This window comes from Flavobacterium davisii (assembly GCF_019565505.1).
Taxonomy (GTDB): Bacteria; Bacteroidota; Bacteroidia; order Flavobacteriales; family Flavobacteriaceae; genus Flavobacterium; species Flavobacterium davisii.
The window spans coordinates 633306-1094678 of the sequence record NZ_CP067378.1 but is presented as its reverse complement, the minus strand read 5'-3'; the positions used below and the strand labels follow the sequence as shown (position 1 = coordinate 1094678).

Annotated in this window: 400 protein-coding genes, 15 tRNA genes, 9 rRNA genes, 1 other RNA gene and 50 pseudogenes (2 of these 475 running past the window's edge); 326 read left to right on the top strand and 149 right to left on the bottom strand. The window is 31.5% G+C overall.

Annotated features, from left to right (window positions below; all coding sequences use genetic code 11):
* Nucleotides 1-441, top strand: partial view of a hypothetical protein gene (locus tag JJC05_RS05395; protein ID WP_235878497.1) — the 3' portion only. 294 nt of this gene lie to the left of the window's left edge; the window shows 441 of its 735 coding nt (coding positions 295-735); its start codon lies beyond the left edge, outside the window; it ends in the stop codon at nt 439-441.
* Between the two features lie 982 nt (nt 442-1423).
* Here JJC05_RS05395 and JJC05_RS05390 read toward each other — a convergent pair.
* From JJC05_RS05390 to JJC05_RS05375, 4 genes are read right to left on the bottom strand one after another with little or no spacing between them, the layout of a single operon-like run.
* On the bottom strand, nt 1424-1912 hold the full coding sequence (locus tag JJC05_RS05390) for a DUF7000 family protein (protein WP_235878496.1): 489 nt from the start codon (nt 1910-1912) through the stop codon (nt 1424-1426).
* 23 nt (nt 1913-1935) lie between these two features.
* On the bottom strand, nt 1936-2832 hold the full coding sequence (locus tag JJC05_RS05385) for a hypothetical protein (RefSeq protein ID WP_235878495.1): 897 nt from the start codon (nt 2830-2832) through the stop codon (nt 1936-1938).
* A gap of 34 nt (nt 2833-2866) precedes the next feature.
* Nucleotides 2867-3553, bottom strand: a complete 687-nt coding sequence (locus JJC05_RS05380) for a response regulator transcription factor (protein WP_235878494.1) — start codon at nt 3551-3553, stop codon at nt 2867-2869.
* Between the two features lies 1 nt (nt 3554).
* On the bottom strand, nt 3555-4907 hold the full coding sequence (locus tag JJC05_RS05375) for a sensor histidine kinase (RefSeq protein WP_235878493.1): 1353 nt from the start codon (nt 4905-4907) through the stop codon (nt 3555-3557).
* 122 nt (nt 4908-5029) lie between these two features.
* On the opposite strand from JJC05_RS05375, the pseudogene JJC05_RS16730 reads away from it, so the two are divergent.
* Nucleotides 5030-6982: pseudogene (locus JJC05_RS16730) on the top strand (TonB-dependent receptor domain-containing protein); the annotation flags it as partial.
* Between the two features lie 194 nt (nt 6983-7176).
* On the opposite strand, the gene groL reads toward JJC05_RS16730, so the two are convergent.
* The 9 genes from groL to miaB all read right to left on the bottom strand — a co-directional run bounded on the left by groL (nt 7177) and on the right by miaB (nt 15265).
* Nucleotides 7177-8808 carry a chaperonin GroEL gene (gene groL, locus JJC05_RS05370; protein ID WP_235878492.1) on the bottom strand — a complete coding sequence of 544 codons (1632 nt, stop codon included), beginning with the start codon at nt 8806-8808 and terminating at the stop codon, nt 7177-7179.
* A 154-nt stretch (nt 8809-8962) separates the two neighbouring features.
* Nucleotides 8963-9265, bottom strand: a complete 303-nt coding sequence (locus JJC05_RS05365) for a four helix bundle protein (RefSeq protein WP_374226352.1) — start codon at nt 9263-9265, stop codon at nt 8963-8965.
* 84 nt (nt 9266-9349) lie between these two features.
* The gene (locus JJC05_RS05360; protein ID WP_088392486.1) at nt 9350-9625 is read right to left on the bottom strand and encodes a co-chaperone GroES; all 276 of its coding nucleotides are present in this window, start codon (nt 9623-9625) and stop codon (nt 9350-9352) included.
* Nucleotides 9626-9765: 140 nt separating this feature from the next.
* Nucleotides 9766-10128 (bottom strand): preprotein translocase subunit SecG, encoded by a 363-nt coding sequence (secG, locus tag JJC05_RS05355; protein WP_105196146.1) that lies wholly within the window; start codon nt 10126-10128, stop codon nt 9766-9768.
* 3 nt (nt 10129-10131) lie between these two features.
* A complete protein-coding gene (locus tag JJC05_RS05350; RefSeq protein ID WP_235878491.1) occupies nt 10132-11367 on the bottom strand; it encodes a tetratricopeptide repeat protein in 1236 nt (411 codons plus the stop codon).
* 3 nt (nt 11368-11370) lie between these two features.
* Complete coding sequence (lptE, locus tag JJC05_RS05345) at nt 11371-11874, bottom strand: LPS assembly lipoprotein LptE (protein WP_105196147.1); 504 nt, start codon at nt 11872-11874, stop codon at nt 11371-11373.
* A 239-nt stretch (nt 11875-12113) separates the two neighbouring features.
* On the bottom strand, nt 12114-13373 hold the full coding sequence (locus tag JJC05_RS05340) for a sigma-54 interaction domain-containing protein (protein WP_105196148.1): 1260 nt from the start codon (nt 13371-13373) through the stop codon (nt 12114-12116).
* A 29-nt stretch (nt 13374-13402) separates the two neighbouring features.
* On the bottom strand, nt 13403-13774 hold the full coding sequence (locus JJC05_RS05335; protein ID WP_235878490.1) for a GxxExxY protein: 372 nt from the start codon (nt 13772-13774) through the stop codon (nt 13403-13405).
* A 42-nt stretch (nt 13775-13816) separates the two neighbouring features.
* Nucleotides 13817-15265 (bottom strand): tRNA (N6-isopentenyl adenosine(37)-C2)-methylthiotransferase MiaB, encoded by a 1449-nt coding sequence (gene miaB, locus JJC05_RS05330; protein ID WP_235878488.1) that lies wholly within the window; start codon nt 15263-15265, stop codon nt 13817-13819.
* Nucleotides 15266-15514: 249 nt separating this feature from the next.
* Here miaB and topA point away from each other — a divergent pair.
* The 15 genes and pseudogenes from topA (at nt 15515) to JJC05_RS05265 (ending at nt 35022) form a co-directional block, all read left to right on the top strand.
* A pseudogene (topA, locus tag JJC05_RS05325) lies at nt 15515-18017 on the top strand (type I DNA topoisomerase).
* Entirely contained in the window at nt 18017-19162 is a 1146-nt protein-coding gene (locus JJC05_RS05320; RefSeq protein ID WP_235878485.1) for a formimidoylglutamase, read from the top strand. Before topA ends, JJC05_RS05320 begins: the two are co-directional and overlap by 1 nt.
* 105 nt (nt 19163-19267) lie before the next feature.
* Nucleotides 19268-20644, top strand: coding sequence for a T9SS ring complex lipoprotein PorK/GldK (porK, locus tag JJC05_RS05315; RefSeq protein ID WP_105196153.1), 1377 nt, complete (start codon nt 19268-19270; stop codon nt 20642-20644).
* A 76-nt stretch (nt 20645-20720) separates the two neighbouring features.
* Complete coding sequence (gene porL / locus JJC05_RS05310; RefSeq protein WP_088392506.1) at nt 20721-21356, top strand: type IX secretion system motor protein PorL/GldL; 636 nt, start codon at nt 20721-20723, stop codon at nt 21354-21356.
* A gap of 50 nt (nt 21357-21406) precedes the next feature.
* Nucleotides 21407-22234: a type IX secretion system motor protein PorM/GldM gene (gene porM / locus JJC05_RS17995; RefSeq protein WP_309597422.1), complete on the top strand. Its 828-nt coding sequence runs from the start codon at nt 21407-21409 to the stop codon at nt 22232-22234.
* Nucleotides 22235-22251: 17 nt separating this feature from the next.
* Nucleotides 22252-22934 (top strand): annotated as a pseudogene (porM, locus tag JJC05_RS17990) (type IX secretion system motor protein PorM/GldM).
* A gap of 48 nt (nt 22935-22982) precedes the next feature.
* Nucleotides 22983-23978 (top strand): type IX secretion system ring subunit PorN/GldN, encoded by a 996-nt coding sequence (porN, locus tag JJC05_RS05300; protein ID WP_105196155.1) that lies wholly within the window; start codon nt 22983-22985, stop codon nt 23976-23978.
* A 499-nt stretch (nt 23979-24477) separates the two neighbouring features.
* Nucleotides 24478-25533 (top strand): NAD(P)/FAD-dependent oxidoreductase, encoded by a 1056-nt coding sequence (locus JJC05_RS05295; RefSeq protein WP_105196156.1) that lies wholly within the window; start codon nt 24478-24480, stop codon nt 25531-25533.
* Between the two features lie 24 nt (nt 25534-25557).
* Complete coding sequence (locus JJC05_RS16725; protein ID WP_258929520.1) at nt 25558-25842, top strand: DUF3492 domain-containing protein; 285 nt, start codon at nt 25558-25560, stop codon at nt 25840-25842.
* A gap of 76 nt (nt 25843-25918) precedes the next feature.
* The gene (gene pelF, locus JJC05_RS05290) at nt 25919-27040 is read left to right on the top strand and encodes a GT4 family glycosyltransferase PelF (RefSeq protein ID WP_258929518.1); all 1122 of its coding nucleotides are present in this window, start codon (nt 25919-25921) and stop codon (nt 27038-27040) included.
* Complete coding sequence (locus JJC05_RS05285) at nt 27037-29397, top strand: endo alpha-1,4 polygalactosaminidase (RefSeq protein ID WP_235878483.1); 2361 nt, start codon at nt 27037-27039, stop codon at nt 29395-29397. Before pelF ends, JJC05_RS05285 begins: the two co-directional genes overlap by 4 nt.
* 1 nt (nt 29398) lies before the next feature.
* Nucleotides 29399-30217 carry a hypothetical protein gene (locus JJC05_RS05280; protein ID WP_235878482.1) on the top strand — a complete coding sequence of 273 codons (819 nt, stop codon included), beginning with the start codon at nt 29399-29401 and terminating at the stop codon, nt 30215-30217.
* A gap of 20 nt (nt 30218-30237) precedes the next feature.
* Nucleotides 30238-30675: a hypothetical protein gene (locus JJC05_RS05275; RefSeq protein ID WP_235878480.1), complete on the top strand. Its 438-nt coding sequence runs from the start codon at nt 30238-30240 to the stop codon at nt 30673-30675.
* Nucleotides 30666-31340, top strand: a complete 675-nt coding sequence (locus JJC05_RS05270) for a hypothetical protein (RefSeq protein WP_235878478.1) — start codon at nt 30666-30668, stop codon at nt 31338-31340. Before JJC05_RS05275 ends, JJC05_RS05270 begins: the two co-directional genes overlap by 10 nt.
* A 124-nt stretch (nt 31341-31464) precedes the next feature.
* A complete protein-coding gene (locus JJC05_RS05265) occupies nt 31465-35022 on the top strand; it encodes a DUF2194 domain-containing protein (protein WP_235878476.1) in 3558 nt (1185 codons plus the stop codon).
* Nucleotides 35023-35187: 165 nt separating this feature from the next.
* Here the strand turns inward: JJC05_RS05265 and JJC05_RS05260 are convergent, their stop codons facing one another.
* Nucleotides 35188-35565: a DUF983 domain-containing protein gene (locus JJC05_RS05260; protein WP_258929515.1), complete on the bottom strand. Its 378-nt coding sequence runs from the start codon at nt 35563-35565 to the stop codon at nt 35188-35190.
* Nucleotides 35566-35645: 80 nt separating this feature from the next.
* Here JJC05_RS05260 and JJC05_RS05255 point away from each other — a divergent pair.
* A pseudogene (locus JJC05_RS05255) lies at nt 35646-37555 on the top strand (ABC-F family ATP-binding cassette domain-containing protein).
* A gap of 63 nt (nt 37556-37618) precedes the next feature.
* Here the strand turns inward: JJC05_RS05255 and JJC05_RS16720 are convergent.
* The 4 genes from JJC05_RS16720 to JJC05_RS05240 form a co-directional block, all read right to left on the bottom strand.
* Nucleotides 37619-38260, bottom strand: coding sequence for a hypothetical protein (locus JJC05_RS16720; protein ID WP_258929514.1), 642 nt, complete (start codon nt 38258-38260; stop codon nt 37619-37621).
* A gap of 101 nt (nt 38261-38361) precedes the next feature.
* On the bottom strand, nt 38362-38763 hold the full coding sequence (locus JJC05_RS16715; protein WP_258929513.1) for a hypothetical protein: 402 nt from the start codon (nt 38761-38763) through the stop codon (nt 38362-38364).
* Nucleotides 38764-39180: 417 nt separating this feature from the next.
* On the bottom strand, nt 39181-40554 hold the full coding sequence (locus tag JJC05_RS05245) for a right-handed parallel beta-helix repeat-containing protein (protein WP_235878474.1): 1374 nt from the start codon (nt 40552-40554) through the stop codon (nt 39181-39183).
* Between the two features lie 1357 nt (nt 40555-41911).
* Nucleotides 41912-42382: an Lrp/AsnC family transcriptional regulator gene (locus tag JJC05_RS05240; protein WP_088393187.1), complete on the bottom strand. Its 471-nt coding sequence runs from the start codon at nt 42380-42382 to the stop codon at nt 41912-41914.
* Between the two features lie 202 nt (nt 42383-42584).
* On the opposite strand from JJC05_RS05240, the gene JJC05_RS05235 reads away from it, so the two are divergent.
* The 11 genes and pseudogenes from JJC05_RS05235 (at nt 42585) to JJC05_RS05190 (ending at nt 51557) form a co-directional block, all read left to right on the top strand.
* Entirely contained in the window at nt 42585-43403 is an 819-nt protein-coding gene (locus JJC05_RS05235) for a DUF1338 domain-containing protein (RefSeq protein WP_235878473.1), read from the top strand.
* 89 nt (nt 43404-43492) lie between these two features.
* Complete coding sequence (locus tag JJC05_RS05230) at nt 43493-44134, top strand: hypothetical protein (protein WP_235878472.1); 642 nt, start codon at nt 43493-43495, stop codon at nt 44132-44134.
* Nucleotides 44080-44343 carry a hypothetical protein gene (locus JJC05_RS05225; protein WP_235878471.1) on the top strand — a complete coding sequence of 88 codons (264 nt, stop codon included), beginning with the start codon at nt 44080-44082 and terminating at the stop codon, nt 44341-44343. The genes JJC05_RS05230 and JJC05_RS05225 overlap by 55 nt, the downstream gene beginning before the upstream one ends.
* Nucleotides 44327-44767, top strand: a complete 441-nt coding sequence (locus JJC05_RS05220; RefSeq protein ID WP_235878470.1) for a hypothetical protein — start codon at nt 44327-44329, stop codon at nt 44765-44767. The genes JJC05_RS05225 and JJC05_RS05220 overlap by 17 nt, the downstream gene beginning before the upstream one ends.
* Before the next feature lie 135 nt (nt 44768-44902).
* Nucleotides 44903-46795: a phosphoglycerate dehydrogenase gene (gene serA, locus JJC05_RS05215; RefSeq protein ID WP_127823639.1), complete on the top strand. Its 1893-nt coding sequence runs from the start codon at nt 44903-44905 to the stop codon at nt 46793-46795.
* Between the two features lie 98 nt (nt 46796-46893).
* Nucleotides 46894-49811, top strand: a pseudogene (locus JJC05_RS05210) (FAD-binding and (Fe-S)-binding domain-containing protein).
* A gap of 244 nt (nt 49812-50055) precedes the next feature.
* The gene (locus tag JJC05_RS16710) at nt 50056-50199 is read left to right on the top strand and encodes a hypothetical protein (RefSeq protein ID WP_258929512.1); all 144 of its coding nucleotides are present in this window, start codon (nt 50056-50058) and stop codon (nt 50197-50199) included.
* Entirely contained in the window at nt 50196-51173 is a 978-nt protein-coding gene (locus JJC05_RS05205) for a histidine decarboxylase (RefSeq protein ID WP_258929511.1), read from the top strand. Before JJC05_RS16710 ends, JJC05_RS05205 begins: the two co-directional genes overlap by 4 nt.
* Nucleotides 51174-51261: 88 nt before the next feature.
* Nucleotides 51262-51334 (top strand) — tRNA-Met (locus JJC05_RS05200).
* A gap of 40 nt (nt 51335-51374) precedes the next feature.
* Nucleotides 51375-51447: transfer RNA gene (locus tag JJC05_RS05195), tRNA-Met, on the top strand.
* Between the two features lie 37 nt (nt 51448-51484).
* Nucleotides 51485-51557 (top strand) — tRNA-Met (locus JJC05_RS05190).
* A 354-nt stretch (nt 51558-51911) separates the two neighbouring features.
* On the opposite strand, the gene JJC05_RS05185 is transcribed toward JJC05_RS05190, so the two are convergent.
* A complete protein-coding gene (locus JJC05_RS05185; RefSeq protein ID WP_088393175.1) occupies nt 51912-52310 on the bottom strand; it encodes a hypothetical protein in 399 nt (132 codons plus the stop codon).
* An 837-nt stretch (nt 52311-53147) separates the two neighbouring features.
* Here JJC05_RS05185 and JJC05_RS05180 point away from each other — a divergent pair.
* Complete coding sequence (locus JJC05_RS05180) at nt 53148-53594, top strand: KTSC domain-containing protein (RefSeq protein WP_105196168.1); 447 nt, start codon at nt 53148-53150, stop codon at nt 53592-53594.
* 198 nt (nt 53595-53792) lie between these two features.
* Here JJC05_RS05180 and JJC05_RS05175 read toward each other — a convergent pair whose 3' ends face one another.
* Nucleotides 53793-54998 (bottom strand): NAD(P)-dependent oxidoreductase, encoded by a 1206-nt coding sequence (locus JJC05_RS05175; RefSeq protein ID WP_127823655.1) that lies wholly within the window; start codon nt 54996-54998, stop codon nt 53793-53795.
* Between the two features lie 337 nt (nt 54999-55335).
* Here JJC05_RS05175 and JJC05_RS05170 point away from each other — a divergent pair, with 337 nt between their 5' ends.
* The 33 genes from JJC05_RS05170 (at nt 55336) to JJC05_RS05010 (ending at nt 86093) form a co-directional block, all read left to right on the top strand.
* Entirely contained in the window at nt 55336-56307 is a 972-nt protein-coding gene (locus tag JJC05_RS05170) for a serine hydrolase domain-containing protein (protein ID WP_258929510.1), read from the top strand.
* 170 nt (nt 56308-56477) lie between these two features.
* Nucleotides 56478-56875, top strand: a transfer-messenger RNA (tmRNA) gene (gene ssrA, locus JJC05_RS05165).
* A gap of 248 nt (nt 56876-57123) precedes the next feature.
* Complete coding sequence (locus JJC05_RS05160) at nt 57124-57372, top strand: Arm DNA-binding domain-containing protein (RefSeq protein WP_235878469.1); 249 nt, start codon at nt 57124-57126, stop codon at nt 57370-57372.
* 71 nt (nt 57373-57443) lie between these two features.
* Nucleotides 57444-58163, top strand: a complete 720-nt coding sequence (locus JJC05_RS05155; protein WP_235878468.1) for a site-specific integrase — start codon at nt 57444-57446, stop codon at nt 58161-58163.
* A gap of 77 nt (nt 58164-58240) precedes the next feature.
* Nucleotides 58241-59137, top strand: a complete 897-nt coding sequence (locus JJC05_RS05150) for a transcriptional regulator (protein ID WP_235878467.1) — start codon at nt 58241-58243, stop codon at nt 59135-59137.
* Between the two features lie 49 nt (nt 59138-59186).
* Nucleotides 59187-59747: a P-loop NTPase family protein gene (locus tag JJC05_RS05145; RefSeq protein ID WP_258929508.1), complete on the top strand. Its 561-nt coding sequence runs from the start codon at nt 59187-59189 to the stop codon at nt 59745-59747.
* Nucleotides 59748-60028: 281 nt separating this feature from the next.
* Nucleotides 60029-60220 (top strand): 5'-nucleotidase, encoded by a 192-nt coding sequence (locus tag JJC05_RS05140; RefSeq protein ID WP_235878466.1) that lies wholly within the window; start codon nt 60029-60031, stop codon nt 60218-60220.
* 37 nt (nt 60221-60257) lie between these two features.
* The gene (locus JJC05_RS05135) at nt 60258-60962 is read left to right on the top strand and encodes a 5'-nucleotidase (RefSeq protein WP_374226338.1); all 705 of its coding nucleotides are present in this window, start codon (nt 60258-60260) and stop codon (nt 60960-60962) included.
* Nucleotides 60963-61118: 156 nt separating this feature from the next.
* The gene (locus JJC05_RS05130) at nt 61119-62975 is read left to right on the top strand and encodes a DUF262 domain-containing protein (protein WP_235878464.1); all 1857 of its coding nucleotides are present in this window, start codon (nt 61119-61121) and stop codon (nt 62973-62975) included.
* A gap of 2 nt (nt 62976-62977) precedes the next feature.
* Nucleotides 62978-64918, top strand: a complete 1941-nt coding sequence (locus tag JJC05_RS05125) for a site-specific DNA-methyltransferase (RefSeq protein WP_235878463.1) — start codon at nt 62978-62980, stop codon at nt 64916-64918.
* Nucleotides 64919-65068: 150 nt separating this feature from the next.
* Nucleotides 65069-65962 carry an Abi family protein gene (locus JJC05_RS05120; protein WP_235878462.1) on the top strand — a complete coding sequence of 298 codons (894 nt, stop codon included), beginning with the start codon at nt 65069-65071 and terminating at the stop codon, nt 65960-65962.
* Nucleotides 65963-65969: 7 nt separating this feature from the next.
* On the top strand, nt 65970-67775 hold the full coding sequence (locus JJC05_RS05115; RefSeq protein ID WP_235878461.1) for a DEAD/DEAH box helicase: 1806 nt from the start codon (nt 65970-65972) through the stop codon (nt 67773-67775).
* A 69-nt stretch (nt 67776-67844) separates the two neighbouring features.
* A complete protein-coding gene (locus JJC05_RS19105; RefSeq protein WP_508625126.1) occupies nt 67845-68270 on the top strand; it encodes a hypothetical protein in 426 nt (141 codons plus the stop codon).
* A gap of 147 nt (nt 68271-68417) precedes the next feature.
* Complete coding sequence (locus JJC05_RS05105; RefSeq protein WP_127823663.1) at nt 68418-68633, top strand: DNA modification system-associated small protein; 216 nt, start codon at nt 68418-68420, stop codon at nt 68631-68633.
* Nucleotides 68634-68638: 5 nt separating this feature from the next.
* A complete protein-coding gene (locus JJC05_RS05100; protein WP_235878459.1) occupies nt 68639-70375 on the top strand; it encodes an AAA family ATPase in 1737 nt (578 codons plus the stop codon).
* Nucleotides 70376-70413: 38 nt separating this feature from the next.
* The gene (locus JJC05_RS05095; RefSeq protein ID WP_235878458.1) at nt 70414-70641 is read left to right on the top strand and encodes a hypothetical protein; all 228 of its coding nucleotides are present in this window, start codon (nt 70414-70416) and stop codon (nt 70639-70641) included.
* 12 nt (nt 70642-70653) lie between these two features.
* A complete protein-coding gene (locus JJC05_RS05090) occupies nt 70654-72234 on the top strand; it encodes an ATP-binding protein (protein ID WP_235878457.1) in 1581 nt (526 codons plus the stop codon).
* A gap of 293 nt (nt 72235-72527) precedes the next feature.
* On the top strand, nt 72528-73094 hold the full coding sequence (locus JJC05_RS05085; RefSeq protein ID WP_235878455.1) for a hypothetical protein: 567 nt from the start codon (nt 72528-72530) through the stop codon (nt 73092-73094).
* Nucleotides 73095-73485: 391 nt separating this feature from the next.
* Complete coding sequence (locus JJC05_RS05080; protein ID WP_127823667.1) at nt 73486-73683, top strand: type II toxin-antitoxin system Y4mF family antitoxin; 198 nt, start codon at nt 73486-73488, stop codon at nt 73681-73683.
* Between the two features lie 2 nt (nt 73684-73685).
* Nucleotides 73686-74021 (top strand): HipA N-terminal domain-containing protein, encoded by a 336-nt coding sequence (locus JJC05_RS05075; protein ID WP_127823668.1) that lies wholly within the window; start codon nt 73686-73688, stop codon nt 74019-74021.
* Nucleotides 74014-74970: a HipA domain-containing protein gene (locus tag JJC05_RS05070; RefSeq protein ID WP_164849134.1), complete on the top strand. Its 957-nt coding sequence runs from the start codon at nt 74014-74016 to the stop codon at nt 74968-74970. The genes JJC05_RS05075 and JJC05_RS05070 overlap by 8 nt, the downstream gene beginning before the upstream one ends.
* Before the next feature lie 273 nt (nt 74971-75243).
* Complete coding sequence (locus JJC05_RS05065) at nt 75244-75771, top strand: hypothetical protein (RefSeq protein ID WP_205728020.1); 528 nt, start codon at nt 75244-75246, stop codon at nt 75769-75771.
* Nucleotides 75772-75800: 29 nt separating this feature from the next.
* The gene (locus JJC05_RS05060) at nt 75801-76991 is read left to right on the top strand and encodes a hypothetical protein (protein ID WP_235878454.1); all 1191 of its coding nucleotides are present in this window, start codon (nt 75801-75803) and stop codon (nt 76989-76991) included.
* A gap of 122 nt (nt 76992-77113) precedes the next feature.
* On the top strand, nt 77114-78097 hold the full coding sequence (locus tag JJC05_RS05055; RefSeq protein ID WP_127823670.1) for a hypothetical protein: 984 nt from the start codon (nt 77114-77116) through the stop codon (nt 78095-78097).
* Entirely contained in the window at nt 78094-78582 is a 489-nt protein-coding gene (locus JJC05_RS05050) for a thermonuclease family protein (protein ID WP_127823671.1), read from the top strand. The genes JJC05_RS05055 and JJC05_RS05050 overlap by 4 nt, the downstream gene beginning before the upstream one ends.
* Before the next feature lie 55 nt (nt 78583-78637).
* Nucleotides 78638-79246 carry a sigma-70 family RNA polymerase sigma factor gene (locus JJC05_RS05045; RefSeq protein WP_235878453.1) on the top strand — a complete coding sequence of 203 codons (609 nt, stop codon included), beginning with the start codon at nt 78638-78640 and terminating at the stop codon, nt 79244-79246.
* Nucleotides 79247-79248: 2 nt separating this feature from the next.
* Nucleotides 79249-80442, top strand: coding sequence for a hypothetical protein (locus JJC05_RS05040; RefSeq protein WP_235878452.1), 1194 nt, complete (start codon nt 79249-79251; stop codon nt 80440-80442).
* A complete protein-coding gene (locus JJC05_RS05035) occupies nt 80435-81586 on the top strand; it encodes a M48 family metalloprotease (RefSeq protein WP_235878451.1) in 1152 nt (383 codons plus the stop codon). Before JJC05_RS05040 ends, JJC05_RS05035 begins: the two co-directional genes overlap by 8 nt.
* Nucleotides 81587-81690: 104 nt before the next feature.
* Complete coding sequence (locus JJC05_RS05030) at nt 81691-82239, top strand: DUF6088 family protein (RefSeq protein ID WP_258929507.1); 549 nt, start codon at nt 81691-81693, stop codon at nt 82237-82239.
* A 109-nt stretch (nt 82240-82348) separates the two neighbouring features.
* Complete coding sequence (locus JJC05_RS05025; RefSeq protein ID WP_258929506.1) at nt 82349-82681, top strand: nucleotidyl transferase AbiEii/AbiGii toxin family protein; 333 nt, start codon at nt 82349-82351, stop codon at nt 82679-82681.
* A gap of 171 nt (nt 82682-82852) precedes the next feature.
* Nucleotides 82853-85393 (top strand): tetratricopeptide repeat protein, encoded by a 2541-nt coding sequence (locus JJC05_RS05020; RefSeq protein ID WP_235878450.1) that lies wholly within the window; start codon nt 82853-82855, stop codon nt 85391-85393.
* The gene (locus JJC05_RS05015) at nt 85318-85674 is read left to right on the top strand and encodes a CHAT domain-containing protein (RefSeq protein WP_374226351.1); all 357 of its coding nucleotides are present in this window, start codon (nt 85318-85320) and stop codon (nt 85672-85674) included. The genes JJC05_RS05020 and JJC05_RS05015 overlap by 76 nt, the downstream gene beginning before the upstream one ends.
* Nucleotides 85675-85688: 14 nt before the next feature.
* Nucleotides 85689-86093 (top strand): CHAT domain-containing protein, encoded by a 405-nt coding sequence (locus JJC05_RS05010; protein WP_235878448.1) that lies wholly within the window; start codon nt 85689-85691, stop codon nt 86091-86093.
* A gap of 410 nt (nt 86094-86503) precedes the next feature.
* Here the strand turns inward: JJC05_RS05010 and JJC05_RS16705 are convergent, their stop codons facing one another.
* Nucleotides 86504-86749, bottom strand: coding sequence for a hypothetical protein (locus tag JJC05_RS16705; RefSeq protein ID WP_258929505.1), 246 nt, complete (start codon nt 86747-86749; stop codon nt 86504-86506).
* A 214-nt stretch (nt 86750-86963) separates the two neighbouring features.
* Here JJC05_RS16705 and JJC05_RS05000 point away from each other — a divergent pair, with 214 nt between their 5' ends.
* The 23 genes from JJC05_RS05000 to JJC05_RS04890 all read left to right on the top strand — a co-directional run bounded on the left by JJC05_RS05000 (nt 86964) and on the right by JJC05_RS04890 (nt 115722).
* Nucleotides 86964-87683: a hypothetical protein gene (locus JJC05_RS05000; RefSeq protein ID WP_235878446.1), complete on the top strand. Its 720-nt coding sequence runs from the start codon at nt 86964-86966 to the stop codon at nt 87681-87683.
* 35 nt (nt 87684-87718) lie between these two features.
* A complete protein-coding gene (locus tag JJC05_RS04995) occupies nt 87719-89035 on the top strand; it encodes a fibronectin type III domain-containing protein (protein WP_235878444.1) in 1317 nt (438 codons plus the stop codon).
* Between the two features lie 3 nt (nt 89036-89038).
* Entirely contained in the window at nt 89039-92368 is a 3330-nt protein-coding gene (locus JJC05_RS04990) for a T9SS type A sorting domain-containing protein (RefSeq protein WP_235878443.1), read from the top strand.
* A gap of 18 nt (nt 92369-92386) precedes the next feature.
* Nucleotides 92387-92854: a hypothetical protein gene (locus tag JJC05_RS04985; RefSeq protein ID WP_127823677.1), complete on the top strand. Its 468-nt coding sequence runs from the start codon at nt 92387-92389 to the stop codon at nt 92852-92854.
* A 314-nt stretch (nt 92855-93168) separates the two neighbouring features.
* Nucleotides 93169-94242, top strand: a complete 1074-nt coding sequence (locus tag JJC05_RS04980; protein WP_127823678.1) for a hypothetical protein — start codon at nt 93169-93171, stop codon at nt 94240-94242.
* Nucleotides 94243-94271: 29 nt separating this feature from the next.
* Entirely contained in the window at nt 94272-95048 is a 777-nt protein-coding gene (locus JJC05_RS04975) for a PKD domain-containing protein (protein ID WP_235878442.1), read from the top strand.
* A 374-nt stretch (nt 95049-95422) separates the two neighbouring features.
* Nucleotides 95423-95620 carry a hypothetical protein gene (locus JJC05_RS04970; protein ID WP_235878441.1) on the top strand — a complete coding sequence of 66 codons (198 nt, stop codon included), beginning with the start codon at nt 95423-95425 and terminating at the stop codon, nt 95618-95620.
* Between the two features lie 123 nt (nt 95621-95743).
* Nucleotides 95744-96970, top strand: coding sequence for a hypothetical protein (locus tag JJC05_RS04965; protein ID WP_235878440.1), 1227 nt, complete (start codon nt 95744-95746; stop codon nt 96968-96970).
* 29 nt (nt 96971-96999) lie between these two features.
* Nucleotides 97000-97311: a hypothetical protein gene (locus JJC05_RS04960; RefSeq protein ID WP_235878439.1), complete on the top strand. Its 312-nt coding sequence runs from the start codon at nt 97000-97002 to the stop codon at nt 97309-97311.
* Between the two features lie 44 nt (nt 97312-97355).
* On the top strand, nt 97356-98864 hold the full coding sequence (locus tag JJC05_RS04955) for a hypothetical protein (protein WP_235878438.1): 1509 nt from the start codon (nt 97356-97358) through the stop codon (nt 98862-98864).
* Complete coding sequence (locus tag JJC05_RS04950; protein WP_235878437.1) at nt 98846-99844, top strand: hypothetical protein; 999 nt, start codon at nt 98846-98848, stop codon at nt 99842-99844. Before JJC05_RS04955 ends, JJC05_RS04950 begins: the two co-directional genes overlap by 19 nt.
* A gap of 146 nt (nt 99845-99990) precedes the next feature.
* A complete protein-coding gene (locus tag JJC05_RS04945) occupies nt 99991-100617 on the top strand; it encodes a hypothetical protein (protein ID WP_235878436.1) in 627 nt (208 codons plus the stop codon).
* Nucleotides 100614-101975 carry a hypothetical protein gene (locus JJC05_RS04940; RefSeq protein WP_235878434.1) on the top strand — a complete coding sequence of 454 codons (1362 nt, stop codon included), beginning with the start codon at nt 100614-100616 and terminating at the stop codon, nt 101973-101975. The genes JJC05_RS04945 and JJC05_RS04940 overlap by 4 nt, the downstream gene beginning before the upstream one ends.
* A 137-nt stretch (nt 101976-102112) precedes the next feature.
* Entirely contained in the window at nt 102113-103984 is a 1872-nt protein-coding gene (locus JJC05_RS04935) for a fibronectin type III domain-containing protein (protein ID WP_235878433.1), read from the top strand.
* A complete protein-coding gene (locus JJC05_RS04930; protein WP_235878430.1) occupies nt 103948-104253 on the top strand; it encodes a hypothetical protein in 306 nt (101 codons plus the stop codon). The genes JJC05_RS04935 and JJC05_RS04930 overlap by 37 nt, the downstream gene beginning before the upstream one ends.
* Nucleotides 104205-107672: a hypothetical protein gene (locus tag JJC05_RS04925; RefSeq protein ID WP_235878428.1), complete on the top strand. Its 3468-nt coding sequence runs from the start codon at nt 104205-104207 to the stop codon at nt 107670-107672. Before JJC05_RS04930 ends, JJC05_RS04925 begins: the two co-directional genes overlap by 49 nt.
* A 137-nt stretch (nt 107673-107809) precedes the next feature.
* A complete protein-coding gene (locus tag JJC05_RS04920) occupies nt 107810-108277 on the top strand; it encodes a hypothetical protein (protein WP_235878426.1) in 468 nt (155 codons plus the stop codon).
* On the top strand, nt 108271-108471 hold the full coding sequence (locus JJC05_RS04915) for a hypothetical protein (RefSeq protein ID WP_235878424.1): 201 nt from the start codon (nt 108271-108273) through the stop codon (nt 108469-108471). Before JJC05_RS04920 ends, JJC05_RS04915 begins: the two co-directional genes overlap by 7 nt.
* 250 nt (nt 108472-108721) lie before the next feature.
* Nucleotides 108722-111808, top strand: coding sequence for a fibronectin type III domain-containing protein (locus tag JJC05_RS04910; protein ID WP_235878423.1), 3087 nt, complete (start codon nt 108722-108724; stop codon nt 111806-111808).
* Between the two features lie 457 nt (nt 111809-112265).
* Nucleotides 112266-113426 carry a hypothetical protein gene (locus tag JJC05_RS04905; protein ID WP_235878421.1) on the top strand — a complete coding sequence of 387 codons (1161 nt, stop codon included), beginning with the start codon at nt 112266-112268 and terminating at the stop codon, nt 113424-113426.
* 360 nt (nt 113427-113786) lie between these two features.
* Complete coding sequence (locus tag JJC05_RS04900) at nt 113787-114128, top strand: hypothetical protein (protein WP_127823686.1); 342 nt, start codon at nt 113787-113789, stop codon at nt 114126-114128.
* Between the two features lie 269 nt (nt 114129-114397).
* A complete protein-coding gene (locus tag JJC05_RS04895; RefSeq protein WP_235878419.1) occupies nt 114398-115567 on the top strand; it encodes an IS110 family RNA-guided transposase in 1170 nt (389 codons plus the stop codon).
* 17 nt (nt 115568-115584) lie between these two features.
* Nucleotides 115585-115722, top strand: a complete 138-nt coding sequence (locus JJC05_RS04890; protein WP_165764879.1) for a hypothetical protein — start codon at nt 115585-115587, stop codon at nt 115720-115722.
* A gap of 296 nt (nt 115723-116018) precedes the next feature.
* On the opposite strand, the gene JJC05_RS04885 is transcribed toward JJC05_RS04890, so the two are convergent.
* Entirely contained in the window at nt 116019-117077 is a 1059-nt protein-coding gene (locus JJC05_RS04885; protein WP_105196189.1) for a 3-oxoacyl-ACP synthase III family protein, read from the bottom strand.
* Nucleotides 117078-117833: 756 nt separating this feature from the next.
* Between JJC05_RS04885 and JJC05_RS04880 the strand changes: the two genes are divergently transcribed.
* From JJC05_RS04880 to JJC05_RS04870, 3 genes are all read left to right on the top strand, one after another.
* On the top strand, nt 117834-119975 hold the full coding sequence (locus JJC05_RS04880) for a type I restriction-modification system subunit M (RefSeq protein WP_235878417.1): 2142 nt from the start codon (nt 117834-117836) through the stop codon (nt 119973-119975).
* Nucleotides 119935-121509 (top strand): restriction endonuclease subunit S, encoded by a 1575-nt coding sequence (locus tag JJC05_RS04875; protein WP_235878415.1) that lies wholly within the window; start codon nt 119935-119937, stop codon nt 121507-121509. The genes JJC05_RS04880 and JJC05_RS04875 overlap by 41 nt, the downstream gene beginning before the upstream one ends.
* Before the next feature lie 143 nt (nt 121510-121652).
* Complete coding sequence (locus JJC05_RS04870; RefSeq protein WP_309597420.1) at nt 121653-122363, top strand: DUF5655 domain-containing protein; 711 nt, start codon at nt 121653-121655, stop codon at nt 122361-122363.
* A gap of 2583 nt (nt 122364-124946) precedes the next feature.
* Here JJC05_RS04870 and gcvP read toward each other — a convergent pair.
* Nucleotides 124947-127794 (bottom strand): annotated as a pseudogene (gene gcvP / locus JJC05_RS04865) (aminomethyl-transferring glycine dehydrogenase).
* A 159-nt stretch (nt 127795-127953) separates the two neighbouring features.
* On the opposite strand from gcvP, the pseudogene JJC05_RS19040 reads away from it, so the two are divergent.
* The 3 genes and pseudogenes from JJC05_RS19040 to JJC05_RS04850 all read left to right on the top strand — a co-directional run bounded on the left by JJC05_RS19040 (nt 127954) and on the right by JJC05_RS04850 (nt 136966).
* A pseudogene (locus tag JJC05_RS19040) lies at nt 127954-133653 on the top strand (alpha-2-macroglobulin family protein).
* A gap of 131 nt (nt 133654-133784) precedes the next feature.
* A pseudogene (gene pbpC, locus JJC05_RS04855) lies at nt 133785-136164 on the top strand (penicillin-binding protein 1C).
* Nucleotides 136157-136966, top strand: a complete 810-nt coding sequence (locus JJC05_RS04850; RefSeq protein WP_235878413.1) for a UbiA prenyltransferase family protein — start codon at nt 136157-136159, stop codon at nt 136964-136966. The pseudogene pbpC and the gene JJC05_RS04850 overlap by 8 nt, the downstream one beginning before the upstream one ends.
* Nucleotides 136967-137096: 130 nt before the next feature.
* Here the strand turns inward: JJC05_RS04850 and JJC05_RS04845 are convergent, their stop codons facing one another.
* Nucleotides 137097-137711: a hypothetical protein gene (locus tag JJC05_RS04845; RefSeq protein ID WP_235878412.1), complete on the bottom strand. Its 615-nt coding sequence runs from the start codon at nt 137709-137711 to the stop codon at nt 137097-137099.
* Between the two features lie 17 nt (nt 137712-137728).
* Nucleotides 137729-137992: a hypothetical protein gene (locus JJC05_RS04840; RefSeq protein ID WP_235878410.1), complete on the bottom strand. Its 264-nt coding sequence runs from the start codon at nt 137990-137992 to the stop codon at nt 137729-137731.
* A gap of 34 nt (nt 137993-138026) precedes the next feature.
* Here JJC05_RS04840 and JJC05_RS04835 point away from each other — a divergent pair, with 34 nt between their 5' ends.
* The 4 genes from JJC05_RS04835 (at nt 138027) to JJC05_RS04820 (ending at nt 139472) form a co-directional block, all read left to right on the top strand.
* Nucleotides 138027-138224 carry a hypothetical protein gene (locus JJC05_RS04835; RefSeq protein ID WP_235878408.1) on the top strand — a complete coding sequence of 66 codons (198 nt, stop codon included), beginning with the start codon at nt 138027-138029 and terminating at the stop codon, nt 138222-138224.
* A 104-nt stretch (nt 138225-138328) separates the two neighbouring features.
* Nucleotides 138329-138595, top strand: a complete 267-nt coding sequence (locus JJC05_RS04830) for a hypothetical protein (protein ID WP_235878406.1) — start codon at nt 138329-138331, stop codon at nt 138593-138595.
* Nucleotides 138577-139026, top strand: a complete 450-nt coding sequence (locus JJC05_RS04825; RefSeq protein WP_235878403.1) for a hypothetical protein — start codon at nt 138577-138579, stop codon at nt 139024-139026. Before JJC05_RS04830 ends, JJC05_RS04825 begins: the two co-directional genes overlap by 19 nt.
* Nucleotides 138996-139472, top strand: coding sequence for a S1C family serine protease (locus JJC05_RS04820; protein ID WP_235878813.1), 477 nt, complete (start codon nt 138996-138998; stop codon nt 139470-139472). Before JJC05_RS04825 ends, JJC05_RS04820 begins: the two co-directional genes overlap by 31 nt.
* Before the next feature lie 201 nt (nt 139473-139673).
* Here JJC05_RS04820 and JJC05_RS04815 read toward each other — a convergent pair whose 3' ends face one another.
* The 3 genes from JJC05_RS04815 to JJC05_RS04805 form a co-directional block, all read right to left on the bottom strand.
* Nucleotides 139674-140399, bottom strand: a complete 726-nt coding sequence (locus JJC05_RS04815; protein ID WP_235878401.1) for a YqjF family protein — start codon at nt 140397-140399, stop codon at nt 139674-139676.
* 359 nt (nt 140400-140758) lie between these two features.
* The gene (locus JJC05_RS04810; RefSeq protein WP_235878399.1) at nt 140759-141058 is read right to left on the bottom strand and encodes a hypothetical protein; all 300 of its coding nucleotides are present in this window, start codon (nt 141056-141058) and stop codon (nt 140759-140761) included.
* A 55-nt stretch (nt 141059-141113) separates the two neighbouring features.
* Nucleotides 141114-141617, bottom strand: a complete 504-nt coding sequence (locus JJC05_RS04805) for a GbsR/MarR family transcriptional regulator (RefSeq protein WP_235878397.1) — start codon at nt 141615-141617, stop codon at nt 141114-141116.
* 149 nt (nt 141618-141766) lie between these two features.
* Between JJC05_RS04805 and JJC05_RS04800 the strand changes: the two genes are divergently transcribed.
* Together JJC05_RS04800 and JJC05_RS04795 are read left to right on the top strand one after the other, a co-directional pair.
* A complete protein-coding gene (locus JJC05_RS04800) occupies nt 141767-142009 on the top strand; it encodes a type II toxin-antitoxin system HicA family toxin (RefSeq protein ID WP_127823702.1) in 243 nt (80 codons plus the stop codon).
* Between the two features lie 2 nt (nt 142010-142011).
* Complete coding sequence (locus JJC05_RS04795) at nt 142012-142386, top strand: type II toxin-antitoxin system HicB family antitoxin (protein ID WP_105195480.1); 375 nt, start codon at nt 142012-142014, stop codon at nt 142384-142386.
* 171 nt (nt 142387-142557) lie between these two features.
* On the opposite strand, the gene JJC05_RS04790 is transcribed toward JJC05_RS04795, so the two are convergent.
* The 5 genes from JJC05_RS04790 to JJC05_RS04770 all read right to left on the bottom strand — a co-directional run bounded on the left by JJC05_RS04790 (nt 142558) and on the right by JJC05_RS04770 (nt 147663).
* A complete protein-coding gene (locus tag JJC05_RS04790) occupies nt 142558-143217 on the bottom strand; it encodes a SanA/YdcF family protein (RefSeq protein WP_235878396.1) in 660 nt (219 codons plus the stop codon).
* Between the two features lie 18 nt (nt 143218-143235).
* On the bottom strand, nt 143236-145263 hold the full coding sequence (locus tag JJC05_RS04785) for a M3 family metallopeptidase (RefSeq protein WP_235878394.1): 2028 nt from the start codon (nt 145261-145263) through the stop codon (nt 143236-143238).
* Nucleotides 145264-145529: 266 nt separating this feature from the next.
* Nucleotides 145530-146012, bottom strand: coding sequence for a 5-(carboxyamino)imidazole ribonucleotide mutase (gene purE / locus JJC05_RS04780; RefSeq protein ID WP_235878392.1), 483 nt, complete (start codon nt 146010-146012; stop codon nt 145530-145532).
* 60 nt (nt 146013-146072) lie between these two features.
* Entirely contained in the window at nt 146073-146471 is a 399-nt protein-coding gene (locus JJC05_RS04775) for an FEKKY domain-containing protein (protein ID WP_127823707.1), read from the bottom strand.
* 28 nt (nt 146472-146499) lie between these two features.
* A complete protein-coding gene (locus JJC05_RS04770) occupies nt 146500-147663 on the bottom strand; it encodes a 5-(carboxyamino)imidazole ribonucleotide synthase (RefSeq protein ID WP_235878390.1) in 1164 nt (387 codons plus the stop codon).
* Between the two features lie 920 nt (nt 147664-148583).
* Between JJC05_RS04770 and hpt the strand changes: the two genes are divergently transcribed.
* From hpt to JJC05_RS04740, 6 genes and pseudogenes are all read left to right on the top strand, one after another.
* Nucleotides 148584-149117, top strand: a complete 534-nt coding sequence (gene hpt / locus JJC05_RS04765; RefSeq protein ID WP_088393136.1) for a hypoxanthine phosphoribosyltransferase — start codon at nt 148584-148586, stop codon at nt 149115-149117.
* Nucleotides 149118-149155: 38 nt separating this feature from the next.
* The gene (locus JJC05_RS04760; protein WP_105195485.1) at nt 149156-149728 is read left to right on the top strand and encodes an adenylate kinase; all 573 of its coding nucleotides are present in this window, start codon (nt 149156-149158) and stop codon (nt 149726-149728) included.
* A gap of 163 nt (nt 149729-149891) precedes the next feature.
* Nucleotides 149892-151123: pseudogene (locus tag JJC05_RS04755) on the top strand (hemolysin family protein).
* A 74-nt stretch (nt 151124-151197) separates the two neighbouring features.
* Nucleotides 151198-152205 (top strand): GTPase ObgE, encoded by a 1008-nt coding sequence (obgE, locus tag JJC05_RS04750; protein ID WP_088393130.1) that lies wholly within the window; start codon nt 151198-151200, stop codon nt 152203-152205.
* Nucleotides 152206-152236: 31 nt separating this feature from the next.
* Nucleotides 152237-152818, top strand: coding sequence for a hypothetical protein (locus JJC05_RS04745; protein WP_235878388.1), 582 nt, complete (start codon nt 152237-152239; stop codon nt 152816-152818).
* An 11-nt stretch (nt 152819-152829) separates the two neighbouring features.
* Nucleotides 152830-153513 (top strand): zinc-dependent metalloprotease, encoded by a 684-nt coding sequence (locus JJC05_RS04740; RefSeq protein ID WP_235878386.1) that lies wholly within the window; start codon nt 152830-152832, stop codon nt 153511-153513.
* Nucleotides 153514-153585: 72 nt separating this feature from the next.
* On the opposite strand, the gene JJC05_RS04735 is transcribed toward JJC05_RS04740, so the two are convergent.
* Nucleotides 153586-155043, bottom strand: coding sequence for a M28 family metallopeptidase (locus JJC05_RS04735; RefSeq protein ID WP_235878384.1), 1458 nt, complete (start codon nt 155041-155043; stop codon nt 153586-153588).
* An 895-nt stretch (nt 155044-155938) separates the two neighbouring features.
* On the opposite strand from JJC05_RS04735, the gene JJC05_RS04730 reads away from it, so the two are divergent.
* From JJC05_RS04730 to JJC05_RS04695, 8 genes are all read left to right on the top strand, one after another.
* Complete coding sequence (locus tag JJC05_RS04730) at nt 155939-156406, top strand: hypothetical protein (protein ID WP_235878381.1); 468 nt, start codon at nt 155939-155941, stop codon at nt 156404-156406.
* Nucleotides 156407-156427: 21 nt separating this feature from the next.
* Nucleotides 156428-156958: a discoidin/SUN/FTP domain-containing protein gene (locus JJC05_RS04725; RefSeq protein WP_127823710.1), complete on the top strand. Its 531-nt coding sequence runs from the start codon at nt 156428-156430 to the stop codon at nt 156956-156958.
* 2 nt (nt 156959-156960) lie between these two features.
* Complete coding sequence (locus JJC05_RS04720) at nt 156961-157878, top strand: hypothetical protein (RefSeq protein WP_235878379.1); 918 nt, start codon at nt 156961-156963, stop codon at nt 157876-157878.
* Entirely contained in the window at nt 157853-158422 is a 570-nt protein-coding gene (locus JJC05_RS04715) for a S8 family serine peptidase (RefSeq protein ID WP_235878378.1), read from the top strand. The genes JJC05_RS04720 and JJC05_RS04715 overlap by 26 nt, the downstream gene beginning before the upstream one ends.
* 11 nt (nt 158423-158433) lie before the next feature.
* Nucleotides 158434-167022, top strand: coding sequence for a hypothetical protein (locus JJC05_RS04710; protein WP_235878377.1), 8589 nt, complete (start codon nt 158434-158436; stop codon nt 167020-167022).
* Nucleotides 166997-167467, top strand: coding sequence for a hypothetical protein (locus JJC05_RS04705; RefSeq protein WP_235878375.1), 471 nt, complete (start codon nt 166997-166999; stop codon nt 167465-167467). The genes JJC05_RS04710 and JJC05_RS04705 overlap by 26 nt, the downstream gene beginning before the upstream one ends.
* 125 nt (nt 167468-167592) lie before the next feature.
* Entirely contained in the window at nt 167593-169743 is a 2151-nt protein-coding gene (locus tag JJC05_RS04700) for a S46 family peptidase (RefSeq protein ID WP_088394802.1), read from the top strand.
* 353 nt (nt 169744-170096) lie between these two features.
* Entirely contained in the window at nt 170097-170792 is a 696-nt protein-coding gene (locus JJC05_RS04695; RefSeq protein WP_235878373.1) for a tetratricopeptide repeat protein, read from the top strand.
* A gap of 2 nt (nt 170793-170794) precedes the next feature.
* Here the strand turns inward: JJC05_RS04695 and JJC05_RS04690 are convergent, their stop codons facing one another.
* The 15 genes from JJC05_RS04690 to JJC05_RS04620 all read right to left on the bottom strand — a co-directional run bounded on the left by JJC05_RS04690 (nt 170795) and on the right by JJC05_RS04620 (nt 185188).
* Complete coding sequence (locus JJC05_RS04690; RefSeq protein WP_235878372.1) at nt 170795-171667, bottom strand: hypothetical protein; 873 nt, start codon at nt 171665-171667, stop codon at nt 170795-170797.
* Between the two features lie 110 nt (nt 171668-171777).
* Nucleotides 171778-172248: a hypothetical protein gene (locus JJC05_RS04685; RefSeq protein WP_235878370.1), complete on the bottom strand. Its 471-nt coding sequence runs from the start codon at nt 172246-172248 to the stop codon at nt 171778-171780.
* A 214-nt stretch (nt 172249-172462) separates the two neighbouring features.
* A complete protein-coding gene (locus tag JJC05_RS04680) occupies nt 172463-172942 on the bottom strand; it encodes a peptidoglycan-binding domain-containing protein (protein ID WP_235878368.1) in 480 nt (159 codons plus the stop codon).
* 190 nt (nt 172943-173132) lie between these two features.
* On the bottom strand, nt 173133-173387 hold the full coding sequence (locus tag JJC05_RS04675) for a transposase (protein ID WP_105195495.1): 255 nt from the start codon (nt 173385-173387) through the stop codon (nt 173133-173135).
* Nucleotides 173388-173449: 62 nt separating this feature from the next.
* A complete protein-coding gene (locus tag JJC05_RS04670; protein ID WP_164849056.1) occupies nt 173450-174574 on the bottom strand; it encodes an SH3 domain-containing protein in 1125 nt (374 codons plus the stop codon).
* A gap of 225 nt (nt 174575-174799) precedes the next feature.
* On the bottom strand, nt 174800-176365 hold the full coding sequence (locus tag JJC05_RS04665; protein WP_235878367.1) for a glycoside hydrolase family 19 protein: 1566 nt from the start codon (nt 176363-176365) through the stop codon (nt 174800-174802).
* 61 nt (nt 176366-176426) lie between these two features.
* A complete protein-coding gene (locus JJC05_RS04660) occupies nt 176427-176843 on the bottom strand; it encodes a hypothetical protein (RefSeq protein ID WP_127822860.1) in 417 nt (138 codons plus the stop codon).
* Nucleotides 176844-176927: 84 nt separating this feature from the next.
* On the bottom strand, nt 176928-177302 hold the full coding sequence (locus JJC05_RS04655; RefSeq protein ID WP_235878365.1) for a hypothetical protein: 375 nt from the start codon (nt 177300-177302) through the stop codon (nt 176928-176930).
* 2 nt (nt 177303-177304) lie between these two features.
* The gene (locus JJC05_RS04650; protein WP_127822862.1) at nt 177305-177895 is read right to left on the bottom strand and encodes a hypothetical protein; all 591 of its coding nucleotides are present in this window, start codon (nt 177893-177895) and stop codon (nt 177305-177307) included.
* 1 nt (nt 177896) lies between these two features.
* A complete protein-coding gene (locus JJC05_RS04645) occupies nt 177897-178598 on the bottom strand; it encodes a hypothetical protein (protein ID WP_127822863.1) in 702 nt (233 codons plus the stop codon).
* A 4-nt stretch (nt 178599-178602) separates the two neighbouring features.
* Complete coding sequence (locus tag JJC05_RS04640) at nt 178603-179985, bottom strand: hypothetical protein (RefSeq protein WP_235878363.1); 1383 nt, start codon at nt 179983-179985, stop codon at nt 178603-178605.
* A gap of 648 nt (nt 179986-180633) precedes the next feature.
* The gene (locus tag JJC05_RS04635; protein WP_235878361.1) at nt 180634-181548 is read right to left on the bottom strand and encodes a hypothetical protein; all 915 of its coding nucleotides are present in this window, start codon (nt 181546-181548) and stop codon (nt 180634-180636) included.
* Nucleotides 181549-181588: 40 nt separating this feature from the next.
* A complete protein-coding gene (locus JJC05_RS04630) occupies nt 181589-182206 on the bottom strand; it encodes a hypothetical protein (RefSeq protein ID WP_235878359.1) in 618 nt (205 codons plus the stop codon).
* Between the two features lie 406 nt (nt 182207-182612).
* Nucleotides 182613-183308, bottom strand: a complete 696-nt coding sequence (locus JJC05_RS04625; protein ID WP_235878358.1) for a glycoside hydrolase family 19 protein — start codon at nt 183306-183308, stop codon at nt 182613-182615.
* A gap of 17 nt (nt 183309-183325) precedes the next feature.
* Nucleotides 183326-185188, bottom strand: a complete 1863-nt coding sequence (locus JJC05_RS04620) for a peptidoglycan-binding domain-containing protein (RefSeq protein ID WP_235878356.1) — start codon at nt 185186-185188, stop codon at nt 183326-183328.
* A gap of 908 nt (nt 185189-186096) precedes the next feature.
* Between JJC05_RS04620 and JJC05_RS04615 the strand changes: the two genes are divergently transcribed.
* Nucleotides 186097-187452 carry a UDP-N-acetylmuramate--L-alanine ligase gene (locus JJC05_RS04615; protein ID WP_235878354.1) on the top strand — a complete coding sequence of 452 codons (1356 nt, stop codon included), beginning with the start codon at nt 186097-186099 and terminating at the stop codon, nt 187450-187452.
* 215 nt (nt 187453-187667) lie between these two features.
* On the opposite strand, the gene JJC05_RS04610 is transcribed toward JJC05_RS04615, so the two are convergent.
* The 15 genes and pseudogenes from JJC05_RS04610 to JJC05_RS04530 form a co-directional block, all read right to left on the bottom strand.
* Complete coding sequence (locus JJC05_RS04610; RefSeq protein WP_235878353.1) at nt 187668-187973, bottom strand: hypothetical protein; 306 nt, start codon at nt 187971-187973, stop codon at nt 187668-187670.
* Nucleotides 187974-188490: 517 nt separating this feature from the next.
* Nucleotides 188491-189785: pseudogene (locus tag JJC05_RS04605) on the bottom strand (MATE family efflux transporter).
* Between the two features lie 98 nt (nt 189786-189883).
* The gene (locus JJC05_RS04595; protein WP_258929659.1) at nt 189884-190519 is read right to left on the bottom strand and encodes an IucA/IucC family C-terminal-domain containing protein; all 636 of its coding nucleotides are present in this window, start codon (nt 190517-190519) and stop codon (nt 189884-189886) included.
* A gap of 42 nt (nt 190520-190561) precedes the next feature.
* Nucleotides 190562-191694: pseudogene (locus tag JJC05_RS04590) on the bottom strand (IucA/IucC family protein); the annotation flags it as partial.
* Between the two features lie 206 nt (nt 191695-191900).
* A complete protein-coding gene (locus JJC05_RS04585; protein ID WP_105195759.1) occupies nt 191901-192497 on the bottom strand; it encodes a GNAT family N-acetyltransferase in 597 nt (198 codons plus the stop codon).
* A 12-nt stretch (nt 192498-192509) separates the two neighbouring features.
* On the bottom strand, nt 192510-194927 hold the full coding sequence (locus JJC05_RS04580; protein ID WP_235878342.1) for a GNAT family N-acetyltransferase: 2418 nt from the start codon (nt 194925-194927) through the stop codon (nt 192510-192512).
* A 217-nt stretch (nt 194928-195144) separates the two neighbouring features.
* Nucleotides 195145-196023, bottom strand: a complete 879-nt coding sequence (locus JJC05_RS04575) for a heparan-alpha-glucosaminide N-acetyltransferase domain-containing protein (RefSeq protein WP_235878341.1) — start codon at nt 196021-196023, stop codon at nt 195145-195147.
* Nucleotides 196023-197347 (bottom strand): annotated as a pseudogene (locus JJC05_RS04570) (lysine N(6)-hydroxylase/L-ornithine N(5)-oxygenase family protein). The gene JJC05_RS04575 and the pseudogene JJC05_RS04570 overlap by 1 nt, the downstream one beginning before the upstream one ends.
* Before the next feature lie 6 nt (nt 197348-197353).
* Nucleotides 197354-198160, bottom strand: coding sequence for a pyridoxal phosphate-dependent decarboxylase family protein (locus JJC05_RS04565; protein WP_235878339.1), 807 nt, complete (start codon nt 198158-198160; stop codon nt 197354-197356).
* Between the two features lie 50 nt (nt 198161-198210).
* A complete protein-coding gene (locus tag JJC05_RS04560) occupies nt 198211-198672 on the bottom strand; it encodes a pyridoxal-dependent decarboxylase (protein ID WP_258929657.1) in 462 nt (153 codons plus the stop codon).
* Between the two features lie 633 nt (nt 198673-199305).
* Complete coding sequence (locus JJC05_RS04555) at nt 199306-199920, bottom strand: LuxR C-terminal-related transcriptional regulator (RefSeq protein ID WP_088391908.1); 615 nt, start codon at nt 199918-199920, stop codon at nt 199306-199308.
* 35 nt (nt 199921-199955) lie between these two features.
* A complete protein-coding gene (locus JJC05_RS04550) occupies nt 199956-200303 on the bottom strand; it encodes a DUF6686 family protein (protein ID WP_127822884.1) in 348 nt (115 codons plus the stop codon).
* Between the two features lie 2 nt (nt 200304-200305).
* Nucleotides 200306-201427 (bottom strand): PepSY-associated TM helix domain-containing protein, encoded by a 1122-nt coding sequence (locus JJC05_RS04545; RefSeq protein WP_105195753.1) that lies wholly within the window; start codon nt 201425-201427, stop codon nt 200306-200308.
* A 92-nt stretch (nt 201428-201519) separates the two neighbouring features.
* A pseudogene (locus tag JJC05_RS16685) lies at nt 201520-202496 on the bottom strand (TonB-dependent siderophore receptor).
* A gap of 47 nt (nt 202497-202543) precedes the next feature.
* Nucleotides 202544-203590, bottom strand: coding sequence for a TonB-dependent siderophore receptor (locus tag JJC05_RS04530; protein WP_235878336.1), 1047 nt, complete (start codon nt 203588-203590; stop codon nt 202544-202546).
* Between the two features lie 147 nt (nt 203591-203737).
* On the opposite strand from JJC05_RS04530, the gene radC reads away from it, so the two are divergent.
* The 6 genes from radC to JJC05_RS04500 all read left to right on the top strand — a co-directional run bounded on the left by radC (nt 203738) and on the right by JJC05_RS04500 (nt 208223).
* Complete coding sequence (gene radC / locus JJC05_RS04525) at nt 203738-204421, top strand: RadC family protein (RefSeq protein ID WP_105195751.1); 684 nt, start codon at nt 203738-203740, stop codon at nt 204419-204421.
* On the top strand, nt 204422-205051 hold the full coding sequence (locus JJC05_RS04520) for an ABC transporter ATP-binding protein (protein WP_235878334.1): 630 nt from the start codon (nt 204422-204424) through the stop codon (nt 205049-205051).
* Nucleotides 205048-206247, top strand: coding sequence for an ABC transporter permease (locus tag JJC05_RS04515; RefSeq protein WP_235878332.1), 1200 nt, complete (start codon nt 205048-205050; stop codon nt 206245-206247). The genes JJC05_RS04520 and JJC05_RS04515 overlap by 4 nt, the downstream gene beginning before the upstream one ends.
* Before the next feature lie 260 nt (nt 206248-206507).
* Nucleotides 206508-206717 (top strand): hypothetical protein, encoded by a 210-nt coding sequence (locus tag JJC05_RS16680; protein WP_258929495.1) that lies wholly within the window; start codon nt 206508-206510, stop codon nt 206715-206717.
* 103 nt (nt 206718-206820) lie between these two features.
* Nucleotides 206821-207510 carry a YjjG family noncanonical pyrimidine nucleotidase gene (locus tag JJC05_RS04505; protein ID WP_127822887.1) on the top strand — a complete coding sequence of 230 codons (690 nt, stop codon included), beginning with the start codon at nt 206821-206823 and terminating at the stop codon, nt 207508-207510.
* 2 nt (nt 207511-207512) lie between these two features.
* The gene (locus tag JJC05_RS04500; RefSeq protein WP_240668924.1) at nt 207513-208223 is read left to right on the top strand and encodes a hypothetical protein; all 711 of its coding nucleotides are present in this window, start codon (nt 207513-207515) and stop codon (nt 208221-208223) included.
* A gap of 141 nt (nt 208224-208364) precedes the next feature.
* Here the strand turns inward: JJC05_RS04500 and JJC05_RS04495 are convergent.
* Nucleotides 208365-209643, bottom strand: a pseudogene (locus tag JJC05_RS04495) (replication-associated recombination protein A).
* 373 nt (nt 209644-210016) lie between these two features.
* On the opposite strand from JJC05_RS04495, the gene JJC05_RS16675 reads away from it, so the two are divergent.
* Entirely contained in the window at nt 210017-210469 is a 453-nt protein-coding gene (locus tag JJC05_RS16675; protein WP_258929494.1) for a rhomboid family intramembrane serine protease, read from the top strand.
* Nucleotides 210466-210612 carry a hypothetical protein gene (locus tag JJC05_RS16670; protein ID WP_258929492.1) on the top strand — a complete coding sequence of 49 codons (147 nt, stop codon included), beginning with the start codon at nt 210466-210468 and terminating at the stop codon, nt 210610-210612. The genes JJC05_RS16675 and JJC05_RS16670 overlap by 4 nt, the downstream gene beginning before the upstream one ends.
* Before the next feature lie 45 nt (nt 210613-210657).
* On the opposite strand, the pseudogene rlmB reads toward JJC05_RS16670, so the two are convergent.
* The 5 genes and pseudogenes from rlmB to JJC05_RS04470 form a co-directional block, all read right to left on the bottom strand.
* Nucleotides 210658-211397: pseudogene (gene rlmB / locus JJC05_RS04485) on the bottom strand (23S rRNA (guanosine(2251)-2'-O)-methyltransferase RlmB).
* A gap of 65 nt (nt 211398-211462) precedes the next feature.
* Entirely contained in the window at nt 211463-212938 is a 1476-nt protein-coding gene (locus JJC05_RS04480; RefSeq protein ID WP_235878330.1) for a SusD/RagB family nutrient-binding outer membrane lipoprotein, read from the bottom strand.
* Between the two features lie 3 nt (nt 212939-212941).
* Nucleotides 212942-214060 (bottom strand): TonB-dependent receptor domain-containing protein, encoded by a 1119-nt coding sequence (locus JJC05_RS16665; protein WP_258929491.1) that lies wholly within the window; start codon nt 214058-214060, stop codon nt 212942-212944.
* A 1330-nt stretch (nt 214061-215390) separates the two neighbouring features.
* Nucleotides 215391-216152 carry a TonB-dependent receptor plug domain-containing protein gene (locus tag JJC05_RS16660; protein ID WP_258929490.1) on the bottom strand — a complete coding sequence of 254 codons (762 nt, stop codon included), beginning with the start codon at nt 216150-216152 and terminating at the stop codon, nt 215391-215393.
* An 83-nt stretch (nt 216153-216235) separates the two neighbouring features.
* A complete protein-coding gene (locus JJC05_RS04470; RefSeq protein WP_258929656.1) occupies nt 216236-217045 on the bottom strand; it encodes a BamA/TamA family outer membrane protein in 810 nt (269 codons plus the stop codon).
* Nucleotides 217046-218160: 1115 nt separating this feature from the next.
* On the opposite strand from JJC05_RS04470, the pseudogene rpsL reads away from it, so the two are divergent.
* The 46 genes and pseudogenes from rpsL (at nt 218161) to JJC05_RS04240 (ending at nt 260179) form a co-directional block, all read left to right on the top strand.
* Nucleotides 218161-218432, top strand: a pseudogene (gene rpsL, locus JJC05_RS19035) (30S ribosomal protein S12).
* A gap of 112 nt (nt 218433-218544) precedes the next feature.
* Entirely contained in the window at nt 218545-219021 is a 477-nt protein-coding gene (gene rpsG / locus JJC05_RS04460; protein WP_088390167.1) for a 30S ribosomal protein S7, read from the top strand.
* 11 nt (nt 219022-219032) lie between these two features.
* Nucleotides 219033-221177, top strand: a complete 2145-nt coding sequence (gene fusA, locus JJC05_RS04455; protein ID WP_105195741.1) for an elongation factor G — start codon at nt 219033-219035, stop codon at nt 221175-221177.
* An 11-nt stretch (nt 221178-221188) separates the two neighbouring features.
* A complete protein-coding gene (rpsJ, locus tag JJC05_RS04450; protein WP_014166286.1) occupies nt 221189-221494 on the top strand; it encodes a 30S ribosomal protein S10 in 306 nt (101 codons plus the stop codon).
* A 116-nt stretch (nt 221495-221610) separates the two neighbouring features.
* On the top strand, nt 221611-222228 hold the full coding sequence (gene rplC, locus JJC05_RS04445) for a 50S ribosomal protein L3 (RefSeq protein WP_235878804.1): 618 nt from the start codon (nt 221611-221613) through the stop codon (nt 222226-222228).
* The gene (gene rplD, locus JJC05_RS04440; protein ID WP_088390171.1) at nt 222228-222857 is read left to right on the top strand and encodes a 50S ribosomal protein L4; all 630 of its coding nucleotides are present in this window, start codon (nt 222228-222230) and stop codon (nt 222855-222857) included. The genes rplC and rplD overlap by 1 nt, the downstream gene beginning before the upstream one ends.
* A gap of 6 nt (nt 222858-222863) precedes the next feature.
* Nucleotides 222864-223151 carry a 50S ribosomal protein L23 gene (gene rplW, locus JJC05_RS04435; protein WP_088390173.1) on the top strand — a complete coding sequence of 96 codons (288 nt, stop codon included), beginning with the start codon at nt 222864-222866 and terminating at the stop codon, nt 223149-223151.
* A 10-nt stretch (nt 223152-223161) separates the two neighbouring features.
* Nucleotides 223162-223985 (top strand): annotated as a pseudogene (gene rplB / locus JJC05_RS04430) (50S ribosomal protein L2).
* Between the two features lie 6 nt (nt 223986-223991).
* Nucleotides 223992-224270, top strand: coding sequence for a 30S ribosomal protein S19 (gene rpsS, locus JJC05_RS04425; RefSeq protein WP_014166281.1), 279 nt, complete (start codon nt 223992-223994; stop codon nt 224268-224270).
* Between the two features lie 8 nt (nt 224271-224278).
* Nucleotides 224279-224689 carry a 50S ribosomal protein L22 gene (gene rplV, locus JJC05_RS04420; protein ID WP_105195740.1) on the top strand — a complete coding sequence of 137 codons (411 nt, stop codon included), beginning with the start codon at nt 224279-224281 and terminating at the stop codon, nt 224687-224689.
* Between the two features lie 5 nt (nt 224690-224694).
* Nucleotides 224695-225437, top strand: a pseudogene (gene rpsC, locus JJC05_RS04415) (30S ribosomal protein S3).
* A gap of 18 nt (nt 225438-225455) precedes the next feature.
* Nucleotides 225456-225881: a 50S ribosomal protein L16 gene (rplP, locus tag JJC05_RS04410; RefSeq protein ID WP_088390179.1), complete on the top strand. Its 426-nt coding sequence runs from the start codon at nt 225456-225458 to the stop codon at nt 225879-225881.
* 11 nt (nt 225882-225892) lie between these two features.
* Entirely contained in the window at nt 225893-226084 is a 192-nt protein-coding gene (gene rpmC, locus JJC05_RS04405; protein WP_088390181.1) for a 50S ribosomal protein L29, read from the top strand.
* Between the two features lie 15 nt (nt 226085-226099).
* Nucleotides 226100-226357 carry a 30S ribosomal protein S17 gene (rpsQ, locus tag JJC05_RS04400; protein ID WP_073311703.1) on the top strand — a complete coding sequence of 86 codons (258 nt, stop codon included), beginning with the start codon at nt 226100-226102 and terminating at the stop codon, nt 226355-226357.
* A gap of 2 nt (nt 226358-226359) precedes the next feature.
* A complete protein-coding gene (gene rplN, locus JJC05_RS04395; protein WP_014166275.1) occupies nt 226360-226728 on the top strand; it encodes a 50S ribosomal protein L14 in 369 nt (122 codons plus the stop codon).
* Between the two features lie 11 nt (nt 226729-226739).
* A complete protein-coding gene (gene rplX, locus JJC05_RS04390) occupies nt 226740-227051 on the top strand; it encodes a 50S ribosomal protein L24 (RefSeq protein ID WP_088390183.1) in 312 nt (103 codons plus the stop codon).
* 2 nt (nt 227052-227053) lie between these two features.
* Complete coding sequence (gene rplE, locus JJC05_RS04385) at nt 227054-227605, top strand: 50S ribosomal protein L5 (protein ID WP_088390185.1); 552 nt, start codon at nt 227054-227056, stop codon at nt 227603-227605.
* 3 nt (nt 227606-227608) lie between these two features.
* Nucleotides 227609-227878, top strand: coding sequence for a 30S ribosomal protein S14 (gene rpsN, locus JJC05_RS04380; RefSeq protein ID WP_014166272.1), 270 nt, complete (start codon nt 227609-227611; stop codon nt 227876-227878).
* 80 nt (nt 227879-227958) lie between these two features.
* Entirely contained in the window at nt 227959-228357 is a 399-nt protein-coding gene (rpsH, locus tag JJC05_RS04375; protein ID WP_088390187.1) for a 30S ribosomal protein S8, read from the top strand.
* 14 nt (nt 228358-228371) lie between these two features.
* Nucleotides 228372-228917 carry a 50S ribosomal protein L6 gene (gene rplF / locus JJC05_RS04370; RefSeq protein WP_088390189.1) on the top strand — a complete coding sequence of 182 codons (546 nt, stop codon included), beginning with the start codon at nt 228372-228374 and terminating at the stop codon, nt 228915-228917.
* Nucleotides 228918-228928: 11 nt separating this feature from the next.
* Nucleotides 228929-229282 carry a 50S ribosomal protein L18 gene (gene rplR, locus JJC05_RS04365; protein WP_088390191.1) on the top strand — a complete coding sequence of 118 codons (354 nt, stop codon included), beginning with the start codon at nt 228929-228931 and terminating at the stop codon, nt 229280-229282.
* Between the two features lie 6 nt (nt 229283-229288).
* Complete coding sequence (rpsE, locus tag JJC05_RS04360; RefSeq protein ID WP_127822890.1) at nt 229289-229813, top strand: 30S ribosomal protein S5; 525 nt, start codon at nt 229289-229291, stop codon at nt 229811-229813.
* Nucleotides 229814-229825: 12 nt separating this feature from the next.
* Complete coding sequence (gene rpmD / locus JJC05_RS04355; protein ID WP_088390195.1) at nt 229826-230008, top strand: 50S ribosomal protein L30; 183 nt, start codon at nt 229826-229828, stop codon at nt 230006-230008.
* A gap of 12 nt (nt 230009-230020) precedes the next feature.
* Complete coding sequence (gene rplO, locus JJC05_RS04350) at nt 230021-230473, top strand: 50S ribosomal protein L15 (RefSeq protein ID WP_105195773.1); 453 nt, start codon at nt 230021-230023, stop codon at nt 230471-230473.
* 14 nt (nt 230474-230487) lie between these two features.
* Nucleotides 230488-231833: pseudogene (secY, locus tag JJC05_RS04345) on the top strand (preprotein translocase subunit SecY).
* 1 nt (nt 231834) lies between these two features.
* Nucleotides 231835-232050 carry a translation initiation factor IF-1 gene (infA, locus tag JJC05_RS04340; RefSeq protein ID WP_026725626.1) on the top strand — a complete coding sequence of 72 codons (216 nt, stop codon included), beginning with the start codon at nt 231835-231837 and terminating at the stop codon, nt 232048-232050.
* A gap of 1 nt (nt 232051) precedes the next feature.
* A complete protein-coding gene (ykgO, locus tag JJC05_RS04335; protein ID WP_014166264.1) occupies nt 232052-232168 on the top strand; it encodes a type B 50S ribosomal protein L36 in 117 nt (38 codons plus the stop codon).
* A 2-nt stretch (nt 232169-232170) separates the two neighbouring features.
* Nucleotides 232171-232545 carry a 30S ribosomal protein S13 gene (gene rpsM / locus JJC05_RS04330; RefSeq protein ID WP_088390201.1) on the top strand — a complete coding sequence of 125 codons (375 nt, stop codon included), beginning with the start codon at nt 232171-232173 and terminating at the stop codon, nt 232543-232545.
* Nucleotides 232546-232556: 11 nt separating this feature from the next.
* On the top strand, nt 232557-232940 hold the full coding sequence (gene rpsK, locus JJC05_RS04325; RefSeq protein WP_088390203.1) for a 30S ribosomal protein S11: 384 nt from the start codon (nt 232557-232559) through the stop codon (nt 232938-232940).
* A 121-nt stretch (nt 232941-233061) separates the two neighbouring features.
* Nucleotides 233062-233664: pseudogene (rpsD, locus tag JJC05_RS04320) on the top strand (30S ribosomal protein S4).
* A 25-nt stretch (nt 233665-233689) separates the two neighbouring features.
* Nucleotides 233690-234682, top strand: coding sequence for a DNA-directed RNA polymerase subunit alpha (locus JJC05_RS04315; RefSeq protein WP_088390205.1), 993 nt, complete (start codon nt 233690-233692; stop codon nt 234680-234682).
* Nucleotides 234683-234746: 64 nt separating this feature from the next.
* Nucleotides 234747-235229 carry a 50S ribosomal protein L17 gene (gene rplQ / locus JJC05_RS04310; protein ID WP_088390207.1) on the top strand — a complete coding sequence of 161 codons (483 nt, stop codon included), beginning with the start codon at nt 234747-234749 and terminating at the stop codon, nt 235227-235229.
* 88 nt (nt 235230-235317) lie between these two features.
* Nucleotides 235318-236424 (top strand): glutamine-hydrolyzing carbamoyl-phosphate synthase small subunit, encoded by a 1107-nt coding sequence (gene carA, locus JJC05_RS04305; RefSeq protein ID WP_105195739.1) that lies wholly within the window; start codon nt 235318-235320, stop codon nt 236422-236424.
* Nucleotides 236425-236481: 57 nt separating this feature from the next.
* Nucleotides 236482-237774 carry a phosphopyruvate hydratase gene (gene eno / locus JJC05_RS04300; protein WP_105195772.1) on the top strand — a complete coding sequence of 431 codons (1293 nt, stop codon included), beginning with the start codon at nt 236482-236484 and terminating at the stop codon, nt 237772-237774.
* 200 nt (nt 237775-237974) lie between these two features.
* Nucleotides 237975-239000 carry a hypothetical protein gene (locus JJC05_RS04295; protein WP_235878328.1) on the top strand — a complete coding sequence of 342 codons (1026 nt, stop codon included), beginning with the start codon at nt 237975-237977 and terminating at the stop codon, nt 238998-239000.
* A gap of 43 nt (nt 239001-239043) precedes the next feature.
* Nucleotides 239044-242997 carry a hypothetical protein gene (locus tag JJC05_RS04290; RefSeq protein WP_235878327.1) on the top strand — a complete coding sequence of 1318 codons (3954 nt, stop codon included), beginning with the start codon at nt 239044-239046 and terminating at the stop codon, nt 242995-242997.
* Between the two features lie 47 nt (nt 242998-243044).
* Nucleotides 243045-245273 (top strand): SprB repeat-containing protein, encoded by a 2229-nt coding sequence (locus JJC05_RS04285; protein ID WP_235878326.1) that lies wholly within the window; start codon nt 243045-243047, stop codon nt 245271-245273.
* Nucleotides 245254-248427, top strand: coding sequence for a T9SS type A sorting domain-containing protein (locus tag JJC05_RS04280; RefSeq protein ID WP_235878325.1), 3174 nt, complete (start codon nt 245254-245256; stop codon nt 248425-248427). The genes JJC05_RS04285 and JJC05_RS04280 overlap by 20 nt, the downstream gene beginning before the upstream one ends.
* A gap of 102 nt (nt 248428-248529) precedes the next feature.
* Nucleotides 248530-249162 carry a hypothetical protein gene (locus JJC05_RS04275; RefSeq protein WP_235878324.1) on the top strand — a complete coding sequence of 211 codons (633 nt, stop codon included), beginning with the start codon at nt 248530-248532 and terminating at the stop codon, nt 249160-249162.
* Between the two features lie 32 nt (nt 249163-249194).
* Nucleotides 249195-249611 carry a hypothetical protein gene (locus JJC05_RS04270; protein ID WP_235878323.1) on the top strand — a complete coding sequence of 139 codons (417 nt, stop codon included), beginning with the start codon at nt 249195-249197 and terminating at the stop codon, nt 249609-249611.
* A gap of 103 nt (nt 249612-249714) precedes the next feature.
* Complete coding sequence (locus JJC05_RS04265) at nt 249715-250608, top strand: fibronectin type III domain-containing protein (protein ID WP_235878322.1); 894 nt, start codon at nt 249715-249717, stop codon at nt 250606-250608.
* Nucleotides 250609-250855: 247 nt separating this feature from the next.
* The gene (locus tag JJC05_RS04260) at nt 250856-253315 is read left to right on the top strand and encodes a hypothetical protein (RefSeq protein ID WP_235878321.1); all 2460 of its coding nucleotides are present in this window, start codon (nt 250856-250858) and stop codon (nt 253313-253315) included.
* 425 nt (nt 253316-253740) lie between these two features.
* The gene (locus tag JJC05_RS04255) at nt 253741-254526 is read left to right on the top strand and encodes a hypothetical protein (RefSeq protein ID WP_235878318.1); all 786 of its coding nucleotides are present in this window, start codon (nt 253741-253743) and stop codon (nt 254524-254526) included.
* Between the two features lie 258 nt (nt 254527-254784).
* Entirely contained in the window at nt 254785-258432 is a 3648-nt protein-coding gene (locus JJC05_RS04250) for a hypothetical protein (protein WP_235878317.1), read from the top strand.
* A gap of 10 nt (nt 258433-258442) precedes the next feature.
* Nucleotides 258443-259444 (top strand): hypothetical protein, encoded by a 1002-nt coding sequence (locus tag JJC05_RS04245; protein WP_235878316.1) that lies wholly within the window; start codon nt 258443-258445, stop codon nt 259442-259444.
* 9 nt (nt 259445-259453) lie between these two features.
* On the top strand, nt 259454-260179 hold the full coding sequence (locus tag JJC05_RS04240; protein WP_235878315.1) for a hypothetical protein: 726 nt from the start codon (nt 259454-259456) through the stop codon (nt 260177-260179).
* 141 nt (nt 260180-260320) lie between these two features.
* On the opposite strand, the gene JJC05_RS04235 is transcribed toward JJC05_RS04240, so the two are convergent.
* Nucleotides 260321-260704: a transposase gene (locus JJC05_RS04235; RefSeq protein ID WP_258929655.1), complete on the bottom strand. Its 384-nt coding sequence runs from the start codon at nt 260702-260704 to the stop codon at nt 260321-260323.
* A 76-nt stretch (nt 260705-260780) separates the two neighbouring features.
* Here JJC05_RS04235 and JJC05_RS04230 point away from each other — a divergent pair, with 76 nt between their 5' ends.
* The 3 genes from JJC05_RS04230 to JJC05_RS04220 all read left to right on the top strand — a co-directional run bounded on the left by JJC05_RS04230 (nt 260781) and on the right by JJC05_RS04220 (nt 262085).
* A complete protein-coding gene (locus JJC05_RS04230; protein WP_235878313.1) occupies nt 260781-261023 on the top strand; it encodes a hypothetical protein in 243 nt (80 codons plus the stop codon).
* A gap of 385 nt (nt 261024-261408) precedes the next feature.
* Entirely contained in the window at nt 261409-261546 is a 138-nt protein-coding gene (locus tag JJC05_RS04225) for a hypothetical protein (RefSeq protein WP_235878312.1), read from the top strand.
* A gap of 2 nt (nt 261547-261548) precedes the next feature.
* Nucleotides 261549-262085, top strand: a complete 537-nt coding sequence (locus JJC05_RS04220) for a hypothetical protein (protein WP_235878311.1) — start codon at nt 261549-261551, stop codon at nt 262083-262085.
* A gap of 348 nt (nt 262086-262433) precedes the next feature.
* Here JJC05_RS04220 and JJC05_RS04215 read toward each other — a convergent pair whose 3' ends face one another.
* The gene (locus JJC05_RS04215; RefSeq protein WP_235878310.1) at nt 262434-262826 is read right to left on the bottom strand and encodes a hypothetical protein; all 393 of its coding nucleotides are present in this window, start codon (nt 262824-262826) and stop codon (nt 262434-262436) included.
* Nucleotides 262827-263490: 664 nt separating this feature from the next.
* Between JJC05_RS04215 and JJC05_RS04210 the strand changes: the two genes are divergently transcribed.
* The 3 genes from JJC05_RS04210 to JJC05_RS04200 all read left to right on the top strand — a co-directional run bounded on the left by JJC05_RS04210 (nt 263491) and on the right by JJC05_RS04200 (nt 264716).
* Nucleotides 263491-263724: a thioredoxin family protein gene (locus JJC05_RS04210; protein ID WP_127823629.1), complete on the top strand. Its 234-nt coding sequence runs from the start codon at nt 263491-263493 to the stop codon at nt 263722-263724.
* A 372-nt stretch (nt 263725-264096) separates the two neighbouring features.
* Nucleotides 264097-264360, top strand: a complete 264-nt coding sequence (locus JJC05_RS04205; RefSeq protein WP_105195238.1) for a DUF2024 family protein — start codon at nt 264097-264099, stop codon at nt 264358-264360.
* Nucleotides 264360-264716 carry a gamma-glutamylcyclotransferase family protein gene (locus tag JJC05_RS04200; RefSeq protein WP_105195237.1) on the top strand — a complete coding sequence of 119 codons (357 nt, stop codon included), beginning with the start codon at nt 264360-264362 and terminating at the stop codon, nt 264714-264716. The genes JJC05_RS04205 and JJC05_RS04200 overlap by 1 nt, the downstream gene beginning before the upstream one ends.
* Nucleotides 264717-265113: 397 nt before the next feature.
* On the opposite strand, the gene JJC05_RS04195 is transcribed toward JJC05_RS04200, so the two are convergent.
* Nucleotides 265114-265995: a transposase gene (locus tag JJC05_RS04195; protein WP_235877352.1), complete on the bottom strand. Its 882-nt coding sequence runs from the start codon at nt 265993-265995 to the stop codon at nt 265114-265116.
* A 59-nt stretch (nt 265996-266054) separates the two neighbouring features.
* Nucleotides 266055-266438, bottom strand: a complete 384-nt coding sequence (locus tag JJC05_RS04190; RefSeq protein ID WP_235877302.1) for an IS110 family transposase — start codon at nt 266436-266438, stop codon at nt 266055-266057.
* 304 nt (nt 266439-266742) lie between these two features.
* On the opposite strand from JJC05_RS04190, the gene JJC05_RS04185 reads away from it, so the two are divergent.
* The 3 genes from JJC05_RS04185 to JJC05_RS04175 are packed head-to-tail and all read left to right on the top strand — an operon-like array spanning nt 266743 to nt 268517.
* A complete protein-coding gene (locus JJC05_RS04185; protein WP_235878309.1) occupies nt 266743-267129 on the top strand; it encodes an ISAon1 family transposase N-terminal region protein in 387 nt (128 codons plus the stop codon).
* Nucleotides 267122-268078, top strand: coding sequence for an ISAon1 family transposase (locus JJC05_RS04180; RefSeq protein ID WP_445297836.1), 957 nt, complete (start codon nt 267122-267124; stop codon nt 268076-268078). Before JJC05_RS04185 ends, JJC05_RS04180 begins: the two co-directional genes overlap by 8 nt.
* A 22-nt stretch (nt 268079-268100) precedes the next feature.
* Nucleotides 268101-268517, top strand: a complete 417-nt coding sequence (locus tag JJC05_RS04175; RefSeq protein WP_309597461.1) for an integrase core domain-containing protein — start codon at nt 268101-268103, stop codon at nt 268515-268517.
* A gap of 7 nt (nt 268518-268524) precedes the next feature.
* Here JJC05_RS04175 and JJC05_RS04170 read toward each other — a convergent pair whose 3' ends face one another.
* From JJC05_RS04170 to JJC05_RS04115, 12 genes are all read right to left on the bottom strand, one after another.
* The gene (locus JJC05_RS04170) at nt 268525-269295 is read right to left on the bottom strand and encodes a hypothetical protein (RefSeq protein WP_235878306.1); all 771 of its coding nucleotides are present in this window, start codon (nt 269293-269295) and stop codon (nt 268525-268527) included.
* The gene (locus tag JJC05_RS04165; RefSeq protein WP_235878305.1) at nt 269276-270775 is read right to left on the bottom strand and encodes a hypothetical protein; all 1500 of its coding nucleotides are present in this window, start codon (nt 270773-270775) and stop codon (nt 269276-269278) included. The genes JJC05_RS04170 and JJC05_RS04165 overlap by 20 nt, the downstream gene beginning before the upstream one ends.
* 7 nt (nt 270776-270782) lie before the next feature.
* Complete coding sequence (locus JJC05_RS04160; protein WP_235878304.1) at nt 270783-271169, bottom strand: hypothetical protein; 387 nt, start codon at nt 271167-271169, stop codon at nt 270783-270785.
* Between the two features lie 514 nt (nt 271170-271683).
* Nucleotides 271684-272214, bottom strand: coding sequence for a hypothetical protein (locus JJC05_RS04155; RefSeq protein ID WP_235878303.1), 531 nt, complete (start codon nt 272212-272214; stop codon nt 271684-271686).
* On the bottom strand, nt 272211-273095 hold the full coding sequence (locus JJC05_RS04150; RefSeq protein WP_235878302.1) for a nucleotidyltransferase family protein: 885 nt from the start codon (nt 273093-273095) through the stop codon (nt 272211-272213). The genes JJC05_RS04155 and JJC05_RS04150 overlap by 4 nt, the downstream gene beginning before the upstream one ends.
* A 99-nt stretch (nt 273096-273194) precedes the next feature.
* On the bottom strand, nt 273195-273707 hold the full coding sequence (locus JJC05_RS04145; protein WP_235878301.1) for a hypothetical protein: 513 nt from the start codon (nt 273705-273707) through the stop codon (nt 273195-273197).
* On the bottom strand, nt 273707-275140 hold the full coding sequence (locus tag JJC05_RS04140) for a hypothetical protein (RefSeq protein WP_235878300.1): 1434 nt from the start codon (nt 275138-275140) through the stop codon (nt 273707-273709). The genes JJC05_RS04145 and JJC05_RS04140 overlap by 1 nt, the downstream gene beginning before the upstream one ends.
* Nucleotides 275141-275329: 189 nt before the next feature.
* Nucleotides 275330-275767: an ADP-ribosyltransferase domain-containing protein gene (locus JJC05_RS04135; RefSeq protein WP_258929653.1), complete on the bottom strand. Its 438-nt coding sequence runs from the start codon at nt 275765-275767 to the stop codon at nt 275330-275332.
* 200 nt (nt 275768-275967) lie between these two features.
* A complete protein-coding gene (locus JJC05_RS04130; RefSeq protein WP_235878299.1) occupies nt 275968-276417 on the bottom strand; it encodes a hypothetical protein in 450 nt (149 codons plus the stop codon).
* A 388-nt stretch (nt 276418-276805) separates the two neighbouring features.
* Entirely contained in the window at nt 276806-277078 is a 273-nt protein-coding gene (locus JJC05_RS04125) for an integrase core domain-containing protein (RefSeq protein WP_258929652.1), read from the bottom strand.
* 80 nt (nt 277079-277158) lie between these two features.
* Entirely contained in the window at nt 277159-277713 is a 555-nt protein-coding gene (locus JJC05_RS04120; RefSeq protein ID WP_235878262.1) for a DDE-type integrase/transposase/recombinase, read from the bottom strand.
* Nucleotides 277714-277721: 8 nt separating this feature from the next.
* Nucleotides 277722-278102, bottom strand: a complete 381-nt coding sequence (locus JJC05_RS04115) for a mediator of RNA polymerase II transcription subunit 21 (protein ID WP_127823440.1) — start codon at nt 278100-278102, stop codon at nt 277722-277724.
* A 12-nt stretch (nt 278103-278114) separates the two neighbouring features.
* Here JJC05_RS04115 and JJC05_RS04110 point away from each other — a divergent pair, with 12 nt between their 5' ends.
* The 9 genes from JJC05_RS04110 (at nt 278115) to JJC05_RS04070 (ending at nt 282380) form a co-directional block, all read left to right on the top strand.
* Complete coding sequence (locus JJC05_RS04110; RefSeq protein ID WP_235878295.1) at nt 278115-278732, top strand: hypothetical protein; 618 nt, start codon at nt 278115-278117, stop codon at nt 278730-278732.
* Nucleotides 278733-278808: 76 nt separating this feature from the next.
* Entirely contained in the window at nt 278809-279060 is a 252-nt protein-coding gene (locus tag JJC05_RS04105; protein ID WP_235878294.1) for a hypothetical protein, read from the top strand.
* Entirely contained in the window at nt 279057-279692 is a 636-nt protein-coding gene (locus JJC05_RS04100; RefSeq protein WP_235878292.1) for a hypothetical protein, read from the top strand. The genes JJC05_RS04105 and JJC05_RS04100 overlap by 4 nt, the downstream gene beginning before the upstream one ends.
* 394 nt (nt 279693-280086) lie before the next feature.
* Entirely contained in the window at nt 280087-280791 is a 705-nt protein-coding gene (locus JJC05_RS04095) for a hypothetical protein (RefSeq protein ID WP_235878290.1), read from the top strand.
* Nucleotide 280792: 1 nt separating this feature from the next.
* Nucleotides 280793-281305, top strand: a complete 513-nt coding sequence (locus JJC05_RS04090; protein WP_235878288.1) for a hypothetical protein — start codon at nt 280793-280795, stop codon at nt 281303-281305.
* Nucleotides 281292-281498 (top strand): hypothetical protein, encoded by a 207-nt coding sequence (locus JJC05_RS04085; RefSeq protein WP_235878285.1) that lies wholly within the window; start codon nt 281292-281294, stop codon nt 281496-281498. Before JJC05_RS04090 ends, JJC05_RS04085 begins: the two co-directional genes overlap by 14 nt.
* Complete coding sequence (locus tag JJC05_RS04080; RefSeq protein WP_235878281.1) at nt 281428-281700, top strand: hypothetical protein; 273 nt, start codon at nt 281428-281430, stop codon at nt 281698-281700. The genes JJC05_RS04085 and JJC05_RS04080 overlap by 71 nt, the downstream gene beginning before the upstream one ends.
* Nucleotides 281598-281918: a deaminase domain-containing protein gene (locus JJC05_RS04075; protein ID WP_235878800.1), complete on the top strand. Its 321-nt coding sequence runs from the start codon at nt 281598-281600 to the stop codon at nt 281916-281918. Before JJC05_RS04080 ends, JJC05_RS04075 begins: the two co-directional genes overlap by 103 nt.
* A 9-nt stretch (nt 281919-281927) precedes the next feature.
* A complete protein-coding gene (locus tag JJC05_RS04070) occupies nt 281928-282380 on the top strand; it encodes an SMI1/KNR4 family protein (protein ID WP_235878279.1) in 453 nt (150 codons plus the stop codon).
* Nucleotides 282381-282539: 159 nt separating this feature from the next.
* Here the strand turns inward: JJC05_RS04070 and JJC05_RS04065 are convergent, their stop codons facing one another.
* On the bottom strand, nt 282540-282767 hold the full coding sequence (locus JJC05_RS04065; RefSeq protein ID WP_235878799.1) for a transposase: 228 nt from the start codon (nt 282765-282767) through the stop codon (nt 282540-282542).
* Between the two features lie 135 nt (nt 282768-282902).
* On the opposite strand from JJC05_RS04065, the gene JJC05_RS04060 reads away from it, so the two are divergent.
* The 21 genes from JJC05_RS04060 (at nt 282903) to ctlX (ending at nt 297358) form a co-directional block, all read left to right on the top strand.
* On the top strand, nt 282903-283469 hold the full coding sequence (locus JJC05_RS04060; protein WP_235878277.1) for an REP-associated tyrosine transposase: 567 nt from the start codon (nt 282903-282905) through the stop codon (nt 283467-283469).
* Between the two features lie 50 nt (nt 283470-283519).
* A complete protein-coding gene (locus JJC05_RS04055; protein ID WP_235878275.1) occupies nt 283520-284194 on the top strand; it encodes a DNA/RNA non-specific endonuclease in 675 nt (224 codons plus the stop codon).
* A gap of 2 nt (nt 284195-284196) precedes the next feature.
* A complete protein-coding gene (locus tag JJC05_RS04050; protein ID WP_235878273.1) occupies nt 284197-284895 on the top strand; it encodes a hypothetical protein in 699 nt (232 codons plus the stop codon).
* A gap of 81 nt (nt 284896-284976) precedes the next feature.
* On the top strand, nt 284977-285357 hold the full coding sequence (locus tag JJC05_RS04045; protein WP_127823440.1) for a mediator of RNA polymerase II transcription subunit 21: 381 nt from the start codon (nt 284977-284979) through the stop codon (nt 285355-285357).
* A 201-nt stretch (nt 285358-285558) separates the two neighbouring features.
* A complete protein-coding gene (locus tag JJC05_RS04040; RefSeq protein WP_258929484.1) occupies nt 285559-285981 on the top strand; it encodes a hypothetical protein in 423 nt (140 codons plus the stop codon).
* The gene (locus JJC05_RS16645) at nt 285975-286094 is read left to right on the top strand and encodes a hypothetical protein (RefSeq protein WP_309597460.1); all 120 of its coding nucleotides are present in this window, start codon (nt 285975-285977) and stop codon (nt 286092-286094) included. Before JJC05_RS04040 ends, JJC05_RS16645 begins: the two co-directional genes overlap by 7 nt.
* A gap of 1 nt (nt 286095) precedes the next feature.
* A complete protein-coding gene (locus tag JJC05_RS04035) occupies nt 286096-286425 on the top strand; it encodes a hypothetical protein (RefSeq protein ID WP_235878271.1) in 330 nt (109 codons plus the stop codon).
* A 601-nt stretch (nt 286426-287026) separates the two neighbouring features.
* Entirely contained in the window at nt 287027-287539 is a 513-nt protein-coding gene (locus JJC05_RS04030; protein WP_235878269.1) for a DUF6944 family repetitive protein, read from the top strand.
* Nucleotides 287540-288106: 567 nt separating this feature from the next.
* Nucleotides 288107-288337 (top strand): hypothetical protein, encoded by a 231-nt coding sequence (locus JJC05_RS04025; RefSeq protein WP_235878268.1) that lies wholly within the window; start codon nt 288107-288109, stop codon nt 288335-288337.
* Nucleotides 288338-288347: 10 nt separating this feature from the next.
* Nucleotides 288348-288899 (top strand): hypothetical protein, encoded by a 552-nt coding sequence (locus JJC05_RS04020; RefSeq protein WP_235878267.1) that lies wholly within the window; start codon nt 288348-288350, stop codon nt 288897-288899.
* A complete protein-coding gene (locus JJC05_RS04015; protein WP_235878266.1) occupies nt 288892-289458 on the top strand; it encodes a hypothetical protein in 567 nt (188 codons plus the stop codon). Before JJC05_RS04020 ends, JJC05_RS04015 begins: the two co-directional genes overlap by 8 nt.
* A gap of 30 nt (nt 289459-289488) precedes the next feature.
* On the top strand, nt 289489-289731 hold the full coding sequence (locus tag JJC05_RS04010; protein ID WP_258929649.1) for a deaminase domain-containing protein: 243 nt from the start codon (nt 289489-289491) through the stop codon (nt 289729-289731).
* Between the two features lie 2 nt (nt 289732-289733).
* Nucleotides 289734-290198, top strand: coding sequence for an SMI1/KNR4 family protein (locus JJC05_RS04005; RefSeq protein WP_235878264.1), 465 nt, complete (start codon nt 289734-289736; stop codon nt 290196-290198).
* Between the two features lie 403 nt (nt 290199-290601).
* Nucleotides 290602-290982, top strand: coding sequence for a hypothetical protein (locus tag JJC05_RS04000; protein ID WP_235878263.1), 381 nt, complete (start codon nt 290602-290604; stop codon nt 290980-290982).
* An 8-nt stretch (nt 290983-290990) separates the two neighbouring features.
* Nucleotides 290991-291545 (top strand): DDE-type integrase/transposase/recombinase, encoded by a 555-nt coding sequence (locus JJC05_RS03995; protein WP_235878262.1) that lies wholly within the window; start codon nt 290991-290993, stop codon nt 291543-291545.
* Between the two features lie 5 nt (nt 291546-291550).
* Nucleotides 291551-291952 carry an integrase core domain-containing protein gene (locus tag JJC05_RS03990; RefSeq protein ID WP_309597459.1) on the top strand — a complete coding sequence of 134 codons (402 nt, stop codon included), beginning with the start codon at nt 291551-291553 and terminating at the stop codon, nt 291950-291952.
* A gap of 188 nt (nt 291953-292140) precedes the next feature.
* Complete coding sequence (locus JJC05_RS03985) at nt 292141-292455, top strand: YwqJ-related putative deaminase (RefSeq protein ID WP_235878260.1); 315 nt, start codon at nt 292141-292143, stop codon at nt 292453-292455.
* A gap of 1 nt (nt 292456) precedes the next feature.
* Nucleotides 292457-293734 (top strand): endonuclease V, encoded by a 1278-nt coding sequence (locus JJC05_RS03980; protein WP_235878259.1) that lies wholly within the window; start codon nt 292457-292459, stop codon nt 293732-293734.
* 237 nt (nt 293735-293971) lie between these two features.
* Nucleotides 293972-295255, top strand: coding sequence for a citrate synthase (locus tag JJC05_RS03975; protein WP_105195732.1), 1284 nt, complete (start codon nt 293972-293974; stop codon nt 295253-295255).
* Nucleotides 295256-295378: 123 nt separating this feature from the next.
* Nucleotides 295379-296335, top strand: a complete 957-nt coding sequence (gene rocF, locus JJC05_RS03970; protein WP_105195731.1) for an arginase — start codon at nt 295379-295381, stop codon at nt 296333-296335.
* 87 nt (nt 296336-296422) lie between these two features.
* Nucleotides 296423-297358, top strand: coding sequence for a citrulline utilization hydrolase CtlX (gene ctlX / locus JJC05_RS03965; protein ID WP_105195730.1), 936 nt, complete (start codon nt 296423-296425; stop codon nt 297356-297358).
* A gap of 212 nt (nt 297359-297570) precedes the next feature.
* Here the strand turns inward: ctlX and JJC05_RS03960 are convergent, their stop codons facing one another.
* Nucleotides 297571-298206, bottom strand: coding sequence for a MarC family NAAT transporter (locus tag JJC05_RS03960; RefSeq protein ID WP_088390233.1), 636 nt, complete (start codon nt 298204-298206; stop codon nt 297571-297573).
* A 110-nt stretch (nt 298207-298316) separates the two neighbouring features.
* On the opposite strand from JJC05_RS03960, the pseudogene JJC05_RS03955 reads away from it, so the two are divergent.
* Nucleotides 298317-298672: pseudogene (locus JJC05_RS03955) on the top strand (CoA-binding protein).
* Nucleotides 298673-299103: 431 nt separating this feature from the next.
* Here JJC05_RS03955 and JJC05_RS03950 read toward each other — a convergent pair.
* Nucleotides 299104-300618, bottom strand: a pseudogene (locus tag JJC05_RS03950) (sodium:solute symporter).
* Between the two features lie 391 nt (nt 300619-301009).
* On the opposite strand from JJC05_RS03950, the gene JJC05_RS03945 reads away from it, so the two are divergent.
* The 26 genes and pseudogenes from JJC05_RS03945 (at nt 301010) to JJC05_RS03850 (ending at nt 326294) form a co-directional block, all read left to right on the top strand.
* Complete coding sequence (locus tag JJC05_RS03945) at nt 301010-301360, top strand: hypothetical protein (RefSeq protein ID WP_235878258.1); 351 nt, start codon at nt 301010-301012, stop codon at nt 301358-301360.
* A gap of 167 nt (nt 301361-301527) precedes the next feature.
* Nucleotides 301528-302148, top strand: a complete 621-nt coding sequence (gene recR / locus JJC05_RS03940; protein ID WP_088390243.1) for a recombination mediator RecR — start codon at nt 301528-301530, stop codon at nt 302146-302148.
* Nucleotides 302149-302302: 154 nt separating this feature from the next.
* Complete coding sequence (locus tag JJC05_RS03935) at nt 302303-303088, top strand: polysaccharide biosynthesis/export family protein (RefSeq protein WP_127822899.1); 786 nt, start codon at nt 302303-302305, stop codon at nt 303086-303088.
* Nucleotides 303088-303744, top strand: a complete 657-nt coding sequence (locus tag JJC05_RS17985) for a Wzz/FepE/Etk N-terminal domain-containing protein (RefSeq protein ID WP_309597418.1) — start codon at nt 303088-303090, stop codon at nt 303742-303744. Before JJC05_RS03935 ends, JJC05_RS17985 begins: the two co-directional genes overlap by 1 nt.
* Before the next feature lie 100 nt (nt 303745-303844).
* Nucleotides 303845-305350: a polysaccharide biosynthesis tyrosine autokinase gene (locus JJC05_RS17980; RefSeq protein WP_309597417.1), complete on the top strand. Its 1506-nt coding sequence runs from the start codon at nt 303845-303847 to the stop codon at nt 305348-305350.
* Nucleotides 305335-305556: a hypothetical protein gene (locus JJC05_RS17975; RefSeq protein WP_309597416.1), complete on the top strand. Its 222-nt coding sequence runs from the start codon at nt 305335-305337 to the stop codon at nt 305554-305556. Before JJC05_RS17980 ends, JJC05_RS17975 begins: the two co-directional genes overlap by 16 nt.
* Nucleotide 305557: 1 nt before the next feature.
* Nucleotides 305558-306522, top strand: a pseudogene (locus JJC05_RS03925) (SDR family oxidoreductase).
* Between the two features lie 12 nt (nt 306523-306534).
* A pseudogene (locus tag JJC05_RS03920) lies at nt 306535-307805 on the top strand (nucleotide sugar dehydrogenase).
* A gap of 30 nt (nt 307806-307835) precedes the next feature.
* Nucleotides 307836-309205: pseudogene (locus JJC05_RS03915) on the top strand (nucleotide sugar dehydrogenase).
* A 6-nt stretch (nt 309206-309211) separates the two neighbouring features.
* Nucleotides 309212-310257 (top strand): annotated as a pseudogene (gene rfbB, locus JJC05_RS03910) (dTDP-glucose 4,6-dehydratase).
* Nucleotides 310258-310338: 81 nt separating this feature from the next.
* Entirely contained in the window at nt 310339-311211 is an 873-nt protein-coding gene (gene rfbA, locus JJC05_RS03905) for a glucose-1-phosphate thymidylyltransferase RfbA (RefSeq protein ID WP_235878257.1), read from the top strand.
* A complete protein-coding gene (locus JJC05_RS03900) occupies nt 311208-311705 on the top strand; it encodes a hypothetical protein (protein WP_235878256.1) in 498 nt (165 codons plus the stop codon). Before rfbA ends, JJC05_RS03900 begins: the two co-directional genes overlap by 4 nt.
* A gap of 684 nt (nt 311706-312389) precedes the next feature.
* Nucleotides 312390-313448, top strand: coding sequence for an O-antigen polymerase (locus JJC05_RS03895; protein ID WP_235878255.1), 1059 nt, complete (start codon nt 312390-312392; stop codon nt 313446-313448).
* 521 nt (nt 313449-313969) lie between these two features.
* A complete protein-coding gene (locus tag JJC05_RS03890) occupies nt 313970-314575 on the top strand; it encodes a glycosyltransferase (RefSeq protein ID WP_235878254.1) in 606 nt (201 codons plus the stop codon).
* Nucleotides 314576-314672: 97 nt separating this feature from the next.
* A complete protein-coding gene (asnB, locus tag JJC05_RS18695) occupies nt 314673-315611 on the top strand; it encodes an asparagine synthase (glutamine-hydrolyzing) (RefSeq protein ID WP_258929482.1) in 939 nt (312 codons plus the stop codon).
* Entirely contained in the window at nt 315611-316564 is a 954-nt protein-coding gene (locus tag JJC05_RS18690) for an asparagine synthetase B family protein (RefSeq protein WP_258929646.1), read from the top strand. Before asnB ends, JJC05_RS18690 begins: the two co-directional genes overlap by 1 nt.
* A gap of 499 nt (nt 316565-317063) precedes the next feature.
* The gene (locus JJC05_RS03880) at nt 317064-318824 is read left to right on the top strand and encodes a glycosyltransferase family 4 protein (RefSeq protein ID WP_309597415.1); all 1761 of its coding nucleotides are present in this window, start codon (nt 317064-317066) and stop codon (nt 318822-318824) included.
* Nucleotides 318817-319419, top strand: coding sequence for a sugar transferase (locus JJC05_RS03875; RefSeq protein WP_235878252.1), 603 nt, complete (start codon nt 318817-318819; stop codon nt 319417-319419). The genes JJC05_RS03880 and JJC05_RS03875 overlap by 8 nt, the downstream gene beginning before the upstream one ends.
* A gap of 1 nt (nt 319420) precedes the next feature.
* A complete protein-coding gene (locus JJC05_RS03870; RefSeq protein ID WP_235878798.1) occupies nt 319421-320014 on the top strand; it encodes an acetyltransferase in 594 nt (197 codons plus the stop codon).
* Between the two features lie 5 nt (nt 320015-320019).
* Nucleotides 320020-321145: pseudogene (locus JJC05_RS03865) on the top strand (aminotransferase class I/II-fold pyridoxal phosphate-dependent enzyme).
* Between the two features lie 540 nt (nt 321146-321685).
* Nucleotides 321686-322597 carry an SDR family NAD(P)-dependent oxidoreductase gene (locus JJC05_RS17965; RefSeq protein WP_309597414.1) on the top strand — a complete coding sequence of 304 codons (912 nt, stop codon included), beginning with the start codon at nt 321686-321688 and terminating at the stop codon, nt 322595-322597.
* Nucleotides 322564-323136: a polysaccharide biosynthesis protein gene (locus JJC05_RS17960; RefSeq protein ID WP_309597458.1), complete on the top strand. Its 573-nt coding sequence runs from the start codon at nt 322564-322566 to the stop codon at nt 323134-323136. The genes JJC05_RS17965 and JJC05_RS17960 overlap by 34 nt, the downstream gene beginning before the upstream one ends.
* A gap of 3 nt (nt 323137-323139) precedes the next feature.
* Nucleotides 323140-323508 (top strand): polysaccharide biosynthesis/export family protein, encoded by a 369-nt coding sequence (locus JJC05_RS16625; protein ID WP_258929481.1) that lies wholly within the window; start codon nt 323140-323142, stop codon nt 323506-323508.
* 35 nt (nt 323509-323543) lie between these two features.
* Entirely contained in the window at nt 323544-323915 is a 372-nt protein-coding gene (locus tag JJC05_RS16620) for a polysaccharide biosynthesis/export family protein (protein WP_258929480.1), read from the top strand.
* 7 nt (nt 323916-323922) lie between these two features.
* The gene (locus tag JJC05_RS16615; protein WP_258929479.1) at nt 323923-324276 is read left to right on the top strand and encodes a Wzz/FepE/Etk N-terminal domain-containing protein; all 354 of its coding nucleotides are present in this window, start codon (nt 323923-323925) and stop codon (nt 324274-324276) included.
* Complete coding sequence (locus tag JJC05_RS03850) at nt 324240-326294, top strand: GumC family protein (RefSeq protein WP_258929478.1); 2055 nt, start codon at nt 324240-324242, stop codon at nt 326292-326294. The genes JJC05_RS16615 and JJC05_RS03850 overlap by 37 nt, the downstream gene beginning before the upstream one ends.
* A gap of 1020 nt (nt 326295-327314) precedes the next feature.
* Here the strand turns inward: JJC05_RS03850 and JJC05_RS03845 are convergent.
* The 3 genes from JJC05_RS03845 to JJC05_RS03835 form a co-directional block, all read right to left on the bottom strand.
* Entirely contained in the window at nt 327315-327818 is a 504-nt protein-coding gene (locus JJC05_RS03845; RefSeq protein WP_235878250.1) for an acyltransferase family protein, read from the bottom strand.
* Nucleotides 327815-328495 carry an acyltransferase family protein gene (locus tag JJC05_RS18685; RefSeq protein ID WP_235878248.1) on the bottom strand — a complete coding sequence of 227 codons (681 nt, stop codon included), beginning with the start codon at nt 328493-328495 and terminating at the stop codon, nt 327815-327817. Before JJC05_RS18685 ends, JJC05_RS03845 begins: the two co-directional genes overlap by 4 nt.
* Before the next feature lie 165 nt (nt 328496-328660).
* Nucleotides 328661-329260, bottom strand: coding sequence for a tyrosine-protein phosphatase (locus JJC05_RS03835; protein WP_309597413.1), 600 nt, complete (start codon nt 329258-329260; stop codon nt 328661-328663).
* Nucleotides 329261-329519: 259 nt separating this feature from the next.
* Here JJC05_RS03835 and JJC05_RS03830 point away from each other — a divergent pair.
* From JJC05_RS03830 to JJC05_RS16590, 38 genes and pseudogenes are all read left to right on the top strand, one after another.
* Nucleotides 329520-330381, top strand: a pseudogene (locus tag JJC05_RS03830) (ABC transporter permease).
* A 54-nt stretch (nt 330382-330435) separates the two neighbouring features.
* Entirely contained in the window at nt 330436-331722 is a 1287-nt protein-coding gene (locus tag JJC05_RS03825; protein ID WP_105196981.1) for an ABC transporter ATP-binding protein, read from the top strand.
* Between the two features lie 8 nt (nt 331723-331730).
* Nucleotides 331731-332615 carry a hypothetical protein gene (locus JJC05_RS03820; protein WP_105196982.1) on the top strand — a complete coding sequence of 295 codons (885 nt, stop codon included), beginning with the start codon at nt 331731-331733 and terminating at the stop codon, nt 332613-332615.
* A 634-nt stretch (nt 332616-333249) separates the two neighbouring features.
* On the top strand, nt 333250-334356 hold the full coding sequence (wecB, locus tag JJC05_RS03815; RefSeq protein ID WP_105196983.1) for a non-hydrolyzing UDP-N-acetylglucosamine 2-epimerase: 1107 nt from the start codon (nt 333250-333252) through the stop codon (nt 334354-334356).
* 117 nt (nt 334357-334473) lie between these two features.
* Nucleotides 334474-335421 (top strand): NAD-dependent epimerase/dehydratase family protein, encoded by a 948-nt coding sequence (locus JJC05_RS03810; protein WP_105196984.1) that lies wholly within the window; start codon nt 334474-334476, stop codon nt 335419-335421.
* A complete protein-coding gene (locus JJC05_RS03805) occupies nt 335405-336448 on the top strand; it encodes a glycosyltransferase (protein WP_235878247.1) in 1044 nt (347 codons plus the stop codon). Before JJC05_RS03810 ends, JJC05_RS03805 begins: the two co-directional genes overlap by 17 nt.
* Nucleotides 336441-338249 (top strand): glycosyltransferase, encoded by a 1809-nt coding sequence (locus JJC05_RS03800; protein WP_235878246.1) that lies wholly within the window; start codon nt 336441-336443, stop codon nt 338247-338249. Before JJC05_RS03805 ends, JJC05_RS03800 begins: the two co-directional genes overlap by 8 nt.
* Nucleotides 338250-338441 carry a hypothetical protein gene (locus JJC05_RS16610; RefSeq protein ID WP_258929477.1) on the top strand — a complete coding sequence of 64 codons (192 nt, stop codon included), beginning with the start codon at nt 338250-338252 and terminating at the stop codon, nt 338439-338441.
* Between the two features lie 115 nt (nt 338442-338556).
* Nucleotides 338557-339417, top strand: coding sequence for a glycosyltransferase (locus JJC05_RS03795; RefSeq protein WP_258929476.1), 861 nt, complete (start codon nt 338557-338559; stop codon nt 339415-339417).
* Nucleotides 339396-339557 carry a glycosyltransferase family 2 protein gene (locus JJC05_RS03790; RefSeq protein ID WP_235878245.1) on the top strand — a complete coding sequence of 54 codons (162 nt, stop codon included), beginning with the start codon at nt 339396-339398 and terminating at the stop codon, nt 339555-339557. Before JJC05_RS03795 ends, JJC05_RS03790 begins: the two co-directional genes overlap by 22 nt.
* 65 nt (nt 339558-339622) lie before the next feature.
* On the top strand, nt 339623-340273 hold the full coding sequence (locus JJC05_RS03785) for a glycosyltransferase family 2 protein (RefSeq protein ID WP_235878244.1): 651 nt from the start codon (nt 339623-339625) through the stop codon (nt 340271-340273).
* A gap of 430 nt (nt 340274-340703) precedes the next feature.
* Nucleotides 340704-341042 (top strand): annotated as a pseudogene (locus JJC05_RS03780) (hypothetical protein); the annotation flags it as partial.
* 112 nt (nt 341043-341154) lie between these two features.
* Entirely contained in the window at nt 341155-341370 is a 216-nt protein-coding gene (locus JJC05_RS03775) for a hypothetical protein (protein WP_235878242.1), read from the top strand.
* Complete coding sequence (locus JJC05_RS03770; RefSeq protein WP_235878241.1) at nt 341363-341821, top strand: hypothetical protein; 459 nt, start codon at nt 341363-341365, stop codon at nt 341819-341821. Before JJC05_RS03775 ends, JJC05_RS03770 begins: the two co-directional genes overlap by 8 nt.
* On the top strand, nt 341794-342228 hold the full coding sequence (locus JJC05_RS03765; RefSeq protein WP_235878240.1) for an FkbM family methyltransferase: 435 nt from the start codon (nt 341794-341796) through the stop codon (nt 342226-342228). Before JJC05_RS03770 ends, JJC05_RS03765 begins: the two co-directional genes overlap by 28 nt.
* Entirely contained in the window at nt 342225-342719 is a 495-nt protein-coding gene (locus tag JJC05_RS03760; RefSeq protein ID WP_235878238.1) for an acyltransferase family protein, read from the top strand. The genes JJC05_RS03765 and JJC05_RS03760 overlap by 4 nt, the downstream gene beginning before the upstream one ends.
* 80 nt (nt 342720-342799) lie before the next feature.
* The gene (locus JJC05_RS03755) at nt 342800-343300 is read left to right on the top strand and encodes a hypothetical protein (RefSeq protein ID WP_235878237.1); all 501 of its coding nucleotides are present in this window, start codon (nt 342800-342802) and stop codon (nt 343298-343300) included.
* 68 nt (nt 343301-343368) lie between these two features.
* Nucleotides 343369-343989: an acylneuraminate cytidylyltransferase family protein gene (locus JJC05_RS16605; RefSeq protein WP_258929473.1), complete on the top strand. Its 621-nt coding sequence runs from the start codon at nt 343369-343371 to the stop codon at nt 343987-343989.
* Between the two features lie 8 nt (nt 343990-343997).
* Complete coding sequence (locus JJC05_RS16600; protein WP_258929472.1) at nt 343998-344459, top strand: KdsC family phosphatase; 462 nt, start codon at nt 343998-344000, stop codon at nt 344457-344459.
* Nucleotides 344449-345320, top strand: a pseudogene (locus tag JJC05_RS03745) (N-acetylneuraminate synthase family protein). The gene JJC05_RS16600 and the pseudogene JJC05_RS03745 overlap by 11 nt, the downstream one beginning before the upstream one ends.
* A gap of 11 nt (nt 345321-345331) precedes the next feature.
* Nucleotides 345332-345673, top strand: a complete 342-nt coding sequence (locus JJC05_RS17955; protein WP_309597412.1) for a hypothetical protein — start codon at nt 345332-345334, stop codon at nt 345671-345673.
* Nucleotides 345652-346731 carry a glycosyltransferase family protein gene (locus tag JJC05_RS03740; RefSeq protein ID WP_309597411.1) on the top strand — a complete coding sequence of 360 codons (1080 nt, stop codon included), beginning with the start codon at nt 345652-345654 and terminating at the stop codon, nt 346729-346731. The genes JJC05_RS17955 and JJC05_RS03740 overlap by 22 nt, the downstream gene beginning before the upstream one ends.
* A gap of 242 nt (nt 346732-346973) precedes the next feature.
* Nucleotides 346974-347597: a hypothetical protein gene (locus JJC05_RS03735; RefSeq protein ID WP_127822923.1), complete on the top strand. Its 624-nt coding sequence runs from the start codon at nt 346974-346976 to the stop codon at nt 347595-347597.
* 7 nt (nt 347598-347604) lie between these two features.
* A complete protein-coding gene (locus JJC05_RS03730) occupies nt 347605-349038 on the top strand; it encodes an MBOAT family O-acyltransferase (protein ID WP_105196996.1) in 1434 nt (477 codons plus the stop codon).
* A gap of 143 nt (nt 349039-349181) precedes the next feature.
* Nucleotides 349182-349928 carry a hypothetical protein gene (locus JJC05_RS03725; RefSeq protein WP_309597410.1) on the top strand — a complete coding sequence of 249 codons (747 nt, stop codon included), beginning with the start codon at nt 349182-349184 and terminating at the stop codon, nt 349926-349928.
* Between the two features lie 82 nt (nt 349929-350010).
* A complete protein-coding gene (locus JJC05_RS03720) occupies nt 350011-351060 on the top strand; it encodes a glycosyltransferase family 4 protein (protein ID WP_258929471.1) in 1050 nt (349 codons plus the stop codon).
* A complete protein-coding gene (locus tag JJC05_RS03715; RefSeq protein ID WP_235878234.1) occupies nt 351057-352466 on the top strand; it encodes a glycosyltransferase family 2 protein in 1410 nt (469 codons plus the stop codon). Before JJC05_RS03720 ends, JJC05_RS03715 begins: the two co-directional genes overlap by 4 nt.
* Nucleotides 352467-352526: 60 nt before the next feature.
* Nucleotides 352527-353396, top strand: a complete 870-nt coding sequence (locus tag JJC05_RS03710) for an FkbM family methyltransferase (RefSeq protein ID WP_235878233.1) — start codon at nt 352527-352529, stop codon at nt 353394-353396.
* Nucleotides 353397-354404 carry an exostosin domain-containing protein gene (locus tag JJC05_RS03705; protein ID WP_105197001.1) on the top strand — a complete coding sequence of 336 codons (1008 nt, stop codon included), beginning with the start codon at nt 353397-353399 and terminating at the stop codon, nt 354402-354404.
* A gap of 8 nt (nt 354405-354412) precedes the next feature.
* Nucleotides 354413-355108, top strand: coding sequence for a glycosyltransferase family 2 protein (locus JJC05_RS03700; protein WP_309597409.1), 696 nt, complete (start codon nt 354413-354415; stop codon nt 355106-355108).
* On the top strand, nt 355066-355401 hold the full coding sequence (locus tag JJC05_RS17950) for a glycosyltransferase family 2 protein (RefSeq protein WP_309597408.1): 336 nt from the start codon (nt 355066-355068) through the stop codon (nt 355399-355401). The genes JJC05_RS03700 and JJC05_RS17950 overlap by 43 nt, the downstream gene beginning before the upstream one ends.
* An 11-nt stretch (nt 355402-355412) precedes the next feature.
* Complete coding sequence (locus JJC05_RS17945; RefSeq protein ID WP_309597407.1) at nt 355413-355655, top strand: hypothetical protein; 243 nt, start codon at nt 355413-355415, stop codon at nt 355653-355655.
* Between the two features lie 195 nt (nt 355656-355850).
* Complete coding sequence (locus tag JJC05_RS17940; RefSeq protein WP_309597406.1) at nt 355851-356543, top strand: glycosyltransferase; 693 nt, start codon at nt 355851-355853, stop codon at nt 356541-356543.
* A 9-nt stretch (nt 356544-356552) separates the two neighbouring features.
* Nucleotides 356553-357503, top strand: coding sequence for a glucosamine inositolphosphorylceramide transferase family protein (locus JJC05_RS03690; protein ID WP_235878232.1), 951 nt, complete (start codon nt 356553-356555; stop codon nt 357501-357503).
* A gap of 40 nt (nt 357504-357543) precedes the next feature.
* Complete coding sequence (locus JJC05_RS03685; protein WP_235878231.1) at nt 357544-357831, top strand: glycosyltransferase family protein; 288 nt, start codon at nt 357544-357546, stop codon at nt 357829-357831.
* 255 nt (nt 357832-358086) lie between these two features.
* Complete coding sequence (locus tag JJC05_RS03680) at nt 358087-358620, top strand: glycosyltransferase (RefSeq protein ID WP_258929470.1); 534 nt, start codon at nt 358087-358089, stop codon at nt 358618-358620.
* Nucleotides 358601-359272: a hypothetical protein gene (locus JJC05_RS16595; protein ID WP_258929469.1), complete on the top strand. Its 672-nt coding sequence runs from the start codon at nt 358601-358603 to the stop codon at nt 359270-359272. The genes JJC05_RS03680 and JJC05_RS16595 overlap by 20 nt, the downstream gene beginning before the upstream one ends.
* A gap of 26 nt (nt 359273-359298) precedes the next feature.
* Nucleotides 359299-359958: an O-antigen ligase family protein gene (locus tag JJC05_RS16590; protein ID WP_258929468.1), complete on the top strand. Its 660-nt coding sequence runs from the start codon at nt 359299-359301 to the stop codon at nt 359956-359958.
* Here JJC05_RS16590 and JJC05_RS16585 read toward each other — a convergent pair.
* Nucleotides 359947-360105, bottom strand: a complete 159-nt coding sequence (locus JJC05_RS16585) for a hypothetical protein (protein ID WP_258929466.1) — start codon at nt 360103-360105, stop codon at nt 359947-359949. The genes JJC05_RS16590 and JJC05_RS16585 overlap by 12 nt on opposite strands.
* Nucleotides 360106-360120: 15 nt before the next feature.
* Here JJC05_RS16585 and JJC05_RS03670 point away from each other — a divergent pair, with 15 nt between their 5' ends.
* Both JJC05_RS03670 and JJC05_RS03665 read left to right on the top strand, forming a co-directional pair.
* Nucleotides 360121-360939: a glycosyltransferase family 4 protein gene (locus JJC05_RS03670; protein ID WP_258929465.1), complete on the top strand. Its 819-nt coding sequence runs from the start codon at nt 360121-360123 to the stop codon at nt 360937-360939.
* 330 nt (nt 360940-361269) lie between these two features.
* A complete protein-coding gene (locus JJC05_RS03665) occupies nt 361270-362661 on the top strand; it encodes an exopolysaccharide biosynthesis polyprenyl glycosylphosphotransferase (RefSeq protein ID WP_105197008.1) in 1392 nt (463 codons plus the stop codon).
* A gap of 181 nt (nt 362662-362842) precedes the next feature.
* On the opposite strand, the gene JJC05_RS03660 is transcribed toward JJC05_RS03665, so the two are convergent.
* Together JJC05_RS03660 and JJC05_RS03655 are read right to left on the bottom strand one after the other, a co-directional pair.
* Nucleotides 362843-363964, bottom strand: coding sequence for a lipoprotein N-acyltransferase Lnb domain-containing protein (locus JJC05_RS03660; protein WP_235878229.1), 1122 nt, complete (start codon nt 363962-363964; stop codon nt 362843-362845).
* A 56-nt stretch (nt 363965-364020) separates the two neighbouring features.
* Nucleotides 364021-365096 (bottom strand): annotated as a pseudogene (locus JJC05_RS03655) (putative type IX sorting system protein PorV2).
* A 113-nt stretch (nt 365097-365209) separates the two neighbouring features.
* Here JJC05_RS03655 and JJC05_RS03650 point away from each other — a divergent pair.
* Together JJC05_RS03650 and JJC05_RS03645 are read left to right on the top strand one after the other, a co-directional pair.
* A complete protein-coding gene (locus JJC05_RS03650; RefSeq protein ID WP_105197010.1) occupies nt 365210-365950 on the top strand; it encodes a CDP-alcohol phosphatidyltransferase family protein in 741 nt (246 codons plus the stop codon).
* A gap of 112 nt (nt 365951-366062) precedes the next feature.
* Nucleotides 366063-366806, top strand: a complete 744-nt coding sequence (locus JJC05_RS03645) for a glycoside hydrolase family 25 protein (RefSeq protein ID WP_235878228.1) — start codon at nt 366063-366065, stop codon at nt 366804-366806.
* A gap of 189 nt (nt 366807-366995) precedes the next feature.
* On the opposite strand, the gene JJC05_RS03640 is transcribed toward JJC05_RS03645, so the two are convergent.
* Nucleotides 366996-367943, bottom strand: coding sequence for a M43 family zinc metalloprotease (locus JJC05_RS03640; protein ID WP_235878227.1), 948 nt, complete (start codon nt 367941-367943; stop codon nt 366996-366998).
* A gap of 916 nt (nt 367944-368859) precedes the next feature.
* Between JJC05_RS03640 and JJC05_RS16580 the strand changes: the two genes are divergently transcribed.
* The 10 genes from JJC05_RS16580 to JJC05_RS03600 all read left to right on the top strand — a co-directional run bounded on the left by JJC05_RS16580 (nt 368860) and on the right by JJC05_RS03600 (nt 376416).
* Nucleotides 368860-369342, top strand: coding sequence for a TonB-dependent receptor plug domain-containing protein (locus JJC05_RS16580; RefSeq protein WP_258929464.1), 483 nt, complete (start codon nt 368860-368862; stop codon nt 369340-369342).
* Nucleotides 369343-369362: 20 nt separating this feature from the next.
* Nucleotides 369363-370175, top strand: a complete 813-nt coding sequence (locus JJC05_RS16575; RefSeq protein ID WP_258929463.1) for a TonB-dependent siderophore receptor — start codon at nt 369363-369365, stop codon at nt 370173-370175.
* Nucleotides 370138-371142, top strand: coding sequence for a TonB-dependent siderophore receptor (locus JJC05_RS16570; RefSeq protein WP_258929462.1), 1005 nt, complete (start codon nt 370138-370140; stop codon nt 371140-371142). The genes JJC05_RS16575 and JJC05_RS16570 overlap by 38 nt, the downstream gene beginning before the upstream one ends.
* 217 nt (nt 371143-371359) lie before the next feature.
* On the top strand, nt 371360-372754 hold the full coding sequence (locus JJC05_RS03630) for an ankyrin repeat domain-containing protein (RefSeq protein ID WP_258929461.1): 1395 nt from the start codon (nt 371360-371362) through the stop codon (nt 372752-372754).
* A 3-nt stretch (nt 372755-372757) separates the two neighbouring features.
* Nucleotides 372758-373234 carry a DUF2271 domain-containing protein gene (locus JJC05_RS03625; protein WP_127822931.1) on the top strand — a complete coding sequence of 159 codons (477 nt, stop codon included), beginning with the start codon at nt 372758-372760 and terminating at the stop codon, nt 373232-373234.
* A gap of 7 nt (nt 373235-373241) precedes the next feature.
* Nucleotides 373242-373436 carry a hypothetical protein gene (locus JJC05_RS03620; protein WP_235878226.1) on the top strand — a complete coding sequence of 65 codons (195 nt, stop codon included), beginning with the start codon at nt 373242-373244 and terminating at the stop codon, nt 373434-373436.
* Nucleotides 373433-373936, top strand: a complete 504-nt coding sequence (locus JJC05_RS18680; protein WP_235878795.1) for a PepSY domain-containing protein — start codon at nt 373433-373435, stop codon at nt 373934-373936. Before JJC05_RS03620 ends, JJC05_RS18680 begins: the two co-directional genes overlap by 4 nt.
* A gap of 1 nt (nt 373937) precedes the next feature.
* A complete protein-coding gene (locus JJC05_RS03610; protein ID WP_235878225.1) occupies nt 373938-374765 on the top strand; it encodes a flavodoxin domain-containing protein in 828 nt (275 codons plus the stop codon).
* Between the two features lie 146 nt (nt 374766-374911).
* The gene (locus JJC05_RS03605; protein ID WP_235878224.1) at nt 374912-375436 is read left to right on the top strand and encodes a ferredoxin reductase domain-containing protein; all 525 of its coding nucleotides are present in this window, start codon (nt 374912-374914) and stop codon (nt 375434-375436) included.
* Nucleotides 375436-376416, top strand: a complete 981-nt coding sequence (locus tag JJC05_RS03600; protein WP_235878221.1) for an FAD:protein FMN transferase — start codon at nt 375436-375438, stop codon at nt 376414-376416. Before JJC05_RS03605 ends, JJC05_RS03600 begins: the two co-directional genes overlap by 1 nt.
* Before the next feature lie 235 nt (nt 376417-376651).
* Here the strand turns inward: JJC05_RS03600 and lptB are convergent, their stop codons facing one another.
* The 4 genes and pseudogenes from lptB to JJC05_RS03580 all read right to left on the bottom strand — a co-directional run bounded on the left by lptB (nt 376652) and on the right by JJC05_RS03580 (nt 379671).
* The gene (gene lptB, locus JJC05_RS03595; protein ID WP_088391306.1) at nt 376652-377392 is read right to left on the bottom strand and encodes an LPS export ABC transporter ATP-binding protein; all 741 of its coding nucleotides are present in this window, start codon (nt 377390-377392) and stop codon (nt 376652-376654) included.
* Nucleotides 377393-377552: 160 nt separating this feature from the next.
* Entirely contained in the window at nt 377553-377897 is a 345-nt protein-coding gene (locus JJC05_RS03590; RefSeq protein ID WP_088391304.1) for a carboxymuconolactone decarboxylase family protein, read from the bottom strand.
* Nucleotides 377890-378707, bottom strand: a pseudogene (tatC, locus tag JJC05_RS03585) (twin-arginine translocase subunit TatC). Before tatC ends, JJC05_RS03590 begins: the two are co-directional and overlap by 8 nt.
* A pseudogene (locus JJC05_RS03580) lies at nt 378708-379671 on the bottom strand (KpsF/GutQ family sugar-phosphate isomerase).
* Nucleotides 379672-379907: 236 nt separating this feature from the next.
* Between JJC05_RS03580 and recQ the strand changes: the two are divergent.
* The 3 genes and pseudogenes from recQ to JJC05_RS03570 all read left to right on the top strand — a co-directional run bounded on the left by recQ (nt 379908) and on the right by JJC05_RS03570 (nt 383368).
* On the top strand, nt 379908-382103 hold the full coding sequence (gene recQ, locus JJC05_RS03575) for a DNA helicase RecQ (RefSeq protein ID WP_105197018.1): 2196 nt from the start codon (nt 379908-379910) through the stop codon (nt 382101-382103).
* 296 nt (nt 382104-382399) lie between these two features.
* Nucleotides 382400-382570, top strand: a pseudogene (locus tag JJC05_RS19030) (ISAon1 family transposase N-terminal region protein); the annotation flags it as partial.
* A 636-nt stretch (nt 382571-383206) separates the two neighbouring features.
* The gene (locus JJC05_RS03570) at nt 383207-383368 is read left to right on the top strand and encodes a transposase (protein WP_258929645.1); all 162 of its coding nucleotides are present in this window, start codon (nt 383207-383209) and stop codon (nt 383366-383368) included.
* A 116-nt stretch (nt 383369-383484) separates the two neighbouring features.
* Here the strand turns inward: JJC05_RS03570 and JJC05_RS03565 are convergent.
* From JJC05_RS03565 to JJC05_RS03540, 6 genes are all read right to left on the bottom strand, one after another.
* Nucleotides 383485-383557, bottom strand: a tRNA-Lys gene (locus JJC05_RS03565).
* A 36-nt stretch (nt 383558-383593) separates the two neighbouring features.
* Nucleotides 383594-383678: transfer RNA gene (locus JJC05_RS03560), tRNA-Leu, on the bottom strand.
* Nucleotides 383679-383715: 37 nt separating this feature from the next.
* A tRNA-Lys gene (locus JJC05_RS03555) sits at nt 383716-383789 on the bottom strand.
* Nucleotides 383790-383817: 28 nt separating this feature from the next.
* Nucleotides 383818-383891 (bottom strand) — tRNA-Lys (locus JJC05_RS03550).
* Nucleotides 383892-383920: 29 nt separating this feature from the next.
* Nucleotides 383921-383992 (bottom strand) — tRNA-Lys (locus JJC05_RS03545).
* Between the two features lie 29 nt (nt 383993-384021).
* Nucleotides 384022-384093, bottom strand: a tRNA-Lys gene (locus tag JJC05_RS03540).
* 114 nt (nt 384094-384207) lie between these two features.
* Between JJC05_RS03540 and JJC05_RS03535 the strand changes: the two genes are divergently transcribed.
* On the top strand, nt 384208-384729 hold the full coding sequence (locus tag JJC05_RS03535) for a shikimate kinase (protein ID WP_105196371.1): 522 nt from the start codon (nt 384208-384210) through the stop codon (nt 384727-384729).
* Here JJC05_RS03535 and JJC05_RS03530 read toward each other — a convergent pair.
* From JJC05_RS03530 to JJC05_RS03520, 3 genes and pseudogenes are all read right to left on the bottom strand, one after another.
* Nucleotides 384717-385214 carry a phosphoribosyltransferase domain-containing protein gene (locus JJC05_RS03530; protein ID WP_105196370.1) on the bottom strand — a complete coding sequence of 166 codons (498 nt, stop codon included), beginning with the start codon at nt 385212-385214 and terminating at the stop codon, nt 384717-384719. The two genes, JJC05_RS03535 and JJC05_RS03530, sit on opposite strands and share 13 nt — an antisense overlap.
* A gap of 8 nt (nt 385215-385222) precedes the next feature.
* Nucleotides 385223-385802 (bottom strand): annotated as a pseudogene (locus JJC05_RS03525) (class I SAM-dependent methyltransferase).
* Complete coding sequence (locus tag JJC05_RS03520) at nt 385786-386184, bottom strand: RNA-binding S4 domain-containing protein (RefSeq protein ID WP_088394168.1); 399 nt, start codon at nt 386182-386184, stop codon at nt 385786-385788. Before JJC05_RS03520 ends, JJC05_RS03525 begins: the two are co-directional and overlap by 17 nt.
* Nucleotides 386185-386260: 76 nt before the next feature.
* Here JJC05_RS03520 and JJC05_RS03515 point away from each other — a divergent pair, with 76 nt between their 5' ends.
* On the top strand, nt 386261-387196 hold the full coding sequence (locus tag JJC05_RS03515) for an FKBP-type peptidyl-prolyl cis-trans isomerase (protein WP_235878219.1): 936 nt from the start codon (nt 386261-386263) through the stop codon (nt 387194-387196).
* A 53-nt stretch (nt 387197-387249) separates the two neighbouring features.
* On the opposite strand, the pseudogene JJC05_RS03510 reads toward JJC05_RS03515, so the two are convergent.
* From JJC05_RS03510 to JJC05_RS03490, 7 genes and pseudogenes are all read right to left on the bottom strand, one after another.
* Nucleotides 387250-387898, bottom strand: a pseudogene (locus JJC05_RS03510) (alpha/beta hydrolase).
* Entirely contained in the window at nt 387899-388273 is a 375-nt protein-coding gene (locus JJC05_RS03505) for a hypothetical protein (protein ID WP_258929459.1), read from the bottom strand.
* Nucleotides 388236-389489 (bottom strand): annotated as a pseudogene (locus tag JJC05_RS03500) (dihydroorotase). Before JJC05_RS03500 ends, JJC05_RS03505 begins: the two are co-directional and overlap by 38 nt.
* Nucleotides 389486-390175 (bottom strand): hypothetical protein, encoded by a 690-nt coding sequence (locus tag JJC05_RS17935; protein ID WP_309597405.1) that lies wholly within the window; start codon nt 390173-390175, stop codon nt 389486-389488. The pseudogene JJC05_RS03500 and the gene JJC05_RS17935 overlap by 4 nt, the downstream one beginning before the upstream one ends.
* A gap of 25 nt (nt 390176-390200) precedes the next feature.
* On the bottom strand, nt 390201-391112 hold the full coding sequence (locus tag JJC05_RS17930) for a hypothetical protein (RefSeq protein WP_309597404.1): 912 nt from the start codon (nt 391110-391112) through the stop codon (nt 390201-390203).
* A gap of 14 nt (nt 391113-391126) precedes the next feature.
* The gene (locus JJC05_RS17925) at nt 391127-391408 is read right to left on the bottom strand and encodes a BatA domain-containing protein (protein ID WP_309597403.1); all 282 of its coding nucleotides are present in this window, start codon (nt 391406-391408) and stop codon (nt 391127-391129) included.
* Between the two features lie 177 nt (nt 391409-391585).
* Nucleotides 391586-392038 (bottom strand): DUF4442 domain-containing protein, encoded by a 453-nt coding sequence (locus tag JJC05_RS03490; RefSeq protein WP_309597402.1) that lies wholly within the window; start codon nt 392036-392038, stop codon nt 391586-391588.
* Nucleotides 392039-392138: 100 nt separating this feature from the next.
* Here JJC05_RS03490 and JJC05_RS03485 point away from each other — a divergent pair, with 100 nt between their 5' ends.
* The 4 genes from JJC05_RS03485 (at nt 392139) to JJC05_RS03470 (ending at nt 394313) form a co-directional block, all read left to right on the top strand.
* Complete coding sequence (locus JJC05_RS03485; RefSeq protein WP_235878218.1) at nt 392139-392567, top strand: hypothetical protein; 429 nt, start codon at nt 392139-392141, stop codon at nt 392565-392567.
* Between the two features lie 77 nt (nt 392568-392644).
* Entirely contained in the window at nt 392645-393067 is a 423-nt protein-coding gene (locus JJC05_RS03480) for a hypothetical protein (protein WP_235878217.1), read from the top strand.
* Nucleotides 393068-393075: 8 nt separating this feature from the next.
* On the top strand, nt 393076-394158 hold the full coding sequence (locus tag JJC05_RS03475; protein WP_235878216.1) for a hybrid sensor histidine kinase/response regulator: 1083 nt from the start codon (nt 393076-393078) through the stop codon (nt 394156-394158).
* The gene (locus JJC05_RS03470) at nt 394143-394313 is read left to right on the top strand and encodes a response regulator (protein WP_258929458.1); all 171 of its coding nucleotides are present in this window, start codon (nt 394143-394145) and stop codon (nt 394311-394313) included. The genes JJC05_RS03475 and JJC05_RS03470 overlap by 16 nt, the downstream gene beginning before the upstream one ends.
* 493 nt (nt 394314-394806) lie before the next feature.
* Here the strand turns inward: JJC05_RS03470 and JJC05_RS03465 are convergent.
* The 6 genes and pseudogenes from JJC05_RS03465 to JJC05_RS03445 form a co-directional block, all read right to left on the bottom strand.
* Nucleotides 394807-396152, bottom strand: a pseudogene (locus JJC05_RS03465) (DEAD/DEAH box helicase).
* 260 nt (nt 396153-396412) lie between these two features.
* Nucleotides 396413-397530, bottom strand: a pseudogene (gene dnaN / locus JJC05_RS03460) (DNA polymerase III subunit beta).
* A gap of 83 nt (nt 397531-397613) precedes the next feature.
* Nucleotides 397614-399296: a gliding motility-associated ABC transporter substrate-binding protein GldG gene (gene gldG / locus JJC05_RS03455; RefSeq protein WP_235878213.1), complete on the bottom strand. Its 1683-nt coding sequence runs from the start codon at nt 399294-399296 to the stop codon at nt 397614-397616.
* Between the two features lies 1 nt (nt 399297).
* Nucleotides 399298-400028, bottom strand: a pseudogene (gene gldF, locus JJC05_RS03450) (gliding motility-associated ABC transporter permease subunit GldF).
* Between the two features lie 83 nt (nt 400029-400111).
* A pseudogene (locus JJC05_RS16565) lies at nt 400112-400408 on the bottom strand (putative quinol monooxygenase).
* Nucleotides 400409-400446: 38 nt separating this feature from the next.
* Complete coding sequence (locus tag JJC05_RS03445; protein WP_105196363.1) at nt 400447-401268, bottom strand: SAM hydrolase/SAM-dependent halogenase family protein; 822 nt, start codon at nt 401266-401268, stop codon at nt 400447-400449.
* A gap of 94 nt (nt 401269-401362) precedes the next feature.
* Here JJC05_RS03445 and JJC05_RS03440 point away from each other — a divergent pair.
* Nucleotides 401363-402312, top strand: a pseudogene (locus tag JJC05_RS03440) (PhoH family protein).
* 156 nt (nt 402313-402468) lie between these two features.
* On the opposite strand, the gene JJC05_RS03435 reads toward JJC05_RS03440, so the two are convergent.
* From JJC05_RS03435 to JJC05_RS16550, 4 genes are all read right to left on the bottom strand, one after another.
* On the bottom strand, nt 402469-402897 hold the full coding sequence (locus tag JJC05_RS03435) for an Rrf2 family transcriptional regulator (RefSeq protein ID WP_088391521.1): 429 nt from the start codon (nt 402895-402897) through the stop codon (nt 402469-402471).
* A 176-nt stretch (nt 402898-403073) separates the two neighbouring features.
* The gene (locus tag JJC05_RS16560) at nt 403074-403307 is read right to left on the bottom strand and encodes a ferredoxin reductase domain-containing protein (protein WP_258929456.1); all 234 of its coding nucleotides are present in this window, start codon (nt 403305-403307) and stop codon (nt 403074-403076) included.
* Nucleotides 403308-403315: 8 nt separating this feature from the next.
* Complete coding sequence (locus JJC05_RS16555; protein WP_258929644.1) at nt 403316-403522, bottom strand: ferredoxin reductase domain-containing protein; 207 nt, start codon at nt 403520-403522, stop codon at nt 403316-403318.
* Between the two features lie 112 nt (nt 403523-403634).
* Nucleotides 403635-404105, bottom strand: coding sequence for a globin domain-containing protein (locus tag JJC05_RS16550; RefSeq protein WP_258929455.1), 471 nt, complete (start codon nt 404103-404105; stop codon nt 403635-403637).
* A gap of 157 nt (nt 404106-404262) precedes the next feature.
* Between JJC05_RS16550 and JJC05_RS03425 the strand changes: the two genes are divergently transcribed.
* From JJC05_RS03425 to JJC05_RS03395, 8 genes and pseudogenes are all read left to right on the top strand, one after another.
* Entirely contained in the window at nt 404263-405213 is a 951-nt protein-coding gene (locus JJC05_RS03425) for a phosphoribosylaminoimidazolesuccinocarboxamide synthase (protein WP_105196360.1), read from the top strand.
* Nucleotides 405214-405310: 97 nt separating this feature from the next.
* A complete protein-coding gene (locus tag JJC05_RS16545) occupies nt 405311-405688 on the top strand; it encodes a hypothetical protein (protein WP_258929454.1) in 378 nt (125 codons plus the stop codon).
* A 20-nt stretch (nt 405689-405708) separates the two neighbouring features.
* On the top strand, nt 405709-406686 hold the full coding sequence (locus tag JJC05_RS03420) for a hypothetical protein (RefSeq protein WP_258929453.1): 978 nt from the start codon (nt 405709-405711) through the stop codon (nt 406684-406686).
* 986 nt (nt 406687-407672) lie between these two features.
* Nucleotides 407673-409064, top strand: coding sequence for a hypothetical protein (locus tag JJC05_RS03415; protein WP_235878212.1), 1392 nt, complete (start codon nt 407673-407675; stop codon nt 409062-409064).
* 223 nt (nt 409065-409287) lie between these two features.
* The gene (locus JJC05_RS03410; protein ID WP_258929452.1) at nt 409288-410103 is read left to right on the top strand and encodes a cyclase family protein; all 816 of its coding nucleotides are present in this window, start codon (nt 409288-409290) and stop codon (nt 410101-410103) included.
* A gap of 745 nt (nt 410104-410848) precedes the next feature.
* Nucleotides 410849-411325: a hypothetical protein gene (locus tag JJC05_RS03405; protein ID WP_235878211.1), complete on the top strand. Its 477-nt coding sequence runs from the start codon at nt 410849-410851 to the stop codon at nt 411323-411325.
* Nucleotides 411300-411742, top strand: a pseudogene (locus JJC05_RS03400) (M43 family zinc metalloprotease); the annotation flags it as partial. The gene JJC05_RS03405 and the pseudogene JJC05_RS03400, both read left to right, overlap by 26 nt.
* Nucleotides 411728-412141, top strand: a complete 414-nt coding sequence (locus JJC05_RS03395; protein WP_374226350.1) for a T9SS type A sorting domain-containing protein — start codon at nt 411728-411730, stop codon at nt 412139-412141. The pseudogene JJC05_RS03400 and the gene JJC05_RS03395, both read left to right, overlap by 15 nt.
* A gap of 401 nt (nt 412142-412542) precedes the next feature.
* Here JJC05_RS03395 and JJC05_RS03390 read toward each other — a convergent pair.
* Nucleotides 412543-413630, bottom strand: a pseudogene (locus JJC05_RS03390) (M42 family metallopeptidase).
* A gap of 80 nt (nt 413631-413710) precedes the next feature.
* On the opposite strand from JJC05_RS03390, the gene JJC05_RS03385 reads away from it, so the two are divergent.
* The 16 genes from JJC05_RS03385 (at nt 413711) to rrf (JJC05_RS03310) (ending at nt 431868) form a co-directional block, all read left to right on the top strand.
* Nucleotides 413711-414421 carry a DUF4294 domain-containing protein gene (locus tag JJC05_RS03385; protein ID WP_105197034.1) on the top strand — a complete coding sequence of 237 codons (711 nt, stop codon included), beginning with the start codon at nt 413711-413713 and terminating at the stop codon, nt 414419-414421.
* Nucleotides 414422-415386: 965 nt separating this feature from the next.
* Nucleotides 415387-416900, top strand: a 16S ribosomal RNA gene (locus JJC05_RS03380).
* A 95-nt stretch (nt 416901-416995) separates the two neighbouring features.
* A tRNA-Ile gene (locus tag JJC05_RS03375) sits at nt 416996-417069 on the top strand.
* A 112-nt stretch (nt 417070-417181) separates the two neighbouring features.
* Nucleotides 417182-417255 (top strand) — tRNA-Ala (locus JJC05_RS03370).
* 207 nt (nt 417256-417462) lie between these two features.
* Nucleotides 417463-420373: ribosomal RNA gene (locus JJC05_RS03365) — 23S ribosomal RNA — on the top strand.
* Between the two features lie 177 nt (nt 420374-420550).
* A 5S ribosomal RNA gene (gene rrf / locus JJC05_RS03360) occupies nt 420551-420659 on the top strand.
* 334 nt (nt 420660-420993) lie between these two features.
* Nucleotides 420994-422510 (top strand): 16S ribosomal RNA (locus JJC05_RS03355).
* Between the two features lie 96 nt (nt 422511-422606).
* Nucleotides 422607-422680: transfer RNA gene (locus JJC05_RS03350), tRNA-Ile, on the top strand.
* Nucleotides 422681-422792: 112 nt separating this feature from the next.
* Nucleotides 422793-422866 (top strand) — tRNA-Ala (locus tag JJC05_RS03345).
* Between the two features lie 207 nt (nt 422867-423073).
* Nucleotides 423074-425950 (top strand): 23S ribosomal RNA (locus JJC05_RS03340).
* 177 nt (nt 425951-426127) lie between these two features.
* Nucleotides 426128-426236 (top strand): 5S ribosomal RNA (gene rrf / locus JJC05_RS03335).
* Nucleotides 426237-426570: 334 nt separating this feature from the next.
* A 16S ribosomal RNA gene (locus tag JJC05_RS03330) occupies nt 426571-428084 on the top strand.
* A 96-nt stretch (nt 428085-428180) separates the two neighbouring features.
* A tRNA-Ile gene (locus tag JJC05_RS03325) sits at nt 428181-428254 on the top strand.
* 112 nt (nt 428255-428366) lie between these two features.
* Nucleotides 428367-428440, top strand: a tRNA-Ala gene (locus JJC05_RS03320).
* Nucleotides 428441-428647: 207 nt separating this feature from the next.
* Nucleotides 428648-431558, top strand: a 23S ribosomal RNA gene (locus JJC05_RS03315).
* 201 nt (nt 431559-431759) lie between these two features.
* Nucleotides 431760-431868 (top strand): 5S ribosomal RNA (gene rrf / locus JJC05_RS03310).
* Together the 16S, 23S and 5S rRNA genes with 6 tRNA genes alongside form the textbook arrangement of a ribosomal RNA operon.
* A 123-nt stretch (nt 431869-431991) precedes the next feature.
* Here rrf (JJC05_RS03310) and JJC05_RS17920 read toward each other — a convergent pair.
* From JJC05_RS17920 to JJC05_RS18675, 6 genes and pseudogenes are all read right to left on the bottom strand, one after another.
* Nucleotides 431992-432261, bottom strand: a complete 270-nt coding sequence (locus JJC05_RS17920; protein WP_309597505.1) for a transposase — start codon at nt 432259-432261, stop codon at nt 431992-431994.
* A 149-nt stretch (nt 432262-432410) separates the two neighbouring features.
* Nucleotides 432411-432671 (bottom strand): transposase, encoded by a 261-nt coding sequence (locus JJC05_RS17915; RefSeq protein ID WP_374226369.1) that lies wholly within the window; start codon nt 432669-432671, stop codon nt 432411-432413.
* A 389-nt stretch (nt 432672-433060) separates the two neighbouring features.
* Entirely contained in the window at nt 433061-433300 is a 240-nt protein-coding gene (locus JJC05_RS19025; RefSeq protein ID WP_445297833.1) for an ISAon1 family transposase N-terminal region protein, read from the bottom strand.
* Nucleotides 433272-433823 (bottom strand): IS630 family transposase, encoded by a 552-nt coding sequence (locus JJC05_RS03295; RefSeq protein ID WP_258929753.1) that lies wholly within the window; start codon nt 433821-433823, stop codon nt 433272-433274. Before JJC05_RS03295 ends, JJC05_RS19025 begins: the two co-directional genes overlap by 29 nt.
* Nucleotides 433793-434374 (bottom strand): helix-turn-helix domain-containing protein, encoded by a 582-nt coding sequence (locus JJC05_RS03290; RefSeq protein WP_258929450.1) that lies wholly within the window; start codon nt 434372-434374, stop codon nt 433793-433795. The genes JJC05_RS03295 and JJC05_RS03290 overlap by 31 nt, the downstream gene beginning before the upstream one ends.
* A 525-nt stretch (nt 434375-434899) precedes the next feature.
* Nucleotides 434900-437591, bottom strand: a pseudogene (locus tag JJC05_RS18675) (TonB-dependent receptor).
* Between the two features lie 164 nt (nt 437592-437755).
* Here JJC05_RS18675 and JJC05_RS03280 point away from each other — a divergent pair.
* From JJC05_RS03280 to JJC05_RS03270, 3 genes and pseudogenes are all read left to right on the top strand, one after another.
* Nucleotides 437756-439619, top strand: a pseudogene (locus JJC05_RS03280) (DNA topoisomerase IV subunit B).
* Between the two features lie 202 nt (nt 439620-439821).
* Complete coding sequence (locus JJC05_RS03275; protein ID WP_201025144.1) at nt 439822-440196, top strand: GxxExxY protein; 375 nt, start codon at nt 439822-439824, stop codon at nt 440194-440196.
* A 51-nt stretch (nt 440197-440247) separates the two neighbouring features.
* A pseudogene (locus JJC05_RS03270) lies at nt 440248-442952 on the top strand (DNA gyrase/topoisomerase IV subunit A).
* Nucleotides 442953-443381: 429 nt separating this feature from the next.
* On the opposite strand, the gene JJC05_RS03265 reads toward JJC05_RS03270, so the two are convergent.
* The 14 genes and pseudogenes from JJC05_RS03265 to nadA all read right to left on the bottom strand — a co-directional run bounded on the left by JJC05_RS03265 (nt 443382) and on the right by nadA (nt 457162).
* Nucleotides 443382-444122, bottom strand: a complete 741-nt coding sequence (locus JJC05_RS03265) for an acyl-[acyl-carrier-protein] thioesterase (protein WP_127823255.1) — start codon at nt 444120-444122, stop codon at nt 443382-443384.
* Nucleotide 444123: 1 nt separating this feature from the next.
* A complete protein-coding gene (gene miaA / locus JJC05_RS03260) occupies nt 444124-445053 on the bottom strand; it encodes a tRNA (adenosine(37)-N6)-dimethylallyltransferase MiaA (protein WP_235878207.1) in 930 nt (309 codons plus the stop codon).
* A 9-nt stretch (nt 445054-445062) separates the two neighbouring features.
* On the bottom strand, nt 445063-445692 hold the full coding sequence (locus tag JJC05_RS03255; RefSeq protein ID WP_235878205.1) for a CatB-related O-acetyltransferase: 630 nt from the start codon (nt 445690-445692) through the stop codon (nt 445063-445065).
* 56 nt (nt 445693-445748) lie between these two features.
* Nucleotides 445749-447109 (bottom strand): annotated as a pseudogene (locus tag JJC05_RS03250) (exonuclease domain-containing protein).
* A 616-nt stretch (nt 447110-447725) separates the two neighbouring features.
* The gene (locus tag JJC05_RS03245) at nt 447726-448094 is read right to left on the bottom strand and encodes a four helix bundle protein (protein WP_088392065.1); all 369 of its coding nucleotides are present in this window, start codon (nt 448092-448094) and stop codon (nt 447726-447728) included.
* A gap of 36 nt (nt 448095-448130) precedes the next feature.
* A complete protein-coding gene (locus JJC05_RS03240; RefSeq protein WP_235878202.1) occupies nt 448131-448793 on the bottom strand; it encodes a YggS family pyridoxal phosphate-dependent enzyme in 663 nt (220 codons plus the stop codon).
* Nucleotide 448794: 1 nt separating this feature from the next.
* Nucleotides 448795-449850: an acyltransferase family protein gene (locus JJC05_RS03235; protein WP_105195190.1), complete on the bottom strand. Its 1056-nt coding sequence runs from the start codon at nt 449848-449850 to the stop codon at nt 448795-448797.
* A 93-nt stretch (nt 449851-449943) separates the two neighbouring features.
* The gene (locus JJC05_RS03230) at nt 449944-450264 is read right to left on the bottom strand and encodes a hypothetical protein (protein ID WP_105195191.1); all 321 of its coding nucleotides are present in this window, start codon (nt 450262-450264) and stop codon (nt 449944-449946) included.
* 27 nt (nt 450265-450291) lie between these two features.
* Nucleotides 450292-451525, bottom strand: a pseudogene (locus tag JJC05_RS03225) (DUF1015 domain-containing protein).
* Between the two features lie 64 nt (nt 451526-451589).
* Nucleotides 451590-452480, bottom strand: coding sequence for a 3-hydroxyacyl-CoA dehydrogenase family protein (locus tag JJC05_RS03220; RefSeq protein ID WP_235878201.1), 891 nt, complete (start codon nt 452478-452480; stop codon nt 451590-451592).
* 54 nt (nt 452481-452534) lie between these two features.
* A complete protein-coding gene (locus tag JJC05_RS03215; RefSeq protein ID WP_105195194.1) occupies nt 452535-453536 on the bottom strand; it encodes a PDDEXK nuclease domain-containing protein in 1002 nt (333 codons plus the stop codon).
* A 42-nt stretch (nt 453537-453578) separates the two neighbouring features.
* A pseudogene (locus JJC05_RS03210) lies at nt 453579-454546 on the bottom strand (Gfo/Idh/MocA family protein).
* A 49-nt stretch (nt 454547-454595) separates the two neighbouring features.
* Nucleotides 454596-456170 carry an L-aspartate oxidase gene (nadB, locus tag JJC05_RS03205; RefSeq protein WP_235878199.1) on the bottom strand — a complete coding sequence of 525 codons (1575 nt, stop codon included), beginning with the start codon at nt 456168-456170 and terminating at the stop codon, nt 454596-454598.
* Nucleotides 456170-457162, bottom strand: a complete 993-nt coding sequence (nadA, locus tag JJC05_RS03200; RefSeq protein ID WP_235878197.1) for a quinolinate synthase NadA — start codon at nt 457160-457162, stop codon at nt 456170-456172. Before nadA ends, nadB begins: the two co-directional genes overlap by 1 nt.
* 120 nt (nt 457163-457282) lie before the next feature.
* Here nadA and JJC05_RS03195 point away from each other — a divergent pair, with 120 nt between their 5' ends.
* Nucleotides 457283-457924 carry a protein-L-isoaspartate(D-aspartate) O-methyltransferase gene (locus JJC05_RS03195; RefSeq protein ID WP_105195198.1) on the top strand — a complete coding sequence of 214 codons (642 nt, stop codon included), beginning with the start codon at nt 457283-457285 and terminating at the stop codon, nt 457922-457924.
* 10 nt (nt 457925-457934) lie between these two features.
* On the opposite strand, the gene smpB is transcribed toward JJC05_RS03195, so the two are convergent.
* Nucleotides 457935-458390 (bottom strand): SsrA-binding protein SmpB, encoded by a 456-nt coding sequence (gene smpB / locus JJC05_RS03190; protein ID WP_088390482.1) that lies wholly within the window; start codon nt 458388-458390, stop codon nt 457935-457937.
* A 112-nt stretch (nt 458391-458502) separates the two neighbouring features.
* On the opposite strand from smpB, the gene JJC05_RS16525 reads away from it, so the two are divergent.
* The 3 genes from JJC05_RS16525 to JJC05_RS03180 all read left to right on the top strand — a co-directional run bounded on the left by JJC05_RS16525 (nt 458503) and on the right by JJC05_RS03180 (nt 460717).
* On the top strand, nt 458503-458832 hold the full coding sequence (locus JJC05_RS16525; RefSeq protein ID WP_258929448.1) for a hypothetical protein: 330 nt from the start codon (nt 458503-458505) through the stop codon (nt 458830-458832).
* Nucleotides 458833-458900: 68 nt separating this feature from the next.
* Complete coding sequence (locus JJC05_RS03185) at nt 458901-460019, top strand: S8 family peptidase (protein WP_258929447.1); 1119 nt, start codon at nt 458901-458903, stop codon at nt 460017-460019.
* Nucleotides 460020-460156: 137 nt separating this feature from the next.
* Nucleotides 460157-460717, top strand: a complete 561-nt coding sequence (locus JJC05_RS03180) for a hypothetical protein (RefSeq protein WP_235878196.1) — start codon at nt 460157-460159, stop codon at nt 460715-460717.
* A 130-nt stretch (nt 460718-460847) separates the two neighbouring features.
* On the opposite strand, the gene JJC05_RS03175 is transcribed toward JJC05_RS03180, so the two are convergent.
* Nucleotides 460848-461373 carry the end of an amino acid permease gene (locus tag JJC05_RS03175; protein ID WP_235878194.1) on the bottom strand. Its footprint extends 926 nt past the window's final position, so 526 of the gene's 1452 nt are visible here — the last part of the coding sequence; its start codon lies off the right edge, out of view — the gene reads right to left on this strand; the stop codon is at nt 460848-460850.

The following is a 461373-nucleotide window of genomic DNA, read 5'->3' as shown; positions in this document are numbered from 1 at the left end:
TCGCAGCCCGATAAAGAAAATATCCAAACTCTAGTAAAGAAAATTCGTGGTGATGTAAAAGCCAAAAAAGTAAATCCTGAAACCGCAGAAACCAAAACCATTTCAACCCTGCAACAAAGTTTTGACAGTCGTATTGCGAACCTTTCTGTTTTAATAGAGCAGTTAAATATACATCCAGAATTTGCACCCAACGAAGAAGAACTGAAAACACAAAACCTAAAAACATTACAACAACAATTAGATGCTTTAAGTAAAAACGTAAACACTACAGCCAATGCGTTAATCACAGCACGTATGGATAGAAACAAAATCTTATATACCAATCCTGATAACGCCCTAAAAACGATAAAGGAAGTAAAAGCTTATGTCAAATCCCTAGGTGAAGCCGCACAACCCTATTATAAAGCCCTTGTGAAATTACAATTTAGAGAACAAGATTAACAATTAAGTAGACAAACATTTATCGATAACTTATTAAAAACTCTAGCAATCAAATGCTAGAGTTTTGTTTTTTTACCTAACAGGTCTAAAAGTACCTGTTAGGTTTTTTAAACACCATCCATCGTATTCTTATCGTGAGTATGCCCGTTCCTTTCGAACCCTAACAGGTCTAAAAGTACCTGTTAGGTTTTTAAAATCCTCTCCCGTGTGCTCTATATCAGATGAATATCTTACGAAATACGTATAGTACTGCCTAAGGTATACACCTAGGATTGTCCCCTTGAGGGGACTATAGGGGTGTTTAATTTAAAAATGAATTGTTTAAGTGATTGAAATTCGTGTAAATTGGTGGAATTCGTGTTGTTTTAAGTTTTTAAATAAATAATACAATTATATCTTAAGAAATGTTACTAATACTGCCTAAGGCATACACCTAGGATTGTCCCCTTGAGGCGACTATAGGGGTGTTGAAAGTAAATGAGAATTTCTCCTATGAAGTTTAAAGGTATTACTAATCGCATAACTTCATATGCGCACCGTAATTCTCTATATACGTATCGTAAATCTTTATATATGTACCGTAATTTCCTATATACGCACCGTAAATCTTTATACGGACATCGTAAATCTTTATATACGTACCGTAATTTTCTATATACACATCGTAAATCATTATATGCACATCGTGATTTTCTATATAGGCACCGTAAAAGTTTATATGCACACCGTAAATCTTTATATACGTACCGTGATTTCCTATATACGCACCGTAAATCTTTATATGCGTACCGTAATTTTCTATATACGCATCGTAAATCTTTATATGTGCACCGTAATTTCCTATATACGCATCGTAAATCTTTGTATGAAAATTGAAATTTCTTATATACTTGTTGTAAAACTCAAATCTACATAAAAAATCAGAAGTTTAGAAGTTGGAGTTTGTTATCAATCTCAATGTCAATGTTTTTTGAATCTATATCTATGTATTTGAATTTATATCCTCAATTATTTCATCAGTAATAGAGATTAATTTTTCTTCTATTTGTTTAGTTAGTTTTTCTAGGTCGTTAAAGTTTGGTTTGTCAATTAAAATCGCTTCAAGAATGGAATACTGTGGTTTCGTTATTCTGTTTTTATTCCATTTAGTTAATTTGAAATATTCCCAATGTTTTTCTTGAATTGGAATCGTTCGTCCTAATAACCAAATTTCAAATTGCATTTTAGGATGATTCAATACAAGTCCCATTTTTAGTTTTCGTTCCTTTAAAAAGTCGTTTGTGTAATAAAAATAGGTGTAGTCCATATAACCTTGAAAAATACTACCGAAAGAATAGGTGTCTCCGATGTTGTTTGATAAATAGTTTCTAAGTCCAGTGATATATTTAACAAGTCCTACATAGGCTTCTTGGATATCGCCTTTGTTTAATTGCTCTTTATATTTGTCAATGAAATAATTTAAGTCTTTCATTTTTGGGTTATATGTTTAGTTGTTTATTTTCTATCCAATATCCAGTTTATCAAATCTTGTCTTTCGACCAAATTCCGGTGATGCGGGTTTCTTGTGCCATCAGCACGATAACCTCGGTTTTTAGTACTAATGCATTCTGATTTTTTTGAACCTAAATTTTCTAAGGCTTTGTGTGTTTCCGCTAATTGATAAGCATTTAATTCTTCATATTCTCTACCTGAATCTTTCTTATGGTAGGCTAGTGCAGGTTCGTAGTAAAAGCGTATTTTGATATCTTTTAAATGAAAAATGTTGTTGGTCGTATGCGTGGATATAGTGTACGGTGAGGAATTCTCGTATTTAGCTATATTCTGCTCTGGTTTACCTAATTCTTCTTCAAGCAGTTGTATTATAAACTTACCTTCCTCGATTGCTTCGTTATTTACATTTCTTTTAAGGTCGATTTTAGCATTTTGATACAATCGTTCTACATCAAGAGGCGAATCGACTGCGAAAACACCTTGAGGTTTTAAGGCATTTTTTGTAGCTATAAGATAATTGGAAAGGATAAAAGAAACATTACCGCCACTTGAAAAACCACCCATATAAATATGATTTTTATCCAATTGATTTTCGTTAAAAATTTGATTTAACATTTGCGAGTACGTTTTTTTCTCAGCTTCTGATAAATAGAGTTTTTGGTTGAAATCCATTAAAAGCGTTGAGATGCCTTCTTTATCCAAATCTTTTAAAAATTTCGCTTCGCTTTTGGTGTGTTCGATATCGCAAGGGAAGCAAGGGAACAAAATCAATGTTGCTTTTGAGTGCGGAGCTATGGTTAGTTCGTAATGCTTGGTTTTTACTACCTTCTTTTTTTTAAAGTCTGATTTGCAAGAAATAAAAGTAAAGCTTATTAATAGTAAGATTAGTTTGTAATGCATAAATTAGTGTTTTTTATTAAAGTAGTTTTTCTATTTACAAAACTTTAAATTCTAACCCGATATTCCGAATACTTTCAATTTTTATTGATGAATCGTCTTTAAAATATTTTCTAAGTCGGCTAATAAAAACATCCATACTTCTGCCTGAAAAGAAATCATCGTTTCCCCAAACAGCATTTAAAATTTGTTCTCTTTTCAGTAATTGGTTTCTATTTTCAAAAAGATATAGCAATAATGAAGCTTCCTTCTCAGTAAGTTGTTGCGTTTTATTATCTAGTTTTAATTCAAATCGATTGACTAAAAATGAATAATTTCCTATTTTGAGTATGTCTCTTTTTACTTCAGATGTTTCTTTTTTACTAGTTCTTTTGAGAATGTTTGTTAGTCTTAAAACCAATTCTTCTACTTCAAATGGTTTTACAATATAATCATCGGCTCCCAGTTTTAATCCTTTGATTTTATCTTCATTTTGATTTCTTGCAGTTAAAAATACGAATGGTATTTCTGGATTTATTGTAATGATTTTATCGGCCAAAGTGAATCCGTCCATTTTGGGCATCATTACATCTAAGATACAAATATCAAAGGTTCCATTTTTTAGTAAATCTAGTGCTGCTTGTCCATCATTGGCACAAGTAACTTCAAAGGAATAGAGTTCTAAATATTGTTTTAGAACATTAGCAAAATCAAAATCGTCTTCGGCTAAAAGGATTCTCTTCATATTATGTACAAGGAATAGCGATTGTAAATGAAGCTCCTCTCCCTAATTCGCTTACAACGTTTATTGTGCCTTTATGAGCCTTTATGATTTGATCTACATAATATAAGCCTAAACCAAGACCTTTTGTGTTATGCAGGTTACCTTGTTCTACTCTATAGAACTTTTCAAATAATAGCAATTGTTTATCCTTAGCAATTCCAATTCCGTCATCTGTAATACTTATGTTGAAAATTCCATTTTTAAGAGAGGTTGTTATTGTTATGTTTTTGCAACCATATTTTACTGCATTTTCTAAGACATTGTTTAGGGCTGTAGTTAGATGGAATTTATCTAAAAACAGCGTGGTTTCTTTTGTATTTATATTTGAATTAATAATGATATTCGGATAGGTAAGATGGAAATCAGAAATAATAGTTTGTACAAAAGAATTTATTTTTAAGTTCTCTTTCTGAAGCTCAATTTCTTCATATCCTAACGAATTGGATAACACTTGATCAATGAGGTTTTGTAAACGAACATTTTGACGATTGATTGTTTGCAAAAGAGAATTCAAAATTTCTTTGTTTTCCTGTATCTCTTTTCGTTCTAACATTTTCGTGGAAACAGATAATGTAGTTAAGGGTGTTTTTAATTCGTGTGTGATATTGTTGATAAAGTCGGTTTTAACATCACTTACTTTTTTTTGTTTGATTAGAGCTTTTAGAGTAATGACAAACAATGAGATTAAAATGACGATACAAAGTATTGAAAATACTAAGATGGTAGCCATCCTTCTTAGGATTATAAACTCCCAATTTTTTACCGAAACAAATAAAGTGTATTCAGAAAGTAGCTTGTGATTATAGTTGCCATTAGTTGTTGCAACATAGTTACGCACAGGGAAAGCATCTTTTAGTGAAGTAAGATTTCCAAATGAGATGTTTTGAATACTTGCTTCTTTAGAAAATATTGTGTCAGTTTTTTGATTAGACTTAAGAACAATACATTTATTAGAAATGACAGCAAATTGAATTTTGTTTTTGGGAAATTCAAGGTTAATTTTTTTCTCTAATAAAGCGGTTAATAAACTACGTTGTGGATTAGCTAAGAATTTTTCTTTAAAGTGATATTTGAAGTTTTTGTTACTGATGTAGTTTTTTAAAAGAGTTGAGTTATGCGACTCACTGTTTTGTACTAGACTTGAATCTATGTCAGTAAAGTCGTTTGTAATTTTAGAAATTTTTTCTTTGACTTCCATATGAAATTGTTCCACTTTGTATTCATAGGAAGTTTTAACCAAATAGTATTGCATTGCAATTAAGACAATTAATATTATGGATGAAAAAACAATTAAAAGGTTAATTTTTTGCTTCATAGGTCTCAAAACATTTTCAAAAATAAACTAAATAATCTGATTTTTCGATTTTAACCTTGCATTAACGCTCCATTAACTCTCATAGAAAAATATTGAATCAATTTTGTGACAAATTTAAAACTATGAGTAAGAATTTGTTTTTTGTTATAGCATTGTTCCTATCATTTCAACCTCTTTTTAGTCAAGAAGAGACGAAAAAATTGGAAGAAATTAAAATAGTGAAAGAAAAAATAGCCATTGAAAATAAAAATGGCAATATCAAAATTGATGTTGCTAATTCTATTTTTAATGCCGTGCCTAATTCTATCGATTTATTAGCAAAGCTTCCTAAAATTCAAGTAAGTTCAAATAAAGAGTCAATTACAGTTGTTGGAAAAGGAAGTCCACTTATCTATATCGATAATCAAAGGGCAGAAATAAATGATTTGAACTCATTATCTGTAGAAGATATAAAAACAGTCGAAATTATAGAAAATCCTTCTTCAAAATATGAAGCAAATGGTAGGGTTGTAATTTTGATCGCTAGAAGAATTAGTAAAAGAGACGGTTTTAAAATTAATGTGACTGAAAATGCTTCGTTTCAAAGAAGATTTAATAATTATTTCGGAATTAATTCAGGAATTAAGAAGGGTAGGTTTGAATGCAAAATCAATTTTAATTACAATCAATTAAAAGTTTGGGAAAAAAATGGAAATGATTTTACTATTCCAGATTATGATATAAAATCAAAGTATTGGGTCACCGCAATTACAAATAGACCTCAATTTATTTATGGTGGAGGTTTTTTTTATAAGATTAATGAAGATGATTACTTTTCAATGAATGTGAGCAGAAGAAGCCAAAAAGATAATTTTGATATCGTTACAGATACGTATAATCAGCAGGGTTTGGATGTAAATTCAATCAATACTATAAATGTTAATAATGAAGATAGAAATTTTGCAAATGGGTTTTTAAACTACAATCATAAAATCAAGAGTATTAATGGTAAATTGTTTTTTGGTTGTCAGTATTCAAATTTTGCTCAAGAAATTAAAAGTTTGATTTCAAACAACTATAATCAAACTCAATTTGAGTTAACACAAAATAGAAATCAAAATGTAGCTATAGAAGTATATTCTACTCGTTTTGATTTTGAAAAAGAGTTTAAAAATAAAATGAAATTAGAATTAGGAGGATTATATCTGAAAGCAAATCCTAGAACCCTATCTAGAATAGAAAATTTGAACACTAGTTCGGTTTCAGGAACAGACTATAATTATAAAGAAGCTAATATGGCTTTTTATTCTAATTTGTCAGGGGAATATAAAAAGATCAATTATTCTTTTGGCATAAGAATGGAAAATACTAATGCTAAAGGAAAAAATGCATCAGAAAAAGATTTGTTAATTGATAAAAACTACACTAATTTTTTTCCAAAACTTGATGTTCAATTCGCTATTGATAGTACAAACACTGTTAGTTTTAATTATGCTAAAAGTATTACAAGACCTAATTTCTCTTTAGCAAGTCAATTATCAACTTATATAAATCCATATCTTGTTTGGAATAATAATATAAATATAGATCCAACAATTACGGATGCGTTAACTCTTGGTTATCAGTTCAAAGATAAAACTCTGAAAATGAGTTATAATTTTATAAAAAATCCTGTCTATTTTGCTGTTGATTATAATAAAAATCAAAATTTGCTTAGATTTCAGACCGAAAATTTTCAAAAAGAATCAGGGTTTAATCTTGAACTTGTACTACCTTTTGAATATAAAAAATGGTCTTCAACCACTATTCTAAGCGGAATTCTTAACAAAGTTGAAGATGCCCTTTCAGTTGTAAATGAATCTAAACCTTATTTGTATTTTTATACGAATCATATTTTTAAACTTCCAAAAGAAGTTGAAATGTCATTGACAAGTTGGGGAATGACATCAAGAAAGGAAGGTGTTTTCGATAGAAATGGGTTGGTTACTTTCGATTTGGCTATTTCTAAAACTTTTTTCAAGCAATTTGATTGTACCCTAAGTTATAATGATATTTTTAGAAAAGTTACTTATAATGAAAACTTAACTATTAATAATATTACATCAAAAGGGGTTTATTATACAGATTCTAATTTATTTTCTATAGCAATAAAATATTCTTTTGGAAAAATTAAAAAGAAGAGTTTAAAGGGAAGGAGATTGACGAAAACGCGAGAAGAATTAAATAATATGATTTTTAAACAAACAAAGCCACTCGAAAGAGCGGCTTTGTGTTTTGTCTATAAAAATGATTACATCATTCCGGGCATACCACCACCCATTGGCATTCCACCAGCTGGAGCTTCTTCCTTAATATCGATTAAAGCGCACTCAGTAGTTAAAATCATTCCAGAAACCGATGCTGCGTTTTCTAACGCTACACGAGTTACTTTTTTAGGGTCAATGATACCCGCTTCTAACATATCTACATACTCATCTGTTTTAGCGTTGTAACCAAAGTTTTCTTTACCTTCAGCAACTTTAGCAACAATTACAGAACCTTCTAAACCAGCATTCTCAACGATAGTACGTAAAGGCGCTTCGATAGCACGAGCTACGATTTGGATACCTGTAGCTTCGTCTGCATTTTCAGCTTTAATGTCAGCTAAAGCAGCTTTTGCTCTTAATAAAGCAACACCACCACCAGCAACGATACCTTCTTCTACGGCAGCACGAGTTGCATGTAAAGCATCATCTACACGGTCTTTTTTCTCTTTCATTTCCACTTCAGAAGCAGCGCCTACGTACAATACAGCAACACCACCTGCTAATTTAGCCAAACGCTCTTGTAACTTTTCACGGTCATAGTCAGAAGTAGTCGATTCCATTTGTGCTTTAATTTGGTTCACACGATTTTTAATCATTTCGTTGTCACCAGCACCGTTTACAATCGTTGTATTGTCTTTATCGATAGACACTTTTTCAGCTGTACCTAACATTTCCAAGGTAGCGTTTTCTAAAGTGTAACCACTTTCTTCAGAAATTACCGTACCACCTGTTAAGATAGCAATATCTTCTAACATCGCTTTTCTACGGTCACCAAAACCCGGTGCTTTTACCGCTGCGATTTTTAAAGCACCACGTAATTTGTTTACTACCAATGTTGATAACGCTTCACCATCTACATCTTCAGCAATGATTAATAATGGTTTTGAAGATTGCGCTACGGGTTCAAGAATGGGTAATAATTCTTTTAAAGAAGATACTTTTTTGTCGTATAATAAAATGTAAGGTCTTTCTAATTCTACCTCCATTTTTTCAGTATTGGTAACGAAGTAAGGAGATAAATACCCTCTGTCAAATTGCATACCTTCTACTACATCCACGTAAGTATCTGTACCTTTTGCTTCTTCAACTGTGATAACCCCTTCTTTACCTACTTTACCAAAAGCAGTAGCAATTAAATCACCAATTACTTCATCGTTATTAGCCGAAATAGAAGCCACTTGTTTGATTTTATCTGTAGAAGAACCTACTTCTTTAGCTTGTTTTCCTAAGTCGGTAACAATAGCCTCAACCGCTTTGTCAATACCACGTTTTAAATCCATTGGATTCGCACCCGCAGCTACGTTTTTCAAACCTTCTTTAACGATAGCTTGTGCTAAAACAGTAGCCGTTGTAGTTCCGTCACCTGCTAAATCATTGGTTTTAGAAGCTACCTCTTTTACCATTTGCGCTCCCATGTTTTCTAAAGTGTCTTTTAATTCCACTTCTTTAGCCACAGAAACACCATCTTTAGTCACGTGAGGCGCACCAAACGATTTAGAAATGATTACATTACGACCTTTAGGGCCTAAAGTTACTTTTACTGCATTTGCTAATGCATCAACACCACGCTTTAAACCGTCGCGTGCTTCAATATCGAATTTTATATCTTTTGCCATTTTTTATTTGTTTTAGTTATAAGCCATAAGCTTTATGCTTATTTTACTGTGATTGTGATTAATTTTATTTGTTTTAGTTATAAGCTATAAGCCATAAGCTTTATGCTTATTTTACTGTGATTGTGATTAATTTTATTTGCTTAGAGCCTAGAGCCTAAAGTGTATCACTTAAAGCTCTTTTTAAATTGTAAATTTTACTTTTAATATGATTGATTTGTTTGTCCAATTCATTAAAGTTATCTAATGAGATATAACCCAAATCTTTCGATAGTATAAGCTGATATTCTGTTTCGCAAGCAGAACCTAAAGCAATATTAAGGAATTGATTGAATTCCTTATCTGAGTTTCTTCCACTACCTTCTGCAATATTGGTTGGTATTGAAGAACTAGATCTTCTTATTTGACTTGACAAGCCGTATAATTCTTCTTTTGGAAAAGTCGAAGTTACCTTATAAATTTTTAGAGTAAAACTATGACTCAGTTACCAAACATCGTATTTTTTGAAATCTCTCATTTGCTTAAGGCTTAAGGCTTAAAGCTGTTAGATAATTGCAAGTATATCTTCCTCGCGCATGATTAAATAATCTTTGCTTTCAAATTTTAGATCAGTTCCAGCATATTTGCCGTAAAGAACCGTATCGCCAACTTGTACCGTCATAGGTTGGTCTTTTTTTCCGTTTCCTACAGCTACCACAATTCCTTTTTGAGGTTTTTCTTTAGCTGTATCAGGGATGATGATGCCAGAAGCTGTTTGTGTTTCTGCGGCAGCTGGCTCCACAATAACGCGGTCTGAAAGTGGTTTAATGTTTAATGCCATAATTATTTTTGGGTTTTTAATTGTTATTAAATTCTGGAGCTATTTTTGCAGAAATTATGCCAAGCTGTAAAAGCTGTCAAAATTGGTTAAAATAAAAATGCCAGCGCTGACAGGCTGGCATTTTAAAAAAGTATTGAAAATTATTTTTTTTCTTCTGTAGCAGGTTTAGTAGGAGTAGCTGGAGTTGCAGCTTTACTATCAGTACTTGATGCTGCTGGGATTGCAACTGGAGTAGCTGATTCATCAATTAGCTTAGAACCAGTGTCACTATTAGTACCATTAAAACTTAAGTTAGATAATAAGATAAGTACTAATAAGGCTCCAGCTAAATACCAAGTTGATTTGTCTAAAAAATCTGTTGTTTTTTGAACACCACCCATCATTTGCGAACTTCCAAAAGTTGAAGATAATCCTCCTCCCTTAGGATTTTGTACCATAATTACCACCACTAATAAAAAACAAACTATAGTGATTAATACTAAGAAAATTGTAAATGTACTCATTGTTTATCTATTGTTATTTTGTTGTAAATCTTTTATATCTAAAATTCTGTCTGCAAATAAACTACTTTTTTCTGGATATTTCAAAATTAAAATTTCATAAGCTTGTATAGCTTTTGTGTATTTTTTTTGTTCTAAATAGATTTTTGCTAAAGTTTCAGTCATTAAATAAGGACTATCGCTTTTTTTAGCTATATAACTTGGAACAGCAATATTGTCTTTTGGAGGTGAGATTTTAGGGTTATTATGAATGAATTTATCAATTAAATCCATTTTAGAATTAGAATTGTCCTCTTTTTTTTCTGTTGCATTAGAATTGTCATTTGTTACGAAAGAGTTGTTAGATATTATAATTTGATTATCTTGATCTTTTTCTTTTGAAACCAATTCTTGATTTTCTATAAAGGGAATGTTTTCAGGTCTTTCAATTGGGTTGGTTTTAGATAAAAGCAGCCATTCTTGAAATGAAAGCGTCTTATTATCATCTAATATGATAATAGGTTCAATTAGATTGTTTTCTTCTATTATTTCTTGTTTTTGATCTGAATCTATAGTATCCTCTAACCAAGATACTCTTTCTCTAATGGAAGGAGTAATAGAAGAAGGCGTTTCAATCTTGTTAGAATTGTATTGATCCAACTCCAATTTAGTTTCATTGTGCTGATTGGATTCTGAGATAGAAGATAAAATAGATTTTTCCAATGGGTTTTCTAATGAAATAGATTCTTCTGTAGTCTTGTTATCGTTTGTTTCCTCTATTATTTCATTAGCAATCATAATTGAATTTAATACAGATTGTTCTAATTTCTCTTCATCGGAAACAGTATTTTGTGTTTCAAGTTCTAGATTTGTATAATCATCTGCTGTTGAAAAATCAGGCGCTAATTGAATGTCTTCTTTTATAGAGGGCTCCTCTGTTTCAAGAGCTGGTTTTGCTATCTTTTCAGGTATTGTAGTTTCTTCCTCGTATGATAAGGCATTTTCTGTAAGATGTAGTTCTTGTGCAAAATTTTTATTAGTTATAAAATCAAATAGTACGGTTCTGTCAGTAGTATGAGCAGCTGTAAGTTTTAAAGCCGTATTGTATTTAAAATTATTTTGGATGTGTAACCCTTTTAAATATAAGCTTCTTGCACTTTGAAAATAGGGGTATTCTTTAAGTACAGATTCTAACTCACTACATTGTGTATGAGTGATTGTGTTAGGATTGTTTAATAAAGAGGTAAGTTCTATTGTGTTCATAAACTACCATTTAGCTAAGGTTTCGTTAAACATATCTTGTGTGATTCTTTCAAATATTTCGTCTAAGGCTGTTTGTAATTTGCCTCCTGTTAATTGTTCTGCTGCCGGATAATCATAAAAAAAAGAAAATCGTTTTTCAAAATTTTCTTCTGATTTGTTTTTGTTTGAAAAGCGGAGATTAATAGTAATCAAAAGTCTATTTTGTGCCGCTGTTAGATTAGCGGTAGCGGTCATTGGGCTAATACGATAATCAACTATTTCTCCTTCATATATTAAGTCACCATTTGTATTGGTTAGATTTAAATTGGTTTGGTTTTGAATTAAATCCTGTAGTCGTAGAGTAAATTTTCTTTCTATTCCCGGTTCAATAAGTTCTGAAACATTTTGAAAAGTGTTTACTTGAAACGTTTTAGCATCTATTTTACCTGTGCCTGTAAAATTATAGAGGCCACAAGAAGAGAGTATTAGTAAGGAAAAAAGTGAAAGTATATGTTTAAATGGTTTCATATATTTAGAATTGATTCTTATAACATTAACAGATGGTTTGCTTTGCTTGTTTGACTTGGTTTATATATGTTGATTAATCATTCATATTTATTAGACTTAATGTTAATTTGTTTAGATGTTAAATGAATAGATTTATATTACACAAAGAGTCCGTTTATAGCCATTTTACCATTTTGATAATGAATATCTATTTTCAAAAATAGAGTTTTTGTTTTAACGATTTAGCTAAAATTCGAAATTTATAAATCAAATTGTTTGATTTTTCGATACAGTGTTCTTTCTGATATACCCAATTCGTCAGCTGCTGCTTTTCTTTTTCCTTTATTTCGTTCTAGTGCTTTTTTAATTAATTCTATTTCTTTTTGATCTAAGCGTAATGAGTCTTCTTCCTCTTCAATAGTGTCTGCAAAAATATAGTTAGAATCGTCGTCATCGTCAAATTCTTCTTGTATATGCGGTGTGTTAGGAATCTTTTGAAGTCTTGTTTCTTCTTCAAAGTATGAATTGGTTTCTTCTTTTTGACCATATATACGTTGAATCAGATTTTTATTGGCTTCTTGTACTTTCGAACTTCCATTTTGCATCAGTTCTAAAGTTAATTTTTTAAGATCATTTAAGTCCGCTTTCATGTCAAAAAGAATTTTGTACAAAATTTCTCTTTCAGATGAAAAATCACTGTCAGATTTTTGACCTACAACTTGAGGTAAGTTATTTCCTTCACTAGGAATGTAAGATATTAGGGTGCTAGCTGAAATATCTCGATTGGCTTCTAGAACGGATATTTGTTCTGCCACGTTTCGTAATTGACGAATATTACCGCCCCATCTGTATTTTAGTAAATATTGTACAGCATTCTCCTCTAACTTGATAGGAGGCATTTTGTATTTTTGAGCAAAATCAGAAGCAAATTTCCTAAACAATAAATGAATATCTTCTTTTCGTTCGCGTAAAGCAGGTAAGCTTATTTCAACGGTGCTTAATCTATAATAGAGATCTTCTCTGAATTTACTTTTAGAAATAGCTTCTTGCATATTAACATTGGTGGCCGCTACAATTCTTACATTGGTTTTTTGAACTTGAGAGGATCCTACTTTAATAAATTCGCCATTTTCTAAAACACGTAACAATCGAACCTGAGTTGTAAGAGGAAGTTCTCCTACTTCATCGAGGAAAATAGTTCCGCCATCAGCTACCTCAAAATAGCCTTCACGTGTATTGGTAGCACCGGTAAATGCTCCTTTTTCATGGCCAAATAATTCAGAATCTATGGTGCCTTCGGGAATAGCACCGCAGTTTACAGCAATATATTTTCCATGTTTTCGGTGAGATAGAGCATGTATGATTTTAGGAATACTTTCTTTACCCACACCGCTTTCCCCTGTAACCAATACCGAAATATCCGTGGGTGCCACTTGAATGGCTTTTTCAAGTGCACGGTTAAGTTTCGGGTCGTTACCGATGATTTCGAATCGTTGTTTTATATTTTGAACGTTTTCCATAATTTAATAGCCACAAATTCACACAAATTTTAAAGTATTAATCTCTTGTGAACAAGTGATTTGTTTTGAAAATTTGCGATAATACCAAGTTGTGTTTCGGCAAGTTTCATATAATTGAGAGTCTGTGCAATATGTTCGTTATTAATTTCTTTTGCGGATTTAATTTCTAAAATTATTTCATCAAAAACTATGAAATCTGCATAAAATTTATGAGGCAAAATGATTCCTTTGTAATCAATTGTGAATTCTTTTTCTCTTTCAAAGGGAATATTATTTTCTCTAAATTCAATTTCTAAAGCATCTTTATATACAATTTCTAAAAGGCTCGGTCCTAAAATTCTATGAACTTCCATGCAAATGCCAATTATCTTGTAGTTTTCTTCTTGCTTGTAGAACTCCATAATTTGTGTGAATTTGTGAAATTTGTGGCTTTTAGCTATTAGCTACTGCATAATTTCTGAATATCCCACGGCTTCACCTATAAGTGTAGCTGCGGTACAATCGGTTACTTTTACTAAAACGAAATCACCGGGTTTGTAAATTTCTTTAGGAAATACAACCACGGTGTTTTGTGAGTTTCTTCCGCTCCAATGTTGGTTAGAGCGCTTAGAGTCTTTTTCAACTAAAACTTCTACCGTTTGTCCAATGAATCGTTGTGTGCGTTGTAGCCCTAATTTTTGTTGTAAATCGATGATTTCATTCAAACGACGTTTTTTAACCTCTTCAGGAACATCATCCTCCATTTTACGAGCCGCTAAAGTTCCGTGTCTTTCAGAATAAGCAAACATGAATCCGAAGTCATATTTACAATGCTCCATCAAACTTAATGTGTCTTGGTGGTCTTCCTCCGTTTCAGTAGGGAAACCTGAAATCATATCCTGCGATAATGAAATTTCTGGAATGATTTCGTAAATTTTATCAACTAAAGTTAAATATTCTTCACGTGTATGTTGTCGATTCATTTCTTGTAATATACGTGTGCTGCCCGATTGAACTGGTAAGTGAATGTATTTACAAATGTTATGGTGTTTTGCCATGGTTTCAATCACTTCAATATGCATGTCTTGCGGGTTTGAAGTCGAGAAACGGAAACGCATTTTTGGATATTGCGTTGCACACATATCTAATAACTGTGCAAAGTCAACTGCTGTTGCTTTTTGTATTTCGCTGGCTTTAACGAAGTCTTTTTTCAATCCGCCTCCGTACCATAAATAACTATCAACATTCTGGCCTAATAAAGTAACTTCTTTGTATCCTTTATTCCATAAATCTTGAATTTCTTCAATAATACTTTGTGGTTCACGACTGCGCTCACGACCACGAGTAAAAGGAACCACACAAAAAGTACACATATTATCACATCCTCTTGTAATAGATACAAAAGCGTTTACTCCATTACTGTTTAAACGAACAGGTTGAATATCGCCGTAAGTTTCTTCTTTTGATAATATAACATTAATTGCATCGCGACCTTCTTCTACTTCACTTAATAAGTTAGGAATGTCTTTATAAGCATCAGGTCCTACAACAAGATCTACGATTTTTTCTTCTTCTAAGAATTTTTCCTTTAAACGTTCCGCCATACAACCCAAAACACCTACTTTCATAGTAGGATTGATTTTTTTTATAGCATTATATTGTTCCAAACGTTTACGAACGGTTTGTTCTGCCTTGTCTCGTATAGAGCAAGTATTTACTAATACTAAATCAGCTTCTTCTAGATTTTGTGTAGTGTTATAACCTTGTTCTGTTAGAATGGAGGCTACAATTTCACTATCTGAAAAGTTCATTTGACATCCATAACTTTCTATGAACATCTTTTTTTTGTTTTTCTGATTTTGTTCTAAAATCAGGCTTGTTCCTTGTTTGTTTTCGTCAATTACCTTTTCCATAAAAATGCCATTCGTATTTTTGAGTCAGCAAAGATAATACTAAATTTTGTATTCTGACAAGATGTCATATTTGTTTAACTAAAAGTTTCTTCGATAATTTTTGATAAAATGTATTTTTTACAGATTCGGATGGCTCTGATAATTAGTTGCCTTATAGATGTTGTAAAAAATGTTTGTACAATATATAATTACATAAAAATTGGATTTCAAAAAAAACTTCTACTTTTGCCGAAGAAATAAACGTTACAAATGGCAAAGAATTTAGTAATCGTAGAGTCGCCCGCAAAGGCGAAAACTATAGAGAAGTTTTTAGGAAAAGATTTTCAGGTAGAATCAAGTTTTGGACATATTGCTGATTTACCATCTAAAGAAATGGGAGTAGATGTAGAGAATAGGTTCAAGCCTAAATATGAAGTTTCTTCTGATAAAAAAACTTTAGTAAAAAAACTAAAAGATTTGTCTAAAACCGCTGAAATGGTCTGGTTAGCATCCGATGAAGACCGCGAGGGAGAGGCTATAGCGTGGCACTTGGCGGAAGAATTAAAATTAGATAAAACAAAGACTAAACGAATTGTTTTTCATGAAATTACTAAAACAGCAATTCAGAAAGCAATTGAAAATCCGCGTGGGATTAATTATAATCTAGTAAATGCACAGCAAGCTCGTCGTGTGTTAGATCGTTTAGTAGGATATGAATTATCTCCGGTGCTTTGGAAAAAAGTAAAAAGTGGACTTTCTGCTGGTCGTGTACAGTCGGTTTCTGTGCGTTTGATAGTAGAACGGGAACGAGAAATACAAAATTTTAAGACAGAGGCTTCTTATAGTATTACAGCAGAGTTCGTTAATGAAGCTGGAAAAACTTTTAAAGCAAAAGTGTCTAAGAATTTTAGTTCTAAAGATGAAGCGCAAAAATTTTTACAACAAAATATTGGTTCGCATTACAAAGTTGCTGATTTAGAAACTAAACCAACAAAAAAATCACCAGCCGCTCCTTTTACAACATCTACTTTGCAACAAGAAGCAGCCCGTAAATTATATATGCCAGTAGGTATAACGATGCAGGTAGCACAACGTTTGTATGAAGCGGGGTTGATTACTTATATGAGAACCGATAGTGTAAATCTTTCTCAAGAAGCAATGGGTGCCGCACAAGCAGAAATTTCTAATTACTACGGAAAAGAATTTAGTCAGCCACGTCATTATGCAACTAAATCCAAAGGAGCGCAAGAAGCCCACGAAGCAATTCGACCTACTGATATGTCACGCCATACAGTACAGTTAGATAGAGACCAATCTCGTTTGTACGATTTAATATGGAAACGTACTATTGCCTCTCAAATGAGCGATGCGCAATTAGAACGTACTAATGTGAAAATTGAAGCTAGTAATCATAAAGAAATTTTTGGAGCAACAGGAGAAGTTATTAAGTTTGAAGGGTTTCTAAAAGTATACTTAGAAGGAAATGATGACGAAGATGAAAAGGAAGAAGGGATGTTGCCAGCTCTTAAAATAAATGAAAATTTAAAAAATAATTATATAACAGCTACAGAACGTTTTTCAAGACCAGCTGCTCGTTATACAGAAGCTTCCTTAGTGAAAAAATTAGAAGAACTGGGGATCGGACGTCCCTCTACGTATGCGCCGACTATTTCAACAATTATAAATAGGAATTATGTTGAAAAAGGTAATTTTGAAGGAGCTGAAAGAAAATATAGTCAACTCATTTTAAGAAATAATGAAGTAAAATCAGAAATCTTAATTGAAAATGTGGGTTCTGATAAAGGAAAATTAGTACCAACGGATATTGGAACAATCGTAAATGATTTTTTAGTAAAAAATTTTGAAACCATTCTAGATTACAATTTTACAGCAAAAGTAGAACAAGATTTTGATGAAATAGCAGTAGGGAATAAAGAATGGGAAAATATGATGGATGATTTTTATAAACATTTTCATCCGAATGTTCAAAATGTAGAAAAAAATGCTGAACGCGAAAGCGGAGAAAGAATCCTAGGAATAGATCCTAAAACAGGTAAACAAGTTTCAGTTCGTTTAGGGAAATTTGGTCCCATGGTGCAAATAGGAAACGCAGATGATGAAGAAAAACAATTTGCTAGTTTACGAGCAGAACAAAACATAGGAACTGTTACTTTAGAAGAAGCATTAAATCTTTTTTTACTGCCAAAGATGTTAGGAGAGTATAATGAAGAAGAAGTGGAAGTGAATAATGGAAGGTTTGGGCCTTATGTAAGATTTGGAAAAACTTTTATATCATTACCAAAAGGAGAAGATCCTTTGGATGTGACCTTAGAAAGAGCCAAACAATTAATAGATGAAAAAAACAAAGCAGATGCACCTATAGGACAATACCAAGGAATGGATGTCCAAAAAGGAGTAGGACGTTTTGGACCATTTATTAAATGGAATGGCATATTTATTAATGTTAATAAAAAATATAATTTTGATCAATTATCTAATTCTGATATCATAGAATTAATAGAAGATAAATTAAAAAAGAAAGTGAAAAATTAATCCACAATTGGGAGTCCGAAGGAATTCGAGTTGAAAAAGCCAGATGGGGACGTTCTGTTATTCTGAAAGGGAAGATTAAAATTGAGTTAAGTAAAGATATTGATGCTTCACAATTAACATTAGAAAAAGTACAGGAAATGATTCAAGAAAAAGCACCTGTAAAAAGACACCCGCTAAAAAAGCAACACCTAAAAAAACAACTGTCAAAAAAAGTAAATAATGGTGTTTGATTTTTTAAAACCTTTAGATGTAGATTTGTTAATTGATCTTTACGGCTTTTCTGAAGCTACTTTAGGCAGGAAAATACAGTTTAATACAGCTGAAGAATTTCCAGACCTAAGAGAAGTGTCAATAGCTATTGTTGGAGTATTAGAAGAAAGAGGGAATGAAAAGGAAAACAGAAATCTTGATTTGTCCTCAATAAGAAAATCTTTGTATGCGTTATATCCCGGTAATTGGAATGCTAATATCGTTGATTTAGGCGATATCGTAGGAGGGGAAACACTAGAGGATACTTATTTTGTTCTGAGAGAAGTAGTAGAACAACTAGTAAAGAATAATATTATTCCAATAGTTATAGGAGGATCACAAGACTTAACGTATGCTATGTATCGTGGTTATGATCGTTTAGAACAAATGGTTAATGTTGTTACAATTGATAGTCAATTTGATTTTGCTAGAGATAACGGATTCCTAGCGGGTTCTTATTTAACTAAAATGATAGTTGATGAACCTAATAATTTATTTAATTATAGTAATATTGGGTATCAAACATATTTTAACTCACAAGAAGAAATCGATTTAATACAAAAATTATATTTTGATGCTTACAGGTTAGGAGAAGTAGCGCATGATCCCACCATTACAGAGCCTGTTTTGAGAGATGCCGATTTAGTTTCCATAGATATGAACTCTGTTATGTCTTCCAATTCAGGAAATTTTAAAGATTTTATGCCTAATGGCTTTTCAGGAAAAGAAATTTGTGCTTTTTCAAGATATGCAGGAATTAGTGATAAGGTAAGCTCTTTTGGCGTCTTTAATCATGGATATACAAATTCTGAATCCGTTTTGATAGCGCAAGTGATATGGTACTTTATAGAAGGCTATCATTACCGTTCTAATGAATATCCTTTTGGAACAAAAAGTAATTTTATCAAATACATAGTGCCTTTAGAAGAAGAACTTGTTTTTTATAAGAGTGATAAAACAGGTCGTTGGTGGATAGAAATACCTTTTTTGTCAAATTCTTACAATAAACTTAAAAAAAATACGTTACTACCTTGTACCTATGATGATTATTTAGATGCTTGTGAAGGAGTCGTTCCAGAAAGATGGTGGAAAGCACAACGTAAAAATTTATTGTAGAATTTTTTTTTGTAAGTTTTTTAACGTTTTTTTGGTAATTAGGAAATAAATAAATAGGTTTACATTCTTAAAGTAGAAGTGAATACATACATAACCCAAATTTATATGAAGAAGTTCATTTTATCAGCAGTACTTGTTATGTTTTTATACAGCTGCGGTTCAAAAGACAATGGCCAGCTTGTTGGTGTCAAGGGGAAAGCTTGGCATCCTGAAAAACCTTATGGGATGACATTGGTTCCGGGGGGTTCTTTTATCATGGGTAAATCAGATGATGATTTAGCTAACATTCAAGACGCGCCAACAAAAACAGTAACGGTACGTTCATTTTATATGGATGAAACGGAGATATCAAATAGTGAGTATCGCCAATTCGTGCATTGGGTGAGAGATTCTATTGTTAGAACTAAGTTGGCAATAGCGGCTGATGAGTTAGGTCAAAAAAATGATGGAAAGAAATCATCAAAAGGTGGTAGCATAGCAGATTATGCGTTCCTAGATGCTGATACAACTAAAATGTCAGTTTACGACAAGTATATGTATGATAATTACAATAGTATTGGTACAGGAGATGATCCATATTCAGGAAGAAAATTAAATAAAAAAATTCCAATCAAGTGGAAAACAAGCGAGTATCCTGATGCGTATTATACAGAAGTAATGGATTCTATGTACATTCCTGCAGCAGAAGCTTACAATGGTTTAAGAACATTGCGTTCTGAAAATTTAAAATTTAAATACACTTGGATGGATATCCAAGCAGCTGCCAAAGCGAAAGTGGGTAAGCGTAAAGAGTTTATTAAGCAAGAAGAAGTAACTATTTATCCAGATACAACAGTATGGATTAAAGATTTTGCTTACTCTTATAATGAACCTATGCATAATGATTATTTTTGGCATCAAGCTTATGGTGATTATCCAGTAGTAGGTGTTTCATGGAAACAAGCAAAGGCATTTTGTGCATGGAGAACTTTATATCATAATGGGGCAAGAAAAAGATCGCATAAGGACAATGTAAGTTCTTATCGTTTGCCAACAGAAGCAGAGTGGGAATATGCAGCACGTGGAGGTCTAGAATCAGGTACTTACCCTTGGGGAGGTCCTTATGCTAAAAATGATAGAGGTTGTTATTTAGCTAATTTTAAACCTTCTAGAGGAGACTATGCAGCTGATCAGGCACTATATACCGTTGAGGTAGATGCTTATGAACCTAATGATTATGGATTGTATAATATGGCAGGTAACGTAGCAGAGTGGACAGATTCATCTTACGATCCTACAGCCTATGAATTCTTATCAACAATGAATCCAAATGTTTCTGAACAAAAAAATATGCGTAAAGTAACACGTGGAGGTTCTTGGAAAGATGTAGCATACTTTTTACAAGTTAGTACTCGTGATTTTGAATACGCAGATTCAGCTAGAAGTTATATAGGTTTCCGTACTATCCAAGATTATATGGGAACAGAATCAACAGGAAAATAATCAAAATTAAAGATTTTTAAATTCTATTTTTTTATATACCAAACATAAATTATTAACTTAACTAAAATTTATTATTATGGCAATTTTATCACCTAAAGTAATGAACTTCGCATACGGGTTTGGTGCGGCAGTAGTAATCGTTGGAGCTTTATTTAAATTAATGCACTGGCCAGGAGCAAGTGCTATGCTTATTGCTGGTTTAGGAACAGAAGCTTTAATTTTCGGTTTATCTGCATTTGAAACACCTGCTCAAGAGTTGGATTGGACTTTAGTTTATCCTGAATTAGCAGGAGGGCAGCCAACTGCTAAAAAAGCAAGAAAAGAAGAGCCAGTTGAAGCACAAGGAGTACTGTCTCAAAAATTAGACGCTATGTTGAAGGAAGCCAAAATTGATGGTGAATTAATGGCTAGTTTAGGAAATAGTATCAAAAATTTTGAAGGAGCAGCTAAAAATATGGCACCGACTGTAGATGCTATTGCAGGACAAAAGAAATATGCAGACGAAATGTTAGCAGCAGCCAATAATATGGCATCTTTAAATAACTTGTACAAATCTCAATTAGAAAGTGCTTCACGTAATGCAGAAGCAAATCAAGAAATTGCAGAAAACGCAGCCAAATTAAAAGAACAAATGCAATCTATGACAACAAATATCGCTACACTAAACAGCGTATATGGTGGTATGTTGTCTGCTATGAGTAATAGAGGATAATCTTCTTGTCTTTTTATATAATTATTTAATAACTAAAAAATTTTAAAAGAATGGCAGGAGGTAATTTAAGTCCTAGACAGAAGATGGTGAACCTTATGTATTTGGTTTTCGTCGCTATGTTGGCAATGAATATGTCAAAAGAGGTTCTTTCAGCATTTGGTTTAATGAACGAAAGGTTTGAAGGGTCTAATCAATCAGCAAAATCTACTAATCAGCAAATGTTAGCTTCTTTAGATCAAAAAGCAGCTGAAGCTAAAGGAGAATTTGCAATGGCAGCAGCAACAGCACATAAAGTAGAAGCTGCTTCAAATAAGTTTTATTCATTCATAGATGGTATAAAGGCAGATCTTACAAAAGATGTTGAACTAGAAAATGGTAAATTACCTTATGAGTCTATGGATAAAGGTGATAAACTAGATGAATCATGGTTTCAAGGAGAAAACTACACCGCTAAAGGTAAATCAGTTATTGATGCTATTGAAACATATAGATCAGATTTAAAAAGTGCATTAGGTTCTGAGAAAAAATATGCACATATATTAAACGAAGTTTTAAGTAAATTTGATACTAAGGATGTAGTAAAAACAGACGGGTCAAAAGATAAGTTTTTAAATTATCATTTTAAAGGCTTTCCATCAATCGCATCTTTAGCTAAGTTGTCAGCTTGGCAAAACGATGCTAAAAAAGCGGAATCAGATGTAATTAGTGCGGCTTTAGGTAAAGCTGCTGTACAAGCGGCTTCTTATAGCAACTACCAAGCAATTGTAGTATTAGAAAAGAACGCGTATTTCCAAGGAGAGCAAGTAAAAGGAAAGGTTGTATTAGGTCGTTATGATGAAAATACAAAGCCAACCTCTTTTCAAGGACCGGGCGTTTAGAAAATGGACAAGCTGTTATTTCAACCACTGCAGGTGGAGTAGGAGAGCAAAATATCAATGGACAATTTACATTCTTAGAAGATGGTAAGACAATTCCGTTGAAATTTGCTGGAACTTATGTAGTAGTACCTCGTCCAAATTCAGCTACTATTTCTGCAGATAAGATGAATGTGGTATATCGTGGTGTACCCAATCCAATTTCAATTTCTTTTGCAGGTGTAGCTGACAACAATGTAAACGCATCGGCTCCGTGTATGACCAAAACAGGAAATGGTAAATATATTTTAAAACCAGGTCCCGGTACATCATTAATGATTAATGTAAACGCTAAATTACCAGATGGTAAAGTTGTTTCCGATAAGAAAGAATTCCGTATAAAAGGATTACCAGCCCCTACAGGAAAGGTTCGTGGGGAAATTTCAGCAAAAGGTTCTAAATCTAACCTAGAAGTGTGTACTGTAACTGCAGAAATGGAAGATTTTGATTTTCCAGTAGATGTACGCGTTACACAATTTAATGTTAAAGTTCCCGGTCAACCAACAATAGTAGTTACAGGTAACAAAATGGATGCTAGAGCAAAGGTGCTATTCAAAAAGCACAAAGAGGTGATGTAGTTGTGATTTCTGAAATAAAAGCATCTTTTTCAGGAATAGAACAAGTTGCTAAACGTGTATCATCTTGTACTTATGAAGTACAATAATAATTCCATAAATTTCGTTTAATTTTTAAACGCCTCAAATATAAAAGTATGAATTGGAGAAATTTAGTATTAACACTTTTTGTTAGTGGAAGTATATCAACTTTCGCTCAATCAAATTTGTTGAATGCAAAAAAACCTCAAGAAATTGGTTTGAAATCTGCAGCTCAACAAACTAAGGATAATGACAAACCTTTAGACTATGGTTATGTAGACGACAGAGATATCTTGATGTCCAAAAAAGTATGGGAAATAATTGACTTAGATGAGCGTATTAACTTTTCTTTGTATTATCCGATTGATACAATAAGTATAGGTTCTGATCGTCGATCACTTTATGATGTTTTAGTAAAAGGAATAAAATCAGGTAAAATTACCGAAGTGTATGGTGATAGCTATTTTAGAGAGAAGAAGACATTAAAGGATATTGCGGCTTCACTTACTAAAATTGACACTACTGATGCAGGTCGTGAAGAGATGAACTCAGATATCAATGCTTATAGAAGTAGAACAGTAGAAGTTCCAGTGTATGAAGGTACAGGGAAGAAACGTAAAAAAGTAGGTGTTGAAACGAAAGTGATTCCTGCTTCAAAATTCATTTCTCCTGAGTATATCAATAAAACAGATCTAGCTTCTATTGATGTTTCTGATTATAAAATAGTAGGATTATGGTATTTTGATAAAAGACAATCGGATCTGCGTTACCGAATCTTAGGAATTTGTCCAGTTATACCAGATGTTTATACCATGGGTAAATCAGAAGAAGAAAAGGATTATATCGATTTATTTTGGATTTTTTATCCAAATGCAAGAGAAATACTGCATGAAGCTAAAGCTTTTAATGAAAAAAATACTTCTATGCCTATATCTTTTGATCGTATATTAAATTCTAGAAGATTTAACTCAGTTATTTATAAAGAAGAAAATATTTATAATGACCGTGATATATCTAAATACATGAAAGATAACTCTTTAATGCAACTAATAGAAGCACAAAGAGTAAGAGATAAGATCCGTGATTTTGAACAAGATATGTGGACTTATTAATATAAATCTCTCCAATTACATAAGAAAGACTCCTGCTTTTATAGTAGGAGTCTTTCTTATTTATTTTGACAAATCTTGATAGTAAATGTGAATTTTCTAAATTTATTTTATTACATGAAGTTTAGGATATATTAAACCTTGATTAGCATTAGACTTTGTTGTGAAACGTAAATTTTAATAAAATTAAGTGCTCACGGAAAAATTTTAGAAGAAGAAATAAGAAACTATTTTGAGATTGAAACGGGATTACATGCTTGAATTGGAAGAAAAATAAAGTAAATAGTTTGGTTTTATCAATTCACTTCGTTTAAGTCTAATACAGAATTTAAGTTAAACAACAATAGAATGATGTGTTGAAAATCGAATTAAAATAATAATTAGGGTATTAAATTTAATTTATATACAATTTGTTACACTATAAATAATTTGTTATATCACTATAGAATATATAAATAAAGAAAACGTATTCTTAGAGTAAGAGTTTTTCTATCTTTGTGTTATGATTGATTATTTAATTATTGGTTCAGGTATAGCTGGTATTAGTTTTGCGGAAATAGCAAAAAGTGAAGGGAAATCAGTAATGATTTTAGAAGATTATTCTACCAATTCTTCTAGGATTGCAGGAGGACTTTATAATCCTGTTATCCTAAAAAGATTTAGTGAAGTTTGGAAAGCAAAAGAACAAATAGATTTTAGTTTACCTTTTTTAAATACACTTCAAAATAAATTAAAATCAAATTTTGTATTTCCTATTCCTGTTTTTAGAAAATTTGCTTCAATTGAAGAACAAAATAACTGGTTTCAAGCTTGCGATAAACCAAATTTAACCCCCTTTCTTTCTTCAAAAATTATTCATAAAAAATACGAGTCAATCGTTTCTAATTTTGGTTTTGGAGAAGTTGTATGTACAGGATATGTTGAAATTTCTATATTAATAGATGCCTATATTGCTTATTTAAAAACTGAAAATAGTTTTATTAACGAACGGTTTGATTATAATTCTATAGAATTCTCTAAAGAATTTATAGAATATAAAGAAAAAAAATATAAGAATATTGTTTTTGCAGAAGGATATGGTCTTGTAAATAATCCCTATTTTAATCACCTTCCTCTAGATGGGACAAAGGGAGAGTTGTTAATAATTAAAGCACCCGATTTAAAGCTAGATGTAATTTTAAAATCAAGTATATTCATCTTACCAATAGGTAATGATTTATTTAAAGTAGGAGCTACATATAATTGGAACGATAAAACAGATATTCCCACAGAAGAAGGTAAAATAGAATTAGTTAATGATTTGAAAGAATTGATTGATTGTGATTTTGAAATTGTTAAACATTTTGCAGGAATTAGACCAACAGTAAAAGATAGAAGGCCTTTGGTAGGCACTCATCCAGATCATAAAAGATTACATATTTTAAATGGGTTAGGTACTAGAGGAGTTATGTTAGGTCCTTGGTTAGCACATAATTTATTCAATTTTATAGAAAAAGGAATAGAATTAGATAGAAATATTTCTACAGAAAGATTTCGTAAAAAAAAATTATTTTCATAGCCTGAAAACAAACTAAACTTTTTTATGTCCAAATCAAGTATCCTTATGGCTTTAGAGGGAACTTATCCTTTTCATGGAGGAGGAGTGTCAACTTGGGCGCATATACTATGTAATAAAATCAATAAATTTAATTTTAAGATTTATTCAGTAAATGCTTTCTATGAAACGAAGCCTAAATATTCATTAAATGACTCTATCTTAGAAGTCGTTCAGGTACCTATTTGGTACGCATTAGAGCCTAAAGAAGTTATTCGATTTGATGATACATATTATGACTTTATTTTAAAAAAGAATTTCTTTTTTAGATGATCTTGAAAAAAAATTTATACCCATTTTTAAACGCCTTTTAGGTTGTATTTATTCCGAACATATTGATGCAGATGAATTGATAGAAGTTTTTGTTGGAATGTGGTATTTTTTTCAAGAGAATGATTACAAGCTTGTATTTAAAAATGAAAAAATTTGGAATGTCTTTAAAGAAGAGCTAATGTTATATACGGAACATTATGGTATAAAGGATATTTCTCTTTTAGATTTAACCTATGCAATGCGTTGGATTTATCATTTTTTATTACCTATTTCTATTGATTTTCCTAAAACTGAAATTATACACTTAACAATTTCTAGTTTTATTGTTTTACCAGCTATAATACAAAAATATCTGTACGGTACTCCTATCCTATTAACCGAGCATGGTGTTTATATACGCGAAAGAATTTTAGCTATTAGTCAATCTAATAGCTCCTACTTTCTAAAAGATTTTTTAATTCGTTTGTCCGAATGTTCTGCCAGAGCCTCATACCATCAGTCCGATATAATTATGTCTGTTAATAAATTTAATTTTAAATGGGAATTAATGTATGGAGCAGAACAAAGTAAATTAAGGGTAGTTTATAATGGTATTGATCATTTACGTTTTAAACCTCTTGAAAAACCTAAAGAATTTGAAGGTATTCCAACTGTAGTTGCAATGGCTCGAATTTTTGAGTTAAAAGATATTTTAACAATGATTAGATCTTGTAGAGTAGTGGCCGATGTATTACCTAATGTGCAGTATAGAATACATGGAGAAAATGATGCTGTTCCCGAATATACTTCAAAATGTTTGAAGTTGATAGATGAATTAGGGCTTCAAAAGAATTTTTTCTTTTTAGGACCTAATCCTAAACCTGAAGTCGTATTTTGTGAAGGAGATATTTCTATTTTAACTTCTATTTCTGAAGGATTTCCCTATACAATTATTGAATCAATGAGCTGTGGTATACCTGTCGTATCTACTGATGTAGGAGGAGTAGCAGAAGCTTTAAATGAAGATTGTGGAATATTATGTAAACCCAAAGATCCAGATGATATAGGAAAAGCTGTTTTAAAACTTTTACAAGATCATGTTTTAAGAGAAAAAATGAAGATTGCTTGTAGAAAAAGAGTAGAAGAATTATTTACAATTGATAAGTTTATTGATCAATACGAAGAAATATACGAAGAACTATTACAAATGAGAAGATGATGGAAGAAGAGGTTAAAAATGATAAAGTAGAACAACTCGTTTTTTTAGTTCAAAAACGAGTAGGTAAGCCTATGAGTGTAAATGTTACACAAGCAATAATTGAATCTTTTGGAATACGAGAAATAGATGTGCAGAATGATTATGGTTTTTCCTCTATATCCAATCTTTCACAAATAGTATATAAAAAGATTTTAGAAAGATATAGCAATAAAATACCTCTTGAAAAAAGTAATATCATGTCAATAAAATTGACAAAAGAAGATATTAAAGATTTTTTTAAAGATTATTTGATAGGAATATTTTATGTCTTCCCTATATTTTTTCAGGTTTTTTGCGTAGTCGTTTTTGGTTATTCTTTATGGGTATATTCAGATTTTAATATCTTACAGTCTACTTCTGTCGTTATTGGAGTTATAACCAGTTTAGTCCTTACAGGAGGAGTTGTGACAGTTATTAGTAAACAAATATCTTTTTATTGGAATCATAAAAACAATAAAATGGTTTTTCAAACGACTGTTTATCTAATTAAATTTGGTCTTAAACTTTTATTTTTTGTAAATGCTGTATTTGTTTTGTTATCATTTTTGTTAGAATTTTTCGCGTTTCAAATGGCTATTTTAAGTGGGATATATTCCCTCTTCATAGGTTCTATGTTACTCATGATAGCACCCTTATACGTTTTTAAAGAAAGAATCATAATTCCAGTTGTCATAATAGTAGGTTCCGCTTTTTCATTAGGATTAAAAGTTTTTACTCCATTGTACATTTATTTTACCCATTGGATAGGATTAGGCTTTGTAGTTTTGATTTTATGGTTATATTTGGTGCGATTTTTCAAGAAACATAACGCGTATGACCCAAGTTATACAGTAAAAGATGTAAAAAGAGAATTTGTTGTATATAATAACTATGTGTATTTTTTTTACGGGATGTTGTTCTTTTTATATGTTTTTTTAGATAGGATTATAGCTTGGTCAGTACACGAAAAAGAACGATTCTTGTATTTCATATTTTTTGAAAAAGATTATGAAATAGGAATGGATATAGCCTTACTTACTTACCTTTTAGTAGCAGGTGTGTTTGAATTTGGAATCGTTCGGTTTGCAAAATTATTAGATAGATTACAGTCAGAAGTTACCCTCAGTAGCATACAAAATTATGGGAAAGGATTTATAGATAATTATTTAGGGAATTTTTTATTATTACTCATTACAAGCGGTGTTGCTTTTATAATAGAATTATTTATATTATATTCTCCTCATGGATATGATGCTTTTTTTGAAATAAAATTGAATAGTATTAATAGACAGGTTTGCATTATAGGTTCTTTGGGGTATTTTTTCTTTTCATGTTCCGTCCTAAATGTTTTGCATTTTTTTACATTAGGACAACCACAAATTCCTCTTAAAAGTATTTTGTATTCCTTTGTAATTAATTTAGTTTTCGGACTGTTTTTTAGTAGATTTTTTTCTTACGATCTTAGTGTTGTAGGATTTTTAGTAGGAAATGTATTCTTTATGTTATTTACATCATATCATTTATATAAATTTTTTAAAAAATGGATTATTATTATTATGCGTCATTTTAAGCTTATCATGTTGTTTCTTTGTTTTTCTTTGAATTCTCATTCGAAGATTAAGTTTTTGGTCTGTTATGGGAAATTTGATGTAACAAAAGTTTCAGGTTATGATTTATTAATCGTAGAGTCCGCTCATTTTACATACAATGAAGTTTCTTATTTAAAAAGAAATAATAAAAAAGTAGTTGCTTATATAAGTCTTGGAGAAATTAATGAAGATGCTAGGGATTATAAGTTACTAAGAAGCGTTGTAAGCGAAAAAAACACAGATTGGAATAGCTATTATCTAGATATTGGATCATCAAAAATTCAAAAAGTTCTTAAAAGCCGTATACAAAATATTTTTTACATGGGATATGACGGGCTTTTTTTAGATAACATAGATAACTTTACAGAACATGGAGTACAGTATAATCTTCAAGATGATTTAGTTGCATTTGTAAGAGCCATTAAAAAAGAATATCCTAATAAAGTCTTAGTGCAAAATGCGGGATTAGATTTAGTGAAATTATTGCATGGTCAAGTAGATTATGTCTTAATAGAATCAATATATACAGATTATGATTTTAAAGAAAAAAGATATTTAATAAGAAATAATGAAAGTTTTTCAGAACGTTTAGGAAACCTAAAAAAAGCAATGAATAAATATAAAATAAAACCTTTATTATTGGAATATGCAGTTGATGAAACCCAAATTAAACAAATAAGAAAAAGAATTAAAACGGAAAATATAACTTATAGTATATCAGAAATATCCTTGCAAAAAATAAAAGATTAGTATGAACGTTTACACAGCCATAGGGGTAGGAATACTAAAAATTTTAATCATTGTTTTAATTATTTTATTTGCAACACGTAAATACGTATTGTTACGCCGTGATTTTAATTATTTATTAGACTGCATCATTAGAAAATATTTTGAGTATTTCAGTTTACTCATAGTCATCCTATTTATAACAATTAATTTAGGAATATACGATGGTCTAGTTGTAACAGGCTTACTTTTGGTTGTTGGATTATTTGATTATTTGCGTATAGGAAATCCAGTAATACTTCCTACTATAATCGTTAATAAGTTTAAAAGACGTTTACTTTTAGTATTAAAAAAAGTAGAAAATAAAGAATTTAATTGGAAGGTTGTTCTATCAAATGCCCATTTAAAATTAGAAAGAAGAAATGTTTATATTATCTCTTCTTTACTTTTTCTATTATTTTCTATTTGCATTATATCTTTTTATTTTATAAAGTTTGATCATTATCTTTTTTCGAGTAATTGGTTTGATACACTTGAAAAAGTAAAAGCAAAAGATATGAATAAGTGGTTTACAGAAGAAATAAACCCAGAAGGAGTTTATGCCTTTGTTAGCTTTCTTTCTCATATAACGAATTCCTCCATAGAAATAAGCATTTATGTATATTCTATTTTTCAACTATTGTCAATGACTATTGTTGTTTTTTGGTTCATCCAGAAAATAACAAAATCTATGATTATTATACCAATATTCGTAACAATTTATTACATCTTAGGATTTACATTCTTACCCTCTGATATTACAAATTTTTATCAGAGTTGTTCCCTTTGCTTTCTTTTACATTGATATTGCCATTAGTTATTTATATGACTAAACTAAAGACATTACCTTATACAAAAGCAGAACAATATTTTAAATTCTTATTAGCCTTTATAGCGATAGGCTTATTAGATTTATACGCCTTCCTTTTATTATTACCTTTTTTAGTACTTTTTCTGGTAATCGTTTATTTCAAAAAAAATAGATCCTTAGTAGTGCTTCAGATGTATATTCTTTCACTCGTTATTATTATTTTTATTTATAAAACGTTTTTAATTACGCACCATGAAAGCTTCTCTAATATTTTAAGAAGAACCTTAATTGATGTAGAATTATCTTTTTCAAATCCTTTTATAAAAATAGAAATAGATAGATTAATATTTTATTATCAAATTATATTTGTAGTTGGTTTTATTCTTAACCTATTGTCTGCTATTTTCTTAAAAAAGGATGGCGAAAAAAAGTACTCGTCTTTTTGTTTGTAACCGCTATTTATTTATTAACACAAATAGATAACAAATGGATAGATAATGATTTATTACTTAAAGTTTTATCTGTTTTTATTCCAATATTGATGGGAATAAATATTGCAATTGTATTAGACTTTATTAAAATTTTTTCAAAAAATAGATATCCTATATACCAAGGAGGATCTGTTATTCTTTTTTCTGTTTTTATTCTGGCTTATTTGCAAAAGAGTGTGTTGTTTTTGCCAATGAATGAGACCAACAAATTACACCAAAATATATTAAGCGTTAATGAAATGATTCTAAGAAATTATTTAGACAGGACTTATGCAGTAGTAAATAAAGATGAATATTTTAATTTAAGTAGCGGAAGACGTTATTTTATACCTTATAAAGATTTTCTTGCCGCGCATTATATGAAAGTTGATTATATTTATGCGAAAAATATAAAAAGAAATAAATTCCTTTTTAAACATCCAGAATTTATCTTACCCTCAAGTATCTTTGTTTTTAAGTACAATAATCCCGAATATAAAGAATTAAATGTTCAAATACTAGACAGATTCAGACGTTTAAAATTGAGAGAGAGAAAAATTAAAAAAATATTTGATAGTAATCAATTAGAGGTATATGAAATTATTAACAAACCGTTTTCAAGTCAAATTTCCAATATGGTTTTTTAAAATTTTGGTGTTTTGCTTATTCTCTTCATTATTCTTTAGTTGTAATAGTCTTGATTCCCTTTATAGATTAAAAAATGATTATCTAAGAGATAAGCAACAGCAAGATTTGTTATCGCCGTATGAATTGTCAAATCTGAGCAAAAAACCTATCGTAGAATATATATTAGATTCTAAGGACGATTTGGCCATGACCTATTATGAGCATTTTAGAAAGTTATGTGATTATACCAAAATACCTTTTAATTTTAAAATAGTAGATAGATTTAATGAACAACTAAAAATTGAAAACTCTGCCAGAGTACTTATTATTAATGATACAAAAAGATTAAATAATCAAACGATACCTGTTTTATTGAAGTTTGTCAGTACGGGAGGAACTTTAATTTTTCCTAATATAGGAGATGACCAACGTTTTATATTCTTTTGGGGAATGCGTTATGATTCAGATTTGAGTTATGATATCGTTTCAAAAGGTATCTGTTTGAACACCATTCCTTTAGGTGGTAAGAGACAAATAAACTTATATAGTGATACCAAACATTTTGCTTTTGCTAAATCTAATTTTAGAAAAGATCTAAATATAGGGATATGGTCAGATAACCAAATGACGATGCCTATATTAATAGAAAATAATATAGGTATGGGTAAGGTAATTTGTTGTAACTCATCTAAAACATTTGAAAAAAGAGATAGAGGATTACTATTTGCTTTTCTTTTACGAGGATTGTCAGGCATACCCTATCCTTTAGCTAATACTAGTACCATCTTTTTAGATGACTTTCCTTCCCCATTATACGATTCCAAACAGGAGCCAATCAAGTCTGAATACAATATGACAATGAATGAATTCGTATATAAAAGATGGTGGCCTGATATGAAAAAAATAGCCCAAAAATTTAATATTAAATATACCGCACTACTTGCTTTTGATTATGACGATATAAGACATGCCCCCTTTTCTTTTAAACAATGGGATTTTGCCAAGATGAAAGAAAAAGGAAATACTAAAAAAGGAACCTCCAATTATTTAACACATGATCTACTAAATGATAATCATGAGTTAGGATTTCATGGTTACAATCACTTTTCACTATTAAAAGAAGAATGGAAAGACCCTGAAGATATATTCTTTTCATTAAAAGCAACTAAGAAAAAATGGCTAGTTAATGATTTTGGAGATTTTCCGGTAACTTATGTACCCCCTTCCAATTATATAGATTCTTATGGTATAGCCGAATTAAAAAGAGGAATGCCTTCTCTAAAATATTTTTCGAGTTTGTATTTAGGAGATAAAAAAGAGGGAGGAGATAGAGAGTTTGATTTTGAACCATATCACAAAGATTTATTTGATTACCCAAGGGTGTCCAGTGGATTTTATTTTAATGATGAAAAATATTATAATATTTTCTCAACTTATTTATATACAGGAATTTGGACTCATTTTGTCCATCCAGATGATGTTTTTCAAATAGGTAATACAAAAGAAAAGAAAAAGAAAAAATATAACTATGAACTAAGGAATGATCTCGGATTAAATTGGAAGAAAGGAAAAAAAACATTATATAGTTGTTTTGATGATTTCTTAACAGAATTTAAAGAAATAAAACCACAAAGTGAGTTTTATACAGTAAAAGATGCAGCTCCTATTGTAATGAAATGGAGAGAATCTAAATACCAACACTTAATAATAGGTGAAAAATACACAGTTCGAGAAGAAACGGATTTGTTTACAGAAAAAGGAAATACTTGGGGCGTATATTTTGATGAATTAAGTCAAAAGAATAAAGAAGAATTAGCCAGTCAGTCCAAAAATTATACCATCACAGATTTTATGGGAGGTAAATTAGTATCCCTTAATTCAGGTAATAAATTATCATTTACCTTAGAGAAAAAAATAATGGATGAGGAACAAATTTATAATAAAGTACTAGAAGAATACAACCTATTTGAAAAAAATAGAGGACTTTTTTTATCAGGTAAATTAGGTGCAGAAGATTATTTTAAAAAACTCGAAGAAGAAAAACGAAAATTATTAGCCTTAATGCTGAGTCAACCTAAAATTAATTATGCCGTATGGAATAAATATGCGACGTATATGTCTTGGGATGGTAAAGGTGATGAAGTTTGGGTATTACTAGAAAAACATTGCGACAAATATCCTTCTAAACATAATATTAATTATTCATTTGAATTATCCAACATATTAGGATATTCATCTGAAGAACTACATACAAAATGGATATGTAATCAATACCAATGGAATAATGAAAAATTAGCAGTACTAAAAGAATATTTGTCGATTATTACCCCTTCAGAAGATTATGATGAGATAAAAAAAGTATTGTTTAAAATATTTCAATTAGAACCTAATTGCGAAAATCAAGAAGCATACGTTTATCACGCCCTCGTATATGCAAAAGAGGAAGCTTTTCAATATTTAAATACATTAGACCCTGCTACCTCTTATTTTAATGAAAACTTAGTTTCAGATATCAGTTGGAGTTATGTTAACGAAAATGAAGATTATCAAAATGCCATCAATTGGTCTGAGTTTACATCGTTAATAAGTGCAGATACTCGTTTGTCATGGATGTTTGAATTAAGACAATATGTAGAACTTGAACAGTACTATCGTAAATATATAAGCCAAAATCCAAACGATGAATCGATGAAACAAAAAATGTTTCAGATTTATGAAGTTTTAGGAAAATATGATGATGCCTGTGGCGTATTACTACAAATAAAAGATCAAAAAATATTTGAAGAAATAAAAGAACATTTAAATGAACAAATAATTTACTTTGATATAGAAACACAGGAAGAATTAATACGTAAATATCCTACCATTTTCACACCTATAAATAAAGAAAAAATTCAAATGAAACTAAAAGATTTGTATGGTGATTATCTGGATGCGCATTCAACTTTGAGCTATTTTGTAGGTAAGAAAACCAATTTTCAGAATTATCTAAAATACAGCCACTATGATAAAAAACGAAATTCTCATGACTTTTTTGTTAAACATAAAGAATTATATAGTGTAGATCAAACATCTAATAATGTGTCTACCATATTAGAATTTGCTTATGAGTTCAAAAAGAAACAATCAGATCAGATTAATAAGTTTTTTTATACTTATGGATTAGGTCTTGAAAAAGATTGGAGTGGAAAATTTTATTATAACGCAAAAGGGGGTATTAATATGGTAACTAATAAATACAATCTAAGTACCAATTTAGAATATATTCCCGCCAACTTTTTGGAAGCCTATAAAGAAAATGTATATCAACTACAATGGAATGGAGCTTATAATAAGTATTTTAAATTTTTAGAAGTAGATTCTTATGTTATAACAGATTATTACCCTAAACTTTCAAATGTTAATATTACATTAAGTTCGAAAATAAAAACAGCATCAAACAGAGAAAAAAACTTTAAAGTAATTCCCTATTTGGAAGCCTTTTGTCAGTTTTCTAATATCAGTGAAAGAGTAAAAGTTAGCCCCGTTTATCTAATTAAAAATAGATATTTCGGAGGAGCAGGTATAGAAGCTAATTTTGGAGATGATTATAGTAAATTTAAATTACATACTTCAGGAGCCTATTATTTTGATTCTTTTGAAAGTAGTTTCATAAATTTCAGAATGAATTCCCATTACAAAATGCTAAAAAGAGTTATCTAAAAGTATCCGCAGATATTAATTTTAAGTCTCAATATAATTTTAATACCTTTGGGTTGGGATATAAGTATATATTTTAAAAAAGAAGCTGTCCTAAAAATAACAACTTAGTATTTAGTTTGTACTTCAATCCTAAGTTTAGATCTCTTAGGACAGCTTCATAAATGATTACTTTTTGGAATCTAATTGCCAATTTTTATCATAAGAAACAAAAAAGCTAATCCAGATATTTCTAGAAAGTCTCATAATAACAGGCATAAAAAGAATAAGTGTTAAACTTATACCAATAAAGGCTGTTTTTAAGCTAGTTTTTAAGAATACATAACAAATGATAAATGCAGCTACACCAAATGCAACACCTAAGGCGTAACTGACATACATGGAACCATAAAAAAATGAAGGTTCCATTGAATACTGTAATCCACAGTGAGAGCAATGTTCATTCATTTTGATTGTATACTTCGGGTTAAACAGGTTGCTTGACTTATACATGCTTTCTTGTTGACATTTAGGACAACTTCCTGTTAAAATGCTATTGATTTTCAATCCTTTTTTAACATTTGCAAAAATTTTTTATCAAAGGTAGTTTTTTTACGCTTTTGAATATATATTTTAATTAACATTTTATGCTAAATATTCACAATTTATCAATTTCTTTCGGAGGAACCTTTCTATTCGAAGAAGTAACCTTTCGATTAGGCGCAGGTGATCGCGTTGGATTAGTAGGAAAAAATGGAGCAGGAAAGTCTACTCTGTTAAAAATTCTTTCAGGAGATTTTAAACCTGATTCTGGAGATATTGCAACTGAGAAAGATGTGCAAATTGGCTTTTTACGTCAAGATATTGATTTTGTGAAAGGAAGAACAGTATTAGAAGAAGCCTATATGGCTTTTGAAGATATTAAACGAGTAGAATTTGAAATAGACAGAATTAATCAAGAATTAACTACCCGTACCGATTATGAAACAGAATCTTATGCAGAATTAATTGAAAAATTAAGTGATCTACAACATCGTTATGAAATACTAGGCGGATATAGTTATGTGGGGCAGGCAGAAAGAGTCCTGTTAGGACTTGGTTTTAAAAGAGAAGATTTTAACAGTCAAACAGATACCTTTTCTGGAGGTTGGCGCATGCGTATCGAATTAGCTAAATTATTATTACAAACCAATGATATCTTATTACTAGATGAGCCTACCAACCATTTAGATATAGAAAGTATCATTTGGTTAGAAAATTTCCTAAAAACTTTTCCAGGAGTAGTCGTTATCGTATCGCATGATAAAATGTTTTTAGATAATGTTACCAATAGAACAATTGAAATTTCATTAGGAAAAATATATGACTACAATAAACCCTATACACAATATTTAGAACTAAGAGAAGAAATTCGTGAAAAACAACTGCAAACACAAAAAAACCAACTCAAAAAAGTAGAAGAAACAGAAAAATTAATCGAAAAATTTCGAGCTAAAGCAACTAAAGCCTCCATGGCGCAATCACTTATTAAAAAATTAGATAAAATGGAGGTTATTGAAGTAGATGAAGACGATAACTCCGTTATGAGTATTTCATTTCCTGTTTCAGTAGTGCCGGGTCGTGTGGTAGTAGAAGCCGAAAAGGTTACAAAATCCTATGGCGAAAAAACAATTCTAAAAGATATTTCTTTAAACATAGAAAGAGGAAGTAAAATTGCCTTTGTAGGACAAAATGGACAAGGGAAATCTACTTTTATAAAAGCAATTGTTAAGGAGTTTCCTTTTGAAGGAATGATTAAATTAGGTCATAATGTACAATTAGGATATTTTGCTCAAAACCAAGCGGAGTATTTAGATGGTGAAAAAACACTTTTAGATACCATGATAGATGCGGCTACAGATTCTAATCGTTCTAAAGTACGTGATATGCTAGGTGCTTTTTTATTTCGCGGAGATGACGTGGAAAAAAAAGTAAAGGTACTTTCAGGAGGAGAAAGAAATCGTTTAGCACTATGTAAATTGTTGTTACAGCCCTTTAATGTGTTAGTAATGGATGAACCTACCAATCATTTAGATATTAAGTCTAAAAACGTATTAAAAGCCGCGCTTCAAAAGTTTGAAGGGACTTTATTATTAGTTTCTCATGATCGTGACTTTTTGCAAGGAATGGCCAATACAGTATATGAATTCAAAGATCAAAAAATTAAAGAATATTTAGGCGATATTAATTTTTTCTTAGAACAACGCAATGTAGATAATTTTCGCGAAGTAGAGAAAAGAGATGAAGTTAAACCTGAATCAAATCTTAATCTTCCAACTAAAAATTTGAGTTATGAAGAACAAAAAGCTAAAAAAGCATTACAAAATAAATTATCAAAGATAGAAAGTCAAATTCAAGAATTAGAAAGAAAAATTCAAAAAGATGATCTTGCATTAGCTGAAAACTATGAGAAATTATCACAAGATACGTCCTTTTTACCGTTTATGAAAACAAGAAAAAAGAACTAGAAAAACTAATGGAAGATTGGGAAAATGTACAAATAGAATTAGAATCTTAGTTTTTAGTACTTCGTAAGCAATATTCTTTTATAACTCAGAATATTGCTTACTTGTAACCAAAATTATTTAAAAGGATGACGCGGCTGCCATGAGATTTCAGGCTCTAAACGAGTAAAAATTTTAGGAATAAAACGATTGATGATTTTATTTCTATGATAAATAAAACCAGACATTATAACAGGTTTTGCGCCTATAGAACTTTTGATCTCCAAAGCGGTTCTACCAAAGATAATTTTTGTAAACCTATTTTCAATGCCAAATTCCGTCATGTTGTACAGCATATTTAAATACAACATATTTTCTTTTTGGACATATTCATCATATCCTAAAAAATAAGTTTCCAGTAAATCGCCATTTAAAAGCAATGTGTGAAAACCAATTAAATTAGCATTTAAAAAATAGCCTATCAGTTTAAAACGATCACCACATTGTTTCTTAAAAGTATAAAAATGATGTTTAGATAAGAAAAAAGTATTAAAAGGAGCATTCTTTGCTACATGAAGATAGAGATCGTATATACGTTCTTCATGTTTTTTAATCTCATCTAAAGCTAATTCTTGAGTAATAATACCGTTAAATTTTTTATGAGATCGTTTGTATTGGTCTCGGTATTTCTTAGAAAGAGCAGCCATATAATCCTCTTTCGTTTTCCATTCTGGATTTAATTCAAAAATCATATTCGGTTGAATATTAAATTCAAACATATTGTTGGAAAAATGATTTTTTAACTCATGGCTAAAATCTTCATAATAATCCTTAAAAGTAACAATATGTATCGTAATTCCCTGCTCTTTTAAATGAGTTATTAAATTCTCAGCACATTCTTGAAGAATTTTACTAATGAAAAAAAATCCATTTCCTTGCTAAACGCATACCCATTTTGTCCAGTAATCATATTATTACCAATAAATAATACATTAGAAGCAAAATGACGCAGTAAAAAATTTCGAGTATAAACTCTAAGGCATTTATCCCGATCACCAAAAGAAGATAATTGCTGTGATTGGATGTATTGAGCTAAAATAACACCAATATGCTCCTTGTTTTTATAAATAGCAATGTAAAAACACTGCATATTAATAGGAGAAGATTCCTCTAAAACAGATAGATAAGGTGTTTGTAAAAAAGCATTCTCTTTAGCAATGATATCCCATGTGTTAGGAAGATCCAAAATGGTTTGGTGTATAGTAAAGGTAATTGATTCCAAAATAAAAAAATAATCGTCTAAATATAAGATGATTTTTTATAAATAAATGTTAATCTTTTATTACTGTTCACAAATTTTTGCCACGTGATAGTTTATACAATTTAATATCTAATAAAAAGCAATTTTTGAAACCCAAATTCCGCATTAGATTTCGTTGTGAAACAAAATTTTTCAATAAATTCAAGTGTTCACGGAGAATTTTAGAAGATGAAATACTCAACTATTTCGAGGCATAAAATTCGAGCACTTGCTTGAATTTGAAGAAAAATAAAGTGAAATAGATTTACTTCGTCTATTCGCTACGCTCGGGTCTAATGCGGAATTTGGTTTTTTATATTGAACAAATTTCGAATACAAAATGGAAGATTAGTATATAGTTTATCCATTCATTTATTATAGTGATAAAAACAATCCTTATTAATTGTTTAGAGAACTTGATAATAAATTAAAACATGGAGGAGAAATGTCTGTTTTAGTAAAATTAGGATTAGTAAATCTAGAATTTAAATTAGATGACGTTCCTGTTACAAATGTTAAATATCCCGTATAACTTGATCCGTTCCAATTAGCATACAAATGATTAATCCCATCAGGACAATAAAAAATATTATAATTAAAATTTAAATCAGGTTGATTTGATTCAGCATAAACTAAATTATTATTTGAATTAGTATAAAAAATATTATTTTCTATAGTAGAGTTTTCACTATAAGATAAATACAACTCTCCATTATCAGAGCTAGCCAAACCGTTTGAAAAACAAGTATTATTTGTAATAGTAGAATTAGTAACCTTACCAGACCCATTTGGGTAATCAAAACCTCCTAATGCAATGGCATAAATTTGGTTATTGTAGAATATGTTATTACGAATTATAACAGAGTCAGTCGTTTTGCCAATATGCTCACAACCAATTTCAATACCATATCCATTATGATGAGATTCATTGTTTTCAATGATAATGTTTTTACCTCCATCTATATAAATTCCACCAGACGTAGCAGAAGGCGAAATACAATTATAAATAATGTTATTTTTGATTAAACCATTTCTTGCTTGATCGTTTTTAGGTAAAGGACATGTGCCTTCATATCCGATTAAGTCAATACCAATATTCGTTAAATCATGAATGTTATTATCTATGACTTTGAAATTTTTAACATTACCATTAATAGCAATCCCTTCGCTATATCCAAGTCTACAATTAAACAACTTATTATTTTCTATTACCAAATCACGTATTGCCCTAGTAGGGTTGGTACCGTAAACAATAATTCCTTGTGCATTGGTTGACGCGTTTACTGGAGTCTTTGGATTGGAAGAAAAATGAATATCGTGAATTATACAATTTTTAATAGTTATAGCATTACATAAACCCTCTATTAAAATACCTTGTGCATCATTTTGAATATTATTTCTTAACTCCAAACCATCTATCGTAATAGAATTCTTATTTAAAATAGCAATTATAGAATTTTGCTTAGTAATCCCCGTTGCATCAATTATAGGAATCTTAGACTTTTGGTTTTTAATCGTAATATGATTAATTGGAATTTGAATTTTTTCATTATAAATACCACTGTCAACATACAATGTACTATTAGCAGACATGTTATTTAAACTATGTTGAATTGTTTTCCAAGGCGAACTCATCGTTCGAGGATTCGCATCATTACCATTTGGCGATACATAATAATTTTTTGATGGGATAGAGCAATCCGTTTTATAAAAACGATTAAAAATAAAAACGACTAGTACTAAGACAATTAATGTTATGAATATTTTTTTCATTTTTTTGTTGTTTAAGATCGAAAAATTATTATCAAATTCAGCTAATGTTTCACTATCTCAAAAAATAATAGTGGAACAAGATAAGTTTTTGTTTTTATTAAAAAAATAATAGATAAGATAAGAACTACTCTATATTATGTTAAAAATGTAACCTTGTCAAATTTTTATTAAATTAAACTTTCGGTAGTTTTAGTAAGCGTTACCTTCGTAAAAATATAAAAATGATCATTATGATGATAAAAAAATATTGAAGAATTTAAGAAAAAGAGATCAGAACATCAAATAAAAAACAGAAAAAGTAGGATTTTAATAATTTATGTGTCGTTTTGAATAAGATTTTATTACTAGATACGTTGAAAGAAATTACCAAAATAGATTTTTTAAAAGAAGTGATTTAAACTTTTTGGTTAAAGTGAAAATAGAATTTTTTGTTCCATATTTTAGCTCTTTTGCGCTATATAGCAGAAGTAATAAAACAGAAATTTTTACACAAGTGAAGAGTAAAGAGGTAATAGTGAAGAGGTAATAGTGAAGAGGCAATAGTGGAGAGTTAATAGTGGAGAGGCAATAGTGGAGAGGCAATAGTGGAGAGGCAATAGTGGAGAGGCAATAGTGGAGAGGCAATAGTGGAGAGGCAATAGTGGAGAGGCAATAGTGGAGAGGCAATAGTGAAGAGGCAATAGTGAAGAGGCAATAGTGAAGAGGCAATAGTAAAGAGGCAATAGTAAAGAGGCAATAGTGGAGAGGTAATAGTGGAGAGTTAATAGTAAAGAGGCAATAGTGGAGAGGCAATAGTGGAGAGGCAATAGTGACAAACAGAACAGTGATTTATTTACTATAAAAAATTACTCGTACTCTTATCGTCATTTATAAAACAGGAGCGAAATCATATACACTAAATAATGTAATTTTTCCCTTGGGTCGAAGTGACAAACTACGACTAGATGATGGCTTTTGCTCCCTATCTACAAGAAATTTTTTTTGTTCCTTTTTTTGTCTTTTCATCTCGCGCATGAAGTCTAATGCGGAATTTGGGATTGAAATTAGAGCACATACTTGAATTGGAAAAACAATAAAATGGAATAGATTTTAGGCTCCGTCAATTCACTTTGTTCAACTCTAATGCGAAATTTGAATTAAATTCAAAATCGGTAAAAGGATCGGCCTGTTTACTTTTATGAAGTAATGAGTCAAAATGTATAAAAATAGTTGACAAGAACTCTTTTATTTCCTAGATAGAGAGCTGATAGTAGTTTGTTCTAAATCTTTTTATTACATGTCTTTTTTAATCGTTATAAAAATGAATGAAAATTGAAAAGCAAAAGAGTCCTCAAAAAGAAATTCAAATGATTAATCATTAGAGTATAGGGACTTCTTTTTCAAATGCAGAACCAAAAGAAATGAACGAATCAGTGCTTCCTACACCTTCAATGATATGAATTTTTTCATACAGAATTTTTCTGAACTCCTCATTGTTAGTCGCTACAATTTTTAAAAATAAAGCATATTTTCCTGACACAAAATGACACTCGACTACTTCTGGAATTTCCTTTAGTTTTTCAGCAATCGAATAGGAATAACGTGCTTCCTTTGTAGCAATCCCTGTATAAGTAATCGTTTCATAGCCCATGGCTTTTGCATCCAGTTTTATAGAAAAACCCTTTATGATACCTGCTTCCTGCATTTTCTTAATTCGTTGATGAACTAAAGAGTTTGAAATATTTAATTCTTTGGCTAATTCAGAATAAGCAAAACGACCATCTAAACTTAGTTTTTGAATAATTTTTTTGTTAATATAATCTATTATTTTGTTTAAACCTTGTGACACTTTAATCTTTTTTGAAATGAATATATTAAGAAAATAAGAAAAATAGAATATTGATTTTTTGCTTGTTTTTTATTCTTTTTAAAATATTAATTTGACACAAATATAACTGTATTTATGTCAAATTTTAATAAATTTACTTTGATGTTGTAAATATACTTATAAAAACACTAATTTTGTGTCACATTAAAAAGAAAACAACACCATGGATAAAGATCAATTATTATCAAAATTATGGGCGCAATACATAGCTATTACCCCATCCGCTGAAAAAATTCACGCATTATTAGCTGCTGAAGGAGAAGTAATAGGAAATGATCATATTGCTATTCGTACATACGATGATAAACGTGTCGATATTTCGGTTTTAGAAAAACCATTTTTAAAAGCAGGTTATGAACCAAAAGGTGAATATATTTTTGAATCTAAAAAATTATTTGCTAAACACTATGAACATGCTACAGATAAAAATGCACCACGTGTATTTATATCACAATTAGAGTTAGCTAAATGTTCGGACACTTTACAAAAAACGGTGAAGGAAATTTTAGATACTTGTGACCAATCGGTATTTGAAAAAGAAGACTTAATTTTGAGCGGAGCTGTATGGGCTAATTCTTCCTATGGAACTTACTCTGCTTTGTTAGAAGAGTCTGAATATGCTGCTTGGATGTATATTTATGGTTTCTGCGCTAATCACTTTACAATTAACGTAAATGCTTTAACTAAATTCCCAACTTTAGAATCTTTAAACCAATTTTTGAAAGATAAAGGTTGGAAATTAAATACTTCTGGTGGCGAAATTAAAGGTACACCAGCTGAATTACTAGAGCAATCAAGTACATTAGCTGATTTATATACTGTAAATTTTGACGAAGGAACTAGAGAAATTCCTTCTTGCTACTATGAGTTCGCACTGCGTTATCCAATGGCTAATGGTGAATTGTATTCAGGTTTTATAGCTGCTTCAGCAGATAAAATTTTTGAAAGTACAGATGTGAAACTTCAGAATGGAACCAAATAAGTTTTTAAATAAAAATTAATACAGAGTTCTCTTATGTAAATAAGAGGACTTTTTTTGTTTTAAAATAAATCTTAATAAAATGATTCTGTATGGTTAATAAAATTCTCCTATTATTTATTTCCTTAACAACATTTGCTCAAACTATTCAAATTGAAAATGATAGAGTAGCTATAGACGGTGTTCCTGTCCTCCAATTAAAAGTGATATCTAATCGCTTCAAATACGATTTATATGACCTGAACAACAATCTGATGCTTCATGCTAAAATGATACCTTGTAGAAATTGTAAAGAATCCAATGAAATTCAATTTGAGTTAACTAATCCCAATTATTCAAACGCAAAGAAATGTTCTGTTTTAGAAGAATCCTTTAGCCGATCCAAAGAATTTATTAAAATGCTATGTCAGTACCATGTATTGAGTCAAAAAGGACTCGATTTAGAACGCCTTTTTACAATAGATGAAGAGCGATTGAAACTAGAATCATTCGAAATGAAACCAGTAGAAGAAAATACAAATAACAAAAAAATTCAAATTACAGAAAATAACTTATTTGTTAATGGAGAAAAAGTAGGCTTTTTTGAAGAAAAAACAGGAAGTTTAGACTTTAAAAACGGTTTGCTAAATTATACTAAATACATTCTATTTGATTTAGATGCTAACTTTATAACTTCTTATTGTACAACAAAAACGATAATTTCTTTGATCATCCTGATTATTTTAGACTTGTAGAAGCTCTACAGTTTAATCGTTTAATAGTAAGAGATGGAACCGTTTATATATATGATACACTTCAAAAAGAAGATGCTTTAAATCTTTTAGTTACAAAAGCTTTTCAACATAATTACGCGTTAGGACATTTTATTTATGAACAAAATATGGTTGATCCATCCAAATCAGAACAAAAAAAAACAAATGCGATATGTGAACAAAAGCGCTGAGTACTTTTTATGTAAACATAAAGAAATAGTAGGAATAGGAACCTTTGATAAAATACCGGGGTTTAACGATCAATCCGATTTTAAAATAGGAAAACAACACCTTTATTTTAAACCATTAGATATAAATGTAAAACCTTACATCATTCATGGAAAAAATGGAGAAAAAGTATTCATAGAAACTCATAATGAACACAACTCCTATCTTGCCTTTGATCTAGTTAATGCGGATTTTTTTGATGTTTATCAAGCTGTAGAAGACGCAAAAGATTGGTTGACAGTATGGTATGATTTTAGAAAAATAGTATATGAAAATCAAAATTTTTATATTGCATCAGAATATAATCAATTACTGATAAAAGATAAAAGAAAAAATAAAGGAATTCGATTATCTGATAAAAAGATAAAGCAACGGAACAAATTTTAAATTATTTAAATATTAATTCCGAAGTCCTTAAAAAAGCGAACCCCTTGATTTTATCTGAATTAATACAGATAGTTTCTGTAGCAAAATAAAGCTTTTATTGTTTTATTTTAAATTATTAAAACATACGAATCTGTTATGACACAACACAAAACCTTTATTTTTGATTTCGATAGTACTTTTATACAAGTAGAAGCACTCGATGAGTTATGTACAATTGTTCATGGAAAAACAGCAATAGCCGAAACCGTTTTAAAAACCATTCAAGAAATAACCAATCAAGGAATGGAAGGGAAGCTTACTTTAAAAGAATCATTGTCTAAACGAATCCAATTATTACAAGCACATCGTGATGATTTAGAAGAATTAATCAAAAGGTTAAAAGATAAAATTTCTATTTCAGTTATTCGCAATAAAAAGTTTTTTAAACTTCATAGTGAAAATATATATATTATTTCAAACGGATTTAAAGAAATTATAGTACCTATTGTTCAAGAGTTTGGGATAAAATCCGAAAATGTACTAGCCAATAGTTTTGCTTTTGATCATCAAGGAAATATAGTAGGATTTGATGAAAAAGATGAATTATGTGAAAATAAAGGGAAAGCCCTGAAGATACAATCTCTCAATCTTGAAGGCGAAGTCATTATGATTGGTGATGGTTATACAGATTATGAAGCATTACAATATGGAGTTGTTTCAAAATTTTACGCATTTACAGAAAATGTGCGTCGTCAAGTTGTATTAGATCTAGCAGAAAAAATAGCACCATCTTTAGATGAAATATTATACGATTTATCCTATAAAGCATCCGTTTCGTACCCTAAAAACAGAATACAAGTTTTATTGTTAGAAAATATTCACCCTGATGCAGTAGCTCAATTTGAAAGAGAAGGTTATCAAGTAACAACTTTAAAAGAGTCCCTTTCTGAAGAGGAGTTATGTAATCAAATCAAAGAAGTTTCAATATTAGGAATTCGTTCCAAAACAACCGTTTCAGCTCGTGTTTTAGAAAAAGCACATAAATTACATGCAATAGGTACTTTTTGTATAGGAACAAATCAAGTAGATCTGCCAGTTTGTAATCAAAAAGGAATAGCTGTTTTTAATGCACCTTACAGTAATACGCGTTCAGTAGTAGAGTTAGCTATTGGAGAGATGATTATGTTAATGCGTGCTACTTTTGAAAAAAGTCAAAAAATGCACCAAGGTATTTGGGATAAGTCAGCTAATGGAAGTGTTGAAATCAGAGGAAAAAAATTAGGTATCGTAGGGTATGGTAGTATTGGTTCTCAACTTTCTATTTTAGCAGAAGCTTTAGGAATGCAAGTGTATTTCTATGATGTAGTAGATAAATTAGCTTTAGGAAATGCTAAAAAATGTACATCACTACAAGAATTGTTAGCACTTGCAGATGTAGTAACGTTGCATGTTGATGGAAGAGAAGAAAATAAAGAACTAATTGGAGCAAAAGCATTTGAAATCATGAAAAAAGGCGTAGTCTTTCTAAACTTGTCACGAGGACATATAGTAGATATGGATGCGCTAATTGCTAATTTAGACAACAATAAAATAAGAGGAGCCGCTATAGATGTGTTTCCTTATGAGCCTAAAAGTAATGATGAAAAATTTTTTTCCTCTTTGCGCGGAAGAGAAAATGTTATATTAACACCACACATTGGAGGAAGTACAGAAGAAGCACAACACGATATAGGAAATTATGTGTCGCAAAAAATAATACAATACATCAATACAGGTACCACCTTTGGAAGTGTTAACCTGCCTGAAATTCAATTGCCTGAATTTGATAATGCACATAGAATAATGCACATACATGAAAATGTAAAAGGTATTTTAGCTCAAATTAATACCATACTGTCTAATGCAAATTGTAATATCTTAGGGCAATATTTAAAAACAAATGAACAAATAGGATACGTAATTACAGATGTAGATAGCTTTTACGATCCAAATTTAGAAAAACAATTAAAAAACATTCCCAATACAATACGATATAGGATTTTGTATTAGATAAAGTGGCTTAAAAAGTTTAAACACCCCAGTATCTGAAAATATAAATAAATATAAAGAAAATAAAAGTCTCTCTTTAAAAAAATGTAAAAGTAAGCATGAAATTAGATGTTTTAGCACAATCGTTAAAAGGAAAGTTATACCATGATAAAACTATGCGTACACTATACGCCACAGATGCTAGTGCGTACCGTGAAATGCCCATGGCTGTAGCAGTCCCAGAATCAAAAGAAGATATAAAAAAATAATTGATTTTGCTCGTGCCAACCAATTAAGTGTTATACCTCGTGCAGCAGGAACCTCATTAGCAGGACAAGTAGTAGGACAAGGTATTGTAGTAGATATATCTCAAAAATTCACATCTATTTTAAGTGTAAATAAAGAAGAAAAATCCGCTTGGGTAGAACCCGGAGTAATCCGAGATGAGCTGAATTTACATCTGAAAAATTATGGTTTATTCTTTGGTCCAGAAACCTCCACCAGCAATCGCTGTATGATTGGTGGAATGGTAGGTAATAACGCTTGTGGCGCTCGATCCGTTATATATGGCTCTACTCGAGAGCATTTGTTAGAAATTAAAGGCTTTTTAGCAGACGGAAATGAAGTTACTTTTGGCGAATTAACAAATGAAGAATTTGATGCAAAATGCCAAGGTATAAATGTAGTAAGTGAATTAGAACAAAACATTTATTTACAAGCAAAAGAAATATTATCCAATCCAGTCAATCAAGAGCTATTTAATACTAATTATCCTAAAAAAACAATTCCAAGACGTAATACGGGATATGCTTTAGATCTATTGGCAGATACAGCACCCTTTGGAAATTTTCAAGAAAAATTTAATTTCTGTAAGCTTATAGCAGGTTCAGAAGGAACTTTGTTTTTTTCAACAGAAATAAAATTGAATTTAGTAGATGCACTAAAGCCCAAAGCTGGTTTAGTATGTGTGCATTGTAATAGTATTAATGAATCCTTAAAAGCTAATTTAATAGCTTTAGAATACAATCCCGACAGTATAGAATTAATAGATCATTATATTTTAGATTGTACAAAAGAAAATATCGAACAAAGTAAAAACCGTTTCTTTGTTCAAGGAGATCCGAAAGCTATTCTAGTAGTAGAATTTCTTCGTGATACAATAGAAGAAATTCAAGAAGCAGCTCAAAAAATGGAAAAACAAATGAAAGCCGCTGGCTTAGGTTACCATTTTCCAATCGTTTATGGAGAAGATACAAATAAAGTCTGGAATCTTCGTAAAGCAGGTTTAGGATTATTGTCCAATATTCCAGGAGATGCAAAAGCAGTAGCTGTAATTGAAGACACAGCAGTAGCTGTAGAAGACTTACCTGATTTTATTGAAGAATTTAACCAAATTTTAGAAAGTAGAAATTTATACTGCGTACATTATGCACACGCCGCTACAGGAGAATTACATTTACGTCCCATTATAGATCTAAAAACAAAAGAAGGAACCGCTATGTTTCGCACTATAGCAACCGATATAGCACATTTGGTAAAAAAATACAAAGGTTCATTAAGTGGAGAACATGGAGATGGACGTTTACGAGGTGAATTTATTCCACTCATGTTAGGACATGAAATTTATCAAATGTTTATTCAAGTAAAAAATACTTGGGATCCTTGGAATGTATTTAATCCGAATAAAATTGTTAATACACCTCCTATGGATACTTCATTACGTTATCAAGCAGGACAATTAACCCCAATGCCTCAAACTTATTTTGACTTTTCAGATTTAAATGGCTTTGTACGTTCAGCGGAAATGTGTAATGGGTCTGGAGATTGTCGTAAAACAGAAAAAAGTGGAGGAACCATGTGTCCTAGTTATATGGCAACTCGTAACGAAAAACATACCACAAGAGCAAGAGCTAATATTTTACGTGAAACCATCACACATTCTAAAAAAACGAATCCATTTGATCATGAAGAAATAATAGATGTTCTAGACCTTTGTTTGAGTTGTAAAGGTTGTAAGTCAGAATGTCCTTCTAATGTCGATATGGCAAAACTAAAAGCAGAAGCTTTACAGCAATATCATGATAAAAACGGAATAAAATTTCGTTCCAAACTAATTGGCCATACACCACGAGTAAATAAGTTATTTGAAAACACTCCTTTCTTATACAATTTATCGACCAAAGGTTTTTTAGGAACATTAATAAAAAAAACAACAGGGTTTGCAACAAAACGATCACTACCTGAAATGCACAAAATAACCTTTGAAAAATGGATTACTCAATTTAATCAAGAAGGGACTTTTGTAAATGGAAATGTTTATTTGTATAATGATGAATTCCTGAATTACTTTGATGTAACGATTGGACAAACAGCTGTTAAGTTATTAAATAAATTAGGATATAAAGTTATAGTTCTAGAAATAGGAATGAGCGGAAGAACTTATTTGTCAAAAGGAATGATCAAAATTGCCCGCGAAATAGCAGAGAAAAATATAAAAAAAATAGATGATTTACTGCCTCAAAATGCCGTTTTAGTAGGGATAGAGCCATCTGCTATTTTAACTTTTAGAGATGAGTATCCTGATTTATGTCGAGGTGAGTTAAAAGATAAAGCAAAGCAAATGGCTAAACGCACTTTTTTAATTGAAGAATTTTTAGCACAAGAAATAGAAAAAGGAAAAATTACTTCTGAAAGTTTTACAGATAAAGAAGAGCGTGTTCGTATGCACGGACACTGTTTCCAAAAAGCTCTTTCCTCTTTAGTTCCATTAAAACAAATATTGTCATTACCAAAGAATTACACGGTTTTAAATATCCCGAGCGGTTGTTGTGGTATGGCAGGTTCATTTGGATATGAAAAAGAACATTACCAAATTTCGATGAATATAGGAGAACTCGTGCTGTTTCCAACAATTCGACAAGAAGCAAAAGAAACTATTATTTCAGCCTCAGGGACAAGTTGCCGTCATCAGATTGCAGATGGAACAGGAAGAATGGCGGAACATCCTGTAGAAATTTTATATAAAGCACTAAAATAAAAGAGTACCAGTGCGATTAATACAATAAGAAATATACTCAAATTTAAAAACCCAAATTAATCCAAGCAATAAGATTAATTTGGGTTTCTTTTTGTTAGAAAATTATGAAGTGTTGTTTTAATTTTAATTTTGTTTTTAGTTTTAAAATTTGAAAAATAAATTAAAAATAGATTTAAAAACTAAATATTTGTATTTTTACAAAATAATATTCTAATAATGTTATTTTTGTTCAAAAAAAGTAAAGATGAGTAGTCCCGATTTAGCAGTTTCAGAACAGTTACAACAATTATTGTCCCAAGTAGAAGACCGTACAAAGTATTTTTTAGGATATCCCGTTTCGAAAGATTTTGATTATTCCGAACTACTTCCTTTTTGCAATTCCCAATGAACAATTTAGGAGATCCATTTGTAAAATCAACTTATCAAGTAGATTCACGTGAAATGGAGCGCGAAGTGGTTCGCTTTTTTGCAGAGTTATTCAGGGCTAATCCAGAAAACGTTTGGGGGTATGTAACAAATGGTGGATCAGAAGGGAATTTGTATGGATTATATGTTGCAAGGGAACTATATCCTAATGCTATGGTTTATTTTTCTGAAGATACGCATTATAGCATTCAAAAAAATGTAACACTCCTCAATATGGAATATGTTATTGTGCGTTCACAAGAAAATGGAGAGATAGATTATAGCGATTTAAAAGAAGCTATTCGTTATAATAGACATCGTCCTGTTGTGATCGTAGCCAATATAGGTACAACGATGACAGAAGCAAAAGATCATATTCCAACAATTAAAGAAATAATAGGAGATATGGCCATTGAAAAACACTATATACATGCTGATGCAGCTTTGGCAGGAGGATTTGCTCCGTTTGTAGAGCCACGTCCTGCTTTTGATTTTGTAGATGGATGTGATAGTATTTCGGTAAGTGGACATAAATTTATTGGTTCGCCAATGCCTTCGGGAGTAGTTGTGGTTAAAAAAGAAAACAGAGACAGGATAGCGAAGAAAATAGCTTATATAGGATCATCAGATGCTACGATTACAGGTTCTAGAAACGGACATAGTCCATTGTTTTTATGGTATGCAATTAAAAAATTAGGTATTCAAGGTTTTGCTTCTCGTACGCAACATAGTTTAAAAGTAGCAGCTTATACAGAGCAACGATTAAATGAAATGGGAGTAAAAGCTTGGCGTAACCCAAATGCAATTACAGTAGTATTTCCGTCACCTTCTATTGAAGTTCGTGCAAAATGGCAATTAGCAACAGAGAAAGGATATTCGCATATTATTTGTATGCCCAATGTTACTTTTGAACAAATAGATGAGTTTATTTCCGATATTTTAAAATTAAATCATTGATTTGGAGTTGTTTAAAAATAAAATGAATTAAAAATGATAAAAGTGCTTGTAGATCTCAATAAACGTTGTATATTTGCACTCGAAATAGCGCGGGATAGAGCAGTAGGCAGCTCGTCGGGCTCATAACCCGAAGGTCACAGGTTCGAGTCCTGTTCCCGCTACTAAGTTTTGAAAAAAAAACTATAAAATACAATCGCACAGCGCGGGATAGAGCAGTAGGCAGCTCGTCGGGCTCATAACCCGAAGGTCACAGGTTCGAGTCCTGTTCCCGCTACTAAGTTTAAAAAAACTATAAAATACAAATCGCACAGCGCGGGATAGAGCAGTAGGCAGCTCGTCGGGCTCATAACCCGAAGGTCACAGGTTCGAGTCCTGTTCCCGCTACTAAATAACCCCTTCATTCATGAAGGGGTTATTTTTTAATACCTTTTAAAAGAAATTCAGTTTATCCTGTAAAATCTCAGATTTTAGATTAGACTTAGTTTTGAAACAAAAAAATCAATAAATTCAACTGCTTACGAAAATTATAGAAAAAGATATAAGGCGCTTTTTTGATGATTAAAATTAGAGTATGTGCTTGAATTTGAAGAAAAATAAAGAGGAATAGATATTTTGCTTATTTACTTCGAGTCTAATGCGAAATTTGAGTTGATTTATGGGTTTTGAATTGGGGTTTTGGATGAAAATCTGAAAAAGGTATATTGGAAGTATTGTATTGTGAGAAAAGAACCAATGAATTTAGTTGCTTTGTTTCTTTTTAGGGTAAATGAAAATGTAAAAAATAAGTAGCAATAAAATACCTAATCCAAAAGGAAATGCAGCAAGAGAACGCCCTTTTAAATCTAATATCAATATTTTTTCATCAAATTTGAAAAACTCAGATGACATCCACCAAGTATTGGCTATAATCCAAAGAAACACAGCAATATTGTGATATAGTTCTGAAAGGTCAGCTTTGTTTTTAAAAATAAAATAAAGACTAATGCTAACGGTTGGAATAGCCATTATTATACCTAAATTTTTAAATTCTAAACACCAACACATATCTTTAATTAGCCAAAAAACAATGTGTAAATTTTCTATAAAACGAAGTTTTTTTGAAATATGGAATTCGTTAGAGCCTTTGGAGCTTTTCATTAGCTTTAGATTTGAGTTGATGGGGTAAAAATAATTCAAATAGATTTAATATAGTAAAACTCTATGGAAAAACGCTATAAGAGTTTGTGTTTTAGCCTGTGATTTTTTTAATCTAGATTACGAATTAGACTTCGTTTTGAAATAAAAAATTGAGGTTAGGGTGAAGGAAAGGGGATATGAATGTGTGTTTTTTTAGATGTGAGTGTTTAAAAAAATAGTAATAATATGTAGTTTGTTGCTTCTGTGGTAGGAGGAGTTGTTTTTTTATCTATTCGCTACATTCGAGTCTTCTTTTGTTTGAAATAATATTTTCGGTCTTTTAAAAATAATCTAATAGAGGATGAAAAATGACGTACTCTTTTAGATTTAAAGTGATTTTTATTTGGGGTAAGTTTTTAAAATATAATCAGGGTGAGTCTTTATGAGGTTGATAATATTGTTTCTAATTGAAGCTGAAAACGTTTGATAGTTGAATTTTTATATTAAATAAAGTTTTTCAGTATCTTTGCTGCTGATTTTTAAGAAAATATAAAATACGCACTATTACTAAGCTGTATTTTATCTAAGGATAAGTGTTAAGAAAGAGAAGAGAGCTTTTGATGTACTATATTGATTGAAAGTTTTGTCTTCTAAAATGGATTTAGCCTTTTATTATGTCTTTTAGGTTAAAAAGGGTTTCGTAAGGTAAAGACAAGAAAGAAAAGAGCGTTTGTAAAAAGTTATCTTTAAAGACGAATTCGAGGTTCATATCCTTTAAAAAAAGGTACAGGTTCGAGTCCTGTTCTTGTTTCTAGTTAAGTCATTCGGAAAAGAGTGGCTTTTTTATTGTAAAAAAATATGAAAAGAGTAGTAGAGTATCGCAAATTATTGGAAGTAGATAAGAATGTTAGTCTAAAGGAATTAAAGACTATTTATCGAAATGCGATGAAAGAAATACATCCCGATAAATTTGCTAATGATGAAGAAGGACGTGTTTTAGCAGAAGAAAAAAGTAAGGAAATTATTAATGCATATCATTTTTTGGTTAGCATAGCTAATGAGACACGGGATAAAAATTTTCCTGAGTATCAAGAAATGGTTGCTAATTTTCCTATAGTTGATTTTTATTTGGAAAAACAAGTTTTGTTTGTAACCTATCTTAATGGTATGACTTATGAATACCTTGGAGTTCCAAAAAACGTTTATATCAAAATGATTAATGCTGAATCTCCTAACCGATTTGCTAAAAGACATATTTATGGACAATATATCTATCGTAAATCAGGTGAAGCCATTTTAGATTAAAAGTGATTTTGAAAAATAACTAGAAAATTTGTTGAAAAAGATATCTGAAAGATTGTAATCTTTTACTTCGATTGGAGAGAGACTTGAAATAAGCAAGCGAAATTAAATTATAGAATATAATTTAATTTCGCTTGTCTTTGAATGGAGATGCTAGGTGTTTATTTTACTGCTTTTTAAATACTCTTTCTTGCTGCGTTTTTATTCTTTTCCTTCTATATAATCTTGTAGATATTCAAATTTAGGCGTTAGCTTGCCATTTTTGCAAATAGTAGCTCTTTCTAATATTTGATCAGCATCATTGTTGTAAAATGATGGAATGACATACTCTAAAAAGGTTTTTCCAAATCCTTCACTTGCATCTTTAGGGAGTTCGCACGGAAGATTGTCAACAGCCATTACGGCTATAGCGCGCGGATCTTCAAAATGAATCTCACGATGTTCGTTCGGTAAATAACCATAAATAGGTTCGGCAATTGTTGATGCTCTAAGCGTACAAGCTACAGGGCCATTTACATCACAGGATATGTCGGCAACTACCTTTATTTTATTGTCAGTAGCTTTTAGCATTTCTTTTGTGAGTATATAAGGGGCGTTATTGCCATAAAAATGACCCGCCATGAAGATGTCAGCGACTTTAGTAAAACGTTCAAAATTAGAAATATACTCTTCAGGATGTGTATAAAAATCCTTTTTGTTAAAAGGGCTTCCGTCTTTTCGACGATTGTAGTCCTCTAAGTCTATATGGGTGTATACAGGACGATCGTAAGATTTAGTTAAAAAGTCGTCAATGCTAACTTGTTTCATCTTCATTGCGTCTAGCATTTCTTTAGCACCTAGGCCTACTTTGCCATGACCTGTTAAGACTATTTTAATTGGAGGAAGTGTAATCCTTTTTAATCGGTCTATTAAATCTTGTTGATCTTTTAAGGTTTCTGCTTTTGCAATGTTGTATAAATCGTATTTTAAGCCAAATGCTCTAATGCCATTATAAGCGCCTACTATACCCGCATAGCGTCCAAACCCAATTAAACGTTTGTTGTTTGTGTCTACTATCGTTTCGTGATCTATTAGTCGGATATTTTTTTCTAAACAAGCAACTAGTAGTTTTCGATTATAAGGTTGCTTTTTTATAGTGTGAGAAAAAAAGAAGTAAGTTTTATTAGGGATTAACGCTTCAACAGGTACTTCTTTTACACCTATTAATATGTCGCAATCTGTTAAATCGGTATCTATAGAAATGCCTAATTTGCTATATTCTTCATCTTTAAAGATACGAATATCAGAAGTTTCAACTTCAAAATTGGCTTCTGGAAAGACTTCTTTTACTCTTAGTAATTCTTGTGGTGAAAAAACAACACGTCTATCGGGTGGGTTTTTTCTCTCTTTGATAATGCCAAATTTCATCTGTTTAGTAGTTTTAAAGGATGGTTTTATAACTTAAGAGTTTAATTTTGTTGCAAATATAACGTTTAAAAGATATTGTGCAATTTTAAAGATGAGTTGTTTTTATGAAAAGTATAGAGGTTTGGTTATATTTGCCGCCCATTTTGTGTGAAATTAATGAAAGAAGGTTTTGGGGATTGATAATTTTAAAATGGAAATTTCTTTATAAAAAATAGTTATGAGGTTATTTAATATTTGTGCGTCCACTATAATAGTTGTGTTTTTTTTATTTGCTTGTACAAATAAAAAAACGAAAGTAAAAAATAAGGAAGAGTATAAAATAGGTAAAATTTATACGATGAAACCTTTTGAAATGGCTACATCTGGTATAGATTCAAAAGAATTACAAAAGATTCAAGATAGTATGGATTATCTGTATGATAAAGAATTTTTTAGTAATGATTTTTCGGGAGGTGTTTTAGTTGCTAAAAATGGGAAAATCTTATATGAACGATATAGCGGAATGAGTAATTTTGAAGAAAAAAGACCTATAACAGCAGAAACACCTCTTCATATAGCATCTGTAAGTAAAGTTTTAACAGCTACAGCTGTATTGTTATTGATAGATTCTAATATGTTAAAGTTAGATGAAAAAGTAAGTGCTATTTTAGAAGGATTTCCGTATAAAGACATAACCGTCCGTATGTTATTAAATCATAGAAGTGGTTTGAGGAATTATAGTTATTTTATAGAAGATAAAGGAGTTTGGCAAAGGGGTAAAATTTTGCATAATAATGATTTAGTTACAATTATGCAAAATGGAAAAATAGGGTTAGAGTTTAAACCTGATACCCGATTTAGTTATTGTAATACTAATTATGCTTTGTTAGCATTAATTATTGAAAAAGTATCAAAAATGGATTATCGTACAGCGATGAGTAAAATGATATTTCAACCATTAGGGATGAAAAATACTTACGTTTTTGATTTAAGTAAGCATGCTGATACAGCAAGTTGCTCCTATAAAGGGCATTATATAAAATATCCTTTAAACCATTTAGATGATATTTATGGAGATAAGAATATATATGCTACACCTCGCGATTTGTTAAAGTTTGATAAAGCAACGTATGATCCTGATTTTTTAAATAAAAAACTCTTGACAGAAGTTTATAAAGGATATAGTTATGAGGCCAGAGGAATTCGAAATTATGGGTTAGGAATTCGAATGCTAGAGTGGAAAGATGGCAAACAAATGTTTTATCATAATGGATGGTGGCATGGTAATACATCTGCTTATATTACATTAAAAAAGAAAAAGTTACCTTGATTGCTTTATCTAATAAGTATACTCGTAAGGCCTATTATATGAAGTTAGCAACAGGTCTTTTTGGAGATTATCCTTTTCATATACATAAAAAAGGAGATGAAATAGTAGAATAATTTGTTTTAGAATTATTTTGTAGTTTATGAAAAGTTCTTAATTTTGTGGGACTAATTGGGGTCGACTGGTTTTGACAGCGAGTGGAATTAATTAGTAAGCATGCCGAGCCAAGTATGGTAGGCTCGTAAATATCTGCTATACGAACATTACACGGCGAAAATAATTACGCTTTAGCTGCTTAATCCGAATTATAGTACGATTTGCCTAGTTCCTACAAGGTAGGAAAGCTAGATTTTCCTCAAAAGCCTTGGTTTACGGCGGTTGGTTAAGGAGAACCGTAAAAGTAACCCTAGAAAAGGTAAAGCTTTAAATCCTTTTTGACACGGATAAAGCTAAGCTGAGAGTGGTCGTTTTCAACCTTGCTTTCAGTCGAAAAATTAAGTGAAAACTAAGCATGTAGAAAGCTCTTTGATTGCTTGTTTGGACGAGAGTTCGATTCTCTCCGACTCCACAATTTATCATTCATTTTAATGCAAAAGCCTATAAAACACTGATTTTATAGGCTTTTTCCTTTTATTCTAATACCAAAAGATTCAAAAAATCACATTTCAAAAGGGGCTAGTTCGGTGTCCCATTTTAAATTTTTAAAATGGGACACCTAAATCAGCCGAAGCAGTAGTAAAATCAGGCTGTTCAAAGAATAAACATCTTGATTTTTTGTGCCTTATAAAGTAATTTTTTATATCTAAAAGGTGACCAATTATGAATGCGAAAATTAGTACTTTATTTTTTGTGAAAAACACAAAAGTAAACTCAAAAGGTGAAGTTCCCATTTATTTAAGAGTAACAGTAAATGGCAACAGATTTGAAACCTCTACAAATAAATTTGTAGAAATATCAAAATGGTCCTCCACTTTAAAAAGAATCAAAGGCAATTCAGAAGAAGCTCGTTCAATTAATGAATACCTAAAAATTTTTGAAAGTAAAGTTTTTGAAACTCAAAAAATCTAATCCTAGAATCAAAATTAATAACAGTCGAAACAGTTAGAAATCGATTGCTTAACCTTGATGATAATTCAAAAATGCTAAATGAAATATTTAACGAGCATAACAAGCAAATGGAACTGCTTTTAGAAGTTAAATATTCCTTGTCAACACTCAAACAATTTAAAACAACCCATAGTCATTTCGTTGAGTTTCTCAAGTTTAGATACAAAATCTCAGATATACCAGTAAGCGATATAGACATAGAAACTATCAATAATTTTGATTACTATCTTAGAACAGTAAGAAAATGCAACAACAACTCTACCGTAAAATATTTAATGATTTTTGGAAAAATCATAAGAATAGCTCTTTTAAATGGTTGGATAAAATCCGACCCATTTAGATTTTACACCCAAAAAGTAAAAACAGTAAATAGAACAATTCTCACTGAAGAAGAATTAAACACATTACTCCACAAAACCTTCCCATCTTCACGACTAGAACTCGTTCGTGACATTTTTCTATTCTCCTGTTTCACAGGACTAGCCTATATCGACGTACAACAACTAACCAAGAACAACATCACCACAGGAATAGATGGAGCCAAATGGATATTCAAAAACCGACAAAAAACAGAAACACCTTCCAGAATACCCTTATTACCCATTGCAGAATCCATTATTCAAAAATACCACCAAGACCCAGTGTGCCTAAATCAAGACAAATTATTACCCATACTTTCCAATCAAAAAATGAACGCCTATCTAAAAGAAATAGCCGATGTATGTGGTATATTAAACTCAAAAGCCCCTTAAAAAACGCACCCCAATACACAGCATCCCTATCAAGACTAGAAGTAACTCACTCATAACTCATAATTCATAACTTAAAAATGAACTACATCAAACACCTATCAGGTTTCTTCGAAAAAATCAAGTTCGACGACCAAATCAATCCTTCGGTTATCAGTGTCTATTTAGCCATCTTCCAAATCTGGAATCACAACCGTTTCAAGTCGCCCATCCACGCTTCACGTGAGGAAATCATGTTAGCAAGCAAAATTAGCTCTACAGCTACTTATCACAAATGCATCAAAATTCTAGAAGAAAAAGAACTCATTATTTACACACCTTCTTACAGTTCCTATACGCGTACCGAAATCGAAATTATTCCTTTAGAAAATGTGTTGAATCCCTCTAAAAAAGGGGTTCAAAAACTAAACAACTCGATTTCAAAAAATGAAAAACCTATTGACCAACCTACTAATCAACCTCCTGAACAACCTCTCGAACGCCTATATAGTATATATAATAATAAACATATTAAAACATTAAATAAACATTGTAAACAGTCAAATGTTTTTGCATTTGACCAATCAAGCGAGCCAAAAAATGAACAAGAAATTCAATCTTCTAAAACCACTAACCGCATAAAAAAACAAACCGCCCAAAATCAAACGCCCGGACTTTTTCCCGAACTCGAAATTCTAAACGAAGATAAACCAAACCGCTCCCGAAATCCTGAGTCCAAAAATATCCCGCCAAATTGGGACAGGGTGTTTGAATATTTTATCGCCAAATCCAGTACCCGTCTCGAAGCAGAAAAATTTTATAACTATTTCCAAAGCAACGGTTGGCTTGTAGGTGGAAAAACAAAAATGAAAGATTGGCATGCCGCCGCTCGTAACTGGATGCTCAACAGCCAAAATTATAAAACCACCCAAAACGGAAACTTAAAACCCAACCACCTCAACACCAACCAAGATAAAAACTATGCGGAACCGCTCTAACCCGCCCCCACATAAACTCATAAACTCATAAACTTTTAAACTCAAAACAATGAAACAACTCACGCTATCCGACACCTACACCATCCATAACAACACCAAAATCTATCACTTTCCAACCTGCCTAAGCTACATCGAACAACAAGGGAAAATTCGTTATGGTCAAAAATTCAAAATCGACAAATTAGACCAACCAACTATCTACATCTTAATCATTTATGCGATTCAAGACCAAAAAGAAGCCCGTAGATTGAATATTTCGCTCAACAAAGGGATTTTATTGTCTGGAAAAATTGGATGCGGGAAAACGTCTCTAATGTATTTAGTAAAACCATTCATGAAACCCAAAAATGATTACAAACTAAAAACCTGTCGTGAAGTCTCCTTCGAATTTGCTAAAAATGGCTTCGAAGCGCTCCAAGCCTACACCCTAAAAGCACCACTCCAAAACCGTCTATCTGGATATTGCTTTGACGATTTAGGCGTCGAACAACAAATCAAACATTTTGGTAACGATTGCAATGTCATGGCTGAAATTCTAATTTCCCGTTGTGAAGATTTTGTTTTCAACAACTCAATAACCCACCTAACCACAAACCTCTCAGCATCTTAAATTGAAAATTTTTACGTAAATCGCCTACGGAGTCGCATGCGGGAAATGTTTAATTTGGTGTGTTTTGATACGAAATCAGTGGATAAAAAGGTGACAAAAATATTTTCTTACATAGAAACTAAATCATTGCTGAATTCGAAAAAAAAATGTTTTATAAATAACACAAAAAAGCGAAAACAACATGCTTTAACCATTAAGTTAGTAATAAATTATTTATTTTAAAACCCATTACTTAGACTTTTTATATAATAATCAATTTTGTAATATTGTAAAAAAACTAAATGTCACTAAACTTTGCTGAAATACTTGTAATTGGGGTATCTACAAGAGCATTATTTAATCTTGAAACTGAAAATCAAATTTTTGACACACAAGGCATCGAAGCTTTTAGAGATTATCAATTACAGCATGAAGATGAAATTTTAGAGCCTCGGAACAGCTTTTTATTTAGTACAAAGTTTATTAGAACTTAATAAAATTGCAGAAAAACAAATTGTTGAAGTGGTTGTGATGTCACGAAACAGTCCTGAGACTGGAATGCGGGTTTTGAATTCCATTGAAAAATATAAGTTACCTATTACTAGAGTTGCCTTAACTGGTGGAGAACCTTTGGCTCCCTATATAGATGCTTATGATGTAGATTTATTTTTATCAAAAGATGCCATAGATGTCCAAGCGGTGATTGATAGTAAGCAAAGTGCTGCAGCCTTATTATATGCACCTCCTACCTCTTTTACTCCTAAAGATGCCAGAGTAAAAATTGCTTTTGATGCAGATGCCGTTTTGTTTTCAGATGAATCTGAATTACGTTATAAAACTGAAGGCATGGATTCATTTCATCAATATGAAAAAGAACATGAAGATGACCCGTTGAATGAAGGTCCTTTTGCTAAATTATTAATCAAGCTTTCAAAAATTCAAGAGCACCTTCCAATGAGAATAGAGTATTCACCTTTACGATTGGCAATAGTAACAGCTAGAAATGCTCCTTCACACAAAAGAGTTATTAAAACCCTACGCAAGTGGAATGTATATGTAGACGAGGTGTATTTTTTAGGTGGCTTATCTAAAGATAAAATTTTAGAAGCTTTTGGAGCTCATATTTTCTTTGATGATCAAGAAACACATTTAAACCCTGCTTCTAAAGTTGTACCATCGGGTAAAGTTCCTTATGATAGTGATTCACCATTAAAAAAAATTAAAAATGAAAATTGAATCAGTCACATTACAGTATTTGATTATTAGTATATTCAAACTTTTTTGTTTGATGATTTAGAAGACAAAAAAAAATATAATTAAAATATTCTAAACAACAGAAAATTTTAGTAATAAATCAACTCTAATAAATAAAAGAAATAAGATTAAAAAATTATGGCCATTTCACCAATTCCACAAAATATTGAACAAGTTTTTTCAGCAACAACATACTATATTGATTTTTACCAGAGGCAATACAAATGGAATAGAGAACCTGTAGAGAGATTATTGGATGATATTTTCTATAAATTCAATCAAGATTATCAAAAAATTGATGATTCAGTTGATTCAGAGCTTGCAGGAGATAGAATAGGCTTTTACTTCCTTAACACTTATGTTACCAACACCATAAGTGGAAAAGTGTTTTTAGTTGATGGTCAGCAAAGATTTACAACCTTAACATTGATTTTAATTCAATTATATCATATAAGTAACTCTTTAGAAAGTGAATTTAGTCAATGGATTAAAGACAGAATTCACGGAACTTCTGGCGCAAAGAAAAACTTTTGGTTGCAACATCAAAATCATTTGCTAACATTGGAAGGACTATTAAAAGGTCTTCCTTTTAATGAAATTCCAACTGAATCTGGAGTTACTGCTAAAAACATGGTTGATAATTCCAAGGTTATTAAAAATTGGTTAGAAAATGATTTAAAAACAAAACATAAGTTTGAAACCTTTGCATTTTATATGCTTAAAAAACTTGAAATTGTTAAACTTGAGGTAATGCAAACTGATGTACCTATGGTTTTTGAAGTAATCAATGATAGAGGTGTAAGACTAAAACCACATGAAATATTAAAAGGAAAACTATTAGGACAAGTTGATAAACAAGAACTAGAACTTTTAGGATTAAACAAAATATGGGAAACTCAAATTAACTTAGTTGGTGTAGCAAATTCAGCTTCTGACTTTGATGAAATTGATAATTTCTTTGAAACCTATATTCGTTCAAAAATTGTTTCTTCTAGAGGTATTGCAGAGAAATACACTTCTAAAAATTATCATAGAGTTCTTTTTACTGGAGAAGTTGAAGAATATTTTAAACTAAATAGAAATGCTGCCAATACTAAAAAGTTTCTTCAAAATGATTTTATATACTTTACGAATCTATATTGTAAAATAAAACGTCTTCGTTCTTATTTTGAACCGAGCTTTGAACATTTATTTTACAATCAATTGAATGATTTAGCTGGTCACTATTTATTGATATTAAGTGCTTGTAAATTGAATGACACTGAAGAAGATGAAAAAATAAGGATTATTGGCTATGAATATGACAAAATGTTTGCAATGCTACATTTACAAAAAGCATATGTTAACAATTTAATTGCCGATTTATTATATGCTATAAGCAATGATATTAGAGAAAAATCTGCAAATGAAATTAAAGGAGTTTTTAAAACTAATATTTTAAAAGCTTTATCAGATATTAAGAATACAACAATAACAGAGATATTCAATTACAATTATTTTAAAGATGTTGGTTATGCAGACTTACCAACTCGTTTCAACAGATATTTCTTTTCAAGAATAGAACATTTTATTTCTCATGAAACTGGTGCTGAAATGCAACAAAATTTTGAAAATTTAATTAGAAATAATGGCTACGTAAATGGCTACCACATTGAACATATACTTTCTTATAACGAACAAAATTTAGCCATATTTAATAATGATACAGAAGTGTTTGAAAGAGAACGAAACCGCTTGGGTGGTTTACTTTTATTAAGAGGAAATACGAATCAATCAAGTGGAAATGAGCTTTATGAAGATAAATTAAGAACCTATGTTCAAACGTTGTATTGGAATTCTACGCTTCATCCAGATACGTACCACTCTAATATTGATTTGCAACTTTTAATGAGAAAATACAATCTAAATATAAGACCTATGGAAGTTTTCGGTCCAGAAGAATTAGAAGAACGACACAGACTACTAGCCGATATCATTAAAATTATTTGGAATTAAACATGAACAAACAAGACCTTATCTCAAAAATAAAACAACTCGATGGCATTTCGCAAGACGAACGTGCTTACCTAATCAATTTAGTAAATACTAAAAAGAAATACGGTTTAGTTTGGGAAGACAATCCAGAACAAGTTGAGGAACAACTACGAGAAAATCTTCCTGTTTTAAAAGAAGTAAAAGAAAAAGCAATCGTAAGCGGAAATGATGATAGTCCAAATCATGTATTGATAGAAGGAGATAACCTTCATGCTTTGACAGCTTTGACTTTTACTCACGAAAATAAAATTGATGTAATATACATTGACCCACCATACAATACCGGAAAAGAAAACGAATTTAGATATAATGATAAGTGGATTTTAAAAGAAGACCCGTTCAAACATTCTACTTGGTTAAATTTTATTTCTAAAAGATTAAAAATTGCAAAAAGGTTATTAACAGAGGAAGGTGTTTTTATATGTCATATTGATGAAAATGAATTTGATGCACTAAACTTACTACTTGAAACGGAAATATTCTCTAATAATGATTTTCTTGGAGTAATTATTTGGAACAAATTGAACCCAAAAGGAGAAGTCGCAGGTGTCGCGACAATGCACGAATATGTTTTGATTTACGCGAAAAACAAAGAGAATTTTAAAAATTTAGAAAATATTCTAACCAGATCAAAACCAAACGCATTAACGATATTGAATAAGGCTAAAACACTATTTTTAAAAATAGGTAAAAAACAAATACCAGAATCAATAAAAGAAGTAATAAAGCCTTTTAATTATTCAAAGGAAATAATTAAAGATTTTGAAGTGACCTACGATTTAGAATTAGTAAATACTGAATTTCAATCTTGGATTTCTAAACAAGATTTTTCAGGTGGTGAAAAAGCCTACCAATTTATTGATGAAAATGGCAATGTTTATCAAAGTGTTTCTATGGCAGCACCTGATAAGCCCGAAACACGATCTCATAGACCATTAATTCATCCTGTAACAAATAAATCTTGTCCTGTTCCTGCTAAAGGTTGGAGGAATCCAGACAGAACAATGGATAAATTATTAAAAGATGGATTAATTATATTTGGGAAAGATGAAAATACACAGCCTCGAAAAAAATATTTACTAAAAGAAAATTTATCAGAAGTTATCCCTTCCATATACAATAATGGAGCTTCAGATGAAGCTCTGATGAAAGATTTGAATATAAATTTTCCATATCCAAAAGTAACTTCAGCTTCACAATATCTTCTCAAGAATATTCATCCAAATCCAAAAATAATTCTTGATTTTTTTGCAGGCTCAGGTACAACACTTCATGCAACAATGGCACTCAATTTCGAAGATGGTGGGAATCGTCAGTGCATTTTAGTAACCAACAACGAAAATAACATTTGTGAAGAAGTTACTTATGAACGCAATAAACGCGTAATTCAAGGTTATACCAATGCCAAAGGAGTTGCTGTAGAGGGGTTAAAAAATAACAATCTACGTTATTATAAAAGCGAGTTTGTGAGTCGTGATACCTCTTTGAAAAACAAACGCGAATTAACCTATTTAGCTACAGAACTGTTATGTATCAAAGAAGATTGTTATACAGCGTTTCCTTCAAAGGAAAAATGGTTCAAAGCTTTTACTAGTAAAACGGCACAATTTATTGTAATCTATGATGAAGTGCGTATTGAAGATAGTTTCGAAATCATTGAAGCGTTGCATACTCAAAAAACAAACGACAACCCTGTAAAAGTATATGTATTTAGCCATGGACAATATCCTTTCACAGAAGACTTTGAAGAGGTGTTGCCCTTAATTACCCTTTGTGCCTTACCAGATGCTATTTACAAAGCGTATCAAAATGTGTTGCCTAAAAAGAAACGTGAAGTTGTTCCTGTGTTAGAGGAAGATGCAGTAGGCGAAGAAGAAAATTTGTTCAATCAAGACGCCCATTAAAATGTTAAATTCTTAAAAAAATGAATTTATATTACAAATACATAAAAAATAGTTGTATTTTTGCTGGTAATAATACCTGCCATGCCTCTCTACGATGCACACTTTGGCAGGTTTTCGATTTTTATACTGTATCCTTAAATCCTATAAGCCATGCAGTATAAAAAAGCACCCATCACCATTACCGAACAAATAGAAAAATTACAAGCGAGAGGGCTTGAAATTGCTAATCCAGAAAAAGCATCACACTATTTGTCTAACATCAGTTATTATCGTTTACGTGCCTATACCTATCCATTTCAAGATAACGAAGCAGAAAACCATCCCTTTAAAAAGAAAATTTCATTTGAAGAAATCATTCATTTATACGTTTTTGATAGACAATTACGCTTGTTGATTTTTAATGCTATCGAAAAAATTGAGGTATCCTTCAGAACACAAATTATCTATCAATATGCTTTGGTTCATGGAAGTCATTGGCATTTAAAACCAGAATTGTATAACAACCCAGTGTACTTTGCTGAACATATAGCCAGTTTAGAAAAAGAAATAGACCGTAGTAATGAAACGTTTATAAAACATTACAAAAATAAATATACAAAACCTACAAGTCCGCCAAGCTGGATGAGTCTTGAGGTTAGCAGTATGGGATTACTTTCCAAACTATTTAAGAATTTAAAAAAAGATGCTACTAAAACTAGTGTAGCAACTTATTATGGTTTAAAAGATGTAGATGTATTATGCAACTGGATGTATTGTTTTAGTATTTTAAGAAATACTTGTGCACACCATGGTAGAGTTTGGAACCGTAGGTTACCAGAAATAACCATTCCAAGAAAGACACTTTATCCATATGTAGAAAACAAAACTTTTTACACAAATAAAACCTATGCTATACTTTGTAATATTATGTATATACTAAACAATATTAGTCCAAATCATAACTTTAAAGCAAATTTAGTAGCATTAATGAGTAATTGCCCTTTGGCACAAGAAAAAGAAATGGGTTTTCCAAAGAACTGGAAACAAGAACAATTTTGGAAGTAAATAATTTATGATACATTTAAAAAAATACCAAGAAGAAGCCGTAAACGACCTTACGAAAAACCTATATAAATTATTAAAAAGACTCGGTGCAAGACAAAATTTAATTTTCAAAGCACCCACAGGTTCTGGCAAAACTGTAATGATGGCATCATTGCTAAACAAGTTTTGTGAAGAATTACCAGAACGTTATGAATTAGAAAAACGTAAAGCGGCTTTTATTTGGATAGCGCCTAACAAATTATACATTCAAAGTTACAACGCTATGAAAGGCTTTTTTGCCGAAATGCGTTCCATAAAACCTATTTTCTTTGAAGATGTTTCTAACGATGAATTACTACCAAACGAAGTGTTGTTTGTAAATTGGGAAAGCATCAATAAAGAGAAAAACACGATGATTAAAGAAAATGAAACCAATAAAAATCTTTATAGTTTCATTAACAAAGCCAAATTAAACGATACAGAAATCATTGTCATTATAGACGAAGAACACATGTTTGCGAATACAAAAACAGCAAAACGTGCCAATGAAGTATTACAAAAAATATATCCAAAAGTAGAAATTAGAGTATCGGCAACACCTACAACAAATAGTGATTACAGAACTTTGGTAGAGCGTCAAGACGTTATTGCAGAAGAAATGATTAAAGAAGGAATCATTTTAAATCCAGCTTTAGATACCATACAACAACAAGGGCGTTCATTAGAAGAAATTTTATTAGAGCAAGCATTAGCAAAAAGGTCAGCATTACGTCAAGCCTATGAAAATTTAGGTGTAAAAATCAATCCTTTATTGTTAATCCAATTACCAAACGATTCTAGTGATAACAACACAGCCGATGATGAAAAATATATCGATGTGGTGTTACAAAATTTAGAATACAACTACAATATTACTGTTAGCAATAATAAACTAGCCGTTTGGTTATCAGGCAGAAAAGACAATGTAGCCGATATTGAAAAACCAGATAATATGGTGGAAGTATTATTATTCAAACAAGCCATAGCTTTAGGTTGGGATTGTCCTCGTGCAGGTGTTCTTTTAATTTTTAGAGAATTAAAAAGTACCACATTCACGATTCAAACGGTAGGTAGAATTTTGCGTATGCCGGAACAGAAGCATTATCCTAATCCATTATTAAATCAAGGATATGTTTTTACCAATTTAAGTAAAAATCAAATAGAAATAGTTCAAGATGACATGAGTTATATCACCATGAACAAGGCTCGTAGAATTGAAAACTACATACCAGTTTATTTAGATTCTACTTACATCAATACTCGTATTGTTAGAAATCGTTTAGGGGCAAAATTTAGAACTGCCTTGTATGAAATTGCAGAATTAAATTGGGAATTAAAAAGAGAAATAGGTTCAGACCATTTTTTCGAAACCAATAAGCAATTACTAAAAAAGCGATTCATCAACACGGATATCAATACCATAGAAATTGTAATTCCTGAAAATGTATTACTAACTGGTGAAGTAGAAACACAATTAGTTACAGAAACAGCTCGTTTTGCCAAAACGCCTAGTGAATTAGCGCGTTTGTTTAGAGATTTTTGTCGTTCATTAACGGCTCCTTATGCAGCGGTCGATAGTACTCCTGTTTTAGAAGGAGCTATGAAATATTTCTTTGAAGATTATTTTGGTATCATCGAGTATGATGCTATTAAAATAATGTTGTATAACGATAACCAACCTATTTTCATCGAGTTAATTGAAAAAGCAAAGGAGCGTTATCAAGAAATGCAAGAAGAAAAAAGCAAACAAAGCCACAAAAGATATTCAAAATTACAAATGGGAAGTTCCTGTTGAAAGAATTTATAATGAATTGTATGATGAAAAAGAGAGTGTAGAAAAACATGCATTAGAACCTTTTTATGAATACAAAAGAGCTTCTTCCCCGAGGTTAGATTTGCTACCTATTTAGAGGTACAAAAAGAAAATCTACATTGGTGGTATAAAAATGGAGAAAAAGCAAAAGAACACTTTGCAGTTCCATACATTGACAATAATGGAAAACAAAGTCTTTTTTATGTTGATTTTGTGATACTAAGTAAAACAGGTGTAACTTATTTGTTTGACACAAAATCTTTGGGGAGTGAGCCTGAAAAAGCACACTTAAAACACAATGCACTAATAGATTTTATTGCTGAAAGAAATGAAAAAGGCCATAAAACAATTGGAGGAATATTAATTCCTAAAGATAATAATGGAACAACAACTTGGTGGTATTGTAAAAACAAAATCACCAATACAAAAGATACGAACGGTTGGGATAGATTTGACCCTGTTAACGCAAAAGAATAACATTTATATACTAATCACTATAATTTAAATTGTTATGGGGTTTAGAAACTCATGTTAAAAAAAACGGAAAAAGTTAACACGTTCAAAAGTTCATGTTAAAAAAACAGCAAAAAGCTAACAAGAATCTAAAGTTAAAAATATAAGTTTATGATAAACAAAGGTTTAGATACAGCATTCATACACTACGGAATCCGTAAAGAAGATATGGATATCATTCAAAATCTAACAGAAGAACAAGGCTTAGATTTTGAATGGTTACAAGAAAATATATTAAAAGAATTCCACAACCTAAAAATAAATAACGAAGATATTGAAAGCAAAAAGATTGAGAAAATCATCGAAAAGGCGTTAAACAAAATATAAGGATTATGCTAATTACCAGAATTATTGCCAAAAACTTTAAAACCTATCGCGAACTCGATTTAGACTTAACGGTAAACGAAGAGCAACCTATTATTTTAATTGGTGGTGAAAATGGTGGTGGTAAAACCACCTTGTTTCAAGCCATTTACTATGCACTTTACGGTTTAAAAGTGAAAGACTTTGAATACTTCAACAAATTACAAAACGCTGGAGAAAGAGCAAAAAATGAAGGAAATAGTTCTAATAAAATAGAACTTGAAATTCACTTCACGGGTAAAGTGCTTCATAATGATTATAAATACATCATCAAGCGTTTATATACCATCAATGCACAAAACAGCCCAGTTGAAGCAGTAACACTAAATCTTAATGGCGATGTGTTTCAATATGGTACAGCAACGCCTCATGCAGAAAGAGTAAAAAAAGAAGCCGAAGTAAATAAAATCATCAAAGCCAATCTGCCACAAGAATTGAGTAAATATTTCTTGTTTGATGCTATGGAAGCAGGTAATTTATTAAAAGACGAATACCTTAACAGAGTCATCAAAGAAAATATTGAAAACGTAATGGGGTTCAATAAATACATTCAATTAGGCAATGCAACTAATATTTTAACACAAGACTACATTGCACAAGGTATTGAAATTGAAGAAGAACGCAATCAATACAAAAATCTATTAGAAGAAAAGAAGAAAATTGAAGAATTAATAGTAGCAACTAACACGCATTACGAACGTGCGTTAAGCTATTCATTAAGTCAAAAGGAGTTTTATGAAAGTGCTAAAGAAGGTAAAAATCTACAAGCAAATATCAAAGAACAAATACAACTAGTAGAAAGAAAAATAGAAGACATTCTCAACAGAGAGACATTATTTATAGAACAATCGGAAAGATTCTTAAATGATATAGAAATTCAGGTATTTATACCTAAACTCATTTCCATCATTCAAAACGAAATCGAGTTAGTTTTAGCTGAAAAAAGTCAAAAAAACAATAATGATTTTATTGAACCAGAGCATGTTACTAAAATTTCAGAAAAAGTAATAGCATTCTTAAAAGAAAACAATTTAATAGAATCAGAACTAACAAACGAACAAAAAGGATTACTTAAAGAATACATCATAAAAAAATCAAATCAAGGCAATATCAAAGCCGATTATGATTTTATCGATAAAAACGATGTAACTAATTTGGAACAATTACTGGGTTGGTCTAGTATCAATCAATTTACCATAATAGAACAGCAAAAAGAAAGTTTGGAAAAAGAACTAGCTACTTTACCAAATTTAAAAATTCAGTTGTTAGATTTAAGAAAAAGTGATGTTGACGGTGGTGACGAAATCATTCAAAGCTTCGAGGCAAACGAGCTCAAAATAAAAGAGCACAAAGAAACCATCAAAGGCTATAAATCCGATATTGAAAAACTAGATACTAAAATCAAAAAATTCGATTTATCAGATGAAGAAGTTCCTAATCCAAAATTAGAAATACTTAAAAAATTAGGACCATTATTTACAAAAGTCTCAAACGCATTATTGGTTAACAAAAAGTCACGCATTGAAGAAGCAATGAAAAATGACTTAAACACAACATTAGTGGCTTATGAAAATCAAATTGATCGTGTTGAACTGTCGGAAGATTTAAGTAATCTTTCATTCAAAATTTACCACAAAGCAGGTAACGAAATCTATTTAGAGGAATTAAATGCAGCATCTAAACAAATTATTATCCGGTACTTTTGAAATCACTACACTATTTCGGAGATTATAATCCACCTGTAATGATTGATACAGTAATGGGATATTTAGATGAAAGTAGTAGAGCTTCACTTCTAGAAAACTATTTCCCTAAGTTGTCACATCAAACTATTTTGTTAAGTACCGATAGCGAAATAAGAAAACATATCGATTTAGAAAAAATTGAAAATTTTATTGCAAAAAAATTCACATTAGTTCGCGATAAAGAAAATCAATTAACAGAAGTAGTTGAAGGGTATTTCCCAAATTAATACTAGGAAGTTATGGCAGCAATAGAAACAGGTTTAAGACAAGCGGAAGCACTAAATTCAAAAATGAATGATTTGCGTGAACGTTTAGAAAAATATATAAATTTAAAACACTATACAGACAATCATAAAAACGTTACTCCTAAAGGTAATGCTAAATTGATGCGTATGTGTTTAATCGCAGGTTTGTCCGACACAGAAAAAAGAACAAAAGACGATTTGAACATGCAAATGTCTTCAAATAGTATTCACCCAACACTATTTACAGTTCACAATTTAAACGGAATACTAGCATCATTAATCAAGTTAAGATATCACGATTTAGATATCAATTGGGAAGATAACATCTCAAAAAGTAAAGTTGTAAACGCAGAAATCTTTAGAGGTTTTGACATTCTGATGAAAGGTGATACTTTACATGATTGGTTAAAAGTAAGTACTGCAGCGTCTATAAAAGCAGGTCAAATTCCATTCTTAAATTTAAATATCGGTAGTTATGATGGCGACATCAATGCCTATTTAGATATGAATAGTAAAAATGTAACCAATACACAAATTTTGGTAGCAGGAACAACAGGTTCTGGTAAATCAAATTTATTAGCAGTATTAATGAACGAAATGCGTTCACTATCTGTAGAAAGTAATTATCCAGTAAACTTCCTATTCTTTGACTACAAAGGCGAGTTTTCAGACATGGCAAACAACGATTGGTTACGTCATTTTGAAGTAGACCGTTCGGCTATTTTAGACCCAATGGTAGAACCTTTACCTATTACACCTTTCAAAAATTTTGTAGGCAAAACACAAAATGAAATCAACTTATACTCTACAGAATTAGCCAATGCTTTGTTATCAATAGACAGGGCAACTATTAGTGCTAATATGAGTGAAAGATTGTCATCAGCAATAATTAATGCATATAAAGACACTAAAGGGAAACCAATCAACTTTACTCAAATAATCGAAAGCTATACAGAACTTCAACCCGAAAAAGACAGAGAAAAAACTGACAGTGTAAAAGCGGTATTGAGTCAATTAGAACGTTCCAATTTGTTTTCAAACGAAGATCGTATCGACTTAATCGGAAATAGCTTCATTGTAAAAATGGACAAATTTCCAAACGATGGCCCAATTGGTAAAGCCATAGTATATTTTATAGTTTCGAAACTAAATGCTATATATGAAAACCTACCTGTACAAGCCAATGACAAAGAAAAAGTAGAGCTACGTCACTTCACCATAATTGATGAAGCACATTACATGTTAGGCTTTGATAACAAACCACTTCGCGATTTAATAGCTGTAGGTCGTAACAAAGGCATGAGTATCATACTTGCAACCCAAAACATGGATGCATATAAAAGTAAATTCTTTGATTTCTACGCAAACGCACAATATCCATTAATAATGAAACAACAATCCATCAATGATGGCGTACTAAAAGACATGTATGGAGTATCGGGAAGTGAATTAGTAGAAATAAAACAAGCAATCGCCAGCCTTCAAAAAGGAGAACTCATCATCAAAAATAACGATGCCATTTTAATGGGATTAGGTAAAAAATATAAGAAAATTAAAGTAAGACATTTGATATAATAATTATGGATAAGTAAATCAGTTGCTCCTAAAAACTCAAATCTTCGTAAAAAACAATAGATCAGAAGTTGATTTTTATTATTAAAGGCAAGGTTTTTATGATAAACCCTTTAATAAACTTGCACCTATTTATTAAATTTTACAATTTGGATATTTAAAGTTCCGAGTTAAAGGTTCTAAAAGAATTAAAACCTTTCAAAAATTGCTAAAATTGAAGAATTTTAAAAAAAAAACAGACACTAATTTACGTTGATTTATTTTTCAACACACCATAATTTAATTACATTTTTAGTATGGATTTATTGGACAATATAATATTCAACCCTTCCAAATTAGTTATTTCAATTGGAGAAATAGACGCGGGTTGGATGGATATTACTTTAACAACAAACACAAAAAGTATTGACTATATGGTTAGCTATGTCTGCGACCCAGTAAATGATTTGCTAATAAATTTTTCAAAACTTATAACGGGACACCCCATTGAAGTAAATCCTTTCCTAAAATTAGACAACCTTTTTCACGTCATACATGATTGTGAAGGTCAATTAATAACCCGGGTAATTATTAAAGAAAATGATAAATTGAAAATTTTAATTTGGGAAAATCAATACGATGTACTAGATTGGATACGTCTTGGCTTTAGCGCAAAAGAAATTTATTTTTATGAAGAAATTCCAAATATAAACGATTGTCTAATTTTTGCGATAGATTCCTCGATTTCCGATTTTGCTCAAACATTAGTGAACTGTATACAACAGCTTAAAAATAAAGAAGAATTCTTAATCTATAAAGAATCTTGGGGATATGAATTTGATGAAGACGCTTTTAAAAAAATCGAAAGTTATTTAGAGAAATAAAAACATATAGATTAGCCAAGCTTGAAGCCCTATCTTTTTATTTATTGAATTTACTCAATATTAAAATCAACCCTTTTCAACCTTGAAATTACTATAATAACCTAAGGGTCTGTCGAGAAGGAACAGTGAAATAAACATTACTTTAACGGTAACAATAATAGCATTTATACCCACAAATACAGTATATAATGAACACCTTTTCTTAAAATCAAAATAAAGACAATACCACTTACCCATAAAAAAAATCAATTATACGCAATTGCATATAGCTTTTAATGTTTATTCATCTTTATATGTAAAAACATATAATCAAGCTTGTTTTAATATTTTTATATCTATTTACATATAATTGAATGTTTTTTATTATTTTTATATTCAAAAGCATATAAAAATGGATTTGATTGCAGATTTTATTAAAAAGAGACGTAAACAAGCTGGACTTACTCAGGAAGAGTTTGCAACAAAGGCGGGGGTAGCTTTAACGGTTATTCGAAAAATTGAACAAGGCAAAGAAAACTTGAGTCTATCAAAAGTAAATCAGGTATTGAAAATGTTTGGACATGTTTTAGGTCCCATTAGCGAAAAATAATCATGAGACAAGCTATAGTTAAATATAACAACATTCAATCGGGCATTTTAAAAGAGTTAGATAGCGGAGAATATGAATTTGTGTACGATGAAAATTACATTGAAAACTTTCCCGATTTATTTATAACTTTCAATATGCCAGTACAAAGGCGGGCGTACAGAAGTAAAAGATTATTCCCTTTTTTTGATGGTTTAATTCCAGAGGGGTGGTTGCTAAATATTGCCTCCGAAAGTTGGAAAATAAATAAAAATGACCGTATGGGACTTCTTTTAGCCTGCTGTCAAAATACAATTGGAGCTGTCAGTATTCACCCTATTAATGAAAATCAAGATGTCTAAATGCCTCTATTGTTATCAAGAAATAGTTACTATTACTAATCTTGATTATCACGATAAATGTATCAAAGCTTTTTATGGCACTTCCTTAGCCCCTGCTCTTCCATATCGTTTAGAAGAAATGGAACAATTAGCAAGGGATGCTGTAGCATTATCAGTAACCGTGCCTGGTGTGCAACCTAAATTATCGCTAGGATGGATAAAATCAACCTTAGAAAATGGACACGATGGTCGTTTAACCATTATGGATGCCTTAGATGGTAACTATATCCTAAAACCACAAAATTCTCAATACCCACAGATGCCAGAAAATGAACATCTCTCAATGAAATTAGCTGAATTGCTAAAAATTGATGTAGTGCCTTCTAATATGATTCGTTTAGCTTCTGGCGAATTGTGCTATATTACTAAAAGAATTGATAGAAAAAAAGCAGGTCAGAAAATTCATATGATTGATTTCTTACAAATCCTTGAATTAGAAGACAAATATTTAGGAACAACCGAATTACTTGGAAAAACTATAGGCGAATTATCCGTGAACACCTTATTGGATAAATTGAGGTATTTTGAACTAACACTTTTCAATTTTATCATAGGTAATAATGATATGCATTTGAAAAACTTTTCAATGTGGTTATCAGACATAGGATGGGTATTATCCCCAGCTTATGATTTGTTGAACGTAAAAATTATTTTACCAAAAGACGATGAAGATACTGCATTGAAATTTGGAGGTAAAAAGAAAAATTTTAATAAAAAATACTTTGATAGATTTGGAGATCTCTTGAAATTGAACGAAAAACAGATAAATTCTGTTTACAAAAAACTACATAAATGGTTACCTAAAGCCATTCAATTAATTGATAATTCCTTTTTAAATGAAGATGCAAAATTGAGCTATAAAGAATTAGTAAAAAAACGTACTAACTTATTTATAGAAAATCCAAAATAACTAATTTCAAACTATAATCCGCATTAGACATCGTAGTTAAACAAAATTATACTATACTCTCAATCGCATTCTAAAAACGAGAGGAAATTTATTTATAGGAATCAAGCGTCAATACTATTGACGCTTTTTTTTTGTGAAATCAAAACGCTGTATACTAATAATATACAACACTTCTTAAAAATAAATATTCATAAAACATTAGTAATAGGGTTACCTTTTTAAATAAAGAATATAAATAGATATAAATTAATTTTTAACATAAAAACTTATATCATGAAAAATGTATTCTTTTTAATCACTTTGTTTTTAACATCATTTTTATCCTTTGCGCAGTCACAAGTATGGGTTGATGGCTATTACAGAAGCAATGGAACCTATGTCAAGGGGCACTATAGAACGGAAAAAAACCATACTGTTAATGATAATTGGACAACAAGAGGTAATATTAATCCGCATACTGGTAAACACGGTACAAGACCTAGGAGTGTGTCATATTCTTACAACACATCTCGTTATTCTAATTTCAAGGCCAAATCTTATGATTCTCTAGAATATACTTCTACAGTATACTCTCATTCAAAACAAGCAACATCTTCATATACAATACCTGCTTATACAACTCCATCATACACAACTCCAACATATAATAGTTATAATAGTAATAGTTCTGCTAATTTTTTAGCATCCTATTCTTCAGCTGAAACTAACACGCAGACTTATGCATCTCAAACCATTTATACTGGACCTAGAGGTGGTACTTACTATATTAATAGCAATGGCAATAAAACTTACATAAAATAAATCTTTTTTAATATTTTAAATTAATCGATATGCAAGAAAGTATAACTTCCGATAAAATTACATTAACCCAGTATGGCTTTCAATCAGCAACAAATTCAAAATCAAATCCTGAAAGTATTGATGGCTATTTAAACAAAGTATATGACAAGTTCTTAGAAGATCAAAAGTTAGACGAAACTGGTGTTAAAAATAGAATTTCAAGATTGCGAGAAGAAGTAATATTGGAAAAAACCAGAAAAAATGATCTTCAAGCAGAAATCACAGCTTACAGCGCTAATAAAATTGATAAAGAAAACGAAATTCAAGAACTTGAATTAGATAGAATTGACATAAAAAATGGTGAAGGCGAATTAGGTGATACAACTTCCTTTATCATTGGAGCTTTCATAACAATTCTACTTACACTTTACTTGTTTGTCCTTTACTCTTCTTCCGGTTATTCTTCTTTTTATGGAATAAAGCAAGGAAGTTTAGGTTTCATAAATGCAAATGTTTTTTCAGATGCTTTGAATCGAGGCGGTGGGGTTTTTGCTTTGATAATCCTTTTTCCAGTGATTTTTTTAGGATTAGGATTTTTAATTCATAATGCATTAGAAGAAAATAAAGAATTGGTTAAAAAAGGAAAACCACAAAAATTTGCTTTGATTTCGGTATTGCTCTTTATAACATTTATTGCCGATGCTTTCATTGGTTATAAAATTGCCGAAGGAGTACACAACAATGAGTTTAATGCTGGTCGTACAAATGAATTGTGGAATTTCAATATGATATTTTCGGATATTAATTTTTACTTAGTATTGATATTAGGGTTTGTAGTTTATGTCATTTGGGGATTCTTATTAAACTATGTGTTAAGCCATTCCTATTTAAAAACAGAAAATGAAAAAACCAAAATAATGCTTAGTAACATTAGCGATAGAATTCAAGAAAAGAAAAATGAATTAAACCTTATTTTATCGAGAATAGCTAAGGCCGAAAGTGATATTTTATCATGCAATGCGAAAATTGAAGACAAAGAAAAAAACATAAGTGGTTATGAAGCTGGAGACATCCCAATTAACATTTCAACTTTAAAAGCAGCAATCGGAGAATTTATGGGAGGTTGGCAATATTTTACCAATGGAAATTTCAATTCGGATGATGCTTTAAAATTAAATAATGAAGCAATTAGAGTACAAACAAATTGGATGAATTTCAAAATTGAAAATCTAAACGAGTAATCAGTTAAGTTATGGAAACAAAAAGAGCAAATAAAGTTAAAAGTAAAAAACCAATTTACATATTAATCGCAGTATTAGTGTTTTTTATTCTTTTCATTAGTCTAATCTCAATGCCTTCTAAATTGAATACTGCTATCGATGAAATTCAAATTAGTACAAATGTGAATGAAGTAAAATCAATTTTTGACAAATATAAATTCGATTTGTTAGAAACTGATGAAAACGGAAATAAATGTATTGCCGTTGAATTTCAAGATGAGCTTCGTAAAAAGTTGAGTACTTTCAATTTAGATGAAAAAGAAATCAAACATTGTTTAGAGTGGTTACCCACTGCAAAAACTAACGTAAATGTAATTGTAGTTCCCGATTTATCAAGAAGAATTTTAGATGAAATTAACAATCCAAATCAAGTGGCTAATGACAAAATTATTCTTTCAAGCATCTGGAAATCATTTGTTGAAATTTCAATGCTAAAACAGGATTCAAAAGACAAGTTGATAATTGATGTAACAGATGTAGAACAAGCTAAGGGAAAATTTAACGCTATAGCAAATAATCTACAATTTGACTTATCAAATCATAAAGGAAAAAGTAATCGATTGTATTTTACAGCTGATAAAACTGACCAATTTAATTTGGGGATAGAAAAAATGTACAATTCAGCAGTTCAGAAACCACTGGGTGCAGATTATGTATTTTATTTCAAAAGATACTTAGAAAGCAGAATTAAAAAGAATACGCTATTTGATAACTACGTAAATAAAATTGTTATTATTACAGATGGATATTTAGAACCCGAAGAAAGTGCAGCCTATACAAAATTGGCACCTCAGTTATACAAATCTTTAAATATTGGAAATACAAACGAATTGATTTCAATCTTAGGATTAAACATTCCAAATGTAAACGTAGATTTATCAAATTCTGAAATATTAATTTGCGAAGTAAACGAACGAAAAAAAGGAAAAGGTAAAGATTTCGAAATTTTAAAAGCCTACTGGACCGATTGGTTACAAAGAATGAATGCTAGAAATATCAAACTGGTACATCGCGAACAGGCAACAGATATAACAGTAAATACAATTAACCAATTCATCAAGCAATGAAAATAGCAGCTATTCTATTCTTTACAATTTTTACCCATAATTGGTCATTATGCCAAACGCAAATTCCAACAACTTTTCAAGCAAAAGTTGTTGGAGTCAAAGATGGCGATACGTTCAAAGTATTGTATAACAATTCCGAAATAACAATCCGTTTAAATCACATTGATTGTCCTGAAAAAAACCAACCTTATGGGAAAAATGCTAAGTGGAAAGCATCTGATCTTTGTTTTGGTAAAATGGTAAAAATAGTGAGTAATGATAAAAGAGACCATTACAATAGATTGATTGCTGAGGTGTTTTGTGATAACATAAACATCAACAAAGAATTAGTTAAAAATGGATTAGCTTGGCACTTTAAAAAATACTCCTCTAATAATGACTATGCAAAATTGGAAATTCAAGCTCGTAAATTAAAAGTTGGTTTATGGCAACAATGTAATTCCATACCACCATGGCAATGGCGTAAACAAAAAATTAAAAGGTGATTTTCTCAAAATTTATTAAATTGTAGCGATTTTAAAAACAAACTAAATCGCTACAATGAATAAACTTTTAAGCTTAATACAGATTACTGACAAGGATTTATTATCTAAAATAAAAGAAGATAGTGACAATCTAAGCATTGTTTATAAAAAATGTAAAAATAACAGCATTCGTTTTCTAAAAAAGTATGCTCCTCAATTTAACGAATTTGAATTAGAAGATATTTATCAAGATGCAATAATCGTTTTATATGAAAAAATAATTGATGATAAATTTGATTTAAACTGTTCATTTCAAACCTATATTAATGCAGTCTGTAAAAATCAACTATTAAACCACTCAAAAAAGAAAAATTTAACCATCCAGTTTGCAGATAATAATGAAATACAAGATATAGATCATACTATTCCAAATATTAAGGATTCTTTAGATGAAGTTGAAAATACTAACGAACCTTATTTTCAAGCAATTGAAAAAGCATTGTTAAAAATAAAAGAAACTGGCGGACATTGCTATGAGTTATTAACGTTGTTTTGGTATCATAAAAAAAGTATGATCGAATTAACGGAAGTTTTTGGCTATTCTAATGCTGATAATACAAAGCAACAAAAAGCAAAATGCCAGAAAAGATTAGAGAAATTAGCGTTCAATGAGTTGAGTAACTAAACATGAAGAAATCAGAACAAATAATAAAATCATTAGTGCTTCCAGTATTGGAAAAGGACAATAATTTCAATCAATTAAATTTGAATGATGATTTCTGGAAAGCATTTACTGCAGCGATTTTACTTTACGAAAATGATGCTAAACCTAGTTTCAAAGTTGTATATGAATTACAATTAAATGATCCAGAGAAAGTAATTAAAAAACTAACATCAATTCATACTACTTTCATTAAGGAACTTGCTGAACTTCATGTTTTAGAAGGTAGCGACGAAGCTATTAATATTTTATTAACGAAAAACGATAAGCTTTTTTTAGAACAGGTTAACTATTTTAAAACCGTTAAAGGTGTAATAACAAAATTAGAACGTGAACGCATTAAAGAGGAATTACCCAAAGCTTATGAAAAAGTAACATTTGAAATTCCTGAAAATGATTTAGAAGCTGCAATTAAAAAGACCGAAAGAGAAAACCTTAAAAAAAAATTCAAACAATGGGATGAAGAACTAACCGATTTTTCTCATGTCGCTGCGGCAACATCATTAGTTACAGTGTCGAAAAAATCCACTACTTCTAAAGTGTTTTCTTTAACATGGGTTAAGTATGCTGTTGCCTCTTGTTTTGTTGTGGCTATCGGTACTTGGGTTTACTTTTCAAATTCTGAAATAAAGCAACCTGATACAGATTTTGTTGTAACTCCAAAGGATAATCAAAAACCTTTGGATTCTGTTAAGAATTTAGACAAGACAGACCCAATACAAGAAATAGTTAAGGATAAATCAACTTCTGTAGCAGCTAAAGACACAGCTGTTTCGGTGTTGTCAAGTCAGAGCGCATTAGGATATTCAGATTCAAACAACAAAAAAGGATTTAAAATTAACTATATCGATTACAGTAAAAAAATTGAAGGTTTAAAGGAGGCTTTAAAAAGAGATAACAACCCCGAATATATAGAAGAATATAAAAAATTAACGGGATTAAATAATAAATATATTTTTGATGGGATTTCGCTTTCGGTTTACAAAAAAGCCTTAAATCGTAAAGAATCTATTTTAACAACAGCTGACGGTTCACTTTATTTTTACGATAAATCCGATTTTTATAAATTACAAAAAACAGAAATTCCACTTGAATTAGAAAAAGTAAAAGATAATAAAGTTAGAGAAGAATTAGAAAAAATCATTTTTGAAAATGAATAGAAATCTTCAAAATAATTTGAAACTAAGCACGACATTAATACTTGCTTTTATTTCTTTTTTCTCTATGGGTCAAACTCATACAGAAAAACAAATTGAATCTGTTTTCAAAAACTTAGTATTGGCTTATGGCAATTCTAAAGCAGCTCCAAAATTAGCCTTTTTAAATAAAGATACTATCAAAACAACACCAGCTTTGTACACAACTTCACCTCAGCCAACTATTATGGTAGATGGTAAGTTTTATGATCTCTGTCGTTCTTTTGGTAAGGATAGTACAAATGCATTAGCCGTAGTTTTAAGTCATGAATTAGCACATTACTATAACGACCATACTTTTTGTGCTGATTTTGCATTTGTAGTTAGAAAAAATAATGCTGAATTAGCTCAAAAATTAAAAACGGTTTCTAAGTCCGATAAAATAAGTAGAGAAACTCAAGCCGATTATCAAGGGTTTTTCTATGCAGCCATTGCAGGCTACAATCCTTTTGATTGCTATGAAAAAACTATAGAGGGTATCTACAAACAATATCAATTACCTGAAACTAATCCAGGTTATCCTTCAAAAGCAGAAAGAAAACAAATGGCAATTGCCGTGAAACAAAAAACTAGTGAGCTCTATCTTGCTTTTCAAAAATCAATTCAGTTAAAAGAAGCAAAAAAGTATGATGAAGCAATGCAACTATTGGAAGAAATCAACACTTATTTTCCATCACGTGAAAATTACAATAATTTAGGAGTAATTAAAACCTTAAGCGCCTTAGATTTAAAAGTGTTAACATTGGAAGAACACAAATTTCCAAAACGTTTTCTATATCCTTTAGAGCTGGACAACTCGAGCCGTTTAAATTATAATGGAACTAGAGGTGCTGAAGCTGACCTAGCCAAAATGATGCAACTTTTAAAATCGGCTCAAAAAGACTTTGAAAAAGCAATCAGTTTAGACCCTAACTATACTATGGCATTTGTTAATCTTGCTTGTGTTTTCGATTTGTTAGATAATCCAGAAGCCGCTATTGGTAAAATAAAAGAATTATCAAAAGAACAACAAAATACAAACGAAGCAAAACGAATTCTAGCAATTGCCTTTTATCATGCAGATAACGAATCAAAAGCAGATGCCATTTGGCGGGAAATAGAAAAATAATGTTTTCACAAGCCTTTAATTAATTAAGAAATCATTAATATAATAATCTTAATTTTTCTGTCACAAATTTTTGCTATATTTGTGACAAATAATACAGTTTTAAAATGACTCAAAGCATTGAAAAACAAATAGAAAAATCTATAAAAAGCAGACAAAAAGGAGTTTTAATTATTCCTGACGATTATATGGGTTATGGTTCGTCCGATGCTGTGCGAAAAGCGTTGGATAGGTTAGAAAATAAACAAATAATTGTTCGTGTAGCACAGGGTATTTATGTTCGCCCAAAAATTAGCAAATTGATAGGGCCATTAGTTCCTACAGCAGAAGAAGTAGCCGAAGCCATTGCTAAAAGAGACAGAATAAGAACCATACCTACAGGGAGCTATGCACTTAATGCACTAGGATTGAGTACACAAGTACCTATGAATATTGTATTACTTACAGATGGCTCTCCAAGAGAAATAAAAGTAGGTAAAAGAAAGATAAAATTTAAAAAAACTACACCTAAAAACTTACTGGCAAAAGGAAAAATTAGTCGATTAGTCATTCAAGCATTGAAAGAAATTGGAAATGGTAAGGTAACCACAGAAGAAGAAATCAAAATTATTGGTTTGTTGAAAAAGAAAACACAAAAGACTTATTACACGATATAGCATTGGCTCCAGTTTGGATTCAAAAAATAATGAAACTCGCCTTAAACATCAATAAATAAAATAAAGGCGAGTTCTTTGTTTCAATTTAAAATAATATAAGCAGTAGTAAATGGCAAAAATAGATTTCTATAAAGTAGGCAAAACAGAAAAAGAAGCGGTTTTTAACGCCATTGCAACTCAAATGGGAATGAAGCCTTTTGCTGTTGAAAAAGATTGGTGGGTAAGTCGCTCATTAGAAATTATCTTTCAAATGGAAATAGCACAACACCTAGTTTTCAAAGGAGGCACTTCTTTAAGTAAAGCTTGGAAACTAATAAATAGACTTTCAGAAGATATTGATTTAGCTATAGAATTTTTTGGGTTCAAAGGTGAATATAGCTATTGTGAATTAGCTCCTACTAAATATTCTAAGTTTTTCTCTAATCAAATAATAAATTGGTAATATGAAGTTTACATCATTAATCTTTTTTGGTTTGTTTTTTCAATATACAATATCTCAAATAGATAGTACAAAGATATATTTTGATAAAAAGAATATCAAAATGTCATAAGATTTAATGAAAAACATACGACTCATATATCAACTGATTCAGATAATTTTAACAATATGTATATGTTAGCTTTATCATATCTTATTGATCAAAATTTAGTTAAATCCGAAGAAAAATTTAATGAATGTTTAAAAATTGCTAATATAGAATATGGTAACATTAATCAAACTGCAACTATAATTTTAGAAAAACTATATTCTATAAACATTCAAAATAAAAAATACGATAAAGCTCTAGAATATTTAAATGAACTTATACTCATTCATAAAAATTTATTTGGAACTAACAACGTTAAATACACAGATTATCTTTATAAGAAATCTATGTTATATGATGATTTGAATAATTTTTCAATGTCTGAAAAAACTCTTTTTGATTTAAGTCAAGTTTTAAAAGAAACAAAAGGCGTTAACAGTATTGAATACCAATTGAATTTAAGGTATATAGCTACCTTTTACAAAAAGAACAAGAAGATAGATTTAGCACAAAAAAAATATTTAGAATCACATAGGCTTCAAAAACTAAATTTATCAGATTTATTAATAGATGAATATATTTTTACATTAAAAACAATTGCTATATTTTATTTAGAACAATTTGATTTTGACAAATCTAAAGCGTTTTATATTGAGGCACAAGAATTAGTACTGAAAACATACACTATTTATAGTAAAGAATATTTAAAAGTCTGTTATGAATTAGCTAGATTATATAGCTTACAAAAAAAATATACCGAATCAGAAAAATTGTTTTTAAGCATTATTGATATTGCTAGAAAAAATATTTCTTTAAAAGACGAAGAACATGAAGCTATTTTGGAGTTAGGTGAAATTTATAGTACAACTAATGACTTTAAGAAAGCTGAATATTACTATAAAAAAACCATAGAGATTAGCTCTAATATTACCTATAATATTAATGCCAACAAAGGATTGCATCATATATATTTATCTCAAGATGACTTTAAAAATGCTGAAAAATATTTGATAAATAGTATAAGTCTGTGCAAAAAAAAATTTGGCAATGAATCAAGAGAAAGTCTAGATCTTTTACTAAAGTCGACTTTTTTTTATTCAAGTATTGGCGATGAAAAAAAAATGTATCAATATTTGAATGAAGCAACTTCTATATTTAATAATAATGATATTCTAAGTAGTGATAAGCATTTAATGATTATATTTTCAATGAGATGGTCAAATATTTATTTGAGTAATAAAGAGTTTAATAAAGCTATTAATGCCCTAAATAAAGTTATAGAACTATCAGAAGAAAATCCAACTTACAATTATAATTCCAATTTTTGTGCAAGTATTTATTGTTCAATCGCTCATATTTATTTCTATAAAAATGACTTAAAAAACTCTCTATTACATTATGAAAAGGCTCTAAAGAATAGAAATAAAAACATTATAGATGATTTGGAATTCAATATATACTTTGGCCTTTTAGAAGTTTATTCAAGTAGTAACGATATTTCCAATTATACAACAACACTTAATAGCGTTGTAAATTTGATTAAAGTTATGGAATCAAAACATTTCATTTCTTACAGGACATATTATAATTTTTTAAAATTACTATCGAATAATAATCATTATGATTCATTATTTTTAGAATATTACAAAAAATTTGATTATAAAAGAAAACAAAACATATTTAACATTTTAGATATATTATCTGAACATCAATTATTGAATAGCGTTAATAAGTCTTACTCAAATTTGTTAAATTTTGAATTGTCAACTTTAACTAAAAACAATTATAACATTGTAACAGATTTTAATAGTTATACATACAATTACAATCTTCTACTGAAAAACTTAACCTTACGAAATCAAAAAAGAATCAAAAAAGATATCGAAGTAAATGGAGTTCCAGAAATTAAAATTAAATACAATAATTTAATAGAATACAAAAAACAGTTAAACAAACTCGAAGAGCAATCAACTATAAAATCTGAAGCCTACCTCAGTTTATTAGCTTCTACAGAATCCCTTGAAAAAGATTTAGTCCGTAGCTCCTCAACTTTTGCAAAACCCCAAAATGAACTAACTACTTCCCGGAAACAAATTCAAGAAAAACTAAAACCAAACGAAGTAGTTATAGACTTAGTTTCATTTAATTATTATAACAAAAAATGGACTGACAGTATTATGTATGGTGCTTTTGTAATTAAAAAAGACAGCAAATTTCCAAAGTTTGTAAATCTGTTTGAGGAAAAACAACTAGCAGTTTTATTAGAAAGGAATAATAAAGCGCACGATTCAATACAATCCAAGATAATTAATAAGCAATATTCAGATAAAGAAATCAGCAATTTGTTTTACAAACCACTAGAAGCAGAATTAAAGAATAGTAATACGATTTATCTGGCTCCTTCGGGTTTGGCGCACCAAATAAATTTTAAAGCCCTACCTGTAAATACAAATCAAACTTTGGGCGAAAAGTACAAGTTAATTCTTTTAGGCTCTACAACTACATTGGTAGATTATAAACCATTAACCATCAATAAAAAGATAATTTTGAGATTGTTTTATATGGTGGAATTGATTACAACAAAAAACAGCTTGAGGTTTATAAAGAAGCTTATTCAAACGAATTAAATGATTTAGCAACCAGAAGTGGAATTTTGGAATTTAATTATTTACCCGGCACCAATGATGAGGTAAATAAGATTAATAAAGAAGCAATTACGTATAACTTCAAAACTACAATTAAAACCGAAAGCGCAGCTACAGAAGAGAGTGTAAAGCAATTAAGCGGAAAAGTAAATCCTTTCATATTGCATTTAGCAACTCATGGTTTTTTCTTTGAAAATACAAAACAGGAATTATCAGAATTAGACAGAAACATTCCAATAGAGGCTAAAAAAGAATCTATATAGCATCAGAAGACCCTATGATGCGTTCTGGTTTACTATTTGCTGGAGCAAATAATTCGTGGAGAAAAACCAATAATGAAACAAATGCAGATGATGGTATTTTAACCGCTAAAGAAATCGCTAATCTTGATTTAAGCAATTGTAAATTAGTAGTATTGAGCGCTTGTGAAACAGGTTTAGGTCAAATAAACGGTAGTGAAGGTGTTTTCGGTTTACAACGCGCATTTAAAATGGCAGGTGTTCAAAATATCATCATGAGTTTATGGAAAGTTCCTGATGTACAAACAGCAGAATTATTCGGAATTTTCTATGCAGCATGTTTCAATGGCAAATCCATACAAGAAGCTTTCAATGAAGCCCAAAACAAAATGAAAGAAAAATATTCCCCATACTATTGGGCAGGTTTTGTACTACTAGAATAATTTTTTTTAGCAATAGGGTTACCTTTTTATCTTTTTCATATAAACTATAAAACAATTAAATTATAGTAATTATGAGAACTAGAAAAAACAAGTCTTTGGAACCAATATCAACAGTTATAATATTATCTTTTCTTATACATTTTGGAAAATATCTACTTATTGGCGGAATAATTATATTCATTATGTCATATATTTCTTATTATTTTTCATCTAAAAACTAACCTTTTGGTGTTGTTAATCTTTGAATAAAATTAGGTTTTATACATATTTAAAATAACATTAATAAAGAACTTGATAAATGAAAAATTACGGATCAAGAACAAAAGGTGGGGATTAAGCAAAAAGATTGGATAATCTGAATAAGAAAAAATCGATATTTCTTACCCCTCTAAACTGACTCCTAAAGGCTTTTATTTTTGCATTAAAGATTCAGCAGCTGCATTAGTACTTCTATTATCAAAGTAGTTTAGTATTGATTGATAATTGACTGTTAACCCTTTAGAGACTAACTCTGTGTGATCAAACTCTATTGGAGGTTTTGCTTTTTCTTCAAAATAAAGATGCAGGCTTTCTTGTGAATTATAAACTGAAATTATTTCAAAATAATCAACTAGAAAATCAGGAAGTATCAATTTTAAAAGATCTGTAGGGTTCATAAGTAGTGTTCAATTTTGACAAAGCTCTCTTTTTTTAATTATCCTCCTCAACTTTTGTTTTTAATCTTTTATTGCCTTGGCAAAAATAAAAAATTGCCTTTTTTGACGGGATTTTTAAATTATTTAAAAACAATAACCGAATTATTTGGATTGTTTAAATTTTTTTAATAAATAATTTAAAAGTGTACTTTTACAAAAAAAAATGAAAAACTAAATGTCAATTACTCTTAATAGATACTTCTTTATTCTTTTAATTTTTATGCAAATGAGTTTTATAGCTCAAAATAAAGAAGTAAGTCCTTTAAAAATCATTGCACGCGGACAGAAAGACAAAATTTTATTGCGATGGGGAGTTACCTCTGCGTCTGAGTGGAAAAAAGCTCTTAAAACAGGATTTATACTAACCCGTTATACTGTTAAAAAAGGGAATCAATTAATAGCCGAACCTGAGAAAAAAATATTGACTGTTAATCCTTTATTACCACAACCTTTGGAGCAGTGGGCTGAACTAATCCAGAAAGACAGTTATGCTGCTATTGTTGCACAGTCTATATATGGTGAGGAATTCCAAATTAGTGGACAAAATAATAATTCTATTTCCAAAATTATTGAGACAGCCGATGAAATGGAGCAACGTCATACTTTCGGTTTATTTGCTGCCGATATGAGTTTTGAAGGCGCATTAAAAGCGGGTTGGGGATTTGTTGATAATTCTATCGTTAGAAATGAAGTTTATGTCTATCAAATTAGTATTCCTAATAGTAAGTTCAAATCGGCATCTGTATTAGTGGGTATGAAAGATTATAAAAAACTACCTGCAATAGATGATTTAATTGCTGTTTCTGATGATAAAAAAGTATTGATTTCCGGGATTACGAATCGTATAAAGATGTATTTACATCTTATAAAATTGAACGTTCCGAAGATGGAGTAGCATTTTCGCCAATAACCAATGCGCCTATAGTAAATATGAATGAGCAAAAAGGTGTACAATCTAAACGATTATATTATGTAGATACTTTAGCTCAAAATGATAAAACTTATCATTACAAATTATATGGCATTAGTGCTTTTGGTGAAAAAGGACAGTTGAGCAAAGTTATTACAGCAAAAGGTGTCCATGATGTTTTTTTACCCACACGTATAGATGATTATAAAATTACTAAAGACAATAGTGTTATATTAGATTGGTCTTATCCAAATGATTTAGAAAATCATATTGCTGGTTTTGAAGTCAACCATTCAGAAGATGAAAAGGGACCTTATCAAAAAGTAACTGAATTGCTTTCTCCACAAACGCGTAAATTTGAATATAAAAATTTAGGGCCATCCAATTACTTTAAAATCTTTGTGGTTGGAAAAAATAACAAAAGACTTAATTCGCAAAGTACTTTGGTACAACCCATTGATTCCATTCCTCCTATGAAACCAATAGGTTTAGAAGGTACTATTGACAGTTTAGGCGTGGTTAAATTAAAATGGAACGCCAATATAGAGAAAGATTTATTAGGGTACAGAATTTTGAAAGCTAATAATGTCAATGAAGAGTTTGTGGATATTTACACAAAACCATTTCAGGGAACAAGTTATACGGATAAAGTAAGTTTAAAAATGTCGAATCCTAAAGTATATTATCGTTTGGCGGCAGAAGACAAGCGCTATAATATTTCTGAGATGTCAGCTATTTTGGTACTCGAAAAGCCGGATCGTATCCCACCCACAGCTCCAATTTTTAAAGATTATAGCGTAAGTAAAGGAAAAATTCATTTAGAGTGGGTACGAAGTTATAGTGAAGATGTGGTTTCGCATCATCTGCGCCGTAAAAAGCAAGGAGAAAAAGAATGGACAGAAATTCTGAAAGTAAACGATACGCTACAAAGTTATACCGATGAAAATTTAGAAAATAAGAGCACCTATCAGTATGCCATAGTAGCCAAAGATAAAGAGGGTTTAACTTCCTCACTAGAGCATTCAGTAGTTACCGTTGAATTTATTGATATGAATCCTATTGCTATTATTGAAAATTTAATAGGAACAGTAGATAGAGAACAGCGAAAAATACTACTGACATGGCGTTTTAAAAAATCTAAAGAAAAGATAAAGGGGGTGAGTATATATAGGAATAAATTAGGAGAAGCCCCTTCATTATGGAAAGAAATAAACAAGCCTATTCAAGAAATTACTGACACGCAATTAAGTATGAATACAGAGTATGAATATCATCTTTTGGTAAACTTGGAATCTGGTAATCCTTGTAAATCGGAAAGTATTAATATAAAATATTAGACAATGAAGAAAGTTATAATTTATTTATTGTTATTTTTTAAATTCAATATGATTTATGGTCAGTTGAAACTGGCAGGAGATGCTTATTATACATTAGATAGTTCAATGTGGCTGGGTGAAGGATCAGAAGGAAGCGGATGTGGATATGGAGGCCTTGAGTGGTTGTATTTGCAAAAAAAAACAGGAGGCACTTTTTATCTTAAAAATAACGACGGTTCAATGTGGCAAAAGACCTATCAAGTTTTTAATTCAAACCACAATATAAAATTTACAGACACTGACCCAATTACTAGTTTTAGAATTAAATCAAACCATAGAGTTGAAGACTTTTGGGGGTCTTGCTATACTGAGAGTCTTTGGGAACATAGTGTAGGTGTCCAAAAAGTAGCCGATGTTACGTATCAAAATACTGAAATTTTTGCTAGATGGTTTAATGGCTGGTTGAATTTAAACACCTACCCAGTGATAAATTTAATTAATACTGATCTTGCAAATAATATTATAGGGGATGACGACAGTATTATAATTCCAGAAATTAATGATATAGAAAAAAAGTATTATTTTTGGCAATATTCAGCTTCTCCTACTGGACCTTGGATTGACTTACCAGCAAACACTTCAGGTAAAAATTTTTTACAAATTAAATCAAGCGATTTTCTCCCAAATAGTTTGATAGATAGTTATTTCTACATAAGAGTCACAACCAAAGTTTCACATGCCAATGAGCAAGGAAAAATTATTGCCTTAAAATATAGAAAGTCAGCTCCACATATATTAAGCGTTGTTCCAACTAGTCCAAAATGTTATAAAGAGACTGATGGAAGTGTTATTGTAAATTTCGATAGAGCATTATTGGATACGGAAATTTTAGGATATAATTTGTTTAATATTGGGACTAATGCAGATCAAACTTCTTCAGGGGCATTAACTGGTAATCCAAATTTGAATTTATCAAATGACAGAAAATCCATGACTATAAAAAATCTGCCTGCTGGTAAATATAGATTAAATCTTGGGATTGGAGCAATTGATGGACACGAGACTTATACTCAAGGAGAGAAACATAAAATTGAATTCGAAATAAATGAAATACCTGTAGTAACCTTCAAACTCACTAAAACCGATATTTGGTGCCATGGCGGTCAAGATGGTGTTATTAAAATAGAAGCTAATGGGGGTAATAAATTAGAAAAAGATACCAAAGATGGTTGCAAAGGTATTAATGGTTTATCAAGATATTGTTTTTCATTAGATAACGGTTTGACATGGAAAGGTTTTGACACAGAGTTTTCACATACTCTTATGGGACTTACCAAAGAGACTTATACGATACAAGTCCGTGACTGGAAAGGTTGTAATGCCTTGCAACCTAATGGCGCTATTTTAAAATTGAGTGAAACCATACAGCAACCCCAAGAAGCTGTTTCATTATCGTATACTTCGATCAAACAACCTACTTTTTATGGTGGCACAAATGGTCAATTAGTAGTAGCAATTAAAGGCGGAACACCTTTTGACGATCATAGTTATGCTTATGAATGGAAAAATAGTAAGGGGGTTTTGCAAACCAATATTACGCCTTATTATGATGCAACAGCTAAAGTTTATTATCTTACTTTAACAGGCATACCTTCGGATACTTATACACTAACGGTAAGGGATAAAAATTATACGAGTGCAACGAATAAAGATGGTTGTACAGTGGCTAATTCTACTCAGTTTTTAAATCAGCCCGACCCTATCGTTGTAAAATTAAATGTTTTACGCAGTATTTCTTGTAATGTAACCAATGTGTTTGGTAATGAAGCTGATTTAAATCCAGTTGATGGACAACGAGATGAATCGCAAGATGGAATTTTACAAGCCACGGTTACTGGTGGAGTTCCATTTACAGGTTCTGACAACAATGGTTTACCTTATAAATATATATGGAGTAAACAAAAGTTGGATGGCAGTTGGGAAATTTGGAATGATCAGGATGCGACTGCACAATATTTAAACCATGGGAATTATTCGCTTAATGTGGAAGATAAAAATGGAATTCGTTTGGGTATATATGTCAACAATGTAATTAGCCAAGAAACCCCTGTCATTCAGTTTATGCCACAGCCTTCAAAATTAGAATTACAATTCCAAAAAAGTGATATTAGTTGTAGTGCAGGAAATAACGGTTGGATTACAGCAATACCTAAAGGCGGAACACCACCTTATACTTACGAATGGACAACGGGAGCCACTACAGCACAAATTACTAATTTGATCGCTAATAATTATTTTGTAAAAGTAGTTGATGCCAAAGGGTGTTTTGTGCAAGGGAGTATGTTGATTGATCAGCCCAATGGTGTTGTAATTAATGGAATCGTTACTTCACCTACGTGTCATGATGGTGTTGATGGTAGTATAATTACTACTGTGACGGGTGGTACTCCTCCCTATACTTATAGTTGGAGTACCGGAGGGAATACAAAAGATATAGTAAGTTTGACTTCTGGTGATTATCAATTAACAGTAGTAGATTCTAAAGGGTGTACCTATTATAAGAATTTCAAATTAGACAATCCGGATCCTATTGTGGTTAATTTAGGAGGGAATAGGACTTTGTGTAATGGTCAGCAACTAGATTTAGATATAAGTATCCCAGATCCTCAAGCGCAGTATAATTGGACCTCAACTCAAGGTTTTAGTTCTAATAGTGCCAAAGTTAGTTTGACACAAGCAGACACCTATACAGCTAAGGTTACAAGTTCTAAAGGATGTTTAGGTCAAGATAGTTTCGTTTTAAAAACCAGTAACGTAGCTATATCTTCTGAATTTTTCTTGACTTCACAAGCCTATTTAAACGATGAGGTAATATTAATAAACGCAAGTAATCCACTAGGTGAAAATACGAGTTGGGAAATACCTAATACAGTAACGATAGTAAATCAGAATGAAAAGTATATTGTTTTAAAATTTACGAGTTTAGGTAGTTATACTATTTCATTGAAACAAACTCAAGGAGATTGTTATGCTTTATATTCCAAAACAATAAATGTAGAACCTAAATTGATAAATCCTACAATCGGAAATGAAGCGCAACCATTTATCACGGAATTTCTAGTAACCCCAAATCCTAGTAATGGTGATTTTCAAACCATAGTAAAATTAGCGGAATCAAGTCCTATTAAATTACGACTTTACCCCATTAATGGTCAACAGCCTATATTGGAGAAAAGTGAGAACGGACAAAAGAGTTATGTTTTAGATTTTAATAGTTCACTAGCTGCTGGAACTTATGCTTTAATATTGGAAACAGCTAAAGAAACTTTAGTCAAAAAAATTATTATTTATTAATTCTATAAAAATTTTAAAATGAAAAAAAGCATTTTTATGTTGGCAGGAATTGCCTTAGTAGCTTGTAGTAAAAAAGAAGATTCAACTCCAACAACTCCAGAAGTGTCGGTAGTAGGAAAATGGCAAAAACAAAATGTAACTGTTACTTCTGGTAAAGATGGTTCTAAAATATCAGAAAAAATTACCACTGCATGTGAAAGAAATGGGTTTATTGAATTCACTATGGAAAAAAAAGTGACTACTGAATCTTATTACACTCAAATTGTAAATCAAGTAGAAAGTTGTGTAAAAGAATCATCTTCAACAATTAGTTCATATGAATATGATAATGGAACAAAGAAACTAACTGTTATTAGACCAAATAAAACTGTAACTGTAACTGTTGAAAAGATTTCTTCTACGGAATTAGAACTTAGCTATACAGATTCGGATAAAAACAATGACGGTGTTTTAGACAAAACAGTAGAATACTACATCAAAAAATAATTACTTTAGGCTGTCTGAAAAGGGTGTGACTTTTTTATTTCTGACATTGTAGAAGTGATTTAATAAAGTTTTTTTCAATTTTTCAGACAGTTTTTATTAACTAAAGTGATTTTTTTTAAAATTCAATTTTTCGTTTGCAATAAATACAGCGAAAAAAATATAAAAGGCAATTGACTTATTTTTTTATTAAGAGTTCGACAGTTTTTATCTATTGGTGAATTTTCGTTATTCTAATAATCATGCTTTCTTTTCCAATATAGATTTTGAAAAAGAATAAAGGTCAAATATCCATTTTTAATAAATAAACTTTTACAATGAAAACATTATATACCTTACTAATTGGATTAGTACTTTTAAGTTGTAGCAAAAAATCAGAAGACGAAACAGTAAAAATTTTTAGATTCCTTGAATTCGAGAATGATGTGTTGTTACCAAATATTAATGAAAGTGAGCTTACTTTTTTAGCAATTGATTTTGATAAAAAAATTGAAGATTGGGAAATTAAATTATCAAATGGGAAGGAAGATTTTCCGACTGGAATTAATAGAATAGAAACCACGATGTATGGTTGGACAAATGGTGATAAAATTGCTCAAAGGATCTATTTGAGAATTCCAAAACTAGAATATGGAGATTATACTGTTTCTATAAAAAACAAAAAGACAAATCAAATTTACACCGATGTTTTTTTGGTTAGAAATAAAGTTTTTAGAGGTTTGAAATCTGTTGACAGTACTACCTATTCAATAATCCATGACACCCCTGATTATTTATATTTTCAGAATACGACCAATTCAATCACAAATGATCCATATTCAAACACTGTTAAACAAGTTTTTTTAGAGAATAAGACAACAATGGTCAGCTATTCAATAAATTTTCAGGTTATAAACAATACAATAGCATTCACAATCCCTAAAACGATTCCTCAGGGGATATATTATTTTTCTATCAAATACACCAACGGAATAGCTAATTACCATGAAAAGGATATTGTGATATTAGAGCAACAATTGCCACAAATAAATTCAATTAACAAAAGTGTATTTAATAGTGGAGAGGAATTAAAATTGGAAGGAATAAATTTTAGATATAAAATTGCTACAGGGATATTACCCTTTGATGGATTGTCAAATGTTCAAACAGGAACTTATTTAGTCTTTAAAGACATTAAAAATGAATATAATTTAAGTTGTGGTATTTATGAAAATAATAATCAGGATTATAATGATATAAGTTCGAGTGAGACAAAACTATTATACAAAATACCACCTTTGTCTAAAGCTTCAATTTTTACAGATGCAAACAAGACTTATTTTGATGGAGAAGTGTATGTAAAGAGTGGTCCTTATAAAAGCAATCCAATCAAAGTGAAAGTTGTTTATTAATTTTTGAAATTCAATTTTAATTTTAAAAGATGAAATTTAAACAAGTTGTATTATTTATCATTTTAATTCTTACAATCTCCTGCTACCAAGAATCTTTTATTCCAATAGAAGGTGATTTTACCACTCAATTTGTCAATGCCGATGAATCAGTACCTGTTTTGATTCGTATAGATAATAAGCTACAAGGTGCAGAAACATTTCAATGGGAATTTGAAGGAGGAAATCCAGCCACATCAACGGTTGCTAAGCCGGGGGAAATTTTATATAACCAGCCCGGGACTTACAAAATTAAGTTGACAGCTACCAATAGTGATGGTGAATCTAAGATAATTGAAAAAACAATAGTGATCAAAGACGCCTTAAATGCTAAATTTACCTATGGTGTTATACAAGATAATTTTTCGCCTGTTGAAGTTCAAATTTCGAATTTAACTACAGGACAGGGTATAACTTACAATTGGCAATTTGAAGATGGAAATCCTGCCACGTTCTCGGGTCAACACCCACCGCATGTCATTTTCACTACACCGGGTAAGCATAAAATTAGCTTAACAATAACTAACGGATTTGAAAATCAAACTATAGATGGTCAAGTTGAGGTTGCTCCTTTATTGGTTAGTGACTTTTCATGGGATGTAGCAGTGGCAGATACAGATTATCAGGCACCTGTTACTTTGAAAATGAATAATAGCAGTATTAGTGCAACGCATTATATATGGCAGGCAAATGGCGGACAAATTAATAATCAGAATCTAAATAATCCTACTATTACATTTAATACACCGGCACTTATTCCATTAACTTAAATGCAAGTAATGGTAAAACAAATCAAAGTACAACTAAAAACATTACCATATACCCTAATACTAATTTATATATTTTCAATGACGTCAAATTAGGTATTAATTCAGCTCATCAAAACAATAGTTATGGTGCTTTTTTCTCTACTATCACACAGCAGACCTATAGTTCAAATGAGGTTAATGTACAGAATAGTGGCTTAATAGATATCGCTTTTCAAGGATTAAATAGTACTTTCAATTCAAATGCTTTTATTTCCCCTCATCAGGTTCAAAACTATGGTTTTTTAGCGTTAAGCAATGCACAACAAACCATTTTTATCAATTCTCAAGAATTATGTAATTGTGGACTAAATTTTAGTGAATCACAGTTTAATGCCATGCAAAACGATAGTCCATTACAACCGTTATTAATAACAAGCAACCTAGCAGGTGCTCAAGGGTTTGGAAAGCAGTTGCCTAGAATTGTTTTATTTAAAACAAAAGACGGTAGAAAAGGAGCAATTAAAATAAAAAATATGATTACTAACGGTACAAACTCTTATATAGTTTGTGATATCAAAGTACAGAAACAATAAAATACATGAAAAATTACTGTTTTTTTCTTGTTATTTTTTTGTTAGGTATCACTACTGGAAAAGGACAGGAAGTTGATATAGAAAATTTTAAGAAAATAAATTTCAAAGTGACTGGAGGAATAAATGCCAACAGTGTTTTTTTTTGCAACAAATGGGAGCAATAACCGTTTGCCATTCACCTATTTGTTATCTGGAAACATGAGTGTTTCTGCATTTTCATTTAGTATGCCCCTATCTTATACCCTGACTAATCAAGGTAATAATTTGGGCTATACTGTACCATTTAATTTTAACAGATTGAGTTTAATGCCTAAGTATAAGTGGGTAAAAGCCTATATTGGTGATGTGAGTATGAATTTTTCCCCATATACTTTAAGTGGGCATCCTTTTCGAGGAGGCGGGTTAGAATTGAGTCCCAAAGGGCGCTTTAAGTTTGCGATGATGGGTGGACAACTAGTCAAAGCTATTGAAAGTAATGAAAGTGCTACTAAAGTACCCGTTTTCCAACGTATGGGATATGGAATGAAAATAGGCTATACCCAATCCAAATACCGTCTAGAATGGATAGGTTTTTATGCAAAAGACAATCTTAACTCAATCCATGAAAATTTTGATAGTAAACAGGTTAGCCCAAAAGAGAATTTAGTAAGCAGTTTAAATTTTTCCTCGTCTTTGGTTCAAAATTTAGATTTTACAATTGAATATGCAGTATCCTTACTAAGTGAAGACTTGCGTTCCAAAATTTTAAATGAATCCGATTTTATTTCAACTAAGCTATCGATACGTGAAAACACCTCTGTATTAAAAGCAGTAAAAGCAAACATAAATTATACTATCCAGAAGACAAAATTAGGGATAGCATACGAGCGTGTAGATCCAAATTATAAAACTTTAGGTGCTTTATTTTTTAGTAATGATTTAGAAAATATAAGTATGAATTTATCGCGCGCATTTTTGAGCGAAAAATTGCAAATGAACAGTTCTATAGGTTTTCAAAGAGATGACGTAGCTGGGCAGAAAAAACAAAACACCAAACGATTAGTTGGTTCTTTAAATGCAAGTTTTCAAGCTAACAGTAAACTTAACTTTACAGGGAGTTATTCTAATTTTACAACGTATACGAATAGAAATTTGAGTCAATTTGATTATATCAATAATCCTAACTTAACTCCCGCTGACACTTTAAATTTTAGACAACTTTCTCAAAATGCTACTTTAGGTATGAATTATACTTTTGGTAAGAAAAAGAACCATAATTTAAATTTCAATTACAACATTTCAGGACAAGCTAATGAACAAGGGGGATTATTAGAAAAGGGCAAACCAGTCAAGTACAAAATTACAATTTGACTCATACCTTACAATTTGTACCGATTAAAATGGCATTGAATACCTCTTTAAATTACACCTCAAATACTGTTAGTTCCATGAGTAGTCATGCACAAGGAGGTGCTATAAGTCTTTCTAAAAAATTAATGAAAGATAAAATGAATAGTAATTTAGGACTGCTATACAACTCCAATATAACAGGTTCACAACACAATTCTGTGTTAGGATTGAAACTTATGACTAACTATACTGCTTTTAAAAAGCATATATTTTCATTGGGGGCTATTCAAATGTTTAAAAATAGCTCACAACAAAATTTGAATGAATTGACGGTTAATTTTAATTACGGTTATAATTTTTAAACGATTAGCAATTGAAAACTAAAAACAACTTCAACCTATACCACATGAAAAACAAACAAAGTATTTTCAGCTGGCTACTCTATTTTTTTATGTTTGTTGCTTACGCCCAACAAAGTCCTAATACTAAGGGTATGGCGGAGGCCAGTTTTGCTAAGATTGAAAAAACAGACCGATGGGTAAATAGTTTTGCAAATCAAGAATTAGTTGAATTACCTATAGGGATTAGAAAAACCGTAAGTAATGTACAATATTCAGTAGGAGTTACAAAGGCTACTTTTACGCCTGAATATACCATGCTAACCGTTTTTTGTCGTGTGGATTTACCACAAACCAAAGCCGATGGTACCCCAGTGCAATTGTTTTTTGGAGCAGATAATATAAAGCTTTCACATCAAGGTGGAATTATAGGTGATGCGAAATTAGTATTGTTAGGAAATATTGATATTCCTTTTAATAATAACCAATGGCAACTCTCGCTCTATGGCGGTTTTGATATGAAAACAGGAGCTGTAAATAGTGAGCTTACTTATGTTACTATAGACTGTGATGGTTTTAAAGAGATGAAAATTTCAGGAGCTGTTGAATTTTCAAGAGATTTGATTTTGCCTTTAGAAAATGGCGTTGTAAACGAAGCTAGAACAACTGTTCCTAAAACCTATTATAATGGTGTAACCAAACAAGTGCCTAATAGAGTAAAAGGTGAGTTCTCCATCATGGGGAGTAATTTTAATGATATTTTAGTCAATGTATCCTTGCAACCCTTTGTTCTAAAAGAAAAGCGAAATGGTAGTAATTATGATGGGAATTTTCAATTTTTAGTTAGTAATGCAGTATTGGATTTAAGTGATTTGCAAAATCATCCTACGGTACAATTTCCTGATTATTATCAGAAGAACGGTTTATTAATGCCTACCGCCAATGCTTGGCGAGGGGTGTATGTAGAAACATTTGATGTAGGTTTGCCCAAGGAATTTAAGACTACCGATACCCAACAAACCAAAGAGCGTATACACTTAGGGGCATCAAAACTAATCATCGATAAATTTGGTGTTTCAGGAACTTTTTATGGTGACAATATTTTCCCTTTAGAAAAAGGAATTACAAGTGATCAGAAATCATGGGCTTATTCATTAGATCATATAGATGTTACAATAGCGGCTAATCATTTTGTAAAAGCTAATTTGAATGGACAAATTTTGTTGCCGATAACCAAACAAAAACCATCTACTAATACTACAGCTTCTAACACAAATTCAAATACTGTAAATAAGAAAGCGCTACTCTACAAAGGTTTTATATCGAAAGAAGAGCAACAACTAACGGTAATCTCAAAAGATACTTTAAGTTTTGATTTATGGAAAGCCAAAGCGACTTTATTACCCAATAGTTCCGTTGTTCTAAAATTAGCAAACGGTACTTTTCTTCCAAAAGCAAATTTACACGGTAGCCTATCAATAGGTTCCAGTAAATCGGATACTGATGATACCAGCAGTGGAAAAAAACAGTTGATTTTAAAGGCATCACCTTTCAAAATTTGCAATTACAAACTGTAAGTCCCGTGATATCTGTACAGTATATGGGATATGCAGGTACCGTAAGTTTTGGTAATTTTCCCGTCTCTATAGGCAATATAGGAGTTAGTATGCAACAATCCTCAGCACGTTTGGATTTTGATTTGGGGCTGAATTTGATGGAGAGCATAGGAGCAGGAGCTACAGCGCGTATTGGTATAAAAGCCAAATTACACGAAGAAAATTTTCGACAGAAGTGGAAATATGATGGTTTAGATTTATCCGCCATCAATATTAAGGCTGATTTTAGCGGGTTTAAGATGAATGGTCAGCTTATCCTGATGGAAAACGACCCCACGTATGGTGATGGGTTTAGCGCTGATTTAGATGTAGAAGTAGTCAGTGTTGTAAAAGTTAAAGCTAAAGCCATATTTGGAAAAACCACCTTTAAGTATTGGTATTTTGATGCTTCTGCCAAATGGCCCGCAGTCCCATCCCCTTTTATGATTAATGGTTTTGGAGGAGGAGCCTATTATAAAATGCGTCGTAAAGAAGGCATTTCACCTACAGAGTTTTCCCCTTCTGGATTGAGTTATATTCCAGATGAAACAAGAGGACTAGGTTTGAAAGCCTTAATTTATTTTCATATAGGTAAAGAGGAAGTTTTTGATGGTGAAGCAGGATTTGAAATAGCCTTTAATACCAGTGGTGGAATTAATACTTTGGCCATATTTGGAAAAGGGGGTATCATGGCTAAAATTCCGGGTTTGAAAAGTGTTTCAGGTTTGATGAATAAAGTAGCATCGAGTCCAGCTGCTATGAGTAGTTTTATGGGGGTATCAGAATCTAGTTTAAACGGTTCCTTTGCAAGTAAATTTTTACCCAAAGCCAAAACCTCTATTCCCGGCGAAATATCAGACAAAGTAGGGATTAATGTAGAAGCTGCCATCGAATTTGATTTTCAAAATAAATCGATGCATGGGACTTTTGATGTTTACATTAATACCCCGGTAATTTTATAGCAGGTGTAGGAGCTGGAGGTCGTGCTGGTTGGGCAGTTTTTCATAAAGACCCACAGGATTGGTATATCTACATAGGTACTCCTGACGATCGTTGTGGGGTGAAGATGGGTGTTGCTGGAATTAGTCTAAAAACTACCAGTTATTTTATGGCAGGAACTGAACTACCGTGTAGCCCACCACCGCCAGATATAGTAGCGCAAATATTAGGAGTAGATGCTCAATCTCTCAATTATATGCGTGATGAAAATGCGTTGGCTAATGGAGGTGGTTTCGCTTTTGGAGCGAGTTTGGATTTTGATACGGGCGATTTGAGTTTCTTGCTGTTTTATGCACGTTTTCAAGCAGGTATAGGATTTGATATTATGCTGAAAGATTACGGAGAAGCCCGTTGTTCCAACACGGGTGATCAAGTAGGGATTAACGGCTGGTATGCCAACGGGCAGTCTTATGCTTATTTACAAGGTGAATTAGGGATACGTGTAAAACTGTTGTTTATTAACATGAAAATTCCAATTGTATCTGGAGGCGCTGCGGTTTTGTTGCAAGCTAAATTACCTAATCCATTTTGGATGCGTGGCTATGTAGGTGGATATATGAATATTTTAGGAGGGTTGATAAAAGGACGTTTCCGATTTAAACTAACCATAGGAGAGGAATGTATCTTTGAAAATGCAAGTCCTTTAGGAGGTATTAAATTAATAACCGACGTAAGTCCTAAAAAGGGACAGAAAAAGCCGATGTATTCACTATACCGCAAGCCACTTTCGCAATGAAAGTTAATGAGCCTATAGTGATACCTGAAGATGATGGTGATCAGACTTATAAAATTATTTTAGAAAAATTTAAGGTTTTAGATGGCACTAAGGAAGTTGCTGGTACTATAGAATGGACTAGTATGAAAGATAGAGCCAATTTTATATCAACTGATATATTACCTCCTAATAAGCCTTTGAAAGTTCAAGTTGAAGTAAGTTTTCAAAAACTTGAGAATGGAATTTTTAGGACCGTTATGCAAAATGGTCAAGTGGCTAAAGAACTAGAAGAACGTGAATTTACTACGGGAGGTGCGCCTAATTATATTCCGTTAACCAATATTTTATATTCGTATCCTGTGGTCGATCAAAAATACTTTTTTGAAGAAGAATATGATAAAGGGTATATTAAACTAAAACGAGGACAGGATTATTTATTTGAGGATCCTAGTTGGGAAACTCAAGTAAAAATGAAAGTCCTTCCTTCTGGTACAAGTTTGACTACGGCTTTTAACTATGACACAAATGCTAATGAGGTTTCCTATACATTACCTAATATAGAGCAAGATAAAAAATATAGTTTTGCTATTATTAGTGGTTTAAAAGGTGCAGTTGCCACTACCTCAGCTAGTACAAGTACGACTAGCATAACGGAAGGTGATAATGACATTAGTATTACTCAAAACCAAGCACAATCACAATCTAAAGAAGGAGAAATTGAACGTTTAAGTTATGGTTTTGGAACCAGTAAATACAAAACTTTTACGCAAAAAATGGAGCATTCCCCTACTCAAAACTATAATTTTGGTATGATTTATTCCGATGTAATTTATTTGAGTAATACTTTGAATAGCCAAGAAGCTTTTGATTTAACCGATTTACAAGGGACTATGTATAGTGAAACAACCCCTTTATTAACGGCAACTTCTAAGTTAAATGACACCTATTACACTACAGATATGGCTCCTTATTTGTATAAAGCCTACCCTTTAGCAGGCAGTTACACCCTTCGAAATCGTGACACGAATGAACTAGGATTGCCTCCGGCAAAAGCTTTGCCAATAAGTACTTATTATCTGACAAGTTTAGAGAATGACACCAATACGCAATGGTTAAAATCAAATTTTCCATTTAAGTATAATTTGCCTTTACTTTATAAATCCGATTGGATGGATTTAAGAGATCAGGTGGTCAATGATTATGTGAATGGGACTATTACGTCAACAAGTTTAGCGTATCAGTTTTTAAGTAAAGAATATACTTTTATGCGTTTTGGATTTTATGAGGTAGCTTTAAAATATCGTCTGCCGGTAATAAAAAAACAACGGAGTATACGTATAAATTTAAAAATGAGAATCAGGTTAGGTTTTAGAATTTAGAGTTTAGAATTTAGAGTTTAGAATTTAGAGTTTAGAATTTAGAATTTAGAGTTTAGAATTTGAAACTTTGAACTTGAAACTTGAAATTTAGAATACAATATACAGTATAAAACACTTGGTTAAGTAAATATAAAAATATGGGGAAAATAGTTCAAAAAATTATCGCATCACTCCTACTTTTCACCTCATTGTTGGGTATGTCGCAGGTGTATCCGGTACAGATGACACCGGTGTTTCATGTGCCTTATAGCAGTCGATTGTCAGACTATGCTAACAGTATGGATGTTAGAATGCGCTTATTGGTTAATACCACTGATATTGGGATCAACAATCGTCAGGTGCGACTTAAAATGTATGTGCAAGGCAACGGGATTCAGGCGCAGAGTTCGGAGGTGGTGGTAGGCATGAACCCGATATATATAAATGGTGGTGAATTGCTAACGTTGACTAACCTAGAGTTGGCACCCTTATTCCGATTGGAAAACCTAGAAGGCATGAGTCCTTCGCAATATGCTAATGCGTTGCCCGAGGGCTTGTATACTGTTTGTTTTGAGTTATATGATTTTTTAACTAATCAGAAAATTTCGCAAAAAAGTTGTGCTCAACTGTATTTGATGCTCAACGATCCTCCGTTACTCAATACGCCTTCTAGAAATGAAAGTATTGCGGTAAGCGATTTTCCGAATATTTTATTTACTTGGACCCCTCGACAAATAAATGCTACCAATGTCTCGTATCAGTTTGAACTGAAAGAAATATTGGATCCTACCATAGACCCACAAATAGGTTTTTTAACCAGTCCCTTATTGTATGAAGAAGAACTGCGTAGTACAGCCTTGTTGTATGATGTGAGTAAACCCAACTTATTGCCGGGCAAACGCTATGCATGGCGGGTGCGTGCTATGTCAACCTCGGGATTGTCGCTTAATAATGTGTTTAAAAACGAGGGATATAGTGAGATTTACCATTTTACGTATGCCAGTCATTGTCCTGCTCCTACTTTTATATTAAGCGAGGCTGTAAGTGCCCGTAGTGTTCGCGTGAGTTGGTTAGGCGATAAAAGTCACACTAAATACCATGTGCAATACCGCAAGTCGAACGTAGCGGGAGCCGAATGGTTTGAGGTGTACACCATGAACACCCAGACCACACTTTCGGACTTAGAAGCCGGTGTGAACTATGAATTTCGTGTGGGAGGCAGTTGCGAGCCAGCCGTTTTGGGCAATACCGCCACGTTTACCTACTCGGGGATTAATCAGTTTAGCATGCCTGCTACAGGTACTGCTACTACGAGTTTTACCTGCGGATTGAATCCTACTATTGCTATAGCCAATCAAACCCCTATAACCAACCTTATCGTTTCAGAAACGTTTACTGCTGGAGATTTTCCTGTAAAAATATTGGAATTGACTGGTAATAATCCATACAATGGCAAAGGCTATATTATAGTTCCTTATCTTGCCGATACTAAAATTGCGGTTGCATTTAATAACATTACGGTTAATACCAATTACCAATTGATAAAAGGAGTGGTAGAAACCACGTATAATCCTGAAGCGCCTAATATTAGTGATGTAGAGGATTTAAGTGGTGGGAATAATGGACAAATTGTGACTCAAACCGTGCCGTTTGTAATTACCACGATTACCACCAACCCCAATGGCGATATTATTGTAGGCGGAGCCAATGGAGAACAAATAACCATACCTGGCGGGAGTAATACGGTGATTACAGGCGGAAACGGACAAATATATAATGTAGATAGTCAAGGTAACGCAACAGGACCATTTGTGCCAGCTCCGGGGGTGCTACTACTGCGCAAAATACTGATGGAGTCGCTTCAAATGGACAAGCATCTCAGTTTACTGCTCAAGGGGTTAGTGTGCGTTTTGAACCTATCAGTAGCACAAAATATGCTTGGGATACCGCTCCTACTACCGCCCCTAGTTATATTAAAGAGAAATATGCTAAAGTGGGTAGTGACTATCTGTCCTACAAGGCTGTTGTAAACGGTCAGCGTGATGTGCTAAAAGCTAAAATTGCCATTTCAGATCATAAAATAGTACAGGATAGTATTATTTTTAAAACACAGCATGGGGTACTGATAGATAAAGAAAAAACAGCTGATGGTTACCTACTTACATTAAAAGGGACTAAAACCTATGCCGAAGAAGAAGTTCAGGCGGTTATTAAACAAGGGGGAAATATAAGGTTGCAGGGGCTTTTAGATTGGTACATATTAGCGAAAAACCAATTAATGTTACCCTTATCCCCTTAAATTCGAGTAATAGTATTCCGAGTACAGCAATTTCGCAAATGCAGGACGTGTACACCAAGGCAGGTGTAACGCTTAACATTAAAACGGCATCAGTCTTGACTTATGATGGTGGTGGCGATAACAAAATAACCACTAGCGAAAGTGGCGTTTTTGATTATTATACCGATGAGGAAAAAAGCATAAACGCCAAAATAAAAGCGTTGCCTGATTATGATCCTAAAACGTATTACCTGATTTATTCTAACCTGCCAAGTGATAAAGGGATAGACGGTTTTATGGAGTTAGGCGGACAATTTGGTTACATTTTTACTCCCCCTTCGGGGGTTGGGGGGCTCAAAACAGCCTCTCACGAGTTGGCGCATGGGGTTTTTGCTTTACAGCATCCTTTTGCTAATGCCGCTGACAAGGGGAAAACCCCTTTCTTAATGGATTATGGCTCTGGTACGGAGTTAGGACATCTTGATTGGGCACAGATTAATAATCCTGCGCTGAAATATTATGGGTTTCAGGGGGATAGTCAGGGGGAGTTTTCTGGTTACCACTTAACACCTGATTGGAAACCATTTTCATTTTCAGGTTCTTCGACCTATGTAACAAATGGTATTCAACAACCCAACGGAGCCGTTTATGGTGTAAAATATAATACTAAAACATATAACGCAATAATTGAGAATGGAAGATATACCTACAAAAATGGAAACGAAGTTTTACCAGGATTCAATTTAGTAGATAATCTAAAAGATGATTCAATCATTACTTTATTCTGGAATCGAGGTGTATGTGGAAACCATGAAGAATACACTGCAAAATGGTCTTATCTAAAAGATAAAAAAGGATTTAATGTTGATGAGGTTACTGAAACTGGAAAAATTAATTTTATTGGAAGAGTTAAATGTGAATCTGATAGTAATAATTTATCAACTGTTCTTGATGAAGAAAGCTGTAAAAATATAGATATAGCTCAATTAAATGATAAAAAGAAAGAAATAATTAGTTTATACAATAATAATGATTTAATTCAATTAGTTACTAAAATTAATGAAAGTAATCTTTGTGTTATAAAAAAATTAAGTTTTGATCAAATTAAAAATATAATAGAAAAAATTGTTTCTCAAAACATAAATGAAATAAGAGAAATAGCTGTTTTAAAACTTATTAGAGGTGTAGAATTAAATTCCTATCCTCAATTCACAAATTTATTATTAGAAAATAATGAATACTTGCTTAGAAAGCTTATTGATGAGATGCATAACCATTCTGTATATTTTTGGGATGGCAATAATTTAACAGCTTTTAATGATTTAATTAATTCAATCGTATTAAATTCAAATGCTAGTTCCCAAAAATTATACTTACAATCATTAAAGAAAAATAATTATAATTTACTAAAATACATTTGGAGTGAAATTGATATTGAATCGAAAGCAAATTTCGTCTCGGCAATAAGTCTATTATTTAATAAAAGTGGAGAAGTACCAGATATTAATTATGCAAAAACTGAGTTTGATAATTTTTTAAATGTTTCTATTGTTAAACCAGAAGTTTTTCAAGGAACTGAACCAGTTAGGGATAATGTTTTTTGGTTATTTAAAGATAGATATTTTACAAGTTTAAAAACAAATTTCGATGTCTCGTCTTCATCATCAAATTTTAAAATAGAACTAGAATTATCTGAACTGTTAAATTATGAACCTACTAAATACGAATTTACTTGTGAACCATTTGATTGGATTGTGTTTAGAGCTCAAGAGGACATCCCAGCTTTCGGTTTGAAACAAAATGATCTAATAACAGTCCCAGCCATTTTTGCAGAGCTTTTCCAAGAAGTTGGTGATGTTACAGCACGTAAAAAATTACTTGCTAATGTACTAAGTGTTTTTGCAATCGGAAGAGCACCATCTATAATAGGAACAAGTGCATTTGCTATAACTGTAAACACTACTTTTCATGCAGTAAATATAGGAATGAATGTTTTTGAAGACACTGTTATAGAAAATTTTGGACAAGAATATTCAGAAACTTGGAAATCAATTTATGGATTGTATAATTTACTTTATTTATATGACGCTTATAGGGGATTTAGGAATGTTTTTGATTTTACTGTTACGAAGGTAAATAATGTAGTAAAAATTAAAAATCTAAAATTAGTATTAGATAATGCTCATATAAAGTTTAGAGAATTATCAACTGTAGATCAAGTAAAATTCATAGATAAATTTGATGATTTTTTAATCAATTTTAAAAAATGTACAACAGCTCCAGAATATAAAAAAACTTTGCAACTTCTTTTAGAGTTTAGAATAAATTGTGCAGCTTCAATTAAACCTACAGAATCTACTTTGACTTTGACTCTTAATGAAACTTTAGGAGTTGTTGTAAAAAATGGTAGTAATGTTTCTAATATTGGTTCGTTTACTGTGGTAAATGGGGTCTTAGCATTAAATGGTAATGTTAAATGGCTACCAAGTACTGCACAAGCAGTTGAAGTAGCTAAAATAAATGGGATTGCACATATAGAAAATAATTTAGCAAAACTAGACGACTTAGTACTAGTGAAAAATAACTTAGGAGAATATTTTTTAAAAATATTAAACTCGAATTTGACTAATACTTTTATAGCAAAAATAACTCCATATTCTAAAGTGTTGAGTAAATACAATGCCTTTAATTTAACAACTAAAACTAAATTTGAATCTGATTTTGGAAATGCTCCAGCTACAACTCTTGAAAAATTAAATGCTAATAATGGGGAGTTAGTTGATGTTTGGAATAGTGTTAAATATAGATTGGAGTCTAGAAAAGATATTAAGTTTCTTGAATCTTTAATTCCATCTAGATATGTTACTATGAAACATGTTCCCGGTGAATTAAGTATTGAGAATAAAACTTATGGTTATAAAATATTAGTGAAAGGATATCATAAAGAAATTGATGAAGTTATTTTAAATCCACCATTATATGGGAATGCTGGATTGCCAAATCCATCAAATAGTAATTCTCCAATTATTGTATCAATTGGTACAGCAACAAACCCAGCTACAAAAGGTAAATATAGAATTTCGGATATTAGAGATTATAGTAATGATAATATGCCATATACAGCTAAAATCGAAGTTGAAATACCTGAAAACTCAGGAAATTTTTTCCCGAAAAGTGGTGTTGATGGTAAAAATATTGATAATACTGGAAAATTAATTGGTGGTAGAAGTTCTATGTTCCCAAGAATATGGGATTTAGATAGAATTGCCGAAGAAACAGCATATGTTAGAAGTAAAATTGATTCAACTACCAATATAAATAGTGATAACACATATTCTAGATTGAATTTTGAAAATACTTTTGAGATAAAAATGTATCTGAATGGAGATTTAAATGATTATAAAATACGTATTAACTCTAGTTTTCCAAAAATTAATTAAAAAAATATGAATCCGAATATAAATTATAATTTAGGTTTTATTTTAGATAACAGAAATAAAATAATTCCGTACATTTTTTTAAAAAATATTATAAAGAAATAGAAATTTCTATAAACACTTTAAATGATCTAAATGAATTGATTAAATTTTATAAGTCTAATATTTCATATATAGAAGATATCACGAAAGTAATCAGCGGAGAGATTAATGAAATAGATAGTTTATATACAAATATGGTTGAATTTTGGATAAAGCAAAAAGAGACAAGAATAAGAAATTATTTATTTGAAGATGTTCCAGAAATTTTTATAACTACAGAAGAGTTTTTGAGTTTTTTTATAGAGCAAAAAGCATTTGTTGAAAGTTTTACAAAAAAATCTTTATTGGATTTAATAGAATGTGCATTAAACAAAATTAAATCTAATCCTCAATATGATGAAAATAATTATTATTATACGTGGGAGGATTATAAAGGACAAAATATATATATATGTTCATTAATTACTAAAACAAATCAAAGAGCGACAAAAGAGGAAGTTTTAAAAATGGATGTTAAAAAAGTTATTAGTGAGATTGAAATAGATAATGATTTTTTTGGTTGGTAAATTTCCTTGTTATAACAACAGTTCCAGTTATTGAAACACCAAAAGGTGTTGCATTAAACGATGGAACAAAGGCAGTAGATATAAGTCCTGCCACAGTTAGAGTGCCTAATAAAGACGGATGGATCCAAATTAAAGACCATGGAACATTGCCCTGCTACTTCCGCAACACTTTTAGAAAAAAGTGTTCCTTATAAGGAATGGTAGTGAAGGATAGAACGGAAGCAATATTGATGCTTAGAAAAAGAAAGCTAAGCTGTTTGTAAGTTAAAAAGTGTCTTCTTGCGTTGAGCGTTAGGGATAGTAGCGGCATCCTGCTGTCTTGAAAAGCAGCAGATACAGCGAATAGCCCGCCCTTGTTGCTTAGAAATCGTTGTCTTTAACAACAAACAGGTATGCAACAAGGGAACGCCCAAAACTGTATCTTTGAAAGCTGATTAGTCATTTATGCTAAAACGACTTGTTTTACTCGCATCACTCCTACTTTTCACCTCATTGTTGGGTATGTCGCAGGTGTATCCGGTACAGATGACACCGGTGTTTCATGTGCCTTATAGCAGTCGATTGTCAGACTATGCTAACAGTATGGATGTTAGAATGCGCTTATTGGTTAATACCACTGATATTGGGATCAACAATCGTCAGGTGCGACTTAAAATGTATGTGCAAGGCAATGGGATTCAGGCGCAGAGTTCGGAGGTGGTGGTAGGCATGAACCCGATATATATAAATGGTGGTGAATTGCTAACGTTGACTAACCTAGAGTTGGCACCCTTATTCCGATTGGAAAACCTAGAAGGCATGAGTCCTTCGCAATATGCTAATGCGTTGCCCGAGGGCTTGTATACTGTTTGTTTTGAGTTATATGATTTTTTAACTAATCAGAAAATTTCGCAAAAAAGTTGTGCGCAATTGTATTTGATGCTCAATGATCCTCCGTTACTCAATACGCCCTCTAGAAATGAAAGTATTGCGGTAAGCGATTTTCCGAATATTTTATTTACTTGGACCCCTCGACAAATAAATGCTACCAATGTCTCGTATCAGTTTGAACTGAAAGAAATATTGGATCCCACCATAGATCCACAAATAGGTTTTTTAACCAGTCCCTTATTGTATGAAGAGGAACTGCGTAGTACAGCCTTGTTGTATGATGTGAGTAAACCCAACTTATTGCCGGGCAAACGCTATGCATGGCGTGTGCGTGCTATGTCAACCTCGGGATTGTCGCTTAATAATGTGTTTAAAAACGAGGGATATAGTGAGATTTACCATTTTACGTATGCCAGTCATTGTCCTGCTCCTACCTTTATATTAAGTGAAGCCGTAAGTGCTCGTAGTGTTCGCGTGAGTTGGTTAGGCGATAAAAGTCACACTAAATACCATGTGCAATACCGCAAGTCGAACGTAGCGGGAGCCGAATGGTTTGAGGTGTACACTATGAACACCCAGACCACTCTTTCAGATTTAGAAGCTGGTGTGAGCTATGAATTTCGTGTGGGAGGCAGTTGCGAGCCAGTCGTTTTGGGCAATACCGCCACGTTTACCTATTCGGGGATTAACCAGTTTAGCATGCCTGCAGCGGGTACTGCTACCACGAGTTTTACCTGCGGATTGAATCCTACTATTGCTATAGCCAACCAAACCCCTATAACCAACCTTATCGTTTCAGAAACGTTTACAGCTGGAGATTTTCCTGTAAAAATATTGGAATTGACTGGTAATAATCCATACACTGGCAAAGGCTATATTATAGTACCTTATCTTGCCGATACTAAAATTGCGGTTGCGTTTAATAACATTACGGTTAATACCAATTACCAATTGATAAAAGGTGTGGTGGAAACCACGTATAATCCAGAGGCTCCGAATGTGGTGGTGGAGGATCCTTTGATTGTAGAGGTGTTTGGATCTGAATCAACTTCGACTGAAATTATAAATTCTGACACCAATAATTCATCTGGAACTAATAGTCAAATCACAGTTGGTCAGCAACAAGAAAACTCAACTGGAAATGAGCAATCTGATAATAATTCAGAAAATATAAATAATTCGAATAGTGATTCAAATGGTAATAATCCAGTGGTAGAGAATTCATCTACAGGAGTTAATACCAATGAAAGCCCAAAAACAGATAATTCAAAGAATAATGAGGATAAGAAGTATTCAATATTGTATAATAATAAGAAATACTCCAATGGAGAAGTGATTAAAATACCATACAATAGATCATCCATAACAGATGAAAAGTTTAAATTAATTGATTTTCCTAAAGAAGTTGATATTAATTATGAAATTAGTTATAAAAGTCAAAATGGGAATGCAAAAGATAAATATGAGGGGGCATTTGGAGAATATAAGAAAAAAATTCAATCAAAAGATCAAATTAGTGTTGATTTCAGTTTAGATAATACATTAAAATATAAAATGAAATCGACTGCTCAAACAGATACTGATCCATTTGTTCTTAATGATATAATTCTTATACCTAAAACTTTTAAATTAGATAAAATAAAAGTAATTGATTTAGAAAATTCTGATCGCTATGCAGTTAATGGTCAAACTTTATATTTTGTAAAAAATATAGGTGTAACGAATAGAAGAGCAAGATTTATCAGTGAAATTTCACCAAATTTAAATTCAGAGGAAATACCTTATGAGAGTATAGAATGGTGGTTAAATTACCAACTTTGGCGTGATGGATTTGGAAAAAATGATTTTACACAGAAAATTTTTAATGATAAGAATGTAACAGTAAAATGTAAAGCAGGCTATCCTGTATTGTATGGGAGTGAAGTAAAAGTTAGATGGGTTAATGGTGCAACTACGAGTGATAAATTTGCGTTTAATTTTGATAAAATTGACAAAGTTAAAGACTATATAGATAAATTAAAAAGATATATAAATGTACCAATATATACTAGCTTGACAAGTTACAATAATTCAAATGACCCATTAAGTTTTTTATTTTCAGTGGACTATTTGAATGAGAGAAAAAACAAAGAAAGTGAAAAAAATCGATTATATTATACGGAAATAAAAAATGAAGTAACATTAAATATTGGGGTTAAAGGTAAAATAGAAAAACCAGTACTCGGACTTGCAACTCCTGAATTAAAAACAAAGTTATGGGGTAAAGATATAGAATTGGCATTAGGGATCTATTGGTTTATAGAGGCAAATGCTGGAGGAAAGTTAGGTGTTACACGGGAAGCAGTAACATGGGTTGAATCTTCTAATGATACTAAAATAATATGGAAGTACTTAGATCCTTCTACTATAGAATTAGACACTGCAATTGGTTTAAATCCAAAAGCAGTTTTTAAAATCCCAAATTTTGAAGTAGAAATTTCTGGAAAATCTACTGCTAAGGTAGAATTATTAAAAGTTGATTTTAAGAATTCTCAAATTTCTTGTCCTTTAATAGATAATGGAATTGTTTTAAGTTGTGTTCCAGTAGCAGACATTTCATTGGGAGCACTATCATGGTCACACACATTTGATAAATATGAATATAATTTTAAACCTTGGTAATGAAACTTAATAAAACTTTAAAAATCTTGATCATTTTAAATGTTATTATTTCAGTAATAATTATTTTAGTTAAGATAGCTAGTAATTCTTTTATGCATCCATTTGATGATATTAAAGCAATTTCTGTTCCATCTAAATATTTAGTAGTAGACACCTTAAACGTCGATTCAGTTAGATATAATATTGATGAAGGGAAAACTACACCAGAGACATTTAAATTTTGCCTTTATTTAACATCCAAAAAGGGGGAGAAAAAGAAATTTTTTATTTTCAAAAAGATACCGTGTTAATTTATTTAATCAAAATAAAATTATTCTTTTAAGAAATAAAATTAATGATAATGTTTTTTTGGATGATTCAGGATACTTAAAATATATCTCTAGGAGCTGTTATTTTACACTCTATTTTTATTTTTCTTTATTGTTAATAGTATTAATTTTCATAATTCACAAATTATATGTTTTTAAAAAATAAATCTATATTACTTTGTCTAATTTTATTCTCAAATTTCATTACTGCTCAAGGAGTAATTGAATATGATGAAGAATATCCTGTAGATTTTCTTATCTATGATTCATCTAATAATATTTTAAAAAAGCCATTAAGTAGTCCTAAATCAATTATTTCTAGTCCTGAAGAATTGGTTCAATCTTACTTTTTTGCCACAGATAGTATTTCTTTGAAAAGTCTTTTTCTTGATAAAACTGAATATAAACCCAAAAAACAAAAACACTTTGATGCTACAAAAAAATTGAATTATGATTCTAATTTTATAACATTACTTCATAAATTTTCATATGAGTACGATGGTAATGAAATGTGTTATGTTAACTATATCTTTAAATATGAAAATATTGATTTTACTATGCCTACCAATTTGTCTTGTATTAAAAAAAACAATCAATGGTATATATACAGATTAGGAAATCAGATTAACATTAATGAAATTCTATGGATATTTAAGTCTTGTAAAATATTTCAATTAATTGATGGTACAAAATCAAATGATATGAAAACAGACAATTTAATTTCTATTACTAGAGGAAAGAAAAATATATTAGATGTTAATAAGCTATATTTTAAAACTAAACAATTCGATAATAATGACTCTGAATTCTTCACGATGGCAAAAGACAACACATGTTCTTATAATGGGAGGGGGCTTTTGAAAAATAAAACTATCATATCCTCTTTTCTTTGGAAGTCAATTAATATTGAAAAATTAGATAAATTAGAGAATGATGGAAAAAAGCAATTAATTACTTCTATAAAAACAAATTCAATTGATTCTATTTGTTTAGATTCAAGATTGACTATAAATTATAATCATAAGAACTACTCAATTCTAAAATATAAAGATTGCACAAAAAATATATTTCTTACAAAAACTAATACAAATGAATTACCTAATCCGATAACTGAGTTTTTTTATGCATTTGAGAAATTAAAAACAAAATTCATTTCTGATCTGTCTAATCAAATTTTGATAAATGATGATAAAAATTTCAAAAGCATATTTGAGAAAACAAGAGGGCAATTCAATGCTTTAAATACTTCTAAGTTGTATCAATTACTTAAAGAAGATAAAACTCTATTTAAAGGTTTTTTAGAAGAGTAGTATATTAAATAACTAGATTCCTAAAAAAGTATGAAAAAACACCTCATTATACTTTTCATTTTCCTGACCAGGAGGGAGTAATACGGTGATTATAGGCGGAAACGGACAAATATATAACGTAGATAGTCACGGTAACGCAACAGGGCCATTTGTGGCCCCCATATTTCAATAAGCTGTAAAATTTATTTTTTCTAATACGTAATCTGGGTTTAATGATCAATATTTCAAAAAAGAAAACCTATTGGGTCTGCTACATATCAAGAAATGAAGGCATTAAATATAGGTTAAGTTTTTGTAAATCTGTTTTTTGTGTGATTTGTTCTCCTAATTTTGTCTTATAAACAAATAGAAAAAGAAATCATGAAAAAATTAATCAATGTATTAGTAATTGTTTCGATTTTATTAAGTTCGGAATTAATAATGGCGAAATCAAGTAAAGTAGATGAAGATTTGCCAAGAGCGACAAAAGTGATAATAGAAGTAACAAAAAACGCATTAAAAGATATTGAAGTAGAAAAGGAAAGCACCGCTTATGTGCTTTTTACAGTGAATTCGGATAATGAATTAATCGTGTTAGATGTTAAGAATTCCGATAAAAACATACGACAAACCATAAAATTAGCTCTCAATTCAAAACCTGTAGCAGAAGCTGGTTTAATAGCAGGAAAAGTCTACAGTGTAATTATTAGATTAAAACAATAATACAAAAAAGGCAACCCAATTGATAATATCCTTAACCCAGATTTCAAGAAAGTATTGTTCTTTGACAAATGAGAGCTAACTTGTACTTGCGAGCGAAGCCTATGTATAAAATGGTGAATTTATCCCCTCCCAGATTTTGGCTGAAATGTAAAAAGGCTTCCATTTGGAAGCCCTTTGAGACAATCAATGATGAAACACCATGTTATCTCGTATAGAATAATTTAAGCAAAGATATTACATTTCCTCGCATTTTAATAAAAAGATATTTTATGAAAAGTTTCGAAAAAATGCAAATTGTAAATCCCAATGCTGCAGGAATTGATGTTGGGTCACGTTCTCATTTTGTAGCCATAGGACAGGATGAAAATCAAATCAGAGAATTTAATGTTTATCAATCAGGATTATGCGCTTTGGTAGCTTATCTTCAAGAGAACAAGATTCGTAGTGTTGCTTTGGAGTCCACAGGGAGTTATTGGCAATCTTTGTTTATGATCTTGCAGGGAAATGGTTTTGAAGTTCTTTTGGTTCAAGGGACTCAAACAAAAAACCTCAAAGCAAAGACAGATGTGAAAGATGCACAATGGATACAGAAACTTCATTCTTTAGGGTTATTACGAGGTTCTTTTTTGCCCTCTGAAACCACTTTGCAGATAAGAACACTTCATAGACATCGTTCTAGTTTGATTGAACAAAGTTCAGGCTTTGTAAACAAAATGCAAAAAGCATTACGTTTAATGAACTTCAGACTCGACGTTGTGATAAGTGACATCACAGGAGTTTCTGGAATAAGAGTAATTGAGATGATACTATCAGGTGAAACTTCAGGTGAAAAATTAGCCGAATATTGCGACAAACGAGTTAAAAAAAGCAAAGAAGAAATAGCCGACGCTTTACAAGGTAAAATAAACAATGAATACCTACATGAGCTTTCCGATTGTTATGATATTTACAGACTTATTCAAGATAAAATAAAAAACACCGATACTCGTATTGATCAAGTGCTGAAAAATCAAACCAGAGAAATTGTTTTATCAGAAGATATCGAATTGGTAAAGAAACAGAATAAAGGGAAAAACCAACCCAAATTTGATGTACAGAAATATAGTTTAAAACTTTTTGGAGTAGATCTCTTTGCTATAGAATCAGTTTGCTCAGGAACCGTTACTAGTTTTTTAGCCGAAATAGGCACCGATATATATAAATTCAAGACCTCCAAGCAATTTGTGAATTGGCTCAGGTTAGCTCCAAATAATAAAATTAGTGGAGGTAAGGTTTTGAGTAGCAGAACTCCAAAAGGGAAAAATAAATTTGCATTGACATTAAGAAATGCGGCAAATACAATTGAAAGAAAAAAAGAAGGTTACCTCGTTATGTTCTTTAAAAGGATTTCTTTTAAAAAGGAAGAGGTGCTGCAATTACAGCAACAGCAAGAAAAATAGCAGTTATAATTTGGAATATGATAGTCAAAAAACAACATTATATACCAATAAATACAGACGAATATATTCAAGAAATGAAGAATAAAAAAACGATACAAATTAAAAAAATGATTAAAAAATACGGAATCGAAACTACTTCTTTATCAATTCCTTAAATTAAGTTAGATAGAATTCCGCATTAGACTTCGTTGTAAAACAAAAAAAATCAATAAATTCAAGTGCTCACGAAAAATTTTAGAAGATGAAATAGCCCATTATCTTGATCAATAAAATTAGAGTACATGCCTGAATTAGAAGAAAAATAAAGTGGAATAGATTTACTTCGTCTATTCGCTACGCTCGGGTCTAATGCGAATTAGGGTTTAAATGACTACAAAAAAAAGTATTTTTTAGAAGCCAAGCTTTTTTATTCGGAATAAAATTTTAGCGGATAATCCAAGCCCAAAATGAATTAATACTTATATACGATAGCATTAATGTTCATTCCAGCGCCTACCGATGCAAAAATAATGACATCACCCTTATTAATCTCTTGATTTTTGATTGCTCCTTTAATAATTAGATTAAATAGGGTAGGGACAGTTGCGACGCTAGAATTACCTAATTTATGAATACTCATAGGCATAATGTCTACCGGAGGCGTTTGTTTGTATAATTTATAAAAACGATGAATGATCGCTTCATCCATTTTTTCATTAGCTTGATGAATTAATATTTTCTTTACCTCATTAATAGCTAGACCACTTTTATCCAAACATTCTTTCATGGCCTTTGGCACATTGTTTAAGGCAAATTCATAAATTTTTCGTCCGTGCATTTTAATGTAACGAACATTCGGATCGTGCTCTTTATTAAAAGAATTGCCAAAAAATAAATAATACGCCTCATCGTAAGTAAAGCTTGCCGATTCATGCGCTAAAATACCCCCCTCATCTTTTGATGATTCAATAATGGTAGCACCAGCACCATCCGAATAAATCATGCTATCCCGATCATGTAAATCAACAACGCGCGATAAAGTTTCAGCCCCAATAACCAAACATTTTTTGGCCATTCCTGCTTGAATAAATGCTTTTGCTTGAATGACACCTTCTATCCAGCCAGGACAACCAAAAAGCATGTCATAAGCTACACATTTAGGATTTTTAATACGTAAATTATGTTTTACACGAGTTGCCAAACTAGGCAAAATATCAGTTTGTATTGCACCCTCTTTTACATTGCCAAAATTATGAGCAAATATAATATAATCCAACGTCTCGGGATCTATAGTAGCATCTTCTATAGCCCGTTTAGCCGCTATGGTGCCAATGTCAGAAGTTAATAAATTATTTGTAACGTACCTGCGTTCTTCAATTCCAGTAATGTCATGAAATTTTTCTGCAATGGTTTCGTTAGGTAGAGGAAAAGGCGTGCCATCGTCATTTAAAAAAACATGTTTAGCAAAATCCAGATTGCTTACAATTTCAGTAGGGATATAGCTTCCTGTACCAGTTATCTTAATATTCATTTTGTATTGGGTTTTGAAAACGACTAATTTAGCGAAACAAATCGTTCAATACGAGGTAAATTTTACTTATATCCTCTTTTTGTAAAGTATGTAAATAAATAGCTTTTAAATTATGTTTTTGTATGAATAGTTTAAATAAATCCTTTTATTTAAAAATAGCATCTAATAAATTAACAAAATGAGAGAGCCAGTTTTTTGAAAAATGGAGATATCATAAAGCCTCTTTTTAAAAAATAAAAGAAAAAAAGAAGTAGCCAAAAAAAACAAGTAATTTTTAAAATTTGAAACAAGACCCCAAGCGGTCCCATAACCATTAAAAAATGATTTTTTGAGGAAGATCACCGAATAAATTTTTATAGTAAATAAATCACCCTTCACCCTTCACCATTGCCTATTGCCTATTGCCTATTGCCTATTGCCTCTTCACTCTTCACCTTTCACTCTTGCCTCTTGCCTATTGCCTATTGCCTATTGCCTATTGCCTCTCCACTCTTCACCCTTCACTCTTCACCATTGCCTTCTCCCTAAAAAGAATTAAACCCAACGCGAATTAACAAAAAACTCACCGAAGTAGCTGCTTTTATAACAGGAGTTAAAGCGCACAAAGCGACCTCACCATAGGCAAATGAGCGAGTCAGCAATGGCACTCTTTTTTGTATCCAAATACAATAAGATACTAAAAACTATCATGCGGTAATTGTAATAGTAGTTTTTTATAGTTAGTTTTGAAAAAAAATACCGTCTACACCTTAAATAATGAAACTAACTGATATACTTAAAGATACCAATTACAAACTAACCCAATTTTCACAAGATAAAATTTCAAAACTAGAAAATTCAATCTATCTCGAAAAAGACAAAAAAGGAACTGCCATTCCCTATATTGATTGTTTGGTTAGAAACAAAAAAATAAAATTAACCCCCGAGGAAGTAGTTAGACAATTGTATCTTTTGGTTTTAAATCAAGATTACGACTATCCGTTTGAAAGAATGGAACTAGAATACGCCGTTAGTTTTGGTCGTGAAAAAAAGAGAGCCGATATCGTTATTTTTGATAAGCAAAACTCAACGTCCATATACATAATGGTTGAACTCAAAAAACCAAAACTCAAAGACGGTAAAGAACAACTAAAATCCTACTGTAATGCTACAGGTGCCCCTATAGGAATTTGGAGCAATGGCGATAGTATATCATTTTATAACAGAAGAGACCCCAATTATTTTAAAGACATCCCTGAAATTCCCAACGCATCCCAAAAATTAACCGATGTATTAACCGAACGATGGACGATTGACGACTTAATTGAAAAAGACAAATTAGTAAACGAGCGTAAATCATTAAAAGATTTAATTCTGGAAATGGAGGACGAAGTACTAGCAAATGCCGGAGTAGATGTTTTTGAAGAACTCTTTCAATTAATTTTCACCAAGTTATACGACGAGTTAGAAAGTACCCGAAATAAAACCAGAACACTAGAATTTAGAAATTACGGAGAAACCGAAACCGAACTCAAAAATAAAATTCAAACCTTGTTTGAAAAAGCAAAAGCAAAATGGGAAGGTGTTTTTTCTGAAAGCTCTAAAATTAGTTTAACCCCCTCACATTTGGCTATTTGTGTCTCTTCATTAGAAAGCATCAAATTGTTTAATTCCAACTTAGATGTCGTTGATGAAGCCTTTGAATATTTAATAAACAAAAGTAGTAAAGGCGAAAAAGGCCAGTATTTTACACCCCGATATGTCATTGATATGTGTGTAAAAATGCTAGACCCCAAGGCAGAAGAAACCGTTATAGATACCGCTGCGGGTAGTTGTGGTTTTCCTGTACACGCCATTTTTCACGTATGGGAAAAACAACTCAAAGAACGAGGACTCAATAAAAGTCATTTATTTACAGCCGAAGAAAAACTACCCGAACAAAAAGATTATGTTCGAAACAACGTATTTGCAATTGACTTTGACGAAAAAGCCGTTCGCGTTTCGAGAACCTTAAACCTAATTGCGGGCGATGGACAAACCAATGTTTTGCACCTAAACACGCTAGATTTTGAACGTTGGGACGATTATTACAATGATAAAAATTGGGATGAAGTATATGGCAATGGTTGGAAAAATTTAAGAAAACTATTAAAAGACAATAAAGTAAAAACCGAAACTTTTGAAGAAGAAAAAAACGGCAAAATATATGTAAAAGAAAAACAAGTATACAACTGCCACGATTTTCAGTTTGATGTCTTGATGGCCAACCCACCCTTTGCCGGCGATATAAAAGAAACTCGTATCATATCTAAATACGAATTAGGCAAAAAACCCACAGGGAAATATCAAAATGCCGTAGGTAGAGACATTTTATTTATTGAAAGAAACCTAGACTTCCTTAAGCCGGGCGGACGAATGGCCGTCGTATTACCACAAGGGCGTTTTAATAACAGTAGCGACAAACACATACGTGATTTTATAGCCGAACGATGCCGAATTTTAGCCGTAGTAGGCTTGCACGGCAACGTGTTTAAACCCCATACAGGCACCAAAACCTCCGTATTGTTTATACAAAAATGGGACGATACCTTATGCCCAAAAGTAGAAGATTACCCTATTTTTTTTGCTACCATGCAAGAACCCAGTAAGGACAACAGTGGCGAAAAAATATTTGTAAAGAAAAAAGATTTCCCTAATACAAAAACAAGTAACAATACAACAGTTAATGAAGTAGCCGAACCTGTTGATCATTACAATGAATTACCACAAAATCTAGAAGAATTTTTATTAGACTCACACGGGCACCTAATAGTTAAACACGATTTATTTAACCACGACGAACTAACCCAAGACGGTATAGCCGAAGCTTTTATAGAATTTGCTAAAAAGAGAAACTGTCTTTTGTGGGAAAGTAGCTAGCCGTTTCAACGAAACCAGATATTTGGAGTTGTTGAAACGGCTGGAGGTTAGTGAAGTAATGCTTTCAAAAATTGATTTAGGAGATAGATTCGATGCTGAATTTTTTGAAAAAGATGATTTAAATGTAGAGAAAAGATTAAAAGAATTAAAATCAAAAGAATTAAGGAATTATGGGAAATTTGTAGCAAGCGCATTTTATCCAGCTGCAACTCAATTATATGAAATTGGAGACACTCCTTTCATTAGATGTCTTGATTGTGTCAAATTCCCAATTGTTACAAAAGAACAAGATAAAACATTTGAAAAAATACCGTTAGAATTTGTTGAAAAACAAAGTGGTGTAAAAATTTTGCTTAAAGGAGATATAGTGATTACAAAAGTTGGAACTCCTAGTTATGCAAGTATAGTATACGAACACGAAATGGTAGCATTATCACGAACTGTTTTAGGAATTCAAAATATAAAAAAAATTAACAAATATTATTTATTAGCTTTTTTAAGATCAAAATATGGTTTTAGTCAATTACAAAGACATAGAGAATTGACAATACAGTATCAATTGACATTAGAAAGAACTAAAAAGACATTAATTTACGAAGCAAGCCAACTTCTTCAAATAAATATCGAAAAATTAATACATAAATTCATTGACGGATTAAATAAATCAAAAAATCTTTATACCAAAGCCGAAACCCTATTACTCCAAGAGATTGGTTTTAATGAAGACCTACTGCCTTCTAAGCAGGAGGTCACAGGTTCGAGTCCTGATTGGATCACAACCTCTGCCGTAGCGAAGACGGGAATCGAACCCAATGTAAATGTGAAATCTTTTAAGGAAAGTTTTGGCATTACAGGCAGGTTAGATGCCGAGTATTACCAAAAGAAGTATGAAGCAGTAGTTGAGAAAATAAAATCTCAAAAATACGATATTTTACAGAATATAGTTAAAATTAATAAATCTATTGAACCAGGCTCAAATTATTATTCAGATGATGCTGCAGATCTGCCTTTCATCCGAGTTTCTGATTATAATAAGTTTGGGTTGTCTGAACCTAATAAAAAATTAACGTCAACTTTTGTAAATGAAATTCAAGACAAAATAGATGAGTTAAAACCTAAAAAAGGAACTATTTTATTTTCTAAAGATGGGAGCGTTGGAACCGCTTATCATTTAAGAGAAAATTTGGAAGGAGTCACTTCTAGTGCAATTCTGCATTTAAAAGTAAAGGATGAGAAACAAGTAATTCCTGAATATTTGACTTTGGTTTTAAATTCTAAGTTAGTACAAATGCAAGCCGAACGTGATGCTGGTGGTTCAATCATTCTACATTGGCGAGTTGGAGAAATTCAAAAGGTGGTAGTTCCTATAATTGATTACACCAAACAACAAGAAATAGCACAATTAATTGAAGAAAGTTTTTCACTCAAAAAACAAAGTGAGCAACTACTAGAAATAGCAAAAAAAGCCGTAGAAATAGCCATTGAAGAAAATGAAGAGGTAGCGATGGCGTTTATCAATACCAATACAATTTAAACCAATGCAAGAAGCAATCATGCCACATAAAGGCTTTCTGTCTTGCAATGACTAAACACACAGTCATGCGAGAAGGCAAGACAAAGTAATGACACTATTGCTACGTAACAACAAAGGAATCTAAATAAAAAAACAAATAAAAAATGAATCTTTACAACCTTAATAAAACCAAACTAGCCCAACTAAAAGAAAACCCTTTTAAATTAGAACGAGATATTCAACATCTTTTTGAAGAAAACCTAACCTTACTAACAGGTTTAGAGTTTGTAAAAAGCGAATTTACTATAAAAGGCAAACGGATTGATACCCTAGCTTACGACCCACAAGCAGAATCATTTATCATTATCGAATACAAACGCGATAAAAATGCAAGCGTAGTCGATCAAGGCTTTACCTATTTAAGCTTGATGCTCGAAAACAAAGCAGATTTTGTACTGACCTATAATGAAACGTTAAACAAAAACTTACATAGTAGCAAAGTAGAATGGTCACAAACACGCGTAGTTTTTGTATCGCCCAGTTTTACCGAAAATCAACGATTGGCCACAAATTTTAAAGACATAGCAATCGAGTTATGGGAAATAAAACGTTTTCAGAACGATATTATCAGCATTAACCCTATTAAAAAAACAAGATCAGCCGAAAGCATCAAACCTGTTACCCAACAAAACGAAAAAATAAAATCCGTTACAGCCGAAATTAAAGTGTATACCGAAGAAGACCATTTGAGCAATGCTTCAGATGAGGTTATAGAATTATATGAAACCTATAAAAACGCCATCTTAAACCTTGCCGATGAAATAGAAGTGGCTCCCAAAAAACTATATATCGCCTTTAAAAAGATAAAAACATAACCGATGTAGTTGTTCTTAAAAAGGATTGAAGTTTTTTATCAATCTTAAAAAGGACAATTAGAAGATGCAAAAGGATTAGCAAAAGATGTTTCAGAAACAGGCCATTGGGGCAATGGTGATTATGAATTAACCGTTACCGACACTTCCGACTTAGAGTATATAATGAGTTTAATAAAACAAGTAATTTAAAGCTAGATTCCGTATTAGACTTTGTTATGAAACAAAAAAATCGAATAAAATCAAGTATTCACAGAGAATTTTAGAAAATGAAATAGTCAACTATTTTAAAAAGTAAAATGGGAGTACGTGCTTGAATTGGAAGGAAAATAAAATAAAAATTTAGTACAAATAAAGAAGAACCTTATATCTAATAAAAGGTTCTTTTTTATGGCATTAGGGCAGGAGTAAAAGTGGACAATCTTATCATTTACAAAATAGGAGCGAAATCATACCATGTAAACTTAGAATTTTCTTTTTAACCCAGATTCCGCATTAGACTTCGTTGTGAAACAAAAATTTCAATAAATTCAAGTGCTCACGGAAAATTTTAGAAGAAGAAATAGTCAACTATTTTGATGATTAAAAATGGAGTACCTGCTTGAATTGGAAGAAAAATAAAGTAGAATAGATTTACTTCGTCTATTCGCTACGTTCGGGTCTAATGCGTAATCTGGGTTTAAAAATAGTATCTCTACAAAAACAACAAAAATGAGTGTTCGTTCTCGATGCGCTTCGCACTCAATGTCATTAAGTTAAGCCTCTCGTTTCATCCCGACGCAAGGAGAAATCACATAAAGTAAACAACACAGCAGGCTCAAAAATTGAATTAGATAATGCGACTCCTCCTTGCGTCGGAGTGACAAACAGAAGGGTGATTTATTCAAGAAAATTTTCATAATCTTGTCATTTCGACATAAGGAGAAATCACATAAAGTAAACAACACAGCACGCTCAAAAAATGAATTAGATTATGCGACTCCTCCTTTCGTCGGAGTGACAAACAGAACGGTGATTTATTCAATAAAATTTTCATAATCTTGTCATTTCGACATAAGGAGAAATCACATAAAGTAAACAACACAGCAGGCTCAAAAATTGAATTAGATTAAGCGACTCCTCCTTGCGTCGGAGTGATAAACAGAAGGGTGATTTATTCAAGAAAATTTTCATAATCTTGTCATTTCGACATAAGGAGAAATCACATAAAGTAAACAACACAGCACGCTCAAAAATTGAATTAGATTAAGCGACTCCTCCTTGCGTCGGAGTGACAAACAGAAGGGTGATTTATTCAAGAAAATTTTCATAATCTTGTCATTTCGACATAAGGAGAAATCACATAAAGTAAACAACACAGCACGCTCAAAAATTGAATTAGATTATGCGACTCCTCCTTTCGTCGGAGTGACAAACAGAACGGTGATTTATTCAAGAAAATTTTTATAATCTTGTCATTTCGACATAAGGAGAAATCACATAAAGTAAATAACACAGCACGCTCAAAAATTGAATTAGATTAAGCGACTCCTCCTTGCGTCGGAGTGACAAACAGAACGGTGATTTATTCAAGAAAATTTTCATAATCTTGTCATTTCGACGTAAGGAGAAATCACATAAAGTAAACAACACAGCACGCTCAAAAATTGAATTAGATTAAGCGACTCCTCCTTGCGTCGGAGTGACAAACAGAAGGGTGATTTATTCAAGAAAATTTTCATAATCTTGTCATTTCGACATAAGGAGAAATCACATAAAGTAAACAACACAGCACGCTCAAAAATTGAATTAGATAATGCGACTCCTCCTTGCGTCGGAGTGACAAACAGAACGGTGATTTATTCAAGAAAATTTTCATAATCTTGTCATTTCGACATAAGGAGAAATCACATAATTTCTTTAAAATCATCAATATAAAAAAGTGATTTTTGAATTAAATTTCCTTAACTTAACGACATTGGCTTCGCGCTCAAACTAGCGGTGATTTCAATTATAGACTCAACCGTCTGTTCGAGTTCTTTTTAAAATGAAAAAAACGTATCGAGAACATTACTTTTTATTTAAGTTTAAATGGTATCATATACTAATAATGAAACGTTTCCCTTGGGGCAAAGAGCCAAATGACGACTAGATTACGGCTTTTGCTCCCTATCCACAAAAAAATCCTTCCTTTTTTTGTCTTTTCATCTCGCCCATGAAGTTTAACCCAAATTATGCGGTAGAAATTTATTCCAAACAAAGAAGAACTCTAAATCTAAAAAACGTACTTTTTTATTAAATTAGGGCTGTCTTAAAAGTTCACAATTTTGTCATTTATTACCCCTTTACTATTGCCTCTTCACTATTACCTATAGCCTATAGCCTATAGCCTCTTGACTATTACCTCTTCACTATTGCCTCTTCACTATTGCCTATTGCCTATTGCCTATAGCCTCTTGCCTAATCTGTATGTTTTTTAATCTCTAACACGTAATCAGGGTTTAAAAGAAAAATTTTTATAAAATAACACAAATAAAAAATGTCCCACATATTATGTAGGACATTTTTGTTTATATCGGTTAAACGATTTTTAGCAAGTTCAGCAAACTAACTTTCCATATACGCCTCAATAGGCGCACAAGAACACACCAAGTTTCTGTCGCCATACGCATCATCTACACGACGAACAGAAGGCCAGAATTTATTATCTGCAATGTATTCTAGCGGATAAGCCGCTTTTTCTCTAGAGTAAGGCAATTCCCAAGTATCAGCCGTTAACATAGCCAATGTATGCGGGGCGTTTTTCAATGGGTTGTTAGAATCTTCTGCCGTAGCTTCAGCAATTTCTTTTCGGATTGCGATTAAAGCATCACAAAAACGATCCAATTCTGCTAAATCTTCCGATTCGGTTGGTTCGACCATCAAAGTACCCGCCACCGGAAAAGATACAGTAGGCGCGTGAAAACCATAATCCATCAAACGTTTAGCTATATCACCTACTTCAATACCTTGTTGTTTGAAAGCGCGACAATCTAAAATCATTTCGTGTGCAGCACGTCCCATTTCCCCAGAGTATAATACTGGGTAATGTTCTTCTAAGCGTGCTTTCATATAGTTCGCATTTAAGATAGCGTGTTGCGTAGCCTCTTTTAAGCCTTCTGCACCTAACATCGTGATGTAACCGTAAGAGATTAAACATACTAAAGCCGAACCATAAGGCGCAGCCGATATAGCCGAAATAGCATGTTTACCACCAGTAGCTACCACAGGATTAGTAGGTAAAAAGTCAACTAATTTTTCGTTAACACAAATTGGCCCTACACGGGACCACCGCCACCGTGAGGGATAGCAAATGTTTTGTGTAAGTTTAAGTGACATACATCCGCCCCAATAGTAGCAGGGTTTGTTAAGCCTACTTGCGCATTCATATTGGCACCATCCATATATACTAATCCGCCGTTTTCGTGAATTAGGTTTGTGATTTCAATAATCGTTGATTCATAAACCCCGTGTGTCGAAGGATACGTAACCATCAAACACGACAAATTAGCAGCGTGTTCAATTGCCCTAGCTCTTAAATCCTCCACATCAATGTTACCTTCAGGTGTGGTTTTTGTTACAATAATTTTCATACCCGCCATAGCAGCAGATGCTGGGTTCGTACCGTGAGCAGAAGAAGGAATTAAACACACATTTCTGTGTCCTTCGCCACGTGATTCATGATACGCACGAATAGCCATTAATCCAGCATATTCTCCTTGAGCACCAGAGTTAGGTTGTAAAGAAGTTCCTTTGAAACCAGTAATCACATTCAGTTGCTCTTCAAGTTTTTTAAGCATAGTTAAATACCCTTGAACTTGGTCGGCAGGGGCAAATGGGTGAATGTTATTCCAGTTGCTTTGGCTTAATGGTAACATTTCAGCAGCAGCATTCAATTTCATCGTACAAGAACCTAACGAAATCATAGAATGATTTAACGATAAATCTTTGCGCTCTAATTTTTTGATATAACGCATCAACTGACTTTCAGAGTGATGATTGTTAAATACATCGTGCTCTAAGAAAGTAGACGTTCTAATTAAGTTAGCAGGAATATGAGTTTCAGTAGCTAATTCCGTAATATGTATAGCTGATTTTCCAGCCGCTTCTGCAAAAATGGCAATAATGGTGTTAATATCAGCAATAGACGTTGTTTCGTTAAAAGAAACACTTACACAATCTTTATTCGGATAAAAGAAATTGAATTCGTTTCTCTCTGCAATCTCTTTTACCTTCTCGGCATCTGCTTTTACCAAAAGCGTATCAAAGAAAGAAGAATTTACTTGATTAATATCCAAAGAAGCCAATGCTTTAGCAGTCGTTACTGCCGAAGCGTGCACTTTGTTCGCAATATATTGCAACCCTTTAGGACCGTGGTAAACCGCATACATACCTGCCATAACAGCAAGTAGTACTTGAGCTGTACAGATATTTGAAGTAGCTTTTTCACGTTTAATATGTTGCTCACGAGTACCCAATGCCATACGAAGGGCACGGTTTCCGTTTACATCTATAGATACACCAATAATTCTACCCGGCATAGAGCGTTTGTATTCCTCTTTTGTAGCAAAAAATCCAGCGTGAGGACCACCATACCCCATAGGGATTCCAAAACGTTGTGTCGTACCCACTACCACAGAAGCCCCTAACTCACTCGGAGAAGTTAGTTTGGCTAACGATAAAATATCAGCAGAAACAGCTACCTTAATTTCATTTTCAGTAGCTTTAGCTATAAATTGTGAATAGTCGTATACCTGACCATACTGACCGGGTATTGTACGATTGCTCCAAAAAAGTCAGAAGAAAAAGTAAAAGTGTCATGATTACCAACCACTAGTTCTATACCTATAGGGGTGGCCCTAGTTTGTAATATAGATAAAGTTTGAGGTAATATTTCTTCAGAAACGAAGAATTTGTTTGAATTATTTTTCTTTTGATCACGTGTGCGAACGTCAAAAAGTAACGCCATTGCTTCAGCCGCAGCTGTACCTTCATCTAATAAAGAAGCATTGGCAATTTCCATTCCAGTCAATTCGATGACCATAGTTTGGAAATTCAATAAAGCTTCTAATCTACCTTGAGCAATTTCGGCCTGATAAGGTGTATAAGCAGTGTACCATCCGGGGTTTTCAAAAATGTTTCGTTGGATAACAGGAGGAACGATTGCGGGGTGATAGCCCATGCCAATGTATGATTTGAAAACTTTATTTTTAGCACCTAACTGTGTTATATGAGTCAAGTACTCATATTCCGTCATTGCGGGGTCAAGCTTTATGTCTTCTTTTAAACGAATTCCATCTGGAAAAGTTTCGTACAATAATTGGTCAATATTTTTTGCACCAATCGTTTTAAACATGTGTGAAAGGTCTTCTTCTCTTGGACCAATGTGTCTTAAAGCAAATGTATCTGTTCTCATTCAATCAAAAAATAATGTGTTGTTTTGAGTGCCTCAAAATTACTACTATTTAACTAACATTTAGAGGTGTTTAACGAAATTAATTTTTATGTGATATTTTTATACATTAAATCGCTTACATTTACGTTTGCTAATCTAAATAAATAATTTTTGAGAATAATGAAATTATCTAGACTACTTGTTTTGTTTTTCGTGCTTTTGTTTCAGTTTTCGTGTTCTAAAAAAGCATCTGATTTTAATTCTAATTTTGGACTGTTTAAAGGATATATTAATGCTTTTACATCAGGGTTTGTTTCCGTCAAATCGGATATTCGAGTGCAGTTAGCTTTTCATAATTCAACTTGGAAAGTTAATCAAGAATTGGATAGTGATTTGTTTGATATTTCTCCAAGCGTAAGGGGAAAAGTAGTTGCCCTTTCCTCCAATACAATAGCTTTTGTTCCAAAAGATAAATTGGATCAAAATACATTGTACGAAGTGACTTTAAATCTAGAAAAAATAAAATCGGTTCCTAAAGAATTAGAAGAATTCAAATTCTCTTTCAAAACTATCAAACAAGATTTTATTGTGAAGACAGATGAGTTGCAATCTTCAGATAAAGAAACGTATTATCTAATAGGTACAGTAAAGACTGCCGATGTAGCGGATTTTGACGATATAGAAGATTTGTTAGAATGCTCACAAGAAGGAGATGATTTAGAAATTACTTTTGATAAAGACGAAAGCACCAATACTGAATTTAAATACCGAGTAGAAGGTATTAAGCGTTTTGACCAAGCTAGTGAAATAGCATTGGAATGGGATGGTGATGCAATAGAAGCAGAAAACGAAGGAAAATCTAAATTAGCAATTCCCGCAAAAAATGATTTTAAAGTAATGCGTGTTGAAGTAGGAGATGAAAACAACCAATCATTACTAATAAATTTTTCAGACCCCTTAAAAAAAGACCAAGATTTTAGCGGATTAATAAATATTCAAAATACAAAGGGCGTAAAGTATGCAGTAACAGGAAATATTTTAAAAGTATTTTTTAACAACAACAAACCCGAAAAAGAAGAAGTAATCATAGCAGCACCTGTTGAAAAAGAAACAATAACCGTTGTAGAAACGGAAGATACCACCGCAACAGCTATTGACTCAACTGTAGCAACAGTACAAGCAGTAGACTCCATAACAACTGTTCCAGTATCAAATGAGAGCGATGAATCGTATGAAGAAGAAACAGCAGAAGAAGAAGAAACGCCAAAAGAAACGTTAAGCGGATCACGATTAGTTGAAATTTTTCAAGGAATTAAGAATATTTATGGAGACGAACTAAAAGAAAATTATGCAAAAACAATTGATTTTGAATCCATAAAGCCAGCTGTTCGACTAATTAAAAATGGGACTATTTTGCCAAGTTCTAACCATTTACAAATCCATTTTGAAGCGGCTAATTTGAAAAAAGTAAACGTGAAAATTTATAAAATATATGAAAACAATATCTTACAGTTCTTACAAGATAATGAATTGAACGGTAACAGAAACCTTAAAAAAGTAAGCCAACCAGTTGCCAAAACCACCCTTGAATTAAAACAAAATGAACTTTTAGATTATAGTAAATGGAATACTTATGCTCTTGATTTATCCAAAATGATAGCATCAGAACCAGGCTGTATCTATAGAGTAGAATTTTCATTTAAAAAGAGAGACGCATTGTATAAATGTTCAGGAGATAATGAGGAAATAATAGAAGAAGAAGAAGAGGTAGAAGAAGATGATGTAAACTATAGTGGAGAAGATTATGATTACTATTATGAAGAAGACTACGAATGGTTACAAAGTCAAGATCCATGCACAGATTATTATTACAACAACACAAAAGTATCAACAAATGTTTTAGCTACCGATTTAGGCGTTATAGCTAAAAGAGGAAATAATAAAAGTATAACAATAGCAGTAAGTGATATTGTATCAACAGATCCTGTAGGAGGTGCAACCGTAGATTTATACACTTACCAACAACAAAAAATAGCCACTTCAACAACCGATGGCAGCGGAATAGCCAAATTTGACTTAAAGAAATTTGCTTATTTTGCTATAGTAAAACAAGGAAAAAGCACAACGTATGTTAAATTAGATGATGAACTGTCTTTATCATTAAGTAATTTTGATGTAGCAGGAGAATCGTTACAAAAAGGATTAAAAGGTTATCTTTATGGCGAAAGAGGCGTTTGGCGTCCCGGTGATTCTATTCATCTATCATTTATCTTAAATGATAATGCAAATAAAATACCCGTAAATCATCCCCTAAAATTTAGATTCAATGATCCAGCAGGTAAAACTATTTATCAATATATTCATAAGACCAATGAAGATCATCATTACCGTTTTGATATAGCAACCAATACGGATGCTCCAACAGGAAACTGGGAAGCCAAAGTAAATGTAGGAGGAGCCAATTTTTATAAGAGTATAAAAATTGAAACAATTAAACCGAATAGATTAAAAATTAAAAATAGTTTTAATCAAAAAGTTCTTTCAGCTACAAGAAAAAATCATAACACAATTAAAGTTACTTGGATGCACGGCGCTATTGCCAAAGATCTAAAAACCGAAGTACAAGCCAAGTTTACTCAACAAACCACAACTTTTGAAGGATATTCTAATTATGTTTTTGATGATCCTACTCGTGCTTTTTCTACAGAAGAAGTAAATGTGTATGCAGGAAAAGTTAATCAAAATGGTGTAGCAAGTTTTTCTATAGATCCTAATTTGAAAGGACAAGCACCCGGCATGTTAAATGCAGCTTTTATTACAAAAGTCTATGAAAATGGAGGTGATGTAAGTACCGATGTGAGCGCAGTGAAATATTCTCCTTATCCTACGTATGTGGGTATAAAAACACCCGAGCCTAATAAATATGGTTTGTTAGAAACAGGCAAAAAGAATCGTTATGAATTTATAACACTAAACGAGAAAGGCCAACCTAAATCGGTAAGAGGACTAGAGATAAAAGTTTATAAAATTGATTCCAGATGGTGGTGGGACGAATCGTCTGATAATTTGTCAAATTATAGTACAGGCACGTCCACAACACCGTATGATACTTTTCGAATTAATACAGATAGTGCTGGGCGAGGTAATGTAGCCTTTTCTGTACCAGAAGACGAATGGGGACGCTACCTAATTAGAGCTATAGACCCTAACGATGGTCATGCGACTGGTAATACAGTGTTTTTAGATTATCCTTATTGGTCGGAACGTTCTAAAAATTCGGATGGTAAAGAAGCTACTATGTTACGTTTCTCAACTAATAAAAAAGAATATAACGTAGGAGAAACGGCAAAAATCTTCTTCCCATCTAGTGAAGGGGGACGAGCGTTGATCTCTATCGAAAATGGTTCTCGAGTGGTAAAAACATTCTGGGAAAAAACAGATAAAGGGGAAACACAAGTAAATCTTGATATTACTAGTGATATGGCTCCTAATGTTTATATTAACATAACGATGCTGCGTCCGCACGCTTCGACCAAAAATGATGCGCCTATTCGTATGTATGGTCTGGTGCCTATTAGTGTGGTTGATAAAGAAACGATTTTGAAACCTAAAATTGAAATGCCAGAAGTCTTAAAGCCTGAAAGTACCGTAAATGTTAAGGTTAGTGAAGAAAATGGTAAGGATATGACCTATACGATTGCGGTGGTTGATGAGGGGCTTTTAGATTTAACCCGATTTAAAACGCCAAATGCTTGGGATAGTTTCTATACCCGTGAAGCTCTAGGAGTTCGTACCGGGATATTTATGATAATGTAATAGGGGCTTATGGTGGTCGTATCAATCAGATTTTTAGTATTGGTGGTGATGCCGAAAAAGGCGGAGCAAATGCTAAAAAGGCAAATCGCTTCAAACCTGTAGTAATGTATTTTGGCCCGTTTAGATTAAGTGGAGGAAGTAAAACGCATACGTTCAAACTACCTAAATATATAGGTTCGGTAAAGACTATGATCGTGGCTGCGAATGCCGAAAAAGGAGCCTATGGTATGGCCGAAAAAGTGACGGCAGTGAAAAGTCCGTTAATGGTGTTAGCCTCTTTACCTAGGAAAATTTCTCCTTCGGAAAAAGTAACGTTACCCGTAACGCTTTTTGCAACAGAAAAGCATATTAAAAATGTTACCGTACAAGTAAAAACAAACAATGCAGTCAAATTGACGAGTCCAGCGACACAAAAAGTATATTTCGCAAGTCCGGATGAAAAAATGGCCTATTTCAATTTGAGTGTTGGAAATGTTACAGGTATTGGAAAAGTTCAAGTTATAGCAACTTCTGGAAATGAAAAATCGGTTTATGAGGTCGAAATAGATGTTATGAATCCTAATCCAGTGACTACGCTTACATCAGATGCGCTTATAGGGGGAATGCTCAAAAAACGATGGATTGGAAATCATTTGGTGTAGCAGGAAGTAATAAGGCGGTTATTGAAATTTCATCTATTCCTACAATCGATTTTGGAAGACGTTTAGATTATCTTATTCAATACCCTCACGGTTGTGTGGAGCAAACGACTTCTTCTGTTTTTCCACAGTTGTATTTGACAGATATTATCGATGTAGATGCAACTAGGAAACAATCTATTCAGCGAAATGTGACCAAAGGGATTGCAAGATTATCCAGTTTTCAGCTTGTTGCAGGGGGTGTAAGTTATTGGGAAGGTGGTACAACGCCAGATGATTGGGGAACGAGTTATGCAGGACATTTTATGCTAGAAGCTGAGAAAAAAGGATATGCCTTACCTGCAAATTTTAAATCAAAATGGATTGCTTACCAACAAAAAATAGCGAAGCAATGGCGAATGGAAAATGATTATAATACCGATTTGAATCAAGCGTATCGTTTATACACTTTGGCACTTGCTGATGCAGCCGATTTAGCTTCGATGAATCGTTTGCGTGAAACAAAAGGTATTTCAAATGAAACTAAACTTCGTTTAGCAGCAACGTATGCGCTTATTCAGCAAACCAGTGCAGCAACGGAATTGTTATTGCATAGTACTATTGACGATACAAATTCAGGGTATTATTATAGTTATGGTTCGGCAGATAGAAATCGAGCCATGACACTAGAGACTTTAGTTTTGATGAATCAAAAACAAAAAGCGTTTAAAACGGCGGTGACCTTAGCTAAAAATCTTTCTTCAGACACTTGGATGAGTACGCAAACGACGGCGTATTCATTGTATGCCATGTCTAAGTTTGCTAAATTTAATGGCGGAAAAGGAATTAATGTACAGTTGACAAATGCTGGTAAAACGGTTGCTATCAATTCTGCAAAGCCTATTGCGCAGCGTACTATTATCACGACAGGAGGTATAGGTAAAGTGACTTTGAAAAATAATAAAAACAATACGTTATTCCTTAGAATTATTAATAGTGGAATACTACCTGTGGGACAAGAAAAAGTAGCTTCTAGTAATGTTACGGCTTCGGTAGTATTTAAAGATAGAAAAGGAAAAGCGATAAATGTTTCTAAAATTGCTCAAGGAACAGAACTTATTGCTGAGGTGGTGCTTAGAAATGGCAAAAACGAATTTGTGCCGAACATAGCACTTACTCAAATTTTGCCTTCTGGATTTGAAATTGTCAATACGCGTTATACTGATTTTGGTAACGCAACAGAAAATCTAGCAGATTATATTGATATCCGTGATGATAGAGCGAATTATTACTTCGGATTAAAATCGGGAGAAACTAGAGTATTCAAAATGCTGATTAATGCTTCCTACTTAGGAAGTTATTATTTGCCAGTGTACAGTGTGAAGCTATGTATGATAATAGTTTTATGGCTCGTACGAAGGGACAATGGGTGCAAATCGTGAAGTAAAAATTGAATTTAGCACAGTAACACAAAGTCTCACAAAGTTTTTTCACAAAGTTTCACAAAGCTTCGTGAAACTTTGTGTTTCCTTTGTGTAACTCTGTGAAATAAAAAAATCCGAAAATATTTAATCATAAATGGATTTAAAAAATAAATTTCATAATATAAATTTCTTTAAACAAATAAAAAACTGGATCATTTCCAATAAAAAGAAATCCATCATTGGATTTATAGTCCTAATTATTTATTATTTTTCATTACCACGAATACTTTTTGTTGAACCTTATTCAACGGTGATTGAAAGTAGTACGGGTGAATTATTAGGAGCAAAAATTGCTTCTGATGGTCAGTGGCGGTTTCCAGAACAAGATGCTATTCCTGATAAGTTTAAAAAATGTGTGGTCTATTTTGAAGACGAGCATTTTTATTATCATCCTGGTTTTAACCCTATTGCAATGGTCAAGGCAATCAAACAAAACAGAGCAGCAGGAAAAGTAGTGCGAGGAGGAAGTACCATTACGCAACAGGTGGTTCGTTTGTCTCGAAAAAATCAAAAAGAACTTATTTTGAAAAAATTATAGAACTTGTTCTTTCCACTCGTTTGGAGTTCAGGCACTCAAAAGAACGAATTTTAGAATTATATGCAGCACACGCACCTTTTGGAGGAAATGTGGTAGGTCTTGAAATGGCTGCTTGGCGTTATTTTGGGGTGCAACCGCATCAATTATCGTGGGCTGAAAGTGCTACATTAGCGGTTTTGCCTAATTCACCCAAATTGATTTATCCAGGGAAAAATCAGCAGCAATTACTAAAAAAACGCAATCGATTGTTAAAAAAATTATGGGATAATAAAATTATCGATAAACTTACTTTCGACCTTGCTATTACAGAACCTTTGCCGCAAAAACCATTTAATTTGCCGCAAATCGCCCCCCATTTATTGCAAAAAGTGGCTAAAGAAAATCCTGAGCAAAAAATGGTAACGACTATCGATATTTCTCTGCAAAACAGAGTCAACCAGATCGTGAGCCAATATTACAATCAATATAGTCAAAACGAAGTCCATAATATGGCAGTGATTGTACTCGATGTTAAAAACAGAAATGTACTAAGTTATGTAGGAAATACGCCTACAGATAGGTATCACGATAAGGATGTAGATATTATTACGGCACCCAGAAGTACAGGAAGTGTATTAAAACCCTTGTTGTTTGCATCAATGGTAGATGAAGGTGAAATTTTACCCAATACATTAGTTGCAGACATACCCACGCAAATTTCAGGGTATATGCCTCAAAATTTCAATTTAACGTTTGACGGTGCTGTGCCTGCACAAAGGGCTTTGTCTAGATCCTTGAATATTCCTGCGGTTTTGATGTTGCAAGAACACGGCGTTCATAAATTTTATGAAACATTAAAGCAATACAAGTTAAAAAATATCAATAAACATCCAGATCATTATGGTTTGTCACTAATTTTAGGTGGTGCCGAAAGTAATTTATGGGATTTAAGTCGGACTTATGCTAATCTAACTTCTTCGTTAAATTATTATCAAAAGTCACAGAAATACAGAACAAATGAATTTTGTGAAATCAATTATAAAAAGATTTTTTACAAGAATTTGGAGATGAAAAAGAAGAGAAAAACACCGTTGGAGCAGGAGCAATTTATCTAACTTATCAAGCGATGAAAGAGGTAAATCGTCCAACTGAGGATGAAGCTTGGCGTTTTTACGATTCTTCTATACAAATTGCTTGGAAAACGGGTACAAGTTTCGGGAATCGTGATGCTTGGGCAATAGGAACCAATAGTGATTATGTCGTAGGAATTTGGGTTGGTAATGCTTCGGGTGAGGGACGACCACAATTAACAGGAATTGATAGTGCTGCACCTGTTTTATTTGATGTTTTTCATTTGTTACCACGTAAAAAATGGTTTTCACAACCCCAAGATTTAGTTTCGGTAGATGGCTGTAAACTAAGTGGGTATTTAGCCAAAGATGATTGTCCAAAAGTGAAACAACTTATTCCTAAAAGCGGGATGAAAACAAAAGTTTGTCCGTATCATAAAACCATACATTTAGATCCAACAAGACAGTATCGCGTGAATAGTACTTGTGAATCGGTAGATAATATGGTTACCCAATCTTGGTTTGTCTTACCTCCCGTGATGGAATGGTATTACAAAGCACTACATATAGACTATAGGCCATTACCCCCGTTTCGATCCGATTGTAAAGACGTAAATACAAATTCAATGGGATTTATTTATCCTAAAGCCAATAGTAAAATCTACCTCACGAAAAACTTTGAAGGAAAAATACAGCCTGTTATTTTTAAAATAGCACATTCAAACAGGGATACAAAAATATATTGGTACATTGACAACGAATTTAAAGGGACTACACAAACTTTTCACGAAATGCCCATTATAACTTCCACTGGAAAACATTTGATTACAGTAGTTGATGAATCAGGTAGCGAATTAAAACAGTATGTAACTATAGAAAATGAGTAAACTGCTCAAAAAGATTTTCGACTTTTATATCAACGGAAGCATTCACGTAGCTTTAGCGGTTTTTGCTTTTATAGAAATTACGTGCGCTGAATTTCAGTTACGAATTGATAATAATGTATCTTGGTTTGCCTTTTTTGGGACAATAGTAGGTTATAATTTTATCAAATATGATGAATTAGCTAGAGTTAAAAAAGTAGTTTGGCATAGTCAATTGAAAGGGGTTATTGTGTTAAGTTTTGTTTCGGCAGTATGTTGTGGATATTATTTTTTTCAACTTAACCAGCCAACCCAAATTATCGCCATCGTGTCATTGTTGCTAACCGGTTTTTATACCCTGCCTATATTACCTAAATCGACAAATTTTAGAAATTGGAGCGGCGTAAAAATTTATCTAGTAGCATTGAGTTGGGCTATTGTAACAGTCTTTTTACCCATTTTTTATTCAGAAATGCTAATTGGAGAATTGATTTGGATTTATTTCATCCAACGTTTTCTTATTGTTTTTGTTTTGATGCTTATTTTTGAAATTGTTGATTTATCTAATGATGCATTGAGTTTGCAAACTATTCCGCAACAAATAGGAGTAAAGAAGACAAAGTGGTTGGGGTATGTTTTGTTGGTTATTTGTGCATTATTGAAAGTTTTTAAATTCAATAGCAATGGCAATTTCAATAATCAATTAGTAGTATTGCCATTTTTTATTGCTATTGCATTATTTTTTGCTACCGCTAATCGTTCTAAATATTATACGTCATTTTGGGTGGAAGCGATACCTGTTTTAGTTTGGTGTTTGTTTTTTTAGAATAGGAGGGAGGCTGAAAGGGTTAGGACATCCTTTTTCTTTACTAAAGTATTCGCCCCCCTATGGGAGATAGTTTTCGTATAAATGATTTTCAGAAACCAGTTTCGACTTTTAGAATACCCTCTAATAATTAGTTATTTATGGCTTTCACTAAATCTTTCAAATTTCCTTTGTTGAAATTTAATCCTTGTATTGAATAATCAAAATATACTACTTCACCATTTTCAGGGTCAAAAACAAAAATAGATTTATTTAATGTTATAGTAGGTTGAAGATAATAGTAGTCTTTGTCTTTTTCTTTGATGACTTTTTCAATTTTTTCTTTGCTACAAATTTCGTATTTAAAAGGATATAAACCTGCAATATCGTCTTTATTAATGTCTTTTGTTAGTAAATAATCTATACCAATAGGCTGTAAACCTGAACCAGTAAGAATTTTTTTATTAATTGATTCTTCACATATTAATAGAGTTCTTTCTTTAATTTTAGGAGAACGTTTTAAATATATTTTCTGTAATCCTTTTGCAATTGATAAAGTACTTCCTTTAATATTATTTTTTTGCACTAACTCTATTGAAAGAACCATTGATTCAATCATATTACGCACTCTAAAACTACAATCAGTTAGATTATTTTCATTTATAAAGAAATTGATTGGAGCATAGGCAATTAAATCTTTGTATTCATATCTACTAATTGTTTTTTTTCCACCATTAATTAATGCTAAATAATGATATGTTTTCACAAGTCGATCCGTACTCCCTAATAAGCATATAAAAGAGGCTGTTTTATCGGCAATTTTTGTTTCAAATTCTTTACTTGAAATGATTGAATAGGGTGTTGTTTTCCGGTATTTGACATCGATTTTGTTAATTCAGTATCAAATTTTTCGTCGCCTGTAAGCACTACATACGTTTTTGAGGCTTTAAATTGATTAAACTCCTCACTATCGTATTCTTTGGCTGTAAATTGAGCAAAGCATAAATTAATGACGAATAAACTTAAAAAAAGAAATTTATTTCTCATAGAATATATTATTTTTGGCAAAAATATAAAAATAATGTATAAGAATTTTCTATTAGCAGTGTGTTTCCTAAATATTATTGTTGTAAACGCTCAATCAAAGATAATAGATGTATTTCCTTCGGAAGCTTTAGTATATGATGAAGATAACACGCTTCTAGGAAAAACCCCTTATGAAATTAGTAAGAACGGAAGTTTTGTTTTGAAAATAAAAAAGAAAATTTCAAATTATTAACATTAGAGGTTAATAATGATGAAAAAAATAAAGAAATTCAGAATTGTTTTGCCAATCCAGATAAGTTTTATACAAATATAAATAATAATACAGTCATTTTTAATTTGATCCCTTATAAAGCTGAAAAGCAAGGTGAAATTTTTGTTGGATTTGCTAATCCTACTTACAAGATAGATGAAAACGAATTGATAGGTACAATAAATGAATCTAAAAGATATTTAAAATCTAAGAATATAAATTTGCTATTAGGTCATACTACGAATCTTGAAAATAGAATATTTGAAGCTTTTGGAGATACATTCGTTCAACCTGTTTTTTTCGATCAAGAAAAAGCAAAAAAGAAAAATCCTTATTGCTTGAGCCACGTGTAATTTTAAAACCAATAATAAAAAAAATTAATTTTGATCTAAAAGGGAAACTTCTACGTGAATATGTTGGCAATTACAGTATTGAAATGGAATGGTTCGTTTTTGATCGAAATGATTTAGATAATCCAAAATTTAGTTATAATACAAAATTAGGCGGATATAGGTTGAAAAATAATTATAACTTACTATTGCATGATTTAGTATATTTTTCTCAATTAGAACTTTTAAAAAATGAAGATTTATACCAAAAGTTCCTTGAAATTGAAAACAGTTATTTAAAAGAAACAATAGGGAATGAGTTGAAAATTAATGTGTTGTGTGAGGAAAAGTATCAGGAAAACGAAATAAGTGGATATTTGGATTCGGTAGTTACCATTGAATCGGGAAATTCTTTTGGTAGTGGATTTTTATCAATAATGAAGGGTATATTTTAACTAATTTTCACATAGGTTCAATTATTGATGATTATTTTGTAACCGTTAACGGTAAAAGAATCAAAGCGGAGGTTGTAAAATCTAATAAAGATGTTGATTTGCTTCTTTTGAAAATAAATCATAAATCTAAAGGATTACCAATAATAAAAAAAGATTTTAAAAAAATTGGACAAGAAGTTTTTGCTATTGGTACGCCTCTTGATAAGACGTTAGAAAAAACGGTAACCAAAGGAATTATAAGTAATTATCGGAAAATGAACGGTGTAGATTTTATACAAAGTGATGTAAGTATAAATTCGGGGAATAGTGGGGGACCATTAATAAATAAATTTGGGGAAGTACTCGCTATCAATACACTTAAAATGAATCAATCGAATACAAATGGAATAGGATTTGCTATTGATATTAATTATGCTTTAAAAATGCTTAATATAAAGAAGTTGTAGCAAGACAATCGCATTTGAAAAATACATAGATCTACAGCTTAAGATGAGGCAAAGGATTTTTTTGTTCAAAAAAAGTTGGTGTTTGAAATTTAGGAATTAATTCGTGACCTACACATTTCCGTTTTTATAACATATTTTGCCTACAGTCATTATGATGAAAATGATGGTAATTAAAAAAAAATATAATCAGTTAGATTATAATTAAAAGGTATCATGAATGTAGATTTTTCTTTTGTTTTTTACGACAATTGCAGAACCTTTAGCAAGAAATAGTGATATTGGTTTTTTAGTATTTAAAAAGCTAAAGTCAGTTCCATAATTTTTTTCAAAATCAACTTCAATACAATAATTTTTAATTGAATACTGTTCCCATTTAGGATGTTGTACTTCGTATTCATAGGTTGTGTTTAAGTTATATTTTGTATAGCCATAATAATGCTCCATAATAAATTCGGCTTCACTATTGGGGTCTAATGGTAACAGAAAATCATAGGCATTCACCTCAATTTTGTTGCTGCCGTTTTCTTGATGCCATAGATAGCTTACATTCAAAATCTCTGCTTCTAAATTTGTTTTATGACTCATAGTTTGGGTTTCATAATGCTCTTTATATAAAGTGTTAGCAACAAAAGTGATAGCGCTTTTAGGAACAATTTCTTTAATAAACACAACACCACGTCTCCATTCACCATTTTCAAATCGTTTTACATAAAACCGAAGATTTACTTCTTCAAAATGGATGTGATTGGGAATTTTTACGCCTAAAACTTTTGTGTCTTCAAACATAAATCCAACTAAACTCACATAACAGTTGCCGTTAAAAAAATCCAATTCGGTACCAGTAGGAAGATATTTTTGTAATACTATAGGATCAGTAACATAATTTGCCATGATCAGATTTTTCCATTGTGCGGTTAAGAAGTTCATAGTCTTATTCTTTAATTTTATAAATAATTATGGTAAAGTATATTGCAAGGATTGTTGGGAAAGTAAGTAGAAGTGTGTTAGTATAGCTATATTTGAAAAGTTTTATGTCAAGAAACCAAAGTGTAAAAAAGAATACAACACCTATTATATAAGCTTGAAGGTATTTGTTTTTAGGATTTCTAAACAATAAACTTGTTCCTGCTATAAGTTGGAATAAACCGGTTAAAATCGTAGATACAAGACCCCAGATTAGAAAGGCTTCATATATTATCCCTATGAGGCATAAAAGAATTGGTAATCCAACAAAGAAAAGATTTAAGTAAACTAAGTTTCTCATAATATGTTTATTTATTAAACTTTCAGAAAAAAATGAAAGTTTTATTTAAAATTTTTTGAAAATGAATTATATATGTCAAATAGAAAATCAGTAAAAAAGGTAATGCAAAAAACCAATTAAAAGTTTTATCCCAAAACACAAAGAAAATAATGACAAGAGCAAAATAACTATATATCAATTTGTTTTTAGGAAAAGCAATTAAGTATAAAGTTGCTCCTAATACTTGTAAAAATCCTGTTATTGCAATACCATATGCGCCTAGTAGTAAGAAAAGTATAGCGATGACATTAATTACTTTGCTTGTTGTAAATATAGTTTTCATAATATTTGTATTTATTAAACTTTCAGAAAAAAATGAAAGTTTTAATTAAATTTTTTTACTTCATAAATTTAACTAACAATTGCGCTAACCAATTGTCTTTGTATTCGGTTATTTTATCCAAAACATTATCCGCTTTTAAGACGAAGTCATACAATTTGGAAGTTTGGTCAATAAAATGTTTTTCCTCTTCTGTGTTTGCGTCTTGCAAAGAAGAAACTTCTTTCAAGACTTTCAAAGCAGGTTTGATTTCACGTTTGCTACGTTCTCTTGAAATTTTTACTGCTAATTCATCCAAATCCTTTTCAGCGGTAAAATATTCACGACGTTCACCAGCCTTAAACTCTTTGTAAACAATTCCCCAATCCATCAAAGCACGAATGTTCATAGAAGCATTACCACGCGAAATTTGCAATTCTTCCATAATGTCTTCCATAGAAACCGCTTCGTTAGATATCATCAACAAGGCGTGAATTTGCGCCATGGTTTTGTTGATACCCCACTGTGAGCCTAATGCTCCCCATGTTTGAACGAATTTGTTTTTTGCTTCTTTGAATTCCATGGTTCAAATGTACAACAAAGTTTTTAAACTTTCAAAAAAAAATGAAAGTATATTTGTGTTTTATTTTTGTTTAAAATTATAGGAGTTAGGATTGGAAAATATTTGCAACTAAAAAATAGTTGCATTTTAATTTTATTTAATAAATTTGTATGAGTAAAATTGAAAAACTAATAGAACGTTTAAAATCAAAGCCAAAAGATTTTACATGGGAAGAAATGTTAAAGGTTTTGAATTATTTTGGATATGAAGAGCTATCGAAAGGAAAAACAGGTGGGTCAAGAAGGAAGTTTGTTAATCAAAATAAGCAAATTATAAGTTTACATGAACCCCATCCGCAACGAATTTTGAAAGCCTATCAATTAGACATCATAATTGATTTCTTAAATTTATAAAAATGAAAAATTATTTAGAGTATAAAGGCTATCTTGGAACTGTTGAGTTTTCAGCAGATGATAAAATATTTTTTGGGAAAATTCATGGAATTAATGATTTAGTAACTTTTGAAGGCAGTTCAGTGGATGAATTAGAAGTTTCTTTTAAAGAATCGATTACGGATTATTTAGAAACGTGTAAAGATTTAAATAAAGAACCCGAGAAAACTTATAAAGGAACATTTAATGTGAGAGTTTCTAATGGATTGCATAAGAAAACGGCTCTATTAGCATCTAAAAAAGGGCTTAACTTAAATGATGTGGTAAAGATTGCGTTGTCTTATATCGTAAAGCACGAAGAAATTTTAGATGACGATACGTTGACATTGCTTGAATAAATAATTAAAATATCATTCAAAATATACCAAATTCTTTTGATTCTATAATGTTGAACTAATCAATTTAATATCTGTGCATCTGTGGCAAAAAAACTGAAAAGATTTTACCACAAATGCACAGATTTTTTTGTTGAATATAGCTAATTTAAATTAATAGCAATTCTAAAACTATCACCTTTTATCCTCTTTGCTAAAATTGGAAACCCCTTCTATAGGAATTACAGTACCTAAAAAGTGAGGTTTTCGATTTCTAAATACATCCATTACCGATTTGAATCTAGAAAAATACTCTCTAAAACAAACATATTTATAGCCTTTATAGGCTCCTTTGTTTGCTGAATAGCCAATCACATCAAGTCCCTTTTGACTTCCAATATAAATAGCACGATTCAAATGGTATTTTTGGGATATTAAAATGGCATTCTTTATTTTAAAAATACTTTTGGCGCGATACAATGTTGAGTAGGTGTCAAAACCTGCATAATCAATATAGATTTTTGTCGTATCTACACCGTTTTGATAGCAATAGTTTTTCATTACGGTCAATTCGTCGTACTCGTCTCTGCCATTATCACCCGAAAGAAGTATCTTTTCAATTTTATGTTTGTTGTATAGTTGGATCCCCGCATCTAATCGGTCTTTTAGATATTTACTGGGTTGGTTACCATTAATTCCAGCTCCGAAAATTATCCCCACTTTGTTGGTGGGGATTTTGGTGTCGGAAGTGTAAATCAAATCTTCGGTAGTCGATTTTATATAATAATTTACTGCAAAAATAGTAACTATAAAAAGAGCTGAACCGTATAAGGTGATTTTAAAATATTTTTTCAAAATAATTAATGATATAAATTATAATAAACCTGCACGTTTCAACAAAGCTTCTGGTTTGGGCTCTTGACCTCTAAATTTTTTATACAACGTCATTGGGTGTTCTGTACCACCTTGTGACAACACATAATCTTTAAATTTAGTAGCAATTTCTTTATTGAAAATCCCATTTTCTTTAAAATATTCAAAGGCATCGGCATCCAAAACTTCTGCCCATTTGTAACTGTAGTACCCTGAAGAATAGCCCCCTTGGAAAATATGAGAGAAAGCAACGCTCATACAGTTTTCTGTTACATCAGGATAAAGCATTGTGTTTGCCATAGATTGTTTTTCAAACGCTTTTACCGAAGTGATTTTAGATGGGTTTTGCCCATGAAAATCCATATCTAATAAACCAAAGCTTAACTGACGCAACGTTGCCATACCTTCTAAAAAGCTGGCGCTCTCCTTAATCTTATTTACATATTCTTGTGGAATTACTTCTCCCGTTTTGTAGTGTTTAGCAAATAATGCCAAGGCTTCGGGTTCGTAACACCAGTTTTCCATAACCTGACTAGGTAATTCTACAAAATCCCAAAATACGGAAGTACCCGATAAACTAGGATAGGTAGTATTGGCTAACATGCCATGTAACGCATGACCAAATTCGTGAAATAAGGTTGTTACTTCTTGAAAAGTTAATAAAGAAGGTTTAGTGGGTGTAGGTTTTGTAAAATTGCAGACAATAGAAACATGTGGTCGTTCATTTATTCCGTCTTTAATATATTGTGGTTTAAAGGAGGTCATCCATGCGCCATTACGTTTTCCTTCTCTTGGAAAATAGTCAGAATAGAAGATGGCTACTAAGTCTCCTTTTTCATTTGTAACTTCAAAAGTGTGGACTTCTTCATGATATTTGTCGATGTCAAAAACTTCTGTGAATTGTAATCCAAATAAGCGATTCGCAATTTCAAAGGCTCCTTTTTCAACATTTTCTAATTGAAAATAAGGTTTTAATTTTTCATCGTCTAAGTTAAATAGTTCTTGTTTTAATTTTTCAGAATAGTAAGCCCCATCCCATTTTTCCAATTGCTCTATCTTGTCTAACTGTTTGGCGTAGTTTTCAAGTTGGTTAAACTCACGTTGCGAAGCGGGTTTTGCTTTTTGTAATAAATCGTTTAAAAAGGCGGTTACTTTTTCAGGGCTTTGCGCCATACGTTCTTCTAAAACAAAGTGCGCATGTGTTTCATAACCGAGTAAATTAGCTCGTTCATGACGTAAAGTAACGATTTTTACCACAATTTGTTCGTTGTTATACGCATTGTCTTGAAAGGCTTTTTTACCATACGCAATACTCAATTCTTTTCGTAGCGTTCTATTTTCGGCATAGGTTACAAAAGGTAAGTAGCTAGGCATATTTAAGGTGAATAGCCAGCCTTCTTTGTTTTTGTTTTTAGCTAATGCTAAAGCGGTATCAATAGTATCTTGCGGTAAGCCTTTTAAATCTTCTTCTTTTGTAATTAGGAGCTCATAATTATTTGTTTCTGCTAAAACGTTTTCGCCAAAAGTTAAGCTTAGTTTAGAAAGTTCTGTATCAATGGCACGTAAACGATTTTTTTTATCCTCTGGGAGTAAAGCACCATTACGGGTAAAACTTTTGTATTTTTTATCTAATAGAGTAGTTTGTTCGGGAGTTAATAGCAACGTTTCTTTTTGTTCATAAACGTTTTTTATGCGATTAAATAAATCAGTATTCAAGGTTATGTCGTTACTAAATTCTGTTAAAAGCGGAGAAACTTCTTGTGCAATTTGTTGCATTTGATCAGAAGTCTCGGCAGCATTTAGGTTAAAAAAGATACTCGTAATTCGATCCAAAGTTTGACCAGAAAACGCTAAGGCTTCAATAGTGTTTTGAAAAGTTGGCGTTTCAGGATTTGTAATGATAGCGTTAATTTCTTTTTTTGCCAGTTCAATAGCTTCTATAATTGCAGGTTTATAATCTTCCATTTTTATAGATTGGAAAGGCGCTGTATCGTGTTTTGTTTGAAATTTACGTACTAAATTTTTCATATTTTTTTCGTATGATTTTTGAAGCTATAAATATAGTTGTTAAAAGCTAAATAATAAATACTAGAAGGGGCATCTATTTATGACTGCTTATAGCAAGATTGTCTGATTTATGTTAAATTATGTTTTTTGTTTTTTGTTTGAGGAATCATAAGAGAGACTATCCGTTTATGGATCAAAAGGGAAAATCACAGAGCGATACTAATGCGATTTTCCCTTTGATTGAAGTGATAGACTTCCTGTGAGTTGTTGTTTTCGGGTAGTTCCGTTTATTTTTTAAGTGTACTAGCAGCGGTAAGTACGGCTTGTTTTAATCCTTCTTTATATACAATCATCTTTTCTAAAATGGTTGGATTTTGTGCTCCTAGTATTTGTGTGGCTAATAAACCCGCATTTTTAGCGCCATTTAATGCTACTGTTGCTACAGGTACCCCACCCGGCATTTGCAAAATAGATAATACGGAATCCCAACCATCAATTGAGTTGCTAGATTTTACAGGTACCCCTATAACAGGCAGTGGGCTCATACTGGCTACCATACCCGGAAGGTGTGCCGCACCACCAGCTCCAGCAATGATAACAGCAATGCCTCGTTTGTGTGCATTGTTGCTGAAATCAAATAATTTCTCAGGCGTTCTGTGCGCTGAAACAATATCTACTTCGGTTTCAATTCCAAATTCTTTTAAAATATCTATGGCATCTTGCATAACTGGCATATCCGATATGCTTCCCATTACGATGGCTACTTTCATACGATGTGCCCTAATTCCATTACGATGGAAATCCTACTTAGGGGGTAGGTTTTATGTTATTTAAAATTTTAAAATGGTTAATTCGTTTTTGTGTTTTTTCCAGTTTTTAAATCCAACTGCATCCTTTCTGATTTCTTTTATCCACTTTTTATCAAAAGATTTTAGAAAGAAATTGAAAATGATATAATTATAATTGACAGCATATTTAGAACTAGTACATCCTTGCAAAATGAATTTTATATTGAATTTCTTCTCAAAATCTTTATCTGAGCTATATATAATTGGAGACGGATTGTTTTCAATAAAAATGGATATGTTATTATTTTTAATATCTCTAATCGCAATACTTTCAGCTTCTAATTGTGAATCTGCAAAAGCAATTTTTGAATTCGTATCGGTTTCAAAATTATTTTGCCCAAAACAGGTTATACTAAATAGTAAAAATAAAATTTTATACATTTTAAGATCTTAAATTTTCCTTTGGGGATTAGGGGGCTACACTAATCACTCTTAACGAATTTTTCACTTCTTCCGCAATTCGTCTGGCTTCATTCATATCTTCATTTACTATCGTTACGTGTCCCATTTTACGGAAAGGTCTTGTTTCTCTTTTACCGTAAATATGAGGTGTAACTCCATCAATTGCCATGATTTTGTCAATGTTTTCATAAACTACTTGCCCAGAGTAACCTTCTTCTCCTACTAAGTTTACCATGATGCCTGCAACTTTACTATTGGTATTGCCTAAAGGCAAATCAAGAATGGCGCGTAAATGTTGTTCAAATTGCGATGTATAACTGGCCTCAATACTGTAATGTCCTGAGTTGTGTGGACGTGGTGCTACCTCGTTTACTATAATTTCATCCTTCTCTGTCTGGAACATTTCTACGGCTAGTAATCCGACATGGTTCATGGCTTCTGAAACTTTTAAGGCAACCTCACGTGCTTTCCATGCTACCTCAGGAGAAATTCGAGCAGGACAAAGAGTGTACTCTACCCGGTTAGCTTCGGGGTGAAACTCCATTTCTACAACTGGATAGGTTTTAATTTCGCCTTTTGGACTTCTAGCAACAATAACGGCTAATTCGTTTTTGAAAGGAACTAAATCTTCTGCTAAGCATTCTACTTCAGGAAGCTCAAGTAAATCGATGGTAGAGCGTACAATTTTTACGCCATTACCATCATAACCTCCTTGCGCCGCTTTCCATACAAAAGGAAAATTTAGTAAATTTTTATCCAACGTGTTTTTTAAGTCATTCAAGTCTACAAAACGTTGATGTTTCGATGTCGGGATGTTATTTTCAATATAAAAATCCTTTTGACGTCCTTTGTTTTGAATCAAACGTAAGGTTTTGGGTGATGGATAAATAGCTAAGCCTTCTTCTTCTAGTTTTTCTAAAGCTTCTAGGTTTACATGTTCTATTTCAAGAGTTAATAAGTTAACTTTTTTCCCAAATTGATAAACGGTGTCAAAGTCTAAAAGACTTCCTTTTTGAAAAGTATTACAGCCAAAACGAGAAGGGGCTTCTTCATCGGGGTCTAATACAAGTGTTTGAATGTCAAATTTACGTGTGTCATACAATAGCATTTTTCCTAATTGACCACCTCCTAATATTCCCAATTTAAAATCGGAAGAAAAATAATAATTCATTGTAGTTGTTGTGTTGTGTGTGACGCAAAGATACTATTTTTTCAAAAAAACGAATGAAGGGATACTATTAACACAAAAAAAAATACCCCGTTTGGGAAGGGTATTTTAATGAAAGACGACTTTGGGTTAAAAGTACGCTTTGAAATAAGTAGGGTGTTATATAGTTTTTTTTAGTTTGTTTTGCTTGATTCAAAATTAGGGCAAATCTTGTTAAAATTCATACGGGAAAACCGTATATTTTGTTAAAGTTCATTTTTAATTTTAATTATGGGTGCTAATGTTTGATAATTAAGGTGTTGTGTTTTTTATATATGTCTTCTTCTTATGTTTCAATATAAAGGTTCTTGATTGGGAAAAGAGTGGAGAAGGAAATAGTTTTTTTATGTGGAAAAATAATAATTTATTTTTTGATTCTAAAATGAGTTTGTTGTCTGTTTTTTAATTCAGATTTTGTATTCGACTTCGTTGTGGAATAAAAAAATAAATGTTCAGAGATAATTTCATAAGAAGAAATAAGAAACTAATGATTAAAATTTTGAGTATGTGTTTGAATTGTAAGAATAATAAAAAGAATAGATTTGACTTGGCTAATTATTTTGGGTCTAATGCGGAATTTAGGATTTTAGATAGATAAGAAATGTAAGCATCTATGTTGGGTTGGCAAAAAAATAAATTTATAATTAGAGAATATATAGATGATTTCTTGAAATTTAAAGATAGTGTTTAAGTCATTTTTAGAATTAAAGTATAGAAAAAAGATTTAATCAGGTAGTTGTTTTGAAATGTAAATTGTGAATTTTTATAAGAAAAAAACATTAGAATTTTCTCTCAAAAAGTACATAAAAACTTAGGTAGTAAAAATCTAATATCTAAAATCTTTATGCTATCTTTGCCGTTTATTTTTTTAAACAACACAAAAAATGGAGATTAAATTACACGATAAATATTTTAAACCTTTTATAGGGATGGAAGAGCTTGATTTTGCTATAGGTAGTTTAGCTCAGCAAATTAAAGATGATTTTCAAGATGAGATACCCGTTTTTATAGGAGTGCTTAATGGGGCATTTATGTTTTTGTCTGATTTGATGAAACATTATGATTCTTCTTGTGAAGTGTCTTTTGTGAAATTGGCTTCTTATGAAGGAACTAGTACGACTCATGAAGTTAAGCAATTAATAGGTTTAAATGAAGATTTAAAAGATAGGAGCGTTATTATTGTAGAAGATATTGTAGATACGGGAAATACCGTAGAAGAATTAAAAAATATTTTTAAAAATCAAGGAGTTAAAAGACTTAAAATTGCTACTTTATTTTTTAAACCAGAAGCTTATACAAAAGAGATAAAACTAGATTACATAGGGATTAGAATTCCGAATAAGTTTATTGTAGGATACGGATTGGATTATGATGGATTAGGTAGAAATCTAAAGGAAGTTTATCAATTGGCAGAATAGAGATATAAAATTAACAAAATAAAAAATTTTTAAAGAAAATGATTAATATCGTTCTTTTCGGAAAACCCGGAGCAGGAAAAGGAACTCAAGCTGAATTTTTAACAAAAAAATACAATCTGACACATTTGTCTACTGGAGATATATTTCGTTTTAACATTAAAAATGAAACGGAGTTAGGAATGTTAGCTAAATCTTATATGGATCAAGGAGAGTTAGTGCCTGATGATGTTACTATTAATATGTTAGAATCTGAAGTTGAAAAGAATCCTAATTCATTGGGTTTTTTGTTTGATGGATTTCCGAGAACTATCGCACAAGCGGAAGCATTAGATGCTTTTTTACTTTCTAAAAAGCAGTTTGTTACAGCTACTGTTGCTTTAGAAGCAGATGATGAAATTTTAGTACAACGTTTATTAGAACGTGGCAAAACCTCAGGTCGTACAGATGATCAAGATGAAGAAAAAATAAGAAATCGTTATCAAGAATACAACGAAAAAACCGCCCCTCTGATAGGGTACTATAAAGGTAAAGATAAATTTTATGAAGTAGATGGTATTGGTACCATTGAAGAAGTGGCACAACGATTGAGTTCCGTTATAGAAAGTTTATAAGATTTCGTTTTAAAAGTAAAAAATCAAATTGTTATATTTGTTACTTAATGTTGTTTTTTTTGAAACAGCTTTTATGTGCATAAATATTGTAGCTTAAAAAATAAAATAGCTAATGGAAATAGTCATAATATTCTTGCTGATACTGTTAAATGGAGTTTTTTCCATGTCAGAAATTGCACTCATATCAGCAAGGAAAAATAGGTTAGAAACCGCCGCCAAAAAGGCAATACGAGTGCAAAAACAGCGTTAGATCTTGCTAATTCACCTAATAAATTTTTATCAACAGTACAAATTGGTATTACTTTAATTGGTATTTTAACAGGGATTTACTCTGGTGATAAAATTACACATGATGTACAAGCATTCTTTTCAAGTTATGTAATAACAGCTCCCTACTCCAAAGGTTTAGGTACAGGTGTAGTTGTGGTAGTTTTAACATTTTTTTCCTTAGTTTTAGGAGAGTTATTACCGAAAAGAATCGGTTTAAATTATCCCGAAATGATCGCTAAAGCTGTCGCTGTTCCTATGAAAATGATTTCAATAGCTACGGCACCTTTTATTTGGTTGTTAACTACTTCTACAGAGTTTGTTTTAAAGGTTTTTAATATAAAACCAACAGCAGATGGAAAAGTTACAGAAGAAGAAATAAAAGCCATTATAAAGGAAGGTACAGAAGGAGGAGAAGTACAAGAAATTGAACAAGATATAGTAGAGCGTGTTTTTCATATTGGAGATAGGAAAGTAAACTCTTTAATGACTCACCGAAAATCAGTAGTCTACCTCTCTCTAGAAGATCAAGTAAATGAATTAAAAACACAAGTTTTAGAAGAGTTACATTCTGTATATCCTGTTTGTGAGGATAATTTAGATAATGTAGTCGGTGTTGTCTTTTTGAAAGATTTATTTGCAAATTTTGAAAAAGGAGGAAAATTTGAATTACGTTCCATAACAAAAGAACCTGTTTATTTTATTGAGCATACCTCTGCATATAAAGCATTAGAAATTTTTAAAAAAACAAAAGTACATTATGCTTTTGTAACAGATGAGTATGGTGTATTACAAGGTATAATAACTCTCAATGATATTTTAGAAGCATTGGTAGGAGATGCAGCTGAGTTTTATGAGGAGGAATTTCAACTAATAGCTAGAGAAGATGGAAGTTGGTTAGTAGACGGACATTATTCCTTGCATGACTTTTTAACTTATTTTGACATGGATGATCTAATTAATGATTATGAAGTAACAACAGTAAGTGGGTTGATTATGACCGAACTAGGTTCTATTCCTAAAGTGGGAGAAAAACTAATTTGGAATAGGATGGAATTAGAAGTAATAGATATGGACGGGGTAAAAATAGACAAAGTAATTGTTCGTTCATTAAAAGAAATAAATTAAACGTTAAAAGTTATTAGCTAATAGGAAGTTGGTTGTCCAATATGTCTATTAGCTGATGTCTAATGCCTTAAAAAATGACAGAAGGAAATTTCGTAGATTACGTAAAAATATATGCAGCTTCGGGTAAAGGAGGAAAAGGATCTTCTCATTTACACCGAGAAAAATTTATTGAAAAAGGAGGCCCAGATGGAGGAGATGGAGGTCGTGGAGGACATGTTATACTAGTCGGTAATAAGAATCTATGGACGTTGTTTCATTTGAAATTTTTAAGACATATTAAAGCGGGACACGGAGGAGATGGAGGTTCATCACGCTCGACAGGTCATGATGGAGAAGATAAGTTTGTAGAAGTGCCTCTAGGAACCGTTGTAAAAGACAAAGATACGGATGAAGTATTGTTTGAAATTACAGAAGATGGACAAAAAGAAATTTTAGTAAAAGGGGGTAAAGGAGGATTAGGTAACTGGCATTTTAGAAGTGCAACGAATCAAACACCCAGATATGCGCAACCGGGCATGCCCGGTAACGAAATAGATATTATTTTAGAATTAAAAGTATTAGCAGATGTAGGCTTAGTTGGTTTTCCGAATGCTGGCAAATCTACCTTATTGTCTGTATTAACTTCTGCTAAACCCAAAATTGCGGATTACCCTTTTACTACACTAAAACCTAATTTAGGAATTGTCGCATATCGTGATTTTCAGTCTTTTGTTATAGCGGATATTCCGGGAATCATTGAAGGAGCAGCAGAAGGACGTGGATTAGGGCATTATTTCTTACGTCATATAGAACGTAATTCAACATTGTTATTTTTAATACCAGCAGATACAACAGATATTAAAGCGCAATATGATATATTGATTGATGAATTACGTAGGTATAATCCAGAACTTTTAGACAAAGATCGTTTGGTAGTAATATCGAAATGTGATATGCTGGATGATGAATTAAAATCAGAAATGAAAATACAATTAGATAAAGATTTTAAAGGGATCGAATATTTATTTATTTCTTCTGTAGCTCAACAAGGTATGATGGAGTTAAAAGATAGATTATGGAGTATTCTTAACGCTGCGAATTAAATTTTTTAAAAACTAATATATTATTTAAGTGATGAAAATAATTTTTAAGTTGTTTTTAGTAATTTCTGTCTTAGGATTTGCTCAAGATAGAAAATGTGGTACACAATCCTATATGGAGGAATATTTAAAAGATCCAAAAAATAAAGCCATTCATTATGATCTACAAGAGAAATTTAAGGCAAGACTTTTAAAAGGTACAATAAACAAAGAAGAAGCAAATAAATTAGCTGATCCAATAAGAATTCCTGTAGCAGCTCACTTTCCTGCTTTAACCTCAGTTAGTGATGAAGTAAAAAAATGTATAATAAGTTTGGTGCAAAGTCAATTGGATGTGTTAAATGCAGATTATAATGCTTCTAATAAAGATATTTCTAAATGGAATGAAAATGCAGGATTGTATCGGAATGTCTTTAGTGGGAAAATGGAAGTTGAATTTGTTTTAGCTACTAAAAATCATCCTAAAGAATCAGGATTAGTAGACGGAGCTCCAGCCGTTACATTTGGTACAGATTTTTTGAATAATTCGGATTCAGATCTTACATGGAAAGGGTATATGAATTTAGTAGTTCGTCAAATTCCTAAAAAGATCCTTCTCAAGCATTTGAAACATTAGGTTATTCTGTTTTGGGAGGAAGACCTTCACAAGGTCATACTGTAGTTATAAATACTTTTTGCTTTGGTAGTGGTGTAGGGTGTCCCGGATATCAACCTTTGGAAGATAATCATTTAGGTAGAACATTGACACATGAATTAGGTCATTTTTTAAACTTACAACATACTTTTGGTAATAATGGAGGTTGTGCAACTGCTGATGATGGGATAGCTGATACACCAAAAGTGGGTAAGTTTTCTGAAGATTGTCCTGTACTCGGTTCCGTTTCTGGTTGTGTAGCAAACGAAAAAGCTTTGACTATGAATTATATGGATTATGTGGATGATGCTTGTATGTATATGTTTACACAAGGGCAAACGGCCGCAATGAAGGCTTATTATAATGTAATATCATCTCAATTTGTTAAAGATGTATTTGATAAGGCTCCTGTAGTGGTAACTATTCCTGTACAAAAGAAAGAATTTAATATTTATCCAGTTCCATTTGGTGATGTATTAAATATTACATTTGAAAAGGTTCCTGCTTCATGTACAATTCAAGTTATAGATCGTATAGGAAGAATTGTTTATGAAGAGAATGATACTCAAGTGAAAACAGAAGAAAAGTATGATTTATCATTTTTAGAAACAGGTGTTTATTTCTTAAACTTAAAATTTGGCAACGAAGAAATAGTTAAGAAAGTGAGTAAATTATAAAAAATATCTAAATATTAGAAAAAGAGGTAATTAATGTATTAGAATTAATTACCTCTTTTTTATTTAACCCATTTATCTTTCAAGTTTAAAGTTTTCTAATATTTGAGGTTTCTTCGGTTCATTAGCTACTTTCCATGAAGTTCTGTACATCCATTCCGTCATTTTATGTAATTTTTTAAAATTGATGTTTTCTGATTCATCTTGAGGCGTGTGATATTGATTATGTAAAACAGAAGTAAAAAAGACAGCAGGAATCCCAATTCTAGCGTAAGGAGCGTGATCACTTCTAAAATAAAAAAATTCGGGATGTTCAGGTAAATCCCAATCTTTTAAAAATTTAAATTGGGTACTTTCATTATTGGCATCAATAGCCATTTTAACTAAATCATCAGAGTTCTTGTGAGGACTTTCAGCACCCAGTAAAGCGGCTTCGTCTAAATTATTACGTCCGATCATGTCGCCATTCAGTACCGCTACTATTTGATCTTTAGGAATCATTAGGTGTTGTGTATGATAACGAGAACCTAGTAAACCGCGTTCTTCTGCCCCATGAAAAACAAATAAAAGACTGCGTTTAGAAGGTTGTTTTTTATATGCTCTGGCTATTGCAAGCATGGCAACACAAGTGCTCGCATTATCGTCAGCTCCATTATAAATGCTATCATTCATTACGACATGTCGAATACCATCGTGATCCTGATGTCCGCTAATTAAGACATATTCGTTTTTTAGTTTAGGATCTGTTCCTTCTATTTTTCCTATTAGGTTAACAGATGGATAGCGATAAGTGTTTGTTTCTAAACGAATTTGAATGGATGGATTTTGAGTTAACCATTCTTTGTTGGATTTTTTAATCCAAAACAAAGGTAAGGTGTTTTCAATTTTATCACGTAAACCTTCTATTCCGTAGACTCCTCGTGTCATTTGTGGAAGTACTTCGGACCAACTTTTTTCTGAAATATCATCTGTTATAAAAATGATACCTTTGCCACCTAATTTTTTTACTTCATTGTAATATTTAATTTTGATGAAACCAGGATAGCGACGTTCAAATAAGGTCATTTCTTTTTCAATATTAGTGTCTGAGACTTCAATTGCAACTATCTTGTCTTGAATGTTTTTCGTAGCTAATTCGTTTGGTTCCGTTTTGCCAACATATAAGATTGTTGTTTTTAAATCAGCATTAACTACATCGGCTACCAATATATCTTTCCAAAGTTTAAGATTTTTCTCTCCTATTTTTATGTAACTATTAGGACTTATTTGATGACGATACATATCGAAAAACTGATAATAAGTACCAAACTCTCCAGCAGGTTGCATACCTGTTTCTTTCATTTTATTAGTAAACCAAGTAGATACTTTTAGTTCATCTAAAGTACCTGCTTCTCTACCTAAAAATAGATCACCAGCTAATTGATACATATCAGTACGGAGATCCTTTTCTTTAATTGCTTCAATCAAAGGAGGTGAATAGTTTTGAGCTTGTGCAGTTAGAGTAGCTAAATAAAACCATAAAATTTTTTTCATTTCTGTTTGTAATTAAATTATAATACGAATTTGATATAATTATGTTTAAGTTTTTGAATATCGAAATTAAAAAATAACTTTATATAATTAGGGAAGATTTTGTAAAAGAATTTTTTACAGCAGGTACATAACAAATAATTATCACGACTTTGTTTTAAATCCAGATTATGCGCTTGAAATTTATTATAAAAGAAAAGAATTTTGAATTTTAAAACGTCATTTTTTCTCCTTAATTAAGTTATGCTAAAAATTTGAAATCTTCTTACTTCATTAAAAAACTTATAGGGATAATCAGGGTTAAATCACTTCCGTTTAATATGTTGGAAACAAATGATTTTAAAATAATAAAACAGATTGGTTTAGTATTTTATGAATTGCTTAAAAAAGGAGTGCGTGTGTTGATTTTTTAGGTGAATTTACTTTTAAATAAAACTATTTGTGTTTTTTTATGATTAATAAATTTTTTTGTTGGTTTTTATATTTTATGTATAAAAAAAATCTATAACTTTTATTAATTTGTTTTTTTATTTAATTATAACTTTATGTTGTTATGTTAAAAAAAATATAAAATGAATCAAATTTTACCTAAATCTACACTACCCTTGTTTCTAGGGACTGTTTTTTCCCTTTTTGCATTCAAAAATGATTGTAAAAAGAGATAGTTGATCCAGAGGTTCAACGTGATATACGTATTTTAAAAAACCATATTTCTGCGGTTTCAAATCCGTATTTAGCTATCGCTATTAAAGATGCTTTACTAAATATTGAATTAGTTACAACCTTAAATAGAGAAGATACAAGACAAGGAGGATCAACAATTTGTAAGTATGATACTGAAATTGGATTACCTAAAAGTTATACTATTGGTTATTCTAAAAACAGCGCAGGCACTCTTTTGCATGAATTAATTCATGTTTCAGTAAACCAAAACTTACTTCAAGATTTTGTTAATTATAAATCGCTAATAAAAGAAAATCCTGTTGTTCCACAATATGTTGCTGATGGCGTAAGATCAAATGAAAATTTGAGGCAAGCTAAATGGATGGATCCAGGCGAAAATGCAAAACGAACAGAGCAGATGCAAAAAATTGTGAGTTTAACGGATATCTGTACTAAGCTAAGACCCGAAGTTAAAATGTATATAAAAGATAAATGTAGTTATGCCTCTATAAATCCTCATATAGAATATTCGACGACTATAGTTCAACTAGCTTATTATATGTTTCTACAAGGTTTCCCTGTAAAAAATGCTCCCGTAAATACTCCAGAAAATAACTTGTATTTAGAAATTGATAAAGCATTAATAGAAGATTTAAAAGCGCGTAATGTAATAACCACTTGTCTTCTAAACTATCCCAATTAACCTAAATTTAACCTAATTTGTATGCGATTATTTTTTTATTTATTGATATCCCTTACAGGGATTTGTTTACAAGCTCAATCTAAAGTTCCAGTAGTTTATGCAACTGCTACTGTTGAAGGAGAGTCTGTTCAATCCTCCAATAATTTAGATTATGCTTATGATGATGATATAAACTCCGCGTATCATTCTAAATGGTCCGTTAGTGGAGTGCCTAATACTCTACAATTTTATTTGAGTAACACATGCTCTAGTGTTAGTAAAGTAATTTATAGACCTAGGCGTTTAGGATTAAATGGAATTTTTACCAAAGTTAATATATCCTATAGTCTTGCCAATGCTCCCACCGTTTTTATCCCTTTACCGGGCGGAAATAACGGAGAATTTACTTGGATTGCAGATAATATGGATAAAGTTATTAATTTATCACAACCTATTAATAACCCCGCCATTTTTAAATTTGAAGTAACTCAAGCATTCGGCAACTTTACAAGTTGTGGTGAAATGGAATTTCAAGGAGTAGTTATTGGTTCAGGGATTAAAACATGTAATTAAATATGAAACATAAAATTTTATTTTTTTTACTGTTTAATGGAGCTCTTTTTTCTCAAATTCAGACAAATACTTTAGAAACAGGTTTTTTCGGTCCATTCATGCCACAACAAAATGTTTTGTGGAATTCAATTCAATCTAAAAAAGAGGCTTTTGATAAAAAAATACAAAAAGAATACGATCTAATAAAAGAGGCTCCCAATAAAGCTAATTTGGATACGCTTAATGGGAAAATCATTTATGAAGAACTAATTAATAATACAATAAAAGCTAATAAAGCATCACGATTTGACGCATTAGGACACGATTATATTAATGAGCAAATAGCTAAATATATTAATGGTGTTAAATCATTTGGTTCTGTTATTATTTCTGAAATAGGTGGTTTTGCCGATATGACGCGGGATTATTTTAAAAATTTTAAAGATAATTTTCGTGAAGTAGGAGGTGTTCATGCTATAGATGAACACGCAGAGGATGTTACGGCCGTAATGATGGGTGGTGACCTTACAAAATTTCAACGAGGTGTTTTCGTTGGTAAAAACACTAATAATAATGTAATAGGTCAATATTCAATTAGTGGAGGAATAGGTTCATTAAAAGATTATAAAGATGAATTAAAAAAAGATCCAACTAAATTTTTTACTATTAATTGTTCATGGGGAGCTCCTTTTCAATGGACAGTTTCAAAAGGAATACCCTATTGGCGAGGAGGTTTTAATGGAGATGATTATCTAGATAGACTAAAAGATATTTCTTATAAAGAAAAAGAATATAATGAATTTTCTTATCTAAACAACAACAAAGCGGTTCTATTATTTGCAGCTGGAAATCACGGTCATAGAGGGGCTGATGAAATTGACTCAAAAATACAGTTGGGCTCCGATATTTATGTAGATGATCAAAAGGGGGAAAAAAATTAAAATTCCCTACGGAAGTAATGGTGTTTTATATCCAAAACCTTCCCAAATAAACGGTTCTATTAATTCCTATGCAGGAGGGAAAAACCTCATAACTGTTGGTGCAACTCGTATATTGAATGATGCCGGATACTATTCTGTAACAGAATATTCTTCTATTGGCCCCACTACAGATGGACGTATTAAGCCAGATATTTGTGCAGAAGGCGAAACGATTGATTTTAATTTTCAAAAAGAAGAGGGAACATCATTTGCCACGCCATTAGTAAGTTCTATTGTTTCTGCTTTTTCAGAAGAATATAAAATAAATAATGGACAATATCCCACGGCTACAACAATTAAAGCCGCTTTAATAAATAGCGCATTAGATATAGGCGATCCAGGCCCTGATTATATATCAGGTTGGGGGCAATGTAATGGAGAAGAATTATTTAGATACGCTGCTAAAAACGCCTTAGTTATTCAAGACATAAAAACATTAAGAGCTAGTTCTGAAACTATATATAAAATTCCTTTATACTACCCGGTGGTGATATACCTAAAATAACAGCAGCATGGATGGATGAAGATTTTGGGTTTGGGTTGAATGCAAATATAGATTTAAGTTTACAATCCCAGCAAGGAGACATTTATCAGCCTTATATATTAGATGCTAAAAATCCTAAAAAACCAGCCGCTAATGGTGTAGATAAAATAAATACGGTAGAGCAAATTTCTCCCGAGTTTTTATCAAGAGGACATTATACACTTATTGTTAAAGGAGAATCGCTAAAAGGAAATCAGTTAGCTTGTCCTTTAAGTATTGTTATGTCTGGTTTTATTCCTTATGTTACGATTGATATGGATGTGGCCAATTTACAAGGTAATGTGGGAGACTTATTTAAAATAGGTTTTATACAAGAAGCCAACCCTCTGGACAATAAAGTACAAACGGTAGAATTTGTAAAAGCAGTTTTGACAAATAAAAAATCAGGTAATAGTTATGAACTAAGTAAAGATTCAGGTTTATGCCTTTTAGGAGATGTTTGTTTTTCTAAAGGATTAAATGAAATTGGTCAATATGATGCAGAGGTCTTTGTGAAAATTATTAATACAGATGGTTTGGTAGTTGAATCTTCTCAAAAATTTAGAAGCGTATATGACGTCATTGGAAAATTTATCATGCCTACCGTAGATTTTGATGTTCCTGACTTGGAGTTAGTACCGGGGCAATTTGAACCCGCTTATATAAACATTCAAGCAGAAGATACAGCCCCCAATAATTATCCTCAAAAGTTTGATTTGGTTTTAAACTATAATGGCAAAGAAATCACATTAGGAAGTCAGGAACTAAAATGCAAAGGAGATTTTATAAGTAAAAAGATAGAAATAAACTTTCCCGGGACTTTTTATTTTACAATAAAAGATAAATTAAATAATAGAACTTTAGATTCAAATAAAGAAACTTTATCTTATGCTTTTACAGTAGCTGATAAAAAGATCTCTTTAGATTTTACACAACCTGACTGTGAGGATAACTTTAACGTTATAATTAAAAATCCTTCGCCTGATATTACGGATTATGAATGGACTAAATTTACTACTTCCGGAAGTGCTGTTACGGAGAAGACTATTGCCACAGAATTATCTCTTAAAAACAGCGACTACAAAGCCATAAAGGTTAAAGAAAATTCAAAGAATAATTATTTCATTATATCAGATCAAACTTTTAAAAAATTTTTGCGTTACAATGATAATAATGCAACAAACTTTAAACCAACTGTAGAAGAATACAAACAAGACCCAGCCGTTTTGTTACCAGGAGATTTCGCTTTTTATTATGACACAGCTAGCCGAAAAATTATATCTAAGTCTAATAAAAAATACGCTTTGAAGTTTGTTGGAAGTTCTGTTCTTTGTTCCGTAATTGATCAAGCAGATCTTTTTGAACTCACTAGAGATAGTAATAAAAATATACTATATACAGTAAAAAATGTTACAACAAATAGTTATTTAAATATAACCAAAGAAGGAACAATAGAAATATCCTCCGCCGAAAAAAAAATAATGTTATCTATGGGGTTAAAATCGACTCCTAGTAATTCAGATAAAGTAGATTTACCCAACTCAGAAATACCCGCTATTAGTTTATCAGAAAGTGTTGCAGAAGTTTGTCCTACTAAAGGAGTAGCCTCTTTTACCTTAACAGCACAAGCTACTGATCCTAGTAAACAAAATGTGCTTCAGAATTTATTGTCTTCAAATCCTAATGCTAGTATTCAATTTATAAAAGATGGAGTTGTTCAGCAAAATAGCAAATCTTTAACGGCTACAGGAACCAGTTCAGGTATCTATCAAGCAATTGTAACGACAGGAACTTGTTATAAACGTTCGGAAGCTGATTTTATAAAATCATGTAATCAAGAAGAAAATGAATCCTATGATAACACACCTAAACCAGGTCCCGGTGGTGGAGCATTGGTTGCTATTGGAGGCGCTATTGGAGGTGCAATAGGTGGAGCAGGTCAGTTTGTAGTTGGAGTATTAGGAGGTTTGGGAGGCTTATTTGCTATACCAAGTGGTTTTGTACCCATATCTAGTAATAATACTCTAAAAACACGTTTTAACAATGTAAGAATTGAAGAAAACACGAATATAATATTTACTAATTCATACACCGAATATAAAGATTATGATTTGGGATCTACTTCACAAATGACCTTAAGCTCAGGGATAGATTACTATTTTTCAGCTGCTCAAACGAATAATGATGGAACAAATATTTACAATAAACCTAAATTTTTTATCGATTTAAATAATGATGGTGTTTTGGCAGCTAGTGAGGATGTATTGTTTAGATCGCTATTAGTTTCAGGTCGATATAAATTTACATTACCAACTAATTTTATAGGAAATGCCTCTACTAAAGCCCTTTTTTATGCTTCATCTAATAGTGCAAAGCAAGAGATCTTATTTAAATTAAAATTAGAAGTAAAAACTAAGTTTACAAAGATAGAAGTAAAAGATGCAACAAGTGCAACATTATTTACATATAACTTCCCAACCCCGTATAATGGATATGCAAATTATGATATTAGTACAGTAGCACCCGTAGCAATTTATACAGCAGGTCAAACGTATCAATTTGTACCAAATCAAATAAATAGTGACTCCAGTACGTCCTACGGGAAACCTAGTTTTTTTATTGATTTAAACGGAGATGGTATTTTACAAAATTCTGAAGATCTATTGTTAAATAGTAATTTGATAGCAGGACGTTACGAATTCCAATTACCATTATGTTATGTAAGCAATAATAATGTTTTAGCCAAATATGTAGCAATAGCAGGTAATGCAAAACAAGAAATTTTGTTTCGAGTAAGTTTATTAAAAACTCGATTTAATCAAATTACGATTGCGGATTCTTCAGGTTTAAAAATATATGATAAACGTTTTGTTGGAACTTATGGAGAATATTCAGATTATGATTTATCAAGTCAAGGAACGTACAGTTTTTATAAAGTAGGAGAAACTTATAAGTTTGTTTCTACCCAACAAAACGGAGATGGAACTAATGCTTATGGTAAACCTAAATTCTTTATGGATTTGAATGGAGATGGTGTTTTACAAAATAATGAAGATGTTTTGCTAAATAGTAATTTTCAAAATGGAGGATATAATTTTGAACTACCTTCATCAATAACTTATGGCAATATAGTATTAGCTAAATATATAGCTATTTCAGGAAGTGCTAAACAGGAAATCAAATTGCGTGTACAGCTAGGTCTTAAAACACGATTTAATTCCGTTCGGATAAATGATTCAAATGGAATCTCTCTATTTAATTATAATTTTCCAAGTCCTTACAATGATTATGCTAATTATGATATAAGCACAGTTATTCCAATTGTAAATTACACAGCAAGTCAAACCTATCAATTTATATCAAATCAAGTTAATAATGATGGAAGTCAAGTATTTGGTAAACCTAAATTTTATATAGATCTAAACGGAGATGGTATTTTACAAAATGATGAAGATGTCTTATTGAATAGTAGTTTGGAAAACGGTCGCTATGATTTTCGATTACCAGAATGTTTTGTAGTTGGTAATTCCGTTTTGTCAAAATTTGTAGGGGCATCTAGTTTAGCTAAACAAGAAATAACATTCCAAATAGGACTTTTTAAAACTCGATTTAATCAAATTTTAATTACGGATTCTTCTGGCTCGAAAATTTATGACAAACGTTTTGTAGGGGCTTATGGATCATACTCTGATTATGATATAATGTCTAAATCTAATTACACCACATTTAAATCAGGAGAAACGTATACATTTAGTTCAACCCAAATAAACAGTAATGGATCATCTGTTTTTGGTAAACCAAAATTTTATTTAGATTTTAATAAGGATGGTAATTTTACAGAAAATGAAAATGTATTAAATAATGCAACGTTTAGAAATGGTAATTATGATTTTGTTATCAATTCAAAAAGTGCAACAGGCAATTATAATGCTATGTATGTAGCAATAAGTGGTCAAGAACAACAAAAAATCAAGTTTAATGTTGATTATAAATTTGTACCAAATTTTTCCATTGCAATATCAGGTAATCCAAAATTATGTGTTAATGATACTCAAAGATATTTAGCTAATATTATAGGAGATACCGCTATTAATTATCAATATATATGGTATCTTAATAATATCCGTCAATCAGTCAATATTCCAGATATTACTTTTACAGGAACCGTTTTAAATAATGGTGATGTAATAAAATTAATTGTTTCCACGGATCTAGACCCTGCTACAACAAGAGAGGCATCAATAGTAATAGAAAAACAAACTCCACCTTCAGATATAACGATTAGCGGATTACGTTCTTTCTGTTCTAATGATGATAATTTAACTTTAAGTATGAATATTACAGGAGGTAGTGGAACATTTATATATAAATGGTATAAAAATGGTGTTAAATTAGTAGAAGGTACAGATATGTCGGCTTTTGCCTTGATTCCTAGAGAATGGTCAAATGGAGATCGTATTAAAGCTTCAGTATCTTATGAATGCGCATCCGGTACTCGAATAGAATTTTTTTCACAAGAACATACCGTTCTTAAAAACAGTTCACCAAATACAGTTGCAGTAAACGGTTTAAGAGCATTTTGTAATTCAGATTCTATTTCTTTATCGGCTAATGTAACAGGAGGTTCAGGAAGATTTTTTTATTATTGGACTAAAAATGGCACACGTGTATCAGAAGGATATGATAAGTCTACCTATAATTTACAAGGAAACCAATGGACTAATGGTGATAAACTAAAATTGGTTGTGAGTTATCAATGTTTGTCTGGAAATTGGATAGAAACCGCATCACAAGAGTATACGATAGACAAATATACTTCACCAAGTTCATTAGTCGTAAATGGTTTAAATCCTCTTTTAGATAGTGATAGCTTAAATTTGAGTTTGACACTAACAGGAGGTACAGGACGTTATTACTATTATTGGATTAAAAATGGAACGCGAGTTTATGAAGGTTATGATCGTGCAACCTACACACTACAAGGAGCTCAATGGTCTAATGGCGATAAATTGCGAGTAGGTATAGCTTACCAATGTGTAGCAGGTAATTGGGTAGATGTCCTATCTCCAGAATATACAATAGATAAACGTAGCTATCCAACAACTACTTCTATTAATGGACTAGGCATATTAAGTGAATGTGAAACTTCCTATCGTGTATCCGCAAACACAATAGGAGGAGTAGGTTTAGATCGTTTATACTATATATGGTATAAAAATGGTCAGCGTGTTACCGAAGGATTTGATAAGATAAATTATACGGTAGATAATACAAATTGGTCTCATGGTGATAAATTAAAGTTACAAGTAGATTATTTAACTCGTATAGGAGGATCATGGGCTAACCTATATTCACAAGAATCAACAATAGTAAAAAACAGTTCGCCAAGTTCCGTTATAGTGACAGGGTTAAAACCTATTTGTGACTCAGAAACTATTAATTTATCTATGAGTACAACAGGAGGATCAGGTAATTTATATTATTATTGGACTAAAAATGGAGTAAAAGTATCATCGGATAACGCATTACAATATGTCTTAAAAGGTAATGAGTGCTCTTCTGGAGATAAATTAAAAGCAGTGGTTACATACCAATGTGCTAATGGAATGTGGAAAGATGTATTTTCACAAGAGTATTTAGTTATTAAAAATCAATCGCCAAGCGTTGTTGCAGTAAATGGATTAAGGACATTCTGTAATTCAGATTCTATTTCTTTATCGGCTAATGTAACAGGAGGTTCAGGGAAATTCTTTTATTATTGGACTAAAAATGGAACGCGTGTATCCGAAGGATACGAAAATTCGACTTATACGTTACAAGGTAACCAATGGGATAATGGTGATAAACTAAAAATGATTGTGAGTTACCAATGTTTGTCTGGAAATTGGATAGAAACCGCATCGCAAGAATATACCATAAATAAAAATATTCGTCCGTCAAGTATTTTTGTAAATGGTTTGAGAACTTTAGGAAGTTGTGAATCAGGACTTGATTTGAATGTTACGACAGAAGGAGGAAACGGATCGTTTTATTATGTATGGTTAAAAAATGATGCTCGCATTGCTGAAGGATATGATAAGAGAAATTATAGATTAAATAGAAATGATTGGACTCATGGTGATAAACTAAAAGTATTAGTTCAAGTTCAGTGTGCAACAGGTTTTTTTGATGGAATTATTACCTATGATTTACCAATAACGATATCGAATATTCCGAGTACCCCTATAGTAAATAATGAAACAATACAGTTTTGTTCAAATGAACAATCTTCTGTTACAACTTCAGGTTTTGATCAAGGAGATCAAATAAGATGGTATAGAAATAATGTAATTACTCAGGAAACCAGTAAAGATTTTAATTTGCAATCTAATAATTGGAATAATGGAGATGTTCTTAGTGTTGAATTTGTACGAAATAATTGTGCCAGCCCAAGAAAAAACATCACTATTTATAAAAACAGTTCACCAAATACAGTTGCAGTAAACGGTTTAAGAGCATTTTGTAATTCAGATTCTATTTCTTTATCGGCTAATGTAACAGGAGGTTCAGGAAGATTTTTTTATTATTGGACTAAAAATGGCACACGTGTATCAGAAGGATATGATAAGTCTACCTATAATTTACAAGGAAACCAATGGACTAATGGTGATAAACTAAAATTGGTTGTGAGTTATCAATGTTTGTCTGGAAATTGGATAGAAACCGCATCACAAGAGTATACGATAGACAAATATACTTCACCAAGTTCATTAGTCGTAAATGGTTTAAATCCTCTTTTAGATAGTGATAGCTTGAATTTGAGTTTGACACTAACAGGAGGTACAGGACGTTATTACTATTATTGGATTAAAAACGGAACGCGAGTTTATGAAGGTTATGATCGTGCAACCTACACACTACAAGGAACTCAATGGTCTAATGGCGATAAATTGCGAGTAGGTATAGCTTACCAATGTGTAGCAGGTAATTGGGTAGATGTCCTATCTCCAGAATATACAATAGATGAACGAACAGCCCCTACCGCTATCACTATCTCAGGATTAGGAACTCTAAGCGGTTGTGAAACTTCGTATCGAATATCTGCAAATGTAGTAGGAGGAGTAGGATGTGATAGATTATATTATATATGGTATAAAAATGGTCAACGTATTACAGAAGGATTTGATAAATCAATTTATACAGTAGATAATACAGGCTGGTCTCATGGTGATAAATTAAAGTTACAAGTAGATTATTTAACTCGTATAGGAGGATCATGGGCTAACCTATATTCACAAGAATCAACAATAGTAAAAAACAGTTCGCCAAGTTCAATTGCTATTTCAGGATTAATACCTTTTTGTGATTCAGATGCTATTTCTTTATCTGCTAATACAACAGGAGGTTCAGGAAGATTTTTTTATTATTGGACAAAAAATGGCACACGAGTATCAGAAGGATATGATAAATCGACCTATACCTTACAAGGAAACCAATGGAGTAATGGCGATAAATTAAAAATGGTTGTGAGTTATCAATGCGCATCAGGTAATTGGATTGAAACATCCTCACAAGAATACACCATTGTTAAAAATCAATCACCAAGTATTGTTGCAGTAAATGGTTTAAGAGCATTTTGTGATTCAGAAAATATTTCTTTATCAGCTAATGTGACAGGCGGTTCAGGAAGATTTTATTATTACTGGACTAAAAATGGCACACGTGTGTCAGAAGGATATGATAAATCAGCCTATATATTACAAGGTAATCAATGGAGTAATGGTGATAAATTAAAAATGGTAGTAAGTTATCAATGCGCATCAGGTAATTGGATTGAAACGACCTCACAAGAATACACATTAAATAAATATACTTCACCAAGTTCTGTTACAATTGTAGGATTACGTTCATTATGTAGTTCAGAAGAGCTACTTTTAAGAGCTAATCTTACAGGAGGATCTGCTAACTTTTATTACTACTGGACTAAAAATGATATACGAGTTTATGAAGGATATGGAAGATCTACGTATACTCTAAAAGGATCAGAGTGGTCAAATGGAGATAATATAAGAGTAGTAGCGAGTTATCAATGTTTGTCAGGTTCTTGGATTGAAACATCTTCTCAAAATTATATTATAGAAGAGAATACCTCGCCAAGTTCAGTTGGAATATCAGGATTTCGTACACTGTATGGCTCTGGCGATTCAACAACATTAAATGCTAACTTAATAGGAGGAACAAGTAATTTTTACTATTACTGGACAAAAAACGGGGCGCGAGTTTATGAAGGATATGGGAGATCTAGTTATACCCTAAAAGGATCTGAGTGGGCTAATGGTGATAAAATAAAATTAGTAGCCAGTTACCAATGTATATCAGGAGCATGGATTGAAACTTCTTCTCAGGAATATACAATACAAAAAAGAGAAATCCCATATTTAATTTATGATTATAGCTATAATTGGCCGGGCTTTCATCAGTTTTTGTGGAAATACAACAATGGTGAAGTAGTTAAAGGAAAAGATGTATCAGAAGTAACTTGGAGTTGGGATCAAATGGGATTCCCAGATCAAAATTATGCAAGAACCTATTATCTCCGGTGAAACAGATGGAATAATAGAAAGTAGAAGCACCCTTTTAATGAATTGCCTTTTTAATAAGAGAGGGAATGTAACTTCCACATTAAAAATGAGAGATGGCAGAACATACGTTACTCGAATTTATATCCCATGTTATGCTGGAGATAGTCCTATTACAACAGCATCGGCCAGATTAGATCTAAATCAACCAATTAGTACTAACGAAAAATGTAAAGTATATCCAACTTATATTTCACAAAATGAAGAAATAATTAATTTAGAATGTGAAAATTATGAGGAAATAAAAACAATTGTTTTAGTTAATACTATTGGTCAACGATTCGAATTGAAATTTGATAAAACCGCTAAGAAAATTTATTTACCAACCAATATGAAAAATGGAATGTATTATATTAATCTAGAAAAATATCAGACAGAAAATTCAGTTTACAAAATATTAGTTAAATAATTTTTTTGGAATCAGGCTTGAAATTTTTCAAGCCTGATTTGTTTTAAACCCAGATTTCAAAAAAGTATTGATTTATTCTTAAAAATATCCTTTATATTCGCAACGAAAAGATTATAATTAATATTATGAAAAAATTAGTTCTATCTCTAATTACTGCAATTATGCTTGTGCCAGCAAGTGTAAAAGCTGATGAAGGGATGTGGTTCTTAATGTTTATAGAACGTTTAAACCACCGCGATATGCAAAAAATGGGACTTCAGTTAACTTCTGAAGAAATTTACAGTATCAATAATAATAGCTTAAAAAATGCTATTGTTCAGTTTAACGGAGGTTGTACAGCAGAAATGATTTCTAAAGAAGGTTTGGTGTTAACAAACCACCATTGTGGATATGATGCTATTGCTGAATTATCCTCTTCTGAAAAAAATTACTTAAAAAATGGTTTCTGGGCTAGATCTAAAAAAGAAGAATTAAAACCTTCTAATTTATTTGTCCGCTTTTTTGTTCGTATGGATGACTGTACAAAAAGAGTTTTATCCGTTGTAAATGATAAAATGACGGAAATGGAACGTGAAAAAGCGATTAATATAGAAATTGCTAAAATTGAAAAAGAAAATAATGAAGGAGGAAAATACGTTGTATCTGTACGTCCTTTTTTTCAAGGAAATGAATACTACTATTTCGTTTATCAGGATTATAAAGATGTTCGTTTAGTAGGTACACCTCCTGAAAGCTTAGGTAAATTTGGTGGTGATACAGACAACTGGGAGTGGCCTCGTCATACAGCTGATTTTTCAATGTTTCGCGTATATGGAGATGCTAACGGAAATCCAGCCGAATATGCTGAAAATAATATCCCTTTAAAACCAAAACACTATTTACCAGTAAATTTAGGTGGTGTTAAAGAAGGTGATTTTGCAATGATTTTAGGATACCCGGGTCGTACAAATCGTTGGATGCCAGCTGGAGGAATTGAACAAAATGTAAAATTTGCTTATCCAGCTTGGGTTGAAGGAGCTAAGGTAGGTATGGATAATATGAAGAAATATATGAACCAAAGCGATGCTTTGAATTTAGTATATGCTTCTAAATTTGCTTCGACTGCTAACTACTGGAAAAACCGTCAAGGTATGATTGATGCTTTGACTAAATTTGGTACTGCCAAAACCAAAGCGGCTCAAGAAGCTAAATTCAATGCTTGGGCAAACAAAGCTGAAAACAAAGCGCAATACGGGAATGTTGTTGAAACTATCAACAATTTCTACAAAATGACGAATGAAAAATCGCGTCATGATAACTATATGATGCAAATGTTCCGTACGTCTAACTTTGCATCTATCGGTAGATCTATTGGAAAACAATTAGAAGCTTATGCAAAAGCAGATGCTACTAAACGTGCTCGAATGGCTCCTGCTATTTTAGAAATGACTGAGGAATTATACAAAGAAGTGCATATTCCTGCTGAAAAAGATATCTTAACAGCTCAATTAAAATTATATGCAACAAAATCGGTTGGTTATGCAATTGCTCCAGCTGTAGAAAAAATTAGCAAAGAGTACAACGGTGATTTTGCTAAGTATGTAAATGCAGCTTTCGAATTAAGTATCTTCACTTCTAAAGAAAGAATCAAAGCTTTCCTAGATTTACCAACAGAATCAGTATTGACTAACGACCCATTATATACGTTGTCAAACGATATGTTAACACACTATGCGTCTAAATCAGATGCTATTGCTAAAGCACAAAACGATTTTGGTGTGGCATTCCGTAAATTAGTACAAGGATTACGTGATTCACAAATTGGAGAGATAAAATATCCAGATGCTAATTCAACTTTGCGTTTAACGTATGGAAAAGTACGTGCATTACCAGCCGATAAACGAAATGATGCCATTATTAACAATTATACGACCTTAACAGGACAAGTAAAAAAATATAAAAAAGGAGATGCTGAATTCGATTTACCAACTCGTATTCTAGATATGGATAAAAATAAAGAATTCGGTCGTTATGCTGATAAAGACGGAACTTTACACGTAAATTTCTTATCTGATAATGATATTACAGGAGGTAATTCAGGTTCGCCAGTACTAAATGGTAAAGGAGAGTTAATCGGTTTAGCTTTTGACGGTAATATTGAAGCTATGGCAGGTGATGTAATCTTTGATAAAAAATTACAAAGAACTATTAATTGTGATATTCGTTATGTTTTATGGGTAATCGAGAATTTCTCAGGAGCGAAACATATTGTGGATGAAATGACATTAGTAAAATAATAAATTTAGATAAAATAATTATCTAACCAGAAAAGTCGAACTTCTTGAAGTTCGACTTTTTTATTTACAATATTGTTATATTTTCAACTCAAATTCCCTATTAGACTTTATTTTGAAGAAAAATAAAGTTGAATAGATTGGCGAAGCCAATTCAATTCGTTAGAGTTCAATACAGAATTTTGATTAAAAATAAAAAGAGTATACTTTTTTAGATTCAAAATCATTTTTATTTGTTATAAATTTGCTTAGCCCGTTTACTTCATCTGGATCTAACACTTAATTGGAGTTAAAATAATTGTTTACCTATCTTAATGAATAGAAGTAATTTAATGTGGCGACTCATGATCAATAAAATGTATATAAATGAAGATATTTCAAATACTATTATTCTTTTTTGCTGTTCATTGAATGCTCAACAACCGTTAGAGCAAGCATTGGAATTATATAAACAAAAAAAGTATTTACAAGCCAAATCCCTTTTTGAAAATATACTTAAGACAGATTCTAAAAATATAGAAGCAATTACAAAATTAGGCGAAATAGCGTTTTATTATCAAAATTGGGATTACATGGTACGTTATGGAGAAGAATTAGTCACGTTAGAACCCCAAAAAGCAGATAATTGGTTTAAATACGGAAGTGCATTAGCCATGAAAGCCAAAAATTCCAATAAGTTAAAAGCATTTACTATGATAGGAACAATAGAAGAAGCTTTTATAAAAACGTTAACTATAGAACCTAAACATATAGGAGCTCACTGGGCATTAATTATACTATACTGTGAATTGCCTAAATTTTTAGGAGGAGGACAAGAAAAAGCAAGTGAATATGCTAAAGACTTAATCTCTTTTTCCCCAGTAGACGGTTATTTAGCACAAGGATACATTGCCGTTCAGTTTGATGCTTATAAATCAGCCGAGTTTTGGTTAAAAAAAGCGTATCAATTAGGACATTCTAAGATAACGTTTGAAAAATTATATGATTTATATGTAAATAAAATTAAAGATTATAAAAAGGCAGAACAATTGAAAAATGATTTTAAGAAATAATCTTATTTAAGCTTAAGTATTGTGCCATCTTTTTTTACTTGATATTTTTCTAATATTTTTTTTGTAAATGTGTTATATTTAATATCATAAATAATTATAGATAAATCTTTTTCAAAAATAAAAGATTGATAACTCTCATTGTCAGGCATAGCGTAACCAATAGATGCACTTGAAATTATTTTGTCATTTCTTACAGATATTAATGTTTGTGAATCAGAATCACCATAGATGCAATATATGTAGTTTTTAAAGTCTAAATTTCCATTGTTGATTTTAAAAATTTTATCAGGACTATCTTCTGAATTTTCTGAAATCAACCTTTTTATGTTATCTAATTCATTACCCTCCAAAAATGGATATTTTTCTTTGCACTTTTTTTCATTGTTCCCGCATAATTTAGTCATTTCTTCAAAATCAAAAGGAAGATTTACCATTTCCGAAGCACTCATTGTATTATTTTGAATGTTGTTTTCAGATTTATTTAACTCTCTCCATTCAGATAATGAAATCATATTTCCTTCTACAGGTTCTAATACTTTTATATTTTCGCAATTCCCTTTTTCAACATTAAAAGTAAAGTATGTTTCAAATCTAACATCTGAATTATAACCAGCTTTAATTTGATAAAATGTTTTATTTTCTACAATTAAACTATCAGATATTAGGGATATGCCTTTTTTATGATTAGATATTGAATCAATAAAATGATTTTGTTTTACAATTTCATCTAAACCTAAGATTTCATTTTGTACTTGATTTAAATTGCAATTATTTGAAACGGAAACTTTATTAATATTGCTTTGGTTTTTCTTTTCCGTCTTTTTGCAGTTTATGAAAAGAAGTAAAAATGAACTTAGGATAAATAGTTTTTTCATATTTTATTTTAACTTATTTAATAATTCAATGTCTTTTTTGAATTCTTCAATTTTTGATGAATATGACTGGCATTTAAGTTTGCACTCCAGCCATTTTTGATAGTCACGCACTACATTGGATTGTTGTTTGGAACTTCTTTATTAAAGCCATTTTCTTGACGTCTTTGAGCGACCATATATAAGCCTTTAAATTTATTTGACTTCCCAATATTTTTTACTGTATTTATGGCTGTACTCCCAAATTCATCGTAAAATTCATATCGCTCTTTTTCAAATACTTTATATATTGTACAATTTGAATTGTTCACTTGAGGTTTATTTGTTGTGAATGAAGAAAAACAGTCACATGTGTTTTTAAAACCTAACTCTTGAGCTAAAATCATTATATTTTTCCCATTTAGTCCGTTGGAATCTTTACAAAAGTATTTATTCTCAAAATAAATAGCTTTAAATTCTCTTACATCAATATGTATCCAGCTAAATGTATGATCATATCTAACATTCCCTTTTTTATCATAAAGTAAATCAATTGGCTCTATAGAAAATTTATCATCGTCTGGCCAATTTTTTTGAGCTCCCAAATATTTTATATAAAATTCATTTCTTATATCTCTTAATATTGGTAAGTTACTTTTTTTTCATATCTGATTGGGTCAGAATCTTTACTAAACTGAATATCAATTGCTTTTCCTTGATGATTTGTTGTGTTATAATTTTTGAAACGACATCTATATCCTGAAGATATTAAATCAATAGTGTAAGTTGTTTGTTTACTAAAATAAAATTTTAACGCCTTTATTCCAAATAGTAAGCTTCTATGTATACCGGATATTCATAATTATGATTCGCTTCAACATGAGGTGTGTCTTTATAAGTGCCTTTTCCAGTATGATCTCCAAAACCATTACATTTATTTTTTTCTTTTATTTTTCTTAGTTTAGAGGTTGTCTCCTGACCTTTGGTCTTACAGCTACATTTTAATTGATTCCAAAATGTAGTTCCAATATCAAATTTTATTGAAAAATCATCAATCGCCCTCAGTACATTACCACAAACCTTACCCGTCTCAGTAACTTTCATATAATCCCGTTGAAACTGTTTAATCATTTTTTCGGTGCGGTCTGTAAATTCATCAGTCGGGACATTTCCACCAAAACCCGCTAAACGAATATTAATTTCTCGTATGAGTTCACTTTTATCTCCTTTTCTAAGGCAATATCTTTCACCACAGCTTGTACCTGTAGTGGAAGCCTTCTCACTCTTCGTTTTCCCCACAATAGCGGGGCTTTTTCCCTCCGGGATTTCAATGGTGTGGGGTTTGTCTCTTAGGGCGGTTCCTAGGGTTTCTACCCAATCCCATATTTCACCTAAGGTTTCGGAAATAGGGTTTAATAAGTCACTTTCCTCTTTCTTGCTTTTTGGTTTTTCTTCAGCTGGAGAACCTTTGGCTTTTTTATTTCTACGTTTACTGTTGCGTATTTTTATTTTGTAATATTACTTCCTTTTTTTGTACAAATCCTTGTCTTGTTTTTTGGGTTATATATAAGTGGGGCAAGAGACCTTTATTGCCAAATTCTTGATAGCGACTAATCCAATCTTTAAGACTGGTTTTCCCTATGTTATTTTCTTTTGCTACAATAGTTATTGCTTGATGTTTTTTTAAAACTTCTTTTACACAGCGAAGTTTGAATGCGTAATCATACTTGACTTTTCTTTCCATAAAAATACCCCCAAATAGTATCTAACTTTTTGGGGGCAGTGCAAAAAAGGACAGCCTCTTATTTATTTTGATACAATTCTTGATTTGTGTACATAACCTTTTTCCTCTGTCAAAGTTTCAATAAGCCACCAGTCATTATCACTTTTGTCTAGAATGAATACTTCGGTACCATTGTTTAACTTTGAAATAATTTCTGAATTTTTATTTTTCTCTTTTCTTAAGTTTGTGTAACCATCTTTATCAGAAATAATGAATTTCAATGATTCATCACTATCATAAATATTATTTACATATTCTTCAAGCTTTTTAAAATTAAAAAAATTCTGGCTTTTAAGAGACTTTAAATAATCTGGCTTTTGTGTAAAATAGGTTACTAGAAAATCTGTTTGTCCTGATAAAGTGCATTCATTCATCAATGATGCAATAATATAATCTTTTTTATCATATGAAGTTGGTTGATTATCTATTCTTTCTATTAAATCTGGTATTGTACTATATAAATCACCTTCAAATGAGTCTGAAAAACTTGTTACGATTTTTCCGTTATAAACTATTTCTCTAATTTTTTTTAACATATTTGAGCGTATAGATCTTTTTTGATTTTGATTATCAAAAATTAAATCAGCCACATCACTTTTACTTTTAAAATCTACCTTGTTAAAAACAAACTTTAAAACATCATCATTTTTGTCAAATCCATATGTTTTTACCAAAGTGGATAATAAATCACTTCGGTTATTTTTTAACCATTCGAAGGAGATTTTATTATCGTAAATTATAAAGTTATTATAATTGTAAAGTAAATTACCATCAAATTCTTCTTGTTCTCCTTCTATATAAATTATTTTTTTATCTTGAATTATAACTTCAGAAATGAGACTTTTTTGTAACGCAATAACATTAGTATAATTTTCTATGTCAATGTTGTAAAAAAACTTTGTTTTCTCATTAAAAAGTTCTTTATCAGGAATTTTATATCCTTTATTATTAATCTCAGTTGTTATCTTGTCAATATTGTCTTTTATAAAAGTATCATAATTTATTTGCATTTCTCCTTCGCTGAATTGATTATAAGGAGAAGTTATTTTCTCTTTGTTTTGACTACTTTCCATTTGATTTTCTTTTTTAGTTTGATTATTGCAAGAATTTAGAATAATCAATAATGGTAAAAATTTAATTATTTGCATATAGAAAAATTTATTGATATATTGAATTATAAAATTCCAGTCCATTTTTTTGTCCCAACATTAGGATTTGACCATATCTCTTCTTTTACTTGTCTTTCCTCTAAAATAATTCTGACGGGTCTATCATCTTTTAAAGGAAGATCTGTAAGGAAATCAAATAATTTATTAACTAAGCTAGTATCATTTCCGCTAACAGTAGTAAGACAGCCTATAGCAAATTTTGGACTATATTGATGAATTGCGACACCCCTCTACTACCGTGTATGCCATTAATAAATGGAGATTTACCGTCTGAACTAAGATACATTTTATATGTCTGACCTGAAACGGCAGGAATAAGATAATATTCACCGGAGGTGTTTCATTTGCAGTACCGTATCTTAATTCAGAATGTTTTCCATACTTTGCTTTATCGCCATGAGCATCTCTAGACAAGTATGTAACATATTCAGGATTAGGAAGCTTGTTAGTATTGTTAAGTTTTTTATATGTATCTAATGACATATTTTGATATACTCTTGTTTTGTAAACAACCCAATTGGATATATATTTACTGCCTTTGCCTGAAATTACGATAACAGTTCCTTTGTCATTACTCACATTTTCTGCATCACCTAATTTACATTCATCAATCTTAAACACTTTTGATGTTGTTTTATCAAACATCTTCTTTTTCTCAATATGATTAGTAGAATTATGATTGTTCTCATCTTTAATAGGTGTGTTTTTTCCTACTTTTGAACAGATTTTTTTAATGACATCTTTAGTGAGATTTGATATAGTATTAAGGTTTTTCCATTTCCAAAATGCCATAGATGATAAAACAGCTATTGAAACATCGCTTACCACTAAATCTGGATTTATGATAATGTTAGCACCCTCTTTTTTGGTATAGGTGTTAGCATAGGTATATGCGTTTCTACCTGTGAGTTGCAATAATCCTTTACCTCTAAAATTCCATCCGTCATTAGGTTGTGTGTTTTCAAGTTCTTTTGCTATTTCAGCTGGTGGTGAATAGGCGTAATTTGCAATCTTCTTTTGATTTTCTTGTGATACATCTACACATTTTGGGTCTCTTCTGTCTTTAATCGTTCTACCCCATAGTTTTGCTTTTTCTTTGCCTTCTGCTGTCTGAAATGCACTAAAAGTGGTAATTAAACTTTCCCAATACCAATTAAAGTTTTCACCACCACTTACATGCAAACTAGCTCCAGATTCTATACGTGCTTGGGCAAAGAAATGAGCTTTGTTCCAACAAGTATTCATACCAAGCTCTTTCATATATTTATTATAGGTAGCAGCGACTTTAGTTAAAGTTGTTAAATCTGCATGCTCGAAAATTTGTCTAAGTTCAGCTACGGTTATGTCCTTGTCACAATTAGGACATTTACCTGTGGTTTTCTTTTCCTCTTTTTTCACTTCCTTCGTTTTCCCCACAATAGTGGGGCTTTTTCCCTCCGGGATTTCAATGGTGTGGGGTTTGTCTCTTAGGGCAGTTCCTTGGGTTTCTACCCAATCCCATATTTCGCCTAAGGTTTCGGAAATAGGGTTTAATAAGCCACTTTCCTCTTTCTTGCTTTTTGGTTTTTCTTCAGCTGGAGAACCTTTGGCTTTTTTTATTCCCGTAGACTGAGAAGGGGGGGTATTTTCTGTAGGTAATGGATTTTGTATATCTACGTTTGCTGTTGTGTGCTTTTTATTTTTGTAATATTCTACTGTTACATAAAACTCTAGTTCTCGTATATCTGTTTCACCTTGCATGGCTTTCTTCATCAAGGCTTTGGTTAGCATAAAGTCTACTACAACATTACCATATAAATCTACTTTTGCCTTCTTTGTATCGATGAGTTTGTTAGAGGCATTGTGTCCGCTGCCTTTTGCGTCGTCTTCCCATAAGGTCTATGTTTAATTTAGCTCCTTGTAATACTGTAGTACGAACATTTACTTTTATTTTTTGTCCGTAGGCTAGGGGTTTTGTTATTTTTTGTCCGTTAGCATCTAGAACTTCTACACTTAAGATTTGTATTTTTTCAGTAGGAACAACGTTAATTTTCATAGCACTAGCATTGTTAAGTTCTGGCTCATATAAATAGCCTGCAACAATGTATTTGCCGCCTATTTCTTTTTCAGAAAATTGTAGTTTCCCTTCTTTGAAGGTTTTTAGTTTTTTGTATTCCTCATTTTTTATTTGGTACAAATCCCATTTTAATAAATGCTTATCTTTCTTTGGTGTTTTTGTATACCAGTGTTTTACATAAAACGTGACCATTTTATCCGCCTTTATTTCAGATATTCCTCCTATTGCTTTTTAGTTTTTAGTTTGTCAAGGAACGTATTATTAAGCTATATGAAACTACTTTCTTTCAAATTTTTTTATTTCTAACCAATTTTTATTTACGAATGTTTTAGATTTTATAAAAACCTTATTTTCGACTTTTTTTATAAAGATATCATTGTCGTGGCTCTCATCAGAACAAGGTCCTATACCTTGAAATATTTCACCCTTCTTTTTTAATTCATAGACTCCTTCACACCAATAATCGATAACGTCATTTGATTTTATACTGACAATCATTTTTTGAGATCGAAATGATAGATAATAAGTAAGTTTTAGATTCTTTTTTTTACTAATAACTTCTGTAGTAATTTCATATCTACCGGTTAATATATTATTCTCTTGAAAGTAGAAAGAAAATAATAGTAAAAATTTTAATAAAAATAATTTCATAATTAGTCAAATATATTTAAGTCGATTAATAGTCTATTCCCTTCTTTCCATTTAACAAATCCTTCCAGCTCTTTATTGGAGCCACAGCAACCTGTAGAAGTACTCTTTAACCACATAGTATCACCTTCAATTTTTTCAACTTTAAAGACTTCGTTTATGGAGTCAGAACTTTTATAAAAATTATTATCTGATTTTACTATTAATGGATTATTAGGTAAAATGCCTATATATTCATTTGAAATGAATTCTGACCAAGGTTGAAAAGTAAAATCATATTCACACTGTTTTATTTTTTTTTGTTCGTTATTTATATAAATAAAGATAAATTCATCTTCTTCATTAAATTGATTACAATCAAATAGAGTATAGAAAAAATCATGATTAGGCACGAATCTCCTAGCTATTATTTTGTCACTATTATACATCATTGTATAAGTGTCTTCTAATAATTTGAATATTTCATATTCTGAACCATCAAGATTATAAATTATTAGAGGTTCATTTTCATTCAGAAAAAGATCAATTACACCGTCACCATTAATTTTATTTTCAGAATAAGATTCAATTATGCTATCTGAATAAATTAACTTCATATTAATCACAATTATAAAATTCAACATTCATTATCTTATTATTTCTCCATTTTATCTCTTTTTCAATCTTATCTTTTGAAGTGATTTTTTCACCGCCACAATCTTCAATGTTTATTGTTTTTGCCAATACAGTGTTAGCATCAATTATTTTTAATACTTTAAAAATATTTGAATTGTCATCAAAATATTTAAAATTTGATTTCATAATATATTCATTCCATGAAATAAAACCATAATCAACATCTACTTTCTTTATACTTTTAGGTTCTTTATTTATGAAAATTGTTATAAACTCGCCTGTCTTATCAGGATTTTCTGCATCAAATTCAAATTGTTCAAAATCAGGAACTATATATCTAGCAACAATTTTTCTTGGAAGTTTAAAATCATATCCTAAATCATCTTGGTTTAAAATAGTACCAAATAAAGTTTTGTCCAAATTATATATTTTCAATTCGCTTTCAAAAGAGAGCTCTATTACTCCATCTCCTCTAGTTGTGTTTTCTTGATAAACTTCAATATTATTATTTGAATATAATAGTTTATCTTTAATGACTGGATTTTTTTGGTTCTCTTTTACTTCTGTATTTATTGACTTTATTGAATCTGTTTTGAGTTTTACAGCACTGACTTCTTCATTATTTTCTTTGCAAGAAAATATCATTGTTAGTATAATTACACTAATTATTTTTTTACTTTTCATAGTATTATTCTTTTGTTTCTTTATATTTAGGATTATAACCTGCTTTATTTAAATGTATATGATTGTGATGACCTTCTAATGGAGTACATTTTTTAAGAATGAATTTTTTGCCATTTAGGGTTATATTATAACTTAAGAAAGTAGAATAACCAAACTTTACTAATGCATCAATAAATTTTTCTTGTCTTGTTATATCTAATTTCGTTGGGTCATTATTTATTTCTAAGCCAATAAGTTTTTTGTCTTTTCTTAAATACCTGAAGTCTCCAGCTGTACCATTTATATGGGATACACTTGGTGCTCCAGTGCCATCTGAAGTTGTAAATCCATTCATTTGTACATCATCATATGCACATTCAGCTAACGCTCCAATAATGGATGCAAAAACTTTAGGATTTACATATTCTCTTGAAGTATTGTCAGCTAGTTTAATTTTTACCTTTCCTTTTGTGTAATTTAAAGGTAATTTCATTTTTAGTAGTTCAACTGTTCCGTTGCCTTTTTTGAAATATCTTGTTTTACCCTCGGCAAATCTTTTCTCCCATACTCCAGTTTTGGTTTTAGTTTTTTTCCCTTTTTCCCAAGCTCCAGCAGTAATAAAATCAAAAATGCAGATTTCATGTTCTGTTCCGTTCTCATCATGGTAAACGTATCTATATTTTTTTTCATAACCAGATTTTATTTGCTTTGGTATTTGCTTTTCTATCCTTCCTTCTCTAAAAATATGATAGGTTGTAATGCCTTTAGAGTCAGTTTTAACTGTTGGAGTTGGTTTACAAGAAAAATCGTTTTCCTTGCTTGATTGACCTTTGCTAAAACTAGATTTGTACCTTCCTAAAATTTCTTTCCTTTGTATTTTACCATCATTATTGTTTTCGGTATCAATACTTATGTTTGAATCATATTCATCTGTTCCCTCTCTATAAAGAACAAAATCATCCCCTTTTCCTACCCCTTTAGGAGCAAAAACATGTAAATATATATCTTCTGCGGTTTTAAAATTTTTATACGCATCTCCAAGTTCAAAATATTTCTTCACACAATCAAGTTGAACTAATTCTGACATTTTTGCGAATTTAAGTTTAACGCGATTTAGTTCATCAAAACGTTCTTCAATAGATAAATTTTTATTGCTTTTATATTCTCCCAATGCAACTAAGGCGTCTTGTGTAAATTGTATTAATCCAATTGCTCTCGAAGATTTTCTTTTACCATCTTTTCTGAAATGCTTAATTTCCATATCCTCTTTTGGAATTAATGAATTGTAACCTTCAAGTTGATTCGCTTTAAATGTTTTTCTTGTCCCTACATACATCACCGCCATTAACCCATTAGCCATTTCAATTTTTTTGCTTTCTCCCCATAATTCTGCGCAAATTTGAACCACTTTTTTCCTAAAATCACAATTTACTTTATTACCCCATATTAAATCATACTGTTTACAGATACAATTAGTTTCTGTATTGTTTTTCGGATGCTTCACTTTCGTTTTCCCCACAATAGCGGGGCTTTTTCCCTCCGGGATTTCAATGGTGTGGGGTTTGTCTCTTAGGGCGGTTCCTTGGGTTTCTACCCAATCCCATATTTCACCTAAGGTTTCGGAAATAGGGTTTAATAAGCCACTTTCCTCTTTCTTGCTTTTTGGTTTTTCTTCAGCTGGAGAACCTTTGGTTTTTTATTTCTACGTTTACTGTTGCATATTTTTGTTTTGTAATATTTCTTCCTTTTTTTGTACAAATCCTTGTCTTGTTTTTTGGGTTATATATAAGTGAGGCAAGGGAAATGGCAACATTTCCCTTCTTTTATATCAGATATGCCTCGTTATATATCATAGCACAACCAGAATCACAATCTATAGTAAAAGATTTATTAGAATTTGTGGTTGTTTCGTTCGATAAGATAGAATTGTTAGATGTAATGCTTTCATTTACAATACTTTTATTTATATCTTTTTCATTGTTTGGTGTGTTTTCTTTACAACTAAATAGAAAAAGGAATAAAACTGTGGTAAAAATTATTTTTACTAACTTAAATTTTATTTTGAATTTATTATTCCATTAGAATCAATTTTGTATTTTTTAAATAGAATTCTTTTTTCCAGTAAATTTTTATGTTTAAATAGTTCTATAGAATAATCTTTCTGGATAATGAAATCTAATAACATATTGTTTTCGTTAGAAGATATTTTTAAACTAGATATAATCTTATTATCTTTTATAGTTATTAAATCAATGGTTGATAAATCATCTGATTCGTCAAAATACAAAACAGTTGGCTGAATTTCTCCAATCTTTGTCAAATAACTATAGCTACTGGGAAGTTTATATTTATTTGTAGATAAAATGTTTGTCAAAATTTTATTAGTATTCAACATTTCAACTTGGAAATGTTCTTTACAATAAGTTTCTTCAGGTTCAAAAATACACTTCTTATAATAATCGGAGTAATCAAAAGGTAGAAGAGCTAATTTAGATGAGTTCTGATTATTGTTACTTTGTTCTATTTCACAATTCTTAAAAAAAGCATCATTTAAAAAAACATTATTGAATTTTACTTCCGTTGGATTTTCAGGATCTGAGGTTATGTTTTGTAATTTTTTATCATTTGGATATAATTCAAGCCAAGCAATGGTGCTTTCTACTATTTGTTTGTTTTTAGGGTCTTCAGAAATATCATTCTCAACATAAACTTGGATTTTAATTTTTTGACCATCGTTACTTTCTATCCTTGTAAAATAATTTTTATAATCTTTAATTAAATTGGTTGATGAAACAATGTCATAGATGAGCTGTCCACAATCCGAAACTACCTTTTGATTGTTTTGGTTTTTATGAACTAGTTTTGTTGAATCTCTTTGTGTTTTTTGATCTAAATCATCATTCAGATTCTCTCCTTTTTTACAGCTTATCGAAAATGTGAATAGCGCAATAAATAAAATCAGATTTTGCATTAGCATTTAGTTAATAAATGTTTGAATTAAAAATAAATTCCTACTTTGATTTTAAAAAAATTCCGCTAGAATCAATTTTATAGTTTGTTAATTCTGTTGCTGTGATTTTCTCATTATCAAGATTTTTTTTAGTTATGGTGATTTTGTAATTTTTATCAATTGAAAAATGGGTCAATTCTTTATAAGTTTCATCACCGGGTTCATACCATTCTCCTTCGACATAAAGCTTATCAAGAAGTTTGTTTTCAAAAATTGTAGCCATGTAGAATCTATAGTTAAAGTCTCCACAATCCATAGGTATTAATATAACTTTTTTATTTTCAAAATTTGGAAGTGCTATATAACGTAAATTTGGACTGTCACATAGTAATTCATCAATACCTTCTATTTTACATTCACAGGTTTCGTAATTAATTTTTCTTACATCAATTTTCTGATTGTACGGAAGTTCTAATTCAGATTTTTTAAAACACTCTTTGTTTTCATTTGGTGTTTCAATGGAATCTTTTTGAGTAGCTATTTTTGATGGTAATATTGAAACTGTATCGGCCGTAGGTATTATAGCTTCATTATTATTTGTTTCGTTCTTTTTACAATTTGATAAAAATATAAAAGAAATTAATGTTATTGTTTTAAAAGTTTGCTTTAGAAATTTCATTGTTGTGATTTTACAAAAGATAAATATTTTTCTTGACACTGAGTAAAATGAATATATTCGTTCATAGAATTTCCATAATTCTGTATTTGAATTTTATCGTCTTCATATAGTCCTTCTATTTTTCCAAATGTCAAATAAGTTGAACCTTCAATTGTTTGTTTCTTTACTTTTCCTTTTGAAATTATTTTATTTTTATCGTAAATTAAAAATGAATAAATCCCTGATTTTTTTCAATTTTTATTTGAAATCTTGAATTTTCACAAGATTTCAAAATATATGTTCCTATAATTTCTTGCTTAATGGTTTTAGAAATAATAGTAAACCATTTTTTTCAATTCGTTTTTCATCTTTAAAACTTGTCAAAGACAAGAAGATTACTAAAATTATTGAACTAAACACTAATTTTTTACTTAACTTTTTCATTGGCAATTTTTCTTTTGTTTTCCATATTTTCTCTTTTTTTCTTATTTACATTACCTTTCATTGAATTCCATGTAAGATAATCATCCGTTAATTCTAAAAATCTTTTATAGGATTCTTTGGATTCAGATGTATTTAATTTTGCGTATTTATAAACTGCGTCGTATGCATCCCATGATTTACTTTTTTTAATAGAATATGAATCATAATTTTCAAATTTAGTCTTTTCACAATTGATTGATTTTATCATCTCAATTAATTTAGGTTTTCTATCGTCTAAATACCCATTATAGCCACCATTAATTCTATATGTGATATAAATAATATCATCTTTATCAGCATAGTCATTCAAATCGATAGAAAGATTTTTACTCCAATACCAACCAGCTGAATCAACACAATATGGTAATTCTCCTAATTTCTTATTGTTTGGAGTAGTAGTAAAATTTTCACCTTTATAACTACCATAATTAGTATAATTCTTTCTACCTGTTATTTGTATTAAACCTCTTCCTTTGAATTTTATACCATCACCTTTTTCTGTATTTCCTAAATCTTCTCTTCCTTCATAAGCGCTACCTGAAGCAATTTCTTCTTGATAAACAAATTCTCCTGATTCATGGCGAACTTGTGCTAAGAAATGCAGTTTTCTTTTACAACTGTTAATATTATAATTTTGCAAAGTTGAATTAATTGATTCTAAAAATTTATCTGCATTTTTTTACTTATACCCAGTGAAACAAGGTCTTCGGTAGTAAAGTCTCTACCACAAAAGCATCCTTCCTTTTTAGTTTCATTTTTAGGAGTTGCTGTTTCCAATGTTGCGATACAATTACAAGTATTTTGAAAACCAAGCTCTTTAGCTAACTGAACAATTCCTTTTCCATTAAAATCATTGAGCGTTTTTGCAAAATATTTATCTAAAAGATATTTTGTTGGAGTAAATTCTCTAACATCGTAATGAATCCATGTAGTTGCTCCTACTGATGTAGATTCTAAGTAGAAAATATCTTTTTCATTTTTCCAATCCCATTTTGCTCCCAAATATTTATTAAAAATATCGCTCCTTATTTTTTCAATATCAGAAACAATTCTAGTCCTAGCTCCATTTTTATTAAAATGTAAATCTAATGCTTTGCCCATATGATTAGTTGTAGGTTTTTTCAGATATTCTTCATGATTTCTACATCTATAACCTGAACTAATTTTATCGAAAGTATATTTACCCTCTTTCTCCAAATAAAAAAGTACAGATCTCAATGACCATAATAATGATCTATGAATACCGGGATATTCGTATCGATGATGAGCTTCTAAATTACCTTTTAAATATTTTTCTTTATTACTATTATCTCCAAAACCAGAGCATTTACCACATTTACACTTTAATGAAGAAAAATCAAAATTATATTTAACTTGAAATTGATCTATCGCTAACAATACATTACCACAAACCTTACCCGTCTCAGGAACTTTCATATAATCCCGTTGAAACTGTTTAATCATTTTTTCGGTGCGGTCTGTAAATTCATCAGTCGGGACATTTCCACCAAAACCCGCTAAACGAATATTAATTTCTCGTATGAGTTCACTTTTATCTCCTTTTTTAAGGCAATATCTTTCACCACAGCTTGTACCTGTAGTGGAAGCCTTCTCACTCTTCGTTTTCCCCACAATAGCGGGGCTTTTTCCCTCCGGGATTTCAATGGTGTGGGGTTTGTCTCTTAGGGCAGTTCCTTGAGTTTCTACCCAATCCCATATTTCACCTAAGGTTTCGGAAATAGGGGTTAATAAGCCACTTTCCTCTTTCTTGCTTTTCGGTTTTTCTTCAGCTGGAGAACCTTTGGCTTTTTTTATTCCCGTAGACTGAGAAGGAGGGGTATTTTCTGTAGGTAATGGATTTTGTATATCTACGTTTGCTGTTGTGTGCTTTTTATTTCTGTAATATTCTACTGTTACATAAAACTCTAGTTCTCGTATATCTGCTTCTCCTTGCATGGCTTTCTTCATCAAGGCTTTGGTTAGCATAAAGTCTACTACAACATTACCATATAGATCTACTTTTGCCTTCTTTGTATCAATGAGTTTGTTAGAGGCATTGTGTCCGCTGCCTTTTGCGTCGTCTTCCCATAAGGTAAATAAAATTTCTTTGTTAAACATATTTACACAATGCGCTTTGGCTCGTAGTTTTTCTGTAAAACTAAAAACACTTCCTTTACTATCGTCTACATAGGTTAGGTCTACTTTGCATATTTTGGGGATTCTGCTGGCTTTGGGGGTTATGATTAATCCGCCTCCTTCGGGTTGGTATAAATAGGCTTCTAATCGATAGGTTTCTCCTGCCGAAGATTCGCCAAAGGTAAAACTGCTGTCTCCTTTTTTCTTAACATGGGTGGTGGTAAATCTTCCATCGCTTCTTTTTTTGAATAGTTCCCAAGTAACGTTGGCTTTTTCTCTTTCGGATAAGGGGGTATTGGGGTACCATTCGGATATGTGGTAGGTCATTTTTTCGCCTACTGTGGGCGAGGTTACGCCTGATATTACAGATATCCCTTTTTTCATTATAAATCTGTTTTTTAGTTAGTTTTCAATGTTTAAAAATATTTTGTTAAACATTTGGTTGTTTTGTCAAATTTAAATATTCTTATCAATTTTTGTACTTTTTATTTATTATTATTTTGATATTTGTGTTATTGTGTAGAAAATCAATCTCATTTTAATTGATAAGGAATCGAAGAAAATAAAATAGTGGAGGCTTTTTTTATTCATAGAATAGGAACGAGGGCCCATCATATAAATAATGCGACACCTTCCTTTGTCGGAGTGACAAACTAGCGGGGATTGTTGAAGAATAAATAATTTGACGCCCTTGTCATCCCAACCCCATAAAGAGCGTAACACATAGTTTTTAAAATGTAATACTGATTATGCGTTAGAGATTAAAAAACACAGACATTAGTGAAGAGGTAATAGTGAAGAGGTAATAGTGAAGAGGTAATAGTGAAGAGGTAATAGTGAAGAGGTAATAGTGAAGAGGTAATAGTGGAGAGGCAATAGTGAAGAGGGAATAGTGAAGAGGGAATAGTGAAGAGGGAATAGTGAAGAGGGAATAGTGAAGAGGGAATAGTGAATAGTGAAGAGGGAATAGTGAAGAGGGAATAGTGAAGAAGCAATAAATGACAAAATTGTGAACTTTTAAGACAGCCTAATTTAATAAAAAAGTACGCTTCTTAGATTTAGAGTTCTTCTTTGTTTGGAATAAATTTCTACCACATAATTTGCGATTAAGAAGAAATCATAGATCAAGTTTTTATTTTTTTTAGATTTTTTTATAAAAAAGCAAGCCCTATTTTTCAAATATAATTTAACGATTCCTATTTCGAATGAAAAACTGATACCTTATATTTGAACAAAAATAGGTTAAGACTTATTAAAGTAGAGTTTTAAACCGTTAACCTTCATACTTGCAGATGAGAACACACTTTATAGCCATAGGTGGTGCAGCCATGCACAATTTAGCATTAGCTTTACATAATAAAGGATACCAAGTAACAGGTAGTGATGATGCTATTTTTGAACCCTCTAAATCACGATTAGAGGCCAAAGGATTATTACCCGTTGAATTAGGATGGTTTCCTGAAAAAATTACAGCAGATATACAGGCCGTTATTTTAGGAATGCATGCTAAAGCGGATAACCCAGAATTATTAAAAGCGCAAGAATTAGGATTGAAAATATATTCTTACCCAGAGTTTTTATATGAACAATCTAAAAATAAAACACGTGTTGTAATAGGAGGGAGCCATGGAAAAACTACCATTACCTCTATGATTTTACACGTAATGAATTATCATAATATTAAGGTAGATTATATGGTAGGAGCTCTTTTAGAAGGATTTGATACCATGGTGCATTTAACAGAAGAAAATGAATTTATCGTTTTAGAAGGAGATGAATATCTAACATCTCCTATTGATTTACGTCCAAAATTTCATTTATATAACCCTAATATTGCACTAATTTCAGGTATAGCTTGGGATCATATTAATGTATTTCCAACTTATGAAAATTATGTGAATCAATTTGATATTTTTATAAAAAAGATTACTAATGGAGGGATTTTAATCTATAATGAAAATGATTTAGAAGTAAAAGAAGTAGCTGAAAAGGCAGAAAATCCAATTCGTAAGATACCTTATTCTACTCCAGAATATACAGTAGAAAATGGTATAACTTTATTGAATACTCCAGAAGGTGAAATGCCTATAGAAATTTTTGGAGCCCATAATTTAAATAACTTAGCAGGAGCTAAATGGGTTTGTCAATGTATGGGAGTAGATGAAGTAGCGTTTTATGAGGCGATAGCCTCCTTTAAAGGAGCGTCTAAACGCTTAGAAAAAATAGCAGAATCCAAAGACAAAGTAGCTTATAAAGATTTTGCCCATTCACCAAGTAAAGTGTCAGCCACAACAAAAGCTGTAAAAGCACAATATCCTAACCGTAAATTAATAGCCTGTTTAGAATTACATACCTATAGTAGTTTGAATGCTGAATTCTTAAAACAGTACGAAGGCGCTTTAGATGCAGCCGATATAGCGGTTGTATTTTATTCACCAGATGCAGTAAAAATAAAAAAATTAGAAGAAGTAACGTATGATCAAATAGCACAGTCTTTTAAACGTGATGATTTGATTATTTATACCAATCCAATGGATTTTAAAAATTATTTATTTAGCCAGCAGCTTAATGATTCCGCTTTGCTTTTGATGAGTTCTGGAAACTATGGCGGATTAAACTTTGATGAGGTTAAAGGATTGATTCAGTAATAAATCACAAAATCAATCTTTTTAAGACATTATTTCAAAAATTAAAAAAAACATTTAGTTTATTCATTCCGATAAAAGGAGGAATTTCATAATTTGTATTGTGTGATTTCTCCTTCTGATCGAAAGGAGAGGGTATGCCTTTTAACTTAAAATATACTGGGTTAAAAAGAAAATTCAAAGTTTAAATGGTATTAAATCCTTGATGTTCTGTATTATTATATTTTATTGCTCCTAAGCATAAAAGTTCCATAGATTAGTTTTTTTGGTTCAAAGAAGACTCTTTTTGGTTCAACGAAGAACCTTTTTGGTTCAACGAAGAACCTTTTTGGTTCAATGAAGACCCTTTTTGGTTCAAAGAAGACTCTTTTTGGTTCAACGAAGACCCTTTTTGGTTCAACGAAGAACCTTTTTGGTTCAACGAAGAACCTTTTTGGTTCAAAGAAGAACCTTTTTGGTTCAATGAAGAACCTTTTTGGTTCTATTTTTAGTCTCTTGTTTGTCACTACGTAAGGAGGTGTCACATAATCAATATCAAAAAAAAGAATCACAATTAGAAACATTTCATAAAATAATACCATTTAAACTTAAAATATGCTGGATTAAAAAGGAAGTTCTCGATACGCTTTTTTTTATTTTAAAAAGAACTCGAACAGAGGGTTGAGTCTATAATTGAAATCACCGCTAGTTCGAGCGCGAAGCGCATCGAGAACGAACACTCATTTTTGTTGTTTTTGTAGAGGTACTATTTTTAAAAAGAAAATTCAAATTTTAAACCCAGATTCCACATTAGACTTGGTTGTGAAACAAAATTTTTCAATAAATTCAAGTGCTCACGGAAAATTTTAGAAGAAAAAATAATGAACTATTTTGATGATTAAAATTTGAGTACGTGCTTGAATTGGAAGAAAAATAAACTGGAATAGATTTACTTCGTCTATTCGCTAGGCTCGGGTCTAATGCGTAATCTGGGTTAAATGGTATTAGGTCACTTTTCAGACGGTCGCTTTAATAAATAATAACGCAAGTTTCTTTTACAAATCAATCCTGTGTTGTTATGCTATTTGCTAAATTTTTCCACAAGGCACTATAAAGCAAGCAAAGTATTGTTTCGGTAATAGGAATCAATCCAATAACATAAAAATAATTACTTTTTTGTATATCAATTAGATAATACGCAAGCGGTATCTGAAAAATCCAAAATCCAATAAAATTAACGATTGTAGGGATTTTTGTATTACCTGCACCATTAAATAAATTATTTAAAATCATTGAAATTCCATAGGAGATATAACCTAAACTGATAATTTTCATAGATTCCTTTGCTTGTGCTATAGTTTGTATGTCATTAGTGAAAAATAAGCTAATACCTTCTGCAAAAAAAATATTGATTAGTGTAATTCCTAAGCAAAGTATAATAGTATATTTAAGTACAATTTTAGTTAACACTTTTACTCTTATACTATGTTGGGCTCCTAAATATTGACCTGTAAGAGTGGCAACAGCATTACTTAAACCCCAAATAGGGAGTATAAAAAACATCATAACTCTAACCGCTATCTGAAAACCTGCTGAGCCATATTCGCCACCACTTTTAGCAATTAATTGAGCTAAATAAATCCAACTTAAAGAGGCTAATACATATTGTAATATACCGGGTATAGCAATAGAAGTAATAGATCTTATGATAGGGTAGTGAAATTGTATACCGTTCTTTTGAAAACCTATAGATTTTCGGATTCTGAAAATAGAATATAATTGATAAAAAACGCCTATTGCTCTACCGCTGACTGTTGCCCAAGCTGCTCCCTCAATCCCCATAGCAGGAAAAATTCCCCAGCCATTTATGAGTAAAGGGCATAATATGAGATTAAAACCATTTGCTATCCAAAGACTTTTCATAGCGAGTAAAGGATTACCTATACCTCGAAATATTCCATTAATTAAAAACAATAAGAGTATAAAAATACTATTGCTGAAGATAATTTTAGGATAACTTATACCATAAGCAATAGCCTTTTGAGAAACATTTAAAGAAGCAAAAATATCAATAGCATAAAAATAACCTAGTATACTAATTATTAAAGAAAGTAAACAAGAGATGATTAATGCTTGCATGATAATTTTTCCTGTTTTTTCTATTTTTTTTCACCAATAGAAATAGAAATTAGAGCAGTAACAGCTACGCTAAAACCTACCGCTATTGAATATATTATAGTGTTGATAGATTCTGTAAAACCTATAATTTGAATGGCTAAATGACTATCTGGCAAATGCCCTACGAAGTACAAATCTACCAAAGAAAAGACTGATTCAAGGATTAACTCTAAAATCATAGGGATAGCTAATAACCAGATTCCTTCTTTAAGTCCAATAGAATTAAAATCAACAATATCATGATGCTGAAGAAATTTTAATTTTGCTTTAATAGTTTTTACCATACAGGTTTATATTGATGAATGGGATTTTCTAATGTTCCTACAAATTGTAAACTAGAAGCTGGATCAGCTAGATCTAACATTTGCTTATTGTTTTTAAGTTGTAAACGATTTAAACAACAAGAGTCAAATGTTTTGCTAAATATGTCATGTTGTATAAAAGATTCCTTAAGTTGAGGATTTTGTAGCTGATATTCAGCAATAGAAGTTCCAACACTTTTCCAAAAATCATGCTCACTTAAAATATTATATTGATCTAAAATAGCCGATAGAAAGCGAAAGAAGTGTTGGAAAATGTCATTTTGAATACTCAATATTTTTAAATTGTCTGGTAAATTCATACGTATTCTTTCTGCTTTTTCTGGTAAGGAGATTGTATGATTAAAGAGCATGATTTCTTCTGTAATGTCTTTTATTAAAACACGTTCAATAATATGGTCTTTTATTACTAGAATAAGATTTTCTCCATGTGGCATAAATACTAGTTCATGGGTATAAAAACAGTGAATGAGAGGAATTAAATAGGCTTGTAGATATTGATCAATCCATTGTTTTGAATTGATTTTAGAGGATTCAATAAGATGTTTAATAAAAGGTTGGCCTTGATAGTCTAAATGAAGTAATGCAGCCATGGTAAAACAATCTTCATCTTTTTGAAGTTTTGTAGCAGGGCTTTCTCTCCAAAGCGTAGCTAACATTTTGTTATGTGGAATGGTTTTGCCAAGATTTTCCCATAAAATATTACGATATCCTAAAGTGGCTACTTCTCCTAAAACGGTAAAACCTTTGGATTGTAAAAAGGATCTGTTTGTACAAGATTTTCTAACCAAGTAGTAATAACGGGAGTACTTTCCATGTAATAAGGAGAAAGACCTCGCATAAATCCCATGTTAATTACAGATAAAGCCGTTTTTGTAAAATGTTTGCTTGTATTAGAAAGATTATAAAAAGTACGTATAGATTGTTGAGCCGAGTGTTTGTCAGGGGCAAATCCTAAAGGAATTAATTTTTTTTGGGCAATATCATGAGTAAAAATCAAGGTCAGTTTATTATCCCATTGCCATGGATGTACAGGAAACCAAAGGTATTCGTTAGGATCTACTTTTTCGGTTTCTAGTACTTTTTGAAATATAATTTGAGTTTCGTTATCTAATTCCGTTTTGATTAATAAGTCATAACTGAGAGAATCAATACAAGAAAATTGAGCACTACTTTTATGACCTGCCACCCATAATAATTGAATAGGACTATTGGCTTCTGGTGAAAATAAAATAAAATCAAGACTACTAAAACCATTTTTTCCGCTATTTGCTAAAAAGCAAGGATGTCCTTCGGTAACACTGTGTTCAATAGTTTGATAATCTGTATGAGGAAGTTCATTTGCGCTGAATTTTTCCTTTGAAATTTTATAAGTAGTGCTATAAAGAGTCGCATTAATTTCTTCTAGATAGGTAGGAAGTAAATCAGTTGGAATTTCAAGGAGGTCTTTAAATTCAAGAATAAAGCTAATGAGACATAGAGGAATTGTATTACCGTTAGTATCTTCTTTTATAATACTTTCATAAGGAATATGCCAGTTATTAAGAGCTTTTATATGCGCAGGAAAGGTATACGTGTACTGTTTATCTATTGTATTTAGTTGGTATTTATTTATTTTTTCATTATAAATTGGGCTAATAAGTGTTTCATGTGAAAATTCTGAAATAGCTTTTCGGGTAAGAAGTCTGTTAGCTTTTTCCCAATGGGCTAATTTTAGATGTTTTATATTTTCTGCAAGAATAGGAGCAGTAGATGTTTTTGTATCCATAAAATAGTATTTTACAAAGAGCTGTATTAAAAAGTTAAAAATGGAAGGTTAGTATTGAAAGGGGACGAAAAGAAGGGGGATCTGGTTATTTCGACTACTGGAAGAAATTACATAATATTAATAATGTAATTTCTCCAATCGTCGAACGGCTAAACTAGACGTTCATTTACGGTTTATCAGACAGCCTTATTTTAGAAAATCGAATGTTAGTTACTGTTCATAATGGCATGGTAGTACTGCTGTCTTGTGCAAAATTCTAATCGTGCTTTTTTATGTGGTAAGTCAATGAATTTTTGAAAAACAAACCCTGCTTTTTCGTTTAAAATATGTATTTTTTCATTTTTTGCATCAGGTTCTACCACTACACGATTAATGGTTGAATTGCTAAAAATAAAGTCTAATATAAATTTGAAAATTTGCCAAGTAAAACCATTTATTTTTTTGTCTGGAGGGGCAACCAAAATATGCATGCCTATATCTCCTTTTTTTACTTCATAATGTTCTTTAATGATATCTTCTTGAGGATCATAGCATTCTAATAAAAAAGCTATTTTTCCTTGAAATAACCCAATATAGATATGAGTGTTTTCTACTAGTTTTTGATAAATGGTTTTTACTTCATTGTATTGTAAACCCATCATACCCCAATAGATAGCATATTCTTTTTGAACCCATTGATAAATTATAGGTAAATCTTGGGTTAGGTTAAATTTTCTCAGTTCAAAAAAACCTATAGACTCTATTTTTTTACTAAAACAGATTTGGTTTTCTATATTTTGATTGGATTGCTGTGTACTGTTCATACTTTCTTAGATTTAAGCTATTACTTTTTTGTACGGAGCAATAGGGTTAGAAATTTTACCTTGGAATTGTAATAAAGCAACGGGATCATCTAGATCTATCATAGTTTTATTATTGTTTAGTTGTAATCTGTTTAAACAAGACAATTCAAAATCAGCAGTAAATAAATCATATTTTTCAAATTTTGTTTCTAAGTGAGGTTGTGTTTGTTGGTATTCTTGAATACTTTCGGCTACTAACTCCCAAAAGCGATTTTCGTCGTACTGTATTTGAGATACTAAAATGGCTGACATAAAACGGAAGAAACCATCAAAAACATCGATAAAGATCGAAAGTAGTTTTACGTCTTCTGGTACTTCTGCATACATTCTTTCTAAATTTGTAGGGAGCTTAATTTCTGGATTCAGAATAACGGCTTCTTCTGTAATATCTTTCATAAATGAACGTACAGGAACGTGATCTTTTAATCCTAAAATTAAGTTTTCGCCATGTGGCATAAACACTAAATCATATTCATAAAAACAATGAAGAAGAGGGGTGAGATAAATAGAGAAATAAGATTTTAACCATTTGTCGGTGGTCATTTTTGATGCTTTAATCATTTCGGTTAAAAAAGCATTTCCTTCTTTATCTATGTGTAATAATGCCGCCATAGTCATTAATTGTTCTCCTTTTTGAAGGTACTTTACAGGGCTTTCACGCCATAGTGAGGCAATCATTTTGTTGTATGGATTATGTTTTCCATAGCTCTCAAAATAAGGATTAATGTAACTAATAGATGCTACTTCGCCAAGCATACCAAATCGAACTTGTTGTAGATAATGGTCTTTTTTTAGTAAATCTTCTAGCCATTTTGCCATTTCAGGGGCACTACCTAAATAATACACAGGAAGTCCTCGCATGAATCCCATGTTTAAAATAGATAAAGAGGTTTTTGTATATAATTTTTGGGGATGGCTTATATTAAAAAGAGTTCGAATAGATTGTTGAGCTTGATGATAGTCTGTTCCATAACCTAAACAGATTAGATTTCCTTGAGCTATTTCGGGAGAAAAAATAATAGCAAGTTTATTAAACCATTGCCAAGGATGGGTTGGCATAAAGAAATAATCAGAAGGATTTTTTCCTTGTTCTTTGATCATGATGTTGAATATTTCAATGGTTTCATCTCCCAATTCCTGACGAATTAGAGTGTCATAATCGAGTTCTTGTGTGCCTGCATAAACTGTTCGGTCTTTTTTACCTGCTAACCATACGAGTTGAAAAGGATTTCCTGTTTCAGGAGTATAAGTCTTATAATCGGTACTATTGAATCCTATTCTTCCATTATTAGCAACAAAACCGGGGTGACCTTCATTCATAGATTGTTCAATGGTTTGGAAATCAGCGTATACTAGTTGATGTGAATTTAAATTATCTTTCTTTAATTTAGACATACTGCTTTGTAACGTACTAATTATTTCTTCTATATAGGAAGGAAATAATTCATCGGATATCCCTATGGTGTTCTTGTACTCATTGAAAAATAAAACAGCGTCTATTTTTTCTTCGGGATTGTAGTTTTTAATGATAGAATTTTCATTAATTAACCAGTGGTTAAGTGCTAGCTTTTTTGCTTTAAAGGAATATGATACTTCACTATTGTCACTAATGATTTGATAAATGTCTTCTTCGTTTTCTTTACTAATAAGAGTAGGAGTAAAGATGCTTTCGTGGGAAAACTCACTAATAGCTTTTTTTACCAATAATTTATTAGCCAGTCCCCAAGTATCTTCGTTTATATGGCTAGTGGCTATTTCAGGATTTTTTATTTGCGAAAATACTTCGGATAAATTTAATGTAATAGTGTTTTCTGAATCTATTTTTTTAATAAATTGTCTTCTTGTACAAAAAGATAAACGAGCCGTTTTGTGAGGTAATTCTACTATTTTGTCATCTTTGAAACCAATTCGATGGCATATTTTAAACATTTTTTCGTTTCGAATATCGGGTTCTACTACGATTCTTTCAATAGTAAGATCTGAAAAAACAAATTTCATTATTGAGGTAAAGATATTCCAAGTAAATTGATGAATAGGATTGTTTGTAGGAGCTACAATTACATGAATACCGCAATCATGATCTTTTACTTTATAATAATCAGAAATGGGATCATTTTTTGGATTGTATTTTTCTAAAAGAAAGGAAATTTCGCCATTTACTTGTCCTAAAAAAACCTCAGAATGTTGTATGATTTTTTCATATTCGTTTTTTATTTCATTACAACTTTTACCTATCATGCCCCAATATTGCGCATACTCCCTGTTTACCCAATCGTGGATAATAGGAATATGAGTTTGGATATTGAGAGGTATAAAATCGATGGTTCCTAATCCTTTTATTAAGGTAGAAAAGACAATTTCTGATGCTATATTGGTGCTGTTTTTTTTCATTTTTTAAGTGTTTATAGATTATTTTCAAATGAAATAATTCTTAGTAATTTTAATTTTCTATATAGAATATTTGTTATAAGGGTTAGTACTGTAAACAAAACTATTAATGCTAAAACACTCCACTGATGCAAGCTCCAAAATCCGAAAACATACATACCCCAGTTAATTAAGGTCCATTGAATAAAATAAATACTAGTAGTATTTTTACTTAGATAGATTATAATATTAAAAAAGGGGAGTTAGGATTAAAGAGTTTAACTAATTGATTTGCTATCCAAAAGCAGAGCATCATAATTCCTAGTAGAATAATACTTCCTCCAGGACCTAAATGATAATAATCACCAAAATGATATTTATAATTTGTAAGAACAAGTGAAAGACCTAGTACAATTAGTCCCAAACTCTGTAATGCCAAGTTCTTAAAGAAGATTTGAGTATCATTATTGATTTCTTTTAATTGTTTACCCAAAAAGACCCCCATAAAAATAAAGGCACTCCAAGGGAATACGGGAAAATAAACATTGTACTGATTACTAAAGAATAAATGGCATATATATTCTAATCCTATGATGTTTGTTTTAAACCCACTTAGCTCCTTAGATAGGATCATAATAGAGAGTCCTAAAAGAAAGTATAGCCATTTATTATTTGATATTTGATTTATAAAAGCTATTAATAACAAACTTATTCCTGCCAATTGCAAGATGTCTCCAAGGCCTAAAAAAAATAGTGAAGTTTCAAGGGATTGTGTTTTTAAATGATAAGCATTTAAAAAACGATAAGGTAATCCACCGAATATAAATTCGGGGATTATGAATTTTACAAAATTTAATGAATATCCTATAAATAATAGATAGAAGGCTCTTTTAATGATGGTATAAAAGGATTGTCTTCTGGAAAATGTAAATGATATTCCCATAGCAATAAGGTACATAGCAGCTCCACGTCCTAGCCAAATAATAATTTGACCTATCGTTGTTTCTGTTTGAGTTTCGAGTGTTCCGTATATGAGCATGGTATGCACAATAATTAAAAAGAAAACACTTATACCTCTAGTAAAATCTATTGCAGCAATTCTATTGTTTGTGAATCCCATTATGCTTTTAGGTTTGATTTTTGTTTTTCCGTTTCGGTAATACCAAATTGTTGGAAAGCAATTTGTTTTTCAATAGGATAAATTTCTTTACCTACCATTTCTTTAATGATATAAGAGTTTCTATAACAAGCCATTCCTAAGTCAGGAGTTACAAAACCATGTGTGTGTAGCTCTGCATTTTGAACAAAAATTTCAGAACTTTCTATATCAATTGTATAGTTGCGATTCGTTGCATAACGCCCTTTGTTATCCCAGTTAATTCGGTGGTTAATGTCTTGGATAAAAGAAGGAATTGTGCTAGAATATCCAGTTGCTAGTACTAAAGCCTCAGTAGTATGTTTAAAGTGTTCGTCTTGTTCAACGTGATGTAGTTCTAATTCAAAATTTTGAGTAATTTCATTATATGTTGAATTAATGCAAGCGGCATTTGTTCTTAAATTTACATCAATAGGATGAAGGACTTTTTTGTAATATATAGTATCAAAAATGCTACCTATTAAATCTTTGTTGATTCCTTTGTATAATTCTTTTTGATTATGAATTAAATGATCTCGTTTGGCTTCTGGTAAATTATAAAAATAATCAACATACTCAGGAGAGGTCATTTCAAGCGTTAATTTACTGTAATCCATCGGGAAAAAACGAGGAGAACGTGTAATCCAGTTAAGTTGATAGCCATGAATGTCTATTTCCTGCAATAGGTCATTAAAAACTTCTGCTGCGCTCTGACCGCTTCCTAAAACAGTTATAGATTTTTTGGATTGAAGTTGTTCTTTATTAGTTAAGTATTCTGAAGAGTGAATGGCCTTGTTTTTGAGTGAATTACATGATTTAGGAATATAAGGAGTCGTTCCTGTACCTAAAACAAGTTTGCGACAAGCGTAAACATTTACTTTTTTACTTTTTGTATCTTGTACGGTAACTAAATAAATCTTTTCTTGTTCATTATAATCTATTGTTGTAACCTCTTTGCCAAAATGAACATTAGAGAGTTTACTTATAGCCCATTGGCAGTATTGATTGTATTCATTACGTAGTAGTAAGAAATTTTCACGAATGTAGAAAGAATAAATTTTTCCTTTTTCTTTAATATAGTTTAAAAAACTAAAAGAGCTTGTAGGGTCAGCTAGTGTAACTAAATCAGCTAGAAAAGGAATTTGTAAAGTAGTGTCCTGTAATAACATACCGGATGCCAATCAAATGTGTCATTCTTATCAAAAAACAAACCATTTAATTCTTTAATAGGATTAGTTAAACAAGCTAATCCAAGATTAAATGGACCTACGCCAATTGCAATGAAGTCATATATCTTATTATTTTCCATAAAGTTTTAATTTTTAATTGAATATTGTTGACCGTGATAGATGATTAAATCAATTATTTCATCAATGTCATTTGTAGTTGTTAAAGGATTTAAAAGCGTGAATTTTAAGAAAACCTTTTCGTTTACTTTTGTGCTTGTTATGATAGCCTTACCTTCATTAAAAATGGCTTTTCTTATATAAGAGTTTAGATTACAATAAGAATTGTATTTGTCTTCAAAAGGAGTATATCTAAAAACAATTGCGCTAATTTCGGGTTGATGAATGATTTCAAAATCATTTCTGTTTTTTAATATATGAGCTGTATAAAGCGCATTTTCGATAGAAGTTTCTAAGTAAGAACTTAATCCTTTTACCCCTATACAACGAAGAGTAAACCATAGTTTAAGGGCATCAAATCGTCTGGTTGTTTGGATTGATTTTTTTACCATATTGGGAATACCTTCATCTTCTTGTTCTTTAGAATTTAGATAGTCAGCATGGTATTTTATATAATCAACAAATGATTTGTCTCGCATAAAAAAACCACTAGAACTCACTGGTTGATAAAAGGTTTTATGATAATCTATCGTAACAGAATCAGAAAATTCAATTCCTTTTAATTTGTTTTTATGAATATCACTTATTAGTAAACCACCTCCATAAGCTGCATCCACATGAAACCAAATATCGTTTTCTTTGGCTATAGCAGCTATTTCTACTAATGGATCTATAGAGCCAAAATCAGTGGTGCCTGCTGTTCCAACAATGGCTATAGGAATATCACCATTAGCTTTTAATTGAGCTATTTTGTTTTTGAGTTCGTTGATATTCATTTTAAAATTTTTATCAACAGGAACTTGAATTACAGCATTTTGGCCTAATCCTAATAAACTAAGATTCTTTTTAAACTAAAATGACTTACTTCAGAGCAAAGTACCTTAAATTTTGAGGCTTCTGCTGGTAAACCTTCCATAACAGGATTTATATTATATCTTGTTTTGATATAATGATCTCTAGCTAATAAAAGGCCCATTAAATTGGATTGAGTACCTCCACTTGTAAAAATACCTTCCCCATTTTTAGGATAATTTAATAGTTGAAGCGTCCATTCAATTAGTTTTAATTCAATGTAAGTACCTCCTGTACTTTGATCCCAAGTATCCATAGAAGAATTTAAAGAAGAAATGAAGGCTTCAGCTACAAGGGTAGGAGTAAGGATCGGACAGTTTAGATGTGCAACATATTTTGGATGATGAAAAAGAATACAGTCATCAAGGTATATTTTTTGAATTTCGTTTAATACCTCTTTTAAAGGTAAACCATTTTCGTTATCATATAGATCTATTTGACTTATTAAATGATGTAATGACGAAATGCTTTTTCCTGTATAAGGAGTTGTTCTTTTTCATTATTCTTAATAATTTGTTTTATAGCCCTTTTCATACTTTTTTTGTAAAGGCTTAAGTTCTTTTTTTTTATCAGAAAATATATGTATGTCATTGTTTAACAAGTGTTTATTTTCTTCTTTAGGTTTAGTTTTGATAGTTGAAACCACTTCGCTCATGATTTATTTAGATTAAATAAAAATTACAAGACAAAGTAATACTTACAAATTGGATTAATCAATACCATAAATAGGGGCTTTTTTTTAATATTATAATGGTATTGAAATACCTTATATTGGGTATTTTTAAACTTTATGATTTAAACCATATTATGCGATAGAAATTGATCATAAATATAAAAGACTTTGAATTTTAAAAAATACATCATTTTTTGTCTTTAATTAGGTTGTTTTAAAAGATCACAATTTTTCATTTCTACTAAAAAAGCGAGTTTAGAACGAAATAAGTAAGAGCAAAAAATAGATAAGGTTGATCATTTGTTTTCTCTTTTAGATATTGTTTTTATTATAAATGACTAAAGCCCTCTTATTTATATTAAGAAGGCTTTAGTTAAAAATAGATAGTTCTATTTTTTAGTTATTTGTAATATTGTTTTTTAGGCTATATAAAATTAGATCAGTAGTGGTGTTAACGCCTACTTTCTTCATGATATTTTTTCTATGTGTGCGAAAAGTATGAATACTGATACAAAGGTCATTTGAAATTTGTTCATTACTCTTACCTTCCGTAAGCATTTTTAAAATGCAACGTTCTTGTTTCGTTAAATTGAAATCAATTTGTTTGAAAATACTTTTTGAAGGGAAAAAGAATTCATTTTTGTCAATATAATGAAATAATTCAATGATTTGAGATTCAGAACAATCTTTACTAATAATAGAATCAATAAAGGTTAGAATCTTGGACTCTAGTCCTAAATTATTTCTAATATAAGTTTCGTTAGATGTTATGATAATGAGTTTTAGGATTTTATTTTCTTTTTTTAGATTAATAATTTGATTCAGTAAATCTTCATTAAAATTAGTAGGATCAAAAAAAAGGTAGTTTATTGTTGTTTTTTGTAATAAGTTTTCTAGTTGATAAAAAGTATCTAGTTCATAATTTTTAGATTTAATTAATAATTTGAGCATAAAAGAATTCAATGCCTTTCTGAATAGTGTTGGAGAATCTAGTATAGCGGTTGTTTTCAAACATTAAAGAAGTTTATAGTCTGTTTATAAAATACTTAATTCCAATTGATAGATAAAATTTGATTTTCAACTATTTTAAAAATTTGAGTTTTATTCGGTTTTGTTAAAATTTGTAATTCAAATAATTCTACTCTATTGATCATAATAATAAAATTATCTTGAAGTGTTGGAATAGGAATCTTTTTTTCGTACACGGAATATTCATATTCTTTTTCCCAATATACGGGGTTCATTCTTCTTAAATATTTATAAAAAGCATTTAATTCTTCAGTAGACATGCTAAAGTTTAAATTGTTAAAAGTTAGTTGATATTTTTGGCAACCTCTTAAAAAGATAAGCATACCATTGTTTGTTTTGTTAACGATTGAATAGTTGCAACACATAATTATTTGTTTTTACGTCCCCACCAAATTAATATACCAGTAATAGGTAATGATGCTATTAAAAGACTTATTAAAAAAGCAAAAATTTTCCCTGCTAATCCAGCAATAGCACCTGTATGTATATCATAATTCATACGTAGGAGTTTATCTGCATTATCAGCATCTTTAAATTGACTCCATAAATGGTCAACTTTTTTTTCTTCCAGAGTATACTGATCAAAATAGCGATAATCTGTTTTCCAAAGAGTATAGTCGTCTGGATTTGAATTACAAGCTATAGAAGTACTGTCATTTGTTGGAGGATGAATTTCAATTGATTTAGCTTTTGGATACTCTGATTTCATAATGAACCAAGCGTTGTCTATAGGAAACAAATTGTTTTTAGTCTTAATCTTTTTATAAGAAGATAAAGGTTCTTGATAAATCATTGATTTTTCTCCTCCAACTGCTTTGTAGTACAAATAGCCAAGCAAAGGAAATCCCCAAACTAATCCTGTAATAATAAAAATTAAGGCAAATAGAGAAGTATAGAGACCTATTATATTGTGTAAATCAAAATTTTTTCTTTTCCATTTTATTCCTTCTTTCCATTGAAACCATATCCTTTTTTTTATTTCTTTACTTCTTTTAGGTAACCAAAGTACAAGGCCTGTGATAATCATAAATAAGAATACTAACGTGGCTGTTGCAACTACAATTTGACCAATAGAATGTGGCAACCATAAATACATGTGACCTTCAAATATGAAATGGAAAAAACCAGTATTAAGATCACTTATTTTAATGATTTTACCGCTATAAGGATTTAAATATAAGGTAATATGATAGTTAGGAGCGTTTTTATAGAATATGATTTCAACCGCTTTATCATTTCCATTATATTTTATAGCATGTAATTCTTTATTAGGAAATTTTTTTTTAGCTATATTTTTTAGTACGGTAGGTACTAGCAGTGGTTTGTTTTGTGTTTTAATTACAGGATGTTCTTGATTCCATGTTTGAATTTCTTCTTTAAATGTATATAGAGCACCTGTAATGGCTACTATGAAAACAATGAGACCTGAGGTTAACCCCAGCCAAAGATGTATTTTTCGCGCTTTTTGTTTAATGTCTTTTATTTTCATTTTATTTAATAAAGCTTTAAGAAACTTATGTTGATATTTCTTAAAGCTTTTGAAAATTTTAAAATTTATAGGTTAGCATAGTTCTCCAGTTTCTACCCGGGTTCACTTTGCCAGTAAGCAACAGTTCCAGCTATTCCTCCAGAATAAAGATATTTATTTAATAAATTATTTACATTTAATGCTAAATTTAATCCTTTATATCTCCAATTAATGCCAGCATCTAATCTTAAATAATCAGGTAATATAGTTTTGTTGTCTACTCCCCAATTAGATGTAGAACGGTCTATCAAATATTGATATCCTAACATAGTTCCAAAACCTTTTAAAAAAGAATCCTCTTTAAAATTGTAGTTAATCCAACCATTGGTTGTATGTTTAGAATGGCCTTCAATTCTTTTACCAATATTTAATGGATTTATGTCTTCAATTGTTTTTACTTCTGTGAAGGCATAATTTAAAACAATATTTAACTCAGGTGATAATTGACCTTGAATGTCAAATTCTACCCCTTCTGATCGTACTTTACCCAATTGTAATTTGTTAAGAATATCATTAGGGTCAGCTACTAATACATTCTTTTTGTAATTTGATAAACAGATAATGTTGTTTTTAATTTGTCTCTTAAAAAAGATTTTTTTAATCCTGTTTCAATATTATTAGCATATTCTGGATCAAATAATTTGCCTTCTTTATTTGTACCGTAATTAGGTATAATTGAATTGTCATATTGGGAATATATGCTAAAGTTTTTAGTAATATCAAAACTTATTCCGACCCTTGGACTTATTCTTTTTATGGTAACACTATTTTTATAATCATCATTGGTTTTTCCATTAAAATAACGTCCTGCCAGAGTTACTCTAAGACGATCCTTTAGAAACCATATTTCATCTTGTGCATAGATAGAAGTATATTCAGTTCCACTACCAATATTTGTTAATCCCGACTCTCTGTTAAATACAGGATAGACTGCTTTGCCATAAACAGGTTGGAAAAGATTGAAAGGAATTACATCATAAGTAGCGGTGTGGGACCAGTCGTATTTACTGTTGAGTTTTTTATAATCAATACCTGTTAATAATTTATGAGTTGTGCCTAAAAAAGATATTTCCCCATTTATATATACACGGCTAATTCATTTAATGCTTTTGTATCAAAATTATTAAGCATTCTTTGAGTATATCCTGAAGGATGTATGCCATAAACCCAATTTGTATATCCCAATTGGTTATATTGCATAATCATATATTGAGTATTGATAGACCATTTACTACTAAAGTTATGGTTAAAATCTACAAATAAATTAACTTCTTCTATATCAGAGCTAGGGTAGTTTTGATCTATATGAGAAATGTCCCTGTCTAAGCTACCTAATCCCTTTTCTACGGGAGCAAATACGTATGATGCACTTAACATTTGTTTTGCTTTTTGATAAGTGAATTCTGTTGTCAAGGACGTATTATCATTAAATTCATATTTAAGAGAAGGAACAATACTGTATCTTGAATTGTTTTCAAATTGCCTATTAGTTTCTGAAAATTGATACATAGCATTAAAACGATATTGTAGTTTGCCATTTTCGGTTAATGCTCCGCCAGAATCTAAATTTCCTCTGTAAAAATTAAAACTTCCACCTGAAAAACCTATTTCATTGATTGATCTTTTAGTTGGCTTTTTAGTTACTACATTATAAATACCACTTGGAGCTCCTGCTGAAGTCATAAATCCAGATGGTCCTTTTACAAATTCAATGTTTTCTACCATTGATAAGTCGGTTGCCAACGGACCATATCCGATATCTATGTTCATACCATTTCTAAATGAAGGAAGTTTAAATCCTCTCATGTTGATATTAGCGTAATTACCAAAATGTTCGTTCATTTGAGCTCCGCTTATGTTACGTGTTACATTTTCCATCATCGTGGTAATGTTTTGACTTTTTAAGAGTTCATTTGTTACGATTTGAATATTTTGAGGGATTTTAGCAATTTCTGTTTTCAATCTTAAACTACTTGAAACCTTATTAGAGGCAAATTTGTTTGCAGTTCCAGATACCGAAATTTCTTTTAAACTATTAATAGAATCTCTTTTGATTCTCTTTTTTTGTCCGTATAGATGTATAGACATCGTGGTTAATAGAATAATAAAAATAGACTTATTCATATTTATTTAGATTTATTAAAAATAATGACAAAGTAATCTATAAAAAGTTTGATAACCAAATTTATTTAGAATAAATAAAAATAAATATTTTTTGGGTGATTTTTTTAAAAAAGCTGTAAATTGTAAGTTGTTAAAAGCCAATCAATTATGTATACACCAATTAAAAAATGGGCCAAAGATGATCGCCCACGTGAAAAATTCTTGACAAAAGGGAAAATGACACTATCTGATTCCGAACTACTTGCTATTCTTATAGGTTCAGGATCTCGTAATGAAAGTGCAGTACAATTATGTAGACGCATTTTAGCTTCCACAAACAATAACCTTCATCAATTAGGGAAGTTATCTATCCAACAGCTTAGGGAGTTTAAAGGAGTTGGAGAAGCAAAGGCATTGTCTATAGCTGCCGCTTTAGAGTTAGGACGTAGGCGGAAAGAAGAAGAAGTAAGAGAATTTTTTAAAATAACAACGAGTTCACAAGTTTATTTTTTAATGCATCCCTTAATAGGGGAATTGCCACACGAAGAATTTTGGGTGCTATTTTTAAATAACTCTAATAAATTAATTTATAAAACACAAATTAGCAAAGGCGGTATTACAGGAACCATTGTAGATACTCGGTTAGTTTATAAATTAGCATTTGATTACTTTGCTACAGGTATTATTCTAATTCATAATCATCCATCAGGGAAACTAAAACCCAGTGATGCTGATATACAACTAACAAAAAAGTTGATAGAAGCAGGAAAGCATTTGGATATTTTAGTATTAGATCATTTGATAATAACAGAAAAGGCGTATTTTAGCTTTGCTGATGAAAACTTGTTATAAATGATACAAATTAAAGCGTTAGAGTATAGTTATTCTGATCATAAAATATTTCAATTTCCTGATTTTACTTGTTTAGCTTCTCAAGTATTATTACTAACAGGAAATTCAGGAGTTGGTAAAACCACTTTATTGCATTTATTAGGAGGAATGTTACTCCCTCGGTCAGGTGAAATTTTGATTGATAATTATGCTTTACAATCTCTAAGTGAAAGGGAAAGGGATCGTTTTAGAGGGAAATATATAGGTGTTGTTTTGCAACAAAATTATTTTATAGAATCCTTTAATGTATTAGAAAATGTATTGACGGCTTCCTATTTTGGAAAGGGAAAAACGGATATTATTAGAGCTAAGGAAATTTTGAAATATTTAGGTTTAGAAGATTATATTTATAAAAAAACGTATGAATTGAGTATAGGACAACAACAACGAGTGTCTATTGCAAGAGCTCTAATAAACAGACCTAAAGTAGTTTTGGCAGACGAGCCTACTTCAAGTTTGGATGATGAAAATACAATGATAGTGGCCAGTCTATTAGAAAGTATTGCTAAAGAGTATCAAACAGCTATGATTGTAGTAACACATGATGTACGTTTAAAAGAACGTTTTCAAAATCAAATTCGATTGATATGATAGTAAAATTAGCTTGGCGAAATATTTGGTTTAAGCCTTTAAATACTTTTTTAAGTGTTGTGCTTTTGGCTAGTAGTGTGGCAATTATAACTCTTTTAATATTATTAGAAAAACAGTTTGAGGAACAATTTTCATCTAATGCAGATCATGTAGATTTGGTTTTAGGGGCTCAAGGTAGTCCTTTGCAATTAGTTTTGTCTTCGGTTTATCAAATAGATACCCCTACAGGGAATATAAATTATGATTCGGCTAAAGTATGGATGCAGCACTCCTTTGTAAAAAAAGCAATTCCGTTGGCTTTTGGAGATAATTATAGAGGTTATAAGATTGTAGGAACTAGTATAGATTATTTGAAAAAGTTTGATGCTGAAATAATTCAAGGGGAAATTTTTTTAAAGGATTTTGAGGTCGTTATAGGTTCTGTTGTTGCCCAAAAAATGAATTTAAAAATAGGACAAAATTTTTATAGTGTACATGGTGATGCAAAAGAAGGGGAAAAACATGAAACAAAACCTTTTAAAGTTGTGGGACTATTAAAGCCTACTGGTAAAATGATTGACAATCTAATAGTGTGCTCTATTAAAAGTATTTGGAGTGTACATGATGAATCAAACCATGAACTAAAAGAAGACCACCATCATAATGAATCTAGAGAAATTACCTCGGTGTTGTTAAAACTCAGAAATAAGATGGCTATTATGACATGGCCACGGTTGATTACATCCAATACAAAAATGCAAGCCGTTTCTCCTGCAATTGAGATTAATAGATTATTTACTCTCTTTGGAGTTGGAATTAAAACATTATCTTATTTAGGATATGGTATTATGACAATTTCAGGGCTTAGTATTTTTATAGTACTTTATAATAGACTGAAAGAACGTAGATATGAGTTTGCTTTATTACGCTTGCAAGGAGCAACAAGAAAACAGTTAATGTTGTTAGTTTTATTAGAAAGCCTACTTTTATGTTTAGTTGGCTTTTGTTTTGGAACCATAATTGGTAGATTTGCCTTGGAAATGATTTCTCAATTTTCAGAGGAAGATTTTAAAATAAGATTTAATACTTTTGAAATTATTTGGGAAAAAGAAAGTATTTTGTTACTAATGATTTTATTGTTAGGTATAATTTCTGCTTTAATTCCAGCACTTAAAGCCTACAAAATGAATTTATCAAAAATATTAGCAAATGCGTAGATGGATTATATTTATCACTTTGGTAAGTTTTACCTTCGTGAGTTTTAATAAAAAGATAGAAAAAAAGAAAGTTTTTCAAAGAATAGCGATATCGAATGATACCTTGACTTGGAAAAAATTAGGGTATATTAAATTCATTAAAAAGCAGCATAAAGATTACGGTATGATTGATTATCCAGTAATCAGTCCTGAAATTAAAATGAGAAATAATAAGAAAATCATTATTTCAGGATTTATCGTACCAATTGATAATATTAATTATGCAATCAGTAAAAATGTGTTTGCCTCTTGTTTTTTTTTGTGGAAAAGCAGGTCCTGAAACGATTGCAGGTTTAAAATTTAAAGAAGCCAAAAAGAAGCTTCGTACAGATCAATATGTAACGATATCTGGAACACTTAAAATAAATGAAACAGATGTTGATAATTGGATGTATAATTTAGTGGATGTAGTGATATTGAAAGGAGAATGAAGAAGTATTTTCTTTTATGAGCAATTTAATAAATCAACATTTTTAATGGGCTAAAGAAAGAATCATTAATTACTATAAGTATTTATAAAAAACGATTATAATTTTGAAATACAATCATATCCAGCATATATTTTTTGATTTAGATCATACTCTTTGGGATTTTGATCGAAATTCAGAAAAAACATTTGAAGTAATTTTAAAATCTTTATTTCCAGCATTATATATTCATGATTTTATGAAAATATATAATCCAATCAATCAAGAATGTTGGAAATTGTATCAAGTAGATACGATAACCCATAAAGAATTGCGTTATAGAAGATTAAAAGAAACCTTTGATAAATTAGAAATATTGATTTCAGATCAAATGATTGATAAAATTTCGGAAGATTATATGAATCAGTTATCTAACAATAATTATTTAATAGAAGGATGTATTGAAGTACTTCAATATCTTTATTCAAAATATAGTTTGCATATTATAACAAATGGATTTGCGGATGTACAGTTAAAGAAAATGCACAATTCAAATCTATACCCTTTTTTTAACACAATTACTAATTCAGAATTAGCAGGTGTAAAAAAACCGCATAAGATGATTTATCAATACGCGTTAGATAAAGCAAAAGCTACAAAAAGAGAAAGTATTATGATAGGAGATTGTATAGAAGCAGATGTTAAAGGTGCTCTAAGTTTTGGTATTGAAGCTATTTTTTTTAATCCAAATTGTCAACAGGTCGAAAAGGAAATCAGTCAGATTAATACCTTAACTGAATTAAAAAATATATTTTAAAAATGAATAAGAAATTAATTATGGGGTTAATGAGCTTGTTTTCATTAACCAGTTTAGGACAGTCTTTAAATGACTATAAAATAGCATTAATACCATCAAAGTTTTCCTTTCAAAATGAAGATAATCAATATCGAATCAACACAACCGTTAAGATGTATTTAAAACAAAAAGGTATTGAAGCGTATCTATCTAATGAAAAATTGCCAGAAGACTTTTTAGATTATAATTGCGATAAACTTTTTATAAATGGAGTTGAGGAAAATACGATTTTTTCAACAAAGATTAAATTTGAGTTTAAAGACTGTAAGGGAAATATTTTATTTACAACAGATTTAGGAGAAAGTAGAGAAAAGGATGTTGCTACGGGATATAATTTAGCGACCATTCAATCTTTAGGTTCTTTTAACAAAGCGAATTATAAATTTTCAGGCAAAAGTTTTGATGATGAAATTATTCAAGCCAAGTTAAAAGAAATGAATAAAGAAGAAATTACTGAAACAAAAATAGTTACGGTAAAAACAGAACTTTCTTATGAATTAATTGATAAAATAACAGGAGAGAATTTAGTTTTATATAAAACGTCTACACCTTTCGTTTTTTTAACTTCGTTTAAAAATCGTAATGGTATGGTAGTTAAAAAGGATAATACTTGGTTTTTTGAATATTTAGAAGAAGGAAAAGTTAATTCAGATAGGTTAGATATTAATTTTTAAAAAAGAGTAAGAAATTATTTTTATTCAAGGATTAAATAATAAGGAGAAACTTCACTCATGATAGGTGTATGATGTTTCTCCTTTTAGGAAGCGGTATAATAAAGATAAGAATAAATAGTAATGAAATAAAATAATTCATTTTTAATAATCATATTTGTTTTTCCATCTGTTTTTTAAAAATTGACGAAGTTCACGTTCCCTAACATTTTCACCGACGTTCAAAAAATTTAGTTTCACTAATTTCGTGTGGTAAATATTCCTGTTCTGAAAAATTATTCGTGTAATCGTGTGAATATTTATATTCTTCCCCATATCCTAATTCCTTCATGAGTTTAGTAGGAGCGTTTCTTAGATGTAGAGGAACTGGTAAATTACCAGTTTGTTTTACTATTTGTTGCGCTTTACCTATAGCTATGTAACTAGCGTTACTTTTTGCTGAGGAAGCTAGATAAATGGCACATTGACTTAATATGATTCGACTTTCTGGATATCCAATAGTAGTAACTGCTTGAAATGTATTATTAGCCATAATTAATGCAGTTGGATTAGCATTGCCAATGTCTTCACTAGCTAAAATTAGCATACGTCTTGCAATAAATTTAACATCTTCACCTCCTTCAATCATTCTTGCTAACCAATATACAGCCCCGTTAGGATCACTTCCTCTTATAGATTTTATAAAAGCAGAAACTATATCATAATGTTGTTCTCCTGTTTTATCATATAAAATAGTATTCTTTTGAACTAATTGCATTACTTTTTTATTGGTGATTTCAATAGGCGATTCATCAGAAGCATTAATGACTAATTCAAATGTATTAAGGAGTTTTCTTCCGTCACCACCGGAAAGTTTTAAAAGAGCTTCTGTTTCCTTTAAAATGATGTTTTTCTTCGTTAAGATTGTGTCGGTTACCAAAGCACGTTGGAGTAAATTATCTAAATCTTCTTTGTTAAAAGCGTTTAGTATATATACCTGACAACGTGACAAAAGAGCAGGGATTACTTCAAAACTGGGATTTTCAGTAGTTGCGCCAATGAGTGTTACCCATCCTTTTTCTACAGCTCCAAGTAAAGAATCTTGTTGTGATTTGCTAAAACGATGGATCTCATCAATGAATAATATGGGATTTCTGGAGGTAAATAAACCATTACTTTGTTTTGCTTTATCTATAACATCTCGTATTTCTTTTACTCCCGAGTTTATGGCACTTAATTCATAAAAGGGACGATTACTACTTTGGGCAATAATTTGTGCTAAAGTGGTTTTTCCTGTACTCGGAGGTCCCCATAAAATAAGAGAAGGAATAATACCATTTTTTATTTGATGAGTCAAAGAGCCTTGATTGCCAACCAAATGAGATTGACTAATATATTCTTCTAATGATTTGGGGCGTATTCTTTCTGCTAGTGGTATTTCCATAGGGAGTAAAATTAATTATTTCTGACAAAAAATCATTAAAACAGTTTTGGATCTTTTTTTGATATTAAATGTTGAATGATTTTTGTTTCGAATTACAAATTTAACAATATTAAGATTGCTATTAATGATGGTTTTATAATAACCTCTATACTTAAATAGGTAATATTATGTATTACCGTTGAAAAATAAATTTTATACAAATGAAAGAAAATGAATTTAAATTTACACCATCTGTAATATTATTGCCTTTATATTTTGTTTTATGTCTTTGGATTGTTTTTTGGGTCGAGCAACAATTTAAGATTAGTTTTACAGTTTATGGGATTTATCCAAGAGTGTTATCAGGAATAAAAGGCGTTTTTTTTAGTCCTTTTTGCATGGTGATATAGGACATTTGTTTAATAATTCATTACCATTATTATTTTTGTTAGCTAGTTTACGTTTTTTTTATAGAGAATATTCACTTAAAATATTGTTTTATGGGATTTTGTTATCAGGTATAGGAACGTGGATGATAGGAAGAGAAAGTTATCATATAGGAGCTAGTGGTTTAGTGTATGTTTTGGCTTCTTTTATTTTTTTTAAAGGAATTCAAACGCGTTATTATCGTTTGGTAGCGTTATCTTTTACTGTTATTTTATTGTATGGAGGTATGATTTGGTATATATTTCCAAGTGCAGAAGAACATATTTCATGGGAAGCTCATTTATCAGGTTTTGTAGTAGGATTGTTTTTTAGCTGGTTATATGATACACCAATATATCAAAAACCTGTGATATACGATTGGCAAGAACAAAATTATGATTTTAAAAAGATCCTTTTATGAAGCATTTTGATGAGGAAGGTAATTTTATTTCGAGTTCTAAAATGCGTCAGATAGAATTAGAAAAATGGATTTATTTCATTTCAAATCTTCCTGTTATTTATGAAATAAAAAAGCCTGATGAAACATCAGGCAATGATTTATAATTTAGATAAAACTTTTAAATAGGGGAGTCCTAGATAATGAATATCTTAGATTTCCTGTCTTTGTCTTACTGTTTCATATAAGAAAGCACCACATGCTACAGAAACGTTCAATGAAGAGATGGTGCCAAACATAGGTAATTTAGCTTTTTCATCAATAATTTTTAGAACAGAGGGGTTAACTCCTTTATCCTCGCTTCCCATAATAATTGCAAGTGGTTCTTTTAAGTCAATATCGTAAATATTATTATTAGTTTTTTCGGTAGCCGCTACTGTTTTGATACCAGAACCTTGAAGGTAGAAGACAGCATCCTTAATATGATCAACTTTGCAAATAGGAATATTGAAAACAGCACCAGCAGATGTTTTTACGGTGTCGCCATTTACAGGAGCAGAACCTTGTTTTTGAACAATAATGCCATCTACGCCAGTGCATTCTGCAGTTCGTATAATAGCACCAAAGTTACGAGCATCGCTTAATTGGTCTAAGATTAGAAAAAGAGGAGTTTTTTTATTTTCTGTTACTCTTTCTACCAAATTTTCTAAGCTAACAAAAGAAATAGGGGCAATGGTGGCAACAACGCCTTGGTGATTATTAGAAGTTAAACGATTTAATTTTTCAACGGGAACATAACTGAAATTAATATTGTTTTTTTTAAAAGCTTTAAGTAATTCTTGCATTAACTCTCCTTGTGCGTCTTTTTGTATAAAGACTTTATCGATTTCTTTTTTGCTTGAATAGCTTCTAAAACGGCTCTAATTCCGAAAATTTGGTTATCTTTTTCCATGGGGTAAAGATAAAAAAAATCCATCAAATTCTAAATTTGATGGATTTTATTATAGATTAAAAGTTTTAATTTTTATCCCAGAAAATCTTAGTATATAATTTATCACCTCCAATAGCTTCTGCTGCTGCTGTGTAATTTGATCCATTTATGGTTGATTCTGATATCGGATAAGTATATCTGACTGGAACTTTTTTGTCAGCTGCTGCTACCGCTTTTGTAGGAGCTTTTAAAATAGGATAATCTAATCTTCTGTAAAAAGTCCAAGATTCAAAACCTCTATTATACATTGCTATCCAAGCTTGCATTCCAATTTTTTCTTTCCAATTGCCACTAGCAGTTGTATAATTAATGTTGGGTTGAGCCAAGTAATTGTTAATATCATTTGATGGGATATTCCAATAGTTCATGGATGAGGTAATAGCAGTATTGTAGTAATATTGAGCATTGTTTCCAACTGAATAACCTCGTTCAGCAGCTTCTGCTAATAAAAAGTTTATTTCTGATGCGTCAACGAGTACACCAAAAGCATCTGATTTTTTTATTGCATCTCCAACATGTGAGTAAGATGTTGCATACGGATTAGCATTTTGTGCGCCATAAACACCTCCAGTATAAGCACCTTCTAGTTTGGTAAAGAAAATACCTCTTCTAGGATCACTAAGGGAATTCATGTAATCAACAATTGTTTTTGCTGGTACAAAGTCATTTCGATTGCTGGCTACTAAATTGTCAAAAATCGGATTATAAGTAGGAGCAGATGTAGAATATCTAAAAAGAGCATTGTCTGTATTAGATGTAATTATTCCTCCTGCTACGGCTGTTTCTACTGTTTGTTTAGATAAAGCAGGATTGAAATCACTTAGATTTATACCTAATTTAACTTTTAATGAATTTGCAAATTTTAACCATTTTTCAACGTTTCCAGCGTATATTAAATCACCACTTTTAAAACTTTCAGAATGCAGATCTAATTTGCTGATAGCATTATTTAATCTAACGATTAAATCAGAATAAATTGTTGCAGCATCATCATATTTGGGTAAAATATTAGTTTGGTTTTTTAATGATTCGCTGTATGGTATATTTCCAAAAGTGTCAACTAAATTCTGATAAGTGTAAATTTTTAAAATTTCAATTATGGCTTTTTTATTGGTTTGAATTTTTGCCCAATCTGTAGCTGAAATCCTATCTGGTCTAATTTCATTTTGAATGACTTCTTCTGCAGATTGTAAGTTGCCTAGTACATCTCTATACAAGTTATTCCAGTGAAAACCGGGAATGTTTCGATTGATTAGATTATATCGAGATTCAGCAGTATACAACGTAGCGGCCCAATATTGTGAAAAATATCTAAAAACATTTTCATTGACACTAGGGGAAGTTAATTGATCAGATATACCTTTTTGAGAGTTGCTTAGTAATGATTCGGCAGAAACATCATAAGCTTTTTTTGTGTCATCATTAAATTTTATGTCTTCGCTGATACAGCTTGTTACTAATAATGATGATATTGCTGTTAATTTTATAATTGTTTTTTTCATTTCTTAGAAGTTAATTTTCATGTTAAATGAATATGTTTTAATAGCAGGCATTACACCTGATTGAAATCCTTGGATATTTCCTGCAGAAGAACCAGCTTCAGGATCACTATACGGTGTGTTTTTATGTATTATCCACAAATTGCTTCCTAATAAACTAAAGCTAATACTTGATAAATCTAATTTTTCAATATATTTATTAGGTAAGTTGTATGTCAAGCCAACTTCTCTAAGTTTGATATATGAAGCATCATAAATATAAGCTTTATTAGGATTAGTATCAGTGCTAAAAGCAGTTCCTCCTGATGAGGAAGCATCTACTACAATGTTATTAGGTTGCCCATTTTCTAGAACGCCAGGTAATATTACCCCTCCTTTGTTTGCATCTCTGACAGGTACTCCTAAATGATTTAATCCTGTTGTTTCAGGATATATTCCTGTTTCTTTTCCGTAAGCTTGATCTAATGAATAAAGATTGCCTCCTTTTTTTACATCAATTAAGAAGTTTAAAGAGAAATCATTATAGCGAATTTTGTTATTTAAACCACCTATCCAGTCAGCTTGTATTGTTCCAAGTACTTTGTTATTTTGTGTCAAATAAAATCCGTTTGATCCAACAACTTTGTTTCCATTTGCGTCATATACGTAATCTGTACCTCTTAATGTGCCATAAGCTTCACCTACAGTTGCATTTAGAGAGACTCCTCCTTGGAAGTTTGCCAAGAGTAAGTTGTCTCTTCCTTGATTTAAAGATTTAACAGTATTGATGTTTTTTGACCAGTTGATACCAATTTCCCAAGAAAATTTTTGAGTTTTTATAGGACTTCCAGATAAGGCTACTTCAATACCTTTGTTTTCCATTTCTCCAGCATTAACGCGCGCAGATGTAAAACCTGTTGCTCCAGTTTGCGGTACGTTAAATATTTGGTTGGTTATGTTGGTTTTGTAAACTGATAAGTCTAAGTTTAAACGATCGTATAATCCTAGTTCTAAACCTGCTTCTATTGATTTTTGAACTTCTGGTTTTAATTTTCCTTGTTCATAATAAGTTGAAGGATTTCCAAATAATGGATTTCCATCTATAATCCCGTTGAAAGCACGTGAACCTAATCTCCCAAAAGCCAAATCATTGCCTACCTCTGCGTAATTAACTCTTAGTTTAGCTAGGTTTAACCAGTCTTTTTGATTACTTCTGATAATATTAAACTTGTCCCTACAGAAAAATAATTATATTTATTTTCGGCTCCAAGTAAAGCTGTACTTTCATCATGACGTACAGTTCCTTCTAAGTAAATAATTTTCTTATAATCTAATGTGCCTTGAGCGTAAATTCCACTTTTTTCGTATTTTATTTCTGATTGAAGTGGAGCAAGGAATACGTTAGAGTTTTGTAAAGAGTATAGATATGGTTTAGCAAGACCTCCTGTTGTTGATCCAAATAAACTTCTTGAGTTAGCTTTTTTAAATGTATAACCACCTAAAATTCTTGTACCAAAATCTTTACTTAAATTGAATTTATAAGTAGCTATTAAATCATAAGTTTGCTGTAAAAAATCTCTTGTAAAAATACTATAGCCAGAAGAAGCATTACCTCCTGTTGTACCAAAATTTTCAGCATGACTTCCTATTGCTTTTCTTAATTCTTGATTATCATATGAATATTCTAGTGTAGCTCTTCCTAAAATGTTTAAATTTTTTGAAATATCATAGCTAAGACTACTCCCTGTTAAAACTCTTGTTCTTGTGTCAGTTTCATAGTTTTCATATCGATCCCAATAAGGATTATTCCAGAAGTTAGGTTTTAAATCGCCATTTGTAGGATCTATTTGGTTCCAAGTAACGTTTTGTTTGGTTCTGAAATATTCATTTTCTAATTCTTTAACGTCTACGTTAACTGGCCACCATTGTCTAAATCCTGTTATAATGTTATCGCCATAGCCTGTAGCATTTCTACCTTTTGTGCTTTGATCTGTAAAAGTGATGAAAGTGTTTGATTTTAATTTACTTGTAAAATCTCTTGTGAAACTACCATTAATGGAGTTTTTGTTTAAAGTACTGTTTGGTAAGATTCCTGTTTCGTTATTATTTGTGTAAGAGAAGTTGTAAGCAGATTTTTCATCTCCACCATTAAAATTGATATTATTAACAGTAGAAAAAGCTGTTTTGAAAAAGCTATTGGGATCGTTTGAAGCTGCAACCCATGGTGTTGCTTTACCGTAATTAGGGTTTCCTATTACAAACGAGTTCCATTGATATACTAATTGATTAGGATTAAATGCGTTTCCGTAAGAAGCATCATCTCCTGTAGAGCTTACTACCGCATTCGGGTTGCCAAAAATATTAGCTGTATAGTTGCTGTTTTCGCCTGCATAACCTCCTCCATATTCTTTTTGATATGTTGGTAATGTTTGTTTATTTGCATTTGAAATGGATAGAGTTGAACTTAAACTAATTCCTAAAGCTGTTCTCTTCTTTCCTTTTTTGTAGTAATAATAATAGCCCCATTCGCTGCTTCACTTCCGTATAGAGCAGTTGCTGAAGTACCTTTAAGCACATTTATTGATTCAATGTTATTAGGGTCTATGTCAGAAGCAGAATTACCAAAATCAAAACCTTGTCTTCCGCTTGCTGTATCTGCGTCATTTAAGTTAGCATTGTTTACAGGTACTCCGTCTATTATGATTAGAGCTTGGTTGTTACCAGTTAAGCTTTTTGTTCCTCTTAGAACAATATTACTAGAGCCTCCGAAGTTAGAATTGTTTCTAATTTCCAAACCAGCAACTTTACCAGATAAATTATTAATGAAATTACTAGTTGGAACCTGATTAATTGTTGCTGCATCAAGTTTTTGAGTTGAATAACCTAACGATTTTTTTTCTCTTGATATACCCTGAGCAGTTACAACTACCTCCCCTAATACTTTAGAGTCATTTTGCATGACTGTATTCATTACAGCAGAAGTTCCAACAACTTTTGAAATTTCTTTCATTCCCATAAATGAGAATATTAAAGTCTCTCCTTCTTTTGCTTTGATATTATATTTTCCATCAAAACCAGTTGAAGCTCCTCGTTGTGTACCCTTCACTAAAACATTTACCCCAGGCAATGGTCCAGAAGCATCTGTTACCACTCCTGTAATCGTTTTCTCTTGTGCAAAAGAAAACTGAACCGTCAACACTATTAGAAGTGTATAAATCCATTTAAATTTTGATCTCATAAAAATAATTAATTGATTAGTTCATGCAAATATGTAAAATAAATTTTAAAATTTCTTTTTTTTATTTGTTTTTTTAAAGGGTTTTATAAAATAAAAGAAATATTTATATGAAAAATAGAATTTTTAAAATCTAAATTTCGATTATTGGTCGTTCCATTGCTGTATTGTATATGTATAAGGCTTGTTTTGTTAATTAAATAAAAGCCCAGTCCAAGACTTTTTAGGTTATTTTTTGTTTTGAGTGTAGTGTCTTCGCTATAAGCATAATCTATAATGCTGTGTAGGTAAAAATTACTGTTAATTTTGTATCTGTATTCTGAAATAATTGAAGTTAGAAAGTTTGTTTGCAAACTATTTTCGTTAAAACCTCTGATTGAATTAATACCTCCAAATCGAAATAATTCGTTAGTCAGGTAGTGATTGCTGTTTAGATAGTAATTTTGACTTTTAATGAATAAGCTGTTTTGATTGTTTAAGTAGAATAAGTGCGATAACTCCGTTAATGTAAAAAATTGCGATATGTTTGTGGTGCTGTTATTTCTTTTTCCTATTCCTATTTTAAAACTAAGATTTGTTTTTTCGCTAAATAGAGTTTCGTTGGAATTGTGATTTAGATGTTGAAAACTTAAAGTGTAAAAGTGATTCTGGTAATCCATTAAAGTTCCTGAATTTGATTTTTGGATATCACTTGATTCGGTTTCTTGATAGCCTAAGTAACAACGCGTTTTGTAGTTTAGTAAGTAACCTAATTCTATTTCTGATTTTGTTTTTTGAAAAGTCGTATCTTGTTTAAAAATATTTAATTCCCCTTTTAAAGCTAATGGTGTTTTGAAAATATAAGGAGTTTCAATATTTAGGTTAAAAGCAGTTTGGTTTTCTCCATTTTTTTCCAGTATATATTGACTTTTTCGCCTGAGTTTAAAACGTTTGATAATTTTAAGTCTAAATAACCATTCAATTTTAGGTTGTTTTTTTGATTGCTAAAGCCAATATATCCGTCAAACGTATTTCTTTTTGTTTTTCTAGGTAAACGTAAATTATTGTTGAGTCTTTCTTGAAAAGAATCTCAGCGTCTTTTGTGGTCTTGCAAAAAGGAAGGTTTTTAAAATCGCGATTAATTTTTTTTAATTGGGTTTCGTTAAAAGTCTTTTTCTTATACTCTATGAGTATGTTGTGTAAAAAGTTTTTTGGGAAATTGGAATAACCATTTATGTTGATTTGATCTATAGTCCTTTTTCTATCTTTACAAATAGTGATTTCTGATAGTAAAATTTGTTTGTTTCTTTTGATGTTAGAGAGGCTTATTTCTGTTAGAGAAAATCCTTTTTTTTCTAGTGTTTTGGTGAAATCAGAAAGTTGTTTATTTATGTTTTTGAAGTCTATTTTGATGGTGTCTTGTTTTTTTCTAATAAAATTTTGTGTGAGCCCAAAAAAATATGAATTTCTTTAATGCAATCTCCAAGTTCGTATTTGATAAGATGTGTGCTGTCGTTAATCTTTTTGTTAATTAATATTTTTTGTTCTATATAGCCTTTTTGAGAGATAGTTTCGGATAATTTGTTTATTTCTTTCTGAAGAGAAATTAAGTTAATATGTTTTTTGGAAACAGAAATAGAATCTAAGACTTTATTCTGATAGTTTGAATTTCCTTCAATTTTTAAAAATAAATATTGTCCCCAGTTTTTGTGAGGTAAAATGAGAAAAAGAATGGAATAGAAGAGATGTTTCAAAAGTTTGTGATTTTTGGTAAAATTAACGTAAAAAAAGAACTTTAAAAGGTAAGAAAATAAGAGTGCTGAAAATTAATAATTTACAGTTTGTTTTTTGAAAATTTATACATACATTTGCAACCCCGTAAATTGCGGGATTTTATAAACAAGTAAATAATTTAGTATTAATTATGCCAACAATTCAACAATTAGTAAGAACTGGAAGAGCCAAATTAACTAAGAAGAGTAAATCGGCTGCTTTAGATTCTTGTCCTCAAAGAAGAGGGGTTTGTACGCGTGTGTATACTACTACACCTAAAAAGCCAAACTCAGCAATGCGTAAAGTTGCGCGTGTGCGTTTGACTAATGGTAATGAAGTAAATGCTTACATCCCGGTGAAGGACACAATCTACAAGAGCACTCGATAGTATTAGTTAGAGGTGGAAGGGTAAAAGATTTACCAGGAGTTAGATACCACATCGTACGTGGTGCTTTGGATACTGCCGGAGTTAACGGTCGTTTACAAAGAAGATCTAAATATGGTGCTAAACGCCCTAAAGATAAAAAGTAATTTTTAATTAAGTGATTAGTGATTAGTGATAAGTGAATAGTGATAGGCTCAAGGGCGTAAATGCTTAAACTTAAACTTTAAACTTTAAACTTTAAAAAAGTAACAAAAAGAAATGAGAAAAAGACAGGCCAAAAAAAGACCTCTTTTACCAGATCCAAAATTTAACGATCAATTAGTTACACGTTTCGTGAATAACTTAATGTGGGATGGTAAAAAATCGACAGCTTTTGCAGTATTCTACGATGCTTTAGAAATCGTTGAGAATAAAAAACAAGATGCTGAAAAAACATCATTAGAAATTTGGAAAGACGCTTTAACAAATGTTATGCCTCACGTAGAAGTTCGTTCTCGTCGTGTAGGAGGTGCTACCTTTCAAATTCCAATGCCTATTCGTCCAGATAGAAAAATTTCTATGTCGATGAAATGGTTGATTCTTTATGCTAGAAGAAGAAATGAGAAATCTATGGCGGCTCGTTTAGCGTCTGAAATTTTAGCTGCGGCTAAAGAAGAGGGGGCGGCTGTTAAGAAAAGAATGGATACTCATAAAATGGCGGAAGCTAATAAGGCATTCTCTCACTTTAGATTTTAATTCGTAAAGAAATGGCAAGAGATTTAAAATATACTAGAAATATTGGTATTGCTGCTCATATCGATGCAGGTAAAACGACCACTACAGAGCGTATCTTATTCTATACAGGTAAGTCTCACAAAATTGGTGAGGTGCACGATGGTGCTGCTACTATGGACTGGATGGCTCAGGAGCAAGAAAGAGGGATTACTATTACTTCGGCAGCTACTACTTGTACTTGGAATTTCCCAACGGAACAAGGAAAAAACATTGCAGATTCTAAGCCTTACCACTTCAATATTATCGATACTCCAGGTCACGTTGACTTTACAGTAGAGGTAAACCGTTCATTACGTGTATTAGATGGTTTAGTATTCTTGTTCTCTGCGGTTGATGGTGTTGAACCTCAATCTGAAACGAACTGGAGATTAGCTGACCAGTACAGAGTTCCTCGTATGGGATTCGTAAACAAAATGGATCGTCAAGGTTCTAACTTCCTTAATGTGTGTCAACAAGTTAAGGATATGTTACGTTCTAATGCGGTAGCTATTACTTTGCCAATTGGTGAGGAAAATGATTTTAAAGGGGTAGTTGATTTAGTGAAAAATCAAGCTATTGTATGGCATGATGAAACGCAAGGAGCTACTTTTGATATTATCGATATTCCTGCTGATATGGTGGATGAGGTAAAACAATACCGTTCTATATTAATTGAAGAAATCGCTTCTTACGATGAAAACTTACTAGATAAGTATATGGAAGATGAGAATTCAATTACTGAAGAAGAAATTAATACGGCATTACGTGCGGCTACAATTGATATGGCTATTATTCCTATGTTATGTGGATCATCATTCAAAAACAAAGGAGTTCAATTCATGTTAGATGCCGTTTGTAAATATTTGCCATCTCCTTTGGATAAAGAAGGTATCGAAGGTATTCATCCTGATGATGCTGATTTGTTAGAAGAAGATCAAAAGAAAATCTTGCGTCGTCCAGATGTAAAAGAGCCGTTTGCGGCTTTAGCATTTAAAATTGCTACGGATCCTTATGTGGGTCGTTTAGCTTTCTTCCGTGCTTATTCTGGTCGTTTAGATGCAGGTTCTTATATCTTGAACACGCGTTCAGGAAACAAAGAGCGTATTTCTCGTATCTACCAAATGCACGCTAACAAGCAAAACCCAATCGAATATATCGAGGCTGGTGATATTGGAGCTGCTGTAGGTTTTAAAGATATCAAGACGGGTGATACAATGTGTGATGAGAAAAATCCTATCATCCTTGAATCAATGAAATTCCCTGATCCGGTAATCGGTATCGCTATTGAGCCTAAAACTAAGGCTGACGTAGATAAAATGGGTATGGCTTTAGCTAAATTAGCTGAAGAAGATCCAACGTTTACAGTTAGAACTGATGAGGCTTCTGGTCAAACGATTATTTCTGGTATGGGTGAGCTTCACTTAGATATCTTAGTTGACCGTATGAAACGTGAGTTTAAGGTTGAAGTAGATCAAGGTGAGCCTCAAGTAGAATACAAAGAAGCTTTCACTAAAACTGCACAACACCGTGAGGTTTATAAAAAACAATCGGGTGGACGTGGTAAATTCGGTGATATCGTTTTCCGTTTAGAGCCTGCTGAAGCTGGTACTGTAGGATTAACGTTTGTTAACGAAGTAAAAGGTGGTAACGTTCCTAAGGAATATATCCCAGCTGTTGAAAAAGGTTTCAGAGAAGCTATGAAGCAAGGTCCTTTAGCAGGATATGTTGTAGATAGCTTAAAAGTAACTTTATTAGACGGTTCATACCACGCGGTGGATTCAGATGCTTTATCTTTCGAATTAGCTGCTAAGTTAGGGTACAAAGAAGTAGCTAAAGCTGCTGGTGCTGTAATCCTTGAACCAATCATGAAAATTGAAGTTATTACTCCAGAAGAAAACATGGGTGATATCGTAGGTGACTTAAACCGTCGTCGTGGTCAAGTAAATGATATGGGTGATAGAAACGGTGCTAAGACTATTAAAGCAAACGTTCCATTATCAGAAATGTTTGGTTATGTAACTACTTTAAGAACTTTATCTTCAGGTCGTGCTACATCAACTATGGAATTCTCTCACTACGAAGAAACTCCATCTAACATTTCAGAGGCAGTAATTAAGAAAGCTAAAGGTAACGCTTAATTTTTAAGAAAATGAGTCAAAAAATCAGAATAAAATTAAAATCTTACGATCATATGTTGGTTGATAAATCAGCAGAAAAAATCGTAAAAACTGTAAAAAGTACAGGTGCAGTAGTTACGGGTCCAATTCCATTACCTACTAACAAAAAGATTTTCACTGTGTTACGTTCTCCGCACGTAAACAAAAAATCAAGAGAGCAATTTGAAGTTAGTTCATACAAAAGATTGTTAGACATCTATTCTTCATCTTCAAAAACTATCGATGCTTTAATGAAATTAGAGCTTCCAAGTGGAGTAGAAGTTGAGATTAAAGTGTGATAAATTACTCAAATTAAAATATTTAAGCATTATGTTTTGAAATTCAAAACATAATGCTTACTTTTGCGCACTCAAAATTAGAGTTTTATATATTATTAATAATTAATTATTTAAGTATGTCTGGGTTAATCGGAAAGAAAATCGGAATGACTAGCATCTTCGACGAGAACGGGAAAAACATCCCTTGTACTGTTATTGAAGTTGGTCCTTGCGTTGTTACCCAAGTCAGAACCAATGAGGTTGACGGGTATGAGGCTCTTCAACTTGGTTTCGATGACAAATCTGCAAAGCACACAAATAAAGCTGCTGAAGGTCACTTCAAAAAAGCTGGAACGGTTGCGAAAAAGAAAGTTGTTGAATTCCAAGGATTTGAAAATGAGCACAAATTAGGTGATGTAATCACTGTAGACTTATTCGCAGAAGGTGAATTTGTAGATGTTCAAGGTGTTTCTAAAGGTAAAGGTTTTCAAGGGGTTGTAAAACGTCACGGTTTTGGTGGTGTTGGACAAGTTACTCACGGTCAACATAACCGTTTAAGAGCGCCAGGTTCAGTAGGTGCTTCATCTTATCCTTCTAGAGTATTCAAAGGAATGCGCATGGCAGGAAGAATGGGTGGAGACAATGTTAAAGTTCAAAATCTTAGAGTTTTAAAAGTAGTAGCTGAAAAGAACCTACTTGTTGTTAAAGGATGTATTCACGGGCATAAAGACTCTTATGTAATCGTTCAGAAGTAATGGAAGTAAAAGTATTAGATATCAACGGAAAAGATACTGGAAGAAAAGTACAGCTTTCTGATTCAGTTTTCGCAATTGAGCCTAATAACCATGCTCTTTACTTAGATGTGAAACAATATTTGGCTAATCAACGTCAAGGTACACATAAAGCAAAAGAAAGAGCAGAAGTTACTGGAAGTACTCGTAAAATTAAAAAACAAAAGGGTACAGGTACCGCTCGTGCAGGAAGTGTTAAGTCTCCATTGTTTAAAGGAGGAGGGACAGTTTTCGGTCCAAGACCAAGAAATTATTCTTTTAAATTGAATAAAGCTTTAAAACGTTTAGCTCGTAAATCAGCTTTAACTTTAAAAGCGAAAGAATCTAACTTAATCGTATTAGAAGACTTCGGTTTCGAAGCTCCAAGTACTAAAAATTTTATTAACGTTTTAAAAGCGTTAGGGTTAGAAAACAAAAAATCATTGTTCGTTTTGGGAGGTGAAAACAAAAATGTTTACTTATCATCTCGTAACTTACAAAAATCTTCTGTGGTTCTTAACTCAGAATTAAGTACTTATGCGATATTAAACGCAAATAATTTAGTTCTTTTAGAGGGATCTTTAGAAGGAATCGAACAAAATTTAAGCAAATAATAGGCCATGAGTATTATTATAAAACCTATCGTTACAGAAAAAGTAACTAAAGACGGTGAAGTATTCAATCGTTTTGGTTTCGTTGTATCTAAAAAAGCAAACAAAGTAGAAATTAAGAAAGCTGTTGAGGCTGCTTATGGTGTTACTGTTGTTAATGTTAATACAATGAATGTACGTCCAGATCGCACTACTAAATATACAAAAAGTGGTATGATAGCTGGTAAAACTAATGCTTACAAAAAAGCAATCGTACAAGTTAAAGAAGGAGAAACAATTGATTTTTACAACAACTAAGTAAAGTAAGATGTCAGTAAGAAAATTAAAACCTATTACCCCGGTCAGCGTTTTAGAGTTGTTAATGGTTTTGACGCTATTACAACTGATAAGCCGGAGCGTTCATTAATCGCACCGAAAAAATCATCTGGAGGTAGAAATAGTCAAGGAAAGATGACTATGCGCTATACAGGCGGTGGTCACAAGCAAAGATATCGTATCATCGATTTCAAAAGAACTAAAGATGGAATTCCAGCTACAGTTAAATCAATCGAATACGATCCAAACAGAACTGCTTTTATCGCGTTATTAGCTTATGCTGATGGTGAAAAAAGATATATCATTGCTCAAAATGGTTTAAAAGTAGGACAAACTGTTATTTCAGGTGCTGATGTGGTTCCAGAAATCGGGAACACTATGCCATTAAGCAAAATTCCTCTAGGAACAGTAATTTCTTGTATTGAGTTACGTCGAGGTCAAGGTGCTACTATCGCTCGTTCGGCTGGTACATTTGCTCAGTTAATGGCTCGTGATGGTAAATATGCTACTATTAAAATGCCTTCTGGAGAAACGAGATTGATCTTGTTAACTTGTACTGCAACTATCGGTGCAGTTTCTAACTCTGATCACCAGTTAATCGTTTCTGGTAAAGCGGGTAGATCAAGATGGTTAGGTAGAAGACCAAGAACAAGACCAGTAGCAATGAACCCAGTTGATCACCCAATGGGTGGTGGTGAAGGACGTTCGTCTGGAGGTCACCCACGTTCAAGAAAAGGTTTACCAGCTAAAGGTTATAGAACCCGTTCTAAACAAAACCCGAGCAACAAGTATATTGTAGAACGTAGAAAGAAATAATAAGATATGGCACGTTCATTAAAAAAAGGACCTTTCGTACACTATAAGTTAGAAAAGAAAGTATTGGAGAATGCTGAGGCAGGAAACAAGAATGTTGTTAAAACTTGGTCTAGAGCTTCAATGATTACTCCAGATTTCGTAGGACAAACAATCGCAGTTCACAACGGTCGTCAATTTGTTCCAGTATATGTTACTGAAAACATGGTAGGACACAAGTTAGGTGAGTTTTCACCAACTAGATCTTTTAGAGGTCACGCTGGAGCTAAAAATAAAGGTAAAAAATAAAAGAAGACATGGGAGTTCGTAAAAGAGAAACGGCAGAAGCAAGAAAAGAGGCTAACAAGTCTATCGCGTTTGCTAAGTTAAATAACTGCCCTACTTCACCTAGAAAAATGCGCTTAGTAGCAGACTTGGTAAGAGGTCAGAAAGTAGAATATGCACTAAATATATTAAGATTTAGTCAAAAAGAAGCTTCAAGAAAATTAGAAAAACTATTATTATCCGCAATTAATAACTGGGAGCAAAAAAATAGTGAAGGTAATGTAGCTGAAGCAGGCTTATTCGTAAAAGAGATCAGAGTGGATGGTGGTATGATGTTAAAAAGATTACGCCCAGCACCACAAGGTCGTGCACACAGAATTAGAAAACGTTCTAATCACGTAACTATCGTATTAGGATCAATTAATAACACACAAAGCAATTAATAAAGATGGGACAAAAGACTAATCCAATCGGAAATCGCCTTGGTATCATCAGAGGATGGGATTCTAACTGGTATGGTGGTAATGACTACGGTGATAAAATCGCTGAAGATTACAAAATCAGAAAGTATATCCACGCTCGTTTATCAAAAGCTAGTGTGTCTAAAGTAATTATTGAAAGAACTTTAAAACTTGTAACCGTTACTATCACTACGGCTCGTCCGGTATCATTATTGGTAAAGGCGGTCAAGAGGTAGACAAGTTGAAAGAAGAACTTAAGAAAATTACTGACAAAGAGGTTCAAATCAACATCTTTGAAATTAAAAGACCTGAATTAGATGCTTATTTAGTAGCTAATAGTATTTGTCGTCAAATTGAAGGGCGTATTTCTTATAGAAGAGCAATCAAAATGGCTATTGCAGCTTCTATGAGAATGAATGCTGAAGGTATCAAAGTAATGATTTCTGGTCGTTTAAACGGTGCTGAAATGGCACGTTCAGAAAGTTTCAAAGAAGGACGTATTCCTCTATCAACTTTCAGAGCTGACATCGATTATGCTTTAGCAGAGGCTCACACTACTTACGGTAGAATGGGTGTTAAAGTATGGATCATGAAAGGTGAAGTTTACGGTAAAAGAGATCTTTCTCCACTTGTAGGTATGGATAAAAAAGCTGCACAAGGTGGTAAAGGTGGTGATGCTCCACGTGGTGGAAAATCAAACGGTAAACAAGGAGCTCGTAAAAGAAAGTAATTTTTAAATTAAAGAAAAATGTTACAGCCTAAAAGAACAAAATACCGTAAGGTACAGAAAGGTAGAATGAAAGGGAACTCTAATAGAGGTCACGAACTTTCAAATGGAATGTTTGGAATTAAATCTGTTCACGAAACAGGTGCTTTCTTAACTTCACGCCAAATCGAAGCGGCTCGTATTGCAGCAACTCGTTTTATGAAACGTGAAGGGCAATTATGGATCAAAATTTTCCCAGACAAACCTATCACTAAGAAGCCTCTTGAAGTACGTATGGGTAAAGGTAAAGGTGCAGTTGAATACTGGGCTGCTGTTGTTAAACCAGGAAGAATTATGTTTGAGGTAGGTGGTGTGCCACTAGCTGTTGCAAAAGAGGCCTTACGTCTTGCAGCACAAAAATTACCAGTAAAAACTAAATTCGTCGTTGCTAGAGATTTCGAAGCATAATATATAAAATTATGAAACAGTCAGAAATTAAAAATCTATCTGCAGCTGAGTTACAAGAAAAGCTAGTTCAATTAAAAAAGACCTATGCCGACTTAACAATTGCTCATGCTATTTCTCCAATCGAGAATCCACTTCAAATTAGAAGTTTAAGACGTTCAGTGGCAAGAATTGCAACTGAATTAAGCAAAAGAGAGCTTCAATAAAATTCAGCTGAAAAGATGGAAAAAAGAAATTTAAGAAAAGAAAGAATCGGTGTAGTTACGTCTAACAAAATGGATAAGTCTATTGTTGTTTCTCAAGTAACAAGAGTAAAACACCCATTATATGGTAAGTTCGTGTTAAAAACTAAAAAATATGTTGCACACGACGAAACAAACGACTGTAACATTGGTGATACAGTAAAGATCATGGAAACAAGACCTTTGTCTAAATCTAAATGTTGGAGATTAGTTGAAATTATTGAAAGAGCGAAATAATTATGGTACAACAGGAATCAAGACTAAAAGTAGCAGATAATACGGGAGCTAAAGAAGTTTTAACTATCCGTGTTTTAGGTGGAACAAAAAGACGTTACGCCTCAGTTGGTGACAAAATTGTAGTAGCTATCAAAGATGCAACTCCTAACGGAAACGTTAAGAAAGGTGCGGTTTCAACTGCAGTGGTTGTTAGAACCAAAAAAGAAGTAAGAAGAGCTGATGGATCTTATATTCGTTTCGATGATAATGCTTGTGTGTTATTAAATGCAGCAGGTGAGATGAGAGGAACTCGTGTTTTCGGTCCAGTAGCTAGAGAACTTCGTGAAAAACAATTCATGAAAATTGTATCATTAGCACCAGAAGTGCTTTAATTATTATTATGATGATGAAGCTAAAATTAAAATCAGGAGATACAGTAAAAGTTATCGCTGGTGACCACAAAGGTGCTGAAGGTAAAGTTTTACGTGTTATTCGTGAAAAAAACAAAGCGGTAGTTGAGGGTGTAAATATGGTGTCTAAGCACACTAAGCCAAGTGCTAAAAATCCTCAAGGTGGAATCGTTAAAATGGAAGCTCCTATCCACGTTTCTAACTTAATGTTAGTAGATGCTAAAGGTAATGCTACTAAAGTTGGTTTTAAAGTAGAGGGAGATAAGAAAGTAAGATTTTCAAAAAAATCTAATCAAGTATTATAGTAATGGCTTATATACCTAGACTAAAAGAAGAATATAAGAGCAGAGTAATTGCTGCTCTTACAGCTGAATACGGTTACAAAAACGTAATGCAAGTTCCTAAATTGGAAAAAATCGTTTTAAGTAAAGGAGTAGGAGCTGCAGTGTCAGATAAAAAACTTATCGATTACGCTGTTGAAGAGTTAACGAAAATTACTGGGCAAAAAGCGGTTGCTACTATCTCTAAAAAAGACGTTGCGTCTTTCAAATTGAGAAAAGGTATGCCAATCGGTGCTAAGGTAACTTTACGTGGAGAAAGAATGTATGAATTTTTAGATCGTTTAATTACGGCTTCTTTACCGCGTGTAAGAGATTTCGGTGGTATCAAATCTACAGGTTTTGACGGTAGAGGAAACTACAACCTTGGAGTTCTTGAGCAAATTATCTTCCCTGAAATTGATATTGATAAAGTAAATAAAATTACGGGTATGGATATCACTTTCGTAACATCTGCACAAACAGATAAGGAAGCAAAATCATTATTAGCTGAATTAGGTTTACCTTTTAAAAAGAATTAAGACATGGCTAAAGAATCAATGAAAGCCCGCGAGGTGAAAAGACAAAAAACGGTAGAAAAATACGCAGAGAAAAGAAAAGCTTTGTTAGAAGCTGGAGATTATGTATCTTTGCAGAAATTACCAAAAAATGCTTCGCCAGTTCGTTTACATAATCGTTGTAAATTAACAGGTAGACCAAGAGGGTATATGCGTCAATTCGGTATTTCACGTGTAACTTTCCGTGAAATGGCAAACCAAGGATTGATACCGGGAGTTAGAAAAGCTAGCTGGTAAAATTATAAAAGAGATTATTAACAGGTTATAGGTTCAACCCACGAGTGTGGGTTGAAAACCATAACCGCAATTTTGTTTATATGTATACAGATCCAATTGCGGATTTCTTAACAAGAATTAGAAATGCATCGAAGGCAAGCCATAAAGTGGTGGAAATTCCTGCGTCTAATTTAAAGAAAGAAATCACAAAAATCTTATTCGATCAAGGTTATATCCTTAGCTACAAATTCGAAAATGAGACTGTTCAAGGAACAATCAAAATCGCTTTAAAGTACGACAAAGAAACTAGAGAAGCGGTAATCAAGAACATTCAAAGAATTAGTAAACCAGGTTTACGTAAGTATGCAGGTGCCACTAAATTACCTAGAATTTTAAATGGTTTGGGTATTGCTATCGTTTCTACTTCTAAAGGAGTAATGACTGATAAGCAAGCTAGACAATTAAATGTAGGTGGTGAGGTAATTTGTTACGTATACTAAAAAAGAGTTAAGAGATGTCAAGAATAGGAAAAAGTCCAATCGCCATTCCAGCTGGTGTGACTGTTGAATTGAAAGATTCGGTTATCACTGTAAAAGGAAAATTAGGGCAACTTTCTCAAGAGATTACTGACAACGTAACAGTAACTGTTGAAGAAAATCAAGTTCTTGTTTCAAGAGCTGCCGATAGTAAAGAAGAAAGAGCTCAACATGGTTTATTTAGAGCTTTAATTAATAACATGATTACTGGTGTATCTACTGGTTTTACAAAAGAATTAGAATTAGTGGGTGTTGGATACCGTGCTTCTAATCAAGGAAATAAACTTGATTTAGCTTTAGGGTATTCTCATAATATCATTTTAGAAGTAGCTCCAGAGGTAACTGTGGAAACGGTTTCTGAAAAAGGTAAAAACCCTATTGTAAAGCTAACTTCTTTCGACAAACAATTAGTAGGGCAAGTAGCGGCTAAAATCCGTTCTTTCCGTAAGCCTGAACCTTACAAAGGAAAAGGTATCAAGTTTGTAGGTGAAATATTAAGAAGAAAAGCAGGTAAATCAGCTTAAAAAATAAGATTATGTCATTAACAAAATCTGAAAGAAGACAAAGAATACAGTACAGAATCAGAAAAATTGTAAGCGGTACAGCTGCAAGACCTCGTTTATCTGTATTCAGAAGTAACAAAGAAATCTATGCTCAGCTTATAGATGATGTAAATGGTGTTACGTTATTAGCAGCTTCTTCTCGTGAAAAAGAAGTAGATACTAAAGGTACCAAAATTGAAGTAGCAGCAGTAGTAGGTAAATTACTTGCTGAAAGAGCTTTAAAAGCAGGTATCGATACAGTAACATTTGATAGAGGTGGTTATTTATACCATGGTCGTGTTCAATCATTAGCAGAAGGCGCTAGAGCAGCTGGATTAAAATTCTAAGAAATTATGTATCATAATTATAAAAACGTAGAACTAGTAAAGCCGGGAGGTCTTGAATTGAAAGATCGTTTGGTTAGTGTAAATCGTGTTACTAAAGTTACTAAAGGTGGTAGAGCATTCGGTTTCTCTGCTATTGTAGTAGTAGGTGACGAGCACGGTGTTGTAGGACACGGATTAGGAAAATCTAAAGACGTTTCTGAAGCAATCGCAAAAGCAGTTGAGGATGCTAAGAAAAATTTAGTGCGTATTCCTTTGAGTGGACAATCAGTACCTCACGAACAAAAAGGTAAATTTGGTGGAGCTAGAGTATTATTAATGCCTGCTTCTCATGGTACTGGAGTTATTGCTGGTGGTGCTGTTCGTGCCGTACTAGAATCAGTAGGTGTACACGATGTATTGTCTAAATCTCAAGGTTCTTCTAACCCTCACAATGTGGTAAAAGCAACTTTTGATGCTTTATTGCAGATGAGAAGTGCGACTACTGTTGCTAAACAAAGAGGAGTTTCTCTAGAGAAAGTATTCAAAGGTTAATTCAAGGAAATTATGGCTAAGATATTAGTAAAACAAGTAAAAAGCGTTATTAATTGTTCTCAGGATCAAAAGAGAACAATGCAAGCTTTAGGACTTCGTAAAATAGGGCAAGTAGTTGAGCATGAGGTAAATCCTGCTATCCTTGGAATGGTAAATAAAGTTAAACACTTAGTTTCTTCTGAAGAAGCTAAATAACAAATGACTGTTATGAATTTAAGTAATTTACAGCCAGCTGAAGGTTCAACACATAACCAAAATAAAAGAGTAGGTAGAGGAGAAGGTTCTGGTAAAGGTGGTACCGCTGCACGTGGTCACAAAGGAGCTAAATCTCGTTCAGGTTATTCTAAAAAGATTGGTTTTGAAGGAGGTCAAATGCCACTTCAAAGACGTGTTCCTAAGTTTGGATTCAAAAATATCAACAGAGTGGAATATCAAGGTGTAAATTTAGACACTTTACAAGCTCTAGTTGATAATGGTGTTGTGGCAGATACAGTAGATTTTGCTACTTTGGTTGCAAACCGTTTAGCTACTAAAACTGAAGTTGTTAAAATTTTAGGTAGAGGTGAGCTTAAAGCTAAATTAAAAGTTAGTGCACATAAATTCACAGCATCTGCTAAAGCCGCTATAGAGGCAGCTGGAGGGGAAGCTATAGAATTATAAATTTTCTAGACACGATGAAAAAATTTATTGAATCGTTACAAAACGTTTGGAAAATTGAGGAACTAAGAAACAGAGTCCTATTTACTTTAGGACTCCTGTTAGTTTATCGTTTTGGAGCTCACGTAACATTACCGGGAATTGATGCAACTAAGTTGCAAGGATTAACTAATCAAACCGATAAAGGTATTGGTTGGTTAATTAACGTATTTACGGGAGGTGCTTTTTCACAAGCATCTGTTTTTGCGTTGGGTATAATGCCTTACATTTCAGCTTCTATTGTAGTGCAGTTAATGGGAATTGCTATTCCTTATTTACAAAAATTACAAAAAGAAGGTGAAAGCGGAAGAAAGAAAATGAACCAAATTACAAGATGGTTAACTATTGGTATAACGTTAATTCAGGGGCCAGGTTATATTTATAACTTGTACCGAACGTTGCCAAGTGAAGCATTTTTATTAGGGTTTAATTCATTTGCTTTCTTGTTTTCGTCTGTGTTAATACTAGCTACTGGTACTCTTTTTGCGATGTGGTTAGGTGAAAAAATAACAGATAAAGGTATTGGAAACGGTATTTCGTTGTTAATCTTAGTAGGTATTGTTGCTCGTTTACCACAAGCATTTGCTCAGGAGTTTTCATCTGCTGTTTCTCAAAACAACGGAGGTTTAATGAAGATTGTTGTAGAAATCATCGTGTGGTTACTTGTAATTATTGCCTGTGTTTTAATGACTATGGCAGTTAGAAAAGTAGCAGTGCAGTATGCACGTCGTACTGTTTCTGGAGACTTAGAACAAGACTTAATGGGAGGTAATCGTCAGTTTATTCCTTTAAAGTTAAATGCTTCAGGTGTTATGCCTATCATTTTTGCACAAGCTATTATGTTTATACCTGCTGCTGTAGCTGGTTTATCATCTTCTGAAACAGCTCAATCAATCAGTACAAGATTCCAAAATATATTTGGTTGGGAGTATAACTTGGTGTTTGCTACGTTAATTGTAATTTTTACGTATTTTTACACCGCTATTACTATGCCAACTACAAGAATGGCTGATGATTTAAAAAGGAGTGGTGGTTTTATTCCGGTGTTAAACCAGGTTTAGAAACAGCAGACTTTTTAGATCATGTGATGTCTTTAATTACATTTCCGGGAGCTATTTTCCTAGCATTGTTAGCTGTGTTCCCAGCTATTGTTATGAATGTTTTAGGAGTGCAACAGCAATGGGCTTTGTTCTTTGGAGGTACATCACTCTTGATTTTGGTTGGGGTTGCAATCGATACAATTCAACAAATCAATTCATACTTGTTAAATCAGCATTATGATGGTTTGATGAAAACGGGTAAAAACAGAAAGGCAGTAGCTTAATATGGCAAAACAATCAGCAATTGAACAAGACGGAACCATAATTGAAGCATTATCAAATGCAATGTTCCGTGTAGAATTAGAAAACGGGCATGTTGTAATTGCTCACATTTCTGGAAAAATGCGTATGCACTACATCAAATTGTTACCCGGTGACAAAGTGAAACTAGAAATGAGCCCTTACGATTTGTCTAAAGCAAGAATTACTTATAGATACTAAAATGAAAGTAAGAGCATCAATTAAGAAAAGAAGTGCAGAATGCATTATCGTTCGCAGAAAAGGAAGATTATACGTTATTAACAAAAAGAATCCTAGATTTAAACAAAGACAAGGATAATTATGGCAAGAATAGCAGGGGTAGATATACCTAAAAACAAAAGAGGTGTCATAGCTTTGACATATATCTTTGGAATTGGAAAAAGTAGAGCTATTGAAATTTTAGAAAAAGCTCAAGTAAGCCAAGATAAAAAAGTGTCTGAATGGAATGACGATGAAATCGGTGCAATCCGTGAAGCGGTTTCTTATTACAAAATTGAAGGAGAATTACGTTCAGAAACTTCGTTAAACATCAAACGTTTAATGGATATCGGATGCTACAGAGGAATCCGTCATAGATCGGGTCTTCCTTTAAGAGGGCAAAGAACTAAGAACAATTCTAGAACAAGAAAAGGTAAAAGAAAAACTGTTGCTAATAAGAAGAAAGCAACTAAATAATAAGTAGTAATATGGCGAAAGCAAATACAAAAAAACGTAAAGTTGTTGTTGAGTCTACTGGTGAAGCACATGTAAGTTCAACTTTTAACAACATCATCATTTCTTTAACTAACAAGAAAGGTGAAGTTGTAGCTTGGTCATCTGCTGGTAAAATGGGCTTTAGAGGTTCTAAAAAGAACACTCCGTATGCAGCTCAAATGGCAGCAGAAGATTGTGCGAAAGTTGCTTTAGAAGCTGGTCTTAAAAAAGTAAAAGTGTTCGTTAAAGGACCCGGAAACGGAAGAGAATCAGCAATCCGCTCAATCCATAACTCAGGTATTGAAGTAACTGAAATTATCGACGTTACTCCACTTCCACACAACGGATGTCGTCCTCCAAAAAGACGTAGAGTTTAAGGATGTCTGAATTTTCAGCATCTTTATAATTTGATTTAATTAAGTATAACTTAGGTTGATCATAGATTATCGGAGGATAATTAGACCTGAATTCATAATCTCAACCTTTAAAAAAAATATAATGGCAAGATATACTGGTCCAAAAACTAAAATTGCTCGTAAGTTTGGCGAAGCAATATTCGGAGATGACAGAGCCTTCGAAAAAGAAACTACCCTCCGGGCAACACGGTTTAGCTAAAAAAGAGGTAAAAAATCTGAATATGCTATCCAGTTAATGGAAAAGCAAAAAGCTAAATATACTTATGGTATTTTAGAAAAACAATTCAGAAATTTATTCGAAAAAGCTTCTGCTGCTTCTGGTGTAACAGGTGAAATCCTTTTACAATTATGTGAAGCTCGTTTAGATAACGTAGTTTACAGAATGGGGGTAGCACCTTCAAGAAGAGCTGCTAGACAAATTGTAACTCATAGACATATTACAGTAAATGGTGAAGTGGTTAACGTTCCTTCTTACCATTTAAAACCAGGTGACAAAGTTGCTGTTCGTGAAAAATCTAAATCTTTAGAGTCAATCGAACGTTCTTTAGCTGCTGCTTCTCAAGTATACGAGTGGATCGTATGGAATAATGATACTAAAGAAGGTACTTTTGTATCAGTTCCTCAAAGATTACAAATCCCTGAGAACATCAAAGAACAACTAATTGTCGAATTGTACAACAAATAATAATAATTGACATCAGTCGAAATTTATGGCAATATTTAATTTTCAGAAGCCCGATAAAGTTATCATGATCGATTCTACTGATTTCGAAGGTAAATTCGAATTCAGACCTCTTGAACCAGGTTACGGATTGACTGTTGGTAACGCTTTAAGAAGAGTTTTACTTTCTGCTCTTGAGGGTTATGCTATCACTTCTATTCGTATTGAAGGAGTGGATCATGAGTTCTCTACTATACCCGGTGTTGTAGAAGACGTAACTGAAATTATCCTTAACTTAAAACAAGCACGTTTTAAACGTCAAATTGAAGATATCGATAACGAATCAGTTTCTATTTCTTTATCAGGTAAAGATCAAATTACTGCTGGTGATTTTCAAAAATTTATTTCAGGTTTCCAAGTGTTAAATCCTGAATTAGTAATTTGTAATTTGGACAGCAATGTAAATTTGAACATGGAAATGACCATCGAAAAAGGTCGTGGTTATGTTCCAGCAGAGGAAAACAAAAAACAAAATGCTGCAATCGGTACTATATTTACTGATTCTATCTTTACTCCTGTAAAGAATGTGAAGTACGCTATCGAAAACTTCCGTGTTGAGCAAAAAACGGATTATGAAAAATTAGTTTTTGAAATTAAAACAGATGGTTCTATCCATCCTAAAGATGCTCTAACTGAAGCGGCTAAGGTATTAATTCACCATTTTATGTTATTCTCTGATGAGAGAATTACTCTTGAGGCTGATGAAATTGCTCAAACAGAATCATATGATGAAGAATCATTGCATATGAGACAGCTGTTGAAAACTAAGTTAGTTGATATGGACTTATCTGTAAGAGCATTAAACTGCTTAAAAGCTGCTGAAGTTGATACATTAGGAGACTTAGTATCGTTCAACAAACATGACTTAATGAAATTCCGTAATTTTGGTAAAAAATCATTAACTGAACTTGATGAGTTGGTTGCCAATAAGAACTTAACGTTCGGAATGGATTTGTCAAAATATAAGTTAGATAAAGAATAATTATATCTTCATATTTTGCTCTCCAAAGCGGATTGATGCAAGATGAAGTTTAAAAAGCAACGTCATGAGACACGGAAAAAAAGTAAACCATTTAAGCAGACAGGCTGGACATAGAAAAGCTATGTTAGCTAATATGGCATGTTCATTAATCGAACATAAACGTATTAATACAACTGTTGCTAAAGCTAAAGCGCTTAAACAATTCGTTGAGCCATTAGTAACAAAATCTAAAGAAGATACAACTCACAATCGTCGTACAGTTTTCGCTTATTTAAGAAATAAATATGCTGTAACGGAATTATTCAGAGATGTAGCTGCTAAAGTGGGTGACCGTCCGGGAGGATACACACGTATCATCAAGTTAGGTAACCGTTTAGGAGATAACGCTGATATGGCAATGATTGAATTTGTAGACTTCAACGAAATCTACAACGGTGGTAAAAAAGAAGTTAAAAAAGCAAAAAGCCGTCGTGGTGGTAAAGCTAAAAAAGCTGAAACTGCTACTGAAGCTCCTGCAACTGAAGAATCTTCTGAATCTGCTGAATAATATGATGCTCAATTCATAAATATAAAAAAGGATAAACTTTTTGGTTTATCCTTTTTTTTTGAATAAATTTGCCAAACTTTTTTAAACAATGCAACACACAACAAAACAGTCAGCTATTTTACTCCTTGCAGACGGAACCATTTTTTACGGGAAATCAATCGGAATTTCAGGTAAAACTTTTGGAGAAGTTTGTTTTAATACAGGAACTACAGGTTATCAAGAAATTTTCACAGACCCTTCTTATTTTGGTCAGATCATGGTTACCACCAATGCACACATTGGTAACTATGGAGTAAATGCAGAAGAAATAGAATCTGATAAAATAATGATTTCAGGTCTAGTTTGTAAAAACTTCTCAACTTTTCATTCACGTCCTGATTCTGAAAGTAACCTTTTGAATTATTTCAAAAAAGAAAATCTTATTTGTATTTCTGATGTAGATACACGTGCATTGGTGAGTTATATCCGTGACAACGGAGCACAAAACGCTGTGATTTGTACAGATGGCACTTCTGTCGAAGAGTTAAAAAAAGAATTAGGGGCAATACCAGATATGAAAGGTTTGGAATTAGCTTCTAAAGTTTCAACTAAAGAACCTTATTTTTTCGGTGATGAAAATGCTACTTACAAAATTTCTGTTTTAGATTTAGGAATTAAGAAAAATATTTTACGCAATTTAGCAAAACGCGATTGTTATATAAAAGTTTATCCCTATAATACTTCTTTTGAAGACTTAAAAGAGTTTAATCCAGATGGTTATTTCTTGTCAAACGGACCCGGTGATCCAGATCCATTGCATACTGCACAAGAAGTAGCACGTCAAATTTTAGCAGCAAATAAACCACTATTTGGAATTTGTTTAGGACACCAAGTAATAGCTTTAGCTAATGGTGTGTCTACTTATAAAATGTTTAATGGACATCGGGGAATTAATCATCCTGTTAAAAATTTATTAACTGGTCGTGGAGAAATAACTTCTCAAAACCATGGTTTTGCAGTGAACAGAGAAGAGTTAGAAAAACATGCTGATTTTGAAATTACACATGTACATTTAAATGATGGTACTGTAGCAGGTATGCAAATGAAAAGTAAAAACTGTTTTTCAGTACAATACCATCCTGAGGCTAGTCCAGGCCCACATGATGCTTCCTATTTATTTGATCAATTTATTGAAAATATAAAGAATAATAATTAAATAATAACTATTTTAGAAAATTCATGATTGAATTCTAAAAATAAAAACTTAAACAAAATGGGTGTTATAATAAAAGTTCACGCAAGACAAATCCTTGATTCAAGAGGAAATCCTACAGTAGAAGTAGATGTAGTTACAGAAAATGGTATTTTAGGTCGTGCAGCGGTTCCATCAGGAGCCTCTACAGGAGAACATGAAGCAGTTGAGTTACGTGATGGAGGGAATAGTTTCTTGGGGAAAGGAGTTTTGAAAGCCGTTGAAAATGTAAATATAACAATAGCAGAAGCCTTAGTAGGTATTTCAGTATTTGAACAAAATATGATAGATAAAATCATGATCGATTTAGATGCTACACCTAATAAATCCAAATTAGGAGCTAATGCTATTTTGGGTGTTTCTTTGGCAGTAGCTAAAGCAGCAGCTAATGAATTAGGTTTGCCTTTATATCGTTATGTAGGTGGTGTGTCTGGAAATACTTTACCAGTGCCGATGATGAATATTATTAATGGAGGTTCACACTCAGATGCACCCATTGCTTTTCAAGAATTTATGATTATGCCTGTAAAAGCTACTTCATTTACACATGCAATGCAAATGGGAACTGAAATTTTCCATAACTTAAAGAAGGTATTACATGATAGAAATTTATCTACTGCTGTAGGTGATGAAGGTGGTTTTGCTCCTAACTTAGCTGGAGGTACAGAAGATGCTTTAGATTCAATCAAATTGGCTGTTGAAAAAGCAGGTTATGTGTTTGGTGAAGATATTATGATTGCTTTAGACTGTGCAGCATCTGAATTTTATGTTAACGGAAACTACGATTACACGAAGTTTGAAGGAGCTACTGGTAAAGTGAGATCATCTGAAGAACAAGCAGTCTATTTAGCTGAATTATGTGCCAAATATCCTATTGTTTCTATCGAAGACGGTATGTATGAAGACGATTGGAACGGTTGGAAATTGTTGACCGATAAAATAGGAAACAAAGTACAGTTAGTAGGTGACGATTTATTTGTAACCAATGTAGAACGTTTATCAACAGGAATTGAAAAAGGAATTGCAAATTCGATTTTGATCAAAGTAAATCAAATTGGAACTTTAACAGAGACAATTGCGGCTGTAAATATGGCACATAATGCGGGATATACTTCGGTAATGTCACACCGTTCAGGAGAAACAGAAGATAATACGATTGCGGATTTAGCAGTAGCATTAAACTGTGGTCAAATCAAAACAGGTTCGGCATCTCGTTCTGATCGTATGGCAAAATACAATCAATTATTACGTATAGAAGAAGAATTAGGAGATGTAGCTTATTTTCCAGGAAAAAATGCTTTTAAAGTAAAATAAAAAATATTTTTTAATCAATTTAAAAAAACGATTCCCTTTTTAGGTAATCGTTTTTTTTATAAAAAGAAATTTAAAATATAAAATATTGGTTTTTGTAAAAAAATAGGTGGAATTGTGAATAAAAAACAATTTTAAGGGTGGAAATTTGTTTGATTGTTTGAAATAGTATTACTTTTGTTTTAAAAAACAAACACTATCTCATGCGATTTAAAATAGCAGTTCTTATTTTATTTACATCCCTTTTATCCTATTCCAATGTTACTTTAATAGAAAAAGATACATTAAAAATTTCCAAAATAGCGTCTAATTTTTCTAAGCTAGATTCCAAAATTGCGATCCAACAAATATTAGAATCAAGTGTTCAAAGACAATGGATTTCACCTTTTTTTTCTAGATTAGACAAAAACACACCAGAATATATAAAACAGTTTTTTAAAACAGATCAATTCGCATTCGAGGATAAGTTTTTAGATAAAATTGGGAAATTATTCAATGATAAAAATCTAAAATACGTCCAAAATATATCAAAAGAAGAACTAATCAAGTTACCCATAGGTTTAAAAGGTTTGACAAATGATGGTTTTAAAGCTGAAATGGTTATAGTGAATGCAAAGGTTACTGCAGAATATTTACAATTAACAGCCTTTGCACGTTTGGAGACCCAATTTTTAAATACCCATTTATATTTTGCTGCCGAAGATTTAAAACTTTCTCATGATGGTGGAATTATCGGCGATTGGAAGTTATATTCACTTGGTAATACCACATTACCTCAGTTGGGTAGTAAAGCATTATTAACGATTTTAGGAGGAGATATAGAGCGAAAAAATGGTGCAATAAAAGGAGATTCTTATATAGAATTTGATTGTAACGGATTTAAAAGTATGTCTTTTAAACTAGATATTCGTTTAGCACGTTCTATTATTGTGCCAGTTGATGCAAATGGAAAACGGAAAGTATATAGCTCCGATTTAGCTCAAGATAAAGAAAAAGCAGTTGGAAATGAACACTATGTAGGAACTACCTTAGGGATAAAAGGGAGTGGTTGGAATGATCTGTTATTAGATCTAGACTTGCCTGCTTTTGAAATTACTAGTTTAAAAAACTGGAGTTTTAAACTTAAAAAAGTAACGATGGATTTAAGCGATACCAAAAATAATCCTGAGGTTACTAAAAATTTTCCTAAAGTATACGAAACGGGAGGTTTTTTCCCGGGGAGGGAATAAAAATATTTGGAAAGGCTTTTTTGCAGAAGAAGTAGAAATAACAATGCCAAAACAATTTTCTAATAAAAGTACAGGAGAAAAGACAAAAATAGAAAGTACCAATTTACTGATAGATAATTTTGGAGTAAGCGGAATTTTTGCAGGTTATAAGCTTTTAGATAAAGGAAGCGCTTCAGGATGGCAATATAAATTAGATTACGTAGGTGTTGGTTTAGAATTAGGTAAAATTAAATCAGCAAAAATATTGGGATATATAAAACCATCTGCTACGGATTCTTTTTTAGAAATTTTAGGAACATTTAATGAAGATAAATATCTTTTTCAAGCTTCGGTTACTGAGTCTGATTTAAAAATGTTTAAAGGAAAATTGGTTTTTGAAAAAAATTCTTGGATCAAATTAGAATTTGATGATACCTCTGATGAATTTAAAGCTTCTGCTCTGCTCAATGGTAAGATGGCTTTTAAAGGTGGATTAGAAAAAAATAATACCAGTCAGAACGTTAATAACACTACTATTGAAGTCTTTAGTAGTTCTGATAGTAATGTAGGTCACGTTTTGACAGATGTTCAAACAGGAAGTGAAGTTGTTGTTACGAAAGTGAATAATTATTTGAATGATAATTTTTCATTCATTAAAGCAGATCCCAAGAAAAAAGCCGTTGAGCAACTTAAAGAATATGTTGATAAAGGATATAAAGAGTTGAGTGATTTTGTTCAAGCCCGTGTTTTTTCTTATGCAGCGGATATAGCAAGTGAAAAAAATATAGAAGCAAAAAGAGAAGACATTCAGAAAGAGAAGGATAAAGAATTCTATAGCTTCAAAGGGATTGCATTTCAAAATTTGAAATTACAATCACACGCCTTACCATATGTTCAAGCCGATTATTTTGGTTATCCCTCTTCAGTAGAACAAAAATTTGGTAATTTTTCGGTTGGAATAAGCAATATTCGTTTAATAACTCCGTCAAAAGATGAATTAGGATTAGCATTCAACATGAAAGTAAATTTAATGGGCGGTGATTCGTCTTCTTCGGATAGTAATGGTTTTATATCGGCAGAAGCGGGACTTCAAATTATAGGTAAATTTCAAAATGATACTTTTCATTCCTATAAATTTAAAGAGGTAGCGGTTGATGAAATTAAAGTAGACGTTGAAAAGAGTGGTTTTACTCTGAAAGGTGGGCTAAAAGTATTTAATGAAGATGCTATTTATGGTAAAGGCTTTCAGGGAAAATTAGCCGTTGAGCTAAAACAACTAGAAGTGAAAGGTATGGCTAAAGCTATTTTTGCTAAAAAGGACTTTTCTTACTGGTTTGTCGATTTTCAGATTGATAATAACGGTTCTTCAAGTAAGTTTGGATTACAACGTGTAGAGGGCGGTTTATCTTACAGAATGAAACGTGTAGACGGGAATATGATGGCGAATTTAGGAACCAATGTTTACAAACCTGATGCGAAATCGGGTTTAGGTTTCCGTGCAGGGGTTAAAGCAAAATTTGGAGAATCAACCTCCTTTAAAGCCAAAGTATTTTTGGAAATGGAATACAACAATACGGGCGGTTTAAACCGTATTTATTTCCTAGGAGAAGGGGCAATGATGTCTGGTAATGGCGATACTGAAGGTAATTTAAGAGATACATGGGCTAGCTATGATAAGATATTTTCTGGGGACGAAGCTGCCGAAATGAATCAATATCTTGCCAATGGGAACATGTTGGCTATTTCGAAACGGACACATCCCGTATCTGAAATTGCAAAAGATGGAAAAATTGGATTGTTTGTAAGTATCGAAAAAGATTTTGTACATAATTCTTTTGATGGGCTTTTTGAACTGTATCTAAATTTAGAAGGAATCAAAGGTTCTGGACAAAATAATAAGTTTGGTATGGTACACATGTACTCAAGTCCAAACAAAAATTATTTACATGTAGGAACCCCTATGGATAAGCTTGGTGCTATTTTCAAAATAGGATCGTATGATATTAACGTTGGAGCGTATTTCATGACAGGTGATGTAATCCCTTCACAAGTACCACCACACCCTAGGGTTTTAGAAATTCTTGGGCCTGATATCATGAATGATAATCGGAACTTAAGTTTGCTGAATGATGCTAAAGGGTTCGCTTTTGGACTTAATTTCAGTCTTGCCATCCCCTATGATGGAGGTTGGTTTTATGCCCTTTTGGAAGCAGGTGGAGGTTTTGATATTACCCATCGAAAATTAAATGGTGTGAGTTGTGCTGGTCGTCCCGGATTAGTAGGAAATGATGGATGGTATTCCATGGGACAGGTATATGCCTATATCTATGGAGAGGCAGGCTTGCGTATTAAAGTATTTGGTATCAAAAAAGAGATAAAGATTTTAGCGGTAGGTATAGCGGCCATGCTACGAGGTGAATTTCCGAATCCAACACACATGGAAGGTTATGTAGGAGTTTATTATAACGTACTTGGAGGTATGATAAAAGGGCGCTTTAAGTACAAAGCCGAAATAGGTGAAAAGTGCGAATTTATAGGTATGACGCAACCACTTTCCATACCGCTTATTGCGAGTGTGAGTCCTGATAGTGAAAGCAACGTAGATGTGTTTAAAAAGCCTCAGGTAGCCTTTAATTACAGTATGTTGCAACCTTTTTCGGCAGAGGATGCTAATGGAAATAGGAAATTGGTACGCATCAATTTGAAAAAGTATGTGCTTAAAGTGGATGGAAATCCGTTGACAGGTGATTTGCAATGGACAGACCATAATACCAAAGTAAATTTTGTTTCCTTTGAAGTACTACCTCCACAAAAAGATATTGTAGGCGAAGTAGAAGTAGGGGTTGAAGAACAATATGGGGCATCTTGGATACCGCTCCAAGGAGGGAATACTGATACAGAGAAAAAAACATTTACTTTTAAAACAGGTAATGCACCTGAATATATTCCGTTAGAGAACATCCGTTATAGTTACCCTGTAGTGGCAGCAAATAATTTTTATCCTGAGGAACATAAAAATGTCTATATTAAATTAAAGCAAGGACAAAAATATTTGTTTGATGGTTCTGTGAAAAACTGGGTACTCAAAGGCGAAGTGAAACAAGGAGAACAAGTGCTGTTTCAAAACGATTTGAAATACGACGCCTCTGCTAAAAAAGTAAGCTTTGCTTATGATAAGGTAGCGACTGAAAAAGCCTACCAATTACAGTTGACGGCTTATCCGCCAGGAATGGTTTTAACTACTTCACAAAGCATGGATATTACGCAAAGCAGTGGTACAGCTAGTACAGTATCGGATGCTAACTTTACCAATCAGCAAACCATCAGTCAAAACACAGCTATGGCCGATAATAATACTAAATTAACCAAATCATTTTTGGCTTATGAGTTTAAAACGAGTAAACATGCAACGTTTACGGAGAAGATGAGGAGTATCGTAAAAACGGCTGATATTTTTGAAATTTTAAGCGCAGATACTGATGCGTTGCATATAGCAACCAAACCGTATGAAGTATTTAATTTAGAAGAATTGGAAGGGAATCAGTATACCGATGGAAAACCGTTGATTACTGTTGAAGCGGTACTTGAAGATAATTATTTTAAAAACTATATTAACCCTTTATTATATCAAAAATATCCTCTAGATGGGAATATTTGGATTACGCAACGTGATACCAAGGTGTTAGGGTTGCCGCCTGTACGTGCTATAGAAACGCCTGCTTATTATTTAGAATGGCTTAAAACGCCTGCTGGATTGCAAGAAGCATCTAGGCGTTTACCTTTTGTGTATCAATTGCCAAGAGTGTATCGTGCTGATTATGGGGAGTTGAAATATAAAGTGGTAAATAAGTTTATGAGTCCAAATGTGAATTTTGAAAAATATGAGATATATAAAAGTTTAATTGATAATATGTATATCCCTATTGCAATAGGAAATTACACGATTAAGATAAAATACTCTTTAAACGAAAAGGAGTTTAGTAAAGAAGTAGGGAGAACTTTTGAAAGAAAATTTTAGGGAGTTAAAGTTTTTTAAAAAGTTATATAAAGATTAAATTTTTAAAAATGAAGAAATATTTAGTAATGCTTTTCTTGTTGTCAAATTTAATGTTTTCTCAACAAAAAATAAAAGTCTTATTTGTAGTTGGAAATTTAAGTATTAAAAACAAATGTATAGTTAATTCTAATAGTGTATATTATGAGGGAGGTTTTTTAAATAATGAAATGTTATTTTCTGGTAATGTTATTTTTAATAAAACTAATTGGGTTTTAGAACAATATCATGTAATTACTTATGATAAAGAAAATGTTCCTAAAGAATTGTATTTTTCTTCAAAGAATCATTACAGTGGATTAGATGATAAAGGACAATGTGTTCCTGAGTTTTGTAATTCTGATTTTAAAATAACTTTAGATGTAAGTCTAGAAAAATCTTTTTATAAAAGTTTGGAAGTGCTAAAAGAGGAAAATTATGATGTTTCTAATCCTAATGGAGGAGGAGTCTGTCAGCAATTTCCTGAATTAGTTATTTTAACTACAACAGATGCTCAAATATTAGAGAAGGGAAGTTGTGATTATTTTAGGATTCCTGATGTATATGATTTACGAACGACTACTCCAAGAACTGTAGGTCTAGTTAATAAAATGGCCTATAAGACATCTGCAACAGGTGGTTGGAATGAATTTATACCAATTGTATATGACCCGTATAAAGATGGGCACAAATATTTTAAATTGTCAGACTTGGGGTTGGAAAATTATGTTGGTAATTTTATATATAAAGTAAAAATTGTTAATACCAAATTTGTTGGTAATATTGGAACTATCGATAGTGATTATATTGAAACTTCAGAAGTTCAAACTGAAGTAAAATCTTGTTCCCCTCATATAATATCTCAAAATGTTCAGGGTAATAATAATTGTTATGGGGATAGTAAAGGTTCTATACTTTTTGAGTTTGATAAATCACCTGATGCCTCCTTAAAACAATACTTAGTTGCAACATTAGAAAAAAAGGTCAATGATAAATATATAGCAGATAAGACATTGCAAATTTTACCTTCAATGTTGACATTTGATCCTGTCAAAAAAACATATAAGTATTTATTAGAAAATTTATTTAAAGGGGAATACAAATTAACCTATAAATTGTTTGATGGGACATCAAATTTCACTACTCCTGAAACTTCTGGAGAGTTTAGTATTACAGAAAATTCAAAGATCACCTTTAGTGTCATGGCTACACCCGTATTATGTTATGGTGCAAAGACAGGAACAATAAGAATTAATGCTGTAGGAGGAGTAGGGAATTATCAGTACAGTCAAGACGCAGGAAATACTTGGGGAAATTCAAATGTGTTGAGTGGATTACAAGCAGGTAGTTATACTGTTTTGGTAAAAGATAGTAATGGTTGTACAGCACCTGATGGATCTCAAAATATAGTAGTAAGTCAACCTAGTGAATCATTAACAATAGAGCTAGTTAAGTTGATTACCCCTTCAACAAATGTATCAGCGGATGGTGAAATAGATATACGTGTTAGAGGAGGAGTAGCCCCTTATAGCTATTCATGGCAATCTACAAGCAATAATCTCAATGGTCAAATGCACAATGAAGATTTATCTAATTTATCAGGAAATGCAATTTATACTTTAACCGTTACAGATGGAAATAATTGCACTATAACTTTTAGCCAAAAAATAGAAGCCCCAGAACCAATAGTTATAAAGTTTGATAATCCACTCATCCAATGTTATGGAGGAAGAGTCAACCTAACAGCCACGGTAACGGGAGGGAATTTACCTTATAAAACCTTAGAATGGGTACCCAATAATTTTCAATCAACCAATACGGCCAATACATCGAGTATAAGCAATTTATTAGCAGGAGACTACCAGTTCCGAGTAGTAGATCAGAGAAATGTTATTCGAACAGCTATTTACACAGTAGCCTCAGAACCGTCACAACTAAATATTAAAGGATTAAATACTTCTATTATAGGAGGTATCCCTACCGTTTATCAAAAATGTTATAATGATACCCAAACCAGTTTAAACGTAATGATTCAAGGAGGAACTACTCCCTATACTTATGCTTGGGTAAATCTAAATACACCCAATATCATATTAAGTACCAATAAAGATTTGATTTCAGTGAGTCCCGGGGCTTATAGACTAACCCTTACCGATGCTAATGGATGTACAGCTATCCAACCATTTAATGTAGTAGAGGCTTCTCCTCTTGAATTTACACTATTAACCGAAACACCGATCGTTGATCCAGGGAACAAATAGTGGAGCAATTAAAATAAAAGCTACGGGAGGAACAGGTATTTTTAGCTATAGTATAGATGGTACTAATTGGCAATTATCCAATATCTTTGCTCATTTAAAAGCAGGGAATTATAATTTTTATACAAAAGATACAAATGCTTGTATAATAGGTCCTAAGTCAATCAGTCTTACAGAACCAGCACCATTTCAAGTAAGTATTCAGTCCATTAAAAGTATTAAATGTCACGGAGACTCAACAGCAAGCCTTAAAGCAATCGCTACAGGAGGTACTCCACAAATCAATCCTCCTTATTATGACTATATATGGACTAATACCACCACAGGTATGCTATATACTGGTGAAAATATATCCAATATACCAGTAGGTATTTATAATTTAGTAGTAACAGATAAAAATGGCGTTACTCGTACCGCAACCTATGAGTTAAAAGCACCAGATCCGCTTAGTTTGTCACCTTCGTTTACTCCCGTAAAATGTTTTAATGCAAATGATGGAGAGATCGTATTAGATGCCAAAGGCGGAACGATGCCTTATACATATTACCTAAATGATGTGGTTTATCCAGATAAAAAAATTACAGGCTTGAAAACAGGTGTTTACCTACCAAAGGTTACAGATGCACAAGGATGTAGTATTGAAGGAACTCCAATTGAAATTAAGCAACCTTCAGTCCTAAGTGCTACACATACCATTTACCCTGTTTCGTTTGTAGGGGCTAATGATGGTGCTATAGAAGTGACTGTAAGTGGTGGAACCCTGCCTTATTCGTATAAATGGACACCCGATTTAGGTAATACTAATTATCCTAAAAATCTTAGCAAAAATGATTACACACTTACCATAACGGATGCCAATGGATGTCATTTAGATAAAAGATATGCCGTTGGACTTATAGAACCCCTAAGAGTTAATTTAGATGCCCCTAATAGTATAGTAGAGTTGAACTGTTTTGGCGATAAAATTGCCAAAATAGGAATATTAATCAGCGGAGGACGACCGGCAACCAAAGAACCATCTTATAACATTGCATGGTATAATGATCAGAATCAATTCTTAGGCAATACGCCCACTATCAGTAACCTACCAGCAGGAAATTATACAGTAACGGTTACAGATTTTAACACACCAAAAGGACAAATAACTCAAACTTTTACAGTCAAACAACCTCTTGCTCCATTAAATTTACAACTTACGCTATCTAAAAAAGTATTGTGTAATAAGCAAACTACAGCCGAGTTACAGACTATGGTTCAAGGAGGTACGTCTCCTTATAATTATCAATGGAAAAATGCGACCAATCAATTAGTAGGTACAGCGGCTAATTTGTCCAATATAGGAGCAGGAGTTTATACTTGTTCAGTAATTGATGCCAATGGATGTAAAATCAATCAAAGTTTTACGGTAACAGAACCCACCATTTTAACGGCTACACTAACCGCTACTGATGTTAGGATTAATGGACAAAAAACTGGAAGTATAGTTGTAAATCAAATTTTGGGAGGGACTTCTCCTTATCGTTTTGCTCTGGATAATGGAAATTGGCAAACTTCTACTTTGTTTTCAGGCTTAGGAAAAGGAAATTATAAAGTAACCGTTGAGGATGCAAATGGTTGTACGTTAGTTCTAAACACCAATATTCTTGAACCAGAAGTGTTAAAAACAACGATACTAAATGTAAATCAAACAAATATTAAATGTAATGGGGATAAAACAATAAACCTTGAATCCGTTACCACAGGGGGGATCAAACCTTACTTTTTTCAATGGAAACAAAATGGTCAGCTAATGGTGAATGCACAATTAGATAAATTGAATTTGGTAGGAGCAGGAGTTTACGAAGTTATGATTAAAGATAATGCAGGAGCTACAACTTCGGCCATACTAACAGTGAATGAACCTCAAAAACTAAGTGCGACTTATACAACAGTAGATGCTTCTTGTGACGCACCTTTAGGAGGTAAAATAGCTGTACAAGTTAGTGGAGGAACTCCTCCTTATACGTATGAGTGGAATAAAGGTGTTAAAGGCACAAACTCTGTATTAGAGAATATAAGTATTGGTAATTACAATGTTATAATAACGGATGCCAATAATTGTGTTTTAGATGATCCTCAATTGAAAAATATAAATATAAAAACTACAGGAGGATTACAATTAAATGAGAAAATTACAGCTGTTAGTTGTGGGGAGTTAAATAATGGGAAAATAGATTTATCACCTTCTGGTGGTACAGGGAACTATAGTATTGTTTGGGATGACAAAACTTTACAAGGCTTCCATCTACAAGACCTAATGGCAAAAACGTACACAGGCACGCTAACCGATACAGGAAGTAATTGTAGTTTACCAATTGCGTTGACCGTTGGAGGATCAACACCTTTGGTAGTCAATTTAGGTTCTGACATGGTATTATGTAAAGGGCAAACACATACTATAGATGCAGAAATAAAATTACCGGGCTTAATTTATTTATGGACATCAGATAAAGGTTTTAGATCAACCAACCCTAAAGTTACCCTAAAAGAAAGTGGCGTGTATACCCTTAAAGTAACAAATGGAGACTGCCAGTATACCGATCAAATAGCCATTCAAGTTTTAAACGAAACCATTGAAGCAAACTTTATGATTGCTACACAAACCTACAAAGATGAAGAAATCGTTTTAGTTAATATTAGTAACAATTCGACAAGTAATACGTACGAATGGATATTACCCGTTGGAGCAGAAATTGTAGCACAAAATCAAGATAATATGATTATCAAATTCAAGGAAAATGGTAAATATCAAGTAGGAATTAAATGTAAAAATGCTTTGGGATGTGAAACACAACAACTAAATGAAATAATAGTAGAAGAAAATACAAAAGGTACTACAGCAGATACAAGCGCCCTATTTGTTAAGAATTACAAAATATATCCTAATCCATTAGAATCGAATGATGATCAGATAAATGTAGAGGTAGAACTAGCTTTTGAATTACCCGTTACACTATCAATATACAGGATGGAATTAGGAGCCTTGATTTTAGAATTAGAAAAACCAGCCAGCAAAAAACATATAGAAAAAATTCCATTTCATCATGCCGCAGGAGTTTACTATATAATTATGAAAACAAAAGGAGCCGTACAAGCCAAAAAAATAATTAGAAAATAAAGAACAAACAAAAGGAATAAAGTAAAAATAACAAGTAATTATAAATCTTAAAAAAACAATTTAAGAAACTAAATTACCTTTTGATATAATAAAAAAATAAAAATGAATAAAAGCTTAAAGAATTGCTCACGTATTGTATTGTTTACAATGCTACTGATTTATTCTTATACTATTGGTCAAGTTGATACAACAATCGTTAAACCTGCTATTTTTGGAAAAGCAAAAATAATAGATAACAAAATCTTATTAAAATGGAACGTTAATGACCCTTATTATTGGAAAAAATCATTAAAAAATGGGTACAAACTCCAACGTGTTACCGTACTTCGTGATGGTAAACCTATAAATAAAGACGAGGTAGTAATCCTAAAAGAAACCTTAAAACCCTTGCCTTTAGCACAATGGGAACCATTAGTAAAACAAGATTCATTAGCAGCCGTATTAGCACAAGCTATTTATGGCGAAGATTTCGAAACCTCTACGCAAGAGAAAGGTCTTGCGAAAATGATGATGTTAAACGATCAAAATCAACAACGCTATGCGTTTTCCATGTTAGCGGCTGAACAATCATTTTTAGCCACCAAAGCCGCAGGCTGGGGGTTTGAAGATACGACCGCTAAAATCAACGAAAAATATGTATACACCATTACTTTATTGGGCGTAAAAGAAGATGAAGTAGCCCACGGAAGTATTTATATAGGCTTAGCTGATAAAAATGATACAACCCCCCTGTAACGCCTGAGGCTGTTTTTGGGAACCAAACCGTTATGTTATTTTGGGATTTTGGAGCACAAAAAGAATTGTTTTCTTGTTATAACATAGAAAGATCAACCGATGGAAAAACATTTTATAAACTAAACAATGTGCCTGTTTTTCCAACAATAAGCAAATCTACTTATACCACCTTTACCGACAATTTGCCAGAAAACAACACCAGGTATTATTATCGAATACGTGGGATAGACACCTTTGGTTATTTGAGCGAACCCTCTAAAGTGGTTTCGGGTATGGGAGCTGATTTTTTAGAGTTTTCACCTCAAATTACAGCAAAAGCCGCTTTAGATGATGAAACTGTAAATTTAGAATGGGATTTCCCTCAAGAAGGAGAAGAAAAAATTAAGGGATTTAATATTTTACAAGCAGATCACGATAACGGTCCTTTCGAAATCGTAAAAAAGAGGTAGCTGCTACCACACGTAAATTAGTTTTTAAAGCAAAGTTAAAACCTTCCAATTATTTTAAGATACAAGCAATCGCTAAAAAGGAGGATTCAGAGAATCCTATGCTATGTTAGTTCAACCCATAGATTCTATCCCTCCCATAGCCCCAGTAGGATTAGAAGGCGTAATAGATAGTGTAGGAATTGTAAAACTAAAATGGAAAAACAATACAGAACCCGATTTGTATGGATATAAAGTTTTTCGTAGTTACGACAAAACAGGGATGTATGTAGAGTTATCATCAAAAGTTTTGCATAAAACCAGCTATCAAGACACCATTACGATGAAATCTTTGAATAGAAAAGTATTTTACAAATTAAAAGCTCTCGATATAAGGTATAATGAATCCTCTTTTTCAACAGCATTTGAAATTATAAAAAAAGACAAAATAGCCCCATCAATCCCTGTTCTATCCAATTATGAAATAGAAGAAAAAAAAATAAAAATTTATTTTCTTCAAAGTCAGTCAGAAGATGTTAAAAAACATAGTCTCTATAGAAGAAGAGAAGATCAAAAAGAATGGAAAGTTATTTTTGAAACCACAGATCAAGAAATAGACTTTTACGAAGACAAAACAGTAGAAGAAAAAAGAAAATATTATTATGCCATGACCGCAACAGATCAAGACGGTAATGAAACAGCGCCTTCTGAACCCTTAATTTTAGAAACAATTCCAACCGTTTTAAGACACGGAATCACAACCTTTAGTGGCATGGCAGATCCTAATTCTAAAGCAATAGAACTATATTGGAATGCAAAATCTAATGATATAGAAGAATACCATTTGTACAAAAGAATAAATGAAAGTCAAAATGTTTTATTCAAAATACTACCACCTAACAAAAAAAATCAATTTATAGATACCACTTTACATGTAGGTAATGTGTATTACTACAATATTAGAGCGGTATTTAAAGATGGAAGTTTAAGCGCTTTTAAAGAAGTTAAAGTGGTGTATTAGAATTCAGAATTCAGAACTTTTAGATTTTAGAAAATAAGATGTAGAAAAAAATTAGCGTGCTTTGTGCTTTCGTTGTGTGCTTTGCGGTTAAGTAAGAATTTAGAAAAAACTTAGTGTGCTTCGTGCCTTTTTTAAAGGCTCAGTGATTAAGTTAGAATTTGTAATTAAAATTGATTTTCTTATTGCATTTAAATTCTAATAAAAATACAAATAATAAATAGTGCAAATTGTTGCAAAATATAATAAAGTGAGTTTTAGATTACATATTTTAAAAAAACTATTATTAGTGTTGAGTATAAATGTCACCGCTCAAACTATAGATTTAGGATCCTTTCATGGAAAACCTTTTAAAATTGGAGGCGGTTTATCAATAGGTTCCACCTTCTTCAATTCAAATAGAGATGCAAGAGCCCCCTTTGTATACAATTTTACAGGAAATTTGAATGTTTCATTCTATTCCTTTTCAATGCCCATTTCCTATAATTTTTCCAATATGGGAGGCAAACTGAGTTATCAAGTACCTTTTAATTTCAATCGTTTAAGCCTTAATCCCAGATATAAATGGATTTCAGCTTATATAGGCGATGCCTCAATGAACTTCTCTCCCTATTCCCTAGCAGGCCACATGTTTACAGGAGCAGGTATTGAACTTACACCCGATGGCCCTATCAAAATTTCAGCGATGTACGGGCGATTATTAAAAGAAGTAAATGATATTTACAATCCTAATAGTTTTCCCGTATTTGAACGTTGGGGGTACGGAACAAAAATAGAATTAATAAAAAATAAATATAAAGTAGGATTAATAAGCTTTTATGCAAAAGACAAAGAAAATCCATTATTATATCAATCAGTTGCACCCAATATACAAAACTTAAGTCCTAAAGAAAACCTTGTTATAGCATTTAATTTTGAATCACAAGTTTCAAATAATACCAAAATCTATGGTGATTATACCCATTCCTCTTTAGTGCAAGATAAAAGAGCCATAGGCCATCATACTGTGGATGGAATTGCCTCTTTATTACTAAGAGGAAATGAATCCACACAAAATTTTAAAGCCATCAAATTAGGATTTGATTACAAACTTCAAAAAATGGTTTTAGGAGCCAGTTTTGAGCGTGTTGATCCTGGTTATCAAACATTAGGAGCCTATTTTTTTTCCAATGACTTACAAAATATCATGATCAATGCCGCCAGACCCTTATTTAAAGATAAAGTACAGCTAAGCCTAAATCTTGGAGTTCAAAAAGATAATTTAGATCATAAAAAAGCACAAACCACTAATCGACTAGTAGGAACCGTTAACACAAACATTAAAATAAATGAAAAACTATCTACTAACCTTAGTTTTACCAATCAATCCACCACGACTAACGTAAATCCTGACCAATTTGTACAAATCAATCAAACCAATCCAGCTATTAACGCTATAAATCAGTTGAATTATCGTCAATTGTCCAATAGCTTAATGTGGAATACCAATTATCAATTACCAGAATCCAAACAAGCAAAACGCAATTGCAGCTTTAATTATAACTATAATCAAGTTGAAAATGAGCAAGGAGGACAGGTTAATCCGAATCAAAAAACAGCCTTTCATAATCTGAATGCCCTGTATACCCATTTTTTAATAAAAAGTAAATGGGCCTTTAATACCTCTTTGAACTATACAATAAGCCAAATGGGAGGGCAGGATTCCTATACTTTTGGTCCCGTGATAGGCATTAGTAAAAAATATTTTAAAGACAAATTAACCACACAATGGTCTACCTCCTATAACACAAGTAAAAATTCAAGCAACAAAGCAACCAACTTTAATTGCCGTTTTAATGCAAGTTATAAATTGTTTGAAGAACATAACTTTAACTTTATGATATCGCAATTAATAGCCAATTCAATAAATACTTCAACATCCAATAAAATCAATGATCTAACCATTACCCTTGGTTATAATTTTAATTTTGCAGGTACTAAAAAGAAAGAAAAACTAGAAAATGCTAAAAAAACAACTATAGAATCAGTAACAAAACAAAAAATAAGCCTTCATCTATCAGAAACCCATTATGAACTAGATGCTAAATCAATAAACCAATTAATAGACGATAAAATTAATACAACAGATTTTGAAGGACTAGAAGAAGAAAAACAAATCGTATCCAATCAAAAAAATACAATACAACAAAACCTTGATAAACTAGATACAACCCAAGAAGAAAAAGAAAAAACAACCCTAGCAAAAACAATTCAAAAAGACGTTGAAAATGTATACCAAACACTCAAAAAAATAAATGAATTTACAATATTTTATAAAAAATCAGAAGAAGAAGCCTTGGCGAAAATGCGAAAAGACATTAACCGTGATTTAGTTTTTAATAAAAAAGATTTAACAACTAAATATAAACTCAATGCTTCCGCCGACGATCTTCAAAACCAAGAAGAATTCTTGATTTTTGAACAACAAATGTTAAGCGAAAAGATAAAACTATCAAAAAAAGATATTTTTACTATGGCACAAATGAGCTGCTATTTCCAATTAGACAATCCAGATTGGAACACTCGTTTTCATAATTCGGTGACAGCCATAAAAAAACAATATTACGAGAAATTTAAAAAATCAAAAAAAACACTTAACATAGTCGATGAACTGGAAGTAAAAGGAATGGATGCCTATGTTAAAAAGTATAAAGAAAAATTTAGATTTTAGAATTTTTAGATTATTTGGATTCTTTTGATTTTGAAAAATCTTTGCGCCCTTTGCGATTAAGGTTTCACAGAGTCGCACAAAGTTTCCACAGAGTCACACAAAGTAAAAAAACTTTGCGATCCTAATGCCTTCATTGCGCTCTTTGTGGTTAAGAAGAATTTAAAATTTAGAATTTTTAGATTATTTGGATTCTTTTGATTTTGAAAAATCTTTGCGCCCTTTGCGATTAAGGTTTCACAGAGTCGCACGAAGTTTCCACAGAGTCACACAAAGTAAAAAGTCTTTGCGATTCTAGTGCCTTCATTGCGCTCTTTGTGGTTAAGAAGAATTAAAAATATATAAGAAACTTAGTATGCTTTGTGCCTTCTTTGTGCTCTTTGTGGTTAAAAAAATCACCCTTATTAGTTAAATAAAAAAACAATTAAATGATAAAGTTAAGACATCTTTTTAGTATCCTATTTTTGTTCCTAAGCAATTTAGGATGGGCACAACTCTATCCCGTACAGGTTAATAGTACCGTTTTGCCTCCTTATTTATCTACCTTGTCTAGTTATGCCACTACGGCAAATCAAAAATATTTAGTCAATATTTATACCTCCGATTTGAATGTCGTGCACCGTCAAGTGCGCTTAAAACTCTATATTGAAGGCAATGGAATTCAAGCACAATCGGTACCTGTAGTATTGGGAGCTAATAATTTGTTTATTAACGGAGGTGAAACCTTACAACTTTCTAATATTGATCTAGCACCTTATTTTCAATTAGAAAATCTCACAGGCATCAATCAAAACCAGTATAGCGGCACACTCCCACAAGGCAACTATAAGTACTGCGTTGAGGTGTATGATTTTATAACCAACCAGCGAATTTCTCAAAAATCGTGTACCTTTTATTATTTTGTATATAATGAACCCCCATTACTCAATACACCTACTCAGCATCAAGTGGTTACCTTTCAAGAACCACAAAATTTGTTTTTTACTTGGACCCCCCGTCATATCAACGCTGTAAATATTGAATATGAATTTGAATTGGTCGAAATACTTGATCAGCAAGTTCCATCCAATCATGCTTTTTTAACTCAAATTCCTTTATATAAAACCACCACACCTACAACGGCATTACTTTATGGTCCTACTGAACCCCAACTTATAGCAGGACGTAAATACGCTTGGCGTGTCAAAGCACTTAGTCAACTTCGGTTTTGGTGACAAAGCCGTTTTTAATAACGATGGGTATAGCGAAATTTTCGATTTCGTTTATCCAGGCAATTGTCAACCACCTAAGTTTGTACTTGCCGTTTCTTTAAACGCTACCCAAACTAAAATTACTTGGCAATCCGACCCTAGTTATCTAGATTATAAAATAGAATACCGAAAAAAGGAAGTACCACTTGGTATCCTACGGCATATTATAACAACGAAGCCAAAATATACGACCTTGAAGCGGGTGCTACCTACGAATATCGTGTGGGTGGCGAATGTATTGGTGGACTGGTTAATTATACCCCTGTTGACGAATTTACGCAACCGACTAAAGATGCTATTGCCATAAAATGTGGTATGAAACCCAATGTGGATCTGAGTAATGTAGCCCTTTTTCAAGGGGAATTGCCAAATGATCAGGTTATCATGGCAGGCGATTTTGCCATCAAGCTGACCGAAGTAAGTGGAAAAGGAGCCTATACAGGCAAAGGTTACGTAAGCGTACCTTATTTGTCCTTTGTAAAAATAGGTGTTGAATTTAAAGATATTAGCATCAATACCGATTTTAAATTGGTAAAAGGTGATATAAAAGCTCTATATGATCCCTCATGGAAAAATATTATAGATGTTGGAAAAATATACGACCAAATAGAAAATGTTTTTGACTACTTCTCTCCCGATATCGAAGAACACCAATTTGAGACTAACTTCGAAATTCCCGATTTGTCACATATTTCGGTAAGTAGCAATGCTATAGTAGTAACTGGTGCCGATGGACAAACGCAAAGCTTTGACCACGATCCCGGCGAATTGGTTGTTATTCGAGATCCTAAAGGGAATGTATATGCTATACCCCAAGAAGGTGATAAACCTGTAGCGTTAAACGAAGGACAAGCCGCTGGATTTATCCCCAATGCCGAAAATACACAAGGCGTAAGCTCCTCAGGTACCGTTACCAGTTTAGCAGCAATAGCCGCACGGGTTACATTTGAAAGAGCAAAAGAAAGCAAATATGCCGATGATCAAATGCCAACAAAGGCACATCCTGCTATCCAAAAACTATACAAAACCATCCCTGACGGAGCTACTTCATACAACTTATACCACAAAGGAATTCAAAATGATGGTAAAGGAAGTCGTAGTTTTGACTATGTAGAGGCGGTTATAGAAGTTAAAGGTTCAGGGATTAAACCCGAGGAGATTCAGTTTAATATCAAAGGAAGTACCGCCAAAAAGATAGGTACTATGGTAATGAAAAACGGCAAGGCTTATCAAACCCTTGAAGTTCCTGTGTATGATAGCTCCGCACCTGTAGAGCTTATGGCATTGTTACCGTGTAAAGACGGTGCCAAAAATCAAGTGCTAGGTGTGGCCAAAATAATCCCTATTAAAATACTTCCTGAGGTCAATTTGACTCTTATACCTGTTAATGATGCGGTACTGCCAACAGGATTACAAGACCAATTGAACGGCATTTATAAAGATGCTGCAGTACAGTTTAAAGTAACCGTAGCCGCTAATTATACTGTTGCCAAAACCGAAATGGAATGCGGAAAGGATGCCTTATTAGACAAGCTTTCAGAAGACCAAGCCACATTTGTAGAAACCTATCAAAAAACACATCCCGCCGATAAAAATCAGTACTATATTTTTGTGACCTCGGGTATAAAGCCAAGCCGACCTATATCCGGTTTTATGCCGCGCCATTCACAATGCGGTTTTGTTTTTGGAGCTCAAAAAGGCGACGATGCTAAAGCAGCATCGAATATAACGGATATCATTGCCCATGAACTCGGACACGGTGTGTTTGAACTCCAACACCCATGGGAGGAGTTTAACACGGGAAGCAAGAATAGTAACACTCCTTGGTTAATGGATTATACCTCGGGGACTAAACTAGCCTATGTACACTGGCAACGTATCAGCCATCCTAAGTTTGGAGTGTATGCTTTGGATAGTAGCGAGCAAGGGGAGTTGGCCGAAGGATTATGGTTTACAACAAACTGGATTGCTTTTAAAGGTAAGCCTGATTTTATTCCCGTTGTTGAAATCTCTAGTGATCTTAGACCAGAAGGAACAATTAGAAAAATTTTTGTGAAAAAAGAAAATGCTTATTATGAGTATGATCCTCAAAAAGGTGACTATTATAAAGAAGGAAGACCTCTTAAAATAGATACTTCAACTAAATTGTCAGATTCTAGTACAAATGCTGTTTATCTATATAAGTATGAAGGAGGATGTGGAAAAGATAAATATTACAAGTCAACTTATAATGTTGTAATCTCTAAAAAGGGTGATGTTGCAGGATTATTAAAAAATTTAAAACCTGAAGCTGTATTCGGATGTGAGAGTCCTTCATTTGATAATCTAAAAGAAACAGGTAAAGAGATTTTTGCTCAAAATAAGATTAAAGTCCCAGAAAAGGATCTGCAAATTTTAATCGAAATAGCTAGTATTGGTGATAAAATAGGTAAGAGTAATTATAGTAGTTATGTGAAAAAAATTAGGAATGATGGTAATCTGTTTTGGTCAGACGTTAATAAAACGACACCTTATTCAACGGAAAATTTAATTAATACACTTACTAGTTTAAAGAAATTCTCAGAGGCTATTCAACGTTTAAAATCATTTAATTATAAGACTATTGATGAACTCGTAACAGATGTTGATACTAATTTTAAAATAACAAAAGGATCTGATAATATTTTTGTTTTTCCTTCAGATATGAAATTAACACAATTATTAACGACACCTTTTGCTGATTTAGACGCCAAAAGAACTGTTTTTTTCTTGGATCTTATTAAAGATGCGGATTTTAATACAACCCACGAGGTTGGTGACCCAATTTGCGCTGAACAAATTTTAGGTGTAATGCTTGATAAATTTTCGAATGAGAAAAATATTGAAGAAAAAAAGTTAATTATCGATCATATAAGAAGTAGAAAATACATAAACAAGTTTGTTAATATTAATGGTATCTATTATGAGTCTTTTATTAATTCAATGATTACAATGGTTCATCAGGTCTATAAAGCACCTCCATTTAAGATCAATCCTGAACGTTTTTTAACATTTAGTTCTGCTTATTTTCAACTAAACAGTGAATCAATTTCTGAGCAAGGAAAAGTAGAATTAAGAGTAAAGCAATGGTTTTCGGATGATAAATATAACCTTATTATAGATCCTTATGAATATGTAACTGTTAGGTTTGTTGAAGATGTTGATTTTGGAGGGGATTTTAAATTTAAGAAAAATCAATATGTTCAAATGTCTGCAATTTGCGCATATCAAATGTTTCATAAGGATACTCAAAATGCGCTTTGGAAAACCGCACGTATTGCAGGAGAAGTTGTTTTGACAGTTATTGGTGTTGGCGAAATCACAGCTGCCATCAGACTTTATAGAGCTGGGCAAACCGCGTACGCAACGTATATAGGAGTAAAAGCTCTTGGAGATGTCGGATTTGGACTGGTTGATATTTATATAAATAATTCTGATAATTCACTTACAGATGCACAAAAAGAAAAATGGAATAAATTCTTTATGATTTACTCTATTGCTTCAATATCTACTACGGGATTAGAAATGCTTACAAATAAAGTTATTACAAAATTAAAAAAGGGAGGAAACTCCTATAATGAATTTGAAAAAGCTGTGGAAGAAGCTAATATTGATATTGATGAACTTTACAAAGAGCATATTGAAAATTCAGCTAAAATACAGAGTACTATTGCTGATCAATTGGATTTAATATCAAAACGACTTCCTATAAATTTACAAGAGCAGTTTAATAAAGATTTTGCAAATGCAAGCGAAGAAATAGTAAAAGCCTTGCAAAAAGAAAACTCAGAATTAATTAATGGATGGAAAAAATATAGAACCAAAAATCCATCATCTATCTTATGTAATTAAATGTTTTTTTATGAAAAAATTATTTTTCCGTATATTAATATGTTTACTCAGTTTTTCTAGTATTAATGCTCAATGCTGGTTTACCCAATTCCAAAAAGATTTTGAGACAGGAAGTATTGAATTTAAAAAAATTATAGCTGAGAGCGAAGATGGTATGGCAACCTATCAACGGCTATATGATGGAGGAAGTAAATATGTACTTAAAAATGGAACTTATCTGCGAAAGTTTGAAAAACTAACTCCTCAAGTACAAAACAAAATAGCGAAACTTACAGACGACAAGAATACTGGCTCTACTCTTACGAAATTTTTAGATGACTGTGAAGATGCTGAATTTGTCAAGTTTGTAAACAATCCAGAAAATAGCAAATTTGTTGATGCTTTTTCGAATCATAAGCTTACAGATAATGAAGCCCAAAATATTGGCGATTTAGTAGCTGAATTAAAGTTAAACAACGAAAGTAATCCCAAAGTCGAAAAATGGCTTGAACGTAGTGACAAAATTTCAATAATGAAAGGTCGCTTTAAAATAGCCGACGACTTTGAAAAAGCAAATAACACTGTAATTAAAAATAACCGTAACCCTCCTTGTAACTCTTGGGGAGGCAATGGCAACCGAACACACTATACACAATTACAAGTAGGTGAGCCAAAAGTAATTTTAGATGATGCTTTGGTTGATCCAGTTGCAGTCACAACAGACGCAAGGGGACGTAAAACCTACAAAGCAATTTATCATGATAGCAAATTAACTAATAATGCTCCTTGGACAACTAATCAAAAATCCGAAATTATTGATAAATTTACAACTGGAAAAGGCGTACTTACTGATGCAAATGGTGCGCAATATTTGGAATTCGAAGTGAAAAACACAAATGAAACACTAAGTAAATTAGATGGTAATTTTTTAAAATCTGGTGATAAGATTAGAGTTTATAAAACAGATATTTACAAATCGATAAGTAATGGGGATGGTAAAAGTATAATTAAAACAATCCAAATTTTTAAATAAGAGTGAAATATGGAAGAAAATGTAATTTTAGACAAACTTGTAAGAGAATTGCCTAATGGGTTTGAGTTAGCAATGACTGAGGAGCTAAGTACAAAAATGATTAGTTTTAAGAAAAACGATGCTAGTGTTGTTTATAGTATTCAGAATGTGACTTTAAATGATAGAGTTTATAATAACTTTTTAGGGAATATTTTAGGGAAAGTAATATTTAAAGAAGTAGAATATATACTCTTTCCAAAATATAAAGTAGGTGATAATAATCCTACAATAGACTATTATGGTCATCAGAAAATCTTTAATATACCAAAAGACGAGGGTATTTTTTCAAAATTACCAATAGAATATAAAACTGAGGAAGATATAGATAAAGGGTGTGCGTTGATTACAAAATACATCAATGAAATCGCTATTCCTTTTTTTAATTACTGGCAGGATATACGTGATTTTTTACCTTTTTTAGAAACTAATGATAATGGTTTTATTGCAGATTTGTTTTCGGGTGATGGTTTTTATAAAAAAGTAATTATTTGGAAACTATGTTCACATCCAAGATACAATGAGTTAATCGAGGAAATGTTAGAGATATTTAATGTCGAGCTTAAAGAAGCTCCAAAAGATAAATTATTAAAAAAAGATTATGACAGATATATTAAAATCATAAAAACCTTAGAGAAGACAAAACCTTTGTATGAATGGGATGAAAAATATTTAATACAAAAGCCGTATATAAAATAGTGTCTCGTCCTAAAATAAGTTTACATGTTTATACTTAATCCTAAAATATATTTACAACTCATTTTTAGTCCTACTATTGGTTTACAATAATAGGACTTTTTATATAATAATTCTTCCATAATTTTTCTGTTTTTATACCGTTTAACCTTTGAAAACACTGTAAAAAGCATTCATGTAAAATGGATAGCCTGTTATTGATTTAATTGTTTTATCATCAGATATTTTAATCAATTCTTCCATTTTTTGGTTTAAGTCGTCTAAAGTATCATAAATTTTCATTGCAATTTTATCTTTCATCCATTGCCACATTTTCTCAGCAGGGTTAAGTTCTGGGCAATATGGTGGAATTGGCAAAAGAAATATATTGTCAGGAATTATCACATCCTTTGTGGAATGAAATGCGGCATTATCAATTATCATAATCTTTAACTCTGTTGGCTTGTGATTGCTGAAATCTTCCAGATATTTTACAAATAATTTTTTGCAAACACTTTGTGTTGTCATACAAAAACTCTCACCTGTTATGGGGGAAAACTTCGGGTCAGAGACATTTTCAGGGGATTTGACTAAATTTGTTTTTTAATTAATAGCGATCTAATCGATGGATTTGGAATTTATAAAGCATTTTTTACCTGAGGGTTTACTTGATTATTTTGATATTGTAGATTTTAAAGAGTTAGGCGATTTGTCAACTCAAAAAGAGTGTTTCTTTATTTATTTAGACGAAAAGAATACTCTACATTCAGTTGATAATCCTGTTCAATATGAATCAAAAGGTTTTAATGAGAGAACGCTAGTTCAAGATTTCCCCCGCTCCCGCGCGAATCCTTTCGCGTGGCAGTAATAAATGATAAAAATAATCAACTAGCAACTTGAAGTAATCAAACAAAAAATTGATTACATTCATAACAATCCAGTTGCGGAAGGAATAGTGTTTAGACCTGAAGATTACAAATATAGTAGTGCAGTCGATTATTCTGGTGAAAGAGGATTACTGGGAGATATATGTGTTTTTCAGTTTTTTAAGTTGTAATTACCACGCGAAAGGATTCGCGCGGGAGCGGGGGTTCTCATATTGGGAATACTATGCCGTATACCAAACCTCCGTATAGTTCAAAATTTGAAAATCCGCAACAACTACAAAAGGCCTTAAATAATACAAAACCGGAACTTCTGCTTTTAATTCAACTCCAGTAACTGGAAGTAATACCAAAGTTGTTTATCATACATTGACTGATGGTAGTGCTTATGGCAAAGGAGTTCCAAAAGATGGACAAATATTTCAGCAATCAACTAAAGTTAGAGCTGTATATCAGCAAACTTCTTCGGGTGATTGGCAGTTATTAACTATGTTTCCTGATTTTTAATTATGAATGACTTAAGGAATTTAATAAGCGCTTTAGCTTCCTTTATGGAAGCAAATTGGCTTCCATATGAGGATAGTATAGGAAGTATAAACTATTGTATCAATGGTGGTACAATTAGTAAAGAAAATTTGATATCAGAATATTCATCCGTAATGTTTGATAAAAATTTTGATTGGATTAGTTTAGCGACAGAAAGCCAATTATTAATAAGTCCAGAAAGTTATTCAAATGAGGACATCAAAAACTATGTTAAGTTTTTGTTGCAAGATTATTTATTTCCTGAAAGAAGATTGACTGAGCAAGAAATAGAGGAATTAAATTTATCTGTTGAAAATGTTTTAAAAGCCAATAGTTCAATAAATGAATGGATGCTTGCTTATGATGTATTTGAAGAATTAAAAAAGCATCAACAATATAAACAGTTGGAATATTATAATCTTTGGAAATTACCCTTTGTCAAAAAAAGAATTATACAGAAGTATATTGAAGGTAAAGACCGAGAAATAGGATATTTAAAGTATAACGAAAACCCGACTTAATCGGGCTTTTTTCAATCCCCGCTCCCGCGCGAATCCTTTCGCGTGGCAGTAATAAATGATAAAAATAATCAACTAGCAACTTGAAGTAATCAAACAAAAAATTGATTACATTCATAACAATCCAGTTGCGGAAGGAATAGTGTTTAGACCTGAAGATTACAAAAATAGTAGTGCAGTCGATTATTCTGGAGAAAGAGGATTACTGGAAGATATTTGTGTTCTTCAGTTTTTTAAATTGTAAATACCACGCGAAAGGATTCGCGCGGGAGCAGGGGGGGTGAGTTTTAGTTTCTTTTGAATAAGGTAAGTCGAAAAAAACTTCAATAATATCTCCTTTATTAAAGCTCATTAACAAGAAAGTAAATTATGAATATTTGATGAATTCATTTTAACAACTCCCTTTTTTAATTCTTCATCAGTTTTTATTACTGCGACTGATTGGTATACTTTTTTATGAAGTTTACTTTCTATTTTGTACAAGCATTTAAGCATATACTTGAAATTATCTTTAAGTTCAGTGTTATCGTAAAAATTTTTAGAACTCATTTTTTCAGAAAGCACTTCAAATTTTGATATGATTTTTTTTGTATCCTTAAGAATTTTTTCTGATTCAGATATGTTTAAAGCATCTAAATGCATAATTGCACCTTCCATTGATAAAATAAAAGTGATAATATCTTTGTTAAAGTTACTAATTACTCTCTTTTTAAGGAATTGTAAAAATCGTGTAATTAAAGACACCCTGTTCGCTTCGTTAACGACAGTCTATGCCATGTTTTCTATGTTAATTGTCAAATACATAATTACAATTTATACAACTAATTACGTTTCAAAAATAAACAATTTTATCTAAAAAATGAGTTAAATTGTTTTAATCCTTTTTAGTGTCTCAGTTTGGACAAGCTGTTGTGCAACTCACAAATAGTCAAGTCCAATCATAAGTTTATTTATTTGCTAAAAAACATTTCTGTATTGTTCCTATCAAAAATAGAAAAATTTATTTAGAGCGTGTTCGATGGAGTGATGATTTTCCATAAGCTTTGGTCGGTTTATGAGTGAATGAAAGTAATACTTGTGCGATTAGAGGTAAAAGCACATTATTAGTACTATATGGTTCTCGAATTCACTTTCCTTAAGTGTCTATTCTTTGGTCGATAATAAGATTGCGACTTTTTATAATAACTGAATTGAATACAGAAAAAGAATACTTTTTAGATTCCAATAGTATTCTTTCTTTCGAATAAATTACGAAATCGAAATCTATATTTTAGATGTTTGTAAGTAAATTCTGTTTTTTTAACTCTAAAATCAATTGTAAAGTTAAAAAATGAAAAAAAATATTGTATAATTAGGATTCCTAACTATATTTGTACAGCAATAATGCAAAAAAATAAAAATGAATAAAATGGAAAAATCAATTTTTTATCATGCAGGTTGTCCTGTTTGTGTTAGTGTAGAGCACGATATTGTAAATCTTATAGGAGAAAATAATGTCGAAATTGTACATCTAGGAGAAGATCGTAATCGTATTGAAGAAGCAGAAAAAGCAGGCGTAAAGTCAGTACCTGCTTTACTTACAGTAAATGGAAATGTGCTTCATATAAACTTTGGGGCTACTTTAGCTGATGTAAAAGGCTAATTCTTTCGCCTTAATAATTTAGGATTCCTAATTATTAAGGCTTTTTTAACCCAGATTACGCATTAGACTTCGTTGTGAAACAAAAATTTTCAATAAATTCAAGTGCTCACGGAAAATTTTAGAAGAAGAAATAATGAACTATTTTGATGATTAAAATTTGAGTAGGTGCTTGAATTTGAAGAAAAATAAAGTGGAATAGATTTACTTCGTCTATTTGCTACGCTCGGGTCTAATGCGTAATCTGGGTTTAAAGTAAAGTAGTTACTTACTTTGTAAAAAAGTAATCTTGTTCTTGTAAAATTTTAAATGATAAGTAATAACTCATTTATTTTTTATCATTTGATGAAATTAACTAACATAAAAAGAATGTAAATGAAAGTAGCAGTTTGGGATACCTATGTAACAAAAAAAGAAGGAAGTATTATGCACTTTGATATAATCGTGCCGCAAGAGATGATAACAGATACAACGACCATTTATAATTATGGTAAAGAATATTTAAAGAGTAAAGGTCAAGAAGGACAAAGTTTAACTTCAAAAGAATGTAAATTTTGTCATGTAGAATATCTTCAACCTATATGGGAAGAAGAAATAAATAAAAAAGGATATTTTATAATAGAAATAGAAAATTGTTAATGAAAAATACTACGCATTTACTTTTTTCTTATGGTACTTTACAATTAGAAAAAGTTCAACTTGAAAATTATGGAAGACTTTTAGTTGGAACACAAGATGTATTAAAAGGTTATAAAATTGAAAATTTACAAATAACAGATACAGATGTTTTAGTAAAAAGTGATTTAGAATATCATCCTATAGCTCTAAAGACAGGCGTTGAAACCGATTGTATTAAAGGGATAATTTATGAAATATCGAATATTGAATTAGAGGAAACAGATAAATATGAAGTAGCTGAGTATCATAGGATATTAGAAACTTTTGAATCGGGTAAAAAGGCTTGGGTATATGTGGCATGTCATAATAAAAGATAATATAAAAGTATTTTTAAAAATTTATATAGAGATTAAATGGTATATTCAGTATTTAATCCAAATTCTACATTAGAAAGGATCAAGAACAAAAGTTGAGGATTAAGGAAAGATTGGATAATCTGAATAATAAGAAATCTATATTTCTTACCTCTCTAAACTGATTTTTAAAGGCTTTTATTTTTGCATTAAACCCAGATTCCGCATTAGACTTCGTTGTGAAACAAAATTTTTCAATAAATTCAAGTGCTCACGGAAAATTTTATAAGAAGAAATGGTGAACTATTTTGATGATTAAAATTTGAGTACGTGCTTGAATTTGAAGAAAAATAAAGTGGAATAGATTTACTTCGTCTATTCGCTACGCTCGGGTCTAATGCGTAATTCTATCTAACTTAATTTAAGGAATTGATAAAGAAGTAGTTTCGATTCCGTATTTTTTAATCATTTTTTTAATTTGTATCGTTTTTTTATTCTTCATTTCTTGAATATATTGGTCTGTATTTATTGGTATATAATGTTGTTTTTTGACTATCATATTCCAAATTATAACTGCTATTTTTCTTGCTGTTGCTGTAATTGCAGCACCTCTTCCTTTTTTAAAAGAAATCCTTTTAAAGAACATAACGAGGTAACCTTCTTTTTTTCTTTCAATTGTATTTGCCGCATTTCTTAATGTCAATGCAAATTTATTTTTCCCTTTTGGAGTTCTGCTACTCAAAACCTTACCTCCACTAATTTTATTATTTGGAGCTAACCTGAGCCAATTCACAAATTGCTTGGAGGTCTTGAATTTATATATATCGGTGCCTATTTCGGCTAAAAAACTAGTAACGGTTCCTGAGCAAACTGATTCTATAGCAAAGAGATCTACTCCAAAAAGTTTTAAACTATATTTCTGTACATCAAATTTGGGTTGGTTTTTCCCTTTATTCTGTTTCTTTACCAATTCGATATCTTCTGATAAAACAATTTCTCTGGTTTGATTTTTCAGCACTTGATCAATACGAGTATCGGTGTTTTTTATTTTATCTTGAATAAGTCTGTAAATATCATAACAATCGGAAAGCTCATGTAGGTATTCATTGTTTATTTTACCTTGTAAAGCGTCGGCTATTTCTTCTTTGCTTTTTTTAACTCGTTTGTCGCAATATTCAGCTAATTTTTCACCTGAAGTTTCACCTGATAGTATCATCTCAATTACTCTTATTCCAGAAACTCCTGTGATGTCACTTATCACAACGTCGAGTCTGAAGTTCATTAAACGTAATGCTTTTTGCATTTTGTTTACAAAGCCTGAACTTTGTTCAATCAAACTAGAACGATGTCTATGAAGTGTTCTTATCTGCAAAGTGGTTTCAGAGGGCAAAAAGAACCTCGTAATAGCCCTAAAGAATGAAGTTTCTGTATCCATTGTGCATCTTTCACATCTGTCTTTGCTTTGAGGTTTTTTGTTTGAGTCCCTTGAACCAAAAGAACTTCAAAACCATTTCCCTGCAAGATCATAAACAAAGATTGCCAATAACTCCCTGTGGACTCCAAAGCAACACTACGAATCTTGTTCTCTTGAAGATAAGCTACCAAAGCGCATAATCCTGATTGATAAACATTAAATTCTCTGATTTGATTTTCATCCTGTCCTATGGCTACAAAATGAGAACGTGACCCAACATCAATTCCTGCAGCATTGGGATTTACAATTTGCATTTTTTCGAAACTTTTCATAAAATATTTTTTTATTAAAATGCGAGGAAATGTAATATCTTTGCTTAAATTATTCTATACGAGATAACATGGTGTTTCATCATTGATTGTCTCAAAGGGCTTCCAAATGGAAGCCTTTTTACATTTCAGCCAAAATCTGGGAGGGGATAAATTCACCATTTTATACATAGGCTTCGCTCGCAAGTACAAGTTAGCTCTCATTTGTCAAAGAACAATACTTTCTTGAAATCTGGGTTAAAAAGGGTCAGAGACATTTTCAGGGGATTTGACTAAATTTGTTTTTTAATTAATAGCAATCTAATCGATGGATTTGGAATTTATAAAGCATTTTTCACCTGAGGGTTTACTTGATTATTTTGATATTGTAGATTTTAAAGAGTTAGGCGATTTGTCAACTCAAAAAGACTGTTTCTTCATTTATTTAGACGAAAAGAATGTTCTACATTCAGTTGATAATCCTGTTCAATATGAATCAAAAGGTTTTAATGAGAGAACGCTAGTTCAAGATTTCCCTATTCGTGGAAAGGCAGTGTATTTAGGAATTCGAACCAGACGTTGGCGAGAAAAAGTGAATAAATCTAAAGAGGTGAAAAACGATTATTCTTTTGTAGCTGAGGGTTCAAAATTAACTACTGAACTCTCCGGTTTTTTAAAAGGTACAGGTCGAGACCCGAGAAGATACGATAAGTAATATAGCTAGCTACTATGGTGTAAAGAGCTACATTCTTCAACGACACTATAAGAAAAAAGTGAGCGGATTTAATGAATGGGAGCAAAAAAATCATGCTGAGGATTATTTGATTTATCCTCAAAATATTGGTCAATATATCAGTATAGATGAAGTTAGTTTGTCAAAAGGAGAACTCTATACTTACTTAACCAATAAAAAGGAAGAGGTAAAAAGGAACTCTTATTGCTTCGATATCAGGCACAAAAGTCAGGATATTATAGATGTCATTCTTAAAATCCCATTAGAAAAAAGACAGTTAGTTAAGGAAATAACTTTGGATATGGCTAGTAATATGAATCTAGTTGCAAAAATCTGTTTTCCTAATGCCAATATCGTTACAGATCGTTTTCATGTGGTAAAATTAGTAACCCAAGCATTACAACACATTAGAATAGAGTATCGTTGGGAAGAAATAAAGAAAGAAAATCAAGCTATAAAAGAGGCGAAAGATAAAGGTGAAAAATACAAGCCATTTACCTTTGAAAATGGAGATAGCCCAAAACAACTTTTGGCAAGAAGTAGGTATATAATAACCAAATTGCCAACAGACTGGACAAAAAATCAAAGAGCGAGAGCTAAGTTGTTATTTGAATCTTATCCAAAATTAGAAGAGGCTTACAAGCATTGTATGGAGTTTAGAGCGATATATGAAACAACTTCAAAAATCATAGCAAAGGAAAAAATTGAACAATGGATTGGAAAAACTAAATCACTGAATTTTACTCATTTTAATATTGCTTCAAATAGTATTAAAAACCATCTAGAAACAATTATAAACTTCTTTAACAATAGAAGCACTAATGCAAATGCAGAATCTTTTAATTCTAAAATAAAACTCTTTAGAGCGAATCTTAGAGGTGTTACAGATATTAAATTTTTCTTGTTTAGACTGGAAAAATTATTTGCTTAAATCAAACTAATCCCCAAAAAAAATATGTGAGCCATTAATACATCACTCTGATAGAGGAACTCAGTATTGTAGCAGTGAATATGTAAAACTTTTAGAAAATAATAATATAGCAATAAGTATGACAGAAAATGGAGATCCATTAGAAAATGCCATTGCAGAAAGAATTAACGGAATTATAAAAGAAAAATATCTAAATGATTATCAAGTTGATAGCATAGAAGAAGCTAGCGATTTATTGGAAGCTGTTGTTGATTTATATAATAATGAAAGACCTCATATGAGTATAGGAAATCTAACTCCAAATCAAGTACACCATAACAATATAAAAAACAGAAAAATTATGGAAGAATTATTATATAAAAAGTCCTATTATTGTAAACCAATAGTAGGACTAAAAATGAGTTGTAAATATATTTTAGGATTAAGTATAAACATGTAAACTTATTTTAGGACGAGACACAATTATTAGCATACTCCACAAGTTTACTTAATTGATTGAGTAATTTATTCCCTAATTCAGTTTTAATATGATTTTTAAGACTAATATTTAATGCATCATTTTCATTTAAATATTTAACAACATGATTCATATTCTGATTAATAATGCTGAATTCTAAATTTGCAATCCTATCAGCCAATTTTACAATTATTCCATCTTGATTATGTATTAATTTTGAGTACATTTTGGACTTTTTCTCTTCACGAGTATTTCCATCTCCATCTGTTAGTGACCAAACAGTTTCATATATTGATTCACCAAATCTATCTATAAATTCTTCTTTTGATATTGTGGTATCTTCTAAAATATCATGTAACCATGCAGATGCTAATAAATTATAATTTTTGTAAGACAACAAAATATCATTCCTAAATAGAACACTAACTACATTGATAAGATGGACATCATAATTGTAAATACCATATTTTTGAAATTTATGAGATTCTATCGCAAAGTCTTTAACATAATTATAAAGACTTATGCTAAGTTTATCTAACGCAAATTCTAAGTCAGATATGGCATCTCTTTCGTCAATCCAACCAGTAGCATAATGATTCATAAACGACTTTATGTATTTTGAATTTGCAACCCAAGCATTATTTTCAAAAACTTCAAAATTTTTAATTTCGCCTTTGAAATTTCTACCTTTTTCATATCTATAAAGACGATTGTTTAGTATGTAATAGTCAAATTCCATTTTATTTAATCGTTTGTACATTTATTGGATTAATTACAGAATTAGAATTGTTTATCATCAAATTTTTCAATTCTATTGCTCTTGTAGAATTTTCATCTAGTAATCTATACTCTTCATAAAGCGTATGATTTATATTTTGCTTCATATTAAAACTGTTAGGTGTGTGAAACTGTAATTCAAAAATCTGACCATTTGGATTTTTCATATTTATGTTTATTCCCTTATACATTGAACCATCTACAAATGTATTTTTTAATTTAACGACTTCATAGCCTTTATCTTTTAAGTCATTAAGAGTGTTTTCTATTCCTTTCACAAAAGTAGCATCATCAAAAGTAGTTGTGTATCTTAAAACATCATTCATTGGTGTATTTATGCCATCCAACTGTAATTTTCGAATCAGAGATTCTTCTGATTTTAAACGAAAATCAAGCCCTTCCATTTTACCACCATTTTTATTAGCTAAACCTACTAAATCATCAGTAACTTGATGTTCAATTAGTTTTAATTTCGATAAAAGTTCTCTGGCTTTAAGAGCTTCAGCCGTGTTCTCCGCTCCACTAACCTTCTTCCCAATCACATATCCCTTCCATTTTTTTATCAATTCAGCATTACCGTTAGGAATATCTTTGATGGTTATTCGTACTTTGCCTTCTTCGGCTAATTTATTCCAAGTTTTAGGTCGGCCTGTCACGGGGTCTTTAGGAATATTCCATTTGACTTGCTTGCCTTGCCCTTTTTGATTAAACCAAGGGATTACATCAGCTAGTTCTCCATCAAAACCTAAGTCTTCAAGTATTTCAATTTCATAATAAAAAGTATAATTTGATTCTGGAATATTTAGTGCTCTTGAAGAAAAATCAAAAGGCTTATCGTCAATAATAGGGCTGGTAAAATTACCTCCTAATAAGGGTTCGTTTATTCCATCCCAACTCCCTATAGGATTCGCATAACGGTCATATTTTTTGAACTTTTGAAGTGATATTCCACTTTCAATATTGTATCCGCCATTGTATGGAGGCCAATTTCCATTGATTTTATATTCCTTAAAAATCTCTTCTAACCGTTGCCATAAATGCAATTTGTTTTCATTATTAGCTTTTTTATAGTATTGATAGGCTAACGATCTTAAATGTTTAGGAAGATTTGATACATCAACCGTTTGTTCAAATTTTTGCTGACTATCTAAAAACGGAATAGGAACATTTCTTTCTTCACTTGTAAGCTTGTCAATCCATTTTTGATACCCACCAGCATTTTTTACTTCTTGAAAATTTTCGGCTACTATTTTAACTTCAGGAAGACTATTTCTTAAAGAAGGCTTTTCTTTATTCAACAAATACCAAGCGTCAAATGCTTTAGAATCGCTTTTTACAAAATCTTTTAAAGCGGTATTACGAGAAAAATCTTTTGCTAATTCAGAAAATGTACATTGTGCAAATCCTGATGTTACAAAAAACAAACTCCAAAAGGCTATAACATAAAAATATATTTTTTTCATATTTATTTTATTTTTCTTCATAACTCCAAACTCCAGCTATTTTGCATACAAAACGATTCGGATTAGGTTCACCCAAACCAAAAATAATTAGATTTTTTTGTGAACAAAATTCACATTCTTTAGTGATATAACGAGAGGAATACAACGTTATATCCACAACTAATTCACCTGTAGCATTCTTAATTAACATTTTATGATTCAAAATATCCTCTTCTGTTAGTATCTGCTTTTTTACAAGTTCATTAACATCGCTTGAGATTTGAAAAAAATCAATACTTACTTTGTTTGATGAATTACAATTGGAACAATAATAATTAAAAACGGCAGGTTTTTGATCGTGATTTTCAAACAATTTGATATTTGTTTCAAGTTTTTTTAGGATTCTTATTTTCATTTTCATCTAAAAATCTATTTTGTACAAATTGGTAATTTTCTTTCAGTTAATAACAACCAAGAGTCTATAACATCATCTGCATCTGTTTTAATTAATTTAAGCATTTCGGTATTCCCTGCTACATCTTTCACAAACAATTTGATTTCATCCTCAGAAATCCCTTTTGTCTTTAATTTAGATAAAACTTCTGAAGAAAGTTCAAAAACCCCTGCTCCCGCGCGAATCCTTTCGCGTGGTATTTACATTTTAAAAAACTGAAAAACACAAATATCTCCCAGTAATCCTCTTTCTCCAGAATAATCGACTGCACTACTATATTTGTAATCTTCAGGTCTAAACACTATCTCTTCTGCAACTGGATTATTGTGAATGTAATCAATTTTTTGTTTGATTACTTCAAGTTGCTAGTTGATTATTTTTATCATTTATTACTGCCACGCGAAAGGATTCGCGCGGGAGCGGGGGAAAGACACCCTCTCAAACGCTCTTAATTTTGCTAAGTAGCTTATAGTACTTATAAAAAACTAGAAGAACCTTTGTACAAGTCTAAATTTACCTCTTTGATGGAATTAATGTCCTTAACGTACTCACCGATACTAAAATCAAAAATATTATCAATTTTCCCATTAGTATCATATTCAAATGCATAAAGTAAAGCACCACTTTTATAAAAAAATTTTTGAACCATCGAGTTGTTGTTCTCTACAAAGTTGGTTTTTATATAAACAGCATTATTATCAATATATTCGATTTCTCCGAAAGAATTTAAAGAACCTTTAATATATGTTTTAAAATTTTCTTTTTTTAAACCACCCAGTATTCTTTTATCATAGTGAAAAGTGGTAATTTCTGCCAAAAAAACATTATGCCTACTAATTACTGATTCATTTTCAATTTCGTACTCTATACATACCAACTTATTATCATCGTACTTTTTGGTTTCTATAAAATCATCTCCAATATTAACTTCTTTAAAATTTGCATGCTCTTTAATTTTATCGAACGCAATTTCATTCCCGTTAGTATCTATATATTTTTTTATCATTTTAGATCTAGATAAGGTTTAATATCGAAGCCCTTTCCTTTGATTATTATGGAAACATCAGCAGTAGTAGCAGTTGAACTACCAAGTACTTTTCTAGCTTCATAAAAATCATTCATAAATGAAGTATAGGGTTCTATTCTATCAAAATAAAACGCATTAACCTTCCCTTTACTTATTTCCGTCTCTAAATTCTTTATAAGATTATCTCCTGCTAACCACGGGGATCTTTTTCTTATTGCATCTTTCATTTTATTAGTTAACACAGCAAAATCATTTTCATTCATAAATATTGCCACATCAATATCTTTAGCATTAGGAGTTCTTAAAGCAGAACCTTGAATTTTTATATCATTACTAATTATGCCGTAATCTGAAAGCTGCTTCTTTAGTTTAGAACTAAACTCAGTAAAATTCTCTAAAGAGTTAAAAGTATAAGGATGTCCGTTTTTCAAAACAACATTTACGTAGTTATCCATTTGTTGCATTAACTCTACAGCATCAATACGTTTTGCATCCCTACAACTAATAAATAACATATCATCAATAATATCATCTGTAAGATTTAGTGATTTACCCTTATTTATTATTTGTGTTATTTCTGCGTCAGTATGTTTCAATGCAAATCCTGTAGAACCTTGAACCCTTGTAACAAGCTTATTTTTAAAGGTAGATAGCCAGTTCCCCGCCCCAGTAACATTTTTCCATTTGCTATACCCCCCAGCATTTTTTATAGCCTGATAATTATCTTCTACTTCTTTTAAAACTTTCGCATTAGTTTTTTCTAATGATTTCTCTTCTAAAAGCAAGTGCCAAGCATCAAAGACTTTATCTGTATCATCAGCTTTTGAAGCATAATCTCGCAACTCTTTTGAGGCATACAAATCATTTTCAAAAGACTTTTTACTGTTTCACATTGAGTAAAGCCATAAAAAGAATTTAAGAAAGCAAATAATAATATAATACTTTTTAAATATTTCATTTTAAAATTCTCCTTTTATTTTTTTCATAATATTTTCAGGTAATTCAGGGTTTTCCCAAATTCCATGAATATAGGTTACATCTTCCCCTCTCGCATCTTCTCCTGTACTACGTGGTTGATAATCAAATTGCCAACGCTTTGACTTAATAATAATGTATTCCTTTTCTAAATTTGACAGCACCCATGATAAATATACAATTGAAAATCTATCATCATTTGAAATTTTAGCGAGTTTATATCCTGAAGATTCTCTTTTAATAATTTCAAAACTAAAAATATTAGACAGATAAACTAACTCTTCTTCTGTAAAATTTAATTTCAAATTCCCACTAGGATTAAACGTTAATAACTTAGATCTTTGCTTTTTTGCATTCTCATACAAAGAATAATTATCAATAAATATTTCTGGTCTAATCAATTCCTGTTTTATAGTACAAAACCCTCTAATTTGATTTTCAACAGAGGAATGTGCATCATTTTTTTGAATACAATAAAATTCTTCAATTTTTTTCATTAATTACAATCTATATTTTTATTCATTACTTTTTTAACTGATTCCCTAGTATCCTCAATCAAATGTGTCCAATTCTTACCCGAACCCAATCTTGATTGTTGAATAATATCTATTTTATCCTCTATTGCACTAAATTTCATTCCTTTCAAACGAACTTGTGTAGCACCACCCATTACCTTTTTACCTGCTTTTGTTTTCCATGGAATAGCCGGACCTACATCAAAAGTGACTCCTTCAGAATTTTTCAATCTAAATTTAAAATAATATGTTCCTTCTTCCAAATCATCCATCAAAGCCCTTGCGTCGTAGGTAAAAACATTATCAATTTGATTATATGCAGAATTCTTTACAGGACTTGCAAATCCTCCACCTAGCATATCTTGTTCTTCACCTCTTAACTTAGTTTGAAATCTATCAAAAAAAACAGTGCCAATTTCTGTTTTTATTTGTTCTCCAGTAACCGTTTTCTCTATTTTGTAAAATCCATCATATGGAGGCCATCCACCATTAATTAACTTATTAGGATTCGCGTGAAAATAATCAAACAAATCATCCCACTTCTCAGCACCCCATAATTCAAAAGCTTTTGCTCTTTGTGCAATAGTTGAATTATATTGCATAGTTCCTTCAAATGTATCAAAATCGACCGTATTACCTCTAAATTTCTGCTTCCAAACTTTTTTAATTTGCATTAAATCATCAATTGATAATTTTTCTGAAGCTCCATATTTTTTCCAAATTTCTAATACATTTTCATCTTGAATTTTCCTTATGATTTCTTCTGTTGCATTTGCAAAATCGTCTAAAAATTTTACTTTTAAATCTCCTAGTTCATCAATCCCATCTTTTAAAACTTTAAATTCAGGCTTAGATAAAATTTTAACAATTGAGTTATTCCCAACTACTATATCACCCTTTTTTATCTTATCAATTGCCTTTTCAATTTTATTAGCCAAAACAACATTATCCATTTTGGAGAAAGCTGATAAATCTTTTTCTAATAATTTTACAATAACCGTACGTGTGTCCTTAGACAATAAACTAAGCTGTTCCGTACTCAAATTTTTCAATACAAAATCAGCATATTCATCGGTAGCTTTTTCAACTTTCCCTGCGTCAGCAAGATATTCACTTTTAATAATATCATTAATTGGTGATTTTATTAAATACTTAGATTTCACCACTAAATCCACAGCTGATATACCTCCAGTAATTAAACTAGTTTTATTGAAAAACTCGGCCAAAGCAGGATTATCTTCTCTAAATGCAGTACCTGCCATACTACTTACCGAACTGATTTTATCAGCATAAAATAAAACCCTACCCAGTTTAGTAAATTGGGTAGCTGGAATAGCAAGCGACAAAACATCAAGACTTGTTTGAATAATATCCGATTGCGTTTGCGAACTACCTACATCACTACCGTAAAGCATTAAAATAGCAGGAACTGGGAGCGGGGGAAAGGATTCGCTCGTAGTTACAATTTAAAAACTGAAAAAAACAAATATATTTTAGAAATCCTGACCACGCGAAAGGATTCGCGCGGGAGCGGGGGAAGTTCACTTTTGTCAATTAAATTAAATTCTTCATATTCTAATAGTATAATATCAAATTCATTCATATTATAACTCTTTTATTTTATATATATAAACATTATGATTTTTAGTACTTGAAACAATATCAATAAGTTCATATTGAGTGTAAGGTTTAAATAAAACTTCAGATTCTGAACTATTAATCATTTTTAAATCGACACCTGTTTTTGATTCTATTTGCCAAATTACATCTCCATTTCCAACTCTTCTAAAATCATCAGCAATAAAATCATCAATTGAACTTGAAGTAAAATGCCCTTTAAAATTAAATTTCTGTCCTTTTATTAATGTTTTCTCAAAATTAGATTCTGTTAATCCTGCACCTCTAAAAACGGTTACATTTAATTGTTTGGGTAATTTTGAACAGGCTAACATCATTAAATCTTTCATTGCTGAGTATTCCGCAGTCATAGATATTTCTCCTGCTAAAGCTTTATTGAAATTAGCGTAATAATTATCTTGAATAAATAACTTTAGAGAAGCATCTAGGGATTTTTTTAATAAATCACTTATCTTGATTTTTTATGAAAATGCAAAGATGTAAAATAGTATTACATTACTAGCTTAACGTAAACTAGGGAGACTTTGCCAGCATGCGTATCTTAAAATTATGATTAGACTTTGGTTAACAGGAGGCAGGAATAATATTTGAAGTAATAGCTTCATTATGTAAGGTTCTCCTTATCAATTTTAACCTTTAACTTTTCAAGGGCTTGGTGCATCTCTAATACCCATAAATTTGGTAGCGTTTTATCATTTTGATATATTTCTAATAATTTACTGCCATAGTCGTATAATATCTTGTCAAATAATGCTTCTTTGATAGTAGTTTCTCCTATTATATCATGCACTAAAAACATTTCCCCTGCTTGAAGTTCAGAACCTTTAACATTCTTTGCCCATGCTTTATCTTCCCAATCCATGTCTGAGTAGTTGCGAATATGAGCGTGTTCTATTCCTGTTGATAAAGACTCAGATACATGATTTATTAATTTGGGTAAACTCCATACTTTATACTGAAGAATTATAAATCGCACTACATCATTTTCGGGAATTATTGAAATATCCAATCCACCCGAAACATCTTTAGAATTAATTATTATATTATATTCCATTTCATAAAAATATCAATTGACTTCAAAATAAAAAGTGGATACTTTTCCATCTTTAAAATAGCCTTCAATTTTATATCCCTCAGGTGTTACACCATTAAATTTATATGGGACAGTACCATTATTCTTATTTGCTGCGTCCTGCAATGCATCTTTCAGAACTTTTTCTAATTTAGCATCAGACCATACTATAGGGTCATAAATAGTTTTTACGTAATCCTCTGTTGTATTAACACCTTTGGTGCCACCAGTAGTATAGCCTTTATTTACATCAACACCATTGATTTTTTGTGTAAATTTTCCATCGGTAGAAGGAACTGTCTCGTCCTAAAATAAGTTTACATGTTTATACTTAATCCTAAAATATATTTACAACTCATTTTTAGTCCTACTATTGGTTTACAATAATAGGACTTTTTATATAATAATTCTTCCATAATTTTTCTGTTTTTATATTGTTATGGTGTACTTGATTTGGAGTTAGATTTCCTATACTCATATGAGGTCTTTCATTATTATATAAATCAACAACAGCTTCCAATAAATCGCTAGCTTCTTCTATGCTATCAACTTGATAATCATTTAGATATTCTTCTTTTATAATTCCGTTAATTCTTTCTGCAATGGCATTTTCTAATGGATCTCCATTTTCTGTCATACTTATTGCTATATTATTATTTTCTAAAAGTTTTACATATTCACTGCTACAATACTGAGTTCCTCTATCAGAGTGATGTATTAATTCTAATTCTTTTTTTCAATTGAAATACCTGATATTGCCATTTTTAAAGCTTCGATTGTTTGTGATGTTTGTAAACTATCTCCTAAATGAAATCCTATAATTTTTCTAGAATATGCATCAGTAATAAAACTTATATAAACAAAAACTCCTTTAATCTTCCAATAAGTTATGGCGCTTACCCATAATTGATTAGGAGCATTAGGAACATACTCTTTTATAAGATTTGGATACCTCTTAAATCTATGGGAGGAATTTGTGGTTATTGTTTGTTTTTTTCTGCGTTTAACTAGTAGATAATTAGCTGATAACACATCAAAAAGCCTGTCTCTACCCATTTTTATTTGATGTTCTAGTAGAAATGGTTGTAATAACTCATATAGTTTTCTACCTCCCATATGACGATGATTTTTTCTTATTTTTAAAACCTCAGAAACAATTAGTTCATCTTCAAAAACGTATTGCTCTTGATGCCAAAAGTGTTGATAATATGCTTGTCGTGTTACACCAAGTAATCGGCAAAATATGCCTAAACCAATCTTAGGGTGGTGGTTTTTCATCTCCTGAATTACTTGGTATTGGACTTTTTTACAATATTGATTTTAAACTCTTTTTCAGCAATTTCTATCATTCTACGATAAGCCTCAGCTAAAAGTTTTGCTTCTTGAAGTTCTTTTTCAAGTTCAGTAATCGACTTTTGAGAGTCTTTTTCGTTTGTGTTGATTTTAACTGATTTCATATCAGGTAAAGATACAATTCTTGTTTTTAAAACATCAAAACCTCTTTCTCTTAACCAATAAGTAAGTCGACCATTACCAAGATTATGCTTTAACTCAACTTCTTTTTTGGTCATTGAACCAGTTAGATAATCATTACAAACAAATCTTTTAAATTCTTCTGAATATCTTGATTGCCACTTTGTAGAATATTCTACTGAATATCTTTCCATAATTTTACACTTTTGTGTAAACTTATTTTAGGACGAGACACCTCAGATCAAGTAGCTTTAAGTTTACATGCTTTAGATGATGGTAAGTTTTTATGGGACAATAAACCCGTTAGTCCAGAAGAATTAGCGGAATATTTAACTAAAAAACTGGATCCAAAAATAAAAGGAATTGTACTTTTGTCATGTAATGATTTAGCCAGTGCCAAAGCGCTTGCCCAAGCTACTGGCAAAAATGTTTATACCACTGATGGTGCTATAACGATCTTTGAAAATGGTATAAAACGTGCTGATAATACCAAATGGTATGAAGTGTCACCAGAAGGTACGGCAACAGAACTATCTTCTCCGCCTGTTAAAGAATGTTCGACTTGTACAGGTGAAGGGGTTGAGATGGGAGTTGTTGGATTAGGGAAAAGTGATAAATTGTTAGATTTATTTTTTAAATCTAAATTAGGAAGTTGGACACGGAAAGTAATTCAAAATAAAAAATGGGTCGATTTTATTGATGAAAGTGGTGTTCCGTCTGCTTCAGAAATAGACCAATTAGAGGCATTGGGAGAAAAACTTCAGAAAAGAATGATTGGTCTAGAAAAATCACCCAATAATAATACTCCATTCCCTCGGAATTGATGGCATAATTGATGGAGGAAATCCATTATCATTAAAAACTGCGGTACCGGGTAAAGAGGGAATAAGATTAAGAGAAATGGTTAATAAAGCTAATGAATTAAATAATGGAAATGTAGCTGGACATTCAGAATGGGCGGGCTCGCTTAATAATAAAATAGATGGTATGATTACAACTAGTCAAAGCACAAAGAGTTATGTAAAACAAAGATGGGAGGCTGTACTTTCTGACCAAAGTGTTAATTCTAGCATCATTGACAATTTATATATTGAAGCTAGTGACGGATGGTTAAAATGGAGTAGTAAAACTAATAGTTGGATAGAGTTATGAAATTAAATAAACATATATATCATAATATGATATGTGCTTTTGATATAGAAATATTCAGCAATATGTATTTTCTTGAAAACAATTTACAACAAAGTGATTTTGTTAAAATTCTAATTTTGTTGAATAAGTATTACCCGTCATATACGTATAATAAAGGTAGCTTAAATGCAAATAAAAATTGTCATCAAGGGATGAAATGGGAAGAAATTGTCCTTAATAACTATTCATTAGAAGGCAACACATATATTGACTTATATTTTAATATCCCTATTTTTATTCAGACAGAGAATCAAATTGAAATATTGTACACAACAGAGAATGGCGTAGGAATAACATTAGAAAAGGATGAACGGTTTGGTTTTGTTTTTATTTTGAATATTTATCCTAATGTTTTTCTTAATAAAAACTATTATAGTGTATTTGATCTAGATAAGCACAAATGGAATGAAGTTTGCATTGATCAAACATTAGCAGCTATAGAGAACAGGAAAATACTAACTGGTTTTCTAAAAGAATTAGAGGCTTTATTAAAAGTAGAAATTAGTCATTATGAATCACTCAAATTCGATAAAGACTATATTAATAAATATGGTTTTAATGATAATGTAGCTTTAGAAGGCACTATAACATAAACTGTGTAAGTATAAAAAATAATGAGGTTTTACCCCAGCTGGCTCTAGCGTCCCCCGCTCCCGCGCGAATCCTTTCGCGTGGCAGTAATAAATGATAAAAATAATCAACTAGCAACTTGAAGTAATCAAACAAAAAATTGATTACATTCATAACAATCCAGTTGCGGAAGGAATAGTGTTTAGACCTGAAGATTACAAATATAGTAGTGCAGTCGATTATTCTGGAGAAAGAGGATTACTGGAAGATATTTGTGTTCTTCAGTTTTTTAAATTGTAAATACCACGCGAAAGGATTCGCGCGGGAGCGGGGAAGATGTAACCTATATTCATGGAATTTGGGAAAACCCTGAACTACCTGAAAATATTATGAAAAAAATAAAAGGAGAATTTTAAAATGAAATATTTAAAAAATATTATATTATTATTTGTTTTCTTAAATTCTTTTTATGGCTTTACTCAATGTGAAACAGTAAAAAGTCTTTTTGAAAATGACTTGTATGCCTCAAAAGAGTTGCGAGATTATGCTTCAAAAGCTGATGATCCTGATAAAGTTTTTGATGCTTGGCACTTGCTTTTAGAAGAGAAATCATTAGAAAAAACTAATGCGAAAGTTTTAAAAGAAGTAGAAGATAATTATCAGGCTATAAAAAATGCTGGGGGGTATAGCAAATGGAAAAATGTTACTGGGGCGGGGAGAACTCTTTCTGAAATGCGAAATTCAGTTGATGAATGGGTTAGACTTCAACGACATTTGACTACTTCTAACAACCAATTAAGAGAATTTAATACTGCAACAATTCTATACAATAAAGCAACAGGCAAATATTACTATGGAGCTAACAGAGGAATATTTGTAAGCGGTGCAGAAATCCATTCAACTTTAGCTGGAAAACTTCCCGAAACTTCAACTAATAATGCCTACAAACTTGGGAATTGTGCGGAATGCGATGCGGTGAATCAAGCATTACATGACGGTGCAAATTGGGGAGATTTACAAATGCATACAATAGGTGTTCAATGGAATACTGGGGCCACTTTTCCAAAACCTTTGTGCTCAAATTGTGAAGTGACTTTTGTAGGAATTGAAATAATACAATAAAATGAAAGAAATAATAGAGAAAATATCGCTTAGAGCAAGAGTTGCATTCATTATTTTATGCATGGAAAAATCTGTTAAAAATATTGGCTACAATGTTTCATGGGATAAGGTATTTAAAATTTTTTGGTTACAAACAAACATTAAATTTGTTGATGAGTGGCTTTATGAAGTTTCGAAAATTATGCCTGAAAGTATATTAGAAGATGAATACGAAGAGAATATTACAATCACTTTAGAGGACTACTTTGAACTTAAAAAATTATACAAGAATACTCCTAAATTTATATTTGATTTAATGGAATTAGCATTTGAGTGTGGTACAATTGATTTGTATGGAGAAATTGAAAATAATTCAGATAAAACTATGCAATCTGTGTTGCGTTGTATTGAAATTATGTACAATAACAATATTGAATTGCCCAATATTGATTTATTGAAAAAGTATTCAATTAGTGAAAATCGTGGTTGGGGGAGAGAATTTACAAAAGAGCAAATTTTCAATGAAAGCAATTAGATTAATATTTCTTGCTTTAGTTCTTAAGTTACAATCTTGGACAGTTGCTATAGGAGCAGGGAGGTTAGGTGTAATAGACGATGCCATTAAATCTGTCGCCCCTTATCTTGATGGATTAAAGAATGTTGGAGTATCGGTTCGTAAAATGGCAACTGCCGAAAACAGAGGCGTTAGACTTAATAAAATCCAGTAATAATATAAAACCTGAAGTAAATATTGCTAAAGCAGAAGTTAATTTGAAGAATGGACAATCTTATACAAGCCATGCTACAAGTGGTTATCCTGATCCTAAATCAGGAAATATTTTAACAAATCCACCGGCTCTCCAAATCCAGCAAGAGGTAATTCTGTTTTTGAGCAACATACTTCAAATTGGGAAGGAAGAAGTAGAGTAAATGACACGGAAGTAAAACTTTTAGAAGAATTTGCTTTGAAGAACGGTGTAAAACCAAATACGGCTAATCAAGTATTTAACGGTGTGGAAGGAGAGATTAAACTGTACACACAATTATGCCCTTGCGGTTCATGTGCAAATGTTATTAAGGAGTTTAAAAAAATGTTCCCGAAAGTAGATTTAGAAATTATTACTACAACTTTAAAATCATTTCGTTAGATGAAGTTTATGAATTTTATAAAAATTGATAACATTACTTTAGAAATAGAAGGTTCAAAAATTCAAGCTATCGAACTTTTAGAGGCTGACTTAGGGGTTAAAATCCCTCTATCGTTAAAAGAGTATTTGTTATTAATGGGAGAGAAAACGATTTATGATGAATATGATTATCATGGAACAAAAGATATGAAATATATTCATGATTGGATTTATGAGTGGATTGATAGATACAAGCGTGAAGGCATTAAGTTATCTGAGATAGATAAAATTTTACCTTTTGATAAATTTCAAGATACATTTTTTTATGTTCCAATAGAGGAAGGTAACGAGAATCCACCTGTATATGCGTTTGATATAAACGATACACCAGTTATTAGAAAACTAAATGATAGTTTTACAGATTTTGTTTTAGAAAGATATAATAAGATAGTAAAAAGCCCAGATAGTCCGAGTATTAAGTAATCTTAGGCTCGTGCGAACTTTAAGCTCGTACCCATAATGTTGCACAACCAAATTAAGAACCACAATCAGTAGAAAGTTTGTGGTTTTTTGTTTGCCTAAAATCTAATGAGTCGGGAATATAAATTCCGGCTCACATTTTTTTTTGGGGATTAGTTTGATTTAAGCAAATAATTTTTCCAGTCTAAACAAGAAAAATTTAATATCTGTAACACCTCTAAGATTCGCTCTAAAGAGTTTTATTTTAGAATTAAAAGATTCTGCATTTGCATTAGTGCTTCTATTGTTAAAGAAGTTTATAATTGTTTCTAGATGGTTTTTAATACTATTTGAAGCAATAGTAAAATGACTAAAATTTAGAGTTCTAGTCTTTTGAATCCATTGTTCTATTTTTTTCCTTTGCTATGATTTTTGAAGTTGTTTCATATATCGCTCTAAACCCCCGCTCCCGCGCGAATCCTTTCGCGTGATCAATAAAAGCAAGCATAACTGTTTTTTTACCTTGTAAAGTATTATTTTTGATTTATGAGTCGTAATTATAAGTTTCACAACCCAGAAGGTTTATATTTTGTCAGTTTTGCAGTAATAGATTGGCTAGATGTCTTTACTAGGAATGAGTATAAAGACATAATAATAAATAGTCTTACATTTTGTCAGAAACAAAAGGGAATGGAAATAATTGCTTGGTGTATTATGACAAGTCATGTGCATTTGATTTTTAGAAGTGTAAATGGAGAGGAACCATCATCTTTACTTGGAGACTTTAAAAGATTTACAAGTAATGCTGTTGTAAAAGCAATCAAAGAAAAACCAAGAGAGAGCAGACGAGAGTTTTTATTAGAAAGTTTTAGAAAAGCTGCCAACAATTCAAGCAATGTAAAACACAGCCAGTTTTGGCGACACGATAACAAGCCCATAGAATTATGGAGTAATGAAGTAATCAAACAAAAAATTGATTACATTCATAACAATCCAGTTGCGGAAGGAATAGTGTTTAGACCTGAAGATTATAAATATAGTAGTGCAGTCGATTATTCTGGTGAAAGAGGATTGCTGGAAGATATTTGTGTTTTTCAGTTTTTTAAATTGTAAATACCACGCGAAAGGATTCGCGCGGGAGCGGGAGGTCTTTTTCTAATAATTTGAGTGATGATGTCTTACAGAATCTTGAAAATACTTTAGGAGGCACTAAGCTTGCTGAATTACTTGAAATTACCAAACAATTACCAAGTACTTGGACAATTAAAAGAATAGAAGGAAAATTAGTTTTAGTTGATAAAGAAGGAAAACAATGGGCAGAGATTCTGAATAATGAAATACGCGCTACAGCGGGGGATGCTGGACAGGGATGGAATAAATTTCTTAACGTTGCACCGCCATTGATGAAGAACTTCCGATATGTAGTTGATAATGGTAGATATGTTTTTGAAACTGATGAATTGGGAAGAGTTAATAAAGCTATAATGGAAGACATAGACTTCACTACTAGAGCAAGAAATGAAACCTATCAGCAAGAGACTAAATTAGTAAAAGATGGTTATTCAAATGATGATGGTGGGCATATTTTTAGAAATGAGTGGGGAGGACCAAGTGAGCAGATAAACTATTTTTCTCAAAGTCCTACGCAAAATAGAGCTGGAGGAGATTGGTATAATATGGAACAGGAAATATCTTCACTTAAGAGAAATAATCCTAGTTCAATATATAAAGCAGAAATGGTTTTCGTTTTTGCAGGTAGCTCAAAACGACCTATAAGTATGCGTGTAAGATTATCAGAAAATGGAGCTGTTAAGAAAAACTATTTAATTTCAAATTAATTATGGAAGAAGTATTAGTTATTATAAATAAATTTTTCAAAGAAAAAGTTTGGGATAAAATTTTAATTGAAATAAATTTTACTGAAGCAGGTGGTTATGAACCAAAACTTACAGTAATTAAATGCGGTGAAAAATATTTATGGGGAGAGTTTGAATTGTTTGACATAGCTGATATAATACATAAAAAGCAAAAAGAAATATTAGATACATCAGAAAAATTTAACAAGGCAAAAATTGAGATTTATCCCGATGGAAAATTTTTAGAACATTACTGGTGGGATTCTGGTCTACAAAAGCAAAACCTTTTAAGTTATGCACAAGTATTTTATCAATGGGCAAATGACAGAATGATGTCTATGATATTTGAGTATGAGAAAGATAATAATTTGTTACCAACACAATATGATAATGATGGAGATTTAGAATACTTGAGTTCTTGGGATGGTGGAGTGTTTACTTTTTACATTAATAAAAATAATGAATTGGAGTATAAAATAGTCCTTATCAAAGATGGAGTTGAAAGAGTCTCGGAAATGCCATTGAAAGATTATTTTATCGAAGGTGTTTTAGAGCATCATAAAATAACAAATACTGAACTTTTAGATGTTTGGAAGCCTTGGAATACGTTAATAATTAGGTCTCCTCATACAAGTATACCGTATGATACAGTGGGCGAATATGTGGAGTATAAAACTGTCTAGATGCCCGCGCTCCCGCGCGAATCCTTTCGCGTGGCAGTAATTGTCTCGTCCTAAAATAATTTTACACAAAAGTGTAAAATTATGGAAAGATATTCAGTAGAATATTCTACAAAGTGGCAATCAAGATATTCAGAAGAATTTAAAAGATTTGTTTGTAATGATTATCTAACTGGTTCAATGACCAAAAAAGAAGTTGAGTTAAAGCATAATCTTGGTAATGGTCGACTTACTTATTGGTTAAGAGAAAGAGGTTTTGATGTTTTAAAAACAAGAATTGTATCTTTACCTGATATGAAATCAGTTAAAATCAACACAAACGAAAAAGACTCTCAAAAGTCGATTACTGAACTTGAAAAAGAACTTCAAGAAGCAAAACTTTTAGCTGAGGCTTATCGTAGAATGATAGAAATTGCTGAAAAAGAGTTTAAAATCAATATTGTAAAAAAGTCCAATACCAAGTAATTCAGGAGATGAAAAACCGCACTTGCCCAAGCTACTGGTAAAAAAGTTTATACCACTGATGGTGCTATAACGATCTTTGAAAATGGTATAAAACGTGCTGATAATACCAAATGGTATGAAGTATCACCAGAAGGTACAGCAACAGAACTATCTTCTCCGCCTTTTAAAGAATGTTCGACTTGTACAGGTGAAGGGGTTGAGATGGGTAAGCCAACTAGCTTAATGGAAGGGAAAAACGTATTTAGAGGTTTTAGTTCTGATTATGCAAAAGCTAAAATAACTTTTAAGCAATTTAGAGAAGGAAGATTATATGAATTAAAAAAGCAATTCTCGGGACAACAACTTTTAGAGCAAATTCAACAGTTTGATAAAAGAAATTTAGCTTATTTTGAAGGCAAGATTGATAATGTGAATTTAGATTCAAATGATATTAAAATAAGTGGGTCTAAGTATGAAGGAGAATCTATTTTTGATGCGTATAAAGTAGATAAAGACGGTGGAATAGGAACAGATGGAGCTTGGAGTAGAGAGTTTGATACAGAATATGTAGGTTTGAGTGAAATTGCTGGCAAGTTAGGAGGTAAAAAGGACAAAAGTTTCCTAGTGTTAAAGGGCAGATTATAATTTCTTCTGAGCTCCCATATTGTATTTCTTGTCAAGGAGTAATTCAGGATTTTGCAACCATGTTTCCAAATGTAAAAGTTTATCTTGTTGATGGAATAAAAGCCGTAAAATGACATGACATATATAGATAAGGATGCAGTGCCAAACTGTAAGATAGAAGAGAAAAAGTTTGAATGGGGAGAACCTTATAATATTTATACACCTATTTTTAACTTAATAGATTTATCAAGTTCTAGATTAGAAAACTCTATAAAATTATTTGGAGAAAATAATTTTAAACATCAGCTTTTATTAATGTATAATACAATTAATAATTATGATGAATTTGAGAAGATTGTAAACTATGGAGGAGAACAGTTTAATAGAAATGCGATATTAGAATTAATTAATTCATATTTAAAAAAAATGAAAATCTGGTATCTCCTTGGGATAAATATAACATAGGTTTAGATGAGAATGACTATTTGAGATTTATTGAAGGGGAAATACAAGATAGGTTATATTATATAGCCCCCGATAGTCAAAGCATTAAGTAGTCTTAGGCTAGAGCGTGCTTCAAGCTCGGCCCCATAATATTGCGCAATCAAGTTAAGAACCCCCGTTCCCGCGCGAACAATGTCATTAAGTTAAGGGTTTTTCTCGTCCTAAAAAAAGTTTACATATTTACCCTTGATAGTCCAAGCATTAAGTAAACTTAGGCTCGTGCGAGCTTTAAGCTCGTACCCATAATATTGCACAACCAAGTTAAGAACCACAATCAGTAGAAAGCTTGTGGTTTTTGTTTGCCTAAAATCTAATGAGTCGGGAATATATATATCATAAAAAAGTGTTTATTGTATAAGTTTAACTACTGTTAATTGGCTAGATGTATTTTCAAGAGATTTGTATTTTGCAATAATAAATCTATGTTGATAAGGTATGTGGCTTGCACTAGCCGTGTTGAAAGTAAAAGAGAATTTCTCAAAAGAAGTTTAATAGTATTACTAATCTTAAAACTTCAACTGAACACCGTAATTTTCTAAATACGCATGGTAAATCTTTATATGTGCATGGTAATTTTCTAAATACGCATGGTAAAACTTTGTATGCGCATGGTAATTTTCTAAATACGCATGGTAAATCTTTGTATGTGCATGGTAATTTTCTAAATACGCATGGTAAATCTTTATATGTGCATGGTAATTTTTTAAATGCGTATGGTAATTTTCTAAATACGCATGGTAAATCTTTGTATGCGCATGGTAATTTTCTAAATACACATGGTAAATCTTTGTATGCGCATGGTAATTTTCTAAATACGCATGGTAAATCTTTGTATGCTCATGGTAATTTTCTAAATACGCATGGTAAATCTTTGTATGCTCATGGTAATTTTCTAAATACGCATGGTAAATCTTTGTATGCTCATGGTAATTTTCTAAATACACATGGTAAATCTTTGTATGCGTATGGTGATTTTCTAAATACGCATGGTAAATCTTTGAATGCGCATGGTAATTTTCTAAATACGTATGGTAAACTTCATATGAACTCTGAGGTACGGACTTCTTTTAGATGATAATGTGATTTTAAGGCTTGTTCAAGTTTCTGGCTCAAACAAACAATTAGATTAAACAATAAAAGGTTGTCAGTAAGTCCTTATAGTACAATGATAGCGCATTGTTTTTTTATGGGTTTTCAATAAACATTAACGATGCTTGTTCCTATCGAAACCTAACAGGTCTTTTAAGTCCTGTTAGTTTTTTTATTAACGTATGTTCCAAAATGGTTCTCAATACAAACGATAGTACATTGCCCTTTTAGACCCCCGCTCCCGCGCGAATCCTTTCGCGTGGCAGTAATAAAAGATAAAAATAATCAACTAGCAACTTGAAGTAATCAAACAAAAAAATGATTACATTCACAATAATCCAGTTGCGGAAGGAATAGTGTTTAGACCTGAAGATTACAAATATAGTAGTGCAGTCGATTATTCTGGATCAAGAGGATTGCTGGAAGATATTTGTGTTTTTCAGTTTTTTAAATTGTAACTGACACGCGAAAGGATTCGCGCGGGAGCGGAGGTAGAATAAAACCAGTAGTTTCTAAAAATCAAAAAGATAGTTTGTGAAATTTTCTTAACTTAATGACATTGTTCGCGCGGGAGCGGGGGAAATGTATAATAGAAGGGAAGTCAGTAGTTACTGAGGTTCAAACAGCTCTTAATAAATTACCAAAAAATGTTGCAGATGATATTGTAAACTATATTAACATTGATAAATCTGGTAAGAGATTAATGTTTTTTAAAAATGCACAAAAATCAGGTAAATTAGAGAGCACAATTGAAGCATATCAACTATTTAAAAAAATAAAATAACAGATATTCTATGTCCTTAGCATTAGATAAATCACACATTTTTCAATCAAATTATCATGAAATCAAATTAATTGCAACAGAATTTGACGAACCATTTAATGGTCTTACACTCTGGCGATTTAGGTTATATTGTAATAATGAAATTTATAATCATGTGTTTTTAGATTATGAAAATAAATTTTGCGGACTACCATCTAATCTTGAAAATTTTATATTTGAATCTTTAAAAGGAGACTACCTTTTTATCCCCTATGGATTGCTAGTTATAAATACAAAAAATCTATTTTTTGATAAGTATGAAGCAGAAGTGGGGACTAACAATGATTTTATTGCAAATATTTTCATTGAAAAACACCCGGTGGTTTTAAGAGAACGTGGTATATATATTGTCGATTTGATCAATAAAACAATGATTCAAAAAATATATTTGTTTGAGGAATTAAAATTTGAAAAGATATGGAGTGTAAAAAACTTTGCGAATTTTTTATACAAGGAAAAAATATCAGGAGAAACAAAAATTATGATGTATAATTTAGAAAAAAAAGAATTTGTAAATGACTAAATTTAAAAATATTGTATTAATTTTTTTGTTATTAGTAACAAATTTATCTTTTACTCAATCTTGTAATTTTGATGATTTAGTAAGAGATCTTTCTTCAGAAGGGAGTTCTTTCAAAAAAAATGTTGAACAAGAAAACGGTTTCCAAGCATGGAGGATATTAGCTGTTGAAGCTCCTGATTTTAGAACAAATTTAGACGAAATAGATTTAGTTTCTAAAAATTTGACTGCTATAAAAAATGCAGGAGGATATATTAAATGGGAAAATGCTATAGGAGCAGGAAAGCTAGGTGTAATAGACGATGCCATTAAATCTGTCGCTCCTTATCTAGATGAATTAAAGGATGTTGGAGTATCGGTTCGTAAAATGGCAACTGCCGAAACAGAAGCGTTAGACTTAATAAAATCCAGTAATAATATAAAACCTGAAGTAAATATTGCTAAAGCAGAAGTTAATTTGAAGAATGGACAATCTTATACAAGCCATGCTACAAGTGGTTATCCAAGTGCACAAAAAGGTAATATTTTAACTAATCCTCCAGGTGCTGTACATCCAAAATAAGGCAGTTCTGTTTTTGAACAACATACTTCAATCGTTGATGGATTAAATAGAGTGAACGATACAGAAGTAAAACTTTTAGAAGAATTTGCTTTAAAAAATGGAGCAAAACCAAACACAGCCAATCAGGTATTTAATAGTATTGAAGGTGAGATTAAACTGTATACGCAACTATGCCCTTGTGGTTCATGTGCTAATGTTATTAAAGAATTTAAAAAAATGTTCCCTAAAGTAGATTTGGAAATTATCACTACAACATCAAAATCATTTAAGTAGAAATGAAGTTTATAAAATTTATAGATAGCGCAAATACTAATTTGGTAATAGAAGGTTCTAATAATGAGTCTATTCATTTAGCTGAAAATGACTTGGGGTTTAAAATTCCTTTGGCATTAAGAGAATATTTATTGTTAATGGGTGAGAAGACGAATTTTTATGAATATTCGGATGAGCATGGCACGAAAGAATTAGTAAAATTGAAAGAATGGATTTACGAGTGGATAGAAAAATACAGAAGTGAAGGCATTGAATTATCAGAGTTGAAAAATATACTACCGTTCTTTAATTTTCAAGATACATTTTTTTATGTTCCAATAGAGGAAGACAACGAGAATCCACCTGTATATGCGTTTGATATAAACGATACACCAATTATTAGAAAACTAAATGATAGTTTTACAGATTTTGTTTTAGAAAGATATAATAAGATAGTAAAAAGCCCAGATAGTCCGAGTATTAAGTAATCTTAGGCTCGTGCGAGCTTCAAGCTCGTACCCATAATGTTGCACAACCAAATTAAGAACCACAATCAGTAGAAAGCTTGTGGTTTTTTGTTTGCCTAAAATCTAATGAGTCGGGAATATAAATTCCATAAAAAAAGTGTTTATTGTGTAAGTTTAACTACTATTAATTGGCTAGATGTATTTTCAAGAGTTTTGTATTTTGCAATAATAAATCTATGTGTGCGTACGAGCTTGAAGCTCGCGCTAGCCGTGTTGGAAGTAAAAGAGAATTTCTCAAAAGAAGTTTAAAAGTATTGCCAATCTTAAAACTTCAAATGAACATCGTAATTTTCTAAATACACATGGTAAATCTTTGTATGCCCCTGTCTCGTCCTAAAATAAGTTTACACAAAAGTGTAAAATTATGGAAAGATATTCAGTAGAATATTCTACAAAGTGGCAATCAAGATATTCAGAAGAATTTAAAAGATTTGTTTGTAATGATTATCTAACTGGTTCAATGACCAAAAAAGAAGTTGAGTTAAAGCATAATCTTGGTAATGGTCGACTTACTTATTGGTTAAGAGAAAGAGGTTTTGATGTTTTAAAAACAAGAATTGTATCTTTACCTGATATGAAATCAGTTAAAATCAACACAAACGAAAAAGACTCTCAAAAGTCGATTACTGAACTTGAAAAAGAACTTCAAGAAGCAAAACTTTTAGCTGAGGCTTATCGTAGAATGATAGAAATTTCTGAAAAAGAGTTTAAAATCAATATTGTAAAAAAGTCCAATACCAAGTAATTCAGGAGATGAAAAACCACCACCCTAAGATTGGTTTAGGCATATTTTGCCGATTACTTGGTGTAACACGACAAGCATATTATCAACACTTTTGGCATCAAGAGCAATACGTTTTTGAAGATGAACTAATTGTTTCTGAGGTTTTAAAAATAAGAAAAAATCATCGTCATATGGGAGGTAGAAAACTATATGAGTTATTACAACCATTTCTACTAGAACATCAAATAAAAATGGGTAGAGACAGGCTTTTTGATGTGTTATCAGCTAATTATCTACTAGTTAAACGCAGAAAAAAACAAACAATAACCACAAATTCCTCCCATAGATTTAAGAGGTATCCAAATCTTATAAAAGAGTATGTTCCTAATGCTCCTAATCAATTATGGGTAAGCGCCATAACTTATTGGAAGATTAAAGGAGTTTTTGTTTATATAAGTTTTATTACTGATGCATATTCTAGAAAAATTATAGGATTTCATTTAGGAGATAGTTTACAAACATCACAAACAATCGAAGCTTTAAAAATGGCAATATCAGGTATTTCAATTGAAAAAAAGAATTAGAATTAATACATCACTCTGATAGAGGAACTCAGTATTGTAGCAGTGAATATGTAAAACTTTTAGAAAATAATAATATAGCAATAAGTATGACAGAAAATGGAGATCCATTAGAAAATGCCATTGCAGAAAGAATTAACGGAATTATAAAAGAAGAATATCTAAATGATTATCAAGTTGATAGCGTAGAAGAAGCTAGCGATTTATTGGAAGCTGTTGTTGATTTATATAATGATGAAAGACCTCATATGAGTATAGGAAATCTAACTCCAAATCAAGTACACCATAACAATATAAAAAACAGAAAAATTATGGAAGAATTATTATATAAAAAGTCCTATTATTGTAAACCAATAGTAGGACTAAAAATGAGTTGTAAATATATTTTAGGATTAAGTATAAACATGTAAACTTATTTTAGGACGAGACAGGGGATTTTTGATGGTAATAAAGTTTCATCAGGTAATTTACCAAATGAGAACATAGTTATAAAGTACAATAGAAAGAAATATAATGGAGATGTTTTAGAAAATTCTGATACAGCATATGATGACTTTATAAGTACTTTACACCCCTTTTACAAAAACACATAGAATATATGGATTTTATAAGAAAAGACTGTTCTGGAAATAGCGATGGTAAATTGTATGAAAAGTTATATGGTGGTAAAATTACATTAGGTAAGATGAATGCTGCTCAACGACCAGGGATTCATACGGAGGTGTTAGTTTTGAATGAACTAATCAAAGATAAAAGCATTAACAGTGTGGCAGATATTAGAGCACTTGATATAAAAATTGTTATAAGATGGAAGGTTAAAAAAGATGAAAAAGATAAAGAGACTAAACACATGGTTACTTGTCCGCATTGTTTTTATATAACGGAAGGGGTTTTCTTTCCAAATAGCAAATAAAATGATAAACTATTTTGAGCAGCAAAATTGGGAAAATTTAAAAGTGAATGGTTCTATAAAACATAATGGTAAATCATTTACAGGAATAAAAGAAAATATAAATTTAGAAGATAATTCATGTCACAGGAAGTTATATGTTAGTGGTATTGATCACGGTTATTCTTTTATGTCATATTTTAAGGATGATAAATTGTATGTTTCAATGTATATATATATATATGGTGAAATAAGGTTTTTAATAAGTTACTATATTGATGATAACGAAAGGTATTCTTTTGCGTATCATTTATGCTATCATCTTACTGAAATTAATTTTTTTCAGACTTATCTTAATGAAGGGAATGGGGTAAATCATTATCAGAAGATGTTTGTTAAAAGAAAAGATCTTAATACGGAAAGATTATTTATAGAAAATAAAGATGTTATAGATGCATATGAAGAAGGAAAAAGTTATATAACTGATATTGATACTTTTTGTCAATGTTGGACAGGCGAATATGAAAGATTTGCGAAGACAATTATTCAATATCTTATTCAGGGAAGTATGAAAAGATGTAATGGGTATGTATTTAAAGATACTTTCATGGAAAAATTTGTGTGGCAAGAAGAGCAAATTGAAAAAATAATACACGAGGATAGATTGCCAACTGATATACAATTTATTGGAGGAGTAACAGTAGCCTATCATGATATTACCCAAAAAATAGTGGCAGTCGTTACTGTTATGGATGTAAATAGTCAAGAAATTGTAGATCAAGCAATTTATACTGAAGATAGGATTAATATGCACATACCTGATGTTTTTGGATTTAATGAAACGATATGGGCAATCAAAGCTTTTGAAAAATTAGCTGTAAAACCCCAGTTTATTTTTTGTGATGGACATGGCATTGAGCATCCCAAAAATATGGGCTTCGCAACTTTTTTGGGTATTCAACTGGATATACCTACTATTGGTTGCGCTAAAAAACGTCTTGTAGGGTATTATAAAAAGGAAGATTTAGGGGATAAAAGAGCAGATCATATAGAACTTATATTTGACCAAAAAGTAGTTGGAAAAGCCCTCCGGACAAAAGAAAATACAAACCCAATATATGTTTCTATAGGACATAAGATTTCTTTAGAGACAAGTGTAAATTGGGTGTTAGAAACAACGCAATCAACAAGACTTCCTTTTATACTTGAAAAAGCAATTGAGATTGCTCGCCAACAGATGCCTGAGCAATTCAGAATCGATTTTATGAACGATGAACCTAATGAATATGGAATTATAAAATGATACTCGCCGATAGTCCAAGCATTAAGTAATTTTAGACTAGTGCATGCTTGAAGTTCGTACCCATAAAATTGTACAATAGTCTCTTTTGGCGAGTGTTTTTTTCTTTTCTAAAATTGTTAACAAATTACAAAACATTTATTAAATTTGGAGAAAAGCATTAGGTAAGTTTTTGAAATTAATATCAAATTCCTATTTTTGTTAAACCAATTGTAAAAGATAAATACCATAAACTTAATTATGTCAAAAACTGCGATATTAGAATTTGATGGCAACAAATATGAGTTCCCTGTAATGGTGGGTTCTGAGAATGAAACGGCTATCGATATTGAAAAATTACGCGCCCTAACAGGAGCGATCACGATAGATCCCGGGTATAAAAATTCAGGTTCTTGCACAAGTGAAATTACTTTCTTAGATGGTGAAGAAGGAATCTTAAGATATAGAGGATATGCTATTGAAGATTTAGCCGCAAATGCAACATTCTTAGAAGTGTCTTATTTAATTATTTTCGGAGAATTACCAACAAAGACTCAATTGGAAAAATTTGAAAATGATATTCGTAAATATACTTTGGTAAACGAAGAAATGAAGAATATTATAGATGGATTTCCCAAAACAGCTCACCCAATGGGAGTCTTGTCTTCATTAACATCTGCTTTAACTGCTTTTAATCCTAAAGTAGTCAATGTAGAAAATGAAACCGAAATGTACGAGGCAATCTGTAAAACGATGGGTAAGTTTTTAGTTATTGCCACATGGACATATCGTAAAATGATGGGGTTCCCATTGAATTATTATGATAATACAAAAGGATATGTAGAAAATTTCATGCGATTAATGTTTGAGTTGCCTACAGGACCTTATGCCACCAATAAAACCATTATAGACGCTTTAGATAAATTATTTACATTACATGCTGATCACGAACAAAACTGTTCAACGTCTACAGTAAGAATTGTTGGTTCCTCTCACGCTGGTTTATTTGCTTCTATTTCTGCAGGTGTTTCTGCTTTATGGGGACCATTACACGGTGGCGCTAACCAAGCGGTGTTGGAAATGTTAGAGCAAATCCAAAAAGATGGTGGCGATGCACAAAAAGCATTAGAAAGAGCCAAAGATAAAAATGACGATTTCCGTTTAATGGGATTCGGACACAGAGTATACAAAAACTTCGATCCTCGTGCAAAAATCATCAAAAAAGCAGCAGACGAAGTGTTAGCAGAATTAGGTGTTAACGATCCTATTCTAAATATTGCAAAACAATTAGAAGAAGCAGCACTAGTAGATCCTTATTTTGTAGACAGAAAATTATATCCAAATGTAGATTTTTACTCAGGAATCATTTATAGAGCATTAGGAATTCCAACCGATATGTTTACTGTGTTATTTGCTATTGGTCGTCTTCCGGGATGGATTGCGCAATGGAAAGAAATGCGTTTAAACAAAGAACCTATTGGACGCCCTCGTCAAGTATATACTGGTTATCCTTTAAGACCATTCGTTTCTATGGACAAGAGATAAATTAATGATGAATAAAAGAAAAAAAGCTTCTTCTCTCAAGAGGCTTTTTTTATATTTGCTATCGAAACAGATGAAATACATGTTATTTAATGATATAACAATCATCATCCAATCTAAAAAATTATGAGTAAGTCAATTACTTTTCTAATAAACCAATCAGAAATTGCAGCAGGTACGCGTGGAGCATCTTTAGGTCCAGAAGCTATTATGGCTGCTGCTAGGAAAAAGGAGAGCTATATTTTTGGTGAAAATACTCTCGAAACAATTAAAAATGTCAATACTTATTTAGATAAGCCTACAAAGTTCCCTTTTGCAAAGCGTATAGATGGTTTGCTTTCTATTTATGAAGAACTCAACGCAAAAGTATCTTCTCTTTTACAGAATAAACAATTTCCTATTATTTTAGCTGCAGATCATGGCTCGGCAGGAGGAACCATAGCAGGTGTTAAATCAGCTTATCCCGATAAAAGAATTGGAGTGGTTTGGATTGATGCACACGCAGATATCCATACACCTTATACAACACCTTCAGGTAATATGCACGGAATGCCGTTAGCATCTGTAATGAATATTGATAACATAGAATGTCAAATAAATAAAGTAGATGAAAAAACAGTTGATTATTGGAATCAATTGAAAAATGTTGGAGGTATAACGAACAAAATAAATCCTGAAGATCTAGTTTATATTGCAGTACGAGATACGGAACCAGAAGAAGAAGCCGTTATAGAAAGATTAGGGCTAAAATGGTATACAGTACAAGATGTTCGTAATTTAGGTATATGGACCCTCGTTAATAATATTAATACACAATTACATCAATGTGACATCATTTATATATCCTTTGATGTAGATTCTATGGATCCTATTTTAACATCGCATGGAACGGGAACACCTGTTCCTCATGGAATTACACCACAAGAAGCAAAAGATTTATTAGTCCATTTAACATCTAATCCCAAAACAGCTTGCGTAGAAGTTGTAGAAGTAAACCCATGTTTAGATGAAAAAATAAATACGATGGCTGAAATAACTTTAGATATAGTAGATTCAATTGTGAATGTGGTAAAAAATAGATAATCAAATTTTACAAATATAAAATCCTCTCAATCACTGAAATTTAGTAAAATGAGTAGAGTGTTTGAGAGGTTTTTTACTAAATTAGATATGCAACAAATAACAAATTCCATTCTAATGATACGACCTGTTTCATTTAGAATGAATGAACAAACAGCAGTAAATAATTACTATCAAAAAAAAGAAGATACTGTATTACCAGCGACTATTACAGCTAAAGCACAACAGGAATTTGATGCCTTAGTTCGTAAATTACGTCAAGTAGGAGTTCATGTTACAGTAGTAGAAGATACCACTGATACAGATACGCCAGACGCTGTATTTCCTAATAATTGGATTTCATTTCATGAAAATGGAGAGGTCGTGCTATATCCGATGTTTGCTGAAAATCGTCGTTTAGAACGTCGTGAAGATATTTTAGATATACTAGAAGAACAAGGCTTTTTAATTCAAGATGTAATGGATTATACACTTGCAGAAGAAGATAATGTTTTTTTAGAAGGAACAGGAAGTATGATCTTGGATCGTGTACACCAAAAAGCATATTGCGCCTTATCACCTCGTGCTGATGAAGAGTTGTTTATTGAATTTTGTGAAGATTTTGAATTTACTCCAGTTTTGTTCAATGCTTTTCAAACAGTTAATGATAAAAGAGAATTAATTTATCATACAAATGTAATGATGGCTATAGGAGAAACGTTTGCAATTCTCTGCTCAGAGTGTATAGATGATAAAGCAGAAAAGAAAAACCTAGTTGAAAATTTAAAGAAAGATGGAAAGGAAATTATTTATATTTCCGAAAGTCAAGTAAATGCTTTTGCAGGTAATATGTTACAAGTAAAAGGAGATAATGATAAAACATATTTAGTTATGAGTGAATCAGCTTATGACGGATTAAATAAAATGCAGATAGCACAAATAGAAAAACATACCACTATTTTATATTCAAATTTAGAAACGATAGAGATGTATGGAGGTGGAAGTGCCCGTTGTATGATGGCAGAGATTTTTTTGCCTAAAGAATAAAAACATTTACATATACATATAAAAAGAAGGTGTCCGAAAGGGGGACAAATTTTGTTATTTCAGCGATGGCTCCCTGAGAGTTTTACTCGAATAGGCGAAGCAATAGCAAGATGCTGATACTATGACATCCCCTGTCGTTGAAGTGAGAGATTAGATGTTGAATTTTGACTTTTCAGACACCCACTTTTTAAGATCTTAAAAATAGTTTATTATTACTTGATAAGATGACTGTTTTCAATGATTTTTAAAATAGCATTTACAATATACTGTACGCCAATAGCAATTACAAAAAAACCAACAATTCTTGAAATGGCTACAATGCCTGCTTCTCCAAGAAAACGTACCAGATAATGAGCACTATTTAAAACCAAGAAAATAGAAATAGCTACGGCTAATACAGCTCCTATAGCTATACTAATAGCCATCCAGTTATTATGTTCTTGGTAAAAAGCAATTAATAAAGAAATAGAACCAGGTCCTGCTAATAAGGGCATAGCTAAAGGTGTGAGTGCTATAGCATGTTTTTGTTGTGCTTCATCTTCTACTTTTTTGTTTATTCCTTTGCGTCTTTTTACTTTTCCAGATAGTAACCCAAAACCAGAATTTGCAATAATCATACCTCCAGCAATGCGCAAAGCTTCTAAGCTAATGCCGAAAAAATGTAAAACGTATTCACCCAAAAAATAAGCTACTATCATGATAATAAATACGTTAATTGCAGTCCATTTAGAGGTTTTTGTTAATTCTTCACGAGTGTATCCATTGGTTAATCCTACAAAAACAGGAATAGCCCCTATGGGATTAAGTACAGAAAATAAAGCAGCGAAAATGTAAAAAAATAAATCCATAGTTTTTTTGTAAAATTAAATTTCTAAAACTCTATACGCGTAAAGAAAATGTTAAGTTGTGGTTTCCTAAATTTAAAAATAGTAAATTTATTCTTTTAAAAAGAATAAAAATGAAAACTTTAGTTTTAGGAGCTTCTACTAGCCCAGAAAGATACTCATTTATAGCTATGAGTAGATTATTACAGAATGATCACGAGGTAGTTGCTATAGGTTTAAAAAATGAAAGTGTTTTTGGAATAGAAATTCAAAAAGGATTTCCAAGTTTAGAAAATATTCACACAGTTACTCTATATTTGAATCCAGAACGTCAAAAAGAATATTATAAATATATAATAGATTTAAAGCCGAATCGGGTTATTTTTAATCCGGTACCGAAAATCCTGAATTTTATGATTTGTTAAAGGAAAATAATATCCTAGTAGAAGAAGCTTGTACATTAGTTCTTTTGGGAACAAAAGAGTATTGAAAGAAAAACTAACATTGGATCTAGTTGTTTTAAAAATTAAACTTTTAAAAATAACAAAGGTTTAGCTTTTTTGAAAGGTTTTTAAAACCAAAATTGCATTAGACTCGAAGGTGAATTGATAAATCTATTCTATTTGTTTTATTTTGTTTTAAATCAGGGATGTACTCAAATTTTAAGGATCAAAATAATTTCCTGTTTTTTCTTTTTAATTCTTTCTGAATACTTGAAATTATTCAAAAATTTTGTTTCACAAAGTAGTTTATGCGAAATAGGGGTTAAAACAATATTTTAAAAAATGAATCAACCCCGTTTTTAGAGCAAAAGCTTTGAAAACGGGGATTAATATTTTTTACGACATTTTAAGGATGCTATTTCAAAAATAAAAATAAAAAAAACGAGTACAGCTTTATTTGAATGTTTGATAATTTATCTTAAAAACGAGTACTGTTTGTAGTGGGTTTACTAATACATAATAATCCAACAAAAGTAATCATCCCATTAATAATAATTAATTCTTCTGCTATGGTATAACCATCAAACCATTCTATAGAATAAGTTGATAATAAATAACAAATAGCAGGAGATATTAAACAAATAAAAGGAACAAATTTATCATGTACAGTTTTGTTTTTTATAAATAAACCAAAACCATATAATCCTAATAGAGGACCATAAGTATACGAGGCAATTTTAAAAATCATCTTAACTACAGAAGCATCGTTTACAGTATTAAAAAAAACAATGACTAAAAAAATTAAAAAGAAAAAGCTAAATGTACAATATGACGTATGTTCGTTAATTTTGTTTCATCATTTAGTTTTTTATACTTATCTCCAGATTGTTTTTTTCCATTCCAAGAAAATCAATGCAAAATGAGGTAGTTAAAGCTGTAAGAGCAGAATCAGTAGTAGCAAATGTAGCAGCTGTAAGCCCTAAAAGAAATACAATTGCAGGAATTAAGCCTAATGATTTTAACGCTATTTCAGGAAACAGGAAATCTGTACGGACAACATCGCCAACCATAGGAACAGCAATACCATTTTTTTCAGCATACATATACAATAAAGCACCTACACTTAAAAAGAAAATGTTAATAATTATAAATATCCCTGTAAACGTAAACATATTTTTTTGTGCTTCTCTTATGTTGGGACAGCTTAAGTTTTTTTGCATTAAATCTTGATCAAGACCTACCATAGCAATGGTTACAAAAATACCTCCCAAAATTTGTTTCCAAAAATAATTTCCCTTTAAATAATCATCAAAGAAAAATATTTGAGAATAGGTGCTGTTTTTTACTTTCTCAAAAGCTTGAAATGCAGATAAATCTAAACTTTGACAAATAAAATAAATGGTTAGAAAAACAGAAAACACTAAGAAAAAAGTCTGTAATGTGTCCGTAATAATAATGGTTTTAAGCCCTCCCTTATAAGTATAGGCAAAAATCAAAAATAAAGATAAAAATACTGTAACTGTAAAAGGAATTTCATAATAATCAAAAACATATCGTTGCAAAACGATAACCACTAGATAAAGACGAAATGCAGAACCAATAGTACGACTAATCAAAAAAATGGAGGCCGCAGTTAAATAACTAATTTTTCCTAATCGTTGTTCGATGTAACCATAAATAGAAGTTAAATTCATTCGGTAGTACAAAGGTAATAGTACTGTAGCAACAATAATAAACCCCAAAGCATTACCTATTACAAATTGGAAATATTTGAATTGTAATTCAGGATTCCCCACTTCACCGGTACAGAAATAAAAGTCACACCTGATAATGCAGTACCTATCATTCCAAATGCAACTAAATACCATTTAGAATTTTTATTAGCCTTGAAGAACGCATCATTATCACTATTATTTTTACTCATAAAATATGAAATGAGAAATAATATTCCAAAATAAATAATGATTAATGAAAGAATTGCAAATGGAGTCATAAATTAAAAGAATGAATTTAGTTTTGTTTTGCAAGATAGAAAAAACTTAATTTAAGTTCTAATAAGTCGCTTTTTTTTCAAAAAAGACTTTTATAAACCATTTATTTATATTTAACCCAGATTCCGTATTAGACTTCGTTGTGAAACAAAATTTTCAATAAATTCAAGTGCTCACGGAAAATTTTAGAAGAAGAAATCGTGAACTATTTTGATGATTAAAATTTGAGTACGTGCTTGAATTTGAAGAAAAATAAAGTGGAATAGATTTTTAATGCGTAATCTGGGTTTAAAGAATGTACACGTACTACTGTTTCAGTTTGTAGAACTTTTTCATTTCGCTTTCTAAATGAAAACTTCTGTATACATTTGCAGTATAAATAATATTTTAAAGATGAAAAAGAAATATAAAATAGGGTTTGTAATATTGTTCTTGTTTAGCACCGTATTTTATGCTAAAAATATAGAATCACATTTGTTTATAATAAAATTTTTCTTCAATGGAGCTACTTATGCTACTACTGAAGGAAGTTCTATTACCTTTATGAAAAAAGGAACTGAAAAGTATGAAATATCAGGGTTGTCAGGATGTCAGTTTAAAGTAAAAGATCTAATTCTAGAATTGGTTGAGGAAACAGGAACAGTAAAAAAATATAGTTTTTCAAAATGTAAAATAGATTTTTTAGGAGGAACCATTAATAATGAGTTTGCAGAATTGAGCTATTTGTTTAAAAAAGGGGGATGATTTACATAGATGAAGCAGGGAATTTAGATATTATTTATGAAGGAATAGAGGGAGAGCGAAAAATGAAGTTTAAAAAGAAATAGTTTTTTAATATTTTTGTTGATTGTTTGTGAAATCCAAATATGAAAGTATTTGGATTTTTCTTTTTTAAACCGTAATTTTGCTCCATGGATTTTTCTTCAAAAATATTAGAAAATGCAGTTGAAGAGATTGCACAATTACCGGGAATTGGTAAAAGAACAGCATTGCGGTTGGCTTTACATTTACTCAAACAACCCACAGAGCAAACACGTTTTTTAGCAGAAGCATTGCTAAAAATGCGAACCGAAATTAAATTTTGTAAATCATGTCATAACATTTCAGACGTAGACCTTTGTGAAATATGCTCTAATGATAATAGGAATCAAGCATTGGTTTGTGTAGTAGAGGATGTTCGTGATGTAATGGCTATTGAAAATACAGGTCAATACAAAGGAATATATCATGTGTTAGGTGGTAAAATTTCCCCTATAGAAGGAATAGGACCTACTCAGTTAAAAATTAATTCTCTAGTAGAAAAAGTAAAATTAGGAATGGTTAAAGAAGTTATATTTGCTTTAAGTTCTACCATGGAAGGAGATACCACCAATTTTTATATTTACAAACAAATAAAAGATTGTCCGCTAATAGTTTCTTCATTAGCAAGAGGTATTTCTGTGGGAGATGAATTAGAATATGCAGACGAAATAACTTTAGGACGTAGTATTTTAAATCGAATTCCTTTTGAAAATTCATTGCGAAATCCTTAAGAATTTAATTTTTAAAGTTTTTCTATTTACAAAATGAAAAACTATATTTGTTTTTTGAAGTGAATATTGTTAAAGAATTTAACTGAAAATAAAATTAACATTTGTTAAAGAACCGTTACTGTAAATAAAATATAAACAGATATTACAAACAAAAATGAATAAACCATCCCTATATTTACTAATATTGATTTTGTTTACGGTTTCATCTTGTATATCAAACAAAGATGTAGTTTACTTGCAAGGAAATGAAAAAATAGAGACTTTAGAGCCAGTCGTATTAAAACCATATCGACTTCAGATATCGGATGTGTTGTCTATTAAGATTAAAGCCCTAGATTCTAAATTAGTAGAAATATTTAATGTTTCAAATGCGCCACAAGGAGGAACTTCTGTTGATGATTTGTATTTTGATGGTTATCCCATAAACGATCATGGATATATCAGAATACCAGTTTTAGGAGATTTGCAAGTAGTAGGGTTGACATTAGAAGAATTGAGAATTAAGATAGAAAAACAACTTTTAAAAGATTATTTTCATAAAGAAGCTGATATCTTTGTAGTGGTAAAACTAGGAGGACTTCGTTATACAATTAATGGAGAAATAAAATCACCGGGAACAAAAGTATTATTGCAAGAAAAAGTAACAATTTTAGAAGCAATAGCTAATAATGGAGATGTTCTTATAACAGGAAATAAAAAAGAAGTTATGTTGATTCGTCAGCAACCTCAAGGAACCGAAATACATACGTTAGATCTGACAAGTATTGATTTGTTAAAATCACCCTATTATTATATTCAACCCAACGATTATATATATGTAAAACCTATAAAACAAAAGAATTGGGGATTAGGAACAAATGTTTTACAGTCATTTACTACAATTGTAAGTGCATTGTCATTAGTACTTACTACTTTTTTATTAGTCAAAAATGTTAAGTGATGTTAGATATTAAAGATTTTAACTTTTTGGAATCTCAAAATACTTTTGATGTTAAATCTTTTTTTAATAGAGTTTTAGGTTATTGGTATTGGTTTCTAATTACATTATTAATTACTTTTTTTATAGCTTATCAGATAAATATTAGAAAAGAAAAAATTTATAGTATGACCACTACTGTGGCCTATAAAGAAGAAAGTAATCCTTTCTTTACTTCTAATACAAGTTTAGTATTCAATTGGGGAGGCACCTCTGATCAAGTACAAACTTTAATGAGTACTATAAAATCACGATCTCATAATGAAAAAGTAGTAAAAGAATTACGTTTTTATATTCAATATCTAAGAGAAGGAAAATATAATTTAGAAGATGTTTACGGAATGACCCCATTTGTTGTTGATGCTAATGTAAATTATCCTCAACTATTAGGGAGAAATTTAACTATACAATTTGTTTCAAAACAAGATTTCATACTGTCAATTCAATTTGATGAAAATACAACAGCATTATATAACTACTCAACAGACGAGCTAACCACAATACCTGTAAAAAAAGGCATCTTTTCAAAAAAATATAAAATAGGAGAAGCTGTCATTTTACCTTTTTTAAATTTAAAATTGAAATGGACTAAAAATCCCCGGATTTTACGAAGGAGCTAAATATATAGTTACATTCGCTGATTTTAATAGTGCAGTTGCCACTTATCAAGGAATAGAAGTTGAAAATGATTCGAAATCATCAGCTATTGTTAGATTAAGCATGCAAGGAACCAATAAATTAAGATTGGTAGATTATCTGAACGGAACAGTTAAATATTTAATTAAAAGCCAATTATTGGCTAAAAATCAATTTGCTCAAAATACAATTGATTTCATAGATAGCACTTTAGTGGCTATGGAAGGAGATTTAAAGAATACCGAAAATGAGCTAAAAACGTTTTCTAAAGGAAAAAATATTTTTGAATTAGAAGAAGGAGCAGGAACAAAATATTCAGACAAATTAACGGAGTATGATGTAGAAAAAGAGTTGTTAAATAGAAAGTATACTTTTTATAACTCATTAAAAAGCTATTTAATTAAAAACGCTGATTTTTCTAAACTACCAGCTCCCTCTGTTGCAGGTATTGATGACCCTAATATATTGACGAATGTAAGTAAGCTAACCCAATTATCAGCGGAACGAGCAGCACTATCTTATACTTTAAAAAATGATAAGAAATTTAAAGATTTTGATGCTCAGATGGAAGCACTAAAAGTTGTTTTATTAGAAAATATAGAATCAGCCAAACGTTCCATAAATTCTGATTTAGTTGCTGTTGATAAAAAGATAGGGACAGCCGAATATCAGATTAAAAAACTACCTGAACAACAACAAGAACTAGTAAAGATAAATCGTAAATATGATTTAAATAAAAATATTTACAATTCTTTTCTAGAAAAACGTAGCGAGGCCAATATTGTAAAAGCAGCAAATCTTTCCGATATTCAGTTCATAGATCCTGCAAAAGATGTAGGAGGTGGACTGATAGGACCTAAAACAAGTACAAATTATGTCTTAGCTTTTTTAATAGGTTTTTTATTTCCTTTAAGTATTATCTTTATATTAACCGTTTTAGATAACTCAGTTAATAAGGTGGAAGACATTGAAAGACTAACCCAAATTCCTGTTTTAGGAATAGTAGGAATTAAGAATATACCATCTAATTTAGCTGTTTTTGAAAAACCAAAATCACCATTAGCCGAAAGTTTTAGAGGAATACGTTCTTCATTGCAATTTTTGTATAAAAAACAAGTACAAACAGGCGCTAAAGTTTTGATGATTACATCCTCAGTTGGTGGAGAAGGAAAAACATTTTGTTCTCTTAATATAGCTTCCGTATTTGCTTTAAGTGAAAAAAAGACAGTAGTGGTTGGACTTGATTTAAGAAAACCAAAATTATTTCAGGATTTTAGTCTTGAAAATACAGAAGGAGTAGTTAATTATTTAATAGGACAAAAAAAATTAGATGAAATAATTAAAAATACACATATCCCTTATTTAGATTTGATTAGCTCAGGACCTATACCTCCCAATCCATCAGAGTTAATTCTTAGTGAAAATATGGAAAGTTTAATAAATGAGTTAAAACTCTATTATGACTACATAATACTAGATACACCTCCTATAGGATTAGTAGCAGACGCATTAGAATTAACTCCTTTTTGTGATGCTTCAATGTACGTTGTGAGGCAAGGAGTGACCAAAAAGAAATGTTACGTATTGTAAATGAAAAACACAAATCAGGAACATTAAAAAATATTAGTATAGTTTTTAATGGATATCATAATAAATCAAAATACGGATACGGATATGGAGATGGATACGGATATGGATATGGAACGTATGGAAACGGATATTTAGAAATGGATGACAAAGAAGCGTTTGTAAAAACGATCATAAATAAAATTGTAAGTATTTATAAAAAAAAATAACATGAAGATTGTAATTACTGGTTGTGCGGGTTTTATCGGTTCTAATCTAACAGAACACTTTTTAAATAAAGGTTATCAAGTAGTTGGATTAGATAATTTTGCAACAGGACATTTAAAAAATATTAAAGACCTGATGTTGAATGAGAATTTTGAATTCATTGAAGGCGATATTCGAGATGCTGAAATATGTAAGAAAGTATGTGATGGAGCAGATTATGTGTTGCATCAGGCAGCATTAGGATCTGTTCCTCGATCTATAAAAGATCCCTTAACATCTAATGATGTAAATGTAAATGGTTTTTTAAATATGTTATGGGCTGCAAAGGAAGCAGATGTAAAGAGATTTGTATATGCAGCAAGTTCCTCTACTTATGGAGATTCGGAAAATTTACCAAAAATTGAAGAAGTTATAGGAAAACCATTATCACCGTATGCCATTACAAAATATGTAAATGAACTCTATGCGGAGATTTTTGGAAAAATCTACGGAATAGAAACAATAGGGTTGCGTTATTTTAATGTATTCGGGAGAAAACAAGATCCAGATGGAGCTTATGCCGCAGTGATACCCAAATTTGTAATGCAGCTTATGAAATATGAAAGCCCAGTTGTGAATGGAGATGGTGATTATTCTAGAGACTTTACCTATATAGATAACGTGATTCAAATGAATGAATTAGCAATGTTAACCCAAGATTCCAGAGCAATAAACAGCGTCTTTAACACAGCATTTGGAGAAAGAACAACATTGAATGATATGATTCATATCTTAAAAGAAGAATTGACCAAAAAAGTTCCTAAAATTGCAGATGTAAAGATTGTTTATGGAGCTACCAGAGCTGGAGATATTCCGCATTCTCTAGCCTCTATTGATAAAGCAAAAAGATATTGGGGTATGAGCCTAAGTATTCGTTAAAAGAAGGATTGGCAGAAGCAGTGAATTGGTATTATAATAATTTAAAATAAATAGCATAAAAAATGAAGATTGGAGTAATAGGACTTGGTTATGTGGGATTACCATTAGCTAGATTGTTAGCTACTAAATATAGTGTAGTAGGGTATGATATAAATAAAGCGAGGGTTACTGAGTTGAATGAAGGAAAAGATTCTACATTAGAAGTAAGTCCTGAACTTTTAAATGCAGTGCTAAAATCTGATAATAATGATGAATTGGGGCTTTTTTGTGCATCAGAAATACAAGAAATTACTACTTGTAATTACTATATAGTAACGGTGCCAACACCAGTAGATAAGCATAATAAACCGGATTTGACACCTTTGTATAAAGCCAGTGAAACGGTTGGGAAAGTGCTTAAAAAAGGCGATATCGTAATATACGAATCGACAGTATATCCTGGGGTAACAGAAGAAGAATGTGTGCCTATTTTGGAAAAAACAAGTGGATTGAAATTTAATCAAGATTTCTTTGCAGGCTATTCTCCTGAGCGAATTAATCCAGGGGATAAAGAGCATACAGTAGAAAAGATTTTAAAAGTAACCTCTGGTTCAACCCCTGAAATAGGGCAAAAAGTGGATGCACTTTATAGATCAGTTATTACAGCGGGGACACATTTAGCTCCTACGATAAAAGTTGCAGAAGCAGCTAAAGTTATAGAAAATTCACAACGAGATATTAATATTGCTTTTGTTAATGAATTGGCTAAAATTTTTACTTTGTTAAATATTAGTACGCAAGATGTTTTAAAAGCTGCAGGGACGAAATGGAATTTCTTGCCTTTTAAACCCGGTTTAGTAGGAGGGCACTGTATAGGGGTTGATCCTTATTATTTAGCACAAAAAGCCCAAGAAAAAGGGTATCATCCAGAAATAATTTTGGCAGGCCGTCGTTTAAATGATAGTATGGGAGAATACATAGCCTCGCAAGTGATCAAATTGATGATAAAAAAGGGATTTCTGTTAATGAAGCTAAAGTTTTAATGCTTGGAATTGCATTTAAAGAAAATTGTCCTGATGTTCGTAATACAAAAATTGTAGACGTAATTACTGCTTTAAAAGAGTATGGAGTAGAAATAGTTATTTATGATCCTTGGGTTAGTGTTGCAGAAGTTAAACATGAATATAATTTAGAAGCATTAAGAGAGTTGTCTTCTGATAAATTTGATGCAATAGTTTTAGGAGTTGCTCATGAGCAATTTTTAAGTCTTGATTTTTGTAGTTTGCAAAAAGAAAAATCAATTATTTATGATGTAAAAGGAATATTACATTGTAAAGTAGATGGAAAGTTGTAACTTTGTAAACTTTGTCATAATATTACATGAATGAAGGTAAGAAATATATGTTGTATAGGAGCGGGTTATGTTGGAGGGCCTACTATGGCAGTAATAGCTCAAAAATGTCCTGAAATAAATGTAACGGTCGTTGATTTAAATGAAATGAGGATTGCTGGTTGGAATGATTCAGATTTTTCAAATTTGCCAGTGTATGAGCCAGGATTAGATAAGGTTGTAGCAGAAGCTAGAGGAAGAAACTTATTTTTTTCAACAGAAGTAGATAAGGCAATTGATGAAGCCGATATGATTTTTATATCCGTAAATACTCCAACCAAAACGTATGGTGAAGGGAAGGGGATGGCTGCGGATTTAAAGTATATAGAACTTTGCGCACGCCAGATTGCACGAGTATCTAAAACAGACAAAATCGTAGTCGAAAAGTCAACACTTCCAGTAAGGACAGCTGAAGCGCTTAAGAATATTTTAGATCATACAGGAAATGGTGTTACTTTTCATATATTATCAAATCCTGAGTTTTTGGCAGAAGGAACGGCTGTTCAAGATTTGCATGCTCCTGACCGTGTGTTAATTGGAGGTGAAAATGAAACAGCTATTCAAGCTTTAGTAGATATTTACGGTACATGGGTTCCGAGAGAACGTATTTTAACAACCAATGTTTGGTCTTCGGAATTGTCTAAATTAACGGCAAATGCTTTTTTAGCACAACGCGTTTCTTCTATTAATGCAATTTCAGAACTTTGTGAAAAAACAGGAGCTGATGTAAACGAAGTGGCAAGAGCAATAGGAATGGATTCTCGTATAGGATCTAAATTTCTTAAATCATCAGTAGGATTTGGTGGATCTTGTTTTCAAAAAGATATTTTAAACTTAGTATATATTGCTAAATCGTATGGTTTAAATGAAGTAGCAGATTATTGGGAGCAAGTAGTTATTATGAATAACCACCAAAAGCATCGTTTTGCAAAAAATATTGTAAAAACACTATATAATACGGTTGCTTCTAAAAAGATCGCCATGTTAGGTTGGGCTTTTAAAAAGATACCAATGATACCCGTGAATCAGCTGCTATTGATGTAGCAAAGGATTTAGTGGCAGAACAAGCCAATGTGGCAGTTTATGATCCAAAAGTAGATTTAAAGCAGATTGAATTGGATATGAATTATGAAATGAATGAAATAAGTGTTTTTAATGAACCTTATGAAGCTTGTCAAAATGCTCACGCTATTGCGATTTTAACCGAATGGGAGGAATTTAAAACTTACGATTGGCAAAAAATTTATGATAATATGTTAAAACCAGCTTTTGTTTTTGATGGTAGAAATATTTTAAATCGTAGTGAAATGCAAAAAATAGGTTTTATATATTCAGCTGTAGGATCTTCTAATGAAAATAATTAAAGAATAATGAAAAATATTTTAATTACAGGAGGAGCGGGTTTTATCGGCTCTCATGTAGTAAGGCAATTTGTAACTAAATATCCAGAATATTCAATTTATAACTTAGACGCATTGACCTATGCAGGTAATTTGGAAAATATTAAGGATATCGAAAATGCACCAAATTATACTTTCTTAAAAGGAGATATAGTTGATGAAAATTTTATCAATCAAATTTTTCAAAAATATCAATTTGATGGTGTTTTGCATTTAGCAGCCGAATCTCATGTGGATCGTTCCATTACTGATCCGTTGGCATTTGTGAAAACAAATGTTATCGGAACAATGAATTTATTAAATGCAGCTAAAAATCTTTGGAAAGAGAATTTTGAAGGGAAACGATTTTATCATATTTCTACCGATGAGGTGTATGGTTCATTAGGAGATACAGGTTTGTTTACTGAAACCACTTCTTACGATCCTAATTCGCCATATTCAGCTTCAAAAGCAAGTTCTGATCACTTTGTTCGTGCATATGGAGAAACTTATGGTTTACCGTATGTGTTAACTAATTGTTCAAACAATTACGGACCTTATCATTTTCCAGAAAAATTAATTCCTCTTTTTATTAATAATATTATCAATAAAAAGCCTCTTCCTGTTTATGGAGATGGAAATTATACGCGGGATTGGTTATTTGTAAAAGATCATGCAGTAGCTATCGATTTAGTATTCCATGAAGGAAAAAATCATGAAACGTATAATATTGGAGGTTTTAACGAATGGAAAAATATCGATTTAGTACGTTTGTTATGCGATCGTATGGATGAGAAACTAGGGCGTTCAAAAGGAGAATCCTCTGAGTTGATTACTTATGTTAAAGATCGTCCAGTCACGATTTGCGTTATGCAATTGATGCTTCTAAAATTAATAAAGAATTAGGATGGAAGCCATCAGTAACGTTTGAGGAAGGTTTGGAAGAAACGATTAACTGGTATTTAGAAAATACGGAATGGTTGAATAATGTAACTTCAGGAGAATACGCGAAATATTACGAAAAACAATATCAATAGCAATATGCAGAAAGCAATATGCAGAAAGCTTTTTAAAAGCATTACCTATTGCTTAGAGGCTAAAGCTTAATGCTTAAAAAGATGAAAGGAATTATATTAGCGGGTGGATCAGGTACAAGATTGCATCCACTTACACAAGTGGTTTCAAAGCAATTGTTACCCATATATGATAAACCGATGATTTATTACCCATTGTCAGTGTTGATGTTGGCGGGTATTAAAGAGGTTTTGATTATTTCAACCCCACATGATTTACCAAACTTCGAACGATTATTTGGAGATGGAAGTCAATTAGGAATGCAATTATCTTATGTGGAACAACCCTCACCAGATGGTTTAGCGCAAGCTTTTATTTTAGGAGAAGAGTTTATAGGTGATGACGATGTATGTTTGATTTTAGGCGATAATATTTTCTACGGAGCAGGATTGCAAAATTTATTGAACAATGCGGTTAATACCGTGAAAGAGAAGAATGAAGCTACCGTATTTGGATATTATGTAGATGATCCAGAGCGTTATGGTGTGGCTGAATTTGATGAGAATGGTAAAGTTTTGTCAATTGAAGAAAAACCTTTGGAGCCAAAATCTAGTTTTGCGGTCGTTGGTTTGTATTTTTATCCCAATTCAGTAGTTGAAATTGCTAAAAATGTAAAACCTTCTCATCGTGGTGAATTGGAAATTACAAGCGTTAATCAAACCTACTTAGAACAAGGAGAATTGAATTTACAGTTAATGAGTCGTGGATTTGCTTGGCTAGATACAGGAACGCATGAATCACTGACTGAAGCAACGGAATTTGTTAAGGCGGTTGAGAAGCGTACAGGTTTAAAGATTGCCTGTATTGAAGAAGTAGCATGTCGTAAAGGATTTATTTCTAAAGAAGAATTTAGTAAGTGTGCAGAAGGACTTGGGAAAAGTTCGTATGCAGAGTATTTGAGAAAACTAACCCTGTGATTTATAAAGAAAAATTAAATTTTGTAAAAGATTTTTTAAGTCATTCATTGAAGTTATTGAGTTCTGGTTTACTAACGTCTATAGGATTTATAGTTTTGACTTCTGGTGGATTGAACTTTATAAAATCGGATATGGCTTTACAGGTTATACTTTTTGCCCAATATCAAATGATTGGTTTGACCGTTTGTAAGTTTGGTATTGATAATCAGTTGTACGCTAGTTTTTTAGTTGATGCTTCAAAGAAATATGATCCCTTAGGTTATATGAAAAATAATGGGTTATATTTAGCTTTGTTTTTTTCATTGATAATTTATTTTTTAGAAAAAGATTTGTTAAATTCCTTTTTAGTTTTTTTATTGCTAATATTAGATGTGATTTCAATACTTATAATTGTTCAATTGGGAGCTAGAGGATTATTCGGACAAGTTTTTTTATCTAATTTTTTATCATATCCATTGTTTTTTATTGTATTTCTTATATTTGAATTTTTGTGAATCTTAATAAAAGTGAATTTATATTGATTTTCTTAATATGTTCCTTTATTAGATTTTTGATTACTCTCAAATTTTATAATCAAATTGTTGCTATTGAATTAAATCCTAAACTTGAATTTAAGTTGGGGATTCAGCAATTACTGAATTATATATTATTTAAATATGATCAAATAATATTTTCATTAGGAACTGTTTCTATGATATGGTTCGGGTATAATAGTGATGAATTACAAAAATATCTTTTTTTGACAAGATTTCCAGAATTGATATCAGGTGTGCTAGTTTCTTTAGTTTTTTTATATGGTTCAGAAATGGTTGTTACTAAAAGGGAAGATTTTTTGAATCATATAAATAAAAATAGATTAGGTATAGTTTTTTATCTTTTTCGCTGGCTTTATTTTTTTTTGTGTATTTATTTTTTTGGAAAGGTAATTCAATAATAACTTGCTATGATGTATTACCTTATTTTTTAATTTCGGTAATGATTATTTTTATTAATATGATTACTCTGGGAATGTTGAAAGTTAAAAAAGTTAACAATCTGAATTTTAATTTATTTTTGAGTATTTTTTTTAGTATTATATTTCAAATTTTATTAATGTCCTTAGAAATAAAATCTATTGTTTTATGGAGCGTCCCTTTGCAAATGTTATTTTTTATTGTTTTAATTTTATTTAAAAAAAAATGATGAGAAGAGATTTGAAATTTTTGATATATGTGCCCTCTTTCTATGGATTTATAACATTTACTTTTTTTTATATTTCTTATATATTGGGTATAATAGAATATAATGAGTGTAACAATTATTCTCACTTTATATTTATTATAAGTGCTCTGTTTTTTTTTGTATCAAGTTTTCTTTACTTAAAACTGTACAAAAATAGAATTGTTAATGATTTTAATTGTTATTCTTCTTTACAATACTTAGATATAAATAAAATTAAGAGATTTATTTTTGTTTTTTATAGCTTAGGAAATATTGGATTCATTATGTATTTGGTCAAATTAATTTCTTATTTTGGAGGAGTTAGTTTTTTTCTTGGAATGATTTTTTCAGATGATTCTAAGCAAATTAGAATTGAAGGGGATAATTTTTCGGATTCAATAGGAATTCAACTTAGTTATTTTTCATGGTTAGCGGTTTCTGTTTCTTTATGTGTTATAAAAAAAATGAAAAGTAAAAAAATATATTATCTTTTTATTTTGATTACATTTTTTGAAAATTTGCTTTTTATTGATAGGACGAGACCTATATGGATTATTTTTACCTCATTGATTGCTATACTTCCATTTGTTTATCATAAGATTAATAATTTTAAAATTATATTTTACTCTTTATTTTTTATGATAGTGGTGTATGGTCTCTTTTCAGCAATAGCAATTTTGGCAGGTAAAGATACTGATGAAAAAATGTATAAAGGATGGAATATTTCTCCATCAGCTCAGAATTTTGTATACTATGGGACTTCATCTTTTGCTTATTTTAATCACATCATAGAGAACGAAAATATAGATGAGCTAAATATAGATAGAACAATGTATCCTTTATTGAAAATTACAAATTCATTAGGATTAACAGACGAGCCAAGTTCTTTAATTAACGAGTTTTATTTTATTCCCTCACCTACTAATGTAGGAACTTTTTTAGAACCTTTTTATAGAGATGGAGGTTTTCTATATGTAATGTTTGCCATTTTTTTACACTCCTTTTTATTGAATAGTTTAGGACTCTTTTTTTTTTGAGAGGGGCAAATCCTTTTGGTTTATATGCTTATTCAAATGTTTGTTATGTTAATTTAATGGCTTTTTTACCCCTAAAATAAATAATTTTCCAATCTGGTTATTTTTAATGGTTGGTGTATATTTTATGATAAGTACAAAGAAAAAATATAAGTTTAAATAATATTCATGGAGTTTATTTTTTTTACAAAATATGATGAGTCGGGACCTAGTAGTCGGTATAGGATATATCAATATATAAAACATTATGAGGCTGAAGGAATAAATTGTAACGTCTATCCTTTATTTGATAAGAAATATTTCACTGTAAGAGGAGGAGGAAAAGTTGTTTATGTTCTGAAAAGATATTTCCTTAGATTAGTTCAATTATTCAAGATTATGGAAATTAAAAATGTATATATTGAATATGAATTATTTCCATATTTCTTTCCTTTTTTGAGGTTTTATTGAACCTTTTTAGAATTAAGTATATTGTTGATTTTGATGATGCGATTTTTCATAATTATGATTCACATTCTAATATAATGATAAGATTTTTATTTAGAGATAAAATAAAGAAAGTTATTAAAAACGCTAAAAAGGTAATTACGGGTAGTCCATATTTGACATATTATGCAAAGAAAAATAATATATATGTCGAAGAAATTCCAACTTCTGTTAGTTGTATTAAATATCCTAAACCAAATTTAAAAATTAAAAGTAATAATTTTATTGTGGGCTGGATAGGATCAAAATCTACTAGTGTTAATTTAATAGACCTAGTTCAGGTTTTTAAAAATATTGATGATATTGATTATTGTTTATATTTAGTTGGGTTCGATGTTGATTTAGAATATAAGTTGAAAGGAATTAATTATAAAATTATACCTTGGTCTGCTGATACAGAAGTATACTGGATAAATAAATTTGATGTTGGTATAATGCCTCTTGTTGATAATTCTTTCAATAAAGGAAAATGTGGGTTTAAATTAATTCAATATATGGCTTGTGCTAAGCCAACAATTTCTACGCCTTTAGAAGCTAATGTTAAAATTAATAGAAATAAAAAAATCTTCATGCTAGTTCTAGCTTTGATTGGGAGATTGAAATTAGAAAAGTTTTTGAAAACAGAGAAGTTTTTAATCGCGTAGGAATGGATAATTATAATTGTTTTCTTGATTTTTATTGTGTTGAAAACAATAAAAAGGAATACATATCTATTTTGAAAAAACTATAAAGATATCAGTTATGTGCGGAATAAATGGTTTTGTATTACAATCGATAAATGAACAAGCAGCTATGAATAAGTTAGAGCAAATGAATGCTCTTATACATCATAGAGGACCTGATCAAAATGGCTTTTTTGTTAAGTCTTTAGAAAATTATACCCTTGGTTTTGCCATGCAACGATTATCAATTATCGACTTGTCATCAGGTAAACAGCCTATATCTACTACAGATGGTAATTATACCATTGTGTTTAATGGCGAGATTTATAATTACCGTGTACTAAAACAGCAACTCTTAGATTTAGGGTATCAGTTTCAAACCAAATCAGATACCGAAGTTATCTTAAATCTTTATGTTCACTACGGTGTGGATGCATTCAGCATGCTAGATGGTATGTTTGCATTTAGTATTTACGATAAGATCAGAAATAAATTATTTATAGCTAGAGATTATTTTGGTGAGAAACCATTATATTATTTACAAACAGATGAAGGTGTGTATTGGGGGAGTGAATTGAAATCGATAGTCAATCAGTTATCTCGTAAACCTGAAATTTCAAAGCATGGATTAAATCTTTATTTTCAACTGACTTATATACCTGCTCCTTTTACTATTTATGATGGGATTTCTAAATTAGAGGCCAATAACTACTTGGAAATTAATTTGAGTAATATAAGTTTGTCTATTCACACTATTAAAGAGTCAGTGTATGAAAATTATAGCCAACTATCAAATTCCGATGCTGTTAAGGTAAATCACGACTTGGTTCAAGAATCCGTTTTAAGTCGTTCGGAGTCTGAAGTTCCTTTGGGAACATTTTTGTCTGGAGGGGTTGATTCTTCAATTGTTTCTTTATGTTTAGCGCAACAGACAAATAAAAAAATAGATACATTCTCAATAGGTTTTGATAAAAAGAATTTGATGAGTCTGAAAAAGCAACTACGGTTTCTAATTTAATAGGTAGTAACCATCATAAATTTATTATTTCAGAAAAAGACTTGATGCAAGATGTTGATAGAATTCTTTTGAATTTCGATGAGCCTTTTGCGGATTCTTCAGCTTTACCGACTTTTTTAGTAGCAAATAAAACACGTCAAAAAGTAACAGTTGCCTTAACTGGTGATGGGGGTGACGAAGTATATGGAGGGTATAATAAATATTATGTGGGGAAATTAAACCAAAAGTATATATCAATAGTGCCTGAAAGTGTAAATAACTGGATTAAAACAGGAGTGTCAAGATTTGTGGTTAATAAAGATGATCAGCGTGGATTTGTATTTAAGTTAAATAGACTTATGAATGCAATGAATTATGAAGGGGATTACTATTATAATATCATTTCTTTAGCATTTCAAAAAAATGAATTAGAGGATTTATTGTATTCTAAATTTCAATATGCTGATGCTTTAAATTATTACAAAGCTAAAATTACTAAAGAAAATTTAGGACTTACCGAATTTAGAAGTATTGATAAAATGTTGAGTTTGGAAGGGGATATGCTAGTGAAAGTGGATAGAACAACTATGCTATCGTCTTTAGAATCTCGTGCTCCATTTTTGAATAAGAAACTATGGAATTTTACTTCGCAGTTACCAGAAAATTACCTTTTGAAAGGATTTGACAAAAAACACCTTTTGAAAGAATCGTTTAAACAATATTTCCCCGAAAAATTTCTAGATAAATCTAAAAAAGGCTTCGGAGTACCAGTAGGGGATTGGTTAAGAGGAATTTTAAAGCAAGAGCTTTTGCGTTATGTTGAAACTGAAATTCTTTTTAAGCAAGATTTGTTTAATGCCGAATATATACAGGAGTTAGTGTCGAATCATCTAAGTGGGAAAAAAGATAATACTTTTAGAGTATGGACTTTTTATTGTTTCCAAAAATGGTATTTTGAGACTTATGATAGCTGATTTTTCTATTGGTTTAGTTGTATTTATAGAAGTTCTATTGATTAGTTTATTTCTCAAGAAACTTTATTTTAATATATCTAATAAAAAACAGATTTTTTTTCTTTTTTTTTTAATGTTAGAGCATTTAGTTATAGGTTATTTAGGGTATAAAATTATAGTTCAAAATCCTATATCGGATATACAAGGTTATCTGATAGAGGTAACAAATACATCTTTTAAAGATCGATTTAATTTTGTTGGACATAACTTTTTTATACATTTATATCGTTTGCTTTTTTAAAATAGGATTTAACTTTGAGTTATTGTGTTTACTCTCTGTTTTTTTGAGTTCTATTCCATTTGTCTTATTGTTTAAACGATATTCCGAATTAGATTCAGGAAAAATACATTGGTTACAATATACTCTCTTAGTGCCTTCTTTTCATTTTTGGAGCGTCTTGCCGGTAAAGATTGTGTGGTATTTCTAACGTTAGTATTTATACTTTACAAATTAAAAAAGATGCAATTAAGTTGGAATATTTTAGTGGCGTTATTTTTCTTGTTTTTAGTGCGCCCTTACGTTGGAGTAATAGTATTGTTGTCTTTAGTGTTTGTTTTATTTGAAAAATATAAGAATATAATTAATAAAAAGTTTTGGATTCCAATTGTACTACTTTCTTTTTTTGGAGTAGTCTTTTTTATGACCCAATTTGTAAAATTGGAGTCTCTTAGTATTGAATCGATACTGTTGAAATTCGAAGGGTATCAAAATTATGTAGAAAAATACACCGACTCAAACTATTTAGCAGATCTGGGTTATATAGGGAGGGTGTTGATGTTGTTATGTTTGCCGTTGTTTTATAAAGTTGAAAATTTCTTTCAATTTATTAGTTCAATTGAAAATCTAATGCTCTTGTTGGTTGTTATCTATTTCTTTTTCAAAAAATTCTACAACCATACTAGAAATTGGTTTGAATTAGATACTAAATTTGCACTTTATACATCAATTTCGATATTTCTGTTTCTAAGCACTTATATCTATAATTTGGGTTTAGCTTCTAGAATGCGATTAATGTTTTATCCTCTGTTCTTTTATGTCATGGCGCAGAGTCTAAAAAAAGATAAACTAAATGAAAAAAAAAAAATAGTTAGGATAACTACAGTTCCTATCTCACTTGAAAAACTTTTAACTGGACAATTGACATATATGAGTCAGTTTTACGAAGTTATAGCTATTTCTTCTGAGAAGGAAAACCTAGTCAAGTTTGGGAAATCCAATCAACTGCCTGTTTTTTATCTGAATTTAACCCGTAAAATAACTCCTTTTTATGATTTGTATGCTATTTTTCGGTTAGTTGTTTTTTTGATAAAAACGAAACCTGAGATAGTGCATACCCATACCCCTAAAGCAGGTATGGTAGGGATGATAGCCTCTAAATTAGCAGGAGTACCCCATAGATTACATACAGTTGCTGGACTTCCGTTGATGGAAGCAGTAGGTGTAAAAAGAAAAATTTTAAATCTAGTAGAAAAAATAACTTACGTTTGTGCTACTAAAGTCTATCCAAACTCGAAAGGACTTGAAGAATTTATTTTGGAAAATAATTTTGCGCCAAAAGAAAAGATTAAAATTATAGGAAATGGGAGTTCAAATGGAATCAATACAGCATTTTTTGCTCCAGAACAAATTTCTAAAGAAGAAACCTTAAAGTTAAAAGCACAGTTAGATATTGCAAAAGATGATTTTGTTTTTATTTTTGTGGGGAGGTTAGTAAAAGATAAAGGAATTAATGAGTTGATTACTGCCTTTACCAATTTGAATTTAAGTAAAACAAAGTTATTGTTAGTAGGTCCGTTGGAATCTGATTTAGATCCTCTATTACCTGAAACTTTAACTGAAATTGAAGAAAATATAAATATTATAAATGTAGGCTACCAATCGGATGTAAGACCCTATTTTAAGGTTGCGAATTTGTTGGTTTTCCCTAGTTATCGTGAAGGTTTTCCGAATGTAGTGATGCAAGCTGGTGCTATGGGATTACCCGCTATTGTTTCTAATATTAATGGCTGTAACGAAATCATTGAAGAAGAAAAAAATGGGTTGATTATTCCAGTGAAGAATAGTAAAGCAATTGAAGAAGCAATGAGAAAAGTATACCAAGAAAAAAGTTTGTTTGACCAACTTAAATCAAATGCTCGTCAGATGATAGTTTCAAGATATGAGCAAAAAATAATTTGGGAAGCGATCCGAAATGAATATGAAAATTTAGAACATGTATAAATTTTTTTTAAAGAGATTGTTAGATTTCTTAGCAACACTCATAGGAATTGTAATTCTAAGTCCTTTTTTTGTCCTTGTTTTTGTTGGCTTGTTTATTGCAAATAAAGGGAATGTGTTTTTCGTGCAACCAAGACCAGGGAAAAATGGAAAAGTCTTTAAAATATATAAATTTAAAACAATGACGGATGAGCGTGATGCGAATGGTATACTTTTGCCAGATGCAGATCGATTAACTATTATAGGGAATCTAGTAAGAAAAACATCATTAGACGAAATACCTCAATTGTTTAATGTTTTAAAAGGAGATATGAGTCTAATTGGTCCAAGACCATTATTAACTCAATATCTGCATTTGTATAATGATTTTCAGAACAGAAGGCATGAGGTTAAACCAGGAATTACTGGTTGGGCTCAAGTAAACGGACGTAATGCCATATCATGGGATCAGAAATTTCAATATGATGTTTGGTATGTTGATAATATTTCGTTTTTAGTTGATATGAAAATTTTATTTTTGACATTTTTGAAAGTAATTAAAAAAGAAGGAATAAATGCCGTTGACTCGGCGACAATAGAACCATTTAATGGACAATAAGATAATATTATACGGAGCTAGTGGGCATTGTAAAGTAATAATAGATATTTTATTTGAAAACAAAATTCAAATAAAAACTATTGTTGATGATGTGGAAAAATTAAAAACTATTTTTGATTTTCCAATTATTAATTCTAGAAAATTTAAATTTCATCCTTCTGATAACTGCATAATAGCGATTGGTAATAATCTGACAAGAAAAAAAATTGCGGATACTCTAAATGTTAACTTTGTTATTGCTATTCATCCAAAAGCTATAATATCTAAATTTTCTAGTGTAGGTGAAGGGACGGTTATAATGGCTGGTGTAGTTTTAAATGCTCATGTTAAGGCTGGTAAACATTGTATTATAAATACTTCAGCATCTGTTGACCATGATTGTTGGATTGAAAATTATGTGCATATCTCACCAAATGCTTCACTGGCAGGAAATGTTTTTGTAGGAGAAGGAAGTCATATTGGTATTGGTGCTACCATTATACAAGGGATAAAAATAGGGAAATGGTCAACTATTGGTGCTGGAGCAGTTATCATAGAGGATGTTCCAGATTATGCTGTTGTTGTAGGAAATCCTCGGAAAAGTAATAAAATATAATTCAAATGAATAATACAAAAATATGGCTTTCTTCTCCTCATATGGGAGGGAATGAACAAAAGTATGTGAATGAAGCTTTTGAAACCAATTGGGTGGCGCCACTAGGGCCTAATGTGAATGGTTTTGAGCAAGACTTAGAAAAATACTTAGGTAAAAATTTGAGCGTTGCTGCCTTAAGTTCAGGAACAGCCGCTTTACATTTAGCTCTAATTCTTTTAGATATTAAAGCAGGTGATGAAGTAATCTGTCAGAGTATGACCTTTTCAGCTTCAGCAAATCCAATTGTGTACCAAGGAGCTACTCCTATTTTTGTGGACAGTGAATCAGAAACGTGGAATATGTGTCCAATTGCTTTAGAAGAAGCTATAAAAGATAGAATTTCTAAAGGAAAAAAACCAAAAGCAATTATTGCAGTTCATCTATATGGGATGCCATACAAGCACGATCAAATAAAAGAAATTTCTCAAAAATATCAAATTCCTGTTGTAGAAGATAGTGCAGAAGCATTAGGAAGTTCCTATAAAAAACAAAAATGTGGAACTTTAGGAGATATTAGTATACTGTCTTTTAATGGGAATAAAATTATTACAACCTCTGGGGGGAGCATTGGTAACAAATGATATGAATATTAAACAAAAAGCAGTGTTCCTTTCAACTCAAGCTCGTGATGACGCACCTCATTATCAGCATAGTCATATAGGTTATAATTATAGAATGAGTAATATCTGTGCAGGTATAGGACGTGGACAAATGGAAGTTTTAAACAAACATGTTGAGTTAAGGAGAGATATGAACCAGTTCTATAAGTCATTCTTTGTAAATATTCCAAATGTAATTGCTTTAAGTGAGCCAACGGACGATTTTTATTCCAATCATTGGTTAAGTGCGATTGTATTAGAGTCTTATGAACAAAGAGAAGCACTCCGTTTAGCATTTGAAAAAGCGGATATAGAAACTCGACCTTTATGGAAGCCTATGCACCTTCAGCCAATATTTAAATCCTATCCTTATTACGGAGCGAGAATATCAGAGGATTTATTTGAAAGAGGTTTATGTTTGCCTTCAGGATCTAATTTGACAGAAAGCGAAAAAGCAAGAATTTACTCGGAACTTCAATTATTTTTTCGGTAATTTGCAAGGTGAAAAAAATAAATAAAAATAATGTTCTTTAAAAGTGAGAAAATATCTAAATAAAAAAATTAACCATAAAATTTTATCTAAAATAAACTTAAGCAATATAGGCTATTTGCCTAGGTGGTTTGTTCTTTTTTAGATATTTTAGTTATTAGTTTTGCTACAGGATTGACTTACTATTTGTTTAAAGGGATCAATCTTAAATTTATAACAACTCAATATGAAGGAATCAAAATTCCGTTGTATTTTTTCGTTAATATTTTCTTTTTTGGATATTTAAAACCTATTCGGGAATTATTAGACACTCTTCCATTGTGGATGCGGTTAAAATTTTTTTCGCTCAATTTTTTTCCTTTTCCACATTAGTAATAATAGATGCTTTTAGTAAAACTTTCCTATATGTAGATCTCTATTTTACAACAGCCTTATTAGTAAACTCATTCATTGTTTTTTGTTTGCTTTTTTTTTTACAGAGTTTTAGTTAAAAAAATATTTGAAATCTATTTTTCTAATATTTTAGTAGGAAAACAAGAGGTGTTGCTTATTTATGGTTCAGATGCCAATGCTATCGCAGTAGCTAATGCCCTTTTGTCAGAAATACCGAAACGTTTTCATATAAAAGGTTTTATAGATAAATATCAATCTAATGATTCTAAAAGAGCATTAGGTCTACCTATATTCTGTGTTAAAGAAAATCTAGTAGAATTATTTGAAGAAAATGTAGTATCAGGATTGGTTATTGCAGATAAAAGTCTAACCAGAGAAGAACAAATTCAACTAGTAGATGAATGTTTAGAAATAGGTATAAAAGTGTTTACTGTACCTTTGGTTTCTGATTGGGAAGATCAAAAAGAAATTTCAAAAAAAATTAAGAATTTTGAGATAGAAGATCTATTAGATAGAAAACCTATAATTCTAAATAATAATGCTATTTCTTTAATCCATACAAATAAGACAGTTTTAATAACAGGGGCTGCGGGTTCCATAGGAAGTGAGATTGTTAGACAAGTAATAGATTTTAAACCAAATGTGTTGCTATTGATAGATCAAGCGGAGAGTCCTTTACATAATTTATTGATTGAGTTAGATAAGTATAATACGTCTTCTATTGAAATCATTGCTAAGGTAGCAGATATTAGAGATAAAGAACGGTTAGATATTATTTTTAAAAGATATTTACCTAATATTATTTATCATGCAGCGGCATATAAACATGTTCCATTAATGGAAGAGAATCCTTCACAAGCAATCTTTGTTAATGTTATGGGAACTAGTAATTTAGCTGATTTGGCAGTCCAATATAAAGTAGAACGTTTTGTAATGGTTTCAACAGATAAAGCTGTGAATCCAAGTAATGTAATGGGAGCAAGTAAAAGAATTGCAGAAAAGTATGTTCAATCATTACATTTTGAACTATTAAAAAGAATATTAAAACTACTAAATTCATAACAACCCGTTTTGGGAATGTTTTAGGGTCTAATGGATCGGTCGTTCCGTTATTTACAAAACAAATTTCAGAAGGAGGTCCCGTGACCATTACACACAAAGATATAATTCGATATTTTATGACTATTCCTGAAGCTTGTCAACTTGTCTTGGAGGCAGGAACTATGGGAAGTGGAGGTGAAATTTATATATTTGATATGGGGAAACCGGTTAAAATTTACAATCTAGCAGAAAAAATGATACGTTTAGCAGGTTTAATTCCAAATGTGGATGTACAAATAAAAGAAATAGGGCTAAGACCCGGTGAAAAATTGTACGAAGAATTATTGAAAGACGATTCAAAAACCTTGCCTACTCATCATGAAAAAATATTAGTAGCACAAGACGTAATAGAAGATTATGAAAGAGTAAAAGAAAATATTCAATTGTTAATTGATACTACTTTTAAATATTCTAATCACAATATCGTTAAATATATGAAAATGATTGTGCCAGAATTTAAAAGTTTAAATTCTGATTATGAAATTTTAGATAAAAATTGATATATGAGAGGTAAAATTTATTTAATTATTTTTGGAATAATTTCTTTTTTTGTATTAGGATGTTCACAACAAAAAAAGATAGCGTATTATTCGGATTTATCTAATAATTCGAATTTTGAAAGTGTAGTGTTTTTTGAGCCTAAAATACAACCAGATGATTTGTTACTAATTACAGTTTCTGCTCCAGATACTGAGGCAGCAGCTCCATTCAATTTAGAAAGTACCACGGCACCAAATGTTGGTAATCAAAGTGCACTCGGCCAGAGACAGCAACAATTGTATTTGGTAGATCAAAAAAATCAAATAGAATTTCCAGTTATAGGAACTTTAACTTTTGGAGGGTTAAAAAAGAAGAGGCAATTAATTTGTTGAAAAATAAATTAAAAGTATATATTAAGAATCCTATTGTGAACGTTCGTATAATGAATTTTAAGGTAAGCGTGATAGGAGAGGTAGCAAAACCGGGAACTTTCAATGTAGTTAGTGAGCGTATTACATTGCCTGAAGCATTAAGTTTAGCGGGTGATTTGACTATTTATGGTAAAAGAAATAATGTTTTGTTAATTAGAGAAAATGAAGGAAAAAAAACATATCATAGAATTGATTTGACAAAGTCTGATTTTATGAATTCAGCCTATTATTATTTAAAACAGAATGATTTAATTTATATAGAACCTAATAGAGCAAGAGCGAATGCGTCTACATTTAATCAAAATATACCCGTTTGGATTTCGTTGAGTTCTGTTCTTATATCACTAGTACTATTGTTTAAAAAATAATGATAAAATGCAAAATAATTTCATGCCCCAAGAAGAAAATGTTGATGAAATAAATATAAAACTAATATTAAATAAATTTTTAAGAAATTGGTATTGGTTTGTTTTTTTAGTTATAGTTTCTTTGTTTTTAGCAAAAATTTACTTACGTTATGAAACCTCTACATATAAAGCATCTACTACGGTATTAATAAAAGATAAAGAGTCAGGAGGGTTGGCATCTGAGCTTTCTGTTTTGGAGGACATCAGTAGCTTCGGAGGAGCTAAGAATAAAATTGATGACGAGATTGAAATTTTAAAATCTAGAAATATCATAAAAAAACCTTATTGTCAGGAGGTTTCAATATTAATTACTATGCTGTAGGTAGAATTAAATCAACTAATGTTTATGGGAAAAGTCCCATAAAAATTCTTTTTGAGAACAAAGAGAAGATAGATTTAGATACAAGTCTTGTAGTATCATTGAAAGGAACTCATAAATTTTTATTATACAATCAAAATAAAGATTTAATAGGAGAATATCGTTATAATCAAATCATTAAAAGTGAAAAATTAGGCAGTTTTATTATAGAGAGATTGTCTTTGTTAGAAGATGCTTTTGGGAAAGTAAAGTATTGTGATAAAGGAACTTATCGAATAGATATAAGAAATATTGATAAAGAAACTAATTCTCTTCAAAATAAGATAGTAGTTCAGCCACTGAATAAAAAAACGAATGTGGTAGAAATTACTTTTACTGATCCAGTACCACAAAGAGCTGTTGATTTCTTAGATAAACTAGTAGTAAACTATAATCAAGATGCTATCAATGATAAGAATTTGATATCAGAAAAAACGGCAAAATTCATTAATGATCGTCTAGCTATCGTTACAGAAGAATTACAAGGGGTTGAGAAAAATATAGAAAAATATAAAAAAAATAACGATCTGACTGATATTACTGCTGAAGTAGAATTGGATTTGAAAACAGCATCTGCATTTAATACAGAACAAGTTTCTGTTGGTACTCAGCTTACTGTAATAAATATGATGATCGCTCAACTGAAGAGTGATAAGACAGATGTTCTACCTATAAATTTAATCCCTTCTGATAATGCGTCAGCGGCTGGTTTAATCAATGAGTTTAATATGTTAGTTATTGAACGTAATAGATTATTAAAAAGTGCAACATCTGATAATCCGAATATAGAAAAATTAAATGATCGTATTTTAACTCTAAAAGGTTCTATTGCTCAAAGTTTATCAAAACAAAAATCAGCTTTAGAATTTAAAAATAATGATTTACTAGGAGAACGCAATTCATTAAATTCAAAATTAAATAAGATTCCAAAGTTAGAAAGAGAATATAGAGGTATATTTCGTCAACAACAGATAAAAGAGGAGTTGTATCTGTATTTATTTAAGAAAAGAGAAGAAACAGCCATTACCTTGGCAGCTACTGCACCCAATTCGAAAATAATAGATAAAGCTTATGCTTTAGAAAATCCTATTTCACCAAAACCCTTGATTATTTATTTTGTTGCAATTTTAGTTGGTTTATTCATCCCATTTGTAATTATTTATCTAAAAGATTTATTAAATACAAAGGTTCAAACAAAAGCAGATTTAGATAAATTAGGAATTCCATTCCTTGGGGATGTACCTCATTCTGACTCTCATCAAGAAATTATTCAATTAGAGAGTCGAACAAGTGCGGCCGAAGCAATGCGTATTGTACGAACTAATCTTGAATTTATTCTAAATTCAAAAGTAGAAACCAATGCTAAAACTATTTTCTTAACTTCTACGTTGCCAGCAGAAGGGAAAACTTTCATTACTGTAAACCTTGCGGGTACTGTAGCCTTGACAGGGAAAAAAGTTTTATTGATAGGCTTAGATATTAGAAATCCACGATTAGATGATTATTTACAATTGCCAAACAGAGGAGTGACAAATTATCTTACAACGCCTAATCAAGCAATTGAGGATTATATAATCAAATTGCCTAATTACGATTGTTTTGATGTTCTTCCTGCGGGTGTTATTCCGCCTAATCCAGCAGAATTATTAATGAGTAGGAAATTAGAGGAAATGTTTGATTATTTGAAAGAAAAATATGAGTATATAATAGTTGATACAGCTCCTGTAAGTTTAGTAACTGATACTTTGCTTATTGCAAAAAATGCCGATGCCTTTATTTATGTAGTTAGAGCTAAATATTTAGAAAAAGAATTGTTAAAAATTCCAAGTTCTATTTATAGAGAGGGTAAATTACCTAATATGTCTATGGTCTTGAATGATACTGATGTAATAAATGGATATGGATATGGATATGGATATGGACAAGAGGTAAAAGAGAAAACTTTTTGGGAAAAAATTAGAGATTTATTTATTCTGAAATAGAATCAAAAGTATTTTTTTTAGTATTAATAGTTTGACAGAAATATTAATTGAATTAAAAAAATAATGACCGATTTTTTAATCTTATTAGATGTAAGGTTAAATGGAATAAAAAAATGATGATTATTGATGAATTATAAATAAGTTTGATGATATGTGAAAATGATCAGTATATGATTAGACTATATCTAAAAATATCAATAGATTTAAACTTAAATTAGATAAAAATGAGCTCAACAAGACATTGAGCTCATTTTTTTTAAACTTAAAAACTTTTTGTATATTCAATAAGGGAAGTGTACTTAGGTATATTTAGAATAATACAAATACTTTTTTTTCAAAAAAATAAAGACTTGTATTTAAAGAAATGAACCTCGAAATAGATCAAAAAGAGCCAAAAATGAGGTTTTCATTTGAAAATATGTCTAATACCATTTAATCTTTGAATTTTCTTTTTAAAAATAGTACATCTACAAAAGCAACAAAAATTAGTGTTGGTTCTCGATGCGCTTCGCGCTCGAACTAGCGGTGATTTCAATTATATACTCGATCGTCTGTTCGATTTCTTTTGAAAATGAAAAAAGCGTATCGAGAACTTCATTTTTTATCCAATATATTATAAGTTTAAATGGTATAAAATAACATATTTAAGTAGCTTTTAATGGCAAATGTCACTTTTTAGTATCCATGATGATTTTGATAGTTTTACAAGGAACGGGTGTCTTACCGTGACGCTTTCAACCCTATTTTCGAACTAAATAGATTCAAAAAGATCAAAATTGATTTTCAATTTCGGTCTTTTTATCCATTTTTGGGTTGATGTGGTTTTACTTCTGAATGTGCCTTAAATACCGATATTAAAAAGGATGGATTTTTAGTCATCCTTTTATATCGTATAAATTATAAAATTATTGCTAGTTGGTTGCTCCTCGGTAGAGGAAACCTTCTCTTTAATTTTACAGGGCAATATAAGTGTTAAAAAGTGAAAAATTACCAACTATTTTTGAATACATTACCTCAAATTTAATATCTAATTTTTATAATGTAATTCTTTATTTGGTCATAGTTAATTCTTTTTGAATAATCTATAAAAGGTTTTTCTATAATTTTATAAGATAAAAAACTAATTAAAACGACAATAGGAGTTATAAAGAAAATGATGCTGCAAAATTTTATAGGAGACATTTTTTCGGCTTCTTCTAGACCATAATAAAAAAACATTACGATAAAAATGATGATTCCATGAATTAAATAGGTACTATATGAAATATCACCTAAAAACTTTAATGTAGTATTTTTTAAAATTCCAAAAATATTATTACCTAAAGCAATTAAATTGAAAACTATTATTATTAGGAATTTACAAATATAGTTGTTAGAAGTGTCAAAAAGTAAAATTAATCCTAGACATACTAGAATTATTAAACTGAAAAAAGAGGAATTAAAATTTACTTTTTTTGTATTATACTTAATGATGAAAGGGGGGATTATACCACCTAAGAAAGAAAGTAAATGCGGAATGTTCAAACCGTGAATTTTAAAGAAAGATAGGACGAACAAGAAGCTAATTGCAGTATAAAAAAAAGAAGTTCTTTTTTGAATATTAAAATAGAAATGAGTGGAAGACTAAAATAAAAGAGCCACTCGTAAGGAAGAGACCAGACAACCCCCGCGTTTATTATATGTGTATATGATAAATTATTGATGATTGGACTCTCTAAAATGGTGAAAGTTATCCATTCCAGTAATTCTCTTATAAGATGAAAAGGAGAAACATTGAGTTGCCAATTACTTATTATGAATATAATTAAGACTAATGGAAAGATAGATACTAGATACATTGGAACTAGTCTAAAAAAACGAGATATGAATATAATGTTCCAGTTAATTTTTTGATTTTTTGAATTTAATAATTTCGTCACAAATAAAAAGGAGGTGATCATAAAGAATAAAGAAACGCTTGTTTGGCCCAATTGATTATATAAGTTTGATTTTGGGGCTTCCCAAGATTTTATTTGTAAATATTGAAACCATATTGATGAATGATGTATAAAAACACCTATAGCTAGAAAGCCTCTTATTCCATCTATTGTTTCATATCTTGTGTTGTCATTTGTTATTTTATAATTTAAATTTATTAAATAAGCTGTTGCAAAGGCAATGAGGAAGATTATAATGGCAAAAAAAGGATTCAAAGGATTCATTTTATCATAAGTAGGTTTTAAGAAACAGGATACAGTTTATGTTATACGTATATTTTGTTAATAGTAATAAATATGGTTTAATTTATTTTTACTTAAGAAAATGCAAAAAAAATGATTCTCAATAATAAAAATAAATGCATTAGGGGAAATAGGAATTGCTGAATATTATATTTTAAAGAAATTATTATTTCGAATGGCCTCTTTAAGAGCATCCGTATTTTTTATTTCTATTTTTGATTGAAAAGCAGTTAAATGTCTTTCGTGATGTACATCACTTCCTGCAAAATCAATTAATCCCTCTTTTAATAATTGATCCGCTATATTTTTTACCTCTTTTCCATAATATCCAACTGTAGATAATAGGTTTAATTGAAACTTACATCCAGCATTTTTTAGCTTTTTGTAGGAATCAAATTGCTGATGATAAAATAAATAACGTTCAGGATGTGCTAATATGGGAGTGTATCCTGCCACTTGTAGGTCAAATAAAATATCATATAAGTTGATAGGAGCATTTAAATAAGACATTTCGACTAAAACATATTGCTCCTTTAGAGTATGAACTTCCTTTTTTTTGAAAAGAGAAACAAAATGATCATCCATTAAGTATTCTGAAGCAAAATTCATAGTAACAAATAACTCTTTTTTATTCAATTCTTTAATGGTATTGTTATAATTGGTAGCTATAGATTCATAAGTATTATCATAATAACCAGCAAAAGTATGGGGTGTTGCCATAAATTGTACAAATCCATAATCAGACAAAGTAGTTATTAACTGTATGGTATCCTCTATATTCTTGGCTCCGTCATCAATTCCGGTAGTATATGGGAATGTAGATCAATAAAATTTTCTGTAAATTCTTTTAAATAAGGCTTTGATTTGGTAAAAAACAGCATAGATTTTTTAATTTCTTTATGTTTTACAAAGGTACGTATTTAGATAGTCTTTACATAATGATAATTTTTCTTTTTATTGTATTTAATAGTATATTTTATTAAGTTGCGCTTTTTAAATAAAATGTATGAATACTCCTAAAGACGATAATTGGAATCAGATTATTACAGCAAAATCTTCATTTTTTGATTTGAATTTAAAAGAAGTTTGGGCGTATCGTGATTTATTAATTTTATTTGTGAAACGGGATGTGGTTACAGTTTACAAACAAACGATATTAGGTCCTTTATGGTACTTGATTCAGCCATTGTTTACAGCTGTAACGTTTACTGTTATTTTTAATAATGTAGCGGGGATAAAAACAGGTGAAACTCCTCCTTTTTTGTTTAATTTGGCGGGTATTATAATTTGGAACTATTTCACGACTTGTTTGACGGAAACGTCAGACACCTTTAAGAAAAACGCAGCTATATTTGGTAAAGTTTATTTTCCTAGAGTGATTATGCCTCTGTCTACAGTAGTGACTAATTTATTAAAATTAGGTATTCAATTATTAATTTTTTTAGGATTCTATTTCTATTATGTATTCAATGGAATGTCATTAACACTAAGTAGAACTTTGTTGTTATTCCCTTTTTAGTAGCTTTAATGGGCTTTTTAGGATTGGCATTAGGAATGATTATTTCTTCATTGGTGACTAAATATAGAGATTTATCTTTTTAGTAAACTTTGGAACTCAACTACTCATGTACGTTTCAGCTGTAATTTATCCTATAGAGTTAATTCAACAAAAGTTTCCACAATATGCTTGGCTGGTAGCATACAATCCTTTAGCATACATCGTAGAAGCTTCTCGTTTCATTTTACTAGATGAAGGGAGTATTTCAATAGAGGGAATGCTTTATACAATCCTTATAACTTTAATGCTTTTTTTATTCGGATTGTTGATTTTTAATAAAACAGAAAAGAATTTTATAGATACAGTTTGAATCATAAATTTTGTTTATAATTAGAAGATTTTCACTCATAAATTATTTTAATCCATGGGTTCACATAACGTAATATTAAAAATAGAGAATTTGTCAAAACAATATCGATTAGGGACTGTTGGGACAGGTACGATTAGTCATGATTTGAATCGTTGGTGGTATAAAATTCGTGGTAAAGAAGACCCTTATTTAAAAGTGGGGGAAACCAATGATCGAAAGTCTAAAGGAACCAGTGATTATGTTTGGGCTTTGAAGGATATAAATTTTGAAGTACAGAAAGGGGAGGTGTTAGGTATTATAGGTAAAAATGGAGCAGGGAAATCAACTCTTTTGAAAATATTATCCAAAGTAACAGCTCCATCTACAGGAGTAATAAAGTCAAGAGGAAGAATTGCTTCTTTGTTGGAAGTAGGAACGGGATTTAATCCAGAACTCACAGGTCGTGAAAATATTTATTTGAACGGTGCTATTTTAGGAATGACCAAAGCAGAAATTACCTCTAAGTTAGATGAAATTATTGCTTTTAGTGGGTGTGAGCGTTATATTGATACACCAACCAAGCGCTATAGTAGTGGAATGACCGTTCGATTAGCTTTTGCTGTAGCCGCTTTCTTAGAACCTGAAATATTGGTAGTTGATGAAGTTTTAGCTGTAGGAGATGCAGAATTTCAGCAAAAAGCCATCGGTAAAATGCAAGATATAGCTCAAGGACAAGGAAGAACTGTTTTGTTTGTAAGTCATGATATGTCTGCGATAAAAAAATTATGTAAAAAAGTAATTTTATTAGAACAAGGAACTGTTAAAATGATTGGTGATACTGATACAATCATTTCAGAATATTTAAAAGTAAGCTTTGATTCAAAAATTAACTTTCCACTACTTACTTTTGATAAACGTTTGATACTTAAAAATGCTTATATATCTAATTCTGTATTTGAAAATATAGATTTAGTAGATTTTAATACAGGATTTAAAATAGTTACTCATTTAGAAACGTTTGGATTTAGAGGTTCATTAATAGTAGAATATAAATTATATAATTATGAAGACAAGATTTTAACTACTGGTTCTACTTATCTTATGGCAGAAGAAGTTGTTTTAAATGAAGATGGTTGTTTTCAGATTACCTGTGACTTTTCAGATATTAATTATGTTCCAAGTAAATATTTTGTTTCTGTAATTGTGATGGATGCAATTGCTGAATCGAAGTATACTATTTTTGATAAATTATTATATTTTGAAGTAATTAAAAGTGAAGCCTATAAGATTAAGCAAGAATTCAAGCCAAGACTTCATGGATTACATATATTACCTCAACGTTGGACTATTCAAAAAATATAGTTAGAAGCATGAAAAAAAAAATATTGCTTTTTTCTCCAGTTAGAAAATCACATGAAATAGTAGCATTACATCTCCGTTCTTTATTAGATTTAGATGTTGCGGAATTTAATTTTACATATTCTTTTTTTGATGATAATTTAGATCCAAAAAGTAGTGTTTTGTTACAAGAATTTGTTTCTCAACAAGACAACGCTTTATTGTTGAACACTATTTTTGAAATAGAACCCGATATAGAAGAACGAAAGGAAAGATGGGAATTAGATTTATATAATAGAATTACTCTGATAAAAGACAGAGCTATCCAATACTTTTTAAGAGAGGATTATGATTTTTTATTTTTTGTAGATGCTGATTTAGTTTTGCATCCACAAACGATAAACCATTTATTTCATGCTAAGAAAGATTTTATAGCAGAGATATTTTGGACACATTTTTCGTACGCAGCCTCTTATATGCCCAATTGTTGGGATAAAGATGGTAATCCATTAGATAGAATGATGAGTTATAGAATACCGGGCACCTACGAAGTAGGGTTTACAGGAGCTTGTACTTTATTAACTCGTAAAATTTTATCTTCAGGTGTTCGATTTCAAAGCATAAAAAACATGACTTGGTTAGGTGAAGATAAACATTTTTGTACTCGTGCAGCTGTAATGGATTTTGATATTTTTATTAATACAGAATCTCCAGCATTTCATATTTATAGCCCCAGATTAGTTTTTCAAGCCAAACAGTTTATAGATTCTGGTTATTCTTTAGTCTATCTACAAGATTGGTTAAATGATAACTGGATTCAAAAAATAGAAACTTGGTATAAAGCAAATGCTTATAAAAAACCATTAATTGCTAAGATTAAAACTCGTATAAAAAAATGGATAAAATACAAGAATTAACTTTTCGAGGTTTATGACCACATTTGCAATAGCTATTTATTATTTTGATTGAAAAATGAGTTTGTATCTTAGATTTCATTTTTGAAAATGCTAATGTAGTCGTATATGCTTTTATGCTTTATACAGTTTTGTTTTTTTTTAGACTTTTAAAAGAATTCATTTAGCCTATTTATTAGATCTATCAATAACCTTATTTGTAAAAAAAAATATTAAGATGATTTTTTACAGTGTCTTGATGATTCAAATTTGGATTATAGGAAAATTATTGATTTTTAATAATCTAATTATAGACTATTTTTAATGGATCTTTTATGCTTTTTTTAAAGAGTTCGTTAGTAATGTTTTTGAAAATGAAGTAGTTGTCGTTTTTTGGGATACTGAGCTAGCTTTTTTTTTTATTTAAAAGATGAATTATAGATTTTTTTAATATTCACATCTATTTAAAAATGTTAATGAAGACATAAGTTTTTTGGTTCAATTTTTACTTGTAGTTTACTTTTCATTGTATTTCATTATCTAGTAGAAAGATTTATTAGATTTTATTGATGAAAATAATAATAGAAATAGAAAAGTTAGATTTGATTAATGGATTTAATAAAATATAAGTATACTTGTAGTGTATAAAAAAGGGTTGATGAAAATTTTACTTTGTTTCGGAACTAGACCAGAAGCTATAAAAATGGCACCATTGTATCATAAATTAAAAGAAAAAGCATTTGAAGTAAAAGTTTGTGTTACAGCACAACACAGACAAATGTTAGATCAGGTCTTAGATTTTTTTGAAATTATTCCAGACTATGATTTGAATCTAATGGTACCCAATCAAAGTTTAAACCAATTATGTGCTAACATATTGCAATATATTGATCCTGTTTTAGAAAAGGAAGCCCCTAATATGGTGTTAGTCCATGGAGATACAACTACTTCAACCATGGTAGCATTAGCTGCTTTCAATAGACAGATAAAAATTGGACATGTAGAAGCAGGTTTAAGAACATATCATAAATATTCTCCATTTCCAGAGGAATTAAATAGACAAATAACAGCTAAGTTAGCTGATTATCATTTTGCTCCAACACCACAATCAGTTTCTAATTTACATTTAGAAATGGTTCATCAAGAAAATGTTTTTGAGGTAGGTAATTCTATAATCGACGCATTAAAATGGGCGGTGAATAAAATTAAGATAGGCTACGAAAATGAAGCCATATTTGAATTAAAAAAACAACTAGATTTAACTAAAAAAATATTGTTGGTTACTGGACATAGAAGGGAAAATTTTGGAGAAGGATTAGTTCAGATTTGCCAAGCATTGTTAGTACTGGCTCAAAGATCTGATGTACAAATTGTTTATTCCGTTCATTTAAACCCTAATGTTTTGGAACCCGTTACTTCTATGTTAGGAAACCAGCCTAATATTTTATTAATAAAGCCTGCGGAATATCCTTTATTTATTTGGTTGATGGAACAATCATTTATGATAATATCAGATTCAGGAGGAGTTCAAGAAGAAGCACTAACATTAGGAAAACCTATTCTTGTTACAAGAACTTTTACAGAACGAGTAGAAGGGGTGGCAGCGGGGATGTCATTTTTAGTAGGAACAAATACAGATTTAATAATAGAACAAGCTACTAAAATATTAGATACTTTTCAAAAATTTTCCTCCTCAATAAATCCATATGGAGATGGAGCTACGGCCTGTAGAATAGTGAAACAATTACAAAAAATAAATGAATAAATTAAGGATATATGACTCTTTATAAATGAATATAAGCCTTATAGATAAATTAGTTTTAATTCTATTCTTATAGTTTTTGAAAGTTAACCATTTAAAATAATTATAAAAAAAATATTCATGTCAATTATATTAGTTACCGGAGGAGCAGGAAATGTTGCAAGTGCTTTAGTAGACAAGCTTGCAGAAGACAGTTCAAATTATATAGTTGTTGTAGATAACTTGTCAACAGGATCTTTAAACAAAATTCCGAAAAAAGACAATATAAAATTTATAAAAGCAAATTGTAATGTTTATAACGATATTGTACCCATTTTCGGACGCTACAATTTTAATTATGTCTTTCATTATGCAGCTGTAGTAGGCGTAAAGAGAACATTAGCAAATCCCATTTCCGTTTTAGATGACATAGAAGGAATTAAAAATATTTTGAGTTTGTCTAAAAACTCAGGAGTTGAGCGTGTGTTTTTTTCAAGTTCTTCAGAGGTATATGGAGAGCCTATTGAAATTCCCCAAAATGAAAAGACAACACCGTTGAATTCAAGATTACCTTATGCGATAGTGAAAAATGTAGGAGAAGCATTTTTTAAATCATATCAACAAGAATATGGTTTAAATTATACCATTTTTAGATTTTTTAATACTTATGGCCCCAATCAGAGCGAAGATTTTGTAGTTGCTCGTTTTTTGAAAGCAGCATTAAAAAATGAAACCATTTACATCTATGGCGATGGTATGCAAACCCGTTCTTTTTGTTATGTAGAAGACAATATAGAAACATGTGTAAAAATATTAAATCAAGGTCTTTGTCTGAACGATGTAATTAATATTGGAAGTCATAAAGAACAAACAATCCTATCATTAGCACAAGAAATTATTCAATATACTCAATCTTCTAGCGAAATAGTGTTTTTACCCGCGTTACCTGAAGGCGATATGGCCAGAAGATGTCCAGATAATTCAAAGATGCTATCTATATTAAATAAAGATTTAATCACCCTAGAAGAAGGAGTGGCTAAATTAATAGCCTTTTATAAAAAATCTAATGAGTATGCGTTTAGGAAATAATCCCACAAAAATAGGAAAACTAGTAGAACGAACTGTTTGTGATCATCGTGTCATAATTCCTTTACATATTCCAAATGAAGAGGACTATTACAAAGATACATATCGCATTTTTGAACTTTGTTTATATTCCGTTCGTAAAACAACACATTCACCGTTAAAAATTTCAGTAGTCAGTAATGGAAGCTCAGTAACGATTAATCAACGTTTGAACATCCTATATTCTAAAGGTTATATAGATGAATTGATTATTGAACGTGAAGGAATAGGCAAAGTGAATAGTATTTTAAAATCACTGCGTACTGCAGAAGAACGTTTAATAACTATTACAGATGCTGATGTTCTATTCAAAAACGGTTGGGAAGACAAGGTTTTACAAATTTTTGAATCCTTCCCAAAAGCAGGAGCAGTAAGTCCAGTTCCTGTTTTTAGAAAGCATTTTGAACTTACCCATAATATTTGGTTTGATTATTTCTTTAATTCAAAATTACAATTCGAACCTGTGACTAATGAAGAAGAATTAGAAATGTTTGCTAAAAGTTTAGGATGGTTATGGCTAGAACCCACATGGAAAGACACTATTTTAAAATTACAGGCAACAAATGGAATAAAAGCGGTAGTAGGTTGCCCTCATTTTTGCGCTACCTACAAAAGAGAAGTATTTGAAAATTTGCCCAAAGAAAACAGTATTTACAAAATCTTGGGCGATAGTGAATATAAATATACAGACTTACCCGTTTTAAAAAATGACGGATATCGTTTGTCTACAGATGATAATTTTGCCTTTCATTTAGGTAATATATTTGAACCCCGGATGCAAGAGCGTTTTAATGCTTTATATGAAGAAGTTCCTATTTATCGTTCCTATACTCATCTACCATTACTCAAAAGAAATAAAGTAGCTTTTTATGTTAAACAAATTCTATTTAAACGAATTTTAAAAAAAACAATATTTACTCGATATGCTTTTCAAAAAAAAGGATTAACTCAAGAACAAATACTTAATTTTATGGGAAATGATTATGATTAACGAATTAAAAAAACTATACAAAAAAATCTTTGTTAAAGAATTACCTATGTATCAAAAAATTGATAGTTTTTGGGTACAGTATGTTGATAAAAAGAGTATAAAAAACCGATTTGAATTTTTTAAGCAAATATGTGATGGAAAAGATATAATTCATTTTGGATGTAATGATTGGCCCATTTTTAAACCGGACTATAATTTACATATTTTTCTGTCAAAAGTAACTCGATCCATTCACGGTTTTGATGTAGATGTAGATGGTATTGAGCATTTAAAAGCTTACGTAGATCAACCTTATTTTTCAAATTTTAACGATTTAAAAGAGAATCGTTACGATATATGTATAGTCCCAGAAACTATTGAGCATGTGGATAATGTTCGAACTTTTTTAGAAGGAATAGAAAGTGTAAACGCTCAAACGTTTTATATTACCGCACCAAATTGTTTTTCTAAACGTCATATACATCGTAATCATTATGAAGAGGATTCTTTTATAGAGATAGTACACCCTGATCATAATTATTGGTTTAGCCCATTTACACTAAAAAATGTTATTCAGAAGTATACCTCATTAGAAGTAGAAGAAGTAATCTTATTAGAAGGAGATACTATGGTTTGTTGTAAAGCAATAAAAAGAATGGTTAAAATAAAAAAAATAGTAAAACTTTTTATAGGTTATTACCATTTATTATCATTTAACTTTAAATTGATTCGAGTCTTACCTGATGTTGAAGTTATTTTCTTTTTTCCGTATTATCATACTGGTGGTGCTGAAAGAGTACATGCGGCTATATTAGAGGCAATATATCCTAAGAAATGTATTGTTTTTTTTACCAAGGCTTCAGCAACTTCTAATATGCTTCCTTCTTTTACCCAATTTGCTTGTTGTTTAGAACTTAATGATATACTAAATAAAAAAAATACTAGGTTAATACGGTTATTAACTTCATGTATTGCAAATAAAATAAATTCAAGTAAAAGCATTACAAAAGTTTTTGGTTCCAATTCGGATTATTACTATGAAGTCTTGCCATTTATAAGTTCCAATATCAAAAAGTTTGATTTATTTCATGCTTTTAGTAAAGATGATTATCGAGAAAAAATGATTATTGATAGTGCTCGTTCTATTACCACAAGAGTTGTAATTAATGAGGTTGCTAAAACTGTTATTACGAATTATTATTTGAGAGCTGGAATATCCTCTTGTACTTCCCATATTCAGGTTATTTCTAATGGCGTTGCTATTCCATCTGAAGTTGCAGTAAAGTCTATAAATAAAATACGAGTTGGTTTTATTGGTAGATGGTCTGACGAAAAACGACCCGAACTTTTTTTGAAAGCCTCTCAACTTGTTAAACAAAAATATCCTGAAACTATATTTTATATGGCAGGTAGTGGTGTTAGTCTAAAAAAAGATTTGGTTTTGTCTTATGGAGTTGAACCTTTAGGAGATATTCGTGATTTTGAAGTATTAAAAACATTATATTTATCTACCTCTTTTTTGGTTTTAACATCTGTTTATGAAGGTTTTCCAATGGTTTTTATGGAAGGGATGAGTTTTGGCTGTATTCCTATTACTACAAATGTAGGGGGTATAAAAATTCATGTTATAGAGGGTGTTACAGGATATTTAATAGAAGAATTAGAAGAAGAAAAAATTATAAATACCCTAGTAGCTCATTTGTCCCACTTACTTGAACATCCTGAATTAATAGCCGAATTAAGCGCTAATTGTAGACACTATGCAGCTGAGCATTTTTCGATTGAACAATTTAATGAAACATATAAATTACTTTTCAATTAAATGAAAATCCTACTAGTTTCCATACCCAACCATCATTTTTTTCAATGGGCAAACCAGTTAAAAAACAGTGGATACCAAGTACACTGGTTTGATATTACAGATGGTGCAGGATTTGCAGATAAAATTAGTTGGGTAAAACAATATCCAAGGTTGGAAAATCAAATGGAACTATCCATTTCGACAAAAAATTAAAAAATATTTACCAAGTTTTTATTCCACTATTCAAAAAAATAATGAGCGATCTGTAATTACTGTTTTTTCACAACTAATCAATCAAATACAACCAGATATTATTCATATATTTGAAATGCAATTAGCAGGGTACCCTATCTTTTCCGTATTAAAAAAAAATAATACCATTCCTTTAGTGTATTCCTCATGGGGTAGTGATTTATTTCAGTATGAACGTCTAGGGCTTGAGACTTCTTTTGTACAGCAATTCTTAAATCGAGTAGATTATTTAATCACAGATTGTGGTAGAGATTATGAAAAAGCATTACAACTAGGCTTTAAATCCAATTTTTTAGGTGTTTATCCGGGTAATGGAGGAATTGATTATCCTAAAGAATCAATCTTGGCTGTTGAAACTCGAACAACTATAATGATCAAAGGTTACCAAGATGGAGTAGGGAAAGCTCTAGTTATATTGAAAGCTATTGAAAAATATATTCCAACTCTATTCAAAAAATATGATTTGTTAGTATATAGTGCAGATGCCGTTGTTGTAGATTATTTACACTCAAAACCTTTATTTAATCAAGAAAAAGTACAAATTTTCGCTAGAAAAAAATACATACCTAATGCCGTTTTGTTAGATTTTATGGGTAAAAGTGCACTACATTTAGCCAATAGTTTATCTGATGGAATGCCTAATGCTCTCTTAGAAGCAATGGGGATGGGAGCTTTTCCTATTCAGTCTAACCCCGGTGGCGCAACAGAAGAAGTAATTCAAAATGGACAAAATGGATTTTTAATTCAAGATCCAGAGAATGAGGAAGAAATAGCTAATTTAATTTTAAAAGCACTACAAGATCTTCAGTTGCGTAAAAATGCCCAAGAAGTAAATATAATTAATGCTAATTGCCGTTATGATAGAGCTTTTCTTCAATCAAAAATAGTAGATTTGTATCTTCAAATATCGAATGAATGGAGTTCTCGTACCTCATAGTAACACATAATCGAACAGATGATTTAAACAAAACGTTATCAGTTTTAAAACAAACTATTGATTTGAAAATTGAAGAAGTTTTAGTTTATATTGACGCTTGTCCTGAAACAGAAATCTTAAAAAAGAATTCGAATGGGTAAAGTGGTACTCTGGTAAAAAACGAATATCCGCCTCACCCGCTAGAGCTTTTTTATACCCCCATGCTATGGGGAAATATCTAATTGGATTAGACGATGATGCTCATTTAATTTCAACAAATTACAAGGAACAAATACGAACTTTGTTTGCAACTTCAGTTATTGGAATATTGGCATTTAAGGAAATAAAAGGGATTTTTAAAACAGATCAAGTTGCCCTAGATTCTTATCAAGAACCTGTTCAAATGTATGAAACAAATGAATTTATAGGATGCGGATTTGCTATAAAAAAAACAGTTTATGAAAAAACGAAAGGATTTCCTGTATGGGTCGATATTTATGGAGAAGAAACCTGTCTATCCTTAGAAGTATTAAATTTAGGCTATGAAATATGGTATACCAATCAAATCATAGTAAATCATCGGGTAGATTTCATTAAGAGAAAAAAACAAGGAAAAAATTATTATCGTTTTCAAAAACAGTTGCAAAACTCTTTCTTTATTTTTTTAAACTATTATCCGCAACCCATCGTACCTATTTTAAAGTTATTATTTCATAATTTTAAAAAATATGCACTACATGACGTGATGTTTTTTAAGCTTTATTGTAAAGCATTAAAACATATTTTTATAAATTATAAAAAGAAGAAACAATTTAGAAAACCGATGGCTGTTTCTACAATCCGAAAAATAAGAGAAGTTAAATCTTTAACGTATTAATTATACTATTCAATCGTTGTTTTAGCCAGTTTATTTTATAAGTTTTAGCGTGCATTGGCTTCACTAAAAAGATATTTGGAGAGATAAAATGGAGATGTTAACTTAATACTTACAAAAGCCAACATTTTGTTTTTATTTGTAAGTATTAATTTTAAAAATAGAACGATCCTCAACTTGTCTTGAATGTAAAAAAATATTACATTTCGTAAATTCTTTGAAAATATTGTTTAATTAACCTCTATCCTAAAAAGAAACAGAGTTTATACCATTTAGATAAGAGGATTATTGTTATAGAGGAGTCTCATAAAATAAATAAAATTATGATTAGTATTGTTATCCGAAATAAAAATGAAGCTAAGTTACTTGAACGAATTTTGAAAATTTTGACAAAGTTTTATCATGATGATATAGATGAAATTATTCGAATGATAATAGTGTTGAAATAGCAAAAAGTTATAAATGTAAAATCATTTTTATAGATAAATTTACTTATGGAAAAGCAATTAATATGGGGATTGAGTCAGCAAAAAATAACGTTGTTTTGTTATTAAGTGCTCATGTAATTCCTATGGGAATAGCTTTTTTAAAAATTCTCTTTCTTTTGTTCAAAATAAAAAAAAAGTGGGCAGGCGTTCGTTTTATTAATTCTGCAAAAAATTTTGAACGTGCATTAGAATACGATTTTGAAGTTAAGAAGCCATTGGATTTTGGATTGATGGCGGCATGTTGTTTGGTTTCTAAAGAAGTTTGGGGAAGAAGTAAAATTTGACGATTCTTTACCATTTAGTGAAGATAAAGAATGGTCAAGTCGTGTTACCCAATTAGGTTATAGTATTTATGATATAAATGAAACCTTTTTTTATGATATAAAAAGAGATGAAATGTCTGAGTTAAATAGAATTAAAAATGAAACTTTAGCTCATTTTAAATTACATTCAGAATTGAAATTTCCTAATAAGTTGAAGTTGCTTCTGTCCTTTATTAAAAAGATTTCTATATTAAATACAATTTCATATTTTAAAACTATGAAAAGAGATTTTATGATTTTAAAAATTAAATTTTGGATTGCTAATCAATTAAATAAAAAAGATGCTTAAATTAAAAAATTTACACAGAATTGATTTTAAAAATAAAGTAATCTTATTTTTTTATTATTTGCTAAAAATTTTTAGATTAAGACCAACTCGGAAACAAAAATTAATAAATGAACTTTATCATCATTTAATTTTTTCAAATGGTGTTTTAGTTTCTGAAGATTCAGAAAAATATAAAGTAAGGTTATTTGATTCAAAAGTTGATTTGTATATAAGAAAATTACCGTCTAGTGATGTGAAAGTTTTTGGACAAGTCTTTAGAGGAAATGAATATAAGAAAGTAGTAGATTTATACCGTGATTTTTTCGGAACTACACCCCAATACATAATTGATGCAGGAGGAAACGTTGGATATACTTCTGTTTATTTTAAAAGTATTTTCCCTAAAGTTAATTTAGCTATCATTGAACCAAGTAGCACGAATTTTTGTATGATCAAAAAAATTTTACACTAAATAATACAGAGGCTTATTTGTTTAAAGGAGGGTTGTGGAATAAAAATACCAGTTTGAAAATAGTACGTGATTTTAGAGATCGCTCTGATTGGGCTGTTCGTGTTGAAGAATCTTGTTATGAGACTGATATAAAAGCTTTTACGGTTGATTTTGTTTTGGAAAAATCTAAATTTGAAAATATAGATATTTTTAAAATTGATATTGAAGGTTCAGAAAAGCAAATTTTTAGTAAAAAAGCATCAATAGATTTTTTAAAAAAGACGAAATGTATTGCAATTGAAATTCATAAAGAGTTTGATTGTAATAAAGATATCATAACAATATTAGAAAATTATGGTTTTGAATTAACCTATTTTGGAGAGTTGACAATAGGTATAAATCAAAAATTAATAGAAAATAAGTTATGAATAGATTGAGAGAACTAGATTTTCTTAGAGGGATCGCAATTTTATTGGTTTTACTTCGCCATCAATTTTTATTTTATTGGACAGAAAAAATGGGATGGATTGGAGTTGATTTATTTTTTGTTTTGAGTGGATTTTTAGTTTCGGGATTGCTTTTTAAGGAATATCAAAAACATAATAAAATTGATGGTAAACGTTTTTTAATAAGAAGAGGATTTAAAATTTATCCAATTTTTTATTTGTTTTATATTTTGTATCTAATACCATTTTATTCGAATAATAAAATATTAGATTTTAGAAAAATGGCTACAGATTTACTGTTTTTACAAAATTATGCAACAGGTTGGGGATACGCTTACCCAGCAAGTTGGTCATTAGCAGTTGAGGAACATTTTTATTTTGGATTGGTTTTGAGCTTTTATTTAGTTTTGAATAATAAAAGATTAGATAAGATTTTTTTTCCTATACTAATTTTTTTACAGAAAAAATTTTAGTTTTTATATTAGTATTAATCCTATTATTTCGTGTCATTTCAAATTTTTGTTTTGAAGAACAATCCATACGCAATTTTACAATGACACATTTGAGAGTCGATGCTTTGTTATTTGGTGTTTTGATTTCTTATTTGTACCATTTTAAACAAGATTTTTTTAGAAAAAAATTTAATGAATTAAGGAATTGTTTACTTTTTTTAGCTGTATTATTTTTAACCTTTACCCCATTTATAGAGCCATTAAATTCTTTCTTTGTAAAAACAATAGGCTTTACGTTGGTCTATATTGCATTTGGAATTTTCTTATGCTTTATTTTATTTATTCCTAATGTTAATAAAATTTTAGATCAAAGTTTATCAAAGTTTATTGTTGATATTATAGCCAAGATAGGTTTCTGTTCATATTCAATTTATGTAATTCATACATTTGTTATATTTGAGGTTAAACAATTAAATGTTGAAAATCATTACATTCACTTTATTCTTGTCTTGTTTTTTAGCTGTTTTTTTGGTTATTTCATGACCTATTATGTAGAAAAATATTTTTTAAAAATTAGAGAACATTATTTTCAAAGTAAATAAATGAAACAAGTCGCACTTATTCCGTTACGAAAAGGATCCAAAGGAATTCAAGGAAAAAATAAAAAAAAATGCTAGGACGTCCTCTCTTTTGTTGGATATTAACAGAAGCAATTTTTTCCGAATTAGATCAAATTTTTGTTTTTACAGATGATGAAGAAATACTAAAATTCATCGAAAAAGAATATACTTGGACAAACAAGGTACACCCTCTTTTAAGAAGTGCTGAAAATGCAAACGATACAGCATCAACAGAAAGTGCCATGAAAGAATTTGTAGAAAAAATTAATTATGATTTTGATGTATTGTGCTTATTACAAGCAACATCTCCATTTACAACATCTAATGATATCAATAAGGTATTAAATAAACTCGATGAAAATTATGATGCCGCTTTAAGTGTGGTTAAAACACACCGATTTATTTGGTCAAATGAAGGGAAAGCACAAAATTATGATATATTTAAACGACCTAGAAGACAAGATTTTGATGGACTCTTAATAGAAAATGGTGCAATTTATGCCACTACAAAAAAAGAATTTGTACAATCCAATAATAGAATAAGTGGAAAGATAGCAGTAGTTGAAATGCCAGAAGAATCATTAACAGAGATCGACAGTTTAACAGATTGGGAAATAACAGAAAAGCTATTAGCTAAAAGACAAAAACAATTAAAAGAGCAAAAAGAATAGATTATTTAGTGCTAGATGTTGACGGAGTATTCACCGATGGATGTGTTTACTACGGAAAAGAAGGAGAACTAATGAAAAAATTCGATATGCGTGATGGAATGGGATTAGAAATTCTCAGACAAAATGGCGTTGAGGTTGTTGTAATAACCTCTGAAAATTCCAAACTAGTAGAAGAAAGAATGAAAAAATTGCAAATTAAAAATCTTTTTTTAGGAGTAAAAGATAAATTTTCATTGTTAAAATCTTTTGTTTTAAATAAAAATACTAGTTTTGGAAATATAGCTTATGTAGGAGATGATGTAAATGATTTAACCTGTATTTGTTCCGTTGGTTGGTCTTTTACACCACAAAACGCCACAGTAACGCTGAAAAACAACGCAGATATCATTTTAAATCAGAATTCTTCAGAAGGAGCTATAAGAGAAACATGTGAATGGATAATGAAATACAATAAAAGATATGACATTTAAAAAACCCTATGTAATTGCTGAAATAGGATGTAACCATAAAGGAAAAATGGAAATTGCCAAAGAATTGATAAAAATGGCAAAAGTATATTGTAATGCAGATGCTGTCAAATTTCAAAAAGGAACAATAAAGAGTTGCTAACAGAAGAACAATATAATGCGCCACATCCTAATCCTGTAAATTCGTATGGAGATACTTATGGGGCGCACAGAGAATTTTTAGAATTTGATGCTAATCAACATGCCGAACTAAAAAAATATTGCGAAGAATTAGGAATTGTATATTCCACATCAGTTTGGGATACCACATCCGCTAAAGAAATAGCTTCTCTAGAGCCAGATTTTATAAAAATACCATCCGCATGCAATAATAATTTTGAAATGCTACAGTGGTTGTGTGACAATTACAAAGGAGAAATTCATATTTCAACAGGAATGACCACAAAAGATGAGGTAGATTCTTTAGTTAATTATTTTATAGAAAAAGGAAGAAACAAAGATCTAGTGTTATACAATTGTACATCAGGATATCCTGTTCCATTTGAAGATGTTTGTCTTTTAGATATCAACTTACTAATTCAAAAATACGGAGATAAAGTCAAACATATTGGTTTTTCAGGACATCATTTAGGTATTGCTGTAGATGTGGCCGCTTTTACTCTAGGAGCAAATGTTATTGAGCGTCATTATACATTAGATAGAACATGGAAAGGGACGGATCATGCGGCATCTTTAGAACCAGAAGGAATGCGAAAATTAGCAAGAGATTTAAAAGCCGTTTACAAAGCATTGTCTTATAAAGAGCAAGATATTTTACCAATCGAACAAATCCAAAGAGACAAATTAAAATTTAAAAAAGTTTAAAAAAGACATTTATGTCATCAAAAAAAATATTTATTTTCCTACCAGATGGAGTCGGCTTGAGAAATTTTGCGCTTACAAATTTTAACCAAATAGGGAAAAAATTAGGATTTGAGATTGTTTATTGGAACAATACCCCTTTTGAAATTGAGGCAGAGATTGGATACCAAGAATTAAAAATTACCAATAATAAATTACATCCACTAACAACTGTTTTTACCAGAGCCAGAAAAAGATCAGAATTAAATTTATTTGACAAAAATTTAAAGAAACAGTATACAATACCTATAATTTTCCGCAATCCTATAAAGGATTCAAAAACGCATTTAAAAGTTTGTATGTTGATTTTCTCGTAGCCACTAAATCCAATGAGAAAGGAGTAAAAGTAATTCGAGAAAAAATAAAAAAAGCAGAACGATCAACCGAAAAATACCATTATTGTAAAAGACAATTAGAAGAACAAAAACCAGATTTTGTTTTTTGTACCAATCCAAGACCTACGCAAGCCATAGCGCCTATTTTAGCAGCGCAAGATTTAGGAATACCTACAGCAACTTTTATATTTTCATGGGATAATTTACCCAAGGCAACAACCTTAATAGAAACAGATTATTATTTTGTTTGGAGTGAATATATGAAAAATGAATTGTTGCAATATTGTCCGTATGTGATTCCGGAAAATATTTTTGTAACAGGTACTCCTCAATTCGAAAGCCATTTTGATCCAGATTTGTTACAAAGTAAAGAGGACTTTTACGCACAACATGAATTAGAAATTGAAAAAAAATACATTTGTTTTTCTGGAGATGATATCGTAACCTCTCCTTTGGATCAATATTATTTAGAAGACTTGGCAATATCGGTAAGAGAATTGAATCGTCAAGGATATAATTTAGGAATAATTTATCGTAAATGTCCAGTAGATTTTACAGATAGATATCAAATTATATTAAATAAATATAAAGATGTCATCGTTTCCATAGATCCTTTATGGCGTCCTATAGGAAAAACATGGAATGAAATTATGCCAACAAAAGAAGACTTTGCGTTGCAATCTAACATTTGTGAACATACTGAATTTGTAGGAAATATTGCCTCGTCTATGGTATTTGATTTTGTAGCACATAATAAATCATGTTTGTTTTTTGATTACGAACAGCCACAATTAAAAAAAGGAATTAGAGATATTGGACAAAATTATAAATACATCCATTTTCGTTCAATGCCTTCTCAACAAGCAGCCTTGTTTGTACATGATAAAGCAGCCTTGACTTCTATCGTAAAAGCCATTTTAGATGGAAGACAATCGAATGTTTCTGACGGAAAAAAATGGTTTGATATTGTAGTTGGAGAAGAACCAACTTTGGCATCAGAAAAAATTTGGAAAGAAATTAATCTACTTTTAAATAAATGAGAGATTTTTTTTACTTTATTTCTAAGATATTATTTATATTCATTTCAACTTCGTTTTTGCTAGAGTCAATTTACACCTTTTGTTATACTGAAAAAACAAACTATTCTAAATTTCAATTTATAAAAAATAAGCAAAATAAAAAATATAACTATATATTTTACGGTTCGTCGAGGGTTGTAAATCATATTAATCCAAAAATTATAGATTCTTGTTTGAATAGGACAAGTATAAATTTTGGCGTAATGGATGCAAAACCTAAAGACATTTTAACATTATTGAAACTTACTAAATTTTACAATATAAAATCGGATTCAATTTTTGTTCAAACGGATTATTATTATAATTCAACTGATAAATCTAATTTTTTATATTTAGATATGTTGCCATATATACAAGAAAATAGCATAATAAAATCTTATTATTATGATGAAAAGGATTATCTCTTTTTAGTTTATTTCCCCTTTTATAAATATTTAAAAAATAGTTCCAAATTAGGTATGAGAGACCTGTTAGCTGCTTTGTTCCGAAAAAACAAATTTGACACCACAATTGGATATGAGCCTTTATATGGAAATGGTAATACTTGGCAAAGAATATTACCAACAAGCGTTTTAAATAATGAAATCAATAAAGAAACATTACAATTTATGAAAACTAATGGCATGAATTATGTTTTTTTTACAGCACCGTTCAGGAGGGATACTAAAAATCTTAATTTTGTTTCACAATTAAGGAATCATTATCCTGTTTTTTGGGATTTTTCTACTTCAATTACCGAATCTAATTTATTTAAAAATGGTTATCATCTGAATCATACTGGTGCAAAAGAATTTTCAATAATATTTTCAAATAAAATAAAGGATTAATAATCAGATGTTTTTCAATTCGTTATCTTTCGCAATATTTTTACCTATTGTTTTTATCTTATACTGGTTTATCTTTGGAAAAAACAAGAACACTCAAAATATAGTGCTCATTGTAGCAAGTTATTATTTCTATTCTTGTTGGGATTGGCGTTTTTTGTTTTTATTAGTGTTTTCCACTTTTCTAGATTACTTCAGTGCTATTATGATGGAAAAGAGTACAACTGGCAAAATGAGAAAACGTTGGTTGTGGTTAACTATTGGAATAAACTTAGGCTTTTTGGGTATTTTTAAATACTACAATTTTTTTGTTCAATCGTTTACTGATTTGTTAAAAGATTTCGGATTTCAAATGAATCCTACATTATTGCAGTTAATTCTTCCTGTCGGGATCTCTTTTTATACGTTTCATGGGTTGTCGTATGTGCTTGATATTTATTATAAACGAATTAAAGCAGAACATAATTTTATAGATTATTCATTATTTGTAAGTTATTTTCCACTTTTAGTAGCAGGACCAATAGAAAGAGCTACGCACTTATTACCACAAGTAAAAACCAAACGATATTTTAATGCTGAAAAGGCAAAAGAAGGTGTTTATCAAATTATTTGGGGATTATTTAAAAAAATAGTGATTGCTGATAATTGTGCAACTTATGCTGATGCTGTTTTTGATAATTATCAATCTATGAACTCATTATCATTAATTTTAGGAGCAGTATATTTTGCATTTCAGATTTATGGTGATTTTTCAGGCTATTCTGATATAGCCTTGGGGACATCTAAGTTGTTTGGGATTGATTTGTTAAAGAATTTTAATTATCCCTATTTTTCTAGAGATATTGCCGAGTTTTGGCGTCGTTGGCACATTTCGTTGTCGTCTTGGTTTCGTGATTATTTATATATTCCATTAGGAGGAAGTAAAGGTAGTATGTGGACGAAAATAAGAAATACATTTATCATTTTCTTGGTAAGTGGTTTTTGGCATGGAGCTAATTGGACGTTCATTTTTTGGGGTTTGTTGAATGCGATTTACTTCTTACCGTTGTTGTTACAAAATAAAAATCGCTCTAATATGGGTGAAATCGAAATGGGTTGGAATGTGAATAGCATAAAAACTATTTTAAATATTCTGTGTACATTTGTCTTAACTACAATCGCATGGATTTTCTTTAGATCTAATACTATTACAGAATCTATTAGATATATCCAAAAAATGGTAACGAATTTCCATTTTAACACTCAGTATTTGAGTAATGAACGATACAGCTTTGAATTACTATTTTTACTACTGGCTTTTGTATTGGTAGAATGGTTTAATCGTTCAAAAATAGAACCTTTATCAGGAAAAAGAACTTGGCTAAAAGTTACTTTAGTTATTATAGCTTTATTAACTTTAGGCGTTTATTCTGATTATAAAGAATTTATTTACTTCCAATTCTAATGAAACAGTTTTTAATTTTTATTGGGAAAATAGTTTTAATAATTTTATTGTCAAGTTTTACTCTAGATTTGCTCTATTCAAATGTATATTCAAAATCGGATAAAAGGAATAAAATTCAAAAGGTTATCAATTCTGAACCCAAAATGTATGATGTAATTATGTTGGGTTCTTCTAGAGCTAATAATCATTTTATACCAGATCTTTTTATTGAAAAAGGGTATACATCTTATAATTATGGGATGAGTGGTGCTAGATTACAAGAATCAGCATTGTTGTTACGATTGATGATTGATAAAGGGTATCATTTTAAAAATATTATTTTAGAAATTGATCTGAATATCAATTCTGAGGGGTATTCAGAAGGGGTAAGGGCTTTTTTTATGCCGTATTTAAAGTCAAATACAAGTGTTTCAAATTATTATAAAGCTATTATTCCAGAATTTAATTTATTATATTATATACCGTTTTATCGCTATATTCAGTATGATTCTCAAATTGGTTTTAGAGAAATGCTTTTTTCTTTAATAGATAAACCTTCAAAAAGTGTTTTAAATCATGGATTTTATGCTTTACATGGAGTGGGAGAAAATATGAGTTATGATTTAACGAAGTATTATCCAAAGAAAAATAAAGATTATGAATTTATTAAAGATATTTGTAGAAAAAATAAGATCAATCTTATAGTTGTCAGTACACCAATGTGTTCTAATGTAAAAAAGATTGAATATTTTGATATCATTAAAAAAGTATATCCAGAAGTTCATAACTATGAAAACAGCATAAATGAAGATAAATATTTTTCTTCTTGTGGTCACATGAATGAAGCTGGAGCGAGAATGTTTACTGTAAAAATTATTAAAGATTTTTTTAAAATTAAATCATGCATATAGCTTTTTTAACTCCAGAATATCCACATTTAAAAATAAAACATTCGGGGGTCTAGGTACCAGTATTCAAAACTTGGTACTCGCTTTGATTGCTAAAGAAGTAAAGGTGACTATTTTTATATATGGACAACCAAAATTTGAAGTTTTTCAAGAAAACGGGATTGTTTTTCATCTAATTTATGATAAAAAATACCCATTTGGAAAATGGTTTTTTTATAGAAGATATATTCAAAAATACATAAACAAAGTAATACAATCAGAAAAAATTGATTTGATAGAAGCACCCGATTGGACAGGAATTACCGCATTTATGCGTTTTAAATCGCCATTAGTAATTCGTTTTCATGGGAGTGATACCTATTTTTGTCATGTAGAAAAAAGAAAACAGAAAATTAAAAATCGGTTATTTGAAACTTTGGCAATAAGAAAAGCAAATGGCTATATCGCCCCCACAAAATATGCAGGTGAAATTTCAGCTAAACTTTTTGGACTGCACAAAAAGAAGATAAAAACGATACATTACGGTTTAGATTTAACCCAATTTAATAATAAACATCCAGAACGTTTTGATAAAGGCTTACTTTTATATATAGGTACAATCATAAGAAAAAAAGGCGTTTTTGAATTACCCGGAATTTTCCATAGAGTAAGAAAAGAATTTCCAGAAGTCAAATTAATTTTAATAGGTAATGATTCTGGTGATATAACTACAGGAAATAAATCTACTTGGGAGTTAGTTCAACAACAGTTTCACGAAAATGATTTGAAGCAAGTTTTCTATTTAGGTAAAATGCCTTATACAGAAGTACAAAATTATATTCAAAAAGCAAATGTTTGTATTTTTCCTACTTATGCAGAGACTTTGGGTATGGTAACCATAGAATCAATGGCCATGCAAAAAGCCGTGGTAAATAGTAATATTGGTTGGGCTCAGGAATTGATGGAAGATGGGAAAAGCGGTTTTTTAGTGTATCCATCACATCATGAAGAATATGCTAATCGAATAATAACGTTACTACATGATGAAGTTTTGTGTAAATCAATAGGTAATGAAGCATTTCAATTTGTTTCCAATCATTTTGATATTCAGCATGTAGTAGACCTAAATATTCAATTTTATAAAGATTTGTTATGATTGTATTGGTTCATGATTTTCACAAAGTAAAAAAAATCGAGGGAGTTAGTGAAGTCGAGTACAAGATTATAATTCAAGAGGAGTCAATAGCGAAATCCATTTGTTTACTGGCTTCCAACTATCCAAGTGAAGTGATAGTTTGGTGTAATGAATCGTATTATTCTAAATTAAATCGCGCATTTATTGAAAATGCATTTCCACATAATCGCTATATGTATTCTTATAATCCAATGGGTAATTTTTTTTCAGGTGCCATTGGTTATGTAGAAGAATCACCTTTCATAAATATTAATAAACAAGTTTGCTATCCCACATGGCAAATGAGTAGTGTGGTGGGGGCAATGCAATCTAGTACAATTCTTTTACTATCTAAATCCTGTTGGGGAATTAGTAATAATTTAGATTATGTTTTAAATACTGTTGCGAAATTATATCAACCCTTAGGTCTATTTTGTTATTCAGAACCCATGTTGTTAGTGGATTCCAGATTTCAGATAGCCTATCCCAAGGCTACATCAAAGGAATTGTTTTCTTTTGTAGCACAACAATACAAGTGGGTATGGAAACACTTTTTGTTATTTTGTTTTTTCATTTTTGAAAAGCGATTTTGTTTTTTATCATGGTTATTATCCCTTTTTCAAAGACAATTAGAGTGTCAAAAAGAAACAATTGTTTTTGAGGAACCACAAAAGACAATCGATTGGGAATTGGAAACCATCGATGTAATCATTCCTACCATTGGAAGAAAAAAGTATCTTTATGACGTTTTAAAGGATTTAAGTGGGCAAACCCATTTGCCTAAAAATGTTATAATTGTAGAGCAAAATCCGAATCCCGATAGTAATTCAGAATTGGATTATTTAACTACTGAACAATGGCCATTTCAAATTAAACATGTTTTTATCCATCAAACGGGTGCATGTCAGGCTAGAAATAAAGCGTTGGATTTGTTAGAGAGTAAATGGTGTTTTTTTAATGATGATGATAATAGATTTGATGAGAATTTAATAAAAGAGGCACTTAAATTTTTAATTGATTATCATTTAAGCGTTTTTTCGACTAATTATCTATTAAGAGACGAAACTCAATTGTATAATTCTATCAGTCAAACTACGATATTTGGTTCTGGTAATTCATTTATCAAAAGTGAAATTACAAAAACGATTGGGTTTGAACTAAAGTTGGAATTTGGTTATGGAGAAGATACAGAGTATGGTTTGAAATTAAGAAATAATGGTTTTGATATTATATATAATCCTATTATCAAGATAATTCATTTAAAAGCACCAATGGGCGGGTTTAGAACTAAATTTGTTCATCCATGGGAAAAGGAACCAATACAGCCAAAACCATCACCTACTATAATGTATGTGAAAAAAAATATAGCACTAAGGAACAAATGTTAGGGTATAGATTACGCTTGTTTTTAAAAACATATAAATATCAATTTTGGAAAGTAAAAGGGTTTGAAAAGCAATGGAAACAAAGTAAATATTGGTCAGCAAAACTTTAGAAATGATAATAAAAAAATAAAGAAAAGGTTTTTAAAATTTAAGAGCCATCCATTAACAAAAAGCAATCCTTATGGAGCGCTTTTTAGGTATTTGTTATTTAATTTGGGGGCTATAATTAATAATAAACCAAAGGTTTATCGCTGGGTTAATGGACTTAAATTTTATGCTCAAAAAGGAGATGCAGGAATTGTTCCTAATATTTATTTTAAACTTTTCGATTACGAAGATTCAATGTTTGTTATAAATAATATTTCTTCACAAGATGTTTTTGTTGATATAGGAGCCAATGTTGGACATTTTTCTTTATTAGCAGCAAATAATGGGGCTCAAGTGTATGCTTTTGAGCCTATTAAAGAAACTTTTGAAAAACTTAAACGAAATGTTGAGTTGAATATTCTGGAAAACGTTGAACTTTATAATGTAGGGGTGGGAAATAAAAATGAATTTTTAAATTTTACAACAAACAAAGATGTTATGAATTCAGTGGCACTAGATAATGAAGCAGAAGTTAGAAAAATTAAAGTACTAGTGTTAGATGAAGTTTTGATAAATGTTAACCCCACTATGCTAAAAATTGATGTTGAAGGTTATGAGTTATTTGTTTTGCAAGGAGCTGATCAAATTTTGAAAGCCCCCTCTTTGAAATATATTCTAATTGAAATTAATAATTCATCCACTAAATTCAATGTTGAAGATGAAGTCATACATGATACATTGTTGCTATACGGATTTAAACCTTGTAAATATGATGTTGTTATGAATAAAATGATTCTTATAGAAACATTCAGAAAGGATAAGTTTAATACTTTATATATAAGATAATTGATCACGTTTTATACCAATACAAAAACATTAATACCCGCTAATAGGAAAATAGTTTTTCCTTTATTATTTGATGTCTTTTATTTAAAAAATCCAGTTGCTATTAGTAATTTTTATTTTCAGGATGAACCCGATAGAGCTGATATACATATTTTTCCTTTAGAATTGACATCAATTTATAATTCAGGAAAAAGAAAGGATTGGTTTGATTTTTTAGATGAAGCAAGAAAGTTAAATAAGATTGTTTGGGTTTATACAGGGGGAGATTTTGGGATAACTTTACCTTTTAATAATAATTTATATACATTTCGTCTTGGTGGATTTAATTCAAAATTAGATACAAATACGCATGTTATTCCTTCGTTTATAAATGATCCCATAAGTGTATTGGGATTGAAATGGTTTATTATTGAGAAAAATATTAAACCTTCAGTAGGTTTTGTAGGTCATTCAAATGGTTCTTTTTCCAAAATAATTAAAGAATTTTTGATATATACTAAACATCAAATTAAAAGATCTCTGAAGATTGATAAAACTGATTATCAGTTTTTTTATCCCTCAAGTAATAAAAGATTTCATTTGTTAGAAGTACTTAAAAATGCAAGTAATATAGATACTAAATTTATTTATCGAGCTAAATATAGAGCAGGAGCTAATTCTCAATTAGATAAAGTAAATACAACTCTTGAGTTTTTTAAGAATATTCAAGAAAATTTATATACTTTTTGTATGCGTGGTTCTGGTAATTTTTCTGTACGATTTTATGAAACACTTATTATGGGGAGAATTCCAATTATATTGGATACAGATATAAGATTACCACTCCATGATAAAATAAATTGGGAAAAACACTGTATAATAGTCAAGGAAAATGATTGTATTCAAAAAATAATAGAATTTCATGAATCTAAAACTAATGAAGAATTAAAAAATATACAATATGCTAATCGTCAGCTTATGTTGAATAAATTAAATAGGATAGATTATTTTTTTCAAATTTTAGACTAGTATTAGATATGAATTTTTCTCTTATTATTTGTACCTATAAAAGGAAAAACGCTTTAACTAGTTTGTTAGAGTCTGTAATAAAACAAAGTGTATATCCTAACCAAATAATTATTGTAGATGGATCTCCTGATAGAGAAACAAAAGAAACACTTTTAAAAAACAATTATAAAAATCTTATATATTATCAAGTTTCTGAAGCAGAAAGAGGTCTTACAAAACAAAGAAATTTCGGTATTACAAAAGTAAATAAAGAAACAGATGTCGTTTGTTTTTTAGATGATGACGTTATTCTGGAAACGAATTATTTTGAAGAAATACTAAATACATATCTTGTTTTTCCAAAAGCATTAGGAGTAGGAGGTTATATTACTAATGAGGTAAAGTGGGAAAAGAGTCAAAAGGAAAACATTGATTTAAATTACTTTTATTGGGATGGATTTATACGAAAAGAACCCAGTCGATTCAAATTTCGTAAAATTTTTAAATTAGATACAGATAGTCCTCCGGGATATTTTCCCTTGTTTTCTCATGGAAGAAGTTTGAGCTTTTTACCTCCAAGCGGTAAAACGTATCCTGTAGAACAGTTAATGGGAGGAGTTTCGTCTTTTAAAAAGATTTGTTTGAAAAAATCCAGTTTTCAACTTATTTTCAAGGATATAGTTTGTATGAAGATGCAGATTTTTCCATTAGAGCTTCCCAATTAGGGGAATTATATTGTAATACTGCTGCAAGATTAGAACATCATCATGCTCCTTCAGGACGCCCTAATAGATTTAAATATGGGAAAATGATTGTAAGAAATGGATGGTATGTTTGGCGAGTTAAAAATCCTAATCCTAAATTGATAGACCGTTATAAATGGCATGTAATAATAGGTGTATTACTTATAATTAGAATGACAAATATTCTTAAGGGAAATAAAAAGAAAGAAGCTTTTCAAGAATCTTTAGGAAGAATTTGGGGTTGGATTAGTATATTTGCCAAAAAACCTCAATAAATAAGATATTGATGCGGTTTGTAATAATTACCCACGTACAACATATAAACAAAGATAATCAGATATTTGGTTATGCTCCTTATATTAGGGAAATGAATTTATGGTTGAAAAACGTAGATGAATTAATCTTAGTTGCACCTAAATCAAAAGGAATCATAGATCCTATTTGGTTACCTTATGAACATCAAAAAAGAATTGGTTACAAGTACCTAGTTTTAGTATTACAAACCGTAGTGCTTTTTTTTCTTTTATAAAGAATTTGCCAATTTTGATTTTTCAAATTATTAAAGCCTTCCAACAAGCAGATCACATACATTTGCGTTGTCCAGGAAATATGGGATTACTGGGAGCTATTATACAGATATTTTTTCCAAAAAGAAAAAAACAGCAAAATATGCTGGAAATTGGGATCCCAAAGCTAAGCAACCATGGTCTTATAAATTGCAAAAATGGATTTTATCAAATACTATTCTTACAAAAAATATGCAAGTTTTAGTATATGGAGAATGGCCAAATCAAACCAAAAATATCAAACCTTTTTTACAGCAACGTACTCTGAAGAGGAAATAAGAAGACTACTTTTAGAAAATGTATTTGAAAAAGGAAAAATAAATTTAGAAGCTAATTTTTTATTCGTTGGAACTTTATCAAGAGGGAAAAGACCTTTATATGCGTTGAAATTAGTTGGAAAATTAATAGAAATAGGAATTAATGCTAGAATGGAGTTTTATGGACAAGGAGAATTGAGTAATGAAATTATTCAATGGATAAAAAAGAATAACTTATCTGAAAAAATTTTTTTAAAAGGGAACCAATCAAAAGAAGAAATAATTAGAGCGTATCAAAGAAGTCATTTTTTAATTTTACCATCTAAAAGTGAGGGATGGCCTAAAGTTGTAGCAGAAGCTATGATTTTTAAATGTATTCCCATAGTTACCTCTATATCTTGTATTCCTTTTATGATTGCTAAGGGAGAGAGAGGTATTATATTATCTCTAAATTTAGATGAAGATGTAAAAACTATTATGAATATTATAAATAATGAAATTATGTTGGAAGATATAACTTTTAAAGGAGCTGAGTGGTCTAGAAAAATTACAATTGATCAATTTGAAAACGAAATTGAGAAATTAATAAACTAGAAAAATATTATGAAAAAAAGTTTTTTGGGAGTTTCTGCATTTTTTGTAATTATAGGATTTCTATTAGTTTGTGTTATAAATTATAAAACCCCTTTTTTTGTATCTAAACGTTCTGGATGGTCTATTGGTTTTGGTATATCCAATCATTTTCCTGAAAAAATGAATATTAATAAATGGAACTTGATATTTAAAAATGCTGTTTCTAAAGATTCAACAAGTTTTATAGCGGATCCCTTTTGGATTGAATTTAATGATTCTATTTATATTTTTTTTGAAAATCAAAGTAAATATGATAACGGAACAATTGGTGTTTTTGCCTCAAAGGATGGAAAAAAATTCCGTTATGTAAAAAATGCCATCAAAGAGACTTTTCATATGTCTTATCCACAAGTATTTAAAAAAGATAAAAAGTTTTATATGTTACCAGAAACACAAGCTTCAGGACATGTTTTATTGTATGAAGCTGTGAAATTTCCATATAAATGGAAAATATGTGATACATTAATTAAAAATTGCCAGTTAAAAGATCCTACAATTTATCTTTCAGATTCTATTAATTTAATTTTTGGAGGAGGTAAGAATTTAGATTTAAATTTATATGTATCGAACTCATTATTTGGTAAATGGAAACTGAAACAAAAGGGAATACTTAGAGGTACAGAATATAGACCAGGAGGAAGAATTATAAGAGATAAAGGGAAATTATTATTACCAGTTCAAAATTGTTCTGAAGCGTATGGCTATGGGCTTTCTTTATATAGTATTTCCAAAGTTAAAAATAAATATAAATTGCATAGGGTTAGCCCTTTTTATTTAGAACAACAGAAAAATATAAAAGAATTTAATGCAGGGATGCACCATTTAGATTTGCATAAACTAGGTAATAATTTTTTTTATGTTTATGATGGAAATACTTTTGAAGAACCTGAAAAAAGATTTTTAATTATAGAGGTCCCTTAAAAAAGACATATATTGATTCAAAACAATTTATAAGTAGTCTATGCGAATAGTACAATTAATAGATAGTCTTGAAGTAGGAGGAGCAGAAAAAATGGCTGTGAGTTATGCTAATGCTCTATCAAGAAGTATTTTATTTTCGGGAATTATAACTAGCCGAAAAGAAGGACTTTTGCGCAAAAAAATCAATGAAAAAGTAGACTATTTTTTTTTAGAAAGGAAAAGCGTTTTAGACATAAAAGCACTTTTAAAATTCTATAAATACTTAAAAAGAATAAAATTAATTATATCCAGGCACATGGATCCTCTTTTTTCTAGCATTATGTGTTAAAATGTTTCTTCCTAACATAAAAATTATTTGGCATGATCATTATGGTTTTAGATATAAGAATACTTTTTTTCAGAATTTACCTTTAATATTATGTTCTTTTTTTTAGACAGAATAATTGTTGTGAATAAATTACTATTAAATTGGTCTTTAAAAAATCTTTTTGTAAAAATGTTAAATATTTGCCTAATTTTATCGATTTCTCTTCTGAGAATGATTTTCAATTAAAATTAAAAGGAAAGGAAGGAAAAAGATTATTTGCTTAGCAAATTTAAGGCCTCAAAAAATCATTTTATGCTTATAGAAGTTGCTAAAATGATTAGAGAAGAATTTGCAGATTGGACTTTTCATTTAGTAGGTAAAGATTTTAATGATGATTACTCGAAATTGCTTAAAGAAAAAATTATAGACTATAAATTAGAAGGAAATGTTTTTCTTTATGGAAGTATTTCCAATACTTTTTCTGTTCTAAAAGAATCACAAATAGGAATTTTAACATCTATTTCAGAAGGGTTTCCTGTCGCTTTGTTAGAATATGGTTATCATAGTTTAGGGGTAGTGGTTACAGATGTCGGTGAAATTCCGTTCATTATTAATTCTAATAATGGTTTTTGTGTAAAATCCAATGATCATCAATCATTTTTTGTAGCATTAAAAAGTCTGATAAAAGACGAGAATTTAAGAAGGGAGAAAGGTATGATTTTAAAGGAAAAAATAAATAATGAGTTTGATGAAAGAAAAATAATTTCAGATTTTATTAGTTTTATATACAATGGAAACACAGTTGACTAATAATTATTTAAGATATTATGCCCTTCATTTAGTTTTAGGTCTACTGATATTTATAGTGCCCTTTATAGCTAATTTTTATAGTGCATTTGTTTTCTTTTTTGGCATTTTTGTTATTTATCTGAAAAAGAATAAAAATGATGAAGCCCTCTTGTTTTCTGGATATGTGATAGGTCTAGAAGTATTGTTAAGAATGACGAATGCAATGCACATTAATGAATATGGTAAATATGTCGTAATTGTTTTTTTAATTTTTGGAATGTATTACAAAGGAGTTTCAAAGACTGCCTATTGGTATTTACTTTATTTGTTACTATTGATTCCTTCATTAATTATTGGTTTTTTAACTTTAAATATTGATACAGAAATAAGGAAAGCTATTTCATTTAACATATCAGGGCCAATTTGCTTAGCTATAGCATCATTGTATTGTTATGATTATAAAATTAGGTATGAATTATTATTAAAATTGTTATTGTACATAAGTTACCCCCTTTTATCTATAATAATTTACCTAATATTATTTAATCCATCTGTTAAAAATGTAATTGTTGATACAAGTTCTAATTTTGCTACTTCCGGAGGGTTTGGACCTAATCAAGTTTCAACTGTTTTAGGATTAGGAATGTTTCTCTTTTTGTACAATTTCTTTTAAATTCTAAATCAAAAATTCAAATCCTTGTGAACTTTTTTTTAGCATCCTTGTTCTCTTATAGATGTTTGTTGACTTTTTCTAGAGGAGGAATGTACTGTGGTTTGGTTATGATTTTGGTATTTATGATATATGTTTTTAGTAGGGCTAAAAATGAAATAAAACTTAAAATAGTAATAGTAAGTTTGTTTTTAATGTCTACAGGAGGAATAGTGTGGTATTATAGTTCCTTTGAAACAGATGGTTTGATAGAAAAACGTTATGCTAATCAAGATGCAATTGGTAGAATAAAAAAATCTCGATTTAGTGGCAGAGAAGATATCGCTAAAACGGAGCTAAATATGTTTTTTGAGAACCCAATTTTTGGAGTAGGAGTAGGTAAGAACAAAGAATTTAGGCAAGAATTGACAGGGATGGATGTTCCTACACATAGCGAGTTTACTAGATCCTTAGCAGAACATGGGATGCTTGGCGTGATCAGTTTATTAATGTTGTTTTTTGTGCCTCTTTTTTCTTATATGAATAATAAAGAACATTTGTTTTTTTTATCTTTTTTTTTGTTTTGGTTTATTACCGTAAACCATGCTGCAATGCGTTTAGCAGCACCAGCTCTGATTTATGCTTTATCTTTGTTAAAAGTAAAATTTTATAATTATAATGAAGAAGATACAAGTACTTTATCTAGGTAACAACCTGTCAGCCAAAGGATATAACGCGACCACAATTGATACTTTAAGTTCCCAACTAAAATCAATAGGATATGAAGTATCGGTAGCATCCTCTTTTAAAAATCCTTTTTTAGGTTGATAGATATGTTCTTTGCAGTTGTAAAGCATAGAAAAACAAATTACTTGTTAATAGATACTTATAGTACCTCCGCTTTTTGGTATACGTTTTTTATAAGTCAAATAGCTAGAATCCTAAATATTCCATACATTCCCATATTACACGGAGGAAACCTACCACATCGGTTAAATAAAAACCCTAAATTAAGCCAATTAATTTTTAAGAATGCTTATAAAAATGTAGCTCCTTCAAATTATTTATTAAAGTGTTTTACAGAAAAAGGATTTAACAACACGCTCTATATTCCTAATACAATTGAGATAGAAAAATACCAATTTAAATCAAGAACCAATTTACATCCCAAGTTACTTTGGGTAAGAGCTTTTGCTTCTATTTATAATCCTAAAATGGCAATAGATGTTTTATATGAACTAAAGAAAAAATATCCTTTAGCAGAATTATGCATGGTAGGGCCTGATAAAGATGGTAGTTTAGAAAAAACAAAAAAATATGCAGATGAAAAAGAGATGAAGGTGATTTTTACAGGAAAACTATCTAAAGAAGAATGGATAAAAATAGCTCAATATTATGATGTTTTTATAAATACAACGCATTTTGACAATACACCTGTTAGCATATTAGAAGCTATGGCATTAGGACTGCCAATAATTAGTACTAGAGTTGGAGGAATCCCTTTTTTACTTTTAGATCAACAAGAAGCTTTGTTAATACCCGATAATGCGGTTGAGGAAATGGTGTCTGCTATTCAAATTCTACTAACAGAACCGAATAAAAGCCTTGAAATATCCAATCAAGCTAGAAAAAAAGTAGAAAATTTTGACTGGCAACAAGTACAAATATATTGGAAGGATTTGTTGGTTTAATAATTTAAAACCAAATTCCGAATTAGATTTTGTTGTAAAACAAAAAAATAAATTGAAATGCTTATAGAAAATTTTAGAAGGAGAGATAGGACACTTTTGATTATTAAAATTTTATTAAGTACTTGAATTTTATTATAATAAGGCGAATTAGATCTCCGCAATTCACTTCATTCGAATCTAATGCGAAAATTTGGGTTTCTCACAAAGATTGTATAATACGGAATAAAATTTGACTTCTTAAAACACATAATTAAGTAGGTAATTAAACTTTATGATGACCCTTTTTTTTTCCTCTTATTTGTCTAATTTGCAGGCCAGAGCCCCAAAGATATGACAGATAAGAAACATTTGCATTTTGAAATTTCAGAAAGAAAAATATTACTTCGATTTTTTGATATCTTCGTTGTTTTTGTTTTTCTCTATTTTATAGGAAACTATTTTAATTTTGGCTACATCACATTTTTAAATCAAAATATTTATTCAATTCTTATTTTATCGGTATACTTATTGTTTTTTGGAACTATTTTTGAAATGTACGATTTACCTACAGCAAGTAGTCAAACAAATATTTCAAAGAGTATAGTACTGACTAGTTCAATGACTGTTTTGATCTATTTGCTAACCCCTTTTTTAACCCCTCCTTTACCTGAAAATAGAATGCAAATTCTCTTGTTTTATCTAGCAATCACTACAGCTTTGATGCTATGGAGATTGATATATGCCAATTATTTAGCATCACATAGGTTTGTTAAAAAAGCATTACTAATTTGTGAAGAAAAAGAAGTAGCAGAGTTAGTAAATGGACTTAGAAAAAATGATCCTCATTACATCATATTAGGATATGTCAATTTATCTCAAAACGAATCAAAAGATAATGAAGAATTTGTGACGAAAGTTATAACAAATGACCTGATAGATTATATAAAAACAAAGCAAATTTCAGAAGTAGTAGTGGCTTCTTCAAGAACAATAGGAATGCCTGTAGAACTTTATGAAAAGTTATTATACCTTGTAGAAAATGGTTTTTCTGTAAGAGAATATTCACAAGTTTATGAAGCTATTACTCAACGAATCCCTGTTCAATTTGCGGAAAGAGATTTTTATCGTTATTTTCCGTTTTCTCGAAATAATCAAAATCGATTGTATTTGATTTATGTTCGTATTATGGAAGTCTTAATTTCTTCTATAGGTTTATTAGTAGGTGGGCTTATTTTACCTTTTATATTTTTAGGAAATCTAATAGCTAATAGAGGCCCTTTGTTATACAAGCAAGAGCGTGTAGGTAAAAATGGAAAAATATTTAATATTTATAAATTACGATCTATGTTAGTAAATGCTGAGGTTAATGGTGCCGTTTTTGCTACTTCTAATGATATTCGTATAACTTCTTTTGGTAGATTTTTAAGAAAATCACGTTTAGATGAAATTCCTCAATTTCTGAATGTATTAAAAAATGAAATGGGAATTATAGGACCTAGACCTGAACGTCCCATTTTTGTAGATCAGATTAATGAAATGATGCCTTTTTATCAAACAAGACATGTTATCAAACCCGGATTGACAGGCTGGGCTCAAGTTAATTATTCTTATGGTGAATCGTTAAAAGATAGTTTGATAAAGTTACAATATGATTTATATTATATAAAACATAGAGGCGTTTTTATCGATTTAAATATTATGATAAAAACCATTAGTACCATTTTGTTTTATCGTGGACAATAATCATTTTATTTTATGGAAATATTTCAAGAAGTAAAAAAATAAAAACAGATCATAACTTTAATTTTTCTTTTGAGTGTTTTAAAGTTTATTTTGAAAATTATTTTTCTCAATAGATAGTAAAAGACTTAAGTCGTTACTTTATAAAACGTACTTGAAAAATAAAGGAGTAAGCAAATCTTTTTTATTTTTTTTGTAAATGAATATTGTAGACCCTAAAAGTAAGAACAAAACTAGTGACAACTAAAGGAATCATAAGAAATAAGTGCGGTTTGTTAAGCATATATAATAAATAGCAACTGATGCAAATAAGACATATAAAGGCGGTTTTAGAAGCTGTTTGAACTCGTTTTTTTAATAAGAAATAAGTTATTATTAAATAAAGAGGGTTAAATAAAAGGATATTGTAGTTCCATAATACTTCTTGATGAAGTGAATATAAACTGACTATTATAAAAAATAAGCCAATAGATCCCATTAAAATCCAATAAATCATATTTAAAGACTTTTTATTAATATAAATAAGTAAGCTTAATATAAAAATTAAAGGGATGCAACTATTTAAAAAAGAGAAACTTTTGTCTAGTGTAGTAGAAGCATTATATAATGTTTGAGTTTTTTTAACCAAAGGTTTTCCATTATATTTGGTTTTTTCCAGTACTTTCATTAAGTCTAGAGGTAAAAATAAAACGCTTGCTTGTTCATCAGGACGATGACCAAATATTATATTAATCCCTAAATTTAACCAATATTGTTTACTTTGGTAGTTATATAAGACTTCTCGATAACTTTCTTTTAAATGCAGTGTATTTACAATGGGATGATTTTTTAAAACGGAGTTAACGATGTCAATTACTTTTGTTGTGCAGTTTCGATCAATAAATTTATAAGTATAATATTTATTATCCGAAAATACAGATTTATTTAATGCTTCAAAAAGTTTGTTTTTTTCATTAATGGAAAGATTTAGAATTTGTTCATAAATACTTCTATTTTCCTCTCTGTAATTATACTCAAAATCAGCATAAGGGTACACAGCAGCATAGTATTGTAAATCACCTTTTGTGAATTTTAAAATAAAATGAGGTGTTCCAAAATCAAACATTCCATAATTATATACGACATCAATTCCTGTAATAGGGTCTTTAACACGTAGAGCAGTATGTCCGTATAAAGTATGTGATTCAGCTGCTACGTCCACAGTTAGTATACTAAATACTGCTTGTTCTGAAAGAGAAATTGTTTGTGAATAAGAAAAAAAAGATAGTTGTATAAAAACTAATAATAGGATGATTTTTTTATTCATTGCTTAGTTTTTTAGTTAAAACTTATTCTATTCAATGTTGTATAAATAACGTCTTTTTATCGAAAAATAGATAAATCTACTTTTAAAGAAAAGACATTGGAATATAGTGCAGCACTTTGATTTCCTATGTCAGTTAAAGCATAATCAACAGAAATGCCTTTATAGTGAAAACCCAGTCCAAAATTAGGTTGAAAACCTACACTTTTTTACCATCTATTTCCAATGTATTCTGAAAATTGCCAACTCCAGTTCTTAAAAAAGCTAAATTGTCATATCCTAATTCAAAACCAATAGCAGGAGAAAAACTCAATAAATCAGACGAAAAGAGGTCTTTGGTACGTTGAAATTCCATATTCAAATTAGTAGCAACTAGAAGACTCATATCATTGTGAAAATCATATTTTTTAGCTACACCTAATTGAGCTTTTGGTAATGTAATTTCAGAGGTTGCAGGTAATTCTTGATTTTGTAGCGGAATTTGAGTTTGTGCATCTTGAATTTTTTTAAACTCCTTTTCATTAATATTCCATATATTATAAGTGGTTGTAATATCACGTATTAAAAACCCTAATTTCCAATTGTTTTTTTCAAACTGCATACCTACATCAAAACCAAATCCCCATGAACTAGCAAAATTACCAATAATTCTCCGAATAATTTTTGTGTTAATACCATATTTTAATCCCTGAATAGGTAAATCACGAGCATAGGAAAAGGTTACTCCATAATCCGCAGCAGAAAATAAGCTGATTCTGTTATAATCTATTGTGCCATTTGCATCAATGAGTTGGGTAGTATTTAAAATATTATCAACACCAAAACGTATAATAGAAACACCCCAAGCACTTTGAAAATCTATTTTTTTAGCATAGGCTAGATAATCATATTGTGCAATGTTAGCAAAATAACTAGCATGCATAAAAGCTGCCTGCGCATCTTCAATTTTTAGCAAGCCAGTTGGATTCCAATAGCCAGAATTTACATCATTAGTATGGGCTACCATGGTATTAGCCATTCCAAAAGCCCTAGCATCAACCCCAATATTCATAAATTCATTAGAATATTTACGAGCCGTTTGTGCTTGTAAAAAGTTAAGGATAACTAAAAAACTAAAAGTTAATATCTTTTTCAAAGGAACTGTTTTGGCAAAGATCAAATAAAAATCTGACATATTAAACTCTAGAACTTATAAACTTATTGTATTACCTTTGTACGTTTAGAACCAAGAATTACAAAATTATTTTTATGTTAATAAAATCGCAAATTCCAAATTTAATTACATTATTAAACTTGTTTTCAGGTTGTATAGCTATTGTTTTTGTTTCACAATTACAATTTGAGTGGGCCTTTTTCTTTGTGTGTTTAGGAATATTCCTTGATTTTTTTGATGGTTTTTTTGCTCGACTTTTTAAAGTTCAAAGCCCTTTAGGCTTGCAATTAGACTCATTAGCAGATATGGTAACTAGTGGAGTAGCTCCAGGGTATGTTATGTTTCAAATGCTATTAAAAGCAACAGAAGGGCATCAAGAAACAAATCTTAATACTTGGGATAATGCCTTTATGTTTCTTCCTTTTTTAGGTTTTATTATTACATTAGGATCTTGTTTTCGATTAGCTAATTTTAATATCGATACTCGTCAAACAGATTCTTTTATTGGGGTGCCTACACCCGCTAATTCTTTGTTTGTTATGAGTTTGCCTTTAGTTATTCAATACGCCAATATTCCTGTATTTATAAATATCTTACAGAATACTTATGTACTTCTTTTTATTACCGCTTTAAGTGCTTATGTGATGAATGCTGAAATCCCCTTATTTTCTCTTAAAATAAAACAATTTACATGGTCTAAAAATGCGTTACAAATTTTCTTTTTAACATTAAGCATTATCCTATTATTCGTTTTTAAATATTTAGGGATTCCTTTTGTCATTATAAGCTATATATTACTTTCAGTTATTAATAATATGTTTTTGAAAAAGAGTTAAATGGCTCAAAGAAAATATTCTAAAACAGTAAAAAAAGGAGCGAATACACGTACAAAGAAAAACACACCAAATCAAATTTCCTTTTTTCAAGTTCCCTCTTTTTAAGTTAGTAATGCTATTGAGTATTATCGTGCTAATTTATAGTCAAAAAAAAATCATTGCGCGTTATTTAGGCTTTACTACTGACAAAATTATTTATGCAGAAGCTCGTTCTATGCCTATTGATAAAGTATTAGATACTCATATTGAAAAGTCTTTCGGTATTGATCTTTCAGAATATCAAGATAAGATAGATTGGGCAAAAGTGAAAGAAATAGAAGGAGGCTATCCAATAGAATTTATTTTTATTAGAGCTACCGCAGGGAGTAATAAAGTAGATAAAAAATTTAAAAAATATTGGTTACGAGCAAAAGAAAAAGGTTTTGTAGTAGGGGCCTATCATTATTACAGACCCAATGAAAATTCAATAGAGCAAGCGGAAAATTTTATCAAACAAGTTACTTTAATTGAAGGCGATTTCCCTCCTGTGTTAGATATAGAAAAATTACCCAAAACTCAGTCGATAAAACGTTTAAAAGTAGGTTTAAAACGATGGTTAGAAAAAGTGGAAGCACATTATGGAGTAAAACCTATTATTTATAGTAGTGAAAGTTATTATGAAGATTTTTTAAAAGATGATTTTGAAGATTATCCCTTTTGGATTGCTAATTACACCGCTTTTTATAAACAAATAGATTCAGAATGGTCAATATGGCAATTAACTGAAAATGGAAAAATACCGGGGATTAAAGGTACCGTAGATATTAATATCTATAACGGAACTTCTATAACCATGAAGGATTTATTGATTAAATAAATTTGGATTTATTTTATGAGAAAGACCCATTTTGAAAATACAAAATGGGCCTTTTGATAAAAAGAATCTATTTAAGTTATCCTCCGCTTATACTAGACTTTGTTGAAAATGAAGTAGAATACAGCAGCTTCGTCAATTCACTTTAGGTCTAATGCGAAATTTAGCTTAAGGATAACTCATACATATATATTATTTCTTTAATCCTAATTTTTGATGAGGCTTTCCATCTTGAAAAGTAAAAAACATTTTGTTAGCTTGTCCTTTTGTAAACATTGTTCTTTGCTCGTCAGCAGCATAATCCATATAATTAACAAACATTTGAGGATATTCTACACCATGACAAACTTCTTTCAAAGGATGTTTTTGAAAACCATAATGTTCTTTTGGTGCTGGAGGCGTATCGGATACTAAATCATCCCCACAATTTCCTTTAGGGCCTGAAAGATGATATAAACCAAAATAATGACCTACCTCATGAACCAGTATTTTTCCTTTGGTATGTCCAACTTTAATAAGATTTTGGTTACTTGGGCTAGGATCATAAAAATACAATGAATTTAAAGCAATTCCCCAATAATTTCTATCGCCTGATAAAGGAGAAGCATATCCAGCAAAATCATCTCCATCTTCATCATATAAACTGTCTAATATCCATATATTTAATGTTTTTTCAGTATTTTCAGCAAGAAAACCATATTCTTTCGTTTTAAACCATTCTTGTTGACCTAATGCAGCATCAAATTCAGTTTCTTTTCTGTTTATCCCTTTTAGAACAAAAGATATTTTTGTATCTCCAGAAGCAAGTTTAGAAAATTCTTGTGGTGTATTTCTAAAATCACCGTCTTTTCCTTGAAAAGATTCATTCAAAATTTGGATCTGCTTTTGAACATCTTGATCTGTTATTCTGTTTCCTCTCTTTCCTTTTTTGTATAAAATGTTAAACTGAACTGGAATTTCTCTTTTTTCTGTAAGAGTATAATTCTTTTTAGAGTCATAAGAGTCATCATACCTGTTTTTCAGGTTGTTAAAAGCGGTGTTTTCCGGATAATTTACAGTTTTATCTTCTGTTATATTTTCTTTTTGACAAGAAAGTACTGATAAAGATGCAATTAACATCGTAATAGATAACTTTTTCATAAGATATTATTTAATTTAGTTTAATTCTAGATTAATTGCTTACGTTTTATTATGAAGAGGTTAATTTCTTAAAATAATAAAAAGTATAAAAAATAGAGGTTAGTAATTTTTAATTACTTAGTTATTGGATATAATTCTCATTTTCTTAAGAATTATTTTAGTGATAAAGCGACCTGGATTTACACAAAGGTAAGATGTTTTATTTTTTGTTGCTTGTTAAAATAAAACAACTATTTATGTTTTAAATTTTTAAGTGTTTGTTTTTAAGTTGCTTGTGAATTTTTTTATATTTTTTTATGCTTTGTTTAACTTTTATTTTGTAAATAATTATTAATAATTTAACAAAAATGACAGATAGACTTTGTGATGAAAATTAAAAGAAAAGAGAGGAAAAGTCAAAATATAACATCTAATCTGTTACTTCAATGGTAAGAGAAACCATATTATCAGTATTATGTGATTTCTCCAGCTGGTCGAAAAGAACAAGATTATGATTTTTTAGACACCTTAATAGATGTGTTTTTACTGCATTGAAGAAAAAAATAAGTACTTTTTAATTCAATTCATATTTGGTATCAGATAGTATTATAAAACAAAATTTTACTACAAATTCAATTGCTCACGGAAAATTTTAAAATAAAATAATAAATAATTTTTAAAAATTATATTTAAATGTCGGCCTGAATTTGAAGAGAATAAAGTAGAGTTTTGATATTAAATTTACGCTCACAGTTACTTTATCTATAAAAAGTTTTATCCTATAATTTGGATGATTTTCCCATTTCAAAATTAATTAGAGTTTCGTTTTTTGAAACATTTTATCATTTATTTAGAATAATTAAAAATAATATTTTCTTTTTAAAATTCTAATCTTATATTTGCAGTCCAAAAACAATTTAAAATTAGTCTAAATAAAATGAAGATATATTGGTTAGCATGCCTATTATTTTTGTCAGGGCAAAGTTTCGGACAAGATAAGTTTCAAGAAGAAACAGTTGAAAATGATACTGTAAGAAAAAAAAGATATTCATTAAAAGAAATAGAAATAAGACAACATAAACAAAAGAAGTTTGTTTCTACCGTTCGTACAGGATTAAAACCTTTTGATAATCCTCAGAGCTTACAATCTATAGGAGGCGAAGTAATTGCTCAACAACAATCAGTACGTTTGAGTGATGTAGTAAAAAATGCAAATGGCGTTTATGTTGGATCAGCACGTGGTGGAGCGCAAGAATCTTTTTGGTCAAGAGGGTATGATATGGGGACGAATAATATTTTTAAAAATGGTTTTCGTCAAAATGGAGGATCAATGCCAGAGGTTATTTCTTTAGAAAAAGTAGAATTTTTAAAAGGAAATAGTGCTTTGTTATACGGAAATGTAGCACCGGTGGAATTTTAAATTTAGTTACCAAGACCCCTTTGTTTGAAAGAGGAGGTGAGCTCTCTTTTCAAACAGGAAGTTATGATTTTTACAAACCTGTTATTGATTTTTATGGGCCGCTTAGTAAATCAATTGCTTACCGAGTAATTGGTAGTTTTGAAAAATCAAAAAGTTTTAGAGATGTAGTAAATAGAGAACGTTATTATGTAAACCCTTCTTTCTTATTTAAAGCAACTCAAAAAACGGATGTACTCCTTCAAATGGATTATTTGCACGATAATTGGACACCTGATTTTGGAACGGGCGCTTTTGGGAAAACTATTTTGGATGTACCAATTAGCCGTTATTTAGGAGCTAATTGGTCTAATGGACAAACACGCCAAGGATCATTATCCGCTCTCTTAAAACATCAAATCAATGATTCTTGGAAGTTTATTGCGAACATGTCATTTCAAAATTATTCAAGACAATTTGAAGGAACTGACAGAGTTCAGCCTTCTAACTTAATAGGCGATTTGACGAGAAAACTAGGTAAGAATAAAAATGTTGAAACATTATTAGGAGAACAATTAGGATTACAAGGTAGCTTTAAAACTTTTGGGTTAAAACATGAATTATTTACAGGGATAGATGGCGAAACCAGTTATTCTGATAATTACTCTTATTCATTTTATACAAAACAGCCAGATGGTAAACTAGTCTCTATAACGGATTATGATAAAATTAATATTTTTTATCCTATTAGCCTCTTAAATGAAAAAGGATTGCAACCTAGTTATAATTCAGCAATAACAAAAAATCAAGGAAAACGTTTTGGTTTTTTTTGCTCAAGATTTAATATCTATTCATGAAAAATTAAAGGTCTTAGCGGGCTTGCGTTGGTCTTGGCAAGAAATTCAGAGTACTGTTTATAATGCTAAATTAGATGATGGTAAAATGACAAGCCCTAAGGGACAAACTCCTTTCATCCTTAATAATGAAGCTGATAAAGATGACAATCCAGTTGAAGGAGCTATACAAGTAGATAAGGCTTTTTCGCCTAAATTCGGTTTGGTTTTTCAACCGATACAAACTATAGCAATTTTTGGTAGTTATTCTAATTCATTTGCACCTAATACAGGTATTGATATTTATAATAATCCAATAAAACCTTCTATTATTAATCAATATGAAGCAGGGATAAAAGCCGATTTTTTTAAAGGAAATCTAACAACAGGAGTAACTGTTTATAGCATTGAAAACAATAATTTAGTTCAGATGGCAGCTACAACATTAGATGGTAAATTGAACTCTAACACAAATATTAAAGAATTATCAGGTAAAACAAGAAGTAAGGGGATTGAAGTAGATGTTACAGTTAAACCTACAGAAGGATTTAAAATTAATGCAGGATATAGTTATAACGATATGCGATTTGTAAAGACATCAGGATTAGTAGGAAGTTCAGTAGAAGGAGATCGTCTAGCTCGTACACCTGATCAAACAGCTAATTTAAGTTTCTTTTATACAGTGCAAGATGGATTTTTTAAAAATGTTTCGATAGGCGCTATAGGTAATTATATAGGAAATCGAATAGGAGGTTGGAACAACCGCTATGCTAAAGATAAAAACGGAACATTATTTATAGAAGAACGTGAAATTCCAGTTAGTGGTTATACAGCTGTAGATGCAACTGTAGGATATGCTTATAAAAATATAAGTTTATTATGTAAATTGTCTAATGTGGCTAATACTTTAAATTATACAGTACATGAAAATTATAGTATTAACCCAATACCGCCAAGACAATTTATGGCAACACTAAAATATCAATTTTAAAAGGTTTTGTTTTTGTGAAAGGCAAATAGTATAGTTTTAAAACTATACTTTTGCCTTTATATTTTATTGTTACCCGCCTACAATAAGTAAAAAAACGAAAAGCCATAATGATTAAATAGTTCGTGAAACAAATGAATAGAATAACTATAATAGTAGCAATCTTATTTAATTTCGTATCGATTGCTCAACAAAAAAATACATTGCTAGAAACAAGTTTTTGGAAAAAAATCCTGATCTAGCAACAGTTCAAGCTGAAATAGCGACAGGAAATAATCCTTCAGAGTTTAACCCCTCAGCCTTTGATCCCGTTGCCTTAGCTATTAACAATGGGGTTTCCAATCAAGTTGTATATTATTTGTTACAACAAAAAGGAAATGAAATAAATAAGCTCACACACGATGAAAGAACCTATTTACATTGGGCAGCTGCAAAAGGTAATATAGAGCTAGTAGAATATCTTATAAATATAGGAGCTAACATCAATCAAGAAGATTCCCATAATACAACACCATTAGTGTATGCGTTAACAAGTGGGAATGCCAGCGTGCAATTATTTGAAACTTTTTTAAAAGCAGGATTAGATCCTAAAAAAAAGTATAAAGACAAAGCAACCCTATTAATGTTAGCCGTACCTTATGATAAAGATTTAGCGATTACACAATTTTTAGAAACAAAAGGATTAAGTATAAAAGATCAAGACGCTTTAGGAAAAACAGTTTTTGATTATGCTGCCAGAACAGGTAATATTACAAATTTAAAAAAGCTTATCGAAAAAGGAAGTAAATTTACATCGAATGCTCTATTAATAGCGGCAGAAGGTACCAGACGTTCATCTAATTCCCTAGAAGTTTATCAATACCTTATAGAAGATTTAAAATTAAAGCCTACAATTACAACATCAAATGATGAAACCCTTTTCCATTTGATAGCTAAAAAAGAAAATCAAACACCAATTGCCGAATATCTATTTAATAAAGGCGTTTTATTAAATACAGTAGATAAAGAAGGGAATACAGTCTTACACAAAGTAGCAGGAACGCGTGATTTAGCGTTTACGAAATTTATATTAGAAAAAGGGATAGTAGATGTAAATAAAATAAATCAAAAAGGAGAATCCGCCTTAATGCAAGCAATTAAAACAGGTTTGTTAGAAACAATGAATAAACTAGTTAAGAACGGAGCCGATATTAATTTATTAGATAAAGAAAGACAAGGTTTAGTTTATCATTTGGTTCAAAATTATAGAGCACCTCGAAATGGAAATGATGATTTTTTAGATAAACTAAGATGGTTAAGAGATAACGGAATGAATTTGAAAAAACCATTATTAAAAGGTCATACCTTATATCATATCGCAGTGGTTAAAAATAATCTAGAGTACTTAAAAAAATTAGAAGGATTTGGAATAGATATAAATGCTAAAAATGAAGAAGGATTAACCGCTTTACATAAAGCAGTTATGGTAGCCAAAGATGAAAATATAATAAATTATTTACTCACGCAAGGAGCAGATAAAAATATAAAAACAGATTTAGAAGAAAGCGTTTATTCATTAGCTCGTGAAAATGAAGTATTAGCCAAAAAACACATAAATTTAGAATTTTTAAAATAAAATATGAATAAGTATACCAAATATCTAGCACTCATTATTTTATCGTTATTCTTTAATAACGTAACAGCTCAAACCTCTAAATATAAATGTATGCTGCAAATGACAAATTATGTAGGAGAAGGAGCGTATATAGTAGTATCATTAATCAATCCTAAAGGGCAGTATGAAAAAACACTGCATGTAATGGGGGATGACAAAAAATGGTATAAAGACATTAAAGAATGGTATAAATTTTACAGTAAAAGAAATAAGGTAGATGCTAAAACAGGTGCTTCTATAGCAGGAGGAGACAGAAGTGTAACGGTTTTAGAAATAGAAGATACTAAAATAAATTCAGGATATAAAATTCGTTTTGAATCAGCTGTAGAAAATCAAAAATATCATGTTACAGATGTAGAGGTTCCGTTAACTACAGAAGCACTGTTAGAGAAAATAGACGGAAAAGGCTATATACGCTTTGTTAAATTAAATAAAATTTAGACCGTTAATGACCTTATCTATTTGGCGATTGGCTCACTTTGCCTTGGCTCTTATAACTTCTGTATTTCTAATATTAGCCTCTTTAACAGGAGCAATTTTAGCAGTGGATGCTATAAAACAAAAAAATACACCTTATAAAGTTGATAATTTTGAAAAAATTAAACTAGCAAAAGTCCTAGCCGTTGTAAAAAAGAATTTATAGAAGTAACAGAGTTAACAGTCAGTCCTAATCAACATGTAAAAATAAAAGGATTAGACACAGACACTAATGAAGTAGAAGCTATTATTAATCCTAATACAGGAAAAATAATAGGAACTCCCCAAAAACAAACACAATGGATTCAATGGGTAACATCATTACACCGATCACTTTTTTTACACAAGACAGGAAGGATTATTTTAGGGATTAACGCCTTTCTTTTAACCATTATAGCCTGTACAGGAATCCTATTATTACTAAAGCGTCAAAAAGGATTTATTGGTTTAATTAAAAAAATAAAAAAGGATCATTGGGCATCCTATCTTCATGTATTACTAAGTAGATGGATGATTATTCCTATTTTAGTTATGAGTTCAACAGGAACTTATTTAACACTATATAATTTCAAAACTTTTGAAAAAGATTCTATAATAAACCATAAAAAAATCATTTTTAAAAAACCACCTTTACAAAAAAAAAATAGAAGAATTTCCTGTTTTTAACATGATTTTGTTATCAGAAGTTCAAAAATTAGAATTTCCATTTACAGATGAAGTAGAAGAACACTTTATCCTAAAATTAAAAGATCGCGAAATATTAATTAATCAATGGGACGGAAGTATTCTTAGTGAAGTTTCAATATCAAAATGGATTAAATTAGAAAACCTTAGTTTAGACTTGCATACAGGTAGAATATCTATTATTTGGTCGTTCATCTTATTACTTGCTGTATTAAGTATTCTATTCTTTATTATTTCAGGATTTGTTATCTCATATAAACGTTTACGTTATAAACCAACTAATATTTATACATTAGAAAAAAGCGAGTTAATTATATTAGTCGGATCAGAAAATGGTAATACCATGAAGTTTGCCAATACTGTCCATACTCAATTTTTGGAACAAGGAGTTAAAAGTTTTATAATTCCTATGAATCAATACCAAATATTTCCGAATGCACATACCATCCTATTCTTAACCTCCACTTATGGTGAAGGAGAAGCTCCTGATAATGCTCGTTATCTAGAACAATCAATACGGAAGTACAAACAATCAAAAAACATACAAACAGCAGTAGTAGGATTTGGATCATCTCAATACCCTAATTTTTGTGGATATGCAAAAAAAATAGAAAGATTATTAGAAACACAAGCTTGGACTCAAAAAATACTTGATTTGCATACAATAAATGATCAATCTATGACAGATTGGTTGAATTGGGTAAATAGCTGGAATGCAGTTTCGGGTATTCCATTAAGTACTCTAGAAACAACCTATCTAACTAAAAATAAAAAGAAATACTTTTTAAAGTATTATCTAAAACCCAAGTAGAAGAAAATAACCCTAACTTTATATTAACATTAAAACCTTTAAGAAAGATAAAATATCAATCAGGTGATTTATTCGTCATTTATTTAGGATACCCCAAAAAAGAACGTTTATATTCTATCGGAAAGTTAAATGATGAAATTCAACTAATGGTTAAGCTACACTCTAATGGTATAGGATCTAATTATTTATACCAATTAGAAAAAGACCAAATAATAAGAGGAACAATTATACAAAATTCGAAATTTAATCTACCTAAAAACGAAAAAATCATAATGATTGCTAATGGAACGGGTGTAGCCCCCTTTTTAGGAATGATAGCAGAATCTACACCAAACCAATCATTTTATCTATATGCTGGTTTTAGAAATAACAATTCCTTTGTTCAAAACCTACAACATCAAATAAAAAGCTTTAGAAAAGAAGGGAAATTACAAGAATTTAAACTAGCCTTATCTAGAGAAGAAAATCGAACCTATGTTACAGATTTAATTAATCACGATCTAGCGTTTGTTTTTCAGTTATTAAAAGAAGGAGGGATACTAATGATTTGCGGTTCATTAGCCATGCAAAAAGATATAGAAAAATTGTTAGAGAATCATGCTTTTATATATGAAGCTGAAAATGTAGAATTTTACAAATCAACACGTCAAATTTTAACAGATTGCTATTGATGAAAAAAATAACGATACTAACCCTCTTTTGTTCTTTTTTATTACAAGCGCAAGTACAACGTCATCGAGCCGTTACACTTATGGGAAGTCGATTTGATATAACCATAGTCGAAAAAGATACCATTCTTGCGGAACAAAGAATTGAGGAAGCTATAACAGAAATTAATCGTATAGAAAATTTAATATCAGAATGGAAATCTACTACACAAATTTCACAAGTTAATCAGAATGCAGGTGTACAAGCTATAAAAGTAGATCAAGAAGTTATACGACTTACAAAATCAGGATTATTTTTTTCTAAAATAACAGAAGGAGCTTTTGATATTAGTATAGTAGCAATGGATAAAATTTGGAAATTTGATGGATCAATGACGACCATGCCTGAAGAAGTGAATATAAAAAAATCAATAGAAAAAGTTGATTATCAAAAGATCCTAATAGATACAATAGCTTCCACAATCTTTTTAAAAGAAAAAGGAATGAAAATAGGTTTTGGATCTATAGGAAAAGGTTATGCAGCAGATCAAGTACGTAGTATCTTAGAAGCAAAAGGAGTTAAAGGAGGAATTATAAACGCATCGGGTGATTTAACTACTTTTGGGGAACAAGTTAACGGGAATTTATGGAAAATAGGAATTACCAATCCTTTTGATAAAGAAGAGTTTATAGATGTAGTTAAGTTAGGAAGGTATGCTGTAACCACTTCGGGAAATTATGAAAAATATGCTGAAATAGAAGGAAAACGCTATTCTCATATTATAAATCCCAAAACAGGTTATCCATGCCAAGGAATTTGTAGTGTAACCATTTTGGGACCTAGTGCAGAGATAGCTAATGGGTTTAGTACTTCAATCATGGTTTTAGGTATACAAAAAGGAATGAAATTATTGGCTAATTATCCAGACTATTCTTGTTTATTAGTAACTGATAAAGGAAAGATTATTAAGTCTAAAAATTTTAAAAAAATGTACAGTAAGTAGTGTGATCAATGATAATGGATTTATGTTGAAGATAAAAATAATGAAGATTTTTTAGATTAAAATGCTTAGCAAGCAATGAATTTAATCATCTAATTTGAATCCTGAATATTGAAGAGTTCCAAAAAAGAAAAACCTTTTTAAATTGGTGCAATTTTATTTCTTGTTGGTTTTAGAACTCCTATGTAACCAACAAGAAATTTATTAAAAGAAATATTAACCAGAGTAAGTAAAAAAACTAAAACTCTAATTTTTTCCTTCTTAACTCGAAGTTTTGTCCTAAATACACACGACGTACCATTTCATCTTCCACCAATTCTTCAGGAACTCCTGCTTTTAGAATACCTCCTTCAAACATTAGATAAGTTTTGTCTGTAATAGCAAGTGTTTCTTGTACGTTATGATCTGTAATTAAAATGCCAATATTTTTGTTTTTAAGTTTAGCTACAATACGTTGAATATCTTCAACTGCTACAGGGTCAACACCAGCAAAAGGTTCGTCCAATAAAATAAATTTAGGGTCAGTGGCCAAACATCGGGCTATTTCTGTACGACGACGCTCACCACCCGAAAGCAGATCACCACGATTTGTACGAATATGATTTAATGAAAATTCATCAATAAGAGCTTCCATTTTTTCTTCCTGCTGTTCTTTAGTTAAATTTGTTAGCTGTAAGACACTCATAATATTGTCTTCAATACTCATTTTTCTAAAAACAGAAGCTTCCTGAGCAAGATAACCAATGCCATTTTGGGCTCTTTTGTACATAGGAAAGTTGGTAATGTTCATGTTGTCTAAGTAAATATTACCAGAATTAGGTTTTACCAAGCCTACTATCATATAAAAAGAAGTTGTTTTGCCAGCCCCATTTGGACCTAAAAGTCCCACTATTTCCCCTTGATTAACTTCAACAGATATCCCTTTTACTACGGATCTCTTTTTATATGTTTTGATTAAATTATCTGCTCTTAATATCATGTTTTAAATTTGAAAATCTGAAAAATTTGAAAGTGAATTAATTATTCAAAATCATTTTTAAATCCAACTTGACAAATAAAGTTAAAATTAATCAATGAAATAAACGAATTAGTATAAAATTACAATTTCAAATTTTCAAAATGATTAATTTTAAAATTAATTAATTATTTTCAAGTGCTTCCCAAAACTCGTAAGCTCTTCTCAAATGAGGAATTACAATAGTGCCTCCGACTAGGGTAGCAACACTCATTGCTTCCATCATTTCAGCTTTGTTAATTCCTAATTTGTAACACGTTTCTAGGTGATATTTAATGCAATCATCACAACGTAAAACAGCTGATGCAACAAGTCCCATGAGCTCCTTTGTTTTTATATCTAAAGCACCTTCCGTATAAGTATTCGTGTCTAGGTTAAAAATTCGTTTAATAACTTTATTGTCATCGCCTAATATTTTTTCGTTCATCTTAGAACGATAATCGTTAAAATCTTTTACTAAATCAGTCATTTTGTTCTTTTAATTGGTTTTTGTATACAATTCTAGAAATAATAATGCTCATTTCATATATTAAGAGCATAGGAACTGCTACGGTTACTTGACTTACCACATCAGGAGGAGTAACAATAGCGGCTATAATTAATACAATTACGATAGCATATTTTCGAGTATTTTGTAAAAAACTAGGTTTTATAAGCCCTAGTTTAGTTAATAAGTAAATGATAATTGGCATTTCAAAAAAAATACCACCAGCAAGTACAGATGTTTTAACCATTCCTATATAGGAATTTAAATCAATATCGTTTTTAACTACACTACTGATAGAAAAGGAAGCTAAAAAGTTTACGGACATAGGAACAATTACATAGTAGCCAAATAAAACACCTGTAAAGAAAAGGATAGATGCTGAAATAATAAATACTTTAGCATATTTTTTTTCATTTTCATAGAGTGCAGGGCTTATAAAACGCCATAGTTCCCATAAGATATAAGGAAATCCAAGTATAAAACCAGCAGTAATACACATCCATATAAATACATTTACCTGTCCTTCCATACTTGTATTTTGTATAGTAAAAGGAAGCTCTTCAATACAAATAGTATCCGCAAAACCAAGGTAATGAGAGGCATCGCAAAAAAAGCGATATGTTATAAATTCTACTCGTGTGGGGCCAAAAATTACTTCATCAAATATAAAATCAGCAAAAAGAAGACCACAATGGCTAATATAACAATTGCAATAGTACTTCTTATGAGTAACCATCTTAGTTCTTCTAGATGGTCTAAAAAAGACATTTCTGATAAATTTTTCTTTGCCATTTATATAATTCCTTCTTTTAAAATATCGTGTATATGTAATATGCCTACATAATTTCCTTCTTCTTCAACAACTAGTTGAGTAATCGAAAAGTCTTCCATAGTGTGAAAAGCATCTATAACCATAGCATTCAAAGCAATTGTTTTAGGTGTCTTTGTCATAATATCCTTTGCTTTTAATCCTGATATAGTTTCAGTAGTATTAAGCATCCTTCTAATGTCTCCATCTGTAATAATCCCAATGAGTTGCTTGTTTTCTATTACAGCTGTTACACCAAGTCTTTTTTCTGATATTTCAATAATTACATCCTTTATTGGAGAATTAGAGGAAACCTGTGGTTTATGGTTTTTATCTAATAAGTCAGAAACTCGTAGCAAAAGCTTTTTGCCTAATGCTCCACCAGGATGATATTTAGCAAAATCTTCACTTTTAAAATTTCTTTTTTCATCAAACAAATAGCCAAAGCATCTCCTAATACCAATTGAGCAGTCGTACTATTAGTAGGAGCTAAATTATTAGGACACGATTCTTTAGTTACATACGCATGCAAAACAAAGTCTGATTCTTTGCCTAAAAAGAATGAAGATTAGCAGTCATTCCTATTAATTGATTACCAAATCGTTTTAATAAAGGAACTAATACTTTTATTTCAGGACTATTACCACTTTTTGATATGCAAATAATTACATCACCATCTTGTACCATTCCTAGATCTCCATGAATAGCCTCAGAAGCATGCAAAAACATAGAAGGGGTTCCTGTTGAATTAAAAGTAGCCACCATTTTTTGGGCAATAATGGCACTCTTTCCTATTCCTGTAACAATTAGTCTACCTTTGGCGTTATATATAAGTTCTACTGCTTGAGCAAAATCAGCTGTTAAATAATTTACTAAGTTTGCTATAGCTTCGCTTTGTTCTAATAAAGAGGCTTTAGCGGTGGCAAGAATGGAATCTTTAGTAATCAAAACAAGAGTCTTTTTTAAAATTTGTATAATGATAAAGAATTTTGTATCTTTATGTAAGTGCAAATTTATAAAAATACCTAGTTGAAAGAATTTTTTATTTGACTGAAATTTTATTAATTTTGTTTAAAATTTCCCAAAAATATACCAAACACATTTTTTTTTACTAGTTGGGGATAGTATAAAAGCTGTTTGATTTTCATCATTTCATTAATTTGTCAATAGAAAATAGTTGAAGAATGAGTTCTCACCCAATTGATTTACACAAAGAATTAAAAAAGTATTTCGGATTTAACCAGTTTAAAGGTTTACAAGAACAAGTAGTAAGAAGTATTGTATCTGGAGAAAATACTTTTGTTATTATGCCTACAGGTGGCGGAAAATCGTTATGTTATCAGTTACCTGCACTAATCCAAGAAGGGGTAGCTATTGTTGTTTCGCCTCTTATTGCCTTGATGAAAAATCAAGTAGATGCCCTTAGAAGTTTAGGCTCTGGGGATGCTATAGCGCATGTTCTTAATTCTTCATTAAACAAGACCGAAATTAATCAAGTTAAAAAGGATATAGCATCTGGTTTAACTAAATTGTTGTATGTAGCTCCTGAATCTTTAACAAAAGAAGAGTATATTGATTTTTTAAAGGAGCATAAGATTTCTTTCGTTGCCATTGATGAAGCGCATTGTATTTCGGAATGGGGACATGATTTTAGACCTGAATATCGAAACTTAAGAAATATAATTAGGGCTTTGGGAGATATTCCAATCATAGGACTAACAGCAACCGCCACCCCAAAAGTTCAAGAAGACATTCTTAAAAATTTAGATATGTCTGATGCTAATGTATTCAAAGCATCATTTAATCGTCCTAATTTATTTTATGAGGTACGAACAAAAACCAAGAATGTAGAAGGAGATATCATTCGTTTTATAAAACAACATAAAGGAAAGTCTGGAGTTATTTATTGTCTTTCACGTAAAAAAGTAGAAGATATAGCTGAAGTTTTAAAAGTGAATGGCATTTCGGCTGTACCGTATCACGCAGGTCTTGATGCTAAAACAAGAGCTAAACACCAAGATATGTTCCTTATGGAAGAGGTAGATGTAGTGGTAGCTACTATTGCATTTGGTATGGGTATTGATAAGCCTGATGTCCGATTTGTAATTCATCATGATATACCAAAATCCTTAGAAAGTTATTATCAAGAAACAGGAAGAGCAGGACGTGATGGAGGAGAAGGACATTGTTTAGCTTACTATTCATATAAAGATGTAGAGAAATTAGAAAAATTTATGGCAGGAAAACCAGTAGCTGAACAAGAGGTAGGTTTTGCTTTGCTACAAGAAGTAGTTTCTTATGCAGAAACGTCTATGTCTCGTCGTAAATTTTTATTACATTATTTTGGAGAAGCGTTTGATAGCGAAACAGGAGATGGTGGAGATATGGATGATAATATGCGTAATCCTAAAAAGAAAACAGAAGCTAAGGATAATGTAATAAAACTATTAGAAGCTATTCGTGATACAAAAGAAATATATAAAGCAAAAGAGATTATTTTAGCATTAATAGGGAAAGTAAATGCCGTTATTAAAGCACATAAGACAGATGCCCAGCCATTTTTTGGTATAGGAAAAGATCAAGATGAAAAATATTGGATGGCATTAATTCGTCAAGTAATGGTTGACGGCTTTATGCGTAAAGATATTGAAAGTTATGGTGTTTTAAAAATGACTGATAAAGGATACGATTTTCTGAAGACACCAATATCTTTCATGATGACAGAAGATCATGAATTTTATGATAATGAAGATGATACAGTTATAGCAGCTGCTAAGTCATCAGGAACCACAGATGAGGTTTTAATGGCTATGCTGGTTGATTTACGTAAAAAAGTAGGTAAAAAAGAAGGTGTGCCTCCTTATGTTGTTTTTCAAGAATTTTCATTAGAAGATATGGCCTTGAAATATCCTATCACTATAGCTGAATTAAGTAACATTCAAGGAGTAGGAGAGGGAAAAGCAAAAAAATATGGAAAAGCATTTGTAGATCTTATTTCAAAGTATGTTGAAGAACATGATATTATGCGACCTGATGATTTAGTTGTTAAATCTACAGGAGCTAATTCAGGATTAAAGCTTTATATCATTCAAAATATAGATCGAAAGTTACCTTTAGATGATATTGCAAAAGCAAAAGGTTTGGATATGGATGCTCTACTAAAAGAAATGGAGCAAATAGTGTATTCAGGAACCAAATTAAATATAAATTATTGGGTTGATGAAATTTTAGATGAAGATCAACAACAAGAAATTCATGATTATTTTATGGATTCTGAGTCGGATAAAATTCAAGATGCTTTAGATGAATTTGACGGAGATTATGATACGGAAGAATTGCGACTTATGCGAATTAAATTTATTAGTGAAGTGGCTAATTAATATGAAAAAATCGAATTTTTGACAAAAAGCGGGATAATAATAAAAGAATTATTCCGCTTTTTTTGATGGTTTATTTAAGGTTTAATAGACTAAGAACAAAAGTTGGGGAGGATATTCAAAAAAAGAGATCTTTGTCAAAATTAAACACTACTATGAATCCCTGTAGATCTTTTAAAATTGGTGCTTCCTGATTTTCTAGTTGATTATTTTGAAATAATTTCAGTTGATAATTCACAAGAAAACTACATCTCTATTTTGAAGAAAAAGCAAAACCTCCAAAAGAGTTTGATCACACAGAGTTAGCCTCCAAAGGCTTAACAGATGAAATAATAATTCAAGATTTTTCACTAAGAGGAAAGTTTGCGTATTTGCATATAAAACGTCGTCGTTGGATTGATAAAAACACAGACGAGATAGTTAAAAGAGATTGGAATTTATACAATTTAAACTTTGAATTTTCTTTTTAAAAATAGTACCTCTACAAAAACAACAAAAATTAGTATTGGTTCTTGATGCGCTTCGTGCTCGAACTAACGATAATTTCAATTATATACTCAACCGTCTGTTCAAGTTGTTTTTAAAATGAAAAAAAACATATCGAGGACGTTACTTTTAAACCCAGATTCCGCATTAGACTTCGTTGTGAAACAAAATTTTTGAATAAATTCAAGTGCTCACGGAAAATTTTAGAAGAAGAAATAGTGAACTATTTTGATGATTAAAACTTGAGTACGTGCTTGAATTTGAAGAAAAATAAAGTGGAATAGATTTACTTCGTCTATTCGCTACGCTCGGGTCTAATGCGTAATTCTATCTAACTTAGCTAAAATTATTATATACGAGATAACACGATGTTTGATCATTGATTGTCTCAAGGACTTCCAAATGGAAGCCTTTTTACATTTCAGCCAAAATTTAAGAGGGGATAAATTCACCATTTTTTTGCATAGGCTTCGCTGACAAGTACAAGTCAGCTCTCATTTGTCAAAGAACAATACTTTCTTGAAATCTGGGTTTAGTCCAGTTGTTTTAAGTTAAAATGGTATTAGTGGCTAAAGGGACACGTATGATGCAAGAATTTGCGTCTTTTTTAAAAGAAATTAATCGATAGTACTGCTGTAGATTCTCAAAACTACTTTGATAATAGAAGTACAAATGCAGCTGCTAAATCTTTTAATGCAAAAATAGAAGCCTTTAGAAGTCAGTTTAGAGGGGTAAGAAATATCGATTTCTTCTTATTCGGATTGTTCAATCTTTTTGCTTAATCCTTAAATTTTGTTCTTGATCCCTTTTGTTCTTGATTTTTCTAAGATACTATTTTTAGAGTAAAAAAGCAACAAAAAGGCTGTCCTAAACAATATTTTGAACAGCCTTTTTTTAGTGACCCCGCTGGGGCTCGAACCCCGGACCCCATCATTAAAAGTGATGTGCTCTACCAACTGAGCTACGGAGTCTATACTATTATATTTTTGTTTCTTAAATTAGTTTTATGGTGACCATGATGGGATTCGAACCCACACGTCTTACGACACCACCCCCTCAAGATGGCGAGTCTGCCAATTCCTCCACATGGCCGTTGAGAATGAAAAAGCCAAACTTTTGTTTGGCTTTAGTGACCCGCTGGGGCTCGAACCCAGGACCCCATCATTAAAAGTGATGTGCTCTACCAACTGAGCTACGGAGTCAATGCTTTAATAAATTTTATTTTGTTTAGTGACCCCGCTGGGGCTCGAACCCCAGGACCCCATCATTAAAAGTGATGTGCTCTACCAACTGAGCTACGGAGTCAATGCTTTAATAAATTTTATTTTGTTTAGTGACCCCGCTGGGGCTCGAACCCGGACCCCATCATTAAAAGTGATGTGCTCTACCAACTGAGCTACGGAGTCAATGCTTTAGGAAATGTTGTTTTGTTTAGTGACCCCGCTGGGGCTCAGACCAGGACCCCATCATTAAAAGTGATGTGCTCTACCAACTGAGCTACGGAGTCGTAAACATTTCTTGTTTGCGGGTGCAAATATATTACCTTATTTTTGATTTTTCAAAGAAAAGGAGGTTTTATTTCTGTTTTTTTTGTAAGTTATTGATTATTAATGTGTTTTGTATGAGTAAAATTGTGTTAGTAGGTTATATGGGATCAGGTAAATCAAGTGTTGGGAGAGTTCTAGCTCGTAAATTGGCATTAGAATTTATAGATTTAGATGATTTTATTGTTCAAAAAGAAGGAAAAAGTATTAAAGAAATTTTTGATACAGAAGGTGAGATTTATTTTCGAAAGTTAGAACATATTGTTTTAAAGGATTTATTGTTAAAAAAAGAGTCTTTTGTTTTGAGTTTGGGAGGTGGTACTCCATGTTATGCTGGAAATGATCTTTTATTACAAGGAGATGCTGTTAATTCAGTTTATTTAAAAGCTTCAATTCAATTGTTGGTTGAGCGTTTAGTTATAGAAGCTGATAAAAGACCCTTAATAGCGGGTTTAAATAAAGAAGAAATGAATGAGTTTGTAGCCAAACATTTATTCGACAGAAGCTATTATTATAATAGTTGTAAAAAAATAGTTTCTGTCGATAATAAGACGATTGATGAAATTTCTGATGAATTGGTACGTCTTTATTCTAAATAGGCGTACTGGTTGTTGTTTTCGAATACAACGTGAACGTGTTCTAGTATAGAAGTAGACAAAGAAATGCCTTTGAAATCAGCTTTTATAGGATATTTTTTATGGTTACGATCTACAAGTACCGCCGTTTTAAATTTTTGAAGAGGTACTTCCAAAAAATGTTTTACTCCATATATAAGGGTTGTTCCAGTGTTGAGTACATCATCTACCAATACAAGCCCTTTATTGCTGTATTCTTCTTTTGGAAGGCTTGTGTGTATAGTAGTGTTAGGATTTTTTTTATCAATTATAACTTCACAAAATTGAATAGATAGAGGAGAAATATCTTTTAGTGTGATAACTAATTTTTGTGCTAATATGCTCCCATTTCCCTGTATCCCAGCAATAATTACTTCTTTTTCATTAATAAATGTTTCGTGTATCTGATATGCTATGCGTTTGATTTTAAATTCTATTTCAGTATGAGTAAGAATAATATTTGTGTTCATTTGTGTTGTTATTTTTTTGTAAATATAAAAAAGAGTTCTTTACCTTGTCTAGGTTTGATAGAATTGTAAGCAATTTCTAGTGTTTTTATAGTAAATTGGGGTGAAAACAAAAGTTTGTATTCTTCCTTAGAACCTCCAAAAGGAGGGCCTTGTTCAGTTAAAGGGAAATCAAATAAAAGCCCCGCTATTTTTCCTTGTGGATTTAATAGTGAATTTATTTTGGTTGCATATTCTTTTCTTGCCATAGGAGGAAGTGCGCAAAAAAAAGTTTGTTCTATAATTAGATCATAGTTGTCTTTATGTGAAAAAAATCTTCGTATATAATTTGGTTATAAGGTACCTGTGGTAATCGCTTTTTTATGTTTTTAATGGGTGTTTCTGCAAAATCGAGAACATGAGTGTTCTTAAAACCTTTTGGATCAAATATTCAAATTCGTATGCGTTTCCACCTCCGAGAATTAGTATTTTGAGATTTTTATTTGTTAATTGATCAAAATAACTTTTCAGAGGTTGTGTAATGATTCCAGTATCCCAACCTGTTTCGTTTTTTTGATATCTGTTTTCCCAGTAATTACGATTCAGATTCATCTTTAAATTCATTTTCAAAATCTAATTCAAATTCATCCAAATCACGACGGTCTTTTTTGGTAGGTCTACCTTCACCATATTTTCTGTAATGTGCTTTAGAAAGTTTAAGCATTTCTAAATGAGCAAATGCTTCTTCTGGGGTTTCATCTCTACGATATATATCGACTAGTTTGGCACCTACTCGGCTTGTAGGAATGTCTAAAACCTGAATGCTATAGGTAATTTGGTCTTTTCTAAAAGTAACTTTGTCTCCAGAAAAAACTTCTTTAGAAGGTTTGGCTGTAATTCCGTTTACAGTTATTTGGTTTTTTTTACAAGCTTCAGTTACCATGTTACGAGTTTTGTAATATCGTACACACCATAAATATTTATCAATACGCATAAAATCAAAAATCTTAGTTAAATTAGTATACAAAAATAATTCAAAATTGTATCTTGCGTGCAAATTTTATAGAAGAATGAATAAATTAAGTAAATTGATAGGCGGCTTATTTTTAGTGATTGTATTTATGTCTTGTAATAGAAATAATGATACAGTAGATGTCGTTCCTCCTAAAGCATATTCAGAACAAATACCGGGAGAAATTTTAGAAATAGAAAAGTTTTTTGAAGATTATCACATGGATGTTGATGCAGATAAAAATGTTGAATTTGTAAAAAGAATCGGTTCTAAATCAGGCTTAGTTTCTATAAAAGATCAGTATGCACCTAAATTCAAAATAATACATTACAACGATTATGATTTTAAGGTGTATTATATTAATCATAATGGTGGAGGAGAATTAAAACCAGAACTTTCTAAAACTCCTTGTCCTATAGATACAGTTTTAGTATCATATCATGGCCTGTTGTTAAAGGAAAAAGCGGGTTTTGATCAAGAAAAAACGACATTTAATAAAAATCAGTTTTTTGACCGAGGAGAAAATCCAGTTCGTTTTGATTTAGCAAAAGTAATAGCTGGTTGGTCTAGAATGGTGTCGTTAATGACTACAGGTATTACAACAGTTGATCCTGTTACAAATGTTTTAAGTTTTAAAGATTTTGGTGCTGCAGTATTGTTTCTACCTTCAGGGTTAGGGTATTATTCTGATGCACAGGTAAATATACCAGCTTATTCTCCTTTAATATTTAATGTTAAATTAATGTCAATGAAGAGAAAAGATCATGATTTTGATGGGCATACAACCTTTGAGGAAGAATATAGTTTTGATGCGTCAAATTTAAACGCTCCATGGGTTAATTTAAAGCGTGATACAGATGGAGATGGGTATCTTGATTATCTAGATCGCGATGATGATAATGATGGAATATTAACAAGAGATGAAGCAATAGGGGATGATAATCGTAATGGAATTCCAAACCATTTGGATAAAGAGGATAGAAGAAGAAAATAAAGCATATTGAAAATAAAAAAGAGGCTATCTAATCTAAAAGATAGCCTCTTTTTTTATTCAGTTTCTAATAACCAATTTTTAAAATCGTAAAAGTTTTGAGGAGCTACACCATGTCCTACAGGATATTCTTTATAGCTATTCTTGATACCTAAATCGTTTAATATGGGTTGTGCTTTACGAGCCCATTCTACGGGTACTACTTGGTCTACGCTGCCATGTGAAGCGAATATCTGTAAATTATTAAAGTTGTTTTTTTGATAATCTTTTAATGCAATTTCTTGATTAAAATACCCACTCATACCTACTATTCTCTGAATTTTGTTAGGATAAGATAAGGCGGTAGCGTAGCTTAAAATACATCCTTGGCTAAATCCAATTAGCGTAATTTTATTAGGATCAATAGCATAATTTTCGACTAATTCGTCAATAAAATGAACTATTGTTTCCCTTGAACTGCGAGCTTGATCTAAATCTGAAAATTTATTTTCGTCAGCATCAAAATTAATGGCATACCAAGCATAAGCATTTGGCATTAGATTATAAGGAGCACGAGCGGATATGATGTAATAATGATCAGGAAGTTCAGAAGCAAATGAAAAAGATCTTCTTCGTTACTTCCGTAACCATGTAATAATAAGAGTAATGGGTTTTTCTCTTTTTTATTTTAGGTTCTTTTACTAGATGGTATAGCGATAAATTCATTTAGATAGTTTTAAAAAATTTTTGAAATATGGAGCCTAATAGTGGTAACGGACAGGATTCGCCTCGGCTTGCGGTATATAAACCGTAAAAGCTTAATAGAGAAATGAATATCCACATACTTATAGTAGCCATAGGGATGCTAAAATTAGAAAGCATAAGACCTAATGTAACAAAAGTAATGGTTAAGCCTAGACCTTGTCTTACATGAAAAGAGCCAAATTCGGTTTTGTCTTCTCCACTATTCATGGATAAGGCAATAAGTGGACCTATTATAAGTATATAGCTTATAATTGCTGTGTTTTTTCCTTTTTTATATCGTTTAAGTTTGTATTCATTATTAGCTTTTAATAAATTGAGAATGATTAATAATACCAATTACTTTTCCTTTCATAGATTGGTTTATAAAAGCTGAGTTTTTAGATTTGGATATTATGTTTTCTTTTTGAAAAAACCAATTTTCATTAGGAGTAAATAGTGTTAAATTAGCTGTTTCTCCTTCTTTTAGGTGAGGTTCTTCTATATCAAAAATCTTTCGTCCAGCAGTTAATTTTTCTATAATAATTTCTGTGGGTAAAATGGTTTGTAAGGCACTATAACAACTTTCTAATCCAATGGTTCCATTTTTAGCTAAATCAAATTCTAAATTTTTGTTTTCAATGTCTATAGGGTTATGATCGCTTGTAATACAGTCAATAGTATTATCTAAAACGCCTTCAATAAGTGCTTTGCGGTCTTGTTCTGATCGGATAGGAGGAGTTACACGATAATTAGAATTAAAACTGTTTAGTACTTCGTCTTGTAATATCAAATGGTGAACAGATACACTACAGCTAACTTGTAAGCCTTTTTTCTTCGCCTGACGAATTAGATCTACAGCGTGAGCGGTTGAAAGGGTTGGAATGTGTAGTTTACCTCCTGTGTATTCTAAGATGTATAAATTGCGGGCTATTATTAAATCCTCAGCTAAGGAAGGAATGCCTTTTAAACCTAACTGAGTAGAAGTGATTCCTTCGTTTACGATTCCTTTGCCTTTGATGTTGTTATCCATTGAGTAAGCAATAACTTTTCCTTCAAAATCTTTTGTGTACTGTAGAGCTATTTTTAGGATGTTGGCGTTATCTAAATTTTTGTTATAATCTCCAAAAGCTACAGCACCTGCATTCTTCATGTCTAAAAGTTCTGCTAAGTCATTTCCGTTACTGTTTTTTGTAAGTGCTCCAATGGGGTATAAATCAGTGGCGCTTTGATTAGCTTTTTGTTTAACAAAAAGATTTGAGATTGATTATCTAATATAGGAGCTGAATTGGGTTGTAAAAGAATGCTTGTAAAACCTGATTTACTAGCTGTCTGTAGTCCGTTATTGATAGTTTCACGATCTTCAAAACCTGGTTCTCCTAAAGAAACACTAGTGTCTATCCAGCCTTTAGAGAGATGTAAATCAGGGTAGGTAATTTCTTCATAATCATTTAGAATGGGGAGATTTTGTCCTATTTTTTTCTATTATACCGTTACTAATTTGAATATCAGTAATTTCTTGGTTTAAAGGATGATTTTTTTCAATAATTCGAGCATTACGGATAATTAAATTCATTTTAGAAATTTTTGAATGAGCAATTCGATGATCAAAAATAATAAGGCAAAAATAAGAAACCATTTCCAAATTTGCTGATCAGTGCGTTCTGTTTGAAGGGTTTCAAAAAAAATATTTAAGTTGCTTATTGTATTAATTTTGTTATAATTACTATAATTGTTTAATTGACTTTCTTTGCGGTCATAATTAAAACTAATAGGGTAGATGTTTTTTTTATTTTGAATAATTTGATAATTACCCGCTTTTTTAGGGTTATCGCCACAACTAAATTTTAGTTTATTTTCTAAAATTTGTTGTACAGGAATAAAATTTTCTTCTTTGTTTGTAATAGAAACTATTTCATCTTTATTTAGTAACGCATCAATTATAGTGGTTTTGTTTTGACCAATTGTTTGATATTGTAGACCATTTTTACTAGTTGAAATACCCATTTTGTAAAAAGTAGGTACAATTAGTGGGGCATTTTGAAAATTTGAAATTTCTTTGTTTAAAGGAGCTGAAAATATATATATAATACCAGAATTTTTATACAATGTATTTAAAAATGCCGATTGATCATCGTAGGTAAGTGCTTGGGGTAAACCACTTTTTACTTCAAAGGATTTCTTTACAATAGGGTACTGAAAGTTACGGATTCTTTTTTCAAAAACATCTATGTATAGAGGATTTGAAAAGTTAATTTTCATTATTTTTTTTTCCTTGTTTTGTAAATTACCAAATTGAATGTTTGTGAAGTTTTTTTAAAAAAGCATTCAAATTAGATGGAATAATTTTTTCGGAAGGAATAATGACCAAACTACCTCCTTTATCGACAAATTTTTTCATATTAGTGTGCATTGCCGTAGGAATATTATCTAACTCATTTAAGATAATACAATCTTGATTTTCTATACTTCTATAGTCTAGTTGGTTTGGATTGCTGTTTGAAAAATTAAACTCGGGCTTTGTATAAATTCGGGTAAGGAAATTAGATTTTTCGTCATCTCCTATACTTAGGATTTTTACAATTTTAGGTTTTGAGAAATTGAAATAAAAAGTGTTGTCAAAAGCTAAACTATTATCATTTAAAGAAACATATCCGTTAAATGTTTCTTTTGGAATTGTAAATAATAAAGTTTGTTTGTTTTTGTTTAAAGGTATTATAGATTTGGCAATCAAATTGTTTTGATTGTATAATGAAATAGGAATTGATTTAGATTCTTTAAAATTAGATGAAACTAATACACCAATTTCATAGAAATTTTCAAGACTCTGATTTATAAAAACACTATCAATAGCAGCGTTTGTCGTTTTTTCAGCTTCAGGAACTACGAAATAAGTTTTGTTATTTAGAGGTAATTTAGATAAGGATTCGGTTTGTAAGCCAATAGCATCTGTGATAACTAAAATATCTTTTCCTTGATTGTTATTATGCGATTTTGTTTTAATTAGTGCATTTTCAAGAGAAAAAGGAATTGGGCTATAATTTAAATTTTGGAGATCTTTAGCAATAGCTTTAATATGTGTGTTCCAAAAATCGGTATCGTTTGTTAAAAGTGAAAAAGTTGTTTCTTCTGGAATGTTTTCTAATAAATCTTGTACAGCTCGCTTAAGTAATTCTCCTTTTTTACCTTTTGCTTGCATACTAAAAGAGTTGTCTAATAGTATAATAAGTTCATTGTTTTTACCTGCTTGGTCTGTTGCTTTAAAAAAGGTTGCGCAAAGGCTAGAATAAGAGTGGCTAAGAGTAAAAGTCTTGTTGCTAATAATAAATATTTTTTTATTTTAGAGCTTTTACGTGTTTGGATGATCAGTTCTTTTAAAAAACGAACGTTCGTGAAGTATTCTTTTTTAAACTTTCGTAATTGAAATAAATGCACAATTACTGGAATAATCAGTAAAAAAAGAAAATAAAGGATTTCAGGATGTTTAAATTGCATTTATGTTTTGAATTTGTCAAAGATACATTTTTAGTTTGAATCGTAGAATAGTTTCAGATTTTAATCGTTTTTTTGAACAAAAAATCTAAAAGTATTAAATTAAGAGTTAGGATGAAATTTCCCTTTTTTTTAGTTTTTCTTTATAAAACTCCTTTTCCGCTATGTAAATAGTTTTAGTTACTTCACAAAATGTAACATCCCCTTTTTGTTGGTAATAGATGTTATCTTAGTATACTCTATTTCTTTCTTTATTTTTACTTCATCAATGATTTTTTTTATTTCTTCATCACTAAAATGAAAAGTAGCGTAAACGTTTTCTCTTGCAGGTTTTTTAAAGCGTATGAAGGCTGTTTTATCCCATATAATGTAATTGTCTTTCAGGATATACATTAATTGAGTCATAGGTATTGGATCTACAGCCGAAAAGAGACTTCCACCAAAAATAGAACCTACGTAGTTCTTGTTTTTATAATTATGAGGGATTTTTATATGTACATTTTTTAAATCTTCTGAAATATGGGTTACTCTAGCTGTACTCCTTTTGTACATAGGAGAAAAATTAAATCCATATTTTAGAAAAATAGATGGATGTATGAATTTTTGAGCAAATCTAGAAAGTTTTTGATACATTGTTTTTAATTCATTAAAATTGATATAAAACAGTTTTGATTGTCAAAAATAAACTATTTTTGACTAAATTCCTTCCTTTAAAAAATCAAAAATTTAGAAGATGTATCGTTTTTTTCTAATCATTTGGAGTCTTATTGTTTGGCCTTATGATGTTTCATCACAAAGAATAAATGCTATAAAAAGAACAGAATTAAAAATTAAAAAGGCAAAAAGCGCACTAAAAGAATTAAATACAAAAGAATCAATGATGCTAGCTCAGGAAGGATTGCTAGAATCATTTCAATTAAATGACAATAGATTAAAAGCTAAAGCCTATATGGTTTTAGGATGTAATTTTGTTGAATTTGTTAATACAAAAAAAGCTGAAAGATATTTCTTGAAATCTTTGTATTATGCTAATTTAAATGATAATGATACTCTTAAGGGGTTGGTTTATAATGATCTAGGAGCAGTCTATTCTTATTATGAAGGCAATTTTGAAAAAGGAATTAAATATTATAAAAAGGATTATTTTATACAGAAAAAATAGAAGATCCAATTCAAATTACATATGATTGTCTGAACATTGCAGGAGCTTATGTTGATGAAGGACGTTATGAAGAGGTAATGCCTTTCTTAAAAAAAGCAACTTACTATATACAATTTAATAAAGAAGCTGAAGCACAATTGAATTATAATGCTTTATGGGGGCGCTATTATAGTTATAAAAATCAAAAAGATAAAGCAGAATATTTTTTCGAAAAATCAATTCAATGCGGATTAACAGAAAAAGTGGATTTATTAGATAGTTATTTAGCAGAGGTTTATAGTGATTATGCTATACATTTTGAAAAGTTTAAAGAATATGATAAAGCTTTGAAATATGAAAGATTAAGCTCTCAATATAGGGATAAGGTCTATAATCAAAAACGTTCAGAATCTGTCAAAAGCAAGGAAGATGTTATTAAAATGAAAGAATATGAATGGCATATTAATTATATTGAAAAAGAAAAAGAAGAGAAGGAACTTAGTTTAAAAAAACGTATATAATCATTGTTTTGTTTACGATCATTGTAGGAGGGTTGATGGTATTAGTCTATATATTGTTTAAAAATAATCGTAACAGACGTAAAAGTTTTATACGCTTACAAAAGGTTAATAATGAATTAGAGAAAGCAAAAGAAAAAGCAGAAGAATCGACACGAGTTAAATCACAATTTGTTTCAACTATTACACATGAATTAAGAACACCTTTATATGGTGTTATAGGAATTTCAGATCTATTAGCTGATGAATATCCTGAAATAATAAAGAGTAAGTATTTGCAATCTTTAAAATTTTCGGCTCAATATTTATTGTCTTTAGTAAATGATGTTTTGCAAATTTATAAGATCACAGAAAAAAAAATTATTTTAGAAAAAAGCAGTTTCAATCTTCGGGATCAATTAGACGCCATTAAAAATAGTTTTTATACACAGTGTCTTAAAACATTGAATGTTATTCATGTTGATGTTGATAATGCTATACCTGAAAGGATTGTAGGGGATGGTCTTAGACTTTCTCAGATTTTGATGAATTTGATTAGCAATGGACTTAAGTTTACAGAAAACGGAAAGGTAGAGCTAAAGGTTAATTTGATTGATAGAATAGAAGATCAATTGAGTTTAGAATTTATTGTGCAAGATACAGGAATAGGAATAGCAAAAGAAAATCAACAACGAATTTTTGAGGAATTTGTTCAAATTGAACGTCGTGAAGAAGATTATCAAGGAACAGGTTTAGGTTTACCTATTGTTAAAAAATTAATAGCATTATTCGGTGGGACTATTTTTTTGGAAAGTGAAGAAGGAAAAGGGACTAAAGTAGTATTTCGGTTGAATTTTGAAATAGATAATGAATATTTTTCATCCAAATTATTTGTAGATGAAGCAAAGGCCCAAGCTTTGAAAATACTTCTAGCCGAAGATAATAAGATTAATCAAATAGTAACGAAGAAAATATTAAAATCCTTTGGTTATAAAGTTGTTATTGCAAATAATGGTTTAGAATCAATAGAAGCTTGTAAAAAGGAAAATTTGATATTATTCTTTTGGATATTAATATGCCTCTTTATGATGGATACGAAGTGGCTATTCAAATAAGAAATTTAAGCATTACAACCCCAATAATTGCATTAACAGCTTTTGATAAATATGAAGTTTTTAGTAAATGTAAAAAAGCAGGAATGAATGATGTATTGGTAAAACCTTTTGAAAAAGAACAGTTGTTAGGTATCATAAATAGTTATGTAGGTTAAAGGGAAGTTATAGTGTCTTTTTAGATATTTATTCTGGCCTATATTATCAAAAAATATAAACCCAAATTTCGCATGCGATTTCGTGGTGAATATGAAAATATAAGTAAAATGTATGAAATTTTTTTCTTGTGATAGGTAGCAAAAGTGGTAGTTTGTCTCTTCGATCCAAGGAAGAAGTTACATTATTGATATTATGTAATTTCCTTCCTATTTTATAAATGACAAGATTGAGAATTTTTAAGACAACTTAATTCAATAAAAAAAGTACGCTTTTTTATATTTAAAGTTTTTTTGTTTGTAATAAATTGCGAATGTGTAATCTGATTTTAAAAAAGTAAACCTCATTTTAGAGAAAAAGTTTTAAAATGGGTTTACTTCAAGGAGTAAGGAACTTTCGAACCTTGATTTATTGATATATTTTTTTCTGAATAACCTTATTAGAGTTATCAATAGAGGTGATTTGCTAATAATGAGTGGAATACTGTCAGAAAACTTATTTTTTCTTGCGTTTTTCTGCACGTTTACGTTCAACAGCGCGATTTCTAGGAGCTGTTTTGCGAGGTTTTCTTTTTCTGGACCACCTAAATTTACTTTTTTATTTTTTTCCGATTTGTCTTGAAAGGCGCTGTTTTCAGATGTTTTAGGTTTTTTAAGCAAGTGTTTTATTTTTTGCTTTTCTTTTTCAGGGCCAATTAATTGTGTTGAAATTTCAATGTTTTCAGGTAAATCTAAGATAGGGATTTCAAGATCCATTAACATTTCAGCTTCTATCTTTATGTCTTCTTCTCTTGGTGCAATAAAACTAATAGCAATTCCTTCTGTATCGGCACGTCCAGTTCTACCAATACGATGAATATATTGTTCTGGAATTTCAGGCATTTCAAAATTTATAACATGTGTAATGTTTGAAATATCTAAACCTCTTGCCATTACATCAGTTGTAATAATACCCTTTGTTTCGCCCCTTTGAAAGCTGGACATTGTAAGTAAACGATAGTTTTGAGATTTATTAGAATGTATTATGCCAAATTGATCTGGATATGCTGCTTCTATTTTTTCATGAAGCATATCGGCAATTTTTTTATTATTAACGAATATTAGAACTCTTTCTAAAGAATCATCTGTTTGTAGTAAGTGTTTTAATAAATTTACTTTAGTATTAAAGTTAGGAACATGATACGATAATTGTTGTATTTTTTCTAATGGAGTGCCTGATTTAGCAAGTGTAATTTCTTCTGGAAAGTCAAAATAATCGTTTAGGATTTCGTCTACTTCATCTGTCATTGTAGCAGAGAAAAGTACATTTTGACGTTTGGGTTTTAACATAGTTAAAATGGAAGTAATTTGAGGGCGAAAACCTAAATTTAACATTTCATCAAATTCGTCGATCACTAGTTTATTTACTTCTTGTAAGGATAAGACGTTATCTAAAGCTAAATCCATTATGCGCCACGGCGTTCCTACTAAAATATCTATTCCTTGATATACTTGATTTTTTTGCGTATTAATGTTTACACCTCCATAGATTCCTAAAGTTCTAACAGACATGTATGCTGTAAGTTTTTCTATTTCATCTACTACTTGTACAACTAGTTCTCTAGTAGGAACCAAAATCATCATGCGAGGATTGTATGTTTGAGCAAACTTGTATTGTTTTAATAAAGGAAGTAAGTATGCAAAAGTCTTACCTGTTCCTGTTTGAGCAATTCCCATTACATCTCTACCAGATATGATTACATTAAATGATTTTTGCTGAATAGGGGTAGGACTGACAAATTTTAATTCGTCTAATGCTTTTTGTAAAGATTTTGGTAAATTAAATTGCTCAAATGATGACATATATCTAATTGTATTTTTTGCAAAGGTATTGTTTATAGTCGATATTTCTTAAAGAAAGAACGATAACTTCATTTGAAAATTACAATTAAAGTTGATGTTGGGCAAAAATAAAAGCTTAAAAAGAAGCTTTTTGATAAGTAGTAAATGAGATTTAGTTTGTTATTTCGACGACAGGAGAAGTCACATTATCAATGTTATGCGATTTCTCCTGCTAGTCGGAATAAACAAGATAGTGTCCTTTTCGGACATTCTTTATATTTTTAGCTATTAAGCATTACAGGCATTACGAGCATTGTAACAGTTTCTCCTTCATCTAATCCATCGGCAGGAGTTAATATACCTGCGCGATTTGGCATTGACATTTCGAGCTGGATCATGTCACTTTGTAGATTTGTAAGCATTTCCATTAGAAAACGAGAGTTAAATCCTATTTGCATATCATCTCCTTGATAGTCACAAGTAAGACGCTCTTCTGCTTTGTTTGAATAGTCAATGTCTTCTGCTGAAATGTTTAGTTCAGCACCAGCTATTTTAAGACGAATTTGATGTGTTGTTTTATTTGAAAAAATAGCTACACGACGTACAGAACTTAAAAATTGTGTGCGATCTATCAATAATTTATTAGGGTTTTCCTTAGGAATAACGGCTTCGTAATTAGGATATTTTCCGTCAATTAAACGACATGTTAAGATATAGTTGTCAAAGGAAAAAGTAGCATTGGCATCGTTATATTCAATAGTAACTTCTGCATCAGATGCTGCTAATATACCTTTTAAAATATTTAAAGGTTTTCTTGGCATTATAAAATCAGCAACTTGTGAAGCTTTTACATCAGTTCGAGCGTATTTAACTAGTTTGTGAGCATCTGTTGCTACAAAAATTAGGCCTTCTGGTGAAAATTGGAAGAATACGCCACTCATAACAGGACGCAAGTCATCATTACCTGCTGCAAAGATAGTTTTGCTAACAGCTGTTGATAATATTTCTGCGGGCACTAAAGTCTTAGAAGGATCTTCTAAAACAACGGCCTTAGGAAATTCGGCTCAGGAGAGTATGCTAAAGCATACTTACCAGATTGAGAACTAATTTCAATCGTATTGTTTTCCTCTACAGTAAAAGTGAGCGGTTGCTCAGGAAAAGTTTTTAAAATTTCTAATAATAATTTAGCAGGCACAGCCACGCTCCCCTCACTAGTAGAATCTATGCTTAAAGAAGCCGACATAGTAGTTTCCAAATCCGAAGCAGAAACCACTAATTGGTCTTGTTTTAATTCAAATAAAAAATTGTCTAAGATAGGTAAAGTATTGCTACTGTTTATTACGCTACCTAAGACCTGTAGTTGTTTTTGTAAATAAGAACTCGATACAATAAATTTCATCGCAAATTATTTAAGTAAGTAACCTTATGGTGTATAGATTTTTAGTTTTTACAAATATATCGTAAACTAATTACTTTTTGAAATTATTTTTTTAAATAATTATCGCCCCATTTTCGATTTCTTAAATGGTTAAAAATAAGGCCAAATAGGATTAAAATAATTAATGGAGCACCAATTGTAATGAATTGAATAGTGCTATATTCCTCATATACTTTTTCTTTATCAAGTAGTGGAAGATCTACTTCTTTACTACGAATGTTAATTAATCCATTGTCATCTAATAAAAAATTCACACAATTCATTAGGAACTCTTTGTTTGCATATAGCTGATTGGTCCATTTATCAAAACCTAATTCCATAGGTTGTCCGTTTTTATCCAATTGATTTTTAATGATATCGCCATCGGATACAACAATTATTTTGGATTCTTTTCCTATGTTTTTGAAATCCAGTGATTTAAAAGGTAATACGCGATTTTCAAAGACAGAATGAAACTTTCCTTCTAATAACAAAGCCACAGGGAAATTTCCGGGGACATAGTCTTTTGCTACGGGTTTTTCATTTACCATCTCAAGATTAATTTCTACAGGTGTACCGACTGTTCTAGAGTAGGGAGATGATTTTAATAAAATAGTTTTTTTTATACCATTTTTTAAGGTGTCTATAGGGTTTGCAAACTCAAATTTAACACCGTCAATATTGTTTACAATGGGATGTTTGCTCTCTGTGTATACAAATGGAGAATAGAACCAAGGATAGTTTTGGTATTGTGTCTCACTTCCCCTTTTTCCTGTAGCTAATGCTATAGGTACAGCTTGCATATCTTTTATCAGTACAGGATTTATACGAAAACCATATTTAAAAAATAAATCATTTAATCCCAAATCTTTTGCAAAAGCAAGTGTATTGCCTGTTTGATTTAAGTCTTCCATAGAAACATTTACCGCGTCTATTAACCAAAGTGTTTTACCTCCGTTTATGATAAATTGATCTAGTACTTGTTTTTCTGCATCTGTAAAGCTCGAATTGGGTTTGGTAATGATGGCTAAATCAAATGTTTGAAGTGCTTTTTGTATTAATTTAGGTTTTGTTTTTACAGAATCTATAGGAAAGGGAGCTATAAAATAATTATCACGAACAGTTTGTAAAAAATCCGCTTTTAATACATCTGGAAGTTCATTTTTTCCTTTTATAATGGCAATTTTTTTCTTTTTTGATGTTGTAATTTTATGAAAGGCATCTGTAAAAGCATATTCTAGATGTTGTACTGAATGAATGATCTTTTGTTCTGTACTAACCCCCATACGGTTTTTTAATAATGGAACTTTAGTACTTTTTCCTTTATAAGTAGCAATGGCCCAAGGGTAAACGACTTCTTGTGATTGTTTACCTTTATCGTCAACGGTTATTTTAATAGGAGTTAAGCCTCGTTCATAGAATTGTTGCATTACTGCCTCTGCTTCTTCTGGGTTTTCTAGCGGATTAACAAATTGAAATATGATATTAGAATTGTAGGCTTTTAACTCTTCTAATATTTGTTTTGTTTCGAGTTGTAGGCGTTTAAATTCTGTAGGAAAATTACCTTCTAAGAATACATCTATATAAAGTGGTTCTTTTGCATTTTTTAGAATATCTAAAGAAGTTTCTGATAAAGTATATCTTTTATCCTGAGTTAAATCAATACGTTTAAAAAAGGTATAGCTGATAATGTTTAGTACTACTAATCCAAGGATAAGACCGATTATTTTTTGTGCGGTATCTTTCATCTTATTTCTTGTAGTTTTTAAGGTTGATAACGGTTAGTGAATAAAAGAAAAACATTACGCTTATGAAATAAATCAAGTCGCGCGTATCAATTACACCTCGACTGATACTCTTGTAATGGTAATCCATTCCTAAGGAGGCTATGATGTTATTAAAGTTTCCTAAAATGGATAATGTAGAAATACCTTGAAAGCCAAAATAAAATAAGAAAGAGGCTAACACTGCTATAAGGAAAGCAATAATTTGATTGTCAGATAGCGTAGAGGTATAAATTCCGATAGAAGTATAAGATCCTACTAGAAATAATAAACCAAAATAAGATCCCAATGTACTGCCAAAATCTAGGTTTCCTTCAGGTAGTCCTAGATCATAGATTACCTTTACATATACTAATGTAGGGATTACGGCTATAAGAATTAAAAAAAAGGCACCTAATGATTTTCCCATTACAATTTTGCCTAAACTCATTGGTTTTGTTAATAGGAGTTCAATAGTTCCTTGTTTTTTTCATCAGCAAAACTTCGCATTGTTACAGCAGGAATTAGAAATATTAAAACCCAAGGAGCAATAGTAAAAAAAGGGGTTAAATCAGCAAAACCAGAATTAAGTATATTGTAGTTACCTTCGAAAACCCATAAAAATAGACCTGTTATGAGCAAAAATAACGCAATGACTAAATAACCAACAGGAGATCCAAAAAATGATCGAAATTCTTTTAAAAGTATGGCTTTCATAAATTATGGTATAGGTTTAAAATCTAAAACGTAAAGATGTTGTAATGCAACAAAAGTAATGGAATCGTCTCAAAGTTAAAATTTTAAATCAAAGAAACCAGCTTGTTTACACTCCAAGCTTCTGGTTTGTCATTGAATAATTTTTTTGTAAAACTCCAAACCTCCTCAAATAACGCTGAATTTCTATAATTCTCCAAGTCTTCAGGGCTTTCCCAATAACTATAAGTAAAAAAAAACACAAGGATTATTTTGATCTTGGTAGAGTTCTAATAATTGATTTCTGGTGAGTTTCGAATTAAATCTTTTATTTCGTTAAAATTTTCTAAGAAAAGAGGGATGTTTTCTTCGTGAAAACTAAGTTTAACTATTCTAGTTAACATATCAATAATGGCTTATTAATTTAATTTTGTAAATCATTCTATTCAAAAATAACACTAACTGTATCTCTGTATTTTAAGCCTAATAACGACTTAGCTGTACCAGTGGTGTTAGGATTGCTCTTAAATATAGCAATTTCAAGATAGCCAGCTTCATTAAAAAGAGCTAACTTTTCACCTTCATAGTCTTTAAGCGTATAACCTTCTCGGATATTAAAATCAGAATATGAACGATGTATTTTTTTTATTGTTTTGTTGCCAAATTTTATTTCAAATTTTTTGTCGATATTTAATTTCTCAAAAGAACTTCTTGTGATGTTTGTTACACAATTTCCATAGTGATCAATATATATAACATTTCCCTTTATTTTGTTAGGTTCTACTATTTCTTGTAGTTGATTTTGTGGCTTTAAATGTTCAATTTTTTCACCAATTACATCCAATACACCTCCTTTTGCAATATGACAAGCCACAGCCAACAAAATGTCTGTGTCAGTAGCGGTTTTAGGTAAATGGTTACTGACCTCTATTCGTGTTATACTTTCTGGTTTTTGATTTTGACAAACTAAGCTCATAATACCATTATCAGCACACACAAAGTAATGCTCGTTCCAATATACAACTAAATGTTTCGTATTATTAGTTTGTTCACTATCTACACCTATCAAATGAACTGTACCTTTAGGAAAGTTATAATACGCAGCACTAATTACGTAACTAGCTTCTATTATATTAAAAAGATCTATTTGATGAGAAATATCAACAATTTGAGCATTAGGGATTTGTGTGAAAATTTTTCCCTTTAGTGCACCTACAAAGTGGTCTTTGACTCCAAAATCGGTAGTAAGTGTAATTATTGACATTCGATTGTTTATAATTATTGCTGTATTATTGAGGCAAAATTAGTAGATTTGGGATAAACAAAACGAATTTATTTTTAACTAAATTAATCTGACTTTGAACGAAAGAGTTATAGAATTAGAAAATATTGCGCCTAAAGAATTTTGGGGAGCTCATGATAATCATTTGGAAACCATAAAAAAATACTATCCAAAACTTAAAATTGTGGCTAGAGGGACAACCTTAAAAGCCTTTGGAGAACAAGAAGTTTTAGATGAATTTGAGGTACGATTTCGTAGACTCATGCTCCACTTTACACGCTTTAATAGTATTGATGATAATGTTATTATGAGAATTGTGGAAGGTGATATACAACACAGTACTCAAATGTCAGATCACGATAAGATATTAGTACATGGAGTAGGGGGAAGTTGATAAAAGCAATGACTCCCAATCAACAATTATTGGTAGATACGTTACAAAAAAATGACATGGTCTTTGCTGTAGGTCCAGCAGGAACTGGTAAGACTTATACAGGAGTTGCGCTAGCTGTTAGAGCCTTAAAAGAAAAACAAGTAAAGCGAATTATATTAACTCGCCCTGCCGTAGAAGCAGGAGAAAATCTAGGTTTCTTGCCGGGAGATATGAAGGAAAAATTAGATCCTTATATGCAACCGTTGTATGACGCTTTACGAGATATGATTCCTCCTCAGACTCTAGAAGATTATATTATGAAAGGTGTTATTCAAATTGCTCCCCTAGCATTTATGCGTGGTCGTACATTAGATAATGCCTTTGTTATACTAGATGAAGCCCAAAATACGACTCACAGTCAAATGAAAATGTTTTTGACTCGTATGGGTAAAAATGCTAAATTTATTATTACAGGAGATCTCGGTCAGGTAGACTTGCCACGAAGAACTATATCAGGTTTAAAAGAGGCTCTTTTAGTATTAAAAAATGTAGATGGAATAGGAATAATCTATCTAGATGATAAAGATATTGTACGTCATAAATTAGTTAAAAAAATTATTGACGCCTATAAAAGCATAGAAAATCAAGATTAATTAGTAAGATTTTTTTAATAAATAAGATTGATATGATGAGCGGATCAAAGTTGCTATAAGAAATGAACAGATACAATCAAGATAGAAAATTCTTTTGATTTTAAAAAGTATGAACAAATGCTATACTAACGGTCATAACAAGTGTTTTTAAAAGTTTTATGATTTAGGTAATATTTCATTCCAATTCTTAAAGCGAAGATCTTCTAGTGTATGTTGATTTAAGGTTTCAATAAATAAGTCATAACCTTTTTGTAATAGATGTTTTAATTGACATTCGCTACTAGGAAATATACACAGTTTGGCTTTGCAATCAATAATAGGATCTTCGTCTTGTTCCAATAAATGTATTAGATTACCAAGAGGGGTTTTTAAGGTTTTTTCTGCAATACGTATTCCTCCTCCTTTCCCTCTTTTGGTTTCTACTAAATTATGATAAGAAAGAAACTGAATAACTTTTATTAAGTGATTTCTAGATAAATTAAAAGTACTGGCCAATTCATCTAAAGAAGTAGAATCTTCCTTATTCAGATGAATTAAGTAAATTAATACTCGCATAGAAAAATCAGTAAAGTGATTCAGTTTCATAAAAAATATTAATGATTAATTGAGATTCAAAATTTGTGGACCAAATTCTTCAAAATGAATTGCATTTTTATCTACACCTAAATTTATAAGCGACTGATATTGTGTTTTTATAAATACTTCAGGACCGCAAATATAATATTTAGCATCTTCTATTAAAATTTCTTCCTGATGATTTTCTAAATTAATACGTCCTTTTTTATAGTGTCCGTTTCGGAATCTATTTGTTCATAGTAAGTATAAGATTTTAGATTTTTGTCTTTTTGCGCTATTTCTTCCACTTCATCTCTAAATGCTTGTACTTTTTCATTACGACAACTATGTATCCATACGGTTTTATTATCATGATCTTTTTGGCTTTGTAACATGCTTAATAAGGGAGTAATTCCTATTCCTCCACTTATTAATATCATTGGATAATCTATTTTTTTCCGATATTAAAAACGCCTGCTGGAGCTGATACAAAAACTTCACTTCCTTCTTTTTTGTTATGTAAGGTGTTAGAAACCAGTCCATCAGGATTATTGTTAGCTCCTTTTTCTGATTTTATGGAAATTCGATAATATTTTTCATTAAATGAAGAAGAAAGACTATACTGTCTTGGTTGTTCATGACCTAGTTCCTCTATATAGGTCTTGATTGTAATGTATTGACCGGTAGATAATCAGCAATCGCTTCGTTATCCTTTGGCGTTAAATAAAAAGATTTAATCTCATCGCTTTCTTCTACTATTCTTGTAATTAAAAAATTTCTCCATCCTTTCCAGCCTCCTTTTTATTAAGATTAGTTTGATACATTTCTTCTTCTATTTGTATCATTATATCAGCTAATTCCCAATAAGCTTTAGCCCACGCATCTAGTAATTCCTCTGTTGCAGATTCTTGTAAAACTTCTTGTATAGAAGCAATTAAGTGATTACCTACTATTTCGTATTTTTCTTTAGTAATATTAAGACTAACATGTTTATTACCAATAGACTTAAGAACATCTATTAAAACACTTGGGTTTTCTATATGTTCTGCATAAGCTAAAACAGCCATAGCTAAAGCTGTTTGTTGTTTACCACTAGCTTGATTTCCTAAATTAAAAATATTTTTTAATTCCGGATTATGAGTAAACATCCTATTGTAAAAATGTTTGGTTAATAATACGCCATTTTCTTTTAATACAGGAATAGTAACTTTAATTAATTCTTTTTCGGTTGTTGTCATTGTAAATTATATTTTATGAAGCAAAAATATTAAAAAAAATATAAGTTGTATTTTAAATACAACAAATAAAAAAATGATTTATCTTGTAAGTAAATAGGAAACCTTTACATTTGTATTACGGTTTACAATAAATGTAAAATATAACAACACAACACAAATGAATACGATTACTTCTACCCAGTTCAATTTTTCGGGTCAAAAATCAGTTTATCACGGAAAAGTGCGTGAGGTTTATAATATTAATGATGAATTATTGGTTATGATTGCTACCGATAGATTATCCGCTTTCGATGTTATTATGCCAAAAGGAATTCCGTATAAAGGGCAAATATTAAATCAAATTGCCACAAAATTCATGGAGATGACACAAGATATTGTACCTAACTGGTTGATAGCAACACCTGATCCCAATGTAGCAATAGGGCATTTATGTGAGCCTTTTAAAGTTGAAATGGTTATTAGAGGCTATTTATCAGGACATGCAGCTCGTGAATATGCCTTAGGGAAACGTGTATTATGTGGCGTTACAATGCCTGAAGGAATGAAAGAAAATGATCCATTTCCAGAACCTATTATTACCCCAACAACTAAAGCTGATGTAGGAGTACATGACGAAGATATTTCAAGAGAATCAATTTTAGCAAAAGGAATTGTTTCCGAAGAAGATTATTTGGTTTTAGAAAAATACACGCGCGCTTTATTTCAAAGAGGAACTGAAATTGCTAAATCAAGAGGATTAATCTTAGTAGATACTAAATATGAATTTGGAAAAACAAAAGAAGGAAAAATTGTTTTAATTGATGAAATTCACACACCTGATTCTTCACGTTATTTTTATGCTGAAGGTTATAAAGAAAGACAAAGTAGAGGAGAAGAGCAAAAACAATTATCGAAAGAATTTGTGCGTAAATGGTTAATATCAAATGGGTTTCAAGGAAAAGAAGGACAACAAATACCCATTATGAATGATGAATATATAACAACAGTTTCCGATAGATATATTGAATTGTATGAAAATATAATAGGTGAAAAATTTGAAAAATCTGATATTTTAAACATTCACGATCGAATTGAAAAAAATATTTCTACATTTCTTGATAAAAAATAAATCTTTTAATCTTTTAATCTTTTAATCTTTTGTTATATTTGCGTTTTGAATTTTTAAAAAAAAACTGTTACTAATTTTTTTAAAAAAAGACCGTTTTATGAAAAAAATAATTTTATTTCTCTTTGTAAGTTTATTGTTATCATGCAGCAATGACAAAGAATTTATTAATTTAAATACAAATTTACCTACCGATGTAGCTGCTCAAGATCCAACAGAAGATGATATTAAAGAATATTTTAGTCTTTCGGTAACATCTGTTAAAAAGGCAGATGAAATCGTTAATAGTATTACGAACATCAGAGGACTAAAAAAAATTGGATATAAACAAGTAGATTTATTAGTTGAGAATACAGTAATAGAAAAAAAGATGCCCAAAAAGGAGAGGTTATTGCAAAAATTTCAGGAAAATTTGCTAATAAAACCTTTTCTAAATCATATACGTTTTTTTGCTTGCCAGATAATTCCAAAGATTTAGATATTCCCAAAAATATTATAATGGAATGGAAACCTGAATTTAAAAGAAATCCAGAAAAATTAACAGATCTAGATTTTGATTCCCTTTATAGATTAAAAAAGACTGATTTCTTTACTGTAGAATATCTAAGTAAATGGTTTGATTTCTATTATAAAAAACAATATTCTGATAGGGAATATGAATTTACTTCTGAGGATTTAAAAAATATTAAAATTACAAAAATAATATGTTCTGAATCAATAACAGAAATAACTCTAGAATATAAAAATAAAGATTCATTTTATTCAAACTTTGTTTTTGATAAAGATAAATACTACAAAAAAAAGATTACTTTAAACGAGGATGAAATAAGAAAGTACTATGTGTCGGGTGTGTATGAAAATTTAGAACAGTTCAAAGAAAAGTTGTTTAAAATATCAGATGATTTTGTTTTAGAGATTTCTACTAAGTATGGTGTATCTTATAATGATAATCTTATCAGATATGAGGGTTCTTTATTAGTAAAAGGAGGTGGAAAGTTAATTCATTACATTGGTGAAATTTCAGGTTTCAAGCCTTTATCTGATTTTCCTAAAGAATTTGTAGTTGAAACAACCAATGGTCTAGATGGTTATATGCAAGATGTTTTAAAAGATATACCCGATGGAGATGTAAAAGGAATAGTTTCTCCTTTACGTAATAAAATTATGAAGAAGTTACAATACGGAATTATTAGAGAAGATGATATTATTAATACTCTAGGAAGTGATCTTGTTATTCGTTTATCAAACGGGAAATTAGCGCTAAAGTTAAAAGAACAAAATAGTAATCCTGATACTTTCGATGATTTAATCCCTTTGAGTCAACATATCAGACATAAAGATATATTCTTTCACCCTGTTTTTTCTATAACTTCAGCAGTTAAAAAACAAGGTAAGTTAATACTAGAATTAAATTTTGATGTTAAGGGGTATCCTAGTATAGACAGATTTGAAAAAGAGATAGTGGTGAATCTTTAAAGAATAGTCTAAAAAGAGGGGGTAAAAAGAATAACTTGACTTTGTAGATAGTTATTCTTGGAAACAGAGAACTGACAAGATTTTAACCTTTTGCCCCCTCTTTTTGATAGACTTGTTTTTTGTACTATTTTAACTAATCTAAGAAATAGTTTAATCTTCCTTCTTTTTCACTATATGATCATATAAAAATATATGATACTGTTTAAACATTGAAAGTAGCGTAAAAAAACATTTGTGTAAAACGCATAACCAGTTATTGATTTAATTATTTCATTCTCCTTCATTTTAATCAATTTTTCCATTTTCTAATTTAAGAACAAATTCCGAATTAGACTTCGTCATGAAGAGGAAAAGGAAGGAAAATAGAAAGGAACGGAAATTTTTCTCGCAGATGTGGACGACAAAAGCCGTAATTTACCCCCTTGTTTCTTACTTCTACCAAAGGGAACGTCACATTTCAATATTATGTTATTTCTCCTGTTGTATAAATGACAAGATTGCCAACTTTTAAAAGAATCTAATGAATACCAAAAAGGGTACTTTTTTAAATTCAAAAGTTTTTTTCATTTGTAGCAAATTTTTAATGCAAAATCTGAGGTTAATGTTTTTAACCCCAGATTTCATATTTTACTTCGTTTTGAAACAAAAAAATCAATAAATTCAAGTACTGACCGAAAATTTTAGAAGAAGAAAAAGGAAGCTTTTTGATGATTAAATTTTGAAGACATGTTTGAATTTGAAGAAAAATAAGTAGAATAAGCTTCGCTAATTGGAGTCTAATCCGTATTTGAGTTAAATAATCATAAACTCTCTTTTGTATTTGTTTTTGTTAAAATATTAAACCTTATAAAAATAGTTAAAGAGTATAAATAAGACTTTTTTAAACAAAAAAGTCTAAATATTTAATTTTTGGCATTATATTTGCTGTTTCTATGCGGGATTTATTTATAATAAATCCAAATAATAATTTATATAAAAATAATGTTATGAGAAAAACGATTTTACTCCTTTCAGTTAGCCTGTTATTATCTTGTAGTAAAGATAAAGAACTCACAGATTTAAAACTTGATAATGATGTAAAGAATAATGTTGATGTAGCCCCTTTAGTAGATCCAACAGAAAATGAATTAAGAAAATATTTTGATATAGAAATCACCCAAGATATTGATAAAGCAGCTAATAATATATCAACTATAAGAGAAACAAAGAAAATAGAATCGAAAGAATTATCAATAGAAGAAGCAATAATAGAAACAAAAGATGTAGATAAAGGTATAATTACAGTAAAAGTTTCTGGGAAATTTGGTAAGAAAAACTTCTCAAAAAAGCAATATACATTTTTTGATTTTGCTCAAAAACCATATGATTCATATATGGTAAATAGAGCTTACATGAGATGGAAACCTCAATTCAAAGATAATCCAGCGCAACTAACAGATATAGATTTTGATACTTTTTATAGATTAAAAAAAACAGATCTATTAACAATAGAAGAACTTAGTAAATGGGTTGATCTATATTCAAGTAATCCTAACGCTAATATTTATAAATATACTGCTGAGGACCTTAAAAATACTAAAATTATAGAAGCACTTTATACAGACGAAGCATTTAATTTTAGAATAAAATATAAAAATGAAACAAGTAAATACATCTCTTTGCACTTTAATAAAAATGAATATTACAAAAAGAAAGTAGTTTTAGATAAAGAAGAAATAAAAAAATATTATGTGCAAGGAGTTCATCAAGAATTTAGTGGCTTTTTTGGAAATTTAGTTAAGATATCCGATGATTTTAATTTAGAATTAATGTATGATAATGCAAATTTAAATAAAAGTGAAAACAGTATATCATGCCACTTTTCTCTATCTACAAAAAAAGACGAAAAATTAGCCGAATTTGAATATCTATTTACAGGATTTAAGCCATTGTCTGACCTATCTAAAGAATTAGTTATTAAAACAACAAATGAGTTAGATCAATATATGCAACGTTCTCTATTAAAAACGCCAGATGGTGACGTTATTGAAAAAGTGAAAAGATCATTACAGCATTGGATTAAAATGACCCAAATTGGCGTGATAAGAAAAGATGATATGATTAATACAATAGGAGAAAATTCAATTATTCGTTTACCAAATAATCAATTAGCCTTAAAATTATATCTAAAAAGTATTAGTTTAGGTAATTATTCTGTTGACGCATTAGTACCTTTGAGTAGAAGAGGACTTCATCAAGATATTTTATTAATTAATCCTTATTTTCAAGTAAATTCAGCAGTTAAAAAAGAAGGAAAATTAATTGTAGAAGTAGAATTATATAATGTTAACGAAGAATCTTTAAATAATGTTAAAAGACAAATTGAAATTAGATTATAATATCTCAATATAAACAAGTTGTATTATAACAACTTTATCTGTACAGATAGCGTTTTTAAATTCCTATCTGTACAGAAACAAAATAAATTATGAAAGCTTTAAAGAAACATTAATCCCTTTTAAAAATTCTTTTAACTAGATTGCAAAAATTTTTATAATTTAATAAAAAGAAACATCTATAAAAAAGTTAAAAACTTCTCTATATTGTGTTTAATTAAAAAAAATGATGGTTTTATATTCTAATTACCCATCACTTAAGTTAATCAAATTAAAAAGTATGAAAATAATTGATTTATCTAAAACAATCTACCAAAATCCAAATGATCCTTTCTTTATGAAAGTTAAAATCAAACATAAAATCCATAAAAAATCCAAATGGATCATAAGATTGTTCGGATTACCCTTTAGTTTATTTCCCAAACACTTTACAGGCTGGGCTGATGATATGATTAAACAAATGGGGGTACACGCTACTACTCATTTAGATGCACCCTATCATTATGGTCCTATTTGTGAAGATAAACCAGCAAAAACTATTGAAGAAATACCGCTAGAATGGTGCTATGGAAATGGTGTTATTATAGATATGAAACATAAAAAAGATTTTGAAATAATAACAAAAAATGATATTGAAAACTTTTTAAATAAAGAACAAATAAATATCCAACCAGGAAATATAGTCCTAATAAAAACAGGTCGAGATAAATATATATACGATAAAGATTATTATAAGAAAGGAACCGGTATGTCCGCAGAAGCAACATTATTTTTAATTCAAAAAGGAGTAAAAGTAATGGGTATTGACCAATGGGGATGGGATTTGCCATTACCTTATCAAATAGAACAAGCAAAAAAACAAAAAAGAAATGATATATTTTGGGAAGGACATCTAGTAGGGGTAGAGCATGAATATTGTCACATGGAACAACTGGTTAATTTAGAAGAACTTCCTTATACAGGTTTTAAAATAGCTTGCTTCCCCTTAAAATTAAAAGGAGCTTCTGCAGGGCCCTCTAGAGTAGTTGCCATACTAGAATAAAAAATCACTCACTCAATCAATCAATCTACTTTTTGTAATTATCTATTCAGTATCAAAATATATTGAATAGGTAATTCACACCCATTCCCCACCATTTCTTATTTTTAATACATTTAACAAAAAAACATTATAACTCCTATATCATAAGAGTTATAAACTTAATTAAAAACACATATTTCTTAAATATCAAAAGGAAGAAAAGCAAGTTTTTGTTTAATCCAAAATTCAGGATTAGACTTCGTGATGAAGATGAAAAGCAAATAAAATAAAACTTACGGAAATTTTATCTAACAAACGCAAGTACAAAAGACGTAATTCAACGCGTGGTTTGTTACTTCGATCAAATGGAAAAGTCATATTATCAATATTATATGATTTCTCCTATTGTGTAAATGGTAAGATTGTGAACTTGTAAAACGATCTAATTGACCACAAAAAATGTACTTTTTTAGATTAAAAGTCCTTATTTATTTGCAATAAATTTCTAACGCATAATCTCCATTTTATTTTTTTAAAATGGAGTAGATTTTTAACGCTCAATTAAAGCTAAACCTTCCTTTAGTAAAGAAGCTGTTAATCTGTTTAGATTTCGTTACTTTTTTTAAAAAAAATAACCAATCTTCAAACTTTTCGATTAGCATACTTTAATCAATGATAAAAGAAATATTGATGTAATAACATCAAAAAAAATTACAATTCTATTCTAAATCATTTTAAAAAAAACAATATGGAAATAAGTAAGAAAATGAAAACACTTCTAATTTTAATATTAAGTTGCCCTATTTTTGCTCAAAATATAAAATGTAAAACAGCAGAAATAAATAAGAATCAATTCAATAACCTAAAAATAAAAGCAAAGAAAAAATGGAATGAAGAGATAGATGCAGATGTGATAAAAAATAAAGATTTAGAAAAAGAATTTATTATTCCCGTTGTTTTTCATGTTTTTGATGAAGGATACGTTTACTATCCAGAAACTAAAAAAGCCACTCCAGATGGTTATTATCAACCAGATGAGAAAAAAATTACAATCGAAAAAATAAAAAAAGCATTAGAAAAAGTAAATGAGGATTTTAATGGGCTCAATGATGATTATAATAGCGTTGATCCTGATTTTCAATCCATAAAATCTAAATTAAATATAAAGTTTGAATTAGCTAAAATTGGAAAAAAAGGGAACTATAAACCAGAAGGATGTGTTATCTTTTATAAAAAAAGATGAAAAAGGATTTGGGAATAATAGCAAAAAAACGAAAGACCTAATTCGAAAAAAATATGCTTGGGATAACAATAAATATATTAATGTATATATCCAAAATGATATTTTTGACGATCAAGAAAACAATTCAGGAGTCGCCACCTATCCAGATCAAGAAAAAACAAATGATAATTTTTCCAGAATAGTCTATAGCGGAACCTCTCTTTATGGTAATGTAGATGACGAATTTGCGTCAACACTAACCCATGAATTTGCACATTTTTAGGACTAATACACACTTTTGAAAATGGCTGTGCAGGAACAGACGAAGTAAGTGATACGCCACAAGAAGAATTTGCCGTAGCAAATGATAATTGTAAACCAGTTTTTAATTGCAATAAAGAAAAAGTGAATAACGAAAATTATATGGGATACAATGGATCTTATGGCTGTTATAAAATGTTTACAAAAGGACAAGTAGAACGTATGTATGAAGCATTACACCACTCCAGTAGAAAAGAATTATGGCAACAAAAAAACCTAATTGAAACAGGATTGAAAGAAGAAACCCTTTTGTCTAATAATTCATTTGAAACAGGAAAAATAATAAAAATATATCCCAATCCTTTTAATTCTAAAATTGAAATTATACTAAATGAAAAGATAAAAAATATCAAACTATTTAATATGCTAGGAGAAGAGATGATAATCAATATTCAGTCTCAAAATAAAGACCTAATAGAATTAAAATCATTAGAAAATTTAAAAACAGGCCTGTACATAATAAGGATAACAACCTTCTCAGGAAAAATATTTTCAGAAAAAATAATAAAAAAATAAATAAAAGTTATATTCAAGTGGTTAAATCTTTTATGGTAAAGGCGAAAAACAAAGATTTTTCTTCCAGATTTTAAGTAAGATTACAAAATAAAAAGATCAAATACGAGAAAGGAAGACCATTTTACAATCAAGTTGAGACCACCTCATTTTAATCCAAATTTCGCATTAGACTCCGTTGTGAAAAAAATGAATAAATTCAAGTGATCACGGAAAATTTTAGAAAAATAAATAAAGCACTATTTTGATGATTAAAATTTAAGTACCTACTTGAATTTGAATAAAAATAAAGCAAAATAAAATTCTAATGCGAAATTTAGGTTTAAGGAAATATATAGAATTAAAATAGTATAAAAAAATCTACTCCAAAAAAAACATCCTCTTTTTAAGAGTAGATTTAGATTTTATTTAAAATATGAAAAACTTTCGTTGTTTTCAATTTTTAAAAGACTTTCATAGATTAGTTTTATAACGTTTTCTACATCCTCCCGATGTACCATTTCTACCGTTGTGTGCATATAACGTAATGGTAAAGAAATCAATGCAGATGCCACTCCACCATTACTATAAGCAAAAGCATCCGTATCAGTTCCAGTTACTCTAGAGCTAGCATGTCTTTGAAAAGGAATTTCCTTTTCTATTGCGGTATCAACAATCAATTCCCTTAATTTATTCTGTACAGCAGGAGCATAAGCAATAACAGGACCACGACCCATTTTTAAATCACCTTCAATTTTTTTATCAATCATAGGAGTCGTCGTATCATGACATACATCCGTTACAATTGCAACATTCGGCTTAATAGTCTGTGTAATCATCTCAGCACCACGTAATCCAATCTCTTCCTGTACAGAATTTACTATATACAATCCAAAAGGAAGCTTTTTGTTATTCTCTTTTAGTAAACGAGCTACTTCAGCTATCATAAACCCTCCCATTCTGTTATCTATAGCACGGCAGACAAATTTGTTCTTATTTAAAACCATAAACTCATCAGGGTAGGTAATAACACATCCAACATGTACACCTAATGCCTCAACCTCCTCTTTGCTATTACATCCACAATCTATAAAAATATTATGTAAGGTAGCACTTTCTTCCTTGCCCCTTCCGCGTGTATGAATTGCAGGCCAGCCAAAAACACCTTTAATAATACCATTTTTAGTATGGATATTTACCCTTTTGAAGGAGCAATTTGATGATCAGAACCACCATTACGAATCACATATATCAAACCATCCTCCGTAATATAATTTACATACCAAGATATTTCGTCACTGTGTCCCTCTATGACCACCTTATAAGGAGCGTCCGGATTTATAATTCCGACAGCTGTTCCGTATGTATCCGTAATGAACGTATCCACATAAGGTTTAAGATAATCCATCCAAATCTTTTGCCCTTCACTTTCATATCCCGTAGGAGAAGCATTGTTCAAATAATGCCCTAAAAAGTCTATAGAAAGATCATTTAATATTGTTTCAGTATTCATAAAAAAAATTTTTGCTAAAATAAAAAAATGGAGTAACACTTGTAGAATAAATGTATAATTTTGAGCAAAAATAAAATTCAATGCACAAATATAACACAGCCATAGTATTTCTGTTTTTCTCTGTAATAGCAGTTACAGCTCAAGAAGTAAAAATAGATTCTACAGAAATTGAAAAAAAGTTAGATATAAAAGATACCATAGCACAAGTCTCTTATCAATTAGAAGAAGTCTTAGTAACAAACAGAGCATATAACTTTAAAAGCGAAGAAGAAAGAAAACGCTTCATGATTCTAAAACGACGCGTAATGAGAACCTATCCCTATGCCAAGATTGCAGCAGATAGATTAGTGGCACTTAATAACGGAATGAAACTTTTAAAATCAGAACGCGATAAAAAAAAATATTTCAAATTAGTTGAAAAATTTTTAACAGAAGAATTTGAAGAACAATTAAAAAAATTAAGTAGAAAAGATGGACAAATTTTAGTAAAACTAATACATCGTCAAACAGGAGTTACTACCTATGATCTAATATCTGAATTAAAAAGTGGATGGAAAGCCTTTTGGGCTAACAATACAGCTAGTCTATTTGATATAAATCTAAAAACCAAATATGAACCCGATTTAGTTGCAGAAGATTACCTTATAGAAAGCGTTCTATATCGCTCCTTTATAGATGGGAGATTAGTGTCACAAGAATCTAAATTAGGACATAATTATAGCGAACTTCAAAAAAGTTGGCGTCAAAAAGTAAAAGAATATAAAGAAAGACATCCCGAATTACAAAAATAGATAATAAAAAGAAATAAGGTGATCAAAAGAAATCTCGTACTTTGGGTTAAGAGATGCCAAAACAAAATAAACAGATAAAGAAATCAATCTAAATAATCAGCTATATACTTCTTTTAGTATTAGAACAACTGGTTAGATATTTTAAAATTTACTTTTTGTCACCTGTTTCTTTGTTAATTTTGAAATAAATTAAAACTCTTCAGTTTATAAAAACTTTCAAGAACACAGTCGTTTTAAAATATTTTCCATTCGATTCGTTATCTATTACTTATATCCCTTTGTAAAATCAAACTCCGCCCAAACAAGTAAATAAAATAAAAATCCATTACCTATTTAACGTGAGTTCGACTTAAGAAACTTTTAACTTGCTAATAAACAGTTCTTTCATATTTCTTTGAGGAACTTTGTGTAATACTTTATGTAATAGCTATACGACGAAAAAGACAAAGAAAACATTAACGGAAGCACAAAGATTCTATGTAATATGCTAAAAATCAATGTTTCTTATGTCGAACTTATGTTGTTTAAAAAAATAACAAGACTCGAAAAACAACCAAACAAATTAAAGGACTATAAAATAATACAAAGGGAGTAATAGATAACTATTTGATAAACAGCAATTAAAATAAAAAACTAAAAAAATAAGACAAAACACTAGGAAAAAGAAAAAAACGAGCGTATCTTTGCACCCGCAACAGCGAAGTTCATTAAGTTATTGTTAAGACATTTTTAGAAGCTTACTTCAAAAAAAGTTTTCAAAAAAAGTCTTGCGAATTTAAAAAGAATTTTTACCTTTGCACCCGCTAAGACGCTAAGTCAAAAGCGAAAAATAAGAATAAAAAGTTCATAGACATATTGGATTGACAGCACGTTTTAATAGAGATATTAAAACAATAAAATTTAAGAGAGTAAGAAAACTAGCATTCTTTGTCCACAATATTTAACCTTAGGGTTACAAAAGATATACGATGAAGAGTTTGATCCCGGCTCAGGATGAACGCTAGCGGCAGGCTTAACACATGCAAGTCGAGGGGTAGAAGGAGCTTGCTCCTTTGAGACCGGCGCACGGGTGCGTAACGCGTATGTAATCTACCTTGTACAGGGGGATAGCCCAGAGAAATTTGGATTAATACCCCATAGTATTATGATGTGGCCTCACATTATGATTAAAGTTCCAACGGTACAAGATGAGCATGCGTCCCATTAGCTAGATGGTAAGGTAACGGCTTACCATGGCTACGATGGGTAGGGGTCCTGAGAGGGAGATCCCCCACACTGGTACTGAGACACGGACCAGACTCCTACGGGAGGCAGCAGTGAGGAATATTGGGCAATGGTCGCAAGACTGACCCAGCCATGCCGCGTGCAGGATGACGCATCTATGGTGTGTAAACTGCTTTTGTACAGGAAGAAACACTCCCTTGCGAGGGAGCTTGACGGTACTGTAAGAATAAGGATCGGCTAACTCCGTGCCAGCAGCCGCGGTAATACGGAGGATCCAAGCGTTATCCGGAATCATTGGGTTTAAAGGGTCCGTAGGCGGTTTTATAAGTCAGTGGTGAAATCTGGTCGCTCAACGATCAAACGGCCATTGATACTGTAAGACTTGAATTACTTGGAAGTAACTAGAATATGTAGTGTAGCGGTGAAATGCTTAGAGATTACATGGAATACCAATTGCGAAGGCAGGTTACTACGAGTATATTGACGCTGATGGACGAAAGCGTGGGGAGCGAACAGGATTAGATACCCGGTAGTCCACGCCGTAAACGATGGATACTAGCTGTTTGGGGCAACCTGAGTGGCTAAGCGAAAGTGATAAGTATCCCACACGGGAGTACGCTCGCAAGAGTGAAACTCAAAGGAATTGACGGGGGCCCGCACAAGCGGAGGAGCATGTGGTTTAATTCGATGATACGCGAGGAACCTTACCAAGGCTTAAATGGGAAACGACAGATTTGGAAACAGATCTTTCTTCGGACGTTTTTCAAGGTGCTGCATGGTTGTCGTCAGCTCGTGCCGTGAGGTGTCAGGTTAAGTCCTATAACGAGCGCAACCCCTGTTGTTAGTTGCCATCGAGTAAGGTCGGGAACTCTAACAAGACTGCCGGTGCAAACCGTGAGGAAGGTGGGGATGACGTCAAATCATCACGGCCCTTACGCCTTGGGCTACACACGTGCTACAATGGACGGTACAGAGAGCAGCCACTACGCAAGTAGGCGCGAATCTAAAAAACCGTTCTCAGTTCGGATCGGAGTCTGCAACTCGACTCCGTGAAGCTGGATTCGCTAGTAATCGCAGATCAGCCATGCTGCGGTGAATACGTTCCCGGGCCTTGTACACACCGCCCGTCAAGCCATGGAAGCTGGGGGTACCTGAAGTCGGTGACCGCAAGGAGCTGCCTAGGGTAAAACTGGTAACTAGGGCTAAGTCGTAACAAGGTAGCCGTACCGGAAGGTGCGGCTGGAACACCTCCTTTCTAGAGACAAAAAAAGGATGTGATTTAAAATTAAATTTAAATTAAAATCTTACTCTCGCTGTTAATTCAAAAAAAAGAAAAGGCTTAAAATACAGAGTCTCGTAGCTCAGCTGGTTAGAGTACTACACTGATAATGTAGGGGTCGGCAGTTCGAGTCTGCCCGGGACTACTATTTAAAGTTATAAAAAGGAAATTCTAGAAGCGAATTTTGAATTATAAATTTTAAATGATGAATTTGAAAAATAATTCAAAAAAATAATTCAACATTCAAAATAGACAATGGGGGATTAGCTCAGCTGGCTAGAGCGCCTGCCTTGCACGCAGGAGGTCATCGGTTCGACTCCGATATTCTCCACAACAGCCCCTCCTAACCTTCCCAAAGGGGAGGAACACAGAGCAATCGGCTCTCCCCCTTCGGGGGAGCTGGAGGGGGCTCAAAGTTCATTGACATATTGAGATAAACATACAAACAAGTAGAAAGAACATCTTTAGTGATTAGTAAAAAAGCAATAGGCACTAGTGGCTTATGGCTATTGACTAATGGCTAAAAGAATAAAGAAAACAATAAGCAAAATAAGGGCGTATGGGGAATGCCTAGGCTCTCAGAGGCGAAGAAGGACGTGATAAGCTGCGAAAAGCTGCGGGGATCGGCACATACGAATTGATCCGCAGATATCCCAATGGGGCAACCCACTATGTTGAAGACATAGTATCCGATAGGAGGCGAACCCGCTGAACTGAAACATCTAAGTAGGCGGAGGAGAAGAAAACAAAAGTGATTGCGTAAGTAGTGGCGAGCGAAAGCGCATTAGCCCAAACCGTTGTTGTTACGGCAATAACGGGGTTGTAGGACCACAATATTTCTTGTAAACTGAATTAGAATAACTTTGGAAAGGTTAACCCAAGAGGGTGATAGTCCCGTATAAGTAAAGAATATAAAGAATAGTGTTATCCTGAGTAGGGCGGGGCACGTGAAACCCTGTCTGAATCTGGCGGGACCATCCGCTAAGGCTAAATACTCCTGAGAGACCGATAGTGAACCAGTACCGTGAGGGAAAGGTGAAAAGAACCGTGAATAACGGAGTGAAATAGAACCTGAAACCATACGCCTACAAGCGGTCGGAGCAACGTAAGTTGTGACGGCGTGCCTTTGCATAATGAGCCTACGAGTTACCGTTGCTGGCAAGGTTAAGTGATTAAGTCACGGATCCGTAGCGAAAGCGAGTCTGAATAGGGCGCGATTCAATCTAAGGGATTGAAAGCGTATTTATACGCTTAAGTCAGTAGTGGTAGACGCGAAACCGTGTGATCTACCCATGGACAGGATGAAGCTTTGTTAACCCAAAGTGGAGGTCCGAACCCGTTGACGTTGAAAAGTCTTGGGATGATCTGTGGGTAGGGGTGAAAGGCCAATCAAACTCGGAAATAGCTCGTACTCCCCGAAATGCATTTAGGTGCAGCGCTCAAGTTAAGTTATATAGAGGTAGAGCTACTGATTGGATGCGGGGGCTTCACCGCCTACCAATTCCTGACAAACTCCGAATGCTATATAATATATTGAGCAGTGAGGGCTTGGGTGCTAAGGTCCAAGTCCGAGAGGGAAAGAACCCAGACCATCAGCTAAGGTCCCCAAATGTATGCTAAGTTGAACAAACGCGGTTTGATTGCATCGACAGCTAGGATGTTGGCTTGGAAGCAGCCATTCATTTAAAGAGTGCGTAACAGCTCACTAGTCGAGCGATCGAGCATGGATAATAATCGGGCATAAGTATACTACCGAAGCTATGGATTTGTACTAAGTACAAGTGGTAGGGGAGCATTCTAACATCGCCGAAGGTATCTTGTGAGAGGTGCTGGAGAGGTTAGAAAAGAAAATGTAGGCATAAGTAACGATAAGGGGTGCGAGAAACACCCCCGCCGAAAAACTAAGGTTTCCGCAGCTATGCTAATCAGCTGCGGGTTAGTCGGGTCCTAAGACAAATCCGAAAGGAGTAGTCGATGGCCAACGGGTTAATATTCCCGTACTAGTTATAATTGTGATGGAGTGACGCAGTGGTGAAAGTACCGCGAACTGACGGAATAGTTCGTTAAAGCACTTAGCTAAAGGCCCGGTAGGCAAATCCGCTGGGACTGGTGAAATGCGATAGTACTCGGATTCTTCGGATGAAGGGATAGTGTACCTAAAGGCTGCCAAGAAAACCTTCTAAACATAGATTATAAGTACCCGTACCGTAAACCGACACAGGTAGTTGAGGAGAGTATCCTAAGGCGCTCGAGAGATTCATGGCTAAGGAATTAGGCAAAATAGACCTGTAACTTCGGGAGAAAGGTCGCCAGCGCAAGCTGGCCGCAGTGAAAAGGTCCAGGCGACTGTTTATCAAAAACACAGGGCTCTGCAAAATCGTAAGATGACGTATAGGGCCTGACACCTGCCCGGTGCTGGAAGGTTAAGAGGAGATGTTATCTTCGGAGAAGCATTGAATTGAAGCCCCAGTAAACGGCGGCCGTAACTATAACGGTCCTAAGGTAGCGAAATTCCTTGTCGGGTAAGTTCCGACCTGCACGAATGGTGTAACGATCTGGACACTGTCTCAGCCATGAGCTCGGTGAAATTGTAGTATCGGTGAAGATGCCGATTACCCGCAGTGGGACGAAAAGACCCTGTGCACCTTTACTATAGCTTAGTATTGGTCTTGGATAAGTGATGTGTAGGATAGGTGGGAGACTGTGAAATGGCGTCGCTAGGCGTTGTGGAGTCATTGTTGAAATACCACCCTTTGCTTATCTGAGGTCTAACTCCTAAAAAAGGAGGACATTGCTTGGTGGGTAGTTTGACTGGGGTGGTCGCCTCCAAAAGAGTAACGGAGGCTTCTAAAGGTTCCCTCAGCACGCTTGGTAACCGTGCGTAGAGTGCAATGGCAAAAGGGAGCTTGACTGAGAGACATACAGGTCGATCAGGTACGAAAGTAGAGCATAGTGATCCGGTGGTTCCGCATGGAAGGGCCATCGCTCAAAGGATAAAAGGTACGCCGGGGATAACAGGCTGATCTCCCCCAAGAGCTCACATCGACGGGGGGTTTGGCACCTCGATGTCGGCTCGTCACATCCACGGGGCTGGAGAAGGTCCCAAGGGTTGGGCTGTTCGCCCATTAAAGTGGCACGCGAGCTGGGTTCAGAACGTCGTGAGACAGTTCGGTCTCTATCTACTGTGGGCGTTAGAAATTTGAGTGGATCTGACTCTAGTACGAGAGGACCGAGTTGGACCAACCGCTGGTGTATCTGTTGTTCCGCCAGGAGCACCGCAGAGTAGCTACGTTGGGAAGGGATAAGCGCTGAAAGCATATAAGCGCGAAACCCACCACAAGATGAGATTTCTTTTAAGGGTCGTGGAAGATGACCACGTTGATAGGCTATAGATGTAAAGGCAGTAATGTCAGAGTCAAGTAGTACTAATAACCCGTAAGCTTATTGTAGCCCCACCCAACCTCCCCAAAGGGGAGGAGCCAGGTGGGGCGTAAAATTCTTTCTAAATTGAATATTTATCTCAATATGTTAAAATATTAGCCATTAGGCAAAAGGCATAAGCCAAGAGTTTAATGGAAAAGCACAAACTAGTGGCTTATGGCTATTAGCTAATGCCTTTAAAACCTTAAGGTGGTTATTGCGGCGGGGCTCACCTCTTCCCATTTCGAACAGAGAAGTTAAGCCCGCCAGCGTCGATGGTACTGCATATTGTGGGAGAGTAGATCGCTGCCTTTCTTTATTCCAAAATAGTTGGAATCGACATAAAATTCCCCTGTAGATCAGGGGATTTTTTATCCTCGCAAAGTACAAAAGTTCCTAAATAGATTGAAAACCAAGAATTTTAAAATTTTTGAAAAAAAATAAGAAAACCCTTGGAAATACTAAAAGAAACACTATCTTTGCACCCGCTAAGACGCTAAGTCAAAAGCGAAAATAAGAATAAAAAGTTCATAGACATATTGGATTGACAGCACGTTTTAATAGAGATATTAAAACAATAAAATTTAAGAGAGTAAGAAAACTAGCATTCTTTGTCCATAATATTTAACCTTAGGGTTACAAAAGATATACGATGAAGAGTTTGATCCTCGGCTCAGGATGAACGCTAGCGGCAGGCTTAACACATGCAAGTCGAGGGGTAGAAGGAGCTTGCTCCTTTGAGACCGGCGCACGGGTGCGTAACGCGTATGTAATCTACCTTGTACAGGGGGATAGCCCAGAGAAATTTGGATTAATACCCCATAGTATTATGATGTGGCCTCACATTATGATTAAAGTTCCAACGGTACAAGATGAGCATGCGTCCCATTAGCTAGATGGTAAGGTAACGGCTTACCATGGCTACGATGGGTAGGGGTCCTGAGAGGGAGATCCCCCACACTGGTACTGAGACACGGACCAGACTCCTACGGGAGGCAGCAGTGAGGAATATTGGGCAATGGTCGCAAGACTGACCCAGCCATGCCGCGTGCAGGATGACGCATCTATGGTGTGTAAACTGCTTTTGTACAGGAAGAAACACTCCCTTGCGAGGGAGCTTGACGGTACTGTAAGAATAAGGATCGGCTAACTCCGTGCCAGCAGCCGCGGTAATACGGAGGATCCAAGCGTTATCCGGAATCATTGGGTTTAAAGGGTCCGTAGGCGGTTTTATAAGTCAGTGGTGAAATCTGGTCGCTCAACGATCAAACGGCCATTGATACTGTAAGACTTGAATTACTTGGAAGTAACTAGAATATGTAGTGTAGCGGTGAAATGCTTAGAGATTACATGGAATACCAATTGCGAAGGCAGGTTACTACGAGTATATTGACGCTGATGGACGAAAGCGTGGGGAGCGAACAGGATTAGATACCCCCGGTAGTCCACGCCGTAAACGATGGATACTAGCTGTTTGGAGTAATCTGAGTGGCTAAGCGAAAGTGATAAGTATCCCACCGGGGAGTACGCTCGCAAGAGTGAAACTCAAAGGAATTGACGGGGGCCCGCACAAGCGGAGGAGCATGTGGTTTAATTCGATGATACGCGAGGAACCTTACCAAGGCTTAAATGGGAAACGACAGATTTGGAAACAGATCTTTCTTCGGACGTTTTTCAAGGTGCTGCATGGTTGTCGTCAGCTCGTGCCGTGAGGTGTCAGGTTAAGTCCTATAACGAGCGCAACCCCTGTTGTTAGTTGCCATCGAGTAAGGTCGGGAACTCTAACAAGACTGCCGGTGCAAACCGTGAGGAAGGTGGGGATGACGTCAAATCATCACGGCCCTTACGCCTTGGGCTACACACGTGCTACAATGGACGGTACAGAGAGCAGCCACTACGCAAGTAGGCGCGAATCTAAAAAACCGTTCTCAGTTCGGATCGGAGTCTGCAACTCGACTCCGTGAAGCTGGATTCGCTAGTAATCGCAGATCAGCCATGCTGCGGTGAATACGTTCCCGGGCCTTGTACACACCGCCCGTCAAGCCATGGAAGCTGGGGGTACCTGAAGTCGGTGACCGCAAGGAGCTGCCTAGGGTAAAACTGGTAACTAGGGCTAAGTCGTAACAAGGTAGCCGTACCGGAAGGTGCGGCTGGAACACCTCCTTTCTAGAGACAAAAAAAAGGATGTGATTTAAAATTAAATTTAAATTAAAATCTTACTCTCGCTGTTAATTCAAAAAAAAGAAAAGGCTTAAAATACAGAGTCTCGTAGCTCAGCTGGTTAGAGTACTACACTGATAATGTAGGGGTCGGCAGTTCGAGTCTGCCCGGGACTACTATTTAAAGTTATAAAAAGGAAATTCTAGAAGCGAATTTTGAATTATAAATTTTAAATGATGAATTTGAAAAATAATTCAAAAAAATAATTCAACATTCAAAATAGACAATGGGGGATTAGCTCAGCTGGCTAGAGCGCCTGCCTTGCACGCAGGAGGTCATCGGTTCGACTCCGATATTCTCCACAACAGCCCCTCCTAACCTTCCCAAAGGGGAGGGACACAGAGCAATCGGCTCTCCCCCTTCGGGGGAGCTGGAGGGGGCTCAAAGTTCATTGACATATTGAGATAAACATACAAACAAGTAGAAAGAACATCTTTAGTGATTAGTAAAAAAGCAATAGGCACTAGTGGCTTATGGCTATTGACTAATGGCTAAAAGAATAAAGAAAACAATAAGCAAAATAAGGGCGTATGGGGAATGCCTAGGCTCTCAGAGGCGAAGAAGGACGTGATAAGCTGCGAAAAGCTGCGGGGATCGGCACATACGAATTGATCCGCAGATATCCCAATGGGGCAACCCACTATGTTGAAGACATAGTATCCGATAGGAGGCGAACCCGCTGAACTGAAACATCTAAGTAGGCGGAGGAGAAGAAAACAAAAGTGATTGCGTAAGTAGTGGCGAGCGAAAGCGCATTAGCCCAAACCGTTGTTGTTACGGCAATAACGGGGTTGTAGGACCACAATATTTCTTGTAAACTGAATTAGAATAACTTTGGAAAGGTTAACCCAAGAGGGTGATAGTCCCGTATAAGTAAAGAATATAAAGAATAGTGTTATCCTGAGTAGGGCGGGGCACGTGAAACCCTGTCTGAATCTGGCGGGACCATCCGCTAAGGCTAAATACTCCTGAGAGACCGATAGTGAACCAGTACCGTGAGGGAAAGGTGAAAAGAACCGTGAATAACGGAGTGAAATAGAACCTGAAACCATACGCCTACAAGCGGTCGGAGCAGCATAATCTGTGACGGCGTGCCTTTTGCATAATGAGCCTACGAGTTACCGTTGCTGGCAAGGTTAAGTGATTAAGTCACGGATCCGTAGCGAAAGCGAGTCTGAATAGGGCGCTTAAGTCAGTAGTGGTAGACGCGAAACCGTGTGATCTACCCATGGACAGGATGAAGCTTTGTTAACCCAAAGTGGAGGTCCGAACCCGTTGACGTTGAAAAGTCTTGGGATGATCTGTGGGTAGGGGTGAAAGGCCAATCAAACTCGGAAATAGCTCGTACTCCCCGAAATGCATTTAGGTGCAGCGCTCAAGTTAAGTTATATAGAGGTAGAGCTACTGATTGGATGCGGGGGCTTCACCGCCTACCAATTCCTGACAAACTCCGAATGCTATATAATATATTGAGCAGTGAGGGCTTGGGTGCTAAGGTCCAAGTCCGAGAGGGAAAGAACCCAGACCATCAGCTAAGGTCCCCAAATGTATGCTAAGTTGAACAAACGCGGTTTGATTGCATCGACAGCTAGGATGTTGGCTTGGAAGCAGCCATTCATTTAAAGAGTGCGTAACAGCTCACTAGTCGAGCGATCGAGCATGGATAATAATCGGGCATAAGTATACTACCGAAGCTATGGATTTGTACTAAGTACAAGTGGTAGGGGAGCATTCTAACATCGCCGAAGGTATCTTGTGAGAGGTGCTGGAGAGGTTAGAAAAGAAAATGTAGGCATAAGTAACGATAAGGGGTGCGAGAAACACCCCCGCCGAAAAACTAAGGTTTCCGCAGCTATGCTAATCAGCTGCGGGTTAGTCGGGTCCTAAGGCAAATCCGAAAGGAGTAGTCGATGGCCAACGGGTTAATATTCCCGTACTAGTTATAATTGTGATGGAGTGACGCAGTGGTGAAAGTACCGCGAACTGACGGAATAGTTCGTTAAAGCACTTAGCTAAAGGCCCGGTAGGCAAATCCGCTGGGACTGGTGAAATGCGATAGTACTCGGATTCTTCGGATGAAGGGATAGTGTACCTAAAGGCTGCCAAGAAAACCTTCTAAACATAGATTATAAGTACCCGTACCGTAAACCGACACAGGTAGTTGAGGAGAGTATCCTAAGGCGCTCGAGAGATTCATGGCTAAGGAATTAGGCAAAATAGACCTGTAACTTCGGGAGAAAGGTCGCCAGCGCAAGCTGGCCGCAGTGAAAAGGTCCAGGGCGACTGTTTATCAAAAACACAGGGCTCTGCAAAATCGTAAGATGACGTATAGGGCCTGACACCTGCCCGGTGCTGGAAGGTTAAGAGGAGATGTTATCTTCGGAGAAGCATTGAATTGAAGCCCCAGTAAACGGCGGCCGTAACTATAACGGTCCTAAGGTAGCGAAATTCCTTGTCGGGTAAGTTCCGACCTGCACGAATGGTGTAACGATCTGGACACTGTCTCAGCCATGAGCTCGGTGAAATTGTAGTATCGGTGAAGATGCCGATTACCCGCAGTGGGACGAAAAGACCCTGTGCACCTTTACTATAGCTTAGTATTGGTCTTGGATAAGTGATGTGTAGGATAGGTGGGAGACTGTGAAATGGCGTCGCTAGGCGTTGTGGAGTCATTGTTGAAATACCACCCTTTGCTTATCTGAGGTCTAACTCCTAAAAAAGGAGGACATTGCTTGGTGGGTAGTTTGACTGGGGTGGTCGCCTCCAAAAGAGTAACGGAGGCTTCTAAAGGTTCCCTCAGCACGCTTGGTAACCGTGCGTAGAGTGCAATGGCAAAAGGGAGCTTGACTGAGAGACATACAGGTCGATCAGGTACGAAAGTAGAGCATAGTGATCCGGTGGTTCCGCATGGAAGGGCCATCGCTCAAAGGATAAAAGGTACGCCGGGGATAACAGGCTGATCTCCCCCAAGAGCTCACATCGACGGGGGGTTTGGCACCTCGATGTCGGCTCGTCACATCCTCGGGGCTGGAGAAGGTCCCAAGGGTTGGGCTGTTCGCCCATTAAAGTGGCACGCGAGCTGGGTTCAGAACGTCGTGAGACAGTTCGGTCTCTATCTACTGTGGGCGTTAGAAATTTGAGTGGATCTGACTCTAGTACGAGAGGACCGAGTTGGACCAACCGCTGGTGTATCTGTTGTTCCGCCAGGAGCACCGCAGAGTAGCTACGTTGGGAAGGGATAAGCGCTGAAAGCATATAAGCGCGAAACCCACCACAAGATGAGATTTCTTTTAAGGGTCGTGGAAGATGACCACGTTGATAGGCTATAGATGTAAAGGCAGTAATGTCAGAGTCAAGTAGTACTAATAACCCGTAAGCTTATTGTAGCCCCACCCAACCTCCCCAAAGGGGAGGAGCCAGGTGGGGCGTAAAATTCTTTCTAAATTGAATATTTATCTCAATATGTTAAAATATTAGCCATTAGGCAAAAGGCATAAGCCAAGAGTTTAATGGAAAAGCACAAACTAGTGGCTTATGGCTATTAGCTAATGCCTTTAAAACCTTAAGGTGGTTATTGCGGCGGGGCTCACCTCTTCCCATTTCGAACAGAGAAGTTAAGCCCGCCAGCGTCGATGGTACTGCATATTGTGGGAGAGTAGATCGCTGCCTTTCTTTATTCCAAAATAGTTGGAATCGACATAAAATTCCCCTGTAGATCAGGGGATTTTTTATCCTCGCAAAGTACAAAAGTTCCTAAATAGATTGAAAACCAAGAATTTTAAAATTTTTGAAAAAAAATAAGAAAACCCTTGGAAATACTAAAAGAAACACTATCTTTGCACCCGCTAAGACGCTAAGTCAAAAGCGAAAATAAGAATAAAAAGTTCATAGACATATTGGATTGACAGCACGTTTTAATAGAGATATTAAAACAATAAAATTTAAGAGAGTAAGAAAACTAGCATTCTTTGTCCATAATATTTAACCTTAGGGTTACAAAAGATATACGATGAAGAGTTTGATCCCGGCTCAGGATGAACGCTAGCGGCAGGCTTAACACATGCAAGTCGAGGGGTAGAAGGAGCTTGCTCCTTTGAGACCGGCGCACGGGTGCGTAACGCGTATGTAATCTACCTTGTACAGGGGGATAGCCCAGAGAAATTTGGATTAATACCCCATAGTATTATGATGTGGCCTCACATTATGATTAAAGTTCCAACGGTACAAGATGAGCATGCGTCCCATTAGCTAGATGGTAAGGTAACGGCTTACCATGGCTACGATGGGTAGGGGTCCTGAGAGGGAGATCCCCCACACTGGTACTGAGACACGGACCAGACTCCTACGGGAGGCAGCAGTGAGGAATATTGGGCAATGGTCGCAAGACTGACCCAGCCATGCCGCGTGCAGGATGACGCATCTATGGTGTGTAAACTGCTTTTGTACAGGAAGAAACACTCCCTTGCGAGGGAGCTTGACGGTACTGTAAGAATAAGGATCGGCTAACTCCGTGCCAGCAGCCGCGGTAATACGGAGGATCCAAGCGTTATCCGGAATCATTGGGTTTAAAGGGTCCGTAGGCGGTTTTATAAGTCAGTGGTGAAATCTGGTCGCTCAACGATCAAACGGCCATTGATACTGTAAGACTTGAATTACTTGGAAGTAACTAGAATATGTAGTGTAGCGGTGAAATGCTTAGAGATTACATGGAATACCAATTGCGAAGGCAGGTTACTACGAGTATATTGACGCTGATGGACGAAAGCGTGGGGAGCGAACAGGATTAGATACCCGGTAGTCCACGCCGTAAACGATGGATACTAGCTGTTTGGGGTAACCTGAGTGGCTAAGCGAAAGTGATAAGTATCCCACACGGGAGTACGCTCGCAAGAGTGAAACTCAAAGGAATTGACGGGGGCCCGCACAAGCGGAGGAGCATGTGGTTTAATTCGATGATACGCGAGGAACCTTACCAAGGCTTAAATGGGAAACGACAGATTTGGAAACAGATCTTTCTTCGGACGTTTTTCAAGGTGCTGCATGGTTGTCGTCAGCTCGTGCCGTGAGGTGTCAGGTTAAGTCCTATAACGAGCGCAACCCCTGTTGTTAGTTGCCATCGAGTAAGGTCGGGAACTCTAACAAGACTGCCGGTGCAAACCGTGAGGAAGGTGGGGATGACGTCAAATCATCACGGCCCTTACGCCTTGGGCTACACACGTGCTACAATGGACGGTACAGAGAGCAGCCACTACGCAAGTAGGCGCGAATCTAAAAAACCGTTCTCAGTTCGGATCGGAGTCTGCAACTCGACTCCGTGAAGCTGGATTCGCTAGTAATCGCAGATCAGCCATGCTGCGGTGAATACGTTCCCGGGCCTTGTACACACCGCCCGTCAAGCCATGGAAGCTGGGGGTACCTGAAGTCGGTGACCGCAAGGAGCTGCCTAGGGTAAAACTGGTAACTAGGGCTAAGTCGTAACAAGGTAGCCGTACCGGAAGGTGCGGCTGGAACACCTCCTTTCTAGAGACAAAAAAAAGGATGTGATTTAAAATTAAATTTAAATTAAAATCTTACTCTCGCTGTTAATTCAAAAAAAAGAAAAGGCTTAAAATACAGAGTCTCGTAGCTCAGCTGGTTAGAGTACTACACTGATAATGTAGGGGTCGGCAGTTCGAGTCTGCCCGGGACTACTATTTAAAGTTATAAAAAGGAAATTCTAGAAGCGAATTTTGAATTATAAATTTTAAATGATGAATTTGAAAAATAATTCAAAAAAATAATTCAACATTCAAAATAGACAATGGGGGATTAGCTCAGCTGGCTAGAGCGCCTGCCTTGCACGCAGGAGGTCATCGGTTCGACTCCGATATTCTCCACAACAGCCCCTCCTAACCTTCCCAAAGGGGAGGGACACAGAGCAATCGGCTCTCCCCCTTCGGGGGAGCTGGAGGGGGCTCAAAGTTCATTGACATATTGAGATAAACATACAAACAAGTAGAAAGAACATCTTTAGTGATTAGTAAAAAAGCAATAGGCACTAGTGGCTTATGGCTATTGACTAATGGCTAAAAGAATAAAGAAAACAATAAGCAAAATAAGGGCGTATGGGGAATGCCTAGGCTCTCAGAGGCGAAGAAGGACGTGATAAGCTGCGAAAAGCTGCGGGGATCGGCACATACGAATTGATCCGCAGATATCCCAATGGGGCAACCCACTATGTTGAAGACATAGTATCCGATAGGAGGCGAACCCGCTGAACTGAAACATCTAAGTAGGCGGAGGAGAAGAAAACAAAAGTGATTGCGTAAGTAGTGGCGAGCGAAAGCGCATTAGCCCAAACCGTTGTTGTTACGGCAATAACGGGGTTGTAGGACCACAATATTTCTTGTAAACTGAATTAGAATAACTCTGGAAAGGTTAACCCAAGAGGGTGATAGTCCCGTATAAGTAAAGAATATAAAGAATAGTGTTATCCTGAGTAGGGCGGGGCACGTGAAACCCTGTCTGAATCTGGCGGGACCATCCGCTAAGGCTAAATACTCCTGAGAGACCGATAGTGAACCAGTACCGTGAGGGAAAGGTGAAAAGAACCGTGAATAACGGAGTGAAATAGAACCTGAAACCATACGCCTACAAGCGGTCGGAGCAGCATAATCTGTGACGGCGTGCCTTTTGCATAATGAGCCTACGAGTTACCGTTGCTGGCAAGGTTAAGTGATTAAGTCACGGATCCGTAGCGAAAGCGAGTCTGAATAGGGCGCGATTCAATCTAAGGGATTGAAAGCGTATTTATACGCTTAAGTCAGTAGTGGTAGACGCGAAACCGTGTGATCTACCCATGGACAGGATGAAGCTTTGTTAACCCAAAGTGGAGGTCCGAACCCGTTGACGTTGAAAAGTCTTGGGATGATCTGTGGGTAGGGGTGAAAGGCCAATCAAACTCGGAAATAGCTCGTACTCCCCGAAATGCATTTAGGTGCAGCGCTCAAGTTAAGTTATATAGAGGTAGAGCTACTGATTGGATGCGGGGGCTTCACCGCCTACCAATTCCTGACAAACTCCGAATGCTATATAATATATTGAGCAGTGAGGGCTTGGGTGCTAAGGTCCAAGTCCGAGAGGGAAAGAACCCAGACCATCAGCTAAGGTCCCCAAATGTATGCTAAGTTGAACAAACGCGGTTTGATTGCATCGACAGCTAGGATGTTGGCTTGGAAGCAGCCATTCATTTAAAGAGTGCGTAACAGCTCACTAGTCGAGCGATCGAGCATGGATAATAATCGGGCATAAGTATACTACCGAAGCTATGGATTTGTACTAAGTACAAGTGGTAGGGGAGCATTCTAACATCGCCGAAGGTATCTTGTGAGAGGTGCTGGAGAGGTTAGAAAAGAAAATGTAGGCATAAGTAACGATAAGGGGTGCGAGAAACACCCCCGCCGAAAAACTAAGGTTTCCGCAGCTATGCTAATCAGCTGCGGGTTAGTCGGGTCCTAAGGCAAATCCGAAAGGAGTAGTCGATGGCCAACGGGTTAATATTCCCGTACTAGTTATAATTGTGATGGAGTGACGCAGTGGTGAAAGTACCGCGAACTGACGGAATAGTTCGTTAAAGCACTTAGCTAAAGGCCCGGTAGGCAAATCCGCTGGGACTGGTGAAATGCGATAGTACTCGGATTCTTCGGATGAAGGGATAGTGTACCTAAAGGCTGCCAAGAAAACCTTCTAAACATAGATTATAAGTACCCGTACCGTAAACCGACACAGGTAGTTGAGGAGAGTATCCTAAGGCGCTCGAGAGATTCATGGCTAAGGAATTAGGCAAAATAGACCTGTAACTTCGGGAGAAAGGTCGCCAGCGCAAGCTGGCCGCAGTGAAAAGGTCCAGGCGACTGTTTATCAAAAACACAGGGCTCTGCAAAATCGTAAGATGACGTATAGGGCCTGACACCTGCCCGGTGCTGGAAGGTTAAGAGGAGATGTTATCTTCGGAGAAGCATTGAATTGAAGCCCCAGTAAACGGCGGCCGTAACTATAACGGTCCTAAGGTAGCGAAATTCCTTGTCGGGTAAGTTCCGACCTGCACGAATGGTGTAACGATCTGGACACTGTCTCAGCCATGAGCTCGGTGAAATTGTAGTATCGGTGAAGATGCCGATTACCCGCAGTGGGACGAAAAGACCCTGTGCACCTTTACTATAGCTTAGTATTGGTCTTGGATAAGTGATGTGTAGGATAGGTGGGAGACTGTGAAATGGCGTCGCTAGGCGTTGTGGAGTCATTGTTGAAATACCACCCTTTGCTTATCTGAGGTCTAACTCCTAAAAAAGGAGGACATTGCTTGGTGGGTAGTTTGACTGGGGTGGTCGCCTCCAAAAGAGTAACGGAGGCTTCTAAAGGTTCCCTCAGCACGCTTGGTAACCGTGCGTAGAGTGCAATGGCAAAAGGGAGCTTGACTGAGAGACATACAGGTCGATCAGGTACGAAAGTAGAGCATAGTGATCCGGTGGTTCCGCATGGAAGGGCCATCGCTCAAAGGATAAAAGGTACGCCGGGGATAACAGGCTGATCTCCCCCAAGAGCTCACATCGACGGGGGGTTTGGCACCTCGATGTCGGCTCGTCACATCCCGGGGCTGGAGAAGGTCCCAAGGGTTGGGCTGTTCGCCCATTAAAGTGGCACGCGAGCTGGGTTCAGAACGTCGTGAGACAGTTCGGTCTCTATCTACTGTGGGCGTTAGAAATTTGAGTGGATCTGACTCTAGTACGAGAGGACCGAGTTGGACCAACCGCTGGTGTATCTGTTGTTCCGCCGGGAGCACCGCAGAGTAGCTACGTTGGGAAGGGATAAGCGCTGAAAGCATATAAGCGCGAAACCCACCACAAGATGAGATTTCTTTTAAGGGTCGTGGAAGATGACCACGTTGATAGGCTATAGATGTAAAGGCAGTAATGTCAGAGTCAAGTAGTACTAATAACCCGTAAGCTTATTGTGGCCCCACCCAACCTCCCCAAAGGGGAGGAGCCGAGGTGGGGCGTAAAATTCTTTCTTTACCTAAAAAGGATTATAAACAAATTTGAATATTTATCTCAATATGTTAAAATATTAGCCATTAGGCAAAAGGCATAAGCCAAGAGTTTAATGGAAAAGCACAAACTAGTGGCTTATGGCTATTAGCTAATGCCTTTAAAACCTTAAGGTGGTTATTGCGGCGGGGCTCACCTCTTCCCATTTCGAACAGAGAAGTTAAGCCCGCCAGCGTCGATGGTACTGCATATTGTGGGAGAGTAGATCGCTGCCTTTCTTTAAAACCCTTCATCTATACGATGAGGGGTTTTTGTTTTATAGAAATTGCTAATGGAATACCGCAATCATCGCGTGAGCGGGCGTAGCAAGCTACCGTGGAATCAACAACAAAAGTTGGGAATTAGGCAAAAAGATTGGACAATCTGAATAAGGAAAAATCGATATTTCTTACCCCTTTAAACTGACTTCGAAAGGCTTTTATTTTTACATTAAAAAATTCAGCAGCTGCATTAGTACTTCTATTATCAAAATAGTTTAGTATTGATTGATAATTGACTGTTATTGTATTTAGAAGAATATTGAAGTTTTTAAATCCTGATTCTTCTACTTTTCTATACCAATGAGCTAATTTCAACATTGCAATATTTTTATCGTTATTGGTGTTGTAGATCCTTCTTAATTCTTGAGATAAAAGGTATGCTGTTTTTATCTCTGTATAAGTTCAAATAAAATTTCAGCTCTTTCTTGTTGATTTAGGGTCCATTTTCATGAGATTTATATAGTAAATACCTGCATCTAGCTAATAATTGCTTTAGAGAATCACCATTGGATAAAACTTGTGGAATATGTGTTTTGTGATTTAGCTTTTAGGATGGCTTGATTTCCCTTATCTATAGCTTCCCACCTGTGTTTGATTCTGATTTCTTGTAAGGCTTCTAAGGCTAGTTTTTGGACATGGAATCTATCGGTTATTTGTACTGCTTTTTGGAAACATTTTTTAGCTATCAATTTTATAGTGTTAGCCATATTTAATGTTATTTCTTTGACACAACTTCTTTTTTTATGATCAATTTTACTGATATGCTCTATGACTTGATCTGCTTTTGTTCCGGCAATAATAGCTACTAGGGAACTTTTTTACCTTTGAATTTTTGTTGGTTACAATAGTGTAAAGTTCACCCTGAGACAAAGTTACTTCATCAATAGATAAATGTGTCCCCCTATTTTGAGGATAAACGATCTATTGATGTGCATGTTCTCTTGGTTCCGAAGAACCAAAGGAACTCAAATGCTTTTTATACTGTCTTTGCAGTTTTTCACCCTTAACTCCAAAGAAATTACCAATGATTTGAGAATCTATAGCAGTGTTATCGATTAATTTCTTTTAAAAAGACGCAAATTCTTGCGTCATACGTGTTCCTTTAGCTGCTAAATTCCAATCTCTTTTAGCTATCTCGCCTGTGTTTTTATTAGTCCAACGACGACGTTTGTAAATACACAAACTTTCCTCTTAGTGGAAAATCTTGAATTGTTATTTCATCTGTTAAGTCTTTGGTGACTAACTCTGTGTGATCAAACTCTTTTGGATGTTTTGCTTTTTCTTTAAAATAAAGATGTAGGCTTTCTTGTGAATTATCAACTGAAATTATTTCAAAATAATCAACTAGAAAATCATACCGTTTAAACTTTGAAAACACTGTAAAAAGCATTCATGTAAAACGGATAGCCTGTTATTGATTTAATTGTTTTATCATCAGATATTTTAATCAATTCTTCCATTTTTTGGTTTAAGTCGTCTAAAGTATCATAAATTTTCATTGCAATTTTATCTTTCATCCATTGCCACATTTTCTCAGCAGGGTTAAGTTCTGGGCAATATGGTGGAATTGGCAAAAGAAATATATTGTCAGGAATTATCACATCCTTTGTGGAATGAAATGCGGCATTATCAATTATCATAATCTTTAACTCTGTTGGCTTGTGATTGCTGAAATCTTCCAGATATTTTACAAATAATTCTTTGCAAACACTTTGTGTTGTCATACAAAAACTCTCACCTGTTATGGGGGAAAAACTTCCCCAGAGCCAATTATAAAGATAGCTATGTTTATAAGTACCGATGGCTTTTATTCTTTTTGCGGTAATAACTCTTTTCTGTTTTGTAATCAAACCGAAACGACTTTCATCCTGAAAATAGAGGTTTACAGATTCAAAGTTATTTTTATTAAGAATAATTCTACACTCTTCAAATTTGTTTTCAAGGTTTTTTTAAAAAACGCCTCTGCGTTTTCATCCTTTTTATAGTGGGATTTTCTTGCAACTTTCAATTTTGATTGATGCTTGCGTTTGCAATGAGCATATAAAGCACCATAATTAACCGATTCGTTAAGCTCTTTTTCGAGAATCTTCAACAATTCAACATACGATGTTATTGTTGTTTTTGGATCATTCAATTTCTGCTCAATAGCATTGGCCATTTTCTCAGATATTTTCTTTGTATTATTTCCTCCACTTCTAACACTTAACATTTCAGAAATACCGCTTTTCAGATACTCCTGTGCCCAACCTCGTACAGTCTTCTCGGTTCTCCCTAATTTTTTAGCAATGGAACTATAAAAAACATATTTTCCTTTCTTAATTAGAATCAAAGTCTTTATTCTGTCTTTTTTCAAAGATCCAGATGTCTTTACTAGTAATTTATCTAAAAAATCAACATCTTCTTTTATTGCTATTTGGATTTTCTTTGGCATGCCTAAAGGTAAGTAATATTCCAGTAAATTCAAAATTTAAATAGTATCAGGAAGCATCAATTTTAAAAGATCTATAGGGTTTATAGTAGTGTTTAATCCAGATTACGCATTAGAAATCTATTCCACTTTATTTTCTTCAAATTCAAGCACGTACTCAAATTTTAATCATCAAAATAGTTCACTATTTCTTCTTCTAAAATTTTCCGTGAGCACTTGAATTTATTGAAAAATTTTGTTTCACAACGAAGTCTAATACGGAATCTGGGTTTAATTTTGATAAAGATCTCTTTTTTAAATTATTCTCCCCAACTTTTGTTCTTGGTCTGGATTAATTGTTTTTTAGGAATATGAAAAAAATATTTTATTACAGTAAAATTAAAATATAAAATTTGTTATTGTAAGGAAATCAAAAGGTCATGATGAAGGATAACTTGTTCTAAAATTTTGGTATTTTTATGTTTTTATCACAGTAAAGTTTATTAAGCAATTGGTTTAATAAAATACCCCAAAATAGAATTTTAACTATTTTGGGGTAGGATTGTATTTAGAAGAGCTATTTTAGAATTTGTAATTAGCTGATAAATTAAACATGGTTCCTAATTGGCTAAAATGATATCCATCATAAGTCATTTGTGAATAACGTTGATTGAAAGTAATTAGATTGGATTGGTTTTTTACAAAATTAGGATCAGTTAATTTGGTTTGTCCTATTGCATTTTCAGCCTTAAATTCCCATTTTGGTAAAACATTTAATAAGTTATTAATGTTCAAAGCAAAGGTTAATTTGTTTGTGGCATTGAAATTTATCCCTAAATCGGTTACTACTTTTGGCTTGAATTCGGTTCTTAAATCGGAATCCAATCCAGTTTGTTTGAATATTGTTTTTCCAAACAAAGTATTGTTTAATGAAAAGCCAAATTTCCCAATGTCATAAGTTGTTCCTAATATCCATTTAGTTTTAGGGCGAGAAGTGAATAATAAATGTTGTTGGGTAGCATCTATAAGGTCTTTGCCAAATTTTACAGGAATTTTGTTAGTATTCCAGTTTTCAAATGTGTAATTTCCTGATAAATTAAAGCCTAAATCGCCTCTTCCTAGTTTAATATTTCGTATGCTGGCAACTACATCTAAACCTCTTGTTCTAGTGTCTAAAGCATTGGTAAAGAAGGATAATGTTCCTAAATTTTTTCCGTTAATGGTTACATCTTTAATTTCATCACTTAAAACAATTCTGTCGTATACGTTAATGTGATAATAATCAAGAGTTAATGTTATGTTTTTCGTTGGTTTAAAACCTAGTCCAATGGTGTAATTTTCAGATTTTTCAGCTTTTAATTTATCGATTCCCATTTGACGAGCTTGAGGAGATACATTGTTAACTAATCCGCTAACTAAGACTCCTTGTCCCGGAAAAAAGCTGTATTGTGATTTTTGGGTGTAAATTTGGTGTAAAGAAGGTGCTCTAAAACCAGATGATATAGATGCTCTTAGTGTTATTTTATCATCTAAAAATTTATATCTGGTACTTAATTTACCTATATAAGTAGAACCAAAATCGCTATAATTTTCACCACGTAAAGTGGCGTCTATTAAAAAATCCTTTGTGAAATCTATAGTTGTCGCTATGTATCCTCCAACATTATAACGGTTGAATTTACCTGAATTTTCAGGTCTGTTACCGGCAAATGAGTCTGCACCTAGTCCATCCCATGAAGCTTTGTCTCCTTCTAGAATGGTGAAGTTTTCTGTTCTGAATTCAGACCCTATAGCAAAACTGATTTTATCTGTTAAGTTTTTGTTTACATCTATATTTCCTACTATGTGGTCAAATTTGGATCCTCCGGGTTTGAATGAAATTGGACTGTTTTCTTTATAAATATTGGCTCCATTTCCATCTAAAATGCTTGAACGGTTGAAAGAGTTGTTGACGGTGTATTCTTGAGTGTTGCCTCCAAATGTTATACTTAAATCTGTATTCCATCCGTTTTTTGTGGATTTTAATCCTAAAGTTGCATTGTAGTCATTTAAGTCTCCTTCAAATGTAGGTACATAACCATCGTATCCATTTTTACCATTTCCAGGAAATAATTGATTTAAAAAAGGATATTCATTTAATGTTCTCCAGTATGGTGTTCTGTAGTTTGCGAATGAATTTACTTTTTTGTAAACATAAGCACCATTAAAATATAATTTTGAATTTTCAGTTACTTCTACACCTCCATTTATCTCAAATTTAGCAGTTGCTGTAGCGGGAGATCCATTAATATTACCTGCATCGGGATGTCTATTTAGAAAGTCTTGAACGTCCAGTATATTTGCAGAAAAATCTTTAGATTCTCCTTGCGCATCAACAGTGCCGGTCTATTAGCTAATGTTACTTTTGAAAAATCTAAAGTGTAGTTAACAAATCCTTTTTCATTAAATGCCGTTGTTCCGTTATTAAGGCTTACACCGATCATTTTTCCATCTCCTTTTCCTGTTATTCCTGTTCTTATGGTGCCAGATCCTGAATTAGGATTGCTTTTTAAAATAATATTCATAACGCCTGCGATAGCGTCAGAACCATATTGGGCAGAAGCTCCGTCACGTAGTATTTCTACTCGTTCAATAGCATCTTGAGGAATTGCAGAAATATCGGCTCCTGTTTCGCCGCGCCCGTGAGAAGTTTGTGTGTATAGCAATGCACTCATGTTTTTACGTTTACCGTTTATTAATATTAAGGTACGGCTAGGTCCCATGTTTCGTATTTCATAGGGATCTAATAAAGAGGTGGCATCGTTTACAGGTGTTTGAACAGTATTGAAAGAAGGTATTCTGTATTGTAATGCTTTGTCAAACGTGGCTTGTCCTGTTGAAGCAAGTTCTTTGGAAGATAATAAATCTACAGGTAAAGGGGTGGTAGTGTTGCTTCGGGGAGCCGTTCTGGTACCTACTACTACTACTTCATCTAAGCTTTTGTTTTCTTCTTGTAGAACTATGTTTAATTCGATATTTTGATCTTTTATTTCAATTTCTTTGACTTCTGTTTTATAGCCCATATAATTGAATTTTAGAGTGTGTTTTCCTCGGATTTAATTTAATAGAAAAACCACCATCGAAATCAGAAGTTGTAGCATTTGTACCACTAGTAGTGATATTAACTCCCCGGAATTCCTAACCCTCCTGTATCTTTTATAGATCCTTTTACAAGATTCTGAGCGAATCCTGTCCAAGTTGTTATTAATAATAATAAGCAATGAATTTTTTTCATATTTATTTTTTTAGGTTATTGTTTTATCAAATATCTAAAAAAAATGTTAAATATGAAATTATATCTGTATTTTTTTATTTTTCCTATTTGTTTTTATTGCTAATCTATTTTGTTTTTCTTTTACATAGTTTTAAAGTATCTTAGCACCCAATCGTTTTTTATATATGTTTGAACAAAATCAATACACCGAAGATAATATACGTTCTCTCGACTGGAGGGAGCATATCCGTATGCGTCCAGGGGATGTATATTGGTAAGTTAGGGGATGGTTCATCTCCTGATGATGGTATTTATATTTTGGTAAAAGAAGTCCTAGATAACTGTATCGATGAGTTTGTGATGGGAGCAGGAAAGACTATAGAAGTTACCTTAAAGGATAAAATGGTTACCGTGCGTGACTATGGTCGTGGTATTCCTTTAGGGAAAGTAGTCGATGTGGTGTCTAAAATGAACACAGGAGGTAAATATGATTCGAAAGCCTTTAAAAAATCGGTAGGTCTAAATGGAGTAGGTACTAAGGCTGTAAATGCGCTTTCTACTTTTTTTAGGGTAGAGTCGGTACGTGATAATCAACAAAAAGCAGCAGAATTTTCGGCAGGGAGTCTTACTGTAGAAGAAGATGTAATTGAAACTACAAAACGTAAAGGAACCAAAGTTAGTTTTATTGCTGATGATACCATTTTTAAAAACTACAAATACCGTAACGAATATATTGTAAGAATGTTGAAAAATTATTGTTACCTAAATAAAGGTTTAACAATAGTTTATAATGGTGAAAAGTTTTTTTCAGAAAATGGTTTAAAAGATTTATTAGAAGAAACCATTACTACTGAAGATATGCAATATCCTATCATTCACTTAACAGGTGGCGATATCGAAATTGCGATGACACATAGTAAAACACAGTATTCGGAAGAATATTATTCGTTTGTAAATGGGCAAAACACAACACAAGGGGGGACTCACTTGGGGGCTTTTCGAGAAGCCATTGTTCGCACTATAAAGGAGTTTTACAACAAACCGTTTGAGGCTTCAGATATTAGAAAATCAATAGTTTCAGCCATTTCAATTAAGGTTGAAGAACCCGTTTTTGAATCGCAAACCAAAACCAAACTCGGTTCGACTGATATTGGTCCTAATGGCCCTACAGTGCGTACGTTTGTAAATGATTTCATTAAAACGAATTTAGACAACTTTTTACATAAAAATCCAGAAGTAGCCGATTTGTTACTTCGAAAAATTTTGCAAGCCGAACGCGAGCGTAAGGAATTGTCAGGTATTCGTAAGTTGGCTAAAGAACGTGCCAAAAAAGCGAGTTTACACAACCGTAAACTGCGTGATTGTCGGGTGCACTTGACTGATGCTAAGAATGCTCGTAGTTTAGAAAGTACCTTGTTTATTACCGAGGGGGATTCAGCATCGGGGTCAATTACTAAATCACGTGATGTAAATACACAAGCAGTTTTTAGTTTGCGTGGTAAGCCTTTGAATACCTATGGCATGACCAAAAAGATTGTGTATGAAAATGAGGAATTCAACCTTCTTCAAGCCGCATTAAATATTGAGGAAAGTATGGAAGACTTGCGTTATAACAACATTGTTATTGCGACCGATGCCGATGTGGACGGGATGCACATTCGGTTGTTATTGATTACTTTCTTCTTACAGTTTTTTCCTGAAATTATTAAAGAAGGACATTTATATATTTTACAGACTCCGTTATTTCGTGTGCGTAATAAGAAAGAAACCATTTATTGTTATAGCGATGAAGAACGTAGGGATGCGATTGATAAATTAAAACCAAAACCTGAAATCACACGATTCAAGGGATTAGGTGAAATTTCACCTGACGAGTTTAAGCATTTTATTGGTGAAGACATACGTTTAGACCCTGTTATGCTGGATAAAGCCACTTCTATTGAAAAGTTATTGGAGTTTTATATGGGTAAAAACACCCCTGATCGTCAGGAGTTTATTATCAAGAATTTGAAGGTGGAGTTGGATACGGTGGAGGAGTTGACGTCGTAGCACAAAGTCACACCAAGTTTATCACAACGTCAAAGAAGTTTTTTAGGCTTTGTGAAACATTGTGAAGCACTTTGAGGAACTTTGTGTAACTAATTTCACATAGTCACTCCAAGTTTGTCACAACGTCAAAGAAGTTTTTAGGTTTAACTTTGTGATACATTGTGCAGAACTTTGAAAAACTTAGTGAAACAAAAAAATGATTATGCAAGAAGAAAACGATATCAGTAAAATAATTTTAGACTGTGCATACAAAGTGCATACAAAATTAGGCTCAGGATTGTTGGAAAAAGTATATAGAGAATGCTTAGCTTATGAGTTAGAAAAATGCGGGCTGAATGTTAAACAAGAAAAAGGATTTCCAGTAGTTTATGAAGATATCAAATTTGATTGCGGCTACAGAGTAGATATAATAGTAAATGATAAAGTGATTATTGAGTTAAAAGTAGTTGAAGAATTTACAATTGAACACACAGCCCAATGTTTAACATATATGCGATTAGCAGATTGTAGATTGGGTTTACTTTTAAACTTTTATAAAAGATCATTAAAAGACGGAATAAAAAGATTGGTAATTTAAAACATTGTGGAACATAGTGTAAAACTTGGTGAAACATTGTGACCCTAAATTATGAGCGAAGAAAACGAAAATAGAGAAGACGATTTAACCCCTCAAGAAGAATCCACGGCTGATGAAAATCAGTTAGGAGAAACTAGCTTTGAAGGCGAACATTTTTACGAGCAAGATGAAAATCCAGAGGCTACCATTACCAAGGTAACGGGGATGTATAAGGATTGGTTCTTGGATTACGCTTCGTATGTAATCCTTGAACGTGCGGTGCCTGCTATTGAAGATGGATTTAAACCAGTACAGCGTCGTATCATGCACTCTATGAAGGAGTTGGATGATGGTCGTTACAATAAAGTTGCGAATGTGGTGGGTCACACCATGCAGTATCACCCTCACGGTGATGCCAGTATTGGTGATGCGATGGTACAAATTGGTCAAAAAGATTTATTGATTGATACCCAAGGAAACTGGGGAAATATATTAACAGGCGACGGAGCTGCGGCATCCCGTTACATCGAGGCACGTTTAAGTAAGTTTGCCTTAGAGGTATTGTATTCTCCTAAAATTACCGATTGGGGATTGTCTTATGATGGGCGTCGTGCGGAACCTATTAATTTACCCGTAAAATTCCCTTTACTTTTAGCACAAGGAGGCGAAGGGATTGCCGTAGGTCTATCTACTAAGATTTTACCGCACAACTTTAACGAGTTGATTGATGCTTCTGTCAAAATTTTAAAAGGGAAACCCTTTACATTATATCCTGATTTTCCAACGGCTGGTATTGCCGATGTATCTAATTACAACGATGGGTTACGTGGTGGGCGTGTACGCGTGCGTGCTAAAGTTTCGCAATTGGATAAACAAACTTTGGTGATTACGCAAATTCCATTTTCTACCAATACGACTTCTTTGATTGATAGTATTTTGAAAGCCAATGATAAAGGTAAAATCAAAATCAAAAAAATTGAAGATAATACCGCAGCGGAAGTAGAAATCTTGATTCATCTGCCTCCGTGTGTTTCACCTGATAAAACCATAGATGCACTTTATGCTTTCACGGCCTGTGAAACCTCTATTTCACCTTTAGGTTGTGTGATTGAAGATAATAAACCGTTGTTTATTGGGGTTTCAGAAATGTTACGCATTTCAACACATCGTACCGTCGATTTGTTGCGTCAGGAGTTGGAAGTGCAATTGGCAGAATTGGAAACCAAATGGCATTTTTCTACATTGGAAAAAATCTTCATTCGTGAGGAAATGTATATCGACTTTAAGTTGTACAGCAATAAAGAAGCTTTATATACCTATATGTACGACCGTTTTGAGCCTTTCAAACATTTGTTATTACGCGATATTGTTGATGAAGATTTGCAAAAACTAACGCAAATTCCAATGATTCGTATCACACGTTTCGACTCGGACAAAGCGGATGAATCAATTGCGAAATTAGAAGATGAAATTGCACAAGTAAAGCACCATTTAGAGCATTTAACGCAGTTTGCTATTGACTTTTTTACACGATTGAAAGAAAAGTATGGTAAAGGTCGTGAACGTCAAACGGAAATACGAAACTTTGAAAATATAGAAGCCACAAAGGTTGTTTTAAGAAATACGAAACTATATGTTAATAAAGAGGAAGGCTTCGTAGGAACTTCTTTGAAAAAAGATGAATATGTAGCCGATTGTAGTGATATTGATGATGTAATTTGTTTCCTTCGTAGCGGTAAAATGATTATTACCAAAGTAGATGAGAAAAAATTTATAGGCAAAGATATTATTCATATTGCAATATTTGATAAAAACGATAAACGAACCATTTATAATATGATTTATCGCGATGGTAAATCAGGTCCTTCTTTTATCAAGCGTTTTAGTGTTTCAGGTGTAACCCGAGATAAAGAATACGATTTAACACAAGAAAAAACAGGTTCGCAAGTACTCTATTTTTCAGCTAATCCTAATGGTGAGGCAGAAACGGTTACTATTTTACTACGACAAGTAGGAAGTGTTAAAAAATTAAAATGGGATATTGATTTTGCCGATATTATGATAAAAGGAAGAGCTTCTAAAGGAAATACAGTAGCTAAATATCCTATTAAAAAAATTGAATTAAAAGAAAGAGGAATATCTACCTTACGACCTCGAAGAATATGGTTTGATGATACGGTACAACGTTTGAATGTAGATGGAAGAGGGGAGTTGTTAGGCGAGTTTAAACCGAATGATAGATTACTAATCATAGGACAAAACGGGAAATTAAAAACAGTGATACCTGAGCTAACTACCCATTTTGAAGATGATATGATTGTTTTAGAAAAATGGAATAATCAAAAGCCTATTTCAGCCATTTATTACGATGGGGAAAAAGAGCGTTATTTTGTAAAACGCTTTTTAGTAGAACATGAAAATAAAGAAGAACTTTTTATTTCTGAACACGAAAGATCACAATTAGAAATTGTATCCACCGATTGGCGCCCTATGATAGAAGTTATTTTTGCTAAAAAGGAGGAGTTCAAAAAGAAAACTTAATTGTTAACTTAGAAGAGTTTATTGCTGTAAAAGGAATTAAAGCTTTAGGTAATCAATTAACAACGGATAAAATTAAACAAATTAATAGGTTAGAACCACTTTTTTACGAAGAGCCACTTGAAGTAAAACCAGAAGAAAATTTAAGAAATGAAGCAGAATTAGAAGGAGAAAACGATACAAAGAATTATGATATTACGTTAGAAGATGATGGACAAATCACTTTGAGTTTGGATTAATCTCAGATTACACAAAAATCAAAGTTAAAGTCCTCTTTATTTTTAGATTTAGCCCTTTTTTAAGGCTTTTGCTTTAAACCCAGATTTCGCATTAGACTTCGTTGTGAAACAAAATTTTTCAATAAATTCAAGTGCTCACGGAAAATTTTAGAAGAAGAAATAGTGAACTATTTTGATGATTAAAATTTGAGTACGTGCTTGGCTTGAATTTGAAGAAAAATAAAGTGGAATAGATTTACTTCGTCTATTCGCTACGCTCGGGTCTAATGCGTAATCTGGGTTAAAAAAGGGTGTTTGTTTTTATCTAGATTTCGTATTATAAAAAGAACTTTATTTTTATTAAAAGACTATATGTACTGGTCAATTTGCTTTTTGACGTTGGAGTAAAAAGAATCACTTCTTTTATTTTTGGTACACTGTCTTTGTATTTTACGCTTTTAAATGAAGTTCTAAAGCATAGCAAGTTTTATTATTTTTTGTTATTGTAAATACGCTCGTTTGATTGTCTTTTTTGTTATTAATTTCAATTTGATCGTGAAGATTTACTTCTTGTAAAAAATTAATAGCAAAGGATTGAATTTTTTGCTCTAAAACAATTTCGGTCTCTATTTCATCTAGCGACCATTCTAGATATTTTACATTATTAGCATGGTTAACAATATCAATATCTGATAGTTTGACAATTTTATCCGTTAATTTTTTTGTATCTTCGGGAATATTGATTTTATGTGTTTTTATGTTAGTAGCATTATCAGCGAAAAAAGTAAAATGATCACAAGATATAGCTAAATTTTCAGGTTTTCGAGTAGTTGTATTAATGACAACCCAAAAGGTTTCACAGCCAATAATTTTTTCCCCGTTTAAATACATTTCAAGGCATCGGACAGATTGATAACCCTCTAGAGATTTGATCCAAGTTTTAATTGTTACCTCATCTTGCCATTTAGGTAAATCTGTAATTTCGACAATCATTCTACTTAAAACCCAAGCTTGATTAAAAATTTGCATATCATTATGACTAAATCCTCCTAATTCAGCATGAGAACTGGCTGTCAATTGAAAAAGATTGCACAGATCGGTATATTTAAGAATTCCATTAGGAGTACAATGCAAAAAATTGATTTTATGATTTTCTTCAAATAAGGATGAAAAATTAGGTGAAATAGGCATTTTATATAAAATTTGTATTAATATGAGAAATGATTTTATGTAAATTGGTTTGGTAATTAAACCAGTTAATGTTTTCTGTTCTTTTAAACCAAGTCATTTGACGTTTGGCAAAACGACGTGTATTCATTTTAATTTGTTCAATGGCATCTTCTAAAGATGTTTTTCCTTCAAAATAATCAAATAATTCGCGATAGCCTACAGTTTGTAAGGCATTAAGATGTTTATGAGGTAAAAGGTTTTCAACCTCTTCTAATAAACCTTGTTGCATCATCAAATCGACTCTCAGATTGATGCGTTCATACATCAGGGTACGGTCAGCTTCTAAACCGATGATAATAGGAGTGAAGTTGCGCTTGTTTTTACGTTTACCCAAAAAACTAGAATAGGGTTGCCCTGAACCGATACAAACTTCCACAAAACGTTTCATACGTTGTGGGTTAACCAATGTTTGTGGGTTCTCCGTTGCTATTTTTTGATAATAATCGGGGTCTAATTTTTTTAAATTATCTTGTAGATAGGTTATGCCTAGTTCGTCATAATTACTGTTAATGGTTTCGCGTACCGATGCATCAATATCAGGAAATTCATCAAATCCTTTTAAAACCGCATCAACATACAAACCACTCCCACCAACAAGAACTTGGATGTTGTTTTTTTGAAATAATTGGTCCAATTTTTCTAGTGCTTCTACTTCAAAATCGCCCACGGAATAACTTTCAAAAATCGATTTGTTTTGAATAAAATGGTGAGTGGCTTGTGCTAATTCTTCTTGCGAAGGTACAGCAGTCCCGATACACATTTCTTTAAAAAACTGTCGGCTGTCACAAGAAATAATCTCGCATCCAAAATGCTTAGCCAACTGGATAGCTAAGGCGGTTTTACCAATGGCTGTAGGACCGATTACGGTGATTAAATAATTCGTTTTATCCAAAATATGTTTTTATAGCGATTTTAATTTTTCAATTTTATTGCTAGTTAGTAGCTGAACGTTTGCTGTAATTTTCTCAATATCCCAATCCCACCAAGCTAGATGCAGTAGTTCTTGGATTTTTTCTTCAGAAAAACGTTTGCGAATCAGTTGTGAAGGATTGCCTCCTACTATGCTATAAGGCGGTACGTCTTTAGTAACCGTGGCATTGGTGGCAATTATAGCACCATCACCAATTTTTACGCCTGCCATAATCGTGGTATTGTGTCCAATCCAAACATCGTTTCCGATAATGGTATCTCCTTTAGTGGGATAAGATTTTCCTTCCATAGCATGTTGCCAATCGTGCCCAAAAATAGCAAAAGGATAGGCAGAAATCGCCTCAGTCAGGTGATTAGCGCCATTCATAATGAATTTGACTCCTGAAGCAATCATACAAAATTTACCAATGATTAATTTGTCGCCTGTAAAATCAAAGTGATATTTGACGTTCTTTTCAAAATTTTCCACATCGTCAAAATCGTCATAATAGGTATAATCGCCTACAATGATGTTGGGGTTTTTGATGATGTTTTTTAAGAAACAAAGTTTGTTATATCCGTTTAATGGGAAAGGGTTGTCTTTGTTTGGAATATTAGGCATGTTTTGAAATTTGTTTGTGTTCAATTAAAATCGGAATGGTTTAGTTCAGAAAAATCTTAATACTTCACAATCTTCAACATCTTCTTTTTATTTATATAATGCTGAATAATATTACGACTATCCCTAGTGTTTTGCATAGGAATAAGTATGTTTTTAAGAATTTGAAGTGTATTAATTTGATGATTTAAATCGTAAAAACAATAGCCTTTGTAAATGCCATTTTCAATCACTACAGCACTTCTTTCTTCCAAAGTACGACCTCTATCTACAACAACCATAGTATTATTATGAAATTGATGATTGCTAATGAATTCGTTTACCCTTTTGTTGTAATCTTCAGGTGCTTCTTTTTGAATACAAGCACCAAAACATTGTTTGATGTCGTATTGGAAACAACTTTTTTTAGTATCGTATAAACCGTTTATTTTTTGACATAATTGGTACTTTTCAGTAATTTGAAATAAAGCAGTTTTACCTTCTTGCGGACTACTAAAAGAGGTGATTTCTTTTTGCGTCCATCGGCTTTTAAAACTTTCAAAGCTAAATAGCCTTGTGTATCTTTTGCTGCATACAACGCCCAAGGAAATACTGTACGTCTTTGTGCGCGATTGTATATGGGGTTATTTATTTTTATTTCTTCGCTTTCTTTCAATAAAGCGATCAATTCGCTACCTGTTTCCTCAAAAGTTACGGCAAAGACTTCTTTTTGGATTTTTTTACTTTTCTTGGAAGTCCCTGTGAAATGTTGGTTAACTCTTTTTTGGATGTTTTTGCTTTTACCAATATAAATGAGTTCGCCTTTTTCATTATGAATATAATAAATTCCCGTTTTTGAAGGTAAAGCTTCTACTATATCCATGAGTTTAGGTGTCATGCCCGATTTGATTTCGGTTTTAATAAAACTCTTTATAATGTTTTTTTCAATGTCTTTGGCTAAAAGTAATTTGAATAAACGAACGGTAGCCATTGCATCACCACTAGCACGATGTCTATCAGTTACAGGAATCCCTAAATTACGTACTAGTTTTCCTAAACTATAAGAGGTTTGATTAGGAATTAAAATTTTAGATAATTCGACTGTACAAAGGGATTGTTTTTCAAAATTGAAACCTAGACGTTTGAATTCGGTTTTAATGACTCTATAGTCAAAAGAGGCATTATGTGCTACAATAATACTGCCTTCTGTAATTTCGATAATGCGTTTAGCAATTTCGTAAAACTTGGGAGCACCGCGTAACATGGCATTGTTGATACCTGTTAGCTTAACCACAAAAGGCTGGATAGGAATTTCGGGATTGACCAAACTGATAAATTGGTCTACGACCTCATGACCATCAAATCTGTAGATGGCTATTTCGGTAATACCTTCTTCGTTGTATTGACCGCCTGTGGTTTCTATGTCTAGTATGCAGTACATTTTCAATGTCAATGACAATTGCAAAATTCAATCACAACTATAAAAAATTGAATTTGTGATTGATATTGTAATTGCGATTGAAAAATTATTTCTTGTTAATTATCATTTTTAAAGCAATTGCGATTAATTCTTCAACTTCTTTTAAGCGTAAATTTCTGAGTCGAGAATTGCGTACATTTTCAATGTCAATGACAATTGCAAAATTCAATCACAACTATAAAAAATTGAATTTGTGATTGATATTGTAATTGCAATTGAAAAATTATTTCTTGTTAATTATCATTTTTAAAGCAATTGCGATTAATTCTTCAACTTCTTTTAAGCGTAAATTTCTGAGTCGAGAATTACGTACATTTTCAATGTCAATGACAATTGCAAAATTCAATCACAACTATAAAAAATTGAATTTGTGATTGATATTGTAATTGCAATTGAAAAATTATTTCTTGTTAATTATCATTTTTAAAGCAATTGCGATTAATTCTTCAACTTCTTTTAATCGTAAATTTCTGAGTCGAGAATTGCGTACATTTTCAATGTCAATGACAATTGCAAAATTCAATCACAACTATAAAAAATTGAATTTGTGATTGATATTGTAATTGCGATTGAAAAATTATTTCTTGTTAATTATCATTTTTGAAGCAATTGCGATTAATTCTTCAACTTCTTTTAAGAGTAAATTTCTGATTTTTTCATCACCTTCTTTGATATAATTTAAAATTTTTAATGAATTTCTTGATTCTTTGAGTTCTTTTACTGCCAACCCAACTTTAAAAATAAAATCTTTATCTGTATTGGTTCCTTGCGCTTCTCCAAAATTTAATGATGAACTTCCAGATGATCTAATTAATTGATTTTTGTAATATTCATTTTCGTATGATTTATTTAAATTACGAGTAAAGAAGATACATTCACCAGCGAATCTAACTAATCGGTCTTCAAAATTGAAAATCTTTTCATCAAAAATATTATTTTCTCCCATTTAATATATTGAAGTTTTGAAATTGTTATTGCAATTTTATCTCGTTCCAAATATACTACTTCCAACTCGAATCATTGTACTTCCACATTCAATAGCTAATACATAATCACCACTCATGCCCATTGAAAGAGTTTCTAGTTTAAGATTAGCAGTTTCTATTTTTTTATAGGTATCAAATATAGATTTTAAATGTAAAAACTCTTTTTTGATTTGATTTTCATCATCGGTAAACGTTGCCATTCCCATTAAACCAACAATTTTGATATTTTGTAGGGAATTATCGTTTTGCAAGGTAAGAAGAATTTCTTCAAGTTCGTTTTCATCTAAACCAAATTTACTTTCTTCATCCGCTATGAAAATTTGGAGTAAACAGTTAATAACTCTATTGTTTTTTGAAGCTTGTTTGTTGATTTCTTGTAACAATTTCAAACTATCGACTCCATGAATCAAACTCACAAATGGCGCCATATATTTTACTTTGTTCGTTTGTACGTGACCTATCATGTGCCATTGAATATCTTTTGGCATTTGTTCCCATTTGTCGGTCATTTCTTGGATTTTATTTTCGCCAAAAATACGTTGACCCGCTTGATAAGCTTCCATCAAATCGGTCACAGGTTTGGTTTTAGAAACGGCTACCAGCGTAACGTGTGGCGGAAGGGATGATTTTATGTTGTTGAGGTTTTGTGGGATGGACATGTTACTGTTTTTTGAGCGTTAAAAATCTTTTTTCATAAAAATGATAAGAAAAATACGATATACTTATGGTTAGCAAAAATACGGATAGATTGAATAATATAATTGAAAAAAAAGTAGTAAATAGTACATGTAATTTCATTTTAATAAAAATATAGCCTATTAATTGAAAGGTTATAGCATGATACATATAGATACCGTATGAAATTTCACCTAGTGAAACAAGTATTTTATTTTGTAGAAAGGTTATTGGTTTTTGTGATAAAAAGTATAGGGTGAGTGAAAAACTACACATACATAGTAACTGGTAAATTTCGTTGTTTAAATATGTTTTAAAAAAATTTGATAAAAAAATAAACAAACTAATGATACTGGAAATAAAGGTTAAAAATAAAGGTATTTTAAAACGATTTGAATGAATAAATAAATAAGCAATTATTCCGCTGAAAGAAAAGTAAAAAAAAGTCATTCCATACTTGTTTAACAATGTACTTAGGGAACTAAAATTAAACATATAGAAATAAAATATTGTAAAAAGAGTTAAAAATAAAAAGGCTTTTATAGGTTTTAAAAAGTAAATTACGGGAGCAATAAATAGATAAAATTGTTCTTCTATACCAATAGACCATAATATTTCAATAATTCCTCCGGGATTATATTTTGCTAAAATATTAGGGAAACAAGTAAGACCTAATGTTAACGCTAAGAAAATATTATATTCGGGGTTGTGTGTAAAGCCAAAATGCGGAGCAATGAGATGATAAAAGATTAGTCCTATAAAAAAAATAAGATAATATAACGGTAAAATTCTTAAGGCTCTTCTTAAAAAGAAATTTTTTAAATGAGTTGTACCTTTGTTTTTTTCAATAAACACATTTCTAATAATTAAAAAACCACTTAACGAAAAGAAAAAATATACAGCTTCTGTGCCTTTGTTAAAAATAGGTAAGGCATCGTAATAGGGTAAACCTCTATTTTTACAAAAGGAAGGAATATGAAAAACAACCACAATGGAAGCCAAAAGGAAACGGATAGAGGTTAGGTTAGGTAGTTTTGCCATGAATATTAAAATAAAAGTTTCCTATGAGGGGATAAAAAAGCGGTGATTTTGTGTCGCTGTTGGGGTTCTATTTTTTTAGAATTTAGGACTACTTTATGAATTATATAAATTCAATTTTGCATTCAATTTAATATCTTCAAAAATTTCTTTATCGGCTAAAGTAAATAAGAGTAATTCTAAATAAAATGGTTTGGAATTAATTCCGCAAATTGTTAAATGATTTTGTTTTATGAAATCACAAAGTATTTGTTTAAGAAGGATATTTTTTTCAAAAGAATTTTTACCTTTTGATAATAGTTCTTTTTCAGAAAAATTAAAAAGCCCATCATTAATATCAAATCCATATGACTGAGATCTTTCCGAGAGATTTATTTGTTGATTATACTCTATTAATTTTTCAATTACATTTTTCATTTTAGTTCATTTCTAATTTTCGATAGTTTACAATTCATACACCAAAAGGCCACTTCTAAATTTAGGTTCAATATAAGTCGATTTTGGAGGCATAATCAAGTTGTTATCGGCTAATAATTTGATTTCATTAATATCTGATGGATAGAGCATAAAACCAACTTCAAACTCACCATCGTCAATTAATTCCTTCATGTGTAAAAGGGCTTGCTTACCCGGAATATAATCTATGCGTTCATCATTACGAAGGTCGCCAATGCCTAAAATAGGTTGTAAGACATAATCGTATAAAATTTGCGCATCCAGATTTTTTAAAATTTGGTTTTTATCATTGCGATTATCCTTGTCGTTTTTTTTGTATTCTAAAGCATAAAAACGACCATCTAAATACATTCCAAATTCATATTTTTGTTGTGGCTGATATAACTCACTTTTTTTTGTCTTTTATGATAAAGTTATTAGCTAATAGTTTGATGAATTCTTCTTTAGAGTGCCCGTTGAGGTCGTGAATAACACGATTAAATTCATAAATTTTAATATTACTTTCGGCAATTAAAAAACTCATGAAGTAATTCAAATTCGGATTTCCTGTGGCTTGATCTTGTTCATACAGCATTTCGGCTGATGCGGAACGATGATGTCCGTCAGCTATGTATAAATTAGGAATTGACTCGAAATGTAAAATTAAAGAATCTATATCCTCTTGGTTGTCAATTTTCCAAAGCGTATGTTTTTCTTTATTGGTGGTTGAAAATTCGTAAATAGGTTTACTATTTTTATGTAATGTTATAAAACGATCTATTTCTGCCTTATCTGGGTAGGTAATAAGTACGGGCTCAGTATTAAAACCAGTTTGATGTAAATATTCTTTAAATAACTCTACTCGATATTGTAGGGTGTCTTCGTGTTTTTTAATATGATTATTTTGATAATCTTCTATAGAGGTGCCTGCTACAATACCTGTAAAAACATTAGTTTTGGTTTGAATTTGATATAGATAAAAAATAGGCTTATCTTCCTGAATTAAGATGTTTTCCTTCTTAAAATCGTTGTATTTATGGGTTACCCCTCTAAAACGTTTGTCGGCTGTAATTTTTTGTGAATGGGTATAGGCAGGATTAATAATATGTAAGAAAGAGTATGGATTAAAATCTAACCAAGCCGCTAATTCGGCAGGCGAATATTCATCATAGGTTCTACAGGTTACTAATGCCACTTTATCTTGTGTGGGACGAACTGCTTTAAAAGGGGTTATTTTTGCCATTTTTTTGTGATTAGTCAAAAGTCATTAGGCATTAGTGTAACTAACGGCTAATGGCTAGAGGCTTTTATTTACTGAATTGTTTCGAAACTTTTTCTGCTTTTTTGCTTTCGGAATAATCGTAAAAACCTTCGCCTGATTTTACACCTAATTTACCAGCCATAACCATATTAACTAATAAAGGGCATGGAGCATATTTTGGGTTTTTGAAACCATCGTACATTACATTTAGAATAGATAAGCAAACATCTAATCCAATAAAATCGGCTAATTGTAAAGGTCCCATAGGGTGTGCCATGCCTAATTTCATAACCGTATCAATTTCATATACACCACCTACACCATTGTATAAGGTTTCGATAGCTTCATTAATCATTGGCATTAAAATACGGTTAGCTACGAATCTCGGATAATCGTTAACTTCGGTAGGAACTTTACCTAATTTAACCGATAAATCCATGATGATTTTAGTTACTTCATCAGAGGTGTTGTACCCACGGATAATTTCTACCAGTTTCATGATAGGCACAGGGTTCATAAAGTGCATACCAATTACACGTTCTGGATGTACTACATTTGCAGCAATTTGTGTAATAGAAATGGAAGAAGTATTGGTCGCTAAAATAGTGTTATGGTCACAAACTTCGCTTAATTGTTTGAAGATGTTGAATTTTAACTGTACATTTTCGGTAGCTGCTTCAACAACTAAATCGCAACCTACTACACCGTCTTTAATATCGGTATAGGTAATGATGTTGCCAATAGTTTTGTGTTTGTCTTCTTCGGTAATAGAACCTTTAGCGACCATACGGTCAAGGTTATTAGCAATAGTAGCCATACCTTTTTCTAACGATTTTTCAGAAATATCAATCAATTTTACGGTAAACCCGCTTTGTGCAAAAGTATGAGCAATTCCGTTGCCCATAGTACCTGCGCCTATAACTGCTATTGTTTTCATTGTGTGAAGCCCCTATATTACTTAAATGTTTTTCCTACTAGGGGTAGGTAGGGATTAATGGTTTGGTTTATTATTAATTTCTTTTTTTATTTCATTTAATAATTGCTCTTCCGAGGGTAAAATCAATTCATATTGACTGGCTAATATGGTTTTGTTTTCTTCGGGTAATGAGAATTTAACGACAGCATTGTTTTTATCGGCACACAAAAGTACACCGATAGTGGGTTTTTCATGAGCCAATTTTTCAACTCGGTCAAAATAGTTGACATACATTTGCAATTGACCCAAGTCTTCATGCGTGAGTTTATGGGTTTTGATTTCAAAAATGACAAAAGATTGTAAGATTCGGTTGTAAAATACCAAATCGACAAAGAAATCATCACCATCTAAATGGATTCGTTTTTGACGGGCTACAAATGAAAAGCCATTACCTAATTCTAATAAAAAATCTTGTAAATGCGTAATGATGGCTTGTTCTAAGTCTTTCTCATAATAAGCTGATTCTCTTTTTAATCCAAGAAACTCTAAAACCATCGGGTCTTTGATGATTTCGTTTGGATGTACAGGAAGTGCTTCGTTTCGAGCAACGGCCAATACACTTTCTTTGTCATTACTTAATAATAGCCGTTCGTACAATTGACTATTGATTTGACGTTCCATTTGTCTAACCGACCAATTGTTTTTAGCGGTTTCGGCTATGTAATATTCTCTTTTGTCTTCGTTATCAATACGTATTAGTGTTCGATAATGAGTCCAACTCAATTGTGTACGCAGTGAGTTCACAATTGGGAAAGTTCTATAAAATTGTCTGTACCAATGTAGATTACGATAGGAAAAACCACTTCCGAACTCTGGTTGTAATTGCTCAGATATATACTTGATTAGGTATTCTCCGTAATCAGCTCTGTCTTTCCCTTGTTGCTCTTCGTTGAAAATACGTTCTCCAATATGCCAATATAATAAGGTGCGCTGGAAATCTACTGCTTTTATAGCAGTAGCTCTAGTGCTAGATATTAAGGATTTAATATCAGATATTATGTTGGGGTTGGATAACATTATGTGTTTTAAATATAAAATCTTTTCGGTTAGATTTTATGGTTACTTTTCAATACATTCTATAATTTGATAGGCTACTCGCAAGGCTTCTGTTCCATCTTCAAGGCTAACAATAGGAGTAGAATTGTTATTGATAGCATCGGCAAAAGATTCTAATTCATCTAAAATGGCATTGTTAGGATGCACTCCTCGGATTGTCAAAATAAATTTGTTTTCTTACACCTTCAGCATTTTGTAAAATCATATCAAAATCGCCTTGGGGTTTCGGGGGCGTCTTTCATACGAACCACTTCACAAACTTTATCCAAATAGTCTACAGATATATAGGCGTCTTTTTGAAAAAAACGTGATTTACGCATGTTTTTCATCGATATACGGCTTGATGTGATATTAGCCACACAACCGTTTTCAAACTCAATGCGAGCATTAGTAATATCGGGCGAATCAGATATAACAGCTACGCTACTGGCATTTATCGATTTTACTTTCGATTTTACCACGCTTAAAATGGCATCAATATCATGTATCATTAAGTCTAAAACAACAGGAACATCTGTCCCACGAGGATTAAATTCAGCTAAACGATGGGTTTCTATAAACATAGGATTGTTTATTTTATCTTTTATTGCCATAAAAGCGGGATTAAAACGTTCCACATGTCCTACTTGACCCTTTACGTTGTGTTTTTTAGCTAAAGCAATAATTGCTTCTGCTTCTGCCACGGTGGTAGCAATAGGTTTTTCAATAAAAATATGTTTGCCCGCTTTTATAGCTTGTTGGGCACATTCAAAATGTTGTAAGGTAGGGGTAACAATATCTACCACATCTACAGCGTGTATGAGCTCTGTAATGGTATCAAATTTTTTATATCCAAATTCGGTAGTTACCTTATTTGCATTATCGTTAGAAGGATCAAAAAAACCAACTAGTTCGTATTTTTTAGATTGTTGAAGTAATCGTAAATGTATTTTTCCAAGGTGTCCTGCACCTAAAACGCCTACTTTTAGCATAATTAAGAATTTGAACAAATGTAAATCATTTATTCGATTTATTCAAAAATCAATGTAAATCTAAATTGTAAAATGCGCCTTTGTTTTTACGGCTTTCTAACGAATGTTTAACAATTAAATAAGCGGTGGCATTAATATTTCGTAATTCGCATAGTTGAGGGGAGAGGGTTACTTTTTTAAATAACTTTTCAGTGTCCTCGTATAAATAATTTAAGTGGTCTAATGCGCGTTCTAATCGCTGGTTTGATCGTACAATGCCTACTAGGTCATTCATGATGTTTTGTACAGATTTTTTGTTATGCGAGATAAGAATCAATTCTTTAGGATCCACGGTTCCCTCTGAGTTCCATTGAGGGATTTTTGGGAAAGAAGTTTTTAAATTATGGCTGTTTGCTATAATATCCTCAGCTATTATATGACCCAATACTAATGCTTCTAATAGTGAGTTAGAAGCAAGTCTGTTAGCGCCATGAAGACCTGTTTTGGCTACTTCGCCATTTGCATATAAATTAAGGATAGAAGTACGGCCTAATTTGTTTACTTTTACTCCACCGCACATATAGTGCATTGCAGGCAGCACGGGTATGTAGTTTTTGGCTACATTTATCCCTATACTTTTACATTTTTCAACAATGTTAGGAAAGTGATTATAAAAAGCGATAGGGTCTAAATGGGTGCAGTCTAGATAGACACATTCATTTCCAGATATATTCATTTCCATATTAATAGCTCTTGATACAATATCACGTGAGGCAAGTTCTGCTCTTTGATCGTAACGTAGTATAAAGCGTTCACCCGATTGATTGCGTAAATAAGCACCAAAACCTCTTACTGCTTCAGAAATTAAGAAAGCGGGGCTTTTACCCGGTTCATATAATGCTGTAGGATGAAACTGTATGTATTGCATATCCTCAATTATTGCCTTTGCTCTAAAAGCCATACCTATACCATCTCCTGTAGCAATTATAGGGTTTGTAGTGGTAGCGTAAGTTTGTCCTGCACCTCCTGTAGCGAGTATGGTTTTGTGAGCTAAAAACGTGTGAATGGCGCCTGTTTTTTCGTTTAAAATATAGGCACCATAGCAATGAATGTTTTTTTGCCCAATTTCTATTTTAATATCTGTAAAATGGTGTTCGGTTATTAATTCGATAGTAAAATGATGTGGTAAAAAGGTAATATTAGGTACGTTTTCGCTGTACTTAATAAGTGTTGTTTGAATTTCAAAACCTGTTATGTCTTTATGATGCAAAATTCTATTGGCAGAATGGCCTCCTTCTTTGCCTAAATCATATTGATTGTTCCTATTTAAATCAAATTCGGCCCCCCATTGTATAAGTTCTTGTAAACGGATGGGAGCATTTTTGATTACCAGTTTTACAATTTCTAAATCATTTTCATAATCGCCTGCTCTTAAGGTGTCTTCGATATGGCTTTCAAAAGAATCTTCTTCATCCCATACAGCGGCTATACCTCCTTGTGCGTACTTAGTGTTTGATTCTTCTTTAGTGTTTTTTGTAACAATTGTTATTTTTTTGTTTGGAAAAGCTTTTGCTAATTTGATAGCTGTAGTAAGCCCTGCAACGCCTGAGCCTAGTATTAGAAAATCAGTTTTAAAGACACTCATTATTTAGAAATTTCTAGCATTGCATGTATTGATTTTACAGCTTTTTTTCTTAAATCTTCTTCAATTTCTATATTAGGTAATTCATATTTCATACACAAATATAGTTTTTCCAAGGTGTTTAATTTCATGTAGGCACATTCGCTACAATTGCAATTAGCCTCGTTAGCAGGAGCAGCAATAAAAGTTTTGTTAGGTACTTCTTGTTTCATTTTATGCAGAATACCCGCTTCGGTTGCAACAATAAAGGTGTTCGCATCAGCTGTTTTTACATAATTTAACAAGCCTGCCGTAGAGCCAATGTATTTTGCTACTTTTAAAATATGCTCTTGCGATTCAGGATGTGCAATAATTTCGGCGGCAGGGTTTTCTTTATATAATTGTAGAATTTTGTCAATTGAGAAGGCTTCATGTACTAAACAGGCTCCGTCCCAAAGGAGCATATCACGCCCTGTTTTTTTAATTAAGTAAGCTCCTAAATTTCTATCAGGGGCAAATATTATGGGTTTGTCAAGAGGGATAGCATTAATTATTTTTTCAGCATTAGATGAGGTGCATACAATATCTGTTAGAGCTTTAATACTAGCCGAGGTGTTAACATAAGATACCACAACATGATTAGGATGTTGTTTTACAAACCATTCAAAATCGGTAGTAGGGCAAGAATCAGCTAGAGAACAACCTGCATTTAGGTCAGGTAGAACAACTTTTTTGGTAGGGTTTAAAATTTTAGCGGTTTCGGCCATAAAATGAACCCCTGCAAAAACAATTAAATCAGCCGTTGTTTTGGCAGCTTGTTGTGCTAGTGCTAGGCTGTCACCTACAAAGTCGGCTATATCCTGAATTTCGGGGCGTTGATAGTAATGGGCTAAAATTACCGCATTTTTTTCTTTTCGAAGAGTGTTAATTTCTTCTATGTAATGAATGTTTTGTTCTTCTAGTTTTAAAAAGCCGTTTTTAGTCAAATTTTTTTTAGCAATTTCTAAATTGTTCATATCGAAAAAGTTTGGACAAAACTAGATAGTAGATCAAAATTAAAATATGATAATTGTTAGTTTTATTAGAATATCCAGTTTTGTTAAATGTTATTTTTATCTTAATTTTACCGAAGTATTATGAGAGATTTACCCAAACATCAAGGACTTAGAAATCAGTTAGTAAGCCTTTTAGAACAAAAAGGAATTACAGATCGAAATGTGTTAGAAGCTATTAGGAAAATTCCTAGGCATTTATTTTTAAACTCTAGTTTTGAGGATTTTGCTTATCAGGATAAGGCTTTTCCTATTGGGGCAGGTCAAACCATTTCGCAGCCCTATACGGTAGCTTTTCAATCAGAACTTTTACAGGTTAAAAAACATGATAAGATATTGGAAATAGGGACAGGAAGTGGTTATCAAACTGCTGTATTGTGCGCTATGGGGGCTAAAGTGTATTCTGTAGAAAGACAAAATGAATTGTATAGAACTACATCCTTATTATTACCTAAATTAGGGATATTGCCTAAACATTTAACTTTTGGCGATGGTTATAAAGGCTTGCCTAATTTTGCTCCATTTGATGGTATTATTGTTACAGCAGGGGCTCCATTTATACCCCAGCCTTTAATGGCACAACTAAAAATAGGTGGGCGATTAATTATTCCTGTGGGTGAAAATGTTCAAATAATGACGATGTTAATACGCAAAAATGAAACCCAGTTTGAAAAACATGAATTTGGTGATTTTCGATTTGTACCACTGTTAGAAGATAAAAATTAAGCCTATAAATTTATTTATAGGCTTTTTTTATTCGATCTAAATCACGCTTATTATCACGATCCTTTATAGTTTCTCGCTTGTCATAATTCTTTTTACCTCTACATAAAGCAATGTCTAATTTTGCAAGTCCTTTTTCGTTAGTAAATAAGCGCAATGGGATAATTGTTAACCCTTTGTTTTGAACGTCTTTTAAAAGACCTTTTAATTCTTTTTTATTTAAAAGGAGTTTTCGCTCACTTTTAGCTCTATGGTTATAATGTGTTCCAAAAGCATATTCTTCAATGTTGGAATTGATAACAAATAACTGGCTTCCGCTAAATTCACAAAAGCTTTCAGCAATAGAAGCTTTTCCTAATCGAATAGATTTAATTTCGGTACCCGTTAATACGATTCCAGCAGTATATCTGTCGATTATTTCGTAATCAAATTTAGCTCTTTTGTTGAGTATGTTGATTGTTTTTTGCATAGGATTGCAAATTTATAAAAAATATTATTTATAAAGATTATTTTATAAAAATGACTTATTTCTTTTTTTGTTTTTAAAATTATTATATTCGTAATTCAAACTAAAAAAAATAATGAAAAATGAAAAAAAAATAATTAAAATTTGTTTTTTATCACTTATAGTCTTTAATTCTTGTATTAATGATGATTCTTTGTCTAAGGAAGAACAAATTGTAATAGCCGAAAATCAAAAAGAACCGTTATCTAATAAAGAGATAAGTAATAAACTTCTTTTTCGTGTAAAAACTGGAGAAAAATTTAATTGGAACATGGCAACAGCGTATGAAGTCTGGAGTGCAATTCAAAATGGGAATAAAGTTTGTACAATAGGCTTTGGTAATAATAAAAATGAATTTGATAGAAAAAAACAGCAAACCAAGAACAAATACAAAGTCAATTATTAAATATTATAGCCAAATACGAAGAAAAAGAAATAGAAAAAATACTCTTAAATAAAGATCCGTATCTTAATTTGATAGATGTTTATATTGAAAAACAAGAAACGATCATAGCCTTAAAAAGATTAGGTTATGTACGTTATATCGAACCAGGTGATTTTAAATTAGAAACAACACCAGATCCTAGAAGTAAGGACTCATCATCATCTTCAGGATGTGGATTAGAAAGCGAATTAATTAGCTCTACAGATTATACTACAATTACACCGAATGCTAAAGTTCCTTGGGCATTTTACAATCATAATATACCTTCAGCATGGCAATACAGTACAGGAAAAGGAATTACTTTAGCTATAGTAGACACAGGAGCTTCCACAGTTAATTCATTACTTAATGAAAATTTTAACAATGGCAATTCTACAGGAAGAACTATTCAAAAATATGGGGTTTATGTAAATTCTATCTGGCCTTGGTCTACAGGATATGATGGAGCAAATGATCAATGTGGTCATGGGACAAGTATGTCTTCTGTAGCTGCTTCTCCCCGTAATGACAAAGGACAACCTGTTGGAGTAGCGTATAATTGTAACCTAGTTACCTATAGAGCCGCTTCAAATGTAGTATTAGATGGTTATCAAGAATTAGAAGGAGTTAAAAAAGCTTTTACAGATTTAGGCAATAATCCATCTGTTCGGGTTATATCAATGTCAATGGGAAATATTATTTCCTCTAGTAAAATTGAAGATGGTATCAGATATGCTTACAGCAAAGGAAAATTAATTTTTTGTGCAGCTGGTACGTCTACCGATTTTACCTCTTCTTATGGTGTTATTTTTCCAGCTTGGATGGCTGAAACAGTTGCTGTTACAGGGCTAAAAGAATCAAGTAGCTACCAAGCATGTGATGTATGTCATTCAGGGAGTAAGGTTGAATTTGCTATCATGATGCAAAGAAATAATACAGGAAACAAAATACCTGTAAATAGTTATTACGATGGACAAGGTGATTATGTTGGAGGTTCTTCTGTGGCAACGGCAACAACAGCAGGTATAGCAACCTTAATATGGGCTAAAAATCCGACATGGACAAGAGATCAGGTTTTAAATAAATTGCGTCAATCTTCAGCGTTTTATGGAAATAAACACCCCGAGTTTGGTTATGGTATGCCAGATGCTTTAAAAGCTGTTCAATAAATTTGAAAAAGAATAATACAATATTAAAAGCTCGAAAAACAAAATTCGAGCTTTTTATTTATAATAAGAATAAACTAAACATTCTCTTGTGAAAATAAAAATATTAACTTCGTAAACTTTATTTTGATTATAAGACAATGGCTAAAATTATTATCCTTACTCCAATGGATATCGAATACAAAAAAGTAGCGTCAGCATTATCCGAAATTAAAGATACCAAACATTCCTATCACATTGTTGTTTCTGGAATAGGGAGAGAGAGTACCGCAAAGACCCTGATGAATTTACCAGCACATGATCTTTGTGTATTAATGGGCTTTGCAGCAGTTGTAGGAAAAGAAAGCGAACTACCTCCTTATCTTGCTATGGGGAAACCTATCGAAATTACGAATGCCTCTTTGTATGGATACGAAGGAGGATTGTTTGAAAATGGAAAACCCATAGCGGTCAATCCTCAAACAAATTTACCGTGTTTGCATTCACTAACTTCAGATAAATTTGTTAGAACGACTAATCTAGCCCTTCAAACAGTGGTAAATATGGAGGATTACACTTTTATGTATTTAAAAAAGCCGCAGGATTTTATCATTCGAATTATCTCAGATTTTTTACCTCACGAAACCGAAATCGATTTTTTTGAAGAAGTAAAAGGAATACAATTTCTAGAAGCTGTAATGGAATTAGAAAAAATATGCTAGTTACCTAAGGTCAAAATCATCAGGTAAAATCAAATATATATTTTCTCATTAAAATTGAAAAGGCTCGTTTTTTATCCTAATATAGGAGTATAAAAAACGAACCTATTGTTATGTTTTAGAAAGCAAAAAATTAATTGCTCGATGTTTTATCGTTTCGCAGCTTACTGTTTTTCTTGCCGTAAAAGAAATAAATTAATATGCCTATTGCCAGCCATGCAAAGAGCCTAATCCAAGTACCTAGAGGTAAAGAAAACATCATTAACAAACAAGTAGCTATACCTAAAATAGGCACAAGAGGAACTAACGGCGTCTTAAATGGTCTAGGTAAATTAGGTTCTTTTTTTCGTAAGATTAAAATACCTATACATACCATTACAAAAGCTAATAAAGTACCTATACTAGTCATTTCACCCACTACATGAATAGGAACTAATCCAGCAAACAAACTAATGAATACACATAACAAGATATTTGATTTATAAGGAGTATGAAACGTAGGGTGCAATTGCGAAAACACCTTAGGCAACAAACCATCATTACTCATGGCATAAAATACGCGTGATTGTCCTAATAAGTCGACTAAAATAACAGAAGTATACCCAATTAGAATAGCCATAAGTACAGCCGTACCTAGCCATATATAAGGCGTTTTTGCA

Coding starts and splice junctions, on each gene's coding strand:
- JJC05_RS04550 (WP_127822884.1), bottom strand. CDS start 200,303: ATGTGTTGCAACTATTCAATCGTTAACAAAACAAACAATGGTATGCTT.
- gldG (WP_235878213.1), bottom strand. CDS start 399,296: ATGAAAGATACCGCACAAAAAATAATCGGTCTTATCCTTGGATTAGTA.
- JJC05_RS03700 (WP_309597409.1), top strand. CDS start 354,413: ATGAATTTTTCTCTTATTATTTGTACCTATAAAAGGAAAAACGCTTTA.
- JJC05_RS04100 (WP_235878292.1), top strand. CDS start 279,057: ATGAAATTAAATAAACATATATATCATAATATGATATGTGCTTTTGAT.
- JJC05_RS04020 (WP_235878267.1), top strand. CDS start 288,348: ATGTCCTTAGCATTAGATAAATCACACATTTTTCAATCAAATTATCAT.
- JJC05_RS03435 (WP_088391521.1), bottom strand. CDS start 402,897: ATGAAACTGAATCACTTTACTGATTTTTCTATGCGAGTATTAATTTAC.
- JJC05_RS04850 (WP_235878413.1), top strand. CDS start 136,157: ATGAGTAAACTGCTCAAAAAGATTTTCGACTTTTATATCAACGGAAGC.
- JJC05_RS03395 (WP_374226350.1), top strand. CDS start 411,728: ATGGGATACAATGGATCTTATGGCTGTTATAAAATGTTTACAAAAGGA.
- JJC05_RS05070 (WP_164849134.1), top strand. CDS start 74,014: ATGTCTAAATGCCTCTATTGTTATCAAGAAATAGTTACTATTACTAAT.
- JJC05_RS04115 (WP_127823440.1), bottom strand. CDS start 278,102: ATGGAAAGATATTCAGTAGAATATTCTACAAAGTGGCAATCAAGATAT.
- JJC05_RS03895 (WP_235878255.1), top strand. CDS start 312,390: ATGATGAGAAGAGATTTGAAATTTTTGATATATGTGCCCTCTTTCTAT.
- JJC05_RS04085 (WP_235878285.1), top strand. CDS start 281,292: ATGAAAGCAATTAGATTAATATTTCTTGCTTTAGTTCTTAAGTTACAA.
- JJC05_RS03650 (WP_105197010.1), top strand. CDS start 365,210: ATGTTAATAAAATCGCAAATTCCAAATTTAATTACATTATTAAACTTG.
- JJC05_RS03535 (WP_105196371.1), top strand. CDS start 384,208: ATGAGTAAAATTGTGTTAGTAGGTTATATGGGATCAGGTAAATCAAGT.
- JJC05_RS03600 (WP_235878221.1), top strand. CDS start 375,436: ATGAAAAAAATAACGATACTAACCCTCTTTTGTTCTTTTTTATTACAA.
- JJC05_RS03790 (WP_235878245.1), top strand. CDS start 339,396: ATGGAGTTCTCGTACCTCATAGTAACACATAATCGAACAGATGATTTA.
- JJC05_RS04195 (WP_235877352.1), bottom strand. CDS start 265,995: ATGCAAAAAGCATTACGTTTAATGAACTTCAGACTCGACGTTGTGATA.
- JJC05_RS05235 (WP_235878473.1), top strand. CDS start 42,585: ATGGATAAAGATCAATTATTATCAAAATTATGGGCGCAATACATAGCT.
- JJC05_RS04025 (WP_235878268.1), top strand. CDS start 288,107: ATGACATTGTTCGCGCGGGAGCGGGGGAAATGTATAATAGAAGGGAAG.
- JJC05_RS03610 (WP_235878225.1), top strand. CDS start 373,938: ATGATTTTGTTATCAGAAGTTCAAAAATTAGAATTTCCATTTACAGAT.
- JJC05_RS03785 (WP_235878244.1), top strand. CDS start 339,623: ATGGGGAAATATCTAATTGGATTAGACGATGATGCTCATTTAATTTCA.
- JJC05_RS03690 (WP_235878232.1), top strand. CDS start 356,553: ATGAAAAAAAGTTTTTTGGGAGTTTCTGCATTTTTTGTAATTATAGGA.
- JJC05_RS05040 (WP_235878452.1), top strand. CDS start 79,249: ATGAAGAAATCAGAACAAATAATAAAATCATTAGTGCTTCCAGTATTG.
- JJC05_RS04900 (WP_127823686.1), top strand. CDS start 113,787: ATGAAAAAATTAATCAATGTATTAGTAATTGTTTCGATTTTATTAAGT.
- JJC05_RS05150 (WP_235878467.1), top strand. CDS start 58,241: ATGAACTACATCAAACACCTATCAGGTTTCTTCGAAAAAATCAAGTTC.
- JJC05_RS03220 (WP_235878201.1), bottom strand. CDS start 452,480: ATGAAAACAATAGCAGTTATAGGCGCAGGTACTATGGGCAACGGAATT.
- JJC05_RS05140 (WP_235878466.1), top strand. CDS start 60,029: ATGTCACTAAACTTTGCTGAAATACTTGTAATTGGGGTATCTACAAGA.
- JJC05_RS04955 (WP_235878438.1), top strand. CDS start 97,356: ATGAAAAACAAACAAAGTATTTTCAGCTGGCTACTCTATTTTTTTATG.
- JJC05_RS04230 (WP_235878313.1), top strand. CDS start 260,781: ATGGATTTGGAATTTATAAAGCATTTTTTACCTGAGGGTTTACTTGAT.
- rpsQ (WP_073311703.1), top strand. CDS start 226,100: ATGGAAAAAAGAAATTTAAGAAAAGAAAGAATCGGTGTAGTTACGTCT.
- JJC05_RS04060 (WP_235878277.1), top strand. CDS start 282,903: ATGAGTCGTAATTATAAGTTTCACAACCCAGAAGGTTTATATTTTGTC.
- JJC05_RS04290 (WP_235878327.1), top strand. CDS start 239,044: ATGCCAAAACAATTTTCTAATAAAAGTACAGGAGAAAAGACAAAAATA.
- JJC05_RS04045 (WP_127823440.1), top strand. CDS start 284,977: ATGGAAAGATATTCAGTAGAATATTCTACAAAGTGGCAATCAAGATAT.
- rplC (WP_235878804.1), top strand. CDS start 221,611: ATGTCTGGGTTAATCGGAAAGAAAATCGGAATGACTAGCATCTTCGAC.
- JJC05_RS04500 (WP_240668924.1), top strand. CDS start 207,513: ATGAATAAGAAATTAATTATGGGGTTAATGAGCTTGTTTTCATTAACC.
- JJC05_RS04890 (WP_165764879.1), top strand. CDS start 115,585: ATGATAGTCAAAAAACAACATTATATACCAATAAATACAGACGAATAT.
- rpsN (WP_014166272.1), top strand. CDS start 227,609: ATGGCTAAAGAATCAATGAAAGCCCGCGAGGTGAAAAGACAAAAAACG.
- nadB (WP_235878199.1), bottom strand. CDS start 456,170: ATGAGTGTCTTTAAAACTGATTTTCTAATACTAGGCTCAGGCGTTGCA.
- JJC05_RS03645 (WP_235878228.1), top strand. CDS start 366,063: ATGCTATTGAGTATTATCGTGCTAATTTATAGTCAAAAAAAAATCATT.
- fusA (WP_105195741.1), top strand. CDS start 219,033: ATGGCAAGAGATTTAAAATATACTAGAAATATTGGTATTGCTGCTCAT.
- JJC05_RS03665 (WP_105197008.1), top strand. CDS start 361,270: ATGACAGATAAGAAACATTTGCATTTTGAAATTTCAGAAAGAAAAATA.
- JJC05_RS16550 (WP_258929455.1), bottom strand. CDS start 404,105: ATGACAACAACCGAAAAAGAATTAATTAAAGTTACTATTCCTGTATTA.
- JJC05_RS04070 (WP_235878279.1), top strand. CDS start 281,928: ATGAATTTTATAAAAATTGATAACATTACTTTAGAAATAGAAGGTTCA.
- JJC05_RS18685 (WP_235878248.1), bottom strand. CDS start 328,495: ATGAATCCTTTGAATCCTTTTTTTGCCATTATAATCTTCCTCATTGCC.
- JJC05_RS05075 (WP_127823668.1), top strand. CDS start 73,686: ATGAGACAAGCTATAGTTAAATATAACAACATTCAATCGGGCATTTTA.
- JJC05_RS04645 (WP_127822863.1), bottom strand. CDS start 178,598: ATGAAAAGTAAAAAAATAATTAGTGTAATTATACTAACAATGATATTT.
- JJC05_RS05020 (WP_235878450.1), top strand. CDS start 82,853: ATGTTAGCTTTATCATATCTTATTGATCAAAATTTAGTTAAATCCGAA.
- rplO (WP_105195773.1), top strand. CDS start 230,021: ATGAATTTAAGTAATTTACAGCCAGCTGAAGGTTCAACACATAACCAA.
- JJC05_RS05390 (WP_235878496.1), bottom strand. CDS start 1,912: ATGAAAGACTTAAATTATTTCATTGACAAATATAAAGAGCAATTAAAC.
- asnB (WP_258929482.1), top strand. CDS start 314,673: ATGTGCGGAATAAATGGTTTTGTATTACAATCGATAAATGAACAAGCA.
- JJC05_RS05100 (WP_235878459.1), top strand. CDS start 68,639: ATGCTAATTACCAGAATTATTGCCAAAAACTTTAAAACCTATCGCGAA.
- JJC05_RS05155 (WP_235878468.1), top strand. CDS start 57,444: ATGCTAAATGAAATATTTAACGAGCATAACAAGCAAATGGAACTGCTT.
- JJC05_RS04840 (WP_235878410.1), bottom strand. CDS start 137,992: ATGAGAAATAAATTTCTTTTTTTAAGTTTATTCGTCATTAATTTATGC.
- infA (WP_026725626.1), top strand. CDS start 231,835: ATGGCAAAACAATCAGCAATTGAACAAGACGGAACCATAATTGAAGCA.
- JJC05_RS03605 (WP_235878224.1), top strand. CDS start 374,912: ATGGTTAAGCTACACTCTAATGGTATAGGATCTAATTATTTATACCAA.
- JJC05_RS16670 (WP_258929492.1), top strand. CDS start 210,466: ATGAAGCATTTTGATGAGGAAGGTAATTTTATTTCGAGTTCTAAAATG.
- JJC05_RS03385 (WP_105197034.1), top strand. CDS start 413,711: ATGCACAAATATAACACAGCCATAGTATTTCTGTTTTTCTCTGTAATA.
- JJC05_RS04265 (WP_235878322.1), top strand. CDS start 249,715: ATGTTAGTTCAACCCATAGATTCTATCCCTCCCATAGCCCCAGTAGGA.
- JJC05_RS03810 (WP_105196984.1), top strand. CDS start 334,474: ATGTCAATTATATTAGTTACCGGAGGAGCAGGAAATGTTGCAAGTGCT.
- JJC05_RS04655 (WP_235878365.1), bottom strand. CDS start 177,302: ATGAAATTATTTTTATTAAAATTTTTACTATTATTTTCTTTCTACTTT.
- JJC05_RS03245 (WP_088392065.1), bottom strand. CDS start 448,094: ATGGGAGAAAATAATATTTTTGATGAAAAGATTTTCAATTTTGAAGAC.
- rplR (WP_088390191.1), top strand. CDS start 228,929: ATGTCATTAACAAAATCTGAAAGAAGACAAAGAATACAGTACAGAATC.
- JJC05_RS03240 (WP_235878202.1), bottom strand. CDS start 448,793: ATGTCCATCCCACAAAACCTCAACAACATAAAATCATCCCTTCCGCCA.
- rfbA (WP_235878257.1), top strand. CDS start 310,339: ATGAAAGGAATTATATTAGCGGGTGGATCAGGTACAAGATTGCATCCA.
- recQ (WP_105197018.1), top strand. CDS start 379,908: ATGAGTTCTCACCCAATTGATTTACACAAAGAATTAAAAAAGTATTTC.
- JJC05_RS03760 (WP_235878238.1), top strand. CDS start 342,225: ATGAATAGATTGAGAGAACTAGATTTTCTTAGAGGGATCGCAATTTTA.
- carA (WP_105195739.1), top strand. CDS start 235,318: ATGCAACACACAACAAAACAGTCAGCTATTTTACTCCTTGCAGACGGA.
- JJC05_RS03770 (WP_235878241.1), top strand. CDS start 341,363: ATGCTTAAATTAAAAAATTTACACAGAATTGATTTTAAAAATAAAGTA.
- JJC05_RS03980 (WP_235878259.1), top strand. CDS start 292,457: ATGATAAACTATTTTGAGCAGCAAAATTGGGAAAATTTAAAAGTGAAT.
- JJC05_RS04720 (WP_235878379.1), top strand. CDS start 156,961: ATGAAACATAAAATTTTATTTTTTTTACTGTTTAATGGAGCTCTTTTT.
- rplN (WP_014166275.1), top strand. CDS start 226,360: ATGGTACAACAGGAATCAAGACTAAAAGTAGCAGATAATACGGGAGCT.
- rplF (WP_088390189.1), top strand. CDS start 228,372: ATGTCAAGAATAGGAAAAAGTCCAATCGCCATTCCAGCTGGTGTGACT.
- JJC05_RS05170 (WP_258929510.1), top strand. CDS start 55,336: ATGAAACCTTTTGAAATGGCTACATCTGGTATAGATTCAAAAGAATTA.
- JJC05_RS04775 (WP_127823707.1), bottom strand. CDS start 146,471: ATGTATAAAATTTTATTTTTACTATTTAGTATAACCTGTTTTGGGCAA.
- JJC05_RS04975 (WP_235878442.1), top strand. CDS start 94,272: ATGAAATTTAAACAAGTTGTATTATTTATCATTTTAATTCTTACAATC.
- JJC05_RS05115 (WP_235878461.1), top strand. CDS start 65,970: ATGATACATTTAAAAAAATACCAAGAAGAAGCCGTAAACGACCTTACG.
- JJC05_RS17925 (WP_309597403.1), bottom strand. CDS start 391,408: ATGCAATTTAAACATCCTGAAATCCTTTATTTTCTTTTTTTACTGATT.
- lptB (WP_088391306.1), bottom strand. CDS start 377,392: ATGATATTAAGAGCAGATAATTTAATCAAAACATATAAAAAGAGATCC.
- JJC05_RS03625 (WP_127822931.1), top strand. CDS start 372,758: ATGAATAAGTATACCAAATATCTAGCACTCATTATTTTATCGTTATTC.
- JJC05_RS17985 (WP_309597418.1), top strand. CDS start 303,088: ATGTTAGATATTAAAGATTTTAACTTTTTGGAATCTCAAAATACTTTT.
- JJC05_RS03590 (WP_088391304.1), bottom strand. CDS start 377,897: ATGACTGATTTAGTAAAAGATTTTAACGATTATCGTTCTAAGATGAAC.
- JJC05_RS05030 (WP_258929507.1), top strand. CDS start 81,691: ATGACTCAAAGCATTGAAAAACAAATAGAAAAATCTATAAAAAGCAGA.
- ykgO (WP_014166264.1), top strand. CDS start 232,052: ATGAAAGTAAGAGCATCAATTAAGAAAAGAAGTGCAGAATGCATTATC.
- JJC05_RS03725 (WP_309597410.1), top strand. CDS start 349,182: ATGTATGATGTAATTATGTTGGGTTCTTCTAGAGCTAATAATCATTTT.
- radC (WP_105195751.1), top strand. CDS start 203,738: ATGTATACACCAATTAAAAAATGGGCCAAAGATGATCGCCCACGTGAA.
- porN (WP_105196155.1), top strand. CDS start 22,983: ATGAATTGGAGAAATTTAGTATTAACACTTTTTGTTAGTGGAAGTATA.
- JJC05_RS04810 (WP_235878399.1), bottom strand. CDS start 141,058: ATGAAAACTATATTTACAACAAGCAAAGTAATTAATGTCATCGCTATA.
- secG (WP_105196146.1), bottom strand. CDS start 10,128: ATGAGTACATTTACAATTTTCTTAGTATTAATCACTATAGTTTGTTTT.
- JJC05_RS04220 (WP_235878311.1), top strand. CDS start 261,549: ATGAATGACTTAAGGAATTTAATAAGCGCTTTAGCTTCCTTTATGGAA.
- JJC05_RS05175 (WP_127823655.1), bottom strand. CDS start 54,998: ATGAAATTTGGCATTATCAAAGAGAGAAAAAACCCACCCGATAGACGT.
- JJC05_RS05385 (WP_235878495.1), bottom strand. CDS start 2,832: ATGCATTACAAACTAATCTTACTATTAATAAGCTTTACTTTTATTTCT.
- JJC05_RS04140 (WP_235878300.1), bottom strand. CDS start 275,140: ATGCTTTACGGTAGTGATGTAGGTAGTTCGCAAACGCAATCGGATATT.
- rpsJ (WP_014166286.1), top strand. CDS start 221,189: ATGAGTCAAAAAATCAGAATAAAATTAAAATCTTACGATCATATGTTG.
- JJC05_RS05180 (WP_105196168.1), top strand. CDS start 53,148: ATGAAAAGAGTAGTAGAGTATCGCAAATTATTGGAAGTAGATAAGAAT.
- JJC05_RS03875 (WP_235878252.1), top strand. CDS start 318,817: ATGTATAAATTTTTTTTAAAGAGATTGTTAGATTTCTTAGCAACACTC.
- groL (WP_235878492.1), bottom strand. CDS start 8,808: ATGGCAAAAGATATAAAATTCGATATTGAAGCACGCGACGGTTTAAAG.
- JJC05_RS16525 (WP_258929448.1), top strand. CDS start 458,503: ATGAAAAATGAAAAAAAAATAATTAAAATTTGTTTTTTATCACTTATA.
- rpmD (WP_088390195.1), top strand. CDS start 229,826: ATGGCTAAGATATTAGTAAAACAAGTAAAAAGCGTTATTAATTGTTCT.
- serA (WP_127823639.1), top strand. CDS start 44,903: ATGACACAACACAAAACCTTTATTTTTGATTTCGATAGTACTTTTATA.
- JJC05_RS04090 (WP_235878288.1), top strand. CDS start 280,793: ATGAAAGAAATAATAGAGAAAATATCGCTTAGAGCAAGAGTTGCATTC.
- JJC05_RS16560 (WP_258929456.1), bottom strand. CDS start 403,307: ATGATATTAATAAGTGGAGGAATAGGAATTACTCCCTTATTAAGCATG.
- JJC05_RS03685 (WP_235878231.1), top strand. CDS start 357,544: ATGCGAATAGTACAATTAATAGATAGTCTTGAAGTAGGAGGAGCAGAA.
- JJC05_RS04895 (WP_235878419.1), top strand. CDS start 114,398: ATGAAAAGTTTCGAAAAAATGCAAATTGTAAATCCCAATGCTGCAGGA.
- JJC05_RS04170 (WP_235878306.1), bottom strand. CDS start 269,295: ATGTACAAACGATTAAATAAAATGGAATTTGACTATTACATACTAAAC.
- JJC05_RS04520 (WP_235878334.1), top strand. CDS start 204,422: ATGATACAAATTAAAGCGTTAGAGTATAGTTATTCTGATCATAAAATA.
- JJC05_RS16705 (WP_258929505.1), bottom strand. CDS start 86,749: ATGAACCCTACAGATCTTTTAAAATTGATACTTCCTGATTTTCTAGTT.
- JJC05_RS04660 (WP_127822860.1), bottom strand. CDS start 176,843: ATGGTCACGTTTTATGTAAAACACTGGTATACAAAAACACCAAAGAAA.
- obgE (WP_088393130.1), top strand. CDS start 151,198: ATGACAGAAGGAAATTTCGTAGATTACGTAAAAATATATGCAGCTTCG.
- JJC05_RS04050 (WP_235878273.1), top strand. CDS start 284,197: ATGGAAGAAGTATTAGTTATTATAAATAAATTTTTCAAAGAAAAAGTT.
- JJC05_RS04515 (WP_235878332.1), top strand. CDS start 205,048: ATGATAGTAAAATTAGCTTGGCGAAATATTTGGTTTAAGCCTTTAAAT.
- rplW (WP_088390173.1), top strand. CDS start 222,864: ATGAGTATTATTATAAAACCTATCGTTACAGAAAAAGTAACTAAAGAC.
- JJC05_RS05125 (WP_235878463.1), top strand. CDS start 62,978: ATGAACAAACAAGACCTTATCTCAAAAATAAAACAACTCGATGGCATT.
- JJC05_RS04270 (WP_235878323.1), top strand. CDS start 249,195: ATGTTATTTTGGGATTTTGGAGCACAAAAAGAATTGTTTTCTTGTTAT.
- JJC05_RS04630 (WP_235878359.1), bottom strand. CDS start 182,206: ATGAAATTTCTAAAGCAAACTTTTAAAACAATAACATTAATTTCTTTT.
- JJC05_RS03820 (WP_105196982.1), top strand. CDS start 331,731: ATGAAAAAAAAAATATTGCTTTTTTCTCCAGTTAGAAAATCACATGAA.
- JJC05_RS05360 (WP_088392486.1), bottom strand. CDS start 9,625: ATGGCATTAAACATTAAACCACTTTCAGACCGCGTTATTGTGGAGCCA.
- JJC05_RS16625 (WP_258929481.1), top strand. CDS start 323,140: ATGAGAGGTAAAATTTATTTAATTATTTTTGGAATAATTTCTTTTTTT.
- JJC05_RS04185 (WP_235878309.1), top strand. CDS start 266,743: ATGGATTTGGAATTTATAAAGCATTTTTCACCTGAGGGTTTACTTGAT.
- JJC05_RS03880 (WP_309597415.1), top strand. CDS start 317,064: ATGCAATTAAGTTGGAATATTTTAGTGGCGTTATTTTTCTTGTTTTTA.
- JJC05_RS16545 (WP_258929454.1), top strand. CDS start 405,311: ATGAAAAAAATAATTTTATTTCTCTTTGTAAGTTTATTGTTATCATGC.
- JJC05_RS03775 (WP_235878242.1), top strand. CDS start 341,155: ATGTCTGAGTTAAATAGAATTAAAAATGAAACTTTAGCTCATTTTAAA.
- JJC05_RS03425 (WP_105196360.1), top strand. CDS start 404,263: ATGAATACGATTACTTCTACCCAGTTCAATTTTTCGGGTCAAAAATCA.
- rpsH (WP_088390187.1), top strand. CDS start 227,959: ATGTATACAGATCCAATTGCGGATTTCTTAACAAGAATTAGAAATGCA.
- JJC05_RS04160 (WP_235878304.1), bottom strand. CDS start 271,169: ATGAAAATAAGAATCCTAAAAAAACTTGAAACAAATATCAAATTGTTT.
- JJC05_RS03215 (WP_105195194.1), bottom strand. CDS start 453,536: ATGTTATCCAACCCCAACATAATATCTGATATTAAATCCTTAATATCT.
- JJC05_RS05320 (WP_235878485.1), top strand. CDS start 18,017: ATGGTGTTTGATTTTTTAAAACCTTTAGATGTAGATTTGTTAATTGAT.
- JJC05_RS03415 (WP_235878212.1), top strand. CDS start 407,673: ATGAGAAAAACGATTTTACTCCTTTCAGTTAGCCTGTTATTATCTTGT.
- JJC05_RS03995 (WP_235878262.1), top strand. CDS start 290,991: ATGAAAAACCACCACCCTAAGATTGGTTTAGGCATATTTTGCCGATTA.
- JJC05_RS03890 (WP_235878254.1), top strand. CDS start 313,970: ATGATAAGATTTTTATTTAGAGATAAAATAAAGAAAGTTATTAAAAAC.
- JJC05_RS04295 (WP_235878328.1), top strand. CDS start 237,975: ATGCGATTTAAAATAGCAGTTCTTATTTTATTTACATCCCTTTTATCC.
- JJC05_RS03935 (WP_127822899.1), top strand. CDS start 302,303: ATGAATAAACCATCCCTATATTTACTAATATTGATTTTGTTTACGGTT.
- porK (WP_105196153.1), top strand. CDS start 19,268: ATGAAGAAGTTCATTTTATCAGCAGTACTTGTTATGTTTTTATACAGC.
- JJC05_RS04015 (WP_235878266.1), top strand. CDS start 288,892: ATGACTAAATTTAAAAATATTGTATTAATTTTTTTGTTATTAGTAACA.
- JJC05_RS03420 (WP_258929453.1), top strand. CDS start 405,709: ATGGAATGGAAACCTGAATTTAAAAGAAATCCAGAAAAATTAACAGAT.
- JJC05_RS05335 (WP_235878490.1), bottom strand. CDS start 13,774: ATGGAGTTCTACAAGCAAGAAGAAAACTACAAGATAATTGGCATTTGC.
- rpsK (WP_088390203.1), top strand. CDS start 232,557: ATGGCGAAAGCAAATACAAAAAAACGTAAAGTTGTTGTTGAGTCTACT.
- JJC05_RS04870 (WP_309597420.1), top strand. CDS start 121,653: ATGAATCTTTACAACCTTAATAAAACCAAACTAGCCCAACTAAAAGAA.
- JJC05_RS16720 (WP_258929514.1), bottom strand. CDS start 38,260: ATGTTTGAATTTAATATTCAACCGAATATGATTTTTGAATTAAATCCA.
- JJC05_RS04725 (WP_127823710.1), top strand. CDS start 156,428: ATGCGATTATTTTTTTATTTATTGATATCCCTTACAGGGATTTGTTTA.
- JJC05_RS03180 (WP_235878196.1), top strand. CDS start 460,157: ATGGCTAAAATTATTATCCTTACTCCAATGGATATCGAATACAAAAAA.
- JJC05_RS03195 (WP_105195198.1), top strand. CDS start 457,283: ATGAGAGATTTACCCAAACATCAAGGACTTAGAAATCAGTTAGTAAGC.
- JJC05_RS04210 (WP_127823629.1), top strand. CDS start 263,491: ATGGAAAAATCAATTTTTTATCATGCAGGTTGTCCTGTTTGTGTTAGT.
- JJC05_RS03530 (WP_105196370.1), bottom strand. CDS start 385,214: ATGAACACAAATATTATTCTTACTCATACTGAAATAGAATTTAAAATC.
- nadA (WP_235878197.1), bottom strand. CDS start 457,162: ATGAACAATTTAGAAATTGCTAAAAAAAATTTGACTAAAAACGGCTTT.
- rplP (WP_088390179.1), top strand. CDS start 225,456: ATGTTACAGCCTAAAAGAACAAAATACCGTAAGGTACAGAAAGGTAGA.
- JJC05_RS16610 (WP_258929477.1), top strand. CDS start 338,250: ATGAAAATCCTACTAGTTTCCATACCCAACCATCATTTTTTTCAATGG.
- JJC05_RS04315 (WP_088390205.1), top strand. CDS start 233,690: ATGGCAATATTTAATTTTCAGAAGCCCGATAAAGTTATCATGATCGAT.
- JJC05_RS03620 (WP_235878226.1), top strand. CDS start 373,242: ATGACCTTATCTATTTGGCGATTGGCTCACTTTGCCTTGGCTCTTATA.
- JJC05_RS03945 (WP_235878258.1), top strand. CDS start 301,010: ATGAAAAAGAAATATAAAATAGGGTTTGTAATATTGTTCTTGTTTAGC.
- JJC05_RS04905 (WP_235878421.1), top strand. CDS start 112,266: ATGTTTTTAAAAAATAAATCTATATTACTTTGTCTAATTTTATTCTCA.
- JJC05_RS04145 (WP_235878301.1), bottom strand. CDS start 273,707: ATGAAAAAAATTGAAGAATTTTATTGTATTCAAAAAAATGATGCACAT.
- JJC05_RS05035 (WP_235878451.1), top strand. CDS start 80,435: ATGAATAGAAATCTTCAAAATAATTTGAAACTAAGCACGACATTAATA.
- JJC05_RS04960 (WP_235878439.1), top strand. CDS start 97,000: ATGGCATTGAATACCTCTTTAAATTACACCTCAAATACTGTTAGTTCC.
- porM (WP_309597422.1), top strand. CDS start 21,407: ATGGCAGGAGGTAATTTAAGTCCTAGACAGAAGATGGTGAACCTTATG.
- JJC05_RS03265 (WP_127823255.1), bottom strand. CDS start 444,122: ATGCCTATTTCACCTAATTTTTCATCCTTATTTGAAGAAAATCATAAA.
- rplE (WP_088390185.1), top strand. CDS start 227,054: ATGGCTTATATACCTAGACTAAAAGAAGAATATAAGAGCAGAGTAATT.
- rplQ (WP_088390207.1), top strand. CDS start 234,747: ATGAGACACGGAAAAAAAGTAAACCATTTAAGCAGACAGGCTGGACAT.
- JJC05_RS04585 (WP_105195759.1), bottom strand. CDS start 192,497: ATGAACAGTACACAGCAATCCAATCAAAATATAGAAAACCAAATCTGT.
- rpsS (WP_014166281.1), top strand. CDS start 223,992: ATGGCACGTTCATTAAAAAAAGGACCTTTCGTACACTATAAGTTAGAA.
- JJC05_RS04770 (WP_235878390.1), bottom strand. CDS start 147,663: ATGAATTATTATTTTTCTTCCGATTTTAAATTGGGAATATTAGGAGGT.
- JJC05_RS04650 (WP_127822862.1), bottom strand. CDS start 177,895: ATGAAGTTAATTTATTCAGATAGCATAATTGAATCTTATTCTGAAAAT.
- JJC05_RS17945 (WP_309597407.1), top strand. CDS start 355,413: ATGCGGTTTGTAATAATTACCCACGTACAACATATAAACAAAGATAAT.
- JJC05_RS04240 (WP_235878315.1), top strand. CDS start 259,454: ATGGAAGAAAATGTAATTTTAGACAAACTTGTAAGAGAATTGCCTAAT.
- JJC05_RS05375 (WP_235878493.1), bottom strand. CDS start 4,907: ATGAAGCAAAAAATTAACCTTTTAATTGTTTTTTCATCCATAATATTA.
- JJC05_RS04800 (WP_127823702.1), top strand. CDS start 141,767: ATGAGTAAAATTGAAAAACTAATAGAACGTTTAAAATCAAAGCCAAAA.
- JJC05_RS03490 (WP_309597402.1), bottom strand. CDS start 392,038: ATGTATCAAAAACTTTCTAGATTTGCTCAAAAATTCATACATCCATCT.
- JJC05_RS03985 (WP_235878260.1), top strand. CDS start 292,141: ATGGATTTTATAAGAAAAGACTGTTCTGGAAATAGCGATGGTAAATTG.
- JJC05_RS05065 (WP_205728020.1), top strand. CDS start 75,244: ATGAAAAATGTATTCTTTTTAATCACTTTGTTTTTAACATCATTTTTA.
- JJC05_RS03235 (WP_105195190.1), bottom strand. CDS start 449,850: ATGGCAAAACTACCTAACCTAACCTCTATCCGTTTCCTTTTGGCTTCC.
- JJC05_RS16605 (WP_258929473.1), top strand. CDS start 343,369: ATGCTAGGACGTCCTCTCTTTTGTTGGATATTAACAGAAGCAATTTTT.
- JJC05_RS03410 (WP_258929452.1), top strand. CDS start 409,288: ATGATGGTTTTATATTCTAATTACCCATCACTTAAGTTAATCAAATTA.
- JJC05_RS04000 (WP_235878263.1), top strand. CDS start 290,602: ATGGAAAGATATTCAGTAGAATATTCTACAAAGTGGCAATCAAGATAT.
- JJC05_RS04255 (WP_235878318.1), top strand. CDS start 253,741: ATGATAAAGTTAAGACATCTTTTTAGTATCCTATTTTTGTTCCTAAGC.
- JJC05_RS04690 (WP_235878372.1), bottom strand. CDS start 171,667: ATGAAAAAACTATTTATCCTAAGTTCATTTTTACTTCTTTTCATAAAC.
- JJC05_RS04885 (WP_105196189.1), bottom strand. CDS start 117,077: ATGAATATTAAGATAACTGGTACAGGAAGCTATATCCCTACTGAAATT.
- JJC05_RS05185 (WP_088393175.1), bottom strand. CDS start 52,310: ATGAAAAGCTCCAAAGGCTCTAACGAATTCCATATTTCAAAAAAACTT.
- JJC05_RS05010 (WP_235878448.1), top strand. CDS start 85,689: ATGATGCGTTCTGGTTTACTATTTGCTGGAGCAAATAATTCGTGGAGA.
- JJC05_RS04965 (WP_235878440.1), top strand. CDS start 95,744: ATGCCAACAGTGTTTTTTTTTGCAACAAATGGGAGCAATAACCGTTTG.
- porL (WP_088392506.1), top strand. CDS start 20,721: ATGGCAATTTTATCACCTAAAGTAATGAACTTCGCATACGGGTTTGGT.
- JJC05_RS05025 (WP_258929506.1), top strand. CDS start 82,349: ATGGCAAAAATAGATTTCTATAAAGTAGGCAAAACAGAAAAAGAAGCG.
- JJC05_RS03520 (WP_088394168.1), bottom strand. CDS start 386,184: ATGCGTATTGATAAATATTTATGGTGTGTACGATATTACAAAACTCGT.
- JJC05_RS04080 (WP_235878281.1), top strand. CDS start 281,428: ATGTTGGAGTATCGGTTCGTAAAATGGCAACTGCCGAAAACAGAGGCG.
- JJC05_RS05080 (WP_127823667.1), top strand. CDS start 73,486: ATGGATTTGATTGCAGATTTTATTAAAAAGAGACGTAAACAAGCTGGA.
- smpB (WP_088390482.1), bottom strand. CDS start 458,390: ATGCAAAAAACAATCAACATACTCAACAAAAGAGCTAAATTTGATTAC.
- JJC05_RS03480 (WP_235878217.1), top strand. CDS start 392,645: ATGCCTTTCTTAAAAAAAGCAACTTACTATATACAATTTAATAAAGAA.
- JJC05_RS05295 (WP_105196156.1), top strand. CDS start 24,478: ATGATTGATTATTTAATTATTGGTTCAGGTATAGCTGGTATTAGTTTT.
- JJC05_RS04940 (WP_235878434.1), top strand. CDS start 100,614: ATGAAAGTTAATGAGCCTATAGTGATACCTGAAGATGATGGTGATCAG.
- JJC05_RS04880 (WP_235878417.1), top strand. CDS start 117,834: ATGAAACTAACTGATATACTTAAAGATACCAATTACAAACTAACCCAA.
- JJC05_RS05380 (WP_235878494.1), bottom strand. CDS start 3,553: ATGAAGAGAATCCTTTTAGCCGAAGACGATTTTGATTTTGCTAATGTT.
- JJC05_RS05280 (WP_235878482.1), top strand. CDS start 29,399: ATGAACGTTTACACAGCCATAGGGGTAGGAATACTAAAAATTTTAATC.
- JJC05_RS04995 (WP_235878444.1), top strand. CDS start 87,719: ATGAATGAGCAAAAAGGTGTACAATCTAAACGATTATATTATGTAGAT.
- JJC05_RS16615 (WP_258929479.1), top strand. CDS start 323,923: ATGCAAAATAATTTCATGCCCCAAGAAGAAAATGTTGATGAAATAAAT.
- JJC05_RS04580 (WP_235878342.1), bottom strand. CDS start 194,927: ATGAAAAAAAACAGCACCAATATAGCATCAGAAATTGTCTTTTCTACC.
- JJC05_RS16710 (WP_258929512.1), top strand. CDS start 50,056: ATGAGTAGTCCCGATTTAGCAGTTTCAGAACAGTTACAACAATTATTG.
- JJC05_RS17975 (WP_309597416.1), top strand. CDS start 305,335: ATGTTACGTATTGTAAATGAAAAACACAAATCAGGAACATTAAAAAAT.
- JJC05_RS16580 (WP_258929464.1), top strand. CDS start 368,860: ATGAAGATATATTGGTTAGCATGCCTATTATTTTTGTCAGGGCAAAGT.
- JJC05_RS05230 (WP_235878472.1), top strand. CDS start 43,493: ATGGTTAATAAAATTCTCCTATTATTTATTTCCTTAACAACATTTGCT.
- JJC05_RS04665 (WP_235878367.1), bottom strand. CDS start 176,365: ATGCTAACCAAAGCCTTGATGAAGAAAGCCATGCAAGGTGAAACAGAT.
- JJC05_RS04040 (WP_258929484.1), top strand. CDS start 285,559: ATGGGTAAGCCAACTAGCTTAATGGAAGGGAAAAACGTATTTAGAGGT.
- JJC05_RS16725 (WP_258929520.1), top strand. CDS start 25,558: ATGTCCAAATCAAGTATCCTTATGGCTTTAGAGGGAACTTATCCTTTT.
- JJC05_RS03800 (WP_235878246.1), top strand. CDS start 336,441: ATGATTAACGAATTAAAAAAACTATACAAAAAAATCTTTGTTAAAGAA.
- JJC05_RS04710 (WP_235878377.1), top strand. CDS start 158,434: ATGGATGAAGATTTTGGGTTTGGGTTGAATGCAAATATAGATTTAAGT.
- JJC05_RS03960 (WP_088390233.1), bottom strand. CDS start 298,206: ATGGATTTATTTTTTTACATTTTCGCTGCTTTATTTTCTGTACTTAAT.
- JJC05_RS05145 (WP_258929508.1), top strand. CDS start 59,187: ATGAAACAACTCACGCTATCCGACACCTACACCATCCATAACAACACC.
- JJC05_RS16680 (WP_258929495.1), top strand. CDS start 206,508: ATGCAATCAGTAAAAATGTGTTTGCCTCTTGTTTTTTTTTGTGGAAAA.
- JJC05_RS05135 (WP_374226338.1), top strand. CDS start 60,258: ATGTCACGAAACAGTCCTGAGACTGGAATGCGGGTTTTGAATTCCATT.
- JJC05_RS04545 (WP_105195753.1), bottom strand. CDS start 201,427: ATGAAAATAAAAGACATTAAACAAAAAGCGCGAAAAATACATCTTTGG.
- JJC05_RS03445 (WP_105196363.1), bottom strand. CDS start 401,268: ATGTCAATAATTACACTTACTACCGATTTTGGAGTCAAAGACCACTTT.
- JJC05_RS03805 (WP_235878247.1), top strand. CDS start 335,405: ATGCGTTTAGGAAATAATCCCACAAAAATAGGAAAACTAGTAGAACGA.
- JJC05_RS04970 (WP_235878441.1), top strand. CDS start 95,423: ATGCAAAACGATAGTCCATTACAACCGTTATTAATAACAAGCAACCTA.
- JJC05_RS03640 (WP_235878227.1), bottom strand. CDS start 367,943: ATGAAAAAGTTATCTATTACGATGTTAATTGCATCTTTATCAGTACTT.
- JJC05_RS05245 (WP_235878474.1), bottom strand. CDS start 40,554: ATGAAAAAAATATTCATAACATTAATTGTCTTAGTACTAGTCGTTTTT.
- JJC05_RS04805 (WP_235878397.1), bottom strand. CDS start 141,617: ATGGAATTCAAAGAAGCAAAAAACAAATTCGTTCAAACATGGGGAGCA.
- JJC05_RS05205 (WP_258929511.1), top strand. CDS start 50,196: ATGAACAATTTAGGAGATCCATTTGTAAAATCAACTTATCAAGTAGAT.
- JJC05_RS04700 (WP_088394802.1), top strand. CDS start 167,593: ATGAAAAAATTAGTTCTATCTCTAATTACTGCAATTATGCTTGTGCCA.
- JJC05_RS16585 (WP_258929466.1), bottom strand. CDS start 360,105: ATGCTTTACAACTGCAAAGAACATATCTATCAACCTAAAAAAGGATTT.
- JJC05_RS04990 (WP_235878443.1), top strand. CDS start 89,039: ATGAAGAAAGTTATAATTTATTTATTGTTATTTTTTAAATTCAATATG.
- JJC05_RS04005 (WP_235878264.1), top strand. CDS start 289,734: ATGAAGTTTATAAAATTTATAGATAGCGCAAATACTAATTTGGTAATA.
- JJC05_RS05000 (WP_235878446.1), top strand. CDS start 86,964: ATGTCAATTACTCTTAATAGATACTTCTTTATTCTTTTAATTTTTATG.
- JJC05_RS03275 (WP_201025144.1), top strand. CDS start 439,822: ATGCAAGAAGAAAACGATATCAGTAAAATAATTTTAGACTGTGCATAC.
- JJC05_RS04935 (WP_235878433.1), top strand. CDS start 102,113: ATGGGGAAAATAGTTCAAAAAATTATCGCATCACTCCTACTTTTCACC.
- JJC05_RS04615 (WP_235878354.1), top strand. CDS start 186,097: ATGAGAACACACTTTATAGCCATAGGTGGTGCAGCCATGCACAATTTA.
- JJC05_RS05285 (WP_235878483.1), top strand. CDS start 27,037: ATGATGGAAGAAGAGGTTAAAAATGATAAAGTAGAACAACTCGTTTTT.
- JJC05_RS04105 (WP_235878294.1), top strand. CDS start 278,809: ATGGTTAATAAAGCTAATGAATTAAATAATGGAAATGTAGCTGGACAT.
- JJC05_RS05085 (WP_235878455.1), top strand. CDS start 72,528: ATGGATTTATTGGACAATATAATATTCAACCCTTCCAAATTAGTTATT.
- hpt (WP_088393136.1), top strand. CDS start 148,584: ATGGAGATTAAATTACACGATAAATATTTTAAACCTTTTATAGGGATG.
- JJC05_RS04565 (WP_235878339.1), bottom strand. CDS start 198,160: ATGAATATCAACGAACTCAAAAACAAAATAGCTCAATTAAAAGCTAAT.
- JJC05_RS04575 (WP_235878341.1), bottom strand. CDS start 196,023: ATGGGATTCACAAACAATAGAATTGCTGCAATAGATTTTACTAGAGGT.
- JJC05_RS04635 (WP_235878361.1), bottom strand. CDS start 181,548: ATGCAAAATCTGATTTTATTTATTGCGCTATTCACATTTTCGATAAGC.
- JJC05_RS04200 (WP_105195237.1), top strand. CDS start 264,360: ATGAAAAATACTACGCATTTACTTTTTTCTTATGGTACTTTACAATTA.
- JJC05_RS04120 (WP_235878262.1), bottom strand. CDS start 277,713: ATGAAAAACCACCACCCTAAGATTGGTTTAGGCATATTTTGCCGATTA.
- JJC05_RS05050 (WP_127823671.1), top strand. CDS start 78,094: ATGAAAATAGCAGCTATTCTATTCTTTACAATTTTTACCCATAATTGG.
- JJC05_RS03795 (WP_258929476.1), top strand. CDS start 338,557: ATGCAATTAGCAGGGTACCCTATCTTTTCCGTATTAAAAAAAAATAAT.
- JJC05_RS05160 (WP_235878469.1), top strand. CDS start 57,124: ATGAATGCGAAAATTAGTACTTTATTTTTTGTGAAAAACACAAAAGTA.
- JJC05_RS16660 (WP_258929490.1), bottom strand. CDS start 216,152: ATGAGATCAAAATTTAAATGGATTTATACACTTCTAATAGTGTTGACG.
- JJC05_RS05130 (WP_235878464.1), top strand. CDS start 61,119: ATGGCCATTTCACCAATTCCACAAAATATTGAACAAGTTTTTTCAGCA.
- JJC05_RS04275 (WP_235878324.1), top strand. CDS start 248,530: ATGAATAAAAGCTTAAAGAATTGCTCACGTATTGTATTGTTTACAATG.
- lptE (WP_105196147.1), bottom strand. CDS start 11,874: ATGAAACCATTTAAACATATACTTTCACTTTTTTCCTTACTAATACTC.
- JJC05_RS19025 (WP_445297833.1), bottom strand. CDS start 433,300: ATGCTTTTTACAGTGTTTTCAAAGTTTAAACGGTATGATTTTCTAGTT.
- JJC05_RS03230 (WP_105195191.1), bottom strand. CDS start 450,264: ATGAAAAATGTAATTGAAAAATTAATAGAGTATAATCAACAAATAAAT.
- JJC05_RS04670 (WP_164849056.1), bottom strand. CDS start 174,574: ATGCAAATAATTAAATTTTTACCATTATTGATTATTCTAAATTCTTGC.
- JJC05_RS05275 (WP_235878480.1), top strand. CDS start 30,238: ATGACTAAACTAAAGACATTACCTTATACAAAAGCAGAACAATATTTT.
- JJC05_RS04945 (WP_235878436.1), top strand. CDS start 99,991: ATGGCAGGAACTGAACTACCGTGTAGCCCACCACCGCCAGATATAGTA.
- JJC05_RS04815 (WP_235878401.1), bottom strand. CDS start 140,399: ATGAACTTCTTAACCGCACAATGGAAAAATCTGATCATGGCAAATTAT.
- JJC05_RS05340 (WP_105196148.1), bottom strand. CDS start 13,373: ATGGAAAACGTTCAAAATATAAAACAACGATTCGAAATCATCGGTAAC.
- JJC05_RS05120 (WP_235878462.1), top strand. CDS start 65,069: ATGCAGTATAAAAAAGCACCCATCACCATTACCGAACAAATAGAAAAA.
- JJC05_RS03485 (WP_235878218.1), top strand. CDS start 392,139: ATGTATCGTTTTTTTCTAATCATTTGGAGTCTTATTGTTTGGCCTTAT.
- JJC05_RS04620 (WP_235878356.1), bottom strand. CDS start 185,188: ATGAAAAAAGGGATATCTGTAATATCAGGCGTAACCTCGCCCACAGTA.
- JJC05_RS17955 (WP_309597412.1), top strand. CDS start 345,332: ATGTCATCAAAAAAAATATTTATTTTCCTACCAGATGGAGTCGGCTTG.
- JJC05_RS04165 (WP_235878305.1), bottom strand. CDS start 270,775: ATGAAAAAAATATATTTTTATGTTATAGCCTTTTGGAGTTTGTTTTTT.
- JJC05_RS04745 (WP_235878388.1), top strand. CDS start 152,237: ATGAAAATAATTTTTAAGTTGTTTTTAGTAATTTCTGTCTTAGGATTT.
- JJC05_RS04190 (WP_235877302.1), bottom strand. CDS start 266,438: ATGAAAAGTTTCGAAAAAATGCAAATTGTAAATCCCAATGCTGCAGGA.
- JJC05_RS03660 (WP_235878229.1), bottom strand. CDS start 363,964: ATGAATAAAAAAATCATCCTATTATTAGTTTTTATACAACTATCTTTT.
- JJC05_RS05350 (WP_235878491.1), bottom strand. CDS start 11,367: ATGAACACAATAGAACTTACCTCTTTATTAAACAATCCTAACACAATC.
- JJC05_RS04675 (WP_105195495.1), bottom strand. CDS start 173,387: ATGGAAAGAAAAGTCAAGTATGATTACGCATTCAAACTTCGCTGTGTA.
- purE (WP_235878392.1), bottom strand. CDS start 146,012: ATGAAAGTAGCCATCGTAATGGGAAGCATATCGGATATGCCAGTTATG.
- JJC05_RS04795 (WP_105195480.1), top strand. CDS start 142,012: ATGAAAAATTATTTAGAGTATAAAGGCTATCTTGGAACTGTTGAGTTT.
- JJC05_RS05060 (WP_235878454.1), top strand. CDS start 75,801: ATGCAAGAAAGTATAACTTCCGATAAAATTACATTAACCCAGTATGGC.
- JJC05_RS03730 (WP_105196996.1), top strand. CDS start 347,605: ATGTTTTTCAATTCGTTATCTTTCGCAATATTTTTACCTATTGTTTTT.
- JJC05_RS03735 (WP_127822923.1), top strand. CDS start 346,974: ATGGATGCAAAACCTAAAGACATTTTAACATTATTGAAACTTACTAAA.
- JJC05_RS04245 (WP_235878316.1), top strand. CDS start 258,443: ATGAAAAAATTATTTTTCCGTATATTAATATGTTTACTCAGTTTTTCT.
- miaB (WP_235878488.1), bottom strand. CDS start 15,265: ATGGAAAAGGTAATTGACGAAAACAAACAAGGAACAAGCCTGATTTTA.
- JJC05_RS17980 (WP_309597417.1), top strand. CDS start 303,845: ATGCAAGGAACCAATAAATTAAGATTGGTAGATTATCTGAACGGAACA.
- JJC05_RS03405 (WP_235878211.1), top strand. CDS start 410,849: ATGAAAACACTTCTAATTTTAATATTAAGTTGCCCTATTTTTGCTCAA.
- JJC05_RS04035 (WP_235878271.1), top strand. CDS start 286,096: ATGACATATATAGATAAGGATGCAGTGCCAAACTGTAAGATAGAAGAG.
- JJC05_RS04785 (WP_235878394.1), bottom strand. CDS start 145,263: ATGAAAAATTTAGTACGTAAATTTCAAACAAAACACGATACAGCGCCT.
- JJC05_RS17930 (WP_309597404.1), bottom strand. CDS start 391,112: ATGCAAGCAAAAGGTAAAAAAGGAGAATTACTTAAGCGAGCTGTACAA.
- rpsG (WP_088390167.1), top strand. CDS start 218,545: ATGAGAAAAAGACAGGCCAAAAAAAGACCTCTTTTACCAGATCCAAAA.
- JJC05_RS04530 (WP_235878336.1), bottom strand. CDS start 203,590: ATGAATAAGTCTATTTTTATTATTCTATTAACCACGATGTCTATACAT.
- JJC05_RS04705 (WP_235878375.1), top strand. CDS start 166,997: ATGCAAGAACCTATTATCTCCGGTGAAACAGATGGAATAATAGAAAGT.
- JJC05_RS05105 (WP_127823663.1), top strand. CDS start 68,418: ATGATAAACAAAGGTTTAGATACAGCATTCATACACTACGGAATCCGT.
- JJC05_RS03755 (WP_235878237.1), top strand. CDS start 342,800: ATGACACATTTGAGAGTCGATGCTTTGTTATTTGGTGTTTTGATTTCT.
- JJC05_RS03255 (WP_235878205.1), bottom strand. CDS start 445,692: ATGCCTAATATTCCAAACAAAGACAACCCTTTCCCATTAAACGGATAT.
- recR (WP_088390243.1), top strand. CDS start 301,528: ATGGATTTTTCTTCAAAAATATTAGAAAATGCAGTTGAAGAGATTGCA.
- JJC05_RS04910 (WP_235878423.1), top strand. CDS start 108,722: ATGCTAAAACGACTTGTTTTACTCGCATCACTCCTACTTTTCACCTCA.
- JJC05_RS04715 (WP_235878378.1), top strand. CDS start 157,853: ATGATCAAAAGGGGGAAAAAAATTAAAATTCCCTACGGAAGTAATGGT.
- rocF (WP_105195731.1), top strand. CDS start 295,379: ATGAGTAAGTCAATTACTTTTCTAATAAACCAATCAGAAATTGCAGCA.
- rplV (WP_105195740.1), top strand. CDS start 224,279: ATGGGAGTTCGTAAAAGAGAAACGGCAGAAGCAAGAAAAGAGGCTAAC.
- JJC05_RS05090 (WP_235878457.1), top strand. CDS start 70,654: ATGGCAGCAATAGAAACAGGTTTAAGACAAGCGGAAGCACTAAATTCA.
- JJC05_RS04130 (WP_235878299.1), bottom strand. CDS start 276,417: ATGGAATATAATATAATAATTAATTCTAAAGATGTTTCGGGTGGATTG.
- JJC05_RS05095 (WP_235878458.1), top strand. CDS start 70,414: ATGATTGATACAGTAATGGGATATTTAGATGAAAGTAGTAGAGCTTCA.
- JJC05_RS04095 (WP_235878290.1), top strand. CDS start 280,087: ATGAAATATTTAAAAAATATTATATTATTATTTGTTTTCTTAAATTCT.
- JJC05_RS04735 (WP_235878384.1), bottom strand. CDS start 155,043: ATGAAAAAAATTTTATGGTTTTATTTAGCTACTCTAACTGCACAAGCT.
- JJC05_RS04595 (WP_258929659.1), bottom strand. CDS start 190,519: ATGGCTGCATTACTTCATTTAGACTATCAAGGCCAACCTTTTATTAAA.
- rpsM (WP_088390201.1), top strand. CDS start 232,171: ATGGCAAGAATAGCAGGGGTAGATATACCTAAAAACAAAAGAGGTGTC.
- JJC05_RS04205 (WP_105195238.1), top strand. CDS start 264,097: ATGAAAGTAGCAGTTTGGGATACCTATGTAACAAAAAAAGAAGGAAGT.
- JJC05_RS16595 (WP_258929469.1), top strand. CDS start 358,601: ATGGAAACACAGTTGACTAATAATTATTTAAGATATTATGCCCTTCAT.
- JJC05_RS04480 (WP_235878330.1), bottom strand. CDS start 212,938: ATGAAAAAAACAATTATAAAATTAACAGCAATATCATCATTATTAGTA.
- JJC05_RS03825 (WP_105196981.1), top strand. CDS start 330,436: ATGGGTTCACATAACGTAATATTAAAAATAGAGAATTTGTCAAAACAA.
- ctlX (WP_105195730.1), top strand. CDS start 296,423: ATGCAACAAATAACAAATTCCATTCTAATGATACGACCTGTTTCATTT.
- rpsE (WP_127822890.1), top strand. CDS start 229,289: ATGTATCATAATTATAAAAACGTAGAACTAGTAAAGCCGGGAGGTCTT.
- wecB (WP_105196983.1), top strand. CDS start 333,250: ATGAAAATTTTACTTTGTTTCGGAACTAGACCAGAAGCTATAAAAATG.
- JJC05_RS03715 (WP_235878234.1), top strand. CDS start 351,057: ATGATTGTATTGGTTCATGATTTTCACAAAGTAAAAAAAATCGAGGGA.
- JJC05_RS04835 (WP_235878408.1), top strand. CDS start 138,027: ATGTATAAGAATTTTCTATTAGCAGTGTGTTTCCTAAATATTATTGTT.
- rplX (WP_088390183.1), top strand. CDS start 226,740: ATGATGAAGCTAAAATTAAAATCAGGAGATACAGTAAAAGTTATCGCT.
- JJC05_RS03975 (WP_105195732.1), top strand. CDS start 293,972: ATGTCAAAAACTGCGATATTAGAATTTGATGGCAACAAATATGAGTTC.
- JJC05_RS17940 (WP_309597406.1), top strand. CDS start 355,851: ATGGATTTTATCAAATACTATTCTTACAAAAAATATGCAAGTTTTAGT.
- JJC05_RS04155 (WP_235878303.1), bottom strand. CDS start 272,214: ATGATAAAAAAATATATAGATACTAACGGGAATGAAATTGCGTTCGAT.
- rplD (WP_088390171.1), top strand. CDS start 222,228: ATGGAAGTAAAAGTATTAGATATCAACGGAAAAGATACTGGAAGAAAA.
- JJC05_RS04760 (WP_105195485.1), top strand. CDS start 149,156: ATGATTAATATCGTTCTTTTCGGAAAACCCGGAGCAGGAAAAGGAACT.
- JJC05_RS04980 (WP_127823678.1), top strand. CDS start 93,169: ATGAAAACATTATATACCTTACTAATTGGATTAGTACTTTTAAGTTGT.
- JJC05_RS04285 (WP_235878326.1), top strand. CDS start 243,045: ATGAAGAAATATTTAGTAATGCTTTTCTTGTTGTCAAATTTAATGTTT.
- eno (WP_105195772.1), top strand. CDS start 236,482: ATGGGTGTTATAATAAAAGTTCACGCAAGACAAATCCTTGATTCAAGA.
- JJC05_RS03515 (WP_235878219.1), top strand. CDS start 386,261: ATGAATAAATTAAGTAAATTGATAGGCGGCTTATTTTTAGTGATTGTA.
- rpmC (WP_088390181.1), top strand. CDS start 225,893: ATGAAACAGTCAGAAATTAAAAATCTATCTGCAGCTGAGTTACAAGAA.
- JJC05_RS05045 (WP_235878453.1), top strand. CDS start 78,638: ATGAATAAACTTTTAAGCTTAATACAGATTACTGACAAGGATTTATTA.
- JJC05_RS17935 (WP_309597405.1), bottom strand. CDS start 390,175: ATGAAAATTAACTTTTCAAATCCTCTATACATAGATGTTTTTGAAAAA.
- JJC05_RS04985 (WP_127823677.1), top strand. CDS start 92,387: ATGAAAAAAAGCATTTTTATGTTGGCAGGAATTGCCTTAGTAGCTTGT.
- JJC05_RS04695 (WP_235878373.1), top strand. CDS start 170,097: ATGTATATAAATGAAGATATTTCAAATACTATTATTCTTTTTTGCTGT.